This is a genomic window from Streptomyces sp. NBC_00569, assembly GCF_036345255.1.
Taxonomy (GTDB): domain Bacteria; phylum Actinomycetota; class Actinomycetes; order Streptomycetales; family Streptomycetaceae; genus Streptomyces.
In genome coordinates this window covers 9,312,856-9,774,228 of record NZ_CP107783.1, presented here as the reverse complement: position 1 = coordinate 9,774,228, position 461,373 = coordinate 9,312,856, and the positions used below count along the sequence as shown (strand labels likewise).

Genomic DNA, 461,373 nt, shown 5'->3' with positions numbered 1-461,373 from the left:
CGACCTCGCCGTCGCCACCGGCCGCGCCTCCCAGGTGGTGGGCCTGCACTTCTTCAACCCCGTACCGGTGCAGAAGCTCGTCGAGCTGATCCCCGCCCTCACCACCGGCGCCGACACCCTGGCCCGCGCCCGCGACTTCGCCGCCGAGGGGCTGGGCAAGGAGGTCGTGCAGGCACCCGACCGGTCGGGCTTCGTGGTCAACGCGCTGCTCGTGCCGTATCTGCTCGCCGCGATCCGCATGGTCGAGTCCGGCGCGGCCCGTCCCGAGGACATCGACCGCGGGATGGAGCTGGGCTGCGCCCACCCGATGGGGCCGCTGCGGCTGCTCGACCTGATCGGCCTGGACACCGCGCAGGCCGTGGCCGACTCGCTGTACGAGGAGTTCAAGGAGCCCCTGTACGCCGCTCCTCCGCTGCTGCAGCGGATGGTGACCGCGGGGCATCTGGGCCGTAAGAGCGGGCGCGGGTTCTACGCGTACGACGCCTGACGACAACACCTCACCACATACGTGAAAGCCGGCCGCTGGACAGCGGCCGGCTTTCACGTACCGTGCGGGTCAGCCGCCCATGCGCAGGTCGTCGGCGATGCGCTCGGCCAGCATCATGGTCGTCGTGTTGGTCGGCAGCGCCGGGATGTCCGGCATGATCGAGGCGTCCACGACGTACAGACCGTCCGTGCCGTGCACCTTGCCGTACTGGTCGACGACCGCGGTGGAAGTCCCCTCACCGCCCATCGCACACGTCCCGACGGCGTGGCAGCAGGTGTTCTTGCCCTGGAGGACGGCGTGGACCAGGTCGGCGTCGGTGGTGACCGCGGGGCCGGGCCAAGTCTCGGCCTTGATGTATTTCCGCAGCGGGGACGACTCCATGATCTGCCGCATGTGGCGGATGCCGGACACCATGCGCCGCAGGTCGTCGGGGTGCTCGAAGAGGCCGAGACCGATCCGCGGTGCGGCGTCCGGGTCGCGGGAGACGATCTCCATGCTGCCCAGGGAGTACGGGCGGTACAGGACGAGCGGCACCAGCAGCTCCCCGGGCTCCATCGTCAGAACGACGGCGTGCAGGTCGACAGCGTCGCCGCTGTCGGCGCCGCTCGCGGCGAAAGTGAGCACGCTCTGCAGGGGCGGGGTGAGTTCGCCGACGGCTTCCTCGTCCACCTGGTAGGTGAGGTAGACCATCGGGTGGTCGCGGAGATTCCGGCCGACGCCTTCAAGGGTGCGGACCACCGGTATGGACAGCTCGTCGAGGATCCGCCGCGGGCCTACGCCGGAGCGCATCAGGATCGACGGGCTGCCGATCGAGCCCGCGGCGAGGACGATCAGGTCGGCTTCCAGGCGGGTTCCGTCGGTGAGAAGTACGGCACGTGCCGTGGCGTCCTTGGTGAACTCGACGCGGTCCACGGTCCGTTCGCCGAGGACGGTGAGGTTCGTACGGCCGCGCGCCGGGCCGAGGTAGGCGATGGCGGAGCTCTGGCGGATGCCGTTCGCGCGGTTGAGGGGAAGCGGGCCCGCGCCGAGCTGGTCGGCGCCGTTCATGTCCTCGTGCACGGAGTGGCCGGCCTGGGCGCAGGCGTCCAGGAACGCGGCCTGGACCGGGCGCAGCCCGCTGCTTTCGGTGAAGCGCTCGATGTGCACGGGGCCGCCGGTGCCGTGCAGTTCACCGCCGGCCGGGTCGTCCTCCAGCTTCTTCAGGTAGGGCAGGACCTGGTCCCAGGACCAGCGGTCGTTGCCGAGGCCGGTCCAGCGGGCGAGGTCGTCCGGGGTGGGACGCAGGGCGTTGGCGCCGTTGACGGATGAGGAGCCGCCGATGACCTTGCCCCGCAGGACGGGGACGGACTCCTTCTTCACCTTGCCGAACATCGGGATGTTGTCGGCCTCGGCGACCTCGTCGGTCGACGTGTAGCCCCAGTCGTGCGTGGTGAACCCGATCTTGTCGGCGTCGAGGACCTCGGGGGCGGTCTCCTCCGGCGTGCGGTAGTCGGGGCCCGCCTCGATCAGCGTGACCGAGTTGCCGGGGTCCTCGCTGAGCCGAGCGGCCAGAACTCCTCCTGCGGAGCCGCCTCCACACACCACGATGCGACGTGTCATTGCTACCTCGCTCTTCTTGGGATGGTCGGGAATCAACACGCGGGCGGGCCACCGCTGAGCGGTGCCCCGCGAGGTCCTTCGGCTCAGGACATGGCCGACGGCGGTCCCGCGGCGACCGCCTCCGCGGCCGCGCGACCTTCGGCGACGGCATGGGCGATGCGGCGCGGCACGACGCAGTCGCCGACGGCTCGGACGCTCTGCCCGTCGGCCGGGGTGAAGTCCGGGCGGCGCGGGTGGCGTTCGCCGACGGTCACCAGGACGTCGGCAGTGAGGTCGGTCTCCGCGCCGTCCAGGACATGGCACAGCCGCACGCCGTCCGCGGTCGTCGACATCACGCCGTTCATGGCGACGACACGGAGCGGCGCGCCGGTGAGGCGGTTCATCAGCTGGGTGCGGTTCTCCGGCGACAGGCCCGTGGCGAATCCGTTGCCGGGGGTGATGAGCGTGACTTCGCGGGCGCCGGCCGCCAGCGCGCTCTCGACGGCGCTGACGCCCTGCCACCAGCCGAAGCCGTCGTCGAGGACGGCGACCCTGGGGGCCCGCGGCACCACGTCGGCGTACTGCTGGAGGAAGTCCGTGCTGGTGAGCGTTGGCAGCTCGCCCGGCACAGGGACCGCGGTCTCCTCGGCGCCGGTGGCGAGCACGATGTGGGCGTACTCCACGAGTTCGGCGGACATCGGGGATGTGCCCAAACGTACGCGCACGCCGAGGTCGGAGAGCTGGTCGCGCTGGAAATCGACGAGCTTCTGCCACCCCGGGCGGTGCGCTGCGAGCGCGGCGAGGCGGGCCTGGCCGCCGACTTCTCGCGCGCTGTCGAAGACGACCACCGTGGCGCCGGTGCGGGCGAGCGCCATCGCGCATTCCATGCCGGCGGGCCCCGCGCCCAGGACGGCCACGGGCCCGCTCCGGGAGCCGGGGCGCCGGCGCAGGAGCAGGGGAACGGCCGGGCGGGCGGTGGCTCCTGGCGGGCCGAGTTCGGGATTCACCGAGCAGGACCCGGTGGGCTCGAAGGTCCGGCAGCCCTCGTTGCAGCCGGTGCAGGGGCGTATGGCGCGCTCGTCGCCGGAGCTCACTTTGCGGGCGAAGTCCGGGTCGGCGATGAACGGCCGCGCCATGCCGACGAGATCGGCGCCCGCGTCCAGCGCCCGCTCGATATCGGCCACCCCACGGAACCCCTGGCTGACCAGCAGTGGCACGGCGACCGCTGCACGCAGCCGGGCCACGGATTCGAGGAGCGGCGGGCGGGTCGTCGCCATGCCGGGGACGTACGTGTTGCGGACGCCGGTCGTCACGTTGGCGTACGTGAAGGGCGAGGCGGCGTCGAGCCGTGGAAGCAGCTCGATCAGGTCGTCCAGGCCGAGCCCGGAGGCTTTGCCGGCCTCCACCGACACCCTTACGCCGATGGGGAGTTGACCGATCTCGGCGCGGATCGCGTCGATCACCTGGGCGAGCAGGGCGATGCGGTCGCCGTAGCCGTCGTCACGGGTGTTGGTGACACGGGAGAGGAACTGGGCGAGCAGATAGCCGTGCCCCGCGTGCAGCTCGACGCCGTGGAAGCCGGCCTGCACGCTGTTCGCCGCCGAGATGCGGAACGCGTCGACGACACCGCGTACTTCCTCGGTGCTCAGCGCGTGCGGCGCGGATGCCTCGCGGGGCGAGCGGACGGCGGCGGCGGAGACCGGGGCGTAGTAGGTACCCGCGCCCAGGGTCTCACGGCCGAGGTGGACGAGCTGCGCGATGGCGACGGCGCCGCCCTCGGTGATGGCCTCGGCCCGGCGGCGCACGGCGTCCTTGATCTCCGGGCGCCACGCCTCGGTCAGATAGCGCTGCGGCAGGGTCGACTCGGGGGCGACGGCGGTGCCACCGGTGATCACCATCGCGGCGCCGCCCTGGGCGAGGCGTCGCCAGTAGGCCGCGTCGGCCTCCGTAGGGGCCCCGTCCGCGACGGCCGCGGTGGCATGGGCAGTGGCGACAAGGCGGTTACGCAGGGTGAGAGCGCCGAGCGTGAACGGCGCGGCGAGGGCGAGATCGGTGGGGTGCTTCATGGGATTCGGCATCTCCCTGCCCGCTCAGGCGGCGGATCGGGGGGCGAGCCCGACGAGTTCGGCGAGCCTGGCGCGGTTCTGGTCCACTGTGCCGAAAAGCACTTCGGCGCTGCGGGCTCGGCGCACGTAGAGGTGAGCCGGGTGTTCCCAGGTGAATCCGATCCCGCCGTGCAGCTGGACGTACTCGGCCGTCGCCAGACGGAACGTCTCCGAGCAGACCGCGGCAGCGGCGCTCGCGGCCACCGGCATCTGCGGCGAGGCCGTGGCCACGCAGACGGTCGCGTACGAGGATGCCGATCGGGCCGCCTCAAGGGCGACCAGCACGTCGGCCAGCCGGTGCTTGACCGCCTGGAACGAGCCGATGGGGCGCCCGAACTGCTGGCGCTGCGCGACGAATTCGACGGTGGCGTCCAGCGCGTGGCCGCTGCCGCCGATCTGTTCGGCGGCGAGCGCTGCCCGCCCGGCGTCGAGGGTCGCCGTCACATCACCCGACTCGCCCACAAGCGTGGCGGGTGCGCCGCTGAACTCCACCCGTGCCTGTCGGCGCGTCTCGTCCAGGACGCGGTGCGGTGTCCGCAGGCAGGTGCCCACGAGCGGCTCACAGGCGAACAGCCTTGCACCGTCGGGGGTTTGGGCCCGCACCACGATCAGATCCGCCCCCGCCCCGTCGAGCACGAAGTCGGCCGCACCGCGCAACACCCAGCCCGACGCCCCGTGTTGAGCGCTGATGCCGGGTTTGGCGGCGTCGTCGAAACCGGCCACTGTTGCGGTGAGGGTGCCGTCCGCGATCCGTGGCAGGTAGCGCGTGCACGCCTGCCGGTCCTCGCTGTTGAGCAGGGCCTGCGCGGCGAGGACCACCGTGGGCAGCACCGGTGCGCAATAAAGGACGCGCCCCGACTCCTCCAGCGCCACGGCGAGCTCGGCGAAGGTGAAGCCCGATCCGCCGTACTCCTCGGGGATCGCCAGCCCGTGCACGCCGATCTCGCCGGCGAGCCGCGCCCACAGCGCCTCGTCGAATCCGCGTGGGGTGGCCAGGTGCTTGCGGACGGCCTCGGGGCCGCTCGCGTCGGTGAAGAAGTCCCGCAGGATGGAACGGAGTTCGCGCTGTTCGTCGGTCTCGGACAGCGACTGGGGGTCGATCTCGGGGTGACGGCTGTGCATCGGAACTCCATCGTGCTCGGGTGGCGAGAGGGGATTTGGCAGGCGGTCAGCGAGCCCCGGGGCCGGTTCCGCGGGGGACGTTCCTGGTGACCGACTCCGGAAGCTGTCGGCTCGGGTCGATCGAGATCGTCTTCGTCGCCAGGTACTCCTGTACGGCGTCCGGGCCGTGCTCGCGTCCCAGGCCCGACTTCTTGAACCCGCCGAACGCGGAGCCCAGATCTGCCGCGAAGGTGTTGACCGAGAACGTGCCGGTGCGCACGCGCCGGGCGACCTCGAAGCCATGCGCCGTGTCCGCGGTGAACACGGAACCGGCCAGGCCCAGTTCACTGTCGTTGGCGATCCGCACGGCGTCGTCCTCGCCGCGGTGCGGAATGAGCGAGGCGACGGGTCCGAAGATCTCCTCCCGCGACACCCTCATCCCGTTGTGCGCGTCGGATACGAGGGTCGGCTCGTAGTACCACCCACGGCTCAGGTGCGTGGGCCGGCGGCCGCCGTGGGCGATCGTCGCGCCCTCCTTGCGCGCCACATCCACGTAGTACTCGACGCGTTCACGCTGACGCGAGGTGACCAGCGGACCGACCGCCGTGTCGGCGTCCATGGGGTCGCCGACCTTGAGCGAGGCGAATCCGTCGGCCAGGGCCTCGGCATAGGCGCGGTACTGCGACTCGGGTACGAGGAGCCGGGTCTGGGCGACGCAGCTCTGGCCGGCGTTGGTGCCGACGCTGGCCCCCACCAGGACCGGAACGACGTCCTCCAGCTTCGCGTCCTCCAGGACGATGGCCGCGGACTTGCCACCGAGTTCAAGGACGCACGGCCGGATGAGTTCTCCACAGGCCGCCGCGATCCTCGCACCCACCTCGACCGAGCCGGTGAAGCTGACCATGTCCACACCGGGGTGGCGCACCAGGTAGTCCGACTCCGGTGCCCGCGCGGCGACGATGTTGAGGACGCCGGGCGGAAGACCGATCTCCTCGCAGATCTCACCGACGACGAAGAGGGCCAGGGGGTTGGGTTCGGTGACCTTGACGACGACGGTGCAGCCCGCGATCAGCGCCGGTCCGGCCTTCTGACCGATCGCAGGAAGCGCGAAGTTGTACGCCGGGAAGCTGGCGACCACCCCGACGGGTTCCTTGACGACCAGGCTGGACCCGGCCATGGGGATGATGCCGCCGCCCGCCGACTCGCCCCCGAGCCGCGACAGATCGCTGACGCGCACCTCGGCCGTCTGCAGGCACCGGCCGATCTCGGCGGCGTAGTTGAAGCTCATGACAGGCGACACCGTCTGGTAGATCTGCGAGAGGAACAGCGTGCAGCCGAGCTCCTCGGTGATCAGCTCGGCGAGTTCGTTCCGTCGCCGCTCGATCCCGTCCGCGAGGCGAGAGAGATAGTCCGCACGCTCCGCCGGGGTGAGCCGGGGCCACTCCCCTGCGTCGAACGCGTGCCGGGCCGCGGCCACCGCGGCGTCGATGTCCGCCTTCGAGGCGGCCGGGACACTGCCGATGCGCTGCTCCGACCTCGGGGAGATCACGTCGAAACGGTCCGTGCCGTCGGCCGCTCGCCAGGCTCCGTTGATGAAGAAGGCCTTGTGATCGATGGCTTTCATGCTGCCTCCTGCGCTTGCACGTCTGTGTCCGGTCACGAGTGGTAGGTCGCCGCGCGGGCGGTGTCCGCGGCGGTCAGTCCGAAGACAAGGGCCGAGGCGATGCCGCCCGCGTAGGCGCGGTGCCAGAGGCCGCCGGTGTCCGATCCGGCTGCCAGGAGCCCACCGATGGGGCGGCCGTCCTCGCCCAGGACACGGGCCCGGTCGTCGATGCGCAGGCCGTGGAACGGGAACGTGATGGCCGGGACCGTCTCGATGACGTAGTACGGCGGTTCGTCCAGCGGCAGGTGGTCCAGCTCCCGGCCGGGGACCGGGTCCTTGCCCGCCGCGGCGTGCTCGTTGAACTGCCGGACGGCGGTGCGGACGGTATCGGCGTCGTAGCCCCATTCCTCCGGCAGGAAAGCCAGTTCGTCGAGGTCCTCGGCGAGCCCGACGCGACCGCCCCGCTTGCTCGCCAGCGCGTACTTATCGACGGCGACGGCGCCTTCGACATAGGAGCCGACGATCCAGTCGCGGAAGACCCGGGCGTCCGCGATGAGCAGACCGCGGCCTTCAGGCTGCTCCAGGAGCGCCATCGCGGTGAGGTGATCGCCCAGCGTCTCGTCGACGAACCGGTCGCCCCGCAGATTGAGGAGCAGTGCGTGCTCGCTGTAGTAGAGCGACATGTCGACGAAGTCGGCCGGGTCGGCGAAGGGGATCCCGCTGGGGATCAGGTGCCCGTAGAAGCCGGCGTTGTCGTGGCCGGCGGCGGCTCCGGCGCGCGTGGCGAGACGGTAACCGCCGCCGCGGCTATGGGGGTTGGAGCGGAGCTGCATGCGATCGGCCGCGGGGTGCACATGGGCGGCGCGGAGGGCGAGGTCACCCTGGAAACCGCCGGTCACGAGGAGCGTGGCGCGCGCCCTGACCCGCCTGCGCGTGCCGTCCGCCGTCCGCAGATCCGCTCCGGCGACGACACCGTCCTCGACCACCAGCCCCTCTGCGTCGGTCTCCAGCAGAAGTTCGCCATCACCTTCGACGATCAGGCGCCGGCAGGTGTCGACGTAGTGGTTGGTGTCGAACTGGTGCCCGCGGCCGAAGCTGAGGACGCGTTGTGCGTCCTTGGCCTCCACGCCGAGGGAGCGGATCCATGAGATGCCGTCGTCGAAGCGGTCCACCAGGGCGCGCTTGAGCGCGCTGTCCCCGCTCGGGTTGTGCTGCTCCATGACGTCGTGGCTCGGAGCGGTCCACGCATAGCCGGCGAAGCGCGCCGAACCGCCGACGTCCTCGCCGATCTCGACGATCACCACGGACAGGCCGTCGCGGACGGCACGGGCACCCGCGGTCAGCCCCGCCATCCCCGCCCCGATGATCAGCAGGTCGACGTCTTCTTTGTGCATGCCAGCTCCTCCGGCCAACGAATCGACTGTCCGGCGCAGTGCGCCGGCACCCACCACCCGGGACCGGGCCGGTCAGCGGGCCTCGGACGCCTGCTGGGCCGCGGCCGTCTGCCGGGCGTACTTCTGGGAGGCCGCGTTGATCGCCGCCATGGTCTCGGTCTTCCATTCGTTGTCACGCACCCAGGCGTTGTGCTCACGCACGGACTGCAACTGCCCCCTGAATTCAGGGATGACGTACTCGGCGAAGAGTTCGACCGCGCGCTTCTGCCTGTCGAAAGTGGTGAAGTCGGTCAGCGTCATCACGAAGCTGCCGAAGCCGCCGGTCTGGTCGGCCAGCTTCCTGATGAGTTCGATCGCGGTGTCCGGGGTCCCGATCAGCACCGACCCGGACTCGATCGCGTCGCCGATCATTCCGTCGACGTCGGGCTTGTCCGAAGCAGGGAGCGGCGATATGTGGGAGAGGTAGTTCCAGATCTCTTCGAAGCCGTGGCGGCAGTCCGCGCGGGCCTGCTCCTCGGTCTCGGCGATGTGGGTGATGGCGGACAGACGCCAATTCCTGCGATCGACGGTCCGGCCATGGCTCGCGGCTTCCCGTTCCGCGATGCCCCAGTGCGTGCGGAGTGCCTTGAAGGCCGCCGGTGAGCTCGCGGAGAGGTTGATCATGCCGATGCCGAGCCTGCCGGCTGTCACCGGGCCCGACGGTGAGGTGACCGCCGCGACGACCACGTCCAGTTCGGGGACGGTGTAGGGACGCAATTGCAGCTTCGCCTCGTGCAGGTCGAACCAGTCGCTCTTCTGCGTGACGGTCTCACCGCGCAGGAGCCGCATGACCACCTCGGCGGCCTCGAGCATCCGGTCCCGCTGGGTGGACGGGTCGATGCCGAGCATGTACGCGTCGGATACCAACTGCCCGGGGCCGAAGCCCATGATCGCGCGTCCGTGGGTGAGGTGATCGAGCATCACCAGGCGCTCGGCCAGCAGAAACGGGTTGTGGTACGGCAGCGAGTTCACTGCCGTACCGAGCTTGATGGTGCGCGTGGTGCGCGCGACCGCGGCGAGCATCAGTTCGGGGGCCCCGATCGGCTCATGCCCCCCGGAGTGGTGCTCCCCCAGCCATGCCTCCTGGAAGCCGAGGCGATCGGCCAGCTCGATGACGGCCAGATCCCGCTCGAAGAGAACGGTGGGGCTGACGCCGATCTTGTGGAAGGGAGCCATGAAGACGCCGAAGTCGGCCGGGTAGTGGGATACGGACATGGTCGTTGCCCCTCTCAGGGGTGAGCGTTCGTGGGCAGGGTGCAAACGCCGGAGCGTGCGCGTCAGAGCGAGGGCGGCGTCACGCTGCCGCCGAATGCGACGACCAGCGGGATCGGGTCGTAGTGCTCCACGAAGTGGACGATCCTTGCGTCCCGGATGGTGAAGCAGGTGACGTACTCGTTCTTGTACTCGACGGGTCGCACCATGGTCATGTCGCTCTTGTAGAAGGTGACGACCTGGCCCGGATCGGAGTGCAGGGTCTCGATACGGATGTCGTGGAGACCCTCGGTGGCGATGGACTCGGGCAGCGGGGCGAGGAATTCCATCACTGCCTCCACACCGTCTATGCGCCGCGGAAACCCTTCCGGGGCCCACCGCATCTCGAAGACCACGTCGGGCGCGAGCAGTTCGCGCTTCACGTCGAAGTCCCAGTCATTGATCGCCTGAAGATAGCGCTCGGCGATCGCCATGTTCGCCTGCCGCAGTCCCTCTTGTTCCACAAGATACCTAACTGAGTTTAGTTCGGCTAGATCGAACGTGAATCTAGGCCGCCGGTGACCGAGGGTCAATGGGCGTACCCCAGTGAATTCCGGGCCGGCACCACTCTTCCCCACCCAGGGCCGCGATGGGTACGCTCACATAAAATGAATTAGGTTCGGGAGGGGTTGACTGTGGGCGAGGCAGCTATCGGAAGCACGGGCACCGCGGAGACATTCGTCGACAACGGGGACCTGACCGCGGATGTACTGCGAGGCGCCTATGGGCGCTTCCCGTCCGGCGTCACGGCGGTCTGCGGCCTCGTGGACGGCCTGCCCACCGGCATCGCGGCCAGCTCGTTCACGTCCGTTTCGCTGGAACCACCGCTGGTCTCGTTGTGTGTCGCCCGCACCTCCACCACCTGGCCGGTCCTGCGAAGGGCCGCGTGCCTGGGTGTCAGCGTGCTCGCGGAAGACCAGGGGCCCGTGGCGCGCGCCCTTGCGTCGAAGACCTCCGACCGGTTCGCGTCCGTGGGCTGGGTGGCCGAGCCGCCGGGCTCGGTGTTCGTGGTGGGCGCGGCGCTGTGGCTGGAGTGCCGGATCGTCCAGGAGGTCCCCGCAGGGGATCATGTCATCGCGCTCCTCGAGGTCGACCGGCTCGCACCGCACGCCGCGGTTGCCCCGGTGGTCTTTCACGCCAGCACCTTCCGGTCCCTGGCAAGGAGTTGACATGTATGTCGATGCGCGTCACAACGATGTCCGGCTCGCCGAACCCCACGACCTGACCAGGTTCAGCGTGGTGACCGACGACCCGCAGACGCTCACCGAACGAGCCGGGCAGTTCGGCCGTCTCGCTGACGGCTCGGCCTTCGTGCGCTGCGACTGGATTCGCGCATCAGGCCCCGGGACCAGCGAATGGACAGCAGCATTCGAGAAGATGCTCGCGTTCGCGGCATCGTCGGGGTGGCTGCACGAGGGCCACATCCAGGCCCACATCGTCCGGTCCGGGCCGGATATCGGCTGACCTCCTCCCCTGCTCCAGCGCGCGCGGCGAAGTGCCTGCGCGCCGGCGCGGTCGGCAACGACGCGCGTTCCCGACCGCGCCCGGCTCAGCTCTGCGCCACCGCAGCGGGAAGGTCGTCCGGCCCGTCGAAGTAGGCCCGTTCGGCGCGGGTGACGAACTCCGGGTCGCCGGGTTCGCCGCAGACGGCGACGGCGCCCTCATGGAGCACGACCACCTCGTGGCAGGCGGACGCGGCGCGGCCCAGCGACTGTTCGAGGAGGACGACCGTCATGCCCTCGTGGGCGAGGCGGCCGATGCGGGCGTACACCTCGTCGACCATGGCTGGGGACAAGCCGAGCGCCGGCTCGTCGACGATCAGCAGGTCGGGGCTCGCCATCAAGGCTCGCGCGATGGCCAGGACCTGCTGCTCACCGCCGGACAGTCCGCCGGCGGGTATGCCCATCCGCTCGCGCAGCCGCGGCGGCAGCCACTCGGCGGTCTCCGCGAGCCGGGCCCGCAGGTCGGCTCCCTTGATGCCCGCTGCGTACCCGGCAACCTCCAGGTTCTCGCGCAGGGAGAGCGTCTTGAACAGGGCGCGGCCCTCGGGCACCAGCGCGGTCCGCAAGCCCGGTTCGGTGGTGCGCCGGCCGTGGGTGGGCGGGAGGGAGCCGTGCAGGATTCGGCCCAGCGTGCTCTTGCCCGCGCCGTTGGCACCGACGACCCCGACCACGCTGCCCCGGCCGATGGTGAGGTCGACTCCGTGCAGAGCGGTCACGCCGCTGTAGGCGTGGTCCACGGCGTCGAGCCGCACGGCGGCGCGCTCGGTGCCGTCTCTGGGCGGCAGTTCGTCGTGGGCGCCGCCCTCGCCCAGGTAGGACGAGCGCACCCGGGGATCGTCGAGGATCTTGCCGGGCTCGCCCTCCCCGATCGGCCGGCCGAAGTCGAAGGCGACCACCCGGTGGGCTACGGAGAACAAGTCGTCGAGGACATGGTCAATGATCACGACGGCAGTGCCGCGCTCCTGCTGCCGCACGATCTGCCGGGCCAGCACGGTGCGTTCGGTGGCGTCGAGGCCACCGAACGGCTCGTCCAGGATGAGCAGCTCGGGGTCCTCGGCCAGTGCCCTGGCGAGGTCGAGGCGCTTGTGCAGACCGAACGGCAACTCGGCCGGGTAGCGGTCGGCGACATGTGCGAGGCCGACACGGTCCAGCAGCTCCGCGGCTCTGGCCCGGTGCCGCGCGGTGACCCGGCGATGGGTACAGAGCACGTTCTCCAGGACCGTGAGTTCGGGGAACGTCTCGGCGTGCTGGAAGGTGCGCCCGATGCCGAGCCGACGGCGGGCGGTGGCCCGGGACTTGAGCAGGGGCCTGCCGCCGTACCGGGCACTGCCCACCACCCGTCCGCCGCCGACGAGCCCCGACAGGACGTTCAGCAGTGTCGTCTTGCCCGCGCCGTTGGGACCGATGATCGCGAGCGTCTCGCCCGCCCGTACCGACACCGAGGCGCCTTCGAGTGCCTTGAGTCCGCCGAAGAAAACGGTCACCTCGTCGAGCCGCAGCAGTTCGGGAGCGGTGGCTGCGGGGGCGGGCACCGGCTGCGGGGGCCCTTCCGGCAGCTCTACGGTGGTCGGGCCGTGCGGGGCCGGCTTGCGCACGAGGCGGCGTGCCGTTCGCCCGAGGAAGAGCACCACTCCGCCCGGAAGGAACAGCAGTGCGGCGATGAGCACGACTCCCTGGAGGATCGGCTGCGGTACCCCGGTGCTCTCCGCGGCCGTCGGCGCCCAGGTCAGGTAGGCGCCGCCGACGACCGCGCCCAGCAGGGTGCCCGGGCCGCCCAGCACACACGCGGCGATCAGTGAGATCGCGAGGGCCAGCGAGAAGGGGTCCGGGCTGACGAATCCGACGACCAGGGCCAGCAGGACGCCCGCCACCGCGGCGAACACGGCGCTGACGGCGAAGGCCAGCGCCGACTGGGCCTCCGGCGCGATGCCGATGGAACGGGCCGCCATCGGGTGGGACTTGGCGGCGACGAGCCGCATCCGAAGGGCGCTGGGCCGGGCCAGTGCGGCCACCGCGAGCGCGACCCCTGCCACCCCCACTGCGATGTACTGCGCCTGCGAACCGGCGCTGGCCAGCGTGCCGAGACCCAGGGCGCTGTCCAGCTTCTCCATCGGAATGCCCTGGTCGCCGCCGGTCACGTCGGCCCACTGTCCCATCACCTCCAGCGACACCATGGTGAACGCGAGCGTGAGCAGGGCCACGTACAGCATCGAGAACCGAGCGCCCGCGCCGCCCAGGAACGCCCCGAACACCGCGGCGCACCCGGCGGCTCCGAGCACCACGGACTCCAGGGACCAGCCGTGCGTGCTGCCGTACGCGGCGAAGTAGGCGCCCAGGGCGAAGAACGCGGGATGGGCGATCGACCAGATCCCGGCCCACCCAGCGAGCAGCCCGACCGAGAGGACAAGGACCGTGTACACGGCGGCGAGCCCCACGGAGTACGCCTGGTAGGGCGGGATGAGCCCCGCGTTCAGTACGAGGATGAGTACGACCGCGGCCAGCGGCCCGAGCGCCGCCTTGGCGAGGTTGGTGCGACTGAAGACAGACATGGACCGCTCCCTCAGACCCGCTGGAACGTGCGCACACCGAAGAGCCCCTGAGGGCGGATCAGCAGCACGAGGATGGTGAACGAGAACACAAACGTGTCGCGGTAGCCGGCCGAGACGTAACCCGCGGCGAGGTTGTCGAGCACGCCGACCGTCAGCCCGCCGACCACAGCGCCGTACATGCTGGTCAGCCCGCCGAGGAAGATCCCGGCGAAGGCGCGGAAGAGCGGCGCGCTGAGCACCGTCGGCACCAGTCCCGCCCGGGGCGCGTAGAGGAACGCGGCGAGCGCGGCGAGGCCGAGCCCGAGCGCCCAGGCGATCCGCGCGATGCGCTGCGAGCCGAGGCCGAGGATCTGCGCGGTGTCGGCGGACTCGGCGACGGCCCGCATGGCGGAGCCGATGGTCGTCCGCCCGAAGAGATACGCCACCAGCGCCATCGCCACCGCCGCCACGCCGATGGTCAGCAGGCTCTGCGTCGGAATCGCCGAGCCGCCGATCGAGACGGAGCCGTCCACCAGGCTCGGGAAGAGCCGTGGCTGGTCGTCCCAGATGGTGCTGATGACGCTCTCCGCGATGAGCGAGACGCCCATGGTCATGACCAGGGCCGAGAGCAACTCCCCCTGCGCCAGTGGCCGGATCACCGTTTCCCGGGCCACCAGGCCGACCGCGGCGGTGACGACGATCGCGACCGCGGCGGTCACGAGGAGCGGCAGACCCTTCTCGTACAGCGTCAGTGCCGCGTACAGTCCGACGGTCGCGAGGCTGGCGAGAGCGAAGTTCACCACGTCCGTCGCCCGATAAATGATCACCAGCCCGAGGCCCATCAGGCCGTACACCGCACCGCTGGCGAGACCGCTCACCAGGATGAGCAGGAACTGATCCACGTCGACCGTCTCCTCGTGCCCGAGCGCCCGCGCTCCGGGACCTTCGGCGTCACCCGGAGCGATTGACGAACTGAACTCAATTCATGAACTTGCCTCCTGAACGGTAAGCATCCAGTCCCGGGCGGGCAAGACCTGTGCGGGGACGGATTCGGCTCAGACCGTGAAACGGCCGCCGTTGGCCAGCAGCACCGCGCCGACCAGATTCGCCGCCGCCTCCCCCGCGAGGAACAGGGCGATGTCGGCGATCTCCTCGGGGGTCGCGTACGGGCGCACCCGCGGGTCGGCGAAACCGCTGCGCAGCGCCGCCGGAGTGCGCGCCGCCATAACGGTCTCCGTCGGACCGGGCGCGACCACGTTCACCCTGATCCCGGACGCGACGACCTCCTTGGCCACGGCCTGCGTCAACGCGTGGACGCCCGCCTTGGAGGCGGCGTAGTGGGGGTAGCCGACGGGGGTGTCGAAGGCCGACGAGGAGCCGATGACGACGATCGCGCCCGTCCTCCGCGGCCGCATGACACGCACCGCAGCGCGCAGCACATGGAAGGTGCCGTCGAGGTTGATCCGCATGACGCGCCGCCAGGCCGCGTCGGTGAGGCGGTCGGTCACCTCGGCCGGACGCCCGTCGACCAGCGCGTCCGCGATCAGCTGCTTGGCCTCGGGGTCGTCGACGCCCGCCGCGTGCACCACGACGTCGAGCCGCCCGTGTTCCCGCACGATGTCCGCGACGGCCGCGTCGACCGCCGGGGCGTCCGCCACGTCGAGGGCGACCGCCCGGCCGACGGACAGCTCCTTGGCGACGGTGCCGACATTCTCGCTGTTCACGTCGGCGAGGAGCACGGCCCGGGCCCCCTCGGCGGCGAGCTGCCGGGCGACGGCCGCGCCCATGCCGGAGCCGGCCCCCGTGACCATCGCAACCTTGCCCGCGAACCGGCCCTGTTGCGCGCCGGGGCCCTGCTGCGCGTCCCGGCTCTCCCGTGTGTCCTGGCCCGGCTGCACGCCCCGGCCCTGCCGCGTGTCGCTGCTCATCCTGATACTCCCTCAGCCCCTGCGGGCATATCGATACTGAACTGACTTCGTCTCTGTTACCGTCACCGCTGTCGATCTGACAAGAGGCGGGACGGTGACCATGAAGGCAGTGCGGCTGACGGGTTGGGGTCGAGGACCGGCGTTCGTGGACGTCGAGCGCCCGGTCCCCCGCGCGACCGAGGTGCTGGTGCGGGTGGAGGCCGCGGGACTCTGCCAGTCCGATGTGCATGTCGTCGACGCGGCATCGGACGCGCTTCCCTACGAGCCGCCGTTCACTCTCGGCCACGAGGTCGCCGGACGCGTCGAGACTCTCGGCCCCGATGCCGACGGCGCGACGCCGGGCGAACGCGTCGTGGTCTACGGCCCGTGGGGTTGCGGTCTATGCGCACGCTGCTCCGCGGGCCGGGACAACTACTGCGACCGGCGCGGCGACCTCGGCTGGCACGGTGTCGGACTCGGCCGGGACGGCGGGATGGCCGAGTACGTACTCGTCCCATCCGCCCGCCACTTGGTACCGATCGGCGATCTGGCCGCCGACCAGGCCGCGCCGCTCTCCGACGCCGGCCTGACCTCGTACCACGCCACAGCCGGAGTCCGGCACGCGCTCGGCGACGGCTCGACCGCCGTGGTCATCGGCGTCGGCGGGCTCGGCCACCTGGCCATCCAGATCCTCCGCGCCACCACGCCGAGTCGTGTTCTCGCGGTCGACATCCGCGAGGCGGCGCTCGCGCTCGCTCACCGGTCCGGTGCCCATGCCTCGACGCTCATCCGGGCGGACACCAGCCGGGCACTTCGGACCGGCACCGGCGGCGTGGGAGCGGACGCCGTGCTCGACTTCGTCGGCAACGAGGCGACCCTTGCCCTCGCCACCGAGATCCTGCGCCCGGGCGGTGAGCTCGTGATCGTCGGCAGCGGCGGCGGTCAACTGACCGTACGCAAGCCTGGATTCCTCCCGCCTGGCTTCCGGCTCTCTCTTCCGTTCTGGGGTACTCGGCCCGAACTCGCCGAGGTCGTCGCACTGGCACGCGCCGGAACACTCCATGTCGAGACGGAGCAGTTCCCGTTGTCCGCCGCACAGACGGCATTCCATCGGCTGAGGCAAGGCGCGATGGGAGGGCGAGCCGTGTTGGTGCCCGACCCGTAGCGGACCGAAGAGGGGCGCGACGCCAACCCCCGCTCCTACAGTGGTCTGCCCCCGCTGACAGGCCGCGGCCTCGAACCCTTGATCCCGCGGCACCGATCGGCAGGCGTCTCCGACTGGAGCGCTGCCTCACAACAGCTTTGACTGAGCGCTGTACTTGGCCCGCATGTCCAAGCACAGCGCTCAGTTCGCGTGCCACCGAACGCGTCAGGCACCGACCAGATCGGCCTCGTGGGCAAGGATCGCGGCCTGAGTCCGGTTTTCGAGGCCGAGCCGGGCGAGCATTCGGGAGACATACGTCTTCACGCTGGCCAGGGACAGTTGAAGAGTCTCAGCGATGCTCTGGTTGGCGTGCCCAGCACCGATGAGGGCCAGGACAGCGCGCTCGGAGTCTGTGAGGGTGCGGATCTTCTCCCTCAGGAAGCCGGAACCACGCTCCGGTGCCCGGCTGACCAGCCTCTTCATGTTCTCGGGCGACAGAACGAGTCCGCCGGCCGCCAAGGTCCGCACCGCGGCGGCCAGCTCGCCGGCAATGAGGTCCTTCTCGAGGAAGCCCCCGGCTCCGGCGTTGAGCGCCTGGAGAACGACGTCGTCGGTGCTGAGGCGGGTCAGCGCCAGAACCCGAGGAGACTCCTCCATCCGCACCAGCTGGACAGTGGCTTCCACCCCTCCGCCGTTGGGCAGGTGCAGGTCCATGATGACGACGTCGGGACGGTACTCCCTGGTGGCACTGACGGCCTGAGCACCGTCAGCGGCTTCACCAACGACCTCCATCCCGTCCGCGGCCTCCAGCGCCGAGCGCAGGCCGGAACGGATGATGCTCTGGTCATCAACGATCAGAACGCGGATCACGCGCTTCCCTTTCCATCGGGGCGAGGGGGAACCGCCCGCACCTGACTGCAAGACGGCACCAAGATCACTACCCTGCAGGCCACCTGGAGTGCTTATCCAGACCAAATACAACGCTCACGGGCCAACTGCAGCGCTCCTTCGCGAGGGGCGTGCACCCTCTGCGCCCGCCGGTTCGACGGCCAACCGCTCCGCCCTGGATCCGCCGGCTCTCTTGCGCCGCGTGGCGCGATCGGTCCTCAGAGCTCGAAACACGATCTTGCTGAAGTGCGCCGGTGGGGCGTAACAGGTGTGCCGCTTCGGCAGTTCGGGAGGGCGTGACCACTCACGTGTGGATTGTGGACGGCGAGATATGGGCGCAGCGGTACGTCACCGAATACCCGAGGCGCTGGGCCCAGTTCGTTGTCGCATTGCTCTTTCCGCCGGCATCTGTCACGTCCCTGTATGAGTCCCCGCCCCGTGAGCGGTCACCGTTCCCGCAGATCCGGCCCGGGCCGCCTCACCGGTCCACCTCCGGCGCCATGCCGCTCGGCGCCCGTTCCGTTTCCCGTGGGCCGGCACCCGGTCGGCGAACTGCGCAACGGTCAGCGGCTGACCCCGAGGAGGGGCGGTGTGACGCCGGTCCCGTCGGCGTTGACGAGGATCCAGCCGCCGTCTCGGCCGGGCACAAGTTGGGCGGCCTCGGCGACATCGTCCGCGCCCTCGCGGATCAGCGGCCCCTTGGTGAGGTGTCCGGTGCGCGGGTCGAGGGAGCCGATCCGCCCGCCCGCGAGGACGGCGAGCCGGTTCCCGTTCAGTCGGGTGAGAGCCGTGACCGGCCCGCCCGCCCCGGCGTGCCACAGACGCCGTCCGCTGCCGAGCCCGTAGCCGGACACGGCGCCGGGGACGGCCTCGCCCGGCTTCGTCACCGCGGTCACCAGAACGTCGCCGACGACCACGGCGCGGAGCGCGGGCCTGGCGTCGAAGCCCCGTCCGGCGTCCACGGTCATGCGCAGGTCTTCCTCCCGCTCCGAGACCTTCACCGTCCCGCGCAGGCGGTCATGGTCGTCGAAGGCGAGCACGGCGTCGGTCCCGCGGTCGTCCTTCTCCTTGAGCCAGAGCGCGAACGGCCGGGCGGAGAGGACCATGACCGCCTCCCAGCGGCTCTCCGCCGGCAGCGCGGTACGGCGAGCGTGGGTGCCGGTCGCGGTGTCCAGCGAGACCAGTTCCAGCGAGCGGAACGCGGAGCCTCGCGTGCACTGGACAACCACCCGGGTACGGCCCGCCGCGGCCGAGGCGACGACCGGCGAACAGCCCTCGCCCAGGTCCAGTTTCCACCGCGGGACGCCCGCGCGCAGGGCGAAGCCCCGTACTGCGGTGTCCTCCAGGACGACGGCGACGCCGCTGTCGGCGGCCACCCTGCCGTCCGTGGGCGGCCCGAACCCGGCGCCGCCCGTGATCTTCCGCTCCCAGAGCTTGCGGCCGCTCGTGGTGTCCACGCCCCACACCGTGTCGCACGGCTCGTCCTCGCGGCCGAAGGCGATCACACCGATACCGGCGACCACGGTGTCGCTCATCGCGCACGCCGACCCGCGCACGGGCGCGTCCACGCTCCAGCGCTCACGCCCGTCGGCGAGGTCGTAGCTGGCCAGACCGTCGGTGCGGGCGCGGACGACTGCGCCGTCCAGGACCCAGTTGCCCACGCCCTTCACGGTGCCCGGCCGGTCGACCGGCGCGTCCCAGGCACGGTCGAGGACGGGGCCGCGCATCCACGCGTACGCCTGCCATCCCGGCCAGAAGGCGAGGACCATGCCCGTCACGACGAGCACGGCGGGCAGGACCTTGCCGGGCCGGACCCTGGTCAGTTCACCAACCCGCCAGGTGACCAGGGTCATCCCCACGAAGGAGCACAGGAACGCCAGCAGGATGGTGGGAGTGGTGCCGTCGGGGCAGGGGCTAAAACTGCCGCCGCACGCGTTGCCAGGAATCGAGGTCCAGCCGAACCAGTGGAAGGCCACCGCGAGCCCGGCGACCAGCCCGGCCCCCACGACGAGCAGCGCCCTCCCCCATACAGCTCCCGCCGTTCTGCGCGCAGGTCTGCTGTCCTCCACCACATCGCCCCCAGGCATCAACTGCCGTATCCCTCCCCAGAGATGCGGCGTTTGATCGTAGCGCGCGAACGGTGGAGCGGCCCGAGGCGAGGGGCAGCGGGCCCCGGCATTCAGGACTCGGCGTCCATGAGTGCCACGAGTCGGTGGACGGGCCTGGAGCCCGCCTCGCAGTGTTCGCGTGCGAACGCGTCAGCCGCGTGACGATGAGGCCGGCGGCGTCGCGGAGTCCGGCCTCGCGTAGCAGGTCGCCTGTCTGCGCCTGGCCACGCGACGGATCGTCGACCTGTTCCGGGTGATGCTGAGACCGACAGGCGCACGACGCCGTGGTGGTTGGTCGCGTACGCCGCTCGCATCATGGCGCCGGCCCAAAGCCGCACTCGCCCGGTGAGGACCGGGCGAGCGGCGCCTTGCTGCATGGAGCCTGAAGCGTCCCCTGCCCTGACGCCGCTGCCTCACTCGCACGATGCCTGCGGGCTGTACGCCGATAACCGTCAGTCACCCCTGTAGACATAGAGGACAAAGCATAAGATTGGAGGGCGATCTGCAACGAGGGAGGTTGCTCTCCATGTCAACAGGAACTCTTCTGGCGATCGTCATCCCGGTGGCCGTGGTGCTGATTCTGATCGGCGTGGCCGTGGCGCTCTTCATGCGCCGTCGCCGCCTCCGTGAGCAATTCGGGCCGGAGTACGACCGGACGGTGCAAGACGCTGACAGCCGCGCGGCCGGCGAGCGGGAGCTCAAGGCCCGAGAGAAGCGCCATGACGCGCTCGACATCAAGCCCCTGGAAGAGGGACGCCGGGATCGGTACCGGCACGACTGGGACGATGTGCAACAAGAGTTCGTCGACCGGCCCGAGGCGGCCGTGCACGACGCGGACCGTCTGGTGACCTCTCTCATGCACGAAAGGGGCTACCCCACGGAGAACTTCGAGCAACGCCTCAAAGACCTCTCCGTCGAGCACGGGAGCACCCTGAAGCACTACCGGGAAGCCCACGAGATCGACACCCTCAGCATGCAACACAGGGCCAGCACGGAACAGTTGCGGGGGGCCATGACGAACTACCGTGCCCTGTTCGACGAACTGCTCTCCAACGGCGGCCAGTCGCGCCACGCGCGGGCCTAACTCGGACCAGGTGGAGGAACCATGGAACGCAATTCCACATCGGACCCTGTCCTCACGGGGCTGTCCACCGAAGACCTCGCCCAGCCGAAAGACAGCCCGCCGGACGCACCGCCGCCGAATGAGACACCGCCGCCGGAAGAAGGGCGGCCGGAGGCGGCTGCGACGACCGAACCGGCGCAGCAGGAGCAAGCCAAGCAGCCGAACGAAGAAACGCCCCCGCTCCTGACGACCGGGGACGCCCAGAACTTCCGCGACCGCTGGAGCAAGGTCCAGGGCGCCTTCGTGGACGAGCCGCGGGAGGCTGTTCAGTCGGCGGACGCCCTGGTCGCCGATGTCATGCAGACCCTGGCCGCCACCTTCGCCGATCAGAAGAGTGGACTGGAGGGCCAGTGGAAGAGCGGCGCGGAAGCCAACACCGAAGACCTGCGCAAGGCTCTCCAGCACTACCGGTCCTTCTTCAACCGCCTCCTCACCACGTAGTCGGTGCGACCTGACACCACGCTCATTCTCGGGATCATCCTGGTCGTCAGGAGGGAGTGAGCCCACCGAGTCGACCCAAAAGAGCAGCTGTATGTACGTCGAGCCGAAGACCTGACGGGACGGCCACAGCACACTGCGCACACCGCTCGATCCGGCACCGGCGAGCTTGACGCGACGTCAAGCGACGGCATGAGAGCCTGACCGCCGGGCACCCGGTTCTCGGGAGGTGGGCTGATGGCTCGTACGGTCATGGGCTCTGCGGCGGTCCGCGTCACCGCCGAAGTGGTCGGCTGGTGGGCGGTGTTGACGGGTCTCTGGCTCGTCCTGATCTCCCACGTCGGCCTGCTCGAGTGGGTGGTCGGATCGTGCGCCTCCCTGCTCGCCGCCTTCGGCGCCCGCGCCGCGCGCCTGGCCGCGACGGGACGGAGCGGATCCGCGTGAGGCCGCGCGTCGTCCTTCCCTCGCCCCTCGGTCACGATCCGGGACCGCCCCAATGAACGGCTGGCTCCTCGCGGCCGCAGCAGTGCTGGCACTCGGCGTTGCCCCGGCTCTCTGGGGCGCGGCCACCGGCCCTCTCCGGCGCCGGGTCGTCGCACAGAACCTCGCGACCCTACTCGTGTGCCTGGTCATGCTGCTGCTCGCCCAGGGCTACGCCCGCCCCTCGTACATCGACCTCGGCCTGGTCCTGGCGGTCCTGGGACCGGCCGGGACGCTCGTCTACGCCCGTCTGCTCGCCGACGAGCTGGCGGCCGATCCGCCCACCGCCCGCGTGACACGCGCCATGACGGTCCTGTCGGCGGCGGCCCCGCCGCTCGTCGTCCTGCCGCTCTGCGTGGCAACGGGCCCGGGACGGTCCCTCGTGAAACTGCTGGTCATCGGGGCGCTGCTGACTGCTGGAAACATCGTCTCCGGCCGGGCGGTGTCGGGCAAGACGTCCCTCCCACGAGAGGCACATGGTGGCTGATCTGCTGATCGTCCTGACCCTCGCGCTCGTCGTCGCCGCCGCGACCGCCGCCGTCCTCACCCGGGATCCGGTCCGTCAGGCACTCGTGCTGGCACTGCTCGGGCTCGCGCTGGCCGTCCTGTTCACCGTTCTGCAGTCTCCGGATGTGGCCCTCTCGCAGCTCGCGGTCGGCTCCGCGCTGACGCCGCTGATGCTCCTGCTGGCCGTCCGCAAGGTGCGTGGCCGTCGCGACGGACGGAAGAGGGGGCCCGCGTGAGCAGGAAGGCACGGCTGTGGCTGTTGGCGGTGGGAGGCATCGGCGTGGCCGTCCTCCTCGCCTGCGCCGCTTTCGACCTGCCCGGCTTCGGGGGCACTTGGCACCCGTACGGCGAGCGCGCGGTCCGCAGTGCCCTTTCCCGGCATACCGCCAACGTCATCTCCTCCGTCAACTTCGACCAGCGTGCCTTCGACACCCTCGGCGAGGAGTCCATCCTGTTCGGCGCCGTCCTCGGCACCGTCGTCCTGCTCCGAGAAACCCGCGACGAGCACAGCGAACCGCCCGAGACGGCCCAGGTCGATCCACCCGTACGCCGCTACGCGCTGATCGCCCTGCCCGTCACTCTGCTCATCGGCCTCTACGTCATCGCGCACGGCCAGCTCAGTCCCGGCGGCGGCTTCCAGGGCGGCGTCATCGTGGCGACCGCGCTGCACCTCCTCTACGTCGCCATCGACTACAAGGCGCTCGAGCGCATCAGACCGGCCGCGGCGTACGCGTTCGCGGACGCCGCGGGCGAGGCCGCGTACGTTCTCCTCGGCACGGCAGGACTCCTCGCGGGGTCGGCGTTCCTCGCCAATTTCCTGCCGTACGGGACGTTCAACACCCTCTCCTCCGGCGGCACCGTCCCGCTCCTCAACGCCGCGATCGGCGTGGAGGTGGCCGGCGCCGTCGTCGTGCTGCTCGCCCGGTTCCTCGACCAGGCACTGGAGATCGAGGACGGCGGGGCGGGCGGGACGGGGCGACAGGACGAGGAGGCGAACCGGTCATGAGCGTGCTTCCGTATCTGGCAGCCGGATGGATCTTCCTCGTCGGCTGCTACGGGCTGGCCACGAGCCGCAATCTGATCCACGCGGTGGGCTGCCTGTCCGTGTGCCAGAGCTCGACGTACGTGCTGCTGCTCGCCGTGGGCTACCGCCGGGGCGGAACCGCCCCCGTCTTCGCCGACATCACCCCCGGCTCCCGCCCCGTCGTCGACCCGGTCGTCCAGGCTCTCGCCCTCACCGACGTCGTCGTGGGCGCCACGGTCACCGCACTGCTGCTCGCCCTCGTCATCCAGACCGCCAAACGGCACGGCACCGTCGACCCGGACGAACTGTCGGAGCTGCGAGGGTGACAGCCGCGCAGCTCCTGCCCCTGATCGTGGCCACTCCGCTCCTCGGCGCGGCACTTCTGGTCGCGGCGGGCCGACGCCTGCCCAGGTTCGCCGCCGAGGTCATGGGCTTCGTCTTCTCCGCAGGCGCTGCCGCGTGGGCCGTCACCCTCCTCGTACTCTCGCCGTCGGCCGACTCGCGCGCCGTCGAGTGGATGGGCGGATGGCGGCCCCGCGACGGCGCGAGCGTGGGGATCGTGCTCGTCGGCGACCGGGTCGGCGTCGGACTCGCCGCTCTCACCTCCGTCCTGGTAGTTGCCGCTCTCGCCTACTCCTGGCGGTACTTCGACGAACCGCCGCACCGGCACGCGGGCTCGTTCCCCGCCCTCATCCTGCTCTTCCAGGCCGGCATGTGCGGCTTCGTCCTCACCGGTGACCTCTTCAACGCGTTCGTCTTCTTCGAACTCATGGGCGTCGTCGCCTACGCCCTCACCGGCTACCGGGTGGAGGAAGCCCGGGCGGTTCAGGGGGCGTTGACGTTCGGCATCATCAATTCGCTGGGCGGTTACACCACACTGTTCGGCATCGGTCTGCTGTACGCACACACCGGCGAGCTCGGCCTCGCGCAGATCGGCGCACGGCTCGACGCGCACCCGCACGCCGGACGCCCTGACGCGCTGGTCCTGGCCGCCTTCGTCCTGGTCCTCACCGGGCTCCTCGTCAAGGCGGCGGCCGTCCCCTTCCACTTCTGGCTTCCCGACGCGCATGCCGTCGCCCCGACGCCCGTCTGCATCCTGCTGTCGGGAGTCATCGTCGAGCTCGGCGTCTACGGCACGGCACGTGTCTACTGGACCGTGTTCGCCGGCCCCGGCGGCATCCCGGAGCCCAGCGTGCACCGCGCCCTGCTGACCCTCGGCGTGCTCACCGCCCTCCTGGGCGCCGTGATGTGCTGGCAGCAACGCCACCTGAAGCGGCTGCTCGCGTTCTCCAGCGTCTCCCACACGGGCCTGTTCCTCATCGGCGTGTCGGTCCTCACCCCTGAGGGCCTCGGCGGCACCATCCTCTACGTCCTCGCCCATGCGGGAGTGAAGGCCGCGCTCTTCGCCTGTGCGGGCATCCTTTTGGACCGGTTCAGCAGCGTCGACGAACACGAACTGCATGGCCGGGCACATCAACTCCCCCTGGTCGGTGGCCTTTTCGCGGCGGGCGGGCTGGCGCTCGCAGGGCTGCCGCCCTTCGGTACGGGCCTGGGCAAGGCCGTGTCCGAAGAGGCCGCGGGGTGGTGGCCGACCTGCGTCTTCGTGGCCGCGTCGGCGCTCACGGGAGGAGCCGTGCTGCGTGCCTCCGCGCGGATCTTCCTGGGCTGGGGTCCCCGTCCCTCCGGCAACCCGGAGACCACGACAGGCAAGGACGAGGAGCCGGAGACACGCGGCCCGCTGAGGCGCATCCCGGACACGATGCTCGCCGTACCCGTAGCGCTCATGGCAGGTGCGCTGGCCGTGGGGCTGGTGCCGGGTCTGTGGCCGGCCGTGGGCCAGGCGGCCGACGCATTCACCGATCACGCCGGATACACGGCCGCTGTACTTGGCACGGGAGAACCGGCACCGCCCCCGGTCACACCCGCACCCCACTGGACGGGAGTCGGAGTCGCTCTGGGCCTTCTCTCCTCGGTCCTGGCGCTCGCCCTCGCCTGGACCGCGGTGCGCCGGCCCGCGACGGACGAACCGGCGCGCTGGGCCGCGCCCCTCCACCGTCTCCAGTCGGGCCACCTCGGCGACTACGTCGCGTTCACACTGGCGGGCATCGCGCTGCTGACCGCGCTCGTCTGGTAGCGATATGGGCTCGGCCCTGCGAACCGCGCAACCGGCGGACGGGGTCGAGATCTACGTCCCGCCCGGTGACCTGACGTCACGAGGGCCCCAGCCCTCTGTCGCAGGGGTACCGCACCCTGGGCGACGTCGTCCGGCTCGCCACCCCCAACTCCTTCTCGTCGGGGTTCCGTTCACGCTCGCCGGTCCGACTCTCACCGGTCTGTCGCCCTTCGGTGCCGCACCGGGGAAGTCAGTCTTCGAGGAAGGCGCGGGCACCTGGATGCGAGCCGTGTTCGTCCTGATCTTCGCCGTGCCCGGCGCAGCCGTCCTGCGGGCGCCCGCACGGGGCTTGGCCAGGTTCGGCGAGCGGTCAGTGGGGAAGACGTCTCAGCCAGGGCGCCGCCGGGCCCTGGCAGGACCAGCCAGAGGAGGATGAGACCACCGGAACACGAAGACACCGAGCCTCAGGCCGCCGCATCCGCATTGCCGACACGATGTCTGCCTGACCTGGCCGGCCTGCTCGCTGCCTCCCTCGCATGCGTCCTGATCGCTGCGGGCTCGCACTCCCGCCGGTCGCGCCGCCTGCTCCTTCACCCACCAGATTGGCTACGTTGCTGAGGTGCCCCTTGCCATCACCACGGTCCCGTCCACCACGTCACCCGCCCTGGCGCACCACAGGAGTGCTGCTCGGGCTGCTGTCCACGGGCCTCGCGGCCGGGCTCGCCCGGCCAACCGTGCACCACAGCACGTGGCACCGCGCTCGCCGGGTACTGCCCGTGCCGCGACTGCACGCAGGGCACCTCAGTGACTGCTCCACCTTCGCGGTGCCGGGCGTCGCCACGATCGCCGTGCTCCTCCTGTGAGCACTGTGAGTCGTAACTCAAGGACGGGTGCTGCCCGTGATCGGGCGGGGAGCCCGCCCCGCTCCGGCCACCAGGCATTCGCCCCGACTGCTCGGGCGCGCCCCGTGCGACCCACTCCCGAATTACCTCGCCCCTGCTCACGACCAAGGTGGAACGATGTCTGACGCCCAGCGGAAGCGAAGTGATCCGGACGAGGACAGCAAGACGGCTGTCACCGTCTATGTCGCCCTCGGTGCCAATCTCGTCATCGCGCTGGCCAAGCTGCTCGGCGGGCTGTTCGCGAACTCGCCCGCCCTGCTGTCCGAGGCGGCGCACTCGGTGGCCGACAGCATCAACGAGGTCTTCCTGCTGGCCTCGCTCACGCGCAGCACCCGCGCTCCGGACGCCAAGCATCCCTTCGGATATGGCAAGGAACGCTACTTCTGGTCCCTGCTCGCTGCCGTCGGCATCTTCGTGATGGGCGGCTGCTTCTCCTTCTTCCAGGGGATCGAGGCATTGCGTTCGGGCGGCTCCGAGACACGCGACGGCTACGTCGTGGTGCTCGCCGTGCTCGCCGTCGCGCTCCTCGCGGAGGGATCCTCGCTGGTGAGGGCTCTGGTTCAGATCCGCGGCAATGCCCGGCACGCCTCGCGTGGCATGGTGCGCGAGATCCGCGCGGGCGACGACCCGGCCCTGCGGACCGTGCTCGCCGAGGACTCCACCGCCTGCCTGGGTGTCGTGTTCGCCATCGTCGGCGTGGGCCTGCACATGCTCACCCGCAACATCGCCTACGAAGCCTGGGCCTCGCTCCTCATCGGTGCCTTGCTCGTCTTCGTCGCGTTCCAGCTGGCCGGCCAGTCGCGCGCGCAGCTGATCGGCGAGGCTGCCGACCCTGTACTGCGCCGCGAGATCCACGAGTTTCTCGACGAACAGCGGGAGATCGACACCGTCACCACTCTGCTGACCATGCGCCTGGGTACCCGCTCCACGCTCGTCGCCGTCCGCGTCGACCTGGTCGGCGGTATGGACAGCGAGGATGTCGAAGAGGTACTCGTCCGCATCAAGTCGGACATGACCGACCGCTGGCCTCTCGCCGACCAGGTGTTCCTGGACGTCACCGAGGCCACGGCGAAGGACCGCGCCCGTGCCGCCGGTGAACGGCGCGAGCTGGACGCGACAGTCGAGGCACAGGAGGCACGCGACTGAGGCGGGGCGTGCGTCGCGCGACAGCCCGCCTGAGGCCGATGCCAAGGTTGCATCGCCGGCATCGGGTCACGTCGGTACAGCGGGGCCGAAGGCGGGGCCCGACCGAGGAATCGCTCACGGGCCGAGCGCAGACCCGAGACCGTGCCGGACGCAGTCCGGTACGCCCGGGCGTGGCCGGGGACGGCGATGCAAGGCCGGACCGAGCGCGCGCAGCAAGGCGCACGGCTTCCGCAAGAACCGCTCCCACCTGCCTACAGACGCGGCATCACATCGCACGAGACATGACCGTCAACGTAAAAGATCAACTTTCGCAACAGGCTCGGGTGCGCAGCGCCGGCCCACACACCTCCCTCAATGTGCGGCGCGGCGGGCGGCCAGAAGATCGGCGCTGGGGGCGTGCACGACCTGCAGGCCCTGTGCCTCGAGTTCCGCGCCGATCTCCGAAGCGCTGGCGGGCCACAGCTTGAATGCCTCCCGCTCCCGGCGCAACACCCGTCCGTCCCGTTCGACGTGATAGGTGAAGACCATCCGCACGACCCCCGCATGGGGTTCCCGGGTGATGTCAGCACCGTAGATGTCCGGGCCTACCCGGACCGGCCCGAGCCGTCCTACTCTCTCGCGCCCGGTCGGCAGTTCGGTGGGCGGAGGGTCGAAGAGGAGTAGCCCGCCGGGCAGGAGCGCGCGGCTGACGGCCTGCCAGGCGGAGCGTCGGGTGGCGGGATCGAGGCAGGCGATGATGTTGGAGGCGACGGCCAGGTCTGCGACCTCCTCGAGTCCCGCTCGCTCGATGGACTCGGGGTGAAGGGTGACGCGGGCACGCTGGTCAGCGCCCAGACCAGCCAGGCGGGACAGCAGCGCCGCGCGCATCGGGGCCGCCGGCTCGACAGCGTGGATCGGCGCGGCGGAGGCGTTCAACAGGGTCTCGGTGACGATCCCGGTACCCGCACCGACATCAAGGATCCCGTGCCGGGCGCGGCCGGCCGCCTCGGCGAAGCGCCGTTTCGCCAAGCGGCGGTCGGTTTCGGCCTGGAGCAGATCGTAGAACTCGACAGAGACCGTGTAGTCGGCGCCGAACATCTCACTCACTGCAGTGCGGCCAAACGAATTCGGGCGCTCAGCGGGCAGGGTCCGCGATACGCACGACCGTTGAAACAGGTCCGCAGTCCGGCAACACCTGCGTGGCCTTCCAGGCGCCGACCGCGTGCAAAGCCCGCTGGCCGAGTCCGCGGAACGGCACCAAAAGAAGCGGCACCTCGGCCCGGGCCGCAGCCTGCACGCCCTGCGAGGCTGTAGCCGACGACCAGCGCTTGGGCCGGCGCCACGCCCGCCTTCTTCAGAGCAACAGGCCTGCGGTCGGGGCCGGGCTTACGAGTGTCCACACCCTCCGCTCTGGTAGCGGCGTCGATCACGTCACCCGCGTCCAAGACACTCCACGTCGCCGCAACGTCCCTCGTCGAGGCCGAGAAAACGAAGACGATCATCCAGCCGCGCCTCTTCCGCGTCCGCCGCAGCCCGGACGCACCGACAAGGCCCCGCCTGTGAGGCCAGAGCCGGCCGCACAACTCCTGATTCGCCGTTCTGACCGACCCGGCCTCGGCACAGTCCTCGCTCTTGGCAGGCGCGTGGTCCAGCAGCTCGTCACCACACGTGCCGCTCACTCCGTCGATGCGCGCCATCGCTCGACTGTGGCGGCACTGGGCGAGCGCCTCGGTCCAGCCGATCGGGTGCCAGTGGCTCATGACGAGCGGAGGCGCGTCGGCATGGAACCGCGTCACGACCGGCATCAGCTGCCTCCCTCGCCCGAGCCTCTTCTGCCTGTTCTCGACCCTACGATCAGCCCACCCCCACGGCACGGTCCCCACGGCCGTTTGCCGACGTTGATCAGGGAAACCCGCACCGTATGACACATCACGCGGGCGCTTGACGCACGGTGGTGGTCACCGGCGCCGACGGTGACATCGGGCGCGCGTGTGTTGCTGCGTTCGGCGCCCGGAGCGGCCGGCTCGCGCTGATGATCGCTCGCCGCCGGGCAGGCCCTGGACGCAGCGGTGCGCGAGGCCGAGGGAGCCGCCGCCGCGAGAGTGATCGTCATGGCAACGCAACACAGCCTCGGCCGGTAGGAGCCGTGATCATGGGAACTGTGCCTGTACCAACCGACCCCGACGTCGCCCCCGTGCCGTCTCCCGAACCCCCGCCACGCCCAGAGCCCCCGGGCCCTGGCAAACCGCCCGATGGGCCGAAGCCGGTCGAGCCGCCGAACCCACCGGACCCCCCGACACGGCCCGTCCCGCCACCTGAGCCGCCCGCGCCGCCCCCAAGGCCGGAGGAACCCGACCCTGCGGAGCCGAAGCCGGACCGGCCGGCCCCGACGGAGCCGCCGGACTGATGGACCCGGCGAGTGAAGGCATTGGACACCGGCAGGGGCACGTCGCCCCGGCGCCGGCTCTCCCACAAAGATCTGCTCCGCTCCGGCACGATCGAGATCGACCTTTCCGACCAGACCACCCGGAGCAAGTGGTGGTCGGCACCGGCCGAGCTCGGGGCGCGCGCTGCGGGGGCACATCTACCCAGGCAGTTCCGTGCGCTCCCACCACTCGTACACGGGCAGCGGACCCTGCGAGGTCTCCTTCTCACGTGTCGTGGCCCTGAAGTGCTCGTACCCGCCGCGCAACGGAACCTTGACGTCGAGCCCGGGCGTGGAGACGGAGACGATCCGCTCAGGAAGATCGTCAGGACCGCCCTCAAGAACTGCTTTCGCATCGACCATGACCAGATCTTCCCCAAAGGCCCGACCGGCTCCCCCATGACGCGCCGACACGTCTGCCACACCCCTTTTCCCGTACCGGCAACCCCCAGCACCACGAGGGGCTCGTCGGAGCCGACCCAGGCCTGGGCCGGCCCGTGGAACCTGTGTTCCAGGATGTCGTCGGTGAAGTCGAGCGGCGGTGCGCGGCCCGCTCCGCCTCGTGTGTTCGTCATGCCCTTCTTATGCTGGTATGGCAGGCGGGTCGGCAGGCGGCCGCACAGCCTCTCTCGGTCGATCCGCGTCATCCCGGGCTGGGCGAACAGGTAAGCCCCCGGCCAGTGAGCGCGGGAGGTACAGCCGTGGAGTTGCGCCGGATCAAGGCGATGGCTGCTTCACCGAGTGCGCTGCCGCTGGCGGTCATGTTGGGCATCGCCGTCGTGGACACGGCCACGGGTCCGAGTTTCAACCTGCTGCCGCTGTACGCCACGGGCCCGGCGATCGCGGCCGCGCGGGGATCCCTACGGAACGTCCTGCTGATGGGCGGCGTCGCCGTTGCCCTGTGCGTCGCGTTCGCGGCGAAGGCCGACCGACTGGGCGCCTTACGGATGTACGTCGCACTGGCCGCCATCGCCTACGTCACGCTGGCAGCTGTCTACGCGGCGCAGGCGAGGCTGAGGACCGAACGACGCCTCGTGGACGTACAGGAAGTGGCCAACACCCTGGAGGACGTGCTCTTCGCCCCGCTGCCACCGACGATCGGCCCCGTCCGCCTGGCTGCCTCCTACATTTCGGCCAGTCGCGCCACCCGCATCGGCGGGGACCTGTACGAGGCGGTTCCTTCCCTCCACGGCGTCCGCCTCGTCGTCGCCGACGTCCAGGGCAAGGGGCTCGAGACCGTGCGCTGCGCCGCTGTGGTGCTGACCGCGTTCCGGGAGGCCGCTCCCGACGTCGTGGACCTGGCGGACGTCAGTCACCGCATCGAGAGCGCCATGGACCGCAGGACCGACGGCGAGCGTTTCGTGACCGGGCTCCTCGCCCAAGTCGACCCCGACGGACACCTCATCGTGTTCAACCACGGCCATCCCGCTCCGTTGCTGCTCACCTCGGACGGACGGATCGAGCTCGTCGAACCGGCTGTGCCGGTGCCACCGTTCGGACTCACCGCCCTGGCGGGATCCAGCCACCGACAGGACAACTTCACGCGGGTGACCCTGCACGCCGGGGACCGGCTCCTCCTCTACACCGACGGTCTGAGCGAGGCACGGAACAGTGCGGGACGGTTCTACCCAGTGAGTGAGCGGGCGGGTCCGCTGCTGAGGGAAGCCAGCCCCGAGACGGCCCTGGGCCGGCTGCGCGCCGACGTGGCTGCCTTCACGGGGGCGCCACCGGACGACGACTCCGCCCTGCTCCTGGTGGAGTTTGCCCCGGGTACTCCTTCGGGAGCGAAGCCGCAGCACGGAGTGGCAGAGCGCGGCGTGTGAGCGGCACCGCGGACTCGACGAGAGCGCCTGTCGACGCCGCGAAACGAGCGCGTGCCGGAACAGGTCCGCGTACCGCGAGGTTTGTGCCGGGCGTTGCCGCGGGCGTCGGCGGTGTGCGGGCCTTGCTCCGTGCCCGGCGGCTGCGGCGGCGCCGGTGCGCGCCGCCGCGGCTCGTGGCTACTTCGCCCCGTGGCCCGTCACCTTGGCGATCCAGGTGATGAAGTCGGCGGCGTCGGTGTTCGCGCCGTGCCCTTCGTCCCAGTAGTAGAGGTGGTTGACGTTGTCACCCAGGTTGTCCAGCACCGCCGCGAGGTTGGCGGAGATGTTGAGCGAGGTGTCGCTGTCCTTGGTGCCGAGTCGGATCCACCAGTGCCTGGCGCGGCCCGGGTTCTTCTTGGCGAGGTGGTACATCGGGTTCATCAGGTCGAGCTTCTCGGGGATGTCGCTCTCAAGCCGCTTGCTGGTGACGCCTGTTGTGTCGTTCTTGAGGCTGTAAGCCGTGAAGTGGCGGGACTGGGTGGTGCCCGCGCCGAACTCGTTGTTCTCCCCCGCCGACAGGTCGAAGGCGTCGAAGGCCGGGGCGGACTTCTTGCGTGCGCCGACGTGGGTGAGGAAGTCGTCCCAGGTGAAGGTGGCCTTGCCGGCGGTCCAGGTGATGAACGGGTTGGCGGCCAGGTACGTCGTGCGGTCGGCGTCGGAGAGGCCTGCCAGGTAGGTGGTGGCGGACGGCTGGAGGTACTGCTGGAGCAGGTATGCGTCGTAGTTGCGCGCCGTGAGCCTGCCGAAGCCGTTCAGGCCGCGCAGCTTGAGTGAGGCCTGGTACTCCGCGTACTGGGCCTGGAGGGCCTTGGACACTGTCGGGTCGACCTGTGAGCCCGCGTTCGTGGCGTTGGTGCCCCAGTTCCACTCGTACGCGCCGTCGGCGTGCTCCAGGTCGGTGATCGGGCACCAGGCGCCGGCGGCGAAGACGGCGTCGCTCGCGTCGGCGGCACCGATGTCCCTGAGGTACGAGGAGTAGATCCGGCTGTCGCCGGACGCGCCGAGCAGCGAGGAGAGGGCGCCGCCGGCGCTGGTGCCGGTGGAGACGATCCGGTCGGTGTCGCCCGGGATGGCGCCCTTGTTGGCGCGCACGTACCGGACGGCGGCTTTCAGGTCGACGATGGCGGCGGGTGCCGTGCCGTAGTAGGTGCCCTCGGAGTCGGTGAGGGTGCGGCCTCGGGCGCCCGGTTCCACGACGACGTAACCCGCGGCGAGGCCCAGCTCGCCGAGGTTGACCATGCCGCCTCGGGCGTTCACCATCGCGTTGCCGCCGGACGCCACGTCGGTCGATCCTGCGCCGCTCGATGCGGAGGGGCTCGGAGCGCCTCCGCCCGGGCCGCCGGTCATGCCGCCACCGCCCACTCCCTCGGCGTCCGCCACCGACGAAGGCATGTAGCCGCCCACCGAGTTGGCGAGGACGATCGGGGCGCGGGTCGCGTCGACGGTCCTGCCGTCGATCTCGACCGGGACGCTCACGTTGAGGCATTGGTACTTCTCGTCCACCGGCTTGGTGACGTACGTGACCGCTTTGTAGAAGTGGTATTTGACGAGCTTGTCACCGGCGTCGGTGGTGATGGTGGTCGTCAGTTCCGTGTAGTCGTCCTTGTCGAAGGCCAGGGATCCAGCGGAGCCGGCCGGAGCCGATGGGGCCCTGGTCGCCCCGGTCTCTTCCGCCTGCGCGCCGAGAGCGATCCCGCCGGTCGCCGCGGCACCTGCGGCCGCACCGATCCCTATGACGACGGACCTGCGGTTCACTGCCTTGTGCTTCACCGGTGTCTCCTTCACGGTTTCCACGGGGCGCCCTGCGCGATCTCGGGCCTGTTGCGAACGTAATTCCGGCAGTTTCAGATTGTCAACAATTACGTTGACTATTGCCTGGATGCTAAGCAAACCCACAGGCGGCGAAGCGCTGTCGGCGACAGCGACGGGCCGGACCTCGGCGAGGTCCGGCCCGTTTCTCATGCGGTTCTCAGGTCAGCTCGCCACGGACACCTGCGGGCCCGCGCCGCTCGTTTCGGCGACGGCCGGCTGCAGGCCGCGCAGCCCGGTCAGACTGATGAAGACCAGCGCGAAGACGCCTGCGAGTGCGAACGCGGTGAAGCCCGCCGTGTGTGAGCCGTTGTCGACCAGCCGGCCGCCGAGCCACGGCCCGAAGACGGCGCCGAAGCGGCCCATGCCGGAGACCCAGCCGACGGCGGTGCCACGGTTCTCGTCGGTCGAACGGTGCGCCACCGTGGCGTAGACCATCGCCTGGCCGCTGAAGAGGAACAGACCCGTCAGGAAGACCACGATGTACGTGAGCGCGAGCGGCATATGAACGCTGAGCACCCCGATGCCGACAGCGGTGCAGGCGAACCAGATGGCGGAGATGCGCGAGCCGCCGAACCTGTCGGTGAGCCGCCCGCCGACCAGCATGCCGACGATGCCACCGGCGTTGATCGCGATGACGAAACCGATCGCGGACCCGAGGTCGTAACCGGCGGCACGCATCATCGACGGCAGCCACTGGGAGAAGCCGTACACCAGGAGGAGTCCGCCGAAGGAGGCCAGCCAGAAGAACAGGGTCTGGATCCAGAGCTTGCCGCGGAACAGGGCGGCGACTGCTCCCCAGCCCTCGCCCGCCGGACGCTTGGCGCCCGGGGCGGCGAGCTCGACGCCATAGCGGTCGGCGAGCGCCGCGGCCTCTGTCGTACGGCCCTTGGCCTGTAGGAAGGCCAGCGATTCGGGCAGGTACCTGGCGGCCAGCGGGACGCCGACGAAGAGCGGGATCACACAGATCCAGAAGCAGAGCCGCCAGTCGCTGTCGGTCCACAGCGCCACGAAGCCGGCCAGGATGCCACCGGCCTGGTGGGCGGTCATCAGAGAGCCGACGATCAAGGCGCGGCGGCCGCGCGGGGCGTACTCCGCGACCATGGTGATCGCGCTGGGCAGCAGCCCGCCGAGGCCGAGGCCGGCCACGAAGCGGCCGGTGCCGAATACACCGAGGCTGCCCGCCGTGGCGCAGAGGGCGGAGGCCAGGGAGAAGACCACGGTGGAGGCGATGATGGTCTGCTTGCGGCCGAGCCGGTCGCTGAGGGTGCCCGAGCACAGGGCGCCTATCAGCATGCCGAACGTGGCGTACGAGCCGACGTCGCCGGCCTTGCCGGGGCTGATGCCCAGCGCCTTGGTCTCAAGCATGTGCGGCAGTACGGAGCCGTAGACGAACATGTCCAGGCCGTCGAAGAAGACGAGCAGCCAGCACAGGCCGACGACCAGCAGGGCCAGCCGGTTGCCGCGCACGGCGCTGCCGGCGGCGGTTGAGGTGGAGGGCGACATCGGGGGTTCCTCTCGTTCGGGACAGCGGTGTCCCTGGAGGCGGCTTCGGGGAGGGGGCGAGCCGAGCGGCTCGATGGCGACGGACCCGGCGTGCGGATGACGTTAGAGACCCGGCCAATTGACGTCAACGGTTTTGTTAACAATATTTCGAGCAATCAAGGAACGCGCAGGGGTGGGCCGCACACAGCCGTGCGCGGCCCACCCCTGAAGCGCGTCCTGCCGGTCGGTCAGTCCTCCGGCGGGGTGCCGTGAGTGTGGAAGGACTCGATGGTCTTCAGGCCCCAGGCCTGCCCCTTCTTCCGCTCCTCCTCGGTCCAGGTGATGAGCGGCCAGTCGGGGGCCAGGACGAGGCGGGTGAGCGGGTTGCACAGCTCGATGCGGTTGCCGCCGGGCTCGTAGACGTAGAGGAAGAACGTCTGTTGGATGGCGTGCTTGTGCGGGCCGGTCTCGATGAACACGCCGGTGTCGATGGCGAGATCGGCTGCTCGCAGGATGTCCTCGCGGGTGTCGGTGGCGAAGGCGATGTGGTGGAGGCGACCGGTCGAGCCGGTCCAGTCGGAGGTGTAGACGACGTCGTACGACTTGTCGGTGAAGGTCAGCCACTTGGCGCCGATGGTGCCGCTGTCGAGCTGGATCTGCTCGGTGGGACGGGCGCCCAGGACGTGCTGGTGGAAGTCGGCGTTGGCGGCGACGTCGGCTGCCAGGTAGTTGACGTGGTCGAGGCGGCGCACCCCGACTCCCCCGTTGGGCTTGGCCTGCGGCTGGTTCTTCAGTGCGGGCTTCAGCTCGTCGGGTGCCTCGTAGTACTCGCTCTCCCAGTACAGGGCGATCTCGTGGCCGTCGGGGTCCTGGGTGACGTAGATCTTGCCGATGCCCGGCTCGTCCTCGGCCCACCGGCCCGAGTGGCCCGCCGCCTCCAGCGCCTCGACCCGCCGCCGCAGGGCCTCCTCTCCGGAGGTGCGCAGGGCGGTGCGACGGATGCCTGGCTTGTCGTTCGCGGTGAGGACGAGGCTGTGATGCTCGTAGTCGTCGAAGGTCCGCAGATGGACGGAGTCGCCCGAGCGGCCGTTCACGGTCAGGCCCAGGTAGTCGGTGAAGAACCCGACGCTGGCGTCCAGGTCCGGAGTGAGCAGTTCGACGTGGCCGAGATGGGCGATGTCACCGAGGGGCGGATTCGTCATCCGTTGCCTCCTTGGGAGTCGGGACGGGGGAAGGGATCCGCGGATCGCGGGAAGACCGTGCCGTCGAAGATCTTTCGTGCGGTACGCACCACAGCGGTGCGGCGCGCCACGGCTGAGCCGGCGCCGAGCTCGACGCCTGCCTCGATGTCGAGGAACCCGGTGGGGTGCTCGATGCGCACCCGGTCGCCGTGCGAGGGGAGCCGGGCGATGGGTTCGGCGACGGAGCCGGGAACACGCAGCCCGGCGGCGACGCTCGCCGCGCCCAGAACCCCGATCGAGGTGTGGGCGCGTTCGGGGATGAAGGTGCGCGTCATCACCGCGCCGCCGTCCACGGGCGGCGCGAGGAGGGTGAGCTTGGGGACGGTTGTGTCCGCGGCATCGCCGAGCCCCATCAAAGGGCCTGCTTCCAGGCGGATTTCACGCAGCAGCGCGCCGAGCGATCGGTCGGCCTCCAGCTCTTCGGGGCTCTCGTAACCGGTGAACCCCAGGGCGCGGGCCGCGATCAGCACGGTCGGCATCCCGTTGTCCACACAGGTCACCGGCGTATCGGCGACGATGTCCAGGGCCCGGCCGGTGGGCAGCAACGAATGTGCACCCTGAGGGAATTCGATGACGACGGGCGCCGCGCTCCCCGGCACTCCGGAAATGGCCGCGCCACCGGCGTAGTCGACGCGGCCGCCCGGGGTGGGGAAGGTGGCGGTGGCAAGGTCACCGCTGTTGAGCATCCGGATCCGGACGGAGGTCTCGCTGTCCGAGGCCGCCACGAGCCCGCGCTCGACGGCGAACGGCCCGACGCCGGCGAGAACGTTCCCGCAGTTCTGACGGTCACTCACCTCGGCCTTGTCGACGGCGACCTGAAGGAAGAGATAGTCGACATCGGCGTCCGGGCACGTCGAGACGGACACCACACCCACTTTGCTGGTGAGCGGGTGCGCGCCACCGAGCCCGTCGATCTGGCGCGGGTCGGGACTGCCCATGATCCGCAGGAGCAGTGCGTCACGCTCCCCCGGCTCTGCGGGCAGGTCACGGGCCAGGAAGTAGGCGCCCTTCGAGGTGCCACCGCGCATCAGCATGCAGCGCACCCCCTCGGGCGGGCTCACGATGCACCCCCGGCACGGTACTCCTCGTACGACTGGTACGTGACTCCGAGCCGCTCGAGCGTCTCCCGCAGCCCGTACCGGTCGAGCCCCAACTGCCCTTCCTGGAAGGCCGCCCGGGACCTGGCCTCCTTGGCCTCGCGGGCCATGGACGCCTCGGCCGTCTGCCGCGCCTTCGCACGCGGTACGACCACGACACCGTCGTCGTCGGCGACGATCACGTCACCGGCGCGGATCACCTGGCCGCCGATCACGACCGGTACGTTCACGGATCCGCCGGTGGCCTTGACGGTGCCCTGCGGGCTGAGCGCGGCCGCCCAGGCCGCGAACCCCATCTCGCGCAGCTCGACGGTGTCGCGAATGCCCGCGTCGGTGACCACGCCGCGCACCCCGCGCCGCTGCAGCGCGGTCGCGAACAGCTCGCCGAACATGCCGTCGGTGGACGGCGACGTGGTCGTCACGACCAGGATGTCGCCTTCACCGCACTGCTCCACCGCCGCGTGGATCATGAGGTTGTCGCCGGGCCAGGACAGGACGGTCACCGCGGTGCCCGCGATCCGGGTGTCCTGCTGGACCGGCCTCAGGTGCGAGCCGAGGAACCCGGTGCGCCCCATCGCCTCGGAGATCGTGGCCGTGCCGTACCCGGCAAGCGCCTCGACGTCCTTCGGGTCCGCCTTCGGGGGATCGGTGATGATCACGCCGCCCATCAGCCGAGCTCCTTCGCGATCTGCGGGTAGGGGCGCATGTATGCCTCGGCCAGGGTCTGGTGAGCCAGACCCAGGTTCGGCCCTGCGTTCCGCCTGAGCTGGACTCCTCGGCGTACGGCGAGGTCCGTGTAGTAGTCCCACAGGTGCTGCTGGGCGCCCAGGCACTCCATCGCCTGCCGCTTGGTGTCCCACACCTCTGTGATGTCGAGAAGGACCTCCGGCCTGAAGCCGCTCATCTCGGGCTGATGCGGCTCGAAGAAGAAGACCGGCGGAGCGCCGATGATCTCGCCGGGGCCGGGGTAGCCGATGGCCTGAGCGAGGACGCGGGCGTCGAGGGCCATGCGGTGGGCGGCGGGGTGATCGCCGTTGTACGGGTCCTCGGCCGGGTGGGTGAGGACGACGTCCGGCTGGGTCGCACGGTAGACCTCGACCAGGCGGTCGGTCAGCTCCGGGGTGACCAGGAGCGGGTAGTCACCCGCGTCGAAGAAACACACCTCGGCGCCGAGCACAGCGGCGGCCCGCTCCGCCTCGTCCCGGCGTATCGCCTTGATCTCCGCAAGCTTCCTGCCCTCGCGCCAGGCCTTGGCGGACTCGCCGCGCTCACCGAAGGTCAGGCACGCGATAGTGACCTTCTCGTTCCGCGAGGCGGCCAGCGCGATGGCTCCGCCGGCCCGCCAGACGAAGTCTCCGGCGTGTGCGGTGACAACCAGGGTGGATCGTGGGGTGGTGGGCGCCTTGCCGTGTGTCATGGGCTGAATCTCCTTGTCGGACAGGAAGGTCGGCCCACCCCCGTGGCGTCGGTCGTGCGGCGCCCGCTATTCGCGCAACGCGTCGATCACGCCCGTCAGATGGGCACGGACGGCCGCCTCCGCGGCCTTCGGATCCCTGGCCGTGATCGCCTCGATCATGGCCAGGTGTTCACCCAGGGACTGCTGCGGGCGTCCCGGTCTCAGCGCGAGCTGGAACCGGTGGCGCACCAGCTGCCCGTTGAGCCGGTCCAGGAGTTCCAGAGCCACCGGCTGACCGGAGAACTCCCGGATGAGGAAATGGAGTTGCTGGTTGAGTTCGGAGTACGTCACCGGCTCGCCGTCGGCGACCGCCTTCGTCATCGCGGCACCCACGTCGGCCAGCTGGGCCAGCTGCTCGTCGCTGGCCGCGACGGCCGCCTTGGCCGCGCACAGCCCTTCCAGGGCCATACGGCACTCAGTGATGGCCACCGCTTCCTCGACCGTCACCACCCGCACCCGCGAGCCGCGGTTACGGATCCGCTCGACCAGCCCTTCCGCCGCCAGATCGATCAGAGCCGCTCTGACGCTGGCCCGCGTCACACCGAACTCCTCGGCGAGCTCGTTCTCCACCAGCCGTTGGGCCGGTGCCATGTCGCCTTGCAGAATCGCCTGCCTGAGCTGCGTCAACGCCTGCTGCTTGGCCTGCTCTCCGGTGCCTGAACGGGGTTGGTCCGGCATCGCTTGCCCTCCCTGGGTGAGTGCTTGTCAAAGCTAAATCTAGGGCAACAGAATTGTCAACAATTTCGTTGAAGGTGCACCCGGGGTATAGCGATGGCCGAGCGTCAGGTCGCCCTGGCGCTTCTTCTAGCGCTTCGGCGACGACGCATCACCCTGGCGGCTACTCGTCCCTCTCCGCCTTGCTCCACAAGGGTCCGACGAGGCTCACCGCGGAGAAGACGAGCGCGGCAGTCACCTTGCGGGCCGGTGCACGCGCTCGATGGGGTCGCAGGCCCGGATCTCTCCCGTCTCGACCACGCCGAGACAGGCGCCCGTCAAGGCGCAGTTGCTGCGGCCAGGGTGAACCGCGCGATCCCTCCCGCTCGCTGAAGCCATCCCTGGAACACGTCGAGGGAGAACTCCTGAACGGACAGTGAGTGCAGCAAGAGGTTCACGGAGCGACATCACCTCGCGGCCTGGGCACGCTCTCAGAGGCGCACAATGATCAGGGCGATGTCGTCCTGGGCGCCGCCACGCACCCCGAGGTGGCCCAGCAGGGCATCGGCGAGGCGGTCTGGGCCCAGGCGGGCATAACGGGCGAGACCGTCGGTGAGCCGGCTGAGGCCTGCGTCGATGTCCTCGCCCCGGCGTTCGATGAGCCCGTCCGTGTAGAGGACGAGGATGTCACCGGGGGTGTATCGCAGGGTGGCCTGGGGGCGGGGGACGTGTTCGGGGCGGGCGCCCAGCGGGGGGTCGGTGGCTTGGTCCAGCAGGTCACTGGTGCCGTCGGGGTGCGCCAGGACGGGCGGAGGGTGACCGGCACTGCTGTAGGCGATCCGGCGATGGCGGGGGGCGATCACGGCCTGGGCGGCGGTGGTGACCAGCGCGCCCTCGACCGATCGGGCGTACAGGCCCAGGACCTCCAGCGACTTGGCCGGCTCATGGAGAGCCCGGACGGCGGCGCTCAGCGCGCTGCGGAGCATGCCCATGACGGCGGCGGCCTCCAGGCCGTGGCCGACGACGTCGCCGACCGCGACGCCGAATGTGTCATCGGGCAGATCCACGATGTCGTACCAGTCGCCGCACACGTTCAGCGACCCGACCGCGGGCAGGTAGCGCACCGCGATATTCCGGTGCCGGTCCAGGTCGGGCGAGTGCAGCATGGCCTCCTGCAGGGCGACGGCGACCTTGCGTTCCCGGGCGTGCGCCTGGCGCAATTCCTCGTTCAGCCGCTGCAGCTCCCGCGCCCGCGCGTACAGCTCGGCCTCCATCGCTACCCGCTTGCCCCGCGGTCCGCCCGTCGGAGCGGTGCGGGAGCGGACGAATTCGGTCACGTCCTCCACACGGTGGATGATCCACGCCACCTGCCCGTCCGGCCTCAGCACGGGAGTGTTGATCGGCGACCACCATCGCTCCTCGAACGCCCCGGGCCGGGACGGGACGGGGATGTCGTACTTCTGTACCGCCATCGTGTCCGGCTCCTTGGACTGCAGCGCCCGCCGCAGCGAGGCGCCCAGATTCCGCACACCGTCCGCGGTAGCGTCCGCCGGATTGTCCGGGAAGGCATCGAACAGGTACTGGCCGACCAGATCCTCCCTGGTCCGGTCAGTAGCCCGCAGGTACGCGTCATTGACGTCGACAATCACCAGGTCAGGGCGCAGCACCAAATAAGGGCTCGGCGTGGCCGCGAACAACGCCTGGTAGTCAATGCTCGGCTTCACGGGCTTCACACCAGGCCTTTCCGCTGTCCAGGCGGACTCCGCCCCTTCGTTCCCGGGATGAGGCAGGGCCTCCTGACGGTCGCCCAGGCCTCAGCGGGCCAATTCGTCGTCCGTCGAGCGGGACGTCATGGATCCGCACTCCGGACGAGGCCACACGCACGTCGAACATGTGCACCCGGGGATTCAGCTGGCTCTTCGCAGTCCCTCTTCGTATTGTCGCAGTGCTGAGCGAGCCGCACCTTGTATAGGGCTTCAGGCTGAGGTCGAGGTGGTCCGGCCGGGTCGCGGATGCGTGCCACAAGGCCTGGACACGCGAGCGCACTCCAGCACTGGGATCAACTGCGGGGCATCACCCCACTGCCCTGGCGTGATGACGAACGCGAGCGGACGTCGTCCGCGCTCACTGGCCACATGGATCTTGCAAATGAACCCGCCGCCTGAGCGACCCAGCCCTCATCGCGTCGATGGTGAGCCGGTCGACCACGCCGTCGCGGCATCCTCAGCGCGCACCGAGTACCCCATCGGTCTGACCTGGAGATGTACCTCGCTGGTCAAGAGGTCAGACTCCCAGGGCACATGACCCCGGCTCTGGCTCTGGCTCTGGCTCTGGCTCTGGCTGAGCGCTTACGCCGGCGGGCCTGCCCATCCTGGTCGCCGAAATCAGTACCGGCCGATCCAGCGCCGTGACATCCTCCGGCGGTGGCTGTCATCGCTGCCTGGGGGGAATTGTGGAACGACCGGACGACCGCATCGCGTCAGCCCTGCGCTTCTCCATGGAGCTCATCGCCTGGGTGGCCACCCCATGGGCGCTGTGGGGACAGTCCTGGCTGCTCGCTGTCCTGGCGGTGATGATTCTGATCGGCCTTCCCACCGTCTTCTCAACCCCCGGCGACAAGGCGCAGGTACTCGTCCCGGTGCCGGGCTCGGTCACGATCCTGCTGGTACTGCTTCAGTTCGGCGCAGCCGTGATATCGGCATGGCTGGCGTGGCCCGTCTGGTCAGCGGTCCTCGTTTCGCTGCTGGCCGCCGCGAGCCTCGTCACGGAACGCCGGCGCTGGCGGTGGCTGGTTTCGACGGGTCACCAGAGCTGAGCCGAGCGTCGACGAGCTCATCAGCGACGCCTCTCCGGCAACCTGCCGTCCGCTGCACCGTTCTCCTCGGGGACCGGAAGCGGCTGCCGCCAAGGCGTGGATGTGTCGATCTCCGGTGCCTTTGCGCAGATCGCCTGCGTCGTGCTCGCGGCTTCCGCGCGAGTGTGAACAGAGACGCCGAAGAGGCTGAAGGAGGAAGGGGAGGAGCTCCGCAGCTCGACACACACGACAGGCCTGCCTGACCGTATGGCCACGAAATCCATCCCCCCTTGGTGGCTGCGCGTGCCGATGCACCAGGTCGCTGGAATCCAAACGCCTCTCTGTGGGACACCGCGCAGAGCCCGCCACCAGTCGGGTTCGACCGTCACCCGGCTCACCGCGGTCAGCGGCGCGCGCACATTGCCGTGGCGGGCGGCCGCCTTTTCCCGCCACGACAGATGCACAACCACGTCATCGCCCTCGACGAAGATCCGCGCCATCGTTCGAATCCGCCTTCCCAGCCAGGGCTCTGGAGGCCGCTGGGTACCGCGTGAGCACCGCCTCTCGTGGCCCGAGAGGCTGAGGCCGGACGCACCCAGCCAGGCCGGACCAGCCGAGGAGATCACCCGCAGCCATCACGGCAGACCGCCAACGACAGGGACCGGTGCAAACGATTGATGTCGGGGACGGCCCTCACCGGACTCGCGGATCACCGCGTACGCCGCCGGGCGAATCTCTGCCTCGCCACCTTTCACGTGCACCTCGAGTACCCGGCCTTCATACCGCCAACCACCAGACAGACCGCATCTCGTCGGCGGGCGCCCAAGTCGTGGCCCTGGTCCGACGCTCGCGGACAAGCACCCAAGGAAGCGTCCCCATCGGGCTCTCCTCCAGTTCCGAACGCCGGCCCTGCCACGACTCGACCAGGGCCGGCATGGGCACCGGGGCTGCTGCGGGCCGGGTGATCCGTGAGAGTCTGCGGGCGGAACACCGGGGGCGGGGACTCACATCAGGACGGGACGGCATGGAACCAGTGGCGGGGCCGGACACGCGGAGCGCGGTGCCCGAGGGGCTCGGTGCGGCGATACGGGATACGGCCGAGGAGATAGCCGCGCTGTTGCGCGCCGGCGCCGACACGGGGCTTCGGGTGCCTGGGTCGACGTGGAGCGTCGGGGAGGCGGCCGCGCATCTGGCGCTGGCCAACGAGCTGATGGCTGACATCGCGGCGGGACATGCGCGCAGTTACGGAGACGGCACACCCCAGAGTCTCGCCAAGGCCAACGAGGAGTCGCTCGCCGCGTTCGGTGAGCGGGAGGCCGAGCCGCTGGCCGGGATGATCGTGGAGCAGGCCGCCGCGTGTCTGAGGGCGCTGGAGGAGCGGAGCACGGAAGGGACCGTGGTCAGTCCGCTGGGTCCGATGGAACCGGATGTGCTGGGCTCGTATCTGCTCACGCACATGCTGGGACACGGATACGATCTCGCCCGCGCGCTGGGACGTGCGCACATGATCGACCGGGAGCGGGTGCGGCTGACACTGCCCTTCTTGCTGACGGCGATGCCACGGGTGACCGACCCGTCCGGAACCGCCAGGCTGAGCGTCCGCTACGCGATCCGCCTGTGGGGTGGCGGCCGGTTCGACGTGCGGGTGGCCGCGGGCGCGGTGTCGGTCGGCGAGCGGCTCCCGGGGCGCGCGGACTGCACCATCCTCATCGAGCCGGTCACCTTTCTCCTGATGGCGCTCGGGCGCTGTGGCCAGTGGGGCCCCCTCGCGCGGGGCCGCATCCTGGTCAGGGGGCGCAAGCCCTGGCTCGCTCCGCGCTTCCCAGCTCTCTTCAAAGCACCCTGACCGCGACGGACCGCAGGGCCGAAGCCTGGCTGCGGCGCGAGCGCAAGGCGCCGTTGATGCCCGCCGCGCAGCGGCTGCGGCAGGGACAGGGGCAGCGGCAGGCATTCGACTCGGCGCGGTGCTGAAAGCGAGGTCTCGGGTGCTCAGGTGGTGGTGCAGTTCCGTGAGAGCCGTCGGCTGAGTTCTGCGGTGGTCGCTGGGCAGAGGTCAGAAGCTGAGCGTGCCCGCCTGGCGATCAGTCGTCGAAGTAGGCCTTGGCGACGGCGTAGCTGTCCTCGTATAGGTGGTAGCGGGTGATCCGTCCGTCCTGGACTGTGGTGTGCAGGGCGAACGCGGTGTCGATGTCCCGGCCCGTCTTCTTGACCTCGGAGACCATGCGTCCGATGAGCACTACATCGTCGCCCTCGGCGATGACCTATCGGAGGTCGAACTCCTTGGCCTGCACATGCGTCTGCAGCAGCTCGAAGAACCCTCGCATACCCTCCGCCGAGTCGACCTCCGGTACCCAGGGAATGCCCGGAGGATGCGAGATGGAGAACGACACCGAGTCGGCGAACAGCGCCGCCGCCTCCGCACTCTTCCCCTCGGCGAGCAGCGGGAACAAGCGTTGCACAGTCTGCGCCGGTGACTCTGCTGTCATGTGTGTCGACGTTACAGGTCGCGTCGGTGGCAGGCGCTTGGTCGAGGGGGCGGCCTCCGGGAGGCCGCCCCTGGCAAGCCATCAGCCCGAGGTCGATCCAGCAGCCGTGACATCGCCCCGAGGGCCGACGTCGAAGTCCTGCCCTTGGCGTGCTAGCCCGCGCTGCCGCGGGTCACGTGCACGCCTGTACCGACCGTGGTCACTTGGGTGTTGCCGTAGCCGGCGCACTCTCCGTATTCCTTGACCCACTTGGTCGTGCCGGCCAGGGAGCCGGAGGACGGCGCGCCGAACGTGACGTCGTACCGCTGCTGTTGGTCGCAGCTGGGCACGTTGTAGTACTCGATGAAGCCCGACTGCGAGGCCTTCAGGTTGCCGGAGCCTGCGGGCAACTTGTAGGTGCCGACGGGGATTCGCTGTCCGTTGTTGGTGTCGACGACGGTGCCCGACCAGGTGTCCGTGCCGGCCTGGGTGATCTCGACGCGGAAGGTGTGGCCGTACACGGCGTCGAAGTCCACTCCGCAGCTGACGCCTGCGCCGCCGTCAGCCCCGTCGGAACAGTTGGCGTGGGTGCTTGTCGTGCCGCTGATGAAGGAGGAGAACACCCCACGCAGGCGCTGGTGCCCGTTCGCATCCGGCCGCGGCTGCAGTCCTGCGTACCCGATGTCACTCTGCCCGGTGAACCCGTACTGCATCGCGAAGTAGGTCCCGGCCACATGGGCGGTGCCGGTGTTCACGGTGATCGGGAAGTTGAGGGAGGTCAGGCCCCCACTGGGAGCCCCGCTCACCGTCCACGACAGCAGTTCGTTCCCGCCGAAGGTCTGCGCCTGTGCGCCAGGTGCCGCGATGAACGGGACGAGTGCGGCGAGGGATGCCACCGCGATACGTGTCAACGCTCGTTTCATCTGATGCTCCTCAAGGGGGTGTTGAAGGTGAGCAGGGTCGTGAACGTCTGAGGGCCGCCTTCTCGCGTGACCGCCGGGGGCGGTAACGACCACGCCGTGGTGTCCGCGATACGACCGAGGTGGCCCTGTCGCCCGACTCCCGGGCCGACGTCCACCTCGTGTCCCGCTTCTGCGCGCATTCCGGGCACCGGTGCCCCCGTGCCGAGTTCTCTCCGATCGACGTGGGAGGGAAGGCCATCACCGGTGGGGGTTCGGCATGGACCTGACAAAGTGGCAGCGCAGCAACGTGCTGTGACGTGCCCCGAAGGAACACTGCAGCGACCGTTGCCGCACGAGTAGTCACATTCTTCGTTCGTCAAAACTCCGCGGCCCAATTGCCTGCGGAAGACTATGGCGCCCCACCCGAGGAGTGTCAATACATGCTCGTAAAGGTGCTACTCCAAGCAGAATCAATCATCGAGAGCGGGCCGACAAGCAGGCCACCGCCGCGCAGTTGAGCCCCGCCAGGTCGATCAGTCGGGGGGAAGTGTCGTGAGTCGGGGTGTCCACTCGCGCCGCCGGCGGTCACGGCCCAGGCGCGCCATCGCGGCCCGAATTCCACCACCGCGACGCGGCTGTTGTCGTAGCGGCCTTCGTTCCCGGGCGGGCCTTCGCTCCGTACGAAAAGCTCAGCGTGCCCCAGCGGGGTTGGCGTCGTCGCCCAGGTAGGTTCCGTATCCCTCGGCGACGAGCGGACCCTCGAAGATCAGCACCTCGTTGACCAGTCCGCCCTTCTGGTTGCGGTAGTTGATGACCAGGCAGTCCACGCCGACGTACGATCCGACCACCTCGAACCGCAGGTCCGGGATGCGCCGCAGGCCCTCCGTCCAGTAGGCGCGCAGCGCGTCCTTACCGCGAATGACCCCGTCATTGCCGAGCAGTTGAGCCGCTACCGGCGACCGGAACGTCACGTCGTCGGCGAAGTGCGACAGCAGAGCGTCCAAGTCGTGCGCGTTCCACGCCGTCACCCAGGAATCGACGAACGCCCGCGCTGGTCCATGATCCATGGGCGCATTATGCCCCAGCCATCAGGGCCGGCCCCGGCGAAGGCCGCCCGACGATCACCTGACCCCAGTGCCCCGCAGCACGAGCAACGCCACGTCCACCGCCGCCACGACCACCGCTGCACCGAACGCCGTCCGCTCCCGGCGGCGCCCCATTACCGTCCCCGTCGCCGCGACCAGGACAGCCACCGCGAGGGCCATCCCTCCCCATCTGTCGGGCGGGCCGGCGGGGCCCAGTGCCAGAACGGCCGTCGCGGCCACCAGCGGGACCGGGAGCAGCAGGCGCGCACCATCAGGGCCGAATCTGTGCGGCCATCCCCGTACACCCAGCGCCAGATCCGAGCGGATGTCCGGCAGCACATCGCCCAGATGGGCTCCGACTCCCAGGAGCGCACCGGCGGTGACGACCCACCAGGGCGGCCACGGTTGCCCCGGCAGTCCCAGCGCCACGAACGACGGGAGCGTGGCGAAGCCCACCGCGTACGGCAGCCAGGACCATGCCGTCGCCTTGAGTCGCAGGTCGTACGCCCACGCCGCCGCCACGCCCACGAGGTGCACCGCGCCCGCCCGCACACCACAGGCCAGCGACAGCGGCACGCACAGCGCCAGCGCGACGTAGGCGGCCACCCACACATGCCTCACCTCGATCGAGCCGTCGACGACGGGTTTGCCTTGCCGGCCGGCGGCGATGTCCCGGCGTGCGTCGAAGGCGTCGTTGCACCATCCGATGGACAGCTGACCTGCCAGAACGGCGACCGTGGTGAGGACGAGACGCGCGGGGCCCTGGCCGGAGGTCACAACCATCACGGCCGTCAAAGCGGTGACGACCACCACGGGTGCGGGGTGGCAGGAACCGGCCAGGCCGACCGCCCGGCCCGTCCGACTCACGGTCGTGCCGTCGGCCGCCGCATGCTCGGGAGTGCCCACCTGGCCGATCGTAGACTCCCCGGCCCCGCCCGCCCTGACCACGCGCCCGGAGCCGAACGGCCGGACGGGCGATCCCTGGTGGCGAGCGTGCGGCGTGGGGAACACGTGGAGAGCAAGCCAGCCCAGTCGGTCATCGGACGGGAACCTATGACGCGGATCGCTGCCGTTCACGGCGCCCTCGCACCGCACCGTCGTGCCCAGTCCGAGATCACCGACATGGTGGCCCGCACGTGCCTGCCCGAGGGCACCGACCGCAGGGTCCTGGACCGGCTGCACCGCAGCGCCAGGGTCGACTCGCGCCACATGACGCTGCCCCTCGACCAGTACGGGGAACTGGACGGGTTCGGCGCGGCCAACGACGTCTTCATCGCCGCCGCCACCGACCTGGGCGGCCGGGCCGTGCGGGACGCACTGCGCCTGGCCGGGCTGTCGGCGGCGGACGTGGACCTGCTGATCTTCACCTCTGTCAGTGGCATCTCCACCCCGTCGATCGATGCCCGGCTCGCTGTGCGCCTCGGACTGCGGCGGGACGTCAGAAGACTGCCCATGTTCGGACTGGGCTGTGCCGGTGGCGCCGCCGGCCTGGCACGCATGCACGACTACCTCGTCGGCCGGCCCGACCACGTGGCGGTGCTCCTGTCGGTCGAACTGTGCTCGCTCACCTTCCAGCGCAATGACGCCACCATGGCCAACCTGGTCGCCACCGGGCTGTTCGGCGACGGGGCCGCCGCGGTCGTCGGGTTCGGGGCGCACCGCCCGGCCGAGACCGCCGGCCCGACGATCGTGGACACCCGCAGCCACCTCTATCCCGACACCGGGCGTTTCCTGGGCTGGGACGTGAGGGACACCGGCTTCCGGGTCGTCCTGGATCCTCGGGTCCCCGACGTCATGCGCCGTCACCTCGCCGATGACGTCGAGGGGTTCCTCGCAGACCACGGGCTGAAGAGGAAGGACGTCACTGCGTGGGTGTGCCACCCTGGCGGCCCCAAGGTGCTGGAGGCTGTCGCCGAGGCCCTCGACCTTCCCTGTGACGCACTCGATGTGACCTGGCGTCACTTGGCCGAGGTCGGCAACCTGTCCTCGTCGTCGGTACTGCATGTGCTGCGCGACACCCTGGCGGACCACCGTCCGCCGCCGGGCACGCCGGGTGTGCTGCTCGCCATGGGGCCCGGCTTCGCTTGCGAACTCGTATTGCTGCGCTGGTAGTTCGGATCTCGGAGGACTGAGGACACATGATCTGGTACGGACTGCTGGTGGCCGCCGTCGCCGGCGAGCGCGTCGCTGAACTCGTCGTCGCCCGTCGCAACGAACGGTGGAGCGCAGCCCGCGGGGCAACTGTCTCCGGCCAGGGCCACTACCCGGCGATGGTCGCCCTCCACACCGGGCTCCTGGGCGGCTGCCTCTACGAGGTATGGCTGGCGGACCGTCCTTTCCTGCCGGCACTGGCCTGGCCGATGCTCGTCCTGTTCGCGGCTGCCCAGGCCCTGCGGTGGTGGTGCGTCGGCACGCTCGGGCCCCGCTGGAACACCCGGGTGATCGTCGTACCCGGACTGCCTCTGGTGACAGGAGGCCCGTACCGCCGGCTGCGGCATCCCAACTACGTGGCCGTCGTCGCCGAGGGCATCGCCCTTCCGCTGATCCACACCGCCTGGGTCACAGCGACCTTGTTCACCCTGCTCAACGCCGCTCTGCTCACCGTCCGCATCCGCTGCGAGAACCGGGCCCTGGCCGCCTCGACCACGTCCGCTGCGGCGTGATCGACGTACTGGTGGCGGGCGGCGGGCCGGCCGGTCTGGCCGCCGCCATCCACGCCGCGCTCGCCGGCCTGGAGACGGTCGTCGTCGAACCCCGCACCGCGCCCGTGGACAAGGCCTGCGGCGAGGGCGTCATGCCGAGCGGTGTCGCCGCGCTGCGAGGACTGGGCATCGAGGTCACCGGCCAGGAACTGCGCGGCATCCGTTACGTGGACGGCACGGCGCGCGCCGAAGCGTGCTTCCGCGACCGCAGCGGGCTGGGCATCCGCCGTACGGCGCTGCACGCCGCGCTTCACCGGCGCGTTCTCGATCTCGGCGTGCGGATGGTGACGGGCAAGGTCGGCGAAGTCCGCCAGAGCGCTGACTCCGTCACCGCGGCGGGCACGACAGCCCGCTGGCTGATCGCCGCGGACGGACTGCACTCCCCTGTGCGGCGGACGGTGGGACTGGAGATGCCTGGCGTCAAAGACGGCCGCTACGGACTTCGCCGGCACTTCCGCGTCGAGCCATGGACCGACTTCGTGGAGGTCCACTGGTCCGGTGAGGGCGAGGCCTACGTGACACCGGTGGGCGAGGACCTGGTGGGCGTCGCGGTCCTCAGTCGCTGCCGCCGCAGCTACGACCAGCACCTCGCCGGCTTCCCCGCCCTCGCGGCCTCGCTCCGCGGTGCGGCGGCGACCGACGTACGTGGCGCGGGACCCCTGCGGCAGCGCGCGCGACGCAGAGTCGCCGGCCGTGTCCTGCTCGTCGGCGACGCCGCGGGCTACCTCGACGCCCTCACCGGCGAAGGCATCGCTCTCGGCCTTGCGACGGCACGGGCAGCCGTGCGCTGCCTGGCCGCCGGACGACCGCAGGAGTACGAGCGCGACTGGACGCGGCTGACCCGTCGCCACCGGCTGCTGACCGGCGCCCTCCTGGCCGCGGGCCGCCGTCCTGGCACCGCCCGTCTCGTCGTCCCGGCGGCGTCCCGGATGTCGCCGGTGTTCGCCGCGGCGGTTCACGCCTTGGAGTAGGGGAGCTCTGATCGCCCCACAGCTCCTGTTCGGGATCAGCGGACCGCTTGTGCAGACCACCAGGGCCATTCGGAGGTTCTGCTGTGGCGGCTGCCGCCGGCCGGGCTTCGCATTGGGCAAAGTGGATAAGTCGCCGCGCACCACGATGTAGCGACAGGGCTCCGGGAGGACCGTATGACCGCTTCGTCACCCGCCACCGACGTACCTCCGGCCCGGTACGACGATCTGCGAGCGCTGGTGTTCAACTGCACCCTCAAACGCTCGCCGGAGACGAGCAACACCCAGGGCCTGATCGAGCGCAGCACCGCGATCATGGAAGCCGAGGGAGTCCACGTCGACGTCGTCCGGGCCGTCGACCACGACATCGCCACGGGCGTGTGGCCCGACATGACGGAGCACGGCTGGGAGACCGACGCCTGGCCGGACCTCTACCGTCAGGTCATGGCCGCCGACATCCTCGTGCTGGCCGGACCGATCTGGCTGGGCGACAACAGCTCCGTGACGAAGCGGGTGATCGAGCGCCTCTACGCCTGTTCCAGTCTTCTCAACGACGCAGGACAGTACGCCTATTACGGCCGCGTGGGCGGCTGCCTGATCACCGGCAATGAGGACGGCGTCAAACACTGCGCGATGAATGTCCTCTACAGCCTGCAACACCTGGGGTACACCATCCCTCCCCAGGCGGACGCCGGATGGATCGGTGAGGCCGGCCCCGGGCCCTCCTATCTCGACCCGGGTTCCGGCGGCCCCGACAACGACTTCACCAACCGCAACACCGCGTTCATGACCTGGAACCTGCTGCACCTGGCCCGGGCGTTGAAGGATCTCGGTGGCATCCCCGCCTACGGCAACCAGCGCACCGCCTGGGACGCCGGCTGCCGCCACGACTACGAGAACCCGGAGCACCGGTAGCGGCGCCCGCAGAGAAACGGAGCATCCCGCCCCGGCGTCGGTCGGATGCCGCGCACGCCGCGAGGGCACGCGTACCCCCGGCAGCAGCCGCGTCCCGTCAGCCCGCCGCACAACCGGACCTGAGGAAGGGCCGTCACGCGGCTCAGCACACCCCGGCGCCTCCTGCCCGAAGACAGGAACGCGCCACGACCACAAGTCCGTTCGCACTTGCGCACAGCACACCTTCACTCGGATGAAGTGTTCACATATCCCGAGCGACTGGCGAATCAAAGGCAAGCAAAAGCGTGCACCGGACCATTCTCGGCTGCACGATCTCGGCCTTGCCGAAAAGAGCACCCGCATCTTCGGCAGACGGCCGAACCCTCACGAACTCGCGGATCATTTCGGAACAGCCTTTAGTGGCGCTCCCAGCCGAGTTTCTCCTCCGTCCGAACGGTGCCGCAACTCCGACGTTGCCGGTACGTTCCACGCACCGGGGTAACTGCCTCTGTTCCTGGGCTTCTTGGCGGCGGGTCTTCGGTTCGAGTCCGACCCGGTGCAGGCGCGTGCCGAGTTCCCGTCCCCGGCCAAATCGACCACTGAGGCCCGGGATTGACCAGGTCCCACGCGAAGGGGCGCCTCCCCGGAAGTCCGTAGTCGGCAGAGGACTTCAGCAGCTTCCTCCCGGTCCGAGCCGAGACCTTCACCGGCATATCGGTGACGATCGGCAACTGACCCAACTGACTTCCCATCACCTGCAGACCCTTTCCTCAGCTCACGCACATCCTGAGCCGGCAAAGATCTCCAGGTGCCGCATAAGAGCCTTCACTGCTGAGCCCGGGGTATTCCGCGAGATCAGCAGGTCTACGCGACGTGTACTCGCATGACGGAGCCCGTCGCCCTCGCTTCAGTCGATCTTTCTGCCGAACCGCACACGGCGACGTTCAGGCACCACCCCGACCGACACCTGCCCATGAGCCCTGCAGGGGGCATTCCTCGGCCCGCACCCCCCGACCGATATTCACCGTAATTCACCACATAAGGTACCAAAAGCGACACGACAGTATGTCCGTCTTGCCTTAGAATTTGCCATTTCACGCCATTAGCCGCGTACAAAACGCTCTGTCCATATCGGAGGCATTCACGCGAAATATCGCACTCTGATATGCAATCTAATGGCATCCCGACCCGTATCCCCTTCAGTGAGTCCTGTCACAGGGACGGGCGCCGGCTCCGAGCTCCGCTGAGCCCACTTCCCTTCCGCACAAAGAAGGTTGGGCTTTTCGATCAAACAGAGCGGCGGGCTCCCGTGGCCAGAGAAAGGGCTCTCACATTCCCCTGTGGGAATTCTGGTCTTGTTCCGCCCGCTCCTTCTCGCCTAATGTCACCGTCAATCCGGATGGAACGCCGAATCCTGCCGCTGTCCGGAACCCCACCCACTCGGTTACGCACGGCAGGAGCGGGGGACCCAGTTAAGCCGCCGATCCGGTTTCCGGAACGGCTCGGGGTGAAGTCGCATTCGCAGTGCGTCCGGACATCTCCCGTCCGAACCCGACAGCTCACCTCGTAGGCGACGGAGAGGAAACAGAACATGCCCGCAAAGGGAAAGCACCGCCGCATCAAGTCCATCTCGCTCACCCGGGGAATCGCCGTCGCAGGCACGGGCGCGGCTGTGCTCGTTCTCCCGGTGCTCGGCGCGACCAGCGCCGGTGCGGCCCAGGGCGTCCCGGCTGCAAAGAGCGCCGCGGCCCCCACGACGTACGTCGTCGCCCAGGGCGACTCCCTCGCCAAGATCGCCCGTGAGCACTCTCTGAGCGGCGGCTGGAAGAAGCTGTACCAGGACAACCGAGCCACCGTCGGTGACAACCCGGGGCTGATCCACCCCGGCATCAAGCTCACGCTCGGCACGAAGAGCCCGGCCGAGCCCGCGGCCACCAGGGCGTCCGCCGAGCGGGCCGACCGCTCCGAGCAGCGGACCGCGCTCACCGCCACCCCTGCGAAGAAGACCTACACCAACAACCTCGACGGCTGGATCAAGGAGTCGCTCGACATCATGGCCAAGCACGGGATTCCCGGCTCGTACGAGGGCATCCACCGCAACATCATGCGCGAGTCCTCCGGCAACCCGCTGGCCATCAACAACTGGGACTCCAACGCTGTCGCAGGTACCCCGTCCAAGGGGCTCCTGCAGGTCATCGACCCCACGTTCAAGGCCTACCACGTGGCCGGTACCTCGATGAACAGCTACGACCCCGTCGCCAACATCACCGCCGCCTGCAACTACGCGGCCGCCAAGTACGGCTCGATCGACAACGTGAACGGCGCGTACTGACAGCCGGTTTCACCATCAGGCTCGCAGTCGTCGCGGGCGGACCGGGCTCGTCCTGTGCCTGCCGTACGAGCAGGAACTCCCCAACGACTGCCTGTTGAAGCGCATCGATGATGCCGTGGCCCTGAAGTCCCGTAAGCACGAAGGGACTTCAGGGCCTTCTTCTGTCCTGTTCAACCCCTTGCACGCCATCACCGCCGTGCATATCCTCCCCGCGAATCGAAGCGCTTCGACATCACGGAGAGACACAGCATGGCAGACTCACACCCGGTCATCCCCGGGTTCCACCCGGACCCCAGCGTCTGCCGCGTCGGCGACGACTACTACCTCGCGTGCTCGAGCTTCGAGTACGTCCCCGGGGTGCCGCTCTTCCACAGTCGCGACCTGGTGCACTGGCGGCAGATCGGCAACGTCCTCGACCGGCCCGCACAGCTGCGGCTGCCCTGGGACACACCCTCCTCCGCCGGGATCTACGCGCCGACGCTGCGCCATCACGACGGTCGCTTCTGGCTGATCGTGACCAATGTGAGCTCGGGCGGCGGCAATCTGCTCGTCTCCGCGACCGACCCGGCGGGCCCCTGGTCGGACCCGGTCCCGCTGCCCGGTGTCCCCGGCATCGACCCGGATCTCGCCTGGGACGAGGACGGCGCGTGCTGGGTCACGGTCGCCGGGATCTCCCAGGTCCGCATCGATCCGTACACCGGTGAGACGATCGGCGAGCCGCGCCCGCTGTGGTCCGGCACACCGGGCGCCAAAGCCCCGGAGGCGCCGCACCTGCACCACGTGGGCGACCACTGGTACCTGCTGATCGCCGAGGGCGGCACCGAGCGTGGTCATGCCGTCTCCGTGGCCCGGGGCCCCGCGCCCACCGGCCCCTTCGAACCTTGTCCGGCCAATCCGGTCCTGACCCACCGCAGCACCGACGACCCCGTACAGAACACCGGCCACGCCGACCTGGTGCAGGCGCCCGACGGCACGTGGTGGATGGTGTTCCTCGGGGTGCGGCCGCGCGGCGGCACCCCCGGCTGGCACGTACTCGGCCGCGAGACCTTCCTCGCGCCCGTCACCTGGGAGGACGGCTGGCCGGTCGTCGGCCCGCCCGTGACGGCCGGGCCCGCGCCCGCCTCCGCCGAAGCCTTCACGGACGACTTCGACGACGCCGATCTGCAACCCTCCTGGATCTCGCTCCGCCACCGCTCACCACAGCACTGCACCACGAAGGAACGACCCGGCCGGCTGACGCTCCACGCCCTCGGGGCCGGGCCCGACGCCGCCGACGTCACCTTCGTCGGCCACCGGCAGCAGCACCTCTCCTGCCGCGTCCGCGCCCACCTCGACCCGGCGGACGGCACCGGCGGCCTAGCGGTCCGGCTCGACGAGCGGCACCACTACGAGATCGAGGCCGACGCCGCCGAAGTACGGGTGATCGCCCGCGTCGGACCGTTGCGCACCGTGGTGGCCTCCGCACCCCGCGCGACAGTCGGCGGGCCGCTCGTGCTGGGCGTCGACGTGACGCCCACTGACACCCCGCACGACGCGCGCACCGGCCCGGACACGGTCGCGTTCGGCGTCGAGGATCCGCACGGCACGTTCACCACGCTCGCGGCCCTCGACGGCCGCTATCTGTCGACCGAGGTGGCAGGCGGATTCACCGGCCGCGTCATCGGCCTGTACGCCGCGGACGGCACCGCCCACTTCGACTGGTTCCGCTACGAGCCGCTCACCGTCTGAACCCGGCTGCTGACCGGGACCACCGAACCCAGCCGCTGAAAGGGACCCCGTATGAGACAAGCACGGAGCCGCAGACGCCGCGTCGGACGGTTGGCGGGCCTCTTCCTGGCCCTGCTCACCACCGTCAGCACCTCCCGGACAGGGGCTGTGGCCGCTGCCCGCCCGGCTCCGGCCGCGGCCGCCTCCGCCATGGACACCGTCGCCGCCATGCAGCCCAGCTGGAACCTGGGCAACACCCTCGACGCCGTCCCCGATGAGACGTCCTGGGGCAACCCGCCGGTCACCAAGGCGCTCTTCGACACCGTCAGGAGCCAGGGTTTCCGCAGCGTGCGCATCCCCGTCACCTGGGGCAACCACCAGTCGGACCAGGCGCCTTACACGATCGACGCCGCGTTCCTGAGCCGGGTTCGGCAGGTGGTCGACTGGGCCCAGGCGGACGGTCTGCGCGTCGTGCTGAACATGCACCACGACTCCTGGCAGTGGATCAACAAGATGTCCACCGACCACGACCAGGTGCTCGCCCGCTACGACGCGACCTGGCAGCAGATCGCCACTGCGTTCAAGGACGAACCGCGCACTCTGCTCTTCGAGAGCATCAACGAACCGGCCTTCGACAACGCCGACGACGCCCGGAAGACGGCGCTGGTCGACGAGCTCAACACCTCGTTCCACAGCATCGTGCGCGCGTCGGGCGGCGCGAACGCGCAGCGCCTCCTCGTCCTGCCCACCGTCGGCGCCACTCCGGACCAGACCCTCATGGACGACCTGGCAGCCACCATCGACGGGCTCGACGACCCCAACCTGGTCGCGACCGTGCACTACTACAGCTTCTGGCCGTTCAGCGTGAACATCGCCGGCTACACCCGCTTCGACGCCACCGTCCAGCAGGACATGACCGACGCCTTCGCGCGGATGCACGACACGTTCGTCGCCAAGGGCATTCCGGTGTACCTGGGCGAGTACGGGCTCCTGAGCTACCCGGACTACACGCATCAGGACTATGTCGAGCGCGGCGAGGCCCTGAAGTACTTCGAGGCGCTCGGTCACACAGCCCGCGTCAACGGCGTCACCACCGCGCTGTGGGACCCGTTCTCGCTGCTGAACCGTGAGACGCTGCGCTGGCGCGACCCCGCCCTCTTCGCTCTCGTCAAGTCGAGCTGGACGACGCGCTCGGGTACCGCTTCGTCCGGCAAGGTGTACGTCCGCAAGGCCGACCCGGTCACGGACCAGTCGCTCACCCTCAACCTCAACGGCACATCGTTCAGGGGGCTTTGGCTGGGCGGCAAGAAGCTCGCCCAAGGCGTCGACTACACCGTGTCCCGTGACCGGCTCACGCTGACGGCGGCCGCTCTGAAGCGGCTGACGGGGGACCGCGCGTACGGGGTGAACGCCACGCTTCAGGCCCGGTTCTCGTCCGGGGTGCCGTGGCGGATCGACGTGACGACGTATGACCCGCCGCTGCTCGCGGACACGACGGGGACGACCTCCTCCTTCGCGGCCCCCGCCCGGTTCCGGGGCGACTCCCTCGCGACCATGGAGGCCAGATACGCCGACGGCGCCAACGCGGGTCCGGCCGACTGGACGTCGTACCAGCAGTTCGGCACCGCGTTCGCCCCGGACTACGACGGCGGCACGCTCAGGCTCACCGCCGACTTCCTGAACTCTCTCAAGGACGGTGTGCCGGTGACTCTCACCTTCCATTTCTGGAGCGGCGCCACCGTCACGTACCAGGTGACGCGGTCGGGAGACACGGTGACGGGCACCGCCGTCTCCTGACCGAGCACACCGAACGGACTACAACTCCCTTACCTCGTAAGGGAGTTTCGTTCCTGCGACCTCCACCGTGACTGCCCCGTCGACGGCGTCCCGGCGCACCCGGTACGCGGCGGCGGTGCTCCCGCCGTGGTCCGGCACCGTCACCGTCACGTCTCGCGCGCCCGGCGCGACGAGCAGAGTGACGCCGTCCGTCCAGTCGCCGTCGGGGCGCCGGTCGTCCGCGCCGAGCGGGACGACCGCGCCGGGACGGACGAACAGCGGCAGGCTGTCGAAACCGTGGGTCTCGCGCAGCCAGCGCCCGCCCTCGACCCGCTCCCCCGTCAGCAGCCGCGTCCACGTGCCCTCGGGCAGATAGAACTCGACGTCGCCGTCCGCCGAGAACACCGGCGCGACGAGCAGGTCGGGGCCGAGCATGTACTGGCGGTCCAGGACCCGGCATGTGGGGTCGTCCGGGAAGTCGAGGAGCATCGGGCGCATCACGGGGACGCCGGTGCGGTGCGCCTCAACCGCCGCCTCGTACAGGTACGGCATGAGGCGGTGCTTGAGACGCGTGAACTTCCGTGCCACGTCGACCGCTTCCTCGCCGAATGCCCACGGCACCCGGTACGAGACGTTGCCGTGCAGGCGGCTGTGCGAGGAGAGCAGACCGAAGGCGAGCCAGCGCTTGAAGACGGCCGGGTCGGGGGTGCCCTCGAAGCCGCCGATGTCGTGCGACCAGAAGCCGAAGCCCGACAGCGACAGGGAGAGGCCACCGCGCAGCGACTCCGCCATCGCCGTGAACGAGGCGAAGCAGTCACCGCCCCAGTGCACCGGGAACTGCTGGCCGCCGGCCGTCGCCGAGCGGGCGAAGACGACCGCCTCTCCGCTGCCGCGCTCCTTCTCCAGCAGCTCGAAGACGGTGCGGTTGTAGAGGTGCGCGTAGTAGTTGTGCATGCGCGCGGGGTCGGAGCCGTCGTGCCAGACGACATCGGTCGGAACGCGCTCGCCGAAGTCCGTCTTGAAGCTGTCGACTCCCATGTCGAGCAGGCCGCGCAGCTTGCCCGCGTACCAGTCGCGCGCGGCCGGGTCGGTGAAGTCGACGAGCGCCATGCCGGGCTGCCACAGGTCCCACTGCCAGACGTCGCCGTTCGGCTTGCGGACCAGATGACCCAACGCCAGTCCCTCGTCGAAGAGTGGGGACTTCTGGGCGATGTACGGGTTGATCCACATGCTGATGCGCAGACCGCGTGCCTTGAGCCGGCGCAGCATGCCGACCGGGTCGGGGAAGACGTCCGGGTCCCAGGTGAAGTCGGACCACTGGTACTCGCGCATCCAGAAACAGTCGAAGTGGAAGACGGTGAGCGGAATGTCGCGCTCGGCCATGCCGTCGACGAACGACGTGACCGTCTCCTCGTCGTACTCGGTGCAGAAGGAGGTCGTGAGCCACAGGCCGAACGACCAGGCCGGCGGGAGGGCGGGGCGGCCGGTGAGCCCGGTGTAGCGGCGCAGCACGTCTTTCGGGGTCGGGCCCGCGACGACGTAGAACTCGATCGACTGGTCCTCGACGCTGAACTGGAGCTGGCCGACGGACTCCGTGCCGATCTCGTAGCCGACCTTCCCGGGGTGGTTGACGAGGACGCCGTAGCCGCGGGAGGAGAGGTGGAACGGGACGTTCTTGTAGGCCTGTTCGCTGCTGGTGCCGCCGTCGGCCTGCCAGATGTCCACCGTCTGGCCGTTCTTGACGAACGGGGTGAAGCGTTCGCCGAGGCCGTAGATGTGCTCTCCGACGCCGAGCGCGAGCTGGGCGACCATGTGGTGGGCGCCGTCGGGGGTGGTGGCGAAGGCGGTGCCCTTGTGTTCGACGGCCGTCAGCCGGCGTCCTGTTGAGGAGTCGAGGAATTCCAGGCCCCACTCCCCTGCCGTGTCCAGGCGGAGGGTGAGCGGGCCCGTCGTCAGCTCGGTGACCGTGTCCTCGCGGGTCACCTGTGCGCCGGCGCCGCCTTCGGAGGGCAGCAGCTCGAAGTCGGGGCCCCGGTGCCGCTTGCCCGCGTGGTGGGTGAAGCGGACGCCGATGACGCCCTCGGCGGGGGCGAAGCAGTCGATGGTGATCAGAGGCTGGTTGAGGGTGTCGCCGCGGTCGCGGACGTGCCGGACGGCGGCGTACGCGGTGAACCGGTCGTCGGCGGCCAGGATCTGGCGGACCTCGGTGGCGTACGCGGCGTGGACCCCGTCGCGCATCAGCCAGAAACCGTCGGTGAACTTCATACGGTGGTCCCCCGTGGGATGAAAGTGAGCCGGGCCAGACGGGTCTCGCCGCCGAGCCGCACGCGCAGGTCACGTACTCCGCGGGCGGTGAAGTCGGCGTCCAGTGTGATGTAGTCGTACGGGCCACCGGTCGCCGGGACGGTGACGGTGCCGCCGTCCCCGATGGTGACGGTGCCCGCGCCCGCGCCCGCGACCGTCACGCGCACTGCGCACACTCCGTCGGCGCCCAGGTCGCAGGCTCTGTAGAGGAGTTCGGCGTCGGGCCCGGTGGCGGTGACGGCGTCGCCGGACGTCTTCGTGCGGTCGACGATCGCCGTGCCGCGCTGTTCGTCGTACGCCGCCGCGTCCAGGCCGTCGATGAGCACGGGACGGGGCGCGGGCTCGTCGCCGTCGAGGGTCAGGCGCGTGGTGAGGCGGATGTCCTCGCTGGAGGCGCCGACGAGCAGTTCATACGTCCCCGAGGTGACGCTCCAGCGGCCGCGGGTGACGTCCCAGTGGCCGAGGTCGGCGAGGGGCACGGAGAAGGTGACGCGCTCCGACGCCCCCGGCGCGAGGGCGAGACGGCGGTGCGCGAGGAGCTGGCGGCGCGGGCGCGGCACGGGCATGCCGAGCGGGCGGACGTACAGCTGCGGGACCTCGTCGGCGGGGGTGGTGCCGGTGTTGGTGACGGTGAAGGTGCACTCGAGTGTGTCGGCGCCGCGGTGCACGACGAGTCCGTCGTGGTCGAACGAGGCGTAGGACAGGCCGTGTCCGAAGGGGTACAGCGGTGTGCCCTCGAAGTAGAGGTAGGTCTGGCGGGAGCCGATGATGTCGTAGTCGAGCAGGTCCGGCAGGTCGCTGTCGACGGCGTACCAGGTCTGGGGGAGGCGTCCGGCGGGGCTGACGTCGCCCGCGAGGACCCGGGTGAGGGCGCGGCCCGCGGCCTGTCCGCCATGGGCGGTCCACAGCAGGGCGGGGAGTTCGGTGGCCGCGTCGGGCACGGCGTAGGGGTAGGCGCCGATCAGGGCCAGGGCGGTGTTCGGGTTGGCGGCGCGGGCCGCTCGCCACAGCCGGTCCTGGTGGGCGGGGAGGGCGAGTGTCGTGCGGTCCTCGGTCTCGCGGCCGTTGATGTGCGGGTCGTTGCCCGCGACGACGATCACCACGTCGGCGTCGGCGGCCGCCCGCGCCACGGCGTCCGCGCCGCGCTCCACGTACTCCATCTCGAAGGCCGTGCCCTGCTCGGCGACCTTCACGCCGTCGGTGGTGACAGCGACGTACCGGCCCGTGCCCGTGTGCCTCAGGAGGTGAGCGTCTCCGTGCCGTTCCAGGGTGTACGTCTCCTGGACGACCCAGCCGCCGGGCTGCTCGGCGGACGCCCGCACGAAGCCGTCCTCGGCGACGGACAGGTAGCGGCCGTCGGGTGCGCGCAGGGTGAGGACGCCGTTACCCCAGTCGACGAGGGCGAGCTCGGTGCCCGGCTCGGTGACGGTGGTGAGCGGCGGGAGGTCGGTGCGGCCCGCGAGGAGGGCGGGGTCGAGGGCGCCCTCGGCACCGCGCGCGCTCGCGTCGGCGTCGCTCTCGGGCACGTACAGCCATCCGGCGTCGCACCGCAGCCGCACCCGGTCCACGCCCTCCGTGAAGGTGACGTGCTCGGTGCCGAACCGCTCGCGCAGGCCGTCGAGCGGGGTGGAGCGGTGGATGAGGGTGCCGCTGTACCAGTCCGTCTTGCACTCGTCGGCGAGCAGACCGACGAGGGCGATGTGGGCCGTGTCGGGCAGCGGGAGCAGGCCGTCGTTCTTGAGCAGCACGACCGCCTGCTCGGCGGCTTCTTGCGCGAGGGCGCGGTGTTCCTCCGTGTCGAAGGCCCCGGCGCCTTCGAAGGGGTCACGGTCCTCGAACTCGCCCAGGCGTAGCCGCACATCGAGCTGTCGGCGTACGGCGGTGTCGATGTCCGATGCGCAGATCAGGCCCTGGTCGAGGGCGCGGCGGATCCGCCCGGTGATCGTCGAGGAGTCGGTGCCGTGGTCGGTGAAGCTGTCGACGCCCGCGACGAGGGCGGCGGCGGTGGCCTCCTCGTGGGTGTCGAAGTAGTGCTCGGAGTCGACGAGGTTGCTGGGCGCGCCGGCGTCCGAGCACACGAGGAGTTCCTGGCCGGTCCAGGTGCGCAACTGCTCGCGCAGATGGGGCGATACGTGGTTGGGGCGGCCGTTGACCAGGTTGTAGGCGGGCATGACGCCGGCGACGGCGCCCGCCTCGACGGGGGCGCGGAAGGCCTTGAGGTCGTACTCGTGCAGGACGCGGGGGCGGACGCAGGAGTTCGACGTGTCCCTGAGCGTCTCGTTGTTGTGGGCGAGCCAGTGCTTGAGGACGGGGGCGGTGCGCCAGAACGTGGGGTGGGTGCCGCGCAGGCCGCGCGTGTAGGCGGTGGCGATGGCGGCGGTGAGGTGCGGGTCCTCGGAGTAGCCCTCCTCGTTCCGGCCCCACAGCGGGTGGCGGAGGAGGTTGACCGTGGGCGCCCAGACGTTGAGGCCGATCCGGTCGTCGCGCTCGCGCATCGCGCGCACTTCGGCGGAGACGGCGTCGCCGATCCGCCGCACCAGGTCGTCGTTCCAGGTCGCGCCGAGTCCGACGGACTGCGGGAACACGGTGGCCGGGCCCATCCACGCCACACCGTGCAGTGCCTCCTGCCCGGTGCGGAACGCGGCGAGGCCGACCCGCTCCACACCCGGCGTGAACTGGTGCAGCAGCGCGATGCGTTCGTCGAGCGTGAGCCGGGACAGCAGGTCGTCGACGCGCTTGTCCGTCGGCGGTGCCGCGTCCGGGTGGAGCGGGAGTCTTTCGGTCACGTGCGGGTCCCTTGGCGAAAGAGGTCGGTGAATCTTCGAAGCGCTTCGATGCTCCGTAGTCAGGTTGTCAGGTGTCAAGTGGGCGAAAGGGAAAGGACGTCCAGGAATTCTGTGCACCGCTCTTGTGACCGTGGAAGCGCTCCCTTAGCCTCGCTGCAACATCGAAGCGCTTCGACAAATGCGCGACGCGTTCCCCGAAGGGTTACCGCAATGACGCCGAACTCGCCCTCCGCCTCCGCTCCCAGCCGGAGAAGCTTCCTCGCCTCCACCGCCGTGGCCGCCGCAGCGGTGGCCGGCGGGATGCCGCTGCTCGCCGCGTGCGGCGGGTCCACCGAGTCCGGCGAGGGGGCGACGTCGGGCAAGTCCGCGAAGAAGCTGCTGCCGACCTTCGCCGCGCGCAGCATCGTCGCCCCCGACATCGCGTCGAAGAACGGCTCCTGTGTGGGCTTCACGGGCAAGGTCGACCTGGACAAACTCGCCACGTCGGTGCCGAAGAAGCTCGGCACGGGTGCCCAGGTGAAGATCATGGCCCCGTTCTGGGGGCCACCGCCGAAGTCCGACTGCGAGTACTACACCGCGCTCAACAAGGCCTCCGGCGTCCAGGTCAACTGGCAGAACCAGGACGGCAACACCTACGGCGAGAAGATCGGCGCCGTGCTCGCCTCCAGCTCGCTGCCCGACGTGATGATCGTGCCCGGCTGGGAGCTGTCCGGGAAGATCCCCTCCGCGCTGGTCGCGAAGATGGCGGACCTCGGCCCCTACTTGGCCGGGGACAAGGTGAAGAAGTACCCGAACCTGGCGGCGGTACCGCAGGACGCCTGGCGGCGCGGCATCTTCGGCGGGAAGCTGCGCGGCATTCCGTACCCGTACTCGTACCTCCCCAACATCGCGCCCTTCTACCGCAAGGACCTCTTCGGCAAGAAGGGCTGGGAGCCGCCCAAGTCCGCACAGGAGTTCCTGGACCTCGCCAAGGAGATGACCAGCAAGAAGGCGGGGGTCTACGGCTGCGACGACATGAAGTGGTCCTCATTCAACATCTTCGGCTCGCTCGGCGGCAGCGAGAAGGCGCTCGGCTGGAAGCTGGACGGCGACAAGCTGGTCAAGCGACTGGAGACCGACGAGTACCTCGAGGCCCTGGAGTGGACCCGCAAACTGTACGCGGCCGGTGTCGTGCACCCCGAGGCCAAGGCGCAGACCGGCGACGGTGCGCTCCGCTTCACCAGCGGCAAGGTCATGATGTACAACGCCGACATCACCGCCTGGTACGGCAAGAGCGCGGAGATGCAGGGCAGCAAGGCGTTCCCTGACTTCGAGATGGCCGCCATGGACATCTTCGGCGCCGACGGCGGCGACCCGACGCTGTACGCCGGCACTCCGGCCAACGTCTGGGCGTTCCTCCGCAAGAACGCGTCCAAGGAGATCGTGGAGAACGCGCTGGCGGCCGCCAACTACGCCGCCGCGCCCGTCGGCACGAAGGAGCACATGCTCGCCTACTACGGCGAGGAAGGCACCCACTTCACGATCACCGACGGCGTCCCGAAGAAGACCGAGAAGGGCAACGCCCAGGCGCTCAACACCTGGCAGATGCTGTCGGGCCCGGCGCCGTTCTTCGCCTACCCCGACCTGCCCGACGTCACCAGGGCGATGGTCGAGTGGCAGCAGCGCATGGGCGCGTTCGTCACCAAGACGCCGTTCTACGGCATGACCATCGTCGAACCGTCGCGCTACGCCAACCTGGAGGACAAGTTCGAGCAGCTGGAGGACGACTACGTCCGCGGCAACAAGAAGCTGAGCGACGTCCAGCAGGCCATCAGCAGCTGGAAGTCGGGCGGTGGCGACAAGCTGCGCGACTGGTACAAGAAGCTCCTCAACGAGAACGGCAGCGCGTCCTGATGGCTCTGCAAGCCCAGCGACCGCCCCGGACGGCCGAGAAGGGCGTCCGGGGGCGGGAGCGCCGCAGGAGCGGGAAGGCCCGACCCGATGCCCGTAAGGGCGGCATCACCTGGCGGATCCGGCTGCGCCGCGACCGCACGCTGATCCTGATGACGCTGCCCGCGATCGGGCTGCTCCTGCTCTTCAACTACCTTCCGCTGCTCGGCAATGTGGTCGCGTTCCAGGACTACAACCCGTACATCTCTACCAACGGCATAACGGCGATCCTGCACTCCCCGATGGTGGGGCTCGAGCAGTTCCAGCGGATGGTCGAGGACGCCGACTTCTGGAACGCCCTGCAGAACACGCTGGTCCTCTTCCTCATCCAGCTCCTGCTGTTCTTTCCCGTGCCGATCGCGCTCGCGCTGCTCATCAACAGTGTGGTCAGACCCCGGGTGCGGGCCCTGTCGCAGGCGATCCTGTATTTGCCGCACTTCTTCTCGTGGGTGCTCGTCGTCACGGTCTTCCAGCAGATGTTCGGCGGGGCCGGACTGATCGCACAGATCCTCCAGGACCACGGGGTCGACGGCTTCGACCTGATGACGGACGCCGGGATCTTCAAGTATCTGCTGACGGCGCAAATGATCTGGAAGGACGCCGGCTGGGGCGTCATCGTCTTCCTCGCGGCCCTCGCCTCCGTCAGCCCCGAGCTGTACGAGGCAGCGGCGATGGACGGCGCGAGCCGGTGGCGCCGCATGTGGCATGTCACGCTGCCCGCGCTGCGCCCGGTGATCGCGCTGCTGCTCGTACTGCGGGTCGGTGACGCGCTGACCGTGGGCTTCGAGCAGATCCTGCTGCAGCGCAAGGCGGTGGGCGCGGGAGCCTCCGAAGTGCTCGACACGTATGTATGGAGCACCGGCATCCAGAACGGTGACTTCAGCTACGCGGCCGCGGTCGGCCTGGTCAAGGGTGTGGTCGGGATCTGTCTGGTCCTCGCGGCAAACAAGTTCGCCCATCTCCTCGGCGAGCAAGGGGTGTACAAGAAGTGAGTGTCACGGTCGAACGTCCGCGCTCGCTCTGGCGGACCTCCGAGCGCCCGGTGTGGGAGGAGCCGCCGACCAAGGCAGGGCTCGGCGCCAAGGGGCTGATCATCGCCCTGTGCTGTCTGGTGGTGCTCGGCCCGTTGTGGGTCGTGATCGTCACGAGTCTGTCGCCCCGACACGTCATCGACTCCACGGGCGGCCTGGTGCTGTGGCCCGAAGGCATCACCTTCGTCAACTACAAGGAGCTGCTCAGCGGCGGCCAGGTCAGCCGGGCCATGCTCGTCTCGCTGGGGGTGACCGGATTCGGCACGGTGTTCTCGATGGTGGTGTCGGTGCTCGCCGCCTACGGGCTGTCCCGGCCCGGGTCGTTCGCGCACCGGGCGCTGCTGATGGCATTGATGACCACGATGTTCTTCAGCGCCGGACTGATCCCGACGTATCTCCTCGTGCAGACGCTGGGGCTCACCGACAGCTACCTCTCGCTGATCCTTCCGAGCGCGGTGAGTGTCTTCAACGTCCTCGTGCTGCGTGGGTTCTTCATGAACATCTCGCAGGAGCTGACGGACAGCGCCCGGATCGACGGGGCCGGGGACTTCAGAATCCTGTGGACGATCATCATGCCGCTGTCCCGCGCGGTCATCGCCGTCATCTCGCTGTTCTACGCGGTGGCGTACTGGAGCGCCTGGTTCAACGCGATGATCTACATCGACGACCCGGCGAAACTGCCGCTTCAGAACGTGCTGATGCAGCTCGTGCAGAAGAACACGGCGCTGCCGACGGGGCTGAGCCAGCGGGTCAATGCGGGTGAACTGTCCGCCCTGGGACTGCAGATGGCGATGATGGTGCTCGCCCTCATCCCGGTCGCCGTCGCCTCCCCCTTCGTCCAGCGCCACTTCAAGAAGGGCATGCTCACGGGGGCGGTGAAGGGATGACCATCTCGCACGGCGGCCGCCTGCTGTACGGCGGCGACTACAACCCCGAGCAGTGGCCCGAGGAGGTCTGGGCAGACGACGTCCGGCTGATGAAGGAGGCCGGCGTCACCTCGGTGACCCTCGGCGTCTTCTCCTGGGCGAAGCTCGAACCGACGCCGGGGGCAAGGGAGTTCGGCTGGCTGGACCGGCTGATGGACCTGATGCACGCGCACGACATCGGTGTCGTCCTGGCGACGCCGACCGCGTCACCGCCGCCGTGGCTGGGCCGCCTGCACCCGGAGACGCTGCCGCGCGACGAGAACGGGCAGACCGTCTGGTGGGGCTCACGCCAGCAGTTCGCTCACTCCTCCAGCACGTACCGCCGCCATGCCGCCGCGATCACCGAGGACCTCGCCGTCCGCTACGGTCACCACCCCGCCCTGCGGATGTGGCACATCAACAACGAGTACTGCACGTTCGACTACGGCGACGAGGCGGCGCGCGCCTTCCGCGACTGGCTGCGCAAGAGGTACGGCACGCTGAATGCGCTCAACGAGGCCTGGGGCACGGCCTTTTGGAGCCAGCACGTGGAGACCTGGGCTGATGTGATCCCGCCGCGCCGCGCCCAGTACCTGCACAATCCGGCGCAGGTCCTCGACTTCCGCCGCTTCACCTCGGACGCGCTGCTGGAGTGCTACACGGCCGAGCGGGACATCGTCCGACGGCACTCCCCCGCCCGGGTCCCGGTCACCACCAACTTCATGCCGTTCTGGATCGGCCAGGACGCGTGGGCGTGGGCGGAGCGGGAGGACGTGGTGTCGGTCGACGTGTACCCGGATCCGCGGGACCCGCTGGGCGGTCAGTACAACGCGATGATCGCCGACATGACGCGCAGCCAGGCACGTGGTCCCTGGATGGTCATGGAGCAGGCGGCGGGGCCGGTCAACTGGCGCGGCGTCAACCATCCCAAGCCGCGCGGACTCAACCGGCTCTGGTCGCTGCAGACGGTGGCGCGCGGCGCCGACGCCGTCTGCTACTTCCAGTGGCGGCAGTCCCGGCAAGGCGCCGAGAAGTTCCACTCGGGGATGGTCGGCCACGCCGGCGAGGAGGGACGTGCCTTCGCCGAGGTGAAGCAGATCGGTGCGGAACTGGCGGAGCTGGGATCGCAGGTGTCGGGCACACGCATGACCGCCGACGTCGCCGTGCTGCACGACTGGCACTCCTGGTGGGCCGGTGGCCAGGACGGCAGGCCGTCGGCACACGTCGTGTACGAGGACGTGGTGCGGGCCTGGCACCGTGCCCTGTGGGAGGCGCACCTCACCACCGACTTCGCGCACCCCGAACACGACCTGTCCGCCTACAAGATGGTGGTCGTGCCGCACCTGTACCTGCTCACGGACCCGGCGATCGAGAACCTCCTGGCCTATGTGCGCGGCGGCGGCACGCTCGTGTCAGGGTTCTTCACCGGGGTCGCCGACACGGACGACCGGGTGCGGCCCGGCGGCATGGACGCGCGGCTGCGCGCGCTGTTCGGGATCCGTACGGTGCACGAGTGGTGGCCGCTGGATCCCGACGAGACCGTGGACTGCGGGGACTTCACCGGCACCCTGTGGTCGGAGGAGCTGACGGCTGAGCCCGGCACCGAGGTCGGTGCCGTGTACCGCGGCGGCGAGCTCGACGGGCTGCCGGCCGTACTGCGGCGCGACAGGGCCCGGTACCTGTCGACGCTTCCCGAACCCCCGGCCCTGCGCTCACTGCTCGCGGACGCGGCGGCCGAGGCGGGCGTACGGCCTCCGCTGCCCGGCCTCCCCGCAGGCGTGGAGGCCGTACGCCGCGGTGAGCTGGTGTTCCTCCTGCACCACGGACGGGACGAGGTGACCGTCGCATTGCCGGACGACACGACGTACCGGGATCTGCTGACGGGGGCCGGGCACTCCGGTTCCGTGACTCTCGGGCGGTTCGGTGTCGCGGTTCTCGCTGCCGGGACGACGACGCGGGGGCACGGTGCCGGCTGACCATCCGCACGGCACCTGGGAGCCGGCGCCGGCCACGCGCTGGGAGGACGCCTTCCTCAGCGGCAACGGCACCCACGGCGCTCTTGTGTTCGGTGACCCGCACGACGACCGGGTGATCCTCACTCACCACGCGCTGGTCCGTCCGGACGGCGGACCGCGCCCACGGCCGCCCGCGCTCGCCGCCCGCCTCCCGCATGTCCAGGACCAGTTGCTCGCCGGGGACGCCACGGCGGCCGAGCAGTTCACGGACGGTCGGGCGCTGCGCTGGGTGCAGGCGTTCCATCCGGCGTTCCAGGTGCGGTTCGTGCGGGACAGCGTGGTGTGGCGCGGCTACCGGCGCGCGGTCGCCTTCGCGACGGGGGTGGCCGAGGCGCAGTGCAGCGGGTGGCGCGGGCGGGTGTTCGTGTCGCGGGCCGACGATGTCGTCGTGCAGTACGTCACCGGGCCCGGGCTCGACGGCGAGTTGTCCCTCGACCACCGCCTCGCCGGTGTGCCGGACGGGCTCAGGGTCGGCCGCAGCGTCGTCCTGACGCCCCATGGCGCCCAGTTGACACTTCGCTGCCGCTACCCGGACAGCGATCTGGCGTACACCGGGGTGACGGTCGCGCTGGTGCACGGCGGGCGGCGTTCGGTGGGCACCGCGGGGCTGAGAATCGAGCGCGCGGAGGGGCTGCTTCTGCTCACGCGGGTGCAGCGGCATCTCGGGGAGCTGGACGCGGGCGCCGAGGCGGCGGCGCTCGCCTCACTGGCGGGCCCGGAGCTGGAGGAGACCTACGAGACCCTGCTCGCCCGGCACGAGGCCACGCACCGCCCCGCTTATGAACGGGTCACGTTCACCCTCGACGCGCCACGCTCCGAACGCGTCCTGCCCGGCTCGGAGCTGCTCGAACGCGTCGACAGCCCGGCCCTGCTGGAGCGGTTGTTCGCGGCGGGCCGCTACCACCTGCTGAGCGCGTCCGGCGCGCTGCCGCCGCGGCTCACCGGGCTGTGGACCGGCGAATGGGGCACGGCCTGGTCGGGGGCGTTCACCACGGACGCCAACCTCAATCTCCAGACGGCGTCCGCGGCCGCCTGCGATCTGCCCGAGGTGACCCAGGCACAAGGTGCCCTCATTCAGGGGCAGTTGGATGACTGGCGGGACAACGCGCGGGAGATCTTCGGGACACGGGGCATCGTCGCGCCCGCACACACCGACGGCGAGTCGGGGCACACGTACCACTTCCAGCGCGAGTGGCCGATGCACCTGTGGACGGCAGGCGCCGACTGGCTGCTCACCCCGCTCGTCGAGCAGGCCGAGACGACCGGGGCGCGGCCCGCGTGGCTCGCCACCGCTCTCGCCGAACTCGCCCTGTTCTACGAGGACTTCCTCACCCGCACAGGACCGGACGGCCGCCTCGTGGTCGTGCCGTCGTACTCACCGGAGAACCGGCCCGCGAACGCGAGCTGGGGCACGCTCAACGCCACGATGGACATCGCGGCGGCCCGGCACGCCCTGCGCACCGCCGCCGCCTGGCACCCGGGACCGGACGGCGACCGCTGGATCGCGCTCGCGGACCGGCTGCCCGACTACCGGGTCAACTCCGACGGCGCGCTCGCCGAATGGTCCTGGCCCGGCCTGGAAGACACCTACGACCACCGGCACCTCAGCCACCTCTACCCGGTGTGGCCGCACCACGACATCACCCCCTACGACACCCCGGAGCTGGCGAGGGCGGCGCACCGCGCGCTCGAACTGCGCGGCGCCGAGAACCACTCGGCACACGGCCATCTGCACCATGCCCTCATCGCGGCCCGCCTGCGCGACCCTCACCGGGTGGCCGCGTCGCTGCGGCAGGTCCTGACCGGCGACTACTTCCACCACTCCCTGATGAGCTCGCACTACCCGGACCGCGACGTCTACAACGCCGACGCCGCACACACCTTGCCGGCCCTGCTCACCGACGCGCTCGTGCAGTCCACGCCCGACCGCCTCGTGCTGCTGCCCGCGCTGCCGCCGGCCTGGCGGCACGGCGTCGTGCGCGGCCTGCGCACCCGGTTCGGCGCCCGCGTCGACCTGACGTGGGCGGGCGGCGCCTGCACGGCCGTCGTACGCCCGGAGCGGGACGCGCACGTCGATCTCAAGACCCCGGCCGGCTGTGACGGGCTGCTTCACCTGACCGCCGGCGAGGACCGCGAACTCACCATGAGGACGCGCTAGTTCCCCCCACCGGAGCCCCACCGGGCTCCTCCGACCATGGAAGGGACACCATGGCACCCACCGTAAGACACTCCCTGCGCCGCCGCACGCTCCTGGGCTCCGTCCTCGCGGGCGGCGCACTGCTCGCCCTCGCCACCTCGCCCGCACAGGCGGCGATCTGGTCCTCCTCCGACCAGTGGGGCAACTACACCACCTCGGACGGCTACACCCTCTACAACAACATCTGGGGTTCGGGCGCGGGCTCGCAGACGATCTGGGCCAACTCCTCGTCGAACTGGGGCGTTTGGGCCGACCACCCGAACACGGGCGGCATCAAGTCCTACCCGAACGCGAAGAAGGTCGTGAACAAGCCGATCGACTCGCTGTCCTCGCTCACCAGCGGCTACAACGTGACGGTGCCGTCCTCGGGCGCGTACAACACGTCGTACGACATCTGGGACAGCGACTACGACTACGAGGTCATGCTCTGGGTCAACTACAACGGAGCCGTCGGCCCGCTCGGCACGTCGCAGGGCGACGTCACGCTGGGCGGGCACACCTGGACCGTCTACAAGGGCAACAACGGTTCCAACGAGGTGTACTCGTTCCTGCGCACCTCGGACTCGACGTCCGGGACGGTGAACATCCTGCCGATCCTGAAGTGGATCAAGGACACCAAGGGCTGGTGGGGCAACGAGACGATCGGTGACGTCCAGTTCGGCTACGAGATCACCTCGTCGGCCGGCGGTCTGGACTTCACCACGAACAGCTTCAACGTCTCCAGCAGCTGATCCGACCCACCGGGAACGCGCGGCTCAGGCTCCGGCGGGCGCCTGGGCCGCGCTCTCACGCACCGTCAACTCCGGTGCGATCAGGACGACTTCCTCATCCGAGCCGCGCCCCTCGATCTTCGCGATGACCTGCTCCACGGCACGCCGCCCCATCTCCTGCGCGGGCACCGCGACCGAGGTGAGCGGCACCGACGCGTGCGCGGCGACCTGCTCGGGGCAGACGGCGACGACGGAGACGTCCTCGGGGACGGCGCGGCCCGACTGGCGAAGCAGGGCGAGCAGCGGGTCGGTGGCCGCCTCGTTCTGCACGACGAACGCGGTCGTTCCGGGGCGCTCGTCGAAGACCCGCGCCAACGTTGCCGAGACCGAGGCGTAGCTGCCTTCGCAGGGCCGGTGGAGCAACCGCAGGCCCAGCTCGGCGCTGCGCTCCCGCAGGCCCGTCAGGGTCCGCTCGGCGAATCCGGTGTGCCGCTCGTACACGGCGGCGGCCTCACCGATGACGGCGATCTCCCGGTGCCCGAGACCGGCGAGGTGCTCGGCGCACACCGCCCCGGCGGCGGCGAAGTCGAGGTCCACACAATTCAGTCCGGCGGTGTCGGACGGCAGGCCGATGAGCACGGCGGGCCGGTTCGCGGCACGCAGCAGCGGCAGCCGCTCGTCGTCCAGCTCGACGTCCATCACGATCATGGCGTCGGCGAGCGCGCTGCCTTCTATGCGGCGCACCGCCTCGGCGCCCTCCTCGCCGGTGAGCAGAAGGATGTCGTAGCCGTGGGTGCGGGCGGCGGTGGCGACGGCCATCGCTATCTCCATCATCACCGGCACGTACATGTCGGTGCGCAGCGGCACCATCAGGGCGATGATGTTCGACTTGCTGCTGGCGAGCGCCCGGGCTCCCGCGTTCGGGTGGTACCCCAGCTTGCGGACGCTGCTCTCGACTCGCTCGCGGGTGGCCGCGGAGATGGACCGCTTGCCGCTGAGGACGTAGCTCACGGTGCTGGCGGAGACTCCGGCGTGCCGGGCGACCTCTGCGAGCGTGACCATGTCGTTCTCCTGAGCCGTGACGAGGGACGCCGATGCGAAGCGCTTCGACGGGCGGGGGTTGCCCGTGAGCGTTCGACCTGTCGACCCTATGGGGATCAACGGCCACCTGTCCATAAGTCTGTCGAAGCGCTTCGACAGAGGGACCTGCCGAAATCCCTCCGCACAGGATAGTGACCGGGGCCGTAGTCGTGCAGGCGTAGGTCGGACCGGTTCGTCCAGCACCCCTCCCAGGTGCGCAACCGGGCCTCGTAGCGGCCGAGTTCAGAGCCGGAGACGACGACGTCCGTGGGCACGCCACTCGGCCGGCGGCCGGCGCCCCGGCCGGTCCGGCGCAAGGCGATCTTCTTACTGCTCGACCGTGGCGTGCGGCCGTTCGCTGCGGCCTGCATGGGGCGGCTGCGGGTGAGGGGCTGAGATGCGTGCTCACCGTGCCCTCGCCAGCTTCGACCCTCACGACCGTCCGGCGGCAATCTCGCCGACCAGTGCCGCGCCTCCACGAGAGATGCCTCGGCCGCGGCGAGGCCGCCGAGCCGTACCCGGCCGATGCCGATGCCGCTACCGCTGCCGGTCAGCAACAGGGCGGCCGCTCCGCCTCCCGCGCCACCTCCTAGGGCTGCCCGCCCGCCGCGGCGAGACTCGCGCCGTCGCCGACCCGGCATGCCTCGAGCCTTGCCCGCGGCCCGCCATCCGCTCCATGCGCAACCTGCCTCCGCGGCACAGGACCGTGGGGATGGGCGGATGGCCCATGGGGATGAGCCGGTTCTCCGTGGCGGTCGATTCGGGGAAAGCGCGTCACTCCTTGCCGCGGACGACGGCGACCGGGCAGTGAGCCTGTTGCAGCAGTGCCTGGCTGACCGATCCAAGGAGCAACCCGGTGAAGCCACCCCGCCCCCTGGCCCCGACGACCACGAGCTGAGCGGTCCTGCTCGCCTCGATCAGCGCCTCGCTGGTCACGCCGAGCACCAGTTCGTGCTTGACCGAGACCTGCGGATACTTCTCCTGATGGCCCGCGAGTGCCTGGGCCAAGAGACGTTCCTCGTTCTCGGCGACCGAGCCCGCCTGGGGCACGTCCGCCAACTGCGGCGGAGCCAGCGGCAGGGGCACACTGTCCGGCGTCCACGCGTGCAGGGCGACAATTTCCGCACCCCTCAGCGCGGCCTCGGCGAAGGCGAATCCGACCGCGTCCTCGCCGGCCCGCGCCCCGTCGACGCCGAGCACGATCGGCCCGGCGGGGTCCGGTTCTCCGCGCACCACCATCACCGGACAGTGGCCGTGGGCAGTCAGGTACACCGCCGTCGAGCCCAGCAGCATCCCGACGAAGCCTCCCCTGCCCCGGGATCCGACGACCACCAGATCCGCATCACGCGACTGGGCCTCCAGCACCGTCAGCGCCTCGCCGGCCACCACGTCATGGGTGATATCCACCTGAGGTGCCACGCTGCCGGCGCGATGCAGTGCCTCGGTCAGCGCGCTCTCGACCTCGTCCGGCAACACGCCCTCGGGTGGGCCGAAGGGCACTGCGGCCATCGGCACGGGCCCGGGCGAGACCACTGGCCAGAGGGCGTACACGACTCGAAGCCCGGCACGCCGCCATCGCGCTTCCCGAGCCGCCACCTCCACCGCTGCGAGGCTGGACGGCGAACCGTCCACCCCCACGACGACCAGGTTGCCCACGGCGCCTCCCATGATTGACTCGGCCCCCTGCTCCCAGCCTGACCCCGCGGACGCGTCCCTGCCACAGGACTGGGCGGCAGCGCATGGCACCCGACGCCCAATTGCCGAATGCGCGACGGTGTCTCCGTCGCCCGGTGCGGCAGCCACGAGACCACGTCTGGCCTCATCACACGTGCGACAGGGCGCTGGCCGTGTGGATGACAAGCGCATGGGGCGGGCGGGCCCTCAGCCACTCGTCACCTCGGCACGTGGGCGAGGGATCGCCCTGGCCGGCGTGGATCCGGATACGAGGTCGAGCACCGCCGGTAGGAGCCCGAGGTCCGCACGGGGCGGATTGCAGTCGCGACGCCGCAGGACTGAGGTGAAGATGGCACCGGAGCGCGGCCGGCCTCGCACGGGCGGTGCCCCTCAGTCGCCGCGCCGGACAGGAAGGCCACGGCATGGCAGCAACGCCCACCAAGGGTCCGAGAGGACCGGAGAGCCCCGCCGGCAACGAAGTGATCACCGGAGCGACCCTGTTCGCCGTGGTGACCCTGTTGGTGAGCGGGCCGCTGAGCATTCTGCTGGGCGCATCCGGCATCGCAGGCGACACCGTGTTCGTGTCGAATCGGTATGCCTACCGGTTCGATCTGACCGCGTGGGGCTGGCTTCATCTTCTGATCGGCGTGGCGCTCGTCGTCGCCGGCCTGGGAGTTGCGGCCGGCAAGACCTGGGGGCGCGGGGCCGGCATCTGCGTGGCGGCGATCAGCCTGATCACACAGTTCATGTTCATTCCGTACTACCCCGCTTGGTCCATCACCGTCATGGCCATCGATCTCTTGATCGTGTGGTCGCTGGCCAGGTCCTCTGCCGCGACCGGCGCCGGTCGGTGACCCCGGGCGGCGGCATGCCGGGCGGGCCCGGGGCGAGTGGCGGTGTGTCGGCGTTGTCCGGGCCGTCGAGGGCTTAGCAGAACCGGCCACCGACACCACTCCACGTCCCCAGCAACCCGTCCAGCGTCTCCGTCTGCCGTGCCTCCGACATGCCCGGGTACGCCGGCACGGCAGCCGTCTGGAATCCGACGAGCGTGGTCATCAGCGTGTCGACGACGAGCGCGTCCGGTCTACCGCTGGTGATCTCGCCGGCCACCCGGGCCTGGCGGAGGTACATGCGCATGTGCTCCCCCCACTGACCGCCGTCTGTTCCGCCACCACCCCTCACCACAGCGGAAGCACCCGGCGATGAGGGGCAGTTGAAGCCTCTGGCGTCACCCACGCCAAGCCGGCCTGGGAAGACACTGCTCGCTCAGCGAGGCAAAGAACACAGGGGCGAAGCAGTAATGTCCACGCGGTCCGGGGCCGGCCTGCCGTCTCTGCGACCGCTGATACGGGATGGCCTGGGATCGGGCCTGGTCGCGACGCCGCCAGTGGGACCGGGCGATCCGGTGGGCCGTGCCGTGAACGGACTGCCGCGGACAGGCCGGTTTCACCGGGCCGGGGGAGGGTCGGTCAGCGGTCGAGGTCGATCGTGAAGCGCCTCTTGCCCGGACCGATCGTGTCGGCGTGGACCTGACCACGAGCCCGGTCGAATTTCCCGGTGCCGCCGGTGATCGCGTTGTCGAACGAAGGGGGAGGGAGCGTCGGCTGTCCGTTGGTGAGGATGCCGAAGACCAGCCCCTGCACGGTGAGTTGGCCGCCCGGGAGGACGTAGGTCACGATGCACTCCTCCACTCCGCCGTTCTCTTCGGCCAGGGTGGTGGTGCAGGTGCCGTGGGTCCAGCCGACGTGCTTTTTGTCGTACTTGTCGAAGAGCTCCGAGCGGACGACGGTCCGATCGCCCTGGGCGGCGGGGCCGTTGGGGTTGACGGGGTAGCGGGTCTGCTGAGCGAGGTGGCCGATGACTGTGATGACCCGGTCTCCGCCCTTGGCGTGGGCGGAATCGTTGTCCGTCGCGGCGGCCGTGACGGGGGCGCCGGCGAGAAGGGCGATCAGCGTAGTGGCCGTGCCGAGACAGGCTGCTCTGATGGGGCGCATCGTGTGGCTCCTGAGGTTTTGAGGCTCATGGACGGTCAGGTGACGCATTCATAACCTCGGCTCCGCCGCCGCCCGGAACGACCCGGCGCGACCCACCGCAGATCCGACCGATCAGACCAACCCGCGAGGTGAGACGGTCCGCCCGAGCGGACGAGTCGCGCGGGTGGGTTGACGCCGGTACGGCACATCGGCTCCCGCCTCGGACGAGTGCCGCGTTCCGTTTCGGCTCGACTCTCCTCGTAAAAACCTGCATTTACGGTATACCAAACTCTTGACGCGCACCTGAAGCGCCCACAGTATTTGGCATGCCATAACGCAGAACACCGACGTCAAGGAGGCTGACTGGCTGGCGGTGAAGCACAGTCACCCCGGCCGGTCCACGGAAAGTTCTCCCCCTCGCCCGCTCGCGTGCCCACAACCGTCCTCAGGTCTCTTTTGCCAGCACGGAGGCGTCATGACCACAGCACATCGCCCCGAAGCACCAGCAAGGCCCGAAGGAAACACCCGCCCCTCGTCCCACTCCGAGGAGTACGAGCACACACCCGTCCCCGCGTCGGCCCGCCGCAGTCTGCCGTCCGTCGCCGCCACCTGGTTCGGCTTCCCGATGAACCTCGGCAGCGCGGTCTTCGGCGGAGTCATCGTCTACAACCTCGGCCTGCCCCAGGGGCTGCTCGCCATCCTGGTCGGCAATCTGGTGCTGTTCGCCTACGTCGGCGCGCTCAGCCACCACGCGGGCAGCACCGGGAAGAACTTCGCCCTGCTGACCGCCGACACTTTCGGCAGCCGGGGCCGCAACCTGCCCGCCGGACTGCTCGCGACCGTCGTCATCGGCTGGTTCTCCTTCCAGGTCGGACTTACGGGCACCACCCTCAGTGGAGCCCTCGGCTGGCCCGCCCTGGCGGGCGCGGCCGTCGGCGGCGTCCTGTACACGCTCCTGACGATGGCCGGGATCCGTGCGCTCTCCCTCATCGGGATGATCGCCATGCCCCTGTTCCTCGTGCTCACGGTGGTGGCCCTGGCCTACGGTCTGGACGCCCACACCACACTGGCGGACACCTTCGGATACGAAGGTGCGGGCACCGCCCTCGGCTTCGGTGGCGCCGTCGCCATCGTCATCGCCGGATTCGCCGACTCGGGCACCATGACGGCGGACTTCACCCGCTGGTCCAAGGACGGCCGGTCAGCCGTCCTCGCCACGCTCACCGCCTTCCCGTTCGCCAACTTCCTCGCCAACGCGGCCGGCGGCCTCGTCGTGGCGGTGGGCGGCACCGCCGACCCCGCCACCGACGGCGGTGGATTCCTCAACCTGCTCACCGGTCACAGCACACTGCTCACGGCCTTCGCCGTGCTCTTCGTCTTCGTCAACCTCGGCTCCGTCGCCTCCCACTGCCTCTACAACGGTGCCGTCGGCTGGTCGGCACTCACCCCGCTCCGGATGCGATCCCTCACTCTCGACCTCGGAGCCGTCGGTGTGACGCTCGCCCTCAGTGGGGTGTGGGGCTACTTCCTCAACTGGCTCAACCTGCTCGGCGTCTTCGTGCCACCGATCGGAGCGGTACTGATCACCGATCGGCTGCTGCGAGCCCGGACGGGCAAACGGCCCGTGGGCACGTACCGGGCCACCGCCCTCGCCTCCTGGGCAGCAGGAGCGGCCACAGCGGCGATCACTCACTACACGCTTCCCGAACTCGTGGATCCGGTGGTCGGCATGATCACTGCGGCCGCCGTGTACGCGGTCGCCGAAACCGTCCTGCGCCGCAGGCCCACCGTCCCACGCCCGGACCCCGCATCGGCGTAGCGAGCCCACACCGGACTCGGTGCACCGCGCGGGCGGGCGGGTCGGCCCCTGCCCGCATCACACCTGAACCACCCACCCCCACACGTAGAAGGAGACCCTTGTGAACGCCGCGGAACGCGACGAAATCTGCAACCTGACCGCCACGGAGACAGCCGCCGCAGTGCGTTCCGGCGAGCTGTCCCCCGTCGAGGTCACCGACGCGGTCCTGGACCGCATCGAGGCGGTCGACCCGCAGCTGCACGCGTTCTGCACGCTCGTCCCTGATCGCGCGCGGGCCCAGGCCCGGCGCGTGGCCGACGACTTGGCTGCCGGGAGGGATCCCGGCCCGCTCGCCGGCGTCCCGCTCGGTGTCAAGGATCTGATCTCCACCAAGGGCATTCGCACGACCTCCGGGTCCCCCGCGTACCGCGATCACGTACCCGACGAGGACGACATCGTCGTCGAACGCGCCGTCGCCGCGGGTGCGGTCGTGCTCGGCAAGACCAACGCCTCCGAGTTCGGCTTCGGACCGGTGGGCCAGAACCCTCTGTTTCCCACCACGCGCAACCCCTGGAACACGGACCTCACGCCCGGTGGTTCAAGTGCCGGTTCCGCAGCGGCCGTTGCCGCGGGGCTCGGCCCGGTCGCCCTCGGCAGCGACGGAGGCGGATCCATCCGTATCCCCGCCGCACTGTGCGGCCTGTTCGGCTTCAAGGCGTCCATGGGGCGTGTGCCCGTCTACCCGGGCTGCCGAGACGACCGCTACCCGGGCGTCTCCGGCTGGGAGTCGATCGAACACATCGGCCCGCTGACCCGCTCCGTAGCGGACGCGGCGCTGGTCCTGTCCGTACTGGCCGGGCCCGACCTCCGAGACCGGCACTCCATCCCCTGCGGCGACGTCGACTGGACCGGCCGCCGCCCGGTTCCCGTACTGCGCGTCGCCTACAGCCCCGACCTGGGCCGGATCGCGGTCGACCCCGAGGTGCGTCGCATCACGGACGCAGCGGTCTCGGTTCTGGAGCGCGACCTGGGCGCCAAGGTCGAGCAGCCGGACTTCCGGCTCCCCCACTACGAAGAGACCTTCGGCGCCGTCATCGCCGCCGATACCGACCTCACCGGCCTGCGCGCCCTCGCCGAGCGGTACGGCGACACGATGTCGCCGCGCCTGCTCGACTTCCTCCGCACCCCGTGGACCGCCGAGCAGCTGACCGACGCGAACATCGTGCGCAAGCGGGTCGCGAACCGGCTCGCCCGCCTGATGGCCGACTACGACCTGATCGTCACCCCGACCGTGTCCACCGCGGCCTTCCCGGTGGGATTCCACGGGCCCGAGGTCATCGACGGCCGGATGGTCGACGCCGACCACTGGACCTCCTTCACGCCCCTCGCCAACCTCGCAGGTCTCCCCGCGGCGAGCATCCCGGCCGGCCGGACCGCGGACGGCCGGCCTGTCGGCCTCCATCTCGTCGGCCGGCATCTCGCCGACGCCGACCTCCTCGACGCCTGCGCGGCCTACGAGGAGGCGGCCCCCTGGTCCCACATCCGACCGCCGCTCGGGGCGGCAGGGTGATCACAGGGTCCACGGTGTCCGCGGGGCCGTTCGCGAGTGGCCGGCCCCGCGGCAACATGGTGTGATGTCTCGCCTTCACGTCAGGACAGGCCCGATGCGGGTGACGGCCGCCCAGGTGCGCGGACAGGCTCGCTCGGCCGTGGCCGTCACCCGGCGAAGCGGGCGGCGACGGCGAGGTGGGACACGCCCCTCGGAGCAGGTCGGCCGACGGACCGTTGACGTCGCCCGTCGCACCCTGATCTGCTGCCTTGATCAACGCAGAGGTCAACGCAGGCGAACGCAGATGCCGAGCAGGGGAGCTGAGGCGATGAGGCCCTCACACACACCGGGCCCGCAGACGGCTTGGGTTGTGCAGAACACCAGGAGTGGCGGTCCCGGCCGGGTGGAGGGCTGGTTGCGCGAGGCGGGAATCAGCCTCGAAGTACTGCGCCCCTACGAGGGCGACGCGCTGCCCGAGACGCTCGACGGGAGGCCGCTCCTGGTGCTCGGCGGCGGCTTCCTGCCGGACGACGACGAGCGCGCGCCTTGGCTCCCGGCCACGCGCCGGCTCGTCGCGCAGGCGCTGGACGACGGCTCGCCCGTGCTCGGCATCTGCCTCGGTGGCCAGTTGCTCGCACAGGTCGCGGGCGGCAGCGTACGGCCGAATCACGGGCAGCCCGAGTTCGGCAGCACACAGATCCGGCTGCGGCCCGAAGCCGCCGACGATCCGCTGCTGTACGGGCTCGGCGAGACGGCGCCCGCGATCGAACGCCACGTCGACGCGATCACCGAACTCCCGCCGGGCGCGGCCTGGTTGGCGTCCAGCGCGGCCTGTCCCCACCAGGCGTTCCGGGTCGGGGGGCGGGCCTGGGGCGTGCAGTTTCATCCTGAGGCCGAGGCCGACCGGATAGCCGGGTGGGACCGGGAGCGGCTGGCCCGGCAGGGCTTCGACAGGGACCGGCTGCACGCCGAGGCCGTGGCCGACGAAGGAGCGGCGGTCTCGGCGTGGTCGGTGTTCACGCGGAGGTTCGCTCAGGTGTGCGCGAGGCTGCCGTGACCGGCTTCGGGGCGGGCACGGACGCGGCGGCCCCCCGCCGCCGTCCCACCGAGACGATGACGCTGGTGAGCACGCCCGCGAGCAGCCCCCAGAACGCGGACCCGATGCCGAGCAGCGTCACACCGGAGGCCGTGGCGAGGAAGGTGACGACGGCCGCCTCCCTGGATCCGGGGTCCGACAGGGCGCTGGCCAGCGACGCCTCGATCGTGGCGAGCATGCCGACCCCGGCTACGGCCAGGACGAGTGCGTGCGGCATCGCGGTGAGCAGCGAGGCGACGGTCGCGCCGAGCAGGCCGACGCAGAGGTAGAAGACACCCGCCCACACGGCCGCGAGGTAACGCCGCCTCCGGTCGGGGTGAGCCCCGTCGCCGGTGCAGATCGCGGCGGTCATCGCGGCCAGGTTGATGCCGAACGCCCCGAACGGCGCGAGCACCGCCTGCACGGCGCCCGTCCACGTCAGGACGGGCGAGACGGGCACCTCGTAGTCGGACCCGCGCAGCACGGCGACCCCCGGCAGATTCTGCGAGGCCATGGTGACGACGAACAGCGGCACGCCGACGCTGACCAGCACCTTCCAGTCGAACTCGGGAGCCGTGAACACCGGCTGCGCGAGGGACAGTTGGATCCGCTCCAGATGCCAGCCCCCGGTGAGGACGGAGGCGACGACGCCGCCGCCGAGCGCGATGAGGACCGCATAGCGCGGCAGCAGCCGACGCCCGAGGAGATACAGCACGAACACCGGGAACGCGATGGCGAAACTGCCGCCCATCTGCGAGAAGAGCCCCGTCCCGAAGTGGAGCAGCACACCGCCGAGCAGCGCCGATGCCAGCGGCACCGGGATCCGGTCCATGATCCGCGCGAACCACCCCGTCAGGCCGCTCACCATGATCAGCACGGCGCTGAACACGAACGCTCCCACGGCCTTTCCCATGGACACGCCGCTCAGGCTCGTGGCAAGAAGCGCGGCTCCCGGCGTCGACCAGGAGGTGACGATCGGGACCTTGTGCCGCAGCGAGAGGCCGACGCAGGTCACGGCGATCCCCACACCGAGCGCCAGCATCCACGAGGACACCTCACGCGCGTCCGCCCCGGCGGCCCGGGCCGCGGTGAACACGATGGCGGCGGCGCTGGTCACGCCGACGGTGACCGCGATGAGCCCCGCCGCCACGGCCGAGGGCGGTGCGGTGGCGCGTATACGGGCGAGCGGGGACATGCGGCATCACTTCCGGAAAGGGGCGGGGAGAGCGGGTCGTTCCGAGCGTTCCATAAACGGAACGTTCCGTTTATGGAACACTAAGGACGCAGGTGGCGGCACGTCAAAGCGCCGAGAGGCGCAGAAACGGACGGAACCGGGCAGATGGGTCTGAACGACGAGGTGGGTCGCAGGCTGAAGCGGCTGCGGCAGGACGCCGGCCTGTCCCTGTCGGAACTCGCGCGCCGCTCAGGCGTCGGCAAGGGCACGCTCTCCGAACTCGAGACGGGTCGGCGCAACCCCACCCTGGAGACGCTCTACGCCCTGACCACCGCGCTCGGCCGCCCGGTCAGCGCCGTCCTCGACGACCCACCGCCCGGCGTCGCGGCGGGCGCGGGCGGAGTCTCCGGCAGCGCCGTGACCGCGGTCCTCCTGGAGCGGTACGAGGACGAGGGCGCCGCCACCGACGTCTTCCGCGTCACCATCGCCGACGGCGCCACCCAAGAGTCGGCCGCACATGTCCCGCACACCACGGAGAGCCTGATGGTGCTCTCCGGAACGGCGGTCGTCGGGTTGCCGGACGCGCCACAAACGGCTGGACCTGGCGGCCACGCCCACTGGCCGGCCGACGCCCCGCACTTCTACAGCGCACCGGACGGCGAGGCCCAGGGCATCCTCTTCGTCCGGTACCCGAAGACCGTGCCTTCGAAGGATCTTTCCTCGGGAGCGGATCAGGGGTCCTGACAAAGGCGTTGGACGTGGGGTGGGTGATGAGGGCCCAAGCGCAAGCGCCGCGCAGGAACCCGTCCGCGGAGCGCGACGAGCCAGCCCCGTCCCGTGCCGGACTGAGGGGCGCGCCTCCACGTGCGGGTGATCCGCCCGGCGACAGACAGTCTCCGAATTCATCCCGAGCGGCCACGCGGCCTTCGCAGCGATGCGTCGCGCCACCCCGACATTCAGGGGCAATCACGGGACAGCCGCCCGCCAGCGGCGGTCAGGACCGGTTCGCGCGGCGGCGCGTGATGATCAGGCCCAAGATGACACCCACCACGAGGGTGACGGCGAGGACCGTCCACAGCGGAACCGTGACCGTCGGGATCCACATGCGGACCGTGATCGAACCCGTGTTGGCCGCGATGAACCAGACCACCACGCCCGCGAGCACCACGAATCCGATGGTGCGCAACCGCATGTCCCGCCCCTTGACCGTCACCGTCGACGGCCCATGCGACTTCTTTCCGAACTTATGGGACATAGCATCAATTATCGGAGGATTACGCCGACAGAGCTAGTCGCGGTATCGACGGGAGTCTCCTTATCGCCCCGCCGAGGCCAAGCACACCTCGGAAGAGTGGCGTCGTCGGCAACCGAATGGCAGCCCTCGCGACCACCAACCCGGCGAACACCTGCAGTCACGGCACTAGGTGGAGTCTTCAAGTCTTGCGCATTCGCAGGCGTGCTGAGCTTCTCGAACATATTCCGTTGACCAAAGGCCCTCGGCGCACGAGAGTGTCTGACCGGCGTCAACGGCATACGTGGGGGATGGTGAGCAGTGGCCGGCTCGGACATGGCCCGTGACCTGCACGTCAAGGAGAGCCCGTCAGATCCGCCGCTGTGGACGGCGGACTTCCGGCTGTTCTTCGCCGCCCGCACCACCTCTCTGCTGGGCGACGCGATGCTTCCCGTCGCCACCACGGCCGCCGTGATCCGGGCAGGTTACGGGGCGAGTGGCGTGGGCTATGCGCTCGCCGCGCTCATAGCGCCGTTCGCAGCACTGATCATCTTCGGCGGGGTGCTGTCCGACCGTTACGGCGCCCGACGGCTGATGGTCGTCTCGGACACCGCCCGGCTGTGCTTCCAGGCGGTGCTGGCGCTGCTGTTCCTGCTGGGTACGCCGCAGCTGTGGCAGATCCTGGTGCTGCTGGCCCTGGTCGGGGCGGGCAGCGCGATTTTCCAGCCCGGAGTCGCCAGCATCACCCCGCGCATAGCCCAGGACGTGCAGAAGGCGAACGCCACCCTCCGCATATCGGAGTCCATCACTGCCGTGATCGGCCCGTCGCTGGCCGGCCTGCTGCTGGCGGTCGCCTCTCCTGCGGCGGTGATCGCCCTCGATGCCTTGTCCTTCGCGGTCAGCGGTGTCTGCCTGTTCCTCCTCCGCTCGATTCCGATGGGCCCGTTCGGGCGGGACGGCGCGTCGTCGTTCCGGGCCGATCTCGTCGAGGGGTGGCGGGAGTTCCGGGCCAGGACCTGGCTGTGGAGCGTCATCGTCGTCTACATGTTCTGGCAGCTGGCCGGGGCCGGTCCCGCTATGACTCTCGGCTACAGCACGCTCGTCACGGACTACGGAGCGTCGACGTTCGGGCTGGTCATGTCGGCCCTCGGGGCGGGCAGCGTGCTGGGCGGAATCATCGCGATCAGGCTCCGCCCGCGGTATCCGCTCCGGGCCGGCGCCCTCTCCATGATCGTCTGGACGCTCATGCCGTTGGGGGTCGCTCTCGGTCTTCCCGCGCCGCTCATCGCCGGATGCTATGCGGTGAGCGGCGTGGGTATGGCGTTCTGGATCGTCATGTTCCACACCAGCGTGCAGACACATGTTCCGCAGGATGTGCTCGGCCGGGTGCACGCCTACGACGCGGCCGGCTCACTGGTGATGAAGCCGATCGGGCAGGCGGTGGCGGGGCCGCTCGCGGTCGTCGTGGGCACGGTGCCGCTGTTGGGGGTGTCCGCGGGGATGGCGCTCGTCACCTGCGTTTTGTTGTTGGCGATTCCTGCCGTGCGGGGCCTGCAGCGCGTGGAGCGCTGAGCCGCCCGATCCTCTCTCAGGGCGCGTATCGGGTCATGATCAATGAGCACCGCCGCTTCCGAGATGAATATCCCGTCGGGGGTTCTGGGCTTGCCGATCTGTGGCTGCGCCGCGTGGGCGCGGGTGACCGGAAGCGAGGCCCCAGGCAGGCGGCACGGCGCGGGGACCCCGGCTGCGCGCTCGCCGAGTCAGTGCGTCAGAGCCTGGCGAGCCGGTCGACCAGCGGCCCGGTCCCCCGCTTGGCGCCCTCCGGCAGCAGCCGCCCCGCCCGGGCCAGGGTCGCAAGCCCGTGCAGGGCCGCCCAGAACACCTCGGTGAACAAACCCCGGGCGGGCCCCGCTGCCGGCAACCTCGCCGAGGTTCTCCAACAGCGCGGCGAAGGCTGCGTTCAGCATCTCCGGGGTGTCCTCCTGTGCGTACGCCAGACCGCCGTCGAGTTGGAAGATGGCGTCGTAGACCGCCGGGTTGGATGCGGCGAAGTCGAGGTAGGCGCGGGCGAGGGCAGCGACCCGCTCGCGCGGGCCGATCGCGGCGGCGGTCGCGGCCCGCACCGCCGCGGCCAGCTCGGTGGCGCCCTGGAGGGCGACGGCGCCGATGATCTCCCGCTTGCCGCGGAAGTGGCTGTAGAGGACGGGCTGGCTGTATTCGATGCGCTCGGCGAGCCGGCGGGTGGTGACCGCGTCCCAGCCCTGCAGCTCGGCGAGTTCGCGGGCCGTCGCCACGATGAGGCGCTCGCGCTCCGCCCGCTCGCGCTCCTTGCGTTCCTGTACCGACGCGCTTCGAATCCTAGCACCGCTAGACAATGGAGCGGTAGCAGATCTAGCATTGCCTCATCACCTAGCAACGCTAGGATCCAGTGCCTAGGAGGGGTCATCATGCTCAACGCACTCGAGGTCTTCACCACCGTGGCCGTCGGCCTGATGGTCGGGGTGGAGTTCTCCGTCGCCTTCGTCATCAACCGGATCCTCGACGCACTCCCCGATGACAGCGGCCAACTCGGCCGCGCCCACGGGGGCCGGATGCTCGGCGCCGTGATGCCGGTCTGGTACATCGGCTCGCTCGTCCTCGTCGCCATCTGGGCCATCGCCGGATGGCACCACGACAGCGCCGGCCTCGTCGTCACCGCCGGCGCACTGCTGATCCTCAGCGTGATCATGTCGATCCTGCTGCTCGTCCCGATCAACAACCAGGGCAAGACATGGACCCCCGAAAACCGGCCCGCCGACTGGAAGGAGCAGATGAACCGCTGGGACCGCTACCACTACGTCCGCGTCGCCGTCATCATCGCCGCCTTCACCCTGCTGGTCACCGCCCTCACCTGAGCCCCGCGGCAGGCCGACACCGCGCGGGTCACACCCAATTTCCACTCCCTCCGGCAGCCCTTCCACTTCCGGTTCGCGGTCTGGTCCCGTTTCTCTCCGGGATGACGGCCCTGATGCCGCGCGTGCGCACGTGGGCGTGGTCGCGGCACGAGTACGCCCACGGGCCATACGCGCCGGCCGGCAGGTACTGTTCAATGAACTCCCGCTCCACCAAAGCCAGTTGCGCACGCATCATGCAAGACGAGTTACCGGATCGAAGATCAACACTCGGGGAGAATCCGCTCCCTTATCGCGACCCGGTACGCACCTTGGCGGGTGGCTGCGCGTCAAGAATCAGCAGAGTTCACAAGCAGCTGACACACGTGGGGCCCAGCGGTCACACTACTGATCAATTCAGCGGCCCCACCTGAGGAGACCGGATGCCCGCGAAGGACGACGCACCGAGCCGTCGATTCCCGACACCCAAGATGCGGCTCGCGATCGGCTCGGCAACTGCTGCCCTCGTAGTCTTCGCGGCGGGCTACGGCGTCGGCAACGCCACGGCCACCAGCGGGCACGGCAACGGCAGCCACAGCGAGAGCCGGGCCGATGTCTACCGGGACGGATATCTGGCGGGGCAGAAGATCCCGGGCGCCGACGAGACGATCACGGCGGACGCCGCCCGGGAGAAGTGCGGTGAACTCTTCTACCAAGCCCCGTACCTGGACGAATGGCAGAGTGGTTGCCTCGCAGGAGCACAGCATCTGGCACCGTATCCACCCGCGAAATGAACCACGCCCGCGTCTCGCCCGACTCCCAGCAACCAGCTCGGACCAGCCACCCGCACGAGAGCCCTGCAGCCTGCAGAACGGCCACCACGCGAACCCTCGCTGCAACAGCCACCACATCACGCTCCTCAACTGAGAGCGCAGGGCGCCGACGCAGGAAGCCTGCACCACAACAGACCGCCGCCTACAGGTTCCTGGCAAGGACGTGCGGCGTGCCGGTCAGTGATGAGTGATGAGGCACGTGGGAGGCCGAAGGGGAGTGCAGCCGCGGAAAGGCGGATGAGTTCATGACCTGTGGGTCGTAGAGTCCCGCGCATGCGTGCAGAGAGTTCCCTCGAGCCCCGAGCCCTCCTGATCAACGGCACCGTCGGTGTCGGCAAGACGTCAGTGGCCGAGGGTGTGGGTGGGCTCCTCACCGATGCCGGCGTGCCCAACGCTGTCATCGACCTCGACTGGCTGCGCCAGTCTTGGCCGGCGCCGGTGGGAGACCGCTTCAACACCGGCATGATGGTGCGAAATCTGCGCAGCGTCGCCGGCAATTTCCTCTCTGCTGGAGCGATTCGGCTGGTCCTGGCCGGCGTGATCGAGGACCTTGAGGGCCGGAAGCTGTGCAGCGATGCGATCGGGATTGAGCTCTCGGTGTGCCGGCTGCAGGTAGATCTGCCCATCAACCACCAGCGACTGAAGCGACGCCACGAGAGCGAGCCCGAAGCGTTGCGATGGCACCTGGCCAGAGCTGGTGAACTGGCCGAGATCCTCGAGCAAGCAGCAGTCGACGACTTCACCGTTGATGCCACCACGGGCTCAGTTGTCGAGCTCGCCGCCGAAGTGATCGGCAAGGCGGGTTGGTTGTGACGCGGCCTTCATGCCGGCATCGGATCGGTGGCGAGGTGCTCGGGATGGGCGGCACGGACGTAGTGGATCGCGGCGTGAGAGGTGATTTCGACAAGCTCACGGCCTGCTTCGAGGCAACCGTCGTCATCGCCGCTATCAACGACTGGCTGTGACCTGCCGGAGTTGTCGGTCCTGCATGTCATCCTGGCCCGCGATCAGGTCACCGGGACGAGGGGAAAGCAGGAGCCATGGGGGCTACTTACTACCGCGCCGAGAGCGAGAGCGGCGATCACGTCGAGGACCCCTCCGAAGACGCCCTGTTCATGCTGATCGACGACCTCAACGACTCGGACAACACCTTCGTTGTCATTCAGCCCGACGAGGACCCCGCTTGGTTCACCTCCGTCGCGGTCCTGGACGAAGGTGGCTACGAAGTCGTCCGCCGGGACAGCATCCGGGGCGACCACGAAGTCGGCACTGAGGCCGACATCGACCGGATCGCCCGCGACCTCACGATCTGGATGGCCGCCCGCTACATCCCCGGGCGGCCCACCCCACGCAACAGCAACTTCCAGAACACCACCCAGGCGCCAGTCTGACAGTCAGTGACGAACCGGGCTGCCGGGTGGCTGCGCCAGCCGATCGGTACCCACGCGTGGTGTGGGTGGTAGACACGGTGGCGTTCCTCAAGGTCGGTGCACCGGCAGGCAAGAGCGACTGGCGTCGCCGCAGAGGACGCCGGGGCGACCGCGCCGAGGCACCGGCGCAGTGGCAGCACTGCATCCTCCGGCACGCGGTGGAACACGGCGGCAGCCGCTCCCGGGGAGCGCTCTGTGTGGCGCTGTGGAGGTCAGCCCTTCCTCGTCGGCGGCTTGATCAGGTAGAGCCGGCGTGCCAGGTCCAACGCGGTCAGCAGCACACGGGCCCCATTCCAGAGGTATTCACGGCGCTGCTGCCACACCTCGCCATAACCGCTCGGGTCGGCGGCACGTGCCTGAATGACGACCTGGGACCGCTGGTCCCAGCTCGTGATCTCGTCCGCGTGGTTGCCCACGACCCAAGCCGTCCTGCCGCGGATCGCCTGGGCGATCTGCGCGGGGATCGCCTGGAACCGCGCCCCTTCGGCCAGGGCCACGACCAGCGCCTGGACGCCGCTCTCGAGCGTGTGGGTGCTCGTGTTCGGGTCATGGTGGTAGATGTCGAGCACCGCATCCCGCAGGCGGCTCCGGCTGATCGTGGTTCCGGGGAGGCCCCGGTAGGTGACGCCCCAGCCGAAGTGCTCCCTGCGGACGCCCGGGTACACGTTGCCCGGGATCATGTCCCTCGTGCGGCCGTCCACCTGCTCGGTGAACGTGTAGAAGACCCGGTGGCTCGCGTCCCTGTTCTCCACGTAGAACCCCAGCAGATAGCTGTCGGACCGGCGGAAGACTCCCCGGACCATACGGCCCGCGATGAACTCGTCCTCGGTGAACCGTCCGATGTTGATCGACTGGAAGGCGTTGGGGTCGGGGTTCTGGATCAGGTGACCGGCGCCGGGCCGTCGGACGCTCTCGTCCCCCAGCAATGCGCTGCGGACGTTCGCGACCGTGCGGGTGTACATGTCGGCGAAGTCCTCGTCCTCCGTCACTGCCCTCGGCTGCGCCCGCTCCTGGGGCTGCGGCTGGGCCCGGGCGCTCTGGTCCTGCCCGGTCCGTTCCGGGGCGCCGTAGGTGACCGCCTCCCCCACACCCAGTGTGCCCGCCAGTACCGAGACCACCACAGCCAAGCTCACCAACCGCCGCCGCACCGGCCCGCGTTCAGGCCGTTCCGCCCGTTCCACCGTTCGCGTCATCTCGTCCGTGTCTCCCATGTCAGGCCCAGAACTCGAACTCGGCCTGCAGCGTGCCCTTGGTGACCCGGCCTCCGTCGCTGTAGTAGAGGGCCTTGTATTCCGCGCCCTTCGTCAGGTTCGCGTCGATCAGGGTCGAGCCGTACGCACCGCAGTTGGCGTTGCCGCAGGCCCAGTCCCATGTGACGCGCTTGCCGTTGCTGTCCTGGATCTCGATCCAGTCCCAGCCCTTGTACGGATCCCGCCCCGAGGGCGCCACCCACGTGACGCTGACACCCGTGATGTGGGACTGGTACCAGTAGCCCCGGAACTGAGCCGGTGATACTTCACTGATCAGGTAGTCGGTGTTGATCTTGCCTGGATGCGGGTCCTCGACCTCGCTCCGGACCGTCGGCGGCTGCCAGCGCTCACGCGCCGAGTCGGCGCCCGGAGCCGCCTGCGCAGCGGCCTTCGTCGGCTCCGCCGAACCCTGCGACGCCGCGGCAGCGGTCCCCAGCGCCACCACGGACACACTCACGAGCAGCCCGGCCATGACCGCGGTCCTCCGCCGGGGCTTGTCCGCGCCGGTGGATAAGGATGAGAGCTTTCCTTCGCCTCGCGTGCGGAACAGCATGCGTACTTCACCTCGCCGGTTGTCGAAGATCAATGCGCCAGAAACGCTAGGGAGCCGCGATCAACGTTTCGTTGACGATCCATCAACGCGAGTATTCGCGAATGCAAGGCGTGAGGCCGAAAAGCGTTTGGCGCGACTGCGCGGCTGCGCGGCCGTCCAGCAGGTCACGACCGAAGCCAGAGGCGGATCGCAGCGACGGATCACGGTGCCGTGGATGATGTACTCCCGTTTGCCGAATCGGATGGCTGTACCGCGGAAGCTCTGACGCGTCAGTCATCTTCGGCGTGCCCGACCGCATGAGGACGGTCGCTCGTCGCGCACGTGTCCGTGCATTCGCGAACCGCTTCGGCGTCGCGTCCGTCGCGAAATCGCCTCAGGCGTGATGGTCCAGGCCGGGCAGTCCAGGCTCCGCTCGCGTCGATATCTGGCGCGGGTGTCTGGCGCGGGTTGTCCGCCATGACACCTATAGCGTTCATTTACATTTCATTGCAACGACCGGGGGTGAGTTCTGTTGCATTCGAGTCCAGACCATTGCAATGAAATCTCTGCAACTACCTGTGGTTATAGGGTTCTTGAGCAACAAGACCGTTGCCCGATCCTTGAATGCAACGTAGCGTTTCGCCCATCAGAAACAACGGAGCCAAGGAGCACACCATGCAGAAGTTCGACACCCCCACCCTCATCACCACCACCCTGAACATCCCCGCAGGCCGCATCCAGTTCATCGCCGCCGACCGCCCCGACACATGCGTCGAGATCCTGCCCGCCGACAAGTCCAAGAGCCGCGACGTGAAGGCCGCCGAACAGGTCACAGCCGAATACAGCGACGGCCACCTGCGCATCGAAGCGGCCACCGCGAAGAACCGCATCCTCGGCAACTCCGGATCCATCGAAGTAACCGTCCAACTGCCCACCGGCTCCCACATCCAGGCGAAAGCCGCCACCGCCGAACTCCGCGGCGTCGGACGCCTCGGCAACCTCACCTTCGAAGCCGCACAGGCCACCGTCAAGCTCGACGAGACCACAAACACCCACCTCACCCTCCAGGCCGGCGACATCCTCATCGGCCGCCTCAACGGCCCCGCACACATCAGCACCCAAAAGGGCGACCTCACCATCACCGAAGCCACCAACGGCACCGTCGAACTACGCACCGAACACGGCCACATCACCATCCACGCCGCCCGCAACACCTCCGCCACCCTCAACGCCGGCACCACCTACGGCCGCATCCACAACACCCTCCAGAACACCACAGGCACCAACGCCGCACTCACCATCCACGCCACCACCGCCCACGGCGACATCACCGCCCACAGCCTCTAACCCACCCACAACCCCCAAAGGAACACCCCTCATGAGCACTTCGCCCCCTGCACCACCGCGCAGATCACCCGTCGCTTCCACGCCCAGAACATGACCGTCGAGAAGGTGGGGCGGGAGGCGCATGCGCTCGCCGCCCCGGACGTCGACACCCCCAACCAGCTGAGCGCCGCCCACCTCGGCCAGCTGGAACTGGAAAAGTCTCGCCCCCCGAGCCCATCGCGTCGCTGCGCCCTGCCGCCCGGGTGGCCTCGGCCGCCGAACGGACTGCCGTCGGACGGCGCCGCGCCGAGGCCACCCCGGCAGCCGCAATCGCCAAGACAGCGGACGTACAGGCGGCACTGTCCTGGCATCAGCGCACTCTCGGCGAGATCAACACGACGCTAGATCCCAGGAGTTGAAGCTGGGCGGGCAGGCCGGCGGCATCTTCAGCGACGACGTGTTCACCCGAGAACGGGGATGCGCGACGATATTCGCGCCCTGCGCAGGTCGGTGAGGCAGGTGGGCCGGGTCACGCCGCTGGTGGGCACTGCGCATCGCGCTGGCTACGATCACCCACCCCGGCACGCACACCGACATCGACCGCGTCATGGAACGCACGCCGCGTACGTCACCGAACACGCCCCGCCATCGGCGGCCCGATCCGCGAGTACTACCGCGTCGGCCGCCGGGACACAGGTGACACCGACCGATGGCCTACTGAGATCGACTGGCCGATCTTCCACACCGGGCCGGCCCCGACGAGCGCGCACCGACACCCGGAACCGACCGCGACGACGGACGCCGCCGTGCAGCGGCAGACGTGCCCTCACAACATCGCCCGGAGTGTGGCCCGTTCACGGCGCGCCCGGCGGCTACGGCGGTACGGGCCGGGCGTCGGCGAGACTCTTCGCGAAGCAGGGCGCGACGAGGCATCGATCTCGGAGGCCTGGTCGAGGGGGCCGGTGATGCCTTCGATGCGCCCAGCGTCCGAGCGACAGGAGATGCCGGACGGCTTCCCTGGCTACGCCGCGGTTGTCGGCCTCGCCGTACGTGTAGATGTGACTGCGGCGGCCGGAGCCGATCGCGGGACGTCCGTCGAAGATGGCGGGCAGGCCCACGCGCTCGACCATGGCAGGCAACGGGTCGTCGGTGCGCAGCGAGAAGAGCAGGGGCGCCATCGACAGGGCCGCCGACCGGGAAGGTTCCGAGTCGCCCGGCCCCTCGATGAACAACAGCACTGGCTGCGCGCCCCGTTGGGCGTTCAGGTGCGCCCGTATTGTGATCCAACGACGCGGTACGCGCCCGTGAGCAGGCGTGCTCGGTCAAGGAGCCTTTTACGTCCACGAAGTCGAACGGACAATCAACCGGCTCAAGAACCAACGGACCGTCGCCACTCGCTACGACGAACGCGCCTCCGTCTTCCACGGCACCGTCACCACCGCCGCGATCCTGCTTTGGCTCCGGGGGTGAGCCGACCTGCTGTCTCAGTCCCCGAGGAACCACAGGTAGAGGTGCTGTCCGTCGAGAACTGTCTGGCACAAGTCCAGAAGCTCACGCGAGAACACATCGGTGACCACTCCTGGAGGCAAGCGCGATACTTCCGCCAGCAGGGTGACCACCTGGCGGCAGTTGAAAACAGTGTCCGCGCACGGCAGCAGATGCCCCAGCATCGGAAACTCCGACTGGTCGAGAGCGGCCAGCTCCGGTCCCCAGGCCACACCATGCTGAGCGCGGGCCTCCACCGTGCCGCTCTCGCCACGGACCTGCACGTTAATCATGGTCAGAGATCCTATGGACCTCATGATCCGCCGGACAGTGCCTAGCGGCGTACCGCCGAGATCAGCCCGCCCGGGCCCTCGTCGAGCTGCGGCGGGGTGGTGATCGGGCGGCCGTAGGCGGCGGCGCGGTCGCGCAGGGTGAAGGCCTCCGCGTCCCAGCCGAGGCCGGAGAGCCAGCCCACCGGGTCCTCGGGCATCTCCGAGACCCACATGGAGGCAGGCGAGCCCGGTGCGGCGTCGTCGGCGAAGCGTGCGAGCACACCGCGCGAACCCAGGGTCAGGCCCATCCGGCTGCCCGTCGCGGACAGCCCGCCGACCCGGTCGAGCAGCAGGTCCACCGCGTCCTCGGGCAGGTAGATCAGCAGTCCCTCGGCGATCCACACCGTCGGCAGCGCCGGGTCGTGCCCTGCGGCGGCCAGCGCGCCCGGCCAGTCCTCGCGGAGGTCCACCGCGACGGTGATCCGCTCGCAGCCGGGTACAGCGCCCTCCTGGCGCAGCACCGATGCCTTGAAGCCCAGCGGCTCGGCGGTGTCGACCTCGAACAGCGTGGTGGCCGCGGGCCAGCTCATCCGGAAGGCCCTGCTGTCCATTCCGGCGCCGAGCAGAACGACCTGCCGGATGCCGGCCTCGGTGGCCCGGTCCAGCAGGTCGTCCAGGAACTTCGTCCTGATGATGATCGAGGAGGCCACTCCGAGCCGGCGCCGCCGCTCCTCCTCGTTGCCGCGCTCGGGCGGCGGCGAATCCGGGCCGACTCCCCCGGCGGTGGCGAACGCGAGCGCCAGCGGATCCCGGAACAGCGCGTCCTCGCGTGCCGTCTCCCGGGCCCTTACCCGCGCCACGCCCACAGCCGTCGCCCATACACCGGACGGCTTCACCCGTCCCCGTGCCTCAGTCATACAGGCAGCCTAACTTGCACGGTGCAGCCGACTTCGCCTGGTGGCAGCTGCGGCCGACGGTGCCCGAGACGACACGACGGTTACTGTCGGGCACGTCCTGGGCGCGGCGACGACGTTCCTGCTGACGCTCCTGAGCTTCGGCCCGCCAGCCTTCGACAAGTAGCTCTGCCAGTGGCGCAACGTGGTTGAACGCTGCTTCGACCGCAGGAAGCAATGGCGCGGCATCGCCACCCAATACGGCTGGACCACCGAGTCCCATCAGGCAGCCGTCGCCCTCGCGCCGCTCCTGATGTGGGCGTGATATTCGAAGGCAACTCCTGGCCTGGGCTTCGATTCGCCCTGGTTCCCGCCCTGTTCTGCCCAGCCGGCCCGGGTATTCCAGGCGGCTCTCCGTTCTCCGCACAGCCTCGTCCAACGTCCGGTGCACGCTCTTCAAGGAGGAAAGCAGTCGCTCCGCGCCAGCATCGCCACCGTCCACGTCGGCCTGGTGCCATGGTCGGGCCGGGTCGCCACTGAAGGCGGTGGAGGCGATGACGCTGGAACACCGCATCGACGCACCCGTAGGCGCGACCGTCTCAGAGCTGCCGATCCACGTCGGCGGACGGGGGCGCCCGACAGCCACTGCCGGTCCTGGCCTGACCGCCCCGTGGGGCGCCATGCGGCCTATCGGCGATCATCACTGCGCAGTGGAGATGTGGTCATGCATCAGACCGCGAGCGTCCTGTGACGGCCTTCCTCCGGTGCGGACCAGATCTCCTCGTGATCGCGGCGTGCAGGGCCGATCCACGCAGTTGCCGCGGCGCCGACGCTCGGGGCGATGGGCTGGATCTGACCGCAGCTGGCGGAGAGGTCGGCCACACGGAGAGGAGTCAGTGCGGCCGCGGGCGGAAGCGGCGCAACCAGTCCTGGGTGTGGGTGATGTGCGCCCCCGCGGCGAGCGCGGCGGCCATGGGATCGCGTGCCGTGATCGCCGCCGCGATGGCCCGGTGGCCCTTGTCGCTGTCCCGGCGGACCTCCTCGATCGAGTAGATGTCGTAGTGGCTGCCGCGCGAGCGGAACACCTCGACCAGTGCGGCCAGCGACTCGTTCCCGCCCGCGTCGCAGATCCGCTGGTGGAAGCGGGCGTCCAGATCGCTCAGTGCGGTGTGGTCGGTCTCGCGCTCCATGGCCGCGAGCAACTCGGACAGCTCGGTGTCGAGTTCGTCAGTGGCCCGCGCTGCGGCTTGCCCGGCCGCGTGGGACTCCAGGACGCGGCGGATCTCGACGAGTTCGAGGAGGCCGTCCAGCGGGACCAGGTCCACGGTGGCGGCGAAGCCTCGCATCATCTCGGCCGGGCGCAATTGGGAGACGTAAGTGCCCGAGCCGTGCCGGGCCTGGAGCACGCCGAGCGCCTCGAGCTCGCGAACGGCCTCGCGCAGTGAGCCGCGGGAGGCTCCGAGCTGATCGCAGAGCGCGGGTTCCGCGGGCAGCTTCTGGCCGGGCATCAGCTCGCCGGAGGCGATCAGCCCCCGGAGCTGGGCCACTACGTCCTGTTTGGCAGCCATCCGCTTCCCCGTTTCTGTGCGTGGCGAGCCTATCGCCCTCAAGTCATCGTATGACTCTGCGCCATATCCGTTCCGTCGCACGTATCCATGCTGCTACTTTCCCACTGCCCAGAGAACTCATCGGACAACTTTGAGGGAGCCTCGCCATGCCTCAGGCCGACCTCCGTCCCCTCGCGCCGGATCCGGTGCTCCGGCCGGACGGCCTCCCAGCGCTGGAGGACTGGTCACTCGACCCATCCGTACGCCACCTCAACCACGGATCCTTCGGCGCGGTGCCGTCGGCGACCGGGGCCTGGCAGCAGGCGCTGCGCGAGGAGGCCGAGCGCGATCCGGTCGCGTGGTTCCGCCACCTGCCGGCACGTGTGGCGCAGGCCCGGTGCGCCATCGCCGACTGGCTGCACGCACCGCAGGAGGCGACGGCGCTGGTCCCCAACGCGAGTGCGGGCGTCACGACCGTCCTGTCCTCGCTGCCGCTGCGCACGGGTGAACGCATCCTGGTCACCGACCACGCCTACGGCGCCGTCGACATGGCGGTGCGGCGGCATGCGGCGCGGGCCGGCGCTCAAGTCGACACCGTGCACATCCCGCTGGCCGCGGACGCCGAGCAGAGCGCGGCACTGATGCGCGCGGCAATGGACGCACACGACCGTACGGCCCTGGTCGTGGTGGACCACATCACCTCCGCCACGGCCCGGCTGATGCCGGTTCAGCAGATCGCCGCGGACTGCCGCGAGCGCGGCATCCCTCTGCTGGTCGACGGCGCGCACGCACCCGGCATGCTCGCCGAGCCGCTGCGCGGCCTCCAGGGCACGTACTGGGTCGGGAACCTGCACAAATGGCCCTGCGCCCCGCGCGGTACCGCAGCTCTGGTCGCTCAGCCGTCCGATCCTGCCGACCGACAGCGGCTGCACCCGCCGGTCGACTCCTGGGGCGCCCCGGACGACTACCCGCAGCGCTTCGACCAGCAAGGCACACTGGACCTCACCGCCTGGCTGGCCACCCCGCAAGCGCTGGACCTCATCGAGGACCGCTACGGCTGGGACGCGGCCCGGACCCATGTCTCCACTCTGGCCGACTACGCCCAGCAGTACATCGCCGAGCGCTGGGGCCTCCGCCTCGACGGACTTCCCCCCGAACCAGCTCCCGCCATGCGGCTGGTCCCGCTCCCCGACGGCATCGCCGCCGACCAGGCCGCCGCACACGCGCTGCAGCACACCATCGCCGACCGTCACGCCTGCGCCACGTCCGTCACCACCTGGCGCGGCCGCGGGTTCCTCCGCCTGTCGGCCCACCTGTACAACACCCCCGCCGACTACCAGGACTTCGCCGACCGCTGCGACGTGCTGCACCCCTGACGCCCCCCGACCGTGCACCACTTCACCCCCACAGGGACGCCATGACGCGCAGAAAGACGATCGAAGCCACCATCGCCGAAGCCGGCGCCGGGACCACCCGGCTCACCCGCGCACTCGGCCCGCTCCAGATGACCCTGATGGGTATCGGCGTCACCGTCGGAGCCGGAATCTTCGTCCTCACCGGCACCGCCGCCGCCCGCTACGCAGGGCCGGGCATCGTGCTGTCCTACCTGCTCGGCGCCGTGGCCACCTTTCTGGTCGCGCTGTGCTACACCGAGTTCGCCAGTACGGTCCCGGTCGCGGGCAGCGCGTACACCTACGCCTACGTCTCACTCGGCGAACTCGTCGCCTGGATCATCGGCTGGGATCTGATCCTGGACATGACCATGGGTGCCGGAGCGGTGGCCACCGGCTGGTCCCAGTACTTCACCGACTTCCTGGGCACCTTCGGGGTGCACCTGCCCTCGGCCATCGCCGGGCCTGACGCGACCGTGAACGTTCCCGCGGTGCTCGTCATACTCGTCCTCACCGCGATCCTGGCCTCGGGCATCCGCACCACCGCGCGGATCAACATGGCCATGACGCTGGTGAAACTGGCCGCCGTGGCCCTGTTCCTGGTCATCGGGGTGCAGCACCTGAATGCCGCGAACTGGTCGCCGTTCATCCCTGCCGCCAAGTCCGCCGCCGAGAGCGGAGGGTTCTGGCAGGAGCCGGTCCTGAGCAGACTGGGCCTCGGGCTGAACGCCAGCTTCGGCGCGGCGGGTGTGCTCACGGGCGGGGCCATCATCTTCGGCGCCTACTCCGGCTTCGACATCATGGCGTCCGGCGCGGAAGAGGCCCGCGAACCGCGCCGCACGATGCCCCGCGCCCTGAGCGCCACAGTCGCGGTGTGCGCGCTGCTCTACGTGGCCGTCGCGCTGGTCGTCACGGGGATGCAGAACTACACCAAGCTCGACAACGCCGCACCCATCACCGGTGCGCTGCAGGCGGTGGGCGCCCACTGGGCGACCCGGATCATCGGGCTGGGCGCGATCTGCGGACTCACCACCGTCGTCATGATCATGATGCTGGGACAGTCCCGGGTCTTCCTGGCCATGAGCCGCGACCGACTGCTGCCGGAATGGTTCGCGCACGTGCACCCGATCACCCGCAGCCCTCGCCGGATCGTCTGGCCCCTGGGTATCGCGGTGGCGCTCATGACCGCGCTGCTGCCCATCAACGACCTTGCCGAACTGGGCAATATCGGGATGCTCTTCTCCTTCATCATCGTCTGCCTCGGCGTCCTACGGCTCCGGCGCACCCAGCCCTCCTTGCCCCGGGGCTTCCGCACCCCCTGGGTGCCGTTCGTCCCCGTTCTGGGCACCGTGCTCTGCGTCGTGCTGATCCTCAGCCTTCCGACCATCACCTGGGCCCGGTTCCTGGCCTGGATGGCCGCCGGTCTGGCCATCTATTTCCTTTGGGGCCGCCACAACAGCCGCTTCGCCACCGCCGAGAAAGCGTCGACGTCAGACACGGACGCGGAACTCAGTCCCGACCAGTCGGGCCGCGTGTGAGCCCTGGAGCGCGGCGCCGGCCAAAAGACCCCGGGTCTGTGCCGGTCCGCGGAACGGTGGCGCCGGCCCTGCCGTGACAGAGAGGCGAGGGGCAGTGCGCAGCAGTTCGGGCGCCGAGAAGCGGCCGAAAGCTGACGGCACTGCCCCTCGCCGCTGCTCGACCGCATCGACGAGAACCCGGCTGCGCCACAGCACTCGCCGCGCAGAACGGTCGTCCCCCCACGCATCGTGCACCACACGGGCACCCGACCGCGCCGAGGACTGCCCTGCACAGGGGAACGCATGTCGCGTCAGTAGTGAGTGGTGGCTGACACCCGCCGAGTCCGGACCGCGCGCCGCGAGCGCGGCCTACCCAGGCAGTTCCGTGCGCTCCCACCACTCGTACACGGGCAACAGACCCTGCGAGGTCTCCTCCTGACGAGTCGTGGCTTTGAAATGCTCGTACCCCCCACGCAAGGGAACCTTGATGTCGAGCCCGGGCGCGGAGACGGAGACGATCCGCTCAGGAAGATCGTCAGGACCGCCCTCAAGAACTGCTTTCGCATCGACCATGACCAGATCTTCCCCAAAGGCCCGACCGGCACCTCCATGACGCGCCGACATGTCCGTCACTCCCCTCTTTCTATGCCGGCAACCCCCACCACCTCGTATCGAGGGGTTCGTCAGGGCGGACCGGCGCAGGTCGCCCCTGTCAGTCTCAACTTCCGCCGGAGCGGCGCCAGATGGACCGTAGAGCCTGCCGCTGGAGGACCCCGTTCACGGTGGGGTGGAGACGGTCGGCCGTGAAGCGATCAGCGTGTCGGGTGTCGCGTGTCGCGACGACTCCGGGGCATACCGAGAGGTCACCGGCGTGGCCCGATTCCGGTCCTTGATGAGGGGCGTCAAGCAAGCGATTTGATCTTCCCAGAGGCATAGGGTGAGGGCTTCCCTCGACCTGCTTCGGAGGTGTCTGCCCGGTGGCCGATAGCTTTGTTCACCTGCACAATCACACCGAATACTCGATGCTCGACGGCGCTCAGAAGCTGAAGCCGATGTTCGCCGAAGTCGAGCGGCAGGGCATGCCCGCGGTCGCCATGAGCGACCACGGCAACATGTTCGGTGCGTACGAGTTCCACAAGGTGTCCACGGGCTTCGACGGCGTCAAGCCGATCATCGGGATCGAGGCGTACGTCGCCCCTTCCTCGCGGCGTAACCGGAAGCAGGAGTTCTGGGGGCCCGGCGGGCAGCGGGCCATGTCGGACGACGGCGAAGGCTCCAAAGACGTCAGCGGCGGCGGGCGCTTCACGCACATGACGATGTGGGCGCGGAACGTGGCCGGTCTGCGCAACCTGTTCTACCTCTCCACTCAGGCGTCGTACACGGGCCAGTTCCCGGCGGGCAAGCCGCGTATGGACAGGGAGTTGATCAGCGAGCACGCCGAGGGGATCATCGCGACGACCGGATGTCCTTCCGGGGCGATCCAGACCCGGCTGCGCCTGAAGCAGTACGACGAGGCCCGCGAGGTCGCTGCCGCGTACCAGGACATTTTCGGCCGGGAGAACTACTTCCTCGAGCTGATGGATCATGGCCTGTCCATCGAGCGGGATGTCCGCGACGGGCTGCTGCGCCTGGCCGAGGACCTGAAGATCCCGCTCCTCGCCACCAACGACGCCCACTACATCCACGCGGAACAGGCCGACGCGCACGACAACCTGCTGTGCATCGGCGTCGGCAAGAACAAGGCCGACGAGAAGCGCTTCCGGTTCTCGGGCAACGACTACTACCTGAAGACCGCGGAGCAGATGCGCGATCTGTTCTCCGAGAGGCCGGAGGCCTGCGACAACACGCTCCTGATCGCGGAGCGCGTCGAGTCGTACGACGAGGTCTTCGGCAACATCGACGAGATGCCGCAGTTCCCTGACGTCCCTGAAGGGGAGACGCAGGAGTCGTGGCTGCGCAAGGAGGTCATGAAGGGCCTCGTCATGCGCTACGGCGACCCCGTGCCGGCCGAGGTCCTCGAGCGTTTCGAGACCGAGATGACGGTCATCGGCCCGATGGGGTTCTCCTCGTACTTCCTCGTCGTCGCCGACATCTGCAAGTACGCGCGCAACAACAAGGTGCCCGTGGGGCCGGGCCGCGGCTCGGCCACCGGATCGATCGTGGCGTATGCGACGCGCATCACCGAGCTGTGTCCTCTGGAGCACGGCCTGCTGTTCGAGCGGTTCCTCAACCCCGAGCGCATCAACCCGCCGGATGTCGACCTCGACTTCGACGACCGTCAGCGCGACTTCATGGTCCGTTACGTCGTCGAGAAGTACGGCGACGAGTACACCGCCATGGTCAACACCTTCGGCAAGATCAAAGCGAAGAACGCGATCAAGGACAGCTCGCGCATCCTGGGCTACCCCTTCCAGCACGGCGAGCGCATCACCAAGGCCCTGCCCGACGACATCATGGGCAAGTCCATCCCGCTCGACGGGATCTTCGACTCCTCGCACCCCCGCTACGGCGAGTGCGGAGAGATCCGGCAGATGTACGAGAACGAGCCGGACGTCAGGAAGGTCGTCGACACGGCCAAGGGCGTCGAGGGCCTGACCCGCGGCACCGGCGTGCACGCGGCCGCGGTCATCCTGTCCAAGACCAAGCTGACCGACCGGATCCCGCTGCACATGCGGGCCAAGGACGGCGTCAAGATCACCGGGTTCGACTACCCGAGCTGTGAAGACATGGGCTTGGTGAAGATGGACTTCCTGGGGCTGCGGAACCTGGGAGTCATCGACCACGCCATCCAGAACATCCGCGAGAACCGCAGTGTTCACCTGGCGACCGTCGATCCGGGCAACGGCGACACGAGCCAGGTCGTCATCCCGCTCGACGACAAGACCACCTACGAACTCCTCGCCTCCGGCGACACCTTCGGCGTCTTCCAGCTCGACGGCGGCGGCATGCGGACCCTGCTCAAGGCGATGGAGCCGACCCGGTTCGAAGACATCGCGGCCGCCCTCGCCCTCTACCGTCCTGGCCCGATGGCCGCGAACGCGCACATGAACTACGCGCACCGTAAAACGGGCCGCCAGGAGATCCAGCCGATTCACCCGGAGCTCGAGGAGGCTCTGGAGCCGATCCTCGGCAACACGTTCCACCTGCTCATCTACCAGGAGCAGATCATGGCGATCGCCCGGCAGCTCGCCGGGTACACGCTCGGCGGCGCCGACCTGCTGCGCCGCGCGATGGGCAAGAAGAAGCCTGAGGTGCTGGCCGCCGAGTGGGAGAAGTTCCACGCCGGCATGCGGGGCAACGACTACTCCGAGGAGTCCATCAAGGCTCTGTGGGACGTCATGCTCCCGTTCTCCGGATACGCGTTCAACAAGTCCCACACCGCCGGATACGGGCTCGTCTCCTACTGGACCGCATACCTCAAGGCCAACTATCCGGCCGAGTACATGGCCGCGCTGCTCACCTCCGTCGGGGACGACAAGGACAAGGCCGGCATCTATCTGGCGGACGCCCGCAAGATGGGCGTCACCGTCCTGCAGCCGGACGTCAACGAATCGGTCGCCGAGTTCGCGGCCATCGGCGACGACGTCCGCTTCGGCCTGCGGTCGGTCCGAAACGTGGGTGACAACGTCATCGAGTCGGTCATCGCAGGACGCAAGGCCGGCGGGAAGTTCAGCAACTTCGCCGACTTCCTGGACAAGGTCGACCTGCCCGCGCTCAACAAGCGCGCCATCGAGTCTCTGATCAAGGCTGGTGCCTTCGACTCGCTCGGCCACAGCCGGAAGGGCCTCTCCGCGGCCCACGAGTACGCGATCGACGCGGTCGTACCGGTGAAGAAGGCCGCGGCGTACGGGCAGGACGATCTGTTCGCCGGGCTGGGCGACGACAGCGGCGACAGCCAGGCCTTCGGAGTCGACATCAAGCTCGACGAGAGCGAGTGGCCTCGTAAGCAGCTCCTGTCGACGGAGCGGGAGATGCTCGGCATGTACGTCTCCGCGCACCCGCTGGACGGCACCGAGAACATCCTGGCCGCCAACCGGGACACCACGATCCCCGAACTGATCGCGTCCGGCCGCACCGAAGGCGTCGTACGGCTCGCCGGACTCATCACCAGCGTGCAGCCCAAGATGACCAAGCAGGGCAACCCCTGGGCGATCGTCAACCTGGCCGACCGCGACGGCCAGCTGGAAGTGCTGTTCTTCCCCGCGACGTACACGCTCGTCATGGGCGCGCTCGTCGAGGACAGCGTGATCTCCGTCCAGGGCCGCATCAACGACCGGGACGGCACCATCAACCTGGCCGGGCAGGAGCTCCAGGTCCTCGATGTGACCTCCGCCGAACGCAGCGGTGTCGCCCCGATCCAACTCCAGCTGCCGTACCACCGGGTCAACGACCCGTCAGTGCGGGAGCTGAAGCGCATCCTGCACGCGCACCCCGGGCCCAATCCCGTCCGCCTGAGCGTTCAAGGACCACGCAAGACAACGGTCTACGTACTCCAGGACACCGTCGACGCGGGATCGATCGCGTCCGACATCAAGGGCACGTTCGGTCAGGACACATGGCAGGGCGTCACGTGACCAACCCGGACCGGGAAGACATCCTCCTCAACCTCGACGACGTGCCCCCGTGCACGCGCTGCGTCAGCGACGCCCTGCTCAGGGCGCGCTTCAGCCACTCGTGGCAGAACGCGACCGGAAAGATTGTTTCCGGCATCCGCACGGCGGAACTCTGCCCGTCCTGCGATCGGGGCCGGCCTGCGGCGGACGAGTTGCTGACACTGCTCACGGTCGACGAGCAGCTCGATACGGACCGGATCGTCGAATTCGGAGGCCTCGTGGCCGCGTGGGTCGAGTCGGTACGGCACCACACCGTCGACATGCAGCTCCTCGACGACGAGCGCCTGCGCCACGGCGACCTGTGAACCACAGGTGGCGTGCACCGATCTACGGCGACGCCGCGCCGCAGGCACTGCCCCTGGTGAGTCCGTCACCGGCAGAACCTGCGAGCCACACCCGGTCCCGGCCCCGGGGACGAGTCCCCGGGGCCGGCTCTGAGGACCGCTCTGTCACTGGCCGCTGAGGTACCTGCCGTACGCGAGCGCGCTCGACGGCGAGGGCAGGCCCAGCTTGGCGGGCGTGAACGCGGAGGAGCCGTTGGCGCTCGCCCGGGGCAGCAGCCACACGCCGCCCGAGGAGGCGTTCTCGCCCGGCGAGCCCACCGCCAGGTCCGCCCTGCCGTCGTGGTTGTAGTCGCCGGTGGCGACGGCGGCACCGAACGCGTCGCCGGCCTCGGCGACGCCCGGCATACGCGGGGTGTCCTGCTGCAACCCGACGGAGCGGCCTTCGCCCTGCGCGTCGACGAGGCCGGTCGGGCCGCCGAACAAGAGGGTCGCGGCGCCCGCGCCCGAGCGGCTGCCGATCGCCTCGCCGGGGGCGCCGGCGATCAGATCGTCGCGGCCGTCGTGGTCGATGTCGGCGACGGCAAGGGCGGCACCGAAGTGGTCACCGTCCTCCGCGACACCCGCCACACCGACCGTGTCCTGGTTGAGGGTCTGCCGGCGGAACCCGAAGCTGCCGGGCGTTGCGTTCCCGTAGTGGACATGGATGCCACCGCCCTTGGCCAGCTCCTCGGGGCCGCACGGGTCGTCGATGTTCTCGTCGGCGATCTCACGGCACTCACCGAGGGCCAGATCGTCGTGGCCGTCACCGTCGAAGTCGCCCACGGCGAGGGCGGAGACGCCGGCGTTGTCGGTGTTCCAGGTGTTCGCCATGGCCTGCTCAGTCGCGTCCCAGGCCCACAGGCGTACGTGGGACTGGGTGAACGGGGTCTTCGTCCAGTACCCGACCGCGAGGTCCGCCGTGCCGTCCCCGGTGAAGTCACCGGTGGCGAGGATGGGGGCGTGGCCGCCCATGGGGGCGGTGACGACGGTGGTGACCATGCTGTCTTCGCCCTGGGCGACACGAGCAACGACCTTGTCCGTGCCGCCGATCACGATCTCCTTGTTGCCGTCGCCGGTCAGATCGGCTGCCGCGACCGATCTGCCGTACGCCGCCGACACCGAGGGCCCGTCGAGGACGACGGATCCCGGGCCGGGACCGCCCTTGCCGCCACCCACCGCGAGGACCATGCCCACGTCGTTGCCGCGGCCGGTGATGTCCTCGCCCGGGACACCGACGAGGAGTTCCGCGCTGCCGTCACCGTTCAGGTCCACCAGGGCCACGGAGGCCCCGAAGTGGTCGCCCGTTTCCGGTGTCCCGGGGACCTCGGGGGTGGCCTGGCTGATGCGGATGCTGCCGTGAGCGCCGATTCCCTTCGGGCCGCCCCAGACGATGTTGACGTAGCCGGCTTTCGCCTTACCGCTGGCTGTGCCGTCGGGCACGCCGACGGCGAGGTCCGCGTACCCGTCGCCGTTGAAGTCTCCTTCGGTCTGCGCGGGAACGGAGGCCGAGGCCGGGAGGGTCAGCCCGGCAGTGGCCGCAGCGACGATGGTGGCTGCTGTGGCGTACGTCCGCATCCGTGTGCGCATGTGGGCTCCAAGAGGTCCGAGAGGTACGGAGTTCACCTGTGGGACGTCTGGAGGGTGCCCAGGGTTGTGCTGGCACGGGCTCGGATTCGGGCTCGGCGTGCGACCGGGGGCGTCGTCTTCGGCGCAGCCGACCCAGCCAGTGGTCCTGACGTGTGATGTTCACGCGGATCGAGTCCCGGTGACCCCACGTACCGGGGCTCCCGCCCGCAGGACGGTGAGCGGCTTGATCAGTTCGGGACGCATGGAGCGCAGCACAACTTCGACCTCCTTGCCGTCGAGGTCGCCATGGTCGGCGGGGAACACGGAGGGGCGCCTGCCGCGGTCGTGACGGCCTCGCCGCACCGCGGCCTGCACGGCGATCGGGTGCTTCGGCGGTTTCATCACGCTGCCACCGGGTCCAGGCGCCTGCCGAGTTCACCGTGAGCATCGGTGCGTGGGCTCGTGCCTGCTCGACTCCCCCTTGGTGCGCACTGAACCATGAGGGCGGGGCACGCCCCGGACCGCCATCGCTCAGCCCAGCGAGTCCATCAGGGCGGTGACATAGGCATCCAGCCGCCCCTCCACGGCTCGCGTCGTCAGCTCCGTCCTCCCGGCCTCCCGCCACGGCTGCGACACCTGCTGCACCTCTTCCGAGATCGCCAGCCCGTCCCGCACCAGCCAGTAGAGCCGCTCGCTCGCGTCCGCGGCCAGCACCCCGCCGGCCTCCTCATACGCCTCAGCGAACCGCAGACCCCACGCCGGACCGTGCAGCAGCGCGAGATTGGTGGAGCAGTGCGCCACATCGAGATCCACCGGGCCCCAGGAGGTAGCCGCCCAGTCGACGACGCCGGTGATCCGGGCACCTGTCGGTCGTGAGGGCGGCACGTCGAACAGCACGTTGCCGGGGTGGAAATCCCGGTGCAGGAATCGCCCTTCATACGTCGGCACGGGCCGGCGGATCACGTCGATCGCCGCAGCCCATGCCCCCGCGTCGGCGCCCTTCGGAGTCACGACGGTGTCGGCGGTCGTCAGCGCCACATACTGCGGGGGCCGCTCCGCAGGTCGCAACGCATGGATCGCCAGGAGTTGACGGGCCAACAGAGGGACCCGGGTCTCCAACCCCTCATCGTCGAGGACCGGCCGGCCCGCCAGATGTGTCATCAGGAGCGATGGATACTCGCAATGCGCGGCGCCCGGATCAGCCGCGACCAGTCCAGGAGCCGGTACCCCGGTCTCCTGAAGCAGAGTCAGGGCGCCGGCCTCCCTGTTCAACCAGTCACCGGCGTGCTCCGCGTCGACGAAGGTCCGCAGCACCAGATCACGGGTGCCTCCGTCCCGCGTGCCGATGGTCAACCGCCGCATTTCGGCAGTGATACCGCCGCGCAGCGCCTCAGTCCCGACGATTCGCTCGCCGACCTCCAGGTGCCGGTTCACCCAAGCCGGCGTCAACGGTCGCACAGCAGCCGATTCATCATGGTTGGTCACCGTGCCACCCCATCATCCGGACACCGACAGGCGCGAAGGCTTTTTGCAGGCGATGACCGTGCTGCTCACAGCAGAAAGCCAACCGGCACGAGTCAGACCATAGCGAGCATCAACGCCCGCCCGGCGAACTTCCTGAGCCGTTCTGACGCTCAGAGGCTTCAAAACGTCCGCTCAAGCGCCAACCGGGATGCTCGCTCACAGCTGCGACCGAGCCCGGTGCATGGCCCAACCGGCCAAGTGCGCGCTCAGTTCCGCGGAGGCATTGCCAAGGCCTGAGCAAGCGCGTCGCCGAGGCGCTCCGCGTGATCCGGAAGATGCTCGGCGCCCCAACCGGCGGCCAGGCCAAGGAAGTCGACAAGATCCTTTTCTACGCCTGCCAACAGGCGGCGGAGCTCGGTGGAGGAAACATCGATCCGCTGACTGTTGTCAGCGGCGGAGTCGGCGGTAAGACGGACGATAGAGCCATGGAGTTCGGCGGCAGGCGAGGGATCGTGGCCGAACCACGCTGTGGAAACACCCCCGTCGAGAACTTCCCACCAGTCGCCTCGGTCCTCCAGGCCGCTACAACACCCCGGCACCACGCGCGTGCCGGTATCGGAGTCGACCACCTGCAGCCCGCCCGCCGCAAACAGTGGGTCCATGGTCAGGAGCCCATGGAGGAAGCCGCCGAGTGGGTCGTCAGGCGGCGGCGGAAGGCCATCTGTGGGATGAACGTCATTGCAAGCGGCCAGAGCCATCACCGCCGTACCGACCTCGTCCGGCGCCAGATGACCGTCGAGCGCCAGGAACGTGTAGGGCTCGGCACCTGAGACCGGCCACAGGTCAAAGCCCAAACGGCTGGGGATTTCGAGGACGGGCCGGACAGTGATCACCTCGCGATGATGTCTCAGGCCCTTCGTAGGCGCACGGTATTTCTGCCCTGCTTGGAGTCGCGGATCGCTCCTGCGACCCCGCTCACGGGCTTCAGGTGACATGTCCGTCGCTGCGCCTTGCGCCCAGGTGTGGGAAATGGAGGCACTCCGGTATCGGCAGGGCAGGCAGAATTGCGGCATGTCTACTGAGGTCAGCGGATTGATCGAGTGTCGGCCCGGTGCCCGTCTCTGGGGCCCTGACGACGAAGACTCTGTATGGCACACCGCCATTGACCTGTGGCTGCTCGACATCGGCAACGCCTACGACGCGCTGGCCTGCCTCTTCGGGGTCCGAAACTCCTACGGCTTCCGGCCCCTCACCGAGAACCGTGGGCTCCCCACCGACGCCTCCGATGGCCTGACCTCCGCATGCATGGCTTACGGGCCACCCGACGACATGCACGGCACCACATGGATCACCTGGTCCGAGCTGCTCTCTGCCGACTGGCGCGAGACCGACCGCTCCGGCACTCGCAGCCGGGCGCAGGTAGCGGGTGACGCCTCGCACTGGGCCCCGGCCTGGAGCATTATGCGGACACTGAGCGACCTTCATGGTGCTTCCAACGTGCGTCTCGTCGTCTGGTTCAGCTGACAACGCCTTGCCCCTGACTGCGTTCGGCTCGACCCACCGGGCCCAGTACGGCGCTCAGTCACCCATCGATGTCGATCCGGCCACGCTCCGCGTCCCGGACCAACTTGGTGCTCAGGTCCTTCTCCAGATTCCTGACGGCCTGCGGGAGGGACGACTCGGCGACGTGCAGTGCGGCTGCGGCCCGGTTCACCCCACCGTTGTCGGCAACGGTGACGAAGTACGCCACCTGAAGGGCGACGGACGATGGACCTGGGGCGGGCGGGCGTGCGTCAGGCCTGGTGCGCAGCCCCGGAGATCAGGAGTGCGTCGACGCCCTCGATTCCCCAGTCCATGAGCGCTTCGCGCGTCTCGGTTCCGGCCGCCGCCGGGGGCCGGGTGAGCTGGGCGGGCGTGCGGGAGAAGCGGGGCGCCGGGGCCGGCTGGAGTACCCCGCCGAGTTCGGCGAACGTGGCTCGGTCAGCGAGATGAGGGTGGGAAGGTGCCTCGTCGGGCGTGAGCACGGGGGCGACACACGCGCCAGTACCGTGGAACACGGCGCTCCACTCGTCACGGGTGCGGCTTCGGAAGCGTTCCGTGAACCGCGCCCGCAGTGTGGGCCATTGGGCCGGGTCGGAGCGGTCGGGGAGCGTCGAGGAGCTTCCAGGCGCCGCCACCTCCACCACACACACGCCGACTGTCCACACCTTCCACCTCGCTGAGCTGTCGCCCGCGCCACAGACGCACGCCCCTCGTCGGCGGCATGGCGCGACCTGCCCCTCTCCCTGGCCTAGAGCCCTAGATCCAAGGCCAGGCACGAGTAGAAGTTCCACGAGCGTTCGGGGTCGTACGCGGCGTTCACCCCGACGTTCACCTCGGCCTCCACCTCCTCGGTCATGTCCTCGAAGCGGATCCGCGCAGGGAGCTTGCCGTACCGCGCGTGCCGTGCGGCCGTAGCGGTGTCGGTGTCCATCGCGACTGGCTTGCTCATGGTCTGTCTCCATCTCATCAGTCGTCGATCACGTCCCGGTGTGCTGCCTGGACGACAACCAGCTTGCACCCTTCTCCGTAACCTGTCAAGACGGTTACTTTGCCTTCCGATCACTCTTGACAGACGTACATGACATGACCAAGCTACTCACCGTTCCAACCGGTTACTCATATGTATCGAACTTTCACACCCCGCAAGGAGACAGCCACCATGTCGGTCAGCTACACCGGAACCGTCACTGTCAGCGGCGAGGGCCGCAACGGGGGACGCGTCCGCTCCAGCGACGGAGAGCTCGATGTCTCGCTCGCGATTCCCAAGGAATTGGGAGGCGCCGGCGGCGCCACCAACCCCGAGCAGCTCTTCGCCGCGGGCTGGGGCGCCTGCTTCCTCGGCGCTGTCCGCCGCGCCGCCGCCCAGCGCAAGATCGCCCTCAAGAGCACGGCTGTCACGGTCAACGCCACGCTCACCCACGGCGAGGACGGCGAGTTCAACCTCAGCGCCGTCCTCAACGTCGAACTCGGGGGCGTCGACCAGTCCACCGCCGGCGAACTCGCCCACGCCGCCCACCAGCTCTGCCCCTACTCCAAGGCGACACGCAACAACATCCCCGTCATCATCAACACCACCGCCGTCTGACACCCTCGGAGGAAGAAAGAACATGCGCCTGGGTCTGGCACTCCCCACCTTCGGTACCGACGCGCACGCGGACGGTGTCATCACCGTCAGCCGCACCGCGGAGGCCCTCGGGTACGACTCTCTGTGGACGGGGGACCGTGTGCTCGCGCCCCGCTCGCCGAGCACGCCCTATCCGAGCCAGGACGGGGTGATGCCGCGGGTCTACGACAACCACATGGACCCGCTGACGAGTCTGGCCTTCGCCGCCGCCCACACCAGCCGCGTCCGGCTGGGCACCAGCACGCTCAACGGCCTGTGGCACCCTCCCCTGATGCTGGCCCGGTCCCTGACCACCCTCGACGTACTCAGCCGCGGCCGGCTTGACGTCGGGTTCGGCCTCGGCTGGATGCCCGACGAGTACGCGGCCGTGGGCGTTCCCTGGGAAGGCAGGGGCGCCCGCCTCGACGAGACGCTCGACATCCTGGAGACGTACTGGGTCGAGGACGAATTCGCCCACCAGGGAAGGCTGTTCACCATTCCGGAGACCGTCGTCGGGCTGAAGCCCGAGCAGCGGCCCGGTCCGCCCGTCCTGCTCGCCGCGTTCAACCCCGCCGGGCTGCGCCGGGTCGCCCGGCGGGCCAGTGGCTGGCTGCCCGTGGCGATGCCGCTCCCCCACCTCATGAGCATGTGGAAGACGATCGTCGAAGAGGCGGAGTCGGCGGACCGTGACCCCGACGGGTTGCGCATGGCGCTACGGGTCAACCCGACCTTGACTGAAGCCGAGGCCGAGGCAGAGCGGTTTCCCCGGTCCGGGACGCTCGACCAGTACATCGACTACGCGCGTGCCGCTGCCGAGGCGGGCGTGCACGAGCTCTTCATCGATCTCGGGCAATCGCCCGCGTCCCTCGACGAACGTATCGACATCGCGGGCCGCTTCATCGCGGCCGTACGGAGAGGCTGACAGGGGCTGGTCCGTGCCACTCCGCCACGGACACCCCAAGGAGATCGCCTCGTTCGGCGATCGTCTGCCACAGGTCCCTTGCGTCCACCGTGGCGAAGCCCCGTTCCGCCGCCGACGGGAAGCTCCCCTGGTGCCTGGTAGTGGTGGGCGGCGGGCCTGGTCGGCGGCGGGCCTGGTGGGCGGCGGGCGCCAAGCGACCCGGCCGTCGCCGTCCGGCCCCGCCTCCCGCCGACACTCGGCCAGCAGCTCGCCCGCGAAGGCCCCCAGCCGGTGCGACCCCGATTCCAGACCCCTGGGCCATGAGCCATGAGCCATGAGCCATGAGCCATGAGCCATGATCTCGCTTCGAAAACTGGCGGCAACTGGCGGCCAGTGATCACTACCGGGCGGCGTGGGCCGCTTCCTCGATGACGCGGGTGACGATCCCGGGGTGGGAGACGGCGACGGAGTGGGACGCCGCGACCTCGGTTGTGCGGGCGTGGGCGCGCTTGGCCATGAAGCGCTGCGCGGCCGCCGGGATGTTCAGATCCTGCGTGGTGACGATGTCCCAGCTGGGGATCGTCTTCCAGGCGGCGACGGTGGCCTTCTCCTCCAGCGCGGACTGGGCGATGGGGCGCTGACCTGCGGCGGCGAGCGCGGCCTTCGTTTTGGAGACGTCCGCGGCGAACTGGTGGCCGAACTTGTCCTGTTGGATGTAGAGCTCGGTGCCCTTGCTTCCGTCGGGGTTGGTGACGGAGACCGGGTCAAGGGCCCCGGGCAGGGTGGAGCCGGGGTACTTGTTCGTCAGCCCCAGAGCCGACTCTCCCGGTGCGAGCAGGAACGCCGCCACGTAGACGAGCCCTTTGACCTCGGGGTCGTTCGCGGCGGCCTCGCTGATCACCGAGCCGCCATAGGAGTGACCGACGAGGATCTTGGGGCCCTTGATGTGGTCGAGGACGCTGCGCAGAGCGGTGGCGTCGGCGTGCGGGCCGCGCAGGGGGTTCGCTGCCGCGACGACGGGATAGCCGTCGGCGTGCAGACGGGCGATCACACCGTTCCAGCTGGAGGCGTCGGCGAAGGCTCCGTGCTCCAGAAGAATGGTGGGCTTGGCCTGCCCGGTGCCGGCCGACCGGGCGGCATCAGTGTCGGCGTTGGCGTTGCCGACGAGTGCGAACGCACCGACCGCGATACCGGCCGTCACGGCCGCCCCGACGCCGGTGAGAATCCGCCGCTTGCTCGCACGCTTGACGTTGGACATGGGAAACCCTCTCCAGAAGTGCGCTGATACACCAAGGAATGGCGTCACTTGTCTGACTGGTGACACGCAACCTGTCAGAAGCTTCAGCACCGGTCAAGCAGGTGACGTCAGCCGTCGGGGCGGCCGGCCCGCGCGAGAGACGCCGCGATACCCCCTCACCCCCGACATCGCCGCCGCCGCACCTTTCGCCGCCACGAAACTCCCCCTCTACAACGACTGCGACCGCCAAGTGACTTGAGCGCGCGCGGTCACAGACAAGAGTGGGCGACGCCAATCCCCACCCTCGCAGTCGTCACCTGCTTGACCGGTGACGAATGACCTGTCAGAGTCAACTCACACGTTGGTCGTCGCGAACGGCACGGACGTATATCTCACCGGAACGCACGGAGGATTCACATGATCAACAGGCGTACCTTCAACAAGGCGATGGGCCTCGGCACCGGAGCGGCCGCGGTCTCCCTGACCGGCCTGCAGGGCGTTTCTCAGGCCTCCACCAACACTCGGAACAACGGCGGCCAGGTTCCCGTCGTGCCATCCGTATCTCCGGGCACGCACACCTCTTTCCCCGCGCTGAAGCAGATCAAGGCGGGTCTGCTGAACGTGGGTTACGCCGAGCTCGGCCCGGCTCACGGGCCGGCCGTCATCTGTCTGCACGGCTGGCCCTACGACATCCACAGCTACGTCGACGTCGCCCCGCTGCTGGCCGACCAGGGCTACCGCGTGATCGTCCCCTACCTCCGGGGCCACGGCACGACGCGGTTCCGTTCCTCCCGGACGTTCCGCAACGCGCAGCAATCGGTGATCGCCCTGGACATCATCGCGCTGATGGACGCCCTCAAGATCGACAAGGCCGTGGTCGCCGGCTTCGACTGGGGCTCGCGCACCGGCGACATCCTCGCGGCCCTGTGGCCCGAGCGGGTCAAGGCCCTGGTGTCGGTGAGCGGCTACCTCATCACCAACCGTAAGGCGCAGCTGGAACCGATCGCGCCGGCCGCCGAGCACACCTGGTGGTACCAGTACTACTTCGCCACCGAACGCGGCAAGAAGGCCATGGAGCGGCAAGACCTCCGCCATGACCTGACCAAGCTGGTGTGGCAGACCGTCTCGCCGACCTGGGACTTCGACGACGCCACCTTCGAACGCACCGAAGCCGCCTTCGAGAACCCCGATTACGCCGCGATCGTCATCCACAACTACCGCTGGCGCCTCGACCTGGCCGAGGGCGAGCAGCGCTACGACAGCTACGAGGACAGGCTGGCCCAGGCTCCCACCATCGCGGTGCCCACCATCACCATCGACGCCCAGTACGACCCGTTCACCCCGCCCGGCGACGGAACGGGGTACCGCACCATGTTCACCGGGAAGTACGAGCACCGCACACTGGCCGTCGGACACAACCTGCCGCAGGAGGCACCGACAGCGTTCGCCCAGGCCGTCGTCGACGTGGACCACTTCTGACAGAGAGCCCGCGGCCGGCTGGTGCGTGGACGCCCCCGTTAGAGGTCACACCCTCGGAAGTGGCAGGTCGCACCGAAAGGACGACAGACCGCCGAGAAGGGGGAGCAGATACGGTCCGAAGTCGCACAGGCGCTCGCCGAAGTCATCGACCGGAAACCCTGAAACCCCTGGGACCCTGACCGATCCGGCGTCCTGCGCACTGCAGTCCGCATGGAGCAGTCCGCATGGAGCAGTCCGCACATCTTCCCCGGCGCGAAGGACGTACCTGGAGATACGTCTCGCGCCCGCGCAGTTCCAGCCCGTGGCCAACGGCTTCGGCAGGCAGCCGACTTCGCCGGTGCCGTTGAGAAGGCCGGGGCCGCCGGCCTCTGGGTGGGCGACCGCAACTTAGGGCGACCGCAACTTAGCGGGGGTGGACCCGGTCGTCGGCTACGGCGGCCAGGGCGACTCCATCCCGGATGAGCTCAATGCCGCCGCGGACCCGCTCGTCCTGCTGAGCATCACCGCGAGCGCCACCCACCGCGTGCTCATGGGCACTCATGCCCTCATCCCCCGCCCTACCCCCCGTCCAGTCGGCCCGGTCGCTGACGACCATCGATCTCGTCAGCGGCGGACGCACCCTGCCCGGCTGCGGCATCGGCTGGTCTCCCGAGGAATACCAGGCGGCCGGGCTGGACTTCGGTCGCCGCGGGGCGCGCATGGACGAACTGCTCGACGCCCTCGATGCCTTGTCGACCGAGGACCCGGCGCAACACAAGGGCGTCCACCTGCCTGCTGCCCTCCACCACTCGCCGCTGAAGCCGGCCAGGAAGCCACGCCCTCCGTTCTGCCTGGGCGCCCTGTCCGAGCGAGGGCTCGCCACAGTGGCCCGGCACGGTGACGGGTGGCTGCCTCTGTGCGTCGTCCCCAGCTTTGTCGGCATCGATGGCCTCATCGCCCAGCGCTTGCCGCTCGACCGACTTGGCCGTGACGTCGGCCGGGCCCCGGAGGAGATCGACACCGTGCTCCGCGTGAGCATCGACGCCGGCACCGGCGTGACTCAGGTCGCCGACACCATCAGACTTGTGCACGAACGCACAGGCATCGACCCCTGCATGGTCGACCCGATGTACGCCGTGAAGACCGTCGACATGACGATCGACCACGCCCGCGACGGCCTTGGCCTCATCGCCGAGGGATGACTTCGCCGCACGGCTTCCATGCCGGAGCGTCGACCTTCGCCGTCACGAAGGTGCGACATTTATGGCACCTATGTACGCGTGAGCGAGACTGATACTGCCCTAATGTGCACAGCATTGTAGGCTCTCCCTCATGAGGGCCGACGCCGCACGCAACCTGGAAGCCGTACTGACGACCGGAGCCCTCATGCTCGCGGCGGATCCCACGGCGAGCATCGCGAGCATCGCCACCGAGGCCGGTGTCGACCGGCGGACCGTCTACCGGCGGTTCGCCTCCCGCGAGGAGCTTCTCGCGACGATCTACGAATCCCGGCTGGAAGCCGTCGAGCAGGCCATCTCCGACGCGCGCCTGAAAGAGGCTCCGGTCGGCGTGGCCCTGCACCGGTACGTGGAGAACATCATCGCGGTGAACCGCAAGTGGCCCGTGGACCTGACCCGCATGCTGACCGACGATGCGGTCCGCGAGCGGCGGAACGCCTCGGTCCGGGAATTCGACGCTTTCGTTCAACGTGCCGTCGACGAGGGGGTGCTCCGTGCGGAGCTGCCCGAGGGATGGGCCAGCGCCCTCCTGCCGCAGCTGATGCACCTGGTGGTTCGACAGATGCCCGATCTGAGTGACGGGCAGGCGGCCGACCTCGTCGTCGACACCTTGATGAAGGGCCTCGGGCCGGCCTGACCAGACAGGCCTGGCGGCGGTGTTGAAACGGGCGACGAGGTAGGCCGGGTCGTACCGCTTCTTCACTGCGGCGAGCCCGGAATACCGCTCCGGTCCGTAGGAGGACCGGACGCCTTCAGGGTCGGTCACCTCGCCGGGTGACTGGAAGTGCACCATCCTCCGTTCCACGGGCCACGGGCCACGGCGCGACCCTGCCCAGCTCCGTACACGGGCTTACCCGCCCGCGGGGACCGCCCAGCGCGGAACCCGGAACAGACGAAACGGCACACCCCGCGACGGCACGGCACTTGCCATGCGCCGGCTCCTGGTCGAACACGCTGCCCAACTGTCGAATCTCGACGTGCGCGAACCCGGACCCCGGATCCGGCCCCGTCAGCGCCCCCAGTGCCTGCGCGGCGTTCTCACCGCACTCCCCCAGCTACCGCTTCGACCACACATTACGAATAACCACCTTGACAGGTTACGCGGAACACGGAAGGGTAATCACCAGTCAAGCCGGTTACTTCATGCGTACCCGGTGATGACTGCACCCACAGCAGCTCTGACACAGGGGATACCCATGGCCATCGTCCGCTTCCACCTCATGTCGTCCCTTCGCCCCGAGGAGGCACTGGCGGTGCTGACCGACTTCAGCCCCTCGCGCGTCGAGGCGTGGCCCAGCATCGACGCCGACCACTTCACCGTTCACGAACTCGGTCCGTTCTGGGCCGAAGTGACCGAGGGGACCAGCGCCGCGTGGGAACGGGCGCACTACGAGTGGGACGACTCCAAGGTCACCATCACCACCTTGGACTCGAAGCTCTTCGGGGCGGGCGGCGGTTGGATCTTCGAGCTGACACCCGAGGGCAACGGCACACGCATCGACGTCGAACTCACGCGCACGCCCCGCGCGCTGAAGGGGAAGATGCTCGCCTCCCTGCTCCCCCTCGTCGGCCCGTCGTCCCTTCGCAAGTCCTTCTCCGGCCCACTGAAGGCCGCCGCGTAGCCGCCACGGTGCAGCCCGTATCGAACGTCACGAGACCCACCACCTCTCCAGTTGACGCACCGCAAGACGGTGCGCCAGTGGGTCCGTGCGTCAGTGCGTCAGTGCGTCAGTGCGTCAGTGCGTCAGTGAACTAACCAATCACCTCAGAGCCCCGAACAGGCAGGTGCACCATGTCTCCCACCACAGGCATTGACGAGTCAGCGGAGAAGACCCAGACCCGCACCGCCGAGGCCGAACTCCGGCCGCAGACCGGCTTCGGCGCGTGGCCCTCCTCGGCGCAGGTCTGGTCCTGGTCCGAGTCCGCGGTCCTGTTCGGCTACGGCCTGGGCAGCGGCGCCTTCATGTGAGACCTCGTGGGCGACAGGGCGGTGAGCGGCGTCGAGGTGCAGTCGTCCGCCGGCCCGGCCGTCTGCCACGCCCGACGTCGTCGACGTTTCGGGAACCGCGCCCGTCGACGTATCGGGAACCGCGCCCACCGAAGTCGGACCATCCCGATCCGGGCGGAGCACAGGAACAGCGCCGCGCGCCCTCCAGCGCCTCTACCTCGCACAACAGGCCAGCTCCGCCAGGGCCGTTGACCACATCATCTCTTCCCGCCCTCCCCCGCTCACGCATCCGGCCTGGTCGACGCGTACCGGCGCCTCCGGTGCGGCGTCCCGCCCCAAGCAAAAGGTGAGGAAGCCGGGCGTGAGGCCGGTGGCGAGCGCGAGCGCCGCCGTCGACACGTATCGAGACATATTGGTCACGGTCCGCAGCGCGTCGTGCGTGTCGGAGCGATGGGCCACCACCATCCTAGAGTCGCATACATGCGCCACTAAAATATCTAAGTGCTACAGTGAAGTGACAGATAATCCAGATGCTTCAGAACCCCTCCTTAAGGAGCGCACCCATGAACGTCTACGACCGCCTCTACGTCGCCGGCTCCTGGACCACGCCGAGCAATCCCGAACTGCTCGACATCCGCTCCCCGCACGACCGGTCCGTCATCGGCCGCGCCGCCCAGGCCCAGCCCGCCGACGTCGACCGTGCCGTGGCCGCGGCCCGTGCCGCGTTCGAGAGGGGGACCTGGCGCATGACAGCGCCGCTGGAGCGTGTGGCGGTACTGCGCCGGTTCAACGCACTGCGCGAAGCGAACGCGGAGAAGATCGCCTCCCTGATCTCCGCCGAGAACGGCTCGGCCGGCTGGTTCACTCTCGCCGGCCAGCCCGGACTGACGCGCCAGGCGAACGCCTACCTCAAGGCGGCGGAGGAGTTCGGCTGGGAGGAGACACTGCTGCCCTCCGACCCTGCGTCACCGGTGCGCAGCGTGGTGCGCCGCGAGGCCGTAGGAGTGGTGGCTGCGGTGATCCCCTGGAACTCCCCCTTCTCGTCCGCCACTTCAAAGATCATTCCTGCTCTGCTGGCGGGCAACTCGGTGGTACTGAAGGTCTCGCCCGAGAACTCGCTGAGCATGGGCTTCCTGGCCGAACTCGTGGAGCAACTGGGTCTGCCCGAAGGCGTGCTCAGCATCCTGCCCGCCGACCGCGAGACCAGCGAGTACCTGGTGTCGCACCCGGATGTCGACAAGATCGCCTTCACCGGCTCGACCCGGGCCGGTCGCCGGATCGCCGCCATCGCGGGCGAGCAATTGAAGCGGGTCAGCCTGGAACTGGGCGGCAAGTCGGCGGCGGTCATCCTGCCGGACGCGGACGTGAACAAGGCAGTGCAGGGACTGAAGTTCGGCTCGCTGCTCAACAACGGTGAGTCGTGCATCGCACAGACGCGCATCCTCGCTCCGCGCGAGAAGTACGAAGAGGTCGTCGCCGGCCTCAAGGACCTGGTCGAGTCGCTGAAGGTCGGCGCCCCCGACGACCCGGACACCTTCATCGGCCCCATGATCCGCCCCGACCAGCAGCAGCGCGTACGCGACTACATCGAAATCGGCATCAAGGAAGGCGCCCGCCTCGTCACGGGCGGCCCGCAGATCCCCGAGGGCCTGGAGGGCGGCAACTACGTCACCCCGACCGTCTTCGCCGACGTCACCAACTCCATGCGCATCGCACAGGAAGAGATCTTCGGCCCGGTCCTCGTCGTCATCGCGTACGACGACGAGGACGAGGCCGCGCGGATCGCCAACGACTCCGAGTACGGCCTCTCCGGTGGCGTGTGGTCCGCCGACGAGGGCCACGCCCTCGCGTTCGCCCGGCGTATCCGCACCGGCACCGTCACCGTGAACGGCGCCCCCATCGGCTTCGACGGCCCCTTCGGCGGCTTCAAGAACAGCGGCATCGGCCGCGAGTACGGGGCCGTCGGCCTCGGCACCTACACCGAATACCAGACCGTCACCCTGTGACGGTCACACCGCTGGGGGCAAGCTCAGCGACATGCACGGGCGGGGCGCCCCTACCTCGCATCCACCGGCATCTTCCACTTACTCACCGCCTCCGTCGCGCACGGCATCGCGGCTGATCTGCCTCAGCCCCTGACCGCCCGCACGCTGCGGGGCGTGGCGGGGGCGGCGTGATCGTGCTGACGTTCACCCTGGTCAGCGCCATCGTCGCCCTGAGCGAGCGAGGCCGCCATCACAAGATGTTCGGCTCCGTCGTCGGCATCGCAGGCATCGCAGGCATCGCAGGCCCCTTACCCAGCGGCGTGTTCACCGACCAGCTTTCCTGACGGTCGGCGTCCCTCATCAGCCTCCGGCCGGTGCGGTCGCCCTGGCCATCACAGCTCTCGCTGTCGCAGCCCTCACTCTCCCGCCGGGTCTCGGCATGGTGCCAATGGTGGCCCTGACCGCGGTGCAGAACAGCATGCTGAGCACCGCCTCGCAAGCGGCGTAACGAGAGCCCCAGACGCGCTTCATCCACGACGTGGTCTGCACGTACGTCGGGCGCATGGAGAACACACCCCCCTCTGAATCGACCGACACGTGACCGATGCGTCCGCCTCGCCGTCACATGTTGGTATGCACACCGGTCGTACGCACATATGTGTCGCTGTCGCCCGCAGACACGCGATTGACAAGGAATGCAATGAGACGACTTCTGACCGTGCTCGCGGCCGCGGTGCCGCTGATGACAGCAGCGGTGTATCTGCCGTCTGCCGCGGCGGAACCCGAGAATTCCGCCTCCACCACCTTCCGATGCACGTCCACCTCCATCCCCCTCAAGGCTCCGGCCGGCACCAAGATCGAGTCCTTGACCGCGGTGAGCCGGCCAACGGGGACCGTCGAGGTTCCCCCCGTCTCACCGCTGCCCGGGGAGACGATCCCGGACGTGCCTGCCCACTGCGAGGTGACCGCCCTGGTCGGCCACCCGGGGCTCGGCGATCACGCCAAGGTCAAGGTGTGGCTGCCCGAGAGCGGCTGGAACGGCCGGTTCCAGGCGGTCGGTGGCAGTGCCTTCGCGGCCGGCGACTACGGTTCGGCGCTGGCCGACGCCGTCAAGAACGGCTACGCGGTCGCGACCACCGATGCCGGTGTCAGCAGCTACCTCGACGTCGGCTGGGCCCTGAACAGCAAGGGCGAGATCAACGAGACCTCACTGAAGAACTTCGCTTCGCGATCCGAGCACGAGGCCGCGGTCGTCGCCAAGCAGATCGTCAACGGTGTCTACGGCCGGCCCGCTTCGTACGCGTACTTCAACGGCTGCTCCACGGGCGGCCGTCAGGGCTACGCCGAGGCGCAGGACCACCCCGGCGACTACGACGGCATCCTCGCCGACGCGCCCGGTATCAACTGGGACGAGTTCGAGGTCGCCACGGTCTGGCCGCAGGTGGTGATGAACGAGGAGCACACCTACCCCACCAAGTGTGAACTCACCCTGGCGACCCGGTCCGCCGTCAAGGCGTGCGACAGCCTGGACGGCGCCGCGGACGACACCATCGGCGACCCCGCCACGTGCGACTACGACCCGCGCCGCCTGATCGGCACGACGCTCGAGTGCGAGGGCGAGCAGGTCACCTTCACGGCCGCGGACGCCGCCGTGATCCGCAAGATCTGGGACGGTCCGCGCACCACCTCAGGCAAGAAGCTCTGGTACGGCCCCACGGTCGGCGCCGACCTCACGGCGCTGGCCGCCTCCAAGACCGATGACGACGGCACCTCGGTGGGTGCGCCGTTCCTGGTGCCCGCCGAGTGGGTCTCGACGTTCGTCAAGAAGCAGCCCTCCTACGACGTCTCCACCGCCGGCTACAGCGAGTTCCAGAAGCTGTTCCGTCAGTCCCAGACCGAGTTCGACGACGTCATCGGTTCGGACGACCCGGACCTGTCCGGATTCCGAAAGTCCGGTGGCAAGCTCCTGACGTGGCACGGCCAGGCCGACCAGCTGATCCCCACCCAGGGCACGGTGGACTACCGGGAGCGGGTCGAGAGGAAGCTGGGCGGCGCGCAGCGGGTCGACGGCTTCTACCGGCTGTTCCTGGCTCCGGGTGTCAACCACTGTGCCGGTCCCGGCAACACGGGTCCCGCGCCGGCCGACGCGCTCGGCGCGCTGACCAAGTGGGTCGAGCAGGGCAAGGCCCCGCAGACGCTGAGCGCTTCTGTGAAGGACGCCTCGGGCAGGACGGTCACCCGTGACCTGTGCCTCTACCCGCGGGTTCCGCAGTACAAGGGTGACGGCGACGTCGCGGACGCGAGCAGCTTCCGCTGTGTCCGCCCGCACCACTGACCCGTAGCAACGCCCCTGCATAGGGGGCGGGTCGGGACCGAACAGGCAACGGTCCCGACCCGCCCCTTCTTGACATGCCGCCTTCTCGTGCCTCCCGGCAATACCGACCCCACGAGCACCTCGGGTTCACCGCGTACTCGTGCATCGGCGCCGGCCAAGGCGGCTGATCCCCTCGCCGCTCTTGTCCACTTACGGGAGCGCATACGGCGGGCCGCCGCGCTGGTGCATCGCGTCGCGACGACCGCGTTGGGGCACGCGGTCCTGTGCCCCCGACGAACGAGGACGGGAACCGCCCTCTCGAGTCTCTCCTCGTGGACAGCTTCGCGGCGCTTCAGCACGTTCGGTCTACGGTGGATCTCCTGCTGACCGACGGCGCCAGCTCTCCCACCGAAGGTGACATCCCGTGACGAGAGTCGCATACCAGGGCGAACACGCATCCAACTCGGCGACCGCTGCCCAGAACCTGTTCCCCGGATGCACCGAGCTTCCCTGCACGAGTTTCGAGCAGGCGCTGGACGCGGTGACGCTCGGCGCCGCCGACGTGGCGGTGATCCCCGTCGACAACTCGGCCGCCGGACGCGTCGCCGATGTGCACCATCTGCTGCCGGAATCGGGCCTCTTCGTCATCGCCGAGTACTTCCTCGCCATCCACTTCGACCTCGTGGGCGTCCCCGGAGCCTCGCTCGACCAGGTCGAGTACGTCCGCAGTCATGTGCACGCGCTCGGCCAGTGCCGGAAGGTGCTACGCACGGGTGGCTGGCGCACGCTCGTCACCGACGACACGGCGGGGGCGGCCCGTGAGGTGGCGGAGCTGGGCGATGTCAGGCACGCGGCGCTCGCCCCGCCGGCCGCGGCACGACACTACGGTCTGGAGGTACTGCAGGCGGGAGTCGAGGACGACCCGGACAACACCACGCGCTTCGTCATCCTCTCCCGCGACGCGGTCTTCGCCCCGGTCACCGGCGAGCCGACGATGACGAGCCTGTTCTTCGCCGTACGGAACATCCCCAGCGCCCTCTACAAGGCCCTTGGCGGCTTCGCCAGCAACGCGGTGAACCTGACCAAGATCGAGAGCTACCAGATGGGCGCGGGCCTCAACCCCAGCTGCTTCTACGTCGAGGTCGAGGGACACCCCGACGACCCCGGTGTCGCGCTCGCCCTGCAGGAGCTGCGCTTCTTCTCCTCCGAGGTCCGCGTCCTCGGCGTCTACCCGGCGCACCCGCACCGGCTGCGCGAGCGAACCGCCTGAGGCAGCACGACAAGGCGGCCGACTCCACATGAGTCCGGGCGGGCCGGCCGCCCGTCAGACCGTGGCGCCGCTCTGGCGCGCCCGGTAGGCGGCTGCCTTGACCCGGTTGCCGCAGGTCCTCATGGCGCACCACTCGCGCCGGTGGCCTCGCGAACGGTCGAGGTAGACCTGGGTGCACTCGGGGCGGGCGCACTCCCGCAGGAGCGCGCCTTCGTCGCCGCCGAGAATCTCGACCGTCTCGCGCGCGAGGGCCGCGAGGCCCTGGGAGACGGACCCCGTGTGCATCACTCCGTCCGGCCCGAGCTGCGCCTTCACCGGCAGGCCGGCGGCGTGCCGATTCAGCTCGGCGACGTCGGCGGCGGGCAGGGGCTCGGCCGCGAGGCGCGCCCCCACCAGCGAGTAGATCACCTCACGCAGGTCGATCGCGGTCTCCAGATCGACCTCGTCCGCCTCCGGAGCCGCGTCGAGCATCTTGGACTCGACAAACCAGTCGTCGAGCAGGCCGGGCGTGGCAAGCTTCTCTGCCGGTGCGGCATTGCGACGCGCACGCAGAGTGCCGACGAAGTCGAGTGGGAGCGTCCCGCAAGGGAATGCATGATTCACGTCACCATATTGACCGGTGACTGACGAATATGCAATGCCCCGGCCCGCTCCCCACAATTCTCGGGCGGTCCACCCGCGTCGAGCCCGAGGCAGCGCGCAGTCCACGGAGCCCGTCGTACCGGCGAGACCTGACCGTACCCGTCAGACCACTCGGAGGATGCCGGCAGTCTCGTGTCTGGTCCGGTCGCGCAGGTAGACGCGGAGGCCGTACGACGCTGCGGCGACAGTTCGGGCGGCAGCGAACCGGTGACGGGGGGGATCGTCGACCCTGTCGGTGCCATGGGTGCCGGAACGGCGGATCCTCATGCGGGGCTGCCACTACTTCCGTACCCACGTGCGGATTCCGGACTCAGTCGATGACCGGGCGGCGTGCGAGCGCGACGAGCCGGCCGCGACCCGAGCTCTCCATCCCCACGAGCCCCCACGAGCCGGTCGACATTCCGCCAGGCCCGGACCGCGGTCTCCCGGCGGGGGTTGGCCGTGATCCGTGATCTTCTGAGCCGTCCCGGATTGTTTCGATGCCGTTGACGGCCGCCGGACCCGGCCGGTCGGCGTCACATGCGCGGCGAAACACATGTGCCACCACATGTGGGGCAGGCAAGGGAGCCGGTGGTGAGGTCACATGTATGTTTCTCCATCGTGCGGGCCGCTTCCGGTCGAGTCCGGCGGAGTCGACGGGAGCGCGGACCCCGCACCTTCCCGGCACGGCGCCCACTGGCCCGCCGGGGCGCGCCCGTCCCCGTACCGCGCTCCCGGGGCAGCACCGAAAACCTCAAGAAGGCAGCTGCTCCACCCGCTGCGCCTGACTCGCCCGAGAGGTACGTTCAGGTCAGTGCACGGATCAGCGCACGCAACCAGAGAAGACACATAGCCGCCGAGCTGGCGCCGGCATCTCTCGATCGCCGCGCACGTAGATGTTCGGAAGAGGGGACAAACCTCAGGCCGGCGAGGAAGGCAGCCTCTCGCAGGCCTCGGTGGCCGTCACCACCCTGGGTACCATGTGTGTCACCCATTTCAGCCCGAGGGAGAGTGAACCGGTTGTGTCCAGCCAATCAGCCGAGACGCTCCGGTTGCGGTACGTCCAGCAGGCCGCATCGGACTTGAAGGAGAACCGTCGCCGGCAACAGGAGCTGTCCGAGAAGCTCAAAATGCTGAAGCAGGAGGAAGCCCTCCTGACCGACATCCTGAGCCTCACGGAGCGGCTGAACAACCTCTCGGAGGCACCACCGCTGCCGGAACAGGCCCAGGACGAAGCCACGTTCACGCGCGGGCGCTCCTCCGGCCAACCCGCGAGCGCTCCGGCCGGCAAGACCCGTCGCCCTGCCGCGACGCGGTCGGCCAAGAGTTTCGGCGAGGCGGGCACCCAGGGGAAGCAGCGCCGGCCCCTGCTCGGGGAACTCCTGACGGAGCTGCTCGCAGCGTCCGACGAGCCCCGTCCGGCGAAGGAGCTCCGAGACGAACTCCTGGAGAAGCACCCGGACCGGACGCCGACCCCGCAGGTGGTCCGCAACACCCTGGAGGCTCTCGTCGCCAAGGGCCGTATCCGGCGCCACAGGCAGCAGCGTTCAGTGATGTACACGCTCGTGAAGTCGGACTCGCCGTAGCGTCGACGGCCCGGACAGGTCCGTCGCACCGTCCCTCGAACATGGCCGGTGCCGCGAAACCGCCGACCATGTTGCGCGTCCGACCACCCGCTGAGGCGGGGCCGCGGCCGAGGGCGACGTGGCGGCCGACATTTCTCGACGAGACACATGACCGTCTCCGGGGTGTGACTGCCGCTTCAGCCCAGTCACACCCGCCTTGACACGGCAACGCCAGAGGCTGCGGGCGGTGACGTCGGCTTCGGACAAGGTCGCGCGGATGTCGAGACCGGCGGTGCCGTGGTTGCCCTCGGCCACCAAGCGTCGGCCACACTCTGCACGTACGGGCGGAGCCGGCGTCCACGCTGCGAAGAGCACGAAATCGTTCGTGGAACGGTCACGGTGACCGTTCCACGAAGCTGCAATGCAGGTCGTCGGCGGAGAGAGCGCCCGCACGCCACAGCTGCTCACGTCCTGCCGCGGTGTGCCGCCCGGGGTGTGCGCAGGGGCGGTCAGGCCCCTTGCCGCATCGGACCGATCAGGGTGCCGGTGGCGACCTTCAGCCCGCCCTCAGCGAAGGACGTGCCGGGGATCTGCCCGTCCGGGGCCCGGAGCGTGAAGGACGCCTCGTCCGCGGAGACCTGGCGGGCGTCGTTGGGGACCTGGATGTCGAAGTGCACCGGGTGGCCGGGGCCGAAGGTCACCGATGCGCGCTGGTCACCGTAACGGCCGGCGGTGATCCGGGTCTGCGAGCCGCGGTCGGAGAACCTCACGTCGTTCGGCGAACCGGCCAGTTCGCAGGGGTCGTACCCGCGTGGCGCCCTCAGGGTGACGCGGTAGTGGTGGTGCCCCGCGCTGGCGGGCGCCTCGGTGATCTTCGCGGTGTGGTTGGCCGGACGGCACGCCGAGGGGGCGGTGCCACTCTCGGTCGAGGGGGAAGCCTGCGCGACTGCGGGGGCCGCGGCGGCAAGCAGCACGGCGGCGAGGGTGACGGCGGTCTTGCGGTGGGTACGCATGAGCAATCCTTGCCTAGCTCGATGGCCCCGCGGGTGCTCTCCGACGGAACCATGGTCGCTCTGACCAATGCCCCCTCGCACCCTCCGGGAATGTCCCAAGATCGTCACGGGCATGACGGCAAGCGCCACACGACGGTGTCGGGCCCCACGGCGCCAGGAACGCCCGGCCACTAGGTCGAAACGCACGGAGCTCCCGAGATAGACGCCGTGTGCGGACGGTGAGGGATGGGCGAAGGCTGCCCTCCGGACGAGCCGTGGATGTGCGCCAGGCCGAAAGGACCCCTGGTCGGACCCGTGTGGCCCGTGGTGCCGAGTGCCCGACACACCCACGCTGGGAAACAGGTGCGACGAAGGGAGCGGGAGCGATGACCACCGTCACCACCGTGAACGCGGCCGTCCCCGCTGGGCACCGCGAACGGCCGGTGCAGTTCGCTCGGCAGGTCCCCTTCGAGGCCGGAGCCCGCCTGTTCGGGGAGGGGAGGCGCGCCGACCCCTTCTGGATCGTGCGAACCGGCGCCGTAGCCCTGGACCTGCACGAACCCGGCCGTCGACCCGCTGCCGTCGGGATGCTCCGGCACGGCGAACTGGTCGGCTTGTCCTGGCACTTCCCGCCGCGCATGGGTCAACTGGGCGCCGAGGCGGTGAGCCCGGTGCGAACCTGGGAGTCCGACGCGGAGGCCGTGCGTGCGGTGTACGCCGAGGACCCCGAGTTCGGCTTCACCATCACGGTCTGGCTCGGGCTCGCGGGCACCGATCGGCTGGACCGATCGCGCACCCGGCTGCTCGACCTCTACGCCCCACAGGGCAATGGTGGTCTGGCATGACCGCCGTGAGCCCACGTCGGCGTTCCAAGGAGGAGAACATGGACACCAGCCCCCACCTTGTGAGTGACGTGATGACGCGCGCCGTGGTCGCCGTGGGCCGCAAGGCTCTCTTCAAGGACCTTGTCGAACGCATGGAACGGTGGAAGGTCAGTGCCGTTCCCGTGCTGGAGGGCGACGGCCGGGTGATCGGAGTCGTGTCCGAGGCCGATCTGTTGCCCAAGGAGGGGTTCCGGGACATCGATCCGGACCGGGTCACCCAGCTGCACCGTCTGACCGACATGGCCAAGGCCGGGGCAGTGTGCGCCGAGGAGCTGATGAGCGCTCCGGCCGTCACCGTCCACGCCGACGCCACGCTCGCAGAGGCGGCACGCATCATGGCGCTCCGGCACGTCAAGCGGCTGCCCGTCGTGAACGCCGAAGGCGTGCTCGAAGGCGTCGTCAGCCGAGGCGACCTGCTCAAGGTGTTCCTGCGCCCGGACAACGACCTCGCCGACGAGATACGGCGGGACATCCTCGATGTCCTGTTCCCGGCTCCCGTGGAGCCCGTGCACATCACGGTGGTCGACGGCGTCGCGACCCTGACCGGGCGGGTGCAGGACGCGACCCGTATTCCGCTCGCCTCGCGCCTGGTGCGGGGCGTCGAGGGCATCGTCGGCCTGGACTGCCGGCTCACCGCAGGCGAGGGGGCGTGAGCCTGCGCGGCAAGCGGCCGCCGCCGTTGATGCGCTGCGGCCGATGCACTGAATGATCAGGAGCTGGTGAACTCTCGTCGAGTCAGGCCCACGCTTGTGCCGTGCGTTCCCCCGCGCCTGTGCGGTGCGTTCCGGTGACTGACGTGGGGCGGGCCGTGACGTCGCGGCCACAGCCAAAGGCGATAGCCACCCCCTGCCGTGTACCGACCAGCCTCAGGAGACGGGCCTTTGCCGGTGTCCGGAAGGTCGGGGTCGAGGTCCGGGCGTACCGACGAGCGCGTGGTGCACGTCCACCACGCCGACGACCTCGCCCGCATCGTCCAGTACCGGAAGCGCGCTGCCCGCGACTCGTGCATCGCCGTCACGATGTCCTTGAAGGCGGCAGCCGTCCGCACTGCGACGACCCGGTGTGTCCTCACGTCTTTCACGTGGGTCGGAATGCCGCGTCCGCCTGTAGCCGTACGGCCCGCCCGAAGGGCCAGGTGGCCCCTGGCCACCCCGCGCTCACCGGCGCAGGCTGGAAGTGGCAGGACCGACGGACAGTTACGGAGTCATCATGTATGGCACCCCGCACCTCGTCAGCGATGTCATGACGCACACGGTCGCCGTCGTCGGCAGACGAGCCCCCTTCAAAGAGATCGTCCAGCTGATGCAGGACTGGCAGATCAGCGCTCTCCCTGTGATCGAGGGCCAGGGGCGAGTGGTCGGCGTGGTCTCCGAAGCCGACCTCTTGATCAAGGAGGAACTCCGCGACGGCCCTGACGCCGCCTACCTCCAGCTGCGTCAGCCGGTCGACGTGGCGAAGGCCGACGCCCTGAGCGCCGGGGACCTCATGTCCTCCCCCGCCGTCACGATCCGCGCCGACGCCACGCTCGCCGAGGCGTCGCGCACCATGGCGCAAGAAGGGGTCAAAAGGCTGCCCGTGGTGGACGAAGTGGGTCTGCTGGCGGGTGTCGTCAGCCGTGCCGACCTGCTCAAGGTCTTCCTGCGTGGGGACGACAAGATCGCCGAGGAAGTCCGGCACGAGATTGTGTCCCACCTCTTCCCGCCGCCGGCCTCAGTCATTGACGTGGAGGTCCACGACGGAGTGGCCACCCTGACAGGCCGCATCCACGACACCAGTCTGGTCCCCATAGCCGCGCGCCTGGTGCGGTCCGTCGAGGGCGTGGTCGACGTGCAGTTCGACCTTGCGCGCGAGACCGCGCAGTAGGTGGTGCTCCCCGGGGAGGTGGTGCTTCCCGGGGCCGGGCCCGCGACGTGCTGCTGGAGCCGTGCGGCGGGACCGCCGGGAATCCCCTGGCGCAAGCAAGTCCCGCCGAACATGGACCCGTTCCACCATTCGAAGGCGAGGGCGTGCTCCATCACGTACGTTGCGGCACGACCGCCACCGGGCAGTCCGCGTGGTGGAGCAGGGTGTGGCCGATGCGGCTGAGCTGGAGGCCGAAGTGTCCGTGCCGGCGCCGGGCTCCGATGATCACCAGGTCCGCGGCGGCGGAGCGTTGCAGGAGCACCTTCCGAGCCGGCCCCTCGACGGTCGCCCGACGCACCATGACGTCCGGGTGATCCGCCATGGCCTCGTGAAGCATGGCGTCGAGCCGGGCCGATGCCTGCTCCTCATGGTAACGCTCCGGTTCGTCGGCAAGCCCGGGGTGGTCCGTGGTCTCGTGCGCGGGGCAGCGCCAGGCCCGTACGGCATCGAGGGTGCACCTCCGTGACTCGGCCTCGCGGAAGGCGAAGCGCACCGCCTCCGCACCTGTGGTGGGATCGCCCACGCCGAGCAGGATCCGCTCGTGCAGGCCGTCGAGACCGGCCTTGTCGCCGCGAACCACTATCGCCGGACAGTCTGCGCGAGCTGCCACGCTCAGGCCGACCGAGCCGAGGAGAAGTCCCACCAGCTCACCGCGGCCGCGTGAACCCGTCACCAGCGCCGTCGCGTGTCTGCTTTCGCGCACCAGCGCGAACACCGCCTCTTCCGGGAGCGACTCGGCCGAGACCCTCACCTCCGGGTTGCGTCGCCGGGCGCGCTCCGCGGCGGATCCGACGATGTTCTGTGCCATCACCTGTTCGGAGGGCGGATCCGGGCTATCGGGCGGAACGGTGCCTTCGTATCGCTCCCACATGGAAGCGTGCACGAGCCGCAGAGGCACACCGAGCCGGGCCGCTTCGTCGACCGCCCAGTCGATGGCCAGAAGGCTCGACTCCGATCCGTCAACACCCACGATCAGGGGCAATTGCATGGTCCCCACTGCCTTTCACATCACGTCTCCCCGCGTGCGACGCGCGTCGTGGACCATGCGCCGTTCGCCGGGTTCGGTGCCACTGACCAGCTCGGGCTCGACAGGGAAGAAGATGTGGTGGGACGTCCTCCAGGAACGTGGGCCGCGCTCGCGCACCCTCTCGCACTCAGCGAGGTCGCTCACCACGGTGGCGCGTGCGGCGTCCACCACACTCCATCCGGAGCGAACGGCCCGATCGGCTGTGTCCGCCTGGAGGGCGATCACCGCACGGCCGATCGCGCCCGCAAGCTGTGACACTGCGGAAGTCCGCACCACCGCCAGGGAGTCGGCATACAGAGAGAAGGGGACCGGCAGCACTGCGGCAAGGGCGCGGGGCGTGTGGACGATTCGGCCGACGGGTGCCGTGGCCATGAGTCGCGGGCATTCCTGCCGGTCGATTTCTCGGACTCCGTGCATGGGATACACCACCGGGCAACTCTCCCTCGGCACAACTGCGGCGTGCTTCGTTCTGCAGGGGCGGAAGCGACGGTTTCCCGCCCATCGGTCCGGGTCCGCAGACGAGCGGACCCCTGCCGACGCCGACGGCTTCATCGCTCTCGACGCACGACGATCCGGCGCCCGCTGAGGCTGTCCGGATCGATGCGTACCCACATGTCACGCTCGCCGCCGGCCCAAGGGCCGCTGTAGGCCAGGGCGTTCAGCCGTCGCACGGTGCCGGGATCCGACACGGCCCGGGCCTGCCCCTGCAGCAGCACGCTCCAGCCCTGGCTGAGAGCTTCGTCGATCTGGTCGACCTCGAAGGCCACATGGGTGCCGACGGCCGTAGCGGGCGTCGCGTCAGGTGCCGTTCTGAAGGCAATCGCGCCATCGACGACGCTGTAGTTCAGGGGCACGATGAACGGGCCGGCCGGGGCGTCGATGGCGGCCCGGCCGACACCGTGCGTCGACAGTCGCGCCCAGCACTCCTCCTCGCTCAGTTCGATCAACTCGGGGTGGCGGGCTGCCCTCCCGATGCCGGGTGGGAGGTCCGCGTCGCAGCCGCGCAGAGCCGACAGGCGCATGTCCAGGGCGTCGGCGAGTCGGATCAGGACGCCGATGCCCGGCGCGGCGGTGGAGTTCTCCTCCAAGTAGCGGATGTACCCCGGGGCGCTGCCCACCCTGGCAGCCAGCTCCTCACGCGTGAGACCGAGTTCCTCGCGTCGTTGAGCTATGCAGCGCCCCACGTCGCCCTGTGGGCCGCCCACCGGTACGGCGCTCGCCTGCCGCGGTGCCTTGTCGGACATGGCTCTTCACTTCTCCCTGTCAGGACGTCCTGACCGTCCCTGCACCGTGCCGCGGCCCGCGAACGACAAGCCTGAGCGCGCCGGTGTCGGCAGCAAGCGAGAAGACATCTGGCGCCTCCTGGATCTCGTCCGGCGAGAAGGGGCCTGTGCGCGGGCTGGACGAGGGTGCCGTCCGCGTACGGGCGGGTGACCACGGTGACGCGGGCAGCGGCCGGGGCTCGTCCCTTCTCACCTAGAGCGGTCTCGTGATTCCAGCGTGCCTCAGCCCGACGCGCCCCACATGGGCCAGGTGGTCCCCATCGGCGGGCCACGCGGGGCCGTCAGGGGCAACCAGGCACTCAGAGCAGGAGAACCGGCTTCGCCCGTGTTCCGGCGCCCCGACCGCCGCCGTTCGGGCCGCGACGCGGCGGCCCTGCCTCGGGACGCGATGGAGCACCGCATGGCCCGGCACGTGCATGCGAAACGCACGAAGGCTGAGGGGCGGGCGTGATCCGATGCCGTAGACGCGACGACGTCGGTGGAACCCTCCTTGTCCCAGGTCATCAGGACGAAGACGACATCGCCCGTACATACCCTCGTCGGCTCCGCGAGTCGGAACCTCCGTCATGTCCGCCTCGACAGCGACACCGTCGGCACCAACGGTGCCGAGGCCTGGGAGAGCTCGCCGGTTCCGAGCGTCCAGATGCGTCCAGATGTGGTCCAGGAACGACGAGGCCGGCCCGGGGCGGAGCACCCGTTGTGGGTGCCGGCCTGCATCGCCTCGGCCGCCCGGTCACGAAGTCGGAGGTCAGGCGCTCACCGTCGGCAGCGCGGTCGCTGACCCCGGCCGGCTCCTGCCCCGTGAACCTCTGGCCTCAGCAGCCTCACGCACCGGTGTGTCCCGCGCTCGCGCCCTCTCGGCCCAGGAGCTCTCCGATCCGCGTTCACCCCGACGGCGCCGGCTCAGGAGGCACTGCCTCAAGGCGGAAGCCGTTGACGATGTCGGGCCGGATGCGCACGGTGCTGTTCGTCGATTGCCCCGCCCAAGAGGGCAGCCGTTCTGCGTAGCCATGCCCCTCCTCGGCATCAGCCACCGGGTACGCAAACCCGGTGACGACCACGCTCCATCCGAGGTGCGTTTCGGGATCGATGACGTCGGCCTCGTAGGCGACGACGGCGGGCGTGCCGGAATCCATCATCAGGGCGGTGAGGGTTGATCCGTCGTCGAGCCGCACCATGATGTCCTCGCCCTCCACCAGGTGAGTCACCGGGCGAACGGCAGGCAGGGCACGCTGGGTGAAGACGAGGCGTCCCATCGATACGGTGGCGAGCAGCCGAAGAGCCTCATCGCGGTCCAAGTCCCGCACGCGCCGGTCCTGCTGGGTGACGCGGTCATGGCCCACGGATCGTCCTGTGGCCTTGAGTGCCATCATCCGGCCCTTCTGCTCGGCCCCTCGCGCCTGGTGCCGTCGCGGCTTGATTCGTGGTCAGGGCTCTCAGGCGGCGCCGGGACTCGTCTTCGCTGCCGGCCGGGGTGTCCGACGACGGAGTCCCGGTGACTGACACTGTCGCCCCCAGCCACCCCGGCAGTCATGGGCCGATCGGGCTACGAGCGGGGCCGGTCGGCCTATACGCGACGGGCCACGCAACGCCACGGACTGACCCGATGCGCCCCGGAGCCGATCACGCCCGCATCCCACACACCGTAGTTGGCGCGGGCGCTCCGAGCGGTCGAGGTGGTGGGTTGCGTCCGCCTGGCTCTGGACGAGGTGACTGTCGGGTCGGCGGCCTGACACTCGACCGCTGCCGGGTGCTCTTGTCCCCCTCTTGAGACAATTCATACGGGGCAAGGCAGAGCGGACCGAGCACAGGGGCGCACATGTCCGACGCAGCGAGGCCAGCGGGCACCTCCACCGAGACGCCCATCCGGGTCTTCCTCCTGGACGACCACGAGGTCGTACGCCGGGGTCTGCACGACCTCCTGGACGCCGAGCCCGACATCGAGGTGGTCGGCGAGGCGTCGACCGCCGAGCAGGCGCTGACCCGCGGTACCGCGCTCCGCCCCCATGTGGCCGTGCTCGATGTACGGCTGCCCGACAGCGACGGCATCAGCGTCTGCCGGGAGCTTCGCTCGCGCATGCCGGAGCTGGCCTGCCTGATGCTGACGTCGTTCGACGACGAGGAGGCCCTGCTCGACGCGATCATGGCCGGCGCCGCCGGATACGTGCTCAAGCAGATCAAGGGCTCCGACCTGGTGTCGGCGGTGCGGACGGTCGCCTCGGGCCAGTCGATGCTCGACCCCGCGACAACGGCCAGGCTGATCCACTCATTGCGGGATCCGCAGACCGTGAAGCCGCCGCAGGACGCACGGCTGGAAGGGCTCACCGAGCGGGAGCGCTCGGTCCTGGACCTCATCGGCGACGGGCTCACCAACCGGCAGATCGCGAAAGAGCTCTATCTGTCCGAGAAGACGGTCAAGAACCACATCTCGCGGCTGCTGAGCAAGCTCGGCGTCGAGCGGCGTGTACAAGCGGCCGTCATCGCGGCAGAGGTACGCGAACACGACAAGGGCGAGCACTGAGGGCCTCGAGCGACCGTCCGGCCCGCTCCACGGCCGGGGTGATCGCGCGGCTCACTCCACAGCCGGAGTGATCGCCCGGCTCAGTCTGCAGGCCCGGTGAGCGGAACCCTCCACTCCAGCCTGGTGCCCCTGGTTCCCAGATCTCGCGTCGAGATCGACAGCTCGCCGCCGAGCCGCTCGGCGCGTTCGGAGAGGTTGCGCAGCCCGCTGCGCCTGCCGCCCTCAGGGATGCCGATCCCGTCATCGCTCACCGACACGGTCAGTACGCCGTCCGCGGCTGCGACGGCCACCTCGACGGAGGTGGCACGGGCGTGACGGGCCACATTGGCCAGAGCCTCCCCGATCACGGCGAGGACATCGTCGGCCACGGCGGGCGGCACCTCCGTGTCGATGAGGCCTTCCATACGCAGGGCCGGGGCGAATCCGAGCGCCGCCGCCGCCGCGTCGATGGCCTGTACGGCTCGCAGCCTCAGCTTCGGCACCCCCGGTACATCGCGCTCACGCAGGCCGAAGATCGTCGAGCGAATGATCTTGATGGTGGCGTCCAGGTCGTCGATCGCCCGCGCCAGTCGCTCGGCCGCCTGCGGGTGCTCGACGAAGCGCTGGGCGCTCTGCAGAGTCATACCGGTGGCGAAAAGCCGCTGGATCGCCAGATCGTGCAGGTCACGGGCGATGCGGTCATGGTCCTCGAGCAGACTCATCTGCTCCGCGTCGCGCCGCCGGTCGGCCAGTTCCAGCGCGAGGGCCGCCTGGCCGGCGAAGCCCGGCAGGGCGGCGACCTCAGCGGCAGCGAACGGCGGACGGCCACGGCGCCGGGCCAGCATCAGGACGCCGCTCAGCTTCTCCTTGGTACCGACGGTGACCGCGACAGCCGGTCCGAAGCCGACCCAGCGCTCCGCCTGTACCGTGACCCGCTCATCGGACTCGACGTCCTGCACCGAGACCAGTCCGTCCTCGGCGAGCGCCGCCGCGGCGAGGGTGCCCGCGCTGCTGGGCAGGACGATGCCCCGGTGTGCGTCGGCTCCCTCTCCCAGCGCCAGGGAGCCCCGCAGTTCGCCGTTCTGGCCGACCAGATAGAAAACGCCCACTTCGGCTCCGGTGATGTCACGGGACCGCTCCAGCATTCCTTCGAGCACCTCGGACTCGGCGGAGCCCGAGAGCAGCGCACTGGTGAAGTCCGAACTGGCGGCCAGCCAGCGTTCCCTGAGCCTGACCTCTTCGAAGAGGCGAGCGTTCTCGATGGCGATGCCGGCCGCGACGGCCAGCGTCGACAGGACGGCCTCGTCCTCGGCGTCGAAGTCCGACCCGCTCCTCTTCTCGGTCATGTAGAGGTTGCCGAACACATCGTCCCGAACCCGGATGGGTACGCCGAGGAAGGAGCGCATAGGAGGGTGATGGCGCGGGAACCCGTAAGAAGCAGGGTGCTCGGACAGTTCCGACAGCCTCAGCGGCTCGGGATGGCGGATCAGCTCGCCCAGGATGCCGTGCCCCGAGGGAAGTTCCCCGATCCGCGCGCGCAGCTCGTCGCTGATGCCCACCGTGAGGAACTGCGCGAGCTTCTTGTCGTCACCGATCACACCCAGGGCGCCGTACTCCGCGTCCACGAGAATCACGGCCGCCTCGACGATGCCGCGCAGCACCTGCGGCAGGTCGAGTTCCCGGCCCACCGACATGACCGCTTCCAACAGCCCTTTCAGCCGGTCCCGCGTGCCGCGGATCTCGTCCATGCGGGCCTGGAGTTCGTCGAGCAGCTCGTCCAGCCGCAGTCTCGGAACATGAGCGCCCGCGACGTCCGGACCGTCCCCGCCCATCAGTACCTCCGGCTACCCTGCGGGTCTCGGAGCCGGCCCGCACCTGCCACGGTAGCCGCCGGCTCCAGCCTGTTCCGGTCGGACACGGCCACCCGGCAGGCAGCGGACGCGGGAATCCCGGCGCCGGTGGTTCTGGACCTTGATTTTCCTGCCTCCTTGTGGAACCCGGACGCGAGAGACACCGGCGCCGTATCCGGCGAGAGCGCAGGGTGTGACAAGACCGATCTCCTCCCTGCCCAGGGGCAGGGAGTCCTGCACAGAGCGCTGCGAGCGCGAGCAGGGCCGAGGCGGAGGCGTACGCCTGATCGGCGGCGGTGGCGGCTTCACCTGACAGGGACGGTGATGACCGGGCAGTGCGCACGGTGCAGCAGCCCGTGCACCACCGACCCCAGCCGCATCCCCGTGTAGCCGCCGTCGCCCCTGCGGCCCACGATCACGGCCAACGCGTGGTCGGCAGCCCGGGCCAGTTCCTCGACCGGGTGTCCGACCGGCACTTCGTGCGTGAGCGCGACGTCCGGGTACTTCTCCGCCCAGCCGGCCACGGTCTCGGACAGCAGAGTCCGCTGGGTCCGCACGAGCGACGGCTCGTCCTTCGGGGAGAGGGCGGGCGGCTGCCACACCCACAGGGCGCGCAGGGCGGCGCCGCGCAGACTGGCCTCCCCGAAGGCCAGGGCCAGGGCCGCCTTCGAGGGCTCACTGCCGTCGACGCCCACGACGAGGTACAGGGGTTCCTGCGTCACATGCTCGGCGTCGCCCACCACCACGACCGGGCAGCGGGCCTGCGCCGATACCGGCACCACGAGGGAACCGGCGCTGAGGAACTCCTCCGTGCGGCTCAGATGCCGTGATCCGAGCACGATCATCCGTGCCCGGTCCGACAGCCGGATCAGGATCTGGGCGGGGCGGCCGTCGAGCACGTCCGTCGCCACTTCGACGTCAGCATGGCGCTCGCGTACCCAGGAGGCGGCCACCTCCAGGGCCCGCGCTCCGTCTTGCCGCTGCGCCATCATGTGTGGGGACGCATCGATGTGCTCGATGTGGTGCTGTGCGGGTACTGCCACCAGGCGGGTGCTGCCACCAGGAGCCGGAGTGGCAGTCTGCGGCGGTGGGCCTCGTCGGCTGCCCAGGCCAGCAGCATGTGGCAGTCCCTTGCCGGGTCGATGCCGACGAGGATCTCTCGCCCTTCGGCGCTGTTCGTCATGACTCGCCCCTGTGCTCGGTGTCGTTCCGCGGGATGAGCAGGACCGGGCACTCCGCGTGGTGCACGAGGCTGTGGGTGGCCCGCCCCAGCGTGCGGCCAATAAAGCCGGGCGAGCGTCGCCCACCCATGACCAGCAGGTCGGCGTGGCGCGAAGCCTCCACCAGCACCGCGGACACGGACATGCTCTTCGCCGCGTCCGCCTCCACGTTCAGGTCCGGGAACTCGTGGCGCACCTGCTCGGCGACAGCGGTCAGGCTGCGCTCGTGCTCGCCTGCGATGTCTTCGATGTCGTCGAGCATCGTCACGACGCTCCCCACGGACTGGAGCACGTTCCACACATGGAGCAGTCGCAGCGACGCCGTACGAAGCTCCGCCTCACGACCGCCGTAACGGGCACAGTCCAGGTCGTGCTCGTCGCGGACGGCGACGAGCACGACATCCGTATCGCTCCTGCCCTCCGCACCCCGGACGACGATCACAGGCGTCGTCGCCTCGGCCGCGACCTTGAGGCCGACGGAGCCGAGCATGAGGGAGTTGAACCCGCCCAGGCCGCGATTGCCGACGACGATAGTGCCGTAGCGGGCAGCGGCCCTGCGGAGACTGGGCACCGGGCCGCTGCGACTGAACTCCTTGGTCACGCGCAGGTCCGGGTGCTGCTCGGTCACGGCCTGGGCCGTGTCGTCGAGGAGTTCACGCCCCGTCCGGCGCACGCGCTCGATGGTCTCCACGGAGACGTACAGTGCCCGGCTGTCCGTGTCGGCCCCGTGGACGAGGTGCAGGGCGGTCCCCCGGCGCACCGCTTCCTGCGCGGCCCACAGGGCTGCCCTGTGTGCGGGCTTGGATCCGTCGATTCCGACGATGACGGAGCCCCGTTCCGGACCGGTCACGTCGACTTCCATGACGCCTCCTCACCGAGACACATCGGGGTGCGGTTCTCACGTTGGCACCAGGGCCGTCGGCGGGGAGGGGCCGCAGGGGTCCGTCCGGGGGGCCAATGGTCCCGCGTACGGTCCGGCACCGGTCGGCAGTGAGTCAGGCGGGTCCGGTCTGCCGGTCGATCTCTCACCGCTTCCGTAAGGACCGTGGCGCCCCCGGCCGCCGAAGAAGCCCCACCGGCCTCCTTCAGGGCCGGTCGGCCCCGCAAGAGGCCCTCCTGGCCCATCCCCGGACCACAGCGATGGGCGGACCCTGAGATCACCGCACCTCCGCCGAGGAGATGACCGTCATGGCGACGACCCACATCACCGCCGGCCTGGACGGCTCCCGTGAGAGCGCCACCGCCGCCCGCTGGACCGCCCGGGAGGCGGAGCTCAGGGGCATCGCCCTGAACCTCGTTCACGTCGACGAGGGGCCGGATCAACGCCCGCCGCCGCCAGACCCACGCCCCGAGATCACCCGCCGCTCGGACGGGACACTCCTACGCGACGCCACCCAGGACCTGCACCGCCTGCACCCGGATCTCGAGATCACCACCCAGAGCCTGCGAGCCGTCCCCTGCGAGACGCTGTGCGACGCCGCCGACACCTCCGCCATGCCCGTGCCGGGCTCCCGGGGCCTTGGCACCATCGCCGACCACGACGGGCCCGTCGGCTCGGTCGCAGCCGCCACCATCGCCGGCACCCAGCAGCCCGTCGTGCCCGGACGGGCCGCCGACACCGACCCCGCCGACGGGCCCGTCGTGGTCGGCGTGGACATCCACCAGCGCTGCGACAAGCTCCTCGCCTTTGTCTTCGACGAGACGTCGCGCCGGTCCTGCACCCTCCGCGTGGTGTACGGAGGGTCCATGACGCCGGTCTGCAGCCGAGCGCGGACACTCACCCCCGGTATCCACGAGCAGATCAGGCACGGTATCGCCACCCTCATGGGCGAGACGCTGAACCCGTGGCGCGACAAGTACCCCTCGGTGGAGGTGAATCCGACCCACCCCTTGCGCCGGGCCGCCATCCAGGTGTGCGACGCCTCGTCCGACGCCGCCCTGGCCGTCGTCGGCAGGCGCATCCGCGCGGCCGCCGCGTCAGGCACCCCTGTCGGTGCGATCACCCACGCCCTTCTCCACCACTCCGCCGCCCCGGTCGCCGTCATCGCCCACGACTGAGGCACATACAGACAGGACCCGGCCATGTCCGCACAGCCCCTCGAACCGGCAGCCGCGGTGTCGCTGATCGAGGACGCCGTCACCGCTCCGTCCATGCATAACGCCCAGCCCTGGAGGTTCGTCTTCCGGCCGAGCAGTGGCACCGTCGAGCTGTACGGCGACTCCACACGCGCCATGCCGCACAGCGATCCGAACCACCGGGCGCTCCATCTGGGCTGCGCCGCCGCCCTGTTCAATCTGCGGGTAGCGGCCGTCCACGCGGGACGGGAGCCGGTCGTCCGCCTCCTGCCCGATCCGCACGACCCGTGGTTCCTGGCCGAGGTACACCTCCGGGGAACAACCGCGGACCCCGAGGCTCGCCTCGCGCTCTTCCACCCTGCCCTGCGCCGCCGGCACACCAGCCGCTTCCCCTTCACGGACGAGGAGATCCCGGCCCCCATCCTGGACGGCCTGCGTGCCGTCGCCCTCCTCGAAGAGTGCAAGCTGATGCTGCCGGACGCCTGGCACACCGAGGCCGTTCTGGATCTCGTTCACGACTCCGAGAACCGAGAAGGATCAAGTCCCGCGGTGCGCGAGGAGACCGCCTCCTGGACCCGCACCGGCGCCCCGGGTGAGGGCCCGGCCACGGAGGGCATCCCCGAATACGCCTTCGGTCCCCGCCAGTCCGGAATGAGTGCCCCCGTAAGAGACTTCGGCTCATGGCGCCCCGCCGTGGCTCGCGACTCCGCTGTCTTCGAGAAGCATCCGCACATCGCCCTGCTCGGCACGTCGGGCGACACCCCGACGGACTGGATGAAGGCCGGCCAGGCCCTGCAGCGCATCCTGCTCCAGGCCACCCTGGACGGCCTCGTCACCTCGATGACCTCCCAGCCCCTGGAGTGGCCCGAACTGCGCTGGGCGGTCCGCGACCCGAGCGACGCGATGGGCCACGTCCACATGGTCATCCGCCTCGGCTACGGCCCCCAGGGTCCGGCGACGCCCCGGCGGCCCGCGCAGGACGTGCTCACGGTTGTGTGAATCCGGTATCCGGAGTTCAACGCGACGCGGCGGGGAGGGTGAGACCGATCAACGGGCCGGAACCGGCGGCGCGGGCAGCCGGTGCAAGGGGAGCGAAGATCTTGGCGCCGATCATCGGCCCCGGACCGATCAGCACGGCGTCGGACCGATCAGCACCGCGTCCGACAACCCGAGGCCACGCTCGAGTGCGTCCGGCACTCCGGAAGCGTGTGGGGGTGTGCCGCTCAACGTCGTCGCTCCTCGCCGGCCGCGGGTTCGTGTCTGGCAGTCCGCGCAGACGACAGCGCATCGAACTGAACGGTCCGTGCGGCATCCCGGACGCTGTTCCTCTCTGGGGCCGGGCCTCAGATCCAGGAGCTCGTGCTCGCGCGGGGACCCTGTTTCGCCGCGGGGACCCTGTTTCGCATGGACTGCTGGCAAGCGTCCGCAGGTGGTGTCTGCCTTCACGAGGCTGACATGTCCAACCACCCGGATCGAGCTGTGCCGGGGGCGCGGCCGGTCAGCGGCGCGACGGCTTCCATGTCGCCGTAGGCCATCTGTTGCATCTGCCCGGCGAGGTCGCTCAACGCCCGGCTCGCGGCGAGTTCGTCGCCGATCTCCGGGACGTCCGTGTCGGAAGCTGCGCAACGGGCGAGACCGTGACCGGTGTACGTGGCGACACCTGTGTCGAGTTTCAGACGGGCCTTCGTCTCGCCGTCCTCCTCGAACAGGTACAGCCGCAGCTTCCATTCCAACGTGCGTGACATGGGGTGCCTCCCAGGCTATGGCGTGCTCCGTGGGGCGCGGATTCACTCAGGGCCGGTAGGGCATCGGCCGGCCGGACGGCGCGGGCAGGTCCAGCGGAGCGGGCCTGTGGGGCTGCTCCGGTCGGGTCTGGATCCGCATGCGCTGCATCGTCGTCACCTCGTCGGGCCGGCGGATCCATGAGCGGCGTCCGGCTTCCACTCTCACACAACGGAGGGGTTGCGCCGCAGTGCCGAGGGGGCCAGTGGCAGGGGCCGAGTGGGCCCGTACCTGTCAGGGTCCGCCCGGCCTGCTTGGTCTTCGGGGCGCTCCGAGCAGCTGGAGACTGTGACCGCACATGTACGGAGGCGACTCCGTCGCAGGGGCGAGGTGGTCCGGGCGGCCGCCCTCTGTGCACTGCGGGTCGCTACGCCTGGGCCGGAGGCAGCCGGAACCAACGCTGCTTTCCCGAGGCCACTCTCGCTGTTCGGTCGCCCGGCAGTACGAGGTCGACGGGGGGTCCGTGCGGCGAATCGGGCACACTGATCCCGAACCGGCCCGGCAGGAAGCGGACACGGATACCCCGATGCCCCCGGTAACAGAAAGTGAAGGTCGAACGGGGTACTTCGCCGAACGGAACGGGGTCGATACGGAGTCCGTCCTCGCATGCCTCCAGACCCACGACGACACGCTCGACCAGGTCGAGGGTGCCGCCCATGGCGCCCAGATGAATGCCTTCGCCGGTCGTACCGCCCTGGATGTCGGTGACATCGCTCAGCTGGGCCTCCTGGCAGAGCGGCCAGGCGTCCGTGCCCCTCTGCCGGGCGAGGACCCAGCCGTGCACGAGACTGCTGAGAGTCGAGCCGTGGCTGGTCCGTGCGAGGTAGTAGGAGACGGTCGCACGCCACGTGTCGTCGTCGAGGGGATAACCGAGCTGGGCGAAGATCTCGTACAGCTCGGCAGGCCGGAAGAGGTAGCCGAGCATGAGGGTGTCGGCCTGTTTGGAGGCCTGGTAGGCATTGACCGTGTCGGCCTCGGCTTCGAGGATGCGGTCCAGGCGGCGGATGTCGTGATAGCGGGCCCGGTAGGCGTCCCAGTCGAGTTCGGCCAGGTCCCCGTAACCTTCGAACTGGCTGATGATTCCGTTGTGGAAGGGCACGTACATCCGGCGTGAGATCTCCCGCCACCGGTCGAGATCCTCACGGCCGACGCCCAGCTCCGTGATCAGCTCACGGCGCCGGACGGGCGGCAGCTCCTCGTACAGGTCGAGGGCGCGGGCAAGCACCCAGGCGGCGGTGACGTTGGTGTAGGCGTTGTCGTCGATCCCGGACGTGGTGGCGTCCGGGTAGGCGTCGTGGTACTCGTCAGGGCCCAGGACTCCCCGGATCCGGTAGCGCCGCAGGCCGGGGTCGTACGCGGCGGCGCCGGCCCAATAGTGGGCGATGTGCAGCAGGAGTTCGGCGCCGGGCCCGTGCGTGAACCCGGTGTCGCCCGTGGTTCGGCCGTAGCGCCAGACGTTCCAGGCGATGGCCGATCCGACGTGGCGCTGCAGATGCGAGTGGTCGGGCAGCCATCTGCCGGACCGGGGGTTGAGGTGCAGCGTCTGCGTCTCCTCGCGGCCCGAACTCCCGCTCTGCCAGGGAAACATGGCGCCGGCGAAACCAGCCCGGAGCGCAGTGTCGCGGGCCGCCGGCAACCGGCGGTGGCGATACATGAGCAGGGAGCGCGCGACCTCCGGGAAGTGCAGGGTGACGTAGGGCAGGACGAAGAGCTCGTCCCAGAAGACGTGTCCCCGGTAGGCCTCCCCGTGCAGTCCCCGGGCGGGCACGCCCACGTCGAGCTCGGTGGTGAGCGGGGAGAGCGTCTGCAGGACGTGGAAGGCGTGCAGGCGCAGGATGTGCCCCGTCTCCCCGGGAACCTCCAACTCCCCCTCGGTCCAGAGTCGTTCCCACGCAGCATGCTGCGTGGTGAGCAGTGCGGGGAAATACGGTGCTCGCGAGGCGCGGTCGACGGCCGTGCGCAGGGGCTCCGCCACGGGCCGGTCCAGCGATGTCCGTAGAGCGGCGGTCTTCACGACCACGACGGGCCTTTCCCGGGAGATCGGCAGGCTGAGTGTCTGGACGGCGGCCGTGCGGGTGCAGGACACCGCCACGGGGCCGACGGGCCGCGAGGAGACGCGTACCGCGACTCCGATCCGGACCCGGGACGAGGTCGTCGCGCAACCCAGCCACGCGACTCCTTCCGGCTCGACACCGGCCTGCTGGCCGGTCAGATGACGGCCGTCGAGATCGCGGTAGCGTTCGACACCGTCATTCTCGATGTCTCCGTCGAGGACGGATTCGACGACGAGAGTGCCGCGCCATCCATAGGCGCGGAACACCGTCCGCTGGGCGGCCAAGTGCGGGTCGTTCATGTGGACGAGGCGCGTGTGCGTGACACCCAGCCGCCGGCCGTGCGCGTCCTGGAAGAGCATGTGGCGCGTAAGGGTGCCGTGACGCAGGTCCAGAGAAACCCCGTATCGGCGCAGGGTGGCATCGTCAGGTGTCAGCCACTCGCCCGGTGATCCGCCCTCCGGCAGACAGCGATATCGCAACGCCGTCCAGTCGGGCAGCCTGACCATGTCCTCGTTGGTGATCCGGGCGCCTGCCACGGTCGAGACGAGTTGGTTGTAACAGCCCGCGAGGTAGGTACCCGGGGCGTGGACCGCGTCGGGAACGGCCTCGGGTGCCGATCCCCGCGTGGCGAACCGGCCGTTGCCGAGCGTGCACAGGCTCTCGACGACCCGTTCCGTTTCGGGGTCGTACCTGCTGAACTCCCATGTCCACGAGGTGGTCATGGCCCGTGTCCGCGGAGTACAGAGGGCAGTGCGCGCAGGTCGGAGAGCACAAGGTCCGCCCCTGCCGAGCGCAGGGAGTCGGCCATGTGCGCGGCGGGCGACCGGTCGATGCCGACGACCAGGCCGAAGCCGCCCCGCCTGCCTGCCCCGGCTCCGGCGATCGCGTCCTCCACCACCGCCGTGTCCGCGGGGAGGGCACCCAGTCGCCCAGCCGCTTCGAGGAAGAGCGCGGGATCGGGCTTGCCGGCCAGGCCGAGACGCGCCGCGTCCTCACCGTCGACCAGCGCGTCGAAGAGGCCCACCAGGGCGGCGGACTCCAGAAGTGCGCGGGCGTGCCGGGACGCGGACACCGCCGCACGACGCACGCCCCTCGCCTTCAACTCGCCCAGGGCGGGGCGGACATCGGGGAACGCCTCGACGGCCCGGGACGTGAGGGTCTCGGAGAAGATCTGCTCCTTGCGCGCGGCGACCGCCCAGACCGTGCCGCATCCCGGCGTGTTCCCGCGCTCGCCCGGGGGCAGACCGATCCCCCGGGCACTCAGGAAGGCCAGGGCGCCGTCGTAGCGGGGCTTCCCGTCGACCAGCTCCCGGTACTCACGATCCGCGTCGAAGGGGCACAGCTCGGTGCCACCGACGGCCCAGGCATCAAGGCAGCCGTCGAAGGCGGTCTTCCACGCGCTCGCGTGCAGCACCGCGGAATCGAGCAGCACTCCGTCGGTGTCGAAGACGACGGCGCCGACCGGATTCACCGGTGCACCACGCGGCGGCCGCTGATGCGGACGGGCGTGACCGACATCCAGTGCGTGCGGTCCTCACCCGCCCAAGGCAGGGAGCGCGCGGCGGTCTCCAGTCGCCCGATGGCCTCGCCGTCGGTGACGCCGATGAGTTCACCCACCGTCAGGACGCTCCAGCCCTGCTTCATCGCGTCGTCGATGTGATCGACCTCGAAGGCCACCTCCGTACCAGCCGCCCGGATGAGCAGCGCTTCACCGGAGGTCCGGAAGGCGATGTCCTCACCGGCCACGACGTAGTTGACCGGGAGGACCGCGGGGCCCTCAGGAGTGAAGACCGCGACGCGTCCGACGCCGTGCGTCGACAGCAGCCGACGGCACTCCTGAGGGCTCAGCGTGACCAGTTCGGAGTCCCGCTGTGCGCTGCCCCTGCCGGGCGGTTGGTCGACCGTGGCGCCGACCAGCTCGGCAACGGTGGTATCGAGCGCGTCGGCGAGCCGGACGAGCGAGCCGATTCCGGGGTGGGAGGTCCGCTCTTCCAAGTAGGCGATGTACGAGGCGTCCGCCCCACAGCGGTTGCCCACCTGCTCCCGGGTCAGTCCGAGTGCTGCCCGCCTGGCGGCGATGCGGCGGCCCAGGTCCGTGATTCCCGTTTGCTGGGCGGGCTTGGGCGCTGTGCTGGGCATGATGATCACTTCCCCGGGGTCTGCACGGTCACGGTGTTGTGCTGGGGGCCGCCCAGCACCACCTTGAGGGCTCCGGTCCCGGCGGCACGCGAGAAGACGTCGTAGGCCTCCTCCATCTGCCCGAGTTCGAAGCGGTGGGTCACCAGCGAAGCGGCAGGGAGCCGACCGGCGGCCATCATTTTCAGCAGCATGGGCGTCGAGTAGGTGTCGACGAGCCCGGTCGTGAGGGTGACGTCCTTGATCCAGAGGTCCTCGAGGTGGAGGGTCGCGGGCTTGCCGTGGACTCCGACGTTGGCGACATGGCCACCGGGGCGGACCATGCGCGTGCATGTCTCGAAGGCTTCGGGCACACCGACGGCCTCGATGACCACGTCGCCGCCGAGCCCGTCGGTCAGGTCCTCGACCAGTTGCTCGGGCTCCTCGTCCGCGCTCGCCGTGGCGTCGGCGCCGAGCGCGCGGGCGGCAGCCAGCCGGGATTCGTCGAGGTCGACGGCGATGATCCGGCCGGGGCTGTAGAGCTGCGCGGTGGCGATGGCGGCCAGGCCGATGGGGCCGGCACCGACCACGACGACCGTGTCGCCGGGTTGGACCTCGCCGTTCAGCACGCCCACCTCGTAGGAGGTGGGGAAAATGTCGGCGAGCAGTACGGCGTCGTAGCTGTCGACGGCACTGGGGAGCGGGTGCACGGACAGGTCGGCGAAGGGCACGGTGACGTATTCGGCCTGGGTGCCGTCGATGGTGTGGCCGAGGACCCAGCCGCCGCCTCCCCGGCACTGGCCGTAGCGGCCCTCCCGGCAGAACCGGCAACGGCCGCAAGAGGTGATGCAGGAGATCAGGACCCGGTCGCCGGGTCGGACGGTGCGGACGTCGCCGCCGGTCTCGACGACGGTGCCGACCGCCTCATGGCCCAGGACGCGGCCCGGGCTCACCTCGGGCACGTCACCCTTGACGATGTGCAGGTCGGTGCCGCAGATGGTGACGGCGTCGACGCGGATCACCGCGTCGGCGGGGTCCTTGATACTCGGATCCGGAACGTCCTGCCAGGTGGTCTGTCCCGGGCCGTGGAAGACAAGCGCCTTCATGACGTCGCCCCTCTGTTCCTGTCTCGTCCAGTACGGGTCACCCTCAGGCTGGCCCGGCGAGTCCGTGGTGCGCATGGGCCGGACGGTCCCCAGCCAAGGCCTGACGGACCCTCCCGGCATCGCGGTCCGGGGTGGATGGTGGAGGCAGCGACCGGACCCCTCCGGGACCGCATCGACCGCGAACCGGACTGCACCGCCGTCGTACCCCGCACGGAGGGGGAGGCCGCCTTGGTCCGGCGAAGCGGGCCGGTCGGCCCCTGTGGACAGCCGCGCTCTCGGCGCGAGCGTCCCCGGCGCTGAGGAAGGCGCCGGGGTTGTCGGCGCAGACCAGCGCCGGGAGCCGAACTTGCTCACGCAGACGACGAACCGGGGTCCTCACACAGTCACTGGGGCCTGGCGCGGGCCACGAGCAGCGGCTGGAAGAAGCCGGTCTCCTCCGGCATCCGCCACCCGACGTCGCCGAACCCGGCCTCGACTGCGAGGCCGGCCAGCCGGTCCCGGCCCAGGGCCCAGTACGAGGTCCGGCGGACCTTGACGCGCCATTCCCCGTCTGCCGGAAGGAGTTGGAAGTGCTCCAGGTCGTAGTGCTCGCCGTCGTCGTGCCAGTGCCAGAGCTGGAAGGTGACGGTTCGTGCTCCGTCTTCAGCACGGTCGCCGATCTCGTGAACTTGTGGAGGCGTCGAAGCCGGGCGGTCACGCACCAGGTCGTCATAGGGGCGCGTGCTGACCAGCAGCCGGCCACCGGGGCGCAGCACGCGGCGCATCTCGGCCAGGGCGGCGCGCACATCCCGCTCTGTCAGCAGGTGAGGCAGAGAGTTGTCGGCGCACACGACGGCGTCGAACTGGTCATCGGGAAACGGGAGGCTTCGCATATCGGCGGCGGCCGTGCACAGGCTCAGGCTCCGGCGAGCGGCCTCCCGAGCGGCGCGAACGGCGGCCCGGGGGCTGAGGTCGGTCCCGGTGACGCGGTGCCCGCGCAGCGCCAGGCCGATGGCTTGCGTTCCGATCCCGCAGGAACAGTCGAGCACCGCCGCACGATCCTGGCCGATCTGGGCGTCCAGAGCGTCTCCCTGCCGTCGGATGCTCGCGTCCCAGTCCGGATAGATCAGGTGGTAGTCGTCAGCGAGCTCGTCATAGAAGTGCCCCACCGATGTCTCAGACATGGCCCGAGATTAACGCGCCGTCCCCCACCGGGGCCCGGGCGCCCAGTGAGCAGGCGGTCCAGCTCCCAGACGGGCAGGCGGGTCCCCTCGTTGAAGTCCGCGATACCAGGGCCCCGTGTCTCGGTTCACGTTCGGCAGCAGCGTCTGGGTCTCGGCGTAGCAGTGGCGCGACGGTTCGGCTTCAGCGGCCGCTGCTCCTGCCTATTCACACCGCTCCCACCAGCACGCATATCGGACGCCGTCCGATACGTGCTCACGTGAGGTCGACTTCGGCAAGATCAAGACAGTTCGGGCGACCGCCACGCCATGGGAGGGTGCGGCAGCATCCCGACGTGACCCAAAGCCCCCCATCCACCACCCCGCCCTTGCTCAGCCTATCGAAATTCGATAGATTCCCATCGTAGGTCGATGGAGGGATGGGTCATGGGAAAGCTGGCAGTGCGTGCGTTGCGCGTCGTGCTCGCGGTGGTGCTCACCGGCACCGTGTTCGTACAGGTATCGATGGTGTGGGTGTTGGTGAGCGGTAACGACCCGGAGGACGGGTCGATTCCGCTCACGCCGCTGCGCCTGATCACGATCCTGGGCATGGTGTCGGCCCAGGTCGCCCTGGTCTGCGTCTGGCGGCTGGTGACGATGGTGCGACGCGGCACCGTGTTCTCCCACGCCGCCTTCCGGTACGTGGATGCCGTGATCGGCGCGATCGTGGCGGCTGCCCTCATGTGGTTCGCGGTCACGGTCATCAATGCGCCGGGCCAGCGGGACGACCCGGGCGTCACCGTCATCATGGGCGGGATCGGCCTGGCCATCCTGGGGGTCGCACTCATCGTGCTCGTGCTGCGGATGCTGCTCGCTCAGGCCGTCGCTCGCGACGTCGAAGCATCCCACATGCAGGCCGAACTGGACGAGGTCATCTGATGCCGATCGCCGTCGACATCGACGTGATGCTGGCCAAGCGGAAGATGTCCGTGGGCGAGCTCGCGGAGCGCGTAGGGATCACGCCCGCCAACCTGGCGGTACTCAAGAACGGCCGCGCCAAGGCGGTGCGCTTCGCGACGCTCGCCGCGCTCTGCGAGGTCCTCAAGTGCCAGCCGGGCGACCTGCTGCGCTGGGAGACGGAGGACGCCGCGAGCGGATGACGTGCGCGGGGGCGGGCACGGAAACGCCTGGCGCCACCGGCCCGTTGCACGGCACTTGGGCCGCATGGACGTGGCTCGCCGACCACACGCAGCTCCGCCCCTGCCTCGTTCGCGGACAGCGGTCGGCCTGCACCGGACCGTCCTGGTCGGCGATCGCGACCTGCGAACGCCTCCACGACGAAACCCCCGTCCTTCCAGCGCGGAAGGGCGGGGGTTTCGTCATGGGGGGACGGTCAGGGTTACGCCGTAGTCACCCGCGTGACGATCGGACAGCTCGACTCGGTCGGGAACGTGACAGGCACGGGCTTCCAAGATCATGGAGTTCCAGGTGGCCCGTCATCCGGATGGAAGACCGTGCCGGCCTGCGCATCAGCGCGCCGATGCCGCCTGCCTTCGGCCAGCTCCGCGAGCACCCTGGGATGCGTGCCCGAGAAGGTCCCACACCTGCTGGAGAGACCGGCCGAGGTGCCCGGCCCCTCGCGATCCGCGCAGCAAACATCACGCTCTGGCCGTCGTGCGCGCGCTGACCGCGTGCGCGGTTCCGGCCGGAACGACCTGCCTGCTGACGGTGGGCAAGTGGATCAGCGATGCCCCGCCGTCCGTCCTGGAGCGCCTTGGCGTACTACCTGATCCGCCGCCCCCCGCAACGGTGCCTGTCGCCGCCGACCGGAGTCCGGTGCACACGAAGGGGGCGTAGCCGTCCCCGACTGCCCCCGTCTTCACCGACAGCGCATCGTTGCGACCGGGAGCCACCGCCACCGAAGAGCGACCACCCCACAACGCGCCCAGGTGAGCGAGCGTCAGCGCCACGAAGTCCACGGCCTCCGCAGCGCTGACGTCCAAGGTGAAATCAGCTGCCGGCCAGGGCACCGATCTACGGTGATGCGCCGACCGTCCCCACCTGTCCGCATCAGTTCCGGCCACACATCGTCGGTGCCGCGACGTATCCGCAACTGTTCCATCGCCGCCCTCCGACATCCGTGGCCAGAGCTCGGGATCTCGTACGCACGAGAACCGTGCCGGTCGCACGGCGCGTCCTCGCCTGCAACAGGTACATCAACAACCTTTATTCTCACGTGAGTTACACCCATTGCCAGGCACGAGAGCTGGGAGCCGGATCGCGATGAGCAGCACCAACAGGGACGAGCAGGTCGACTCGGCCGATGGGGGCATCAAACCCCTCGCGGCCTTCGACCCGGTGCGTATCGGGCCGTTCCTCCTGCTCGGTCGGCTCGGTGCGGGCGGCATGGGGCGGGTCTTCCTCGCCCGTTCCGAGAGCGGGCGCACGGTCGCCGTGAAAGTGGTGCACGAAGAGCATGTGTCCGACGAGCGGTTTCGCGCACGGTTCCGGCGGGAGATCGACGCGGCGCAGCGCGTCGGGGAGCGCTACCGGCTTCATTCGCAGTGCTCCGGCGCTACGGCGGGGGTGAAGCGAATTATGGGGTGGCGGAGCGGCGCAGTGTTGTGGGCCGCGGAGCGGACCAACGCGTCGTAGGTGAGGGCTGCCGCGAAGCGGTGTGGTTGCCTTCCGGCGGGGCTGGACAGGGCCTGGAGCACAGGTGAACGCGTGAGATCGGGGAAGGGCATTGCCCTGCTCGGCGTCGGCGCACGCGTGATCATAAGAAGGCGTCGGTGATCAGTATGGATCTTCTCTCCGCTGGGCATCACCGCGCCGGTATGGTTTCCGTTCATGCAGCTGAGGTACAGCTTTCGCTTGTACCCGACCCGCGGCCAACAGGCCGCTCTGGGACGGGCGTTCGGCTGTGCCCGCGTCGTCTACAACGACGCGGTACGCGCCCGGCGCACCGCCCGCGAGAACAAGCTGCCCTTCCCCAGGGCCGGCGAACTGTCCCGCCGGTTGATCACCGAGGCGAAGAAGACCCCAGAGCGGGCCTGGCTCGGCGAGGTCTCCGCGGTGGTGCTGCAGCAGTCCCTGCGCGACGCGGAGAGTGCGTACAGCAACTTCTTCGCCTCCCTCAAGGGTGAACGCAAGGGCCCCAGGCTCGGGGAGCCGTCCTTCAAGTCCCGCAAGGACACCCGCCAGGCGATCCGGTTCACCGCGAACGCCCGCTGGAAACTCACCGGTGCGGGACACCTTCTGCTCCCCAAGGTCGGTGAGGTGAAGGTGCGGTGGTCGCGCACCCTGCCCACGGTGCCCTCGTCGGTCACGGTCATCAAGGACAGTGCCGAGCGGTACTTCGCCAGCTTTGTCATCGACACCGACCCCGAAACCGACCAAGCCCGCTTCGAAACCTCTGGCCCGGATGCGGCGATCGGTATCGACCTGGGCTTGAAGCACTTCGCGATCCTCTCCGACGGCACAAAGATCGAAAACCCGCGGTTTCTGCGCCGGGCGGAGAAGAAGCTGAAGAAGGCGCAGCGGGAGCTGTCACGTAAGCAGAAGGGGTCGAGGAACCGGGCCAAGGTCCGTCTCAAGCTGGCCCGCGCCCATGCGGCCGTGGCCGATGCGCGCCGCGAGTTCCACCACCAGCTCTCCACGCAGCTGATCCGCGAGAATCAAGCGATCGGTGTGGAGGATCTGGCGGTCAGGACACTGGCGCGCACCCGGATGGCCAAGAGCGTGCACGATGCGGGCTGGTCCCAGTTCGTGACCATGCTCCATTACAAGGCGCAGCGGTACGGACGCACGCTGATCAAGATCGGACGGTTTGTGCCGACCTCTCAGACCTGTCACGTCTGCGACCGCATCGACGGCCCCAAGCCCCTGCACATCCGCGAGTGGACCTGCCCCGGCTGCCACACGGTGCACGACCGGGACATCAACGCCGCGATCAACGTGAAAAAGGCCGCCGGACTTGGTGGTCACAGCCTGCGGAGCGCAGATAAGACCACGGCCCCGGTCGTGGCACAGCGCAGCGAAACAGGAAGCCACGGACTCCCCGATGTCGCCCGCGTCGCCTAGCGGCGCAGCAACATCAGGGAAGGCCAGAATCCTCGGGCTTCAGCCCGAGGAGCAAGTCAAACGATCACTGGGCCGTACTCCGGTGACGAGATCTGCCTTTCGGTACGCGCGGCCAACAAGTACGGAGCCTCTGCCTGGGCGGAGACCTGGTGCACCACAGTGCCCTACTAGAGACACAGTCTTGAGTCCTGCGATCTGCCGCCGGACGGGGCGGGCGAAACGGAGGCTCACTGCTGCTTCGGAGCCTGGTAGCGGTTGGCGAGGGCGTGGAACGCCTTCTTGGGTTCCCAGGGCGTGTCCGGGTAGGTCCGCGCGTCCGCGGGGTAGTCGCTGTGCTCGTCGAGGATCTTCACGATGCCGTAGGAAGCGAGGTCGGGGTCGGGTCCGGACAGACGGTGGGGGGTGCCGTAGCCGGCGAAGCTGAACCAGAAGACGGAGTCGACGCCTTCCTCTTCGAATACGGGCATGAGGTCGTCGAGATAGCGGACCTGCTCGCCCTCGTCGCGCACCAGGTCCGGCTTGGGGGTGACACCGTCCGGCTCCATGGCCACGTACCAGCCCGCGCCGCCGTAGTCGCCCGCCCCGCGGAAGGTGCAGCAGCCGACCTCCATGATGGCGACCGGCTTGCCGTGGGCGAACTCCTTGCGCAGGTCGTCACGGTAGGTCGCGGCGTTGCGCAGGCCCCGGAAGGCATCCAGACCGACGATGTCGAAGGGGCTCCAGTCCACGCCGTCCAAGGGGCACGAGGCGTAGCTGATCGGGCCGGCGAAGAGGGGCCGGACGGTACGGACGACGTCACCGAGCAAGGCGTTGACCTTGTTAGGGAGAGGCCGGAGCGCGGCTTCGCGGTCGGGGCCGGCCAGGACCGGGATGCGGTCGTTGAAGGTGTCGCCGGGCAGGTACCCGCGGGCGAACAGGCTCAGTTCGCAGCCGGTGACCAGAACGACGGCAGCGCCGTCGTGTCGCAGTCGTTCGGCTCGCTCTGCGCAGTCGGCGAAGTACGGAAGCATCTGTTCGTCGGTCATCTCGCAGGGGAACGGCGAGAACCAGACCTCCAGACCGACAGCCGCGGCATGTCGTGCGGTGGTCTCGATCCGGTCCGGGTCGCCGCCCGTGATGCGGATCGCGGTGCAGTGCAGGTCCTCCGCGATGACCTGCATGTCCCGCGCGACGGCGTCGGCGTCGAAGAGCGGGCGGGAGGTATCGCCGTTGGGAAAGGTGCCGGTGTCGTAGTGGATGCCTTTGCCTCGCATGCCTTGCACCTCCGATAAGAGTCCACCTGTCGCTCACGGTGCGATGGTCAAGTCTCCAGCGGCGTCAGAGTCAAGCCCGGATGGTGATCGGCCGTGTGCATCCGATCGCCGCCTGTGCGCCGACAGCTCCGCCCACACGTCCCCGTGGGGATTGCGAAAGGAGGGGCGCGGGCTGTCGCGGAGCCGGTACGTCTAGGAGCTGTGCTGCCAGATCCGCAGCGGGCCCACGGGCTCGAAGCCATGGCGGACGGCGGCCGCCAGGTCGTCGCCCTGCTCGTAGCCGACTACGGGGAGGGTGGGGAACAGCCGGTGCACGGCGCCCAGCACGACCGGCCAGGCTCTGTCAGGGCCGCCGTCCCGCGCGAAGACGTTGGAGATTCCGACGACGTGGCCGCTGCGGCTGGCCACCGCCCCGGCGACCACTCGGCCGCCGGCGGACTGCCCGGCGAGCACGAAGACCGCCGGGTCGTCGAGCAGTTCGGGCCGGAAGAGGTCCGCATCGCCGTCTCCGTCGTCCCAGGCGAGGGCCCACGTACGCAGCGTGTCCGGGGCGCCCACCACGTGCCAGTCAAGGTCCGGAGTGAGCACGGGGGCACTCGCTGGGCGGTGTATCCACTGCGCCTCGAACAGCACCTCAAAGCCGGCCTCGGTCAAGTCGAGGTCGGCGAAACTGTCCTTGACGGAGGCGCCGGGTGCCACGGTGTCGATCCGGGCCACCAGCGCGCCCGGGTCGGCACTCGGCACCAGTGTCACCGCGTCGGGGTAGTAGAGCGGCGTGCGAGCCGGAGCGGCCCATGCTTGGGGTGCGAACTCGCCGGCCATGCCGTGCGATCGGCCCATCGCTGCACACCACTCGGCGTTGTTGCGGGCGGCGGCCGCGATCAGGAGCTGCTTCGGCGTGGTCACGAGTGCTGATCATGACGCGTCCGGCCCGGACCGGCGAACGGTTTTCGCCTGCACTAAAGGGAGATGAGCAGCACAGTCCCCCTGCTATGGTGCGCCGATGTCATCGATCAGGCAGTTCCAAGTCACCTTCGACTGCGCAGAACCTGAGCGCGTCGCTCGGTTCTGGTGCGAGGTGTTGGGGTACGTCGTGTCGCCGCCGAAGGGGTTCGACACCTGGGACGATTTCGATCGCTCGCGGCCGCCTGAGGATCAGGGTTCATGGTGCGCCTGCAGCGACCCGTCAGGTGTGGGCCCGCGACTGTTCTTTCAGCGGGTTCCCGAGGGCAAGGTCGTCAAGAATCGGGTGCATCTCGACGTGCGGGTCGGCACCGGACTCGTGGGGGAAGAGCGCCTCGCCGCACTCGAGGCCGAGTGCGCACGCCTGGTCCCGCTCGGCGCGGTACGCGTGCAGCTGTTGCTTGACGAGAACGACTCGTGCATCGTCATGCAGGACATCGAGGGCAACGAGTTCTGTCTCGACTGAGAATCCTCCGAGACGGCAGGGTGGGGAGCCGTCTCCCTCTGGCCTTCGTCGCAGATGGGCCCGTATGGGGCGGGAGTTGGCCGCAAGGGCGAGGTTGTGAAGGCGGGCGGTGCCGGGCTGGAGTTCCTCGCAGGCGAACTCAAGGGTTCGCACGACCCGTCCGGGATCGTGTTCACGGCGCTGGCCGCGATGTCGGGCATGGAGCGCGAGTACATCCGCGACCGCACCCTGGAGGGCCACGAGTTCGTCCGCAAGCGAGACGACCGGTGGCGCGGGCGTCACCGACGAGTCGATGCTGTCCATGGCCCTCCACCTGCGCGAACAGGAGATGAGCCTGCGCGACATCGCCACACGCCTCGTCATCACCACCGGCACGAAGAAAGGCCGGCACCCCTCACCCGCCTCCGTCATGCGCATGTCGCGTGAACACGACGAGCACACAACCGCGATGGAAATCACCGGCTGACCCGCGGCCCAGCCCTTGACCTGACTCCGCGAGATGAGTGATCACCTCGTGCCCGTCTTGGCCTGTGCGCCCACCAACTACCAGTAAACCCCATGGGGATGGGCGCCACACAAGAGGCCAGTGATCGTCACGGCGGAGGTTGAGAACACCCCGGCAGGCTTCGGGCGGAGACGGCGCGGCATGGTCTCACCAGGGAATCGGCCCGTCCTCGGCCAGAAAGGCGCCCGTCGGGCCGTCCTCGCCCGCAGTCGCCAGGTCAACCGCCACGGCCGCGCCCGCCTCCGCCGTGCGTATCCCGGTGTGGCGGTTGAGGTCGGTCGCGCAGTAGCCGGGACTCACCGCGCTGACCCGGATCCCTTCGGCGCGCAGTTCATTGGCGTAGAGCACGGTGATCGCGTTCAGCGCGCTCTTCGATGTGCAGTAAGGGAGGAGAATCGAGGAGTAGGCGGACCACGGGCTTCCCGGGTCGGCCAGGTGGGTGAGGGATCCGAGTTCGCTGGACATGTTGACGATGCGTGCGGCGGCGGAGCGGCGGAGCAGGGGGAGCATGGCGTGGGTCACCGCGATGACGCCGAACACGTTGGTCTCGTAGACCTGCCGGACGGTGGCGGCTGGGGTTTCACTCGGTTTTTGCGGTCCGGCGGCGATCGCGGCGTTGTTGACGAGGATGTCGAGGCGGCCGAACGTGGCGTCGATGTGCTGGGCGGCGGCCTGGACCGAGATCTCGTCGGTGACGTCCAGCGGTACGAACCGTACGTCGGCGCCGTCGGCGCGAAGCTCCTCGGCCGCCGCCTCGCCGCGCTCGGCGTTGCGGGCGCCGATCAGCACGGTGATGCCGAGGGCTGCGAGCCTGCGCGCCGTTTCCTTGCCGATGCCCTTGTTCGCGCCGGTGATCAGAGCAGTCTTCTGCGAAGTCGTCATGGCACCCAGCCTCCCCTCGCCCACGGGCGGGAGGGAAAGACCAGAAGTCTCTGGATCTATAGTCCACAGATATGAGTGAGCTAGAGGTGCGGGAGCTGAGGTACTTCATCGCGGTCGCCGAGGAACTGAACTTCAGCCGGGCCGCGCAGCGCCTGGGGATGGCGCAGCCCCCGCTGTCGAAGGCGATCGCTCAGATGGAGTCCCGGCTCGGTGTACGCCTGCTGGAGCGCACCACCCGGCAGGCGAGGCTGACCACCGCCGGTCAGGTGCTGCTCGACCAGGCCCGGATCGCGGTCGACGCGGTGCACGCGGCGGCCCGGCGTGCACGCCGGGCCGGTCAGCCGACACCCCAGCTCGTCGTGGCGGTCAAGCCGGGAGGCGATGCCGGGCTGCTGCGGGAGATCCTCGCCGCCTACCGGGGAACGGGTTCGCATCTGCCGCCGCCTGAAGTCGTCGTCGGCGGCAGCGGAGAGCCGATCGCCATGCTGCGGGACGGCCGTGCCGATGTAGCGCTGCTGCGCAGCCCGTTCGACGGTCAAGGGCTGGATTCCCAGACGCTCGTGGTCGAGCCGCGACTGGCCGTTCTCCCCGCCGCGCACCGCCTGGCCGGACGCCGGCGACTGCGGCTGGCCGACCTCAAGGGCGAACCGATCCCACGCTGGAAAGGGGCCGCCCCCTCCACCACCGCCTACTACGCAGGATGCGACGGAGCGGAAGCAGGCGATGGCCACACAGGCTTGGCGCCGGCCGACACTCCTGAGGGGCCGCTCGTGGCCAGCGTCGAGCAACTCCTGGAAGTGGTCGCGCTGGGCCAGGCGGTGGCGTTCCTGTCACGCTCCACCACCAAGCAGCACCAGCGCCCGGACATCGCATACCGGCCGGTCACCGGCCTCAGCCCCAGCGCGGTCTTGGTCGCCTGGCCGGAGACCTCGCGATCCGCAGCCGTCGCCGCCTTCGTCCAAGCAGCCCACGACGTCGCCGCCCACCACCCCGACCACATGACCGCACTGGCCTACTGACCAGGGGCACTCGCCCCTTCCCATGACGATCACCACAGGACCAATTTCAGACAACCCCCAGCGTGAAGAAAGGCCGGCACCCCCTCACCCGCCACCGCCATCGCATGCCGCCTCGTCCCCGCGCTCGACCGCTACGGCCGGTCCCTCAAGGACCTGGTCGACATGGGCGGCGAACTCCGCCGCCGCGAGATCGGCTTCTGCTCTCCGCACGAACGCCTGGACACCACCACCCCCGGCGGCCGTCTCGTCGTCCACGTCTTCGTCGCCCTCGCCGAGTTCAACCGCGAGCTCATCGTCTCCGGTACCCGCGAAGGCCTGGACGCCGAACGCGCCCGCGGCCGTGTCGGCGGCCGACCCACCGTCGCCACCCCCGAGACCATCCGCACCGCCCGCGACCTGCTCCCCAACCCCGAGAACTCGATCACCTCGATCGCCATGCTCCTCGGCGTCAGCCCCGGCACCCTCTACAACCACATCCCCGACCTACAGGAACTACGCGCCTCCGGCCGCGTTCCGAACCAGCTCAGCGCAGGCCGACTGCCTAGTTGAGGTTCCACGTGCCCGTGCGCTCCTTGTCGACCCCGGTCGCGTCCATCTGATACGTCACGGCGGTGATCTTGGCGTCCTTGGGCACGTCGACGATCACCCAGCCCGTGGTCTGCTTGCCCGGCCGCAGGAGAATATTGACGCCCATGGACTCGCCGACGGTGGGGTCGCCGGGTTTGGCGGCGTGCTCCTGACCGGTCGAGTCGATGACCTTCGTCCCCTGGTTCGCGAGGTCGCTGTAGGTGCCGGTGCCGGTGTTGACGATCGTGAACTCCACTGCGACGAGGCGATTGCCGTCGGACGGCGCGAAGATGTCGAGCGACGGCTGGGCGTGGTCCTCGTACCTCTTCAACGTGATGTCGGCCTGAACCGTGCCCGCGTGTCCAGGTTGTCGGCCAGTCCCTCCAGCCTGAGGGTGTCGCCGAGCTTGCCGACCGGCGACTGCGAGCTGCTGGGCGTCGCGTCGGCTGACTGCTCGCCGCCGGGCTCCGCCGTGGCGCCGGAGCCGGTGTTCTGTGTGGGCCCGGCAGCGTCGCCGCCCCCGTCCGAGCCGCCGCATGCCACAAGGGTGGCGATGAGTGTGGCGGCCGCCGCGGCGGCCGCGATGGAACGGCGCATGAAGTTCCCCCGCACATGCAGATTCCGTTGAACCGCCAGGGGGGCGATGCCCAGAATCCTTGTACGAAGTAGCCTCCACGGACCGCCTATTGCGTAACCGAACGGCATCAAATTGGCCGGGATTCCTGCGGAGAGTCCGGCCCGCGGAGACAAGGGCGCACGGCTACCTCGGTACCTGGAAGCCCCCGATCTGCTCCTCGAGCAGTTCGGCCAGCCGCAGCGGAGTGCGGTCCTCGAACATCGGGCCGATGAGCTGCACTCCCACCGGCAGACCCTCGGGAGACCGGCCCGCCGGTGCGGCGGTGGCGGGCAGACCGGGCATGGTGGCCAGACCGGCCCAGACGAGCTGGTCGAAGTACGGGTACTCGACGCCGTCGATGTCGATCCGGCGTTCCCTCGGATCGGGGTTGTGGTCGTGCGGGAACGCGGGCGTGGGCGTGATGGGGCACACCACGACGTCGAACTCGGCGAAGAGCCGTCGCCAGCCGTGGCGGTGGAGTTCGCGCCGGCTGTTCACCTCGATCCAGTCACGGTGGCTGAGCACCATGCCGCGCAACCGCGCCCCATCGAGGCTCTGGTCGTCCGCGCTCAGCCCGGCGGCACGGGTCCGCAGCTGCTCGTACTCCTCGACGGGAAAACGTGCGACGGAGCTCGAGAACAGCAACTGCGTGTAGATGGTGGCGGCTTCGGTCAGATCGGGCAGCAGCGCACTGTGCCGTTCGACGCGGGCGCCGCTGTCGACGAGTGCGTCGGCCACCCGGTTCACTCCCGCCCGCACAGCGGACCCGGTCGGAATGAACGGATGCTCATCGAGGACCAGGACCCGGAAGTCGCAGAGCCTCTCGCGGCGCGCGGGCGGCAGCGTCAGGTCGTGCGCCATGCCGAGCGTCAGCGGGTCCGGTCCGGCCATGACGTCGAGCAGGAGCGCGAGGTCGCGGGCCGTGCGCGCCATAGGGCCGACGACGGCCAGGTCATGGTCGGTCGGCAGCGCCGGCGCGTGCGGCGGGACCATGCCGCGGGTCGCCGCCAGCCCGAGCGTCGGCTTGTGCGCGTAGACGCCACAGAAATGAGCGGGGGTGCGCAAGGAACCGGCGAGGTCGGAGCCGATGGACAGCACGCCGAAACCGGACGCCAGGGCCGCCGCAGAACCACCGGAGGAACCACCCGACGTGCGACCGTGATCCCACGGGTTATTGGTGGTTCCGTACATCGCATTGAAGCTCTGCACATCTTGCAGTCCAAAAGGCACATTGGTCTTTCCGAGCACCACCGCCCCTGCGTCCTTGATCCGCGACACCTGCACCGCATCGTCGGCCGGCACGAAGTCCCCGTGCTCCGGCATGCCCCAAGACGTGGGCACCCCAGCGATGTTGAAGGACTCCTTGACCGTCACCGGAAGACCAAGCAACGGTCGGTCCTCACCCCGAGCGCGCGCCTGGTCGGCATCGCGTGCGGCCGCCCGCGCGCCGTCGAAATCCGGCACACAGACCGCGTTGATCTCCTTGTCATCCCGCTCGATACGTGCGATCGCCTCGTCGGTCAGCTCCACCGAAGTCACTTCACCAGCACGCAAAGCGGCCAGGAGATCCTCGGCCGTCCGAAAGTTCCAGTCCATGAAATCGACCGTATCGACCGGTTGATGGGGCCACAAAATGCCGCTGCACGCAACGAGTTGAATACCCTCGGCCTTCACTGTGTTCCTCCGGCCACAAACAACAGATCATCCGCCGGCGACAGTTGGCGACGGCCGCGTCGCGCAGCGAGTCCACCGACGACTCCTAGACAACGCAGAACTCGTTGCCTTCCGGGTCCTGCAGAACGACGGCGTAGTGCCCCATGTCCGGCTCGTCCGCGGTCCGAAGCACGCTGGCACCGGCTTCGACCAGTCTCTGCACTGTGGAGGTGACTCGCTGCGTGCGGATCGCCAGCGGGACGTCGCGCCCGCCGCCGACCTTCAGATCGAGGTGCAGTCGGTTCTTGCAGGCCTTGAGTTCCGGAACCTGCTGGAACCACACCCGCGGCCCTCGTCCGGCGGGATCGACGATCGACTCCGGGGTATCACCCGCGCCGACAGGCAACTCCTCCTCGGGCACCCCCGCGGCTGCCCAATACTCCCGCCAGGTGGCATGGCCGCCAGGCGGAGGTTCGGCCACGTATCCCAGAGCCTCGCTCCAGAACACCACCAGCCTCTGTACGTCGGTGCAGTCGATCGTCAGTTGCAGCGTCATCTCCATACCCGGAGCCTGACAGACACGTCTGACACTCATGCGGGACCGGCCACCGACTGGAAGGACGCATGCTCGCAGCCGCTCACCTTGTGCGCCGCACCCCCCACGGGTCAGGCGCACGGTTCCGTCATCTGCATCAGTCGACGGCCTTCAAGTCGCCCAGCGCGTCCGCGAGGTCGACTTCGGTACGGCCACGGGTCTGGAGGCCCTGCTTGAAAAGTTCTGCCGTGCGTTGCTGTGCTGCCTCGCTCCGAACGAGTTGCTGGAACAGGGCGGCATCTGCGCGTACGTCGGCGGGAGTTGCCAGGCTGATGGCGTTGACGGCTGATTTGGCGGCCATCAGTGCGTCCCGCGGGAATTTGCCCATGCGCGCGGCAAGGCCGGCAACGAACTCGTCCAGCTCGGCGTCGGGCACCGCGCGGTTGATCCATCCGTAGCGTTCGGCGAGTTCGGCATCGAAGTCGGCCGATGTCAGTACGGCTTCGAGCGCTCGGCCCCGGCCCAGCAGACGGGTCAGGTGCTGGATCGCTCCCGCGCCGGGCGGGGTGCCGATGCCGACTTCGGGCTGGCACAGGACCGCGTTCTCCCGGGAGGCGAAGCGCATGTCGCAGGCGAGGAGGAACTCGCTGCCCGCTCCCCGTGCCCGGCCACGCACCTTGGCGATGGTGACGGCCGGAAGCCCACTGAGCCTGCGGAACAGCATCCCCAGGGAGGCGTCGCCGGGACCGCCGGCCTTCGCTGCTTCAGCGGTGTACTCGGGCACTTTGGTCAGGTCTACGTGCGGGAAGAAGAAGTCGGGATCCGCACTGTCGAAGACCACCACTCGTGCGGCCGCCGGTCGGGAGAGCTCCTCGATCAGTTCCACCAGATCGCGTACGAGCTCGGGACCGATGAGGTTGATCGGTGGGGCGTTGAAGGTGGCGGACAGGACGTTGCCGTCCAGCCGTGTGCTGATGGTTTCGTACGAGGCGGTCATGTCCTCTTCCTGTCGGCGCTCATCGCGGCCCGGCGGCAAACCCGGATGTCAGGGCTGGTGATCCTCACGTCGCAGCACCACCGATACGGCCACTCCCTTACAGCCGCTCCACACGGTCAGGCAGTGGCCTCGACGCCACCCGGCGCAGGCGTCCCCTGCCACTCCCCCGATCATCCACTCGTGCGGTTCTGGAGGACGGCCAGGCGCGCCAGGCACGACGCACGCGCAGTAACGACTCCGACTGGTCAGGCACGTGACCTCAACGGCTGTCACCGGATGCCGTTTGCCGGATCGGACTTCGCACTGGTCCCGCCTCATGGTCACCACCGCACACCGTGTGGTGTCGGCCTCGACCTTCGATACCGAGCCGTGCGTCCGTGCGTCACCGTGGCGTCGCTGTCTCCCCGCGTCATCGGTGGAACGACGTCGAATGAGCGGTGGCTGGAACCTGGCTCAGCGTCCCGGCAGCGTCTCCTGCAGCCAGTCGAAGACCACGTCGCAGTGCTGCTGCGGGGCCATCGGGGAACAGTGCAGCTGCGCGCCGGTGGCCGCCGTGAGCTTCACGTAGTCCTTGGGGGACGTCAGCTTGTCGAACATCGTCCGCGGCTGTCCGGGATAGAACTGCTCGTCCTCGTAGTCAAGGACCAGGGTGGGCATCGTGATGCGGCCCAGCACGCTCGTGATGGCCAGTGACTCGATGCCTTTGGCGGGGGTGTAGAAGTCCGTGAAGACCTTTCCCTCGCGGGCGCCGAGCATCGCCGGGACGGAGAAGGGCTCGAAGCGCTTCTTCATCGTCGCGGCAGCGGCCGCGGGCAGCTCGGGGACGACCTCTTTGTTCCAGATGTCGTTGGTCTGCGTCTTGTTCGGGGTGAGGATCTTCCGGATCTCCGGCGGGAATCCCAGCCAGGGTTCCAGGCATCCGGGCATCGCCACCAGGGCTGCGATGCGTTTCTCGAAGGCCGCGGCCCGGGGGGCGAGGTTGCCCGCCATGCTGAGCCCGGTCAGGGCGATCCTGTCGGCGTCCACGTCGGAACGGGCGACCAGCCAGTCGACGAGCGGCGTGACCACCGTCTCCCACCGCGGTGTGAAAACCACCCGGTCCACAAAGAGCAATTGCCCCTGGCCCGGCCCGTCGTACACGAGGGCGTTCCAGTCACGCTCCAGGGCGGCCGAAACGCCGTACGTCCACATGTCGACGTTCTGTCCGTCGCTGCCGTTGGTGAGGATCACGGTGCGGCGCTGCTTGCCCGAGTCGTCGGGGCGGAAGAACCACACCGGCAGCGGGGTCTTCCCGTAGGGGATGTCCGCCGTCACCGGCGCCGGGTCGCACAGTTCGCAGAATTTGTCCCAGGCGCCGCGCCCGGCCTTGTACAGCTGTTCCTCGCTGTCCGGGGTGTCGGAGCCGAGGACGAAGAACAGAGCCTGGGCGTAGTACTGCGCCGCCCGCAGAGCGCGCAGGCGCGTGGTCTGCCGGTCGGGCTTGCTGCCCTGAGGCGCTCCCATCAACTGGTCGCCGAGCTTCTTGAAGGTCGCGACGTACGTCTGGGCGGAGAGGCCGGCCTTGTTGATCGTGTTCACGGCGGTGAGCACCTCGCCCACCTCGCTGCTGCCGAACCCGGCGCCGCCGAGGGCCAGGAGGCCATTGAAGTTGAACGCCGGGTCCCGGAACAGAGTCATCACCCCGGGCGTGGCACCCGAAGCCGAGCCGGTGGCCGACGCCGTGGGCCTGGGCGCGACCCCTTGTGCGGAGGTTCCGTTCGAGGAGGTGCAACCGGCGGCCAGCGCGACCCCGGCCCCACCGACGAGCCCGGTGAGCGCGGTGCGCCGGCTCAGGTGGGATGCGTCCTGCGATGCGTGCGTCATGCCAGCCGACCGTATGGCCCCCGCCGCCTGCACCACCCGGCACGACACAGCTCGTTCCCCCGACTGGAACATCCGGTCAGCGACCCCGTGCCGCGATCCGGTCGGCCGCCATGGAGAGGGGCACGGCGGCGGCCCAGCTGTAGATCGCGACGACGGGCGAGACTCGTGCGATCCCCACCGAGATCAGAAACACGACGGCTTGAGCAGGGAGTGGGACACGGCGCCAGGACAGGCCGGCAATGCGGCTGGTGCGCAGTTCCATCGCATAGAGCACCAGCGCGGCCGTGCCGATGACGGCCCCGTACAGACCGGGACCGAGGAACTGGTCGCCGTAGTCCTCAAGAACCCTGGTGGGAAAAGGAATCGACGACAACAGCAACAGGAATGCCACGTTGAGCCAGAACAGGTAGGAGTCGAGCGGCCCCGCGTCCCGCAGCGCCGCGTGGTGGGCCCGCCAGAACAACGCGATCACCACCGCACTCAGCAGGAAGGCGCCCGCCTGGGACTGGACTTCCTCCAGTGCCTGGTGCAGCTCCGCCCCGCGAAGCCCCTCGGGCAGCTTGATGTCCAGCACGAGCAACGTCATGGCGATGGCCACCACGCCGTCGGTGAGAGCGAGCATCCTGTCCTTCGATACAAGATCCACCTCGCGTTGGCCGCATGGCCGCCCTTCACGTTCGTTCATGACACCTGTCGTAGCACCCCCCTCCCCAGGCGGAGCCCAACGAGGCACGTGTCGTCCGCCAGCCCATATTCGTGCACTGCGTCAACGACCGGGGACTGAAAGTCCCGGGCTTGCGCAACGGGCGCCACTGGCTGTGGTGCTGCGTTTGCGTCCTGTCCCACGCTCGGTGTTCGGGGGTGGGTCTGGGGCGGTTGACTGCGCCCCGCGTCGCCACAACTGTTCCGCGCGGTGGCGGATGTTGCGGGAGCCGTTCCAGTCCGCGTGTGCAACGACACCGCAGGACCGGCATGCGAAGCGGGCCTGACTGGCCCGGTTCGCCTTGTCAATGTGCCCGCATTCGGCGCAGGTGCGGAAGGTGTACGCCGGATCCACGTGCACCACCGGTACCCCCGCTCTGCGGGCCTTGTACGCGATGAACTGGCCGAGCTGGGCGAAGCTCCAGCTGGCGTGGGTGGCCCGTTGGGGCTTGCGAAGCCGTACCCGCGCGCGGATGCCCGTCAGATCCTCGAGGGCGATTCCGCGTCCGGTGCGTTCTGCCTCGGCCACCACATGTTTCGCGATCTTGTGATTGATGTCCTTCACCCGCCGCGACTCCTTACGCCTGCGCTTCTTCAGGCGCCGTCTGGCGGACGGAGTGTTCTTACGCTGGAGTTTCTGACGCAGGGTACGTTCGCGCAGGCGTCCGCGGTTGAGCCGGCGTCCGGCCATGATCCGACCGTCCGAGGTGGTCGCGATATTCACGATCCCCAGATCGATCCCCAGGAACTGGGTGACGCTGGTGTTGAGTTCGGCCTCGGGGACCTCGCAGGTGGCGATCAGGAACCACATGCCGTCGCGGTACAGCAGATCGGACTCGCCCTTGCGATACAGGGCCAAACGCGCCACATGTTCGGGCGAGGCGGTGAACGCCACCTCTTTCATCCGGCCCGACAGCGTCCAGATCGACACCGTGCGCTCGGTGTGCTGCCAGGACAGCATCCGATCGTCATACGGCTGCGCGCCCTCCGGCCGGAACGCGATCGGTTTCTCGACCGCCCGCCGGTAACGCTGCGAGCCAGGTTTGCCGAGGTTTCCTGCCTTCAGGTTCGCCTTGAGCGTGATGTAGGCGTCGCTGGTCTTCTTGATGACGTGCTGGGAGGCCTGAGCTCCGAGCCCCCATCGGTCCTTGACCGCCGTGTAGGTGTGCTCGCGCAGGGCGAAATTGCGTTTACGTCTCTTTCGAATGCCACTGAGGACACCCAGGTCGAGGCCTCGTTGCAGGCGTGCAGGGTTGCCTCAAGTGCCGCGGCCTGCACGGGCGTCGGCAGAAGTTTCACCTGCACCGTCAACTTCACGACCGCGACGTTACCTGCCTCCCGATATACCGGCATTCGAACAACGCACATTCCTCACCGGGCACTCCGGCCCGGTTTCTTGCGGGCGCTCCGCGCCCGTTGCCGCGGCGATGCGGAGCATCGCCGTCACCGGAAGCGATTCCTCCCGGGGGTGAACCCCCCGGGGTTCCTCGCAAGAGCACGCTGAAAATCTCTGTCGGCCGCTCGCCGGATCCCTGCGCCCGCTGCTTCATTGAGCCCTGAAGCAACAGCGGAACATGAGCAGCGCGGCGATTCCTTTCGGAGACCGGCAACAGGGGCGCGCTCCGCTCGCGTCACCGGGGTCGGCCGCTCCGGGATCTCGCCGCGCCCCTCAGCGAGCGCCCCGTCGTCGTGAGCCGGCCCGGCCTCGTCGCCGCCGGTGCGGGTGACCGCACGGCTCACGGACGTGGCGGAGACATGAGCGGAGTCGCTCGACCGGCCGCGGGTCAGGGCTCCTCCGGGCCCTCCTCGTCGATTTCGAACCAGACCGTCTTCCCCTCCGGTTCGGGGCGGATGTTCCACCGGTGCGCCAACACGTCGAGCAGGACGAGGCCGCGACCGGAGGAGGAGAGTTCTCCGGGGGCGCGCCGGTGCGGGACCTCGTCGCTGCGGTCGGTGACCTCCACGCGCAGTCGTCGCCGGCCTTGGGCGGCGCCGCTGATTTCGGCCCGGAGGACGGCGGCATGTTCGGTGTGGATCAGTACGTTCCCGAGGAGTTCGGAGACGAGCAGGAGGACCGTGTCGACCTGCTCCGGCCGCCCCCAGTCGTGGAGCAGGCCCTGGAATTCGATCCGTGCGTCGGCGAGGCCCTGGGCCTGATCCTGTTCGAGGGTGAAGCGCAGGTGCCTCCCGGTCCGGTTCGCATGCACATCCGACGGGTCTCGGCGCAGGAGCAGCATCGCGATGTCGTCCTCCGTGAAGGAGGCACCGGGCTGGTCTCCCGCCTGTGCGGGGGCCGGAGCCACGACCGCGCTCAGAAGCCGGTCGGCCAGGCTGTCGAGATCTTCAGGACCGCCTGGGGTGAGCGCGTTGCGCACACGGAGCCAACCGGAGTACATGTCGTGGCCGCCGGACTCGATGAGACCGTCCGTGCAGAGCATGAGGATCTCGTTCTCGCGCAGGGAGACGACGCTGACCGGGTAGTCGTCCTCCCCGAGGTCGAGCCCGAGGGGCAGGCCGCCCCGCACGTGCTTCAGCAGACAGGTGCCGTCGGGCAGGCGCAGCACGGGATGCGGGTGCCCGGCCCGGGCGATGCGCAGGATGCCGGTGGCGGGATCGGCCTCCAGGTAGATACAGGTGGCGAAGCGGCCTTCGCCCAGTGACGTCAGGAAGCGGGACGCGCGTACCAGAACGGCGTCCGGGCCGTGGCCCTCGGCGGCGTAGGCGTGGATGGCGGTGCGCAGTTGCGACATCAGCCCGGCGGCCTGCACATCGTGACCCTGGACATCGCCGATCACCACTCCGAGGCGCCCGTTGGGCAGGAGAATGCTGTCGAACCAGTCACCGCCGACCATGAGTCCCCCGCCGGTGGGCACGTACCGGGCGGCCACGGTGAGGCCGTCGACACCGGGGGCGATCCGGCTCATGCTGCTGCGCAGCCCCTGGGAGAGCGCGCGGTCCGCCTGGCCGTCGTACGACTGCTCGATGCTCTGGCTGAGCAAACGGGCCATGGTCACCAGCAAGGGGCCGAAACCGTCGGCCATCTGTACCGGGGCGTCGAAGGCCGCCATCCATACGCCGGTGAGCTGGCTGTACGTCGTCAGGGGCAGGAAGGCCCAGGCCTCACACCCCGTCTGTCCGTCGAGCTGCCAGGCGGACGGGAAGCGATCGCGATACTCCTGCGGGGAGGCCAGGAAGACGGGGCGCCCGGTCCGGGCCACCTGCGCGGCCGGGTGGATCGTGCCCAGGGGCAGTCGCAGCGCGTCGCCCTCGCCGTCGCGGAAGCCGACCTGGCCCACGCACTTCAGGAACTCGCGGTCCGCCCGGAACACCGCCTGACCGCACAGCGGCAGGGTGGCGTCGGCCAGCTGGGAGATCAGGGTCAGCGCCTCCCCGAGGGATGTGGCCCGGGCCAGGGAGTTCCCCGTCACGAGCAGGTCGGCTCCGCGGTGGCGCATCCGCTCGGACACGTTGCCTGACCCGTCGAGGGTCGGGCCCGCCAAACGGTTGAGAGTCGCGACCTGACGCATCTCGACTTCGTACTCCTCGGAATTGCCGTGCTCGCGCCCGCCACCCACCTGCGGCACTCCCGTCTGCTCGGCGCACTCTGCCTTCCCGCTCCCCCCATGTTCCGTTGATCAGCCCTGCCTCGCCTGCCCACTCTCACGTCCCGGCGCCCTGCGACCTCCCGATCCGCGTCGAACGCATGGACGGCTGCGAAGCGGCGGGACGAATGCCGACGGGCACAGCCTCGACCCTGTTGTCGCGGTGTTCGGTCATGGCTGCGGTGAGTCGGCCCTCTCCTGGATCTGAGCCGCGGGAAGGGCCAGACCTTGAGGACATCGCCGGGTGCTTCTGCCCACCCGGGACGGCAGGCCGACAGCGCGCTCTGCTCCATCTGGAGTACGGCGGGACCTGCACACGTCCGGTGCACCGACGCAGTCCGCGAGCATCGCCCGAGCCCGCACACCGATCTCCCGGGGCTGCGCGGGCCCATGCGCCGGCTTCCCCACACCGGGCCGTACGACGACAGGCCGTTCGACCCTGCAGACGTCGTCAGGGCGGCGGCGGAGCGGCTCAGGGCTGACGACGCGCGAGGATGACGCCTCCCAGCCTGCTCTCGGCGGAGGTGAGGGTCTTGTGCGTCTCGACGGCGAAGCCGGCTTCGCCGAGCCACTCGATCATCCGGTCATGCTGCCGCCGATGGACATAGACCCTCATCGGATGCCCGCCATAACCCTCGGTCTTCCATGTCGACTCGTCGCCGACATGGAAGCTGAGCAGGAGCGGCGCGCCCGGCCGAAGCACCCGACGGAAGTGTGTGAGAACCGAGCCGATCTCGCCGTCCGGAATGTGGATCAGTGAGTACCAGGCGACCAGACCGGCTACCGAGGCATCAGCCAAGTCGAGATCCGTCATCGAGCCGAGATCGAACCGCACACCAGGGTGATCACGACGGGCCGCATCGATCATTCCCGGTGACAGATCGATGCCGAACGCGTCCAGTTCCAGCTTCCGCAGGTGACCCGTGATCCTGCCCGTCCCGCACCCCACGTCCACGACCGGCCCGCCGCCTCGGACACGCACCAGGTCGGCGAACCGAGCCAGGACCGCGCGTTCTTCGGGTGTCTCGTCCAAGAGGTGACGTGTCAGCTCTGCGTAACTCGAAGCCACGGTGTCATAAGACGTCCGCGTATCTGCCAGCCAGTCATCTGTGTTCGGTCCCAGTTCCACCGACCGAACGCTACCCAAGGCATCCAGCGGCGTGACAGACCGCTTCCAACGCCGCCGCTGAGGCTTTACAGATGCCGACATGGTGGTGGCGACCCGCACCGGGAATCGCCGCGCACCCTCTCGACTCCGAGCGACATGAACTGGGGTCCGGCCCGGCCTCACCGGCGCATGCGATGCCGGCGAAGGAATCACCTTCACCGAGCTGGCGTCCGCACGCCGTGAAGCCGCGATCGTCCGCATGTGCCTCGACAAGCGCGCGTCGGCGAAGGACTATCCGTCGGACTGCCTCTAGCGCAGCCGCTACCGGCGCTGAGCCCGCCTCGCGCGAAGGCCCCGTTCAAAGCCGAGTTGCAGGTTCTGCCGACAGCGGAGGCTATGCCTTCCGCGAGTCGGCGATCTTGTCCAGCTCACGCATCGCCTCGGCGTGGGCGCTCATGCGTCTGCTCAGGCTGCCGCTCGTGAACAGTGCCACGCCGGCGGCCGACACCGGCATGGACAACCCGAGTACGGCCAGCGCCTCGGGCCAGTCACGTTCGTTCTGACACCAATCACCGTTCTGCAGGCCTTCGTTGGCGGTACCGCGCTCCGTCAGCAACCGTGATTCGCACTCGCGGGGGTATCGGTCGCCCGGCTCCTCATCGACCTGGTACGGGAAGAGGAGCAGCACGGCACACCATGTCCACAGAAGCGCCGCCAAGGCCAACAGGCCGACACCCCAGGCGCGTATCCGACTGGCCCGGTCGCGGAAGTCAAGGTCGTACTCACGTGATCGCATGGCGGACGAATCTAGCAGCAGCCGCTCGCTGCTCCTGACGCTTGTTGCGGTGGTGACCTGCGCTGCTTTCCCTGCCGGCGGCCACTTGACGGACAGTCATCTGGACGTCGGCGGGGACACTGCGTTGATGCTTTGGGGGTATCTGCTCGATGCTCGCCTCGGCCGCCCGGTGCTATGGACGGAGCACGACCTTTCCGTGGGTGTGCCCACGTTCCAGCTCGCGGAACGCGTCTCGCACGCGCTCCAGCGGGTAGGTGCGGGCGATCGGCACCTCCAACTCCCCGCATGCTGCGAGCCGGGCCAGCTCGCCGAGCACGACCGCGCATGCCGCCGAGCCTTCTCCGTAGGTCCGCGCGCCGACCCTGGCCGCAGCCTGCCAGTCGCGGATCGTGTTGATGCGCTCGGGCCGCACGCCCAGCTCCACAGCCAGGTCCACATAGCCGTCGCCGAACGTGTCGATGAACGCGTCGACGTTCCCGCCGGCGGCCTGCCGGATCCGCTCGGCGGCGCCTTCCCCGTACTCGACCGGGACGACACCACGGTCCTTCAGCCAGGCATGGTTCCGCTCGCTCGCCAGCCCGATCACCGTGGCACCGCGCCGCCGGGCGAGCTGCACGGCAAGCGACCCGACGCCACCTGTCGCACCGGACACCACGACCGTGTCGGCCGGTCCCGGGTCCACCGCGAACACGGTGGCGTACGCGGTCGTGCCAGCCACGTACAGGGCCCCGGCCACGTCCCAGGGCAGCTCCTTCGGACGGGAGACCACGTTCACATCGTCGACCACGACGAACTCCGCTTGGCTCGCTCTGCCATGGGTGAAGCCCAGGACCTCATCGCCCACCGCTAAGCCGCGCACCTGTACGCCGATCTCCACCACGACGCCGGCCAGGTCACTGCCCTGCCCGGAGGGGAACGCGGCCGGCCGGCGTTCGTGCCGCGCGCCCTTGCGGATCATCACCTCGCCGGGCTGGATCCCGGTCGCGCGGACCTCTACCAGCACCTGCCCGGGGCCGGGCGCCGGGCGCTCCACCTCCTCCACCCGCAGCACATCGATCTCGCCGTACTCATGGAACCGCACTGCCTTCATGACGGGATCGCCCCCCTTTCCCCGGCTGCGGCTTGCTCCGTGTTCCGCCGGACGGAGTCTGGCGGTGAGGTGTTCGAAAACCAGTGGAACAGCGTCGCTGTCCACCATTACTGTGCTGCCGGACCAAGTCGCCCAGGCAAGGACGTCCCGTTGTACACCGTGTGAGACCCCCCGAGTGCTGATTCGTCGCGCGTCGCGCTTGTTGCGCCGCGCTGCTTCTTGCTGCGGACTTCTCACTGAAACCGGTGTACTTCTGTGCTCAATAGCTGGGTGGTCATGCCCACCTGCCTGCCGCTCGTCCTTCGCCGTTGCCACACCTGCGCGTCCGAGCGCTTCAGGGCGAACGGCAAATTCCGCGTCAACGCACACCACAAGCTCCTCGACGCCTGGCTCCTCGTGCTCTGTACTGCTTGCGGGGACACGGCAAAACTCTCGGTTCTGGAGCGCGCGCATGTGCGCTCCGTACGACCTGAGATGCTGGACCGGATGCATGACAACGACCGTGGTCTGGCGGCCGAGTTGCTCCAGGATCCGGTCGTGCAGCGCCGTAATCGCATCGCCCTCGACTGGGACAATGCCTGGCGCCTCGACACCGGCGGATCGGATCACCTGGACCTCGAGGTGATCGACGTCTCGGTCCGCTTCGCGGCGCGGATCCCTGTCCGGCCGGTGCGACTGATCGCTGAAGGTTGCGGTCTTTCGCGGGGCGAGGTCGAGAGACTGATCGCGGAGGGGAAGCTCGTGTCGGCAGTCCGGCTGAGCGGCAGGCTCTCCGGCGACTTCACCTTCACGCTCAAACGCTGAGCTCTCCTCAAGACCAGGGCCTGTCCGGCACGTTGCGCCGGACAGGCCCTGGATCACCTGAGCCTCGTCACCCCGGCTGACGGTGAGTGGGCGGCGTCAGTCGTCGATCGCCTGGTAGAGCGTCGTCCAGAAGTCGAGCATGAGATGCACCGGATCCGGGACGGACGCTCCGACCTGGGTGAGCAGGATCCCGGTGAGCCCGTTGACCGGGTCGGCGTACGTCGAGGCGCCGCTTCCGCCGTCCCAGCCGAACTGGCCGATGGGCGCGTAGTCACCGCGATAGGTACGCACCGCCATGCCGAAGCCCCAGCCGCCGTGCTGCCCTTGGCCGAAGGACACATGGACGTTGTTGACGGCCAACTCGTGCCGGGCGGCCTGCTGTTCGGGCGAGAGCCGGTTGGTGGTCATCAGCTCGACGGCGGCCCGGGACAGGATCCGCTCGCCCTCGTGCATCCCGTGGTTCAGCAGCATGCGGAAGTAGGCGTGGTAGTCGTCGGCGGTGGAGTTCAGGCCACCGCCGCCGCCCTGGAACGCCGGAGGCGTGCTGTGGCGCCCCGTCGCGGCCTCGTCCCACACCTGGAACTCTCCGGTCCCCGGGTCGGGGGCGTACAGGGGCGGCAGCCGGTCGAGCTGGTCCCCGGGCACATGGAAGCCGGTGTCCTTCATGCCCAGCGGCTCGAAGATCCGCTCGCGCAGGAACGACTCGAACGACTGGCCCGTGACCCTGGAGACGAGCACGCCGACCAGGTCGCTGCTGATCTGGTACTGCCAGCGCTCGCCGGGCTGGTGCATCAACGGGAGGGAGCCGAGACGGCGCATCCACTCGTCCTGCTCGGGCATCGGCGTCGGCATGTTGGGGGTGATCCCCTGCTCGAAGACCGCGTTCATGATCGGAGTGCCGATCACGGTCATATCCATGCCGAGCCCGAACGTGGAGGTCAGCACGTCCCGTACGGTGATCGGCCGCCGGGCCGGCACTGTCTCGTCCAGCGGGCCGTCGAGCCGTTTCAGCACCTGACGGTCGGCGAGTTCCGGCAGCCAGCGCTCCACCGGGTCGTCGAGGCGCAGCCTGCACTCGTCGAGCAGGACCATCGCCGCCGCGATCGAGACCGGCTTGGACGTCGAGGCCATCCGGAAGATCGTGTCGCGGCGCATCGGTGCGCCGCCGTCGTGACGCATCGTCCCGATCGTCTCGACATGCGTCTCGTCACCCTTGCTGAAGAGGGCGACCACCCCGGGAATCTTCCCTGAGTCGACATGCCGGGCCAGCACGTCGTGCACCCTGTGCAGCCCTGCCTTGGAGAAGCCGCGGTTGGACATGGTGGAGTGCTCCTTTGACTGAGAATGAGAGAGCGGGTGGTCAGCAGCCGAGCCGGTGGGCGATCACATCAAGCACTTGCCGCGGATCACGTGCCATGCGGACCCGAAGCCCGATCTCGGCGATCCCGGCGGCGAACCCCGGATGGCCGGGCAGGACCACGCAACCGCAGCAGCCGCCCCGCCAATTCCCCACTCACACTTGCCGACCTTCCCCCAGGAATCACGCGCTGATACTAGAGGGAGTGGGCTGAGGCGGTGCCCTGATTGCCGTGGCAAGTTGTCCTGGGATTTGGACAGTTGCCGACGAAGCACTCCAACATCGTCGGCCCGCACCTGTACGGCTTCTGCGTCTGCGTCCGCGTCTCCGAGGGAACGGGCACCGCCACCGCGCCGGAGGCGGTCGGCGGCATCGCGGCCGACGTCGCCGAGCGCGTCGGCGACGCCGACGGCCCCCACCATGACGAAACCGGACGTTCCGCGACTGTCCGCGGACGTCGAACGGCCCGCCTCTCCGGCACGGATACCGGAAGGGCGGGCCGCTGTCGGTCGCGGTCGCGTACGTCCGTGATCACACCGGCTTCACCGATGGTCTCTGGTGCCGCGCTCGGCGCCCCTCGGACCCACCACCCCCTGAGACAAACCAGGAATGGTGCCCCACATGGCGTGGCCGGGCTCGATCGCCCGCCTCCGAGCGGCATCCCGCCACGGAGAGGAGTCACTAACGGAGCGGACACGGCTGCGACACCCCGCAGAAACGGGTGGTCCCTAATTTCTGTCGGACGACAGGAATTCCGCAGGATCACGCCTCCGCGACAGGGGACCGCCATGACCGTGACCACAGATTCCACAACACCGCCTCCCCCTCCGCCGCCCGGCCTCACGGACGACGGCACGCTGGCCACCTTCGGCTACCGCCAGGAGCTACGGCGGCAGATGGGACGGTACGCGTCCTTCGCCGCCGGGTTCTCCTTCATCTCCGTCCTGACCACGGTCTTCCAGTTCTTCTCCCTGGGCTACTCCTTCGGCGGGCCGCTGTTCTTCTGGACCTGGCCGGCCGTACTCATCGGCCAACTGCTGGTCGCCGCGTGCTTCGCCGAACTCGCCGCCCGTTACCCCATCTCCGGGGCGATCTTCCAGTGGTCGACCCGGCTGAGCCGCCCGGCCTTCGGCTGGTTCACGGGCTGGATCATGGTGATCGGTCAAGTGGTCGTGGTCGCCGCCGCGGCACTCGCGCTGCAGGTCGTCCTGCCCCCGATCTGGTCCGGGTTCCAGCTCGTCGACGGCGACCCGGCGCCCACCACGGCGACCGGGGCGGCCAACGCGGCCCTCCTGGCTCTCGTCCTGCTGGCGCTGACCACGGCCGTGAACGTGCTCGACAACCGCGTCATGTCGGCCGTCAACCGGATCGGCGTCACCGCCGAGATCATCGGCGCGATCCTCATCGTCGTGCTGCTGTTCACCCACGTCGAGCGTGGTGCCGGCGTGACGTTGAGGACGGGTGGCCAGGACGGCACCGTGGCGGCACTGCTGGTGGGCTCGTTCACCGCGGCATACGTCCTCATCGGCTTCGACAGTGCGGGCGAGATGAGCGAGGAGACCCACAACCCCCGTCGCACCGCTCCCCGCACCATCCTCAGTGCTCTCGCCACAGCGGGTGCCCTGGGCGGCCTGTTGCTGCTCGGCGGTCTTCTCGCAGCCCCCAGCCTCACCGACGGCCGCCTCTCCACCGAGGGGTTGAGCTACGTCCTCACCAGCAGCCTGGGCGACGGCGTGGGCAAGGTGCTCCTCGCGGACGTGGCGGTGGCCATCTCCGTGGCCACGCTCGCCATCCAGACCGCCGGCAGCCGGATGCTGTTCTCGATGGCGCGCGACGGGATGCTGCCCTTCTCCGCACGGCTGGCGAAGGTCTCGCCGCGCACGGGCATGCCCTTCGTCCCGGCACTGGTGGTGGGCGGACCGGCCGCGGCGCTCGCCCTGCTCAACCTTGCTTCCCCGGAGGCGTTCGTGGCCATCGGCACCACATGCATCGCGATGCTGTATCTCGCGTACGCGGGGGTGACTGTGCCGATGCTGTTCCGCCGGCTCAAGGGCCAGTGGCCGGCGACGGATTCCGGAGACCGTGACGAGATGGGCAGGCCACTGTTCTCCCTCGGGCGCTGGGGTCTGCCCGTCAATGTGCTCGCGGTCGTCTACGGGCTGTTCATGACGGTCAATCTGTCCTGGCCGCGCGCCCAGGTGTACGACCCGGCAGGAGGCCACTGGTACTTCCAGTGGTTCACCGTCCTGTTCGTCGGCGCGACGGTGGCCGTCGGTGCGGTGTGCCGGGGCCGCGCGGGGGCTGCCCCGGCGGTCAGGGGTCAGGACCGTGAGGAGCCGGCCGAGGCCGCGCGTATCTGACCGGGCACGGGCCCGGCCGAGTCGTCTCTACTGCGCCGCGAGGAGCTGTTGCCCCTCGCGGCGCAGCCGTGCCAGGGAGCGCTGCGGCACGCCCGCGATCCGCAGTGCCGCGTCGGCCGTCGCCACGGCGAGGGCCGCCGGATCGCGGGCGGGGTCGGCACGCCGGACGAGAATCACGCTCTCGGTGAGGCCGAAGAGGAGGTCCGTACGGAGCGTCAGTTCCTCGGCGCCGAGCGCCGCACCCGGCTCCGTGCCGGCCAGCAACTCCCCATAGGAAGCCTTCAGTTCGGTCCGCACCCGGTGGAAGACGCCAAATCGTGCCGTCTGCACCTCGGGCAGAAGGTACAGGGCCCCGAGGTTGTGCGGGCCACGGCACAGCAGCGTGACGTCGGAATGGCACAGGGCCCACAGTCTCGACTCGGCGGCCGCTCCAGTACGGGCCACGAGTTCGCGGGCGATCTCCAGCGAAGGACGGACGGTCCCTTCGAGCAACGCCGCGAGGATCGCCTCCTTGCCGTCGAAGTAGTGGTAGAGCGATGCCTGTCGCAGACCGGCCCGCTCGGCGACCGCCCGGGTCGAGGTCGCGGTGTAACCGTGCGTGGTGAACAGCTCGGACGCGGCGGCCAGCACCTCTTCGCGCGGCTCCAGCCCGCTGGCGGGACGCTCCTGGGCGCGCGGTCGGCCGACTTTTCTGCTGGTGGGCGGGCTCACTCCGTGATCCTCGCACAGGGCCGCGAGTTCCTCGCGGGCCGAGCCGCCGAAGTGAGGTGCCGGTTACCACGCCGAAATGCCCGGGCAATGGCACCGACTTGCCCCGCACCTAATTTCTGTCGCACGACAGAAATAGCGTCGAGCCGGAGGTTCAGCCGTGGCGACAGCCTCAGCAACAGCGTCGGCCTACGGGGCCCGCGATCACGCCCGCGCCCAGGACGGCACACAGTGCGACACCATGCCCATACTCCCCGCGAGCAGTTGGCCGACGCCCCCCGAGGGCATCGCGGCCGAGGATCTCGTGTGGGCCGAGACCGTGGCAGGCGGCAACTACACCCACAAGGTCCTGGCCCGTGGCACCGAGTTGCGCCTGACCGACGTCACCGGCGACGCGTGCGCACACGTCCTGCTGTACAGCGCCGACTGCCCCTGGGAGCGGCTGAACACGGCCGACACGGTCAAGGTGTTCTGGAACGCCTACCTGGGCGAGAGACATCTGCTCCTGTCCGACCAGGGCCGGGTCCTCGCCTCCGTCACCGAGGACACCTCCGGCCGGCACGACGCCCTCAGCGGCACCTCCACCCGAGTCCTCAACACCCAGCGGTACGGGGACGGAACTCCCCAGTCCGCCACCCCGGCCGGACGCGAGCTGTTCAAGCTCGCCGCCCTCAAGAACGGCCTCGGCCCGCGGGACATCCCGCCGTCCGTCTCCTTCTTCCAGGGCGTACGCATCAGCGAGGACGGCACCGCCGGCTTCACCGGCTCCGCGGGCGCCGGCACGTCCGTCACACTGCGCGCCGAGCAGCCGCTGACCGTACTCATCGCCAACGTCCCCCACCCGTTGGACCCTCGGCCCGCGTACATCTGTGGACACCTCGAAGTCCTCGCGTACCGGGCCAGGCCGACAGCCCCCGGCGACGCCCTGTGGGACGCAACGCCCGAGGGCCGCCGCGCCTTCCTCAACACCGCCGAACAGCTCCACGCCAGGGGGATCGCATGACCGTCACCACCACCCCTGCGGGGCGCGTCGTCCTCGACCGGACCGTCCCCGCCCGCTCCGCCTGGTCCGCCGTCGTGCGCACGGGCCAACTGCTGACCATCACCGACCTGTACGGGAACCAGGCCGCGGACTTCCTCGTCTACGACGCCCACGACACCTCCGTGCGCTACAGCGCGCCCGACACCATCCAGGCCCAGGGCAACATCTTCCTGACCACCGGGTCGGTGCTGCTGTCCAACGAGCACACCCCGCTGATGACCGTCGTCGAGGACACCTGCGGCCGGCACGACACCGTGGGCGGGGCCTGTTCCAAGGAGTCCAACACCCTCCGCTACGGACACCACACCTGGTCTCAGCACGCCTGTGTGGAGAACTTCCTCGCCGAGGGCAGCAAGCACGGTCTGGACAAGCGCGACCTGGTGTCCAACATCAACTGGTACATGAACGTGCCCGTCGAGGCGGACGGCACCCTCGGCATCGTCGACGGCATCTCGGCGCCGGGCCTGAAGGTCGTACTGCGCGCCGAGACCGACGTCATCGCACTGCTGTCCAACTGTCCGCAGATCAACAACCCTTGCAACGGCTTCCACCCGAGTGCCCTGCAGACGACGATCACCGAGCCGGACGAGAGCTGAAGCCCATGACGTTCGACACCCTGCTGGTCGCCAACCGCGGCGAGATCGCGTCGCGCATCATCCGCACCGCTCGCCGGCTCGGCCTGCGCACCGTCGCGGTCTACTCCGACCCGGACCGCGGGGCCGACCACGTGCGGCTGGCCGACGAGGCCGTACGGCTCGGCCCGGCCCCCGCCAAGGACTCCTACCTCGACGCCGCCCTAATCCTCAAGGCCGCCCAGGACACCGGAGCCGGCGCCGTCCACCCCGGTTACGGCTTCCTGTCCGAGGACGCCGGCTTCGCCCGCCGCTGCGCCGAAGCGGGTCTGGTCTTCGTCGGCCCCACCCCCGAACAGCTGGAGCTGTTCGGCGCCAAACACACCGCGCGCGCCGCGGCGCACGCGGCCGGTGTGACGCTCGCCCCCGGCACCGGGCTGCTGCCCGACGTGGGCGCCGCCCTCGCCGCGGCCGAGGGGATCGGCTACCCGGTCATGCTCAAGGCGACCGGCGGGGGCGGCGGTATCGGGATGCAGGCGTGCCACGACGCCGACGCCCTCGACGACGCCTGGGAGCGGGTGCAGCGCGTGGCCGCCGCGTCCTTCTCCTCCGCCGGCGTCTTCCTGGAGCGGCTCGTCGAGCGCGCCCGCCACGTCGAGGTGCAGGTCTTCGGCGACGGCGAGGGCCGCGTCGTCACCCTCGGCGACCGCGACTGCTCGCTGCAGCGCCGCAACCAGAAGGTACTGGAGGAGGCCCCCGCCCCGGGACTCCCGGACACGGTGCGCAAGCAACTCACCGCCTCAGCCAGGGACTTGTGCGCGTCTGTGAACTACCGCTCCGCCGGAACGGTCGAGTTCGTGTACGACGCCGCCCGCGAGGAGGCGTACTTCCTGGAGGTCAACACCAGACTCCAGGTCGAACACCCGGTCACCGAGGAGATCTACGGCGTCGACCTCGTGGAGTGGATGCTGCGCCTCGCGCAGGGCGACACCACCTTCGTCACCATGCCGTTGACACCGAGGGGCCACGCCGTCGAGGCACGCGTCTACGCCGAGGACCCCTCGCGCGGCCACCGGCCGAGCGCGGGCCTGCTGACCCGCGTCGCCTTCCCCGAGGGCGTCCGCGTCGACACCTGGGTGGAGACCGGCACCGAGGTCACCACCTCCTACGACCCGATGCTCGCCAAGGTCGTCGCGCACGGCAGCGACCGCGCAGAGGCACTCGACAGGCTGGACGCCGCGCTCGCCGCGACCCGCCTCGACGGCATCGAGACCAACCTCGGTCTGGTGCGCGCCGCGCTCCAGAACGCCGACGTGCGCCGAGCGGCGCACTCCACCGCTTCGCTCGCCACGATCAGCGATCCGACGCCGCGCATCGAGGTCCTCGCGGCGGGCACCTCGACCACCGTGCAGGACTGGCCGGGACGCACGGGGAACTGGCAGGTCGGCGTCCCCCCGTGCGGACCGATGGACGACCTCTCCTTCCGGCTCGGCAACACCGCGCTCGGCAACCCCGAGGGCGCGCCCGGCCTCGAGTGCACCCTCCAGGGGCCTTCCCTCCGCTTCACCCACCCGACGACGGTGTGCGTCACCGGCGCCCCGGCACCGGTGACCGTCGACGGCACCGCCGTACCGCAATGGGAACCGGTCACCGTCGAAGCCGGACAGACCCTGGGCGTCGGGTCACCCGACGAGCACGGCCTGCGCACCTACCTGCTGTTCGCCGGCGGCCTGGACACACCGGAGTTCCTGGGCAGCGCGGCCACCTTCACCCTCGGCCGGTTCGGCGGACACGGCGGCCGCGCCCTGCGCGCGGGTGACGTCCTGCACGGCGGCGAACAGCGCCCGGAAACGTCCGTCGTGCCCCCGGACCGGCGCCCGGACTTCGGCGGCGTGTGGTACATCGGCGCGGTCGAAGGCCCGCACGCCGCCCCCGAGTTCTTCACCGACGACGACATCCGCGACTTCTACTCCGCGCACTGGAAGGTGCACTTCAACTCGGCCCGCACCGGTGTGCGCCTCGTCGGCCCCAGGCCGCGGTGGGCGCGCACGGACGGCGGCGAGGCGGGCCTGCACCCGTCCAACATCCACGACACGCCGTACTCCGTCGGCGCCGTCGACTACACCGGCGACATGCCCGTCCTGCTCGGCCCCGACGGGCCCTCCCTGGGCGGCTTCGTCTGCCCGGCGACGATCGCGACCGGACAGCGCTGGAAGCTCGGCCAGCTCCGTCCCGGCGACACGGTCCGCTTCGTCCCGGTGACCACCGAGGCCGCCTCAGGTCTGCGGCGGAACCCGGCCGCGGCCCCGCGCGCCGATCGGGATGCAGTCGTCGACGGCGGCATCCTCGCCCGCCTGCCACAGACCGAAACCCGCCCGTCGGTCACCTACCGGCGCAGCGGCGACGACAACCTCCTCATCGAGTACGGGCCGATGCAGCTCGACCTGGCCCTGCGCATGCGGATCCACGCACTCGCGCAGGCGCTGGCCGAGCAAGCACTCGACGGCGTCGAGGACCTGACCCCGGGAATCCGGTCCCTCCAGGTCCGGACAGACCCCGACGTCCTGCCTCAGGAGAAGCTCCTCGAGATCGCCCGGCGCGTGGAGGAGGAACTCCCCGCCTCCGACGAACTCGTGGTACCCAGCCGTGTCGTCCACCTGCCGCTGTCCTGGGACGACCCGGCGACCCGCGAGGCCATCGCCCGCTACATGGCGGGCGTGCGCGACGACGCCCCCTGGTGTCCCTGGAACATCGAGTTCATCCGCCGCGTCAACGGCCTGGAGACCGTGGAGGACGTGTACCGCACCGTCTTCGATGCCGAGTACCTGGTGATGGGGCTGGGGGACGTGTACCTGGGCGCGCCGGTCGCCACCCCGCTGGACCCGCGGCACCGGCTGGTCACGACCAAGTACAACCCGGCCCGCACCTGGACCGCGGAGAACTCGGTCGGCATCGGGGGCGCATACCTGTGCGTCTACGGCATGGAGGGCCCCGGCGGCTACCAGTTCGTCGGCCGCACCACACAGGTGTGGTCGGGCTGGCAGCAGCGCGGCGCCTTCGAGTCGGGCAGGCCCTGGCTGCTGCGCTTCTTCGACCGGATCAGGTGGTACCCGGTCGAGGCGGAGGAACTCCTGGAACTGCGCGCGGGCATCACGTCCGGCCGGTTCGTACCGAGGATCGAAGAGGGTTCCTTCTCACTCGCGGAGTACCGGCGGTTCCTCGCCGAGAACGCGGAGTCGATCGACGCGTTCCGGGCCGGGCAGAGCGCGGCGTTCCGCGCCGAGCGCGACGCCTGGGAAGCGGCCGGCGAGTTCACGCGCGAGCAGGCGGCCCCCGAGGCCGCCGCGCCGGTCACCGACGTCGAGGTCCCCGAGGGCGGCCACGTGGTCGAAGCCGAGTTCACCGCCTCGGTCTGGCAGGTCAACGTCGAGGTCGGCGACCGTGTGTCGGCCGGGCAGCAGCTCCTCGCACTGGAAGCAATGAAGATGGAGTCCCGGGTTCCCTCACCCGCCGACGGTATCGTCACAATGATCCTTACCAGGCCGGGCAGCCAGGTCGAGGCGGGCACCGCCCTCGTCGTCCTCGCTCCCGTCGAATCCGTGGAGGCAGCCGCGTGACCACCGCAGTGGACCGGGTGCGGGCCGCCTACGCACGCATCGCGCAGGTGGACCGGCCCGAGGTGTGGATCGCTCTGCGCCCGCAGGCCGATACGGAGTCGGACGCCGCAGCGGTCGACGCGAAGGTCGCCGCCGGCGACCGGCTGCCGCTGGCCGGAACGGTGCTGGCGGTCAAGGGCAACATCGGCGTGGCCGGACTGCCGACCACCGCCGGCTGCCCCGCCTACGCCTACGAGCCGGACACCGACGCGCCGGCCGTGGCGCGTCTGAAGGCCGCGGGCGCCGTCGTCCTCGGCACCACGAACCTCGACCAGTTCGCGACCGGTCTGGTCGGCACCCGCAGCCCGTACGGCGCGGTCCGCAACGCCCTGTCCCCGGAGCACGTATCCGGCGGTTCCTCGTCCGGCTCGGCGGTCGCTGTCGCGCTCGGGATCGCCGATATCGCGCTCGGCACGGACACCGCGGGCTCGGGCCGTGTCCCGGCCGCCTTCAACGGCATCGTCGGTCTCAAGCCGACCTTCGGGCTGATCCCGACCGAGGGCGTCGTCCCGGCCTGCGCCTCGCTCGACTGCGTCACGGTCTTCGCCCACACGCTCGCGGAAGCCGAGCAGGCGATGTCCCTCATGGCAGCGCCGCCCGGGCGGGCACTGTCGGCTCCGGCCCCGCGTGACCCCGGCCCGTGGCGGATCGCCGTCCCGGAACTCGGGCAACTGGGCCGGCTGGACCCCGGCTGGGCCGAGGCGTTCGAAGCGGCGGCGCAGCGGCTCTCCGACGCGGGCGCCGAGCTCCTGCCCGTCGACCTCGCACCGTTCACGGAGGCGGCGGCGATGCTGTACGAGGGCGCGTTCGTCGCCGAGCGCTACACGGCCGTCGGTGCCTTCATCGACGCGCACCCGGGCTCCCCGGACCTCGACCCGACCGTGGCCGGAATCATCTCGCGGGCCAAGGACATCCCGGCCCACCAGCTCTACGCCGACCAACAGAGGCTTGCATCCCTCCGCGTCCGGGCCCTGGCCACTCTGGGCGACGCGGACGCACTGCTCCTGCCTACCGCGCCGGGCCACCCGACCCTCACCGAGGTCGCGGCCGACCCGCTGGGCGTCAATGCCCGGCTCGGCCGTTTCACCAACTCCACCAACCTCTTCGACCTGGCGGCGGTCGCCGTGCCCGCCGGCGACGTGAACGGGCTGCCTTTCGGGGTCATGCTGATCGGCCCGGCCTTCACGGACGAGCGGCTGGTCCGTATCGCCGGGCTGCTCGACAACCCGCCCCTGCGGCTCGCGGTGATCGGAGCGCACCTGTCCGGACAGCCCCTGAACGGCCAACTCCTCTCCGTGGGCGGGCGACTGGTGCGCACCACCACGACCGCGCGGGCCTATCGGCTGTACGCGCTGGACACCCTGCCTCCGAAGCCGGGACTGGTCAGGGTCGGAGAAGACGGAGGCACGATCGAGGCCGAGGTGTGGCAACTGCCCGCCGAGGGACTGGGTGTGTTCCTCGCCGCGTTGCCCCGCCCGATGGCGCTCGGAAGCGTGGAACTCGCGGACGGAAGCTTCGTCACCGGCTTTCTCTGCGAGCCCCAGGCCGTCGAGGGTGCCCGCGAGATCACCTCGTACGGCAGCTGGCGCGCGTACCTGGCTGCCCTCCCCCGCCCCTGAGACGCGCACTGACCAAGTGCTCCCTACCTGATGAGGTGGAGCGGCTGCCGGCCGCAGACGCCGCCATCGGGCGCCGGCGCGAGTGCGGCCGCGCCGGGCACCGACACGTCGCGGCGCAGCAGCGCCCGCGCCGGCGGGTCACCGGCGGCTGTCGTGTTGTCGCCACGTCGTGATCTCGCCACCGGGTTCTCTTTCTCGTCGCTTCGCCGTTCGCCCATGCTCGTGCGGTGTTCACAGCTCGCCCGGAAGCCGCGGCGGCTGCCCTCACGGTCCGGAGTGGAGCAAGGAAGATGACACAAGTTCCCCGTCCCAGACGCGTTTTCGCGGCGTCCGTGGTCACCGCGCTCGCCACCCTGGCCGTCCCGGCACCCTCCGCGTCCGCCGTTCCCTCTCCGGCCGGAGGCACAGACGCCCGAAGCGTGCTCTCCTCCCTCGACCACCAGGAACTCCAGGCACTGCACCGGATGGCCACCCTGGATGTGGGTGGTCTGCGCGTCACCGACAAGGCGGCATTGCGTTCCGCCAAGCCCGTCGACGTGATCGTGCAGTTGAGCACACCCCCGGCGCGCACCGCGCGGCTGCTCGCGGCGGCCCGGGGCGGCAGCCTCAGCGACGCGGACGCCAAGGCCGCGGTGACCAAGTCTCATGAGAAGTTCCGCAGTGCGCTGGAGGACATGTTCCCCGGCGTCAAGGACAAGCACAAGCACACAGCCAGGACTACCAACGCCGTCCGTCTGCACCGCAGTTACACGCACAGCTTCGACGGCGTCAGCCTCAGCGTGCCAGGCAACCGCGTCGCCGACCTGCTCAAGCAGGACGGGGTCACGGCGGTCTGGCCGGACACCGAGATGAAAGCGTTCGCCGACCACGAGGCCGTGAGTGCCGTGGCCGGCCGAGAACCGAGAACCGGCAGCACAAGGCCACTTGACGACGGGCACGGAGCGGCGACATCGTCTGCCTTGCTCAGCTTCCGTACCGCGACCGCTCTCCGTCACGCCACTGCGGCGGACCGAGCACCTTCATTCAGTACCGCGCCCCATGCCTCAGCACGGTCGAGCAACTCTGGATCACAGCGGGTTTCGTCCTCCACGCGCGCAGGTGCTGGCTCACCTGCCGTGACACTGTCACCACTGATAACCAGGGGTGTTCCAAGGACATGCCCGAGCCGCTGCCCCCGATGAAGTTCATGCCGGTTCCTTGGAACTGAGCTGTGCGGCGGATACTCCTGTGGTGCTGTTGACGTGGATCGCCGAGGTGGCGGACGAACCCCTGATGCTGGAACCGGATGACCGGCAGGTGGAATGGGAGACCAACACCTGGCAGCTCGGCGCGGAGGGCGAGGACAGGATGTCGTTGACCGTCCCCGAGGTGGTCGCCGCCTTCGAACGGACTGCTGCCGCCCTCCGGTCCCGCATTCGCGAGCTGGGCTTTCACGGGGTGGCGACGTTCTACGTGTGGCACGACGAACAGGCCGGGCAGCTCCGCTGCTCAACTGGTTCGGTGCCCCCGGATGAGTTGCCGTTCGGCGGCCCCTACGTGCCCTCCGGTGATCTCGGTCCGGTCATCGAGGGATTCCTCGCCGACCGTCAGCCGGGCCTCATCACCTGGTCGCCGGATGACGGGCAGAACGCGGAACACAACGCGGCCGGGCACGAGGTCATCCCCTTCCCCGTCTGGGTCACCAGCGTCGGAACCGCCTCACACTGACCGCTGCCACCCGTCCGCCACCGGCCGACCGCCGGAAGTCACGAAGCGAGAGAGCTCTCACCGTCCGTCAGTGGCCTCGGAAGGCCTCTTCCAGCCACCAGGACCCGTGCTCGGCAGTGACCTTGGCATCGATGAGCAGGGGCGCGGAGCGGGGCCCGGCAACCCAGTCCCGGACGGGTTCGAGGTCGGCGAGGGTGCGGACGGTGACCGCTTCGAAGCCGTAGCCGCGCGCGATGGCGGCGATGTCGGTGGGCGGGAACACGACCGTGTCCAGGGGGAATTCGCCCGAGCTGAAGTGGTGGACCTCGGCTCCGTAGGCATCGTCGTTGTAGACGACGACCACCATCGGCAGGCCCAAGCGGCGGACGGTGTCCAGCTCGACGGCACTCATCAGCGCGCCGCCGTCACCGAGGGCGGCGACGGGCAGCCGGTCGGGCCGGGCCAGCGCCGCTCCGATCGCCGTCGAAAGGCCCAGGCCGATGGATTGGAAGGCCTGGGTGAAGCACAGGCTGTCGTGATCGGGCACGGACAGGAACATGGAGGGGTAGCCCATGAAGTTCCCTGAATCCACACCGATCACCCGCTCGGCGGGCAACAGGTCGTCCAGCGCGATGCTCAGGGTGCGTGGGTCGATGCGCTCACGGCTGCTCTCGTCCTCGTAGGACACATCCCGCCAGCGCACGCGTGCGGCGATCGACTCTCTGATGGTGAGGGTGCGGTAGCCGGGTCGCTGCTCTCCGCTCGCCTCAAGGGCCCGCCGTGCGGTGCGTTCCACATCTCCGGTGACGCCGAGGTGGACGGCGCGGTGCCGGCCGAGAGCGGTGGAGTCGTCGTCGACCTGGACGACGGTGGCCTCCGGGCCGATCAGCCGGCCGTGCCGCATCGTCCACATGTTCAGCGCGCAGCCCCAGCCCACGATCGCATCCGCACCCCGTACCAGTTCCGCGGTCAGGGGCGAGGCGAAACCGCCGGACACGTCGATCGACCACGGGTTGTCGTGGAACAGGCCACGGGCGACGGCGGAGGTGGCCAGCAGCGCGCCGTGCCGCTCCGCCAGCGCTGACAGGGCGTCGCGGCTACCGGGCGTGCGCGCTCCCCGACCGGCGACGAAGACGGGGCGCTGCGCGCGTTCGAGCGTCCGCACCAGCTCGGCGACGGCGTCCGACTCGGGCTCGACCGGAGGCCGTTCAGATGGCGGGGAGACGAGTGTGCCTTCGGGGGCGTCCAGTGCCTGGATCCCCAGCGGGAGATTGAGCAGCACCGTACGGCGCTCGTGCAAGGCCCGGCGGACGGCGCCGCATGCCTGCTCGACCGCGTCCTCGGCCGAGGTCACCCGCGCGCTGACCGCGCCCACCGAGTGCGCCAGCGCGTCCTGGTCGACGTAGAAGTTCGAGGTGGTCTCAGTGGTCTCCGCCGCGAGGACGAGCAGTGGAGTGCCGCTCTTGGCCGCCTCGGCGATACCGGTCAGCGCATTGGTCAGCCCGCACCCCTGGTGCACCGACAGCGCCGCCACCTTGCCGCTCATGCGGGCATAGGCATCGGCCATCGTCGCCGCCCCGCCTTCATGCCGGGCGGGAACGAACCGGGCGCCGGCCGCGACCAAGGCGTTGGTCAGATGGAAGTTCCCCGAACCGACCACACCGAAGACGTGATCGACGCCGGCCTCGGCTACGGCCCGGCCGACCGCTTCTGCAACCTTCATGCACCCTCCACCAGCGCGAGCACGCGGGCGGGAGCGCCGGATCCGGTGACGATGGGCAGAGGTCCGGCCACGACGACGGCGCCGGTCGGCGGCAGCGCGGCGAGGTTCTGCAACTGGGTCAGGCCGTACTTCCCGCTGCCCATCAGGAACGAATGGCACGGGAAGGCCGGATCGAACCCCGGTGCCTGACCGGCGTCGGTGCCCACCGTCTCGACCCCGAGGCCGATCACGGGCGACTCCTCGGCGACCCAGCGGGCACACTCCGCCGAGAGCCCTGGAGTGTGCGGGCCGTTCTCATCGGCGTTGAGGAACTCCCGCTGAGCGTGCGAGCGCTCGTCCCATCCCGTACGCAGCAGCAGCCAGCCGCCCTCGGGCAGTGGCCCGTACTGCGCCTCCCATGCCTTTACGTGGTCGATCTCGACCAGGAAGTCGGGGTTCACGGCAGCCTCGGCGGAGAAGTCCAACACGGCCGCCGGGGCGATCAGTTGTTGTGCGGGCACGGATGCCACGTCGGCGAGTCCCTGCCCGGTGATCCAGTGATTGGGTGCGTCGAAGTGCGTGCCGGTGTGCTCGCCGGTGCGGAAGTTGTTCCAGTACCAGGCAGGTCCCCGGTCGTCGTAGCGGCTGATCTCCTCCAGTTCGAAGACCGCGGTCTGGCCGAACTGGGCGGGCAGTTGGAGCACCGGCGTGGACGACGACAAAGGCGCTGTGAGGTCGACGACCTCGATCGAGCCACTGCGCAACGCGGACGTCAGCGCGGCGAGGACGGAGGGGTGGGACATCATGGCCTCCTGCAGATGGGGGCTGATCCGCGACGATCATAGTGCTGGCGCAGGCGTTACAGAGGGCGGCACCAGAGGTACGGCAAGCCTTAAATACAGCTGTCTGCCATCCGTGCGAGGCAGACAGGTGCGCGAGCTGCTATCCGTCCGAGGCAGACAGGTGCGCGAGGCCGGTCTCGTTCATGATGCGCTCGACCGTGGCATCGAGCAGGCTGTCGGCACCGATCACCGACTCCAAGCCGCCGGGGAGCAAGTCCCGCTCCCGGTACCAGTCGCGCAGGTGCTGCTCGGTGACCCGGGCCAGGTACTCGTGATCGCCTTTCGACTGGTGCCGCACCAGCGTCTCCTCGATCGAGACGTCGAGGTAGTAACAGCGGGAGACACCACGATGGGCACCGACCAGGCCGGCGACCATGTCGCCGTAGCGGTCGGCATACAGGATTCCCTCGACCACCACGTGGTAGCCGGCGTCGAGCGCGTAGCGGGCGACCGTGTCGATCAGGCCGATGTTGGCACCGCCGGGCACGTCCCGTTCGCGCAGCACGATCCGCCGCAGGTTGTCCTGCCCGACCAAGGCCAGGCCCCGCCCGAAGCGGTCCCGAATCCCGGCCGCCACCGACGACTTGCCGGACGCCGAGTTCCCGCGCACCACTACCAGCCGGGTCTCTTCAGTTCCCACCCTCACGCGCAGCACCGTAGCCGCCACCGCCAGACGCGGCCACGCGGAATGGGTCATTACTCTGGCGGCACGAGAGGTGGATCTCGCTCTCCTGGTGGACGTGGAGGGGGAAGGGATCACCGGCGTCGCCCAGTGGCGGGCGGGCGGCGAGAGGTTCTGGCTGGGCGAGGAGGGGTGCGGTATGCGCGGAGCGCCAGGCATCGGGCACGGGGGCAGGGGCAAAGGCAGGGGCAGGGTGACCGTTATCGTGCTGGTCACGCTGCTCACCGGCGCGGGATGCGCCGCGGGCTCGGGCGGCAGGGCGGACTCCAGTGGCAAAGACGCCTCGCCGAAGAGTTCTGCCGGTTCCCTCACCTGGGAGTTCGAGCACATCGCGGACTTCAGCGGAAAGTTCACCGACGTCGCCGCCCTGGCCGAGGACGACGTCTGGGCGGTCGCGACCGAGAACAACGGTGAGTCGAACGCCCATCTGCTGCACTACAACGGTACGCAGTGGAAGCGCGAGCCCCTGCCCGAAGCCCTCGGCAGCAGCCTCTACCCGCCCTCCCTCGAAGAGGTCGGCGAGAAGGCCTTGTGGCTGCGGCCGCGGACCGCTGAAGATGCCTCCGCCGTGAACCGCTGGGCTCAGTGGGACGGCACCCGCTGGTCGCCGGTGGCGAACCCTCCGTCAGGCAAGGCCGGCGACTTCGAGGCGACGGGCCCGGACGACATCTGGACCCTCGACGCCGCCGAACAGACCGCCCAGCACTGGAACGGCACCCGCTGGACCACGACCCGCCTGCCCTACGGAGCCTCCGACCTGGCGATCGTCGGACCGGACGATGTCTGGGCGGTCGGGAGCCGCTCAACGGGTCCAGGCACCGACCTGGGCACCGGCGAGGGCTACAGCCAGCCCGCCTCGATGCACTGGGACGGTACGTCCTGGAAACCGGTGGACACGCCACAGGCCCACTTCAAGGACCCCGTCCCGCCGGAACCCGGCGCCGGCCTCAACCAGGTCTTCGCCCTCGACAGCGGTGAGATCCGCGCGTACGGCATCAACACCTTCAACCACGGCGAGGTCGACAACGAACCCGCGGACCAGTTCCTCCGGCTGCGCCGGGACGGCTCCAAGTGGGTCGAGCAGGAGCCCGCGCCGGGCGGTTGCGCTCTGCGCAGGCCGGTCGCTCAGGACGACAAGGGCCTGTTCCTCGACGGCAATTGGTACCTCACCGACGACGGTACATGCGGGAAGATCGGGCGTCACCGCCTCCCTCTGTCCACCGGCGCCCGCAAAGGATCGAACCAGTCCCTGTGGCTCGAGGAGATCCACCGGGTGCCCGGCACCGGCGCATGGCTCGGTGCCGGGCACGTCCAGGTCAATCAGTCCGGTGCCCCCTTCGGTGCCCCCGTCGTCGTTCGCCTCCAGCGGGTCGGCTGACCTCCTCGACCCCCTGAAGCCGGCCGAGGCTCCGACGCGGCTCGGCTTCGGGCTGTCATCAGGGGCGCTGTCCGGTCGGATCGCCCGTCAAGGCAGGATCTCGACGTACCCGTCGGTTCCGTGCACGCGGATCCTCTGCCCGTCCCGGATCAGCCGGGTGGCCTGCTCCACGCCCACGACGGCCGGCAAGCCGTACTCGCGGGCGATCACCGCGCCATGGGTCATCAGTCCGCCCACCTCCGTCACCAGGCCCGCGATCCCGACGAACAGCGGCGACCAGCTGGGGTCCGTGAAGGCCGTGACCAGGATGTCGCCCGCTTCGAGATCGGCATCGGCCATGTCGAGGATGACGCGGGCCCGCCCCTCGATGGTCCCTGCGGAGACCGGTACGCCGACCAGGGCGCCGGGCGGCACGTCGTCGCGCCGGTACGCCCCGGTGAGGGCCTCACCGTCCGAGGTGAGCACCCGTGGCGGTGTGAGCGCGTGGTACGACCGGAACGCCTCCTTGCGCTGCCGGATGAGCTCGTCGTTCACCTGGTGCGAGCGCGCGACGTCGTGGAATTCCTGGAAGGTGAGGTAGAAGACGTCCTCCTTCTCATGAAGCACGTCGGCCTGCACCAGACGCCCGGCCTCCGCCAGCAGGGCCTGCTTGTAGACGAAGTAGCGGCTGATGATGCCGTACTTGGGGTACTCCCGGTACCCGATGAAGGTTCTGACCCGGTCGATCATCCCCTTGACCTCGTCGGCCTTCCGGTCCCCGTCCGGCAGGGCCCGCAAGCGCGACAGCACGTCCTGTTCCTTCTTCTGCGCCTTCAGCCGCCCTTGCTCGAAGCGCCGCTCGGCGGCGCCCGGCTCGAAGTTCCTGACGTTGTCGAGGATCACGGGCACCAGCGTGCTGGGGCGCTCGCGCCAACGTGGCCTCGTGATGTCGATCTCGCCGACGCAGCGCATGCCGTACCGGTCGAGGTACGCCTCGATCGCGTCGCGCGCCTCGGTCCCGCCCGCGAGCTTCGCCAGCTCGTCCAGGAAGTCGTCGCCGTCGACGCCCTGCAGGAACGCCACCACGTCCGGCTGCGGGCGGATCACGTCGGCGACGTCGAGCAGCGCCAGTCCCATCTCCGACGTGATGTTGTCGGGGGCGGACAGGGTGAGCGTGTCAGCCGCGTTCTTCTCGCCGAGCCACTCCTGCAGCTTGTCGTTGAGCCACCACGTGGCCTCCATCCCCGCCATGATCGCCTGGATGCTCAGGGGATCGCTGAGGACCCTCTTGTGCTCCTCGAAGGCCTCCAGCAGGAAGTCGAAGAGTTCCGGTCCGGTCTTCGTCCGGATGCCGCGCTCCAGGTCGGCGACGGACGCCTGGCTGCGCTCGATCAGCCCGGTGACGAGGGCCGGATCGGTGTCGATCGGGGCGGGGGCGCCGCCGGCCGGCCGGCCGCCAGGAGTCGCGTCCGGGAGCGACGGGACGAAACCGTCGCGGTCGATGACGGTCTCCAGGGCGTGCCTGATCAGCGGATCGCCCTTCCCCATGGCCTCCAGGAGACCGGCGCGGCTCGCGGGCGAGGCCAGGCGCCGTGTGACGTCGACGAACAGTCTCCCGCCGGCCTCGTGCATCGGCACCATCGCCGTCAGCTGCCACATGGAGAAGCCCAGGGGCTTCATGGGGTCGGTCATCATCTGCCCGTGACCGACGGAGACGTAGACGTGGTTCTCCCGGTCGTCGGCCTCGGGGATGGGGAACAGCGTCGTGATCGGCCGGCTCTGCACGATCTGGAAGCCGTCATCGACCAGGCACCATTCGATGTCCTGCGGGCGGCCGAAGTGCGCTTCGATCCGCCGCCCGAGCTGCACGAGCCGCACGGCCTGCGCATCCGTCAGCGCCGGCTGCCCCTGGCGCTGCGATTCGATGGCCACTTCCTGCGTCCCGCCGGCCGGCAGGGCGTGAACGGCACGCTGCTTGGCGGCGATCGCCCTTTCCACGACTTCGCCGTCCCGCACCTTGAAGACGTCCGGGTTCACCAGGCCGGAGACCAGGGCCTCGCCGAGGCCGAAGCCGGCGTCCACGGTGGCGACCTTCCGGTTGCCCGTGACAGGGTCGGCCGTGAACAGGATGCCGGACGCGTGCGGGAAGACCATCCGCTGCACGACCACGGCCATGTGGACCGAACGGTGGTCGATGCCGTTCCGCTGGCGGTAGGTCACGGCCCGCTCGGTGAACAGCGAGGCCCAGCACCGGCTGACGTGCTGGAGGATCTCCGTCGGCCCGATGACGTTCAGGTATGTGTCCTGCTGGCCGGCGAAGGAGGCCGTCGGCAGGTCCTCGGCCGTCGCGCTGGATCGGACGGCGTAGGCAGCCTGATCGCCGAGCAGGGCGAGCGCGCGGGTGATCGCCGCCCCGAGATCGCCCGGGATCGCGATCTCTTCGATGGTCCGGCGGATCTCCGCACTGAGCGTGCGGACCGCCTCACGGTCGTCCGGGTTCAGGCGCGACAACCGGTCGAGCCGGTCGTCGATCGAGGGTGCTTCCGCGATGATCCGCCGGAAGGCGTCGGTCGTCACGCAGAAGCCACCCGGCACGCGGATGCCTTCGATCCGCGACAGCCCGCCCAGGTGCGCGCCCTTGCCGCCGACGACCGCGATCTGTGTCCCGTCGATGTCTTCAAGATCCAGCACGTACTGCTCAGTCACTGGGTTACCTCCGAGGCAGCCGTGCTGCGTCGCACTGCGGTGGCCGGTCGCATCACCGGCACCTCCCACTCTGTCGAACCTCTGGTCAGGGACGTCCTCGTCCCTGGCCGCCCTCCCACTGACGAGTCGGCCGACCTCTCCACCCGGCCGAGCTGCGCACACCCTCGCCCCTCGGCCCCGAGCACCGGCGACGGCACTGCCACGCCCACCACTGATTCGACGTCACCGCGTCCCCCATACGTCGACAACACACGCACGTAGTGCTCCTCTTTCCCCAGGTTGTGGCCTCGGCCAAGGATTTTGCGCCACCACCCGGGCCTTGCCGCAAGCCCCCCAGTGCGCTATATGTTGAGAGTGGCAGGGAGAGTGATCTCTCTGCCTTTGTCTTTTCCCCTTGCCGTGTGCCGGGGCTGACCAGCTTCTCGCGAGGTGGCGGCGCGTCGCGTACGGCGGTGCGTGTCGTCGGCCCGGGCGGATGTCCCAGAGGCCTTCGGGACAGGCGTCAGCCTGTACGGCCTCGGGGTGATCGGCGTCGCCGTTCTTGCGTCGACGCCTGCCCGGCTCGGAAACCGAGCCCGACCACAGCTGCCGGCCCCTCCCCTGTCCTCGGAAACTGCGGATGCCCCGGCCGGGTGATCCGCAGGACCCGTCTCGTCGATCTCGTGAACACGATTTCCCAGGGCAGCTCTTGACTGTGCATCAGGCCGACGAGGCCAGGAGGCGCCATGCGAGAACCGTGATCAGGAGGCTTGACGCCAGGGCGGTGGTGAGCTGCCCGCGAGCGCCGGTCAAGGCCCGGCCGAGCAGTGCACCGCCACCGGCGAGGAGCAGTTGCCAGCTGGCGGACGCGGCGAAGGCGGCGAGGACGAACACGGCCTGCTCGAGATGGCTCGGAGCCGATGCGGCTCGGCCGCCAAGCACCAGGGCTACGAAGTAGACCACCGTCAATGGGTTCATCAGCGTGATCCCGCACAGCACCAGGTAGGCGCGGGCGGCGCTGACCGGTACGCCCTCGTCCCCCGGGGCGGGCGCATGACGTCTGCGGTACTTTCTCACTGCCGTCACACCGCTTCGGACCGCCAGGGCGACGAGTACCAGGGCCGACGCCCAGCGCAGAGGCAGCAGCACCGGCTGGATGGTCCGGGCGAGTGCTGAACCCCCGGCCTCGGCGATCAGGGCGTACACGCCGTCGGCGGTGGCAACCCCGAGTGCGGCACAGGCGCCGATCTTCAGTGCCGTTCGCGCTGTGAGGGCCACCAGGTATGTCGCGACAGCTCCCACCGGCATGGCGATGCCATAACCGGCAAGGAGTCCCGCGACCAGTGCGGCGGTCATGACCGCACGAGAATCGGCCTCCGCGATCGGCGGGGCTGCTGCTGGACTCGCCCGCGTCGAGCGGAGGGAGCCGGCGGCAGGGAAGCGTTGTTTGCGGTCATGCGCAGATGCTGCGTGCCGCGCCGCCGCCCGTGCAACCCGATTTGCCGTCCGCCAGCGCCACCCGACGCACACGTTCCACGATGCGCCACGTTCCGAGACCCGTTGGGGCCTTGTACCGATCGGCTTCAGAGCGCTGCGTCTACGACTCGTTCTCCTGCGGATGCGCCGCGCGCCACGCCGCCATCGACGCATTCCACTCGTCGCCGGACAGCGCGGTCAGCGATGCCGGGAAGAGGCCGTCCTCCTCCTTGGAGATGTGGCGGTGCAGCTCGTCGGCCGCCGCTTTGAACCGGCCCGCGTCGGTGGCGTCCGTGAGGTCGAGAGCGGGCAGCAGCGCGGCCAGCTCACGGTGCTCGGCGACCAGCGCGTCGATGTAGTCCGTGTATTCCGGATCCTCCCGCATCGCCGCGAACAGGCCGTTCTCCTCACCCTGCCAGTGCGTGGCCAGCTCCCGTGACATCACCTCGGTCAGCTCTCGCGCGGCCGCCGTGTCACCGCGTTCCAGGGCGCGCACCGCATCCCCCGCGGCGTCGGTCACCCTCTCGTGCTCGGCGATGAACTCCTTGATCAGCGGAATCTCACGGCAACCGCAGTAATGGCACATGCGCCCATCACAGACGCTCCCGCCCGGCTACCGGCGCCGTCAGGGCGCACGCCGCTCCCGTGCTCACCCATGTGCCCCATCCGACGGCGACAGCTCTCGCCCGGGGCGACCTCCGAGCAGACTGATCGGCATCGGCTCGTACGCTCCCGTAGCGAGGGCCGGCACCTTCAGCAGTCGGCGGGCTCGGCTCTCGCGTCCCGCCGGTACGGGGCGAGTTCCCGATTCGTTGCAGTCCGGGTCCGCGGCCTGCGGGCTTCACGCCCTGCTCTCCCGTCCGCCGTGCCTCCTCAGCGTGGGAGGGCCTGCGTGATGATCTGCACCAGGTGGCGGCTGTCGAGGCCGGCAAGGTCGCGTACCTCGTCAAGGCCCTGCAGGCCCACGGCACCCCGGTGTTGAGAGCATCCTCCGGCACCTGCCTGACGACTCCCGGGTCGTCGCCGACGGGCCATCTACCTGACCCGGGCTCACCCGCCCCCATCCGCCCACTGTCCCCCGCATGCTCCCGCGAGCACTCTCTCCGCGCCCAACCAGCCGTGCCCGGCAACGGATTGACGGATCGGCGTCGCAGGGGCAAAGATCGGCAGGAACCATAATCTGACAACGTTGTCTTTCGAGAGGGTCGCGATGAAAACATGGAGACGCGCGTTCACCGCCATCTTGATAGCCACCACCGTGACTGCCGCATCCGCCACCTCCGGCGTCGCGAACGCCCGGGAATCGGGGCATCGGTTCGCCGACGACCCCACCACGCTGGTCGACACGTCGATCGGCAACAACGGTGACGGGACCACCTTTCCGGGCGCGGCCGCTCCGTTCGGCATGGTGCAGCTGAGCCCCGACACACAGCTGAACAAGTACGCGTCCTACGACTACGCGCAGGACACCATTCTCGGCTTCAGCCACACACACCTGTCAGGTGTCGGCTGTCAGACGATGGGCAACATCCGGTTCATGCCGACCACCGGTGCGGTGACGTCGTCCGACCCGGCGCAGTACGGTGCGAAGTTCAGTCACGACAACGAGACGCGCGCGCCGGGCTACTACGGCGTGAAGTTCGACAACGGCATCAAGGCCGAGCTGTCGGCCACACAGCGAACCGGCCAGCACCGCTATACGTACCCCGGCGGATCGGGCGAGGAGAACGTCCTCATCGAGGCCGGTGAGAGCAACGGCAGCACCTACGCCGGCGACATCAAGGTGGTCGGCGACGACACCGTGGAGGGCTGGGTCCAGGGCGGAAACTTCTGCGGGGAGACCGGCAAGGAGCGCTACCGGGTCTACTTCAGCGCCAAGTTCGACCGGGCGTTCTCCAAGTTCGGCACCTGGACCGACGGCACTCTCACCCCGAACCAGCGCGACGCGTCGCGCGGCAGCAAGCGCGCGGGCGCCTGGCTGTCGTTCGACCCGGCCAAGGGCGACAAGGTCGGTTCCTCGGTGGGGCTGTCCTACACCTCCGTCGACGGCGCGCGCCTCAACCGTGAGGCCGAGCAGCCCAAGTCGTTCGACAAGGCTCGTACCGGCGCGCACGACGCCTGGCAGGACGAGCTCAACCGCATGCGCGTGGCCGGTGGCAGCACCGCCGACCAACGCACCTACTACAGCGCGCTGTACCACTCGCTGCTGCACCCGTCGGTGGGTTCCGATGTCGACAACCGCTACCGCGGCTTCGACGACAAGGTGCACCGCGGGGATTCCACCTACTACCAGATGTTCTCGCTCTGGGACACCTACCGTTCGCAGAACCAGCTGGTGGCGCTGTTGAACCCGGACAAGGCCGCGGACATGGCCAAGTCCGTCCTGCACATCTACCAGGACGGTGGCTGGCTGCCGCGCTGGGGGCTCGGCGGCGGCGAGACCAACGTGATGAGCGGCGATCCCATCACCCCGTGGGTCGTCGACATCTACAACCGCGGTCTGCTCGACCAGCGCACCTCGCGACAGCTCTTCGACGCACTCTGGAAGAACGCCAATGAGGTCCCCTCGGACCAGTCGATCTTCCGCGGCCGGGACGGCAACCCCACGTACGTCAAGAACGGCTGGGTCGGCTATCAGAACCTGCCCGGGTACAAGTACGGCGACAGCCGCCAGGCCGGTTCGGCCACGCTCGAGTACGCGCTGGGCGACTGCGCGCTGTCCACGATGGCCGATGGCCTCGGCTACCGGGACAAGGCCGCGACGCTCGCCTCGCGCTGCGACAACTTCACCCACCTCTGGGACTCCGGTGTCACGTCACAGGGCTTCACCGGCTTCCCGGTGACGAAGAACGCGGACGGCTCCGTCGCCGGCGACCCCGATCCGACGCAGTCCGGCGCCTTCCACGAGGGCACCGCATGGCAGTACCAGTGGCTCGCCCAGCAGGACCCGCAGACCCTTTACGGCCTCATGGGTGGTCAGGCGGCCGCCGAGCAGCGGCTCGACAAGTTCTTCGACATGCCGACCGTGCTCGCGGACCCGGCGAAGGCCGCATCCGATTCCTGGGTGACGGGCGCGTACGACTACCACAACAACTTCGCCTTCAACCCCAACAACGAGCCTGACTTCCACGCGCCGTGGATGTACACGTGGACCGGCGCGCCGTGGAAGACCTCCGCTGTGCTGCGTGCGATGCGGACGCTGTTCACCGACGACGCGTACGGCATGCCCGGCAACGACGACCTCGGCGCCACCTCGTCGTTGCTCGTCTTCGCGATGGCGGGCATCTTCGAGGCCCAGCCCGGCTCGGCCACCTACGTCGTCACGGCGCCGATGTTCGAGAAGGTCGAGATCCGGCCCGAACACGGGCGCAGGATCAGCATCGAGGCTCAGAGCGCCGACGCCTCGAAGCTGCAGTACGTGTCCTCCGTGCACACGGACAAGGGCGAGCTGCGCCAGAGCTGGCTGTCCCACAAGGACCTGCTCCGCTCCGGCACGATCAAGGTCAAGCTCTCGGACAGGCCCACGAGTTGGGGCGTCGACGCCGCTCCGCCGGCCGTGGCCCAGGACTGACACCGCGGGGTGGCGGACCCTCTCGCAAACCCGCCACCCCTACAGCGGCTACGCCGCCCGGGCCCGCCGAAGCGAACGCGGCCCGGGCGGCTCGCGCCAGGCGCCGTCAGGAGGCGTCGGACGCTGATCCGATGCGCTGGGCTCACCCATGGCGGTCCCGCATCGAGGGGATCCCGGCCGCCCGTCACAGGTTGCGCACCTGTCGAAGCCGGACAAGTAGCGTCGCCTGGCCTTCAGTTGGGGATCGACTCCAATGTCAGGACGTGCTCGACCAGGGAGATCAGGACGTCCTTGCCGGACTCCCGGTCGCGTACGTCGCACAGCGTCACCGGGGTGTCGGCGGTCAGGTCGAGGGCGCGCGCCACTGCTTCCCGGCTGTGCGTCCGGATGCCGTCGAAGCAGTTCACGGCGACGATGAAGGGGATGCCGCGGCTCTCGAAGTAGTCGATCGCGGGGAAGCAGTCCGCGAGGCGCCGCGTGTCGGCGAGGACCACCGCGCCCAGGCAGCCTGTGGCCAACTCGTCCCAGACGAACCAGAAACGGTCCTGGCCGGGGGTGCCGAAGAGGTAGAGGGCCAGGGTGTCGCGCAGGGTGATCCGGCCGAAGTCCATGGCAACGGTCGTCGTGGTCTTCGCGGCCACGCCCTCCAGGCTGTCCACCGGCCGTGAGGCCTCGGTGAGGGGTTCCTCGGTGCGCAGCGGGCGGATCTCGCTGACCGACTCCACCAGCGTGGTCTTCCCCACGCCGAAGCCGCCGGCGATCAGGAGCTTGAGAGCGGTGAAGTCGGCGGACGCCGAGTGCGCGGCGCGGTCAGAGTGCACGGAGGCCATCGATCACTTCTCGCAGGAGGTGGGCGGAGAGAGGTTCTTTCCCGGTGGCGGTGGACTCGGGCGGGGTGATGCGGATCAGTCCCTGAGCCGTGAGGTCGCCGAGCAGGACGCGTACGACGCCGAGCGGCAGACCCGAGTCCGACGCCAAGTCCGCTACCGGGCGCGGCCCTTGGGCGCACTGGGCCAGCAGGCTGCGCTGCTCGGGCGGGACCGGGCCGCGCGGGGTGGCGGACGTGGAGCGGACGATCGCCATCAGGTCGACGCGTTCCGCGCCGTTGTCCGTGCGCGCGCGGCCCGCGGTCATGGCGTAGAGGCGGACGAGAGGGCCGGCCTCCTCGTCGTAGCGGTCGGTCCACGGGTCGGGGGCCCGGTCGGCGCCGTCGGGTGTCGGTCGGCGGCCGTGCGGCACCTCGGTCACGACGTCCCGCCGTCCGGCGCCGGGGCGCCGTCCGTCCTCGCGGGTACGGCGAGGTGCTCACGCACGCGCTCGACCAGCAGGGCCATCTCGTACGCCACGAGACCGATATCGGCGTGCCCGTCGGTGAACACGGCGATGCAGGACCCGTCACCCGCGGCGACCACGAAGAGGAACCCGCCGTGCAGCTCGACCATCGTCTGGACGACGCCGCCCGCGTCGAAGTGGCGGCCCGCGCCCTTGGCGAGGGAGTGGAACCCGGAGGCGATGGCGGCGAAGCGCTCGGACTCGTCGCGTCCCAGGCCGCGGGAGGCGCCGACGCACAGGCCGTCGGTGGACAGCATGACCACGTACCGGACCTCCGCGACACGGTCGACCAGGTCGTCGAGGAGCCAGTCGACACCGCCCGTGCCGTGGTCGTCGGGGTTGTCACCCAGGTTCGTGACGGTGAAGGTCGGGGTCATCGGTTTCGGAATCCTTCTTCGGTCGCGGTATGAGGGTGGGGCGCGGCATGCTGGGCGCCGGACGGACTTCCGGGGCCGGACGGGGTGTCCGGCTCACCGTGAGCCGCGGACGCGCGGCGCCGGCCGGAGCGCAGGGACGCCATCGTGGCGCGCGCGGCCTCCGGGGATCGGACGGCCGGGTCCTGGGCCGGCCGTGCAGCAGTGCTCGCGTTCTCGTCATCGCGCAGTTCGGGGGCGAGGCTGGCCTGGCGCACCCGGCGCGGCAGACCGTCCTCGGACTCGGGATCGTGGATCGAGGTGGCTTCCGCGGTGGGGGCGGGCGAGGACGGCGCCGGCGGGCGGGCCGCGTGGCGGGCACGAGTGGGGACTTCGCGTGGGGCGGTGTGGGCGAGCGGGGGCTCGGGTGCGCGCTCCGGTCGGGAGATCGGCTCCTGTTCGGGGTGCCGCTGTGCCGGTGGCGGAGCGGCGACCGGATCAGTGGCCGGTACGTGACCGGAATCCAGCGCGCGGGGCTCCGGCAGGGGCAGTGGCCGCAAGCCCGGGTGCGGTGCCTCGAGGAGCTGCTGCGGAAGGAAGACCACGGCGGTGACGCCGCCGTAGACCGAGCGGCGCAGGGTGACGTCCACCTGCTGGCGCTCGGCGAGGCGGTTGACCACGAACAGGCCGAGCCGGCGCGAGTCGAGGAGGTCGATGTCCGTGGCCCGGATCTTCTCATTGGCCGCGGCGAGCGCCTCGTCGCCCATGCCGAGACCCCGGTCCTCGATCTCCAGGACGGCACCGGCCCCGACCTCCTCTCCGCGCACCACCACGGGGGTGTGCGGCGGCGAGAAGGCCGCGGCGTTCTCGGCGAGTTCGGCGACCAGGTGGATCAGGTCGGCGACGGCCGTGCCGGCCAGACGCAGATCGGGGATGTCGTGCAGCTGGACGCGGTCGATGTCGGCGGTCTCCGCGATGCCCGCGCGCACGGCGTCGATGAGCGGGACCGGGTTGCGCCAGGCACGGCCGGGCGCGGAGCCGGACAGGATGAGCAGGGACTCGGCGTGGCGGCGCATCCTGGTCGTCAGGTGGTCCAGGCGGAAGAGGTCTTCCAGGTCCGTGGGGTTCTCGGTGCGGCGTTCCATCGCGTCGAGGAGCTCCAGCTGGCGGTGGAGCAGCACCTGGCTGCGGCGGGCGAGGCTGACGTAGACGCCGGAGACTCCGGTGAGGACGGCGGCGCGGCCCGCGACGGCGCGCAGGGCGGCCCTCTGCACGGTGGTCAGAGCGGAGCCGACCTGACCGATCTCGTCCCGGATGGGGGTTCGGGCGAGCGGGGCCTCGGCGTCGAGGTCGAGCTCGTCGCCACTGTGGATGCGGCGGATCGCGGCCGGCAGCCGGGTGGCGGCGAGCTCCAGCGCGGAGTTCCGCAGTCCGGTGAGATCGTCGACCAGACCGCGCCCGATGCGTACGGAGAGCAGCAGCGAGAGGACCACACCGAGCAGGCCGAGGACCACGGCGAGGCCCGAGCTTCCCAGGGTCGCAAGGGAGTACGGCTGCGCGTCGGCGCCCGTGTCGACGGCGCCCCGCTCCGCCGCGGCGAGCCCGGCCAACGTGTGTTGCGCGACGGAGTGCCAGTCCCCGGCCGGCACGGCGGACACGGCCCCCTTCTCACCGGCTGCGAGGACGGCGTCCTGGGCGGTGGCGAGTTCGGTGGCGCTGCGCGACGCGAGAACGGCGCGGTAGCGGGCGGCGCCCTCGGCCGGCAGGTCGGGCACCGCGGCCTTGGTGAGCCCACGCTGCTGGGCCACGTCGCCGATGAACGCGCGGTACTGGGCGGCGGACATCGCGCCGTCGGCCTGCGCGGCACCGAACACCGCGTCCTGGCGGCTCAACGCCTCGCGGGCACGGGCCAGTTCGAGGACGGTGCGGGTGTGGGAGGCGCGGTCGGGGCGGTCGGCGCCCGCGAGCCCGGCGCGCACCGCGAAGGCCCGGTCGACGGCCGTGCCGTAGCCGGAGAAGACCGCGGCGGAGTCGTGGGGTGTCGCGCGCCGCTGCTCGGGGAGGGACCCCGCGCTCTTGAGCAGAGCGCTGATCCGGTCGGGCAGCTGAGCGTCGAGGGCCGCGAGATCAGTGCTGCTGGAGCGGATGCCCGCACGCAGGGCCGTGACGGCCTTGCCCGTGCGGGACCGGGCGGCATCGAGGTCGCGGCGGGCGGACGGGCCCGGAGCAGCCCGGTATCTCAGGTCGGCGGCACGCTCGTCCTGGACCGCGGTGGTGAAGTCCGCGACCGGCTTCACCAGGGCCGAGTTGATCTGCCGCAACTGCTCGGTGGACGAGACCTGCGACGCGGTGGTGACGGCAGCGTGCCCCCACAGGGCCATCAGCGAGAGGACAGGCACCGTCAGCAGGGTGACGACCTTCGCTCGGATCGACTTGGGACGCCACCGTTCGGGCAGCGGAAAGCGTGCGGGCATGACCAGGGATCTCCTTGGCGGTGCAGGAGTGTTGAGGGCGCGCGAAGTGGCGTTCGGCCCGGGGAACGGCGGGCGGCGTGCGCGCGTGGCGGGACATGCCCGCGGTGGTGACGAAGGCTGCTCGGGGAGTCCGGATCAGGCGACCGGAAGTTCGACCTCGTGCAGCGGTCGGGCGGCGGCCTCGCCCTCGGCGCGCTCCCGCGCCGTCGGGGACAGGGCCACGAAGGCGCAGGTGAGGAAGAGGAACGAACCGAGGACCACGGCGAGCGGCAGGATGAACGCGGTGGCGCTCGCGCCCGGCAGAGGCGCATTGCTCGCCTGCACGTTCACGGTGACCGCGGCCATTCCGGTGTAGTGCATGCTGCTCACCGCGAGCCCCATCACGAGGGCTGCGACGGCGGCGACGGCCGGGCCCCGCACGGAGAGCGCGGCCCACAGCGCCGCGGAGGCCGCGGCGATCGCGATGACGACGGAGGCGGTGACGACAGCGGGGTCGTACGAGATCGTGCCGTTGAGCTCCACGGCGGCCATGCCGATGTAGTGCATCGCGGCCACCCCGAGTCCGGTGCCGATGCCGCCGAACAGGATGGAGCGCACGCGGGACTTGCCGTATCCGGCGGTGAAGACTCCCGCGCCGACGACGGCGATGGCGACGAGGAGGCTGAACAGGGTGAGCGGGATGTCGAAGCGGATCGCGGTGCCGTCGACGGTGTAGCCGAGCATCGCGATGAAGTGCATGGTCCAGATTCCGGCTCCGATCGCGATCGAAGCGCTGACCAGCCAGTTCCGTCTGGACCGTCCCCCTGCGGTCAGGGCGCGCACTGTGCAGCGCAGTCCCAGCGCGGATCCGACGACGGCCATGACATACGACAGGAACGGCGTCGCCCAGCCTCCGGCCATGTGATGCATGTGACCCACGGGATTCCTCTCACTGTCATGTGTCGGCCCCCCGGCGACCGGGACGCTAGCACGCAGTGGATCTCTGTCCAGGAGGCGGCGACATGCGCCCGCAGGCGGGTTACTGGACGGTAAGGCCCTGGTTCAACGGCCTTTCGGGCATCGGTGCTTCATCTCCCTCCGACGCCGGTGCGACTCTTGTCACGCCGCACATCGAAGCGCTTCAGACACCCTGGACGAGACGCCCAGGTCGGGACGTCCGGGACATACCCGTTCAACTGAAGGCGGGGACGGTGGCGCTGGGGTTGAGAACGGCCGACTCGATGGCGGCCGACGAACCCTCCCGGCCGGCCGGCGCAGATGCCGCACGGCAGCGTTGTACGCGGCGTGCTGTCGCGACGGGGAATGCGCAGGCTCCGCCGGGGCGCACACACGCGGCGTCAGCGCGGCCCGTTCCGCCCGCCGCACCGGCGTCCGGCGAGAAGCGGCAAACAGCGGCAAGCAGCGGCAAGCAGCGGCAAGCGCCTTGTACCTGCTGTGCACGCCGGAGTTCGACCACGCCGCGGGGCAGGTCATGGCGCGCGGCGGCGGCTTCACCGGATGAAGGTGAAGCCGCCGCCGCGCCGTGGGTCCGTCAGGACGGGCAGCCGGAGTCCGCGATCACGAAGGTGCCGGGCGAGGTCTCTTCCAGGGTGTGGGTGACGAAGAGGTTGTACAGGCCCATGTTCTGGTTGGAGCCGTTGGCATAGACGTAGCCGAGGCTCTGGTGGGCGCGTCCGGCGGCGACCTGGTTGTAGTTGTTGTCGGTGTAGCACTGGTGGGTGGCGCCGGTCGTGGTCGCCTGCGCCCCGGTGGAGGAGGCGCCCACGGCCCCGGAACCGTCCACGGCGGCCACGGTGTAGCTGTACGTCGTGCCGGGGGCGAGCCCGGTGTCGGTGAACGAGGTCGAGGAAGGCGAGCCGACCTGGGTGCCGCCGCGGTAGACGCGGTAGGACGCCGCACCGTCGACGGCGGTCCAGGACAGTGACGCCGAGGTGTCGGTGGTGGCGGTGGCGGTGAGCCCGGTCGGAGCCGGCAGGGAGCCGCCGCCGTCGGTGGCGTCGAGTCCCCAGGAGTGTCCGATCCAGTACGAGGCGCAGATGTTCATGTCCGGCAGGTACTGGCCGGCCGTACCGCATTGGGTGGCCCCGGTGCCGGGGTCGACCGGCTGGCCGTGGGACATGCCCGTGATGCTGTACGACTCGACGACGGCGCGGCCCGCAGCGTCCTGGTAGACCTTGTGCGGGTAGCCCTGCACGGTGTCGCTGACGTCGGCCGTGGCGTCGGTGCCGTGGACATTGGTCCACTGCTCCACGAGCTCGGTCATGTTCATCGGCGCGACGGTGGTGTCCTGGGAGCCCTGCCACACGGCCACCGTCGGATAGGGGCCGCCGTAGCCGGGGTCGGCCGCGCGTACCTTGTCGCCCCACTGCTGCGCGGTGAGGTTGCTGCCGGGGTTCATGCAGCTCAGACCGTCGGTGACGGAGCGGGCGCAGTCGAAGGGCAGACCGGCGGCCACCGCCGCTCCGGAGAAGACGTCCGGGTAGGAGGCCGCCATGACCGCGGTCATCGCCCCGCCCGCGGACAGGCCGGTGACGTAGACACGTGAGGGGTCGGTCCCGTAGTCGGCCGCCATCTTGTCGACCATCTGCTTGACAGACAGGGCCTCGCCCTGGCCGCGCGAGAAGTCGGACGACTGGAACCAGTTGAAGCACGAGTTGGCGTTGTTGGCGCTCTTCTGCTGGGGCAGCACCAGCGCGAAGCCCCAGGTGTCGGCCCACTTGGTCCAGCCGGTCTCGCTGTCGAACGCCGCGGCCGACTGGGTGCAGCCGTGCATGGCGACCACCAGAGGGCGCCCGGACGGCAGCCCGTCGGGGACATAGCGGAACATCTGCAGACTGCCGGGGTTGGAGCCGAAGCTCGTCACCTCCTGCAGGGACGCGGCTTGCGCCGGCGCCGGGGACAGCAGCCCGAGGATCAGGGCGACCACGGACAGCACCAGCGCGACCGCGGACCCGGAGCGCGGCCGCCGTCCGCGGTCGACAGGCCGCAGCACGCGTCGGGAGCGGCGCCGCGAGGAGTGGGGGGAAGCAGGATGCATCGTGCCACCAGGTGATCGCGAGGGATGGGGAGACGGACAACCCCCGGCCCTGGCCGCCCGGTACCGGACAGCGGTACGTGTCCCAGGAGTTACCGGGAAGCTACGTCCGGCCGGCGACGACAGTAATGGTGACGGGCCCCACCTCGAAGGGGTATGGGCTGTGGGCCGTCACCGTTGCGCCACTCGGGAGGGCCACGACCGCGGATGATGTGCTTGTTGCCGTCGCACGGTGGTCCCCGGGCACGTGAGCCGCCCGAGCCTCAGCAGGAACGTGCAGAACTCCGCCCCGGCCGGGCTCGGTTCATCAGGCGTGCATGGATGCTTGGACAGGGGCGCCCGGTCGTCCGGTGTGCCGGGTTACAGACAGCGCACCCAGTCCCGCACGTCGGCGCGCTCGCCCGCGGCCTCCACAGAGCGAATGCGGAGGGCGTCGACGTGTGTGCCGTGCTTGGTCATGACGGCCTTGCGCGCCCGTGAGAGGAATGCCGTCCACGAGCGGCCGACCATGTGCCTGGCAACCCGGCCGGAGGCGGCTGCCGCAGCACGACACGTAGACCTCCGGCGATCACTCACACGCGTCACGGCTCCCCCGGCGTGCCGTAGCGGACGAGAGTGGTGGGCACGACGACGCGACGGGCGGTGCCCCGGGCACGCGCCTCACCGAGCCGGTCCACGAGCAACCGGCCTGCCTCCCTTCCGAGTTCGTCACTGTCGTACGCCGCGATGATCAGCGGCAGTCCGAGCGCGTCGGCCAGTTCGAAGTCGTCGAAGCCCGCGAGTGCGGTGGCGGTGCCGGCGGCGCGTATCGCGCGGAAGGCACCGATGGTGTTGCGGTTGTTGGAGCAGAACAGGGCCGTCGGCGGCTCCGGCAGAGCCAGCAGTTCGGACGTGGCACGCGAAGCCTCGGCGGTCTGCTGCTGCCCGAGCCGTACGTAGCCCGGTTCGCGTTCGAGGCCCGCTTCGACGAGCGCGTCGGTGAAGCCCCGCAATCGCTCGGCGCCCGTATAGACAGCCGGCGGGGAACCGAGGAAGCCGATCCGGCGGTGTCCCGCGTCGAGCAGCTGTCGGGTTGCCGTGCGGGAGCCGCCGTAGTCGTCGACCAGGACGCAGTCGGCGCTGAAACCGTTCGGCGGTCGGCTGGCCACCACGATGGGTACGCCCTTGTCGGCCGCGGCGGCCAGGTGGCGCTGGTCGTCGTCGGCGGGGACGACGACGATGCCGTCGACACGCCGGGCGATCAGGTCCGCCACGAGGCCGCGCTCGCTGTCGAGGTCGTGTCCTGTGTTGCCGATGACGGTCTTCAGGCCGTGCCCGGCGACGACGGCGTCGACGCCGAGAGCGAGGCGGGAGTAGAAGGGGTTGGCGAGGTTGGTGACCACGAGCCCGACGAGCCCCGTGCTGCTGCCCAGGCGCAGGCTGCGGGCCATCTCGTTGCGGTGGTAGCCGAGTTCGGCGACGGCGGCGCGCACCCGAGCGGCGGTCTCGGGCAGCACTTTGGGGTCGTCGCGCAGGACACGCGAGACCGTCATGGCGCTCACGTGCGCACGCTGCGCGACGTCGCGCAGTGTCGGTTGCGGGTCCTTCTCCCCGCGGGTGCCGGGCATGATCGCGGTCTCTCCCCCCGTCGTCAGTCGCGTGCGGCAACGGCGTGGGCCGCGCCGATCAGCGCGGCGTCCCCGGCGAGGCCTGCGGGTTGCATCGCACGAGTATGCCGCCTGGGACGTTCCGGACGGTCATCCGGGCCTGTGGCGTCCGGCGCCCAGCCTCCCTCGGCGAGTCCCGCGTGCAGCGCGGGAGCGACCAGGTCCCAGGAACCGGCCATCGAACCACCGACGACCAGAGTCGTCGCCCCGAACGCGGTCAGTCTCGGTGCGAGGACGGATCCGAGCGTCGTGAAGGCGTCGTCCAGGACGCGCCGGGCGCGCCGCTGCCCCGCCCTGGCCAGGTCGGCGATGTCCCGCACGTCGGCGGACGGGTCGCCGAACCGGGCGAGGATGGCCCGGCGGGACACGGACTCCTCCAATGGTGCGCCGCCGGCCTCGGTCAGGTCCATGCGCCCCTCGGGCGGCACCCCCGGCCCCCGCGCGACGATCGCGCCGTCGACGAGGAAGGCCGAGCCGACACCGGTGCCGAGCGTGATGCCGACGGCACGGGAGTGTCCGCGCCCGGCACCCGCGGCCCACTCGCCCATCATGAAGGCGTGGGCGTCGTTGAGGAAGACGACGTCACCCGGCCGTTGCCGCAGGTCGCGCAGCAGCGCCGTGCGCACGTCCACCCCGTACAGGGCCTCGAACTTGCCGACCCCGGCGAAGAGCGCGAAGCCTTGCGCGTAATCGAAGGGCCCCGGCACCGCCATGCCCCATCGCGTGCCCACGGGGACGTCGAGGTGGTCGGCGCAACGCCGTACGGCGCCGAGGATCTCCTCGGCGCCGGCGTGCGGGTCGAGCGGCCGGCGGGAGCGCCGCCCGACACGGCCGTCGGGCAGGTCGACGACGGCCGCCGTGACGTGGGTGCCGCCGATTTCGAGGACCGGGATCAACGGACGAGGGCCTTCACGACCCGGACCGGTCCCCCGTCCGCTCGCACCGAGTACCGGCCCACGGCGGCCGGAACGGTGAGCGTCTCCGCGTACGCCAGCTCGTGCCGGTCACCCGCCGCGGTGTGCACGCTCACGCCGTCACCCTCGACGACGTTCAGGATGTGGAACCGTCCCGCGGTGTCGTCGTCGGCTTCGGCCCCGGCGTCGAGTACATACCTTCTGACCTCGTAGAACATCTCCTCAAGTGCACCGATGACCTCTTCTCGCCAGCCCGTGCCGGTGCGCAGGGTGCGCGGCTGCTGCACCAGGTCGCGGGCGACCGCGTCGCCGCGCCGGGCGGTCTCCAGGTTGGCGAAACCGTGCTCGTAGGGCAGCGGGCGCGGGTTGCCGTCGGCGTCGGGGCGCAGCCAGTCGTAGAACCGCAGGCTGTACAGGTAGGGCGTGGCGCTGATCTCCAGGACGAGGTTGCCGGCCCCGCTGGCGTGCGGGGTGCCTGCGGGAATCATGAACAGTCGGCCTTGTTCGGCGGGGAACGTCAGGACGTGGTCCTCCACGTCCAGGGGCATGCCGCCCGTCGCGGCTTTCCGTACCTGCCCGCGGAACGCCTCGACGTCGGCGTCCTCGCGCAGGCCGAGGAACACCCGGGTGTCGGGACTGCCGAGCGTCATGTAGTACGTCTCGTGCTGGGTGTAGGGCCAGCCGAATCGTTCGCGCATGTACAGCTCTTTGGGGTGGCAGTGCACCGAGAGGTTGCCGCCGCCGACGGTGTCGAGGTAGTCGAACCGGAGAGGGAACGACGCCCCGAAGCGGGCGTGGACCTCCTGACCGAGGACACGGTCCGGCTCCAGGACGCACATGAGCTGGAACGGCACCTCGGCCTGGGCCTGCGGCCCGGTGCCGACGAGGATGCCCGCCTCGGGCGCGATCAGCTCGTAGCCGAGGGCGGTGTTGCGCGCGTCGGGGTTGAAGCCGAGCGTGCGCTGGGCCCAGTGCCCGCCCCATGGCGTGGAGTTGAAGTAGGGGCGGGTGCGCACGGGCTTGCTCGCGAGAGCGGCGTACGTGGCCCGGAGTCCGGGCCCGTCGAGCGACACCGGGTGGTCGGGGTTCTGCATGTCGAGCCAGCCGTCGAGCCGGTGGGCCAGCGCGTCCCGGTGCCGGTCGAGCATCGGCCAGTCGCTGTAGAACAGCCGCCGCAGGTCGGGCTTCTCGCCCGGAAGGCCGAGGTTCACGCCGCCGGTGCCCGCGACCGCGGCCGCCTCCGCGTACCGCTTGGGCACGTCGGCGTACCAGAGCAGGTGGTGGTCGACGAGTGCGGCGCCGGGCCCGTGGACGATGAGCAGGCCCTCGTCGGGCGGTGTCGGTGTGGGGAGCGTGTCGAAGAGGTCGTCGAGAGGGTTGTCGGCGAGCTTGCGGAAGTAGGGGTCTTCCTCGTCCTCCGGCCGCTCGGTGCGCTTGCGGAGCTCGGCGGGTGGCGCGTAGTGGGCACGTACGTCGAGCAGGGCGACCTGGACGCCGCGGGCGGCGAGTTCACGGCGCAGCTGCTCGCCGAGCGCGTCCCAGTCGACGGACGGTGATCCCTCCACGGCCACCACCGCCGGGCCCGTGGGGAGTTGAGCGGCCACCGCCTGCCAGCCGGTGCTCAGAACGGCCTGTGGAACGGGGGCGTATCGCGGGTCGAGCCGGTACACGAAACCTCCTCGGGCATGGGTGTCAGCGGCGGAAGAGCACCGCGGTCGTACCGAGTGCGGGCAGGTCGACGGTGACCTCGCCGTCCCTGACGGTCAGTTCGTCCGCGGCCCGGCCGTGGTAGTCGGCGCTGCGGGCCTCGGAGAACGGGAAGAGTGCGCGCACCGGGCACGCGACGGGTTCCTCGGCGAAGGACTGCAGGCGCAGCAGCACGGCTCCGTCCGCGTCGGGGGTGGTGGCTCCGACGAGACGTACACGCGGGTCTCCCACCGTCACGAAGCCCAGCCCGTCCGCGGCCTGGTCGGACACCGGTCCGCGGGCCCGAACCGCGTGCAGTGGGCGTGAGATGCCGGCCGCGGTGCGCGGGCCGATGTCGGCCGCATCGGCGCTGCGCGTGCTGGAGAGGCTGTAGCGGAAGGTGAACTCGAAGGCCTGCTCGCTGGGGAAGTTCGTGTCCCAGAGGTTGTTGTGGATCCAGGAGTAGACGGTCGCAGGCTCGTCGTGGCCCATGGTCTTGGGGAACGGGGCGTAGGGCAGGGCGATGTTGCCGAACTGGACCAGGGGTGCGTCCTGTGTGGCCCAGGCGACGGCGAGATCGTCCTCCTGCAGAGTGATCCAGCGGCGCACGGCCCGCATGTGCAGCGCGGAGCCGGGGATGACCGGCAGTCCGGTGCCGGTCGCGCCGCCGGAGGCCTCCATGCGCACCGTGGGCGTCTCGAAGGCGAAGGGAAACGCGAAGTAGGCGCTCTCCTTGCCGAGGGTGGCTTCCTTGTCGACCTGGTTCTCGATGTCGAGGCGGCCGACGCCGTGCGGCAGAGTGAGGGTGGTGCGCACCCGGTTGGCGCCCGGCGGGCGCGTCTCGTACGTGAGTGTCTCCGCGGTGGCCGTGGAGTGGCGGGCGATGAGCGCGGCCGGCGGGGCGACGGAACGGTTGCCCAGGTGTTCGAGGCGGTCGGAAGCGGTGGTGCGGCTGGAGTTGTGGTTGAAGCCGCCCGCCGTGGTGTAGCTGTCGTGGATGTAGGCGTTGAAGCCGGTGATGGAGTCCGCCCGGACCAGTTCGCGCCCGCTCGCCTTGTCCACGACGGAGGCGATACACGCACCGGCCAAGTCGACCCGAACAGCGAGGTGTTCGTTCTCCAGGAGCAGCGGATCGGGATGCGCGTGGGCCGCGGCGGCACTGTGAGCCGGGTTCTCGCGCTCGGAGCCGCCGGTGGGGTTCCATCCGGTGGCGGCCCTGACCGAACCGTCCTCCCCCGCGCGCGCACCCTCGTCGTCGACCGTGAACACGTCGAGGCGGACGGAGCCGGCGGGTGGCACGTCGTCGACGCGGACCAGCAGGAAGCGGCCGGCGTCGCGGTGGGTGTCGTTGATCTGCGGGCGCTCCTCGTGTCGCAGGCGCTCGCCGGTACGGGCGTCGCGCACGGCCACGGACCGTTCCAGCGGGACGCTGGATTCCGGCAGGAAGATCTGGGCGACGTCTGTGCGCGGCCAGGAGCAGGTGTTGACCACGTGGTACGAGGCCGGGACGTCGGCGGGACGGGCAAGGCGCTGGCCCAGGCGGGCGCCGGCCCGGTTCAGGAGCGACTGCCCGTCGTCGTGGGCGCGCAGGGCCTGCCCGTACTTCCAGTGCCACTGCTGCTCTCCGGAGTGGCCGTGGTCGTGTCCGTGCGTCCAGGGGTCTCCGGCGCCCCAGGTGTGCTCGTCGAACAGTGACACGGCCTCGTACACGCCGGCCGCGTCGCGGGTGTCGTCGGCTGCTCCTGAGGCGTCGAGGACTCCCGCGAAGGTGCCGAGGGTCTGCGCGTCGGCGACGACGGCCTGCGCGGTCCGGGCGAGGGACAACGGGTGGGCTCCGGAGCCCACGCCGTCCACCCACCAGTCGGTCCAGTCGCCCTCGAAGGTGCGGATCCGGTCGCCGAGCCGGGCCTCGGCGTCGGTGAAGAAGTCCTCGTTGCGCGAGAGCCGCAGCTGCGGGTAGGCCCAGGTCTCGTTCCAGCGGCGCACCGTGTCGGCGATGATCCGCCGCGGCGGCGCGTTGTCGCCGAACTTGCCCTGCACGCGCAGGTGCAGCACGTCCCACGGGTAGGGCTCGCGCTTGATCTCCTCCTGGTCCATGGTCCAGCCGAACACCCCGCCGCGGTAGGGGTAGGGGTTGGTGGCGAGTGAGGTCAGGTAGGCCGGGAGCAGGTCGTCGACGCTGGAGTAGTCGGTGTCGAAGCCGAGGAGGGGGCCCTCCATGTAGGCCAGGCCGTGCGGGGTGTCCGTGACCCAGACGAGCAGGCTGTTGCCACTGGGCGCACGCCAGCGGAAGAGGCGGGGCAGTTTCTCCCCGCCCACCAGGTGCGGCACCGACCGTCCGGCCCAATTGTGCGCCACGGACAGGTACTTGATGCCTGCCGAGCTCAGCGCGTCGACGAGACCCACGACGGATCCGGGCACATCGGTCTGCATGGCGGAGGTGAAGGGGACGCCGTACCGCTCGCGTACGTCGTGGGCCAGGCGCATCAGTTCGTGCAGCTCGTCGGTGGAACAGGTCTCCGTGTGGAGGTTGAAGGGCATCGCGGTGAGTTCGATCCGGCCCTCGCGCACCCGCTGGACGAACTCCTCCACCTGTTCCGCCGGACGGGCGTCGGCCCACTGCTTGAAGGACCACAAGGACTCGACGCACCAGCGGAACCGGGACTCGGGTGCCCAGTCGTCGGTGGCCTGGGTGAGCTCCAGGCACGAGTCGAGGAACGAGAGGTGTTCGGCGAGCACCCGGCCCTGCGGGTCGGTGTAGCCGATGTCCAGGTGCGAATGGTGCACGAGGTGGATGGTCCACTGGCGCTGCGGGGTGAGCGTCACGTCGATGCCTTCGCCTCCCGCTCCTTCCGGCAGGGCCAGCGTGACCCGCTGCGCCGTGTCGACGGCCGGCAGCAGCAGCCGGACGGAGTCGCCCGGCCCCGGAATGCGCTCGGCGGACAGCAGCGCCCCGGAGGCGGTGCGCACGGCGAGGTCGGCCGGTATCGAGGGGCCGTTCACCGCATCCACCCGGAGGGACTGCAGCAGGCCACCCCCTTCCGCCCGGCGCATCAGAGGCTCGGTGGTCAGCCGCAGCGCGCTCCCTCCCAGACTGCCTTCCGCGCTGACGACGGAGCCGCGCAGGCTCTCGCGAATCCGGTCGTTGTCCCAGTCGGTGCTACGGACGAGGGCCCGTGTGGTCATGCGGACATCTCCAAGTTCAGGTGAGAAAAGTCGGGTCGGGGAGCTGGGGCTCAGCGTGCGCTCGCGGTGACGCCACGCAGGAACAGGCCTCGGAGCGTCAGGAAGACGACGAGCGTGGGCAGCGAGACGATCAGCGCGCCGGCCAGGATGACGGGCGGGCCCGAGGAGGCGTAGGCGTTGTTGAGCGAGGTGAGGGCAGCCATCACCGGTTGGATGTCGGGGCTGCGGCTCAGCGTGATGCCGAACAGCAGGTCGTTCCAGACGGCGGTGAACTGGAAGATGAACGCCGCCCCGAGGCTGGAGCCCATCAACGGCACGTGGATGCGCCAGAAGATGCGACGGAACGAGGCACCGTCGATCATGGCCGCCTCGGTGAGCTCGGGCGGCATCGTGGTCATCTGATTGCGGATGAGGAAGAAGGCGAACGGGACGGCCCACGCCGCGTACACGAGCATCAGGCCGAGCCGGGTGTCGTAGAGATCGCCGTCGGCGTACATGCCGAACAGCGGCGCCAGGAACATCTGCAGCGGGAAGAGGGTCCCTGAGTAGATGAGCCAGAACCAGAACGCGGGCTTGGGGATGGGCAGCACGACCACGGCGAAGGCGGCCATGGCGGCGACGATCACCGCGGCGGCGCCGCACACCACGGCGTACGTCAGTGAGTTGAGGAAGCTGTCGCCGATGCCCGCCTGGCTCCAGGCGGTCGAGAGGTTGTCCCACAGCGCGAAGCCGTGGGGGGCCCAGTCGGGTCGGCCGGCGTACTCGGTGACCGGCGTCAGCGCGTTGACGGCCAGGAGGTACACCGGGATCAGCCAGAGCACCACACAGCCGGCGACGAAGAGGTTGCGGAAGGTCCTTCCCACGGGATGTCACTCCTTGTCGAGCGGCTCGGATCAGCGCGGGGACGTCTCGGGCATCTGCCGGCGCAGGTACATCCATGAGGACGCGACGACGATGACGGACAGGACGAGGGCGACGGCGGAGCCGTACCCGACGTGGAAGAGCCGGAAGGACTCGCGGTACATGGTCAGGGCCAGGGTCTCGGAGGAGCGGGCTGGGCCGCCCTGGGTGAGCACCCAGATCATGTCGAAGGCCTTGAGGCTGTTGACGATGGCCATGCCGATCACCACCACGCTCACGGACCGCAGTTGAGGCAGCGTGATGTGGCGGAACATCCGCCATCCGGTGGCGCCGTCCAGCTCGGCCGCCTCGACGGTCTCCCGCGGGATGGCGCTCAGGCCGATGGCGAACAGGACGACGTTCAGTCCGGTGGCCTGCCAGGTGCTGGCCACGATCATCGAGACGGTGTTCTGCGGCCATTCGAGAAGCCAGGGCCGTACCAGCGAGTCCAGGCCGAGGCCCTGCAGCACCTGGTTGAGCGAGCCCTCGGAGGTGAGGATGAACTTCCACAGCACGGCGGTCGCGGCACCTGAGATCGCACACGGCAGCACGACAACCAGCTGCGCGATCCGTCCGAAGCGCATCCGGTGCGTCGCCACGGCGATGGCGAGACCGGCCACGACGGGCAGCAGGAGCGTGCCTGCCACCCACATGACGGTGTTCAGCAGCGACCGGCCGAAGATCGGATCCTCGGCGAGCCGCACGTAGTTGTCGAGGCCCGTGTAGTGGCTCGTGAAGCCGTTGTCCTCGAAGAGGCTGCCGTAGACGCTGCGGAAGAACGGATACACGAGCAGCACACCGACCAGGAGCAGTGCGGGCAGCGCCCAGGGAAGACCGCTGAGGGGGCCTCCCAGCCGGCCGCTGCCACGGGCCCTCCCTTTCGCCTGATGCGGTGTACGGGCAGGGATCCGGCGTCGCGCCGCGGGTGCCGTCGTCAGTCCGGCCGCCGGGGGCACGCCGACAGTGTCCGTCATGAGCCTTCCGCCTCCTTCCACACCGTCCAGGCCTCGTCGGCCCGGCCCTGCATGGTCCGCAGCACCTGTCGGTACGAGGACGGGTCGATCAGGAATCCCGCCAGGTCGTCGACCGTGGACTCGACCAGCTCGGGCGGCCCGAGTTCCCAGAAGCGATTGAGCAGGCGGGCCTTCTTCTCCCGCACCGTCGTGGCCACCCCGTCGATGATCGTGTTGGCGGGCGGCACCGTCGGGTTGGGGCAGCCGTCCTGCAGCGTGTGCGAGAACGCCTTCATCACCTGCGGGTGCGGCCAGGCACCGGCGGCCCGGTAGGCCTCGTCGCGGTCGGGCCCCTTGACCGTGCAGACCAGGGCACTGGTCTCGAAGACGGTGGCGGGGCGGACCCGGGTGTTCTGCATCGGCAGGACGAACGCGTCGACGTTCTTGCCCGGCTTGCCGCCGACGCCCGCGAAGGTGCCGCCCAGCCAGCTCCCGCAGGGCACCATGCCGACCTTGCCGTGCACGACGCCCGCGGCGGCCGCGGCGTGGTCCATGTCCATCGACGTGAACCAGTCCTTGTCGAAGAAGGACGCGATGGTGCGCAGGGCCCGTTCGGCGCGCGGATCGGTGTAGCGGGCCCGCCCGTTGAGGAGGTCCTCGTAGAACTGCGGGTCCTGGCGGCTGAGGATCTCCTGGAACCAGATGAACGCCGGCCACCGCCCCGCAGTGGTGCCGTGCAGCGGTGTGACGCCGGCACTCTTGAGCCGGCCGGCGATGTGCAGGAAGTCGTCCCACGTCTCCGGCTTCGTCAGGCCGTTGGCACGGAAGACCTCGGGGTTGTAGAAGAACACGTAGTAGGCCAGGTTCATCGGAAGGCCGTAGACGCGGCCGCGGTAACTGACCGCGGAGCGCAGCGCCGGGTCCACCCAACCCTTGCGGGCCGCGCTCGCCCAGTGGACCGACAGGTCGACGATGCCGCCGGTGCGGGCCAGATCCTGCAGGCGGTAGCCGGACCAGTACTTGAGCATGTCCGGTGTCTTGTTGGTACGCAGCGAGGACTTGACGACCTGTTCGAAGGACTCCAGGGACGGGATGACCTCAGGAACGAGTTCGAGGCCGTCGATCGAGCGCATCGCCTCACCCGCCGCTTCGAGGGGCGCGACCCATGACGGGTTGTCCCCGTGCAGGGCCACCTTGCCGGGCGGCTGTCCGGCGGCGGTGCCGCACGCGCTGACCAGTGGCGCCGCGACGGCGGCGGAGGTGCCGGCCACGGCCGCACGAAGGAGCGTGCGGCGGCTGGGGAAGGTACGTCCGGTGGACGTTCGAGCGGGTCCGATGGGCGGGTGACGGCCTGTCATGGGGCGGCTCCCTCAGGCTGCTGACCAAGATCGTGGTATCGTTAACATCCGTCTCGGGGAGCTTGGCCCCGGGTCCCGGTCGATGTCAATGGCCGCGTCGCATCCAATCCTTGAGAAGCTCCCCGGCATGCGGTGGGTACCAACGACCACGGCCGGCGCCCTCACCGCCTGGCTCCACCCTGTCCGCCCACTCTCGGCCAAGGCGCCGGCACCAGCACCTTCACCAGTGCCAACTGCGGGCGATAATCGACCGATGAGCGCCATCGAACGCCCCATGCCGCCCCTGAACGCCGACGAGCGCATCACGCTCGAGAGCTGGCTCGACTTTCACCGCAGCACGCTGGCGATGAAGTGTGAGGGCCTGGACGATGAGCAGGCCGCTGTCGCGCCGGTGCCACCGTCCGGCTTCACCCTGACGGGCCTCGTCCAGCACATGGCGGAGGTGGAGCGGAACTGGTTCCGCCGAGTGTTCGCCGGGGAACAGGTCCCGCCCATCTACGATCCGCAGGCCGACCCGTCCGCCCCCGACGGTGGCTTCGCGCTGGCTGAGGGCGCAACCCTGGGGGACGCCCTCGCTACCTGGCACACGGAGACGGCCCGAGCGCGCGAGCTCTGCACCGAACGCGCCCTGACCGACACCGGCTGCTTCATGGACCAGGCCGTCAGCCTCCGCTGGATCTACGTCCACATGATCGAGGAGTACGCCCGCCACAACGGCCACGCCGACCTGCTTCGGGAGCGGATCGACGGCGCCACCGGGGTGTAGCTCCGGAGCGGGCGCACCGCCTCCCCCTCTCCGCAGGCGCCCGCGAAGGGGGTCGAACCGGCTCCCGCGACTCGACGAGGCCCAAAGGGTGTCCGGCACCGACCAATGGCCCGGTGCCGGACACGACCAGATCAATCACTCCGGCGGCACCTTGGGCCCCTGTCGCCGGTACGCGTCTCCAGCGCGGCAGCTGACGTCGCCCACGGTCTACACCGTGGCCCCGGCGACCCCCTGGTCCGCACCCCGGCAAAAAGCACCCCGCCACTGTCCAGCACGCCGGGCCGACCCCGCACGCTCCCGGTCGACACGGCCGCATGGTGCGGCACACACGAGGCGCAGGGAACACGGCGGCCCCCTACGGCAGAGTGTCACGCGAGAGCGTTCAAGTGGCAGCGTCTCGGCCAACTCCCGTTCCGTTTCTCTTTTTTGTGGACAAAGCATGGACGCTCCGCGACCCCATCCCTACGCTGAGCGTCGCTCGACCACAGAAGTCTGCGTTACCCACAGCGGAAGCACGCAGGAGGAAGAGTGACGCCACGCCCCGTGCACTTGTCCCGCTCCAGACGTCGCGGCGCCCGAAGAGCCACCGGGCTGCTGCTCACCGCTCTCCTCGGCGCCGGCCTGGTCGCCCCGGCGCCGTCCGCGGCCGATGACGATCCGCGGCCGTTCGCGGATCTGCCCCCGCAGGAACCGGGGGTGACCCTGCGCGTCTTCGACATCCAGTCACCGCTGAGCAAGCTGTGCGATCTCAAGCCCGCGCAGACTCCGAATGTCGACAAGCTGATCCCCACCGCCGACTGGACCTCCACGGAAGGCTTCGGGTTCAACGACAACTTCGTCTCGCAGATCATCGGCAATCTGAACGTGCCCGAGGCCGGCTCGTACAAATTCCGGCTGATCAGTGACGACGGTTCGCGGCTCTTCCTCGGCGAACAGCAGGTCATCGATCACGACGGGCTGCACGGAGCCGAGCCCAAGGACGGCGAGATCACCCTGAACGCCGGCTATCGGTCGCTGCGCATCGACCACTTCGACGCGGGCGGCGGTCAACAGGTCACCCTGCAGTGGAAGCCGCCGGGAGCAGATGAGTTCACCACCGTGCCGAACTCCGTGCTGAGCACGGACGCCGGTGTCGTACGCGTGACGGCGCCCGGCCGCAAGGAGTGCGAGGGGACGTACGACACCCCCGGCGACGGGCTGCCGCTGACCGAGGTCAACCCCGGTTACAAGCTGACCGATCTGCGGCCCGAAGGCTTCGAGCCGCAGGTCTCCGCGATGGACTGGCTTCCCGACGACCGCCTCGCGATCACCACCTGGGGCGGCAGCACCGAGACGAAGGGCGAGGTGTACCTCCTCGACCACGTCACCGGGGACACCGGGCCCGACAAGGTCACGTACAAGAAGATCGCCGACGGGCTCAAGGAGCCGATGGGCATCAAGTACGTGGACGGGAAGCTGTACGTCTCCGAGAAGCATCAGCTGACCGAGCTCGACGACACCGACGGCGACGACGTCGTCGACCGGAAACGGAAGATCGCCGAGTGGCCGTACGGCGGGAACTTCCACGAGTTCGCCTTCGGTCTGCTCTACGACAAGGGCGACTTCTATCTGAATCTCTCGGTCGCGATCAACTACGGCGGAGCGAGCACGGATCCGCAGCCCGCGCCGAACCGCGGCACGACCATCAAGGTCAACAAAAGGACGGGCAAGGTCAGTTACCTCGCCGGCGGTCTGCGTACCCCGAACGGGATCGGGCGTGGCCCGGGTGACGATCTGTTCGTCGCGGACAACCAGGGCGGTTGGCTGCCCGCGTCCAAGCTGGTGCACATCAAGCAGGACCGGTTCTTCAACCACTACATGAACCCGGACGGTCCCTTCGACGACCAGCCCGTCACCAAGCCGGCGCTCTGGCTGCCGCAGAACGAGATCGCCAACTCACCCAGTACGCCGATGCAGTTGAAGAAGGGGCCGTTCGCCGGACAGATGGTCTTCGGCGACGTGACCTACGGCGGTCTCCAGCGGGCCGACCTGGAGAAGGTCGCCGGCGAGTACCAAGGTGCGGTGTTCCGGCACACACAGGGCCTCGAGTCCGGCATCACCCGGATCAGCACCGGGCCCGACGGCGCGATCTACACCGGCGGGCTCGGCGCCGACGGCAACTGGGGCCAGGAGGGCAAGCTCCGCTTCGGACTGCAGAAGCTGACGCCGACCGGGCGGACCGCCTTCGACATCAAGACGATGCGCGCCACCCGCGACGGCTTCGAACTCACCTACACCAAGCCCCTGTCCGAGGAGACGGCGACCAAGCTGACCAAGGGCGCGTACTCCGTCGAGCAGTGGCGCTATGTGCCGGCACCCGCGTACGGCGGACCGAAGGTCGACGAGGAGTCGCTGCCGGTCACGTCGGCGACGCTCTCCGACGACCGCCGCAAGGTCCGGCTCACCATCCCCGGCCTGAAGCCGGACCGCGTGGTGCATGTGCGCTCACCCCGCCCGTTCTCGTCGTCCGAGGGCGAGCAGCTGTGGTCGACCGAGGCTTGGTACACGCTGAACGCCAAGCCTGGCCCCGAGGAGCCGGTCACCACTTACGACGCCGAGTCCGCGAAGCTCTCCGGCAGTGCCGGCATCGACACTGAGCACGCCGGCTACACCGGCGGAGGCTTCGTCGACGGCTTCGGCGAGCAGGGGGCGAAGGCGACCTTCGGCGTCACGGTCGACCAGAAGGGCACGTACGACGTCGGCCTGCGCTACGCGAACGGCCCGCACCCCGCACCCGGCACCAAGACCGTCAGCGTCATCGTCAACGGCGGTGAACCGAAGCAGACGAGCCTGCCGTCCACGGGCGAGTGGAACCGCTGGTCCACCAAGACCGAGCGGCTCGAACTGCGCAAGGGCCGCAACACGATCACGTACGCCGTCGGGTCCGGTGACACCGGTCATGTGAATCTCGACGCGCTCGACGTGCGCCGGCCCGGCGCCCGGATCGACCTGTTCTCCGGCGGGAGCATCTCCACCGCCTGGCAGCACTCCGACGGTCGCAGCGCGGAATGGCCGCACACCGCCGAGAAGTCCATGGAGGTCTGCTGCGGCGACCTGCGCACGAAGCAGCACTTCCAGGACTTCAGGCTGCACGTCGAATTCCGGGTGCCGAAGCTGCCGGACGACGTGACCGGGCAGAACCGGGGCAACAGCGGGGTCTATCTCCAGGAGCGTTACGAGGTACAGATCCTCGACTCGTTCGGTGTGGAGAAGCTCGCGAACAACGAGGCGGGGGCGATCTACCAGAAGAAGGCCGCCGACCTCAACGCGTCCACAGCGCCGGAGACTTGGCAGACGTATGACATCACGTTCCGCGCGGCCCGCTTCGGCGCGGACGGCAAGAAGACGTCCGACGCCAGGGTCACGGTGTTGTGGAACGGCAAAAAGGTCCACGACAACGTGGCGGTCGACGGCCCGACGGGCGCGGGCGACCCGGAGTCCGCGGCAGCGGGGGCGATCCGGCTCCAGGACCACGGGAACAAGGTGCGATTCCGGGATGTGTGGGTGGAGCCGCTGTCCTGACGCGATTGCTTCCCCGTGGCACTCTGCCGACGGTCCGGTGCACCGGGCCGTCGGCAGTTGGCCGGCCGCCGCCCCGGACGGGCGCGGCCGATCACGACGTTCACACCGTGGCCGCCCGCGCCCTCTCCGCATCCGCCGGATCCCAGCCCGCGCGCGGCACCGAGGCGAGCAGCAGCCGCGTGTACGGGTCCCGTGGAGCGGCCAGGACGTCGGCCGTCCTACCCTGTTCGACCACGGTGCCTCGGCGCATGACCACGACCTCGTCCGTGATGTGCTGGACGACCGCCAGGTCATGGCTGACGAAGACCAGGGCGACCCCGGTGTCGCGGCGGATCTCTTCGAGCAGGAGCAGGATCTGTGCCTGGATCGACACGTCGAGCGCGGCCACCGCCTCGTCGAGGACCAGCACCTCGGGGTCGACAGCCAGCGCCCGCGCGATGGCGAGCCGCTGGCGCTGGCCGCCGGACAGGCCGTGCGGCCGGGCTCCCGACTCACGTGCGCCGAGGCCTACTTGTTCCAGGAGTCCGTCGGCGAGGGACTCGTCCCGGCCGTGCAGGCGCAGGGCCGTGGTCAGGCACTGGCGGGACGTGAGCCGGGGGTCCAGGGACACGTACGGGTCCTGGAAGACCATCTGGATCTCGCGGGCCCGCGCGAGGCGTGCCCGGCTGCCGCGCGGGGTGCGTGGTGTGCGGGTCCGGCCGGAGACGGAGACGGTGCCGGCGTCGGGCCGTACGAGGCCCACGAGCATGCGCGCGACGGTCGTCTTGCCGGATCCGGACTCGCCGACGATGCCGAGCGAGCCGCCCGCCGGGACGGTGAAGGTGACGCTGTCGGCTGCGGTGAGACGCCCTCCGCCCGGCAGGCCGTACGTCTTGCGCAGTCCTTCCACCGCCAACAGCGGTGCGTCCTGCGGTACTTCGGCGGTCATCGGACGCTCCTCTTCAGTGGAGTCGGGGCAGGGCCGGGGGTTCGGGCAGTCGGCGGCAGGTCGCGCTGCCCCCGTCGGACAGGGGTGACGGCTCGGGCGACCAGGTCGAGCACGCCGGTTCCGCGTCGGCACAGCGGTCCGCGAACTCGCAGCCGCCGAACGTGTCCGCGAGGGACGGCGGGCGCCCGGGGATCGGGCGCAGGTCCCGTCGCCCCTCCCCAAGCGTCGGCGAGCAGGCGAGCAGTCCCTTCGTATAGGGGTGGCGTGGCCGGTCGAAGAGCTGGGTGGCGGGCTGTTGCTCGACGACTCTGCCCGCGTACATGACGTACACGCGGTCGCAGTACGCGGCGGCGAGGTGGAGGTCGTGCGTGATGAACAGGAGGCCGAGGCTCCGGTCGGCGCGCAGGGTGCGCAGGAGCGAGAGGATTTCCGCCTGGGTGGTGACGTCCAGGGCGCTGGTCGCCTCGTCCGCGAGCAGCAGCCTGGGTTCGGCTGCGAGGGCGCCGGCGATGACGACCCGCTGGAGCATGCCTCCGGACAGTTCGTGCGGGCGCTGGCGGGCCCGGCGTTCGGGGTCGGAGAGGCCGACGGTGCCGAGGAGTTCGACGGCCCGGGTGCGGGCCGTCTTCCTGTCGAGGCCGGTTCCCGTCAGCCGTTCGACGAGGAAGTCGCCGACGCGGCGGACCGGGTTGAGGGCGGAGCGCGGGTCCTGGTGGACCATGGCGACCGTACGGGAGCGGTGGTGGCGCAGGTCGTCGCCGGTCAGGGCGAGGACGTCCGTACCGTCGACGCGTACGGATCCGGATATGGCTGTTCCGTCGGGCAGTGTGCGCAGAGCCGCCTTGGCGGTGGTGGACTTGCCCGAGCCGGACTCGCCCACCAGGCCGACCACTTCGCCGCTCGCCACCTGGAGGGAGACGCCGTTGAGGACGGGCCGGGCGGTGCCGGGCAGTTGCAGGGTGAGGTTGTCGATGTCGAGGAGCATGGCTACTTCCTGCTGCCGAGTCGGTCGGCGGCCCAGACCCCGACGACGTTGAAGGACACCACGACGAGGGCGATGGCGAAGCCCGGTACCAGCGCGGGCAGGAGTGCGCCCTGGACGACGGCGGCCTGCCCCTCCTGGACCATCAGTCCCCAGTCGGAGCTGGGCGGCTGGGCGCCGAATCCCAGGTAGGAGAGCGTGGCCAGGGACATCAGGGCCTCGCCGAAGAGGACCACCAGATAGCCGACGACGGACCGGCCGAGGTTCGGGACGAGGAAGCGGGCGCAGATCCGTGCGCCGCCCATGCCCAGGACCCGGTAGGCGTCGATGTACGGCTTGCGGCGCTCGGCGAGCGCCACAGAGCGGGTGTACTTGGCGACGGTCGGGGTGTACGCGAGTCCGAGGGCCAGCACGGACGTCGTCATGCCGGAACCGAAGACAGCGATGATCAGGACGGTGAACAGGAGCCCGGGGAAGGCGTACATGACGTCGGTGAGGCGGGAGACGAGGGTGTCCACCCAGCCGCCGCGCCAGGCGGCGAGCGTGCCGAGGGTGACGCCGAGGACTGCCGCGATGGCCAGCAGCAGGATCGGGGCGATGAGGCTGGTGCGGGCTCCGTACAGGACTCGGGAGAGCAGGTCCTGCCCGGAGGAGTCGGTCCCGAGGAGATGGTCGCCGCTCGTGCCGACGAGGGACGCCGAGAGGTCGATGGTGTCGGGTGCGTACGGGGCGAGCAGAGGGGCGAGGACCGCGGCGAGTACGACGAGGGTCATCACGCCGCCCGCGACGACGACGCCGAAGGGGCGCCGTTCCTTTGCGGGTTCCAGGCCGATGGGTGCGAGGGTCTGGGCGCTCATGCTGCGGCCTCCTTCACCCGCGGGTCGAGCAGCGGGTGGACCAGGTCGACGAGGGTGGTGACCACGATGTAGCCGGTGACCATGAGGAGGAGGACGGCCTGTGCGACCGGGAAGTCATGGGTGTTGATCGCGCCGACGAGCAGTGATCCGACGCCGCTGATCCCGAACGCCGTCTCGACGACGACGGTGCCGGCGAGCATGCCCGCCATGACGAGACCGCACATGGTGACGATCGGGCCGAGCGCGTTGCGCAGGACGTGCCGGAGCACGATCTCGCGTTCGGGGATGCCGGAGGCACGAGCGGCCTCCACGTGGTCGGCGGCACCCGCGTCGACCATCGACTGTCGCGTGACCCGGCTGATCAGGGCGAGCGCGCCCAGGGCGAGCGAGAGGGCGGGCAGGGTCAGATGGTGGAGGCCGCCGGCGAAGCCATCGCCGCTGCCGGACACCGGGAACCAGCCCAGCTGCACGCCGAACAGGGCGACCAGGGCGATGGCCGAGACGAACGAAGGCACCGACGCGGCGAGTGTCGTGCCGCCGACGACCGCCGAGTCGATCCAGGTGCCGCGGCGCACGGCGGCGAGGATTCCCGCGCCGACGCCGAGGACGACGAAGAGCACGGTCGCGTAGGCGACGAGGGCGAGTGTCGTCGGGAAGCGGGCTGCGACCAGGTCGGCGACCTGGTCGCCGTACTTGAAGGAGCGACCGAGGTCGAAGTGGAGACAGTCGCCGAGCCAGCGCCCGTACTGCACGACGAGCGGCTCGTCGAGGTGGTACTGCGCGCGCACCAGGTCGAGCTTTTCGGGGGTGAGCTTGTCGCGGCCGCCGGCCAGGAAGACGGCAGGATCGCCGGGTGCCGCGTACACGGCGGCGAAGATGACGAAGGAGGCGGCGACGAGGGTGGCGAGCAGTCCGGCGAGGCGCCGGGAGATCCGGGCAAGCATCGGTGGTCAGCCCTTCTTCGCGCCGAGTTCGGCGGCCCACGGGTAGTAGAGGTACGCCATGGAGGCGGGCGGTCCGGTGAGCTTCGTGTTGAGGACGAGGACGGAGGGGACCTGGGCGACGGAGATCCACACGGCGGCGTCGGTGAACTTCTTCTGGACGTCGACCGCGAGCCTGGCCCGCTCGGCGTCGTCGAGGGTGGCGAGTGCCTTCTTCACCTCGCTGTCGTACGCCGCGTCCTTGAAGCCGACCCAGTTGTTCGAGGAGTCGGACAGGGCGTTGTCGTAGAAGCCCATCGGGTCGGCCTTGGAGATGTACCAGTCACCGGCCAGGACGTCGATGTCGGCGCGAGCCTGCGGGTCGCTGTAGAACTGCTCGAACTGCGAGGTCGGGACCGTCTTGATCTGCCCCTTGAGGCCGATCCGCTGGAGGGCGGCGCGCACGGCGTTGGCGATGACGGTGCGGCCCTGGCTCGCGTCCGTACCGATCACGATCGGGGTGGCGGCATCGGCCCCGGACTCCTTCACCAGGTGCTTGGCCTTGGCGAGATCGTCGGCGGAGGGGCTGGCGGGGGCGTAGTCGACGGCCTTCTGGGCGGCTTCGAAAGCGGGCTTCTCGTAGCCCCAGGCGCCGGAGCCGACCGGGGTGCCCCAGGGCTGGACCATGCCGCCGTAGCCGGACGCGGCGATGCCCTTGCGGTCGAGCGCGAGGGACAGCGCCCGGCGGACCTTGACGTCCTTCAGTCCGCCGCGCTCGGTGGGGATGAGGACGAGCGACGCGGTCGAGGGGCCGTAGTGCTGCTCGATGCCCTTCTTGCCCTGGAGGGCGGCGGCGGTGTTGGGCGATTCGGCGTACGCGCCGTCGGCCGCGCCGGTCGTCAGGGCGTTGACGAGGGCGCTGTCGGCGGCCCAGCGGAAGGTGACCTGCTTCGTCAGCGGCTTCCTGCCCCAGTAGGAGTCGTAGCGGCGGATGGTGAGGGAGTCGCCGGACTTCCAACTGCTCAGCTCGTACGGCCCGGTGCAGGCGTCGGGCTGTCCGGGGGTGCCGAAGTCCTTGCCGGCCTTCTCGACCTGCTCCTTGTTCCACACGATGCCCGCGTCGCCCGCGAGTGCCTTGAAGAACATGGCGTCCGGCGCCTTGAAGGTGATCGTGACCTGGCGGGCGCCGGTCTTCTTCATCGCGGCGATGTTGCCGAACTCGTCGCCCTGTTCCATGTCGGGATCGGCGTGCCGCTTCAGGCTCCACAGCACGTCGTCGGCGGTCATCGGGGTGCCGTCGTGGAAGGTGACGCCGGAACGCAGGGTGAGGACGAGGGTCTTGTCGTCCGGCGTCTTCGCCTTCTCCGCCAGGAGGGGCTTGGTCGACATGTCGGGCTGCAGTTGGTAGAGGCGTTCGCAGACGTTGGTGAGGACGACGCGGCCCGCGCTGGTGCCCTGGGTGTCCAGGTCGAGCGAGTCCGGCTCGTCCTCCAGGAGCCAGTTGGCGTTGGCCAGTTCACCCTTGGCGGCGGTGGTCGTGGGGGTGAGGGTGAGCTTGGCGGCATCGGCGGTCGCGGAGCCGCCCGCGGTGTTCCGGGTGGCGCCGCTGCAGCCCGCGGCCGTGGCGATCGTCGCGACGACGAGGCCTGCGGCCACGGCCGCCCTTCTTCTGGAACTGGTGTGGGTCATCGCTGATTTCCTGTCAGTTCTGGCCGAACGGGCCGTCGTAGAGGTTCCAGGGGAGGTGCTGGTACTCGCGGTCGCAGGGGGTTCCGGCAGTCACGTGGTAGTCGCCGGTCGTCAGGTCGGCCAGGGAGGAGACGAGCGTGGTCCAGTGCTTGACGGCCGGCTGCCGGGGGTCCGGGTGGGTGCACAGGGACTCAGGGAGACCGAGGTGATCCGACATGGCGTGGCGGATGATCTTGCGGGATTCGTCGGGCCCCGTGGAGCCGCGCAACGCCCTGAGACCCTGCTCGGCGCGCGGCACGCGGACCAGGGAGTCGGACGACATGGGCCGGTAGCCGGCGGCGGCCAACTGGGCGGGGACGCCTGCCTGGTAGTGGTTGCCGTGCACCAGCAGGCCCTCGGTCGGATACATCCAGCCGTGTCCCGCGGGCGTGGTCTCCAGGTCGATGGCGAAGCCCTCACGGCAGGTCAGCAGGGCGTTGCTGGCGATGTGGGCACGGGTGCGGCAGAGCACGTCAAGGGCGTCGGTGATGTTGCTCTGGTCGAGGACACTGCGGCGCACGACGGTCTGGAGCAGTCCGATCGCGTCGTCGAAGCGGCCGCCGAGGCCGTTGGCGTTGAAGGCGATCCCGGCGGAGTTGGCGCCCTGGCGGCCGATCTGGCCGGCCTCAACCTGCATGATCAGAGTGGGTTTGGGGGGCTGGACGATCCGGATCATGACGACGGTGTCCGCGACCCCGGCGCGCCAGTCCCAGTTCTGCCCGGCGTAGACGTGCCCGTCGCCGCTGGCCTCACCGTAGGCGGCGAAGGAGGTGCAGCCCTCGGCGGGCTCCTCCTCGGCCGCCCTACCGTCGGCCTCCATCTGCGCGAAGGACTTGTCGTAGATGACCTCGCCCCGTGCGTTCAGGGCGAGGACGTCGAGCAGGCCGACTCCCGCGCCGTCCGCGATGCCCTGCATCTCGTCGACCAGATGGGGTGCGTAGTCGCGCACCGGTTCCAGCCAGCGGGCGGCGCGGGCGGTGACGCGGTCCCAGGTCAGTCCGGCGGACTGGCCGAAGGCCTCCTCGTAGTAGCTGAGGGCGGCGTGCAGTTGGGGCCGCACGGCCTCACCGTACTGCCGGCCCCGGTCGAGCGGGCTGCCGGAGATCTCGATGACCGGAAGGGCCCGGGTGGGGGCGGTTTCCGTGGGACGGGGTGTCATTGTTCTCCTCGCGACGGAGCGCTCCCGAACGACGGCGGAGGAACGAAGGATCCTGTAACGTCGATTTCAGAAGGAGCTCCACTTGGAACGTTCTGCCCAGGACAGTAACGCCAACCACACGGAAGTCAATGGTCGTAATGGAAATTACAGAGGACGGGACCGGCGCGACGCGACTCCGGGCGGCGATTCGCGACCAATGGGAGGAACTGTCCACCTCTGAGCGTGCCGTGGCCCAGTACCTGGCCGGCGCTCCCGTCGAACAGCTGCTCTTCGCCAGCGCGCAGGAGCTGGGTACGGCGAGCTCCACCAGTAACGCCACCGTCGTCCGGGCACTCCAGCGCCTCGGCTACGCGGGTCTGCCCGCCCTCAAGCGCGAGCTGGCCAACGACTTCACCCACGCCGTCGCCCCAGAGGTCCGCCTCAAGCAGCGCATCGCTCACGTGGGCCGGGACCTCGCCTCCATCTGGACCGACGTGTTCGACGAGGCCCGCGAGCGCATCGACCAGGCCCAGCGCCTCACCGAGCCGGACTCCCTCAAGCGCGCGGTGACCGCACTCGCCGAGGCGCGCGAGGTGTTCTGCTACGGAATCGCCGCCTCGGAACCGGGCGCCCGCCACCTGGCCCTCGCACTCGGCCGCATCGGCCGCCGGGCCCGATTCGTCTCCGAGACCGGCTTCGCCCTCGCCGACCAGCTCCTCGCCCTCGGGCAGGGCGACGCGGTGGTCATCTTCCAGCCCGGCCGCCAACTCGTCGAACTCACCGTGATGATGGAACGGGCCCGCGCGGTCGGCGCCAAGGTCGTCCTGGTGACGGACGAACTGGGCGAGACTTACGAGGACCAGGTCGAGGCGGTCCTGACGGCGCCGCACACCCCGACCGGCATCACGGCGGAGTCACTGACCGGCCTCCTCGTCGCCGACGCACTCCTGCTCGCGCTCGCCACCCTCGACGAGTCCCGCGCGGTGGACTCCTCCCACCAGCTCACGGCACTACGGGAACAACTGCTGCGACCGAAACGGCGGGGTTGACCGGTACGCACTCTCCGGCCGACGCCCGGCCGACCGGAGCCGGTGTCGCCAGGCCCCGCGCCGTACGGCGTCCGCAAGCCGATCAGGCGCGGTCCCGGATTCCGAGCAGCGTGCAGCCGGCCGGAGCGCGACAGGGACCGTGGCGGCGCGCGCCGGGCCGCCACCTCACATCGTGGCCCCGGGCCCGAACGTCTGCCCCAGCGTGAGGTCGACCCGGTCGCCGTCCAGCAGGTGCCCCTCCTCGACGAAGTCGTGAGTGATCACTCCAACTGCGCCGGTGTCTGGACCAGGCGGTTATCGCACGAGCCGGGTCAGCACGGCAGGACCGTCCGGGTCCCGCGCACCTTCTCCTCGGTGCCCAGCTGTGCGGTTTCCCGCCACGGCACAGCGCCTCCCGCAAGGAACTCGAGTTCCTGTTTCACGACATGTCTTCCTGATCGGCGACTGCGCAGCGCATCGTCGCGCAGCCGTCACAACTCCTCTTACCGTTCCGGCCCACGGCAATCCGCACACCATGAACGACGTCCTGAAGACCGAGTGGGGCTTCGACGGCGCCGACGCTGCGTCGTCAACGACTACACCGGCGTCGCTGAACTCATCGCCCACGGCTACGCGGAGGACGGCGCGGACGCGGTACGCCTCGCCCTCAATGCGGGTCTGGACATGGAGATGGTCTCCACCCATGTCGTCAACCACGGCACGGAACTACTCGCGCAGGGCCGCATCGCGATGGACCGAGTGTACGACGCGGTGGCGCGCATCCTTCAAGTCAACTACCCGGTCGTGAACGAGTCGTGAACGACCGGGCTTGCTGCTCGAGTCATCACTGGCTGTGATGGGTTCGGCTGCGTCCAGGACTCACGCGATGAGGGTGAGTTCAGGGGCCGTTGACTGGGCCCCGCAGACCCACGCCATCCAGCCGCGTTGGCGGATGTTGTGGGACGCGTTGTGGTCTGCGTGATCAACGAATCCGCAGACCCGGCACGAGAAAATGGCCTGGGAGGGCCGGTTGCCGCGTGCGGTGTGGTGGCACTGCGAGCATTCCTGGCTGGTGTAGGCCGGATCGACGTACACGACCGGCACTCCGGTCTTCTTCGCCTTGTAGGCGATGAAGGAGCCGAGTTGGGCGAAGGGCCAGGAGTGGAGCGTGGTGCGTTGGGGCTTTCTCAGCCGTGCCCGCTCGCGGATGCCCGTGAGTTGTTCCAGGGCGATCCCGCGACCGGTGCGTTCAGCCTCCGCCACGATCCGCTTCGAGATTTTGTGGTTGATGTCCTTGGCGCGCCGGGCTTCCTTGCCGGCGTGCTTCTTCGCCCGCCGTTTGGCGGACTTGGTGTTCTTCTTCTGCAGCTTGGACCGCAGTGTGCGGTCCTGTTCCCGCTTGCGGTTGACGCGGCGACCGCAGTGCCGTGCCCCGTCGGAGGTGACCGCGATGTTCACGATGCCCAGGTCGACGCCGAGGAAGCCAGCCGGGTGAGTGTTCGGGGTCGCTTCGTCGATGTCGCAGGTCGCGATCAGGAACCACTTCCCGCCCTGGCACACCAGGTCGGACTCGCCCTTTCGGTGCGCGGCCAGGACCTCGAGTTGCCCGGCCTGCCCGGTGAACGCGACGTTCTTCAGGCGTCCGGCGGTGGTCCAGATCGATACCGTGCGCGCCTGGTGCTGCCAGGAAAGCATCCGGTCGTCGTAAGGCTGCGCGGCATCCGGCCGGAAGACCACCGGCTTGCCCCCGGCGCGAGTGTGCCGCCTGGAACCGGGCCGCCCGTAACGTCCCGCCCGCAGGTTCGCCTTCAGGGTCGTGTAGGCGTCACAGGTCTTCTTGATGGCGTGCTGGGCGGCCTGTGCGCCCAGTCCCCACCGGAGGCGGATCTCGGCATAGGTGTGCTTGCGGAGCTCCAGCGGACGTCGCGCCTCCTTCTCGAACGCGAGGGACGCAGCCCATGTGGCGGCCTCGTTGCACGCATGCAGGGTCGCCTCAAGTGCCGCCGCCTGTACGGGCGTCGGCAGCAGCTTCACCCGCACCACCAGCTTCACGATCAACGAACCTATACACCCGCACGAAAACCCACCACACGTTCGCCCCATCCCACCCGAACGAGCGACACCCGCCCCGCCCGCCCCGCCCCAAACCCTGCTCCGCCGGAACACCTCCCAGCCGCCCCCGCGTCATACCCCGTGGATACGATTCCTTCCGGGCGGGAACGCCCTGGGTTCCCCGCAAGAATCCGCTGAAGTTCGCACTGGGCCTGTTCGAGAACCCCTACGCCGACGAGTCCGCGGAGATCACCGGGCCGACGCGCGAGGCGCGGGCGGCGTCGCGGGCCGTGGCGGCGCGCTCGATGGTGCTCCTGAGGAACGAATGGGAGCTGCTCCCGCTCCGCCCTGTGGGCACGGGCTCGCTCGCGGTGGTCGGCCCGCTCGCCGACTCGGCCGATCTGCACGGCACGTGGGGCGGTCCGGGCGCGCACCGGTTTCCGACGGTGAGCGTGCTCGACGGCATACGGGCGGCGGCCCCCGACGTCACGGTCACGCACGCGGACGGGGACGTCGACGAGGCGGTGGCCGCGGCCTCGGCCTCGGCCGCGGACCTCACGGTGATCGTGGTCGGTGAGGAGTCCCGGCTGAGTGGCGAGGCCTGCTCGCGCAGCGACATCGGCCTCCCGGCCGGCCAGGAGGAACTCATCGAGGCCGTCGCCGCGACCGGGAAGCCGTACGCGGTGGTCCTGTTCAACGGACGGCCTCTCGCCCTCGGCGCCTGGCTGGACACGGCGCCGGCTGTCCTCGAGGCGTGGCACCCCGGTATCGAGGCCGGCCACGCGGTGGCCGACGTGCTCTTCGGCCGGGTGAACCCCGGCGGCAAGCTCCCGGTCACCTTCCCGCGCTCGGTGGGTCAGGTCCCCATCTACTACAACCACGAGAGCACCGGCCGCCCCTACGACCCGCAGACACCGGACGAACACTTCCGTTCGCGCTACCTGGACCTTCCTCAGGGCCCGCGGCTTCCCTTCGGGCACGGCCTGAGCTACACCTCCTTCAGCGTCTCGGGACCCCGCCTGAGCCGGGAGACCATCAGCACGACCCCACTCCTGGACGAGGGCGCGACGGTCGAGGTCACGGTCACCCTCACCAACACCGGTGACTGCATCGGCGACGAGGTCGTCCAGCTGTACGTCCACGACGCCGCGGCGAGCATCGCCCAGCCGGTCCGCAGACTGCGCGGCTTCGAACGCGTCACCCTCGCCCCCGGCGCCTCCACCACGGTCACCTTCCACCTCGGCACCGACGACCTGGGCTTCTGGACGAACGACCGGGCCGGAACCTTCACCGTCGAACCCGGCCGCTTCGACCTCTACACGGGCACGAGCTCGGAGACGGAGGACCGGGCCACATTGCGGGTGGTGCGGGACTGACGCCTCGGCGCGGTGGTGGCCTTCCGGGGCCGCCGCCGCGTCCCGCGTCCGGTGTCCGCGCGGACGCATCGCGTCCGGATCGCCCGCCTTGGCGCCGGGCCCCTATCAGGCCTCGGCGCCGCGGCAGCGTGCGGGAGTGCCGAGCAGCCCTCACTCAAAGCGGAGCGTGCCGTCGCGGTCAGCGGAGCGTGCCGTCGCGGTCAGCGGACGAACGCCCCCGGCTGCTTCCTGTTCGGCGTCCCTTGGACCGGTTGGCTCAGGCGGCCCGGCGCGCCTCGACCGCGTCGGCGGCCGTCGGTGGAGGATCGGTGGGGCGGCGACCTCGGGACGGTCGCCCGGCACCGCGCCACCGATGAAGAGGTCCGGCCATGAAACCGTTCGACGCCCCGCCGTTCCAGTCGCTCGCCGACCAGGCACGGGAACACATCGAGGACGACACCCTCGGCGTCTCACCCACGACCGCGGCATGAGCGCCGCTCCGCGCGGGGACATGCCGGACGGCAGTCGCTACGGCGAGGCCGTCTTCCGTCCCGAACAGGCCGGCGAGGCCGAGCGCATCGACTTCGGCGCCCTCACCTACGACGACATCACCATGGCGCGACTGCGGGGACTCGGGGCCGGCCCGGGGTGGCGCTGCCTCGACATCGGTGCAGGCACGGGCACGGTGTCCCGCCGGCTGCTGGACGAGGCCGGGGTGGAAAGTGTCCTTGCCGTGGACCGTGACGTGCGCTTTCTCGGCGCACGGCCCGTGCCCGGGCTCGACGTGCTGGAAGCGGACGTCACTGCCCCGGACTTCGCCCCCGGCCGCTTCCGGCTCGTCCACGCGCGCTTCGTGCTGATGCACCTGCCCGAGCACGACCGCTTGATCACGGCCCTGGCCGAACTCGTCGCGCCCGGCGGTGTGCTGGTGCTCAGCGACGCGGTCGACCTGACGAGTGACCGGACACCCGACACGCCGTACAACGTGGCGATGCGGGCCATGTGGCAAGGGCTGCGGGCCACCATCGGCACCGATGTCTCCTGGGTACCGTCGTACCCGCAGCTGCTGCGCGGGGCGGGGCTCGCGGACGTCGCCGCCGAGATCCATGTGCCGCCGCTGCTGCCGGGCAGCCCCATCAGCCGCTTCTGGGCGGACACGTGGGAACGCAGCAGAGCCGCGATGCTCGCCACCGGTCTGGTCGATGACGCCGCCGTCGACGCCGCGGTGCGCTACCTGGGCTCCGACGATTGCGCCGCGCTGTCGGCCGGCATGCTCACGGCCTGGGGATGGAGACCTCAGGAGGGTCCGCGATGACTCTCCGCCACTGACGACCCGGAGCAGTGCCTGCCCACGGACCCCGGCACGACTCCTCGACGACGCGGACACGTCCGGAATCGACGAGGCCGGCACGCGGATGGCCGTGATGCTCGCCTTCCGGACTGACACCGCACGAGGAGTGCGTGCGCAGGGGCCCGTACGACGTCCCCACCGTGATCGACGACGTGATTCGGAGTTGGCCGAGGTCGGGAGCTGCCGCGCGAGAGGGCGCCCCGCCCGGCAGCGAACCGGACGGGGCACTCGAACGGGCCTCAGGGAGAGAGGAGTTGACCCGCCGCCAGGGCTGACGCCACCGTGCCGCCGACCACCACTGCCGAGGCCGCGAACACCGGAACCCTCAGAGTCCAGGTGCGCAGGGCCCGTGAGCGCAGGAGGCGGTCGAGCAGGGCGTCACGACTGCGCAGCACGAGCACTCCGACGCTGGTGAGCGTCAGGGCCATACCGGCGCCGAACGCAGCCACCATCGCGAGGGCGACAGCCACCTTGCCGGTAAGAAGCCCGGCCAGCAGGACGAGAAACGCAGAGGGAGAGGGCAGTAGACCGCCGGCCGTGCCGAGCAGGACGAGCCCCCGCCACGTGAGCAGGGACGGTGCGTCGGGGATATGGTGGCTGTGCCCGTGATCACGACCACCGCCGTGCCTGTGACCACGCCCCCCGTGCCCGCGTTCGTGATGCGCCTGCGCATGCTCATCGGCCTGCCTACGGTGGCGTCGATGCGTGTGCAACAGACGCACACCCACTCCCAACACCACCAGTGCCGCGATCAGTTGCAGCCATCCCGTGAGCGCCGCGACGTCCGGTGTGCGTTTCGCCATCAACCACCAGCCGACCGCCAGGACCGTCACCGAGAGCGTGTGCATCACAGCGACGACCCCGCCGAGCCACATTGCATCGCGGGGCCGGCCCCGGCCACCCACGAGGTACCCGGTAGCCAGCGACTTGCCGTGCCCGGGCGCACAGGCATGGAGCGCGCCCACGGCCGCAGCCACGAGAAGGGCCGTCGGAAACGCCGCGCCATGGTCCAGCAGAGACGCCAGGTCGGTCGTCCACACCCCGCCCGGAGCCGACGAGCCGGTGCCCGAACCCGATTCGCTCGATACGAGGAAGATTTCCCGCGTTGGCTCCTTCACCGTGTGCAGTCCGCCGCCGCCCTCGTATGTCACGGAAAGCGTGCGGTAGGCGGGGTTGACGTCCGTAAGCGCGGTGACCGTCAGGCTGATGCGGTCCACCGGACGGGGGCAGACGAAGCGGAGCGTCATCCCGTCCGCCTTGGCCGAGCCGCAAGGGGCTCCGTCCTGACGTACGACGATGTGTGAGCGCAGATAGCGTGATACGTCACCGCCAGAATGCTTCTTCACGACGGCGATGTCGTCCTTCTGCGCGGACCAGGCCGCGTCCACGACGTGTCCGCTCGCCTCGATCCTGACCACGGGCGGGGTGCCGAAGGGGTGCGCCTGCGCCGTCCCCGCGCTGCCGAAGAGCAGCACGGGGACGGCGGCCAGCAGGAGCAGCACCCCGGTGCGGAGTGATGGCACGATGGAGCTTCCTCTCAGTCCCGGGGCGCGGCCAGCGCGTGGACCGTACCGTCGTCCGTGAGGGCGAAGACCCAGTCACCGCTGACGGAGAGCGCCGAAGCCACTCCCCCGCCGAGGTTGTACGCGGCCTGCTGCTTGCCGGTGGAACGGTCGAGAACAAGCAGTCGACCGTCCCATGTCCCCACGTACACCGAGGACTTCGTCACCAGAGGGTGCATCGTGGGTGATCCTGCGCCGGTCGAGCAGCCCATCGCGACCCGCCAGGGGTCGTCCAGCGGGCTCTTGCCCGGCAGATAGCCGGCCTTGGTCTCCCACAGCGGCTTCGACGGATCGGATGCACTTGTGTCGTAGGCGCGCACCACACCGTCACGGCCAGCGACATAGGCGATGTCGCCCCATGCGGCGGGGCTGGTGAGCGGGGCCCGGCCGGACTCGCAGACGCTGCCGCCGCCCACCTTGGACTCCCAGGTCACCGCGCCCGTCTCCGGGTCGTGCCCGCGGACGCCGTACGCCGTGAACGTCACCAGCTTCGCCGGGCCCGACGCGGGCTGCGTCAGCACCGGCGAGGAGTGGCTGTCGATGTCTCCCGCGGTGTCCTTCGCCCACAGCTGGGTGCATTTCACGAGGTCCATCGCGATGACGGTGTTGCTCGACATGGAGTGCAGATAGGCCGTGTCGGAGCCGGGCCGACGGATGGCGGTGCTGTGCGCCTGGCCCCAGGAGAACGCGGCCTCGAAGCCGCCCCGCGCCAGAACACCGGTCTTGGCGTCCCGGCAGCGGATCATGTTCGCGTCCTGGTAGACGGCGACAGTACGGTCCTGGCCGGTGAGACCGAAGACGCTCACCGGTCCGCCCGCGCGGCCGTAGCGGCGCACGGTGTCGCCGTGGGTCTCCTCACGGTCGATCGACTCCCAGGCGACATGCCCGTCCTTCGCGTCCAGGGCATAGATCCGTCCGACGCCGGTCGTCAGGTAGACCCGTCCCCCGTGCAGGGTCGGCGCCGATTCGGCGTCCCCGTCCAGGTAGGTACGCCACAGTTCCCGGCCGGACGCGATGTCGTACGCGAGCATCATGCTGTACGGCGAGTCGAAGGCGCGGGAGGAGACGATCAGTCTGCCGTCCGCGATCACCGAGCCGTTCAGATTGAACTGCTCGCCGGTGTGCCGGGTCCACTTGAGGTCGAGCCGGCCGCCCGGATTGTCGCCGCTCGCGGAACGTCCTGCCTCATCACCACCCTGCCTCAGCCAGTCCTGCCCGGTCTTCGGCTTGGGCAGCTCGGAGTCGGGGACGACGTCGAAGGTGCTCTTCTGCACCGGGAACGCCTTGCCCTTGGTGTCGTACGCCGTCGCCTCGGCGGTGTAGGTGCCGGGCCGCAGCCCGCGCAGCGGCGTGCCGCTCGCTCGGGTCCACGCCCCACGTTCGGCGGGGCAGGGCTCGGCCTCGCCACCGGGCGGTATGTAGCAGTTCCGGATGCCGGGCTCGGCGGCACCCGTGCCGAATCGCTCGTTCGCCCGCCTCACGACATGGCCCCGGCCGTCCCGCACGGTCAGCGCGGCCTTCGCGGGGGTGCGGCCGTCGTCCTCCGCGTACACCTCGACGGGCACCCCGGCCGTCGTGCCGTGGACGCTGCCCTGCCCGGGGCTCACCAGAGCGGAGTCGTCATCGATGTCGAACTGCCGGTGGATGCCGCTCACATGACCGGTGTCCTCGTTCCGGCTCGTGCGCGGATCGTCGGTGATCCCGCTGAAGTCGAGCACCTTGTAGTCGGGGTGGGCTCCGTCGATGCCGTACGTGCCCTGATTGTTGATCTCGACCGCCCGCTTGAAGGCGCCGCGCCGGAACTCCGCCTGCTGGTTGTGCCCGGCCGCGACCATCCGCACGTCGTATTTGGCCAACTCGTCGACGGTCGGCTGCATGCCCGCGCCGGGGCCCCACTGGGTGAACAGCGAGCGGTGCGCGAAGACCAACACCTGCTTGCCGACCGCGTGCTGGGCCAGGTCCCTGCGCAGCCATTCCAGCTGAGGTGCGAGCCCGCTCGCGTCGTAGTTGTCCTCCAGCACCACGACGTGGCGACCGTTCCGGTCGAAGCTGTACCACTCGGGTGCGAGGTTGCGACGGTAGTACTCCAGACTGCCCGCATAGCCCTTGGACGTGGCCGTGCCGCCGACGTCGTGGTTGCCCATCACGGGGTAGAAGGGGTGCCCGAGCCGCCCCTCCTCAAGTCCCTTGCTGAACAGGTCGTACGCACCCTGACGACGCGGCTCCTCCGCGTAGTCCGTGACGGTCAGGTCTCCGGTCGCGATCTGCATCGTCGCGCCGTCGACCTCCGACATCGCCCGCACCTGTCCGGTCCACTGGGGCAGTGCCGTACGGGCCTCGGCATCGGTCCGGTTGCCCACCTCGGGGTCGGAGTTCATCACCCACTTCTCGGTGGGCCGAGACGCGTTGCGGTCCGGTACGAGCGCGAAGTCGACGCCACTGCCACCGGTCTCGGGGACCTTGTGGAAGAACTGCGGGATGTAGTCCTTGCGCAGGGCCGGGGTGTATCCGTCGGGCGAGACGATGCTGACCAGATCCGTCTCGCGTCGCGACGGATCGATTTCCAGGGTGTACGAGCCGTCGGCGCGGGTCGTCGTCCACGCGGCACCGTCGGTGACATCGACGCCGGGCATGACCCGCTCGCCCTTGTCCCGCTTGCCGTTGGCGTTGCCGTCCCTGAAAACGGTGCCCTTCACGGTGACGGTGGGCAGTGCCGCGTCGTCGGCGAACGCGGCCTGGGGCGCGAGACAGGACAGGGACACGGCTGCGGCGGTCACGATGCGGAGACGGCGGCCTGTACGCAGGCCACGGAACAGTGACGGCAGTGAGCGGGCGGCGAGTACGAGCGCTACACCGCCCGTCGCCATGAGTGCGACCGCGAGCCAGGGGAACTCCGGAGGGGCGTGTGCGCCCTTGGCGTCCACGAGGGGTGTGGCCGCGGAGCCGTCGACCGCGGTGCCGTCGAATTCGACGACGACCTGGCTCAGTCCGCCCTTCTTCAGCAGAGTGCTCAGGTCGAGCGCGTCGAGACGGCAGCTCCACGCCATTTCGATCACGACACCGCCGGGAACCCCACCGTCGTCCCCGGGCACACCCGAGCCGGTGGCCGGACACTTGGCGGGCAGCACCTTGGATGCCCAGGCCCCGGCAGCGGCGGCGGACACCACATCCCGGTGCACGATGAGACGGCCGCTGGTCACGTTGACACCGGTGGAGACGACGAGTTCGGCATGCTCTCGCGAGACATGCGCCACGGCAGGCTGGGCGCCGGCGCCCAGCACGAGGAACAGCAGTGCGAGGCAGAGCCCGCCCGCTGCGCGTATATGTTTCATAGCAGCGGAGACTAATCAGAATTCGTCAGATCAGAGCCAAGATCGAGCGCCCTTAACCGAGTGGTCCGCAAGAGTTTCGCGGCGGTGACGCGGTCGTTCGCGTTCCGCGCCGGGCACGTGTCGCTCGGACTGTTCATGACCGCGCCGTCGGCCGGTGCACACAGCTCGGTTGCCGTCCGCCGCGGCGCGGTGAACCCGGCCTCATCGTCCTCGCGCCGACGCTCACAGCTGCCGAGAGTCGTACGCCACGGCCCCTCTCACTCGAAGAGCCCGCTGAGCGTCCGCCCCCGGGAAGCGCGTACGTGATGGCGGGCCGCGGTGGCGGCTGCGTCGGGGTCTCCGTTGGTGATCGCCTCGGCCAGGGCCTCGTGTTCCGCGTGGATGAGGGTGAAGTCCTCGATCTTGCGGCGCAGCCAGTCGACCCGGCCCACGATGGGTTCCAATGTCTCGGCGAGCAGCAGGTTGCCTGAGAGCGCGGTGATCTCGTCGTGCAGGCTGGAGTTGGCCGCGTGCGCGGCCGCCGCGTCGCCGGCACCGGCGGCCTCGCCGGCTCGTTTCATCGTGGCGCCGAGGTGGCTCTCCGCGCCGTCGGCGACTCGGGCCGCGGCCTGCCGGGCGGCAAGGACTTCGAGCGCCTCTCGTAGGTCGTACAGCTCGGACACCTGTCGGCGGTCCAGCGTGCGCACGACCACCCCGCGGGTGGGCAGGTGCTCGACGAGGCCCTCGTTGTGCAGGATGCGGAGGGCTTCGCGGACCGGCAGCCGGGACACCGAGTACTGCTGGGCGAGTTCCTGCTCGACGAGGCGGGTACCGGGCGGGAGCGTGCCGTCGTAGATGCTGTTGCGAAGGTGCTCGCCGACGATGTCTCGCAGGGGCTTCTTGTTGCGGTACAGCCTGGAGGACGATGTCGTCACGGGTCTCTGCTCACGCTCGTTCGTCGGACCGGGTGGAAGTGCCAGTCTGGGCCTGACGGGCACCTCTTCGCCAGGCCGCGACCGGAGGTCAGCCGGGCGGGTCTTGCGGTGCGGCCTCATGGAGAGCATCGATGACGAGTGTGGCCGCGCTGGGGACGGGTTCGACGATCTCGACCAGATCGAGCGCGGCGAGCCGTCGGGCGGTCCGGCTGAGCGGGCCGCCCGCGATGATGACGGCTTCGGCCCCGTCCCTGTCGACGCAGGCCCGTACCGCCGCGGCCAGTTCCCGGTACTGCCGTTCGGCCGAGGCTGCGAGGACGAGCGGGTCCGAGGGGGTGAGCCGTACCCCGGTGAACGTGGCGGAAGCTCCGTGCTGCTCGACGAGTTCCGTCAGCGAGTCGACGAGGTGGGGGGTGCTGGTGGCCATCCCGAAGCGGCGACCTTTGGCGGCGGCCGTGACGATCGCCGCCTGGCCGATGCCGATGACGGGGATGTCCAGTTCGGCGGCGAGCTGTTCGCGCGCCGGATCTCCTATGGCGGCGATGACCACCGCGGCGACGGGCGTTGCGCACCGGTCGGCGAGTCGCCGTCGCACGACGTCGACTACGTGCTGCGCGGATTCTTTGAGTGTGACGGGGTCGACGATCATCGAGGGGCCTTGCCTGACGGTGTGGCTCTCGACTGTCAGTCCCGCAGGCGTCAGGTGCTTCCGCGCCAGCTCGACCATCATCGCTGTCGTGCCCCGGTTCGTGTTGGGGTTGACGAGGACGACGGTCCGGGTTCCCGTGTTCGGCAAAGGCTGGGGCACCAGCTGGGCCCTTTCGTTGCGTGCCTGAGCGTGCTCAGGCGTCTGTGGTCGTGCGCGTTCCATGATGGCAGCCGCGGGGCAGGGAGGCCGGGCCTGGCACGGGCGAGGAGCCCGGTCCGGCCTCCGGGGCGCGGCGCGGGTTACGACTCGAGGTCGAGCAGGCGTCCCGGGTTTCCCTTGATCATGGTGGTGATCTCCTCGGGCTTGAACTCCAGATCGAGGAGTGAGCTGATGAGGGTGCGCATCCCCTCGACCGGCGTCGGGCCGGACCGGATGCCGTAGTCAGTGCCCAGGATGAAGTGCTCGATGCCGATCTCCCGGATCTGCCTGGCCCACGGCATGATGCCACTGAACTCGGGCGAGTTGGCGATGCCTGCGATCTCGTCCGCCCACTCGCGCTCGACGTAGTAATTGGTCCTCGGCAGACCGCGGTGGAACATCCAGTCGGAGACCGCACCCTCGAGGAGCACGCCCTTGCCCGCGAGCTGCTTCTGCTGCTCGGTCGTCATGCGTCCCCGGCAGGGGTGCGCGACGACGATCTTCCTGATGCCGGCGTCGATGGCGAGGTCCACGAGCCTGAAGGCCTCCTCGACCGAGAGGTGTCCGGTGTTGAGGTGGACGTCGGGCCGCTCGGCGATGAGTCCCAGGATCTCCGCGAGGGCGTCGGGAACCTGGCCGTCCAGCGGGATCCGGATGGAACGCGACAGCTCCTGCTCGGCGAACTTCGGGTACTGGTCCTTGAACGGAACCGGCTTGCCGTCGACGTAACTGCCCTCGTGGCTGGCCATGAAGTGGGTGCAGTGCGCGCCGAAGTGCACGAACTTGGCCCCGGCCCCGTAGTGCAGCGCGGTCTTGACGGCGCGTGGGTTAAGGCCGCCGAGGACGGAGGTCATGATGATGCCGCCGAAGATCTGAATGCCGGGGACCTGCCGGCTCACGAGCATCGATGTGCCGTTGCTGATGCCCATGGTGTGGTCGTAGTAGACGAGGGACTTCATGCCCGCCGCCTTGGCCTGCTCGGCGATCTGGAACGGGTCCAGGCGGCCGGGGCACGACTTGAGCCAGGGTCCGCTGTGGACGTGCACGTCACTCGTCCCACGGAGCAGCTCGTCGGGCAGTTGCATCGACCTGTCGTCGGACGTCTCGTACAGAGTGGTCACTTGGATGACTCCTTGTCGTGTGGAGAGGGGCGAGGGAAGGACTGTGTGAGGAACAGTCAGTTGTCGTGCCGCTGCGGCGAGCTGGCCGGCTCCGCCGCGCAGATCTCACGGATGTGGGCGGCGCTGTCCTTGATGTAGCGGACCGCTTCGGCGTACCCGAAGGGCGCTCGCGCGTAGGTGTCCAGGTCCGGCAGCTCACCGGAGGCGATGCGCTGCTCGTAGTCACGGACCGTTTTGAGATAGGCGGCGAACTCGGCGGTGCTCAGGTCGGGGTGGGCCCGGAGGAACTCCTCGTCGTAGATCTCCAGGAGCCACTTCTCGGGGTTGCGGGGGCGGTCCTCGTACGACTCGTAGGTCTCCAGGGTCAGGTTCACCCCTGGGTTCGTCCCGGTGATGATCGGGATGACCTCGGTGAAGTCGACGACGCCGGTGCCGCACGGCCTCAGCTGGTAGTACAGCCCACCCTCGCCGTGTGCGACATGAGCGTCCTTGATGTGGGTCTGGCGGACGTAGGGGGCCACGCGACGGGCTGTCCACACGGGGTGTTCGACGCGGTGCAGGGCGTTGGCCGTGTCGTAGACGATCCCGATGACGTCGGGGCCGACGGCTTCGACCAGGCGCACCAGCTCGAAGGAGGTGATCTCCTCGTGGGTTTCGAGGTTGATGTGGATGCCGAGGTCGCGGGCGTACGGTGCCAGCCTGGCGAGGAACCGCTCGATGGCGACGAGCTGTTCCTCCCAGGTGACGTCGGTCCGGAAGCGGTCCCAGGCGAGCCGGCCCGCGAACATCGGCTTGACCATCGCCGTCGAGGCCCACAGTTCGCGGCAGTCGATCGCCGCGCACGCCTCCATCATCCGCCGGAACCCGAGGAGGGTGTCGCCGTCCCCCACGGCCCGCAGCTCGGGAGCCTCCGGGATGGCGAAGGGGTTGACTTTGCCCAGGCCGGTCTCCAGGTACATGCCCATGTCGTCGGCCTGAGCCCGCACGGTGCGGAGCTCGACCGGGTCGAGGGTGGGGCTCAGGCCGAGGACGGAGCGGAAGAAGACACCTTCCAGGCCCAGTTCCCTGGCGTGGGCGAGGGTGCCGCCGGGGCCCCGCTTCGCGGACTCCGGAATCTTCAGTCCGTCAATTCCTATGCGCACAGTCCCGTCCAATCCGGTTGTCGTCGATGGATGCGCCGGGCCGCGTTGCCGGGAACGTGGCCGCGTGTCGGTCAGTTCTCGTCGTGCAGCTCCTCCAGTGAGCGGCCGAAGGTCTCGGGTCCGAAGGGGACCGCCACGAGGACGACCGCGCACATGACGGCCACGAGGCTCAGCAGGGCGGTGGACCCCATGGAGCCGAGGAGGGCGCCCGCCACCGGCGGCAGGAGCGCGCCGCCGATCATGCCGAGGTTCGAGATGACGCCGATACCGAAGGCGCGTACGCGCGTCGGGTACAGCTCGGGGCACCAGGTGGAGATCGAGCAGTTGGCCCACCAGGAGAAGAACTCGAAGAGGAAGCCGAGGACGAGGATGGCCGTCGCCCCGTTGGCCAGGAAGGGGAAGGCCAGGGCGGAGGCGCAGGACAGCGCGGCGGCCACGGCGATCGTCGGCCGGCGGCGGCACCTGGTGTTCAGGAACGTCGCGAAGAGGGTTCCGGTGACGGCGCCGGTGAAGATGATCATGGTGAAGGCGAGGCTGGTGGCGACCGGGTAGCCCCGGTCCACGAGGATCGTCGGCCAGAAGGTCAGCAGCACGAACTGGGCGCCGAAGAGCGCGGCGGTGCAGGAGCCGAGCACGGCCGAGTTGCGCCCGAGCCGGCCTTTGAGGATCTCGGTCCAGCGGGCCTTCTCCTCGGTCAGCCGCAGGCCGTCGGGCAGGTAGTCGGTCACCACCAGGCCGCGCGGGTTCATCCGGCCGGACGCGAGGACGCTGAGCGACCGGTTGGCGTCCGCCGTACGCGCCTTGGACACGAGGTATCGCGGGGTCTCCGGCATATGGCGGCGCGTGTAGAGGACGAGCAGGGCCGGCAGGCACAGCAGGACGAAGACCCATCGCCAGCCGGTGTCCGGACCGCCCAGGAACTGCGGCAGATGCGGGCCGACCATCCCCACGGTCACCCAGCCGAACAGGTAGGCGGCAGGATTACCGAGGCCGCCGGCCCCCACCTGGAGGAGAGAGATCGCGGTGCCACGGAACTGCGTCGAGGTCATCTCCGCGAGCAGGGTCAGACCGACGACGAACTCACCGCCCAGCCCGAGTCCGACGATGACGCGTCCCGTGACGAGCACCTCGAAGTTCGGGGCGAGGGCACAGACCAGGGCACCCAGGCTGTACAGCGCGAGGTTGAAGTTGAACATGGTCTTGCGGCCCTTGAGGTCGCTGAGCCATCCCGCGAGTGCGGCGCCCACGTACATCGACCCGAAGGTGGCCGACGCGAGGAAGCCGATGCCGGTCGAGGAGACCCCCCACTGCTCCTTGAGGAAGGGGCCGACGATCCCCACGGTGTTCTGCTCGATGACGTCGAAGAACGCACCGAAGACGACGATCGCGAGAATCACCTTGTGACACCGGTTGGTGCCGATGCGGTCCATGACCGAGGCCAGGAGAAGCTGCGCCCTGCGCTGGTCGTTCACCGGTGCGTGGCCGGTGGGAGGCGCGGGAGCCTCCCGGGTCGTCGCCGAGCCGGTGTGCTCGACGGGGGTGATACCCACGGGTGGTTCTGGTTCCGAGCGGAAGTGCGTCATGGCGGACTCCTTTGAGCGCCGGGCACGAGTCGTGTGTCGCGAACCTTGGGCTCCGGGCGGCCTGTTCGGCGATGCCGAGGGCCCGGAGCCGTCGAGGGTGGTCCTGGTGTGGAGCGGCCAGGGGTTGCCCGGCTCGCTGAACACAACCGTTCCGCGGTCTGGAAGCAGCATTCCAATCCCGCTTGGGATCCCATCTTGCTCCGGCGGGAACGCGAGGGTCAATACTTGGGATCCCATTTTCGGTATACCGCCGCCGGGTGCTTCGGTTGCTTCAACAACCGCCCTGTGTAAGGCACTTCAGGACAGCTCCGCATCGGCCTTCGCGGAGTCCGGCGCAGTTGCGGTGACCGCCGGCGGCTCCTTCCGGATGAACACGAAGATGAGGACCACGCCGATGAGTTCCACCCCGGCGATGACGAACAGACCCAGGGCATAGGAGCCCGTGTTCGCCTTCATGCCGCCGAGGAACTGCGGTGCGAAATAACCGGCAAGGTTCGCACAGGAGTTGATGAGTGCGACGCCCGCGGCGAGCGCCGTTCCCGACATGAAGCGCGGCGGGAGGCTCCAGAACACGGGGATCGATCCCATGGTTCCGGCGGCCGAGAGGGCCAGGGCCGCGAGGAGACCGAGGGAGCTGCCCGTCTGCTGCGCGACGGCGGCCAGAATCAGGCCCAGCGCCCCGACCGCCGCGGCCCACGCCGTGTGCCGACGTGCTTCGCGCCGGCGATCGGACCACCAGCCGTTGACGAGCATGCCGGTCCAGCCGAGCGCGAAGATGCCCGACATGACCCAGCCGAGATCGGCGAGGTCGGTGAAGCCCGCGTCGGCGACGAGGCTGGGCCCGTAGAAGGAGAGCGTCGCGTTCCCGGTGATGATGCAGTACAAGCTCAGGATGAGGACCCATGTCGTCCGTAGCCGCAGGATGGCCCGAAGGGAGTGTTCACGGCCGCTGAGCCGGGCGGTTTCCCGGCTCAACTCTGCTTCCACGTAGGCCCGTTCCTCCGCGCTCAGCCACGTCGCGTCCCGCGGCCGGTCGGTCAGGAGGAAGAACGCGAGAAGGCCCAGGACGACGGACGGGATCCCCTCGATGATGAACAGCCACTGCCAGTCGGCCTTTCCGAGCAGACCGTCGGTGTGCTTCATGAGAAATCCGGCCAGAGGGCTGCCGACCAGCATGGCCAGCGGCGACGCGGACATGCAGATGGCCACGGCCTTGCCCCGGCGGTGCGCCGGGAGCCAGTACGTCAGGTACAGGATGATGCCGGGGTGCAGTCCGGCCTCGAACGCGCCCTGCAGGAAGCGCAGGGCGTAGAAGTGCCACGGCTGGGAGACCCAGGCCATGAGCACGGAGACCACACCCCAGCCCACGGCGATCCTCAAGATGGTCCTGCGCGCGCCGATCCTCTCCAGAAGGAGGTTGCTCGGCACCTCGAACAGGAAGTAGCCGAGGAAGAAGATTCCGGCGCCTGCGCCGTAGACCGTCTCGCTCCACGAGAGGTCGTCCAGCATGGTCAGCTTCGCGAATCCGACGTTGACTCGGTCCATCCACGCGATGACGTACACGACGGTGATGAACGGGACGGTTCGCAGGACGACACGCCGGAAGACGCGGTCACGGTGCTGCGGGTCCAGGTGTGCGGTGAAGGGGGCGGGTTGTTGACCGGCCATGCCCTGCTACCACCTTTTCTCCAGGGGGAATGAGCGGAACGGGGAATGAGGAGTACGCGCGTCGCCAGGCATGGAGGCGGTGCTCCACGGTCAGGAACGGGTGACCGGCCCACGGAGGGCGCGCAGAACGGCGTCAGCCGTCGCAGGTCCGCGGGCTGCGCGGATCGGTGGTGAGGTCCCATGCGCGCAGGCCGGACGGAACCGGCGCTCACGGATGGGGTCGGTGCCGGCAGGTCGAAGGCCCCGGCGGCGTGCTGTGTACCGGTGGGGGACGCTTCGACGCGGGCGTCACACGGCCCGGCCCGGGACGCCGGGGATCCTGGCGTCGCTGCGTCCGGGCGGAGCCACTGCCCGACTTTGGGGCCTGCGGCCCGGTGCGTCAAGGGCCCTGTGGGAACAAGCCCGCGTGATGGAACTTGGGCTCCGAAACGTCATGGCGCGACTCGGCCTGCGGTCCGTCCGCGCGCCGCGTCAGGTGCCGTAGTGGTCCGATGCGGGGCCGCGGTTCAGCGTGTGCGCCTGACACGGCGCCGGGCTCCCGAGGGCGGCGTGTTCCTGAACTAACGTGTTGCCATGGTGCGTGACGGTGGTCCCGAGGCCTGTGGTTCGGACAGGTCTGCGGCTTCGGGCCGGTCCCTGGCCCCGCTGCTCGCGGTCTGTGCGGGCTACTTCATGGTCATCCTGGACGTGACCATCATCAACGTCGCCGTTCCGGTGATGGGGCGGGAGCTGTCGGCCTCACTGACCGGGATCCAGTGGATCACCAACAGCTACACCCTGATCTTCGCCGGCCTGCTGCTCACCGGCGGCGCGCTGGGCGACCGGCTGGGCAACCGCCGGATCTTCTGCACCGGTGTGGTGGTGTTCACCGCCGCATCGGCCGGCTGCGGACTGGCCCGGAGCACCGGGACCCTGATCACTGCCCGGCTGGTGGAAGGACTCGGCGCGGCGCTGATCGTGCCCGCCTCCCTCGCTCTCCTCCAACAGGCGTACCCCTCCCCCGCCGAGCGCTCCCGGGCCTTCGGACTGTGGGGTTCCATGGCAGGTATCGCCGCCTCTGCCGGCCCCCTCCTGGGCGGCCTCCTGGTCACGACCGTGGGCTGGCGCTGGGTGTTCTTCATCAACCTGCCCGTCGGATGCGTCTGCCTGCTGCTCACGCTGCGCCGCGTGCCCGCTTCGGCCCGGCGCACGGACCGCCCCGTGGACTGGCCGGCCCAGTGCGCGATCATCGCGACGGTGGCCCTGCTGACCGCCGTGCTGAACGAGGCCGGACGGCGTGGGTGGACGGACCCGCTGATTCTGGCCGGGGCCGGCCTGTGCCTGCTGACAGCCGCCGCGTTCGTCCTGCGCGAGCACCTGGCCCGCACCCCCGTGCTCCCCCTGCGACTGCTGCGCTCCCGCCCGATGAGCGGCGGAGCGGCCATCGGCCTGCTGTTCAACTTCGCCTTCTACGGCATGATCTTCACCGCCAGCCTGTACTTCCAGCATCAGCGCGGACTGACCGCACTGCGCACCGGGTTCGCCCTCTTCCCGGCGGTGGCCATGACGATGTTCGCCTCCGTCCTGTCCGGGCGACTCGCTCGCCGCACCGGGCACCGCCCTCTCGTGGTCACCGGCTTGCTCATTGGTGCGGCGGGGCTGGCCGGCTGGGCCGCGGCCGGCCCGAACCCGGACTACGCGTTGCTCGTGGCGCCGATGATGGCGGCGGGCTTCGGCACGTCCTTCGCCCTCACCGGGGCGACCACCACCGTGATGGCAGCTGCCCCGGACGAGTACTCCGGCACCGCCTCCGCCCTGTTCAACACCACCCGTCAGATCGGCAGTGCCGTCGGCGTCGCGCTGGGAGGCTCCCTGCTGGCCGCCGCAGGCAACTTCACCACCGGGCTGCGGAGCAGCATGGCCGTGGGCGCTGCCGCGTACCTGACGGCCGCTGCCCTTGCGCTCTTCTGCATCCCGCGGCGGGCGCACCGCCCCGTCACCGGCTGAACGGCGGCGCTCAACGCCGTAGAGCGACGCTTCTGCAGGAGCGCCCTTGTAGCACTTTCGTGACTGGAATTATGGCCTCCGTCACACGCGCATGGCCCACGTCCTGCTGAGGTGATCAGATGCGAAGACCCGCTTCCCTTCTGCCTGTTGCGGCCGCCACCGCCCTGCTCCTCACGGCCTGCGGGACGGAGCACCCCGGCCCCGGTGACACCGGCGCCGGCGCGACCGATCCGCCGTCCCGCACGCAGGTCGACGACCCGGGCATGAACGGCGTACGCATCACATCGCTGACGCTCCCGTCGGCCTCCCCCTCGCCCACGCGCAGCACGTCCGTCTCCGCCGACAGCCTCCCCGCGGACTCGGGGGTACTTGCGACCTACGAGGTCACCAACAACGGCACCAAGAACCTGACTTACTCAGTCGTGTTCACGTTCATGAGCAGTGACGGCGGAGCCGTGACCAACCAGACCATGACGGTGCGCGACGTCCGCCCGGGGAAGACCGCGCGGGGCACGGTCCGGGCCGGAGAACTGCCGCCCGCCGCCCCGCGGGTGACGCAGGCCAAGGTCCTCGAAGTGAGCACCGTCCCCGCAGGCGAGGCCCCGGCCGATCCGGGCACGTGCCCCGCCTCCGGCATCCGGGTCAGCGCCGACAAGGGCGACGCGGCCATGGGACTACGCGTCGTGGGCCTGCATCTCGACAACTGCGGCACACGCGACTACACCGTCGACGGCTACCCGCTGCTGGAACTTCTTGACGACGACCTCGACCCGGTGGACGGCATCGAGATCCTCGACGGCAGCGGTGACATCACCACCGGCGCCGGTCCTGACGAGCCGCCACGGCCCGTCACGCTCAAGCCCGGCGAATCGGCGACCGCCGGCCTGGTATGGCGCAACACGACCGAGGCCGGTACGGCAGTGAATGTTCCCCATGTGCGGGTCAGGGCGAAGGCCGGTGCCGACCCCGTGACCGTGACCCCGCACCTCGACCTCGGAACAACCGGAAAGCTCGGGGTCAGACCGTGGGAGAAGGGGGAACGCTAGCCTCGCGCGGGGATGCCGCAGCCTCGCTGTGTGGGCGAATTGGGGAGTAACGCAGTGTGCGGCCCCGGCGCTGGCCGGGCCCGCACACCGCGTTCTCAGGCAGGCAGACAGTCACCGTCCGCCGTAGCCACCGTAGCCACCGCCGTAGCCACCGCCGTAGCCACCGCCGTAGCCACCGTAGCCACCGCCGTAGCCGCCGTAGCCGCCGTAGCCGCCGTAGCCGCCGTAGCCGCCGTAGCCGCCGTAGCCGCGACCGTAGTCGTTGTAGTAGCCGCGACCGTAGTCGTTGTAGTAGCCGCGGTTGTAGCCACCGTGTCGGTGGTGGCCGTTGTAGCGGCAGCCGTCGTTGTGCCAGCCCCAGCCCCAGCCGCGCTTGTAGCAGTCGCTGTAGCCGGAGCCGTGGTTCGAGTGGCTGCCCGTGTTCGCTGACGCCGTCCCGGCCGCGCCGATCGCGGCACCACCGGCCATCAGAACGCTGGTGGCAGTCACGGCGAAGATACGCTTCACGCGAAGTGCCCGCATGAGACCTTCTCCCTTCCATGTCTCGCGCACCCGAGCGCGAGGTGGATGGCCGCGCACGCCAGACGCACAGGGCGCGCGGTCGATATGACACCGCTTTGGAAATTGAGAAACGCGCCTCGGCCATTCACCGGCCGTGCCGGCCGTGTCCGGCTCCACACGCGAGCCCCGCAGCAGCAGTCGCGCTGCCCACCGCGAGAAGACTTCGCCAATGTGGCGCGCCCCGGGTTGCGGCTCTCTGGTTAACGCTACTCCAGATCCGCCACACGTCATCTCGAGAAGCCACCGGGCTCGGTTCCGGACCCTGGCTCGGCGCCTCACGGACCCGCAAATGCACTGGTGGCGCGGCCTTCTGCACATCCACCGGATGCTCCGGCCGCCATGACTGGCACACCCTCACGTCAGCGGACCGACGGGGACTTCCGCGTCCGTTTCGGGGGGGTCCGGCTGGCCGCCGCAGTCGCTCACGATCGCCGGCGAAGGTGCAGCGAATCTCCTGCCGCGGCGCGAGGTCAGGGGCAGGGGCCACCAGGTCCGCAGTCGCCGCCTACGCCTTTGCCGCCGCTGCCACTGCCCCTGTCGCTGCTGCCGTCGCTGTCGCTGTCGCGCTGGTGACCGCGGCGGGCGTCACGGTCGAAGATGCCCAGGATCTCGCAGGGGCCGCCTTCCGCGCCGATGGCGTGCGGGAGCATGGTGGGGAACTCCGCGGCCTGGTTGGTCTCGATCCGGAAGCGGCGATGGCCCAGCATGAGGGTCGCGGTGCCGGACAGCACGACGAGCCATTCCCGGCCTGGGTGTGCGCGCATGCGTGAGGGGTTGTCCGGGGGCGGTTCGGTCATCCGCTGACGCATGACGCTTATTCCCGGGTCGCCTTTGACGGGCCAGCGCATCAGGCCGTGGGCCGCGTCGATCCTCGGGCTGATGATGACGTCGTCGGACGCGGTCTCGACGAGCTGGTCCAAGGACGTGTCGAGCACGCGGGCGAGAGTGACCAGCTGGTCCAGGGCGAGGCGGCGCTGGCCGTTCTCGATGCGGGAGAGCGTGGACTGGCTGACGTTGGCCCGGGTGGCCAGCTCCTCCAGGGACCAGCCCTGTGCCACGCGCAGGGCGCGGATCCGTTTGCGTACGAGGCTGTCCAGCTCGCCATCATTTTGCGTCATAGGCAACATCGTATGCCTGTGATGCAAGCAAGGGTTACGTTCACGCATGTGGTGACCCGGAAAAGGTGAGGTCACGCCTGAGCGAAAGGGTGCGAAGACATGACAGCGACGGCTTCCGCATACGCGACCGACGCACTGCCCCGGACGACTGTGGACACCGTGGTGATCGGCGGCGGTGCCGCGGGGCTGAACGGTGCGCTGACGCTCGCCCGCTCCCGCCGCTCGGTCGTCGTGATCGACAGCGGCACACCCCGCAACGCGCCCGCAGAGGCCATGCACGGCTTCATCGTGCTCGACGGCACCCCGCCGGGCGAGCTGCTCGCGCAGGGCCGGGAGCAGGTGCGCCACTACGGCGGGCGGGTCGTCTTCGGCGAGGTGGCCTCCGCCGAACCTGCCGCCCCCGATGGCGGGGGCGATCCGCGTTTCACGCTCACCCTGGCCGACGGCCGCACCCTGACGGCGCGTCGCGTCCTGGTGTCCACCGGGTTGCGGGACGTACTGCCCGACGTGCCCGGCCTGGCCGAGCACTGGGGGCACAGCGTGGTGCACTGCCCGTACTGCCACGGCTGGGAGGTGCGCGACGAGCCCATCGGCGTCCTTGCCACCGGCCCCGTCTCGGTGCACCAAGCGCTGCTGTTCCGTCAACTGACCGACGACCTGGTCTACTTCACCCGCGGCAGCGAGCTGGACGAGGCCACCCGCGCGCGCTTCGCCGCCCGAGCCGTCCGCATCGTCGACACCCCGGTGCAGGAGGTCGTGAAGAGCGAGGACGGCGGCATCGCCGGGGTGCGTCTGACCGACGGCACGTTCGCGGCCCGCCGCATCCTCGCTGTCGCCACCAGGATGCAGGCCCGCACCGAGGGCCTGGACGGCCTGAGACTGCCGATGGAGGACCTGCCCGACAACATGGGCCGCCGCTTCTCCTCCGGCACGGCCGGCACCACCGAAGTGCCCGGCGTGTGGGTGGCCGGCAACGCCACCGACCCGACCGCCAAGGTCGGCGCCGCCGCCGCGGCAGGCGCCCTGGCCGGCGCCCACATCAACGCCCACCTGGCCACCGCCGACACCGACGCGGCCCTCGCCGCAGCACAGGGCGGCACCACCATCCCCGCCTGACACCCGGGGCCCGCACGGGCCCACCGCACATCGAGGGGGGCGCCGGCAGCCGCGCGCCCGCCCTGAACACCCGGCGACCGACCATGCCCGGCGCCGGCTCCACCTCCCATTCCCCGACCCGCTATGCCCTTTTGAGAGGAATTCATGAGTGCGAACCAGCCTCCCCGGATGGCAGTCGCCGAGGGGAGCGGCGCCGCCCGCGACCACGGCGCGCCCGACGCACGTCAGCTGCGCGCGATCCTGATCGCAGTCTCGATCGCCCTGATGGCCGTCATCGCCTCGGTGTCCGGGCTGAACGTCGCCCAGACCCACCTGGCCGTCGAGTTCGGCGCCTCGCAGAACACGGTCCTGTGGATCATCAACATCTACACCCTCGCCCTGGCCGCCCTGCTGCTGCCGCTCGGCACCATCGGTGACCGCCTGGGACGCAAGCCCATGTTGATCGCCGGCCTGGGCGTCTTCGGCGTCGCGAGCGCCGCGGCGGGCCTGGCCCCGTCGGCCGAGGTGATGCTCGCCGCGCGCGTGGCCGGCGGTATAGGCGCCGCGATGATCATGCCCATCACCCTTGCCGTGATTACCTCCACGTTCCCGGAGCAGGAGCGCGGAAAGGCGATCGGCGTGTGGACCGGTGTCGCCGGCGGTGGCGGCGTCCTGGGCATGTTCCTGTCCGCGCTCCTGGTCGATGTCGCCAGCTGGCGCTGGCTGTTCGTCCTGCCCGTGGTGCTGGTCGTCCTGGCCCTCGCCGTGACGGTGAAGGCGGTTCCCGACTCGCGCGAGAAATCCCCTCACCCTTTCGACACCGTCGGCGCGCTGGTATCGACCGTCGCCGTGGTCGGGCTCATCTTCGTACTGCAGGAAGGCCCGGAACGCGGTTGGACGGCGCCTGTGACCCTGATCAGCCTCGCCGTCGGTGTCATCGCCACGGCCGGCTTCGCGGCCTGGGAACTGCACCGACGCGACGCCGCACTGCTGGACGTGCGCCTCTTCCGTGAGCGCGGCCTCGCCGGCGGCTCGGTCACCCTGCTGGTGGTCTTCGGTGTCCAGGCGGGGATCGCCCTGGTCCTCTACCCGTTCCTCCAGGCCGTGCTCGGCTGGTCGGGACTGCTGTCCACGCTGGCGCTGATGCCCATGGCCGTGACGATGATGGCGATGTCGGGTCTGGCTCCCAAGCTGGCCGCCCGCATCGGCGCCCGCTCGACCATGACCGCGGGAATCGCGCTCGGGGGCACCGGTCTGGCCCTCATGGCCGTCTTCGTCTCCGCTGACGGCGGCTACCTGTCCGTCCTGCCCGGCATGCTGGCCATGGGCACCGGCATGGGCCTGGCCATGACCCCCTCCACCGAAGCCATCACCAGCTCCCTGCCGTCCGGGAAGCAGGGCGTCGCCTCCGCCCTCAACGACGTCACCCGCGAACTGGGCACAGCGCTGGGTGTCGCCATGCTCGGCGCACTCGTGTCCGACGGTTACCAGAGCTCCATCGACGACAGGCTGCACGGCGTCCCCCTGAAGACGGCGGACAGCGCGCGGGAAGGCCTGGCCAACGCCGTCGAAGCAGCGGGCAGCGCCGGCACGCACGCGCACCAAGTGGTCCGTGCCGCACGGCAGTCCTTCGTCGACGGCTGGCAGCAGGCCATGTGGGCGGGCGTCGCCGTCATGGGCGCCCTGTTCGTCTACGTCCTCACCCGCGGCCCGAGGACCTCAGCTCGTGCCACCTCGCCCGTGGACGAGTCGGAGGCCACCGCCGGGGCCGTCTCCGCCTGATGCTGGCACTCAACAGCGCGCATGCTCACTGCTGATGATGGGCTGTCAGGCACTGCCAACTCCACGCCGTGGTGCCTGACGTCCGCCCCGGCCCGTTCCGTACTCGACCCGCGCACAACTCCACCAGGTCATCGCCCGCAACGGCCCTTTCCTGACCGACTTCCGGCCCCGTCGTTGCGGTGCCGGCGATCGCGCCGCACCTGTCACTCGGTGGCCCGTCGCGCAGCCGCGGACCCGCCGAGTGCAAGTCCGGTGCGGGCCTCGCCCCGGGGTCTGTGTGAGCATGGCGTGCGCATATCGGTGTCGAGCGCCGGAAGGGCTTTGATGGACACACGTGAGCTGGACCATTTGCGCCGGTGCGTCGAGCTGGCTGCCGAGGCGCTGGAAGCCGGGGACGAGCCTTTCGGCTCGGTGCTCGTGGACGGCGCCGGAAGCGTTCGCGCCGAGGACCGCAACCGGGTGGCGGACGGCGACGCCACCCGCCACCCCGAGTTCGAACTCGCCCGCTGGGCAGCCGGGAACCTCTCGCCCCAGGAGCGCGCCGCCGCCACCGTCTACACCTCGGGTGAGCACTGTCCGATGTGCTCGGCCGCGCACGCCTGGGTCGGGCTGGGCCGCATCGTGTACGTGGCGTCCTCGGCCCAGTTGTCCGGGTGGCTCGCCGAATGGGGCCGTCCTCAGGCACCGGTGCGCAGCCTGACCGTCCAGGAGGTCGCTCCCTCGGTCGAGGTGGAGGGCCCCGTCGACGAACTCGTGCCCGCCATCAAGGAGTTGCACCGACGCCTGGCACAACAGTCGTCCCACTCCTGACTCGCTGCCACATCCGCTCTCTCGCCCGCCTGGTCGACACCCTGGCCGCGTCGGGTGGCTCGCACCCGTACGCGGCTGTCCGGTTCCCTGGCCGGCCTCCTCGGAGCGGTTCCCCCGCCGGTCCGGGCCGCGTTGGACCGTCAGGTCGGTCACGTGGTGGGCGGCAGCGACAGCCACTCCTGCCAGGTGATGTCCCGCCCCAGGCAGCGGGGCTTGCGGAAGGGCCAGTCGGCGGCGATCCACTCGGGAACGAGCGCGTCGAGCGCGCGCTCCGCCTCGCTGCCGACGAGGTCGTCCACCACCCACCAGGAGATCTCGCCGTCGGAGCCGGTGCGCTCGGGCGGATCGATGTAGACGCAGCCGAGGACCGCCGTCTCTTCCTCGTCCAGCAGCGCGTAGTTGAACGACTGATGCGCGGCTATCTCTTTCTCGTGGCGCAGCAGATCGATGCGGTCTTCTTCATAGGTCATCGACTCGTTCGGCCATGCCCAGGCCGGACCGAAGATCTCCCACAGCCGCTTCTGGGAGCCCATCACAGCCGGGTAGTCGAGCGCGGTGTCCGCCTCGCGGATCGGCCGCAGGTGCAGCGCGGTGCGGGGCACGGGCACATGGACGGGGTGGACGAAGTCATCCGGGAGCCAGCTCATGGGAGCGAGGCTACAACCGGCCGACGCGCGGGTGGTCCCCCACGGGTCCACACGGCGCGGTTACTCGCACGCACCAGGCTGTTCGACATCCGGCACGCAACCCGCCGGCCCGCCAGAGCCCTCAACCCGATGGCGATGCGCTGATTCGCTTCTCGAACCAGTGGTGGGCGTACGGCTCGTCGTTGAAGGCGGCGACCTCCTGGAAGCCGCACGAGTGGTACAGGCCGATCGCGGCGGTGAGCGCCTTGTTGGTGTCCAGGCGCAGTACATCGCAGCCGTGCTGGGCGGCCCTCCTCTCCAACTCGGCCAGGAACCGCCGGCCGAGGCCGAGGCCCCGGGTGCGGGGATCGACCCACATGCGTTTGATCTCGGCCGGTGCGCCGGCCGGCAGCTTCAGACCTGCGCAGCCGACGGGTTCGCCGTGCAGCCTGGCGACCAGGAACACGCCGTGCGGCGGCCGGAGTTCGCCCGCGTCGGGCAGCAGGCTCCGCGCGGGGTCGAATCCGGCCTCGAAGCGTTCCCGCATCTCTGCGAAGTAGGACCGCAGACAGTGCTCGGCGTCCGGGCGGTCCGGGGCGACCACGTCCAGCGTGACCGTCGCGGCCGTCAGCAACCGGTCGACCTCGGCCATGGCCGCGACCAGCCGGGCGCGCTGGTCGGTGTTGAGCGGCTCCAGGAGAGAGCCGGCCAGTTCGTCGCTGCGCCGGTCGAGCACGGCGAACTCCGCGCGGCCCGCATCGGTGAGACGTACGGTGCGCACCCGCCTGTCCTGCGGCTGCGGCTCCACCGTCACCAGGCCGTCCGTCTCCAAGGAGCGCAGCAGCCGGCTGACGTATCCGGAGTCGAGCCCGAGGCGCTCGCGCAGCCACCGTACGTCCCGGCCTTGCGCGCCGATCTCCCAGAGCAGCCGCGCCTCGGCTACGGGCCGGTCGAGGCCCAGGTAATGGTCGTGCAGCACGCCCACACGTTCACTGACTGTGCGGTTGAACCGCCGCACCGCGTCGATCTGCATTCCATCCACATCTCTGACTTTAGTCAGGGACTTGTGGTCGGGCCAGCCTCTGCGCGCAGGCGGGACACACCGCAGGGTGCTCGTCGCGGAACGGATCCCCTGCGCGCCGGACGATGAGTTCTCGCTGTCCCCGAAGTCCTAGCCGGCAGACGCTGAGCCGATGAAGGAGAAGCTGTGACGGACGATGTCTGGGCCATCGTGCACGCCGAGCGTGCGGCGCTCATCGACGACCTCACGCACCTGGAGGACGATCAGTGGCTGAAACCGTCGCTCTGCGACGGGTGGACCGTGCACGACGTGCTCGCCCATCTGGTCGACACGGCCCGCACGACACGCCTCGGTTTCGTCAAGGACCTGGCCCTCGCACGGTTCGACTTCGATCGCCAGAACACCCGTGGTGTGGAACGCGAACGCCGGAGCACACCGCAGGAGACCCTGGAGCGGTTCCGTCAGGCGGCATCGCGCACATCGACACCCCCGGCACCCCTCGACAGCCGGCTCGTCGAAGAAATCGTCCACGGCGAGGACATCCGCCGGCCCCTCGGCCTCACCCGCACCTACCCCGCGCAGGCAGTCGTCAGATCACTCCGCCTGCAGACCCGCACACCGGCGTCCTTCGGCGGTGCCAAGGAGCTGCTGACCCGCATTCGACTCGCGTCAACAGATGCCGACTTGACGATCGGAACCGGGCCGGAGGTCAACGGGCCTGCGCTGTCTCTGCTCCTGGCTGTGACGGGGCGCCGAGTAGCACTCGACGACCTCCGCGGGCCCGGCGTCGCCACGCTGAGGGAAGGCGTCTGACCTCTCTCCGGTCTGCCCGGTCTAGCCGGTCTTCCCCGTCTACCCGGTCCGCGATGCGGGGCGGTCTCCGCCGGCCTCAGGCCCATCCCCGGACCGCATCCCCCATCCCCCGTCCCAGCCCCAAGAACCAGCCCCAGGACGGGACATCACCCGGACTCCGCTTCCATGCGTGTTGGCTGCAGGACGAGGCTCGGGACCGTGGGATTCATGACGGTCGGCCCGAGGCTCACCTGGGCAGATGCGCTGCCCGGTACTCGCTGGGACGCATGCGTTGAAGCTCCAGGAACCGGCGGTTGAAGTTGGAGAGGTTCTGGTATCCGCTGCGGGCAGCCACCTCCGTGACAGGCAGCTCGGTCGTCGCCAGCAGCCGGCAAGCGGTCTCCGTGCGCAGCTGGTTGACATAGTCGGTGAGAGTGCGGCCCATGGTGCGGCGGAAGAAGCGGCTGAACGAGGTCGGTGCCATGTGCGCGATCGCGGCGATCTCGACGAGCTCGACCGGTCGGGTGTGTGCCCGCTGGAGGTGGCGGCAGACGTCGTCGACGCGGCGGCGCGCCTGGGTGTCGGGGGCGGGTGCGTATCCCTGCCTGGTCAACGGAGCGGTGTCGTCCGCCTGGTGGGCGAGACGGCCCAGGACGTCGAGCAGGGCGACCGTGGCCGCCGCGCTGTCACGCTGTTCCGGCAGGCCGGTGAGCCGGGCGCGCAGGGCGTCGGAGGTCCGGCCGAACAGGAGGCCACAGGCGGATCGCTCCAGCAGCGCGCGTACGGCACGGAACTGTGGCAGCGCGAAGAAGTCGCGGCCCAGGAAGTCGTAGCGGAACTGGGCGACGGCGGCCTCGGCGACGCCGTCGGGGTGCGGCCGGGACACGAAGGTGTGCGGCACGTCGGGGCCGATCAGCATCAGGTCCCCGGGCGCATACGGCTCGACGGTGGTACCCACGTACCGCGTGCCCGCCCCCTCGGTCATCAGCACGAGTTCGTACTCGGCGTGGTAATGCCAGCCGAATTCGAAGGCGCTCTCCCGCCGGATGAAGCTCTTGAAGGTGGTGTCCTCGGGGAGACTCCAATGCTCGTGGCGCGGTTTCACGGCGTGCAGGCTAGCGCAGGCGGGCCGGCCGCTTACGGGGCAAATGAGTACCGGAACGGGTCATTGGCGGCGTAGCACCCGCGTGCGTCCGCTGCGACGGTGGAGACCTGCCTCCCGCAGGACCAGCACCACGCCGATACAGCGAGGAGAAGTCCGCCATGACCGTTACGGCGACGTCGCCCATGCCGGAGCTCGACCGCCCCTACGACGGCCTGCCGTCGAACGCCGTGGCGGACTTCGACCGGGACGGGTTCGCGCACCTGCGGAACGTGCTCACGCCCGAGACCATCGCCGCGTACGAGCCGACGATCACCTCGGAGGTGATCCGGCTCAACACCCAGGACCTGCCGCTGGCGGAGCGAGACACCTACGGCAAGGCGTTCCTTCAGGTGACGAACCTGTGGGAACACAACGAGAAGGTGAAGGAGCTGGTGTTCTCCCGGCGTCTCGCGCGGATCGCCGCCGAGCTGCTCGGCGTGCGCGCGGTGCGGCTCTACCACGACCAGGCGCTGTACAAGGAGCCGTCCGGCGGCATCACGCCCTGGCACGCGGACCAGTACTACTGGCCCCTGTCCTCCGACCGCTGCCTGACCGTCTGGCTGCCGCTGCAGGAAACCCCCGTGGAGATGGGCCCGCTCGCCTTCGCCCGCGGCAGCCACCTCTTCGCGTACGGCCGCGACCTGCCCATATCCGACCAGTCCGAGGCCCGCCTCAAGGAGACCGTCCGGGAGCAGAACTTCGAGGACGTCGTGGAACCGTTCGCGCTCGGCGACGCGAGCTTCCACCGGGGGTGGACCTTCCATCACGCGGGGCCCAACCGCGCCGCCGTCGCGCGCCGCGTCATGACGGTGATCTACATGGACGCCGACATCCGCGTCGCCGAGCCCACGAACGACCACCAGGCCGCGGACCGCGGCTGGATGCCCGGCACGGCGATCGGCCAGGTCCCGGACACTCCGCTCAACCCCGTGCTGTACGACGCGCGCCACTGACGGCACCGCTCCCGCAGGACCCCGGGCCGACGGCCGTCGCCTGCGGCCGGTGGCCATCTGCCACCGCCACCGCCATCAGCACCAGCACCAGCACCAGCACCAGCACCTGGTATGTTGCCCCGGCACCCGACCCGACCGTAGGCTGAATGCGCTTTCAGCAACGACGGCGGGCAGCCGGGCACGCCACAGGGTGCCGGGCGAAGGGGCGAGGCGAGACAGCAGGATGACCACTCCCACGGTGTACGACGTGGCCGAACAGGCGGGCGTCTCCATCGCGACCGTGTCGCGCGTCTACCGCAACCCCGACGCGGTCCGGGCGGCGACCCGCGACAAGGTCCTGGCCGCGGCACGCGAGCTCGGCTATGTGCCGAGCGGCAGCGCCCGCGGGCTCGCCAGCCGCGCGACCGGAGTGCTGGGGCTCTGCTTCCCTGACTTCCACGACACCGAGGCGGAGCACGCGCCGGGCGCCGAGGACGCCGAGCTGGTGCTCTACTCGGACCAGGTCATCCGCGGCATGGAGCGTGCGGCGCGGCGCCAGGGCTACGCGTTGCTGATCTCGGCCGCGCACGCCGACCAGGCCGGCCGGCAACTCGCCGAGGTGGCGGGGCGCGTGGACGGTCTGGCCGTGCTCGCGCAGTCGCTGACCGAAGAGGACCTCGACGTCGTGGGGCGACGGCAGCCCGTCGTCCTGCTGGCCGGGGAACGGCACGCCGGCTACGACCATGCCGAAGTGGCCAACTTCGACGGCCAGTTGGAGCTGACGCGGCACCTGATCGTCGACCACGGGCTGCGCCGTCTCGCCTTCGCCGGCGGCCCGGCCGACTCGCCTGACGGCGAGGCGCGCTTCCGTGGCTTCCAGGCCGCCCATCTGGAGGCCGGACTGCCGTTGCCGAAAGCGCCCGAAACCAGAGGCGATCTCACCCAGGCCGCGGGCCGCAAGGCCGCGCTGGAGCTCCTCGACCGGGACGAGGCCATGCCCGACGGCCTGGTGTTCGCCAATGACCAGATGGCGGTGGGCGCGCTGCACGTCCTGGAGGCGCGCGGTGTCGCCGTCCCGGACGACATCGCCGTGACCGGCTTCGACGGGATCCCGCTGAGCCGTCTGGTGCGGCCGACGCTGACGACCGTACGGCAGCCGACCGGGCTCCTGGGCGAGGTGGCCGTGGAGCTGCTGATCGCCCGGCTCCACGAGCGCGAACGGGCGGCCGAGGTACGCGTGCTGCCAGTGACCGTGACGCGCCGGGCGAGCTGCGGATGCGCAGACGAACGCGCGGTTTGAGCGGGGCGTAACCGCCCTTCGCCGGCTACGCGTTCGCGGATTTCCGCACGTTTACGGAAGCGTTACCTCCAGACCCCTTGAGTCGGCCCTCCTCGTACTACAAGGTCATGTATGCGCTTACGTACAGCGCATACATGAATGTGTTGGAGGGCCCCATGACACGCACCAAGTCCGTCAGCGTCGCCGCGACCGTGGTGGTGACGGCGCTCGCCCTGACCTCCTGCGGAAGCGGCGGGGGCGAGCAGGTGGCAGCGGACAAGAAGCAGACGCTCACGGTGTGGGCCATGGGCGAGGAGGGCACCCGCCTCAAGGCAGTCACCGACGAGTTCACCGAGCAGCACCCGAACATCACCGTCAAGGTGACCCCGGTGGGCTGGGACGTCGTGCACCAGAAGCTGGTGTCGGCGATCGCCGCCAAGAAGACGCCGGACATGGCCCAGATGGGCTCCACGATGATGGGCGAGTTCATCGCCCTGGACGCCCTGGAGCCGGTGGACACCAAGACGTTCAAGAAGTCCGACTTCTTCCCCGCCACCTGGGACAGCAACGTCAAGGACGGAACGGCGTACGGCGTTCCCTGGTACGCCGACACCCGCGCGCTCTACTACCGCACCGACCTCGCCAAGAAGGCCGGCATCGACAAGGCCCCCACCACATGGAAGGAGCAGCAGGCCCTGGCCGCCGCCTACCAGAAGGCGGGCGCCGAGTGGGGCACGGACCTGCAGCCCAGCAGCACCGGCGCCTGGCAGAGCTGGGTGCAGTACCTGTACTCGGCCGGCGGCGAACTGATCGGCGAGGACGGCAAGCCGGCCCTCGACTCCCCCGCGGCGATACGGGCGTTCACCGAGTGGGCCGGCTACTTCAAGAAGGGTCTGGCCAAGAAGACCTTCACGCCCGGGTACGACGTCACCAAGGACTTCGGCTCCGGCAAGCGCCCGATGTTCCAGTCCGGCCCGTGGATGGTGCGCAACATCGACGACCAGCAGCCGCAGATCAAGAACAAGTACAAGGTCGTGCCCGTCCCGGCGGACAAGACCTCGACCTCCTGGGTCGGCGGCGCGTCCCTCGTCACGTTCAAGAACAGCGCGCACAAGGCGGCGGCCGAGGAGCTGACCCAGTACCTCACCACGCCGAAGGTGCAGGCCGAGTGGTACGAGGCGGACAAGGCGCTGCCCGCCAACAAGGCCGCCTGGGACGAGCCCGCCCTGAAGGGCGGCGGCGATTCGCTCACCACCTTCAAGACCTCGCTCGACACGGCGAAGGCGATCCCGCCGCTGGAGAAGTGGAACGAGTACGCCGCGGCCGTCGAGGGCGCCCTGGCGAAGATCTCGCAGGGCGCGGACCCGGCGGCGACCGCGAAGGCGCTGCAGAAGACGGCCGAGGGGCTGGTGGGCTGACCCCATGAGCACCACCACCGCACAGGCCGGTACGCCTGGTGCCGGGCAGGACGCAGTGGTGCCGAAGGCCCAGGGTGACGGCGCCGGTCCCGACGGGCGCCGTCGGGACCGGCTGTCCCGCCACAATCTGTCCGGCTGGCTGTTCTCCACGCCGTTCCTGGTCCTGTTCCTCACCTTCATGGCGTTCCCGATCGTGGCCACGCTCTTGATGAGCTTCACCGACTTCGGTCTGCGCAACGTCACCGATCCGCTGTCGGCGCAGTTCGTGGGCCTGGACAACTACACGAAGCTGTTCCAGGACGACAAGTTCGTCAAGGCACTGTTCAACACCGGGTACTTCGTGATCCTCGGCGTGCCGCTCACCATCGGCAGCGGTCTGGCGGCCGCCGTGCTGCTCAACTCGGGCATCGACCGGCTGCGCACCTTCTTCCGGGTCGGCTTCTACGCGCCGGTCGTCACCGCCATCGTGGCCGTCGCCGTCATCTGGCGCTTCGTCCTCGACCCCAGCGAGGGCCTGATCGCGGGCCTCGGCCACCAACTCGGCATCCAGACACCGGATTTCCTCGGCTCCGAGACACTCGCGATGCCCTCCCTGATCATGATGGCCGTCTGGCGCAACATGGGCTCGGCGATGGTGCTCTTCCTCGCCGGTCTGCAGGCCATTCCGACGGAGGTTCGGGAGGCGGCACGGATCGACGGCGCGGGGATCTTCCAGGAGTTCCGCAGGATCACGGTGCCGCTGCTGCGGCCCACCATGCTCTACGTCGCCGTCATGACCACGATCGGCTTCCTCAACGTCTTCGAGGAGCCGTTCGTGATGACCGACGGCGGCCCGTCGGACAGCACCCTGACGATCTCGCTGCACATGTACCGCGAGGGCTTCGACTTCTTCCACATGGGCTACGCCAGCGCCATGGCGTACGTCCTGTTCGTGATCGTCCTCGCGATCACCACGCTCCAGCTCCGCCTCCTGAAGGACAAGACGTCATGAGCACGACTGAGACCCGGGCCCCGCTCGCGGCCCCGGCGAGCAAGGCGCGGCGGGATCCCGCGGCCCGGGCCCGTCGGACACTCGTCTACGTCCTGCTCACCGTCGGGCTGATCGTGACGGTCGCGCCGTTCCTGTGGATGGCGCTGTCGTCGTTCAAGACGCAGCGGGAGCTGGGCGCGAGCCCGCCGGTGTGGTGGCCGTCCGAGTGGACGCTGGACAACTTCCGGGAACTGCTCGACCGCATGGACGTGGGGCAGGCGCTCTTCAACTCCCTGCTCGTGGCCGTGTTCGTGACCGTCTGCAACCTGCTGTTCTGCTCGATGCTCGGCTATGCCCTGGCGAAGCTGAACTTCGCCGGGAAGCGGCCGATCTTCGGCATCGTGCTGGGCGCACTGATGGTGCCCGGCAACCTCATGCTGCTGCCCATGTTCGTGATGATGAGCGCGATGGGCCTGATCGACAGCTACGCCGCACTGATCCTGCCGTTCGCGGCCGGGGCCTTCGGTGTCTTCCTCATGCGGCAGTTCATCCAGGCCATCCCGGACGAACTGCTCGAGGCGGCACGGATGGACGGCGCCCGCGAGTGGTACATCTTCTGGCGGATCGTGCTGCCGCTGGTCAAGCCGGCCCTGGCAACACTGTCGATCTTCGTGTTCCTCGGTTCCTGGAACAACTTCCTGTGGCCGCTGGTCGCCACCAACGACCCGGCCAAGTACACGCTCCCGGTCGCCCTCGCCACGTTCGCCACGGACCCGACCCAGGCGGACGGTTCCAACGGCGTCCTGATGGCAGGAGCGTTCCTCGTGGTGCTGCCGGTGCTGCTCGTCTTCGTCCTGCTCCAACGCTTCTTCACCCAGGGCATCGCCACCGCCGGGCTGAAGTAGCCCTTCTCATCGGCCGGTTCCCGTCCCGTGCCACAGGGGGCGGGAGTCGGTGAATCCGTACGCCGAGAATGTATGCGCATCCATTCGAAAGGCGGACCACCATGTCACCGAGGATCGCAACACAGCGCGCCCCCCGCCGGACCTCGCACTCTCCGCAGGTCGTCGCCCTGCCACCACCCGCCGGGCTGCGCGCCGAGGACCGCACCGGCCATGTGCTCCTGACCTGGGAGCCGGTGCCGGGCGCCCGTGATTACACGGTGCACCGCTCGCCGTTCGCGGAGGGCCCCTACGAGCCCCTGACCGGGCCACCACTCCCTCACCCTGCGTACGCCGACACCTGGGCCGAACCCGGACGGGGCTACTGGTACAAGGTCGCGGCCCTGAGCGACGACGGCCCCGGCGCGCCGACCCCGACGCCCGTTCCCGGGTGCGTCAAGGCACGGGGTATCGCCCTCGCGACCGTGACGGTCACGGTCGACGCCACCGGCACCGCACTCCCGCACGTCACCGGCGACGGCGCCCAGGCCCTGGTCCGCGCCGTGGCGAGTCACACGGACGACGGCTCGCACGTGCACGTCGTGGTGTGGAACACGGCCGCCGACCGCACCGGTATGTCATCGGGATCGCCGGCACTCGACCGCACGGCCGTCGTGCGGGTGACCGGCCTCGCCCCGGATGCCTCATACGCGGCCTCACTGCACTGCTCGGACACCCTTCCCACCGATGCCCCGACGGCTTGCGGCGCACTGGGCGACACCCGGCTCACGGCCCGCGGCGTATTCGGCACCCCCCTGCCCCACGAGCCACTCCCGCCGCTGACCTCGACACCGGACGGCACCGCGTCCCTGTCGCTCGACGTCCCGCTGCCGGGCCTGCGCTCGCTCCACCTGTCCCGTGTCTGACCACGCCCCCCTCACAGGAGAGAACGGATGAAACGCCGCACCTTCCTCGCCACCGCAGCAGGCGCGTCCACCGCCCTCGCTCTCGGCGCCACCGGCACGGCCGCCGGCGCCGACACCGACGCCCTGCTGCGCCGCTGGTTCCGCGACACGTACCGCTCCATCGAAGCCCTGACCACCGACTTCGGCCTGACCGCCGACACGATGGACGTCACCGCGAGCAGGCTCACGCCGTCCGTCAACACCTCACCGACCAACATCGGTTGCGGGCTGTGGGCAACGGTCGCGGCCGGCGGGCTCGGGGTCATCGACGCCACGACGATGCACCGCCGCCTCGCCCGCACGGTCGGCGCCGTCGAACGGCTTGAGCGCGCCCACGGATTCTGGCTCAACTGGTACGACGCCTACACCGGCGAGACCCTCACTTCGTGGCCGGGCAGCGGCGACCCGGTCGACCCGTTCCTGTCATCCGTCGACAACGCGTGGCTGGTCACGGGCCTGAGGCTTGCCGCCGACGCCGACGCGGAGCTGCGCCCACGCGTGGCACGGCTGCTCGCGGACGCCGACTGGTCGTTCTACTACACGCCGTACGACGCCGCGGATCCGGCGGCCAACCCCGGCCAGCTGCACGGCGGGTACTCCACGGCCACCGAGACCTTCACCCCACACTGGTACGGCGCGCTCAACACCGAGCCACGCATGGCCAGTTACCTCGGTATCGCCGACGGCTCGCTGCCCGGCGAGCACTACTGGCACACCTTCCGCACCCTGGAGCCGGGCGCCGAGCAGGACCAGCAGCCCGAGGGTGAGTGGGTCACGGTCGACGGTGTGCGGCTGTGGCGCGGGCACTACACGTATCGGGGCCGCAAGATCGTCCCCTCCTGGGGCGGATCGATGTTCGAGGCCCTGATGGTGCCGCTGTTCGTACCGGAGGCCGCGTGGTCACCGGGCGCGTGGGGGCTCAACCACCAGCGCTACGTCCGCAGTCAGATCGAGCACGGCATGGTCGAGGAGGCCTACGGCTACTGGGGCTTCTCCCCTGCCGACGTCCCCGCGGGCGGCTATGCCACCTACGGCGTGGACGCCCTCGGCATGGCGGTCGACGGCTACACCTCCGGCGGCGTCGTCACTCCGCACGCTTCCTTCCTCGCGATGCCGTTCGCGCGCGACGAGGCGGTCACCAACCTGCAGCGCATCGCCCGGGACTTCGGGGCGTACGAGGACGGGCTGGGCTTCCGCGACTCGGTCGACGTGAACACGGGCCGGGTCAGCGACCACGTGCTCGCGCTGGACCAGGGCATGATCGCGGCGGCGCTCGCCCAGGTGCTCAAGCCGGGGCTGCTGCAAGGCCCGTTCCGCAGCGGAGGGTTCGCGCGACGCGTGCGGCCGCTGCTGGCGAAGGAGAACTTCGGAACATGACGGACCCGATGCACGTGCAGGGCCGCCGCCCCGTCCGGCGCCCCAACATCATCCTGATGATGACCGACGACCATGCGGTGCCGGCCATCGGCGCGTACGGCAGTGTCATCAACCGGACCCCGGCGGTGGACCGGCTCGCGGCCGAAGGCATGCGGTTCGACAACGCTTTTTGTACGAACTCGATCTGCTCGCCCGCCCGGGCGACGCTCCTCACCGGCGCGTACAGCCATGTGCACGGCATGACGACGCTGGAGCAGCCGGGGCAGAAGTTCGACGCGCGTCAGCCGTCGTTCCCCGAGATGTTGCAGGCGGCGGGCTATCAGACGGCGATCGTCGGCAAGTGGCATCTGGGGCACGGTGGCGTCAGTGACCCGTGCGGCTTCGACCACTGGGAGATCCTCCCGGAGCACGGGCAGTACCACGACCCCACGTTCCTGACCGCCGACGGTGAGAACGAGTACCGCGGCTACGTCACCGACATCATCACCGACCTGGCCCTGAACTGGCTGGACCGGCGGGATCCGGAGCGGCCGTTCGCGCTGCTGATCCAGCACAAGGCGCCGCACCGCGCCTTCGAGCCGGCCGAGCGCCATCGTCACCTGTACGAGCACGAGGAGATTCCCGCCCCGGCCACGCTCCACGACGACTACGCGAACCGGGCCGGGGCAGCGGCCGAGGGGCGTATGCGGATGTCAGACCTGCTGCCGCAGGACCTCAAGATGCCGGTGCCCGAGGGGCTTTCGGAGCGGGAGGAGCGGGAGTGGCGCTATCAGCGCTACATCAAGGAGTATCTGCGGGTGATCGCCGGGCTCGACGAGAACGTGGGCCGTGTCCTGCACCATCTCGATGTCGGCGGGCTGGCGGACGACACCGTGGTCGCGTACACCTCCGACCACGGTTTCTATCTGGGTGAACACGGCTGGTTCGACAAGCGGTTCATGTACGAGCCGTCACTGCGCATCCCGTTGGTCGTGCGCTGGCCGGGCGTGGTGGAGCCGGGGTCGTCGTGCGACGAGCTGGTGGCGAACGTCGACTACGCGCAGACCATCCTCGACCTGGCCCATGTGCCCGCGCACGAGCGGATGCAGGGCAGGAGTCTGCTGCCGCTCCTGCGAGGCGAGCGGCCGGACGACTGGCGTGACGCCGTCTACTACCGCTACTTCGAGCATCTGGACGTGTGTCATGGCGTGCAGGCCAATTACGGGATCCGCACCCGGACGCACAAGTTGATCCATTACCCGGGCCACGGTTCGGGGCAGGTCGGGGCGTCGCCGCGGACCCGTGCGCCGCAGTGGGAGCTGTTCGATCTGGAGCGGGATCCGGACGAGTTGCACAACCGGTACGACGACCCCGGGTACGCGCAGGTCGTCGAGGACCTCACGGCGCGGCTCACCGCGCTGCAACTGGCGTACCTGGACACACCGGAGCACGTGAGCGCCGAGGAGCCGCGATGACGCGGCAAGTCCGTGCCGGTCACCGCCGCATCCGCTCCGCGCCCCAGAACCGTCCTCGGCGGCTTGGGCGCGGGGGCGGCCCCGGCGCCGGCCTCCGGGGCGCTGAACACCGCGGCGGCGGCCGGTAAGGCCTCGTCGTCGGGCGACGGCTGCCGTGCCTCGGTCACGTATCACGACAAGCGGATCCTCATCAGCGCCGACGCCGGCTGACGCCGTCGGCGTTCGAGGGGCCGCACCGCCGGACGGCGGTGCGGCCCCTCTGATGTGGGTCGCGGCCTTCTCAGGTCGGGTTACAGCTCGAAGATGCCGTAGCCGAAGCCGTCGGCGCTGATCCTGCCCCCGCTCACCGTGACCCCGGAGGCCACCACGGGGGTGGCGGTGTCCTTGGGGGCGGCTGTGTCCGCGTGTTGGCCGCTCGGGTTGACGACGACGAGGTAGCGGCCGCCGCGGACGTAGGCCAGTGGGTAGCCGTCGTGCAGGACCTCGGTGCTGCCCGCGGGGCCGAGATCCGGGGTGGCGCGGCGCAGCGCGATGAGGCGGCGGACCAGGTTCAGCAGGGAGTCGGGATCGGCCTGCTGGGCTGCCACGGTGGGCCGGTTCGCGTCGGGATCGACGGGCAGGTAGAGCCGGTCGGCGGGGGCGGTGGAGAAGCCCGCGTTGGGGGTGTCGTCCCATTGCATGGGAGTGCGTGAGCCGGCCCGGTTGTAGCGGGGGCCGAGGCGGCTGCCCTCGTGGTCGGGCAGGCCGGGGACGTAGCGCATGCCGATCTCGTCGCCGTAGTAGATCGCGGGCAGCGTGGGCCAGGTGAGCTGGAACGCGAAGGCGGCGGGCAGCTGCTCGGCGGCGCGCGGCCCGCAGGCCAGGCGGGAGAAGTCGTGGTTGGCGGTGGGCAGGGCGATGAAGCCGGCGTCGCCGACGGCGTCGCGGGCCTCGCGCCAGCCGTCGATGAAGGTCCGCGCGGAGCCTTCGCCCGACGCGTCGAAGTACGGGGTCTGCGGCGTCCAGGGGTCGCTGACCGTGCCGGCGAAGTTGTTCCACAGGGAGCGCAGGTACAGGCCGTCGTTCGCGGAGCCGAACTGGAGGAAGAAGTCGGCGTGGAAGCCTGCCGGGACGGAGATCGCCGGGTCGCCCCATTCGGACAGGAGTGCCGCGTGCGGGTGGCTGTCGTCGAGCCAGCCGCGCAGTTCCCGCCACAGTTTGGCGGTCTCGACGTGGCCCGGGTCGTCCTTGACCAGCGATGCGGCCATGTCGACGCGGAAGCCGGACAGGCCGAGGGAGAGCCAGTGGTCCATGATGTCGCGCAGGGCTCGGCGGTTGGCGCGGGGTCCTTCGGCGTCGACGGGCAGGCGCCAGGGTTCGTCCGTGTTCGTGCGGGCGTGACCGAAGTTGAGCGCGGGCTGCGACTCGAAGAAGTTGGGCTGGTAGAAGCCGGGGCGGGTGCCGGGCGAGGCGACGAAGCCGGGGGGCGCCGTTTCGGTGTCGGCCCAGATGTAGCGCTGGTCGGAGGGGTCGTCCGCCGACGCCTTGAACCAGGCGTGTTCGTCGGAGGTGTGGCCCGCGACCAGGTCGAGCAGGACGCGGATGCCGCGGCTGCGGGCGGCGTCGACGAGCCTGACCAGGTCGTCGTTGGTGCCGTAGCGCGGGGCGACGGTGAGGTAGTCGCTGACGTCGTAGCCGGCGTCCCGGAACGGCGAGGCGAAGCACGGGTTGAACCAGACGGTGTTCACGCCGAGCCAGGCCAGGTGGTCCAGCCTGGCCTCGGCACCGGCGAAGTCGCCGATGCCGTCGCCGTCGGAGTCGGCGAAGGACTGCGGGTAGATCTGGTAGAGGACGGCGTCGGTGAGCCACTCGGTGGCGGGGCGGCGAGGGGTCATGGGGTGTGGTCCTCCGGGGACGGTCGGGGTGCGGTGTGCAGAACAGCCTCGATCGGCAGGTGGTCGCTCGGGAAGCGGCCGCCGGGCGCGAAGGTGTTGGCGTGTGCCGAGCGGACCCGGACGCCGCGCGAGACGAGGATCCAGTCGATGCGCTCGCCGCCAGGGACCGGGGGCCGGTAGTCGTGGAAGGTGCCCAGGTCCGGGCCGCGTTCCTCGGCCGTGTCCCAGGCGTCCGTCAGACCCGTGTCGGCGAGCAGGCGGGTGTAGGGCGGGCTGTTCGGTCCCGCCGGGGTGTTGAAGTCGCCGGTGACGATGGTCGGGAGGTCCGGCGCGAGAGCGCTGAGCCGCTCGGCGAGCAGGGCCGCGGAGCGTTCTCGGGCGTGGGCGCTCGCGTGGTCGAAGTGGGTGTTGGCGGCGAACAGCTCTCCGCCCGTGGCCAGGTCGCGGAAGTGGACCCAGGTGACCATGCGGGGGCAGCCGCCGCCCCAGGTGTTGGAGGCCGGGATGTCCGGTGTGCCGGAGAGCCAGAAGTGACCGTGTGTCAGGGGGGTCAGGCGCCGGCGGTCGTAGAAGATGGCCATGAACTCGCCGTCGTCACCTCCCTCCCGGCCCTCGCCGATCCAGCCGTGGCCGCCACCGTACTCGCCCAAGGCGGCCTCGACGTCGAGGACTTGGTGCCGCAGGCCCTCCTGGGTGCCGATGAGGTGGGGACGTGCGCGGCGCAGCAGGTCGGCGACCGTCTGTCTGCGTTCGGGCCAGGTGTGGGGCGGGTTGTCCCAGTGGACCTGCAGGTTGAGGCTCATGACGTGCAGTCCGTCCCCGGCCGTCGGAATCCCGAGGTCGGCCATCAGAAACCTCCACCTACTTGTATGCGCTTCCTGAATGCGCTTACATGACTGGCGCACACGTTAACTTCGCATGGGCGATGCGGCAATAGAGCGGTGAGGGGGCTCGCATGCTTCGACGGTATGAGGACCAGGTCAAGGTACTTCTCGACCAGATGACGACCGCCGAGAAGCTGGGTCAGCTGCAGCAGCTGACCTGGACCGGTGAGACGGGGCCCGGTGGCGGCCAGACCGCGCACATCGAGGCGGCGGCGCGCGCCGGTCTGCTCGGCTCGGTGCTCAACATCCATGGCGCGGCGCACACCAACGCGCTGCAGCGGATGGCCGTCGAGGAGTCCCGGCTCGGCATCCCGCTGCTGTTCGGCCTCGACGTCATCCACGGCTTCTGGACCACGTTCCCGATCCCGCTGGCCCAGGCGGCGTCCTTCGACCCGGAGGTGGCCCGCAGGGACGCCGAGGTGTCCGCGGCGGAGACCCGCTCGAACGGAGTGCGCTGGACGTTCTCGCCGATGATGGACGTCACCCATGAGCCGCGCTGGGGCCGCATCGCCGAGGGCTGCGGCGAGGATCCTTACGTCAACGCCGCCTTCGCGGTGGCCAAGGTCCGCGGCTACCAAGGCGCCGACGACGGCGGCGAGTTGACGGAGGGAGAGCGCATCGCGGCGTGTGCCAAGCACTTCGTCGCCTACGGCGGTGCGGAGGGCGGCCGCGACTACAACACGGTCGATGTCTCCGAGCAGCGGCTGCGCAACCACTACCTGCCCCCCTTCAAGGCCGCCGTGGACGCGGGCGTGGCCACGGTGATGGCAGCGTTCAACACGGTGGCGGGCGTACCGGCACACGGCAACCCGCACACCATGAACACGATCCTCAAGGAGGAGTGGGGCTTCGACGGGTTCGTCGTCAGCGACTACACGGGTGTCGAGGAACTCGTCGCGCACGGCTTCGCCGAGGACGGTGCCGACGCGGCTCGCCTCGCCTTCGGCGCCGGGCTCGACATGGAGATGGTCTCCACCAACGTGACCGAGCACGGCGAGCGGCTCGTGGCCGACGGCCTGATCGGCGAGTCCCGCCTCGACGACGCGGTCACGCGCATCCTGCGCCTCAAGTTCGCCCTCGGCCTGTTCGACCAGCCGTACACCGACGAGGCCGCCGAGATCGCCGGTCCGACGCCGGCCGCGCGTGAGGCGGCGCGCGCCGCGGGTGCCCGGTCGACGGTGCTGCTCAAGAACGACGACGGTGTCCTCCCCCTGGAGCGCACCACACCCTCGATCGCGGTCGTCGGGCCGCTCGCGAACTCCACGGACCTGCACGGCACCTGGGCCGGTCCCGGCGGCTTCCGGCTCCCGTCCGTGAGCATCCTGGACGCGGTGCGCACGGCGGCGCCCGGCGCCCGCGTCACCCACGCCGGTGACGACATCGCGGCCGCGGTCGCCGCGGCGCAGGGGGCGGAGGTCACCGTCGTCGTGGTCGGTGAACCCCCCGCGCTCAGCGGCGAGGCGGCCGTGCGCAGCGACATCGCGCTGCCCCGCGGGCAGGAGGAGCTGATCGCCGCCGTCGCCGCGACCGGCAAGCCGTACGCCGTGGTGCTTCTGAACGGCAGGCCTCTGACGATCGGCGGCTGGCTGGACACCGCGCCCGCGGTCCTCGAGGCGTGGCACCCGGGCATCGAGGCGGGGCACGCCGTGGCGGACGTGCTGTTCGGCACGGTCAACCCCGGCGGCAAGCTGCCCGTGACCTTCCCGCGTTCGGTGGGCCAGATCCCGGTCTACTACAACCACGAGAACACCGGCCGCCCCGCCCATGTCCCGGGCGCCGACCCGAAGTTCGTCTCGAAGTACCTGGACCTTGACGAGAGCCCGCAGCTCCCGTTCGGGTACGGCCTGAGCTACACGACGTTCACCACCGGTGCCCCGGAGCTGCTGCGCGACGAGATCACCCGCGACGAGCTGGCGGCGGGCGAGACGCTCGAGGTCACGGTGACGGTCACCAACACCGGCGACCGTGTCGGCGACGAGGTGGTCCAGCTCTACATCCACGACGTCGCGGCGAGCGTGGCCCAGCCGGTGCGCCGGCTGCGCGGCTTCGAGCGGGTGACGCTGGAGCCGGGCGAGAGCACCACGGTCCGCTTCCGGCTCGGCGCCGAGGACCTCGGCTTCTGGACGAACGACCCGGCAGGGACGTACGTCGTGGAGAGCGGCCGCATCGACGTCTACGCGGGGACGAGCTCGACGGCGCGGGCCCGCTGCACACTGCGCATTCTCTGACGGACAGTACGGTCTTCAGGCCGGCGCCGTGGCCGACTTCTCGCAGTTGGTCACGGACCTGGACATGTGGTGCTCTTCTCCGCTGCTCAGGGCGCTTCGAGGGCGGACACCGCGGCGGCCATGCGGTCCACCGCTTCGCGGAGCATCGCCGAAGAGGTGGCGTAGTTGATCCGTACGAACCCGGCGCCGCCGCTGCCGAACACGTGCCCCGAGCTCAGCGCGACCCGCGCCCGGTCGAGGAACAGCCGGGCGGGGCCGGCGATGTCACTGACCACGGGAGCTGCAGCCGTCGGGGACGTCGTGTGGAGGCCGAGGGCGCGGCAGTCGAGCCAGGCGAGATACGTCGCCTCCGGCCACATCAGGGCGAGCCCGGGAAGGCGCTCGGCCACGAGGTCGGCGAGTAGCGCACGGTTGGTGTCGAGACCACGCAGCAGCGCGTCCAGCCAGGGCCGCCCCTTCTCGAAGGCGGCGGTGTGGGCGAGGATGCCGACATGGCTGGGCCCGTGGCTGACCTCCTCCGGAAGTCGGTGCAGGTCGTCGACGGCGTGCGGTCCGGCCACCAGCAGCGCCGCCTTCAGGCCGGCGAGATTCCAGGCCTTCGACGCGGAGTGCAGGGCGAACGCGTCCTCGGCGCCGGGGACGGTCAGGTAGGGGACGAACTCCGCGCCGGGCAGGACCACGGGTGCGTGGATCTCGTCCGAGACGACTCGCACTCCGAAGGACCTGGCCAGAGCGGCGACCGCGACGAGTTCGGCCCTCGTGTGGACCGTTCCGGTGGGGTTGTGCGGATTGGCCAGCAGCAGGACGGTTCGCGCCGAGACGCGCTGGGCCGAGGCGAACGCCGCCCTGAGCGTCTCCATGTCGAGTCGGCCGTCGGGTCCGAGCGGCGCCTCGATCACTCTTCTGTCGGCGTGGGTGACGAAGGCGTAGAACGGTGGGTAGACGGGCGGGCACACCACCACGGCGTCGCCCGAAGACGTGATCAGCCGTAGCGCCTCGACGATGCCCATCATCACGTCGGGGACGATGGCGGTCTGCTCGGCCTCGAAGCCCCGCCATCCCCAGCGGTCCGCGGCGAACGACTGGAGGGCACGGGCGTAGGCACGGCCGCTGGGATAGCCGGTGTCGCCGGCTTCGACGGCCTCGTGCAGCCGGGCCGCGACCGGCTCGGCGAGCGGCACGTCCATCTCGGCCACCCAGAGGGGCAGGACGTCGGCGGGAAAGGTGGTCCACTTCATGCTGGTCCGGGCCCGCAACTGGTCGATCGTCAGCTGTTCGAGCGGGTTGATGATCGACGGATCCCTGTCGGATGGCATGGTCGTGATGCTAGCCACGACCCGAGGTCGGGTCGATGACGGCGCGGTGTCCATGGATGGCACGGCACCGCTGGACCGTCAGTTCCCTGAGGGTCCGTCGGCAGCGGGGCTCTTGGTGGAAGCTCTTCACTGACGGGTCCGGGCAGTCGGCCGATGAGGCGCGACCCGGTCGCCGCACCGTCGGCCGATCAGGTGTGGGGCAGTGTCCGTCCGGCGAGGGCCTCCGCGGCGGCCTGTCCGCAGACCCTGGCGGCTCCGTGTGTGTCGATGCGGACGGCTCCGCCCACGCCGGGGCGTGGGAAGCCGAGTTCCACGATGATCGCGTCGGGACGGCGGGTGAGCAGCGCGCGAAGCCAGTCGCCCACGGCGGGACGGCGGTGTGCGTCGCGAACGGCGATGACCAGCGGTCGGCCTGCGGCCTGGGCCACGATCGAATGGGTCCGGGCGTCGTCGTAGGGGGCGACTGCGGGCAGGGCGACACGCACCGTCCCGGGCAGGAGCGAGGAGAGGGCGGAGCCCAGGCCCCACGGAACGCCGTCTCCTTGGACGACGGTGCCGGGGATGCCGAACTCGACCAGGACGGGGGCCTTCTTCAGAGGCAGTGCGGGTGCGCCGGGTGGGGTGAGGCGAAGGGCACGGCGGGCGGCCGTTAGTCCCAGCTCCCGGTCCGGCGGCGCGACGGCAGCGGTCTTGGCCAGGTCGCGTTGCCAGGCGGTGAAGCCGGCCGTGCGGTGGGCGGCTTCGGCCAGCCGCTCCTCCGGGAGCTCGCCGCGCTCCACCGCCTGCGCGATGGCGGTGCGCAGGGCGGTGAACTCGGCCTCGCCCGATGTGTTGCCGAGGCAGACGAGGTCCACGCCCGCGGCCAGCGCGCGGACGGCGGCCCCGGTCAGTCCGTAGCGGGCGCGGACGGCCCGCATTTCGACGGCGTCGCTGACGACGAGTCCGTCGAATCCCAGCTCTTCCCGGAGCAGTCCCGTGACCAGGCGCGGGCTCACGGTGGCCGGGTGTTCGGCGTCGTGGGCGGGGATGAGGAGGTGAGCGGTCATCACCGCTCGGGCGCCGGCGGCCAGGGCGGCGCGGAAGGGCGGCAGGGCCAGTTCGGCGATCCGGTCGGCGTCCATGGCGACAACGGGCAGGTCGGTGTGGGAGTCCTTGTCGGTGTCTCCGTGGCCGGGAAAGTGTTTCGCGCACGCGGCGGTTCCCGCGCTCTGCAGTCCGCGGATCCAGGCAGCGGTGTGCCGGGCGGCCAGTGCCGGGTCCGCGCCGAAGGAGCGGGTGCCGATGACCGGGTTGTCGGGGTTGGAGTTGACGTCGGCGTCGGGTGCGTAGTCGAGGTCGATGCCGACGGCACGCAGCTCGGCGCCGATCGAGCGGGCGACGGCAGTGGTCACCGCGGTGTCGTCGATGGTGCCGAGGGCGAGGTTGCCGGGATAGGAGGAGCCGGTCGTCGCCTCGAGGCGGGTGATGTCGCCGCCTTCCTCGTCGACGGCGATCAGTACGTCAGGGTTCTCGGCGCGCAGGGCATCGGTGAGCGCGGCGGTCTGCGCGCGATCTCGGATGTTGGGGCCGAAGAGGAGGAGCGAGCGCAGCCCGTCGCCGAGCCGGCGGCGGATCCAGTCGGGGGCGACGGTGCCGTGGAAGCCGGGCTGCAGCACCTGGTCGGCGAGGGTCAGCAGCACGCTGGAGGGCTGGCCGGTGCGGACGGACGGCATGACGGATCCTCTCAAGTCTGGTCGTGGGGCTCAGATGTCTTTGGAGTACGTCCAGAAGACCCGGCCGAGCCGCGCTTCCACACCACGGGCGTAGAAGTGGACGGGCCCGGTCCAGCCGATCTCGGCCTCGTCGAGCCCGGCCGCGAGCTGGTCGGCGAGGCAGCGCCGCAGCAGTACGGTTCCGACACCCATGCCACGCAGGGCGGAGTCGGTGCCCATCGGGCCGAACCAGGAGCGGCGGTTGACGCCGTGACAGGCGAATCCCACGTATTCGACTGCGTCTGCACCCTCGCGGACGGCGACATGGCCGCGCGGCGGATCATAGGCGAGGGCGCGTGCGGCCTCGCCGTCCCAGGTGCCGCCCCACCGGGCCATCCACGCGAGGAACGGCTTCTCGTCCTGCGCGGTCAGGCGGCGGACCTGCACTCCGGCGGCGGCCAGACGCGCTTCGTCGGCTGCCGTGTCCAGTGGCGCGGTGGGCAGGTCGACGCTCATGTTGAGGCCCTCGCGTCCGCGGGTGTAGCCGCTGGACTCGGCGAGGCAGACGGCTCGGGTGTAGCGGATGTCGATGCCGGGCCAGGCGTAGTACGGCGGTCTGCCCCGCATCATCAACCGGGTGGCACCGGCGGCGGTGATGAGTTCCTCGGCGCGGGTGAGCAGGGTCCGTCCGATGCCCCGGCTCTGCGCCTGGGGGTGTACGGCGATCAGGTCGATGTGGCCGGTGGCGGGGGCGTCCTCGGTTGCCGGTCCCAGCGCGCCGACGACGAGACCCACGGGGTGTCCGTCGGTCTCGGCCAGGAGCCGGAGCCGGGGGCGGGACGCGGCCTGCGTCCACAGAAGGTCGAGGACATCAGCGGCGTCCCGATCGTGCACGAGCGCTGCCTGGACGAGGGTGCGCAGGGCCGGAAGGTCGCTCTCGTTCGCGGTCCTGATGGAGTGAGGGGTCGTCATCGCTGCTCACCTCGGGGGTCGGTGGAGACACCGCACGTAAATCAATAACGTTTGAGTTCGTTGTTGCGGCGAAAAATTACCAGCGGGATGATCGGCCTGTCAGCCCCCCGTACCCAACCGGAAGGCAGGACCATGATGCCCGCAGCCGAAGGCGTCGCAGATATCACCGATCCGTCGGACCTCGTGCGGCGTGCGGTGGAGGACGGTACGGTGCCCGGCGCCGTCCTGATCACGGGACGGGGGACCGCGGGTGAGGTGCACACCTCCTCCTACGGCGTCACCGCCTCGGGGCCCTCGGGCCGTCCGGTCACCGCCGGTACCGTCTTCGACCTGGCCTCGCTGACCAAGGTCGTGGCCACCCTGCCGGCCGTGTTGCGGCTCGCCGATCGCGGAGACCTGGGCCTCGACGACCCGGTCAGCCGTCACCTTCCACGCTTCCGCGGGAAGGGCAGGGAGCAGGTGACGATTCGTCATCTGCTGTCGCACACTTCGGGGTTGCCCCCGCACCGGGACTTCTGGCAGCTTCCCGGCGACCCGGCCGACCGGTTGACCGCCGTGCTGCGCGAGCCCCTCGAACACGCGCCGGGCCGGGTCGTGCAGTATTCCGACGTGGGGTTCATCCTGCTCGGTGAGATCGTCGCCCGAGTCGCCGATGCGCCGCTCGACGACGCCGTTCGGGACCTGGTGCTCGACCCGCTCGGCCTGGGAACCGTCCGCTACCTGCCGCCCGCCGAGTGGCGTGCGCACACCGCCGCGACCGAGGCCGCGTCCGACGGCGAGCCCAAGCGGGGCGTCGTCCACGACGAGAACGCCGAGAGTCTGGGAGGTGTCGCCGGGCACGCGGGCCTGTTCGGCACCGCTCCCGACCTGGCGCACTACCTGAGAGCCTGCTGGCTCTCCGAGGAATCGGTGCTCTCCCGCCAGATGCGCACCGAGGCGCTGAACCTGCAGACCCACGGCCTGAACGGCGCCCGGGGACTGGGCTGGACGCTGCCCGGTGACCAGTGGGACCACATGTCCCCGCACTGGCCCTCGTCCGGTGCCGGGCACACCGGCTTCACCGGGACCAGCCTGGCACTCGACCCGGTCAGCGGCATCTGGGTGGTGCTGCTGACCAACGCCGTGCACTACGGGCGCGGTGCGCGGGCGAAGACATTGCGCCGCGTGGTGCACGCGGCGGTCGCCCGGACCGAGTCGGCCCTTTCCCACGGCAGTTGACCACCATGCCGCCTCCGTCACGCCGACCGCGCACGCCACGGACGAATCCGACTGCGACAGACGAATCCCTCGGCCCGCTCCCCGTCCCCCACCGAAACCGTAGGATTCCCACATGACTGCTTCACGTCACCGGAACAACGTACGAGGCGACACCCCTCGTCGTGTCCCCAGCGCGGAACGCACCGCACCGGCACCGTCCGTGCTGGTGCAGATCCGTGCGCTCCTGCCCTCGCTGCCGCCGTCGGAGCAGCGCGTCGCCGAGGCGGCGATCGCCGATCCGGTGGGAGTGGCCGGGCGGACCATCAGCGAACTCGCCGCGGAATGCCGGACATCCGAGACGACGGTCATCCGGTTCTGCCGGGCCGTGGGTCTCAAGGGGTACCCCGATCTGCGGATCGCGCTGGCCACAGCCGCGGGGAGCAAGGAGGGCGCTCGGGTCTGGTCGAGTGCCGGCAGCGAGATCGAGCCCGGCGACTCCTTGGCCAACGTGGTGAGCAAGCTGGGCTTCGCCGACGCCCGGGCGGTGGAGGAGACCATCGCCCAGATCGACCTGGACGTCCTGGAGCGGGCGATCGACGCCGTCGTCAGCGCCAGCGCCCTGGACCTGTACGGGGTCGGCGCGAGCGCGCTGATCGCGCTGGACCTCCAGCAGAAGCTGCACCGCATCGGGCACCGCGCGACCGCGTGGCCGGACCGGGACGGCGCCGTCACGTCGGCCGCCCTGCTCGGCCGGGGCGACCTGGCGATCGGCATCTCGCACACCGGCGAGTCCGCCGACACCGTCACGGCCATGCGGGAGGCCTCGGACAACGGCGCCACCACCATCGCGATCACCAACTTCCCGCGCTCCGAGATCGCCCAGGTAGCCGATCACGTCCTCGTCACCGCCGCGCGCGAGACCACCTTCAGGACCGGCGCGATGTCCAGCAGGATCGCCGCGCTGACGCTGGTGGACTGCCTGTTCGTCGGCGTGGCCCAGCACAACAGCAGCCGCACGACGCGCGCGCTGGAACGCACGTACAGCGCGGTGCACCGGCGGCGCTCGAAGGGGTGACCGGAACATTCCCGCCGGTCCGGACCGGCGGGAATGTCCGCAGTGACGCGCGGCCCTCAGTCCAGGAGACGCAGCGCCGCACGGACGCGTCCGCCGCTGTCCGCCAGCGCCGCTCGCGCCTGCTGCGGTGAACACGCGGCGAGCAGGCCGACCAGAGCGGTCTTCAGTTCCCCGCCCGAGGCGGCCAGCGCGGCGGCGCACGTCTCCTCGTCGAGTCCGGTGGCCTCCACGAGGATGGTGATGAGGCGACCGCGCAACTTGCCGTTGGTGGCCGTCACATCGACCATCAGGTTCGAGTACGTCCGGCCCAGCGCGACCATCACCATCGTGGACAGGCTGTTGAGGACCAGCTTGTGCGCGGTGGCCGCCTTGAGGCGGGTGGAGCCCGCGATGGCCTCGGGTCCGGTGTCCACGCCCAGGTGAACGTCCACCTCATCGGCGAGTTCGGCCGCGGGGTTGGCACTCACCAGAGCCGTGAAGGCACCGGCCGCCCGGGCGGCGCGCAGGGCCCCGCCGACGTAGGGGGTGCGGCCGCTGGCGGCCACACCGATCGCGACGTCCCGGGATCCCACCCCCGCCGCATCGCTCGCGCCGGCGTCCGCGCTGTCCTCCACGCCCTCGACGGGCTCGATCAACGCGCGGGGCCCGCCCGCATGATGGGCCACGACGATGCCGGGCGGCATGCCGAACGTGGGGATCAGCTCGGCCGCGTCCATCACGGCGAGCCGGCCCGACGTCCCCGCGCCGAAATAGTGCAACCGGCCGCCTGCCCTGATCCGCTGTGCCGTCTCGTCGACCAGCCGCGCCAGGTCGGGCAGCACGGCGGCGACGGCGTCGGCCGGGATCCGGTCCTCGGCGTTGAGCAGGCGCAACGCCTCCAGAGTGGGGATGTCGTCGATCTCGCGGGTGCGGGGATTGCGGGTCTCTGTAGGAGCGTTGACACGTTCGGCACGCGGCGGGCGCATCGTGGAGTCCTCTCGGTCAGCGAGCGGGGATCAGCGCGGCGCAACTTTGCCACAGGGGTTGCCGGTTGTACGTAACTTTTTCACGTAGACCGCATCGCCCATCAGCCTCGGTCGTCGCTCCCGATGGCCTGTCGGCACGGGCCCGAGGGCGGGAAGTTACGAACAGGATTCGGCCAACGCAAATTATTGACATGCCCACAGGGTCGCTCCTACGGTCTGCTCACCTTCAGGGCCTCTTCCTTCCGCCTTGTTCCGTCACCCGATCGGAGACCACGCGTATGGTCCGGTTCAAGCACTTCGTCGCAGCCTCCGCCGCACTGGCGACGCTCGGAACGCTCGCCGCTTGCGCACCGGACTCCGGTGCCGAGAACGGCGCCAGGGGCGGTGTCTTCACCACGGTCGACGCCAACAACCCGATCACGCCCGGCGCGCCGATGAACCCGTACAACGCCAACGGCAACAGCTTCGTCAGCTTCAACACCATGCGCCTCGGCTGGGACAAGAAGAACCCGCTCAACCCCAATGACAACTTCCCCGGCCTGGCGAAGAGTTGGGAGATGCAGGGCGACTCCCTGATCGTCCACCTCCAGGACGGCGCGAAGTGGTCCGACGGCACCCCGGTGAGCCTCGACGACCTCAGGCTGTCGATGGCCCTCGGCTACACCCAGAGCGCCGCCGCGGTCGGCGCCCGTGGTCTCACCGAGGGTCTCAACGTGTCGTCGGTGGAGTCGGCCGGCGCAGGCGCCTTCGAGTTCAAGCAGGCTCCCGGCACCAAGAACCTGACCTTCACCAAGCAGGTCCTCGGCCAGGTCATCGTCAACGCCAAGGTCTACGGCCACTTGGTCCCCGCCGACATGTGGGACGTCATCCACGCGAGCCAGCAGGCCGATCCGGCCAAGGCGAAGGGGGCAAAGGCCGCGACCGCCAAACTGACCGGGATAGGCAAGCAGGTCGCGGCCTTCGCCCCCCAGAAAGACATCTCGGCGGGTCCGTTCGTGGTGCGCAAGCTCAACCCCGGCTCGGTCATCCTCGACAAGAACAAGAACTTCTACGCCGCCGACAAGGTGGGCCCCAGCCAGGTCGTCGTCCGCCACTACTCGGGCAACGAGCAGATCTGGGGCTTCATGAAGAACGGCGAGCTGGACGCCGCGCCCTTCACCGCCATTCCCGAGAACGTGCTCAAGCAGATCGAGAGCAAGGGCTACCAGCGCACCGAGAGCGTCAGCTACGTCCAGGCGTCGCTGGCCTTCAACCAGAGCCGCGCCCCGTACGACAAGAAGGAGGTGCGCCAGGGGCTGGCGTACCTGCTCGACCGCGAGGCGGCCACCAAGGTGGGCCAGCCGGTGGGCGGCGAGACCGCCGCCGCGCCGACCGGCATGGTCGACAAGATGACCCAGGCCTGGCTGACCAAGGACCAGTCCTCGGCTCTGGAGCCCTACGCCCACGACGCGGCCAAGGCCGAGGCGCTGTTCAGGAAGGCCGGCCTGACCAAGAAGGGCGGCAAGTGGTACCTGGCCAACGGCAAGCAGTGGAAGATGACGCTGCAGACCGTCAACGGCTTCAGTGACTGGATCTCCGCCTCCACCGTCATCGCCAACCAGCTCACCTCGGCCGGCATCGACACCAAGCCGCAGCTGTCCGCCGACTTCGGCAAGTACCAGGAGGACATGGCCGCGGAGAAGTTCGACGTGGGCTGGTGGCTCACCGCCGTCGGTTCCACCGCGCGCGGCGACTTCCAGCGCCTGTACGGCGAGTCCGACGGGTTCACCGCCAACGGTGACAAGGCCTCCCACACGGACAAGAAGGGCTCGGGCAACTGGATGCACGGCCCGGTCGACGTCACCGTGGGCGGCAAGCGCGTCAACCCCGGGAACCTGACCGCGCAGCTCGCCGGCCTGGACAACGAGTCGGCCAAGCCGATCATCGACCAGCTCGCCCAGGTCACCGCGCAGGAGGTGCCGGTCATCCCGATCTGGGACTACACCAACGTGAAGTTCTACAACGAGAAGAACTTCACCAAGTTCCCCAAGAACGGGCAGGACGACCTGCTGGGCAACTTCCCCGGCATGTGGATGGCGCAGGGCTACATCCAGCCCAAGAAGTAAGCGATCCCACTAGGACAGGGCGGCAGCCGCACAGCCGCCGCCCTGTCCGCCTGTGTCATCCCACCCACCGCACCACACACCCGGAAAGGAGGTGATGAACGTGAAGGGACTCGTCCGCGCCGTCCTGACCAAGCTGGCCGGCGGCGCGGTGATGGTCTGGGTCGTGGCCTCGTTCACGTTCTTCCTCGTCCACGCGCTGCCGGGCAGCCCGGGCAAGGTGGCCTACGAGAGCTACCTCAGCCAGGGCATGTCCCCCGACGAGGCCATGGCCAAGGTCGCCGTGATCTACGGCTACACCTCGCAGGACCCGCTGGCCACCCAGTACGTGAACTACGTGTCCGACCTGCTGCACGGCAACCTCGGACTCTCGATCTCCTACAGCGGCGTGCCGGTCTCCCAAGTGATCGGCAACGCCCTGCCGTGGACGCTGATCCCCATCCTCAGCGGCCTGCTGATCAGCTTCGCCATCGGCACCACCGCCGGTGTGGTGGCGGCGGTCAAACGCTCCTCCCGCTGGGGCGGCGCGCTCAGCCTGTCCGCCTCGCTGATCGCCGGCATCCCGTCCTTCGTCCTCGCGATCCTGCTCACCACCGTCTTCCACACCCAGCTGGGCTGGTTGCCGTACGGCGAGACCAACGACCCCTGGGTGGAGTCCGGCTGGAGCGCCGCGTACATCGGCTCCGTCGCCTACTACGCGATCCTTCCCGTCGCCACCTACGTACTCATCTCCTACGGCGGCTGGATGCTCTCCATGCGCTCCTCGGTCGCCTCCGTCCTCGGCGACGACTTCATCCTCGCCTCCGAACTGCGCGGCATCACCCCCGGCACACGGCTGCGTTACATCGGCCGCAACGCCGTCCTGCCGCTGTTCACCACCCTGGCGATCGCCTGCGGCTATCTCTTCGGCGGCGCGATCCTGATCGAGAACGCCTTCAACTACCCCGGTCTGGGACGGCTGTTGCTGCAGAGCATCGGCTCCCGCGACTACCCGCTGATGACCGGCGCGTTCCTCATCATCACCATCGCCGTCGTGCTCGCCAATATCATCGCGGACCTGCTCTACTCCGTGATCGACCCCCGAGTGAGGCGCTGAGACGATGACCATCGCACCCCTCACCGCCGAGCCGCGCCCCGCCGTCGTCACGCCGCGCCGCCGCTACTGGGCCGGCATCCGGCGGGTGCTCACGCGCAAGCCGGGCCGGGTCGCCGGTCTGGCCATCCTGGTGTTCTTCACGCTGATGGGCACCTTCGGCCCGATGCTCTACTCCGACAACCTCGCCGTCGACCCGAACGCGGTCTACGCGCCGCCCAGCGCCGAGCACTGGCTGGGTACCGACTTCGCCGGCTCCGACGTCTTCCAGGCCCTGGTCGTCGGCTCCCGCTACGTCCTGATGACCTGTGCAATCGCCGGACTGTTCGCCGTCGGCATCGGCACCGCCGTCGGCCTGCTGGCCGGCTTCCACCGCGGCCTGGCCGACTCGCTGCTGATGCGCGCCACCGACTTCATCCTCACCATTCCCGGCCTCCCGGTGCTGGTCGTGCTCTCCACCGTGTGGGCCTTCGGCAGCCCGCTGGAGATGGGCCTGGTACTCGGCATCGTCGGCTGGGGCGGCATCGCCCGCGCCGTGCGCTCCCAGACGCTCAGCCTGCGCGAGCGAGGCTTCCTCGAAGCGGCCCGGAGCCTTGGCCTGTCCAACCGTCACATCCTCGTCAAGGAACTCCTGCCCAACCTCGCCCCCTACGTGGCGATGAACCTGCTGCTGGCCGTCGTCAGCTTCGTCGAGGCCCAGGTCGGCCTGTTCTTCCTGGGCATCGTGCCGTTCACGTCCACCAACTGGGGAGTGATGATCAACCAGGCGGTGTTCTCCGGCGGCGCGCTGCAGAGCCCGGAGGCGCTGATGTACCTCCTGGCCCCGCTGGTCTGCATCCTGCTGCTGATCACCGGCGTCGTGCTGTTCCTCGATGCGATCGACGAACTGTTCAACCCGCGTTTGAGGGAGCGCTGATGACGCTGAACACCCCCACGGCGACCGCCGAGGCGGAGGTCCGGGTACGCGACCTGACCGTCCACTACCGCATCGAGGGGACCGAGTATCCGGCCATCGCGGGCGTCACGCTCGACCTGCCCCGCGGCCGGATCACCGGCCTCGTCGGTGAGTCCGGCTCCGGCAAGTCCACACTCGCCCTCGCCCTGATGAACGCCATCCCCGAACCGGGCCGCGTGAGCGGCGGCACCGTCCACGTCGACGGCGTGGGCGAGGTCACCGCCCTCTCGGCCAAGCAGCTTCGCGCCGTACGCGGCTCGGCACTGGGCTACGTGTTCCAGGCGTCCCAGAACTCCATGAACCCGCTGCGCACCATCGGCCGTCAGATTCTGGACCTCGGCCGCTCACACGACGTCAAGGACCTCCCCGGCCTCCTCCACCGCGCCCGCGAACTGGCCGAGCGCATGGGCCTGGACGGCAAGCGTGTCCTCGACTCCTACCAGCACGAACTCTCCGGCGGCATGCGCCAGCGCCTGGGCATCGTGTTCGCGCTCGTCCTCAACGCGAAGGTGCTCATCCTCGACGAGCCGACCACGGCCCTCGACGTGCTCTCCCAGGCCGCGGTCCTGAAGATCATCCGCGAGGTGCACGAGGAGAATCACCTCAGCACCCTGATCGTCACCCATGACATGGGCGTCGTGTCGGAGATCGCGGACAACCTCGCCGTGATGTACGGCGGCCGCGTCGTCGAGCACGGCCCGGCACTGGAACTCCTGCGCGCCCCCTCCCACCCGTACACGAAAGCCCTCATCCGTGCCACGGCCCGGATCACCGGCGACATCGCGAGCGCCCGGGCGCTGCCCGGCCGGCCGCCGGACTTGACGACCATCCCGAAGACAGGCTGTGTGTTCCGTGAGCGCTGCGCGTTCGCCACGGAGGTCTGCACCAGCTCGGAACCGCAGCTGGACGAGTTCCGGCCCGGCCATCGTCGGGCCTGCCATGCCGACGCGGCCCTCGTCCGCTCATCCCCCGCCACCCCGAAGGGAGACGCGTCGTGATCGAGGCACGCGGCCTCACCCGCACCTACCGCACCCGCGGCGCCTTCACCGGCGAGCGCACCGTGCACGCCCTGCGTTCCGTGGACTTCGCCCTGCCCAAGGGCGGAGCCGTCTCCTTCATCGGCGAGTCGGGATGCGGAAAGACCACGCTCGGCAAGATCCTCACCGGGATCGAGACATTCGACGGCGGTGAACTCCTCATCGACGGAACGGAGATGTCGAAACTCCCGCCCCGCAAACGCGCCCCGTACTTCCGCCGCATCCAGATGATCCACCAGGATCCGTACTCCGCCCTCAACCCCACGCGCACCATCGACCAGATCCTCGGCGACCCCCTGCGGATGCGCACGAGAGTGACCGGTGCCGCGTCCTCGGGGGTCCCCGGGCGGGCCGCGGAGCTGCTGGAACTGGTGGGCCTCGAACCCGACGGCGTCCTGCCCAAGTATCCCCACCAGCTGTCCGGCGGCCAGCGCCAGCGCGTCGTCATCGCCCGTGCGCTGACCGTGGACCCGGAAGTGCTCATCGCCGACGAAGCCGTTTCGATGATCGATGTGTCGTTGCGGCTCGGCATCCTCGCCCTGCTGCACGATCTGCGCACCCGGCTGGGGATCTCCCTGGTCTTCATCACCCACGACGTGGCCACCGCGCGCTACATCGGCGCAGGGGGCGAACTGCACGTCATCTACCGGGGGCAGGTGATCGAACGGGGACCGACGGACGACATCATCCAGGCGCCCGTGCACCCCTACACCCAGTGTCTGCTGTCCGCCGTCCCCATCATGCGCGGACGGGAGGAGCCCGGACCCGACCGGCTGGAGCCGCTCGCCCCGCTGGACGAGAAGGCACAGGCGGACGGCTGCCTCTTCGCTCCTCGCTGCCCCTTCGCCGATGAGCGGTGCACCGCCGCCCGGCCGGTCCTCGAACAACTCGGTGACGCGGGGCAGCACCACGCCTGCTTCCACCCCACACCGCGACGCGTGGTCGGTGTGGAGATCGAGCCGGCGGGCGTCTGACGACCTCTCGGTGATGCAGGTACCACATGCGGATGCCGGAGCCCCTGTCGCGGCTCCGGCATCCGTTCGTTTCACGCGCTGACGATCAGCCCGCCTCGTGCGGCGCCGGACCGGCCAGCGAGTCGGCAAGGGCCGCCGAGGTGACACCGGTGACGTGGTAGTAGCCGAGCAGGTCGCTGTGCGAGGCGACGGTGTCCTGCCGTACGTAGGTTCCGGTGTGCGAAGCGTTGATCATCAACCCGTTGCCGATGTAGACCCCGACATGATGCACCGTCGACGCCGAGCCACCGAAGTACACCAGGTCGCCCGGGATCGCACCGGCCGCGCTGACCTGCGCCAGTTTCGGGTTGACCACCTGGTCGCGTGTGGTCTGGCCGATGTCGCCGGCCCCCGCGCGCCAGTACAGCCACCGCGTGAAGCCCGAGCAGTCCAGACCCACTTCCTTGTCTGCCGGGCACGGCTGGATCGAGCCGCCGTAGTCGTCGCAGATGCCGATCGACGGGCCGAACGAGAACGCCCCGTCCTCATGACCGCCGCCCCAGACGTACTGGATGTTCTGGCCGGTGGCCTGCTGCGCGTAGCTGACGACCGCGGCGTAGCGTCCCGAGCCGAGGTCGGCCGGCTGCTGCGGCGCCGCATCGCCGTACAGCTCGGCCTTGGTCGGCGGATCCACCAGCCCGGTGGCCGTCAGGCCGTGCGAGGTCTGGTAGTTGCGCACCGCGGTGACGGTGGCCGCGCCCAGATCATGGTCCACGGTCAGGCCGGCCCCGTTGGAGTTGAGCTTGTTCTGCAGCTCGGTGACGCAGCCGTCGTTCTCGTCCGTCTCCAGCTGCACGGGACAGCGCAGTGACCGCAGGTCGATCGGCACGGAGGGGTCCTCGTAGTACAGCGCGGACTTGGTGGCGGGCCCGACCAGGCCGTCCGCGGTGAGCCCCTGGGAGGTCTGGTACGCCTTGACGGCCGTGGTGGTGGCCGACCCGAAGTCGCCGTCGACCGTCAGCGAGGCGCCGTTGGCGTTCAGCAGAGTCTGCAGTTCCGTGACACATCCGCTCGCCTGCCCCTGCTGGATGGTGTTGGGGCAGTCGGACGAGACCAGAATGATGCGCGCGGGCGCGGTCGCGGCGGCAGCGGGCACGAGCGTGCCCATCGCGAGCAGTCCCGCCGCCAGGGCGACTCCCAGGCCGCGGGCGGCGCGGCGACGTCTGTAGTGCACAGGCATGGTTCTCCCTTGGTTCGTCGTGGACCGGGGGTCACTTGCCGGCTTGCAGGGCCGACCAGGTCGCGTTCCCGACGATTCCGTCGGAGGTGAGGCCCTGGGCGGTCTGGTAGGCCTTGACGGCCGAGGTGGTCGCGGGACCGAAGTCGCCGTCGATGGTGAGGCTCTGTCCTCGGGCCGCGATCAGCGCCCGCTGCAGCCGCTTGACGTCGGTACCGGCGGAGCCGGACTGGAGAGTCGGCTTGGTGCCGGCCGACAGCAGCGCGGTCCAGGTGTGGGAGTCCACCGTGCCGGTGACCGGGAGGGACACGGATCCCTGGAACGACTGCACGGCGGTCGTGGTACCCGAACCGAACGCGCCGTCCACGGCGCCGTTGTAGCGTCCCTGACGCAGCAGCAGGCACTGCGCCGCGCTGACCAGGCCGCCGGAGGAGCCGGCCGAGACCGACGTGTACTGCGAGAAGTCGAGGTTCGCCGAGCAGGATCCGGCGAACGGCCCCGTGTCCACGTCCAGGTAGTCCCGGTCGATGTTGATGGTCACGCCGCCCCAGGTCTCGTCGGTGTCCCCGGAGAGCTGGTGGATGCGCTGGTGGTCGGCCCAGTACGCGTCGGGCACGTAGGGTGTGGCGTCGGTGTCGGCGGCGCCGTTCCAGCGGGCGAACCAGATGTGGTCGGGGCTGGTGTACGTACCGGCCGTGTACTCCCCGGCCAGGTCGACCATCCCGGACGCGGCGGACGAGTACACGCCGGACAGATAACCGCCCGCGTGCAGTTCCTCGGTCCACGCGCTGAGGAACGTCATCACCGCGTCACTGCATGCGGTGTTGTTCTGGTCGTAGGCCTCCATGTCGTTGTAGAGCACACTGCCCTCGGGCAGCCCCAGCGCCGCGGCGGCTCCCATGGACTCCTGGGCCTCGCTGCGTCCCTGAGCAGCGGCGGTGGACAGGGTGGACGACACCTTGTGGCTGAAGTTGTTGCACGGCGCCTGGAGACCCACGTGGATGGGGATGATGTGCCAGCCCGCCGACGTCTGTGTCTGGACCCACGACGCCGTCAGGTTCGGCTGGTCGCACGCCGCGCTGATGCCGCTGATGTACACCCCGACGGCCCGGAAGGGCGAGGCGGACCATGCGGACATCTGCGAGGAGGAGGGCGCGGCGCAGGGGTCGAAGCCCAGCCCCGTGTATGTACCGGGCTGTGCCGCCACAGCTGCCGCCGCCGGGGTTGCCTCCTGGCCCGATTCGGCGGTGCCCGGCGTCGTGGCCGTCGCCTTCGCGTCTTCGTCCAGGCGGGCACTGTCCAGAATGCCCTGCACGGTGGCCTCGTGAGCGCCGACGGAGGCGGTCACGAGTACTCCTGCGGCGGGGACCGCCTCACGTATGCGCCCGGGGGACTCTCTCTTCGCCCCGTCGGCAGCAGCCGTCGCGGAGCCCTTGGGCGCCCTGCGTGTCGAACTGTCCATCTTCTGACGGCTCTTGGCGTCGAGGGGTTCGATGACCAACGCCTCGGTACGGCCGACGATGCCGGGCGGGCAGGTGGCCTGACCGGCATCGGAGGGATGACCGACATAGACCGCGTGCCGGTCGAAGCGCACGCAGGTGTCGGGGTTCGCGGCCAGGTCGACGACCGGCCAACTGCCGGGCACGCGTACGTGATAACCGCGAAACGAGACGTCCTTGGCGGCGGCGGGCGACGCGGCGGCGGCCACGGCCGAGGTGCCCAGCGTCGCCAGCACTGCCAGAACGGTGGTTGCGCCGCGCAGTCGCGCACGCGAGGAACGGAGCGGTGTCATGGCACTCCAGATTCAGTCTCTGGGTTGGACAGGACTGTGCGCCTTCGGCCCGGTCAGCGGATGGGGCCCAACACCGTTGGTGTGCCTGCCGTGACGGGGCAGGCGAAAGGTAGCGCGTTAATGAGTTCCGTTGCACTACCTACTACCGGATATTTTCTACGTTCACCGCGCGAGATTGAGTGCGAGCGAGCGATCAACTATGTGCATATGAGAGGAAGTTGGGCACCCCGATCTCACTCCCACGACGGGACCTCGACGCCGGGACATGGTCCGGCCGCGCCCCGGCTTCCGTTCGGGTCCTGGCGGACGCGCCCTTCGGGCGTGCCAGGAAGGTCACTTGAGCAGGGGCGGCACCGCGGGCACCTCGATGGCGTTCTCGATGTCCTGCGCCGTCAGCTTGAAGCTGTCCGGGTAGGCGTCACGCCGGGTGCGGCGGGCGGGTTCGATGGTGCGCCAGGTGTAGAGGCAGCGGCCGCACTGGACCACGTCCCACACGCCCGGGACGGGGGACGTGGCAAGCAGGGAGATCTCTTCAAAGGCGCAGCGGGGGCATTCAACGGGCAGGTGGTTCACGGGAGTTGTCCCTTTCGACGAGTATCGGTGGGCGTCAGCCGCGGGCCGCGATGAGGCGCTGCAGGCGGGCGGCCCACTCGGCGGTCTCGGGCAGGTCCTTGGCCGGAGTGGAGAAGTTGCCGCGGACGTCCGGGGCGACCGGCGTCGTCGCATCGATGATCATCTTGCTGCTGATGCCGGCGGGCTGCGCGGCGGGCGCGAGTTCCAGGACCGACAGGTTGGGGATGACGACGACGTCGTCCTTCGGGTTGACCTTGGCGGACATCGCCCACATGACCTGCGGCAGGTTGAACGGGTCGACGTCCTCGTCGACGAGGATCACCTGGGCCACGTAGCCGAGCCCGTGCGGCGTCGTCATGGCGCGCATGCCGACGGCCTTGGCGAAGCCGCCGTACCGCTTGGCCGTGGAGATGATCACCATCAGGCCGTGCGTGTACATGGCGTTGACGGCCTGCACCTCGGGGAACTCGGCGCGCAGCTGCTTGAGCAGCGGCACGCACGTGTTGGGTCCGACGAGGTAGTCGCACTCGGTCCACGGCATGCCGAGGTAGAGCGACTCGAAGACCGGGTTCGTGCGGTACGAGACGCGGTCCACGCGGATGACGGGCATGCGGCGGCCGCCCGAGTAGTGACCGGTGAACTCGCCGAAGGGGCCCTCGATCTGGCGCTTTCGGGACTCGATGACGCCCTCGATGACGACCTCGCTCCCCCAGGGCACGTCGAAGCCGGTGAGCGGTGCGGTGGCGATCGGCGCGGGCGCGCCGCGCAGGGCGCCCGCCATCTCGTACTCGCTCTGGTCGTACGCCATCGGCATACCGGCCACGATCGCCATCACGGGGTCGTTGCCGAGGGTGATGGCGATGGGCAGGTCCTCACCCTTCTCCTCGGCCTTGCGCAGATGCTGGGCCACGTCGTGCATGGGCACGGGCTGGAAGGCGAGCCGGTCGGTGCCGATGACCTGGATGCGGTACGTGCCGACGTTCTGCTTGCCGAAGTCGTCCGGGTCCTCCGGGTCGCGGGAGACGACGGCGGCCTTGTCGAGATAGAAGCCACCGTCTCCGTCGTTCAGGCGGAAGAGGGGAAGCACCGAGAACAGATCGACGTCCTCGCCCTCCTGGGTGTTCTCGCGCCAGGGGGCGTCCTCGCGGCGCTCCGGCGCCACGGGGAAGGCGTCCCAGCGCCGCGCGAACTCCTCTACCTGCTCCTTGACCGGCGTGTTCTTCGGCAACCCGAGCGCGAGTGCGTGGTTGGCCCAGGAGCCGTGGACGTTCATCGCGATCCGGGCGTCGGTGAAGCCCTTGACGTTGTCGAAGTGGAGGGCGGGGGCGTTCTCGCCGATGCGGCCCGTCGCGTTGGCGGCGGCCGCGATATCCGGCTCGGGCAGCACCTCGTCGGTGATGCGCAACAGCTGCCCCTCCTTCTCCAAGGTGTCGAGGAAACTGCGCAAGTCGTCATAGGCCATGGTGCATTCCTTTACGGGGCAGGGGACTTCAGGCGGCGTCGCCGAAGGAGCGGGAAGCGGCACGGGCGGCGCGCATCCCGGCCCAGCGCCGGGCGGCGGGCGCGGGCAGGTCGAACTGGTCGAGGATGCGGGCCACCACGTGGTCGACGATGTCGTCGACGGTCTGCGGGTTGTTGTAGAAGGCGGGCATGGGTGGCACCAGTTGCACGCCCATGCGGGCGAGTTCGAGCATGTTCTGGAGGTGGATCTCGTTCAGCGGTGTCTCGCGCGGGACGAGGACGAGCCTGCGTCGCTCCTTGAGAACCACGTCCGCGGCCCGGGCGACGAGCCCTTCGGCGTATCCGGTCCTGATCCCGGCGAGGGTCTTCATGGAGCACGGCACAATCACCATGCCGTCGGTGCGGAACGAACCGGAGGAGATGGTGGCGCCCTGGTCCTCGGGATGGTGCGTGACGTCCGCGAGGGCGGACACCTCGGCCACTGACAGGCCCGTCTCCAGCTCGATGGTGGTGCGCGCCCAGCGGGACAGGACCAGGTGCGTCTCCACGCCCGGCAGCTCGCGCAGATTCTCCAGCAGACGGACACCGAACGGGGCACCCGTCGCCCCGGTCATTCCCACGACCAACCGCATTGGACCACCTCAAACACGTCGCTGACCTGTGCTTTCACGCTACGGAGCGATCTGGACCCGGCAGCGGTACCCTCGGGACCATCGATGGGGAAAAACGGACACCCTGCAGGGCGCCCCGATGTCAGGGACCTGGAGTACACCCCGGCCGTGGGCGCACCGGCCGGAGTCGAGGTGATGGAACTCGCCGACCTGCTCGAACGCTCGCGGCGCCACGGCAATGACCCGTACGCGCCCTTGCGCCCCGCGTTCCACCAGCTGATCGGCGCCCGCGAACGGCCGCTGCACATGTGGGTCGACTTCGTCGAGCACGAGCTGAGGCCCGGGTCGTGGCTGTGGATCCGGCCGGGGCAGGTGCAGCGGTTCGGCCCCGACCTGGTGGCGGCGGACGGGGTGATCGTGCTGTTCCAGCCCGGTTTCCTGCCGCCGGCGACGGTTTCGCTGGCACACATGGATCCGCCGTACGAACAGCGCCCGTCGGTCCTGGAGGGCTCGGACGCGGAAGGCGTTCGCCTGGCACTCGACCATCTCGTCCACGAGTACGGGGCGATGGCCTCGCTCCCCCTCCGGGCACACACCGAGGTGCTGCGCGCGCTGCTGTCCGTGCTCGTGGTGCGGCTCGCGCAGGCGCGTGGCCCGGCGCCGCGGCCGGCCGCCGCGTCGGAGACGTTCCGCCGCTTCCACGCGGCCGTCGAGCGGGACCACGCGGTGACCCGTCGCGTCGAGGACTACGCGGCGGCGCTCGGCTACAGCCCGCGCACGCTGACCCGGGCCACGCTCGCCGCGACGGGACGTACGGCCAAGCAGTACGTCGACGACCGGGTCCTTCTGGAGGCCAAGCGCCTGTTGCAGCACAGTGGCCTGACAGCGAAGGAGGTCACCGTCCGGCTCGGGTTCACGGACGCGAGCGACTTCACGAAGTTCTTCCGGCTGCGGACGGGCATGACGCCGGGGGCGTTCCGCGGAACGTAGCCCGGCGAGGGACGCGTGCGCGAGGCCGCCCGGCGGGACGGCTCCCGCTCCAGAGGCGGCGCGAGAGCCCGGAGCGACGACACAGATCACACCCGCCGACCCCTTGACCTCTGACGTTCAAACCGGTTTAGTCGGCGTCGTTCGGCCACTCAAACCGGTTTAAGGACTGGTTGCGGACCTTCGTTCCGTGCCGGCTGGACGGTTCGTCGCGCGCTCCGGCTCGTCCAAGGCCGTACCCAGGGAGTCCAGCATCATGGCACGCAAGCCCACCATCGCGGATGTCGCACAGCGTGCGGGCGTCTCGCGCGCCACCGTCTCCTTCGCGCTCAACGACCGGCCCGGCATCGCGGAGGAGACCAAGACCCGGGTTCTCGCGGCCGCCGCCGACCTCGGCTGGACGCCGAGCCATCAGGCGCGCGGCCTCTCGCTGGGCAAGGCCGGAGCCTTCGGCCTGGTCCTGGCCCGCGAGGCGGAGCAGATCGGGGCGGACCCGTTCTTCCCGGCGTTCATCGCGGGCGTCGAGGCTGTCATCGGGCAGCGCGGCGACGGACTCATGGTGCATCTGACCACCCCCGGGCAGGAGCAGGGCGTGTACGAACGCCTTGCCGCACAGCGGCAAGTGGACGGCGTCCTCCTGACCGACCTGCGCCGCGACGACCCGCGCCCCCCGCTCATGCGCGAACTCGGTCTGCCCGCCGTCGTGGTGGGCCAGCCCGAGTGGGGCGGCGGCCTGACGGCGGTGAGCCTGGACGACGAACCCGCCTACGCCGACGCGATCCGCCGGCTCGCGGACCTCGGACACCGGCGCATCGCCCACGTCGAGGGCCCCCAGGAACTGCGGCACGCCCACCGGCGCCGGACGGCCTGGGAACAGACCCTGCACACGCTCGGTCTGCCCGAGGGCCCGGTGCTGCCCGGCGGGTTCAGCCCCGAAGGCGGCGCCCGGGCAACACGGGAGCTGCTCACGCTTCCCGAGCCCCCGACCGCCATCGTCTACGGCAACGATCTCGCCGCGATGGCCGGGCTCTCGGTCGCCCAGGAGCTGGGCGTCCGCGTACCCGACCAGCTGTCGGTGGTCGGGTACGACGACGCCCCTCTGACGCGATACAGCTACCCGCCGCTCGCCTCCGCCCGCGCGGACGCCCGCGGCTGGGGAGAGGCGGCGGCCCGCGCCCTGGACGCGGTGATCGCCCTCGGCACCGCGGCGCACGTGGAGCTGCCGCCCGCCCAGTTCGTGCCCCGCGCGTCGATCGGGCCCGCGCCCCGCGGGTGACGCGGGGACCGCACCCCCGCACGCAGGGACCAAGCACCGGTCGCGCTGGCGCCGACCGGAAATTCCGCTCGGCGACGAGGCCGCGCGTGAACAGTTCGGAGATCAATCATGCTGAGGAGAACGGCGTACGCGCTGCTCGTGCTCGCAGTCGCGGGCACGGCGACAGCCTGCGGCCGGTCGGCCCCCGATCCGGCCACCGCCGCTGACGCGCGCGGACCGATCACGGTCTGGCTTTCCAACAACGCGCAAGAGGTCCAGTGGGGCAAGGCCATGGTCGCCTCGTGGAACGAGCGCCATCCCGACCAGCACGTGACGGCGCAGCAGATCCCGGCCGGCAAGACGTCCGAGGAGGCCATCAGCGCCTCGATCATCGCCGGGACGACGGCCTGTCTCGCCTTCAACACCTCGCCCGCGGCGGTGCCGACGTTCCAGAAGCAGAACGGGCTCGTGCCCCTCAGTGACTTCCCGGACGGCGAGAAGTACATCACCGAGCGCGGTGGCGCCCTCACGGACCAGTACCGCTCGACGGACGGCAAGTTCTACCAGCTGCCCTGGAAGAGCAACCCCGTCATGATCCTCTACAACAAGAAGCTCTTCGAAAAGGCCGGTCTGGATCCGGAGCACCCGAAGCTCGCGACGTACAAGGAGTTCCTCGACACGTCGCGCAAGCTCGTGCACAGCGGCGCCGCGAAGGCGGCGATCTGGCCGTCTCCCAGCAGCGACTTCTTCCAGCCCTGGTACGACTTCTACCCGGCCTTCGCCGCGCAGAGCGGCGGCAAGCAGCTGATCGAGGACGGCAAGCCGCAGTTCGACTCGCCCGCGGGCCTCCAGGTCGCGGCGTTCTGGCGCAGGCTCTACGCCGAGAAGCTGGCTCCGCAGGAGGCCTACCCGGGAGATTCGCTCAACGACGGCAAGGCCGCGATGGCCACGGTCGGTCCCTGGGCGCTGGCCGCGTACAAGAACAGCGTGGACATCGGTGTCGCGCCGGTGCCGACCGCGGACGGCGGCGCGGACAAGCACTCGTTCAGCGACGAGAAGTCCGCTGCGATGTTCAGCTCCTGCAAGAACCGGGCCACGGCCTGGGACGTGCTCAAGTTCGCGAGCTCCGCCGGCCAGGACGGGAAGTTCCTCGGGACGACCGGCCAGATGCCGATGCGCGAGCACCTGACCGAGAAGTACGCCGCCTACTTCAAGGCGCATCCGACGTACAAGGCCTTCGCCGACCAGGCGGAGCGCGTCGTCGAGGTGCCGAACGTGCCGGGCTCCATCGACATCTGGCAGACCTTCCGCGACGAGTGGACGAAGGCGGTCGTCTTCGGCCGGGAGTCCACGCCGACGGGTCTGCGCAACGCCTCGTCCGAGATCACCGACCTGCTGAACGAGTACGGGGACCCGTCATGAGCGTGAATCTCCAGTCAGCGCCCGCCGCCGTCAGGGACAGCGCTCCCGCCCGGCGGGAGGGCCCGCGCAGGGCCCGCGGCCTGTCCCGTGTCGGCGCGCTGTTCGTGTCGCCGTACGTGCTGTTCCTCGTGGTGGTCTTCGCCGTCCCGCTGGTCTACACGGTGTGGATCTCCTTCCACCGCTTCTACTTCACGGCTCCGGGCACCGACGTCGACTCACCGTGGGTGGGCCTGTCGAACTACAAGGACGTCTTCACCGATCCCGTGGTCGGCCGGGCGTTCCTCAACATCGTGATCTTCCTGGTCATCAACGTGCCGCTCACCGTGGGCCTCTCGCTGGTCCTGGCCACGGCGCTGAACGCGAAGATCCGGGGCCGCGCGTTCTTCCGCGCCGCGTTCTACCTCCCTTACGTGACCGCGAGCGTCGCGCTGGTCGCGGTGTGGCAGTTCCTGTTCGGCTCGGACGGGTTCGTCAACCACCTGCTGGGATCGCACGCTCCCGACCCGTCGTGGCTGGTGAACTCGCATCTCGCGATGCCGATGATCGCCGTCTTCGTGACCTGGAAGCAGCTCGGCTTCTTCGTGATGCTGTACCTGGCGTCGCTGCAGAACGTCGGCAAGGAGCTGTACGAGGCGTCCGCCATGGACGGCGCGGGCCGCGTGCGGCAGTTCTTCTCGGTGACCGTGCCCGGGGTGCGCCCCGCGACGACGCTCGTCGTGATCTACGCGATCATCACCGGCGCCAATCTGTTCAGCGAGCCCTACCTGCTGACCGGGGGCGGCGGTCCCGACCACTCCTCCACCTCGCCGGTGCTGCTGATGTACCAGAAGGGCATCGAGCAGGGACACCCCGACTTCGCGGCCGCGCTCGGTGTCGTCCTCGTCGCGTTCGTCATGGTCGTCTCGCTCGCCGCCCGCAAGCTCACCGAGAGGGGAAACTGACATGAGTGACACCCTGGAGACCCGCCACCGCGGCGGGAGCGCGGTCCGCCACATCCTGCTGTCACTCGGTGCGGTCGCCTTCCTGTTCCCCTTCTACTACATGGTCGTCGGCTCATTGCGCGGGACGACGGTCGGTGATCTGTCCGCCGCGGTCCCGTCCGGGCTGACCGGCGCCAACTACACGGCCGTCAACGGCGCGATCTCGCTGGGCCGTTCCCTGCTCAACTCGGGGATCATGACCATCGGCGTCCTGGTCTGCACGCTCGTCTTCGGCGTACTCGCCGGATACGCGCTCGCCCAGCTGCGCTTCCGCGGCAAGGGCGCCGTCTTCGCCGCACTGCTCCTCGTACAGATGATCCCGTTCCAGCTGCTCACACTGCCGCTGTACGTGCTCGTCGTCCGCGACTACGGGCTCGGCGACAACTACCTCGGCATGATCCTGCCGTTCGCGATCAACTCGACGGCGGTGTTCCTCTTCCGCCAGTTCTTCTCCCAGCTGCCGCAGTCCCTCTTCGAGGCGGCGCGGATCGACGGGGCGAGCGAGCTGCGGATCCTGTGGCAGATCGCGCTGCCGATGGCACGTCCGGCGGTGCTGACCGCGCTGCTGCTGACGTTCATCGGGCCGTGGAACGAGTTCCTGTGGCCGTTCCTCGTCACCAAGAACGCCGACATGCAGCCGCTGGCCGTCTCGCTGGCCAGCTTCCTCTCCAACCTCCAGGGCACGGTCGCCAACCCGGCCGGTGCCCTGCTGGCCGGCGCATGTGTGCTGGCCGTCCCCGCTGTGGCCCTGTTCCTCCTGTTCCAGCGCCACTTCACCTCTACCGACATCGACTCCGGAGTAAAGGGCTAATCGCCATGAGCAACACCACCGTCGCCACCGACATCCCCTACCGCATGGTGCGCAAGGGCGTGGTCATGTCCCCGCTGGCCGGTGAGGCGAACGAGGTCGAGGGAGTCCTGAACCCCGCCTCCGGCCGCACCCCGGACGGCACGCTGCACCTGCTGCCGCGCCTGGTCGCCGAGGGCAACGTCTCCCGTGTCGGCCTCGCCGAGGTCACCTTCGACGAGACGGGCGCGCCCAGCGCCGTCGAGCGCCGCGGCGTCGTCCTCTCCCCCGACGAGGGCTGGGAGCGCGGCAAGAACAACGCCGGCGTCGAGGACCCCCGCATCACCTGGGTCCCCTCGCTCGGCAAGCACGTCATGAGTTACGTCGCCTACGGCCCGCTCGGCCCGAAGCCGGCTCTCGCCGTGTCCGAGAACCTCACCGACTGGGAGCGCCTCGGCCCGATCCAGTTCCAGTACCAGGCCGACCTGGACACCGACCTCAACCTCTTCCCCAACAAGGACGTCGTCCACTTCCCCGAGCCCGTCCCGGGCCCGGACGGCGAGATGGCGTACGCGATGCTGCACCGCCCGATGTGGGACCTCGGCTGGTTCCGTCCGGGCGAGGGGGTACACCTGCCCGCCGGTGTCACCGACGAGCGTCCCGGCATCTGGATCTCGTACGTTCCGGTCGCCGAGGTCGAGGCCGACATCCGCGCCCTGACCCGCCCGCGCGACCACCGTCTGCTGGCTCTGTCCGAGTTCCCGTGGGAGTCCCTGAAGATCGGCGGCGGCCCGGCCCCCATCCGCGTGGCCGAGGGCTGGCTGCTCATCCACCACGGTGTCTCCGGATCCATCGAGGACCCGTGGGCGCAGAACCAGAAGGTGTCGTACGCCGCCGGCGCGATGATCCTCGACCCGGCCGACCCGTCGAAGGTGCTCGCGCGCTCCGCCGAGCCGCTCATGGCCCCGGAGACCGAGGAGGAGATCTCGGGCACCGTCCCGAACGTCGTCTTCCCGACGGCCATCGAGGAAATCGACGGCCGGCTCTACGTCTTCTACGGCATGGCCGACGCGCACATCGGCGTCGCCCTCCTGGAGCGCACGGCGTGACCGGCGGCGCCCTCGCACCTCTCGGAGTCGGCCTGGTCGGCTGCGGCGGGTTCGCCGAGTTCGTCCTGGACGCCGTCGCGGGTCTGCCCGGCCTGCGCCTCGTGGCCGTCGCCGACCCCTCGCGCGACCGCGCCGAGAGGCTCGGCGCGCGGCACGGCGTCCCGGCGCTCGCCTCCCTCGACGAGCTCCTCGAACGGGACGACGTGGCGGCCGTGCTGATCGCCACGCCGCCCGCAACCCATGCCGAGATGGCCGTCACCGCGCTGCGTGCGGGGCGCCACGTCTTCTGCGAGAAGCCTCTCGCCACCACGACCGAGGACGCCTCGGCGGTCGCCCACGAGGCGCGGCTCGCCAGGCGCGTCCTGGTCGTGGACCACGTGCTTCGGTACAACCCGCTGCTGCGGGCCGTGCGGCACCTCACCGAGCGGGGGCTGCTCGCGCCCCCGCGCCGGTTCCTGTTCGAGAACGACGCCTCCGACGAGGACCTGGGCCCCGACCACTGGTTCTGGGACCCGGCACACAGCGGCGGCATCTTCGTCGAGCACGGCGTCCACTTCTTCGACGCCGCCCGCGCCCTCCTGGGGTCGGACCCGGTCAGCGTGCGAGCGACCGCCGTGGCGCGGCCCGGAGGCCCGGTCGACATGGTGAGCGCCGACGTCGTCCACCCCGGCGGCGTCCTCGCCTCCCACCTGCACTCCTTCACGCACGCCCACCGTGCCGAGCGTCAACTCATGCGTCTGGACCACGGGTTCGCGGAGACGCGGATCAGCGGCTGGATCCCCGTGCAGGCCGAGATCTCGGCGTGGACCGACGAGGCGGGCGCCCGCCGTTGGGAGCAACTACCGGACGAGGTAGACACGTTGTTGTCCGTCGACGGCTTCCGGACGCACGGCGACGAGCGGATCACCGTCCGCGTCGAACGGGACGCCGGCTCCACAGCCCCGGCCCGCGGGCGCGGTGAGCAGCGCACGGTCCCGCACCACGTCACCGCTGTCATCGACCTGGGCGGCGAGGCCCGCAAGCCGTACGTGTACGCGCAGAGCGTGCGCGCCGCTGCGGCCGATCTGGTCCGGGCCGTCCGCGAGGGCACGCCTCCGGTCGCGGACGCCGTCAGCGGTCTCGCCGCGGTCGCCGTCGCCGAGGCGGCCACCCTCGCCGCCTCCACCGGCACCGAGCAGCGCGTCCCCTCGCCCGGCCCGGCCGTCTCCGAGGGAGCCTCCACATGAGCTGGTGGCAGGACATGGTCTGCTACGAGGTGTACCCGCGCGCCTTCGCCGACTCGGACGGCGACGGGATCGGCGATCTGCCGGGCCTGGCCGCACGCCTCGAGCACATCAAGGATCTGGGCGCGGACGCCGTGTGGTGCACCCCGTTCTACCCGTCGCCGCTGGCCGACGGCGGCTACGACATCGCCGACCACACCGGCGTGGCCGCGGACCTGGGAACGGACGACGACGCCATCCAACTCATCGTGCGCGCACATGAGTTGGGCCTCAAATTCATCATCGACCTGGTGCCGAACCACACCTCCGACCAGCACCCCTGGTTCCAGGAGGCTCTGGCCGCGGGGCCCGGGTCGACGGAGCGGGAGATGTACCTGTTCCGGCCCGGCCGGGGCGCGGACGGCGAACTGCCCCCCAACGACTGGCAGTCGGCGTTCGGCGGCTCCGCCTGGACCCGGGTCACGGACGGCGAGTGGTACTGCCACCTCCACGCCGCCGAGCAGCCCGACCTCAACTGGCACAACCCCAAGGTGCGGAGCGCCTTCACCGAGGTACTGCGGTACTGGCTCGACCGCGGTGTGGACGGCTTCCGCGTGGACGTCGCCCACGCCCTGTTCAAGGCGGAAGGGCTGCCCGACGCGGGCCCCGGCCAGCACAGGGACCCGCTGCGCAACCACCTGATGCCGTACTACGACCAGGAAGAGCTGCACCCGCTCTACCGCGAATGGCGGGCCCTGCTCGACACCCATCCCGCACCCGCCGGCGCGGTGGCGCCCCAGGACCGGGTGATGGTCGCCGAGTCCGCCGTCTTCGACCCGTCCCGCCTCAGCCGCTACATCCGGCCCGACGAGATGCACCAGGCCTTCAACTTCGCCTTCCTGGAAGCACCTTGGGAGGCGGCGGAGCTGCGCCGGGTCATCGACGGCTCGTTCGCCGTGCCGGGCAGCCCGGTCACCTGGCTGCTCTCCAGCCACGACGCCGTCCGCCCGGTCACCCGGTACGGCTCGCCGGCGCGCGCCCGTGCGGCCGCGCTGCTGATGCTGGCCCTGCCCGGCTCCGCGTACCTCTTTCAGGGCGAGGAGCTGGGACTGCCGCAGGTCGAGGTGCCCGTCGACCGCATCCTCGACCCGCTGTGGGAACGCTCGGGCCACACGGAGCGCGGCCGTGACGGCGCGCGTGTGCCACTGCCGTGGACCGGTGAGCACGCCCCGTACGGATTCAGCACCGTGGCGCCCGACCACACCTGGCTGCCACAGCCGGACGACTGGTCGCACCTGACGGTCGCCGCGCAGCAGCAGGACCCCGACTCGACGCTCGCGCTGTACCGGGCGGCGCTGCGGATCCGCCGCACCCGTCCGGCACCGGACCCGACGGCCCCACCGACCTGGCTGTCCGCACCCGACGCCCCGTACCTCGCCTTCCGCCGCGGCGCGCTGGTCTGCCTCGTCAACCTGGGCGCCGAGCCCCTGCGTCTCCCCCCGCTCGGTCTGCCCGGCCGACCGGCGCTCGGCAGCGGACCGTTCGACGGCGACACGTTGCCGCCCGACACCGCGCTGTGGCTCCTCGACCCGACCACCCCCGCCCATCTCGCCGAAAGCGACACCGATGACACGCGCGACTGACGTGACCCACCGCACCGACCTGTCCGGACTCGTCAAGGCGTACGACGTGCGCGGCGTGGTCCCCGACCAGTGGGACGAGACGACGGCCGAGCTCTTCGGCGCCGCGTTCGTCCAGGTCACCGGCGCGGACGCGATCGTGACGGGCCATGACATGCGTCCCTCCTCCCCCGGCCTGGCCCGCGCCTTCGCCCGCGGCGCGACCGCACAGGGCGCCGACGTCACCGAGATCGGCCTCTGCTCGACGGACCAGCTGTACTACGCCTCCGGCTCCTTCGGCCTCCCCGGCGCGATGTTCACCGCCTCGCACAACCCGGCCCGGTACAACGGCATCAAGCTGTGCCGCGCCGGCGCCGAACCGGTCGGCCAGGACACGGGCCTCGCCGAGATCCGCGCCTTGGTCGAAGGGTGGACGGACAACGGCGCCCCGGCGACCGCCGGCCGAACGGGCACCGTCACCACCACGGACACACTCACCGGCTACGCCACGTACCTGCACTCCCTCGTGGACCTGTCGGCGATCCGCCCGCTGAAGGTGGTCGTCGACGCGGGCAACGGCATGGGCGGGCACACCGTGCCGACGGTCCTCGCCGGTCTGCCCCTGGACATCGTCCCGATGTACTTCGAGCTGGACGGTACGTTCCCCCACCACGAGGCCAATCCGCTGGACCCCGCCAACATCGTCGACCTGCAGGCACGCGTCCGCGAGGAGGGCGCCGACCTCGGCCTCGCCTTCGACGGCGACGCGGACCGCTGCTTCGTCGTCGACGAGCACGGCGACCCGGTCTCGCCCTCCGCGGTCACCGCGCTCGTCGCCTCACGCGAACTTGCGCGGCATCCCGGGGCCACCGTCATCCACAACCTCATCACCTCCCGCACGGTTCCGGAGGTGATCCGCGAGGCGGGCGGCACTCCGGTCCGCACCCGCGTCGGCCACTCCTTCATCAAGCGGGAAATGGCCCGCGCCGGCGCCGTCTTCGGCGGCGAGCACTCCGCTCACTACTACTTCCGCGACTTCTGGAACGCCGACACCGGCATGCTCGCGGCCCTCCACGTCCTCGCCGCCCTGGGCACACAGAGCGCCCCGCTGTCCGACCTGACCAGCAGCTTCGAACGCTACGCCGCCTCCGGTGAGATCAACTCCGCCGTCAGTGACCCGAGCTCACGCACAGCGGCAGTGCGGGCGGCGTGGGCCGACCGCCCGGACGTCACGCTCGACGACCTCGACGGCCTGACCGTCAGCGGAACCGACTGGTGGTTCAACGTCCGCCCCTCGAACACGGAGCCGCTGCTGCGCCTCAACGTGGAAGCCCCCACCCAGTCGGCGATGCGCGCTCTCCGAGACGAGGTACTGGCGACGATCCGCACCTGAGCCCACGAAGTCACGGAGAAGGCTCTGACACGGGTACGGAACCACGCCTGCGGCCTCCTCGGCCGTCCCCACAGCTCATGGATCATGGCTCTTGACCTTGCCCGAAGGTCAAGGCCGACAGTGTCCACGCCGACCGAGTTGGCAAGCTGAGCTGGTTCGGCGAAGCTGAACCCGTGTGAGAGCAGCCTGCATTGGATGACGGCGTTCTCCTGGCGGAGCAGATGGCCTACTACAGGGCTGGCGCGGCCGAATATGATCGACCCTATGAAGCGTGCGAAAGCCTGCACGAGTTGCTGGCTGTCGTCGATGACCTCCCGATTGCCGGGGATGTGCTGGAGTCAGTACTCCAGCCGTAGATCGTGATGGGGCTGGATGTGGCTCATGCCTTCCTCGGCTTGCGCGGCCTGATCCAGGTGCCGCGCGGCCGGTTTCGTGCCTGGGCCAGCAACATCGCGTCAAACTCAATCTTGCTCATGACTTCTCGCGCTTCGGGTTCGAGCAGGGCCGCAGTCACTGGCCACGGGACAGCCGACGCCCAGCCGACGAGGGGCATGGTCTCGTTGCAGTGAGGGGCGAACTGCGCGGTGACGAGAGGTGGCATCCGGTAACTCAGGCCTCGCACGTGCTCCATGAAAGCGTTGGGGAGCAGAACGTGGTGCGTTTCAACGTAGTGAGGGAAGTCCAGTCGCCAGAGCCAGGTCCCGTCTGTAACCAGCGATGAGCAACCCGGGGAGTGGCGGTGGGCACTGCCCGTGACAGCGTCGCGGCCGCCCTCCATGACGTCGATCAGGACGTGCCCGGCATCCAGGTAGGCCACCAGGTCCGCCTCGTCCACCTCACCGGAGTGCTGGACGGCATCGCGTATGGACCCATTTGGCTGGCCCGGACGGTTGCCGAGTTCGTCATAGAAGCCCAGCAGCCCCAGCACCGCATCTCCTTCGAAGGTGGCCCTCCCACCCTGCTGACAGACGGGCGCGACCACCGTTGATCATCCGTGCGTGAAGACAGAAGACCGTACGGTGGCCGCAGGTCACAGCGTAGACCCTGCCCGCTGGCAGGAGGCGTTCGAGGGCCTGATGCGCCGGATCGCAGGACGGTTCGCGCGGGTCGAGCCCCGGCGTCGGGTACGTCAGTCCAGCGCCGCACAGGGCGCCGCGGACTGATCACGCCTCGACAAACTCAGTGGTCCACCGGCCCGTCACCGCCTGCGCGAAGACGTGATCAGGCCGACTGCCACAACTCGACCCGATTGCCCTCGGGATCGGTGACCCAGCCGAATCGACCGACACCCTCCATGTCCTGCGTTTCCTCGGCCACGTCCGCGCCCTTGGCGCGCAACTGCGCGAGCATCGCGTCCAGGTCGCGGACCCGGAAGTTGAGCATGGTCTGCTGGGCACGGGACCCGAAATAGTCGGTCCCGGACTCGAACGCCGCGAACACCGTGGGCCCTGGTTCCTGACGCCACAGGCCGTTCTCATCGGCGTCCAGACCCAGGCAGTCGCGATACCACGCGCTCAGGGCCGCCGGGTCGTCGGCCCGCATGAAATACCCACCGATACCAAGGACACGTTCCATGCCGCCATCTTGCCAGGGCGGCGTCCGGGCGGGCCGCCACCACACCAACGCCCGCTTCACCTCTGGATGGGCCGACGGGCGTCGCGTCCACACGCACCGCTGAGGCACCACAGCCGCCCGCCTCCAGCGCCGGTGCAGTGCCGTGGCCGCCACGGCCGGCCGCCCCCGGAACACGCATCGAACTCATGGCACACATTGCTCTTCGCGCTCCGGTCGCCGGGGCCGTGTCTGAGCGGTGACGCCAACGGTCGGCGACTCGCTGCCCGTCGCGGAGCGCGCTGCATTCCTTCCGAAATCGACCGTTGCTTCAGTCGCAGCGCCTGGGGAGGATCGACACCGGAATCTGGCTCATCAGGGTCGCCTCATGAATATGCGGCGCGGCACCGTTCTATCTCCTCTTCCCCCCGAAAAGATGGTGTCGCGTCGCATTTCGCTGTCCGCTTCGAAGCGCGGCCAGCCCAGTCCCCAGCGGTCGGCCCATGACGATCGTCACTCGGGCCGGTGACGTCCGGGACATGGGAATGCGGAGAAAAGGCATGCGGATCCGGCCATAGTTCTGGGTCATCCTGGATTGAGTAAGCAGGGGGATTGAATTCACCGGGAAACAGACAACGGAGATCCCATGCACGCATCCAGCGACATCGCCATTCTGTCCCGACATCCTCGCGCGGCCGCCGAGGCCCGAACCGCTCTGCAGGAGATAGCCCCGACCGGTTCCTCCGGGGCGGACACGGCAGCCCTCCTGCTGACCGAGGTGGTCTCGAACGCCGTCCGCCATGGCAAAGGAGCGGCGATCGGGGTAGCTGTCGGCTTCGACCCCTCCGCCGACGTGATCACTGGCGCTGTCTTCGACAGGGAGCCCGGGATGAGCGCGGGCGACCGGGCCGGCCTCGCCGACGAAGACCAGGACATGGAGTGCGGACGCGGGCTAGACCTGCTGGACGCCGCCTCACAGGCGTGGGGCGTCGCGACGGCGGGAGACCGCGGTAAGTGGGTGTGGTTCCAGGTCCGCGCGGCGTGACGCCCCGGGACTGCCCGCGGCAACCTCCTGGCGAGGCGGGGCGACGGTCACAATGGGGGGACGGTCACGCAAGAGCCGTCACAGGGTGTCGGGCGGGGTGAGGGGCACGTGGAGTTCCACCCGGAATCCCCCGCCCTCCGGGCCCGCGGCCAGTTCGCCTCCGAGCAAGGACGCGCGTTCGTTCAGTCCGAACAGGCCGTTGCCGCCGCTGGGGAGTTCATCGGCGGGCGGCCCGGAAGCCGGTCCGTTGATCACCGTGAGGTCCACCGTGTCAGGACCGCACCTCAGCTCGATCCCGACCTCCGCCCCCGGGGCGTACTTGGCGGCATTGGTGAGCGACTCCTGGAGCGTCCGGTAGACGGCCTGCTGCACCAGCGTGGGCAGCGATCCCGGCTCCCCCTCGATGCTGAGGTCGGCGTGCAGTCCGGCCCGTCCGGCGCTGTGCACCAAGTCGTGCAGATCGCCGGCGTCCACATGTGGAGCGCGCGGTGCGGGCCGACCTGCACGGTCGGGGGTGAGCACTCCGAGAATCGCGCGCAGTTCCTCAAGGGCACGACGCCCCTCGTGCCGGATCTGTTCCGCGTCGTCCGCGACCTTGCGGTCCACCGACCCGGCGCCCACGCGCAGCGCGGCGGCCAGCAGCACGATGTGCCCGACCCGGTGGGCCACCACGTCGTGCATGTCCCGGGCGATACGGCTCCGCTCGTTGACCCGCGCCTGCTCGACCAACAGCACGTGCTCGCGCTCCCTCGTGGCAAGCTCGGCCTGGGCGGCCGTGGCCAGGTCGCGGCGGAGGGCGACCGCGTAGCCGACGACCAGCGGTCCGACGACCAGCGCCAGGGAGTACGCGGCTCCCCGGAAGTCCCACGCTCCACCGAGCCACAGGGCTCCCGCGTCCGACAGGCAGCCCAGGCCGGCGAACCAGGCGAGCAGCCTCCATCTGTTCGGGTACGTGGATCCCACCGTGTACAACGCGACGGCAAGGGCCGTGGGGGTGAAGAGGAGGAGGTGGCAGAGCACGACGAGCCACCCGATCACGACGGTCCGCTCGCGTCTCCACCACAGCAGGAGCCCGACGGCGCCGGAGAGCACCGCGACCGTCACGGTGGGAGCCCCCGTGAGAAGGCCGTTCGAGGGCTTGACCCAGCTGTTTCCGAACCCTGCGAGTGCGGCGGCTGCCGCCACCGCCGCGTCCGTCCGCCGCAAGGACGACGGCGTCGCATCCTGCCACGCGGTCCTGGGCACGGGGCCTTTCTCCCTCCACGTCGCCCGTCCGGACGTGCTCTTCAGCATGATCCAGCGAGGAACCCCGCGCGTTTACGCCCGGGGGGAATCGCTTCTCTGCTCTGACCTGCACGTGTGTATGGATCTGCGCTGCTGTCAGTGCCCTCCGTTAGGTTGGCCTGGTGAAGATCGCGGTGCAGGTGAAGCTGATCCCGGAGGCCGAGCAGGCCGCCGCGCTGTCGGCGACCCTGACAGCGTGCAACGACGCCGCGAACTGGGTATCGGTGGTGGCGTTCGAGCGCGATGTGCCGCGTGAGTACGAGCTGCGCAAGCACACCTACGCCGAACTCAAAGCCCGTGGCCTCGGCGCGCAGGCAGCGCAGCACGTGATCAAAAAGGTGCGCGACTCCTACACCACGCTCAAGGCGAACGTGCGGGCGGGGAACCTCGGCAAGGAAGGCTCCAAGCGTCGCCGCAAAGCCGAGTCCAATCCCATCGCGTTCCGGCCAGACGCAGCGCAGCCCTTCGATGACCGGTGTCTGTCCTGGCAGTTGGACGCACAGACGGTGTCCATCTGGACCACCAGCGGACGCCTTCGGGGTATCCAGTTCGCCTGCTCCACCGACGCGCTCAAGACGCTCCAGCACCACCGGCGGGGCGAGTCGGACCTGATCGAACGAGACGGCGTCTTCTATCTGATCGCCACCTGCGACGTGCCCGAAGCCGAACCCTTCGAGCCGGACGGGTTTGTCGGCGTCGACCTGGGCATCGTCAACATCGCCACTACCTCCACCGGCTACCAGGCCGCCGGACGCGGCCTCAACCGCTACCGCAAGCGGCAACTTGTCTTGCGGGCCAAGCTCCAGAGGAAGCGCACCAAGTCCGCCAAACGAAGGCTCAAGGAACGCTCCCGCCGCGAGCAGCGGCATGTGAAGAACACCAACCACGTCATCGCTAAGACGATCGTGACCGAGGCTGAACGCACCTCGGCCGGGATCTCCCTGGAAGAACTCAAGGGAATCCGGCAGAGGGTACGGCTCCGCAAGCCCCAACGGGTCGCATTCCACTCCTGGGCCTTTGCCCAGCTCGGGGAATTCATCGTCTACAAAGCCCGCCGGGCGGGCGTCCCGCTGGTGTACGTCGATGCGGCGTACACGTCGCAGATGTGCTGCGAGTGCAGGCACGTCGACCAGCGTAACCGAATAGACCAGGGCCTGTTCATCTGTCGGGGCTGCGGCGTCGTTGCGCACGCGGACCGGAATGCTTCCCACAACATCGCCTCCCGTGGTGTAGCCGTGTGGATTGCGGGGCGTGAGTCACGCGCCCCTGCCGCCTCATAAGGGGTGTCTGGACGGAGGAGCCCACCCGGCAGCCAGTTGGGAGCTACCTCCAAGCCCGGTCCTTTAGGGCCGGGTCAAGTTGACCGCTCCATTCCCGCCCGGTACGCCAGGCGGGCCGCCTGGACCCGGTTGTCCGCCCCGATCTTCGCCAGGACGCGGCTCACCTGGTTCTTCACGGTTCCTTCGCTGGCGTGGAGTTCCTTGCCGATGTTCGCGTTGGACATGCCTCGTCCGATGAGGCCGAGGACCTCCCGCTCCCGCTCGGTCAACGAGTCGAGGGCCTGCTGTTCCTGAGTCGTCAGCCGGACTGCGTGCTGGGCGAGCTGCTCCATGACGCGCCCTGTGACCGAGGGGTCGAGGGTCGACTTGCCGGCGGCCACGAGACGCACCGACCGCAGCAACTCCTCGGGGGGCGTGTCCTTGAGCAGAAACCCGCTGGCTCCCGCGCTCACCGCCTCGTCCACGTACTCGTCCTCCGCGAACATGGTGAGGATGAGAACCCGGGGCGGGTCGGGGAGCGCCTGCAGCTCGCGGGTGGCGGCGATGCCGTCCATGCCCGGCATCCGAATGTCGAGTAGCGCCACATCAGGGCGAAGGCGCCGCGCCGCGTCGACGGCACTGCGTCCGTCCCATGCCTGGTCCACCACGTGGATGTCGTCCGCGGAGGAAAGAATGTCGCTCAGTCCCCGGCGGACGATCTCGCTGTCGTCGGCGACCAGGACATGGATCACCATGGGTGACCACCTCTCGTGCTCAGCGCTCTGCCAGCCACCGGCCAAGTCAACAATGCGGACAGGCTAGCTCATTACGGTGTTTATTTATCGAAGGGTCCCCTCTCAATTCGGGGATCGGAAACTCACGGTCGCTCAGGGGTGCGCGTATGTCCTGACCAAGGTCACCCACCGGCCGTCGCCGGATCCGCGCCCTCCCACGCCGCGCGCAGCAACCCCCGTACGGCGTCGGCCGTGACCGGACGCGGATTGTCCGCCGGGGCCGCTTCCAGGATCGCCGGCACCGCGTCGTCGATGTCCGGCTCGGCGAGGCCGTAGTCCCGCAAGGCCGTCGGCGCGTCCACGGACCGGCGCAGCCGCTGCAGCCCGTCGAGCGCCGAGCCCGTGCCGAGGGCCTCCGCGATCCTGCGCTCGGCGTGCGGTGCGGCGGGGGCGTTGAAGGCGAGGACGTACGGCAGGACGACGGCGTGCGTCTGGGCGTGCGGCAGGTCGTAGCGGCCGCCGAGTACATGGCAGATCTTGTGGTGCATGCCCGACCCCGCGGACGAGAACGCGACTGCCGACAGGTACGCCCCGTACAGCATCTGCTCGCGGCCCTCGACGGCGGAAGGGTCGGCGACTACTGCGGGCAGTCCGGCGGCGAGCGCGCGGATGCCCTCCCCGGCCAGCGCCTGGTCGACCGGGTCGGTGCGCGGGGCCCACATCGAATCGACGCAGTGGGCAAGGGCGTTGAGGCCGGATGCGACGCTCATCGGCACGGGAAGCGTGAGGGTGAGCGTCGCGTCGTAGACGATCGCGCGCGGCAGCACGCGGACGTCGACGCCTGTCTTCTTGCTGCCGCCCTCGGTGAGTCCCCAGACGCTGGTCGCCTCCGACCCCGCGTACGTGGTCGGCACGGCCACGATCGGCAGCCCCGTCGTGAGCGCGACGGCCTTGGCCAGGCCGGTCGTCGAACCGCCGCCGACGCAGACCACCACGTCCGCATCGTGCCGGGCCGCTGCCGCCCGGGCCCGTTCGGCAGTGGCGAGTGGGACGTGCATCGCCACGTCGTCGTGGTGCACGACGACGGGGGCGTCCGACGTGACCGACTCGGCCCGTTCGGCTTCGCGGGGCGTCGCGATGACCATCACGCGGGCGCCGCCGAGCCGTTCGACCTCGGTGCGCACGGCCGCGCGTGCTTCGCCGGAGGCGAAGTGGACGCGCTGCGGCAGCGTCTCGTGCTCGAATCGCATGGGTCGCTCTCCTTCTTGCTCCGGTTCCTGCTCCGACGGTCGCGTCACGCGCGACGGAGCACGATGTCGAAGCGGACGCGGGTCCAGCTCAGGTCGGTGAGGGTACGGCCGTCGGGCGCCGGTGTGCCGGGTGCCTGCCGTTCGAACCTCTTGACGAGGGAGTCCTTGACGCCGAACACGGCGTCCTGCGTGAGCAGTCGGTCGCCTTGGACGAAGATGTGAGTGGTCACGGCGCGGTGGCCAGGGGCGGTCGCCCTGAAGTGCAGGTGGGAGGCGCGCAGTGGGGAGCGTCCGGTCTTGTCCAGGAGTTGGCCGACCGGTCCGTCGTGCGGGATCGGGTACGGGGTGGGGGTGAGTCCCCAGAACGCGTAACGTCCACGGTCATCGGTGAAGAGATGGCCGCGGCCCGCTGTGCGGTCCGGCCCGTACTGCACGTCGTAGAGGCCGCCCTCGTCGGCTTCCCATATGTCGAGTCGGGCTCGCGCGACCGGTTTGCCGTCGGTGTCGGTGACGGTGCCCTCGACCCAGCAGGGCTCTCCTGGGGCTCCGCGCGCGAGGTCGCCGCCGATGGGGATCTCGGGAGCGCCATCCACGAAGAACGGGCCGACCACCGTCGCCTCGGTCGCGCCCCCGGCGGCCTCATGGTTGACGTTGATGGTCTGCATGGAGGCCCCGAGCACGTCGGACAGGAGCACGAACTCCTGACGCCGGTCGGTGGTGATGTGCCCGGCCGCGGTGAGGAATTCGACGGCCTGCTGCCATTCTTCCTCCGTCAGTCGCACGTCACGGATGAACCCGTGCAGGTGCCGGACCAGTGACTGCATCAGTTCCTTGAGGCGCGGGTCCGGGGTGTCATCGAACGACGCCAGGACCGTATCGATCAACTCGTCCTCGACCTGGCGCTGTTGCTCCGGCAGGACGGCGCCGCCTCCGGAGCGGCCTTCGGGATGGCTTTCGGGCCGGGCTGCGGAACGGCCGTCGAAATGAACTCCGGGACGGCCTGTGGGATGTCCTGCGGGATCTGCTGCGTTCTGCGGCGCGGACATGGGGCGGCTCCTCCTGCTCGTTCGGCGATGTCGCCGTTCACACCGTGGCAGACCGCTCGGCTTCGTGGCCGTGGATCCACCCATGGCCCGCCCGCGGATCCCCCTCGGCCGCCGCAGCGTCGCGGGCCCGCGGACGCCGGCCCTCGGTCAGCTCAGCGGCTTCGGCGGGTCCAGGAGCGACACCAGCAGTCCGGTGAACTCCATCGCCGCCCACGGCAGCCGCCGGCCCAACATGGTCTGCACTTGCGCCTCGCGCTGGCGGAAGACCGGGTGGTCGACGCGCACATGGGTGACCCCCTCCGTCACCGAGTCCTGGTGCAGGTCTCCGAGGTCGCCGACGAGTGCGACGCCGCCTCCGGAGCGGACGAACTCGTACTGTGGAGCAAGTCCGTCGCACACCAGTGCCGGACGGGCCGTCAAGCCCTCCAACTGCACTCCGATATCGAAGAGTTCACGCTGACTGGTTCCGACCGAACCGATACCCAGGGGGTACTCGCACAGTTCCGCCAGGCTGATCCGATCCCGGCCGGCCAGTTCGTGATCCAGAGGCACGACGGCGGCCACGGGTATCACGACGGCGCATTCCACGCGTACGTCGTGTTGCGGGCCCATCGTGTAGGTGGCCGCCACGTCGGCTATGCCCTCGACCACGCGCCGGGTTGCCTCCTGGCGGGGGACGACGTCGAGCCGGAAGGTCACGTCCGGGTGGTCCCGCCGGAAGGCCGCCATCGCGCGCGGCAGGAGACGACGCCCGAATCCCTCCGCGCAGACCACCTTGATGTGGTGGACATCGGCCCCACGTCCGGTCCTCAACTCGTCGACGAGCGCGGTGGATTCGGCCTCGCTGCGGCGGGCGTGGGCCAGGAGCCGGGATCCCGCGTCGGTCATCGTCATCCCGCGGGGGTGCCGGACGAAGAGAGCCACTCCCGTCCCGGACTCGAGCTTGGCGATCTGCCTGCTCACCGCGGAGGGAGCGACCTGCAGCTTCTGGGCGGCCTCGGTCACCGATCCCGTCCGGGCCACCTCGAGAAAGTACGCGAGGCTCACCGGCATGAGCTGCATCGTGCCTCCGGAAAGACTGGATGGCGCCCTCTGACATGGACGCCGGTTTGCCAAGAATAGAACGCAGGGTGCCACAAACGGCAATAGTCGCCGCCCGGAAACCGCCCTACGCTCCTGAGCCAGCACATCACACACACCTGCCGCCACCATCAGGAGAAGCTTCAGTGATCCCCGACAGCCTGGTCGAGAGGGCCGAGGAGTACGTCGACTCCGGCGCCTACTTCACCGACTTGAGCGCGATGGTCGCCTACCCCACCGAGAGCAGCCGGCCGGAAGGTCGCGTTGCCATTAAGGCATACCTGGATGAGGTTCTCGTACCGGCCCTGACCGAACTCGGATGCTCCGTCACCGAGTACGTCAATCCGGACCCCTCCGGCGGCCCGTTCCTCGTCGGCACACGCGCCGAGTCCCCCGAACTCCCGACGTTGCTGTGCTATGGCCACGCGGACGTGGTGGACGGCCAGGCCGGCCGATGGAGCGACGGCCGGGATCCCTGGACCCTGACCGCAGAGGGCGACCGGTGGTACGGCCGGGGGTCAGCCGACAACAAGGGGCAGCACCTTGCCAACATCGCGGCACTGCGGCTGCTGCTCGCAGAGCAGGGTTCGCTCGGCTTCAACCTGACCTTCCTGTTCGAGACCGGCGAGGAGGTCGGCTCGCCCGGACTCGCCGAATTCGCCACCGCACACCGCGCGGAACTGCGGGCCGATGTGCTGATCGCCTCGGACGGTCCACGTCTGGACGCCACGACGCCGACGCTGTTCCTCGGGTCGCGCGGAGGCGTCGGCATCATGCTCGACGTCGACCTGCGCCCCGACGCGTACCACTCGGGCAACTGGGGTGGTGTGATCCGCAACCCCGCCACGACCCTGGCCGGCGCGATCGCGAGCCTGGTCGACGGGCACGGCCGCATCCAGGTACCCGCACTGCTGCCGCCCGAAATGCCGGCCGCCGTCCGCGAGGCACTCACCGACGTCGTGGTCGCGGGCAGCCCCGGTGATCCCGCGCCGGACGAGGGCTGGGGCGACACGACGCTGACCGCTGCCGAGCGGCTCTACGGCTGGAACACTCTTGAGGTCCTGTCACTGGGATCGGCCGACATCGACCGTCCCGTCAACGCGATCCCCGGTCGTGCGCGCGCCGTCCTGCAGCTGCGCTACGTCGCGGGCACCGATGTGAGCCGAGCCCGGGAGATCGTCACCGAGCATCTCACCGATCACGGGTATCCGATGGTCGACGTGACCGTCCTCGGCAGCTTCGCCGCCAGCCGAACCCCGCTGGACGACCCGTGGCTGCGCTGGGCCGAGGAAGCACTCGAGCAGGTCACCGACAAGCCCGTCGCCGTTCTGCCCAATATCGGCGGCTCCCTGCCCAACCATGTCTTCACGGACATCCTCGGCCTGCCGACCCTGTGGCTGCCGCACTCGTACCCGGGCTGCCTCCAGCACGCGCCCGACGAGCACATGCTCTCCGCGATCGCCCGCGAAGGCGTCGTCCTGGCGGCCACCTTGTTCCATGCCCTCGGCCGTCCCTCGGCCGACCGTCCGCTCCCCGCACGCGCCGAACTCGACCGCCTCGCCCCCGCCGACCACTCCGCCTGACGCCCGTCAGCCCAGCGCCCACCGAAAGGACCTCCGATGACGGCAGTCTCGCGTCAGCACACCCCGCCAGGGAACTCGACCGACGCACCCCCGAGACGGGTATCCACCAGGCGAGCCGTCGCGGCGGCGACCATAGGCAACGCGCTCGAATGGTTCGACCTCGCGGTCTACGCGCTGATGGCGGTCTACATCGGTCGGACGTTCTTCCCCGCCGACAATCCCGGCGTCCAACTGGTCGAGGCGTACGCGGTGTTCGGCGTGACGTATCTGATCCGGCCTATCAGCGGCCTGCTGATCGGGTCGTACGCCGACCGGCACGGGCGCAAGAAGGCCCTGATGCTGACGATCTGGCTGATGGTCCTCGGCACCTTCATGATCGCTTTCATGCCGGGCTACTCGACGCTCGGGTTCGTCGCGCCCGTGGGGGTCGTGATCGCGCGACTGATCCAGGGCTTCGGGGCCGGCGGCGAGTTCGGCGCCGCCACCTCGTTCCTGGTCGAGCAGAACGACATGCGCAAGAGCTTCCTCGGCAGCTTCCAGTTCGCCAGTCAGGGGCTCGCGACGCTGATGGCCTCCGGGTTCGCCACGGGGCTGACCGCGACGCTGTCCGAGGAGCAGATGACCTCCTGGGGCTGGCGGGTACCGTTCGTGTTCGGTCTGCTCGTCGGCCCGGCCGGCTACCTCATCCGCCGCTACGCCGAAGACGCGCCGGCCACGACTCGGGCGGCTGCGCCGGGAAACCGCGAAGAGAGGTCCTCACCGGTCCGGTCGGTGTTCCGGGACCACTGGGGCGGGCTGCTGATCGCGAGCGGAGCCATGGTGGTCTCGACCGCACTCAACTTCCTCCTGCAGTACCTGCCCACCTTCGCCATCAAGGACCTCGGGGTGGACGACTCACTGTCGTTCGCCGCGCTGCTCATCACGGGTGTGATCCTGACCCTCGGCACCCCGGTGGTGGGCCTGCTCGCGGACCGGTTCGGCCGGTTGAAAATCATGATCCCGGCCGCGGCGTCGATCGGGGTGTGCGCCGTCCCGCTGTTCCTCTGGCTGACCACATCACCGTCCTTCCTGACTCTCGCACTGTGCATGACGGTCCTGGGCGTGCTCAAGGCCACGTACTTCGGCGCGCTGCCGTCGGTGATGTCCGACGCGTTCCCGGCAGACGCCCGCGCGACCGGGCTGGCGTTCAGTTACAACACCACGGTCGCCCTCTTCGGCGGGTTCGCCCCCACGATCGCCGCGGCACTGGTCACAGCCACCGGCTCGCAGATCTCGCCGAGCTATTACCTCCTGGCTGTCGCTGCCCTGAGCATCGCCGCGCTGGTGGGCGGCTACCGGATCCGCGGCATCCGCTGAGCGCCCGCTTTCGAGGGTCACTCCCCAGGTTATGTGCCCTCCGTCCCTGTCGATCAGTCCGCCCGGCGTGCACGTGCGGCTGTCTCCAGGGCATGGCCGAGCTCGAAGAGATGGTCCAACCGGTCGGGAGGGCCCACGAGTTGGAGGCCGAACGGCATGCCCTGGTCGTTCGTCCGGCCCGGGACGGTGAAGGTCGGGAGCCCCAGAAGCTGCCACGGGCGGCTGAGGACGGGTGAGCCCGTCGTCGTCAGACCTTCCGGGGACGCGCCCAGTGCGGCCGGGAGGCCGCTTCGACGCTCGATTTCGCCGCCCCTCTCGATCACGCCCGCGAACTCGCGGGCAGGATCGCCGATGCCACCCTGGAGGCATGCGCCGTCGGGCATCTCGCGGTCGAGCAGCCCGAGGCTGTCGGCGCGGCACCGAGCGCTCATCTCCGCGCCCCGAAGGGCCTCAGTATCGAATGTGCACAATAGGCGCAATTCGCGCACAGAAAAGCGGCGAACCGCGCATTCGGATTGGTGGTAGTAATTCGATTCCGATACCGATACCTTCCGAATTACTGCCGAGATCGGCTCAATGAGTGCCTTTCCCGAACCGGACCGGCGCGCTGCGTCCACGGCCCTGACCAGCCCGGTATCTCTTCAACGTCACGCGAGGCGACGAAGGGCTGAAGACGATGGTTGGGCGACGGAGATTCCTCATGGCCGGTGCCATGGGCGGTGCGGCCATGCTTCCACGGGGTGCTGGAGAGCAGGCGTACGCAGCGGACGGTCACGGTCATGGGTCAGCGTCTGCGAACACGCCGATTCCGCACACCCCCAAGCTGAAGAAGTTCGTCGACCCGCTGCCCATCCCGAGGACAGCCATCTCGGATCCCTCCGTCTATCCGGGCGCCGACTACTACGAGATCACGATGCGGCCGGGCCCATGGCGTTTCCACAGCGACCTCGGGCCGGCCAAGGTGTGGGGCTACTGGGCCACGAACCCGCACGACCCTCGCAAGCCGATCGGCATGGGCTACCTGGGGCCGACCCTCAACGTGACCAGGGACCACCCGACGGTCGTCAAGTACCGCAACCACCTGCCGACCACCCACCTGTTCCAGTTCGTGATCAACAAGATCCGCAATGGGGACCCCCAGCTCACCCCGACCCCTCCGCCCCCCTACAAGCCGATGCAGCCGTTTCCCGCGAACGTCAACGTGTGGAACGTCGTACACCAGCACGGCGGCTTCACCGCGCCACAGTCCGACGGCATGCCGCTGCAGTCGTTCAGCCCGGACGGCATCCACGCCGAGTCCTACAGCAGCCTGGACCCGAGCCGGGTCGAACCCAACGAGCAGATCTGCGCCTACACCAACCACGACCGTTCGTGCATGCTCTGGTATCACGACCACGGCATGGGGATGACCAGCGTCAACGTCTACGCGGGCCTGGCCGGTCTCTACCGCGTCGGTGACCCCGCCGACGACCGGCTCGGACTGCCGCGAGGCGAATTCGAGGTCCCCCTCATCTTGCAGGACCGGACCTTCCACCCGGACGGCTCGCTCGCCTACACCATGACCTTGCAGCAAGGCGAGGACACCCCGGTCGTCAACGGGAAGGCATACCCCTTCCTGGAGGTCGAGCGGCGACGCTACCGGTTGCGCGTTCTCAACGCTTCGAACGAGCGCTTCTGGCGGCTGAGGTTCGACGTTCCCGAGAACGTAATGCCTCAGCCCGTCCTGCCGTTCTGGCTGATCGGAACCGACGGCGGTCTCCGCACCCCGTTGCAGATGCTGAACTTCCTGATCTCGCCGGCCGAGCGGTACGACCTGATCGTCGACTTCAGCAAGGTGCCGATGGGCACGAAGGTCACGCTGACGAACTACAACGCGCCCGTGCACTTCCCCGGCGGTGACGGACCGGAAATCTCGGAAGTCATGGAATTCCATGTCACCAAACGGTCGTCCGGAGGCGGCGACAGGACAACTCCGCCCATGAAGCTCGAACTGCCGAAGGCCGAACCCATCAAAGTGACGGCGCACACCCGCCGGCGGGAATGGGTCCTCTACCAGCACCAGCTCTTCGGCACCATGACGTTCAACGCGGTGCCGTTCATGGAGCCGTCCGAGGACTTCGTCAAGGCGGGCTCGACCGAGATCTGGGAGTACATCAATCCCAACCACGACGGCCACCCGATGCATGTCCACCTCGTCAACTTCCAGGTGTTGAACAGGCAGCCGATCGACGCGGCCGGCTACCAGGAACAATACGAGAAGTGGATTGCCGGCGGCCGCAAACCGGAGGACAAGCCGGTGTTGGCGAACTATCTCACCGGTCCGCCGATTCCGCCGGACCCGGATGAGGCACTGTCCCGCAAGGACACGGTCAAGTCCTATCCGGAGACGGTGACCAGAATCGTCATCAATGAATTCGAGCCGCCGACGGAAAGGATCGCGGGGCTGCCGGGAAGCGGCACCGAACTACCGGCGACGTACGTCCAGCACTGCCACATCCTCGAACACGAAGACGACGACCTGATGCGCCCGTGGACGATCGTCGGCGACGACCACGACCACAGCACTGGTGACCACGCCGGCGCCTACGGCCACCACCACTGACAGCCGCGACCGCCAACGACGGCTCGCCGCCCCGACTCCGGGGGCAGCGAGCCGTCGTTGGCGGTCGCGGCTGTCAGTTCAGCCCTGGCTCAAACAAGTACAGGACCAGCGCTTCGCCGCGGGCCCGGCTCGGCGTCCCGGGCCGGGATGCCATAGGAATCCCCTATAGCGCCTGCTGATATTTCGTCTTTGCCTCGCGCTCTTTTCCGGACCTACCGTGAAACAGCTCGACGAGGTGCTCACCGCGATTTCTCGGAGAATTCGCGCTCTGCGCATGTCGATCCTTCTTCCGTCGAGCGGACGAATACGCGATCGAGAGGACCGGTGGCATGACCACGATCGAGAACGGGTCGGGAACGCGAGAACTCGCGGGAAGGCGAGCCCTGGTCACGGGCGGTTCCAGCGGCATCGGAGCGGCCGTCGTGCGCCAACTCCTGGACGCGGGCGCTGAGGTGGTCACGACCGCCAGGACGGCGACGAGCACCGTGCCGGAGGGGGCCACCTTCGTGAAGGCCGACGTACGGACACGGGCTGGGACACGGGCGCTCGCCGAAGCCGCGCAGGAGGTGCTCGGAGGGGTGGACGTCCTGGTCCACAACGCGGGTGGGGCGCGCCCGCACGAGGGCAGCGCGGCCATCCCCGACGAGGAGTGGCAGGACGCGCTGGACCTGAACTACCTGGCGTCGGTGCGGCTGGACTCGCTGCTGGTCCCGGGGATGCGGGAACAGCGTTCGGGATCGATCGTTCACGTCTCCTCGGCCGCGGTCCTCACTCCGGTGGCGCCGTTCCTGCACTACACGGCGGCGAAGGCGGCGCTGGAGAACTACAGCCGGGGGCTGGCCTTGGAACAGGCCCCGTTCGGGATCCGGGTCAACACCGTGACTCCCGGCAGAGTCGCCACCCCCGGTGGCGAACGAACGCGGGAGCAGTGGGCGCGCCTTGAGCCGGCGCCGGGCCAGAGCGACGCCCCCACCGTGCCTCTGGGGCGCGACGGCCGACCCGAGGACATCGCCCACGCCGTGCTGTTCCTCGTGTCCGGCCGGGCGAGCTGGCTGACCGGGAGCAATATCGTCGTCGACGGCGGCGAATTCCCCAGGGGCTGACGCCGACGGAATTCCGGAACTCCGGCTCTGACTCCGGCTCCGGCTCCGGCAGAAGGAGTTCAGCGGCGCCCGCTTCCTTCTCGCCCGTCAGGACACCGGCGAGAAGGAAGCGGACTCGGACCAGGTCTCCTTACGCAGGAGTTCGAGCAGAGCCGTCTCCGCCGGCCCGGCGCCGGGCCGGACCACGGCGATGACGGGCTGGGACACGGCCGGGCACACCGGGCGAACAAGGTGCTCGTGGCCTTGGGGCACCGCGGAAGCCGGGACGAGCGTCACCCCCAGCCCCTGGGCGGCCCAGCGCACCGCCGTCGCCGTCTGGGACACGCGGGCGGCCGTGGTCGGGGTCAGATCCTTGTTCCGCAGCACGTTCAGGAGTACGCCGTCGAGGGCGCTGTCACGGTCGAACCTCACCCACGGCTCCCCCTCCAGTTCGCTCAGGTCGACCCGGTCCGCGGCGAGCTGCCGGTGCCCGGCGGCAAGCACCACGGCGAACTCCTCTTCGCCGAGGCGGTGAGCGTCGGCGGGACTCCGCTCGCACGCCGCCATCAGGGCGAGGTCAAGGACACCCCGTCGGCACAGCCGCTCCAGCTCGGCGGAGCTCGGCTCCTCGAAGACAGTGACCTCCAGCCGCGGGAAGCGACGCCGCAGCGCGCCAAGGGCGCCCGGCAGCTGCCGCGTGCCGAAGCCCATCTGCACCGCGACGACGAGCTCGCCCACCAGCTCATCGGCACCGGCTCGCGCCGTGGCCCTCGCCCGCCGCGACGCGCTCACCGCGACCTCCGCCTCCCGCAGGAACGCGCGGCCGACCACGGTGGGCACCAGTCCGGTCGGCGTGCGGGCGAACAGTTCCACGCCGAGTTCCCGCTCCAGGCCGCGGATCTGCTGGGACACCGACGGCTGAGCGACGTGCAGCAGCTCCGCCGCCGCCGTCACCGAGCCCGCCTCGGCAACGGCCAGGGCGTACTCGTACTGACGAAGGCTCATCGGCTCCCGTCTCCTCCCGCGGTGGACCACGGTCCACCCGTTGTCATCGTTGTGACAGTTGGCAACTCGGTCCCGCCGGCGGAGATTCCCCCTGGGAGAGCCGGGCGACGAACTCACCCCGGATCTCGTACCCCTCGGCACAGAGCTGGGCGACGGCGGCGTCGATGCATTCGTCGGCGCACAAACCCCCGCCGAACAGAACGGTGGCATGAGCCGTGGCTCGGCCCGTACGTAAACGGGGCGCCGAAGGTGTCCGTTCTCCGCTCGGCTACTCTCGGCGCCACTGGTGATCACACTGCGACCGACGATCCGGACAAAGTGGCACCGCCTCGTACTCAGGAGACGCCAGCACATGAATACGCCACCATCGCCATCTGCCGTGGAGCGGACCGACGGATCATCCGTCCGAATCGGCGCCCTCGTTCCGCTGACACGGCCCGGCTGGGTCGAGGCAGGCCGGCACTTGCTCGCTGGACTCGAGTGGGGTGTCCGCGAAGTCAATGACTCCGGCGGGATCGGCGGACGACCACTCGAGCTGGTGGTCCGTGACACCGCGGCTGATCCGCAGAGGGCCGCGGCGGCCGTCGACGAACTGGCTCGCATGGGCGTGGCCGCGTTGGCGGGCGAGTATCACAGCGTCGTCGCACGGGCGGCTGCCGCCAGGGCCGACGCCCTCGGCCTGCCGTTCCTCTGCTCGTCGGCGGTTCTCGACGCGCTCACCGACCGGCCGACGGAATGGGTCGCGCGCCTCGCCCCGGCGCAGTCCCACGGCTGGCAGATCTACGCGGACTTCCTCCTCGGCGCGGGCCACAGCCGGATCGCCGTAGCGGCGCAGCCGAGTGTCTACTGGGCATCCGGGACCCGCATCCTGCGGGACTGCCTCGCTGCGCGCGGTGGCACCGTCGTCGAGCTCGACATGGGCGAGCTCGACCCCGCGGCCGTGTGCGACCAGCTCGTCGAGAATCGCGCGACAGCCCTTCTCCTTCTGGCCGGCCACCCGGAGCCGGCGGTGTCGATCGTCAAGTCCGTCCGACACGACCAGCGCCTCGCCGAGATTTTGATCGGTGCTCCGGCCGGGCAACCGGAGTTCACCGAATGGGCGAAGTCGCTGGGCGACGACGGCACCGCGATCCCATTCCTTCGCTACCTGCCCGAGCGCCTCAGCCCACTCGGCGCACGCGTCAGGACGGCCCTGCGTGAGCGGCTGGGCGAAGCACCCTCCTTCGTCGCCTTCGAGGGCTACGACACGGTCGCCGTCCTCGCCGATGTGCTGGGTTCTCATGGCGTGGACCGGGCGCGCGTCGCCGGATCCTGGCCGCGGGTCGCCGTCGAAGGCACCCGCGGGCGGATCCAGTTCTCCCGCACGCCAGGCATCAGCGTCTGGCAATGGGCTTGGGCACCGGTGCAGGTCGTCGACCGGGATCCGGCGGAACCCGGTCGCTTCCGGGTCCTTCACACCGGCTGAGAGAAGAGGGGGAGGTTCCGCCGCGTGACGCGGTCACCCGCCACGTCACGCGGCGACGGGTCAGGCGCGGCAGCGCAGCATCTCCAGCGGCGGGTTCGCGAGGACGTCCGCCCAGAAGTCCTCGCCGTACTCACGGATGCCGGCTCGGACACCTGCAGCGGAACCCACTCGTACCTGTCCCTCCATCTCCGGGATGTCCTCGGCATAGTTGAGGCACTGCACTCCCACCGCGACGTCAAACCGGCAGTCGAGAGGCGGCAGTTCGGCGACGTCACCGATCTCGTAGCGCACACGGGTGACCCTCCCATCACCCGACGACGTCTTGGTGATTCAACCCACTCACCATCGGGCGCGGCCCCTCCCGGGGTCCCATGCCAGACATGTAGGGTCCCGGTCACGAGGCGAGGAGGGGAATCGGGATGCGGCGGCGTGTGGCAACTTCGGTGCTGGTGACGGCACTTGCGTTGGCCGGTTGCGGAGGCGGGAGCGGGGGCGGCGAGCCCGCCGCGGCGCCCGGCGGGCCTCCCGTCGCCTGGACCTAAAGTCATCTGACCAAGGATCTCTCTTCCTCCGTGGTCAATGTCGCCGCCGTGTCCGCCCACGACGCCTGGGCAGTCGCCCTGACGCCGGTCGTGGGCAACGTCGATAGACAGCAAGTGACCCTGTTGCGCTATGACGGCTCCTCCTGGCGTTCGCAGACGCTGCCGCCCGGGCTGGAGGCGGCTCCCATCGCCGAGTACCGCCTCGAGGCATCCTCACCACGCGACGTGTGGCTGTTTCGCAACGGCCCCAGTACCGGCGCGTACGCCGCACACTTCGACGGAACGCGGTGGCAGCAGGAACCTGCTCCGGGCAATATCAGCGATGTCGCCGTCCTCGGCCCGGCAGACGTATGGGTTGCGGGCCAAAGCACCACCGCCCGGCACTGGGACGGCTCCCGCTGGACTTCGGTGCCACTGCCTGCCCGCATGACGCAACTCGCGGGAGTGGCCGGGGACGACGTGTGGGCGTCCGGGCTGACGGCGGGCGAGGAGGAGTGCCTCCCCTATGGCGTCCCAGTAGTGCTCCACTGGGACGGAAAGACCTGGAAGCGGGAACATCTCCCCGCCGTCGAGCCCCCTCCCGCCTACCGATCGAATTCGATGGGTGCGAGTCCCGTGGCGCTCTTCGCGTCGGCCGCGGACGATGTCTGGGCCATCAGCCGCCTCGTCGGGGACGACGACAACGGGGATGCGGTCTACGCCGCGCCCTTCGCGTTCCACTGGAACGGCACCAGTTGGGGCAAGACGTCGCCCGATGCCTGCCGCCGCTGCGGAATCCCCGCCGGTGACGGCGTCATCACGGCCGGCGGAATGGAAGGGGACAACGCCGGGGGCGACACGCTCCTCAGCTCGATTCGCCACCGCACAACGCACGGCAAGCCCCGTAGGATCGGCCTCCCGCCGGCCGCCGCGGGCCGAAGCGGCAAAGTCACCACCGTCGACCGCAAGCAGAAGCTCCGGCTGGTGGAGATCACAGCCATCCCCGGCACCGACCGGGTCTGGGGCGTCGGCTCCGTGACGGTGGAGGCGCACAGCGACGCGAACTCCAGCCGCGGGGCCATCGTCCGGTACGACCCGCACCCCGGGGGCTCAACGGGCTGAACGGGTTCCGCGTCCTTTGGTTCCTTCCTGACTGCCCCGTCTCCGGCGGGAGTTGTCAGAGGTTCTGCGTGCCGAGCCCTTCAAGCATCCGTCGCTGGTGGCGGTGGCCGATCGTCTCGTAGCCGACCACGGTGACGAAAGGGGCCAGCATCACGATGAGGAGGCACGCCGCGGTGGCGACGCCGGCCGCGGACAGGAGCACCGCCGCGAGCAGTACCGCCAGCGTGAGCGAGATCAGCAGCACGTGGAAAGGGTCGGCCGTGGACAGCAGCAGTGTGTGCAGGAGATACACCATCAGCAGGTACAGGCCGACCGGGACGGCGAGGGACAGCACGACGGCGACTTCACTGATCTCCGAGTGGTGCTCCAGGTGCACTCCGGCCACGTGCAGGCCCGCTCCGGCGCCGGCCACTCCGATGAAGAGCGGGATGTGCCCGTAGCCGAAGAGGTAACCGCGGCTGCGGCGGTGCACGAGGATGTCGCCGAAGGGGGTGGAGAAGTACACCCACCACATGCCGAAGGTCAGTCCCACGCCGGCGACGACCACGGCGATCGCGTTGCCGCTCCATTCGGTCCCGTTCGCACCGCCGAGAAGGTCGCCCGAGGACGCGACGGTCCCGACGACACCCTCCCCGAGCACGATGATGGCGAAGAGGCCGTACCGCTCGGCGACATGGTGAGGGTGCCAGGGAGTGCCGCCCGCGCTGCCCTGGGTGAGGACAGGCAGTACGAGTTCGAGCACGCCGAGCACGATGAAGCCGACGAACGCCGCGGTGAGTGGCAGATGCGCGAAACCGACCGCGACCCAGCCGGCCTGGACGATCACCGTCCAGCGGATGTTCGCCCTTCCGACGTCCCGGAATTCGGGGGACTCCCGCGCGGCGCGCCACCACTGCAGCACCATCGCGATCCGCATCACCACATACCCGAGCACCATCACCCTCAGCTCGAGGTGGCCGCCCTCGTCGACCGAGTGGAACATCGCGGGCAGGCCGAGCGAGAACACGACGACGCCGGTCATCTGCACCATCGTCAGAGCCCGGTAGAGCCAGTCATCCGTGGCGAACGCCGACGCGAACCAGCTGAAGCTGATCCACGCGACACTGATCGCGAACATCGCCAGCACGAACGCGGTGACGGCCTGCCCGGGATGCCCCTCCGCCACCATGTCGGCGAACTGGGAGGCGGCGGTTCCCACCGCGACCACAAACGTCAGGTCGAACAGCAGCTCCAGCGGTGAAGAGACCCGACCGGGTTCTTCCGGATCGCGGCCGGTCATCGGCACCCGACTGTGCGCCAGGTTGCCGCCGGCGCCGTGGGTGTGGTGGGAGTCGCTCATGCTGAGCATGATGCCGCATGGGTGCGCGTCGAGCTGAGCGATGCGGGACCGGCGCGTGAGGTGCGTCGATCACGATCACGGTTCCTGTGCTGTCGCTGTCGCCGTTGTTGTTGTCACCGTTGTTGTTGTCACCGTTGTTGTTGTCGCTGTCGCCGTCGTCGTTGCCGCTGTCGCGGGTCTCGCTCTCCCTCTCCCCTCCTCTTCCCTCGCCACAGGCCGCGACGCAGGCGTGGGCGCAGGCGCCGGCGCCACCCCTGTCCCCGAACACGTCACCTCAGCCGGACAGAGCCTTGCCGAAGGCTCCCGAACTCTGCCGCACACCACTGCAGTTGCTGAGCGCGTCGTCGGCCGACTTGTCAGCGGAGGAGCACTGCTGGTCGCGGAACGTGGACCACATGGAGACCCACGCAAGGCCGTTCTTCTCCGCGAAGGCACACAGTTGGGCGGCGTCGGAAAGGGTGAACGTCTCGTTGTCGACGTCATTCGTGCCGAGCATCGGCGTCACGGCGAGTCCGCGCCAGGCGTTCCTGCCCGACAGTCCGAAAACGTCGGCGAGTTGGGCATGGGCCGCCTTGGCCGACGTGATGGCGTAATCGCCCATGTCGCCGGTGTAGGACGTGCCGTAGTTCATCGTCATGATGTTGACGCTGGACACCTTCACGCCTTGGTCGTTGGCCGACTCCAGGAGCGCCATGCCGTCCGCGTCCAGGCCCGAGGGCATCACGGGAAGAGTGAAGGACACCGTGAGGTCGGCGCGCTGCTTCTGCAACAGGGCGATCGCCTTCGAGCGCAGGGTCACCGAGTCGGAGTCCTTGAGCGCATCTCCCTCGATGTCGAAGTCGGCCTGGGTGGCACCGGCGGCGTCGAGCGTGGCCGCGTAGGCGTCGGCCAGAGCGGACGCACTGCCGCACGTCTCGGCCAGTTCCTTGCCCGACGCCCCGCCGAAGGAGACGCGCACGGTCGCCCCGGACGCCTTGAGCGCCGCGATCCGCTTCTTCACCGTCGCGTCGCCGATGGCGCGTGTGCCGTTCCAGGTGGGCGTGCAGGAGCTGCCGTCCGCGATGGTGAAGGCAAGGTTGTACGTGGCGGGGGACCCGGCCGCGTCCAGGTCCGAAGCGTCCGTGGCGCTGACGTAGGGGGCGAACGGACTCGATGACGAGGGTGCCGTCGCGGCCGGGGACGGTGCTCCGTGTGGTGACGCGTCCGCCGGATCGGAGCCCGATCCCGGGCTCCCCGATGAGCACCCCGCGCAGGTCGCTGCCGCCACCAGCGACACGATCGCGGCGGCCGGCCTCCCCAGAACATTCCTCATCGCGTATGCACCCATTTCTTGTCGGTCCTGTCCCGGAACTGAAACACGGAAGCCTGTGATCCAGGTGTCATCAGGCACATCACAGCGAACTGAGGGCCTTCTCAGGGTGCGCACAGGAATGACTGCGAGTTGCCACAAGAAGATCCCCTAACGTCCCGAGAATGCATTTCGATTCCTCCGTCGAAAACCGTGCCCGAGGGCGCGGAAGCCACCGCAAGCGTGGAAAAGGGGCCGATGAAGGCCCCGTCTTCGTCGACAGCTCCGGGCGCCGGGCCAAGCTGCTGCGCAGGTTCGGCCTTGCCGTGGTCGTCGCCTGTCTGGGCTACGCGGTCGTCCTCGGCCTGTCGTTCATGGGGTGGGGTGTGTCCGTGAGCACGACCGACCTGCTGCCCTTCGGCGGCGGAGGTGGCGGTGCCGGCACCGGCCGTGGTCCGGCCGACGCCGGGTACGGCGCCCCCGGCGGCGCCCGTCAGCAACAGGGAACGCCTCCGGCCACCCGCCCCTCCCCCTCGCCCAGTCCTTCGCTGCCCGCCCCCTCTGCGTCAGCCACCGCCGACGCCACTGACGCGCAGTAAGGGAAGACGTGACTCGCAACACCTCCGCGCGGCGCCGCCGCGCCGCTCCCTCCCGATTCGAACGCGCCGGGCGCCGAGCCGCCGCTCTGCAGCGGCCACGCGTCGTCCTCGCGCTCGTTCTCGTCCTGGGACTCGTCAGCGTGATGCTGCTCGACGGATATCTGCGGGCCGAGGTTCTCGGCGACCACCGCGTGCGCACTGACGCGGCCTACGACAAGGTGCCGCAGCGCATCCTCAACGGGGGCCCGATTCTGACGTCGGCCAACGGTTCCATGCGGACGCAGTCGGTTCCGAAGAAGACCATCGTGCTCACCTTCGACGACGGCCCCGACGCCACGTACACCGAGAAGGTCCTCAAGATCCTCGCGGACAACGATGTGCACGGCACGTTCTTCCTCGTGGGTTCCATGATCGCCCGGCACCCCGGCATCGTGAAGGACATGGTCGGCCAGGGGAACGAGGTCGGCCTGCACACCTTCACCCACGTCGATCTCTCCTACCAGAGCGACGCTCGGGTCAAGCGTGAACTCACGCAGACCCAGCTGGCCCTGGCGGGCGCGGCCGGCATCACCACGAAGCTGGTGCGCGCGCCCTACTCGTCCGAGGCCTCCGCGATCGACAACTACAGCTGGCCGGTCTACAAGAAGCTCGGCGCCATGGGCTACACCAGCGTCTTCGTCGACACCGACAGCGACGACTGGAAGAAGCCGGGCGTCTCGAAGATCGTCCAGTGGGCGACGCCGAAGAAGACCAAGGGCGCGTCGGTGCTCTTCCACGACGCCGGCGGCAACCGTGACCAGACGCTGAAGGCCCTGCCGAAGTACATCAAGAAGATGAAGGCGAAGGGCTACACCTTCACGACGGTCAGCGGCGCCATGGCCAAGTCCGCGGCGCGGGGAGGCTCCTCGCAGAACGGATCCGCAGAGAGCGGAGCTGCGCAGAACGGATCCGCGCAGGACAGCGGCGCACAGGGCAGCGGGACGCAGGACGCGGGCGGTCAGGCCGGTGGGGCGCAGAGGTCCGGTCAGGTGCCGGATGGCGCGGCGGCCCCGCAGGGGACCCCTCCCTCCTCCGGCACGAACACTCCGGGCGGCGGCGCTCAGAACGTCGACCAGGCAGCCCACTCCAAAGCCACCGGCACCACCCTCTACGAAGGCAAGGCGCTCATCGCGGCGGTCGCGATCGCCGAGTGGACCGTGCCGACGCTGGCCGTCTTCCTCGCGGTCGTCGGAGTCGCGGTCATGGCGCGATTCGCGATGATGCTGGTCCTCGCACGGCGCCACTACCGACAGCGGAACAAGCGCCGCTTCAGCTGGGGCCCGCCCGTGACCAGGCCGGTGAGCGTGATCGTTCCCGCGTACAACGAGAAGGAGTGCATCGCCAACACCCTCAACTCCCTGGCGCAGAGCACGCATCCCATCGAGATCATCGTCGTGGACGACGGCTCCACGGACGGCACGAAGGAGATCGCCGAGTCCCTCGGTCTGCCCAACGTGCGCGTGATCCGTCAGGAGAACGCGGGCAAGCCGGCGGCGCTCAACAACGGTGTACGCAACGCCAGTTACGACATCGTCGTGATGATGGACGGCGACACGGTCTTCGAGCCGGACACGGTCCGGCAGCTGGTGCAGCCCTTCGCCGCCTCGGAGATCGGCGCGGTCGCGGGCAACGCCAAGGTCGGCAACCGCAACACGGTCATCGGCGCCTGGCAGCACATCGAGTACGTGATGGGCTTCAACCTGGATCGCCGCATGTACGACCTGCTCCGCTGCATGCCCACCATCCCCGGAGCGATCGGGGCGTTCCGGCGCCAGGCCGTCCTCGAGGTCGGCGGCATGAGCGAGGACACCCTCGCCGAGGACACCGACATCACCGTCGCGATGCACCGCGCCGGATGGCGCGTGGTGTACCAGGAGCATGCGCGGGCCTGGACGGAGGCGCCCGCCTCGCTCAAGCAGCTGTGGAGCCAGCGCTACCGCTGGTCGTACGGCACCATGCAGGCGCTGTGGAAGCACCGCAAGTCACTGGTGGACAAGGGGCCTTCGGGCCGCTTCGGGCGCGTGGGCATGCCCCTCGTGGTGCTCTTCCAGATCGTCACGCCGGTCTTCGCGCCGCTGATCGACCTCTTCACCGTCTATTCGATGATTTTCGTGGACTTCAAGGCGTCCCTGCTCGCATGGCTGGCCGTGCTCGGCATCCAACTCGTCTGTGCCGCCTACGCGTTCCGCCTCGACGGAGAGAGGTACCGCTACCTGTGGATGCTCCCGCTCCAGCAGATCGCGTACCGCCAGATGATGTACCTGGTCCTCATCCACTCCTCCATCACCGCCCTCACGGGCGGCCGGCTGCGCTGGCAGAAGCTCAAGCGCACCGGCGAGGTCGGGACGCCGACGGGGGTGGGACGGTGACCTCGGAGGCACAGGGGAATCGTCACCGAGCCGCTCGGCGAACGCGCGGAACGCCCGGAACACCAGGCACGTCAGGTACGCAAGCCCTGGATCAGGACACCACACCTCTCCGGGTGATCGAGCCTGGCCCAGAGCCCGTGCCCGAGGCGCCGGCAGCCCGGACAGGCGGCCGCGACCGGTACTTCGACACGCTTCGTGCCCTCGCACTTGTTCGCGTCGTGGCCTACCACACGTTCGGCTGGATGTGGGCGGGCCTCGTCTTCCCCTCCATGGGCGTCATGTTCGCGCTCGCCGGGTCACTGATGGCCAAGTCCCTCGAACGTCCCGCCGTTTCGGTGATCAGAAGCCGGATACGACGGCTGCTGCCGCCCTTCTGGCTCTGGGGACTGTTCGTCGTCCTCGCGATGCTGCTGCACGGCTGGATGCCGGGGTGGCAGGTCGTCTACTGGGTGGTCCCTCTCGGCGACCCGCCGGGCAACAGCTGGGGCATGCAGGCCTGGGAGATCCTCTGGTACCTGCGCGCCTACCTGTGGTTCGTGCTCCTGTCACCGCTGCTCCTGAAGGTGTTCCGGCTGGCGCCACTGTCGGTGCTGCTCGCTTCGCTCGCGCCGATCGTGGTGCTCCAGTTCGTGTGGCAGGCGCCGGACAACCGGTTCGGCAGCGGTCTCCTCGACTTCGCCACGTTCCTGTTCTGCTGGCTCGTCGGCATCGCGCACCGTGAGGGCGTCCTGGCCCGGCTGCGCCCGGGACCCGTCGTCGTACTGTCCCTCGCCGCCCTGGCCTACGGCGCCTGGTTCGCCCTCACCCACCAGGATGAGTACGGGAGTTACGACCTGGACGACATCCCGCTGGCGCAGGCTTTCTGGTCGGCCGGGTTCGTGACGCTGCTGATGTACTCGAAGGCGTACTTCAAGGTCGACTTCGCGTGGCTGGCGCGCTTCCGACGGCTCGACCGGGTCGTGTCGGTCTTCAATGCGCGGGCGATGACGATCTATCTCTGGCACGAGATCGCGCTCATCCTCGCGGTGCCGCTGATCGACCAGTTCTGGAACGTGCCGGCGTTCGCGCAGTACCTGCCGCTGGAGAGCCAGTGGTTCATGTTCGGTGTGGGCTGGGTGCTGATCGCCATGGCGATCCCGCTGGTGGGATGGGTGGAGGACGTCGCGGCGAAGCGACGGCCTCGTCTGCTGCCGTGAGGGTCAGGACTGATTCCCTCACGACCTGAATCCCTGTTCGTTCTTCCGGTCCCCGGGCGCTGTGGACGCCATGCCGCCCGGGGACTCCTGCGGTACGGATGGCCGGCCGGATGTACCGCGGGCCGGTGCTGTGCCGTTGGTGCCGGTCAGTCGCCGATGCGCAGCAGCAGCTTGCCCGTTGACGTACGGGAGTCGACGAGTCGGTGTGCGGCGGCGGCGTCCGCGAGCGGGAACTCCGCGGTGACGGGGAGCGTCACCGTGCCGTCGGCGACCGTGCGCAGGGCGCGCTCGGTCAGTGTGCGCATGACCTGGGGGGCGGCCTGCGCGAGCGCCAGAATGGAGAACCCGGCGACGGTGCGGCCCAGGGCGTAGAGATCGGGCTGCCCGACCTGCCACGGCTGCTGCCCGCCGGCGTTGCCGAAGGACACCAGGCGCCCGAAGACCGCCAGAGCGTCGAGACCGCGTCGCAGCGTGTCGCCGCCCACCGGGTCGAGGATCAGGTCCACGCCCCGGCCGCCAGTGGCACCTCGGACGTCCTCGTCGAAGGTCTCCGCCGGAAAGACCTGGTCGTAGCCGTGCTGGAGGGCGTACTCGGCCTTGGCGCCGGTGGACGCCACGCCGTACACCGCGCCGGCGCCGGCCGCCCGGGCCAGTTGCCCGACCACCGTGCCGATGCCTCCCGCGGCGCTGTGCACCAGGACGCTCTCTCCCGGCTGAAGACGCCCCACCTCGTGGATCAGGGCGTACGCGGTCGGCAGCACCGTGGGCAGGGTGGCCGCGGTACGCAGGTCCAGCCCGCCGGGCAGCGGGAAGACGGCCGCGGCCTCGGCGAGCACGACCTCCGCGTAGCCGCCCCCTTCGACGAGTGCGGCGACCTCCTGCCCGATGGTCAGCCCGTCGACGCCCTCGCCGACCGCCCGGACCCGGCCGGACACTTCCAGGCCAGGGCGGTAGGGCAGCGAGGCGACCCGGTAGCCGACCGCGCGCGCCTTGATGTCCGCGAAGTTCACTCCCGCCCACGCGGCATCGATGCTCACCTGGCCCGGCCCCGGCTCGGGCGCACCGGCCTGTACGAGCCGCAGCACTTCGGGGCCGCCGTACTTCTGGAACTCGACCGCACGCATCAGTGAACCTGCCCTCCGTGAGTGTTCAACGAGAAGCGAACACTCGGACTGTATGATGAGCATCGAACACTTGGCAAGCGGATACGCGGGGCGCCTGGGAGGAATCGAGATGGCGGCAAAGTCAGAGCGCGCGAGTGCGGGGCACCGTCCGACACCCGTGCACACGCATCCCGACGACGTTCCACTCCTGACCGCCCTGTCCGCGTTGGCTGATCCCGTACGCATCCAGCTGATCCGCGATCTTGCCGGTCACCCTGACTGGACGCTCAGCTGCAGCAACTTCGACGTGCCGATCGGCCGCGCCGCCAAGAGCCATCACTTCTCCGTCCTGCGAGACGCCGGCCTGGTCGAACAGCGCGATCAGGGCCCCAAACGCCTCAACCGGCTGCGCCGGGAGGAGTTCGACGACCGCTTCCCCGGCCTCCTCGACCTCGCTCTCCGCGCCGACTCCGTCACCTGAGCCGGGAGAGCGGCCGACGCGATCGCCCGCCGCCCTCGCACGTGGAGTTCCGGCCGCCGAAGCCCAGGCCAGCGAAGAGGCCGCCCCAGTCGCCGTCGACCGGGGCCCGTACATGGCCATGGACGGCGAAGAGCGTCCTGGTGCACAGTGCGTCGTCCCGCTGGGCGTCCGGCGCGATCGTCAGCCGCAACAACTCGGGCTCGTCCAGCAGCCCGACGGCGAGAATCCGCCCGTCCCGGCTCCACGTCCGGACCGCCGCGGCCGTCGCCTCCGCACCAGACCGCCCGAACCAGCCCAGGTCCCCGGGGTGCAGCTGCATCGGCGCCGCGTCGTACTGCCACTGTCGCCGGCGCGCCGTGCACGACACGACCGGCCAACTGCGGTTCCGGGCCGATCCCGACGCGGTCCGGCTATCCGAGGCGAAGTGATCGCCCCCGCAGGCAAGGTGACGCCTCCGATGCCGGTATCCGGCCCCGCAGACACCGAACCGGTCGTGGACGGAGCTTCCGAATCCGGTGGCGCCCGACGCAGCCGCCGCTGTCGGCCGACCCGGATCGGCCGACAGCGACAGCGGCGTTCCACCTGTTGGGCATCGCCGCTCAAGCGCAGCGCCGCTCGGCCCGATTGCCGTAGGGTCGATCTGGATCAACGCTGATGAGGCGCCCGTCGACTCGTCCCAGCGCCACGCATCGCCGCCGAGTGGGCCGCATGGCACTGCCTACCACTTCGGCCCTTCCCTCTTGTAACCGTGCCGTCCGATTCCTCCCTACCAAGTCCGCTCCCCCGCCAGAGGAAGATGATGACCACCGTTTCGCCCTCAGCCGTTCCCTCTCACCTGGACGACGTCCTCGACGCGGTCCGACGTCGCAGCGCAGGCGAAGTCGTGTTCCAACAGGCCGTCGAGGAGGTCCTGCACACGCTCGGCCCGGTTCTCGACCGGCATCCCGAATACGCCGACGCACACATTCTCGAGCGCCTCTGCGAACCGGAACGGCAGATCATGTTCCGGGTTCCCTGGGTCGACGACCGGGGCCGGATTCAGGTCAACCGCGGCTACCGCGTGGAATTCTCCAGCGCCCTCGGCCCCTACAAGGGCGGCCTGCGCTTCCACCCGACCGTCGATCTGTCGGTCATCAAGTTCCTGGGCTTCGAGCAGATCTTCAAGAACGCGCTCACCGGCCAGGGCATCGGGGCCGGCAAGGGCGGCGCGGACTTCGACCCCGCCGGCCGCAGCGACGCCGAAGTCATGCGCTTCTGCCAGTCGTTCATCACCGAGCTCTACCGGCACCTCGGAGAACACACGGATGTGCCGGCCGGTGACATCGGCGTGGGTGGCCGTGAGATCGGCTACATGTTCGGCCAGTACAAGCGGATCGTGAACCGCCACGAGGCGGGGGTGCTGACCGGGAAGGGCGTCGGGTGGGGCGGCTCGCAGGGCCGCACCGAAGCGACCGGTTACGGCACCGTGTTCTTCGCCCGGGACATGCTCGCCACCCGCGGCCAGGACCTGGCGGGCCGCACCGTCGTGGTGTCCGGTTCGGGCAATGTGGCGATCTACGCGATCGAGCAGGCCCACCTCCTCGGCGCGAAGGTCGTCGCCTGCTCGGACTCCGCCGGTCATGTCGTGGACCCGGACGGCATCGACGTCGATCTCCTGCGTGAGATCAAGGAGGTGCGGCGGGAGCGGCTGAGCGCCTATGCCGCCGAGCGGCCGTCCGCCGAACACCACGCGTTCGGATCGGTCTACGACGTGCCCTGCGACGTGGTGCTTCCCTGTGCCACCCAGAACGAGTTGGGCGAGGACCACGCCGCCGCGCTGATCCGCAACGGGGTGCTGGCGGTCGCGGAGGGCGCCAACATGCCCTGCACCCCCGGTGCGGTGGCCCGCTTCCGCGAGGCCGGAGTGCTGTTCGGCCCCGGCAAGGCCGCGAACGCGGGCGGTGTCGCGACGTCGGCCCTGGAGATGAGCCAGAACGCCGCGCGGGCGGCGTGGAGCCGGGACGAGGTGACGGACCGGCTGGAGAGCATCATGAGCGACATCCACGCCCAGAGTCGCGCGACCGCCGAGGCGTACACCGGCGACCCGGACGACTACGTCGCGGGAGCGGCCATCGCGGGATTCATCCGCGTCGCCGACGCGATGCTCGCCCAGGGCATCGTCTGATCCGTACGGCCACCGGGCACGTCGCCGTCTCCGTGCGAGACGGCGACGTGCAGGGAACGGCGACCGGCTGCCGCACGAGGCGTGCTGCCGTCGCACTTCGCCGACCGCTGAGCAAGTGCTCTGCGGATGCGGCAAGTTGACGGTGAATCACTTGGCGCCGAGGGCGTCGGTGAGGAACGTGACGGCCTGCGTGATAGCGGCCTCGGCGGCATGGGTGCCGCGCAGCGCGTTGAGCATCACGAAGTCGTGGATGATGCCCTGGTAGCGAACGGCCGTGACCGGCACTCCGGCCTCGCGGAGCTTGTTCGCGTACGCCTCGCCCTCGTCGCGCAGCACGTCCGCTTCGCCGGTGATGACGAGGGCCGGCGGCAGGCCGCGGAGCTGGTCGACAGTGGCGCGCAGCGGCGACACGGTGATCTCGGCCCGCTGGGCGGCGTCGGCGGTGTACTGGTCCCAGAACCACTGCATGGCGTCGCGCCGCAGGAAGTAGCCCTCCGCGAACTGGTGGTAGGAGGCGGTGTCGAAGTTCGCGTCGGTGACCGGGTAGAACAGCACCTGCCCGAGCAGTTGGACGCCCCCGCGCTCCTTGGCCATCAGCGTCAGCGCGGCGGACATGTTGCCACCCACGCTGTCACCGGCCACCGCGATGCGGGTGGCGTCCAGGCCCTTGCCCGCGCCGTCGGTGGTCACCCAGTGGGCGACCGCGTAGTTCTGCTCGATCGCGACCGGATAGCGGGCCTCGGGCGAGAGGTCGTACTCGGGGAAGACCACGGCGGCGTTCGCGCCGACGGCGAGTTCGCGGACGAGGCGGTCGTGCGTGTGGGCGTTGCCGAAGACCCAGCCCGCGCCATGGATGTAGAGGATGACGGGCAGGGTGCCGGTGGCACCGGCGGGCTTGACGATCCGGACGCGTACGGAGCCGGTGGGGCCGCCGGGGAAGGTGATCCACTCCTCGTCGACCGCGGGCTTGGCGATCTCGCCGGACTGGACCTCGTCGACCGTCTTGCGGCCCTCCTCGGGGCCGAGGTCGAAGAGGAACGGCGGCTTCGCGGTCGCGGCCGCGAATTCCGCGGCAGCCTGCTCCAGCACTGGCGCGGTAGGGATGTACTCGGAGATGGCGAACTCCTCCGCTGAAGGGAACCCGGCGGGCCCCGCCTGAAAAGAAGGCTGTGCCGCGATGGCCGGGGACCACGGCAGCAGCCCGCTGGCACGCCGGGAGTTCTCCCTCGCCACGCGCGGTCAGGAGGGCCCGGCGTGATAGTCCAGCAAGCGGTTGAGCAACTCCACGAACTGGTCGCGTTCGGCCGGATTCAGCGGCGCGAGCAGTTCGTCGTGGAGTGCATCCAGGACCTTGTCGAGCCGGCGTAGCTGACGGCGCCCTTTGGCGGAGATCGTGATGATGTTGCGGCGCTGATCGCCGGGATCCGGCGCCCGCTCGACGAGGTCGCGCTCGGCCAGTTCGTTGAGCACACCGACCATGTCGCTGCGGTAGATGCCGGTACGCCCGCTCAGCGCCGCCTGGCTGCCCGGCCCGAAATCCTGCAGTGACGCGAGCACGGCGTAATGCCACTTGCGGGCGTCGGCTTGGGCCAGACCATCGTTGATCAGCCGGTCCGACCGCACGGTCAGCTGCGACAACAACCGGCTCGCCCGCCGACGCAGCCGGTCGGGCGTCCTGGGCGCGCCGGCTTCGGGCAGGTCCGCGGCATCGGCTCTGATCATGGCGCCAATTCTACCCGTTGCGTTAGTTCGACTAACGATGTACGTTCACTCGCGCCGACATCGTTAGTGGCACTAACGTTAGTTGCGAACTCCAGGAAGGAAGATCCACTATTCCCACCAAGACACTGCAGATTCCCACCCCTGACGGCCAGGCCGACGCTTTCGCCGCCTTCCCCGACGACGGCGAGCGGCACCCGGGGGTGCTGCTGTACCCGGACGCCTTCGGCCTGCGGCCCGAGATGGAGGACAAGGCCCGCGAACTGGCCGGGCACGGCTACTACGCGCTCGTCCCCAACCTCTTCTACCGGCACGGCGCGGCACCGGTGGTAGAACTTCCCGAGTACATCGGAGAAGAGGTCCGGCCCGAGGTCATCGGCCGGCTGATGCCCCTGCTCGAGGCGCACACCACCGAACATGCCCAGCGCGACGCCGACGCCCACCTCAGGTTCCTCACCACCCGGCCCGAGGTCAGCGCCGGACAGGTTGCCGTGGTCGGCTACTGCATCGGCACCCTCTTCGCGCTGCGTACCGCAGCGGCCCACCCCGACCAAGTGGCCGCCGTCGCCGGATTCCACCCCGGCTTCGTGGTCACCGACACGCCGGACAGCCCGCACCGCCTCGTCCCCGCGTTGAGCGCCGAGGTCCATCTCGGCCTTGCCGACGACTTGCCGCCCGAGGCCATCAGCGAGCTCAACGAGGCTCTGGCTGCCGCAGGTTTGGGCCACACCGCCGAGATCTACCCCGGCACTGTCCACGGCTTCACCATGTCCGACACCGACGCTTTCAGCGCCTCCGGACTGAAGCGCCACTGGGACTGCCTGCTCTCCCTCCTCGACCGCAGGCTGGGTAACAGCTGAGGGCCATCCCGTAAGGCCTCTCGGGGCGACTTCTTGCGGTGGGGCCGCCCCGAGTGCGGTTCCATTTTCATTCCCCAGCCCCCTCCTCCGGCCTCGGCCACCGAAGCCTCGCAGGACCATTGCCAGACACGATCCGGGCGGACCACCTCGGTCACCCAACCCGCCGCCCGGGTCTCCTCGAATGCCGGCTCCGGGTTCTCGTGAATGGCATGGCTGAGCGAGACGAGCCGGTCCCGCGCGGCGGTCACACGCTGTGAGACGCGATCTTTGAGGGCGGGAACAGGACGTGCCGGACCGCCGCGCAGAGTGGTCATGGGATTCCTCGGTGGAGAGCGGACGCGGGTCAGTCCGAGTACGACGCGTCGGACAGTTGCGAAGGGCTGGCATCGACCTCAGCCGCGGGACCGACCGGTGCCGGCGATCGAGGCTCGACGGAAATCGGTCTGCCACACGTCGATCACCTCGCCCGCCTTGTCGGTGACGAAGTAGTCGGGCCAGCGGTCGAAGGCGGAGCAGGGGTGTGAGATTCCGACATCGACCAGGTCGGCGACCTCGAGGCCGGTCACTCCGGTGAGGACGGCGTGGTGGTCGTACAGACTGCGGACGTGCCCGGAGAGGTCGCGCCTGGGAGATCCGCCGGGACTGTGGGCCGAGAGAAGTACCGGCAGGTCGGCGTCGTAGGGCAGGTCGCGCTTTCCGGCTCCGACGACGGCCGTCCCGGTCTCGGGAACGGACAGGACGACGGCTCGGACCGACACGGCCGGAACGAGCTGCGGAAGGGGACTCACCCGCTGGTAGGTGCCGTGATCGTGGGTCACGTAGCAACCGGACCGAAGAAGCCGCACGGTGCCGGGGACGTCGTTCGCGGTGGGCAGGAACTCGACGACTCGATCAGGGAAAGCCGAACCTCCCATCGAGTACACAGGGGCCTCGGTCTCGAAGAGGTCGGCGACGTCGAGATAGACATCGCGCACCCGGCGGCAGTGTTCGTCGACCGCTGCGATCGTGTCGTCGTTCCGGGTGTTGGAGGCGACGCCTTCGTATCCGGCCACTCCGGCCAGACTGAGGCCTGGCGCCCTGCTGACCAGCCTTGCCAGCTGTCGTGCGTCCTCGGGATTGCGGATCCCTGTCCGCCCGCCAGGCGTTCCGACGTCGAGAAGAACCTCGAGGGCCGGCCCGTGCCCGGTGAAGATCTGCTCCGCCGCGATGACGCCTTGCGGCGAGTCGACGAAGCATCGGATCTCTCTGGCCGGATCCTCGTCCAGCAAGGACTTAAGACGCCGCAACCCGAAACGGTCCACGACCTGGTTGGCGATGAGTACCGAGCCGTGACCCCAGCTCAAGATCGTCTGCGCTTGGTCCACCGTGGCGACCGTGACACCTGCGGCGCCCGCGGCGAGCTGTCGCTCGATGACGGGTGCGGACATCGTCGTTTTGACGTGGGGGGCGAGTTCCACATCTCGGGACCTGCACCAGGCGGCCATGACGCGAATGTTGTGGTCGACGGCGTCGGCGTCGAGGCGCAGCTGGGGGTATGCGGCTGAGAACACGAGGATTCCTTGAGATCAATGCACTGTCCCGCGTGCGTCCGGGCCTCGGCGAATACCGCCGGGGTTCGGTCACATCGAAACTCCGACGGCAATTCTCATGAACGCCATCGGGAAATGCATCGTCATTCCGTACCAGTTTCACCCGCTGACTTTGTTCAGAAGTGCGAACCGATGCGGGATAGGCTGAGGGAGGGGTTCGTCGAATGCCCGCTCTTCCCGCTCACCGACCTAGCTGAACGGTTGCGATGATGAATGGCCATGGAGCCCGGCTCGACAGCATCCTGAGTCACCTGGGCGGCACGTTGCTGGAGGAAGTGGCGGGACGCATCGATCCGGCGGTCGTCGTCACCGACGTCGTCATCGATGAGCGCCACGGGGACGAACCGCTCCGGCCCGGGGCCGTGCTGCTGTGCGCCGGCGCCGATGCGGGAGACATTCCGGCGCTGCTCGAGCGAGCTGTCGCGGGCGGGGCCGCGGCAGTGGTCCTGCGGGGACCGCTGGCCCTCGATGGAGGAGCCCGCACCGCTGTCGAGAACAGCGGGGTCGTCCTGCTCGCCCTGACGCGCGGGGCGAGCTGGGCACAACTCGTGGTGCTCCTGAGGTCGTTGCTGTCCAGCAGCGTGATCGGCGGGGCCGGCGAGGAACTGCTCGCGGGGTTTCCCGCGGGGGATTCGTTCGCCCTGGCCAACGCCATCGGTGCGCTTCTCGACGCACCGATCACCATCGAGGACCGGGACTCGCAGGTGCTGGCGTTCTCGGGCCGCCAGGACGAAGCCGATCAGACCCGCATCCAGACGGTCCTGGGTCGCGTCGTGCCCCAGCATGCTCGGCATGCCCAGGAGCGTGCCGGGGTGTTCACACGCCTTTACGCCAGCGAGAAGCCGATATTTGTCGATACGCCGCTCATCGAAGGAGTGGCGGGGCTGCCACGCGTGGCGATGGCCGTGCGTGCCGGAGATCAGGTGCTGGGTTCGATCTGGGTGGCGGTGCCGAGCCCTCTCAATTCCGAGAAAGAGCAAATGCTCGTTGACGCGGCGAAAGTCGTGGCGCTTCATCTGCTTCGTCATCGGGTGGGTGTCGATGTGGACCGGCAGGTTCGCGCGGATCTCATCGCGACCGCTCTCGGCGAAGGTCCCGCAGCGCCGGAGGCGATCGAGCGCCTCCGGTTGGCGGGCCGACCGGTCACCGTGATGGCCATGGCCGTTTCCGAGATGACCACCGCCTCCGCTGCGGGCGCACCGACGAGCCGCCAACTGTTGGAGCGGACTGCCGACGCGCTCTCGTTCCATCTCTCGGTCGTGACCCCGGGATCCGTGGCGGCTCTGGTCGGAGACGTGTGCTACGCGATCGTCCCGAGTCCCGCACAGGGCGCCGACGCCGACGATCTGCCCGAGAAGGCGCAGTCGGCTGCGCGGGACTTCCTGCAGCGGGCCTCTGACGGGCTGACCGGTGTGGTTCTCGGCATCGGTCGCGCCGTCGATTCGTCCGGCCCCGCTGACCTGGCCCGATCCCGGCACGACGCTGACCGGACGCTGCGAGTGCTCCGCCAACGTCCCGGGCGACGTATCGCCCGGTACGCCGAAGTCCAGGTCGACGCACTGCTGTTGGACATCGGCGATCTGCTGCGCAGCGAGGGCGGCCTTCTCGACGGACCGACCGAGCGTCTGCGCACCTACGACCGAGAGAATGGCACCGCCCTGGTCGAGACTCTGACCGCCTGGCTGGACAGTCTCGGAAATGTTCTGGGCGCCTCCGCCTCGCTCGACGTGCATCCGAACACCTTCCGATACCGGCTGCGGCGGGCCGCGGAGATCGCCGGGACGGACCTGAACGACCCCGGGAAACGCTTCGCCGCGATGCTCGAACTCCGCGTCATGCGAGCGGACTCTCCATGAGTTCACCTCCTCCCAGGGCGTCCGCGCGGGCCCGCTCGACCAGCCGACAGGACGGCTGGTCGAGCGGGCCCTTCCACATCGCAGCCGCAGACACCGGCCGTGAACGGTCAGGCCACCTTCGGGGCCGCCCGCACCCCGTAGTGCACGTACGGCTCGCCCGTGGGCAGCGTGTAGAACGTGACCGGGGTCCAGGTCCGTGATTCCGGGGCGAGGAACGCGAACAGGTCGTCGGAGACCGGTACCAGGTCGTACTCCTGCGTCGGATCCGGCGCGAGTTCGGCCAGGGGACCGGTGAGGGTCTGGCGCAGGCGCAGCCCGTCCCCGGTCGGCAGAACCTCGGCGCGCACCCCGGCCCGCTCGTACACACCGGCGTGCCGCCGCGCGTCCACGGCGGGAGGTTCGGCGGCCGGTTCGAGCGGACGCGACATGGCCACCCCGGCCAGCTCCGCGAAGATCTCCCGGTACAGCCCCTCGTACAGGTCGCGTGGACTGCCGCCGTTGGTGAGCAGCACCACCGCGAGTCCTTGCTCGGGGAGCAGCCTCAGGAACGCCGCCTGGCCGATCGTGCCGCCGTCGTGGCCGATGACCTGGTGCCCGTCCCAGTCGAAACGTATCCAGCCCAGGCCCCAGGAGTCGCCGATGCTGTGCGGATCGGGCAGGTTCGTCTGCCTGTCGGCCATCGCGTGCACCGACGCCCGCGCGAGCAGGCGCTCGCCGTTGGGTGCCAGCCCGCCGGTCAGGTGCAGCCGGGCGAACGCCAGGACGTCCGCGGTCGCCGCGCCGACCAGACCGGCGGGACCGACCGAGCGCGGCAGCCCCCAGACCGGTGCGGACGTCGGCTCGCCGCCGCCGGGCGAGAGATGGCCGACCGCCGCGCGGAACAGCAGCGCTTCCTCCGGCAGCGTGATCGTGTGGCTCAGGCCGAGGGGGGTGAACAGCCGCTCGCGCATCGCGAGGTCCCAGGTCTTGCCGGTCAGTTTCTCGATGACCCGGCCGGCGAGGACGAATCCCGAGTTGCAGTAGGAGAAGGTCGCCGCGAGCGGGTGGTTCTGTGCGACGCCCGCGAGCTGGTCGACGTAGCGCTCCAGGCAGTCGTCGCCACGGCCGGTGTCGGTGAACACGTCGCCGTCGATGCCGCTGGTGTGGGTCAGCAGATGGCGCATGGTCACCTGCCTCGCCACCTGCGGATCGGCCAGTCGCAGCTCGGGCAGGACGTCCACTATCGGCGCGTCGAGGTCGAGCAGCCCCTCGTCGACCAGTTGCATCACGACGGTCGTCGTCCACACCTTGGTGATCGAGCCGATCTGGAACAGCGAGTCGTCGGTGACGTCGACGCCGGTGTTCGTGCTCAGGACACCGTGGCTCGCCTGCACCAGCTCGTCGGCGCCGTCGGGTCCGACGCGCAGGACGCCGAGCGCTGCTCCGGGTACGCGATGTGCGCGCGCCAGTTCGCTCAGCCGGCGCTGCCAGTGGGCGGCGTCGATCGGCACCCGCACCGCGCTCCCCTTGGGCCTTGCGTGCCGCTCCACCCAGTCGACGACGCGTCGGTTGAAGTCCGCCCGGTGCGAGGGCCTGCCGTCGAGGATGAACAGGTGCGAGCTGCCGGGGTACAGCACCAGCCGGGCCGGGACGCCCCGCTCACGCAGCGCGGTGAACCACTGTTCCGCCTGACCCACGGGACAGCGCACGTCGTCGGCGCCCTGCACGATGAGCGTCGGTACCTGGACCTGGTCGACGTGGGTGAGTGGCGACTGCTGCGTGTACGCCCGTTCCTCCGCCCAGGGGGTGCCGCCCAGTTCGCGCACGCCCATGTGGTGGCCGGCGTCCGAGGTGCCGGCCATGCTGGTCAGATCGCTGACGACCCCACCCGCGACCGCAGCCGCGAACCGGTTGTCGCGGCTCGTCAGGTAGCAGGTCATGAAGCCGCCGTAGCTGTAACCGGACACGGCCAGCCGGTCGGCGTCGGCGACGCCCTCGGCGACGAGGTGGTCCAGTGGTTCGAGGAAGTCCGGCGCGTCCGCCTGCCCCCATGCGCCGAGCGCCGCGGTGAGGAACTTTTCGCCGTAGCCGTCGCTGCCGCGTGGGTTGAGCAGCAGCACCGCCCAGCCGCGCGCGGCCAGCACCTGGTGGTAGAGGTGGGTGGCGTCGGCTGTGCCGCTCCAGGCGTTGTGCGGGCCGCCGTGGATGTCCAGCAGCAGAGGCGAGGGGCCGGTGCGGGCCGGGTCGCGCATCAGCCAGCCATGGACCACGGTGCCGTCGGAGATCGTGAACTCCCGCTCCTCACGGGCGAACAGCTCGACGTCGGCGACGCTCTCGCCGTGGTGTGTGCGCGCCTCGACCGTCCCGTCGGCGAGGCCGACCGTCGCGATCTCGCCGAACGAGGACGGCGTGGCGAGGAGGATCGCCACGGTGTCGCCCGCGACGGCCAGGTCGCCGACGGTGTTCCCCGCGCCCCCGACGACTGGTCGCGGCGCGCCGCCGTCGAGGCCGACCGAGTAGAGGTGGGTGCAGCCGCGCTCCCGCACGCAGAACAGCACGCGGCCGTCCGCTGTCGGGCGTGGCGCCGCGCCGGGATAGCCGGGGCCGCCCGGCATCACGTTCCGGTCGAGGGCAGCCGTCAGGTCGATGGTGTCGCCGCCGTCCAGCGGCACCAGCAGCAGTCTGGTGTGCCCGATCTCGGTGTCTCCCCGCCCGACGACCAGCAGCGCCCGACCGTCGGGGGTCCAGGTGACCGTGGCTGCCGTGCCGTCGCCGGAGCCCGTCGACTGCGGCTCGGCGGCGCACTCGCTCAGGTCGAGGACGTAGGCGGCGGACCGCAGCGTGAGGTCGGCGTCGGGCTCCCGGGCGCCGGGGAACGCCAGCCGGGTGCCATCGGGCGACCAGGCGGGATCGCCCGCGTTCCAGTCCCCCGATGTGACCTGCCGGATCTCCCGTGTGCCTACGTCGAGGACGTGCACGTGCCTGCGCAGGGTCCGTACGAGACCCATGCCGTCGGCCTTGAAGTCCAGCCGGTCCGCCACGACCGGGGCATTCGCCCGGCGTGCGCGTGCGGTGGCGTCCTCGCCGTCCGCCGCGGCGACGTCGACCGGCGCCGCGAAGGCGATCTTGCTGCCGTCCGGGCTCCAGACCGGCGCGCCGGCGCCCAGCGGGAGTTGTGTCGCTTGCTCGGCCTCCCCTCCGGCGGCGGGCAGGAACCACAGTTGCGGGGCCGAGTCCCCGGCGCGCAGGAACGCGATGCGTGTGCCGTCCGGCGACCACGCCGGTGCCGCGTCGGCAGTGCCCCGGGTGAGCTGCCGCGCCTCGCCGCCCGCGGCGGCGACCTGCCAGAGCGCTCGCACGTCCCGGTCGCCGTCACGGTCGGCGGCGCGCAGCACGTACACGATCCGGCTGCCGTCCGGCGAAACACTCGGCTGCTCGGGGACTGTCACCTCGTACAGGTCTTCAATGCCAAGGCGTCGGGTCATCGCAGGAGGCCTCCTCGTGGGATTGCGGGCTGTTCGCTGACGCTCGGGGAGAAGTGGCAGGCCGCTCGGTGCCGGCGGGTCGCCGCGGCGTCGGCCGGGTCGGAGCTGAGGCAGACGGTGCGCTCGGTGTGCGTGAGCGGGCCGATCGGGCAGCGGGGGTGGTAGCGGCAGCCGGTGGGCGGGTGGTGTGGGTCCGGCGGGTCCGTGTCGCCGATGCCGTCGCCGTCACCGGGGCCGTCGAACAGGCCGGTGCGGGCGGACGGGGCCGCGGCGAGCAGGTCGCGCGTGTAGGGGTGTTGCGGGTCGTCGAGGACTTGCGCGGCGGGGCCCGTCTCCACGATGCGGCCGAGGTACATGACGGCGATCACGTCGCTGAGGTAGCGCACCACGGCCAGGTTGTGCGAGATGAACAGCATCGACAGGTCCAGTCGTCGCTGCAGTGTGCGGACCAGATTAAGTACGGCGCCCTGCACCGACACGTCGAGCGCGGACGTGATCTCGTCGGCGATCAGTACCTGCGGCTGCCCGGCCAACGCGCGGGCGAGCGCGACACGTTGCCGCTGCCCGCCCGACAGGTGCTTCGGCAGCATCCCCGCCCGGTCCGGGTCGAGGTTGACCAGTTCGAGCAGTCTCGCCACCTCGGCCCGCCGGCCCGCGCCGCCCTCGCGGGCACCGCGCGGCAGGGCCTCGGTGATCGACTCACCGATGCTCATCCGCGGATCCAGCGAGGAGTACGGGTCCTGGAACACCATCTGCAGCGGCCGTCTTCGTGGCAGGCTCTTCACGTCCACGCCGCCGAGCAGGACGCGGCCCGCGCTCACCGGTGCAAGGCCCACCGCGGCCCGTGCCAGGGTCGACTTGCCCGATCCCGACTCCCCGACCAGCCCGACCACCTGTCCCTTGGGCACGGTCAGGCTGACCTGGTCCACGGCGGTCAGGCCGCCGCGCCGGGCGCCGTAGCGCACGCTCACGTCGTCGAACACCAGCGCGCTCATTCGGCACCTCCGTAGACGGCTTCCCGGCCGGACTCCGGCGTGACGGCGCCGTTCGGATGCCAGCAGGCGACCCGGTGCGCCCAGTCGACCCGCTCCAGTACCGGGTCCTGGCTCCGGCACCGGTCCGTCGCCGCCGGGCAGCGGGCGGCGAACGCGCACCCCTCGGGCACGTGGTCCGGCTCGGGCGGCCGGCCGGGGATCACGGCCAGCGGCTCGTCGCGGTCGGTGTCCAGTTCCAGCGTCGCGGCCAGCAACGCCCGGGTGTAGGGATGTCTCGGTACGGATGTGAGGTCGGCGGTGGGAAGGTCCTCGACGACGCGCCCCGCGTACATGACGAGCATCCGGTCGCAGGTCTGCGCGACGACCGTGATGTCGTGGCTGATCAGGAGGATCGCAGCGTTCTCGCTCTCTCTGGTCCGCGAGAGAAGGCGCAGTACCTGGCGCTGCACGGTGACATCCAGCGCCGTCGTCGGCTCATCGGCGATGATCAGCTTCGGCTCGCCCATCAGACCCATGCCGATCATCGCGCGCTGCCGCATCCCGCCGGAGAACTCGTGCGGGTACTGCCGGGCACGTCGTTCCGCGGCGGGAATGCGCACCGCGCGCAACCGGTCCACTGCTCTGGCGAAGGCTTCGCGCCGGTTGAGGCCGTGGTGCTGCTCCGACGCCTCCGCCAGCTGGCGGCCGATCCGCCGGGCCGGGTTGAACGAGCTCATCGGATCCTGGAAGACCATCGCCAGCGACGTGCCGAGCAACCGGCGCAACTCCCGCTCCGGAGTCGTCAGGAGCGGAGTCCCCGCGAATTCCAGCCGGTCCGCGGTCACCACACCCGGCGTCTCTATCAGCCGGGAAACCGCCAGCGCGGTCAGGCTCTTGCCCGACCCGGACTCCCCCACCACGCCGATCGCCTCGCCGCCCCGCACGGTGAAACTCACCCCGCGTACCGGGACCGTCCACCCGTCCGGACGCGGGAACGCCACCTGGAGGTTCTCCACCAACAGCACCGGTTCCACGCCGGGTTCCGCTGCCGCGGCGGGACGGGCGGGCGGCGCCGGCCGGGCGGGGATCCGCGCGGTCGGGGTGCGTACGCCGATCACCGCGGCGACGGTCTCGCCCACCAGGTTGAACGCAAGACCGGCCAGCACCACCGCCGCGCCGGGAGCGAGCGCGGCCGCCGGGTTCACGTAGATCCCGTCCAGTCCCTCGCCGAGGAGCCGCCCCCAGTCGTATCGGGGTGCCTGGACGCCGATGCCGAGGAAGGAGAGCGAGGCGAACGCGAGCAGTGCCCCGCCCGCGCTGATGGTGGCGTTCACCAGCAGCGGCTCGCCGATGTTGGGCAGGACGTGCCGGACGAGCAGCCGGAGCCGGCCGACGCCCGCGATCCGCGCAGCCGATACGTAGTCCCGCCCCGACACCGACGCGGCGAGTGTCTGCGCCAGCCTCGCGAAGCCCGGCGCCGTCGCGAACGCGATGGCGAGGACCGCGCCTCGGGTGCCCACGCCGAAGACGACCGCGAAGAACAACGCAAGGAGCAGCCCGGGGAACGCCACCGCGATGTCCACGGCGGAGGTGATCAGCCTGCCGGCCCGGCGCGGCAGCACCGACGGCAAGGTACCCAGCACGAGGCCGACCGTGACGCCGACCGCCGTGGCGATCACCGCGAGTTCGACCGAGAACCGGGTGGCCACGAGCGTGCGGTAGAAGATGTCCCGGCCGAGCGAGTCGGTACCCAACAGGTGTGCCCCGGACGGACCTTGGCCGATCGCGTTCGTGTCGACCGCGGCCGCCTGCCCGCCCCACAGCACCGGTCCCAGGACGGCGAGTGCGGCCAACGCCACCAACAGCGCCACGGAGCACGCCCCCACCGGGGTGCGCAGCGCCGCCGACCAGGCCGAGCCGCGCCTTCTCCACTGCCATGTCGACGTCATCAGCTCTCCCGGATCGTCGAGCGCGGGTCGAGCACCGCCAGCAGCACGTCGACCGCCAGGTTCACCAGCAGCACCCCCATGCCGTACACGAGCACGATGCCCTGCACCGTCGGATAGTCCTTCGCCAGAATCGACTGCACGATCGTCGAACCGAGCCCGGGCCAGGCGAAGACGTTCTCCACGAGCACCGTCCCCGCGACCATCGCCGTGAGCATCAGCCCGCCCAGCGTCAGCGTGGCGGTCAGCGCGCTCGGCAGCGCGTGCCGGACGTACACGAGCCGGGCGGGCAGCCGTTTCGCCCGGGCGGTGCGGACGAAGTCGTCGCCGAGCACGGACAGCATCTCCACCCGTACGATCCGCGCCAGCACCGCCGTCGCACCGGTCGCCAGTGCCGTCACCGGCAGCACGAACGCGCTCGCGCCGCCGTTCCCGGCTACCGGGAACCAGCCAAGGCGCACGGCGTAGAACGCGACGAGGCCCACCGCGACCAGGAACTCCGGGACGGCGGCCAGGAACACGCTCACCGAGGTGAATCCCAGCTCGACGCCCCGGCGTCTGCCGCCTCTGGTCAGTACCGCGAACAGCACGCCGAGGGGAATCGCCAGGGCGACCACCACCACGAACGCGGGCACGGCCAGCGCGAGCGTCGCGGGCAGACGGTCACCGATGACTTGCGACACCGGCAGGTTGCTGGTCATCGAGGTACCGAAGTCGCCGGTGAACAGGCTGCCCAGATAGTGGCCGTACTGCACCCACAGCGGGTCGTTCAGGCCGAGCGCCTGGCGCCGGGCCTCGACCAGCTCGGTGGGTGCGGTCATTCCCAGCGCCGCCCGGACCGGGTCACCCGGGACGAGGTGGATCATCAGGAATGCCGTGGTCACCAGCACCCACAGCGCGACGAGGAATCGCCGCAGCCTGCGCCGGGCGAACTGCAGCCATGGGCCGCCCCGGATTCCGGCACGCGAGGCGGCCGCCACCGCAGCGGTGGCCATCAGCCGTACATCCGTATCGACGACGGCGTGATGGAGCCCGCGCTGACCTCGAACCGCGCTCCGGTGCCGAAGAACGGGATGACCGAGTGGACGTAGGGGACGACGTCGACGCGCTTGATCAGCGACGCCTCGGCCGCGAGCCACGCGCGGCAGCTGTCGTCGCCGACCAGCGCCGACGCCCGGCGCACCTGAGCGTCGTACCCGGCGTTCTGGATGTGCGCGAAGTTGGTGCCCTGCGGCGGCGTCCTGCCCGACATGAACTGCACTGCCTGGCTGGGCAGTTCGAAACCGAAGGGAGCCATCGAGACATCCCACGCGCCGGTGCTGAACAGCGCCTGGTCGAGCCCGGAGCTGTCGACGCCCTTCAGCTTGACCTCGACGCCGATGCGCTTCCAGGTCTGCTGCGCCAGCTCCGCGGTCGGCGCTATGGTCGGCCCGAGTTGCGTCGCGTAGGTCATGGTGAGGGCGAGCCGCTTGCCGTCCTTGACGCGCACGCCACCCGGGCCCGTGCGCCAGCCCGCCGCGTCCAGCGCGGTCCTGGCCGCGGCGAGGTCGTGCGCGGGCAAATTGCCCTTCACGGTGTCGCCCGTACAGGCACGGGGTTCGGCCGTGACCATGCCCGTGGCCGGTGTGCCGGTGCCGCTGGTGAGCACCTTGCCGAGCTGCGTCAGGTCGAGTGCCTGGACCAGGGCGCGGCGGACGCGTTCGTCCCGGCCGGCGCGGCCGGGAGCCTCGTTGAAGAACAACTCCCCCATCGGAGCGAGGTAGTCGGCGTGGAACAGCTTCTGCGCGGAGAGCCGCTTCTTGTCCGGCCCGACCGTGGCCGCGGCGTTGAGGCCGCCGGAGAGCAGCAGGTTCGCCGAGGTGGTGGCGTTCGGGACCACCCGCACGACCACCTTGTCGGGCAGCCCCGGCTGGTCGGTCTTCCACGCGCCCGGCCCCCACGTGTAGTCCTTGCGCCGGGTGAGCGTGTAGTGGTCGTTGGGTACGGCCTCGGTGACGGTGAACATGCCGGTGCCCGCGCCGCCCTTGGCCAGCAGCGAACGGTCCCGCAGGCCCGCGGCGCACACCATCGGCAGCCGGCCCGCGTTGCGCAGCAGGAACGCGTCCGGCGCTCCGCTGGTGAGCGTGACGGTGCGGCTCGCGTTGTCGCCGGTCGCCTTCGTTCCGGGCGCGATGGTCACCCCCGCGAACGGGGACTTGTTCGCCGGGTCGCCCACGAAGTTGATGTTCGCCGCGACGTCCGCGGCGGTCAGCGGCGAGCCGTCGGCGCAGGTGATGCCGCTCCGCAGACTGAAGGTGGCTTTCGTCGTCGTGGCGCGCCACTTGTCCGCCAGTCCCGTAACGGGCTTTCCGGCGGCGTCGACGTTGAGCAGCGAGTCGTAGAGGTAGCGATCGGTCTGGATGGCGACCGAGAGGACCGTCATCTGCGGGTCGAGGCTTCCGGGGTCGGACGCGATCGCCTGCGTGAAGGTCCTGCCTTCCGCCAGCTTTTGGTGTGCGGTCCGCCCCTGTGTGGACTGCGAGACTCCCCCGCACGCGCTGACCGTCAGCGCCAGCGCGCCGAGCAGCACGACCCGGCGCCTCACGACGTCACTCCGTGGCGGAGATGGTCCACGGCGAGCCGGGCGGCCCTGCCGATCGAGGTATCGACAGCGGGCCGGCGGTCCTCCAGGGAGTCCGCGCGGGTGAACACCGCGACGGCGTACTGCCTGCCGTCCGGGTAGGTCAGCACACCTGCTTCGTTGCGGACCGCGGGAAGCGTGCCCGTCTTGGCCGCCACCTGGACCCCGGTGTCGAGGCCGGACGAGATCCGGTGCGGCCAGATCTGCCGTCCCATGATCGCGCGGACCTTCTCGCAGGCCCCGGGATCGGCCGCGCGGTCGGTCCAGATCGCGTCGAGCAGCCGGGTGATCTCCCGCGGGGTGGACGACGTCGTCCTGGCCGGGTCCAGCACCGCCAGCTTCCACAGCTGTTCCGGGGTGGCCGCGGCGAGCACGGCCTCCACGTCGTCGCCTTCGCCGGCACCGAGGTCGGACAGCAACGACGCGAACAGGTCCTCGCAGCAGCCGCGGATGCGCGTTCGGGACAGCCCGAGGTCGGTGAACACGCGGTCCACGGCGTCCTGTCCGACCCGGTGGAACACGACGTCGGTGGCCGCGTTGTCGCTCATGGTCAGCATGAACAGCGCCAGGTCGCGCCAGCTCATCTCCACGTCGTCGGCGCAGCCGGCCGTGCCGATCCCGCCGACGCGGTAGCGCGCGGTGACCCGTGTCCGTTCGGTCTCGTCCAGGCGTCCGGCGGCCACCTCGCGGACGTAGGCGACCGCGACCGGGATCTTGAACACCGACGCCAGGACCACCGGGGCGTCCGCGCCGACGGCGACCTCGGGGCCGTCGGTCACCCCGACCTCACGGGCGTGCAGGAACCCTTGCGCTCCCGCCTCGGCGAAGACCGCGGCGATCTCGTCGGCGATGGCGTTCACCGGCTCACCCGCCGATCGGCCCGGCCGGTGTGCAGGAACCGCGCCCGCCCGGTCCCGTCGTCCCCGACGAACGCGTGCACCATGTGCATGCCGCGCTGCGGCTTCACGGGGATCAGCTTGTCGCCGTCGTACGCGACCAGTTCGATCCTTTCCGGCGGACCGCCGTCGAGTTCGGCGAACACTCCCTTCGGGGTCCGCTCGGCCCACAGCCTGCCGTCGGTGTCCTCGCTGACGACGGTGTCGCCGACGGACGACGCGTACGTGCCCACGAACCTCGCTGTCTCGACACGGGGGGCGTCGGCGGCCGGCACCGGGAGCGCCGGCATCTCTGTTCCGGCCAGCTCGCGCAGCACGCGTCCGACGAGTTCGACGTACAGCGGGAGCGGGTTGCCGCCGTTGGTCAGCAACGCCACCGCGATGTCGTGTTCGGGAGCCACTCGTAGGAAGGCCGACTGGCCGAGCGTGCCTCCGTCGTGGCCGACCACCGCGCCGCCGGGCCAGTCGAAGAGCGACCAGCCCAGTCCCCAGGCGTCGCCCATCAGCCCGAGATCCGGCAGTTCCACCTCGCGGCGCCGCATGGCGAGCGCGCTCTCCGCAGTGAGTACCGCCGTCCCGTCGGGCCCCCTGCCCCCGTCGAGATGCATCCGGGCGAACGTCAGCAGATCCCGCGGCCGCATCGCCAGCATCGATCCGGCGGGCGCGTTCGACCGGGGCAGCGCCCAGACCTGCGCGGGCTGCGGCTCGGCGTCGGGGTCGGGCGTGAGGTGCCCCGACGCGGCACGGAACCTGACGGCCTCGTACGGGCTGGGGGCGACGTGGGTCAGCCCCAGCGGCGTGCACAGGTGGTCGCGCAGGCAGTCGTCGTACGACTTGTCGCGCAGCACCTCGACGATGCGACCGAGTACGCAGAAGGCGGCGTTGTTGTACGAGAACATCTCGCCCGGCGCGAACAGCTGGGGCACGTCGGCGAGGAGGGTGACGAGCCTGTGCACCGCGTCGTCCCCGCGTCCGGTGTCGAGGAAGACGTCGCCCTCGAACCCCGAGGTGTGGCACATCAGTTGGCGTACGGTGATCTTCGCGGAGGCCGTCTCGTCACCGACGGCGAATTCGGGCAGGTACGCCCGGACCGGGGCGTCGATGTCGAGCGCGCCCTCGTCGACGAGCTGCATTGCCAGCGTGGTCGTCCAGACCTTGGTGATCGACCCGATCTGGAAGACGGAGTCCGCGGTGGCCTCGACGCCGGTGTGCTTGTTCAGCACCCCGGCCGCACGGTCGATCATCTCTCCGTGCGCGTATACGGCGATCGACGCGGCCGGCACCTTGTGTTCGGCCAGCAACTCAGGAAGGCGACCTTCCAACCAGCCACAGAGTTCATTGAGTTCGGACATGTGCACCTCTTGTCTCGGCGAGGGAGAACGGGTGATTCCGGGAGGGTATGACCTGTGCGCTCATGGCCGATTCGTGAGAAACGACGAGAATTGCCGAAACCTTCATCGCGGCCGACGAAACGCCCGGCCGCCGCCATGGGTTACCGCCTGAGCCAGTCCACCGCCCGGGCGGCGGCGAAACCGATGAAGGCGTCACGCTCGGGAACTCTCGAACGGGCGTCGACGGCCCTGGTGAAGACGCCGACCGCGTACCGGCCACCGTCCGGGTACTCCACCACGCCGATCTCGTTGCGCAGCGAGGGCAGCGTGCCGGTCTTGCCGCTGATCCTGACGTCGTCGTCCGCGAAGCCGGAGCGCAGCCGGTGCGGCCACACCTGCAGTTCCAGCCAGCGCCGGACGTCGGCGCACGCCGTCGCGGGTGCCGCTTCGTCACGCCAGATCAGGCCCAGCAGGCGGGTGCTCTCCGCGGCGGTGGTCCGGCAGGTCTCTTCGGGTGTCAACGCGCGCAGCTTGGCCAGTTGTTCGGCCGGCATCGCGGCCAGGATCCGTTCGTCGTCCTGGTAGTCGATCCCGAGGTCCTCGCCGATCGTGCGCAACAGGTCCCCGCAGTCGTGGGGGACGGCTGTGTGCGGGAGGTCGAGCCGGCGCAGCGTCCCGGCGACCGCGGCCTTTCCCACCTTCCCGAGGATCAGGTCCGTGGCGACGTTGTCGCTGATGCCGATCATCAGGACGGCGAGGTCGTACCAGGACATCGTGACGTCGTGGCGGAACGTCGCGAGGCCGTACGGACTGGCGGTCGGATGTCCCGGTGGCACCGTGATCCGCTCGGCGAGGTCGAGTTCACCTTCGGCCGCCTGCCGGGCAAGTTCCACTGCTACGGGAACCTTGAACACGGACGCGGTGACCACCGGCTCGTCGGCGTCGATGCCCACGTGTCGCGGGCTGTCCAGATCGGCCGCGTGCAGCCATACCTGGACGCCGGCTTCCGCCGCCCGCCCGGTGATTGCCTCGACCAGTTCCGATTCGGTGACCATGGGGTCCCTTCTCTCTGTCGGGGTGGATTCCTGTCCGGACGGGATCTGTTTCCCGGGGACGCCGGCCGGCTACTTGGTGCCGGTCGACTCCTTGGCGCCGGCAGACTCCGTGGTGCCGGCCGACGGGAAGTTGAACTGTTCGGCTCGCTGCGGGACCCAGAACGCGATCACCGCGGTGAGCAGCGTGGTGCAGATCAGGAAGCCGAACGCGGCGGTGTAGGAGAACGCGTCCGCCAGCCAGCCCATCGCCAGCGGCGCGATCACGCCGGCGACCTGGCCGCCGAAGTTCGTCATTCCGGAGCCGAGGCCGGCCACCGCCGTGGGAAGCACCCGCAGCGGAAGGCCGAAGACGCACATCGTCGCCATCCCGAACACTCCGACGGCCAAGGTCTCGTAGAGAGTGAACGTCGCCGCGCTGCCCGCCGACACCATCAGAACGAGCAGGACCGCGGTCACCGTCGCGATGGACACCAGGTACCACCTGGCCTTGTCATGGAAGTACCGGTCGAACAGCCAGCCGCCGAAGATGGTCGTCGCGAAGCCCACCAGACTCGGGATCGCCGACAGCAACCCGGTCTCGTTCAGCGACAGGTGTCTGGCCTCGAGCAGATAGCTGGGCACCCAGGTGACCAGGCCGTAGCTGAGCATGTTCATCGCGCAGAACAGCACCGCGAACTTCCACACCGCCGGGGACCTGAGTACTTGTGCGCGCGAGACTGCGGGCGTCGTCGCCGTCGTCTGCGGAAGCCGGCTCAGCCGGTCCGGCAGTGCCTTGGGCAGAAGCGCCCACAACCCGATGCCGATGGCCGCGCCGCAACCCGCCATCCAGAGGAAGGTGTGCCGCCAGCCGATGCCCGTCAGCAGCGGGGCGACGAGCAGGGGCGCGAGGCCGGCGATCCCGCTGGCGGACAGCATCACGCTCGTGGCGGTCCCCCGTCTCGCCGGTGTCGTCCGTTCCGCTATGGCTTTGAACGACGCCGCCGGGAATGCACCCTGACAGGCACCGAACAGACCGCGGAACAGCAGGAGCAGACCGAATGTGCCGGCCATCCCGGTCAGCGCGGTGAACAGCGACCACAGCACGAGCGTGATCAGCATCGGTCCGCGGGAGCCGTACCGATCGGCCAGGAAACCCGCGGGTATCTGGCAGATCATGTAGACCAGCGCGAAGACGGTGACGAGCGAGCCCTGTGCCGTCTTGCCGAGTTGGAACTCCTCTCCGATCGACGGCAGAGCCATGCTGATCGAGAAGCGGTCGATGTAGTCGATCGACCAGGCGCACAGCATGACCACCATCGTGATCGTTGCCGTCCGGTTGACCCGCTTCGGTGTCCAGGTGTCCTCGGTGATCACCGCCGTCATGGCTACCTCCGTGCCGTTGCGTCGGGGTTGATGGCCCATCCTGGACATCAGGTGACGCAGCGGGTTCGTGGAGTTCCACAAACCTTCAGGTGGTGTTCGGGCGGTGCGGACGAACGTTGTCCTGGTGCGGCCTCCGGCTTCTACTCGCGGTGGCGAGCAGGGTGGAGCCGGAGTTGCAGCATCGCCGCGAACCGCTCGCCGGGGTCGTCCAGATTGATCTCACCGACCTCCGCGACCCGTCGCAGCCGGTACCGGAAGGTGTTGGGGTGCACGTACGCCGCGGCGGAAGCGGCGGCGACGTCGCCGAAGGCGTCCAGCCAGCACGAGAGCGTGTGGACGAGCTGCGACTGGTGCCGGGCGTCGTAGTCGAGCAGGCGGGCGACGGGGCCGGTCGCCACGTCCCCGCGCGCGGCGGCCAGGTCGGCGAGGTCGAGCATGAGTGCGTCGACGTGGACCTCCTCCGCCGTGGCCACGCGCCGGGCGCCCCCGTTGGCGAGCAGCACCCGCAGCGCGCGGTCCGCGCCGTCACGCGAGCGGCTGAGCACGGAGCCGTCGGGAGCGGGCGGGCCGATGCCGATCGCCGCGTCCACGCGCTGCCCGGTGCGCTCGAGGAAGGTCGACGCGACGCGGACCGAACGCTCCCGGCAGTCCGTCTGGCTCCCCGGCATCGGCACGATGCCGTAGGCCACGTCGCCCACCAGCGCCACGGCCGAGCGCGCCTGGACCGCGCTCAGATGCATGGCCAGCGCGTCGGCGACGCGCTGGCGGTCCGCGACCCGGCGCAGACCGTCCTCCGTCGACGGATCGGCTTCCGATCCGCCGAAAAGCCCCAGGGCGAGCACGATCGCGGGCTGTCCCACGAGCCCGAGCCGCGCAATCGCCTCCGGTGCCCCGGTGCCGCCTTCCAGCGCGGTGCTCACCAGGTCGGCGCGCAGCCTGCGTTCGACATCGGCGCCCGCGCGCAGGCGCAACATGTGGAGCGCGACGAGCTTGCCGGCGTCGATCAGCGCCTGCGTCCGCTCCTGGGACAGGGGCCCGGGCACCGCGGCCCAGATCGAGCCGAGGATCTCGTCGCCGGCCCGCACCGCGAGCGCCACCCGGGGAACGGTCATCGACTCGTCGTGGAGCGGATCGACGTACACGGGCGCATGGCCGCGATGAAGTCGCTCGAAGACGCCGTTGCGCGCCAGGTCGAGGGTGAACCGTTCCGGTACCTGGCGCCCCAGGATCGTCTCCACGCGGGACTGGTCCGCCTCGTCCTGGCGGCCGGAGAAGGCGAGCACGCGTGAGCTGCGGTCCTCGATGGTGACCGGCGCGTCCAGGAGCGCGGCCACGGCGTTGGCCAGCGCGAACAGGTCGCCCGACGGCATGCCGCCCAGCGTCTGCGGTGAGATGTCGCCGATGTCTCCCTCGACGAGCAGGGTGCGGAGCATGGCGGCGACCTGCGCCCAGGAGGCTCCGCGGGTGAGTCCGAGCAGGGCGACGCCGGACTCGTCGGCGGCCCGCCGGATCTCCACGGTCGCGGTGAACGGTGACCGGACGACGAGCGCTGCCGCGCCCTTGCTGCCGAGGTCGTACAGGAGGCGGACCACGTCGTCCGGTTCGTGGACGCCCACACCCAGGACGACGGCCCGCGCCGGGAACTGCGCCTCGTCGAGCGGGTCGTGGATGACTACGCCGCTCAGTTGCCGGCGCGTGCTCCCGCCGCCCGCGATCGACTCCAGCAGCACGTCCCCGAGGTCGTCGAGGACGCGCGCCAGGCTTGTGTGTGGCTTGCCGGACGTCGGTGTCAGCACCGCCCAAAGGTAACTCCGGCCGCACCGGAACCGGTTGGTCCGATCCGACCGGATTTCACGGCGAATTCGTCGCGTGCTACGAACCGAGCCACACCTTCGAGGTCGTGACCTCCGCCAGCAGGTCGGGAATCGGCGTGACACCGAGGCCCGGCCCCTGGGGTACCGGCAGGTGTCCGTCCTTCAGGACGAACGGTTCGGTGATGTCGGTCCGGTAGAACCGGTCCGACGCCGAGGTGTCTCCGGGCAGGGTGAACCCGGGCAGCGAGGCGAGCGCGACGTTGGCCGCCCGGCCGAGCCCGGTCTCGATCATGCCGCCGCACCACACGGGGATCCCATGGGCGGCGCAGACGTCGTGCACCCGCCGCGCCTCGAGGTACCCGCCGACCCGGCCGGGCTTGATGTTCACGATGCGGCAGGCGCCGAGCGTGATCGCGTCGGCAGCGGAGCGGGCGGACACGATCGACTCGTCGAGGCAGACCGGCGTGCGGATGCGACGGGACAGCTCGGCGTGGCCCAGGAGGTCCTCCTCGTCCAGAGGCTGCTCGATGAGGAGGAGCTCGAAGGGGTCCAGACGGGCCAGCTGGGACACGTCGGACAGGGTGTACGCCGTGTTGGCGTCGACCTGCAGCAGCACGTCGTCGCCGAAACGCTCCCTCACCGCTCGCACCGGCTCGACGTCCCAACCGGGTTCGATCTTCAGCTTGATCCGCACATAGCCGGCGTCGAGATAGCCGCCCACCACATCAAGGAGTTGGGGGACGGAGTCCATGATGCCGACCGAGACCCCGCACGGAACGGAGTCCCGTGCGGACCCGAGCGCGGCGGCGAAGGACCGGTCGTGTGCTCGCAGTTCGGCGTCGAGCACGGCCATTTCGAGCGCGGCCTTCGCCATCCGGTGACCCTTGAACCTGGCCAGAAGGGGCGCGACCCGGCTCGCGGTGATCTCGCCCGCCTCCAACAGGGCCGGGACCAGGAAGTTCCGCAGCACGTGTTCGGCACCGTCGACGTATTCCGAGGAGTAGAGCGGCCCTCCCATGGTGACGCACTCGCCCCAGCCCTCGCCGTTCGGCGTCACGACGCGTACGAGCAGCAGTTCCCGTACGTCCTGCGTACCGAACGACGTCCGGAACGGTGCCACCAACGGTATCTGCACACGCAGAAGTTCCACACCACTGGGCTTCATGACGGCTTCTCCCTCGAGACCACGTACCATCCGGCACGATCGAATCCGACGACCCTGGCTTCCTCCGCCATCAGGCCTCCCAACACCTCCCGAAGCGCGACGCGCCACGCCTGGCCCCGGCCCGGGTCCGTGCGCCGGAGTGTCTCGATGTCCGGCGGCACACCGACCAGGACGACCGGCACGTCGGCCACTGCGGTCCGCGGGCCCCCGTCAGGTGCGACGGACAGGGCGGCTCCCGCACCGTGCTCCCGCAGCGCGGCGACGTCGACGCGGGCGGGCTCACCGCGCGAGGCGGCGGAGGCCGCCGGGCCTGACAGGTCCCAACGGACCATCAGCCGGTCGGTGTCACCGGCGCCGTTGATGCCGTCGCGCATCGGCCCGTAGAAGTCGGGGAGGTAGCGCGCCGGACCGGCGCCGAGCTTGGCCAGGTTGAAATGCGCGTTCCGCCGGACCAGGGGATCGAACGTCCAGGTGATCAGCGAGACGTGCTGGCGCAACGCCCAGGCGCGCTGGTGCAGTTTGAGGGCGAACCCGATGCCCCTGCCGAGGCCTCGCGGCGCGACCCCGGCGATGTGACTGTGCAGGCTCGCCTTGGCCGGGCTGCCGAAGAAGCCGAGGCAGGCTCCCAGAAGCTCGTCCCCTTCATACGCCCCCGCGACATAGTTCCCCGCCGCGGCCATCGCCCGCAGCAGCTCGGTCGTCACCGGTTGGGCACCGGCGCCCGGCTGCCAGATCGAGGCGAAGAGCCGGCAGACCTCGGTCAGGTCGGACACCTCGGTCAGGTCCCGGATTTCCACACGTGAGGCGGCAGCCGCAGCGGTCGCGGCGGCCAGCGCGGCTGCGCTCACAGCCGGGGAAACCAGAGCTGACTCATGTGTCGCAAGATCGGTCACGGGACTGTCCTTTCCGGGCTTGCCTGGCGGGCCACAGTGGTGCCGCGCCAGGGTTGTCCGCCGCGTTCGTCGTGGCGCACCGAGCTCATTTCGCCGACACGGCGTCGATCAGGGCGGTCAACAGGGCGGTGCGCCGCGGCAGTTCGGCGACGACGACGTGTTCGTCGTCGGCGTGCGCACCGCCGCCCACGGCACCGAGGCCGTCGAGGGTGGGGACCCCGAGTCCGGCGGTGAAGTTCCCGTCCGAGGCACCGCCGACAGCGGCGGCGGTGAGATGTCCGAGACCGAGTTCGGCAGCGAGCGTCGCGGCGAGGTCGAACAGCCCCGAGGACGCGTCCGCCTGCAGCGGCGGGCGGTTGATGCCACCCGAGATCCGGATCCGCGAGCCGTCGAGTACGGGCCTCAGGTCCCGCACGGCCTGATCGACCCGCCGCTGTTCCGCTTCGTCCCACACACGTACGTCGACCGCCACACCGGCACGCGCGGGAACGGTGTTGGTCGTGGTACCGGCGGACAGGGCCGTCGGCACGACGGTCGTACCCCGTTCGGCGTCGGCGAGTGCGGCGACGGCGAGGACCTGGTGCGCCACCTCCACTCCGGCGTTCACACCCTTCTCCGGTTCGAGCCCGGCGTGCGCGGCCCGGCCGTCCACGTCGATCCGGTACAGGGAGACGCCCTTGCGGCGGCACTTGAGCGCTCCGCCGTCGGCCGACGCCTCCAGCACGAAGACCGCTTCGCAGCCGCGAGCCTCCTCCTCGATCAGGCGCCGCGACGACGGGGAGCCGATCTCCTCGTCGCCGGTGACGAGGACCGAAAGACCCGAGCGGTTCCCGGCGGCCGCGGCGGCGTGCAGCGCCATCACGACGCCCGCCTTCATGTCGAAGCAGCCCGGCCCGCGCAGCACTCCGTCCAGGACGGAGTACGGGTGCGTCTCCAGCGATCCGGCGGGCCACACGGTGTCGTGGTGCCCGAGCAGCAGCACACGCGGCGCCTCGCCGAAGCGCCACCTCAGATGCGTACACCCGTCGATCACCACGCGGTCCGGTTCCGCGTCCAGCAGCCTGCGCCCCAGCGTCGCCACGACGTCTGCGCTGCGGGCGACGGCTTCGTGATCGGAGGACGGCGACTCGCACCGCACCAGGGTCTCGATGTCGGCGAGGAGCGCCTCCACTGTCACCTCGGAACGCGTCGCCGTCATCGCGGCTCACCTCGCAGCGGCTGTCCGGCGAGCGCGTCGACTTGAAGCTCCCCCGCGCTGACCACCGGAACACCACCGACGAACAGGTGCCGCACGCCCACGGACGGCCGCGTGGAGTCGAAGTACGTCGCGCAATCGGTGATCGTCACCGGGTCGAGGACGACGATGTCGGCGTCCGCGCCGACGCCGAGGTGTCCCTTCCCCCGCGCGCCCGGCGCCACGTCGTCGAGGACGCGCGCCGGCAGGTGGGCACAGCGTCGGAACGCCTCCGGCCAGTCCCAGGCGCCGCTCTCCCGCACCATCACGCGCAGCGTCTTGGTGAACGTTCCCGCGGTGCGTGGGTGCGTCGTTCCCCCGGGCGGCAGCGGCCACTCGGTGCTGTCGTTGCTGCCGTCGGGCCAATAGACCGGCATCGCGTCACTGGCGACGATCGCGTCCGGGAAGGCCAGCGCCTGGTGCAGCATCGCGAGATCGCGCGAGTTGCCCTCGTCGAGGAACTCCAGAATGCAGGGCGCCCCGGGGTCACTGTTGCGCAACTGCCGCAGGCGCCCCTCGTCGGCGATGCGTTCGCCCGATTCGAGCATCACGACGCTCGACGGGGACAGGCCCTTCATCCGCAGGCGTTCGGCGTCGAGGAAGGCCGCGCCGATCGCGGTGCTGCCCGCTCCGTAGGGGTAGGCCTCGACCGTCACCCGGGATCCCGACCGCCGTGAGCCGTCCAACGCGCCGAGTACCCGGTCGATGTGGTGGCCCGACGTGCTGTTGACGTGGCAGTGGTGCATCGCGGCGCCGGTCTCGGCCGCGGCGATGACGATCTCCTCGGAGCCGTCCGCCGGAGTGCCGGGATCCACCTCGACCAGCTCACGGACGTGGGTGTACGTCGGCACACCGGCCTTCGCGGCGAGCCGGGCGACGGCGAGGAACTCGGCCGGATCACTGTGCGGCGCGTACCCGAGGAGGACTCCGATACCGAGCGCTCCTGCGGCCAGTTCACCCTCGATCAGGGCCAGCCATTCGGCGAGTTCACGATCGGTGGAGGAGCGCTGCCATGCGGGGTTTCCCAGCACCGCGAGGCCGCTCCCGATCTGTGCGTCGGGCTGGATGCCGGCGAGCACCTGGGCCCGGGCACCGCCCCACGAGGCGGAAAAGCCGTAGTGCAGCGGGCGTCCGTCCGCGGCGGCCTCGGCGTACGCACGCCCGATGGGCATGAGGCCCGACTCCAGGTCGAGGGCCGTCGTCACACCGTCCATGGCCTGCAGCCGCTGCCCCGCGACGGAGTGCACGTGGCTGTGCAGGTCGACGAACCCCGGACCGACGACCAACCCCGTGACGTCGACGACCTCGCATCCCGGTGGCGCGTCGAGCCCCGCGGCCACAGCTCTGACCACGCCGTCGGACACGAGGACGTCGGCGATGCCGTCGAACCCTGTTCCCGGATCAATGACACGGCCGCCACGCAAAAGTGTCTGCACGCTTTCGTCTCCTCGTCGAGGACGCACTGGAGCACCTGCTGGTCTCCAGTGCGACCCTAGGAGGGCGATCAGGCACCGCTGTTGGTCCATGCCGACGAATCCGTGGCCGCCTGTTCATACGCACCGACGAACCCGGCCCGGAGCACCGCGAATGCCCCGGGCCGCACGTGAACGGCCAATGCCGTCCGGCTGCCGCTTCCGTCGGGTGGCCGCGGAGCAGCGCACGCGTGGGCAGACCGGTGGCAGCCAGGCCGAGGAGAACGGTGTCGGCCACCAAGGCGACCGCCGCGCCGGCGGAGATATGAGGTGCGGCACCGGTGAGGCCGCGGGCGAGGGGAATGAGCGTGGTCCAGGCGATGCCGGCGCCGAGCCGGAGACCGGTGGCGGCCACCAGGAGTGCTTCCCAGCGCATCGTGCTCGGCTCCTGCAGTCCGGTACGGGGTGGGAAAACCCCGGTCCGAGCTCAGACGGAGGCGGTCGCGACCGCGAGGCCCAAGCCGATCAGCACGACGCCTGTGGTCCGCCCCAGAGCGCGGCGGATCCGCGGCTTCTCGAGGGTCCGCTCGCCCTTGGACAGCAGGAACACGTAGCTGCCCAGCCAGGCGAGCGTGAGTGCGGCGTGGAGGAGGACGAGGAGCGTCATGGCCAAGGTTGCCGGAAGTCGGGGCGGCGCCAGCGTGGGGAGCAGCCCGGTGTAGAAGACGGCGATCTTCGGATTGAGGACGTTGCTGACCAGTCCCGTCCGCCATGGGCTCCCCGTGGGCCGGGCCCCGGTACTGCCCCGGGCCCCGGTACTGCCGGGACGGGTTGCGATGGCGGGCGCGGCGGGGCGGTTCTGCCACAGTGCCTGCGCGCCCAGGAACACCAGGTAGCCGGCGCCCAGGAGCTTGACGGTCAGGTATGCCGAGGGCGAGGCGGCCAGCACGGCGGCGAGTCCGGCCATCGTGAGCGCGCCCCAGACCAGCAGCCCGGTCGCGATCCCGCCCACGGTCCGCAATGCGTCCGCGGGCCCCGCCGAGAGAGCGCGCCGGGTCACCACGGCCATGTCCGGGCCGGGCACGACGGTCAGCAGGCCGAGCACACCGACCGCTGCTGCGACATGGGTCAGCATGCCGCGGTCCTCGTTCCGCCCCGGCCGGGCTGACGTGGGGTGAGGCAGGTGTGGTGGTTCAACTCGGGTCGTCCTTCCGTCTTCACGCGTTCAGTGACCTGCGGTGGTGTGCGGGTTGGCGGCCGCGCCCTCGGTACTCAGCAGCACGACCACCGAGGACGGGCCGAGCCCCAGCACCGAGCGGCGTTCGCCGGCGCCCACGCCGGAGAGGGCCGCGTGGACGCCGGCGAGCGACGCGGCCCCGCAAGGGCCCGAGGAAACGCCCAGAGCGGCAAGGCGGGCAGCCGCGCGGGCACTGTCGGCGTCCGGGACCGCGACCGCGGCATCCAGTCCGTCCCGCAGACAGGGCCAGGCGATGCCGGACGGGGTGCCGCAGTTCAGGCCCGCCATACTCGTTTCGCCCGTGGTGACGCTGACGGGTTCACCGCGGGTGAGGCTCTCGAGGACGCACGCCGCAGCTTCCGGCTCCACCGACAGCAGCGCCGGTGCCCGCCCGGACGGCCGGCTGCGGTAATGGGTCACCACGGCCTGGGCGAGGGACCCCACTCCCACCGGTACGGCGACCAGGTCAGGGCCGTCAAGGACACCTGCCGCCGCCAACTGCTCGTCGATCTCGGCACAGAGGGTGGAGTAGCCCTCGACGATCCACCCCGGGATCTCCTCGTAGCCCGGCCAGGCGGTGTCCTGGACCAGAACCGCGTCCGCCGGGGCGGCCGCCTCGGCCGCGAGGCGCACCGCCTCGTCGTACGCCCCCGCGACCTCGGTGACCTTCGCCCCCTCGGCGACGATGGCCGCCACGGCCTGCGGATGCACACCCTGCGGTACGAAGACGCGGGCATGCTGCCCCAGCAGGCGTGCCGTGCGGGCCACCGCCCGTCCGTGGTTGCCGTCGGTGGCGGTCACCAGGGTCACCGGGCCCGACGCGCTCCCGCTTGCGGCGCGCTCGGCAAGGGTGCGGTGGACCGCCCAGGAAGCACCCAGCGCCTTGAACGCGGGGAGCCCGAGACGGCACGACTCATCCTTGACGAAGACCCGCCCGACACGCAACTCGCTTGCCAGGAGCGGGAGTTCTGTGAGTGGTGTGGGTGCGTAGTCGGCCAGCGCGGCATGGAATTCCCGCACTTCGGCGGGAGCGGCTGCGCATCTCCACGCGCGGGAGCCGGGCCGCGCGAACCACGGCGGCGTACGGGGAGACGAGGCGTTCTCAGGCATACGCACAGGGTGAGTCACGCGTCGGTGATCGGTCCAGCGAATGTTTTCGACGGATACCATTCGAAGAACCCGACCATTGAGGCCGGTGGTCGCCAAGGCGCTGCGCGAGGGCCAGGAGAGGGATCCGCCATGTTCGACCTGCACAGGCTGCGGCTGCTGCGCGAGCTCAAACACCGCGGCACCCTGGCAGCCGTCGCCGCGGCCCTGTCCTACGCGCCGTCCTCCGTCTCCCAGCAGCTCTCGCAACTCGAGGCCGAAGCCGGCGTTCCGCTGCTCGAACCGGTCGGGCGACGGGTGCGGCTGACCGAGCAGGCCGAGATCCTCGTCGCCCACACCGAAGCGGTCCTCGAACGCCTGGAGCGCGCGGAGGCGGAGATCGCCACCTCCCTCACCGATCTGACCGGCACCCTGCGCATCGCCTCGTTCCAGACGGCCGCCCTGACCCTGGTCCCCGCGGCGCTCGACCTGCTGCGCGACCGGCATCCACAACTACGCGTTCACCTCACGCAGTTGGAACCCGAAGCGGCGCTTCCCGCGCTGCAGGCCCGAGACTTCGACCTGGTCCTCGCCGAGGAGTACCCCGGCAACCCCAACGCGCGCCCCGCCGAACTCGAACAGGAGGACCTGCTCAGCGACCCCCTGCATCTCGCGCTGCCCGAACCGGTCGAGAGCCCGGACACCGACGGCCCGACAGCTGCGTTGCGCTCGCTCGCAAACCACGCCTGGGTGATGGAACCCGAGGGCACGACCGCGCGGCACTGGGCCATGACTCTGTGCCGCAACGCGGGCTTCGAACCCGACGTACGGTTCGAGACCACCGACCTGCTGCTCCACCTCCGCCTCGTCGAGCAACGGCATGCCGCCGCCTTCCTCCCCGACCTCGTCTGGAGCGGGCAGCCACCGACCGTCACTCTGCGCCGACTCCCCCGCGGACAGCGCGCACGCCGCGTCTTCACCGTCGTACGCCGCGGACGCGCCGAGCACCCCGCCATCCTGGCCTGCCGGAACGCCCTCCACCGGGCGGTCGCCACGACCACCAGGACACCCTCACCGTGAGCGCACCGGTAGCCGGACGACCGTCGTCGGTCGACCTGATCACAGAACTCATCGGCCCACGGTCAATGCGCGCAGACGGCGGTCACGAGGATCACGTGGACCGCGGTGCCGGCGAGGACGCTCAGCGGGGCGTTGCGTCGCCACAGGTGCAGGCCGATGGTGACCGCCAGGGCTGCGAGTGGGGCGATGGCGCGTGACTGGGGCAGGGGAAGGTCGCGTAGGCAGTAGGCGAGCAGGATGGCCACGACGCCGGCCGGCATGCGGGTGCTGAGGTACTGGACGTGGCGCTGGCGCGCATGGGGGCCAGGGCCGCGAAGGGCAGGGCGCGCAGGGCTCGGGTGAGGGCGGTGGAGACGGCGACCGAGGCGAGCAGGTAGGGCGGCACGCATCCCACCTCACCATCAAGAGCGTGAAGACCGACCCCTGACGCCCTCCTGCAGACTGCGCTGCCAGGTCTGGCCGACCAGGTCCTGGCCGAAGCTGTGATGCGACTCTTCGGTGACGAGTTCGAAGCCGTGCTTCTGGTAGATGCGCCGGGCCGACCCGAGCACGTCGTTGGTCCACAGGGTGATCGCCTCATATCCGGCTTCCCGCGCGAACGTCAGGCACTCCTCGACCAGACGGGCTCCCAGCCCCAGGCCGCGTGCGCTCGGGTCGACGAGCAGCAGGCGCAGCTTCGCCGTCCGGTCGTCGTGGCGGACGCAGAAGACGCAGCCGGCCCGCACACCGTCGACCTCGGCGATCCAGGCCGCCTGCGGACCAGGTTCCTTACCCTCGGCGTAGTCGGCGACGATCCTGCTGACCAGCGCCTCGAAGCCGGTGTCCCAGCCGAACTCCCGGTCGTAGAACTCACCGTGCGCCATCACCACCCAGCCCAGGTCGCCGGATCGGCCCAACGGCCGGACAGCCACTTCACGCTCTGCCATGTCGACCCCGACTTCCGTATCCTCATTCACTGAAACGACTGTTTCAGTAGACTAGCGCGGTGAGCCGATCCGAACCAACCCCCTCCCCTCGCCGACAGGAACTCCTGGAAGCGGCGTACGCCTACGCCCTGCGCAGCGGCCTGGGCGAGCTGTCCCTGCGTCCGCTGGCCGAGGAGATCCACTCCAGTCCGCGCGTACTGCTCTACCTGTTCGGCAGCAAGGACGGCCTGATCCGCGCCCTGCTCGCCCGGGCCAGAGCCGACGAGCTGGCACACATGCAGCAGGTCGCCGAGTCGCGGAACGGAGCCGAGGGGCTCCAGCCGATCGCCCGGGAGCTGTGGCGATGGCTTTCCGACGAGGGCCACCGAGGGCTCCTGACGCTGGGGGTCGAGAGCTACGCCCGTTCCCTCATCGAACCCGAAGGGCCCTGGGCCGGGTTCGCCCGCGACACGGTCGGCGACTGGCTGGCGCTGCTCGCCTCCGGCCAGCCCGCCGCGCTCCGTGACACCGAGGCCGCTCTCACCCAGCGCACCCTCGTGCTCGCAGTCCTGCGGGGCGCGATGCTGGACCTGCTCGCCACGGGCGAGACCGCGCGCACCACCGCGGCGGTCCATCATCAGCTGGCCGCATTGGGGTGACGCGGGCCCGTCGCGCTCACTCGGTGGCTACATGCTGTGGTCATCGTCACCGGCCGTGCCGCCAGGCCGAGTTCGAGTCGGCCTTGCATGGCGAGTTCGGACCGGCCGAACCGGCTGTCGGCGCCGTAGCCTCGATCGGGTCGTTGCTGACGCCGACTTCGTCGTTGCCGGCGCTAGCTCTGCGGGACGTCCTTGACGTACACGATCCCGTCGTATCCGGCCAGGTGGGTCGGGTCGAGTGGGGCGTAGCCGTAGTAGGGGGACACGCGGGGGGCCGGCTGTGTATCCCCGAGGGCGGCGGCCAGGCGTTGGGCGTCGACGGCGTAGTGGTCGTCCGGAAGCCCGTACAGGAGACCTTCGACGGTGTCCGGGGGCGGGGTGCCCACCCCCTGGTGCCGGATCGTGCCGAGGGCCGTGGCCACGAAGGCGTACCCCTCGCCCAGATGAGAGCTCACGAGGGCACCGGCGCTCCACCACTCGACCGGCCTGCCGCCCATCCCCATCGAGCTCTTGTCCCGCTGGAGATGGCCGTTGTGGGCGTGAATCAGTGCCGGGTCCCGTTCGGCGAGGGCGAGAAGGTTGGCGGCCATCATCGAATCCCGCAGGCCGACGAGCCGCGTCATGCGGCTCGGTGAGGTGTCGGCCATCCAGAAGTGGTAGCGCAGCAGGCCGGTTGCGGTGCGCCCGTACAGGCACGCCCGGTCCCGGTCCTCCCGTGACGTCGCCGCGATGATGTGCGGGGTCTGCTCTTCGAGCAGCGCCACCAGATCGTCGGCGAGCAGCCGCAGCTCCCTCGCCTCGGCAGACCGCCCCACGGACGCGGCCGGGTCCCTCATCGCCGCGGGATCGGTCCACCGGTCGTCGGCGCCGAGCAGGCGGTCGAGCGTGTCCGCCGTGCAGGGAAGCAGGTCGGCGTCCACCCCGGCCGAAAGGCAGCCGTGCAGTGCCGTGAGGGCCTGCCGGGGGCTCGCGGCGCCGGTGATCTCCAGCGGGCCGTCGAAACCGGCGAAGCGGATCCGCTCGGGCGCGGGCCGCCCGTCGTTGTGGGCGCGCATCCAGCGCACGAGCTCGCGGTTGGCCGCCGACGCGCCCCAGGGTCCGTGGCCGGGTCCGTGGCCGGGTCCGTGGCCGGGTCCGTGGCCGGGTCCGGGTCCGCTGTTGGGTCCGTGGCCGGGTCCGGCGGCACGTACATCGGGCCGCTGGCCGGGAAGCTGGGGATCCGGCCCGCGACGCTGCGCAAATGGGAGGGCGCCGGGCTGGTGCGCCCGCGCCGCGACCCGCGGACCGGATACCGCGTCTACGACGACGCCGACGTACGGGACGCCCGGCTCGCCCATCAACTCAGGCGAGGCGGCTACCCGCTGGAGCAGATCGCCCCGCTGATCGCCCAGGTGCGGGCGGCGGGCGGCCTCGAGCCGCTGGAGGCGGCACTGAGCGACTGGCGCGGCCGGCTGTCCGCCCGCGGGCGGGCGATGCTGACCGGAGCCGCAGAGCTGGAGGCGTACCTCCGCGAGCGCGGCTGAGACTTCGGCGCACCCTGTCCGCGGCGCCCGGCAAGGCGATGCGGATGGGCGAACTCGCCGCCGCCTGCAGCAGTTCCCCAGGCGGGATGACACGCGTCGTCAGCCGACGGCTGAAGGAGCAGGGCTCGGCCGAGCGCACCAAGTCCGCCCCGGAACGGCTTCACGCCCTCGGTCATCCGCCGGATTTCCGGCGGCCGCGCCGGCGCCAGTGCCACACTGCGCCGACCGCGACGGAGGCAACGAACAGGACGATGCCCACGACCGGCCAGTCGCTGTCGGCGATCCGCGCGCCCGTCAAGAGGGTGGCCACGACCAGGACGACCGGCAGCAGCAGGGAAACGAGGGTGCGGGCGGCGCCGACGATCATGGAAGGGTCGAGGTGCGGTCGCCTTCGGGACACCGGCGCGGAATCGGTGAAGTAGAAGGCTGTGGCCCGGTCCGTCAATCGGGTGGTGGCCTGGTGGTACGACATCGCCATGTAGGGCACCCAGATCAAGGGGGCGACGATGCCCACCACGAACACGAGCCCCAACAGAACCCATCGGCATGCCTGCACCAGCCTGTGTGACCAGCCGGTGCGTTCGGACGCGGTGAGCAGTCCCAGCACGCGAGCCATGCGCAGGGTCAGGTACCACAGGACTGCGGGACGCCGAAGCGCGGATCGCTTGCCGGTGGCCGCCGGTTTCCGATGGCAGTCCGCGAGGGCGTCCCGGGCCTGGTCGACGTTCTCGTGCACGCCCTGGAGGACGAGGAGTTCGGCGGCACGGTCGTCGGCCGTGGGATCGCCGCCTTTCAGCGCGGCCAGCTCCAGGACCGTACGGGCCTGGCGGAGCAGCGCAGCACAGAACGCGACCGGTACGAAGATCAGGAACGGGCCGCCGACGAAGGCGCCCTCGGACACCGTGGCACGCCACCCCTTGGCAATCACCAGTGCGCGGAGCCCCGCCGCATCCATGTCCGGGTGGTCCTTCTCGATGCGGGCGACCGAGCGGGCGGCGGTCGGCCCGAACCGCCGCACCGCGAACGCGGCCAGGGTCTCGGGGAGGCACTGCGGATCGTGGAGTGTCGACCTGAGGAGCCACCGTGCGGGCGACAGCCCAGGAGCGGTGTCAGGGGGTACTGATCGTGAGTCTGGCACGGCGTGGCTTCGGTTTCATCGCGTCGTGCGACCGGGTGACGACCGTCGCGTCTCGAAACTTGATCAGTTCTTGCTTCTGCCACGGAAGCTGCGCGGCCCCGACCACTTCGGCACGGCGGGACGCGTCGAACATCGGAACGGTCGGCGTGGCCACGCTCGTCCTCCAGCGATCAGCCGGTCCTGGGCCGGTGCCCATCAGTAACCGCCGAAGGCCCACAAGGTGCATCTCGGACATACCGCGATTGTTGCAGCCGTCGGGCACTCAGTACCGCAACGGAATGCCCACAGGCGTACCAGTCGGCGGAGAAGCAGGCCCGCACGGCGGCGCCCTGTAACGCCCCCACCTGGGAAGTCTTCGACTCCAGCAGCATCGCCCCCACCCCCACCTGCGCCGCGCGCGGAACTCCGACGAGGGCGGCCGCAGCCTGCTCCTGGTCGCCCAGCTCGCGGAGCGCCGGGTCACACGCCGCAGCCGCGAGGCAAAGGCCATCCGGGCGGATCAGGCCCCACCCGACGAATCCGCGCGGCGGTCACAGCCTGCTCTCGGCTCTGCCTCCGCAGGGGGCAGCACCCGCGGAGGCTTCAGCGCACCCGGCCCTGGAGACGGCGCGCCGTCCCCTCCACGCCCAATTGGCCTGCCGTACAGGGGCGTTGAAGACGGACGAGGGAGCGAAGGGGGGCCACTCGCGCCGGACGGCGCCGACGTCGTCGGGCGGTTCATCGCCGGCGAACCGGTCGGCGAGCAGCATGAGGGGCAGGACGCGCCTCCACCGCTTCGATGATCTCGGGGGTGGTGCTCAGGCGGTGTGCGCCTCCACCGCATCGATGATCTCGGGCCAGAGCTCGCGCGGGCGGTCGTGGCCCATGTCGGGGATCAGCATGAGCTTCGCCGCGGGTACGAGTTCCGCGGTGCGCTCGCCTCCGCTCGGGGTGATCAGCGTGTCGTCCACACCGTGGATCACCAGCGTCGGCACCCCCAGGGTCCGGAGCGCCTCCGCGCGCGAGCCGTCGAGGATCATCGCTCCGAGCTGGCGCCCGGCTCCCGCCGGGTAGTAGGCCCGGTCGTAACTGCGGGCAGCCAGCTCGCGAAGGAGTGCGGAGTCGCCGTATCGCCTGGACGCCCACACCAGTTCGCGATCCGCCGCCGCGATGTATCCCTCGCGGTCCGACGGCTTCGGGCTCAGGAGTACCGCTTGGGCCTCGGGGTCGGCCCGGCCGTATTCGGGTTCGCCCGTCGAGGACATCATCGACGTGAGGGTCAGGACCCGGGTGGGCCGGATGATCGCCATCTTCTGGGCGATCATTCCGCCCATCGAGGTCCCGACCACATGAGCGCCTTCGATGCCGAGCGCGGTGAGCAGGTCGAGGCCGTCGGCTGCCATGTCCGTCAGCGTGTAAGGGATCATGGCGAGCGCGGAGGCGATGTCCCCCGAACTCACAGCCGCGACGAACCGGGCCATGTCGACGGGATGCTCGTCGAACTTGGTGGACAGCCCGCAGTCGCGGTTGTCGTAGCGGATCACATAGCGGCCACGGTCGGCCAGCGCGCGGCAGAAGTCCTCGTGCCAGGCGATCATCTGGGCGCCGAACCCCATCACCAGCAGGACAGGCGGGTCAGCAGGATCACCGAACGTCTCGTACGCGAGGGACATTCCGGGCGAGACTTCGACAAGTGGCATGCCCGGATCTTCGCAGGACCGGAGGTCGCCGCGCATGTGGGATATCTGCCGCCGGATGTCGGTGGTGTCGATGCCCTCCACACCTCACACGGATCCGCGATGCCCAGCACCCCTGGCCCGTGGCCGGGGGTGCGCGATGCTCCCCCGGCCACGGGCCAGGGCCGTGCGGTCGGTGATGTGTGCTGTCAGGCCGTCGCGGTCCTTACGTGGTGTGCCGTCAGGCGTTCGTGGTCCTCGCGTGGTGTGTCGTCAGGCCTTCGCCGTCCTTAGGTGGTGTGCCGTCAGGCCTTCGTGGTCCTCGCGTGGTGTGTCGTCAGGATGCGATGGATCAGGCGGGCGCCCGCTCGGGCGGTGCGGTGGTCGGTGTCGAGGTCGGGGTTGAGTTCCGCGACGTCGACCACGAGCGGCTTTCCGCCGGCCGCCACCCTGGCGCAGACGTGCTCGACGATCTCCATCTGCACTCCGTGGGCGGCCGGGGCGCTGACGCCGGGGGCCACTGCGGCCGGGAGCACGTCGAGGTCGATGCTGAGGTGCAGCACGTCATGGCTGTCGATGAACTCGTCCGTGAAGGCGTCGACCGCGGGCAGGTTCAGCACACCGCACTCGGTGTCCGGCAGGTAGCGGACACCGAGGCGGTCCGCGGTGCGGAACAGATGCGCGGTGTTGCTCGGCTGGCTGACCCCGAGCACCCGGTAGTCGAGCCGGTGCCCGCGCCGCTCCTCGCTCCGCGCCATCTGCAGGAACGGCGTACCCGAGCTCGCGCGCACATCGTCACGGAGGTCGAAGTGCGCGTCGAGGTTGAGCACTCCGAGCCGCCCGCCGGCCTGGACGGCCCGCGTGGAGACGAGCCCCAGGTACGTGCCGTACGCCACCTCGTGGCCGCCGCCGAGGACCACGACGGGAACACCGCGGTCGACGAGCGGGCCGACGACCCGCCCGAGGCGGTGGTGACCCGATTCCAGCTCCCCGTCGGTGACTTCGATGTCTCCGGCGTCGAGCGCGGTCAGCGGCGCGGGCAGGGCCATCGGGGCGAGGGCGGCGCGCAGTTCGCGCGGACCGTTCGCCGCGCCCTGGCGGCCCTTGTTGCGGCGTACGCCCTCGTCGCTGCGGAAACCGACGAACGCGGCGTCCCACGGTCCCGGGGCGCCGGTGTCGGTGCTGATCGCGTGGTGCCAGCGCAGGTGCTCGGTCCCCGGGCCGTCGTCCCGGCCGTGCCAGCGTTCGGGGGCCGCGTCCACGGTGAGTTCGATCGCGGCGACAGCACTCACCGGGAGTCGTTCCCTTCGGTCATCGGGATGCGCACGCCGCGGTCCTGTGCCACGGAGGCGGCGTGCTCGTAGCCGGCGTCGACGTGGCGGATGACGCCCATGCCGGGGTCGTTGGTGAGCACGCGCGACAGCTTCTGCGCGGCGAGTTCGGTGCCGTCCGCGATGCAGACCTGACCCGCGTGGATGGAGCGGCCCATGCCGACGCCGCCGCCGTGGTGGATGGACACCCAGGAGGCGCCGGAGGAGGTGTTCACCAGGGCGTTGAGCAGGGGCCAGTCGGCGATGGCGTCGGAGCCGTCGAGCATCGACTCGGTCTCGCGGTACGGCGAGGCGACGGAGCCGGAGTCGAGGTGGTCGCGGCCGATGGCGAGCGGGGCGGACAGCTCGCCGCTCGCGACCATCTCGTTGAACTTGACGCCGGCGCGGTGGCGTTCACCGTAGCCGAGCCAGCAGATACGGGCGGGCAGGCCCTCGAACTCGACGCGCTCGGCGGCCATCTTGAGCCAGCGGTGCAGGTGCTCGTTCTCAGGGAAGAGCTCCATGATCGCGCGGTCCGTGGCCTCGATGTCCTTGGGGTCGCCGGACAGGGCCGCCCACCGGAAGGGGCCGAGGCCCTCTTCGAACAGCGGCCGGATGTGGGCCGGGACGAAGCCGGGGAAGTCGAAGGCGCGCCGGTAGCCGGCCTTGCGGGCCTCGTCGCGGATCGAGTTGCCGTAGTCGAAGACCTCGGCACCGGCGTCGAGGAAGCCGACCATGGCCTCGACGTGGCGGGCCATCGACTCGCGGGAGCGGCGGGTGAAGTCGGCGGGGTCCTTGCGGGCCTGCTGGTGCCACTCCTCGAGGCTCACGCCGACGGGAAGGTAGGCCAGCGGGTCGTGCGCGGAGGTCTGGTCGGTCACGATGTCGATCGGCGCGCCCATGTCGAGGAGCCGCGGGAACACCTCGGCGGCATTGCCGGCGAGGCCGATGGACAGCGGGCGGCGGGCCTCCTTGGCCTCGATGGCGAGGCTCAGCGCGTGGTCGAGGTCATCGGCGGCGACGTCGAGGTAGCGGTGGGCGATGCGGCGCTCGATGCGGGTGGGGTCGACGTCGACGCAGATCGCGACGCCGTCGTTCATGGTCACCGCGAGCGGCTGGGCGCCACCCATGCCGCCGAGGCCCGCGGTCAGGGTGAGGGTGCCCGCGAGGCTGCCGTTGAACTTCTTGCGGGCGACGGCGCCGAAGGTCTCGTAGGTGCCCTGCAGGATGCCCTGGCTGCCGATGTAGATCCACGAGCCGGCGGTCATCTGCCCGTACATGGTCAGGCCCTCGGCCTCCAGCTTGCGGAACTCCTCCCAGTTGGCCCAGTCTCCGACCAGGTTGGAGTTGGCGAGCAGGACGCGGGGGGCCCACTCGCTGGTGCGCATCACGCCGACCGGCTTGCCGGACTGCACCAGCATCGTCTCGTCGTCCTTGAGCGTCTTCAGGGTGCGCACGATCGCGTCGAAGGACGCCCAGTCGCGTGCGGCCTTGCCGGTCCCGCCGTAGACGACCAGGTCTTCGGGGTGCTCGGCGACCTCGGGGTCGAGGTTGTTCATGAGCATGCGCAGGGCGCCCTCCTGCTGCCAGCCGAGGCAGTTGAGTTCACTGCCACGAGGGGCGCGGATGTGGCGGGACTCCGGGGAAACGCCGGTCATGTTCTCTCCTGGTCGATGGCGGTGGGGTTGCGTGCTCCATGACAGGCGAGGCGCCGGACGCGTTCCAGCGGCGGCCCCCGAGATTCTCGGATCCGAGAACGTCGCCGGGCCGGCGGTGATGTGGGGGCGCGCAGGGGCACGGGTTCCGTGCGGGCCGCCTCGCCTAGGATTGCCGTGGTGTTCGCGAATGTGGCGCGACGGATCCATGGGGTACGAGGACGGTGGACGGCTTGGTCGTGGACGCTGCGGAGATCGCCCGGCTCTATGCGCGGCAGACGCCCGGTTCCGCCCCCGCCTATCAGCGGATCAAGGATCTCGTGGCCGGGGAGATCCTGGGTGGGCGCTGGCGCGAGGGCGAGGCGCTTCCCTCGGAGAGCCAGTTCGTCGAGTCTCTGGGCCTGTCCCGTATGACGATCAACCGCGCTCTGCGCGAGCTGAGCGCCGACGGGCTGCTCCGGCGCGTCATGGGCGTGGGCACGTTCGTGGCGCGGCGCAAAGGCAGTTCCGCGCTGGCCGGGGTGCACAACATCGCCGACGAGGTCCGGGACCGCGGGCATGGCTACTCGGCCCGGGTGCTGTCCCTCCGTGAGGAGCTCCCCGACCCCGAGATCAGTGCTCAGCTCGGCCTCGACGGGCGCCGCAGCGCGTTCCGCTCACGTGTCGTGCACCTGGAGGACGGTGCGGCGGTCCAGTTGGAGGACCGCTACGTCCACCCGGATTTCGCCCCCGGCTATCTCGACCAGGACTTCACCGCGGGCACGCCGTTCACGTTCCTGTCCGAGGTCGCCCCGCTGGGCAAGGGCGAGCACATCGTGGAGGCGGTCCTGCCGTCCGCCGAGGAGTGCGAGATCCTCGGCATCGGCCCGTCCGAGCCGTGCCTGCTCATCCAGCGCCGCACCTGGTCCGGGGATGCGGTCGTGAGCGTCGCGCGGCTGATCCATCCCGGGTCCAGGTACCGCTTGGTGGGGACGTTCGACGCCCACTGAGCCGGGCTGCCGTCAGCGCGCCCGGGTGGGGGCCGGTTTCGCGGTCGGGCGTCGGCCGGACATCGCGGCCGTCAGTCGTGCCGCCCCCTTTTCCAGGACCTCGCGGACGTGGTCGGCGTCGTGCCGGCTGTAGTGCAGTTGCCAGGTGCTGCTGAGTGCGGCGACGGGCCGTTCGTGGTGGTCGAAGGCCGCGACGCCCAGTGACCGGACGCCCTCGGAGACCAGTTCGACCTCCTCCGACCAGCCGCGTGCGCGGTCGCGGGCCAGCAGGTCGAGGAGTTCCGGCAGCGAGCGGGGTCCTTTGCCGGTGCGCGTGATGAGGTCCGCCTGCCGGGGGAAGAGCGCCCGCACCTGCGCCGGGCCCACATGGGCGAGAAGCGCGCGCCCGTTGGCCGTGAGGTGGGCGGGCAGCCGGACGCCGACGTCGGTGACGAGGGAGATGTCCGCGTCGCCGGACCTGTTCGACGGGGGCCGTTCCTTGAGCAGGTAGACGGTCTCCGCGCCGTGGACGATGCCCAGGTGCACGGTCTGGCCCAGACGTGCCGAGGCGCTGCGCAGGATGGGACGCGCGAGGCGCTCCAGCGGTTCGTGGCGCAGATAGGCCGAGCCGATCTCGAAGGACGCGACTCCAAGACCGTACGCCTGCTCCTTGGGGAGGTAGGTGACGAAGCCGCGGTCCACCAGGACCGAGAGGACGTGGTACGCGGACGATCTGGGGATGTCGAGTTCGCGGGCCAGGGCCGCGGCCTGGACGGGGCCCGAGCGTCCGGCGAGGTGCAGCAGGATGTCCAGCGCGCGGCCGACGGCAGGCGAGGCACTGGACGCCGTTGTCCGTTCACCCATTGGTCCACCTCTTGACTCGTCTGTATATACAGGAATATACAAGGGCCTTCGTCATGCGGGAGTGCTGACGAACGCCGTCGACCGGCACGTGATGCAGCCCCGCCACCTCACCCGGAACCCGGCGTTCCCAAGGAGGACCTGCTTTGTCCACCGACACCACGTCCCTGCAACGCGGACTCAAGTCCCGGCACATACGCTTCATCGCCCTGGGTTCCGCGATCGGGACCGGCCTCTTCTACGGCTCCTCGGAGTCCATCAAGGCGGCGGGGCCCGCCGTCCTGCTGGCCTATCTGATCGGTGGCGCCGCGGTCTTCCTCGTCCTGCGCTCGCTGGGCGAGATGGCGGTGAGCAGCCCGTGCGCCGGATCCTTCGGCGAATACGCCACAAAGTACCTCGGACCGCTGCCGGGTTTCCTCACCGGCTGGACGTACGCCCTCGAAATGGTCTTCGTCTGTCTGGCGGACATCACGGCGCTCGGCGTCTACATGAGCTTCTGGTTCCCGGACGTGCCACGGTGGATCTGGCTCCTCGCGGCCGTCGGCATCATCGGCGCGATGAACCTGTTCAGCGTCAAGGTCTTCGGTGAGCTGGAGTTCTGGCTCTCCTTCGCCAAGGTCGTCGCCATCATCGCGATGATCCTCGCCGGCCTCGCGATCATCGTCTTCGGCTTCGGCAGCAACGGCGACGCGGGCATCTCGAACCTGTGGAGCAACGGCGGGTTCATGCCCAACGGCATCCAGGGCCTGGTCCTGTCCTTCGCGGTGGTGATGTTCGCCTTCGGCGGCACGGAGATCATCGGCGTCACCGCCGGCGAGGCGCAGAACCCGGAGAAGACCATTCCGAGCGCCGTGAACTCCATCCCGATCCGCATCGTGCTCTTCTACGTGCTGACGCTCGCGGTCCTCATGTCGCTCAACCCGTGGGAGCACATCGGCGCCAAGGGCAGCCCGTTCGTCGAGATCTTCGCCGGCATCGGCGTCGCCTCCGCGGCCACCGTGCTGAACGTCGTGGTCATCATCGCGGCCCTGTCGGCGATCAACAGCAACATCTTCGCCGCCGGACGCATCATGTACGGCATGGCCGAGCGCAACCAGGCGCCGTCCGTCATGCGCCGCCTCTCCCGCAACGGCGTGCCGTGGATGACCGTCGTCATCATGATCGGCGCACTCCTCTTCGGTGTGCTCCTGAACTACCTCATGCCCGAGCGGGTGTTCCTCGTCATCGCCTCGATCGCGACCTTCGCCACGGTGTGGGTCTGGCTGATGATCCTCCTGTCCCAGGTCAGCGCGCGCCGCAGGATGTCCGCGCGGGAGGTCGCCGCGCTGAAGTACCCGGCGCCGTTCTGGCCCTACGGCCAGATCATCACCATCGTCTTCATGGTCTGCGTGGTGGTGCTCCTCGCGTTCTCGGACAGCACCCGGATCGCACTGGTCGTCGGCGGGGTGTGGCTGGCCCTGATGACGTGCGTGTACTACCTCTGGCTGCGCCCCCGGGCCCGGCGGGCGGCAGCGGCCGGCACCGCGCCCCAGGTCTCGTACGGGAACGAGTCGGCCGAAGGCCAGGAGCCCTCGCACGCGGACGACGCCAGGGCCGGGACGGAGCCCGTGCACCAGCGATAACGGCGACAAAAGGGCCGGCGGAACCGCGAGAGCGACGGTTCCGCCGGCCCTTTTCGCGTGGGGCCCGGACCGCGGACGGGCCCGTGATCAGCCCGGGATCGCGGTGCATGGGGCAACTGTCTGGGATCCCAGACAGTAACCCTCCGCAGCCACTGACGAAGACGTTCCGTTTTCGGGCTTCATGGAGTCATGAACGAAACCTTCGTAGGGGTCGGCCCCCTCTCCGTCGCCGATGTCGTGTCCGTCGCCCGGCACGGGGCCCGCGTGACCCTCACCCACGAAGCCCTGGGCGAGATAGCCCAGAGCCGCAAAGTGGTCGAGAACCTCGCCAACGACGTCGTGCCCCACTACGGCGTCTCCACGGGCTTCGGTGCCCTGGCCACCCGTCACATCCCGCTGGAGCTGCGCGCGCAGCTCCAGCGCAGCCTTGTGCGCTCGCACGCCGCCGGCTCCGGCGCCGAGGTCGAGCGCGAGGTCGTCCGCGCCCTCATGCTGCTGCGTCTTTCGACGCTCGCCACCGGCCGCACCGGTGTGCGCCCCGACACCGCCCAGGCCTACGCCGACCTGCTCAACGCCGGCATCACGCCGGTCGTCCACGAGTACGGCTCGCTCGGCTGCTCCGGCGACCTCGCCCCGCTCGCCCACTGCGCCCTCGCCGTCATGGGCGAAGGACAGGTGCGTGACGCGAAGGGCGACCTGATGTCCGCCGCGGACGCGCTCGCCGCCGCCGGCCTCTCCCCCGTCACGCTGCACGAGAAGGAGGGCCTGGCCCTCATCAACGGCACGGACGGCATGCTCGGCCAACTCGTCATGGCCGCGCACGACTTGCAGATGCTGCTGCGCACCGCCGACATCGCCGCCGCCATGAGCGTCGAGGGCCAGCTCGGCACGGACGCCGTGTTCGCCGCCGACCTCCAGGCCCTGCGCCCGCACCCGGGCCAGGGTTCGAGTGCCGCCAACCTCACCGCCCTCCTGAAGGGGTCGGAGATCGTCGCGAGCCACCGCGGTCCGGAGTGCACCCGGGTCCAGGACGCATACTCGCTGCGCTGCACCCCGCAGGTCCACGGCGCCGCCCGCGACACGCTGGCGCACGCCGAGACGGTCGCCTCGCGCGAGCTGGCCAGCGCCATCGACAACCCCGTCGTCACGCCGGACGGGCGCGTCGAGTCCAACGGAAACTTCCACGGCGCGCCCGTGGCCTGTGTCCTGGACTTCCTGGCCATCTCCGTCGCCGACGTGGCCTCCGTCAGTGAGCGGCGTACCGACCGCTTCCTCGACGTCGCGCGCAACCACGGCCTGAACGCCTTCCTCGCCGACGACCCGGGCGTGGACTCCGGCCACATGATCGCCCAGTACACCCAGGCGGGCATCGTCTCCGAGCTCAAGCGCCTCGCCGCGCCCGCCTCGGTCGACTCCATCCCCTCCAGCGCCATGCAGGAGGACCACGTCTCCATGGGGTGGGCCGCGGCCCGCAAGCTGCGCCGCGCCATCGACGGCCTGACCCGCGTGGTCGCCGTCGAGATCCTCACCGCGGCCCGCGCGCTCGACCTCCGCGGCCCCCTGGCCCCCGCGCCCGCCACGGCGGCCGTGCTGGCCGGACTGCGCCGCGATGTCGAGGGCCCCGGCACCGACCGGTACCTCGCTCCCGAGATCGAGGCCGCCGTGCAGTTCGTGGCCACCGGCGGCGCCCTCGCGGCCGCCGAGTCGGTGACCGGCCCGCTGGGCTGAACCGATCGGACGTGGTTCCTGTGACCGGACGGGCCCGGTCCCTGTGACCGCTCGCGCCTGATCCCAGAAAGCCGAACTCCCGCCGCCGGCCTGTCCGGCGGCGGGAGTTCGGCTTCTGCGTGAGGCGCACCGCTTCTAGGTGAGGTGTCCCGCAGTCTGCGTACGGGCCTGTGCGTCGGCCACCCCGCCGATGCGCCGGCTCAGTTGGTTCGCCGTACGGGTCACCTGCGCGGCGATCCGCCGCTGTTGCTCCTCCCCGACCTCGTCGCCGCGGAACGTGACCGCGACTCCGGCGACGGGGTGCGCGCCGTGGTCGAGGACCGCGGCCGCCACGGACGAGAAGCCCGGCGTCACCTCGCCGTCCTCCGTGGCGTACCCCCGCCGCCGCGCCTCCACGAGGAGTTGGCGGAGCGCGGTCAGCGAGCCGGGACCGGACTCGTTGCGCAGGACGAAGGCCGACGCGTCGGGGAACAGGGCCCGCACCTGCGCCTGCGGCAGGCGGGCCAGGACCGCCCGGCCGCTTGCGGTGAGGTGGGCCGGCAGCCGGACACCGACCTCGGTCACCAGGGGCGCGCGTCCCGGCGCCCGTTCCTCGATCACGTAGATGACCTCGCGGCCGTGCAGTACGGCGAGGTGCGCGTTGTGGCCCGTGCTGTCGACGAGCCTGGCCAGCGGCACCCGCGCCAGGCGCTGGAAGGGCGCCTGCCTGCTGTATCCGGAGGCCAGTTCGAAGGCGCTGACGCCCAGTCCGTAGCGTCGCTCCTCCAGCAGATGCACGACGAAGCCCTCGCGCGCCAGGGTGTCGAGCAGGTGGTACGTCGTCGAGCGGGGAAGCCCGACGTCGCGGCTGATCGCCGCGGCGGGTACGGGCCCTGCCTGGCCCGCGAGATAGCGGAGGATGGCCAGCACCTGGGCGGCGGCGGGAACGGGAGACATACCGGGAGGTTACGTCCGCCCGCCGGCCCCGCCCCCGACCACCCGTACGAAGTCTGAGATACGAGACGCAATGCGGGCGGCGGCCCTGGCACTGCGCCCGGGCCCTGGTGCTTGATGGAAGCCCCCGGTGCGGACGCGCGACGGAACGCCGTCCGCACCGGGGCACTCACTCATCCGCTGCCCGGCCGTGTGCCCACGGATCACGCCGCGCCGCCAGGACCTGGCCGCAGCATCCACGGAGAGATTCACATGCCAGTCCCCCAGCCCCTCGCCGAAGCCGGGCGCCCCGGTGCTGATCTGCCCGGCGCCTCCACTCTCATCACGAACATCGGCGCCCTCGTCACCAACGACGCCACGCTCGGGACGGGTGCGCTCGGCCTGATCACCGACGCCGCGCTGGTCATCGACGGCACCGACGTCGCCTGGGTGGGCCCCCGGGCCGAGGCGCCCGCGGCCGACCACAGCTTCGACGCCCAGGGCCGGGCAACCATCCCCGGATTCGTCGACTCGCACTCCCACCTCGTCTTCGCCGGCGACCGCACCGCGGAGTTCAACGCGCGGATGTCGGGCCGCGCCTACAGCGCCGGCGGCATCCGTACGACCGTCGAGGCCACCCGGGCCGCACCGGACAGCGCGCTCCACGCCACCGCCGGGCGCCATGTGTCCGAAGCGCTGCGGCAGGGCACGACCACCGTCGAGATCAAGTCGGGCTACGGCCTCACGGTGGAACACGAGGCCCGGTCGCTGGCCGTCGCCGCCGCCCACACCGACGAGGTGACGTTCCTCGGCGCGCATGTCGTACCCGCCGAGTTCGCCGACGACCCGGCCGGCTACGTCGGCCTGGTGACGGGCCCGATGCTCGACGCGTGTGCGCCGCACGCCCGTTGGGCGGATGTCTTCTGCGAGCGGGGAGCCTTCGACGCGGACCAGGCGCGCGCGATCCTCAAGGCAGCGTCCGCCCGCGGACTCCTGCCGAGGATGCACGCCAACCAGCTCGGCCACGGGCCTGGCGTCCAGCTCGCCGTCGAACTCGGCGCCGCCTCCGCCGACCACTGCACCCACCTCACCGACTCCGACGTCGACGCGCTCGCGCACGGCGACACGGTGGCGACGCTGCTGCCGGGCGCGGAGTTCTCGACGCGGGCGACCTACCCCGACGCACGTCGTCTGCTCGACGCCGGCGCGACCGTGGCGCTGTCCCCCGACTGCAACCCCGGCTCGTCCTTCACGAGTTCGATGGCGTTCTGCGTCGCGCTGGCCGTACGGGAGATGGGCATGACGCCGGACGAGGCACTCTGGTCGGCGACGGCGGGCGGCGCACGGGCGCTGCGCCGCGACGACGTCGGCACGCTGTCGCCCGGGGCGCGCGCCGACCTCGTACTCCTGGACGCGCCCTCGCACGTGCACCTCGCCTATCGCCCCGGCGTTCCCCTCGTCCGCGCCGTCTGGCGCGCCGGCCGGTGCGTCGTCCGGCCCACCTGAGGAATCCCGCGCGCCACTCCCGTACGCGTGCCCCTGTACGCGCGACCCCGTTCGATCACCGCCCTCCCGAGACACGACGTCACAAACGAGGAAGCCACACGATGGGTGACACACCCGCCAATCCGCCTGCCGGCGTGTACAGCAGCGTCCGTCAGCTGCGTGCCGACGCCTGGAGCTCCCTGACCGAACTCGCACGCCAGTGGGCGTCCGACACCTCGAGCGCGGCCCGTAGGCAGGCGACGCAGGAGCGGCTGGACGAACTCTTCCGGCAGTTGCTGCCGATCGAGAACTGCTGGGCCTTCCCCGGCAGGTCCGCCTTCGCCGAACTGCGCCGCCTACGCGCGGCCGAGGACCGGTACGGCCTGGCCCGGCGCACGGACGAACTGCATCGCGCCCTGGGCACGGAGTCGTACCGCAGCGCGACGCCCCGGAAGGCCGAACCGACCACTGTGGCCGGGGAGGAACCGCTTCCGGGCGGGACCACACCCAAGCCGTACTTCGAGGTCCTCGTCGTCGGCGAACTGACCGCGGCGGAGGAGGAGGCGCTGCGCATCTCGCTGCGCGGCCGGCGCCGCGCCGAGGACGAGTTCGTGTACGAGATCGTCGTCGCGCCCAGCTTCGAGGACGCGGTGACGGCGGTCCTCGTCAACCCCGGCCTGCAAGCCGTGGTCATCCACCGGAGGTTCGCCGACCGTTCCCCGTACGACCTGAGTGTCGTCGCGGGCCTGGTCGAACAGCCGCAGGCCGACCCGCTCGCGCAGGACGGGCCCTACGAGCAGCGGGCGCAGGCGCTCGGTGCGCGGCTGCTCGAACTGCGGCCCGAGATGGACCTCTATCTCATGACCGACGGATCGGTGGAGCGGATCGCCGGTGTGCTCAGCAGCGGATTCGCCCGGGTCTTCCACGCGCGCGAAGGGCTGCTCGAACTCCACCTGTCGATTCTGCACGGCGTCCGCGAACGCTTCCGCGCACCCTTCTTCACCGCGCTCAGAGCACACAGCAGACGTCCGACCGGTGTGTTCCACGCCCTCCCCATCTCCCGCGGAACGTCTCTGCTGACGTCGCACTGGATCCCCGAGATGGTCGAGTTCTACGGGCTGAACATCTTTCTCGCCGAGACGTCCGCCACTTCGGGCGGCCTCGACTCCTTGCTGGAGCCGACGGGCCCGCTGCGGGAGGCGCAGGACCTCGCGGCCAAGACGTTCGGAGCGCGCCAGTCGTACTTCGTCACCAACGGCACGTCCACCGCCAACAAGGTGGTCGTGCAGGCCCTGGTACGGCCGGGCGACATCATCCTGGTCGACCGCAACTGCCACAAGTCCCACCACTACGGGCTGATGCTGGCGGGCGCCCAGGTGGTCTATCTCGACGCCTACCCCCTGGACCGGTACGGGATGTACGGGGCCGTGCCGGTGCGGGAGATCAAGCGCAAGCTGCTGGAGCTGCGGCGGGCCGGTCTCCTCGACCGCGTCAAGATGCTGATGCTGACCAACTGCACCTTCGACGGCATCGTCTACAACCCGACGCGGGTGATGGAGGAGTGCCTGGCGCTCAAGCCCGATCTGGCGTTCCTGTGGGACGAGGCGTGGTTCGCCTTCGCCCGCTTCCACCCGGTCTACCGCCGGCGCACCGCCATGGCCGCCGCTCGCACCCTCACGGAGAACCTGCGCGGACCGGGACTCGCCGACCGGTACGCCCGACAGCAGGAGGAGTTGGGCGACGACCCCGACGACGACACACTCCTCGACCACCGGCTCGTCCCCGACCCCGCCAAGGCCCGGATCCGGGTGTACGCCACGCAGTCGACGCACAAGACGCTCACCTCGCTGCGCCAGGGTTCCATGATCCACGTCTTCGACCAGGACTTCAGTCACCGCACGGCGGAGACGTTCCGCGAGGCGTACATGACGCACACCTCCACCTCCCCCAACTACCAGATCCTCGCCTCCCTCGACCTGGGCCGAAGACAGGCCGCGCTGGAGGGGTTCGAGCTGGTGCAGAAGCAGCTCGAACAGGCAGGGGTACTGCGTGACGCGATCGACCAGCACCCTGTACTCAGCCGGTACTTGCGCTTCCTGACGACACCCGACCTGATCCCGGGCGAGTTCCGGGCCTCCGGCGTGGAACAGCCGTTGCGGACGGGCCTGGCACGGATGTCGACCGCGTGGGAGGACGACGAGTTCGTGCTCGACCCGACCCGGGCGACCCTGCACATCGGTCTCACGGGCATCGACGGGGACACGTTCAAGCATGAGCACCTGATGGACCGCTACGGGGTGCAGGTCAACAAGAGCACCCGCAACACGCTGCTGTTCATGACGAACATCGGCACCACCCGCAGCGCCGTCGCCTACCTCATCGAGGTGCTCCTCAAGATCGTCGAGGAACTGGAGGACCGCAAGGACGAGTTGGGCCCGCCTGCCCTGCGTCGACAGGGCGACGACGCCGCCCGGGACACCGTCGTCGCCCTGCCCGACTTCAGCTCCTTCCATCCCGCCTTCCGGCCGGGAGGCCGTACACCCGAAGGGGACATCCGCCGGGCCTTCTACCTGGCGTACGACGAGACGCAGTGCGAGTACCTGTCGGCGGACGAGGTCACCGAGGCCATGACCGGCGGCCGGGACGTCGTCTCGGCCACCTTTGTGACGCCGTACCCGCCCGGCTTCCCCGTGCTGGTCCCCGGGCAGGTCGTCAACGCCGCCGTACTGGACTACATGCGGGCGCTCGACACCAGGGAGATCCATGGATACCGGCCGGAGACCGGGTACCGGGTGTTCACCGAGCAAGCATTGAAGGAGCAGCAGACGCTCCTGGAGTCCGGCAACGGCGCCTGGGCGGCCACCTGATCGATTCGGTCCGGTGTCGGGGGTCCTCGTTGCCGGGTTTCGACGAGGACGATGAGGGAGGGACCGAGGTCCCTCCCTCGACACGGGATTACCGACCGCTTAGTATCCGCAGGCGACCCAGGCAACCCTCGCGTATCCCACGACAGACAGTCGCCGGCCGTCAGCCCTGTCGATCAGCGCGGACGGCCACGACGGAGAGGCCGCCCATGAACGGCGCGCAGTCGCTGATCCGTACTCTCGTCCGTACCGGCGTCGAAGTGTGCTTCGCCAACCCCGGCACATCGGAGATGCACTTCGTCGCCGCGCTCGACTCCGTACCCGAAATGCGCGGCGTGCTCGGCCTGTTCGAGGGTGCCGTCACCGGGGCCGCCGACGGATACGCGCGTATCGCCGGCAAACCGGCCGCCACGCTGCTGCACCTGGGCCCCGGCCTCGGCAACGGGCTGGCCAACCTCCACAACGCGCGGCGGGCCCACACCCCCGTCGTGAACGTGGTGGGCGACCACGCCACCCACCACAAGAAATACGACGCTCCCCTGGAGTCCGACATCGATCCGGTGGCCGGTTCGGTGAGCGGCTGGGTGCGCCGCAGTGACCGGGTCGCCGAGGTCGGGGCCGACACCGCGGCCGCGGTGGCGGCCTCGATGGAGGCACCGGGACAGGTCGCGACGCTGATCCTGCCCGCCGACGCGTCCTGGGACGAGGGCGGCCAGGTCGCCGCACCACTGCCCTCGCGTACTCCTGCGGCTCCCGATCCGCAGACGGTGTCATCGATCGCCGACATCCTGCGCAGCGGCGAACCCGCCGCGCTGCTGATCGGCGGCCCGGCCTGCCGCGAGCCCGGGCTCCTCGCGACCAGCCGGATCGCGAACGCCACCGGCTTGCGCGCGCTGGCGGAGACCTTCCCCGCGCGACTGGAGCGCGGCGCGGGCCTGCCCGCCATCGAGCGTCTGCGCTACCTCGCCGAGCAGGCCGTCCGCCAACTGGACGGCGTCAAGCACCTGATCGTGGCGGGCACCCGCTCCCCGGTGTCGTTCTTCGCCTACCCCGGCAAGCCGAGCGACCTGGTACCGGAGGGCGCCCAGGTGCACACCCTCGCCGATCCGTCCCAGGACGTGGTCGCCGCTCTGGAAGCGCTGGCCGGGCAGGTGGCCGCGGACACGCTCCCGACCCTGGCCGAGCCCGCCCTCCCGGCACTCCCGAGCGGCCCGCTCACCGCGAACAACTGGGCCGAAGTCGTCGGCGCCCTGCTCCCCGCCGGCGCGATCGTCTCGGACGAGGCGAACACCTCCGGCGCGGCCCTGCCGGCGGCGACGGCCGGCGCGCCCCGCCACGACGTCCTCACCCTGACCGGCGGCGCCATCGGGCAGGGCATCCCGGTGGCCACCGGGGCGGCGCTCGCGGCACCGGACCGGCCGGTCGTCAACCTGGAGGCCGACGGCAGCGCGATGTACACGATCTCGGCCCTGTGGACCCAGGCACGCGAGAACCTCGACGTCACCACCGTCATCCTGAACAACAGCGCCTACGCCGTACTGCGCCTCGAAATGCTGCGGGTCGGCGCCGATCTCTCGGGTCCTGCCGCGAAGACGCTGCTCGACCTCTCCTCGCCCGACCTGAACTTCGCAAAGATCGCGGAAGGGATGGGCGTCCCGTCAACACGGGCGACCACCTGCGAGGAACTCGCCGATCAGCTCCGCCACGCGTTCGCGGAACCGGGCCCCCATCTGATCGACGCCGTGGTCCCGCCTCACCTGTAGGGCGCGGCTCCCCCGGACACACCTCCAGGACGCCGCTCCGCAGACGCACGGCGGAGCGGCCGGTGACCGCCCTGCAGGGCACCAGCACATCACCGAGGGGCTACTCGGGCAGTGGCCGGTCCTGCACCACGTTCTTCATGACGAGGGTGGACGTCAGGCGCTGCACACCGGGCAGTTGGGCCAGTTGCTGATCGTAGAGCTGCTGGTAGGCGGCGAGGTCCGCGGTGGCGACGCGCAGCAGGTAGTCAGGGTCGCCGAAGAGACGCTGGGCCTGGATGACGTGAGGGATGGCGGTCACGGCCTCCTCGAAGGCGGTGACGGTGTCGCGGTGCTCCCAGCACAGGGTGGCGAAGACCAGGGCTTCGAAATCCAGGCCGACGGCCGCAGGGTCGACGACGGCGCGATAGCCGCGGATGGCGCCTTCGCGTTCGAGGTCCCGCAGCCGGCGATGGCAGGGCGAGACGCTCAGCTGCACACGGGCGGCCAGCTCGGTGATGGTCAGGCGGCCGTCCAGCTGCAGCTCGGTAAGAATTTTCCGGTCCATGGCGTCCATGGGGAAGATTCTCCCTCAGATGACCCGGTCATGGAGTAAAGACAGGAACACTATCGGACACATCGCGCCTAACCTTCCCTCTCAAGCACGGAAACTGAGAGGGACCGATCGATGGACACGACAACAGTGGCGGCATTTCTGGCGGTGGATCTTCTGCTGGTGTTCACACCGGGCGCCGACTGGGCCTACGCGATCTCCGCCGGGCTGCGGGGCCGGTCGGTCGTCCCGGCGGTCACCGGGCTGATAGCCGGATACGTGGGCTACACCCTGCTCGCCGTCGTGGGCCTGGTGGCGATCGTGGCGAGTTCGGCGACCGTCCTCACGGCGCTGACCCTCGCCGGCGCCGCCTACCTGATGTGGCTGGGCTGGGGCGTTCTTCGCCGCCCGGCGGCCCTGGGCGCGTCCACCGAACCGATGGCCACGTCGCGCGGACAGATCATGCTCAAGGGAGCCGGGATCAGTGGGCTCAACCCCAAGGCGCTGCTCCTGTACTTCTCGCTGTTCCCGCAGTTCATCCACCCGGCGGACGGCTGGCCTGTCGCCGCGCAGACGGGGTTGCTCAGCGTGCTCCACATGACGGCGTGCGCCGTCGTCTACCTCTCGGTCGGTGTCCTCGCCCGCACCGTCCTGAAGACCCGGCCCTCGGCGGCCCGGGCCGTCACCCGCGCTTCCGGCGCCATGATGATCGTCATCGGCGGCATCCTTCTGGCCGAACGCCTGGCCCTCTGACGAAGGCGCCTCACAGCGCTCGCCCACCGAAACCCGAAGTCCGAAGTCCGAAACCCGAAGTCCGAAGTCCGAAGTCCGAAGTCCGAAGTCCGAAGTCCGAAGTCCGAAGTCCGACGAAGGAGAACACGTGGAACGCCACGAGCACCAGGAGCAGGCGACCACCGAAGTGCAGGAGCGCGTCCGGGCCAGCTTCGACCGACAGGGACTGATGGCCCACCTCGGTGCGCGGCTCACGCGCATCGCACCGGGTGTCGTGCACATCGTGCTCCCGGCCCGGCCCGAAGTCACCCAGCAGCACGGCTACTTCCACGCCGGCGCCACCAGTTCCATCGCCGACAGCGCCGGTGGCTACGCGGCCTTCACTCTGTTCCCCGAGAACACCGATGTGCTCACGGTCGAATACAAGATCAACCTGCTCGCGCCCGCCCTCGGGAACCACCTCGAGGCCGTCGGAACCGTCCTCAAGGCAGGGCGGACCCTGACCGTGTGTCAGCTGGAGGTTTTCGCCGCCCAGGACGACGGCGCACGCAAGCTGGTGGCGAACGGGCAGCAGACGCTGATCCGGGTGAACAGGATCGAGTGAGCGGGGGCGGCTCGGCCACACCCCCGGACGAGCGTCCCCTCGACCTCAACTTTAGGGTGACACTTCGGCGTCCCTCCTCTCCTGGCCACGGAGGTCTGCGCGCATGGTTGTGCATGACGTGCTTGGTGCGCGAGCAGTCGTCCAGCGCGTACACCGACAGGTCCCGGCCGTAACCGGATCCCTTGAAGCCGCCCCAGGGAACTTCGGCTGCCAGCACGAGATGTGAGTTGACCGAGCACTGCGTCCGCTTCATGGTCGCGCAGCTGCCCGGCGACGACGTCGCCCCGCATCTGTGGACCGCCCTTGCCGGCAGGCCCCCGCTGCACCCCGAGGCGCCGCGGGGCGCCGCGCGCTGACCCGCGGGCCGCAGAGCCTCCGGCGCGTCACGGGTTCGTCGACTCGCCGCCCCGACAGGCGAGTCGGGCCCGCGGCCAGGCCAGGGGCCGTGGTCAGATGGCGTCGCGCACGGCCCGTTCGAAGCCCTCGACATGTGCGCGGGCGATCTGGGCCGCCGCATCAGGCTCACCGGCGACGATCGCGTCGATCAGCGGTCCGTGCTCCTCGACATGGCCGGCCATGTCGGCGAGCCGGTCGATGAACAGGCACCAGATCCGCGTCGCCAGGTTGTCGTGACGGATGAGAGTGTCTTCCAGGTACGGGTTGTGCGTGGCGGCGTACACGGCACGGTGGACCTTGAGATCCAGGTGCATCAGCTCGGCCGCGTCGCCGTGCCGGGGATCCACGCCTGCCAGCTCACGCCGTACGGCCGTCAGCGCCGCACGGTCCTCGGCCGTGGCCCGCCGCGCCGCACGGGCGGCGGCCAAGGGCTCGAGCTCCAGGCGGACTTCGGAGATATGGGCCAGGTCGGTGATGTTCACTTCGGTGGCGAAGGTGCCGCGCCTCGGATAGGTGGTGACGAGGCGCTCGTACTGGAGCCGCTTGAGGGCCTCGCGCACCGGGGTGCGGCCGACTCCCAGGGACTGGGCGAGCTGGTCCTCGTTGATGGGCGCGCCCGGGCGGATGTCGAGCATGACGAGCTGGTCGCGGATGGCGCGGTAGGCGCGCTCGGCGAGGGACAGCTCCTCGCCACCGACCGTCGGCTCGGTCGCCACGTGCTGCATGAGGCCCCCTTGACCTGTCCATCGAGGTCCCATACCTTACCGCACAGACTGATATATCAGTTGCTCATTAGCCGGCTCTCAGAATGGTGTGCAGATGGCAACGGACGCCCAGTCGATCACCACGCCTACGACCACCCCCGCTTCGCTCCACGCCCTTGCGCTCAGAGAGCTCGACCCGGACATCGCCGCCGCCGTCGACGCCGAGCTGCACCGCCAGCAGTCGACGCTGGAGATGATCGCGTCGGAGAACTTCGCCCCGGCCGCCGTCATGGAGGCCCAGGGATCGGTCCTCACGAACAAGTACGCCGAGGGCTACCCCGGCCGCCGCTACTACGGCGGCTGTGAACACGTGGACGTCGTCGAGCAGTTGGCCATCGACCGGGTCAAGGACCTGTTCGGCGCCGAGGCCGCGAACGTGCAGCCGCACTCGGGCGCCCAGGCCAACGCCGCGGCGATGTTCGCGCTCCTCAGCCCGGGCGACACCATCCTCGGCCTCGACCTGGCGCACGGCGGTCACCTGACCCACGGCATGCGCATCAACTTCTCCGGCAAGCTCTACAACGTCGTGCCGTACCACGTGAGCGAGTCCGACCTGCGTATCGACATGGACGAGGTCGAGCGGCTCGCGCGCGAGCACCGGCCCAAGCTGATCGTCGCCGGCTGGTCGGCCTACCCCCGCCGCCTCGACTTCGCCGCGTTCCGGCGGATCGCCGACGAGGTGGGCGCCTATCTGATGGTGGACATGGCGCACTTCGCCGGGCTCGTCGCGGCCGGACTGCACCCGAGCCCCGTTCCGTACGCGGACGTTGTCACGACCACCACCCACAAGACCCTCGGCGGTCCGCGCGGCGGAGTCGTCCTCAGCCGGGCCGGTCTCGCCAAGAAGATCAACTCCGCGGTGTTCCCCGGGCAGCAGGGCGGGCCCCTCGAGCACGTCATCGCGGCGAAGGCGGTGGCCTTCAAGGTGGCGGCGAGCGAGGAGTTCAAGGAGCGCCAGCAGCGCACGTTGGACGGCGCCCGCATCCTGGCCGGGCGACTGCTCAGCGACGATGTGGCCGAGGCCGGGATCACCGTGCTCACCGGCGGCACCGAGGTCCACCTGGTCCTCGTCGACCTGCGGAACTCCGCGCTCGACGGGCAGCAGGCCGAGGACCGTCTGCACCGCGTCGGCATCACCGTCAACCGCAACGCGGTGCCGTTCGACCCGCGCCCGCCGATGGTCTCCTCCGGCCTGCGGATCGGTACACCGGCGCTGGCCACACGCGGCTTCGGCGCCGAGGAGTTCCGTGAGGTCGCCGACGTCATCGCCGGGGCGCTCAAGCCCGAGCACCTCGGCGAGGAGCAGGCGAGCCTGCTGCGGGACCGGGTCGAGAAGCTCGCCGCCGCGTTCCCTCTGTACCCCCATCTGCCCCGCCTGCCCCGCCCGAACGGAGACGCGGCATGACCGCCCAGCCACAGCCGGCGCCGCCGGAACACCCGGACTTCCTCTGGCGCAACCCCGAGCCGCGCTCCTCGTACGACGTCGTCATCGTCGGCGCGGGCGGGCACGGCCTGGCGACCGCCTACTACCTCGCGAAGGAACACGGCATCACCGATGTCGCGGTCCTGGAGAAGGGCTGGCTGGCCGGCGGCAACATGGCCCGCAACACCACGATCATCCGCTCCAACTACCTGTGGGACGAGAGCGCGGCGATCTACGAGCACGCGCTCAAGCTGTGGGAAGGACTCCCGGAGGAACTGGACTACGACTTCCTGTTCAGCCAGCGCGGCGTCCTCAACCTCGCACACACCCTCCAGGACGTCCGCGAGGGCATGCGCCGCGCCAACGCCAACCGGCTCAACGGAGTCGACGCCGAATGGCTCGACCCGGACCAGGTCGCCGAGGTCTGCCCCATCCTCAACGTCTCCCCCCACACCCGGTACCCGGTGCTCGGCGGCACCTTCCAGCCGCGCGCGGGCATCGCCAAGCACGATCACGTCGCCTGGGCTCTCGCCCGCCGCGCCGACGAGATGGGCGTCGACCTGATCCAGGGCTGCGAGGTCACCGGCTTCGTCAAGGACGGCGAGAAGGTCGTGGGTGTCGAGACCAACCTCGGCCGCATCAACGCCGGCCGGGTCGGCCTCGCGGCCGCCGGGCACAGCAGCGTGCTCGCCGAGCGGGCCGGAGTCCGCCTCCCCGTCCAGTCCCACCCGCTCCAGGCACTGGTCTCCGAGCTCCACGAGCCGGTCCACCCCACCGTCGTCATGTCGAACCACGTCCATGTCTACGTCTCCCAGGCGCACAAGGGCGAACTGGTGATGGGCGCGGGCGTCGACTCGTACAACGGATACGGGCAGCGCGGCTCCTTCCACGTGATCGAAGAACAGATGGCCGCCGCGGTCGAACTCTTCCCGATCTTCGCGCGGGCTCATGTGCTGCGGACCTGGGGCGGCATCGTCGACGTCACCCCGGACGCCTCGCCGATCATCAGCGCCACTCCCGTGGAGAACCTCTTCGTCAACTGCGGCTGGGGCACCGGCGGCTTCAAGGCCACGCCGGCCGCCGGCCTGACCTTCGCGCACACCATCGCGACGGGTGAGGCGCACGCGCTGAACGCCCCCTTCGCCCTCGATCGCTTCACGACGGGCGCACTGATCGACGAACACGGCGCCGCGGCCGTGGCCCACTGAGAGGACGCTGCTGCGATGCTGCTGATCAACTGCCCATGGTGCGGTCCCCACAACGAGAGCGAATACCACTACGGGGGCCAGGCTCACGTCCCGTACCCCGACAACCCCGCCGAACTCGACGACCGGCAGTGGGCCGAGTACGTCTTCTACCGGGACAACCCGAAGGGCCCCTTCGCCGAGCGGTGGATGCACAGTCACGGCTGCCGTCGATGGTTCAACGCCCTGCGCGACACCGTCAGTTACGAGGTGCTGGCCACCTACCGGCTCGACGAGCCGCGCCCCGAACCCCGCGTCACCGACCCGGCCGGAGAGCAGCGATGACCGACCAGCAGTTCCGGCTCGGCCACGAAGGCCACGTCGACCGCACCACTCTCCTCCACTTCACCCTCGACGGAAGGGAGTTGACGGGGCATCCCGGCGACACCCTTGCCTCCGCCATGCTGGCCAACGGCATCGTCGAGGCCGCCCCGTCGCTCTACCACGGCCGCCCGCGCGGCATCGTCTCGGCGGGCGTCGAGGAGGCCAACGCCCTCGTACAGCTCAGTGGTTCGTGTTCGGAGGGCATGCTCCCGGCGACCACGGTCGAACTGTACGACGGCCTGTCCGCGACCACGCTGTCCGGCATGGGACGGCTCGACCCGACCCCCGACCCCGCCGTCTACGACAAGAAGTACGTCCATACCGACGTCCTGGTCGTCGGCGCGGGCCCGGCCGGACTCGCGGCCGCCGCCGCGGCAGCCGAGTCCGGCGCGCGCGTGATCCTGGTGGACGACCAGCCTGAACTCGGCGGCGCGCTGCTGTCCGGACGCACTCGGTCGGGGTGGGTGGCCGAGGTCGGCGCGGCGCTCGACGCGGCCCCCGAAGTCACTGTTCTGACGCGCACCACGGCGTTCGGGTCGTACGACGACAACTATGTCCTCGCCCTGGAGCGGCGGACCGACCACCTCGGAGCCGACGCACCCGACCCCTCCTCGGGCGTCTCGCGTCAACGGCTGTGGCACATCCGCGCCCGCCAGGTGGTCCTGGCGACCGGTGCGCACGAGCGCCCGCTGACCTTCGCCGGCAACGACCGTCCCGGCGTGATGCTGGCCGCGTCCGTACGCACGTACCTCAACCGGTACGGCGTGGCCCCGGGCAGGCGAACCGTGGTCGCCACCACCAACGACAGCGCCTACGACACGGTCGCCGCTCTGCACGCAGCCGGCATCGGCATCGCCGCCGTCGTGGACGCGCGGCCCGAACTGTCACAGCGGGCCGCGGAGATCGCGACGGCGACCGGGGTACAGGTACTGACGGCCAGCGCAGTGGTCGGCACCACCGGCGAGTCCCGGCTCACCGGCGTGACCGTCCAGACCCTCGACGCGGAAGGTCAACTCGTCGGCGAGGAACAGGAGTTCGACTGTGACCTGCTCGCCGTCTCAGGCGGCTGGAGTCCGGTCGTCCACCTGCACAGCCAGCGCCAGGGCAAGCTGCGCTGGGACGACGAGCTGGTCGCCTTCGTGCCTGACGGCACTGTGCGGGACCAGCAGATCGTCGGCGCGGCGCGTGGGACGTACGGTCCGGACGGGGCTCTGGCCGAAGGGACGCGAGCCGGTGCGCTGGCGGCGACCGAGGCGGGGTTCCCCGTTCCGGTGCCGGCGGCGCCGTCCGAGGACGCACGGCCCGACGTCCGTGCCCTGTGGCTGGTGCCCTCCCCCGCCGGCGAACCCGGCACCTGGGACACCCACTTCGTGGACCTCCAGCGCGACGTCACCGTCGCCGACGTCTGGCGGTCCACCGGCGCCGGCATGCGCGGCGTCGAGCACGTCAAGCGCTACACCTCCCTCGGCACGGCGAACGACCAGGGCAAGACGTCCGGCGTCAACGCGATCGGCGTGATCGCCGAGGCCCTCGGCGCGGGCGCGTCACCCGGCGAGATCGGCACCACCGCCTACCGGGCGCCCTACACACCGGTGGCCTTCGCCGCCCTCGCCGGACGTGAGCGCGGGGACCTCTTCGACCCGGAGCGCACCACGTCCATCCACGGCTGGCACGCCGCCCACGGCGCCGAGTTCGAGGACGTCGGACAGTGGAAGCGGCCCTGGTACTACCCCCGGCCGGGCGAGGACATGGATGCGGCCGTCGCCCGCGAGTGCCGCGCGGCCCGCGAAGGCGTGGCGTTCATGGACGCCACCACCCTCGGAAAGATCGAGATCTGGGGCGCGGACGCGGGCGAGTTCCTCAACCGCGTCTACACCAACGCCTTCAAGAAGCTCAAGCCCGGCATGGCCCGCTACGGCGTGATGTGCAAGCCCGACGGCATGATCTTCGACGACGGCGTGACGCTGCGCCTCGACGAGAACCGCTACTTCATGACCACCACGACGGGTGGCGCCGCCGGGGTCCTGGACTGGCTGGAGGAGTGGCTGCAGACCGAGTGGCCCGAGCTCGACGTCCACTGCACCTCGGTGACCGAACAGTGGGCGACGGTCGCCGTCGTCGGCCCGAAGTCACGTGCCGTCATCGCGAAGCTCGCCCCCGAACTCGACGTCTCCGCCGAGGCGTTCCCCTTCATGGCCTTCCGCGAGACGACGCTCGCCTCGGGCATCCCGGCCCGCGTCTGCCGGATCTCCTTCTCCGGTGAGCTCGCCTTCGAGATCAACGTCTCGTCCTGGTACGGCCGAGCCGTCTGGGAGCAGGTGTACGAGGCCGGAAAGCCGTACGACATCACTCCGTACGGCACCGAGACGATGCACGTCCTGCGCGCCGAGAAGGGATTCATCATCGTCGGCCAGGACACCGACGGCACCGTCACCCCCCAGGACGCGAACATGGACTGGGTGGTCTCCAAGCGCAAGGACTTCATCGGGAACCGGTCCTACTCCCGCGCCGACACGACACGCGCCGACCGCAAGCAACTGGTCGGCCTGCTGCCCACCGACCGTACGACGCGACTGCCTGAGGGATCCCAACTCATCGCGCAGGACACACCGTTGACCCCCGAGGCCGGGCCGGTGCCCATGCTCGGCCACGTCACCTCCAGCTATCACAGCGCCGCACTCGGCCGCCCCTTCGCCCTCGCCCTCGTCGCCGGCGGGCGGGCCAGGATCGGCTCGACCCTGCTCGCCCCTGTGGGCGACGACCTGGTGCCCGTCGAGGTCACCGACTCCGTCCTCTACGACCCGGAAGGGACCAAGCGCGATGGCTGAGTCCACGAACGAAGCGCGCACCGGCCTGCCGGCCTGGCGCGTGAGCCCTCTGGCGCATCTCGCGGAGCGGATGCGGGACGCGGCCGTCACCGGGGCCCGCGGTGTCACGCTGGCCGAGTGGCCCTTCGTCGGCATGGTGAACGTGCGCGTCGATCCGGCCTCCGCGGCGGCGACCCGCATCGAGAAGACCTTGGGGGCACCACTCCCCCGCGAGCACGGCGGGACCACCACCTCCGGCGGCCACACGGCGTTCTGGCTCGGCCCCGACGAGTGGCTGGTCCTGTCTCAGGCCGAAGTGGGGCCTGTGGTCGACGAGTTGAGGGAGGCGCTCGCCACGGATCCGGGTTCGGTCGTCGATGTCTCGGCGAACCGCACCACCCTCGAACTGAGCGGCCCGGCCGCCCGGCAGGTGCTGGAGAAGGGCTGCCCGCTGGACCTGCATCCTCGGGTCTTCGGTCCGGGCCGGGCCGTGTCGACGACGGTGGGACCGATCGCGGTCCTGCTCTGGCAGGTCGACGACGGGCCGACGTACCGCCTGCTGCCGCGGTCGTCGTTCGCCGACTACCTGGCGCGCTGGCTCATCGACGCGATGAGCGAATACCGCGGCCCCGAGCTGCCTTGACCGCGCCGGGCACATCGGCCCGCGCTCGGCCCGCGTCGGCCCCCTCCCGCACGGTGGGGCCGATACGGGCGGCCCGGCGCTTCGTCTGTCGCCGGGCGGGTCACCCCACGTACATGGACAGTCTCGCCAAGGTCATCACGACCGAGCGCGACACCGGCCGGGACATGAAGGCCACATGCCAGGAGGCCGCCCGCGGCGGCCTCGACGCCAACGTCACCGAATGCCGACACCATGACTGATTCCCCGGCTTCCGCCGCGTCCCCCGTCCCCGCCTCCCCCGCCCCCTCGCCGGCCGTCCCCGCCACGACGCCGGTCGAGCACGTCCTCACCCTGGACTGCCCCGAGGCGCCCGGCATCGTCCACGCCGTCTCGCGGTTCCTCGTCGAGCACGGCAGCGACATCATCGACAACCAGCAGTTCGGTGACCGCAGGGACGGCCACTTCTTCATGCGGGTGCACTTCGCCGCAGCCGGCGGCGAGAACACCACGCAGTCCCTGCGCGACGGTTTCGCCGCCGTGGCCGCCCCCTTCGCCATGCGGTGGCACCTTGAACCGGTCGGCACCCGCCGACGCGTGCTGATCATGGTGTCCCGCTACGACCACTGCCTCAACGACCTGCTCTTCCGCACCCGCAGCGGCGACCTGCCCATCGACGTGGTCGCGGTCGTCTCCAACCACCGCGACCACGAGGCACTCGTCACCTGGCACGGCATCCCCTTCTTCCACGTGCCGGTCACCGCCGCGACCAAGCCCCGGGCCGAGGCACAACTCCTCGAACTCATCGACTCGTTCGCCGTCGACCTGGTCGTCCTCGCCCGCTACATGCAGGTGCTCTCCGACGATCTGTGCACCCGGCTGCCCGGCCGGCTGATCAACATCCACCACTCGTTCCTGCCGAGCTTCAAGGGCGCCAAGCCCTACCACCAGGCCCACGACCGCGGCGTCAAACTCGTCGGCGCGACGGCCCACTACGTCACCGCCGACCTCGACGAAGGCCCGATCATCGCCCAGGAGGTGATCAGCGCCGACCACAGCCACACCCCCGAGGATCTGGCCGCGATCGGCCGCGACGCGGAGTCGGCAGCCCTGGCCCGGGCCGTCCGCTGGCACTGCGAAGGCCGGGTGTTCGTCCAGGGGAGGCGCACGGTGGTGCTCCGCTGAGGGACGGAGGGGCACAGGCCTCAGGGGCGGGGGACGGAGGGGCAGACACCTGCCGTGGGTCTCACGACCTCCTGGCTGTCCGCTGACTCCATGTCGGTTCCCACACCTCGACGTCCGGGGTTCGCGCTCGTGTCGCCTCCAGGTGGGCGCGGAACGCGTCGAGCACCGGATGCCGGTTGTCACCGCGCCAGATCAGTGACATCGGGTAGACCGGCGTCGGGTTCCGCACGGGAATGCGGCGCAGATCGTAGCTGTCGGGCCAGAGATAGCGCGACCCTTCGCCCACGAGGGTCGCCAGGTCGGCGGAGTCGGCGATCTCGTCCAGCAGCGCCTCGTTCCCGAAGACAGGCCCGACGACGTCGATCGTGAGACCGAACGCCGCGGCGAACTCGTCGTAGTAATCGGCCCACTCGGTGCCGGGTGCCATGCCGGGCATCCAGATGCGGTGGCCGGCGAGCTGTGCGGGCGTGACGCTGTCGGCGTCGGCCAGCGCGTGGGAGGGGCCGACGAGCAGCTCGTGCGGGTCGTCGATCACTCTGGCGGTCTTGATCGAGGCCGGCAGATGATGCTCGGGGACGGTGATCGCGTGGAACGTCGCGTCGATCGTCCCGGCCTCGACGGCGGCGATCGCCGTGTCGACATCGGCGTTCAGGGTGACGACGTCGAGCTCGATCTCGGGACGCGTGCGGTAGAAGTCCTGGAGGAGCACCGCCGGAGCGATCCGCCGGTTGAGGACGTCGACGCGCAGGGGGCGCCGGCCGGGGCGCACGGAGGCGTCGGCCCGGTCTTCGGCCCGGAGGAGTTCGCGGGCGTGGGGCAGGAGCGCCTGGCCGTCGATGGTGAGTTCGGCGCCGCGCGGAGTGCGGGTGAACAGGCGCACTCCCAGATCCTTTTCCAGCACGGCGATGCGCTTGGAAACGGCTTGCTGGGTGATCGACAGGGCTGCGGCGGCTTCCTGGAACTGGCCGGCGTCCGCAGCCGCGACAAAGGTGCGCACGGCGTTGAGATCCACCCGCCCACTCTATTCACACACCTTCCGGGTGGTCGTGACGGACCGGAGGGCGGTGCGCTGCCGTGCCGACGGCCACGGCATTGGCGGCGACGATCACGGCGATGGCCGTCCATGATGCCGGGCCGAGGTTCTGGCCGAGTATCAGGAGGCCCACCAGTGCGGCACACACCGGGTTGACGCTCATGAAGATCCCGAAGAAGTGGGCGGGGACGACCCGCAGCGCGAGCAGGTCGGCGAGGAAGGGCACCGCGGAGGACAGCACACCCGCGGCCAGCGCGCACAGGAGGGCGGTCGTGGTGGGCCGGTGCAGACACAGCACGGTGATGCCGACCGGCACGTAGAGCGCGCCGGAGACGAGTGCGGCGGCCGCGGATCCCTCGACCCCGGGCAGGCGCTGTCCCATGGTGCGGTTGAGCAGGATGTAGCAGCCCCAGCACACGGCGGCCAGCAGGGCCAGGGCGATGCCGAGGTAGTCGGTGCTGGGCCGGGGCCGGGTGAGGACGAGTACCGCCGCGCCGGCGACGAGCGCGCAGACCAGATCGATGCGACGGCGGGAGCCCGCCAGTGCGACGGTGAGCGGCCCGAGGAACTCCAGGGTGACCGCCAGCCCGAGCCCGATCCGGTCGATCGCCGTGTACAGCGTCAGGTTCATGGTCGCGAACACCACGGCCAGCCCCACCACCGGCCTCCACTGTGCGGCGGTGAATGTACGCAGCTTCGGCCGCCCGGCGCTCAACAGCACCCCGGCGGCCACCCATTGGCGTACGGCGACCACACCCACCGGCCCCAGGACCGGGAAGGCGAGTGCGGCGACGGACGCTCCGAGCTGGTTGGACAGGCCGCTGCCCAGCATCAGGGCCATCCCGGACCAGCGAGGTGAGGCGCCCTGTGGTGCGGTGGACACGGTCGGCTCCGCGCGAGCATCGGTTTCCATGACGCGACCATCCGCCTCATGGACCCATACGCAAAATGCATCCGACGCCGAACCTATACGCTGGACGTATGGATGGTTCGCCGGATCTGGAGCTGCGGCATCTGCGTTGCCTGGTCGCCATCGTCGACACCGGAAGTTTCACCGACGCCGCGATCGAACTGGGTGTCTCCCAGGCGTCCGTCTCGCGCACCCTGCTGGCCTTGGAGCGGATCCTCGGCGTACGGCTCCTGCACCGCACCAGCCGTACGGTCACCCCCACCACGGCCGGCGTCGAGGTCCTGGCCCGCGCCCGGCACATGCTCGCCGAGGCCGACGAGCTGGTCCGCCGGGCCACCACCGGTCACACCCGCCTGCGCATCGGCCACGCCTGGTCCGCGATGGGCCGGCTCACGGCCGAGTTCCAGCGCCGCTGGCGCGACCGCTACCCAGATGTCGAACTCCACCTGATTCGCCACAACACCCCCACCGGCGGGCTCGCCGAGGGCCTGTGCGACATGGCCGTCATCCGGACCGCCGTCGACACGCGTCGTTACGCTCACGCCCTGGTCGGTCACGAGCGCCGCTACGTCGCGCTGGCCTCCGACGACCCGTGGGCCAGGCGGCGCGGCATCCGTCTGTCGGAGATCCGCGAGCGCACCCTCGTGGTGGACCGGCGCACCGGCACCACGACCCTGGACCTGTGGCCCGAAGGGGCCGGCCCTGACGTGGAGTACATCCAGGACGTCGACGACTGGCTCGCCGCCATCGCCACCGGCCGCTGCGTCGGCGTCACTCCGCAGTCGACCGCCACCCAGTACCGTCGCGACGGCATCGCTTATCGCCTTCTGCGCGACACCGACCCCGTCCCCGTCCACCTCATCTGGCCCCAGCAGAGCCCGCATCCCGCCACCCACGCCGCCGTCGTCCTGCTGAGCGATCTCTACCGCGAGGACGCGCAAGGCCCGAGAGCGTGAGGCCGGGACACGGATGGTGAACGTGAACTCGTGGTCCGACGGCGACCGGTCGAGGATGCCCGGCGGGACGTCGTAGGACTGGGACTGGTGCCGGGCGGCTGCGGCATGCGGCGTCCGGCGTGCGGCGTGCGGCGTGCGGCGTGCGGCGTGCGGCAACTCCACCACGCCGGTCGCGCGTCAGCCGGTCATTGCTCTCCGCGGGCCTTGAGCCAGTGGGCGGCCCTGGTTGGCGAGGCCTGGGTCAGCCATGCGTCCTGGACGACTTCGGTCAGTTCCGTCAGGGTGAGCTCGCCGATCCGGCCGGCCCGGAGGAGTACCGACAGGTGGCCGTCGAAATGCGGTGTGGTGAAGAAGGGGGACGCCTGATCCTGGACCAGAGCCTGCTTGTCGGACTCGGACGGCACCCAGAACACGATCACGTCCGCGTAGCGTTCACCGGTCTCGGGATCGAAGGCGTCAGGGCGAGGAGTGCGGAAGAAGACGAACGACTTGTGTCCGACCTGGTAGACCGGGTTGCCGGCGGAGCCGTGGACAACCGTGACATGCGGCATCCCCGATGCCAGTGCGTGCACGTCCTCGACCCGCGCCCGGCGCGATCCAGCAGACATGGCGGCAGGATACAAGGGGTGCTGGGTGCGCTTCGGCACAAGCGGGCCGGAGTTTCGTCGGTGAGCCCGCAGGCTCCTCCGCTACGGGGCGACGGTGGCCGCCGAGTTGCGCCTCGGCGCAGCCGCCCCGTGAAGGCCGTGCCCCGCCCGCGCCTCGGCGACACGGGCGCGGGCGGGGCTCGGCATCACGCGAAGGTCAGGCAGGCAGTCGCTCCAGCAGCGCCGCGAAATCGGTGCCCGGCGGCAGCGTCCCGAAGGCGAGCCCGCGGTCCCCGGCGAGCCGCGAAGCGCAGAACGCGTCCGCGACGGCGGTCGGCGCGTGCCGGACCAGGAGCGCACCCTGCAGCACGAGGGCCGCGCGCTCGATGACCCGGCGGGCCCGCAGCGGCGCGTCCTCGGTGAGGACGAGTTCGCCCTGCAACTCCTGCCAGGCCGCGTCGAGCCGCTGGTCACGGCCCGCCGCCGCCTCGATCTCCGTCCGGAACGCCTCCAGGGACTCCGGCTCACGGGCCAGCGCACGCAGCATGTCCAGGGCGTTGACGTTCCCGGAGCCCTCCCAGATGCCGTTGAGCGGCGCGTCGCGGTACAGACGCGGCATACCTGATGCCTCGTCATATCCGTTGCCGCCGAGGCATTCCAGGGCCTCCGCCACCGCTACGGGCTGTCGCTTGCACACCCAGTACTTGCCGACCGCCGTGGCGAGGCGCAGGAAGGCTCGTTCGCCTTCGTCGCCGCGCTGGGCGCGGTCGGCCGCGCCGGCCAGGCGCAGCGCGAGCGTGGTGGCGGCCTCGGACTCCACGGCGAGGTCGGCCAGTACGTTGCGCATGAGCGGCTGGTCGATGAGCTTGGCGCCGAACACCGAGCGGTGCCGGGCGTGGTGGGCGGCCTGGGCGAGGGCGGCGCGGGTGCCGGCGGCGGAGCCGAGGACGCAGTCGAGCCGTGTCATGGTGACCATGTCGATGATGGTGCGGACGCCCTTGCCCTCGGCGCCGACGAGCCAGGCCACGGTGTCGTCGAACTCGGGCTCGCTCGACGCGTTGGAGCGGTTGCCGAGCTTGTCCTTGAGGCGCTGGATACGGAAGGGGTTGCGGCTGCCGTCGGGCAGGACACGCGGGACCAGGAAGCAGGACAGGCCGCCGGGCGCCTGGGCGAGCACGAGGAAAAGGTCGTTCATCGGGGCGCTGGTGAACCACTTGTGTCCGCGCAGACGCCAGGTGCCGTCGGCCTGTTCGGTGGCGGAGGTGGTGTTGGCGCGCACGTCGGTGCCGCCCTGCTTCTCCGTCATCCCCATGCCGGCGAGCAGGCCGCGCTTGCCACCCGGGGTGTGCAGACCGGGTTCGTAGACACGGCTGGTGAGCAGGGGTTCGTAGATCTTCGCCAGGTCGGGGGCATGGCGCAGGGCGGGGACGACGGCGTAGGTCATGGAGACGGGACAGCCATGCCCGGCCTCGGTGCTGCTCCACACCATGAAGGCGGCGGCCCGCGCCACATGCGCGCCGGGCCGTTCGTCCGCCCACGCGCTGCCGGCCAGGCCTTCACCGACCGCCACCTCCATCAGGGCGTGGTACGAGGGGTGGAAGTCGACCTCGTCGATGCGGTTGCCGTAGCGGTCGTGGGTGCGCAGCACCGGCTCGAAGCGGTTGGCCTCGTCGGCCCAGCGCTGCACCTCCTCGCTGCCCGCCCGGCGGCCGATCCGGTGGAGGTCGTCGAGAGACCATGCGGCGCCCTCGCGGCGCACACCCTCCAGGAGGACCGGGTCGTCGGCGATGTCGTGACCGGCCAACGGCGGTACCTGGTTGGTCACTTCGTGCGTCACGGCGGTGGGGTTGCTGGGCATGGGTCCTCCTCCAGGGGAGAGCGTGGGAATCAGGCGGTCCGGGCTCCGGCGCAGCGCAGCGCCGCGGCGGTGAGGTCGGCGAGGAGTTCCTCGGTGGCGTTCTCGTCGGGGGTGCCGAGCGGGTCGACGAGCACTTCGCCGATGGCTCCGGTCAGGGCGGCCGCCGTGATCTCGGCGTTCTGCGGGGGCAGCCTGCCCGTCGTCGTACCCTCGCGCACCACTTCGGCCCACAGTGCGCGGTAGCGGCGGCGGAAGTCGATCCGCTCGGCGCCGACCGCGGGTTCGGCGGGGGCGGCGAGCAGAGCGTAAGCGAGGCCACGGTTCTCCAGGGCGCGCCGGGCGAAGACCTCGACGCCGCGGCGCAGCCGTTCGACGGGATCTCCCGGGCCGTGCAGCACCTCGCCCAGGACCTCGACCTCGCGTCCCGCGGCGCGCCGGAACACCTCCACGGCGAGCGCCGCCTTGGACGGGAAGTGCTGGTACACGGAGCCTGCCGCGATGCCCGCCGAGTCGGCGACGGCGGTCACGGACGCCTGCGACCAGCCCACTTCCGCCACGACGGAGGTCGCGCAGGAGATGAGGCGCTCTCTCGCGGCTTCGAGCCGACTGATTTCGGCTGGGGTCTTGCGGTAGGCCATGTAAGAAGTGAACCATGATTCAGAGTTTCCCGCCACGGTCGGTTGCGCCGGCCCGGCTCGTCAGGAGAACGTGATGCACCTCAGTGCCCTGCTGGACGAAGTGGTTCGCTCGGCCGGCGACAAGGAAGCGGTCGTCTATCGCGAACAGCGGTGGAGCTACCGGGAGTTCGACGAAGCCGCCCGGCGCGCCGCGACGGTGCTGGACGAGGCCGGGCTGCGGCCGGGCGACCGTCTCGCGGTGATGACGTACAACACCCCCGCCTTCCTGTTCGCGGCGTTCGGCGCCTGGTACGCGGGCGCCACCCTGGTGCCGGTGAACCACAAACTGCAGACGGCCGAGGTGGCGCGACAGCTGCGGCACTGCGGGGCCCGGCTGGCACTCGTCGACGCGGAGATCGGCGAGCGCGCGACCGCGGCCGACGTGGAGGTGCCGTGGCTGGTCAGCCACCCCGACGCGGACGCGGACACGCGCCCGGCGGGCTGTTTCGAGTCCCTCGTTGCGCGCGCCGAGCCCTGGCGTGCCGAGCCGGGCCCGGACAGCGACATCGCGCAGATCCTCTACACGTCGGGGACCTCCGGGACCCCCAAGGGCTGTATGCACACGCACCGCGGCATCGCCCTGACGGCCGGGCACACCGCGGACACGATCCCCCTCGTCCGCGACGACCGGTTCCTGATCTGCATGCCGATCTGGCACGCGTCGCCCCTCAACAACTGGACCCTGGGCACGTTGCTGCGCGGGGCCACGGTCGTGCTGCAGCGCGAGTACGACCCGCGCGGCATGCTGGAGACCATCCAGCGCGAGCGGGTCACCGCGATGTTCGGGGCACCGATCGCGCTCATCGCCCCGGTGCAGGCCGTCGCCGACTTCGCCGGCTTCGACCTGACGTCCGTACGCGCCTGGATCTACGGCGCCGGGCCTCTGGACGCGGACACCGCGCGCCGGCTGATGACGGCATACGGCTCGCAGGACTTCCACCAGGTGTACGGGATGAGCGAGATGGGCCCCGCGGGGACCTCGCTCTCACCCGCCGAGCAGGTGACCAAGGCGGGATCGATCGGGTGCTGCGGCATGCCCGGTGTCGATCTGCGGGTCGTACGCCCCGACGGCGCGGATGCCGGTTCGGGCGGGACCGGGGAGATCTGGCTGCGCTCGGAGAGCCGGATGGTCGGCTATCTCGACGACGAGGCCGCCACCGCGGAGGTGTTCGCGGGCGACTGGTACCGCAGCGGTGACCTCGGCCGGGTCGACGAGGACGGCTTCGTCACGATCGTGGACCGGATGAAGGACGTGATCATCACCGGCGGGGAGAACGTCGCCTCACAGGAGGTGGAAGGCGCGTTGCGTGGCCATCCGGACGTGCTGGACGTCGCCGTCGTGGGCCGCCCGCATCCCCAGTGGGGCGAGACCGTGGTGGCCGTCGTGGTGCGGCGCGAGGGGGCGGACCTGGACGTGGCGGGCATGCGCGCCTGGCTCGAGCCGCGGATCGCCCGCTACAAGATCCCGCGCGAGCTGGTACTGCGCCGGGAGCTGCCGCGCACTCCGTCGGGGAAGATCACCAAGCATGTGCTGCGGGCCCAGCTGGCCGAATCCGCCGAGCCGGCGCGGGTGGTGAGCGGCTGAGCGTCCACGTGCCGTGGGTCCGTGCGCATCACGGGTCACGGCCCGTTAAGGTCTCCGCATGGCGGAGGAACAGGTGGAGCGGGCACGTCGGGGTCCGGGGCGGCCTCGCCAGGAACACGTCACCCGAGCCGTACTGGACGCCGTCGTCGACCTGGTGGCGGAGAGCGGTATGGCCGCACTCACGATGGACGCCGTCGCGGCCCGCGCCGGCGTGAGCAAGCCGGCCATGTACCGGCGCTGGTCCACCAAGCAGGACCTGGTCATCGCTGCCGCGGAGTCGCGGATCGGACCGCTGACCGTGCCCGACATGGGGGACTTCCGGGCCGAGCTGCGGGCCGTCCTGACGGCGCGCATGAAGGCCTACCGGCAGCCGGGGATCGACCGCCTGCTGGCCGGGGTGATCGGTTCCGCCGCCGAGGCGGGAGCGGAGCCCGGGGCCTACCGCGCCTACACGGCCCGCGTGATGAGCGAGACCCGGCACCTGCTGGAGCGTGGTGTCGCGCGCGGCGACGTCAGGGAGGACGTCGACGTGTCGGCCGCCTCGACGCTCGTGGCGGCGTCGCTGGTCTTCCGGATGGTCGGCGAGCAGCAGATGCCCGACGAGTCGCTCGTCGAGTCGGTGGTGGACCTGATCGGCCGGGCGGTCGACGCCCGGCCCTGACCTTGAACTGACGTCCCGCCACCTCCCTGCGCGCAGGGCACTTCATCGTGCCGTGCGCGCACTTCGGCATGCCCGGATGTCGGTTCGAGACCCCCGGACTGCGCCGAACTGCGCCGGATGGCACCGGAAAGCAACCCCTCCGAACCCCTTGCACCGGCGCGATCCAATATCGATACTGTCGGTTACGTAATTGGTGGTCACCGTCAGGAGGAACCTCATGCAGGACGTCGCGTCGACCCATGTGGCCAACCCCGAGCCCGTACTGGACAAGCCCCTCATGCACTACGGCCGCCGCGTCCTGGACCGCCTCGCCCCCGGCGCCGAGCAGTCCGCGTACCGGCTGATCGACATCGACCCGCTCACCCCGCACTTCGGCGCCGTGCTCGGCGGCGTCGACCTGACCCGGCCCGTCTCCGACGAGCTCGCCACGGAGCTGCGGCAGGCGCTGCTGGAATGGAAGGTGATCTTCTTCCGCGGCCAGACGGGCTTCACCGCCGAGCACCAGCTCGCACTGTCGGGCGTCTGGGGCCCGCCCGAGGCGAACCCGTTCTTCGCGAAGACCGGGACCCCGGGCATCTCCCGGCTCGCCAAGGACGCGAAGGCCGCGGGCAACAAGAACATCTGGCACAGCGACCACTCGTTCATGGTCAACCCGTCGCTCGGCGCCGTCCTGCGAGCCGTGGAGGTGCCCGCCGCGGGCGGCGATACGATGTGGGCGGACATGGGCGCCGCCTACGACAACCTGCCCGAGGACCTCAAGGAGCGCATCGAGAGCCTCACCGCCGTCCACGACTGGGAGGCCAGCTGGGGCGCCCTCATGAACGACGAGCAGAAGGCGGCCTTCCGGGAGAGCTGGCCGCAGGTCGAGCACCCCGTCGTGGTGCGCCACCCCCGCAGCGGCCGCAGGACCCTGTACGTGAACGAGCCGTTCACCCGGTACATCAAGGGCCTGTCCGAAGCGGAGAACCGTGAGCTGCTCGACATCCTGGTTCTCCAGGCGCGCATCCCCGAGTTCCAGATCCGCTTCCGCTGGGAGCCCGACTCGATCGCCGTCTGGGACAACATCGCCGTCCAGCACTACGCGGTCAACGACTACTTCCCGCAGCGCCGGGTGATGGAGCGCATCGCCATCGCCGGCGTCCCGCTGTCCTGAACGGCTCTCCCTCTGCCCCTCAGGAGTACGCATGACGGCGGTACCGACCGTGCCCCAGCACCCGACACGGACCACCGGCGGCAGCCGGCGCGCCTGGACCGTGATCGTATTGCTGGTGTTGCCTTCATGATGGTCAACTTCGCGGACAAGTCCGTCCTCGGCCCGGCCGCCGACGAGATCCGCGCGGACCTCCATCTGAGCGCCACTCAGTTCGGCCCGGCCAACAGCGCGTTCTTCCTGCTCTTCTCCGTGGCCGGCGCATGCGAGAGCGGACCGTGCGGGTGAGGACTCCGGCCAGGGATCCGGGCGGCGGTGGTACGAGCCCACGGCGGCCGGTGCGGACCAGCCCGTTCCGCACCGGCCGCCGTGAGCCGGGGTGCACCCGATTGCCTTCGGGACCGAACCCCGCACACGTTGCAGCCCAACTCGCCCCGGACCGCTACGTGTCCCCCTCCAGCCGGTTCAGACGCGACGCGTTCAGCCTCGCCGCCTGGCGTGTGAGGTGGTCGCGCTCGGCGAGGTTGGGTGCCTTCTTGGCCGCCTCCGCGTACAGCCGTGCCGCCGTCGCAAGGTCGCCGGCGCGCTCGTGGAGATACGCCGCCACCGCGGTGTGGCGCGGCAGTGAGTCGTTCAGGTCCGCGAGCGCCGCCAGGCCGGCGCGTGGTCCGTCGGCCTCGCCGACGGCCACCGCGCGGTTGAGCCGGACGACCGGGCTGTCCGTCAGGCGCGCGAGCTCGTCGTACCACTCGACGATCTGGACCCAGTCGGTCTCCTCGGCTGCCGGCGCATCGGCGTGGAGCGCCGCGATGGCGGCCTGGGCCTGGAACTCTCCGAGACGGTCGCGGGCGAGGGCCGCCTGGAGGATCACGACGCCCTCGGCGATCGAATCGGTGTCCCAGCGGGCACGGTCCTGCTCGGCGAGCGGCACCAGGCTGCCGTCGGGCGCCGTGCGTGCGGCGCGCCGGGCGTGATGGAGCAGCATGAGGGCGAGCAGCCCCCTCACCTCGGGGTGGTCGACGGCGGCCGCGAGCTGCCGGGTGAGGCGGATGGCCTCGGCGGCGAGGTCCACGTCGCCGGAGTAGCCCTCGTTGAAGACCAGGTAGAGGACGCGCAGCACGGTGGCGACATCACCGTGCCGGTCGAACCGCACGCCGGAAACGGTGCGCTTGGCGCGGCTGATGCGCTGCGCCATCGTCGCCTCGGGCACCAGGTAGGCCTGGGCGATCTGGCGGGTGGTGAGCCCTCCGACGGCGCGCAGGGTGAGCGCGACGGCGGAGGACGGCGTCAGCGACGGGTGGGCGCACAGGAAGTAGAGCTGGAGCGTGTCGTCCGCCGCGGGCGCCGGGCCGGGCGCCGGTTCCTCGTCGACGAGGTCCTCACGCCGGCGGCGGGCGACGTCCGACCGGGTCGCGTCGAGGAACTTGCGCCAGGCCACGGTGACCAGCCAGCCCTTCGGATCCCGCGGCTGCTCGGCTGGCCAGACGCGGACCGCCTCGACCAGTGCGTCCTGTACGGCGTCCTCGGCCGCCGCGAAGTCGGCTCCGCGGCGGACGAGGATCGCGAGCACGCTCGGCGTGAGGCTCCGGAGCAGGGCCTCGTTCACCTGTGAGGTCACGTGGGAGGTCACTCCGTGACGGTGGGCGGCTCGGTCAGGAACGGGCGCAGCTCCAGCCACTCGTGGATCGGCCGTCCACCCGCCCCGGGGGCGGCCGACAGTTCCCCGGCCAGCTCGACGGCCCGCTCGTAGGTGTCGACGTCGATCACCATCCAGCCGGCGATGACGTCCTTGGTCTCGGCGAACGGTCCGTCGGTGACCGGCGGGCGCCCCTCACCGTCGTACCGCACCCACGCCCCCTCGGGTGCGAGCGCCTGACCGTCGACGAACTCGCCGGACTTCTCGAGCCGGTCCGCGAAGTCCCGCATGTACTGCACGTGCGCCGAGATCTCTTCGGGCGTCCACTGCTCCATGGGGACGTCGTTGACCGCGGCCGGAGCTCCCCGGTAGTGCTTCAGCAGCAGGTACTTGGCCATCGTGTTCTCCTCGGTGGTGGTGCGCCCCATTGTGGTCGCGTTCACCCCGGGGACGGAGCGGGCCACGGATTCTCGACATCGCGGTCGAGATTCTTTTTTGGTGCTCGTGGGTGGGCCCGGTGAACGGCGTCTCCCGGGCCCGGGCCGGTCAACGCCGCCTGTCCGGGGTCAGTGGTTTCGCAGGGCGGCGAGGGTGGTGTTCAGGTCGGTGCGGTCCGTGCGGTTGTAGGGAAGCTTCCCGAGCAGGGTGGCCATGGCGCAGCTGTTGGAGAGCGCGGAAAAGACGAGGCCGGCGGCGATGCCTGCGGAGAGCAGCTGGAAGGCGGGGTGGATCACCAGGCCGAGGAGCAGGCCGAGGAGGACGACGGAACCCGCGGTCAGGCGGACTTGGCGGTCCATGGCCCACTTGGGTGCCGCGGTGGCGGCGGGACGGTGCAGGTCACCACCCGCCGAGACCCAGGCGGCGGTCCCGCCTTCGAGGCCGGCGGCTCGGATGCCGTTACGGGAGAGGGTGACGCTCGCGTTCTGCGAGCGGGCGCCGGAGGCGCAGACCACGAGCAGGTCGCTGCGGTCGGCGGCCTCGCGGAGGGTGGGCAGTGCGTGTTCCAGGTCGTCGAGGGGGATGTTGTGGGCGCCGGGCAGGTGTCCGCCGGCGTATTCGCCGGGGGTGCGTACGTCGATGACGACCAGGGTGTGCAGACGTTCCCGGACGGCGCCGACGGTGAGGGTGGTCGTATTCATGGGTTTCTGTCCTTCGGTTCTGGCAGGGCTGGGTCAGATGAGGCTGTCGAGGAGCATGCAGGCGGCAACGGCCAGCAGGACGTAGGCGAAGACGCGCTGCAGGCGGTTGCCGGAGATCTTCGTCGCGAGGCGCTTGCCGTCCCAGGCTCCGAGGATCGCGGCTGCGGTGAAGGGGGCGATGACGGCCCAGTCGAGGCCGTCGGCGGTGCCGGTGCGGGTGGCCAGTGCGGCGAGCGAATTGATGACGATGACGAGGAGGCTCGTGCCGACGGCGGTCTTCATTCGCAGGCCGAGGACGCCGACCAGGGCGGGTACGGCGAGGAACCCCCCGCCGACGCCGAGCACGCCCGTGACGGCGCCGAGCCCGGCTCCGGATCCTGCCGCTCTGGGCGGCCGCACGGGCCGGTCCTGTGCGGGACTGTCGTGGACGGGGCCGTCTTCCGCGGGACTGCCTGGTACGGGGCCCTCTTGTGCCGGGCGGCTCGGACGGAGCATCCGCCAGGCGGCGAGTGCGGCGATCACCGAGAAGGCGATGGTCAGTGCGGTGGCGGGTATGTGGCCTGCCGCGAGGCCGCCGAGCATGGCGGGGCCGATGCCCGCGGCGGCGAACAGCAGTCCGGACCGCCAGCGGACGTTGCCGTCCCGGGCGTGAGCGGTCAGTGAGCTGATGGATGTCAGGGTGACGATGATCAGGCTCGCGGTGGTGGCGGCGACGGGGGTGAAGCCGAGCAGGTAGATCAGTGCGGGCACCGCCAGGACGCTGCCGCCTCCGCCGAGTCCGCCCAAGGCCAGGCCGACCACGGCGCCTGCCACCAGGGCAAGGATGAGCACACTCATGTCTGATCGGGATCGAGGCCGAGGCCGGTACAGAGAAAGGACATGCCGGGACCAGGACTCCTACTGGTGTCGATCAAACGACTCAGGCGGCGGCGCGGACGGTCAGGCCGGCCTCTGCCGCCCGGTCGAAGCCGTCGTCGACGGCGACCACGTCGCGCCCGGCCGCATCCAGCAGCGAGGCCGCGATCCCGGCCCGCATACCGCCGGCGCAGTGCACCCACACCTGCCCGGCGGGCAACTCGTCGATCCGCTGGTGCAGTGCGTGTACGGGAATGTGGACCGAGCCCTCGACGTACCCGCCGGCGCGCTCGGAGTCGCGGCGCACATCCAGGACCACCGGCGGCACCTCTGCCCGGGACAGCTCGGCGGCCAGGTCGGCGAAGGCCGCCCGGCGGAACGATGCCGGAACCTGGCCGGGGCTCAGCCAGTCGGACGGGCTGCCGGTGGCGGCGGCCGCGGGGTGGTCGATCCCGACCCGGACCAGTTCGCGCTGGGCGTCGGCGAGCTGCTGGGGTGTTTCGGCGAGCAGGGTGACGGGTTTGCCCCACGGGATCATCCACGCCAGGTAGGTGGCGATCTTGCCGTCGGCCTCGAAGTTGAACGAGCCCGCGACATGGCCCTCGGCGAACGCGACGCGGTTGCGCAGGTCCACGACCCATTCGCCGGCCGCGAGCCGCAGGCCGATCTCCGCGGCATCCGCGCGCCGGGGGGCGGTCAGGTCGACGGGGTCCGGGCCGGCGGAGTTGGCCGGGCCCATGTGCGCGTAGTAGGCGGGGACGTCCTCCAGGCCGGCGAGCAGACCGGCGACGAAGGAGTCGACGTCCTGGACCAGGGCCGCGTTCACGGCCTTCTCCCGGCCGATGGTGCTCGCCTCACCCTCGGTCTGCCCGGAGGAGCAGAAGCTGCCGAAGCCGTGGGTGGGGAGGATCGAGGTGTCATCGGGCAGCTCGGCGGCGAGGCGGTGCGCGGAGGCGTGCTGGGCGCGGGCCAGGTTCTCCGTGAGGCGCGGTTCGACCAGGTCGGGGCGGCCCACGGTGCCCATGAGCAGGGATCCGCCGGTGAACGCGGCGACCGGCGTACCGGCCTCCTCCAGGACGTACGCGGTGTGGTGCGGGGTGTGGCCGGGGGTCGCCAGGGCCCGCACGGACAGTTCCTCGTCGATCTCGATGACGTCGCCGTCGTGGACCGGGATACGGGCGAAGGCGACCTGCGCGGCGGCCGGCACCAGGTAGGCGGCGCCGGTGACCCGGGCCAGCTCCAGACCGCCCGTCACGTAGTCGTTGTGGATGTGTGTCTCCACGACGTGCGTGATGCGCACGCCACGGCGCGCGGCCGCCGCGATCACCTGGTCGATGTCACGCGGCGGATCGACCGCCACCGCGGCCAGGGGGCCCCCGACCAGGTAGTGCCGGTTGCCCAGACCCTCGATCTCGATGGTGTCGACGAAGAACATGTGCCGTTCACTTCCTCTGGTGAATACCCCCCCGGGTATTGATCTCACCGTAACAGATTACCCCGGGGGGTATACTCGGAGGAGATTTCGCCCCGTTCATCCGGACTCGGGGCCCCGACACCATGCGCCGGCCCCGAACGGGGCAGCGGGCAGACTGGACCTCGCGCTCGTCCAACTCACCAAGGAGCCCAACGGATGACCCCGACCGTGCCGAACCCGGCCCCCAAGGCCACCAACGCCCACGACGAAGCCTCCGCGCGCGCAGTGCTCAACCGCCTGCGCCGTGCCCAGGGGCAGCTGGCAGGAGTCATCACGATGGTCGAGGAAGGCCGCGACTGCCGGGACGTCGTCACCCAGCTCGCCGCCGTCAGCCGCGCGCTGGACCGCGCCGGCTTCAAAATCCTCGCCAGCCGGATGCGCGAATGCCTGACCTCCACCGAGGACGGCGGCACCCCCGCCATGAACGAGGAGGAGCTGGAAAAGCTCTTCCTCACGCTGGCCTGATCACAGCCCAGGGGGTGGGACACAGCGCCCCACCCCCGGAAACCGCCGCACACGACGCCACCGCCCCGTGAGCGCACCAAGCCGCCGTACCCGCGGCGCGTCGGCGCATGCCGTACCGGGGCGGGACAGCCCGCGGAATTACTGTCGACGGCATGGACGGTGATCGCGGAGCATGGCGTAAGTGTTCTCTTGCCGGCGCGGTGTTCGCCGTGTGCATGGCCGGGACCACCCTGCCGACCCCGCTCTACGGGCTCTACCAGGACAAGTTCGGGTTCTCCGAGCTGACGGTGACCGTCGTCTATGCGGTGTACGCCTTCGGGGTCATCGGTGTGCTGTTGCTGACCGGCAACGCGTCGGACGCCGTCGGGCGGCGGCCGGTGTTGTTGTGGGGTCTGGGATTCGCAGCCGCCAGCGCCGTCTGCTTCCTCGGCGCCACCGGGCTGGGGTGGCTGTACGCGGGGCGACTGCTCTCCGGGTTCGCCGCCGGGCTGTTCACCGGCGCCGCCACCGTGTATGTGATCGAGCTGGCGCCGCACGGCGGTGGCCCCCGGGCCACGTTCGTGGCGACCGCCGCCAACATGGGCGGGCTTGGCTGCGGTCCGCTGCTCGCCGGGCTGCTCGCCCAGTACGCCGCCTGGCCCCTGTACCTGCCCTTCACCGTGCACCTCGCGCTGGTGGCCGCCTCGGCCGCCGTACTGCTGTGGCTGCCGGAGACCGTGGCCGAGCGGCGGGCACTGAGCACCGTACGGCCGCAGCGGCCCAGCCTTCCCCCGCAGGTGCGGCCGGTCTTCGGGCCCGCCGCGATCGCCTCGTTCGTGGGGTTCGCGTTGTTCGGGGTGTTCACCTCGGTCAGTCCGGCGTTCCTCGCCGAGTCCCTGGACGTGGACAACCACGCCGTCAGCGGTCTGGTCGTCGCGCTCGCCTTCTTCGCCTCGACCGCGGGGCAACTGGCGGTCACCCGGGTCGGAATGGAGCGATCCCTGCCGCTGGGCTGCGCCGCGCTCCTCGCCGGGCTGGCGCTGCTCGCGGGCGCGCTGCGATGGGACCTGCTGTTCCTGGTGGTGCTGAGCGCGCTCGTCGGCGGTACGGGACAGGGGCTGGCATTTCGTGGCGCGCTCGGCGCGGTGGCCGAGGCGTCTCCCCCGGACCATCGCGCGTCCGTGATCTCCACCCTGTTCGTGGTGGCATACGCGGGCATCTCCGTACCGGTCATCGGTGTCGGAGTACTGACCGGCCCGATCGGCCTGGAGGGCGCCGGGCTCGTGTTCATCGCGGTCATGGCGGTCCTGGTGTCGACCGCGGGTGTCTACCTGGTCCGGCGGCTGCGGCGCACGACACCTGAGCACGCACGCTCTGCCCCGTAGCGCCCGCGACCGCGTGACCGGGCGGCGGCCGGCGCAACGAAGCCCCGCCCACGTCGTTGATCAACCCATGAAGATCACCATCGCGCGGCGTCAGCTGCGCCTCACGGCGGCAACCGTCGCCGCCCTGACACTGGGACTCACGGGCGCCCAAAGCTCGCCGGCCGCGAGCTCCGCCGCGGCTGATTGCCCTACGGCGGAGCTCTTCGCCACCAACAACACCGCGGTCATCACCAACCCGGACGACCCCAGGCTCCTCACCCGTCTCACACGCTTCGACCACGAAGTGCGCGCGATCATCCGCGCCAACGGGGCCTCACCCGTCGCCTCGAAGCTCATGGAGGGAGTCTTCTGGTCCGGCGATCTCAAGCAGGCCACCTATGAGCGCTCACGCGAGTTCGACATCGGCAGGGTCGGCCGTGACGGGCTCAACCACATCGCCGGTGTCGTCGCCAAGACGTACCGTCAGGAGTCCGTGCTCACCTTCCGCTGTCTGTCGCGCACCTCGGCGGAGACGGACGCACTCGAGATCGAGGCGCCCGGCGTCAGCGCGAACCGGCTGCACGACGAGCTGGTCGCGGACCCGGTGGCCCGCGACAGACTCGGCGGCGGCTCGGTCACCGTCGACGGCCGGCTCGTCCTCATCGCCCCGCTCGCCGACCTGCCACTGGCCCGGCAGTTCACCGCCAAGCTCGGTGTGGACTGGCAGACGGTCCAAGTGCACTACGGCGACAGGGAATTCGTGAGCTGAGTCAGGAGCACGCCGACGCCCTAGGGTCTGTCCGGCGGATCAGGTCGCACTCGGAGGCCCGCGCTGATCTGTGCTGGTGAGCGGGGTCTGGTGCGTCGAGATGCAAGGCGGAGGAGGGCGACAACGCGGAGCGTTGGCAACCGACGACAACGCCGCAGGTCGGCGTGCCAGACCCCGCGTCCGCGACAAGATCCGCCGGACGGGCCCTAGGCGCCACCGACGTGCCCTTGCGGCCCCGCGGGGTGTTCGGCCGGACCGGGCATCGGCCGAACCCCACCGTGACCGCTGAGCGCATAGGCCGCCTGGTGCAGCGCCTCAGCAGCTACCAGGCGAGCCTCGGCCACGACGTCACCGCGCTCACGTACCAGGCTCTCGTAGACCGGCAGATGGTCGTTTCCGGTTGAGCTGGGATTCACAGGGCTGGGTCCTTATCGGTATCTGGGGCGGCCGTCGGGTAATGCGGGCTCAATCGCCGTCACACGCGGTTGAGTCGCGCGGCGATCCCATGCCCGACCAGCAGGTAAATCACTGCCGGCAGACCGTAATTGAGGAGAACCCGAAGGCCCTCTGTGTCCATGGTGAAAACATCCTGTGACCACCAGGCCAGCCAGTCGGCCATTCCGTGCACGAATCCGACGAAGACGTTGTCCTGGTTGGCTTCGAGCAGGTAGAGCAGAATCCACAGACCCAGGAACGCCGCGGCTATGTCGGCGATGGTATGGATGACCAGTCCAGCCCGGCGGGCCCCGCCCTCGCGCCGCTCAGGGCGCTGCGGTGGCTGTGGGGGCTGCTGGTACTGGTCGTAGGGGTGGGGCGGTCCGGCCATCGGGTCGGTATTGCTCACGGGAAATCCAATCTGACGTCATCTTGCAGGCTGAGGCAGGGGCGGACATCGCTTCCGGCTCTCTCAGGCAATCGCCTGCCGCACCACACGCACAAGGCGTCTCGCGGGCACGTACAACTCTGCGTCACGCCACCGCCGCCGCGTTACACGGCCATCGGAATATCCCAAATATGGCCAGGTAATCGGCAACTTGCCCAAATGTGTGAGCACGCGATCCATTTCGCCGTCGAACACCTCACACCGGTGTGCTCATTTCGTGCGCTCCTCGTGATGCCTTCATGCGAATACCGCACTTACCGTTCACGTTGCCACAGGCGATGAGATTCAGCGATCTCCTCCGGAGGTCAACTCATGAGCACTACCAACCCTCTCGGCGTCCATGGAGGCACGCGATTCCGCCGAGCCGGGGTTCCCCTGTCGCCACATGCGGCCGCCCCGTCCGGAGCGCGCCTCAGGGCCGTTGGGCACCGTCACCCGACGCTGCGGCGTGTGACGTAGTGCACCTGGATGTCTGGAGTGCAGAGGTGGCATGATCCGGGAGCGTGACGCCCCGCAACCCGACAGTTCGCCCATTCCGGGCGACGGAAGGACATGCGCATGTTCCGTAAGGTGCTCGTCGCCAACCGCGGAGAGATCGCGATCCGGGCGTTCCGCGCCGGCTTTGAGCTAGGGGCTCGAACCGTCGCGGTGTTCCCCCACGAGGACCGCAACTCCCTGCACCGGATGAAGGCGGACGAAGCCTACGAGATCGGCGAGGCCGGGCACCCCGTGCGGGCCTATCTCTCCGTCGAGGAGATCATCCGCGCGGCGCGCAAGGCCGGCGCCGACGCCATCTATCCCGGGTACGGCTTCCTGTCCGAGAACCCCGAACTGGCCCTCGCGTGTGAGCGTTCCGGCATCACGTTCGTCGGGCCGAGCGCGGAGACGCTCGAACTGACGGGGAACAAGGCGCGTGCCGTGGCCGCGGCCCGCGCGGCCGGCGTACCGGTCCTCGGCTCCTCGCAGCCCTCCACCGACGTCGACGAACTGGTCCGGGCGGCCGACGATCTCGGTTTCCCGCTCTTCGTGAAGGCCGTGGCCGGTGGCGGCGGGCGCGGCATGCGGCGCGTCGAGGACGCGGCGACGCTGCGCGAGTCGATCGAGGCGGCGGCCCGTGAGGCCGAGTCGGCGTTCGGCGACCCGACCGTCTTCCTGGAGAAGGCCGTCGTCGAGCCCCGGCACATCGAGGTGCAGATCCTCGCCGACGGCGAGGGCCGGGTCATCCATCTCTTCGAGCGCGACTGCTCCTTGCAGCGACGCCACCAGAAGGTGATCGAGCTGGCCCCCGCGCCGAACCTCGATCCCGAGGTACGCGAGCGGATCTGCGCCGACGCCGTGAAGTTCGCCCGGCAGATCGGCTACCGCAACGCGGGCACCGTGGAATTCCTCCTCGACCCCGCCGGACAGCATGTGTTCATCGAGATGAACCCGCGGATCCAGGTCGAGCACACGGTGACCGAGGAAGTCACCGATGTGGACCTCGTCCAGTCCCAGCTGCGGATCGCCGCCGGCGAGACGCTGGACGACCTCGGCCTGTCCCAGGACACCGTCCGCCTCCGCGGCGCCGCGCTGCAGTGCAGGATCACCACCGAGGACCCGGCCAACGGTTTCCGCCCCGACACCGGCCAGATCAGCGCCTACCGTTCCCCGGGCGGCTCCGGCATCCGGCTGGACGGCGGCACCACTCATGCCGGTACGGAGATCAGCGCGCACTTCGACTCGATGCTGGTCAAACTCACGTGCCGGGGACGGGACTTCGAGACGGCGGTGGGCCGGGCCCGGCGTGCCGTCGCCGAGTTCCGCATCCGTGGTGTGTCGACGAACATCCCCTTCCTCCAGGCCGTTCTCGACGATCCCGACTTCGCCGCCGGACGCGTCACCACCTCGTTCATCGAGACACGACCCCATCTGCTGACCGCCCGTCACTCGGCGGACCGCGGCTCGAAGTTGCTCACCTACCTCGCCGATGTCACGGTCAACAAGCCGCACGGCGAGCGGCCCCCGCTGATCGACGCGGCGACCAAGCTGCCACGGCTGCCCGAAGGCGCGCCGCCGGCCGGCTCCAAGCAGAAGCTGACGGAGCTCGGCCCCGAGGGCTTCGCCCGGTGGCTGCGCGCCTCGCCCACCATCGGTGTCACCGACACCACGTTCCGGGACGCGCATCAGTCGCTGCTCGCCACCCGGGTCCGTACCAAGGACCTGCTCGCCGTGGCACCGGCCGTGGCGCAGACGGTGCCGCAGCTGCTTTCGCTGGAGTGCTGGGGCGGCGCGACCTACGACGTCGCGCTGCGCTTCCTCGCCGAGGACCCGTGGGACCGGCTCGCCGAACTGCGCGCGGCCGTGCCCAACATCTGCCTGCAGATGCTGCTGCGCGGCCGTAACACCGTCGGCTACACGCCGTACCCCACCGAGGTGACCAACGCCTTCGTGCAAGAGGCGGCCGCGACCGGCATCGACATCTTCCGCATCTTCGACGCCCTGAACGACGTGGGTCAGATGCGGCCCGCCATCGAGGCGGTGCGTGAGACCGGCTCGGCGGTCGCGGAGGTGGCCCTGTGCTACACCTCAGACCTGTCCGACCCGTCGGAGAAGCTCTACACGCTCGACTACTACCTGCGTCTCGCGGAGCAGATCGTGGACGCGGGCGCCCATGTGCTCGCGGTCAAGGACATGGCGGGGCTGCTGCGCGCTCCCGCGGCGGCGAAGCTCGTCTCCGCGCTGCGCAGGGAGTTCGATCTGCCCGTACACATCCACACCCACGACACCGCGGGTGGCCAGCTGGCCACCTATCTCGCGGCGATCCAGGCGGGCGCGGACGCGGTGGACGGAGCGGTGGCGTCGATGGCGGGCACCACCTCGCAGCCGTCGCTGTCGGCGATCGTCGCCGCCACCAACCATTCGGAGCGGCCGACCGGCCTTGATCTTCAGGCGGTCTGCGATCTGGAGCCGTACTGGGAGAGCGTGCGCAAGATCTACGCGCCGTTCGAGGCGGGCCTGTCCTCACCGACCGGCCGCGTCTACCACCACGAGATCCCGGGCGGCCAGCTGTCCAATCTCCGGACGCAGGCCATCGCGCTCGGGCTCGGCGACCGCTTCGAGGACATCGAAGCCATGTACGCCGCCGCCGACCGGATCCTCGGCCACCTCGTGAAGGTCACCCCTTCGTCCAAGGTGGTCGGCGACCTCGCGCTGCACCTCGTGGGCGCCGGGGTGTCGCCCGAGGACTTCGAGGCCGAGCCGAACTCGTTCGACCTCCCGTCCTCGGTCATCGGGTTCCTGCACGGCGAGCTGGGCCTGCCGCCCGGCGGGTGGCCGGAGCCGTTCCGCACCAAGGCGCTGCAGGGACGCACGGGCCCCGAGCCGATGCGCGAGCTGTCCGCCGAGGAGCGCGCCGGGCTTGCGAAGGACCCGCGGGCGACGCTGAACCAGCTGCTGTTCCCCGGCCCGACCAAGGAATTCGAGAACCACCGGCAGGCCTACGGCGACACCAGCGTGCTGGCGAGCAAGGACTTCTTCTACGGCATCAGCCCCGGGCGCGAGTACTCCGTGGACCTGGAACCCGGCGTCCGGCTGCTCATCGAGCTGGAGGCCATCGGTGAGGCGGACGAGCGCGGTGTGCGCACCGTGATGGCCACGCTGAACGGTCAACTGCGGCCGATCCAGGTACGGGACCACTCCGTGGCGTCGGACATCCCGGCGACCGAGAAGGCCGACAAGGCCAACTCGAACCATGTCGCGGCGCCGTTCGCGGGCGTCGTCACGCTGGCGGTGGCCGAGGGCGACACCGTGGAGGCCGGTGCGACGGTGGCCACGATCGAGGCGATGAAGATGGAGGCCTCCATCACGGCCCCGAAGGGTGGCACGGTGTCCCGGCTCGCCATCAACGCCATCCAGCAGGTGGAGGGCGGCGACCTGCTGGTCGAACTCGCCTGAAGCCTGACGCCCGAGGCCTGACGCGTGAGCCCCGGGACAGTCGCACTGCGGCTGTCCCGGGGCTCACGCGTCACTGGGTCGGGCGGTTTCGGCAGGCCCTTTGCCCGTCACCGGCGCATGTAGGACAGCATCTGGCCTCTATGCCTCATAACGTGGCTCTTGTCCAACAGAACAGAAACATGTGGAGGCGGAAACCATGGCTGTCAACGAGCTGGACACCCATGACCTGGCAGGGGCACCGGCCGTCAGCGGCGAGCGTGCCGAGTGGCTGGAGGTGCTGGACAAGCACCGGAACTTCCTGCGCTTCACCACTCGTGACCTCACCGACGAGCAGGCCCGGAAGCAGACCACGGCGAGCGCCCTGTGCCTGGGCGGTCTCATCAAGCACGTCACCGAGGTCGAGCGGTGCTGGGTCGACTTCATTCTCAACGGCCCGTCCCCCACGGCCGACTTCATGGCCATGACGGAGGCCGACTGGGCCCGTCGCGAGGACGGGTTCCGGCTGCTGCCCGATGAGACGCTGGCCGGTGTGCTGGCCGCCTACGCCGAGATGGCCCGCCGGACCGACGAGGTGGTCGCCGCTCTGCCCGACCTGGATGCCGCGTGGCCGCTGCCGAAGGCCCCGTGGTTCGAGGAGAACGCCCAGTGGTCGGCCCGCCGGGTGCTGATGCACGTCGTCGCCGAGACCGCCCAGCACGCCGGCCACGCAGACATCATCCGCGAGTCCATCGACGGGGCCAAGACGATGGGCTGACCGGCCGGGCCCCCGGGCTTCTAGCCCTTCGCGTCGGCCTCGAAGTAGCGGCGGGGTACGTCGACGAGCATCGTGTCGATCTGTTCCTCGGTGACCCCGCGCCGTTCGAGGTAGGGCAGCACCTCGTCCGCGATGTGCAGGTAGTGCCACTGCGGCAGCAGCGGCATGACGGCCGGGTCGATCCAGTCGATGTAGCAGGAGGCGTCCTGTGAGAGCACCATCCGGTCGGCGTACCCCCGTCGGCACATCTCCACCACCGTCTCGGCCCGGGCCTCGAAGGTGGTCTCGAGATTGATCCCGAACCGGTCCATCCCGAGCACGAACCCGGCTTCGGCCAGTTCGCCGAGGTGGTCCACGTCAGTGGTGTCACCGCTGTGTCCGAGCACGACCCGGCCCGGGTCCACGCCCTCCTCGTCGCACAGCACACGCTTGACCTGCGACCCCGTGTGCGCCCCTGGGTGGGTGTGCACGGTGATCGGGGTGCCGGTGCGCAGATGCGCCTTGGCCACCGCACGCATCACCCGCTCCACACCCGGCGTGAGGCCCTGCTGGTCGATGGCGCACTTGAGCAGGCCGGCCTTGACGCCGGTGCCGGCGATGCCGTCCTCGATGTCGCCGACGAACAGGTCCACCATCGGGTCCGGCACCTCCGTTCCCGCGGCCTCGTTCAGCGCCGGACCCCGGTGGTGGAAGAAGAACGGCACCTCCCCGTACGCATAACAGCCCGTCGCCACAATGATGTTGAGGTCGGGAAGCTGCTCGGCGACGCGCTGGATCCGTGGAATGTACCGGCCGAGGCCGATCACCGTCGGGTCGACGATGGTACGGACGCCCTGGGCGCTGAGCGCACCGAGCTTGTCCACCGCGTCGGCGATCCGGGCGTCCTCGTCACCCCACTCCCCCGGGTAGTTCTGCTGCACGTCCGGGGTCAGCACGAAGATGTGCTCGTGCATGTAGGTGCGCTCCAGCGTGGCCGAGTCCACCGGCCCCCGGACGGTCTCCACCATGGCCATCAGCGCAGCTCCTTCTTGAGGATCTTCCCGGTCGGTGCCTTGTGGGCCTAGGCATACCGTCCAGTCGGTAGGTGGTCAAGGGATTGCGCACGGGCGCCGGAGGGCGACCCCTGCCGCGTCCTCCGGCCCGGCTCGGTTCGCGGCGTCCGGCCTCCGGCCCCACGCCCCGACACCCTCCGGCTGCCGGGATGACACAGTCCGCGGAACCGCTGAACCTCTTCCGAAGTGGCGACGCACAGCTCAGAACACGTACTGACCGACAGCCGGATCCCGACTGCCGGTCAGTAGCGCTCGGCCGTGCCGAGATACTGCTCGGCGAAGGCGGCCGCCGCGACCGGCGAGGTGAACAGGCGTCGCAGCCGGGCGAGGGTGGTACCTCTTCGGAACGGCTCCCCCGCGGCAGACCCGTGATACACGTCGGACAGCCACTGCGAGAACTCCTGGTAGTCCCACACACGACGCAGGCAGGCCTCCGAATAGCCGTCCAGGCCGCTGCTGTTGCCGTCGGCTTCCTGCGTGAGGCGGGCGACCAGTGCGTCCCCGAGCAGGAAGGCGTCGTGGAGAGCGAGGTTCATGCCCTTCGCCGCGATCGGTGCCACGAGGTGGGCGGCGTCGCCCGCCAGGAAGAGCCGCCCGGAAGCCATCGGCTCGACGACATAGTCATGCATGTCGAGCATCCGCTTCTCGATCAACCGCCCCTCGACCAACTCGGGGGCACCCTCCACAGCGAGCCGACGGCGCAGTTCGGCCCACACGCGCTCGTGCGGCCACTTCTCCGGGTCGTCGCCGGGCGGGCACTGCAGGTAGTAACGGGTCACCTCGGGGCTGCGAGGCATCTGTCCGGCGAATCCGTCCTGGTGGATGCCGAAAAGCACACAGTCGGAGGAAGGCGGCGCCTCGGCCAGCAGGGACAGCCAGCCTATGCCGTAGTCGTGGCGCGCGACCGGGAACCGATCGGCGGGCAGCGCGCGCCGCGTCACTCCACGCGCCCCGTCACACCCTGCGACGAAGTCGCAATGAATCACTTGGCGTTGACCGGATCGGGGGCAGGTGTACGAGACCGATGGCTGGTCGGTGTCGACGTCGTGCACCTGAACGTCCCGGACGCCGAACCTGATGTCACCGTCCCGCACATCGGCGTACTCACGCACAAGATCAGTGACGAGCATCGGCTGGGGGTAGATGTAGTGGTTCTTCCCCGTCAATTCACCGTAGGAGAACCGGTGTCGGCGGCCGTCGAACCGGAATTCACACGCGGTGTGACGCTGCGCCGTCCGCAGCAGGTTCTCGGCGAGACCCCGTTCCTCCAGGGCGCGAACCGCCCACTCCTCGACGACCCCGGCGCGCGGCCGCTGCTCGATGAACTCCCGCGTCTCGGTCTCGAGGACCACGCAGTCGACCCCGGCAGGTCTCAGGATGTTCGCGACGGTCAGCCCGGCGGGACCGGCACCGACCACGACTACCGAAACACGTTGTGGAGCAGGGGTTTTGGGAAACTGAAGAGGGTTCACGCCAGCATTATTCTGCACATGTCAAAGCTCGGTCACACCGGCGAGCCCTCCGGCACGCCGGCCAAGCACATGAAGGTTGCCGAATCGAACCGGGCTACGTCGAGGGGGGTCCGGTGACAGCACGTGTGGCTGTGCTCGCCAGTTCCCGCTTTGGTCGGGACAGGGGCTGCTCAGCGCCAGTCGGCCCCGCCCACGCCTACGCCCTGCGCCCTGCGCCCTGCGCCCTGCGCCCGTCTTGCCTCGATCTCCTCGCGCACCTTCTGCATCACGCTCACGATCCGCCGTTCGCGCTCTTCGGTGAGCCGTGCCACCGGAACCGAGCAGCTGATCGCGTCCCCTGCTGGTGCTTCGCCGTTCACACGCAGCGCGAAGCCGAATCCGACGATGCCGGTGACGCCCTCCTCGCGGTCGATCGAGTAGCCGCGGTCCCGTACCTGTGCGAGGTCGGCGACGAGCGCGGCCCGTGTGGTGTGGGTCCGTGGGGTCAGTGCCTCGTACGGTACGTCCGGCAGTTCCGCGTCCGGGTGCTCGGCGAGCAGCGCCTTGCCGAGCGCGCCCGCGTGGGCGGGCAGCCAGCGCCCCACTCGGCTGATGGTGCGCAGATACTTCCCCCATCTTCTGGACGATCCCGCAGAACTACCTGGCCGCGCGCGCCGCCGCCCTGGGCATCGCACTCATCAACTCCATCGGCAATCTGGGCGGCTTCGTCGCCCCGACCGCCTTCGGCATCCTGGAGACCACGACGGGCTCCACCAAGGGAGGCCTGGTCGGCCTGACAGTGGTCGGCATTCTGGCCGCACTCAGCGTCCTTCTCGTACGAGGAGGCGGCCGGAACGACAGCGTGGGCGGCGCGAGCAAAGCCCAGCCAACGGCCGACACCAAAGCGGCCACCGCCTGACGGCGGCGATTGACCGTGGATCACGGTTCATGGATCACGATTCACAGACCAAGGCATCGCCCGGGAGCCCGACTCGCCGCCTGACTGACGCATTGTCTGTCCTTGGCAGGAACCGTCGGCCTTTCGGACGATGCCGCTCGGGGCGTGGCCGTTCGGGCTTCTCGGCCAGGCGGAGTCCTGCAGCCATAGCGGTGCGCCGTTGGCCACCACGGCGACACCTCCGCTGTCTGCACCCAGTGCCCATGTCACGTTGCGCACGCCCTGTGCCATGCCCGCTCTGGCGGCAAGGCGGAACATGTCCGGCTCCGGGACCATGGCGATGACGGCCCGGCGCGGCGGCCGGCTCCGAAGCCCTCGACCAGGCCCGCCGGGCAGGCAGGGCCGCCGCCGTCCACGAAGCGTCCAGAACGCGGCCCCAACCGGTCCGTGCGCTCCTGTCTCCGCCCCGCTCCAGTCCGGCCGGCGCGGGTGCGAGCTGAAACCCATCGACGGCGGCATTCACTCCCATGGCCCACATCTGTGACCCGGTTGGAGTGCGTAACCGCGTCTACCGGAGCAGGTGGGTGAACACTCAGGTGCCGTAGGTCTCGCGGAAAGGGAGAACGACATGACGGTATTTCCGGTCCCCGGCTCACGGCGCCGAATACGTCGCACACACGTCATCGCGGCCGGCTGTGCCGTGGCCCTGTGCACGTCCGTGGCGGCCACTGCCGCCGCGGACGGCGGCACGACCGCGACCAAACCCAGCATCGTACTGGTGCACGGGGCATTCGCGGACGCCTCCAGTTGGAACGGGGTCGTCGAACGGCTCGAACACCGTGGCTACACCGTCATCGCCCCCGCCAACCCGCTACGCGGGCTGTACAACGACTCCACCTACATCGCCTCCGTCCTGGACAGCATCAAGGGCCCGATCGTGCTGGTGGGCCACTCGTACGGCGGCGCCGTGATCAGCTCGGCCGCCGCGGACAACCCCCGGGTGAAGTCCCTGGTGTACGTATCGGCACTGATGCCCGACGTGGGCGAGAGCGGCATGTCCCTGGCCGCCAGGTTCCCCAGCGAACTCGGCACCGCCACGACGTCCGTTCCCTACCGGGCCGACGGCGTCAGCGGGACCGACCTCTACCTCAAGCCCGACAGACTCCATCAGGTCTTCGCCGCCGACCTGCCGGAAAGCAGGACGAAGGTCATGGCGGTCACCCAACGGCCCGCGGCTACGAACGCGTTCTCGGAGAAGGCCAAGGTGGCCGCCTGGAAACACCTCCCGTCGTGGTTCCTCGTCGCGAAACAGGACAAAACCATCAACCCTGACCAGGAACGCTTCGAGGCCAAGCGCGCGGGTTCACACACGGTGGAGATCAACTCGTCCCATGTGGCCATGCTCAGCCACCCAGATGCGGTCACCGACCTCGTCCTCCAAGCCGCCACGGCGGCCGATTCCGCCCGGCCTGCGCTGGCCGCCACGGGGCCTACCCATGGCGCCCGGGCCATGACCGCACTCGCCGGCATCGCCGCCGCCTCGTTGACCGCGGGCGCAGGATCCATCCTCCTGGGCCGCCGGTTGAGGTACCCCGCGCCCTGACTGCGCTCGGAGACGGCGTTCCTTCCTGTGCCACCGGCGATCGTAAAGGCGTACGGCCGGCTTCGGCTGTCGACGGCCGCCACGAGCATCCTCTACGCAACTCGCTTCACGTGGAAGCTTGCGACGTCAGGCCCACCGTTATGGCATCGGCCGCATTCAGGGGCTGTTCCCAGAGAGCCCAACTTGAACCTCAGTCCGGGAGCAGTTCCTCGGCCCTCGGGGCCCCCGACGTACTCGTCGTCGAATCCGGAACCGTTCGTCAGATCTGGTCTCCGTAGAAACGCACATAACCGATGACGCCCACGGTCGTTGTCCGCTCAGCGATCCACTAAGGAGATGCCGCAAGCGTGCGAAGCCGTCGGGGTGCACCTTCTGACGTGCCAGCAAGGAGCGGCCCCGGTGATGGACGAGGACCGGCGGAGCGCCCACGAAGACCCGCCGACCCTGCCCTCGTTCACTCGGAACTCTGCGATGGTCTTCGCGTTCCAGTCGAGTGCTTCGCTCATCTCGAACTCCAGTCGTTCACGATCGGTGTTACGCGCCGGGAGGACGAGCTGTAGGTACAGAGCGGGTTCTGCCTTGCGCTGGCCAGTGACACGAACGCCGCTGCTCAGCGACATCGCTGACGGCAGGAAGGGCCGATTGCCGCAGGGGTGCTTCGAGGCACTCTCACTGTTCGGTGCTCACCGAGGATCTCCCTTCGGTCGGCGGCCCCCTGCCTGGAGGCCGGCCACTGTGATCCCTTCCGTCGGGCAGGTGACGAGGCATCGCCGGATCAGGGTGATGTGCACGGCCGGGCCACCCACGGGGCCGATCCTCTGCGGACAGGCGTGTCTTCTCGATGCCATGGGACATTTCGGCTCAGCAAGACATGGCCTGGGCGTCTGGCACGCCGTAATGGGCGAACAGAGCCCGGCGAGCGGCTCAGGCGGCGGCCGAGGCCATGCGCAGCGGTGCGAGCGCGGTGCTCCAGGCAATGACTTGGTCGAGCATCGTGTCCATCGAGGTCAGGTTGTGCTCGCCGGGCTTGAAGACGCTGAAGTTCTCGAAGTCGGTGATCATCGACAGTGCGACCTGCTGGCGCACGTCGGCCATCTGGAGCTCGGCGGCGACGAGACGCAGGTGCTCGACGGCCCGCACCCCGCCGACCCCGCCGTTCCCTCCCGGGGGTGAACGCCCAGGGTTCCTGGCAAGCATCCGCTGAAACTGAGCGCCTTTGGCCCGTGAGCGGCCGACGTGGGCCTACGGGCCCGACGGGTCCTGGCGAGCGTGGCGGGTTGAGGTTCCTCTTGAGCGCGGGTTTGGTCTCAGGCCGGCTAGAGGCGGGCGAAGGGTGAGACCGGTGGTGGACCGCAACGCGGAAGACAGCCCGGCCGGGGTGTCGTCTGCCCGGTCCGCGAAGTGGGCGTATCGAAGTCCCGCCCCACGTAACCTCTACCTGTGCCTGCACCTCGCCTGCATCGCGTCGCCGTCCTGGTACTCGAAGGTGCGAAGCCGCTCGATGTCGGAATTCCTGCGCAGGTTTTCACGACCCGCGCGAGCATGCCGTACGAGGTGCGGGTGTGCGGGGCGGCACCCGGTCTCGTGACCGGCGGCGATGGCCTCGCGTACCACGTCGCCCACGGCCTCGACGCCCTTGCGTGGGCCGACATCGTCTTCATCCCCGGCTACCGGTTCCCGGACCGCGACGACCCGCCGCACGCCGTCGTCGATGCACTGATCGCCGCCCACCACCGGGGCGCGCGGCTCGCCGCCATCTCGACGGGCGCTTTCGCGCTCGCCGCCACGGGCCTGCTCGACGGCAAGCGCGCCACGACGCACTGGCACTACACGCGGGCGCTCGTGGCCAGGCATCCGCTCGTCCAGGTCGACGAGAACGTGCTGTTCGTCGACGAGGGCAGCGTGCTCACCTCGGCCGGTGCCGCCTCCGGCATCGACCTGTGCCTGCACATCCTGCGCGGCGACCTCGGAGTGGCCGCGTCCAACCACGCGGCTCGGCGTCTGGTTGCGGCGCCCTACCGCAGCGGCGGCCAGGCCCAGTACGTGCCGCGCAGCATCCCCGAGCCGCTCGGCGAGCGGTTCGCCGCCACCCGTGAGTGGGCGCTGCACCGGCTCGGCAGGCCCCTCACGCTCGACATAATGGCGCGGCAGGCGGGGGTCTCGCCGCGCACGTTCTCCCGGCGCTTCGTCGAGGAGACCGGCTACACGCCGATGCAGTGGGTGATGCGCGCCCGCATCGACCTGGCCCGCGAACTGCTCGAGCGCTCGCAGCGCAGCGTCGAACAGATCGCCGCCGACATCGGGCTCGGCACCGGCGCGAACCTGCGCCTGCACTTCCACCGCATTCTCGGCACCACCCCGAGCGAGTACCGGCGCACCTTCACCCAGGGCGAGTAACCCGCCCGGCACCGCGTGGCGGGATCCTTTTGAACCGTGGCGATCCCGCCACTGTCAGTGGCGCCGGCCGCGGGCGAGTCTGGTGGCGAGGAGAAGGGACACCACTCATGACTCGCATCGCCATCAACGGATTCGGCCGCATCGGACGCAATGTGCTGCGCGCGCTGCTGGAGCGCGACAGCGCCCTCGAGATCGTCGCCGTCAACGACCTGACGGAGCCCTCCGCTCTCGCCCGGCTGCTCGCCTACGACAGCACGGCCGGACGGCTCGGGCGCCCGGTGACCGTCGACGGGGACACCCTCATCGTTGACGGCCGTCGGATCACGGTGCTGGCCGAGCGCGAACCGGCGCAGCTGCCGTGGGCCGAACTCGGCGTCGACATCGTTCTGGAAGCCACCGGCCGCTTCACCTCGGCCAAGGCCGCCCGTGCCCACCTCGACGCGGGCACGAAGAAGGTAGTCGTCAGCGCGCCGTCAGAAGGCGCCGACGTCACGCTCGCGTTCGGGGTCAACAACGACGCCTACGATCCGGCTGTGCACACGATCGTCTCGAACGCCTCATGCACCACGAACGCGCTCGCGCCGTTGGCCGCGGTTCTCGACGAACTCGCCGGTATCGAGCACGGGTTCATGACGACGGTGCATGCCTATACGCAGGAGCAGAACCTGCAGGACGGTCCGCACCGCGACGCCCGTCGCGCCCGAGCCGCCGGCGTCAACATCGTGCCGACCACGACCGGCGCCGCCAAGGCGATCGGCCTGGTGCTGCCGAACCTCGACGGCAAGCTGTCGGGCGACTCGATCCGCGTGCCCGTGCCGGTGGGCTCGATCGTCGAACTCAACACGACCGTCACCCGCGACGTGACGCGCGACGACGTGCTGGCGGCCTACCGCGCCGCAGCGGAGGGGCCGCTCGCCGGCATCCTCGAGTACTCGGACGACCCGCTCGTGTCGTCCGACATCACGGGCAATCCCGCCTCGTCGATCTTGGACTCGGCCCTCACTCGCGTCGACGGCCGCCACGTCAAGGTGGCCGCGTGGTACGACAACGAGTGGGGTTTCTCGAACCGCGTCATCGACACGCTCGAGTTCCTCGCCACCCGCTGACCGGACACCGGGGTGATACCCCTCCTCGAGAGGGACGTGGTCACTGACCCATGGCATCGAGTACCGCGATCGCGTCGGCGGGCAGAACAAGTTCGGCGGCTGCGATGTTCTCTCGCAGGTGGTCCACCGAGGAGGTGCCGGGGATGAGCACCATGGACTGCCAGCGCTGCAGTAGCCACGCCAGGACCACCTGTTGGCGGGAAGCGCCCGGCCGGGCAGCGACACCGGTAAGGGTCTGCGACTGCAGCGGGTTGAATCCGCCGAGAGGGAAGGAGGCGGCGTCAGTTGGAACTCCTCGTCCCCGGGACCAGCGCGCCGCCCGAGCGAGGATAGAGGTTGCTGCATAGTGCCACTCCGCCGGGCGCAACAGCCCCCGGTAGAATGGCACTTCACCCACCAGTGCCGTGCGTGCCTCCGAGGACGGCCGGTCCGGTGTCAGTGCCGCAGCAGGCGAAGGTCGACCGCATCGGCCATGGCCTTCATGCCCGCGTCGTCGGGGTGTATGTGATCGCCCGAGTCGTAGGCGGGGTTGAGGGCCGAAGGGTCGGCGGGGTCGCGCATGACCCGGTCGAAGTCGATGACGCCGTCGAAGGCGCCGCCGGTGCGTATCCAGTCGTTGACGCTGCGGCGGATCGCCTCGGCGGCGGGCGTGTAGTAGCCGTTGCCCTTGACCGGCATCAGGGTCGCGCCGACGACACGGACGCCGGCGGCGTGCGCCTCGTCGACGAGGGCGCGCCAGCCGTCGATCAGGTCCTGCGCGGTCAGCGGTCCGCCGTCGGAACCGGCGTTGTTGCCGATGTCATTGATGCCTTCGAAGAGAATCACGTCTTTGACGCCGGGCAGACCGAGGGCGTCGTGGCGGAACCGCTTCAGGGCGCTCACGCCCTGCCAAGGGTTGGGGACATCGGTGAGCACACGGTTGCCGCCGATACCGGCGTCCACGACACTCAGCCGCTGCGGGCCCGGCTCGGCTTCGAGGCGGCGGCCGAGCACGTCGGGCCACCGGGTGTAGGTGCCGGTCGAGGAGTGGTAGCCGTCGGTGATGGAGTCGCCGAACGCGACGACGGTGCCCTTCGCCGTCGGAGACAGGACATCGAAGCCCGCCAGGAAGTACCAGGAGGTCGTGGTGGTGACGAACCCGGCCGCGCTGTCGTCCCCTGTGTGGTCGCCCGAGGCCGTGTAGGTCGTGTCGAAGGCGTCCGAGTGCCAGGTCGACATGCCGGTCGTGCCGGGCACGTAGAGGCTGACGAGCAGGTTCTGCCCCGCCTCCACCGAGATCGGAACGACGTCACTGACGGCCTCGTCGCCGGCCGGGACCGTGACGCGGTCCGAGCCGCCGAAGGTGATGCGCCGGGCGGTGCCTGGCTTTGCCTCGCCGCCGTGCGCCTGGACGGCGACGTTCGCGGCCGCCACCTCGAGCGGCCCGGAGCTGTAGCGGTTCGAGAGGGTGATCCGGGCGCGCGACCCCGCCACACTGCTGTGCACCACCATGCGAAGGGTCTGGTTCTCGAAGGAGGGGCCTCCGGTCGTCATGCTCGGCGACCAGGCGCTCACCCGGGTGCCCGGGGCGTGCGCCGACGGCGTGGCCGCGCGCGCGGTGCCCATCGGCGCGGCCGCCAGGGCGAGCGCGAGCAGCGCTCCGAACAGGGACCGCGAAGGTCTGCGGCGGGCGCGGCTGCCCACCGCTCGGTGCGGCTGATCGAGGGTCATCGGCACTCTCTCCGTTCTTCTCGACGTTCAGGTCGTCGTTCAGGCACGTACGTCCTCGGGAAAGCGCGGTGCACGGCAGGCCGCCCTTGAGGCCCGGCGCCCTGCCGTGCACCGGTCGTACCGACCGGTTCAGCCCTGGAGGTCCGTGAGCCTCATCGACTGACCGGGCCGCAGGGTGACAGTCGTGCTGCGGCCACCCGCGGTGACGGTGGTCCTACGCCCCCCGACGCTGTGCAGCGTCGCCCGGCGTACGCGGCCTCGCTCCCAGGTCATGTCCACGGCGAAGCCGCCGCGGGCTCCCACGCCCGTGAGGGAGCCGGATTCGGCCCAGGCATCGGGGAGCGCCGGCAGGAGTTCGATGTGACCGGGGCGGGAGTAGACGAGCATTTCCAGCATCGCGGTGGGCGTGCCGAGGTTGGCGTCGATCTGGAAGATCGCCCGGCTGTCGGAGACTCGGTACATGTCGAAGAAGTTCATGGCCGTGCCGGTGTCGCCGCCCGCCCACGGCCGCAGGTTCGTCAGGAGCAACTGATACGCCTTGTCGGCGTCCTTGAGCCGCGCCCAGCACGCTGCCCGCCAAGCGCAGGCCCACCCGTAGCTCTGCATACCGCGGGATGTCAGCAACTCCGTTGCTCCATTGAGGAGTTCGGCGTCCCCGGCGTCGGGGCGGATGCGGTCGCCGGGGAACAGGTTGATGAGCGGCGACAGATGACGGTGCGTGGTCTCGCCGAGATCGTCCTCGCTCATCCACTCCTCGAGACGGCCCGACTTCGGGCTGACCCTCGGGAGATAGAGGCGGGCACGCAACTTCCCCACGGCAGCGGCGTGTTCGGTGTCGCGGCCGAGAGTGCGGCACGCCTGCTCGTAGTGGCCGAAGAGGGACCAAAGGAGTTCCTGTGTGTACGTGATGCCCCGGGCGTCCTGCGGGCCCTGTTCGGGCGACCAGTCGTGGTCGTCGATGAGGACCTCGCGGCCGTCGACGGTCGTGGTGATCAGGCGTGCTTCCCAGAACTCACAGGCGCCCTTGAGGAGCGGCATGATCCGCGCCAGGTACTTCACGTCCTGCGTGTACTCGTAGTGCTCATAGAGGGATTCGCACAGCCAGGCGTTTCCCGCCGGGTGCCACCACCAGCCCAGGCCGCCGTAGGGGTTCGTGGAGAAGGCGACCGTCCAGCCCGCGACCTTGCCGGAGGTGTTGCGGTAGCGGTTGCGGGAGTCGTTGAACTGCTTCTGCGTCACCTCGCTCCACGCGGGGAGCTGGTCCAGGCAGTAGTCGGCGAAGGCGGTGAACGTGGTATCGAGGCCGGCCCGGTCGGCCAGCCAGTAGTTCATCTGGATGTTGATGTCGGTGTGGTAATCACCCATCCAATCAGGGGTGTTGCCCTCCAGCCACAGTCCCTGGAGTCCCATGGGCAGCCCGTCGCGCGAGCCGCAGATGGTCAGGTAGCGGCCGAACTGGAGGTAGCTCGCCTCCAGTTCCGGGTCGGGCGCCGATCCGTCGGCGGCTCGCGCCTTCAGGCGCGACCAGGTGTCCATGCGGCGCTGCCCGCCGCTGGAGCGGCCGAGGTCGAGGGTGAGCCGGTCGTAGCGGGCGCGGTAGTCGGCGACGTGTGTGTCGCGCAGCCGTACGGCCGAAGTCCGGGCCGCCGCGAGGGCCTTGTCCTGGGCGAGGGCGAGCGGGTCCGCGTCCGGGTCCCGGTAGCCGGTGGCGTGGTCCGGCGCGTAGTCCGTGCCGCCGCTGATGACGAGGGTGACCTCGGAGCAGTCGGTGAACGTGACGCGGGTTCCGGTGGCCGCGATCGTCCCGTCCCCGGCGGCGGTGACCGCGGCGGCGTAGCGCAGCTTGTTGCCGAAGGCGGCGGAGAAGGAGGCGAGGTTCCGGCCCTTGTCGACGCCGGTCGTCTCGCCGTGGGTTCCGGAGAGGATGACGGCGCCGGCGAGGGAGCCGCCGCCGCTCTGGCTCAGCCGGACGACGATGGTGTCGTCGGGCGCGCTGGCGAACATCTCCCGGGTGTAGCGGACCTTGTCCTTGGTGTACGTCGTGGTGACGAGGCCGTTGCTGAGGTCGAGGGTGCGGCGGTAGTCGGTGACGGCGGAGAGCTCGTGTCCCGGCAGGTACAGCATGACCCGGGCCAGCAGTGTGAGGCTGCCGAAGTCATCGCGCCCGTACGGGAATTGGCCGTCGGTGTCGAGGGTGGTGTTGGCGCCGCCGGTCCACAGGGTGGAGTCGGTGACGTGCAGGAGTTCCCTGGCCGGGTCGGCGCCGACGAGGGCACCGAGGCGGCCGTTGCCCAGCGGCAGGCCCTGTTCGATGAGGAGGTCTTCGTCGGCGGGCTCGGGATACCACAGGGTCGTCGACTCGCCGGCCGGTACCAGCGGGGACGTGGTGGGGCGGCGGGGCGCGGCGTGCGCGGTGAAGGCGGGCAGGGCGCTCAGCGCGAGGGCTCCGCCGAGGCCGAGGACCAGGCGTCTTGAGGGTCCGTTGCTCATGTGCGGCTCCTTGGACGTGACGGGTGGTCAGGAGAGCTTGATCAGGCGGGAGCCGTGGGCCGGGACGGCGGTGGCGGTCCAGGAGCCCTTGGCGGTACCGAGGTCCTTGCGGGCGACGACGTCGCGCAGGTGCTGGGGGCCCTTGATGCCCAGGCCCTTGAGGTCGACCGTGATGTCGGTGGCCGTGGAGCCGAGGTTGTAGACCGCGAGGTAGGTGGCCCGGCCCGTCTTCTTCGTCCACACCTGCGTGTCACCGGAGCGGATCTGCTTCGGCAGGACGGCAGCCTGGTCGACGGCGATGACCTCGGGGTTGGTCAGGATCGCCTTGGCCTTGTCGTCGAGGAAGTAGATGTCGCCGCCGACGTACAGCGGAGACGAGGCCATCGACCAGAAGGTCATGACGGTCTGCCGCTCGGTGTCGTTGATGCCGTCCTGGAGTCCGCTGCCGGAGTTGTTGTTGATCGGCATCGAGTCCAGGTCGCCGAGGTAGCCGGGGGCGGACAGCTTGGGCAGCCACTTGGGCAGGTCGGCGAAGCGGTCGTCGACGGAGCTGGTCCACGTGCTGGTGGTCTCGCAGTAGCACTCGATGTCGGTGTCGACGCGAACCCCGTTGGCGTAGGGCCGCAGGCCGTCGCCGGCCTCGAGGTCGACGGGCCAGGCGCTGGCGGACAGCCACATGCTGCGGCCGCTGTGGTCGATGGCGGTGGACCAGGCCTTGATGTCGGCGACGTTGTCCTTCGTCACGCCGTCGATCTTGATGAAGTCGATGCCCCAGGAGGCGTACCGCGCGACGATCGAGTCGATGTACTCCTGGGCACAGGGGTTGCTGTAGTCGATCTTCCAGCTGCCGCCCCATTTGTTGGTCGGGGTCAGCGGCTTCACGGCAATGTCCTGTGCATGACAGTCGGTGCCGAGGATCGGCGCGTTCTTGTCGTACACCTCCTTCTCCAGTCCGGCGGCGCCGTACAGACCGAGCTTGAGGTCCTTGCCGTGGACGTAGTCGGAGAGCGACTGCATACCGCTGGGGAAGCGGTCCTTGTCGGCGTTCGGGATGCCGTTGGCGTCCGTGTGGAAGTTCCAGTCGTAGTCGAAGTTCCAGCCGGCGTCGATGTTCAGATTCCTGTAGCCGGCCGAGGACAGCTTGCTGCTGAGCGCGTCGGCGGCGTTCTTGATGTTGCCCTCGTTCAGCCAGTGCGTGCCGTACCCGTCACGCGAGGAGGACTCGACGCTCCAGCTGCTCCAGCCCATGAACGGCTTGACGTACGGGGTCTTGGCCTCAGCGGTGCCGGTGGACAGGGCGAGAGTGAGGGGCAGTGCGCAGGCGGCGGTGAGCGCCGCGCGCCGGGTCGTTCTGGTCGTACGGGTCACTGGAAGTACCTCCGGTATTGGGGAGAGGGAGTTTCAGGACTTGAGGCCGGACATCGCGATGCCCTGGACGATGTGGCGCTGAGCGACCAGGAACATGATCACGAGAGGGAGGATCGCCACGACCGTGCCGGCGAACAACTCGGGCAGGTTGACGGTCTGGGAGGTGAGGAAGCTGGAGAGGGCGATCTGCACGGTCCAGCTCTCGGGGTCCTGGCCGATCATCAGGGGCCACAGGAAGGAGTTCCACGCCTCGATGAAGGACAGTGCGCCGAGTGATGCGATCATCGTGACCGAGTTGGGCAGGATGATGCGCCCGTAGACACCGAGGTAGCTGAGGCCGTCGAGGCGGCCCGCCTCCTCTATCTCGGCGGGGAAGGACAGGTAGAAGCTGCGGAAGAGCACGACGGCGAACGCGTTGAACAGGCCGGGTGCGATCAGGCCCCACATCGTGTTCACGCCGCCCATCGAACCGACGACGACGAACGTCGGCAGGAAGGTCACGGCCTGCGGGATCATCAGCGTGCCGACGATGAGCGAGAGGACGACTCCGCGACCGGGCACGTTGATCCGGGCAAGCGCGTACCCGGCCATCGAGGCGAGCAGCGTGGACACCGGGGCCGAGATCACCGCGATCAGCAGCGAGTTGGCCAGGGACCGGCCGAAGGGTCGCTCCGGATTGTCGAACAGGGAGCTGAAGTTGTCCCAGTTCAGCGCGGACGGAAGCCAGTGCCAGTCGGTGGCGGTGACCTCCGGCGTCGTCATGAAGGCGTTGCGCACAAGCACGTAGAACGGGATCAGGAAGACCACGGCCAGCAGGCACAGCACCAGGTACGTGGCGGCGGAGCCGAGCACGCTCCCTCGGTAACGGTTCATCGGTTCAGTCCTTGTCCGATCAGTCCTTGTCGCGGGAGAACCCGAGCATCCGGCCCTGGAGAAGCGTGACCAGCACGATCAGGAGGGTCAGCAGGAAGGCTCCGGCGGAGCCGACGCCGTAGTCCTGGTCCTGGAGAGCGACGCCGTACAGGTGCATGAGGGGGGTGCGCACAGGTTCGCTGCCGAGCGAGGCGCCGGTGGAGAAGATCGCGTAGAACTCGTCGAAGGCCTGGAGTGCGGCGATGAGCATCAGCAGCAGGATCGCGACCGACGTGTTGCGCAGCATGGGGAAGGTGATGCTGCGGAAGGTACGCCAGGCACCGGCGCCGTCGAGGGCCGCGGCTTCGTACAGGTGCTGCGGAATGGACTGGAGCCCCGCGATGAAAAGAATCATGTACAGGCCGACTTGGAGCCACAGGCGCAGTGTCACCAGCACGATCCAGTACAGAGGCGGGCTCTGCGTCTGGATCCACGGCGTGGCGTCGGCGCCGAAGAGCGCACCGAGGGTGTTCGCGAGGCCGGACGGCACCCCGCTGAACAGGGCCATCTTCCAGATCATCGCGGCGGCCACGTAGCTGACCGCCGCGGGCAGCAGGAACGCGGTACGGAAGAAGGCCCGGCCGCTCCGTACCCGGTTGACGAGGACGGCGAGGCCCAGGGACCCGGCGAAGGTGATCGGCACGATCATCGCCGTGAACAGCACGATCATCGTGAGCGAGTCCCGGAACCGTTCGTCGCTCAGGAGCTGTTGGTAGTTGTCGAGGCCGACCCAGTTCCCGAGGGAGATGGTGCGGCGGGCCTCACTGAAGCTGAGCAGGAAGCTCCAGCCGATGGCCACGTAGCGGAAGACACCGAGGCCGATCAGCATCGGGGCGGTGAGGACGACGAAGGCAACCGCCTTGGAGCGCCGCTCCGTGAGCCGCCGGCGGCGCGGAGCTGTGCCGGGCGCCGGGCGGGCGGCACTCCCCCGCAAGGACGTGGTGCCGGTGGCGGTCATGTCCGTCAGCCCATCTGCTTGTCGAGGTCGGACTGCGCCTTGGACTGGGCCTTCCTCAGGGTCTTTTCCGGTGCCGATCCCTTGGCGATGTCGGCGGCCGCGGCGATGAACTCGGCCTGCATCGCCTGCGTCCACTCGGCCGGGAAGGAGATGCCGTACTTGGTGCCGATGGTGACGGTGTCTTTGGCAGGACCCTTGCTCAACTCCGGTGTCTTGGCTGCGACTTCGGTCTGCGGCGGTACGTGGAAGCCGTACTTGACGGCCCAGTCGATCTGGATGTCGGCCTGCTTGATCCAGAGCCACTGGAGGTACTTCTTGGCCTCGGCGATGTGCTTGCTCTTGGCGTTGACCGCCTGCGTCCAGCCGCCGAGCCGGGCGACGGGCTTTCCGGAGGAGTCGTACGCGGGCCAGGGCGCGACCCCGAAGTCGTCACCGAGCGCCTTCTCGACGGTGGGCAGCGCCCACAGGCCGCACCACTGCATGGCCGTGGCGCCCTGGGTGAACGCCCCCGCGTCGTACCAGTCGGTGGTGAAGCCGAGCAGCACCGACTTGTCGGAGTGCAGATCGTGCAGCCCGCCGATGGACTTGGCGGCGTCGGCGTAGACGACCTTGTCGCCGTCGATGAGGTCCTTGCCCTGGGACCAGGCGAGGAGGTAGGGGCTGTCGCCGATGCCGTCGTTGCCTATGAAGAGGCCCTTCACATCGCCGTCGGTCAACTTCTTCGCGGCGTCGGCGAGTTCTGCGAAGGTGGTGGGCACACTGACGCCCGCCTTCTTCAGCATCGACTTGCGGTAGAAGAGCATCATGATGTCGTCGATGGTCTTCACGCCGTAAAGCTTGCCGTCGACGGTGAGGTAGTCGAGGTCTGCCTTGTTGAAGCCACCCTTGGCGGAGCCGTACACGTCGTCGAGAGGTTCGAGTTGCCCCTTGCGGGCCATCTCGGCGCGGAAGTCTCCGAGTTCGAAGATGTCGGGTGCGTCGGCGCCGAGCAGGGCGGCGTTCAGCTTGGTCTCGTACTGAGAGGTGTCGGCGCCCCACACTACGTTGATCGCGATGTCCGGGTTGGCCTTGGTGAACTCCTCGGCGTACCGCTTCACCGCCGCCTGGGTGCCCTCCTCTCCGTACTGGTGATACCACTGCGTGAGGGTGACCTCGGCGCCCTTGGCGGAGGCGGTTTCCTGCGGGTTGCTGGAGCAGCCCACGGCGGCACCCGCGACGAACAGCAGGGACGTGCCGAGGAATCCCCGGCGGGACAGGGCGGAACTGGCAGTCATGGCAGGGTCCTTCCGGGGAACGGAGACGTGCGGGAGTTCAGGCGCTCGTGCGGGTTCACGCGGCGAAGAGTGACTGGATACTGACGGCGGCGGCCCCGCGTGCCCATTCCTCCCAGGGCAGGGGGCGCACGACGAGCGGGCAGCGGGCGGCGGCCCCGAACACCTGGTTGGTGAACGCGGCGCGGATCTGCTCCTCGAAGAGGTCGTACGCGGCCACACCCTCGCCGGAGACGACGACCCTCTCGGGGCCGACGAGGTTGACCATGGCGGCGAGGCCCAGCCCGATGGCCTCGCCGGCCTCGTCGAAGACGGCGCGCACGGCGGCGTCCCCGCCATGGGCGCGGTCGATGGCCCCGGCCATGTCGAGGCCCGGCTCGCCTGCCGCGCGACGCGCCCGGGCAACGATGGCCTCCTCGGAGGCGATGGCTTCGACGCAGCCGCGGGCACCGCAGTGGCAGTCGGGTCCGTCGCCGGCGGCCACCGGTATGTGACCGATCTCGCCGGCCACGCCATAACTTCCGGCCACCAGGCGGCCGTTGATCACAAGCGCACAGCCGATGCCGACGCCGACGGTGGCGAGGGCGAAGGACTCCGCGCCCACACCCTCGCCGAACCACTGCTCCGCGACGGTGAGAGCCTTCACATCGTTCTCGACGGTGACCGCCAACCCCGTTATTGCGCTGACCAGTTCAGCCAGCGGCACGTCGCGCCAACCGAGAAACGGCGAGTAGCGCACGAGGCCGCCCACCCGGTCCACGTCACCCGAGACGGACACTCCGATGTGGTGGGTCCGGCCGGCGTGCGCGGGAGTCAGCTCCGTGACGAGCGCGGCGATGCCACGGACGACCTGCTCGACCGACCGGTCCGGCACCGGGATCCGGTGCGCGGCACGCACCTGGGCCCTCAAGTCGGTCACCACCCCGATGAGTTCGTCGGCCGTGACCTTGACGCCCACGAAGAACTCCCGGTCGGAGCGGACGGCGAGGGGGTGAGCGGGTCGCCCCGCACCTTCGACGGTCCTCGGCCCCTGCGGGAGCTCCTCCAGGTATCCGGCTTCGATCATCGGTTTGACCGCCTTGGTGACGGCGGCGGAGGAGAGACCGGTGATCCGGGCGATCTCCGGGCGGACGACCGGACCACGCGTGAGCACTGTCGTGAACACCGTGTTGGCCGCCGGAGACGCGAGCAGCTTCGCTCGGTTCAGCAACATGGGGGAAACGTAGAGGTAATAATTTCCTTCGTCAATATTTAAATTCAGGGAGTTCGGATCTAGGCTCCCGCTCATGTCTCAGGTGTACTTCGACGAGCCCAGTCGCACGTTCCTCCTCACGACCCCCGACTCCTCGTACGCGCTGCGCATCGGCGCGGACGACAGCCCACGGCATGTGCACTGGGGCGCGCCCCTCACACTCGACCAGGTCGCCGCGCTGCCCACACACGACGGACTGACCAGCAGCTTTGCCTCAACAGGTGGTGAGGAGATTTCCGTTGAGGGCGGAGCCCGGTTCGGGGTGCCGTCACTGTTGGTGCGGTACTCGGACGGCACTCGCGGCATCGAGTGGGTCTACGAGGGCCACGAGATCGACGGTGGCCACCTCCACGTGCGGCTGCGCGACCGCCACTACCCACTCGGCTGCACGCTGCACTACGCGGTGCGCCCTGACAGCGACATCGTCGAACGCTCGCTGACATTGCGGCACTTGGGCACGGCCGGGGCGTCCGGCGAGCCGCTCGAGATCCTGCGCTGCGACGCCGCGAGCTGGTCCGTGCCGGCCGCGTCGGGCGTACGGCTGAGCCACACGGTCGGCGAGTGGTCGGGCGAGACACAGCTGCGACGCACCGAAGCCCCGTATGCCGAGACCCTGTTCACGAGCCGACGCGGCGTCTCCGGGCACTTCGGGAATCCTTGGCTGATGGTCGACGCGGGTGACGCGGACGAGGGCCACGGCGAGGTGTGGAGCATGGTCCTCGCCTGGTCGGGGAGCTGGCGGATCTCCGCGCAGCGCGACCCCGTGGGCGGCCCGTTCACCGTGACCGGCGGCGCCGGGCACGACGGCCTGACCTGGCGGCTCAAAGCCGGCGAGAGCCATCGGACCCCCGTGTTCGCCGGGCAGTTCAGCCGCGGCGGCTTCGGCGCGACGAGCCGCGGCTGGCACCGGTACGCCTGCGCGCACGTACTGCCGCGGCCCGACGAGGAGCGCCCCGTGGTCTACAACAGCTGGGAGGCGACCGGCTGGGACGTCACCCTGGAGGGGCAGCGGAGCCTGGCCGAGCGCGCCGCCGGCCTGGGTGTGGAGCTGTTCGTGGTGGACGACGGCTGGTTCGGACGGCGCACCAGCGACCGGGCCGGGCTCGGCGACTGGCACCCGAACCCGGAGCGGTTCCCGCACGGGCTCGGCCCGCTGGTCAACGAGATCCGGCGGCACGGCATGCGCTTCGGCCTGTGGGTGGAGCCGGAGATGACCAACCCGGACAGCGACCTGTACCGCGAGCACCCCGACTGGGTGCTGCACATGCCGCACCGCCGCCGCACCGAGCTGCGCCACCAGCTCGTCCTCAACTTCGCGCGCACCGATGTCACGGAGTGGGCCTTCAAATGGCTCGACCGGCTGGTCTCCACCCACGCGATCGACTTCCTGAAGTGGGACATGAACCGGGCATTCACGGAGGCGGGTTGGCCGGGCCACCCCGACGCCGAACGACTGTGGACCGACCACACGCGGGGCGTCTACTCGGTGCTCGACCGCCTGCGCGGCGCCCACCCCGGTCTGCGGATCGAGGGCTGCGCGGGCGGCGGCGGCCGCGCGGACCTCGGGATGCTGGCCCGCACCGATCAGACCTGGATCTCCGACAACACGGACGCCGACGACCGCATAGTCATCCAGCAGGGCTACAGCCAGGTCTACCCGGCCCGCACCATGTCCACCTGGGTGACCGACAGCCCGAACCCGCACACCGGGCGCACCACGCCGCTCCCCTACCGCTTCCATGTGGCGATGGCAGGCGCACTGGGCATCGGCGGCGACCTCTCGCGCTGGACCGGGGCCGAACTCGCCGAGGCCCGCGACCTGGTGGCGCTGTACAAGGAGATCCGTCCGGTGGTGCAGTTCGGCGTGCAGTACCGGCTCACGGACGCAGTGCAGTACCGGGCCGGCGATCGGGTCGTGGTCATCGCCTGGGGCCGGGACCGCGATCTGCGGCTGACCGGCCTCTCCCCGTCCGCGGTCTACGTGGACGAGTCCACCGGCGCCGAGCACGCCGCGGCGAACCTGCTCTCGCACGGCCTGCCTCTGCGGTTGCCCCGGACGGACCGGCCGAGCACCGTGATACGGCTGACCCGGCGATGATCTGATGCAGGTCGGTGCCAGGACCATGGTCGGCCCGTCAGGGTCACGCGGCCCGGCTGCGCGGGGGCGTCATTCGGCTGTCGCGAGCGCGGCCGGCCCCCGCCGACGGTGCACCGGAGCGAGGCCGGTGCTCGCGACCGCCTCGCCCCGGCCGGCCGTCGACCAACTCGACAACCCGGATCAGCCGTTGGTATTCGGCCTCAACGCCCAGCGGCACTACCGGCTTCCCGGTATTGAGAGCACATCCTCGGCTCGGGCGAAGGAGGGCGGGCACACCGATGTCCCACACCTCGCCCTGGCGCCCGGTGGTGTCTCAGCAGTCTCCGCTTCGACGCCGACGGCGGGAGCCGGAGGGTTGTGGCCGCTGTCGCGTTGAGTCGGGCGCAGCGGTTGCCGGTGACTTGCGCCAAGGGCGGCGGGGGCCCGGGGCATCGCAGGGGGTGCCGTCGTGCGGCGCGTGCGAGCGTCGCTGCGTCGGCCAACGGCCTTGATCGCGCGGGGCGTTCGAGTGGAGGGGGGGTGGGCGGGCTGTGCGGTGGCGCGTCGGTGCGCGATCAGGGCGGGCAGGCTGGTCGGCTGGGTCGCGGTGCCTGTGTCCTCGCCGCTGTGCCAGTAGGCGATCTGCCACGCCTCGTCGGTGAAGAGAACCAACTGAGGTACGGCGACCCGGGCCACCAAACGGCCCAGGTCGGCGACTTACGCGGCCACGCTCGACGCGACTTCGGCAAACGACAGCCGCAGGTCGTCCTCCAGCGGCCGGGCCGGCGTGGGAGCCCGGGCGGCCATCGTCCCGCCGACACACGCCACGTGCCCGTCGGCAGGGCGTCAGGGCGTCAGGGCGTCAGGGCGTCAGGGCGTCAGGGCGGCATCATTCGGTCTCCCCAGAGGGACGGTAGGCGGCTGCGGGCTGCCCGGGGACGTCCACCCGGACGGTGAACAGGGCGCCGTCCTCGGATCCGGGGTCGGTCAGGCCTACGCGGGCCGAGGTGATGTGCAAGACGTCCCCCTCCAGGCACACTCCGGCGGGCTGGCGTGCGGGCAGCCGCACCGTGCGCTCCAGGGTGCCGTCCGGCAGGTAGCGGCGTACGGTGCCGGTCCCCCACACGGCCATCCAGACGGCACCCTCGACGTCGACCGTCATACCGTCCGGGCTGCCCTCGGCCACGGTGACGAACGCCCTGGCCGTGCCGAGCGCTCCGGTCTCCGGGTCGACCTCGTGGCGGCGCACGATGCCCCGGGCGCTGTCGGCCAGGTAGAAGGCGGTGCCGTCGGGTGTGAACGCGGGCCCGTTCGGCACGGTGATGCCGTCGAGCACACGGGTCACCGTGCCGTCGTGGTCGACCCGGTAGAGGGAGCCGGCACCTTCGTCCGCGCCGTAGGACATGCTGCCGGCCCAGAACCGGCCGACGGGGTCGGCAGTCGCGTCGTTCATCCGCATGGGCGTTCGGGCGTCCGCCTCCGGCTGGGCCAGCCACCTGGTGGAGCCGTCGTGGGTGAGCAGGCAGATCCCGGTGCCGGCGGCGGCGATCCAGCTGCCCGGGCGGCCTGCCACCGGGGCCACCGCGCCCAACGGGACGGGCAGCCGGGCCAGTTCCCGCAGGGGCGCGGTGGGTTCGTCAGGAGCGGCGAGCAGCCGGCCGGCGAGGATGTCGACGAGCACCACGCCGTCGCCAGTCCAGCGGATGCCCTCGCCGAGTTCCAGCCGGTCGGGGCGGAGCGTCTCGGTCATGGCGTGAACTCCTCGGCGTCGGCACGGACGGCGCGGGCGCGCAGGCCGAGGAGACGGTGGGCGGTCAGGGCCGCTCGCAGGTCCATGAAGCAGCCGGTCCAATCCACTCGGGTTCAGGGGAACTGAGGTCGTGGGGAGGTCGAAGCCATCGAGGGGTGCGCGTCGCGGCCGTCCGTGAGCAGGTGGTCGCACACTTCGGTCAGGTGCACGGTCACGAACGTCCGTCGGGTACCTGGTCACGCACGGCGGTCACGTGCCTGTTCCCGCACACCGATCAGGCACGTGCCCGCGGGGGCCGGTCACGTTCGGCCGCGACGCTCCGGCATCCGTCACGAGGCCAGCGGCAGCGACAAGAGGCAACCGCGGTCCAGGCAAGTCACAGTGACCGGTCAAGGGCAGCCACAGCCATCGGTGAGCGTCAGCCGCCAGCGCACCTCCCCCGCAGTCGGCACGGCGGCCGCGTCGCCGGGGCCGGCCTCGGCCAGGTCGAAGACGCGGCCGAGCATCGGCTCCACTCCCGTGCTGCGGTACGGGCGGTCGGCGGGGAAGCCGCCGAGGTTGCGCCACAGGGCGATCGACAGCGGCTGTCCGTCGGCCTCCACGGTCAGGGCGAGCCGGTCCTCGTCGTCGTGCACGCAGCAGGAGGCCGTGTCGACGACCGCGCCGACCGCGGTGCCGTCGTCCGGTCCCAGGCTGTCCAGCCGTCCACCGCGGAGTGCGGGCCAAGCGCCCTCCACACACGGGTCGGGGTCGGGGTAGTAGCGCGTGTGTGCTCCTTCGCGCAGGTGCCATGTCGCCCGCTCGGAGAGGTCGAGCAGGGCGTGCGCGGCCCAGACGAAGCGATGGCCGGGCTCGGCCGTGAGGACGTATTCGGCCTCGGCGCCGCCGGCTGTGGAGCGGATGGTCCGGGTGAGCGCGAACTGCCCGCAGCTCACGCTCTGGGTGCCGTTCCCCTCGTTCGTCCAGGCACGTGACCAGGCTTCGCCGTGGTCCGGTGTGCCGCGGACCGTCGGCACGCACTCCTCCAGTCCGCCGGCGTCGATGAACGCGTCGCCCAGTGCCACGTGTGGCCGCGCGGGAGCCGGGCGCCGCCACAGCCACTCCCGGGAGCCGCTGCGCAGGGAGGTCCAACGACCGCCGTGCGCCGGGTCGGTGAGGATGTGGAGTGGCATGTCACCACTCCGCGAAGGAGCCGTCGGCGTGCCGCCAGACCGGGTTTCGCCACACGTGGCCCCCGCGGTCGGCAGCGCGTACGGCGGCCTCGTCGATGGTGATGCCGAGGCCCGGGGCGTCGCCGCGGTGCGCGTGCCCGGCCACGAAGCGGAAGGGCTCGGGGTCGACCAGGTAGGACAGGAGATCGGCATCCTTGTTGTAGTGGATGCCCCGGCTCTGTTCCTGGATCAGGAAATTGGGGGTGGCGAAAGCGATTTGGAGGCTGGCCGCCAGGGCGATCGGGCCGAGGGGGCAGTGCGGGGCGAGCTGGGCGCCGTACGTCTCGGCGAGGGAGGCGATGCGGTGCACCTCGGAGATGCCACCGGCGTGCGAGAGGTCGGGCTGGGCGACGGCGACGCCCGCGGCGAGGACGGGCAGGAACTCGTTGCGCCCGTAGAGGCGTTCGCCGGTGGCGAGCGGTACGGAGCTGGAGGTGACCAGGCCGGGCAGCAGATGGCTCTGCTCGGGGACGACGGGTTCCTCCACGAACAGCGGGTGGAGCGGGGCGATTTCACTCAGGACGCGGCGCGAGGTGGCAGCGGTGAAGCGACCGTGGAAGTCGACGGCCACATCGCGGTCCGGGCCGAGGGCCTCGCGGGCGGCGGCCACACGGGCGACGACTGCGGCGGTCTCGGCGGGCGTGGCGATCGGTGAGGTGGCCCCTGCCCCGTTCATCTTCACCGCGGTGAACCCGGCCTCCACCTGGGCCGCTATCTGGTCGGTGAGCTCTGCGGGTTCGTCGCCGCCGACCCAGGCGTAGACCCGGACCCGGTCGCGCACGGGGCCGCCCAGCAGGGCGTGGACGGGGGCGCCGTAGGTCTTGCCGGCGATGTCCCACAGGGCTTGGTCGAGTCCGGCGACGGCGCTGGAGAGCACCGGGCCGCCCCGGTAGAAGCCGCCCTTGGTGAGCACCTGCCAGTGGTCCTGGATCCGCAGCGGGTCCTGGCCGACGAGGTACTCGGCGAGGACGTCGACCGCGGCCCGGACGACCTCGGCGCGGCCCTCCACGACCGGTTCGCCCCAGCCGACGACTCCGTCGTCGGTCTCGATCCGGCAGAACAGCCAGCGCGGCGGGACCAGGAAGGTTTCTATACGGGTGATCTTCACTTGGTGCGGGAGCCTTCCGTCTCTTCGGGGCTGTCGATCCGGTCCAGGTCGCGGCCTGCCTGGTCGAGCAGGGCCCGCATGGCGGTCTCGGCGGCGCGCGGGTCGCGGGCGCGTACAGCGTCCAGGACGGCACGGTGGGCCGGCACGGGGTCCTCGCTGTGCGGGGAACTGTGCACGATCCGGTCGCGGTGCGCGAGGCCGGACTCGATGACCATCTCCATACGTTCGAGAAGTTCGTTGTGGGTGGCGGCGAGCAGAGCACGGTGGAAGGCGAGGTCGGCCTCGACGGCGTGTCCCGGGTCCGCGTCCCGCTCCCCCATCGCATCCACCGCGGCGTCCATGGCGGCGAGGTCGTCGTCGGTGCGCCGTTGCGCGGCCAGGCGCACGGCGGCCGGCTCGATGATGGCGCGGACCTCGGCCAGGTTGCTCAGCAACGCCCGGTCGGTCCCGTTGGCGCTGCCGCCCTCGAACTGCCAGCGCAGTACGTCGGCGTCGAGCAGGTTCCAGTCGGTGCGGGAGCGCACGAAGGTACCGCGCTTCTGGCGGGCGTCGACCATCCCCTTGGCGGCGAGTACCTTCAGCGACTCGCGCAGGGCGGTGAGACTCACGTCCAGCTCGCTCTGCAGCGCCACCAGGTCGAGCGTGGCGCCCTCGGGGATGTCGCCGCCCAGGATGCGGCGCGCGAGGGCTTCCACGGTCTGGCCGTGCACGCCGCGGCGTGCGTAGGGCGTCATGTCGTACAGCCTTTCTGATTCGTCGGGCGGGTGAGGGTCGTCCGGTGCGTGGGCGCTGTCATGCGGAGGCCTTGACGACACTCCAGCCGCCGTCCACGACGAGGCTTGTACCGGTGATGTAGGAGGCCTCTTCGGCGGCGAGGAACGCGATGGCCGCGGCCACCTCCTCGGGGGTGCCGAAGCGGCGTGCCGCGGTCTCGGCGACGCTGCGCTCCCGGTCCTCCTCGGGCACCCTGTCCCAGGCCCCGGTCAGGATCGGGCCCGGTACGACCGCGTTGACGCGTACCTCGGGGCCGTACTCGACGGCGAGCTGCCCACACAGGGAGAGCAGGGCGCCCTTGGCGGCGGCGTAGGCGGGGTGACCGGGGATACCCCTATGGGCGTGGACGGACGAGGTGAGCACCACCGATCCGTGGCACTCCCGCAGATCGGGCAGGACCGCCCGGAAGCCGAGGAAGCTGCCGGTGAGGTTGACGTCGAGCTGCCGCCGCCAGGAAAGCAGGCTCATCTCGTGCGCGGGGGTGACGTCGACGGTGAAGGCGTTGCTGACCAGGACGTCCACCGGCCCGTAGGTGCGTGCGGCGTCGACGAGCCGGGCCCAGTCGTCCTCGGCTGCGACGTCGGCGGCCACGAACGTGGCACGGCCTCCGTCCTTGGTGATCCGCTCGGCCACGGCCCGGCCGCGTTCCTCGGCGATGTCGGCGAGCACGACGGCGGCTCCCTCCTCGGCGAGGCGTGCGGCCGTCGCGGCGCCGATGCCGGAGGCCGCTCCGGTGACCAGGGCCGTGCGGCCGGTGAACCGGGCACCGTGCCGTCGTGTTGGCTGCTCCATAGTGGGGGTCGACTCCTTCGTGTGGCGGGCGGGCCGTGCTGAAATCATGTGGTCTCACCGACGCGTCAGCACGACCAGTTCGGCATCGTGTCCGGCGCTCCAGGCGAACGGAAGCCCGTAGTGCAGCAGATGGGCTCCGCCGTACGTCGTCCCGGTCTCCGCGTCGTCATAGTGCGCCGCCGGGTCAAGGCCCCGCAGGCGGAGCCGGTCGGGGCGGCCGGGCACGAGCGGGGCCCCGTCGAGGCGGCCGGTGCTCAGCGCGGCGACGACCGTGCGGTCGCCCAGGTCGTACTGGACACCGCAGATGGCGTCCTCGGGGCTGCCGAGGAGCCAGGCCTCGCCGTGGTGGACGACGTCGCGCACCTCCTTGTAGCGGGCGATCCACGCGGCGGCCTCGGTCCGCTGTTCCTGATTCCAGGCACGCAGGTCGGCGCCGATGCCGAGGACTCCGCATATGGCGTTGACGAAGCGGAAGGCGAGGCTGCGCGGGCGCGGGTCGAACACGCCGGGGGCGTCGGTGACCCACGAGCTCATGATGTGCGGGGCGTGGGCGTGCAGGAATCCGTGCTGGATGGACAGCCGGTCCAGAGGCGCGGTGTTGTCGCTGGGCCAGACGACGTCGGTACGTGCGACGGTCGCGTGCTCGATGCGTCCGCCGCCGCCCGCGCAGCCCTCGACCGTCACACCGGGATGGACCGAGCGCAGGTGGTCCAGGACGCGCAGGTACCCCGCGACGTGTTCCGCGTCGAGGTCGACGGGGCCCGCGCCGGGGCGGCCGCGTTCGGTGGGCGGCCGGTTCATGTCCCACTTCAGGTAACTGATGTCGTACGTGCCCAGCAGCCGGTCCAGGGTGCCGATCACGAAGTCCTGGACGTCGCGGCGCCCGAGGTCGAGCAGGAGCTGGTTGCGGACGAGCCGGGCGGGACGGCCGTCGATCCGGTAGACCCACTCGGGGTGTTCGGCATACAGCCGGCTGGCCGGGCTGACGGCCTCGGGCTCGACCCACAGGCCGAAGTCGAGGCCGAGGGTGCGGACGTCCTCGACGAAACGGTCGAAGCCCTCGGGGAACGCGGCCGGATCCGGGTACCAGTCGCCCAGTCCGCCGGTGTCGTCGTCGCGGCCGGTGAACCAGCCGTCGTCCACGACGAACAGCTCGGCCCCGATGTCGGCGGCGGCCTTGGCCAGTTCCAACTGGCCGGCCGCGTCGACGTCGAAGCCGGTCGCCTCCCAGGAGTTGTAGAGGACCTGGCGCGGTCGGTCCAGCCGCTCGCCGGTGAGCCTGCGTTCGTAGCGATGCCATACGCGGGCGAGTCCGTCGAGGCCGTCCGGGCTGAAGGCGCAGGCGAGGCGGGGGGTGGTGAGGGTGTCGCCGGGTACCAGCCGTACGGCGCCCTCGTGCGGGACGCGTCCGGCGCGGACGCGCACGGCGCCGCCGGGTTCGGCCTCGGCGGTGATGTGCCAGTTGCCCGGCCATTCGAGGGCGATGCCGTAGGCGGCCTGGGCGTCGCCGTCCTGCACGGCGAGCCAGGGCGCGTACGCGTGCCCGGGTACGGCCTGGACGCTGCCCATGGTGAACGTGCCCCGGGACAGGTCGAGTCGGGTCTTCTGAAACTCCTGGGACCACTGGCCGGTGAGGTAGGTCAGGCGGGCGAAGCCGGTGACGGGGATGTTCACGGCGGCCGAGTCGAGCCGTTCCAGGCGCAGTTCGGCGCTCGTGGTGAACTCGGTCCAGCGCAGGATCACATCGGTTCCGGGCACGGTCTCGTAACAGAGCACGGTCCGAAGACCCGTCTCGGTGTCGTGGAAGGCGAGCCGCAGGGTGCCCTCGCCTTCCTCGGCCCCGGCGAACTGCCACCACACGCCGCGCTCGCCGTCGGCCCGCGCGGCCACCAGGTCGGTGCCGTTGAACGGTCGCAGCCCGTACGGAAGATACTCGGCCGGGGCGGCGTCGGCGGGCGTGATGAAGTGGGTGCGCCGCGACCAGTCCAGTGCGGAGGGTCCGGTCTCGGCGCCGAGCGGACCCCAGGCGTCGAGCTCGGCCCACGGGCCGTCCGGGGACAGGCGCACGGCGTAGCTGGTCTGTTCTGTGCGCAGGGTCCAGCGGGGGTACGAGGTCACTTCACCGCTCCCAGGTTGAGGCCGGCCACGAAGTGCCGCTGGAAGCGCAGGAACACGGCGACGGTGGGCGCGGCGGCGATCACGGATCCGGCTGCGATCACGTTCCACATCGACACGTACTGTCCCTGGAGTCCGATGAGCGCGGCGGTGATCGGCATCTTGGCGTCGCTGCGCAGCACGGTGATAGCCCACAGCAGGTCGTTGAAGATCCAGGTGAAGGACAGGGCGCTGAGGGCAGCCAGGGCCGGCCGGGCCAGCGGAAGGATGATCCGCCAGAAGATTTGCCAGGGGCCGGCACCGTCCACGACCGCCGCCTGCTGGATCTCCGTCGGAATCGCGCGCATGAAGCCGTGCAGCACGAAGACGTAGAAGCCGACTCCGAAGCCGATCTGCACGCCGATGAGGGCGGGCAGGGTGTCGTAGACGCCCATCAGTTCGCTGAGCTTGGACACCGGTATGAGCAGGATCTGCGGAGGGAGCAGGTTGCCGCCGAGCATGAGCAGCAGCAGCGAGCGCCGGAAGCGGAGTTCGTACCGACTGAGGGCGAACGCGGCCATGGCGGCGAGGGCGAGCGTGATCGCGACGGACGGCACGGTGACGAGCAGGCTGTTGATCAGCGCGCGCTGCTGGCCGCCGTCGACCCAGGCCTGGCCGAAATTGCCCAGGGTGAAGGATTGCGGCCAACTGCCCAGGCCGTGGGCGGCGATGTCGTCGAAGGAGCGAAGGCTGGTCACGAGGACCAGCGCGATGGGCAGCAGCCACAGGACGGCGAGGGCGCCGGCGCCCAGATGGAATCCGGCGGTCACGGCCCGCTTGCGCCGCGGTGCCGTCGGCGTGGCAGAGGTGACGGCCATCAGTCGGCCTCCCGGAAAGCGCGGACCAGGTAGGAGGCGATGACGCCGAAGGCCAGCACGAAGATGACGACGGCCAGGGCGGAGCCGTAGCCGAGACGCAGAGACTGAAAGGCGGTGGAGTACATGTACGTGCTCAGCAGCTCGGAGGAGTGGTAGGGGCCGCCGCGGGTCAGCGACCACACGACGTCGAAGGAGCGCAGCGAGTCGATGACGATGACGGACAGGACGACCGCGTTCACGCTGCGCAGCTGGGGCACGGTGATGTGGCGGAAACGTTGCCAGATGTTCGCGCCGTCCATCTTGGCGGCCTCGTACAGCGCCGGGTCGACGCCCTTGAGGCCGGCCAGGTACAGCACCATGACATAGCCGATCTGGCGCCACAGCGCGGGCACGATCACCGCGTACAGGGCGGTGTCCTGGTCGGCGAGCCAGGCGTGCCGGAGGCTGCCGAGGCCGACGGACTGCAGGAGTTGGTTGAGAACGCCCTCGGGCTGGTAGATGGCCTGCCAGACGAGGGCGGTGGCGACCAGGGAGAACACGACGGGCAGGAACAGGGCGGCCCGGTAGAAGCCGACGCCGCGCCGCTCCTGCTGGAGCAGCAGCGCTGCACCGAGGCCCAGCAGGGCGGACAGTCCGCCGAAGAGCACGAGCCACAGCACCGTGTGACCGGTCGCGCTCAGGAAGACGTCGTCGTGGGCCATCTCCCGGAAGTTGCCCAGACCCACGAAGCTCGGTGGTGAGACGCCGTCCCAGCTGGTGAGGGCCAGGTAGAAGCCCTGGAGGGCGGGCCAGAACACCCACACCGCCTCGGCGAGCAGCGGAACCAGGACGAAGGCCAGCACGAGCGGGGGTGTGCGGCGCGGGCCCCCCGCCCGCCTGCCGCGAGGCAGGGAGCGGGCCGGGGACTTGCGTGCGGGGGCGGTCAGGACGGCCACGTCAGGCCTGCCAGATCTTCTGGGCCTCACGCTGCCAGTCGGTGAGGATGCCCCCGACCGACTTGGGCTTGGCCATGAACTTGGTCAGGGCGGTGTCCGCGGTGGGCTGAAGAGCGTCGCTCGAGTCGCGGTTGAAGAACTGGGTGATCTCGGCGGCCTCCGCGACGTGCTTGCGCCCCTTCTTCACCAGCGCAGTGCCGGCGTCCTTGGCGTCCGGGTGGCACGGCAGGGTGGTTCCGGAGGACCCCTTGATGTAGATCTCCTGAGCCTCGGCGGTGGCGAGATAGCTCAGCAGGTCCGCGACCTGCTCGCGGCGGCCGGTGCGGGCGCTGGCGAAGTATCCGTCGGTGGGCGCCTCTTCGGCGAGCGGGACCTTCGGGTCGATGACGGGGAAGCGGAAGAAGTCGATGTCGTCGAGCGCGCCCTTGGGGGCCGCGTCGGCGAAGAAGGTGCCGATCAGCATCATGCCGGTGCGGCCGTTGAGCAGGGCGGTGGTCGCGTCCTGGAAGGGGATGGCGGTGCCGTTCGGGTCGAAGTACGGCAGCAGCTCCTGCCAGCGGTCGAAGACCTTGCGCACCTCGGGGTCGTCGAACCGGTGCCTGCCGGCGAGGAGTTCACGATGATACTGGCCGCCGTTGATGCGGATGTCGAGGTAGTCGAACCAGGCGGAGGCGACCCAGGCGGTGTTGCCGCCTGCGCCCAGCCCGATCGGGGCGACGCCCTTGCTCTTGAGCTTGTCGCACAGGTCGAGGAAGTCGTCCCAGGTCTTGGGCTCGCTCACCCCCCACTTGGCGAAGTTGGACTTGCGGTAGAACATGCCCCACCAGTAGTAGGTGGTGGGGACGAAGACCTTCTTGCCCGAGGTGGCCGTGCAGAGGCTGTTCAGGGCCTTGGAGTAGCGCTTGAGGTCGGGTGAGGAGGCCCAGACGCCATCGAGGTCGAGCAGCAGGTTCTTCTTGGCGTAGGCGTCCGCGACCGAACCGGGGTACCAGGTGTACACGTCCGGCGGGTTGGCCGAGGTGAGGTAGGTCGGCAGCTGAGTTCGGAAGGTCTCCGCGGCGACCGTGTTGAGGGTCGCCTTTCCGGAGCCCTTCTTGGCGTAGGCGGCAGCGATGTCCTCCATCGCGGCCTTGGCCTGCGGGGCGGAGAGGTTGGACTGGAGCGTCACCGCGCCCTTCGAGGAGCTGGTGCTTGTGGAGGTGGAGGTGACGCAGCCGCTGAGCAGTGCCGTCGTGCCGACGGCACCGAGTCCGGCGAGGAACCGGCGTCGGTTCGGTTGAAGGTTCGTCATGGAGACTCCCTGTGGTGCTCCCACCACATCGAGATTGCTTACTGGTTTGTGTGAACTTGCCGGGGCCTAGTCGAGCCGGACCTGGTGGACGGCCCCGTCGACTCCGCGGAAGACCGCGTCGACGGACCCGTCCCTGCCGCCGACCGCGCCCAGCGCCCCGTCGAAGGCGGCGCTCGGGAACTCCTGCTGCTTCGTCCAGCCCTGCCAGGCATCGCCTTCGTAGCGCTGCCGCCAGAGCGTGTAGTCCGCGGCACGCGCGTACAGCACCACGGCGTCGCCGGCGGCCACCAACGTGGGGCTGCCGCTGACGGTCCCGCCGAGGGAGGACCACGCCGACCACTGTCCATCGGTGTCCCGGGTCCGTGTCCAGACGTCGTCCGCGGCGGTGCGCACCGCGATATGGACCCGCCCCTGCGGGTCGGTCACCGCGGACGGCCGCCCGTGCACGGGCCGGTCTCCGGGCGCGCCGAGCGATGACCAGCCGGTGGCCGGACCGCGCTGCACGATCTTCCCGTCGGCATCGCGCGCGAACAGCGTCCAGTGCTCGGGGTCGGTGAACGCCGCGGAGGGCGCCTCGGTCAGCCGGCCGACCAGGCTCTGCCACGGGCCCCAGTGGCCGTCGGCGTAGACCCGCCGGTAGGCCCGGGAGTCGGCGCCGCGCACGAACACGTCGATCCGCCCGCCGGCGGAGCCGTACACCGCGGGCTGGCCGAGGATCCCGCCGTGCGCGGGGCCGCCGAGGTCACGACGCCTGCCGTCGCCCAGTTGGACGAGGGAGCCGTGCGGGCCGCGGAAGAAGGTGCTCGTCGTGTCGCCGGCGCGGGCCACGGCCGGGCTCGCGGTGGCCCGCTCGCCGAGGCTGGCGCCGGGCAGCGCGTCGACGCCGGTGAGCCTGAGGAACGCGGTGCCGTGCGCGGGGACCTCAACGGTGTATGACCCCGTGTGGGTGCCGCGGTCGGCGCGTGCCCGCAGGTCGCGGACCTGAACGGGTCCGCCGAGCCCGGTGTCGGAGAATTTCACGGTGCGCTCGGCCGACCGGTCGGAGCGGTTGAGCAGGACAACGGCGCGCTGCCCGTGCCCCTGCAGGACCTTGCTGTACACGTCGCCGGTCGAGTCCGTGGCCACCCGCACGCCCTGGATCGCCAGCGGGTCCTGGTCGACGCCGATGATCTCCGGGTTGCGGAGCGCGTCGATCATCGAGCCGGACAGGGTGCGCGGGTCGGAGCCGATGACGAGCGGCGAGGCCATCTCGGCCCACATCACGAGCTGGGTGGTGGACTCCTCCTGCGTCAGCTCGTACGACCCGTCGCTGATGCGGCGCATCGGGATCAGGTAGTCCGGGTCGTTGTAGTGGCCGGGGCTCTGCGCCTCGGGGTGCCAGGCGTTGGCGTCCATGTTGCGCAGCACGTTGGGCCACTGGCCGGGGCTCGGTGTGCCCCAGGCGATGTCCGTGCCGGTGCGCCAGGAGTCCGCGATCGCCGGGGCGTAGACATAGGTGTTGTGGGCGTCCTGCTCGGGCGTGTGGGGCAGGCCCCAGTCCTCGGTGAGCGGGTTGCACAGGTTCAGCAGCATCTTGCGGCCGGACTTGGCGACCGCGTCGCTGAACTCCTTGAACGCCGGGCCCGGATCAAGCTTGGCACCGATTCCGCACAGGAAGTCGACCTTGATCGCGTCGATCTTCCAGTCTGCGAACTGCCGTGCGTCCTGGTCGTAGTGGCCGCGGCTGCCCAGGCCGCAGCTCTTGCCGCCGTCGTAGGCGCCGGCGTCGGTGTAGATGCCCGCGCGCAGACCGCGCCGGTGCAGGTAGGAGACGAGCGCCGGGATGCCGGAGGGGAAGCGGTCCGGGTTGGCCACCAACCGGGCTTGTGCGTCCCGGGGGTTGTCGGCCTGCCAGCCGCCGTCGAGCCACACGATGTCGTAGCCGCTGTCGCGCAACCCGCTGGCGACCAGCTTGTCCGCCACGGCTCGCACTGCCTCCTCGGTGGGCGCGCCGAGGCCGTAGTACGTGTTCCACCCCATGTAGGGCGTGGGGGCGAGGCCGCTGTCGTAGGAGACGGGTGCGGCGGGCGCGCCCACGTCCTGGACGGTGGCCCCGGCCACGGCTGTGGGGGCGGCACAGACGGCAAGGACGGTGGCGACGGCGGACGTCATGGCCCGTCGGCCGAGTCTGTGGCCTGCGGTGTTCCGGATGTGCGGGTGTGAGGTCACGTGCCTCTCCGGGTGGGTGGGCGGCAGGAGGGGTGTGAGGCGGGCCGCTCTACGGAGGGGCCGACGGCGTCACAGCGAAGACTGTGGCGCGCAGCCGAAGGGCTGTCAATATTAATTCCTAATTTATTTAAACTGCGTGCGTGGTCCGGCCAGGAGCCTTGACGGCCCCCTACGACGGGTGCGATCTTCAGCGACGTCGTCGATGCCGCTCTGCAGCGGAGTCCCCCGACTGTTCAGTCCCCTCTCGCATCATGGAGACCCTCCCGATGCAGCCTGCCTCTCGGTGAGGGCGGCCCCGTGGTTGTGTTCGTAGTCGATCGGGCTGGTGAAACCGCAGACGCGGTGTAGTCGTCGCGTGTTGCAGAAGTCGGGATCCGGGTCGCGATCTTGATGCGTGCCTCGGTGCGGGTGGAGAAGGCGTGCCGATGGACGTACGCCCGCTGCCGATGAGCGATCGGGACAAGGCCATCGAGATCCTCGCCCTGCGTCACCAGAACACGGCGCTGAAGCGCCAACTCGGCAAAGAATGAAGTGCCGTTCAGCCCACATGATCCGACCTTGCTGGCGGCGCTGCTGCACCGCCTTCCGCAAGATGTGCTGCGCAGGCTCCGGCTGCCGGTCCGGCGGGACACGGTGCTGCGCCGGCACTGCGAGCTGATCGCACGCCGCTACGCTCCCGCGTCGCGACCGAAACCCCAGGCCGGCCCACGCACCGTGCACTCCACCCGCGCTCTGGTCCTGCGCCCGGCCCGGGAGAATCCCAACTGGGGCTACCGACGCCTCCACGGCGAACTCCTGGTCCTCGGCGTGAAAGTGGCCGCCTTGACCGTCCGGGAGATCCTGCGGGAGGCCGCGAGAGTCGTAAGCCTTCTACCCCGCGAGGTCCTCGACCTGATGCCGATCTACAACGAAGCCCACGCCCAAGCTGCGCTCACCGACTACATCCGGCACCACAACGGGCACCGCCCCCACCAATCTCGAGCGCAGCTACCCCCGGCCGGCGACGAACCGCCCAACGCGGCCACCCCACCGACCCCCAGGCACATCTGATCCGGCAACGACCCGTCCTCGGCGGCCTGCTCAACGAGTACCTCCGCGCCAACTGACCCGACCCCATCACCACAGCTCACAGCACCAATTCGTGTTCTCGAGCGGCACACCACCAAGCGGTTCGCCCTGGCCCACCACCTCAGCGAACTGGGCCAGGTCCCCGTACGGGCCCGTTACCGAACGAGCGACATTTCGTGACAGAAGGGTGTTTATCCAGCAGGATCAGGCTGGTACACCCGTTCTGGCCTTCCCTGCGACGCCAGGAAGGCATGCGAACCCTCACCGAGCAGCGCTCACCCCTCCGGCAGACACGTCGAACCCGAAGCCCCGCTCCAGCGAGAAAGTCGGTAGTGACCATGACTGAGCAATCCACTGTCCGCAGCGTGACCTACGATCTGCTGCGGAAGCTCAAACTCACCACGGTCTTCGGTAACCCCGGCTCCACCGAACAGCCCTTCCTTCAGGACTTCCCCGAGGACTTCAACTACGTCCTGGCACTCCAAGAGGCGTCCGTCATCGCAATGGCCGACGCCTTCGCCCAGGTGACCGGCCGCCCCGCACTGGTCAACCTGCACTCCTCGGCCGGCATGGGTAACTCGGTGGGCAACCTGGTTGCGGCCTACCACGGGAACACACCCCTGATCATCACCTCCGGCCAGCAGCACCGGGAACTGGTGATCGGGGAGCCGTATCTCGGCAACCGCGAGGCCACCACACTCCCGAAGCCGTGGGTGAAGTGGTCCTACGAGCCGGCCCGCGCCGAAGACGTCCCCGAGGCATTCATGCGGGCCTATGCGGAGGCGTTGCAGCCACCGACGGGACCCGTATACCTGTCCATTCCCATGGACGACTGGAAGCGACCCCTGTCCGGTTTCACCCGGGTTCGCACGGTGAGCGACCGCGTCGCTCCCGACACGGACCGGCTGCGCCTCTTCGCCGACCGCATCTCCGCCAGCCGTCGCCCCGCACTCGTCTTCGGTCCGGAGGTCGACCGGGCCGGCGGCTGGGACGCGGCCGTCGCCCTGGCGGAGAAGCTGCGCGCGGCCGTCTACGGCGCCCCACTGCTGGACCGCGCCTCCTTCCCCGAGGACCATCCCCTCTTCGGCGGCCCGCTGGGCATGTCGGTAAAAACCATCAGCGACCGGCTGACCGGGCACGACCTGGTGATCGTGATCGGCGCAGAGGTGTTCCGCTACTACCCCTACGTGCCCGGCGACTACCTCCCGGCAGGCACCGACCTGCTGCAGATCACCGCCGATCCCGGGGTCGCCGCGGCGGCGCGGGTCGGCGACAGCCTCCTGGGCGATCCCAAGACGGCGATCGAACTGCTCCTGGACATGGTTGCGGAGGGGTCGACACGCACCGCTCCGGAACCCATGCCCCGCCGGTGTGAGCTGCCGCAGGCGCCGAACAACCCCCTCACTCCGCCGGAAGTGTATGCCGCTCTGAGCAGAGTCCGGCCGTCGGATGCGGTCATCGTGAACGAATCGACCTCCACGATGGCGCAGCAGATCGAGTGGCTCCCCACCACTCGGACCGGATCGTTCTTCGCCACGGCCAGCGGCGGCATCGGCTGGGGCACCCCGGCCGCCGTGGGCGTCGCGCTCGGCGACCGGGCGCTGGGTGTCGAACGGCCCGTGATCGGCCTGATCGGCGACGGCTCCTTCCAGTACTCCGTGCAGGCCATCTACACGGCGGCCCGGCACAACCTCCCCATCGTCTACGTGGTCATGCGCAACCACGAGTACTCCATCCTGAAGTCCTTCGCGGTACTGGAGGAGACCCCGGGCGTGCCGGGGCTTGACCTGCCGGGGCTCGACATCGCCTCGGTGGCCCGCGGCTTCGGATGCCGTGCGGTCGACGTGGAGACCACCGCGGACCTGGAGCGGGAGTTCAAGGTGGCCCTGTCCACCGGCACCACCACCGTCATCGTCGTCCCCACGCAACCCCAGAAGGCGATGTTGTAGGCCACGCGGCTCCCACCCATCGCAGAAGGACGAGCGGAGAGAAAAGCATTCATGGACTTTGGACTCAAGGACCGGGTGTACATCGTCACCGGTGGCACCCGCGGGCTGGGCAAGGCCGCCGCGCGCGAGCTGGTGGCGGACGGCGCGAGGGTGGTCGTCAGCGGTCGCAGCGAGAAGTCGGTGGCCGCCGCCCAGGCCGAGCTCGGCGGCCCGGGACAGGCGGTCGGCGTCGTGGCCGACAATGCCGCCCCCGGGACCCCGGACCGGCTGATCGCCGCAGCTCGGGATGCCTTCAAGAGGCTGGACGGGGTGCTCATCAGCGTCGGCGGGCCACCCGCAGGTACGTCGGACACCATCGTCGACGACCAGTGGCGCGCCGCGTTCGAGTCGGTCTTCCTCGGTGCGGTGCGGCTCTCGCGCGCCGTCGCGGCGGAGCTGGGCGAGGGAGGTGCCATCGGCTTCGTCCTCTCGAGCTCCGTGTACGAGCCGATCCCTGGCCTCGCGATCTCCAACGCGCTTCGGCCGGGCCTGGCCGGTTACGCGAAGAACCTCGCGAACGAGCTGGGACCGAAGGGTATCCGCGTCGTCGGTCTCGTACCCGCCCACATCGAAACCGACCGGGTACGCGAACTCGACGCGCGGCACGGTGACGCCGACGCGGCCCGCGAGCGTGCGACCGCCGGCGTCCCGCTGCGCCGCTACGGAACCCCGGACGAGTTCGGCCGCAGCGCCGCCTTCCTGCTGTCGCCGGCCGCTTCGTATCTCACGGGCGTGATGCTGTCGATCGACGGCGGCGTACGCAAAGGCTTCTAGCGGGCTTGGCGGTCAAGGGCGCGTAGCGAGCGCGTTCATGCCTGGGCGGTCCCGGGGGCGCCGAGCCCGTTTGGCAGCCGGTGCTCGCCTGTACCAGTCCGGCACGCGTCTGCGCAAGCCACCCATGGGTCGGACGGCCCCACGAGGGAAGCAACGGCGTCGCGGACTGCGGCGCCGTAGTCCTGAACGGAGTCGGCGGTACGGATCACGTCAAAGACGGGGAAGGGGGCGCGCGTACCCCGCACGAACTCGATCACGGAACGCTGGCTGCGCACCCTCCGCACCGCGATCGAGCGACACGACACGGGCCACGGAGCTGGCCCTCGGCATCATCGCCCGCATGGAATCCCTACAGAGCCCACGGAGTGAGATCCCGGCGGTGAAGAGGAAATGTGCGATCGACCGCAATCGGTCGATGCGCATCGACCGCCGCGTCGCGGGCGGACAAGATGCCATGCCGGGCGTCGGGCCCCGCCCTGGCTCAGGCGGAGCGGGAGGGATCGCGCGACTCGGACGGCCCTCACCCCGGAGTCAGCCGGGCCGCGGCTACCGTCGTCCTATGGAGCGAGAGCGAACCGGCGCGATCCGCGCAGTCCTCATCGACATCGACGGCGTGCTCACGGTGTCCTGGGAGCCTCTCCCCGGTGCCGTCGAGGCCATGGAGCGGCTGCGCGCCGCGGGGCTCCCGCTCGCGCTGGTCACCAACACGACCTCGCGTACACGCGCCTCCATCTGCTCACGCCTTGCGGATGCGGGTTTCCCCGTCGCGGTCGACGACATTCTCACCGCCCCGGCCGTCACCGCCGCCCACCTTCGGGAGCACCACCCGGGCGCCCGTTGCCTGCTGCTCAACGCCGGTGACATCCAGGAAGATCTGGCGGGCGTGACCCTTGTCGAGCCCGAGGCACACGCGGACGTGGACGTCGTCGTGGTCGGTGGCGCAGGGGACGAGTTCGGCTACGCGGCCCTCAACCGCGTCTTCCACCACCTGCAGCGCGGAGCGCACCTCGTGGCCATGCACCGGAACCTCTACTGGCGCACGGCCGACGGGCTCGACCTCGACACGGGCGCCTTCCTTCTCGGGCTCGAGCGGGCCGCCCGGGTCGAGGCGAGCATCACCGGCAAACCGTCCGAGGCCTTCTTCGCCGCCGCGCTCGCCCACCTGGGCGCCGATGCGTCCGCGACTCTCATGGTGGGCGACGACATCGAGTCCGACGTGCTCGCCGCCCAGCGCAGCGGCATCACCGGCGTCCTCGTCAGGACCGGCAAGTACCTTCCGGAGACACACCGTTCAGCCGAGGGCACACCGGACCACGTGCTCGACTCCTTCGCCGCGCTCCCCGACTTCCTCGAACGGCCGGCCTCGGACTCCCGCTGAGCGCCTTGGCCTACTTGTTGCGCTTCCAGAGGGTCAGCGTGGTGACGTAGTCAGGCATGTCGCTGGACAAACCCTGCTTGGTGTCGGGCAGGACGTCGGTGATACGCAGCATCGCCAGGTTGTCGTCGCTGGTGACGGTGCACAACACCATGCCCTTGGTCAGGGTCTTCCCCGCGTCCAGGTCGTCGGCGGAAATCGCGGCCGGGAGCGTGTCGGTGTCCACGCCGCTGCTGCAGGCCTCCGGCGTGGTGCCGGCGCTCCTGCCCATGGGGGTGAGGAAGCGCAGATCGGAGTCGCCCCAGTCCTGGTAGGTGAGTTCCATGCCGTCGTCCTGGCCGAACTCCCCGTTCCCGCGTCCTACGCATCATCATGACGACGCGCTGTCCGGTCCGACTGATCCTCCCCATACGTCGCGTCACCTCGGTCGCATTCTGTTCCAACGGGGACGTGTGCTTCTGACACTGTCTGTCTACGGCGCCTGTCCGGCCTCCCCTTCTGAGGCACGGACAGCCAGATGTGGCGGGTGTCGCCTCGTGTGGCATCTGATGCCTCACTGGGCACAGGTGTCCCGTCCTAAGTCGTACGTGTGTGGGGGCGCCATGGACCGCAGGCTCGCAGTATGAGGGGTTCTGGCAGGGGGGGTCGCGAGGATCGGCGGCGGGCAGTTCCGGTGTCCGCACTGCGGGCTGCCACAGGATCGGGTGGCCACGCTCGAGCAGGACTGGGTGCTCCTGGAGCCCGGGATGCGGGTGCCGGCACACCTGGTGCCGCCGGAGCGTCGGTGGATCGAGCTGTCCGACGGCCGGGTGGCGATGTACGGCGTGTGTCCCGTGGACGGCACGCAGCGGTGCCGGATCGAGCATCGGCTGGCCTGCGCCGGGCAGAGACTGCCCGATCTGTGGCCGTGGCTGACGACACTGCGGGATGAGAACAAGCGGATGGCTCGGCGCCAGGAACCGGCGCCGGCTCCCGGAGACGACCAACTGCCCGACGTGGGGTGACTTTCCTGGCAGTCGGGACCGACCCGCCCAGGTCTGAGCGAAGAGGCGGTCCACGGGGTGGTGGCCCCGCGGATCGCCCCCGTCGGCGAAGTCGCGTCAGTGGTGCGGGCCGCGACGCCCGAGCGTCTCCACGGGGGTCGCGTCGGGACGGGTCCACTGCGGCGCGGGGCGGCTGGTCGGGCCCCAGGTGGCGTTCCCGTCCGCGTCCGAGCGCCAGTACCAGCAGATCGGCGCGCCGTGCCCACCCACCGGCGCGCCGGCCTCAGCGGCCTCGGGCCAGCCCTCGGGATTGTCCTCCCACCCCTCGCGGCGGCCGTAGGGCGTCATGTCGAGCAGGCCGAGGGACCCGTTGATCCGCTCGTTGCCACGGCCCGTCGTGGAGTAGGTGAGGAACACGCGGTCGCCCTCGCGCAGGAAGCAGGCGACGTAACCCATGTCTCCGCCGGCAGGCCCCTCCACGTGACGCACCGAGTACCAGGGCTGGGTGTAGCCCATGAACTCGACGAAGGAGGCCACCTCGTCCCACGGGCCCGTCGTCACGATGGCGAACGAGACGCCGCGGGCGTTGAGGTAGACGGCGTCCTTCATGGACCAGGCCGTGGTGGTGCAGCCCTCGCACTGCCCCTGGGGCGGTGCGCCGTCGTACCACATGTGCTTGTAGACCACGAGCTCGTCGCGGCCCTGGAACAGGTCCAGGAACGGGACCGGACCGTCGGGTCCGACGACCTCGACCTTGCCGTCGAACTCCACCATCGGCAGCCGGCGGCGGGCCGCGGCGATGGCGTCGCCCTCGCGGGTGTGGGCCTTCTCGCGGACCAGCAGCTCGTCACGGGCGGCCTGCCAGGTGGCCAGGTCGACGATGGGCGGGCGGCCGGGCAGCTCGGCGGCCGGGTGGCTCGGCGTGGTCGTCATGGTGTCCTCCGTGGTCTCACTTGCCGGGCGGCGACGTACGGCGTTCTACGACGGTCACCACAACAGACTCTCGACCCGGCCGGAACTCATCGCGGCAGGGGCGCCCCGGTCGAGCCTGCCCGGACCACGCAGGGCCGGCAAGCTCACCCACGCGCCCCAGAACGCGTCGCGTCCGGTCCGCCAAAGTGTCGCTGCCACCACGTCCCGCGAGGCATCGACGTGCGGAACGCCTTTCATCTGCTGCCCGAAGCGCACTCCGCGCTCGACTCCCTAACTGGTCCCGGCGCGGAGATGGTGAACCACGGCGCGCGGCGCGAAGTCCGGCAAGCGGCCGACGATCGCCGACATCGCGACGGCTGCCGGCGTGAGCCGCCCTCTTCCGCTCGGTCACCTGCCGCGGCAGCGTCCTCGGAAGTCCGGATCCGGCTGAGACTCCGATCACTTTAGTGGCGCCCACTGGACGACATACCGACTAGTCAGGATGATGAGTCCGTCCAGTTCAGACGTCCCGTAGGAGCAAAGATGAGTGCCGGCCACCCTCCAGGTCTCGATCTCGACCAGTTGCGCGGCCACCTCGACCGGGAGCGCCCGGGGCTCGTGGCCGGTCCGCTGTCCGGGCGGGTCGTCGAGGGCGGCCGGTCGAACCTGACGTACATCGTCGGCGACGGCTCGTCGACGTGGGTGGTCCGGCGTCCGCCGCTGGGCCATGTGCTCGCCACCGCGCACGACATGAAGCGCGAGTACCGGGTGATCAGCGCCCTGAACCCGACGTCCGTGCCGGTGCCCGAGGCGCTGCTCATGTGCGAGGACGACAGCGTGCTCGGGGCGCCGTTCTACGTGATGGAGTACGTGGCGGGCACGCCGTACCGCACGGCCGACCAGCTCGCGCAGCTGGGCCCGGAGCGCACCCGCGCCGCCGTACTGGGCCTCGTGGACACCCTTGTCGACCTGCACGCCGTGGACCCCGCCGAGGTGGGCCTCGCGGACTTCGGACGGCCCGAGGGGTTCCTCGACCGGCAGCTGCGGCGCTGGGGCAAGCAGCTCGACGCGTCCAGGAACCGCGAGCTGGCGGGCGTCGACGAGCTGCACGCGGCGCTCGGCCGCTCGCTGCCGACCTCGCCGGCCCCCACGGTCGTGCACGGCGACTACCGCCTCGACAACGTCCTGATCAACGAGGACGCCGACGGCGTCGACCGGATCAAGGCCGTCCTCGACTGGGAGATGTCCACGCTCGGTGACCCGCTCACCGACCTGGGCCTGCTGGTGATGTACAGCGCGAAGCTGGAGGTGCCGGACTCCCCCGTCTCCACGACGGCCGCGGCCGCTGGGCACCCCGACCCCGCCGAGATCATCGAGCGGTACGCCGCGCGCTCGGGGCGCGACGTGTCCGCCGTCTCCTGGTACACGGCCTTCGCGTGGTTCAAGCTCGCCGTGATCCTCGAAGGCATCCACTACCGCTACACCCTCGGCCAGACCGTCGGCGCCGGCTTCGACCGTATCGGTGAGCTTGTGCCCGTCTTCATCGATCACGGCCTGACGACCCTTCAGAAAGGCTGACCCGCAATGGACTTCGCATTCGACGCGCGCACCGAGGAACTGCGGGCGAAGATCCTCGCCTTCATGGACGAGCACGTGTACCCGGCCGAGGCCGTCGCGGACGAGCAGCGCGCGCAGCTCGCCTCCCCGTGGGACACCCCGCCCGTCGTCGAGGAGCTGAAGGCCGAGGCCAGGCGGCAGGGCCTGTGGAACCTGTTCCTGCCCGACGCGCAGTACGGCGCCGGGCTGACCAACCTCCAGTACGCGCCGCTGGCCGAGATCACCGGCCGCAGCCCGCAGTTGGCGCCCACGGCCCTCAACTGCGCGGCCCCCGACACCGGCAACATGGAGGTCCTGACCCAGTTCGGCGACGAGCGGCAGAAGAAGCAGTGGCTGGAGCCCCTGCTCGCCGGTGAGATCCGCTCCGCGTTCGCCATGACCGAGCCGGAGGTGGCCTCCTCCGACGCCACGAACATCACCACGCTCATCGAGCGCGACGGCGACGAGTACGTCATCACCGGCCGCAAGTGGTACATCTCCGGGGCGATGAACCCGGACTGCAAGATCTTCATCGTGATGGGCAAGACGGACCCCGACGGCTCCGACATCCGCCGCCAGCAGTCCATGGTGCTCGTCCCCCGCGACACCCCCGGCCTCGAGATCCGGCGCGCCATGCAGGTGTACGGGTACGAGGACCACTACCACGGCGGTCACGCCGAGGTCGTCTTCGACCGTGTCCGCGTCCCGGCGAGCAACTTGATCGGCGAGGAGGGCGGCGGCTTCGCCATCGCCCAGGCGCGGCTCGGCCCGGGCCGCATCCACCACTGCATGCGGCTGATCGGCATGGCCGAGCGGGCCATCGAGCTGATGTGCAAGCGGGCCGTGGCGCGTACCGCGTTCGGCAAGCCGCTGGCCCAGCAGGGTGTCGTGCAGGAATGGATCGCGGACGCGCGGGTCGCGGTGGAGCAGCTGCGCCTGCTCGTCCTCAAGACGGCCTGGCTGATGGACACCGTCGGCAACAAGGGCGCCCACACGGAGATCCAGTCCATCAAGATCGCCACCCCGCGCACGGTCGTCGACATCATCGACCGGGCCGTGCAGCTGCACGGAGCGGGCGGCGTCAGTCAGGACTTCCCGCTGGCCGAGCTCTGGGCGGCCGCGCGCACCCTGCGCCTCGCGGACGGCCCCGACGAGGTCCACCAGCGCTCGCTGGCACGGCGCGAGCTGAAGAAGTACCTCTAACACGTGGATCCGGCCCACCGGAGCCGGAATGGCGATGTGGCCCCTGCCCGGTCGGGCGGGGGCCGCGTCTGTCGAAGTGCCCTTACCGTCGCCAATTTCGGACCTGGTGTATCGAGCGACGAGTGATATCGGCAGACTTCATGCATTGCACTCCACCATCACGAGGAATTCACATGATCACGCTCACCAAGGAAGACGGACCGGCCGACCTCGACGGTGTGACCCACCTGTCGATCGGAGTGTCCTGGGACCCCACCGCCGGCAGCAGCGGCGGGCTGATGGGCAAGCTCCGCCGGAACGTCGGCACGGACCTCGACCTCATCGCCATCGCGCTGCAGGGCGCCGACCCGGTACGGCTGGCAGGCCTCGACTCCCTGGACCCGCTGGGCAACGGCTCCTTGGTGCACAGCGGCGACAACCAGACGGGGCGCGGTGACGGGGACGACGAGACCGTGACCGTCGAGTTCGGCCGCATCCCCACGAACATCACGTCGATCGTGTTCGTGGCCGCCGCGTACAAGAAGTCCAGCTCCTTCCAGAAGGCGCGGAACATCAGCTTCAAGGTGTACGACGCGACCGGTGGCACCTCTCAGCAGGTCGCCGACATCTGGCCGAGCCTGCTCACCAACGACAACGGCTGCCGTGTCGCCAAGGCGATCCGGGTCGACGGCAGTTGGAAGCTCGAGGTCCTGAACGAGACCGGGAAGATCAAGCAAGGTGACGAGCGGGCGCTGATGCGTTTCGCCGTGAGCAACCGGTAGGGATCGACAGGTGGGAAGGCCGGGCTCGTCGTGTACGGGCCCGGCTCCGCTTCTCAGGTCCCGGTGGGGGACCGCCTGCGCCGGGGAGAGACCGCTTGTCAGGTCCCGGTGAGGAACCGCTCAGCGATGTGGCGCCCCGCGCGCCGACGCCGGAGGGGCGCTGCCTGCCGTCAGGTGCGTGGTGAACCACTGCCTCGCGAGGTCGGCGACCCGGTCGAGCGTTCCGGGTTCCTCGAAGAGATGCGTGGCTCCTGGCACGATCTCCAGCCTGTTCTCGCAACGGAGTTGGGCCTGGGCGGCACGGTTGAGGCCGAGCACCGTCGCGTCGGCCCCGCCGACGATGAGCAGGGTCGGCGCTCGTACGTCGTCGAGGCGCGGCCCGGCGAGGTCGGGCCGTCCGCCGCGGGACACCACGGCGCCGATGTCCGGGTCGTCGGCGGCCGCCCGGAGCGCCGCCGCGGCCCCGGTACTGGCACCGAAGTATCCGATCGGCGCCGACTCGCGCTCGCGCAGCCAGCGGGTGGCTCCCGCCAGCCTGCCGGCGAGCGTGCCGATGTCGAAGACGTTGCCCCTGTCGGCTTCCTCGGCGGGCGTGAGCAGGTCGAACAGCAGCGTGCCGAGGCCCGCTTCCTGCAACACCTCCGCCACCGCCCGATTACGCGGACTGTGCCGGCTGCTGCCGGAGCCGTGGGCGAACATCACCAGGCCCGCGGCCCCTTCCGGCCGCGCGAGGTCTCCGGCGAGCCGGACTCCGGCGGCGTCCACCTCGACGTCGGTCGTGACCGGTGCGGGCCGGACGCGTGCGGGATCCGCCACGGCCCGCGCCAGACAAGCGGCCACTTCCTCGTCGGTGGTCTGCGAGAAGTCGCGGTACCACTCGCCGACAGAACCGAACAGGGGCGGTACGGAGAGGCACACCACGTCGTCGGCCACCGCGCTCAGTCGGCGCACCGCGTCGGGCGGTGCCACCGGCACGGCGAGGACCACGCGGGCGGCGCCCTGCGCCCGGACGACCTGGCATGCGGCCGCCGCCGTGGCGCCGGTCGCGATCCCGTCGTCCACCACGATCACCGTACGGGCCTCACCGATCACCGTGGGAGCCTCACCCCTCACCACCGATCCGTCCTCGCCGGCCGGCGCCGGCCGACCGCCGCGGTAGCGTCGTGCCCGCCGCTCCAGCTCCTGTCGCTCCGCGCGCTCGACGGCCGCTATGCGGTCGGGGTCGATCCCGCAGTGGCGCACGACATCGTCGTTGAGGACCCGTACGCCGCCCTCGCCGATCGCACCGAAGGCCAGTTCCGGCTGGTACGGGACGCCGAGTTTGCGGACCACGATCACATCGAGCGGGGCGCCCAGCGCACGCGCCACCTCGAAGGCGACCGGAACCCCGCCACGGGGCAGCCCGAGGACCACCGGCCCCTCATCACGCAGATGTTGCACCGCTGCGGCAAGTAGCCGCCCGGCATCAGTACGATCCGTGAACCGCACAGCGCTCGCCCCTCTCGGAGCCCCTCGCAGGTGACGGCAGGCCTGCGTCTGCCCTTACCTCCGGGCTAACCCCGTTCGCGGCACCGCGCAACTCGGGACGCGAGCCGCTCTCCGGCGCGACAATGGTGGTGCGGATGATGCGCTCCTTCGCGGAGAGGCGGCACCGGCTATGCCGTACATATCGGTCACGGCGCTGAGCCACCCCGGGCTCAGGCGCGAGCACAACGAGGACAGCCTGGTCGTCGGCCCGTGGACGCTGTGCGGAACGGTGACCGAGAATCCGCAGACGATGGCGTTCCCGCTCGGCCGTCCACTCGTGGTCGCTGTCGCGGACGGCATCGGCGGGCAGCCGGCCGGCGAGGTGGCCAGCAGCCTCGTCGTCCGCCGGCTCGCCCTGTTCGGGCCCGCGCTGGACGGCGAGGAAGCGGTGCGTGACGCGTTGGGGATGTGCAATCACGCCGTGTACGCGGCGGCCGACCGCGCCCCGGAGCTGTCGACGATGGGGACGACCGTCGCGGGTGTCGTGATCCTCGAACAGGAACTGCTCGTGTTCAACGTCGGTGACAGCAGGGTGATCGAAGTGGGCCCGGCCGGTGACGGCACCGACGACCCCGCCGGCGCCCGGGCCGCCACGGACGACACGCTCCACCAGCTCAGCGTGGACGACAGCCCGGCCCTCGCGCAGGGCCAACGCACCACGTCGATCGTCACGCAGGCGCTCGGTGGCGCACCGACGTTCAGCGCGATCAAGCCGCACGTCAGCACGTCACCGCTCACCCCGGGTACACGCATGCTGGTGTGCAGCGACGGCCTGACCGACCCCGTGCTCGACGACGAGATCGACGGCATCCTTCGGGCGCACGACGGGGGCCGGGCCGTCTTCGAGCTGTGGAAGGCGGCCATGGCCGCAGGGGGTCCCGACAACGTCACGATCGCGCTGGTCACCGTCACCGGCTGACCCGACAACGACCGACCGGCCGCCCCGCCTCCGCGCCAGTGGGCCTTCCCCCGCCCTCAGGCCGGGACATAGCGCAGCAGCACGATACCGCTCTCGAACGACTTCGCGTCCACGAGGCGCAACCGCGGGACTTCGTGACCATCGGGGAAGAGTCGCCTGCCACGGCCCTGGGCGACCGGGTACACGAAGAGGCGGTACTCGTCGACGAGGCCCGCCTCGATCAGCGTGTGGGCCAAGGTGATGCTGCCCGTGAGCACGATGTCTTTGCCGCCCTCCAGAGCCTTCAGCGCGGCCACCTCCTTGACCGCGTCGCCGGACAGCACGGTCGAGTTCTCCCACTGCGGGTCCTCGATGGTGCTGGACACCACGTACTTCCGCACCTGGTCGAGGTAGTCGGAGATGCCTGTGGTGTCGTCGGTCAGCCCGGGCCAGTAGCCGCGGAAGTCCTCGAAGGTGCGTCGGCCCAGGAGCAGTGCGTCCGACCGGCTGTCCTGGCGACGGCCCTCCTCCAGTACATCGGCCATGTCCGCGTTGCCCTGGGCCTGCGGTTCGAACCAATCGGTGAGCATCTCGACGCAGCCGTCGACGGTGATGTTCTGGGTGATCGCCAGAGTGCGCATGCCGCGCCTCCTTCCGAACGGGGGCTGGTCCACCCTTCATGACCGGTCCCACCCCGGAAAGTCATCGGCATCTGACGGGACTGCCCAGGACTTCCGGGCCGAGCGTCGGGGGACAGCGGCCGACGCAGCACGTGACCGGCCCAACACCGGGGCCGGTCTCAGGAGTTGAGGGTCTTGCGCAGTGCCGCGAGGCCGTCCGCGTAGATGCCGTGGAAGAGCTGCTCGACATGGGCCTCGCTGACGCCGACGGGTGTGAACGAGCCCGTCCATTCCACCCTCGACGTTCCGGGCGCGCCGGGTATGTCGCGCACCGTCAGCGTGGAGAGGTAGCCGGTGACGGGGAACGGCGCCTGCTCGATGGCGTAGGAGTAGGTGCGCTCGTCGTGGTCGAAGGCCTTGAGGCGTTCGACGATGACGCCGCCGTCCTGATTGGTCAGGCGGCGTACGCGGCCGCCCTCGCTCAGCTCGCTCTCGGGGATGTACGGGAGCCAGTCGGGCAGGGAGTCGAAACCGCCGATGAGCTGCCAGACGTCGTCGGCGGAGCGGGGGAGGTCGATGGTGGCGGTGGCGGTGGTGGCCATGTGCTGTTCCTTTCGCGTGCTGTGAAGCCGGTGGTCAGGCTGTGGGAGTGGGGGCGTCGGCGGCGATGAGCCGTTCGTCGCGGAGCGCGGTCCAGAAGGCGGCCGGGACGGTCTCCTTGAGAGCGGCGACGTCCTCGGCGATGCGGCTGGGCCGGGTGGCGCCGGGCACGACGGCGGCCGTGGCCGGGTGCGCCAGGGCGAACTGCAGGGCGGCGGCCTTGATGCTGACACCGTGCCCGGCCGCGAGCGCCTTGATCCTCTCGACCTTGGCGATGATGTCCGCCGGGGCCTTCTGGTACTCGAAGTGCCGGCCGCCGGCGAGGATGCCGGAGCTGTAGGGGCCGCCGACGACCATGTCGATGTCCTGCGCGGTGGCGGCGGGCAGCAGGCGCTGCAGGGACCGGTTGTGGTCGAGCAGGGTGTAGCGGCCGGCCAGGAGGAACGCGTCGGGCTTGGGCTCGTCCAGGTCGAGAGTCAGCTCGATCGGCTCCACCCGGTTGACGCCGAGACCCCAGGCCTTGATGACGCCCTCGTCGCGGAGGTTCTGCAGGACGCGGAAGGCGCCGGTGCGCGCCGTCTCGTAGACCGCGAGCCAGTCGTCGCCGTGGAAGTCCTGGGCGACGTCGTGCACCCAGACGATGTCGAGCCGGTCCGTCCGCAGGCGCTCGAGGCTGTCCTCGATGGAGCGCAGGGTGGCGTCCGCGGTGTAGAGGTCGACCATCTTGTTCGCGCGGCCGTGCTCGAAGAGACCGCCCTTCTCACCGAGGTCGCGGTCAGCGGGGTCCTCCAGTTCGTCCAGGATGACGCGGCCGACCTTGGTGCTGAGCACGTACTCGTCACGCGGCCGGTCGGCCAGCACTTCGCCGAGGCGCAGCTCGGACAGGCCCGCACCGTAGAAGGGCGCGGTGTCGAAGTAGCGGATGCCCTGGTTCCAGGCGGCCTCGACGGTGGCGGTGGCCTCCTCGTCGGGGATGCTGCGGAACATGTTGCCGAGGGGGGCGGTACCGAAGCCGAGGGGTCCCGGCAGGAGGGACTTGATACCCATGAGTGGAATCTCTCTGTCTGTCACGTGATGCGAAGCTCAGGATGATTTCTCCTGCTCCGCGGCTCTTGCTCTGTCGAGGTTAGGATCGAGGGGTCAGACTGTCCAAGACTCGCTTGGACACACTTGAGTCCCTTGAGGTCTTACATGCTTGACCTGCGACAACTTCGCTATTTCGTGGCCGTGGCCGAGGAGGAGCACGTCGGCCGGGCCGCCGATCGCCTGCACATCTCCCAGTCGCCGCTGAGCCGGCAGATCGCCCAGCTGGAGAAGAACCTGGGCCTGACCCTGTTCGAGCGCAGCCAGCAGCGCCTGCGCCTCACCTCCGACGGCCGCGTCTTCCTCACCGAGGCCACGGCCCTGCTGCGGCATGCGGACCGGCTCGAGAACCTCGGCCGCCGTCTCGGCCGCGGTGAGGAGGGCGGCCTGTGCGTGGGATACGTCGGCGACGCCATGCACACCGGGATCCTGCCGCAGGCCCTGCGCGCGCTGCACGACGAGCGGCCCGGCATCCACGTCGCCCTCTACGACCTGACCGCGGCCCAGCAGTTCGAGGGCCTGCGCCAGCGCAGCCTGGACATCGCCCTCGTGCCGGAGGCGCCCCCCGAGGCGGACCCCGACCTGCGCAGCGCCCTCCTCCTGGAAGACCCTCTGCTCCTGGCCATGCCGAGCAGCCACCCGCTTGCCGGGAAGCCTGGGATCCTGCCCGAAGACCTCGACGATCAGCCGTGGATCGCCATCGAGAACAGCCAACAGCCGTCCTGGCGTGACGACTTCGTGGCCGCCTGCACGGCGGCCGGGTTCACGCCCGACATCCGGCTCGAAGCCCCCGAACCCCTGACCGCGCTCGGTCTGGCCGCATCCGGCCTCGGCATGGCGCTGGTCCAGGAGAGCATGCTGCGGGGCGACACCCCGGGGGTCACGGTCCGTGAACTGCCGTGGTTCCAAAGGTCCGTACGCCTCTGGGCCGCCTGGCACCAGATCGATCTGCGCCCGGTCGTCACATCCTTCCGTGCGACCGTGCTGAACACCGAGGACGTCGCGGACGAGCCGGTCAGGTGATGCC

395 protein-coding genes, 12 pseudogenes and 1 riboswitch (2 of these 408 cut by a window edge) are annotated in these 461,373 nt (G+C 70.0%); of the genes and pseudogenes, 182 read left to right on the top strand and 225 right to left on the bottom strand.

Features of this window, described 5'->3' with window-relative positions:
• On the top strand, positions 1-487 hold the 3' portion of the coding sequence (locus OHO83_RS44130; RefSeq protein ID WP_266681106.1) for a 3-hydroxybutyryl-CoA dehydrogenase. The gene continues 377 nt to the left of window position 1, outside the view; 487 of the gene's 864 nt are visible here — the last part of the coding sequence; the start codon falls outside the window, past its left edge; its stop codon occupies positions 485-487.
• Positions 488-556: 69 nt separating this feature from the next.
• On the opposite strand, the gene OHO83_RS44125 is transcribed toward OHO83_RS44130, so the two are convergent.
• The 7 genes from OHO83_RS44125 to OHO83_RS44095 all read right to left on the bottom strand — a co-directional run bounded on the left by OHO83_RS44125 (position 557) and on the right by OHO83_RS44095 (position 10,022).
• Positions 557-2,086, bottom strand: coding sequence for a GMC family oxidoreductase (locus tag OHO83_RS44125; protein WP_266681104.1), 1,530 nt, complete (start codon positions 2,084-2,086; stop codon positions 557-559).
• Positions 2,087-2,169: 83 nt separating this feature from the next.
• Positions 2,170-4,131 (bottom strand): oxidoreductase, encoded by a 1,962-nt coding sequence (locus tag OHO83_RS44120; protein ID WP_266681102.1) that lies wholly within the window; start codon positions 4,129-4,131, stop codon positions 2,170-2,172.
• 24 nt (positions 4,132-4,155) lie between these two features.
• On the bottom strand, positions 4,156-5,292 hold the full coding sequence (locus tag OHO83_RS44115) for an acyl-CoA dehydrogenase family protein (RefSeq protein WP_266681100.1): 1,137 nt from the start codon (positions 5,290-5,292) through the stop codon (positions 4,156-4,158).
• Positions 5,293-5,338: 46 nt separating this feature from the next.
• On the bottom strand, positions 5,339-6,895 hold the full coding sequence (locus OHO83_RS44110) for an aldehyde dehydrogenase (RefSeq protein WP_266681098.1): 1,557 nt from the start codon (positions 6,893-6,895) through the stop codon (positions 5,339-5,341).
• A gap of 32 nt (positions 6,896-6,927) precedes the next feature.
• A complete protein-coding gene (locus OHO83_RS44105; protein ID WP_266681096.1) occupies positions 6,928-8,268 on the bottom strand; it encodes an FAD-dependent oxidoreductase in 1,341 nt (446 codons plus the stop codon).
• Between the two features lie 72 nt (positions 8,269-8,340).
• Complete coding sequence (locus tag OHO83_RS44100; RefSeq protein ID WP_266681094.1) at positions 8,341-9,522, bottom strand: LLM class flavin-dependent oxidoreductase; 1,182 nt, start codon at positions 9,520-9,522, stop codon at positions 8,341-8,343.
• Positions 9,523-9,584: 62 nt separating this feature from the next.
• On the bottom strand, positions 9,585-10,022 hold the full coding sequence (locus tag OHO83_RS44095; protein ID WP_266681092.1) for a nuclear transport factor 2 family protein: 438 nt from the start codon (positions 10,020-10,022) through the stop codon (positions 9,585-9,587).
• Between the two features lie 171 nt (positions 10,023-10,193).
• Between OHO83_RS44095 and OHO83_RS44090 the strand changes: the two genes are divergently transcribed.
• Complete coding sequence (locus tag OHO83_RS44090; protein ID WP_266681090.1) at positions 10,194-10,727, top strand: flavin reductase family protein; 534 nt, start codon at positions 10,194-10,196, stop codon at positions 10,725-10,727.
• Position 10,728: 1 nt separating this feature from the next.
• Positions 10,729-11,022: a hypothetical protein gene (locus tag OHO83_RS44085; RefSeq protein WP_266681088.1), complete on the top strand. Its 294-nt coding sequence runs from the start codon at positions 10,729-10,731 to the stop codon at positions 11,020-11,022.
• 85 nt (positions 11,023-11,107) lie between these two features.
• Here the strand turns inward: OHO83_RS44085 and OHO83_RS44080 are convergent, their stop codons facing one another.
• From OHO83_RS44080 to OHO83_RS44070, 3 genes are all read right to left on the bottom strand, one after another.
• A complete protein-coding gene (locus tag OHO83_RS44080; protein ID WP_266681087.1) occupies positions 11,108-13,609 on the bottom strand; it encodes an ATP-binding cassette domain-containing protein in 2,502 nt (833 codons plus the stop codon).
• A gap of 11 nt (positions 13,610-13,620) precedes the next feature.
• Positions 13,621-14,490: a branched-chain amino acid ABC transporter permease gene (locus OHO83_RS44075; RefSeq protein WP_266681086.1), complete on the bottom strand. Its 870-nt coding sequence runs from the start codon at positions 14,488-14,490 to the stop codon at positions 13,621-13,623.
• 153 nt (positions 14,491-14,643) lie between these two features.
• Positions 14,644-15,516, bottom strand: a complete 873-nt coding sequence (locus OHO83_RS44070) for an SDR family NAD(P)-dependent oxidoreductase (protein WP_266681085.1) — start codon at positions 15,514-15,516, stop codon at positions 14,644-14,646.
• A 100-nt stretch (positions 15,517-15,616) separates the two neighbouring features.
• Between OHO83_RS44070 and OHO83_RS44065 the strand changes: the two genes are divergently transcribed.
• The gene (locus OHO83_RS44065; protein ID WP_443066112.1) at positions 15,617-16,660 is read left to right on the top strand and encodes an NAD(P)-dependent alcohol dehydrogenase; all 1,044 of its coding nucleotides are present in this window, start codon (positions 15,617-15,619) and stop codon (positions 16,658-16,660) included.
• Between the two features lie 204 nt (positions 16,661-16,864).
• On the opposite strand, the gene OHO83_RS44060 is transcribed toward OHO83_RS44065, so the two are convergent.
• Complete coding sequence (locus OHO83_RS44060) at positions 16,865-17,509, bottom strand: response regulator transcription factor (RefSeq protein ID WP_266681082.1); 645 nt, start codon at positions 17,507-17,509, stop codon at positions 16,865-16,867.
• Between the two features lie 581 nt (positions 17,510-18,090).
• On the bottom strand, positions 18,091-19,614 hold the full coding sequence (locus OHO83_RS44055) for an outer membrane protein assembly factor BamB family protein (protein WP_266681080.1): 1,524 nt from the start codon (positions 19,612-19,614) through the stop codon (positions 18,091-18,093).
• Positions 19,615-20,161: 547 nt separating this feature from the next.
• On the opposite strand from OHO83_RS44055, the gene OHO83_RS44050 reads away from it, so the two are divergent.
• The 10 genes from OHO83_RS44050 (at position 20,162) to OHO83_RS44005 (ending at position 27,368) form a co-directional block, all read left to right on the top strand.
• Entirely contained in the window at positions 20,162-20,719 is a 558-nt protein-coding gene (locus OHO83_RS44050; RefSeq protein WP_266681795.1) for a hypothetical protein, read from the top strand.
• Between the two features lie 21 nt (positions 20,720-20,740).
• Positions 20,741-21,199, top strand: coding sequence for a hypothetical protein (locus OHO83_RS44045; protein WP_266681078.1), 459 nt, complete (start codon positions 20,741-20,743; stop codon positions 21,197-21,199).
• Positions 21,200-21,433: 234 nt separating this feature from the next.
• Positions 21,434-21,640, top strand: coding sequence for a hypothetical protein (locus tag OHO83_RS44040; RefSeq protein WP_266681076.1), 207 nt, complete (start codon positions 21,434-21,436; stop codon positions 21,638-21,640).
• Between the two features lie 52 nt (positions 21,641-21,692).
• Positions 21,693-22,163 carry an MrpF/PhaF family protein gene (locus OHO83_RS44035; RefSeq protein ID WP_266681074.1) on the top strand — a complete coding sequence of 157 codons (471 nt, stop codon included), beginning with the start codon at positions 21,693-21,695 and terminating at the stop codon, positions 22,161-22,163.
• Entirely contained in the window at positions 22,156-22,419 is a 264-nt protein-coding gene (locus OHO83_RS44030) for a DUF4040 domain-containing protein (RefSeq protein WP_266681793.1), read from the top strand. Before OHO83_RS44035 ends, OHO83_RS44030 begins: the two co-directional genes overlap by 8 nt.
• Positions 22,416-23,189, top strand: coding sequence for an MnhB domain-containing protein (locus OHO83_RS44025; protein WP_266681072.1), 774 nt, complete (start codon positions 22,416-22,418; stop codon positions 23,187-23,189). The genes OHO83_RS44030 and OHO83_RS44025 overlap by 4 nt, the downstream gene beginning before the upstream one ends.
• Positions 23,186-23,533: a sodium:proton antiporter gene (locus OHO83_RS44020; RefSeq protein WP_266681070.1), complete on the top strand. Its 348-nt coding sequence runs from the start codon at positions 23,186-23,188 to the stop codon at positions 23,531-23,533. The genes OHO83_RS44025 and OHO83_RS44020 overlap by 4 nt, the downstream gene beginning before the upstream one ends.
• A complete protein-coding gene (locus tag OHO83_RS44015) occupies positions 23,530-25,341 on the top strand; it encodes a complex I subunit 5 family protein (protein WP_266681068.1) in 1,812 nt (603 codons plus the stop codon). The genes OHO83_RS44020 and OHO83_RS44015 overlap by 4 nt, the downstream gene beginning before the upstream one ends.
• Positions 25,342-25,946: 605 nt before the next feature.
• Positions 25,947-26,183: a hypothetical protein gene (locus tag OHO83_RS44010; RefSeq protein ID WP_330280672.1), complete on the top strand. Its 237-nt coding sequence runs from the start codon at positions 25,947-25,949 to the stop codon at positions 26,181-26,183.
• Between the two features lie 156 nt (positions 26,184-26,339).
• Positions 26,340-27,368 (top strand): cation diffusion facilitator family transporter, encoded by a 1,029-nt coding sequence (locus OHO83_RS44005; RefSeq protein WP_266681064.1) that lies wholly within the window; start codon positions 26,340-26,342, stop codon positions 27,366-27,368.
• A 351-nt stretch (positions 27,369-27,719) separates the two neighbouring features.
• Here OHO83_RS44005 and OHO83_RS44000 read toward each other — a convergent pair whose 3' ends face one another.
• Both OHO83_RS44000 and OHO83_RS43995 read right to left on the bottom strand, forming a co-directional pair.
• Complete coding sequence (locus OHO83_RS44000; RefSeq protein ID WP_266681062.1) at positions 27,720-28,445, bottom strand: class I SAM-dependent methyltransferase; 726 nt, start codon at positions 28,443-28,445, stop codon at positions 27,720-27,722.
• Positions 28,446-29,931: 1,486 nt separating this feature from the next.
• Positions 29,932-30,135 (bottom strand): DUF5988 family protein, encoded by a 204-nt coding sequence (locus tag OHO83_RS43995; protein ID WP_266681060.1) that lies wholly within the window; start codon positions 30,133-30,135, stop codon positions 29,932-29,934.
• 338 nt (positions 30,136-30,473) lie between these two features.
• On the opposite strand from OHO83_RS43995, the gene OHO83_RS43990 reads away from it, so the two are divergent.
• Positions 30,474-31,595, top strand: coding sequence for a PP2C family protein-serine/threonine phosphatase (locus OHO83_RS43990; protein WP_330280671.1), 1,122 nt, complete (start codon positions 30,474-30,476; stop codon positions 31,593-31,595).
• A gap of 177 nt (positions 31,596-31,772) precedes the next feature.
• Here the strand turns inward: OHO83_RS43990 and OHO83_RS43985 are convergent, their stop codons facing one another.
• From OHO83_RS43985 to OHO83_RS47165, 9 genes and pseudogenes are all read right to left on the bottom strand, one after another.
• The gene (locus tag OHO83_RS43985) at positions 31,773-33,404 is read right to left on the bottom strand and encodes a subtype B tannase (RefSeq protein ID WP_266681056.1); all 1,632 of its coding nucleotides are present in this window, start codon (positions 33,402-33,404) and stop codon (positions 31,773-31,775) included.
• Positions 33,405-33,608: 204 nt separating this feature from the next.
• Positions 33,609-34,949: an MFS transporter gene (locus OHO83_RS43980; RefSeq protein WP_266681054.1), complete on the bottom strand. Its 1,341-nt coding sequence runs from the start codon at positions 34,947-34,949 to the stop codon at positions 33,609-33,611.
• A 227-nt stretch (positions 34,950-35,176) separates the two neighbouring features.
• The gene (locus tag OHO83_RS43975; protein WP_266681052.1) at positions 35,177-36,130 is read right to left on the bottom strand and encodes a catechol 2,3-dioxygenase; all 954 of its coding nucleotides are present in this window, start codon (positions 36,128-36,130) and stop codon (positions 35,177-35,179) included.
• A complete protein-coding gene (locus OHO83_RS43970; RefSeq protein ID WP_266681050.1) occupies positions 36,127-37,230 on the bottom strand; it encodes a 4-oxalomesaconate tautomerase in 1,104 nt (367 codons plus the stop codon). The genes OHO83_RS43975 and OHO83_RS43970 overlap by 4 nt, the downstream gene beginning before the upstream one ends.
• Entirely contained in the window at positions 37,227-37,934 is a 708-nt protein-coding gene (locus tag OHO83_RS43965; protein ID WP_266681048.1) for a 4-carboxy-4-hydroxy-2-oxoadipate aldolase/oxaloacetate decarboxylase, read from the bottom strand. Before OHO83_RS43965 ends, OHO83_RS43970 begins: the two co-directional genes overlap by 4 nt.
• Positions 37,934-38,683, bottom strand: a complete 750-nt coding sequence (locus tag OHO83_RS43960) for a PIG-L deacetylase family protein (RefSeq protein WP_266681046.1) — start codon at positions 38,681-38,683, stop codon at positions 37,934-37,936. Before OHO83_RS43960 ends, OHO83_RS43965 begins: the two co-directional genes overlap by 1 nt.
• A gap of 66 nt (positions 38,684-38,749) precedes the next feature.
• Complete coding sequence (locus tag OHO83_RS43955; RefSeq protein WP_116501536.1) at positions 38,750-39,400, bottom strand: GntR family transcriptional regulator; 651 nt, start codon at positions 39,398-39,400, stop codon at positions 38,750-38,752.
• A 467-nt stretch (positions 39,401-39,867) separates the two neighbouring features.
• Complete coding sequence (locus OHO83_RS43950; RefSeq protein WP_266681043.1) at positions 39,868-41,100, bottom strand: PP2C family protein-serine/threonine phosphatase; 1,233 nt, start codon at positions 41,098-41,100, stop codon at positions 39,868-39,870.
• 265 nt (positions 41,101-41,365) lie between these two features.
• Positions 41,366-41,600 (bottom strand): annotated as a pseudogene (locus OHO83_RS47165) (IS5/IS1182 family transposase); the annotation flags it as partial.
• Positions 41,601-41,828: 228 nt separating this feature from the next.
• On the opposite strand from OHO83_RS47165, the gene OHO83_RS43940 reads away from it, so the two are divergent.
• Positions 41,829-42,191: a hypothetical protein gene (locus OHO83_RS43940; RefSeq protein ID WP_266681041.1), complete on the top strand. Its 363-nt coding sequence runs from the start codon at positions 41,829-41,831 to the stop codon at positions 42,189-42,191.
• Between the two features lie 20 nt (positions 42,192-42,211).
• Here OHO83_RS43940 and OHO83_RS43935 read toward each other — a convergent pair whose 3' ends face one another.
• The gene (locus OHO83_RS43935) at positions 42,212-42,670 is read right to left on the bottom strand and encodes a hypothetical protein (RefSeq protein ID WP_266681039.1); all 459 of its coding nucleotides are present in this window, start codon (positions 42,668-42,670) and stop codon (positions 42,212-42,214) included.
• A 524-nt stretch (positions 42,671-43,194) separates the two neighbouring features.
• Here OHO83_RS43935 and OHO83_RS43930 point away from each other — a divergent pair.
• On the top strand, positions 43,195-44,016 hold the full coding sequence (locus OHO83_RS43930; protein WP_266681037.1) for a maleylpyruvate isomerase family mycothiol-dependent enzyme: 822 nt from the start codon (positions 43,195-43,197) through the stop codon (positions 44,014-44,016).
• Positions 44,017-44,251: 235 nt separating this feature from the next.
• On the opposite strand, the gene OHO83_RS43925 is transcribed toward OHO83_RS43930, so the two are convergent.
• From OHO83_RS43925 to OHO83_RS43905, 5 genes are all read right to left on the bottom strand, one after another.
• Positions 44,252-44,407 (bottom strand): hypothetical protein, encoded by a 156-nt coding sequence (locus OHO83_RS43925; RefSeq protein WP_330280670.1) that lies wholly within the window; start codon positions 44,405-44,407, stop codon positions 44,252-44,254.
• A 24-nt stretch (positions 44,408-44,431) separates the two neighbouring features.
• The gene (locus tag OHO83_RS43920; protein WP_266681033.1) at positions 44,432-44,656 is read right to left on the bottom strand and encodes a hypothetical protein; all 225 of its coding nucleotides are present in this window, start codon (positions 44,654-44,656) and stop codon (positions 44,432-44,434) included.
• 152 nt (positions 44,657-44,808) lie between these two features.
• Positions 44,809-45,558: a hypothetical protein gene (locus OHO83_RS43915; protein WP_266681031.1), complete on the bottom strand. Its 750-nt coding sequence runs from the start codon at positions 45,556-45,558 to the stop codon at positions 44,809-44,811.
• A gap of 668 nt (positions 45,559-46,226) precedes the next feature.
• Complete coding sequence (locus OHO83_RS43910) at positions 46,227-46,604, bottom strand: nuclear transport factor 2 family protein (RefSeq protein ID WP_266681029.1); 378 nt, start codon at positions 46,602-46,604, stop codon at positions 46,227-46,229.
• A gap of 54 nt (positions 46,605-46,658) precedes the next feature.
• Positions 46,659-47,528 (bottom strand): UbiA family prenyltransferase, encoded by an 870-nt coding sequence (locus OHO83_RS43905; protein WP_266681027.1) that lies wholly within the window; start codon positions 47,526-47,528, stop codon positions 46,659-46,661.
• Positions 47,529-47,675: 147 nt separating this feature from the next.
• Here OHO83_RS43905 and OHO83_RS43900 point away from each other — a divergent pair, with 147 nt between their 5' ends.
• The 7 genes from OHO83_RS43900 (at position 47,676) to OHO83_RS43870 (ending at position 57,022) form a co-directional block, all read left to right on the top strand.
• A complete protein-coding gene (locus tag OHO83_RS43900; RefSeq protein ID WP_266681025.1) occupies positions 47,676-48,734 on the top strand; it encodes a type III polyketide synthase in 1,059 nt (352 codons plus the stop codon).
• A 26-nt stretch (positions 48,735-48,760) separates the two neighbouring features.
• Complete coding sequence (locus OHO83_RS43895; RefSeq protein ID WP_266681023.1) at positions 48,761-49,285, top strand: isoprenylcysteine carboxyl methyltransferase family protein; 525 nt, start codon at positions 48,761-48,763, stop codon at positions 49,283-49,285.
• On the top strand, positions 49,282-50,295 hold the full coding sequence (locus tag OHO83_RS43890; RefSeq protein ID WP_266681021.1) for an NAD(P)/FAD-dependent oxidoreductase: 1,014 nt from the start codon (positions 49,282-49,284) through the stop codon (positions 50,293-50,295). The genes OHO83_RS43895 and OHO83_RS43890 overlap by 4 nt, the downstream gene beginning before the upstream one ends.
• Before the next feature lie 174 nt (positions 50,296-50,469).
• Positions 50,470-51,207 (top strand): flavodoxin family protein, encoded by a 738-nt coding sequence (locus OHO83_RS43885; protein WP_266681019.1) that lies wholly within the window; start codon positions 50,470-50,472, stop codon positions 51,205-51,207.
• Between the two features lie 1,374 nt (positions 51,208-52,581).
• Positions 52,582-52,774: riboswitch (cyclic di-AMP (ydaO/yuaA leader) on the top strand.
• A gap of 3 nt (positions 52,775-52,777) precedes the next feature.
• Positions 52,778-53,518, top strand: a complete 741-nt coding sequence (locus OHO83_RS43880) for a transglycosylase SLT domain-containing protein (RefSeq protein ID WP_266681017.1) — start codon at positions 52,778-52,780, stop codon at positions 53,516-53,518.
• 249 nt (positions 53,519-53,767) lie between these two features.
• Positions 53,768-55,246 (top strand): glycoside hydrolase family 43 protein, encoded by a 1,479-nt coding sequence (locus OHO83_RS43875; RefSeq protein ID WP_266681015.1) that lies wholly within the window; start codon positions 53,768-53,770, stop codon positions 55,244-55,246.
• A 51-nt stretch (positions 55,247-55,297) separates the two neighbouring features.
• On the top strand, positions 55,298-57,022 hold the full coding sequence (locus OHO83_RS43870; RefSeq protein WP_266681010.1) for a cellulase family glycosylhydrolase: 1,725 nt from the start codon (positions 55,298-55,300) through the stop codon (positions 57,020-57,022).
• An 18-nt stretch (positions 57,023-57,040) separates the two neighbouring features.
• Here the strand turns inward: OHO83_RS43870 and yicI are convergent, their stop codons facing one another.
• Together yicI and OHO83_RS43860 are read right to left on the bottom strand one after the other, a co-directional pair.
• Entirely contained in the window at positions 57,041-59,266 is a 2,226-nt protein-coding gene (yicI, locus tag OHO83_RS43865) for an alpha-xylosidase (RefSeq protein ID WP_266681008.1), read from the bottom strand.
• Positions 59,263-62,091: a glycoside hydrolase family 3 C-terminal domain-containing protein gene (locus OHO83_RS43860; protein ID WP_266681006.1), complete on the bottom strand. Its 2,829-nt coding sequence runs from the start codon at positions 62,089-62,091 to the stop codon at positions 59,263-59,265. Before OHO83_RS43860 ends, yicI begins: the two co-directional genes overlap by 4 nt.
• Positions 62,092-62,301: 210 nt before the next feature.
• Here OHO83_RS43860 and OHO83_RS43855 point away from each other — a divergent pair, with 210 nt between their 5' ends.
• The 6 genes from OHO83_RS43855 to OHO83_RS43830 are packed head-to-tail and all read left to right on the top strand — an operon-like array spanning position 62,302 to position 70,899.
• Positions 62,302-63,984: an extracellular solute-binding protein gene (locus OHO83_RS43855; protein WP_266681004.1), complete on the top strand. Its 1,683-nt coding sequence runs from the start codon at positions 62,302-62,304 to the stop codon at positions 63,982-63,984.
• Positions 63,984-65,012: an ABC transporter permease gene (locus OHO83_RS43850; RefSeq protein ID WP_266681002.1), complete on the top strand. Its 1,029-nt coding sequence runs from the start codon at positions 63,984-63,986 to the stop codon at positions 65,010-65,012. Before OHO83_RS43855 ends, OHO83_RS43850 begins: the two co-directional genes overlap by 1 nt.
• The gene (locus tag OHO83_RS43845; RefSeq protein ID WP_266681000.1) at positions 65,009-65,938 is read left to right on the top strand and encodes a carbohydrate ABC transporter permease; all 930 of its coding nucleotides are present in this window, start codon (positions 65,009-65,011) and stop codon (positions 65,936-65,938) included. The genes OHO83_RS43850 and OHO83_RS43845 overlap by 4 nt, the downstream gene beginning before the upstream one ends.
• Entirely contained in the window at positions 65,935-67,932 is a 1,998-nt protein-coding gene (locus OHO83_RS43840; RefSeq protein WP_266680998.1) for a beta-galactosidase, read from the top strand. Before OHO83_RS43845 ends, OHO83_RS43840 begins: the two co-directional genes overlap by 4 nt.
• Positions 67,922-70,129: a glycosyl hydrolase family 95 catalytic domain-containing protein gene (locus tag OHO83_RS43835; RefSeq protein ID WP_266680997.1), complete on the top strand. Its 2,208-nt coding sequence runs from the start codon at positions 67,922-67,924 to the stop codon at positions 70,127-70,129. Before OHO83_RS43840 ends, OHO83_RS43835 begins: the two co-directional genes overlap by 11 nt.
• A 50-nt stretch (positions 70,130-70,179) precedes the next feature.
• Positions 70,180-70,899: a glycoside hydrolase family 12 protein gene (locus OHO83_RS43830; RefSeq protein ID WP_266680996.1), complete on the top strand. Its 720-nt coding sequence runs from the start codon at positions 70,180-70,182 to the stop codon at positions 70,897-70,899.
• Between the two features lie 24 nt (positions 70,900-70,923).
• Here the strand turns inward: OHO83_RS43830 and OHO83_RS43825 are convergent, their stop codons facing one another.
• Positions 70,924-71,940, bottom strand: a complete 1,017-nt coding sequence (locus OHO83_RS43825; RefSeq protein WP_266680995.1) for a LacI family DNA-binding transcriptional regulator — start codon at positions 71,938-71,940, stop codon at positions 70,924-70,926.
• Between the two features lie 792 nt (positions 71,941-72,732).
• Positions 72,733-73,614, bottom strand: a complete 882-nt coding sequence (locus OHO83_RS43820) for a universal stress protein (protein WP_266680993.1) — start codon at positions 73,612-73,614, stop codon at positions 72,733-72,735.
• A 440-nt stretch (positions 73,615-74,054) separates the two neighbouring features.
• Between OHO83_RS43820 and OHO83_RS43815 the strand changes: the two genes are divergently transcribed.
• On the top strand, positions 74,055-74,486 hold the full coding sequence (locus tag OHO83_RS43815; protein ID WP_266680991.1) for a DUF7144 family membrane protein: 432 nt from the start codon (positions 74,055-74,057) through the stop codon (positions 74,484-74,486).
• A gap of 73 nt (positions 74,487-74,559) precedes the next feature.
• Here OHO83_RS43815 and OHO83_RS43810 read toward each other — a convergent pair whose 3' ends face one another.
• Entirely contained in the window at positions 74,560-74,769 is a 210-nt protein-coding gene (locus tag OHO83_RS43810) for a hypothetical protein (protein ID WP_266680989.1), read from the bottom strand.
• Between the two features lie 332 nt (positions 74,770-75,101).
• Positions 75,102-75,626: a hypothetical protein gene (locus OHO83_RS43805; protein ID WP_266680987.1), complete on the bottom strand. Its 525-nt coding sequence runs from the start codon at positions 75,624-75,626 to the stop codon at positions 75,102-75,104.
• 454 nt (positions 75,627-76,080) lie between these two features.
• On the opposite strand from OHO83_RS43805, the gene OHO83_RS43800 reads away from it, so the two are divergent.
• The 3 genes from OHO83_RS43800 to OHO83_RS43790 all read left to right on the top strand — a co-directional run bounded on the left by OHO83_RS43800 (position 76,081) and on the right by OHO83_RS43790 (position 80,009).
• Positions 76,081-77,424, top strand: coding sequence for a purine-cytosine permease family protein (locus OHO83_RS43800; RefSeq protein WP_266680985.1), 1,344 nt, complete (start codon positions 76,081-76,083; stop codon positions 77,422-77,424).
• A 100-nt stretch (positions 77,425-77,524) separates the two neighbouring features.
• Positions 77,525-78,973 (top strand): amidase, encoded by a 1,449-nt coding sequence (locus tag OHO83_RS43795; protein WP_266680983.1) that lies wholly within the window; start codon positions 77,525-77,527, stop codon positions 78,971-78,973.
• 307 nt (positions 78,974-79,280) lie between these two features.
• Positions 79,281-80,009, top strand: coding sequence for a type 1 glutamine amidotransferase (locus tag OHO83_RS43790; protein WP_266680981.1), 729 nt, complete (start codon positions 79,281-79,283; stop codon positions 80,007-80,009).
• Here the strand turns inward: OHO83_RS43790 and OHO83_RS43785 are convergent.
• The gene (locus OHO83_RS43785) at positions 79,969-81,222 is read right to left on the bottom strand and encodes a benzoate/H(+) symporter BenE family transporter (protein ID WP_266680979.1); all 1,254 of its coding nucleotides are present in this window, start codon (positions 81,220-81,222) and stop codon (positions 79,969-79,971) included. The two genes, OHO83_RS43790 and OHO83_RS43785, sit on opposite strands and share 41 nt — an antisense overlap.
• 144 nt (positions 81,223-81,366) lie before the next feature.
• Between OHO83_RS43785 and OHO83_RS43780 the strand changes: the two genes are divergently transcribed.
• The gene (locus tag OHO83_RS43780) at positions 81,367-81,945 is read left to right on the top strand and encodes an XRE family transcriptional regulator (protein ID WP_266680977.1); all 579 of its coding nucleotides are present in this window, start codon (positions 81,367-81,369) and stop codon (positions 81,943-81,945) included.
• A 250-nt stretch (positions 81,946-82,195) separates the two neighbouring features.
• Here OHO83_RS43780 and OHO83_RS43775 read toward each other — a convergent pair whose 3' ends face one another.
• Complete coding sequence (locus OHO83_RS43775; protein ID WP_266680975.1) at positions 82,196-82,456, bottom strand: LapA family protein; 261 nt, start codon at positions 82,454-82,456, stop codon at positions 82,196-82,198.
• 312 nt (positions 82,457-82,768) lie between these two features.
• Here OHO83_RS43775 and OHO83_RS43770 point away from each other — a divergent pair, with 312 nt between their 5' ends.
• Complete coding sequence (locus OHO83_RS43770; protein WP_323187173.1) at positions 82,769-84,004, top strand: MFS transporter; 1,236 nt, start codon at positions 82,769-82,771, stop codon at positions 84,002-84,004.
• 196 nt (positions 84,005-84,200) lie between these two features.
• On the opposite strand, the pseudogene OHO83_RS43765 reads toward OHO83_RS43770, so the two are convergent.
• Positions 84,201-84,789: pseudogene (locus OHO83_RS43765) on the bottom strand (TetR/AcrR family transcriptional regulator).
• Positions 84,790-84,879: 90 nt separating this feature from the next.
• Between OHO83_RS43765 and OHO83_RS43760 the strand changes: the two are divergent.
• The 4 genes from OHO83_RS43760 to OHO83_RS43745 all read left to right on the top strand — a co-directional run bounded on the left by OHO83_RS43760 (position 84,880) and on the right by OHO83_RS43745 (position 87,526).
• A complete protein-coding gene (locus OHO83_RS43760; RefSeq protein WP_266680971.1) occupies positions 84,880-85,326 on the top strand; it encodes a DUF1772 domain-containing protein in 447 nt (148 codons plus the stop codon).
• 419 nt (positions 85,327-85,745) lie between these two features.
• Positions 85,746-86,096 carry a hypothetical protein gene (locus OHO83_RS43755; protein WP_266680969.1) on the top strand — a complete coding sequence of 117 codons (351 nt, stop codon included), beginning with the start codon at positions 85,746-85,748 and terminating at the stop codon, positions 86,094-86,096.
• 312 nt (positions 86,097-86,408) lie between these two features.
• On the top strand, positions 86,409-86,948 hold the full coding sequence (locus tag OHO83_RS43750) for a hypothetical protein (protein WP_266680967.1): 540 nt from the start codon (positions 86,409-86,411) through the stop codon (positions 86,946-86,948).
• Positions 86,949-87,175: 227 nt separating this feature from the next.
• Positions 87,176-87,526, top strand: coding sequence for a hypothetical protein (locus OHO83_RS43745; protein ID WP_266680965.1), 351 nt, complete (start codon positions 87,176-87,178; stop codon positions 87,524-87,526).
• 251 nt (positions 87,527-87,777) lie between these two features.
• On the opposite strand, the gene OHO83_RS43740 is transcribed toward OHO83_RS43745, so the two are convergent.
• Together OHO83_RS43740 and OHO83_RS43735 are read right to left on the bottom strand one after the other, a co-directional pair.
• Entirely contained in the window at positions 87,778-88,683 is a 906-nt protein-coding gene (locus tag OHO83_RS43740) for a ribosome-inactivating family protein (RefSeq protein WP_266680963.1), read from the bottom strand.
• A 94-nt stretch (positions 88,684-88,777) separates the two neighbouring features.
• Complete coding sequence (locus OHO83_RS43735; protein WP_266680961.1) at positions 88,778-89,287, bottom strand: hypothetical protein; 510 nt, start codon at positions 89,285-89,287, stop codon at positions 88,778-88,780.
• A 735-nt stretch (positions 89,288-90,022) separates the two neighbouring features.
• Here OHO83_RS43735 and OHO83_RS43730 point away from each other — a divergent pair.
• Positions 90,023-90,694 carry a DUF4097 family beta strand repeat-containing protein gene (locus tag OHO83_RS43730; RefSeq protein WP_266680959.1) on the top strand — a complete coding sequence of 224 codons (672 nt, stop codon included), beginning with the start codon at positions 90,023-90,025 and terminating at the stop codon, positions 90,692-90,694.
• A gap of 851 nt (positions 90,695-91,545) precedes the next feature.
• On the opposite strand, the gene OHO83_RS43725 is transcribed toward OHO83_RS43730, so the two are convergent.
• On the bottom strand, positions 91,546-91,911 hold the full coding sequence (locus tag OHO83_RS43725; RefSeq protein ID WP_266680957.1) for a hypothetical protein: 366 nt from the start codon (positions 91,909-91,911) through the stop codon (positions 91,546-91,548).
• A gap of 103 nt (positions 91,912-92,014) precedes the next feature.
• Here OHO83_RS43725 and OHO83_RS43720 point away from each other — a divergent pair.
• A pseudogene (locus tag OHO83_RS43720) lies at positions 92,015-92,143 on the top strand (IS5/IS1182 family transposase); the annotation flags it as partial.
• Positions 92,144-92,157: 14 nt separating this feature from the next.
• Here OHO83_RS43720 and OHO83_RS43715 read toward each other — a convergent pair.
• A complete protein-coding gene (locus tag OHO83_RS43715) occupies positions 92,158-92,451 on the bottom strand; it encodes a hypothetical protein (protein WP_266680955.1) in 294 nt (97 codons plus the stop codon).
• A gap of 41 nt (positions 92,452-92,492) precedes the next feature.
• Complete coding sequence (locus tag OHO83_RS43710) at positions 92,493-93,347, bottom strand: class I SAM-dependent methyltransferase (protein WP_266680953.1); 855 nt, start codon at positions 93,345-93,347, stop codon at positions 92,493-92,495.
• Positions 93,348-93,387: 40 nt separating this feature from the next.
• Here OHO83_RS43710 and OHO83_RS43705 point away from each other — a divergent pair, with 40 nt between their 5' ends.
• Positions 93,388-93,510 carry a hypothetical protein gene (locus OHO83_RS43705; RefSeq protein WP_329438151.1) on the top strand — a complete coding sequence of 41 codons (123 nt, stop codon included), beginning with the start codon at positions 93,388-93,390 and terminating at the stop codon, positions 93,508-93,510.
• 706 nt (positions 93,511-94,216) lie between these two features.
• On the opposite strand, the gene OHO83_RS43695 is transcribed toward OHO83_RS43705, so the two are convergent.
• Positions 94,217-94,891, bottom strand: a complete 675-nt coding sequence (locus OHO83_RS43695) for a FadR/GntR family transcriptional regulator (RefSeq protein WP_266680951.1) — start codon at positions 94,889-94,891, stop codon at positions 94,217-94,219.
• A gap of 146 nt (positions 94,892-95,037) precedes the next feature.
• On the opposite strand from OHO83_RS43695, the gene OHO83_RS43690 reads away from it, so the two are divergent.
• Together OHO83_RS43690 and OHO83_RS43685 are read left to right on the top strand one after the other, a co-directional pair.
• Positions 95,038-96,246 carry an aminotransferase class V-fold PLP-dependent enzyme gene (locus OHO83_RS43690; protein WP_266680949.1) on the top strand — a complete coding sequence of 403 codons (1,209 nt, stop codon included), beginning with the start codon at positions 95,038-95,040 and terminating at the stop codon, positions 96,244-96,246.
• Positions 96,247-96,287: 41 nt separating this feature from the next.
• Positions 96,288-97,799 carry an amino acid permease gene (locus OHO83_RS43685; RefSeq protein ID WP_266680948.1) on the top strand — a complete coding sequence of 504 codons (1,512 nt, stop codon included), beginning with the start codon at positions 96,288-96,290 and terminating at the stop codon, positions 97,797-97,799.
• 348 nt (positions 97,800-98,147) lie between these two features.
• Here OHO83_RS43685 and OHO83_RS43680 read toward each other — a convergent pair whose 3' ends face one another.
• Positions 98,148-98,351 (bottom strand): DUF5988 family protein, encoded by a 204-nt coding sequence (locus OHO83_RS43680; protein WP_266681791.1) that lies wholly within the window; start codon positions 98,349-98,351, stop codon positions 98,148-98,150.
• A 404-nt stretch (positions 98,352-98,755) separates the two neighbouring features.
• Here OHO83_RS43680 and dnaE point away from each other — a divergent pair, with 404 nt between their 5' ends.
• Positions 98,756-102,352: a DNA polymerase III subunit alpha gene (dnaE, locus tag OHO83_RS43675; protein WP_266680947.1), complete on the top strand. Its 3,597-nt coding sequence runs from the start codon at positions 98,756-98,758 to the stop codon at positions 102,350-102,352.
• Positions 102,334-102,696, top strand: coding sequence for a DUF6300 family protein (locus OHO83_RS43670; RefSeq protein WP_266680946.1), 363 nt, complete (start codon positions 102,334-102,336; stop codon positions 102,694-102,696). The genes dnaE and OHO83_RS43670 overlap by 19 nt, the downstream gene beginning before the upstream one ends.
• A 144-nt stretch (positions 102,697-102,840) precedes the next feature.
• On the opposite strand, the gene OHO83_RS43665 is transcribed toward OHO83_RS43670, so the two are convergent.
• The 4 genes from OHO83_RS43665 to OHO83_RS43650 all read right to left on the bottom strand — a co-directional run bounded on the left by OHO83_RS43665 (position 102,841) and on the right by OHO83_RS43650 (position 106,637).
• Positions 102,841-104,301, bottom strand: a complete 1,461-nt coding sequence (locus OHO83_RS43665; protein WP_266680945.1) for an FG-GAP and VCBS repeat-containing protein — start codon at positions 104,299-104,301, stop codon at positions 102,841-102,843.
• 159 nt (positions 104,302-104,460) lie between these two features.
• The gene (locus OHO83_RS43660; RefSeq protein ID WP_266680944.1) at positions 104,461-104,682 is read right to left on the bottom strand and encodes a hypothetical protein; all 222 of its coding nucleotides are present in this window, start codon (positions 104,680-104,682) and stop codon (positions 104,461-104,463) included.
• Between the two features lie 129 nt (positions 104,683-104,811).
• Positions 104,812-105,765, bottom strand: coding sequence for a phosphotransferase family protein (locus OHO83_RS43655; protein WP_266680942.1), 954 nt, complete (start codon positions 105,763-105,765; stop codon positions 104,812-104,814).
• Positions 105,766-106,010: 245 nt separating this feature from the next.
• Positions 106,011-106,637, bottom strand: coding sequence for a hypothetical protein (locus OHO83_RS43650; protein ID WP_266680940.1), 627 nt, complete (start codon positions 106,635-106,637; stop codon positions 106,011-106,013).
• 178 nt (positions 106,638-106,815) lie between these two features.
• Between OHO83_RS43650 and OHO83_RS43645 the strand changes: the two genes are divergently transcribed.
• Positions 106,816-107,268 carry a hypothetical protein gene (locus tag OHO83_RS43645; protein ID WP_266680938.1) on the top strand — a complete coding sequence of 151 codons (453 nt, stop codon included), beginning with the start codon at positions 106,816-106,818 and terminating at the stop codon, positions 107,266-107,268.
• 58 nt (positions 107,269-107,326) lie between these two features.
• Here the strand turns inward: OHO83_RS43645 and OHO83_RS43640 are convergent, their stop codons facing one another.
• From OHO83_RS43640 to OHO83_RS43630, 3 genes are all read right to left on the bottom strand, one after another.
• Positions 107,327-107,494, bottom strand: coding sequence for a helix-turn-helix domain-containing protein (locus OHO83_RS43640; RefSeq protein ID WP_266680936.1), 168 nt, complete (start codon positions 107,492-107,494; stop codon positions 107,327-107,329).
• A 43-nt stretch (positions 107,495-107,537) separates the two neighbouring features.
• Complete coding sequence (locus OHO83_RS43635; RefSeq protein ID WP_330280837.1) at positions 107,538-107,921, bottom strand: CoA transferase; 384 nt, start codon at positions 107,919-107,921, stop codon at positions 107,538-107,540.
• Positions 107,922-108,034: 113 nt separating this feature from the next.
• On the bottom strand, positions 108,035-108,235 hold the full coding sequence (locus tag OHO83_RS43630; protein WP_266680932.1) for a hypothetical protein: 201 nt from the start codon (positions 108,233-108,235) through the stop codon (positions 108,035-108,037).
• A 210-nt stretch (positions 108,236-108,445) separates the two neighbouring features.
• Between OHO83_RS43630 and OHO83_RS43625 the strand changes: the two genes are divergently transcribed.
• Both OHO83_RS43625 and OHO83_RS43620 read left to right on the top strand, forming a co-directional pair.
• Positions 108,446-108,871: an organic hydroperoxide resistance protein gene (locus OHO83_RS43625; RefSeq protein ID WP_266680931.1), complete on the top strand. Its 426-nt coding sequence runs from the start codon at positions 108,446-108,448 to the stop codon at positions 108,869-108,871.
• Positions 108,872-108,893: 22 nt separating this feature from the next.
• On the top strand, positions 108,894-109,811 hold the full coding sequence (locus tag OHO83_RS43620) for a TIGR03619 family F420-dependent LLM class oxidoreductase (protein WP_266680929.1): 918 nt from the start codon (positions 108,894-108,896) through the stop codon (positions 109,809-109,811).
• A gap of 379 nt (positions 109,812-110,190) precedes the next feature.
• Here OHO83_RS43620 and OHO83_RS43615 read toward each other — a convergent pair whose 3' ends face one another.
• Complete coding sequence (locus tag OHO83_RS43615) at positions 110,191-111,048, bottom strand: alpha/beta fold hydrolase (RefSeq protein ID WP_266680927.1); 858 nt, start codon at positions 111,046-111,048, stop codon at positions 110,191-110,193.
• Positions 111,049-111,444: 396 nt separating this feature from the next.
• Here OHO83_RS43615 and OHO83_RS43610 point away from each other — a divergent pair, with 396 nt between their 5' ends.
• The 5 genes from OHO83_RS43610 (at position 111,445) to OHO83_RS43590 (ending at position 115,692) form a co-directional block, all read left to right on the top strand.
• The gene (locus OHO83_RS43610; RefSeq protein ID WP_266680925.1) at positions 111,445-112,506 is read left to right on the top strand and encodes an alpha/beta fold hydrolase; all 1,062 of its coding nucleotides are present in this window, start codon (positions 111,445-111,447) and stop codon (positions 112,504-112,506) included.
• 539 nt (positions 112,507-113,045) lie between these two features.
• Positions 113,046-113,687: an LLM class flavin-dependent oxidoreductase gene (locus tag OHO83_RS43605; protein ID WP_266680921.1), complete on the top strand. Its 642-nt coding sequence runs from the start codon at positions 113,046-113,048 to the stop codon at positions 113,685-113,687.
• 184 nt (positions 113,688-113,871) lie between these two features.
• Positions 113,872-114,360 (top strand): TetR/AcrR family transcriptional regulator, encoded by a 489-nt coding sequence (locus OHO83_RS43600; RefSeq protein ID WP_266681789.1) that lies wholly within the window; start codon positions 113,872-113,874, stop codon positions 114,358-114,360.
• A 559-nt stretch (positions 114,361-114,919) separates the two neighbouring features.
• Positions 114,920-115,345, top strand: a complete 426-nt coding sequence (locus tag OHO83_RS43595) for a hypothetical protein (protein ID WP_266680919.1) — start codon at positions 114,920-114,922, stop codon at positions 115,343-115,345.
• Positions 115,346-115,515: 170 nt separating this feature from the next.
• Positions 115,516-115,692: a hypothetical protein gene (locus OHO83_RS43590; protein ID WP_266680917.1), complete on the top strand. Its 177-nt coding sequence runs from the start codon at positions 115,516-115,518 to the stop codon at positions 115,690-115,692.
• Positions 115,693-115,884: 192 nt separating this feature from the next.
• Here the strand turns inward: OHO83_RS43590 and OHO83_RS43585 are convergent, their stop codons facing one another.
• Positions 115,885-116,082 carry a hypothetical protein gene (locus OHO83_RS43585; RefSeq protein WP_266680915.1) on the bottom strand — a complete coding sequence of 66 codons (198 nt, stop codon included), beginning with the start codon at positions 116,080-116,082 and terminating at the stop codon, positions 115,885-115,887.
• 152 nt (positions 116,083-116,234) lie between these two features.
• Between OHO83_RS43585 and OHO83_RS43580 the strand changes: the two genes are divergently transcribed.
• From OHO83_RS43580 to OHO83_RS43565, 4 genes are all read left to right on the top strand, one after another.
• Positions 116,235-117,677, top strand: a complete 1,443-nt coding sequence (locus OHO83_RS43580) for an aldehyde dehydrogenase (RefSeq protein WP_266680913.1) — start codon at positions 116,235-116,237, stop codon at positions 117,675-117,677.
• Positions 117,678-117,844: 167 nt separating this feature from the next.
• A complete protein-coding gene (locus tag OHO83_RS43575) occupies positions 117,845-118,000 on the top strand; it encodes a hypothetical protein (RefSeq protein WP_266680911.1) in 156 nt (51 codons plus the stop codon).
• A 356-nt stretch (positions 118,001-118,356) separates the two neighbouring features.
• Entirely contained in the window at positions 118,357-119,991 is a 1,635-nt protein-coding gene (locus OHO83_RS43570) for a DUF6351 family protein (protein ID WP_266680909.1), read from the top strand.
• A 403-nt stretch (positions 119,992-120,394) separates the two neighbouring features.
• Positions 120,395-121,240, top strand: a complete 846-nt coding sequence (locus OHO83_RS43565; RefSeq protein ID WP_266680907.1) for a prephenate dehydratase — start codon at positions 120,395-120,397, stop codon at positions 121,238-121,240.
• Between the two features lie 54 nt (positions 121,241-121,294).
• Here OHO83_RS43565 and OHO83_RS43560 read toward each other — a convergent pair whose 3' ends face one another.
• Entirely contained in the window at positions 121,295-121,843 is a 549-nt protein-coding gene (locus tag OHO83_RS43560) for a CGNR zinc finger domain-containing protein (protein ID WP_266680905.1), read from the bottom strand.
• A 1,040-nt stretch (positions 121,844-122,883) separates the two neighbouring features.
• Here OHO83_RS43560 and OHO83_RS43555 point away from each other — a divergent pair.
• Positions 122,884-123,447, top strand: a complete 564-nt coding sequence (locus OHO83_RS43555; RefSeq protein WP_266680903.1) for a hypothetical protein — start codon at positions 122,884-122,886, stop codon at positions 123,445-123,447.
• Between the two features lie 488 nt (positions 123,448-123,935).
• On the opposite strand, the gene OHO83_RS43550 is transcribed toward OHO83_RS43555, so the two are convergent.
• Entirely contained in the window at positions 123,936-124,439 is a 504-nt protein-coding gene (locus OHO83_RS43550) for a DUF4232 domain-containing protein (RefSeq protein WP_266680901.1), read from the bottom strand.
• 365 nt (positions 124,440-124,804) lie between these two features.
• Here OHO83_RS43550 and OHO83_RS43545 point away from each other — a divergent pair, with 365 nt between their 5' ends.
• The 3 genes from OHO83_RS43545 to OHO83_RS43535 all read left to right on the top strand — a co-directional run bounded on the left by OHO83_RS43545 (position 124,805) and on the right by OHO83_RS43535 (position 127,165).
• Positions 124,805-125,263, top strand: a complete 459-nt coding sequence (locus OHO83_RS43545) for a cyclic nucleotide-binding domain-containing protein (protein WP_266680899.1) — start codon at positions 124,805-124,807, stop codon at positions 125,261-125,263.
• A 38-nt stretch (positions 125,264-125,301) separates the two neighbouring features.
• Positions 125,302-125,955, top strand: coding sequence for a CBS domain-containing protein (locus tag OHO83_RS43540; RefSeq protein WP_266680897.1), 654 nt, complete (start codon positions 125,302-125,304; stop codon positions 125,953-125,955).
• 556 nt (positions 125,956-126,511) lie between these two features.
• The gene (locus tag OHO83_RS43535; RefSeq protein ID WP_266680895.1) at positions 126,512-127,165 is read left to right on the top strand and encodes a CBS domain-containing protein; all 654 of its coding nucleotides are present in this window, start codon (positions 126,512-126,514) and stop codon (positions 127,163-127,165) included.
• A gap of 151 nt (positions 127,166-127,316) precedes the next feature.
• On the opposite strand, the gene OHO83_RS43530 is transcribed toward OHO83_RS43535, so the two are convergent.
• The 4 genes from OHO83_RS43530 to OHO83_RS43515 all read right to left on the bottom strand — a co-directional run bounded on the left by OHO83_RS43530 (position 127,317) and on the right by OHO83_RS43515 (position 130,884).
• Entirely contained in the window at positions 127,317-128,192 is an 876-nt protein-coding gene (locus tag OHO83_RS43530; RefSeq protein WP_266680893.1) for a universal stress protein, read from the bottom strand.
• Positions 128,193-128,207: 15 nt separating this feature from the next.
• Positions 128,208-128,648, bottom strand: coding sequence for a pyridoxamine 5'-phosphate oxidase family protein (locus OHO83_RS43525; RefSeq protein WP_323187155.1), 441 nt, complete (start codon positions 128,646-128,648; stop codon positions 128,208-128,210).
• Positions 128,649-128,779: 131 nt separating this feature from the next.
• Positions 128,780-129,475 carry a helix-turn-helix domain-containing protein gene (locus OHO83_RS43520; protein WP_266680891.1) on the bottom strand — a complete coding sequence of 232 codons (696 nt, stop codon included), beginning with the start codon at positions 129,473-129,475 and terminating at the stop codon, positions 128,780-128,782.
• A 923-nt stretch (positions 129,476-130,398) separates the two neighbouring features.
• Positions 130,399-130,884: a pyridoxamine 5'-phosphate oxidase family protein gene (locus OHO83_RS43515; RefSeq protein ID WP_406517549.1), complete on the bottom strand. Its 486-nt coding sequence runs from the start codon at positions 130,882-130,884 to the stop codon at positions 130,399-130,401.
• A 449-nt stretch (positions 130,885-131,333) separates the two neighbouring features.
• On the opposite strand from OHO83_RS43515, the gene OHO83_RS43510 reads away from it, so the two are divergent.
• Complete coding sequence (locus OHO83_RS43510; protein WP_266680887.1) at positions 131,334-132,035, top strand: response regulator; 702 nt, start codon at positions 131,334-131,336, stop codon at positions 132,033-132,035.
• Between the two features lie 80 nt (positions 132,036-132,115).
• Here the strand turns inward: OHO83_RS43510 and OHO83_RS43505 are convergent, their stop codons facing one another.
• From OHO83_RS43505 to OHO83_RS43490, 4 genes are all read right to left on the bottom strand, one after another.
• The gene (locus OHO83_RS43505) at positions 132,116-133,846 is read right to left on the bottom strand and encodes a sensor histidine kinase (protein ID WP_330280669.1); all 1,731 of its coding nucleotides are present in this window, start codon (positions 133,844-133,846) and stop codon (positions 132,116-132,118) included.
• A gap of 323 nt (positions 133,847-134,169) precedes the next feature.
• A complete protein-coding gene (locus OHO83_RS43500) occupies positions 134,170-134,907 on the bottom strand; it encodes a universal stress protein (RefSeq protein WP_443066083.1) in 738 nt (245 codons plus the stop codon).
• On the bottom strand, positions 134,853-135,047 hold the full coding sequence (locus OHO83_RS43495; protein WP_266680883.1) for a universal stress protein: 195 nt from the start codon (positions 135,045-135,047) through the stop codon (positions 134,853-134,855). Before OHO83_RS43495 ends, OHO83_RS43500 begins: the two co-directional genes overlap by 55 nt.
• Entirely contained in the window at positions 135,044-135,946 is a 903-nt protein-coding gene (locus OHO83_RS43490) for a universal stress protein (RefSeq protein ID WP_266680881.1), read from the bottom strand. The genes OHO83_RS43495 and OHO83_RS43490 overlap by 4 nt, the downstream gene beginning before the upstream one ends.
• A 326-nt stretch (positions 135,947-136,272) precedes the next feature.
• Between OHO83_RS43490 and OHO83_RS43485 the strand changes: the two genes are divergently transcribed.
• Positions 136,273-137,142: a universal stress protein gene (locus OHO83_RS43485; protein WP_266680879.1), complete on the top strand. Its 870-nt coding sequence runs from the start codon at positions 136,273-136,275 to the stop codon at positions 137,140-137,142.
• Positions 137,143-137,166: 24 nt separating this feature from the next.
• On the top strand, positions 137,167-138,159 hold the full coding sequence (locus OHO83_RS43480; RefSeq protein WP_266680877.1) for an Acg family FMN-binding oxidoreductase: 993 nt from the start codon (positions 137,167-137,169) through the stop codon (positions 138,157-138,159).
• Positions 138,160-138,602: 443 nt separating this feature from the next.
• Here OHO83_RS43480 and OHO83_RS43475 read toward each other — a convergent pair whose 3' ends face one another.
• The 6 genes from OHO83_RS43475 to OHO83_RS43450 all read right to left on the bottom strand — a co-directional run bounded on the left by OHO83_RS43475 (position 138,603) and on the right by OHO83_RS43450 (position 145,380).
• Positions 138,603-138,905, bottom strand: coding sequence for a DUF1876 domain-containing protein (locus OHO83_RS43475; RefSeq protein WP_266680875.1), 303 nt, complete (start codon positions 138,903-138,905; stop codon positions 138,603-138,605).
• A 404-nt stretch (positions 138,906-139,309) separates the two neighbouring features.
• Positions 139,310-141,718, bottom strand: coding sequence for a glycoside hydrolase family 65 protein (locus OHO83_RS43470; protein ID WP_266680873.1), 2,409 nt, complete (start codon positions 141,716-141,718; stop codon positions 139,310-139,312).
• A complete protein-coding gene (locus tag OHO83_RS43465) occupies positions 141,715-142,467 on the bottom strand; it encodes an HAD family hydrolase (protein ID WP_266680871.1) in 753 nt (250 codons plus the stop codon). Before OHO83_RS43465 ends, OHO83_RS43470 begins: the two co-directional genes overlap by 4 nt.
• Positions 142,464-143,135: a helix-turn-helix domain-containing protein gene (locus OHO83_RS43460; RefSeq protein WP_266680869.1), complete on the bottom strand. Its 672-nt coding sequence runs from the start codon at positions 143,133-143,135 to the stop codon at positions 142,464-142,466. Before OHO83_RS43460 ends, OHO83_RS43465 begins: the two co-directional genes overlap by 4 nt.
• Positions 143,136-143,140: 5 nt before the next feature.
• A complete protein-coding gene (locus OHO83_RS43455) occupies positions 143,141-144,217 on the bottom strand; it encodes a zinc-dependent alcohol dehydrogenase family protein (protein ID WP_266681783.1) in 1,077 nt (358 codons plus the stop codon).
• Between the two features lie 383 nt (positions 144,218-144,600).
• Positions 144,601-145,380 carry a class I SAM-dependent methyltransferase gene (locus OHO83_RS43450; protein WP_266680867.1) on the bottom strand — a complete coding sequence of 260 codons (780 nt, stop codon included), beginning with the start codon at positions 145,378-145,380 and terminating at the stop codon, positions 144,601-144,603.
• A 423-nt stretch (positions 145,381-145,803) separates the two neighbouring features.
• Between OHO83_RS43450 and OHO83_RS43445 the strand changes: the two genes are divergently transcribed.
• The 4 genes and pseudogenes from OHO83_RS43445 (at position 145,804) to OHO83_RS43430 (ending at position 149,439) form a co-directional block, all read left to right on the top strand.
• Positions 145,804-146,295, top strand: a complete 492-nt coding sequence (locus OHO83_RS43445; RefSeq protein ID WP_266680865.1) for a DUF2975 domain-containing protein — start codon at positions 145,804-145,806, stop codon at positions 146,293-146,295.
• The gene (locus OHO83_RS43440) at positions 146,295-146,516 is read left to right on the top strand and encodes a helix-turn-helix domain-containing protein (RefSeq protein WP_266680863.1); all 222 of its coding nucleotides are present in this window, start codon (positions 146,295-146,297) and stop codon (positions 146,514-146,516) included. Before OHO83_RS43445 ends, OHO83_RS43440 begins: the two co-directional genes overlap by 1 nt.
• A 1,123-nt stretch (positions 146,517-147,639) precedes the next feature.
• Positions 147,640-147,906: pseudogene (locus tag OHO83_RS43435) on the top strand (serine/threonine protein kinase); the annotation flags it as partial.
• A gap of 324 nt (positions 147,907-148,230) precedes the next feature.
• Complete coding sequence (locus OHO83_RS43430; RefSeq protein ID WP_443066082.1) at positions 148,231-149,439, top strand: RNA-guided endonuclease InsQ/TnpB family protein; 1,209 nt, start codon at positions 148,231-148,233, stop codon at positions 149,437-149,439.
• A 227-nt stretch (positions 149,440-149,666) separates the two neighbouring features.
• Here the strand turns inward: OHO83_RS43430 and OHO83_RS43425 are convergent, their stop codons facing one another.
• Together OHO83_RS43425 and OHO83_RS43420 are read right to left on the bottom strand one after the other, a co-directional pair.
• A complete protein-coding gene (locus OHO83_RS43425; protein WP_266680859.1) occupies positions 149,667-150,692 on the bottom strand; it encodes a hypothetical protein in 1,026 nt (341 codons plus the stop codon).
• 192 nt (positions 150,693-150,884) lie between these two features.
• Positions 150,885-151,598, bottom strand: a complete 714-nt coding sequence (locus OHO83_RS43420; RefSeq protein WP_266680857.1) for a hypothetical protein — start codon at positions 151,596-151,598, stop codon at positions 150,885-150,887.
• 97 nt (positions 151,599-151,695) lie between these two features.
• Here OHO83_RS43420 and OHO83_RS43415 point away from each other — a divergent pair, with 97 nt between their 5' ends.
• The gene (locus OHO83_RS43415) at positions 151,696-152,121 is read left to right on the top strand and encodes a VOC family protein (RefSeq protein WP_266680855.1); all 426 of its coding nucleotides are present in this window, start codon (positions 151,696-151,698) and stop codon (positions 152,119-152,121) included.
• 292 nt (positions 152,122-152,413) lie between these two features.
• Entirely contained in the window at positions 152,414-152,587 is a 174-nt protein-coding gene (locus tag OHO83_RS43410; RefSeq protein ID WP_266680853.1) for a hypothetical protein, read from the top strand.
• 186 nt (positions 152,588-152,773) lie between these two features.
• Here OHO83_RS43410 and OHO83_RS43405 read toward each other — a convergent pair whose 3' ends face one another.
• A complete protein-coding gene (locus tag OHO83_RS43405) occupies positions 152,774-153,508 on the bottom strand; it encodes an SDR family oxidoreductase (RefSeq protein ID WP_266680851.1) in 735 nt (244 codons plus the stop codon).
• Between the two features lie 71 nt (positions 153,509-153,579).
• Here OHO83_RS43405 and OHO83_RS43400 point away from each other — a divergent pair, with 71 nt between their 5' ends.
• Both OHO83_RS43400 and OHO83_RS43395 read left to right on the top strand, forming a co-directional pair.
• Positions 153,580-154,527 (top strand): LysR family transcriptional regulator, encoded by a 948-nt coding sequence (locus tag OHO83_RS43400; protein WP_266680849.1) that lies wholly within the window; start codon positions 153,580-153,582, stop codon positions 154,525-154,527.
• Positions 154,528-154,626: 99 nt separating this feature from the next.
• A complete protein-coding gene (locus tag OHO83_RS43395; RefSeq protein WP_266681781.1) occupies positions 154,627-155,076 on the top strand; it encodes a recombinase family protein in 450 nt (149 codons plus the stop codon).
• Here the strand turns inward: OHO83_RS43395 and OHO83_RS43390 are convergent.
• The 12 genes and pseudogenes from OHO83_RS43390 to OHO83_RS43335 form a co-directional block, all read right to left on the bottom strand.
• Positions 155,069-155,425, bottom strand: a complete 357-nt coding sequence (locus OHO83_RS43390) for a DUF4352 domain-containing protein (RefSeq protein WP_266680847.1) — start codon at positions 155,423-155,425, stop codon at positions 155,069-155,071. The genes OHO83_RS43395 and OHO83_RS43390 overlap by 8 nt on opposite strands.
• On the bottom strand, positions 155,422-155,691 hold the full coding sequence (locus tag OHO83_RS43385; protein ID WP_266680845.1) for a hypothetical protein: 270 nt from the start codon (positions 155,689-155,691) through the stop codon (positions 155,422-155,424). Before OHO83_RS43385 ends, OHO83_RS43390 begins: the two co-directional genes overlap by 4 nt.
• A 163-nt stretch (positions 155,692-155,854) precedes the next feature.
• Positions 155,855-157,306 (bottom strand): amidase, encoded by a 1,452-nt coding sequence (locus OHO83_RS43380; RefSeq protein ID WP_266681779.1) that lies wholly within the window; start codon positions 157,304-157,306, stop codon positions 155,855-155,857.
• 163 nt (positions 157,307-157,469) lie between these two features.
• Complete coding sequence (locus OHO83_RS43375) at positions 157,470-157,925, bottom strand: VOC family protein (RefSeq protein ID WP_266680843.1); 456 nt, start codon at positions 157,923-157,925, stop codon at positions 157,470-157,472.
• 130 nt (positions 157,926-158,055) lie between these two features.
• Positions 158,056-158,895: an enoyl-CoA hydratase/isomerase family protein gene (locus tag OHO83_RS43370; protein ID WP_266680841.1), complete on the bottom strand. Its 840-nt coding sequence runs from the start codon at positions 158,893-158,895 to the stop codon at positions 158,056-158,058.
• Positions 158,896-159,348: 453 nt separating this feature from the next.
• Positions 159,349-160,758 carry an alpha/beta hydrolase family protein gene (locus tag OHO83_RS43365; RefSeq protein ID WP_266680839.1) on the bottom strand — a complete coding sequence of 470 codons (1,410 nt, stop codon included), beginning with the start codon at positions 160,756-160,758 and terminating at the stop codon, positions 159,349-159,351.
• A 76-nt stretch (positions 160,759-160,834) separates the two neighbouring features.
• Positions 160,835-161,443 carry a TMEM175 family protein gene (locus OHO83_RS43360; protein WP_266680837.1) on the bottom strand — a complete coding sequence of 203 codons (609 nt, stop codon included), beginning with the start codon at positions 161,441-161,443 and terminating at the stop codon, positions 160,835-160,837.
• 81 nt (positions 161,444-161,524) lie between these two features.
• A pseudogene (locus OHO83_RS43355) lies at positions 161,525-162,777 on the bottom strand (RNA-guided endonuclease InsQ/TnpB family protein).
• Positions 162,778-163,244: 467 nt separating this feature from the next.
• Positions 163,245-165,044: an ATP-binding SpoIIE family protein phosphatase gene (locus OHO83_RS43350; protein WP_323187154.1), complete on the bottom strand. Its 1,800-nt coding sequence runs from the start codon at positions 165,042-165,044 to the stop codon at positions 163,245-163,247.
• A 490-nt stretch (positions 165,045-165,534) separates the two neighbouring features.
• The gene (locus OHO83_RS43345; protein ID WP_266680835.1) at positions 165,535-166,191 is read right to left on the bottom strand and encodes a class I SAM-dependent DNA methyltransferase; all 657 of its coding nucleotides are present in this window, start codon (positions 166,189-166,191) and stop codon (positions 165,535-165,537) included.
• A 373-nt stretch (positions 166,192-166,564) separates the two neighbouring features.
• The gene (locus OHO83_RS43340) at positions 166,565-166,966 is read right to left on the bottom strand and encodes a hypothetical protein (protein WP_266680833.1); all 402 of its coding nucleotides are present in this window, start codon (positions 166,964-166,966) and stop codon (positions 166,565-166,567) included.
• A gap of 172 nt (positions 166,967-167,138) precedes the next feature.
• On the bottom strand, positions 167,139-168,056 hold the full coding sequence (locus OHO83_RS43335) for an NADP-dependent oxidoreductase (RefSeq protein ID WP_266680832.1): 918 nt from the start codon (positions 168,054-168,056) through the stop codon (positions 167,139-167,141).
• 255 nt (positions 168,057-168,311) lie between these two features.
• Here OHO83_RS43335 and OHO83_RS43330 point away from each other — a divergent pair, with 255 nt between their 5' ends.
• Positions 168,312-168,860, top strand: coding sequence for a DUF1062 domain-containing protein (locus OHO83_RS43330; protein ID WP_266680830.1), 549 nt, complete (start codon positions 168,312-168,314; stop codon positions 168,858-168,860).
• 96 nt (positions 168,861-168,956) lie between these two features.
• Here OHO83_RS43330 and OHO83_RS43325 read toward each other — a convergent pair whose 3' ends face one another.
• Positions 168,957-170,180 carry a serine hydrolase domain-containing protein gene (locus OHO83_RS43325; protein WP_266680828.1) on the bottom strand — a complete coding sequence of 408 codons (1,224 nt, stop codon included), beginning with the start codon at positions 170,178-170,180 and terminating at the stop codon, positions 168,957-168,959.
• Positions 170,181-171,005: 825 nt separating this feature from the next.
• Between OHO83_RS43325 and OHO83_RS43320 the strand changes: the two genes are divergently transcribed.
• Positions 171,006-172,577 carry an amino acid permease gene (locus OHO83_RS43320; protein WP_266680826.1) on the top strand — a complete coding sequence of 524 codons (1,572 nt, stop codon included), beginning with the start codon at positions 171,006-171,008 and terminating at the stop codon, positions 172,575-172,577.
• A 27-nt stretch (positions 172,578-172,604) separates the two neighbouring features.
• Here the strand turns inward: OHO83_RS43320 and OHO83_RS43315 are convergent, their stop codons facing one another.
• Positions 172,605-173,288 carry a TetR/AcrR family transcriptional regulator gene (locus OHO83_RS43315; RefSeq protein ID WP_266680824.1) on the bottom strand — a complete coding sequence of 228 codons (684 nt, stop codon included), beginning with the start codon at positions 173,286-173,288 and terminating at the stop codon, positions 172,605-172,607.
• Positions 173,289-173,526: 238 nt separating this feature from the next.
• Between OHO83_RS43315 and OHO83_RS43310 the strand changes: the two genes are divergently transcribed.
• From OHO83_RS43310 to atzF, 4 genes are read left to right on the top strand one after another with little or no spacing between them, the layout of a single operon-like run.
• Positions 173,527-174,288, top strand: coding sequence for an urea amidolyase associated protein UAAP1 (locus OHO83_RS43310; protein WP_330280668.1), 762 nt, complete (start codon positions 173,527-173,529; stop codon positions 174,286-174,288).
• A complete protein-coding gene (locus tag OHO83_RS43305) occupies positions 174,285-174,923 on the top strand; it encodes an urea amidolyase associated protein UAAP2 (RefSeq protein ID WP_266680820.1) in 639 nt (212 codons plus the stop codon). Before OHO83_RS43310 ends, OHO83_RS43305 begins: the two co-directional genes overlap by 4 nt.
• A gap of 5 nt (positions 174,924-174,928) precedes the next feature.
• Positions 174,929-178,516 carry an urea carboxylase gene (uca, locus tag OHO83_RS43300; RefSeq protein ID WP_330280667.1) on the top strand — a complete coding sequence of 1,196 codons (3,588 nt, stop codon included), beginning with the start codon at positions 174,929-174,931 and terminating at the stop codon, positions 178,514-178,516.
• Positions 178,513-180,174 carry an allophanate hydrolase gene (gene atzF, locus OHO83_RS43295; protein WP_330280666.1) on the top strand — a complete coding sequence of 554 codons (1,662 nt, stop codon included), beginning with the start codon at positions 178,513-178,515 and terminating at the stop codon, positions 180,172-180,174. Before uca ends, atzF begins: the two co-directional genes overlap by 4 nt.
• 23 nt (positions 180,175-180,197) lie before the next feature.
• Here atzF and OHO83_RS43290 read toward each other — a convergent pair whose 3' ends face one another.
• The gene (locus OHO83_RS43290) at positions 180,198-180,392 is read right to left on the bottom strand and encodes a hypothetical protein (RefSeq protein WP_330280665.1); all 195 of its coding nucleotides are present in this window, start codon (positions 180,390-180,392) and stop codon (positions 180,198-180,200) included.
• A 201-nt stretch (positions 180,393-180,593) separates the two neighbouring features.
• Between OHO83_RS43290 and OHO83_RS43285 the strand changes: the two genes are divergently transcribed.
• Together OHO83_RS43285 and OHO83_RS43280 are read left to right on the top strand one after the other, a co-directional pair.
• On the top strand, positions 180,594-181,355 hold the full coding sequence (locus tag OHO83_RS43285) for a protease inhibitor I9 family protein (RefSeq protein ID WP_330280664.1): 762 nt from the start codon (positions 180,594-180,596) through the stop codon (positions 181,353-181,355).
• A 49-nt stretch (positions 181,356-181,404) separates the two neighbouring features.
• Positions 181,405-181,881, top strand: coding sequence for a hypothetical protein (locus OHO83_RS43280; protein WP_266680810.1), 477 nt, complete (start codon positions 181,405-181,407; stop codon positions 181,879-181,881).
• A 67-nt stretch (positions 181,882-181,948) separates the two neighbouring features.
• Here the strand turns inward: OHO83_RS43280 and OHO83_RS43275 are convergent, their stop codons facing one another.
• The 3 genes from OHO83_RS43275 to OHO83_RS43265 form a co-directional block, all read right to left on the bottom strand.
• A complete protein-coding gene (locus OHO83_RS43275; RefSeq protein ID WP_330280663.1) occupies positions 181,949-183,583 on the bottom strand; it encodes a thiamine pyrophosphate-binding protein in 1,635 nt (544 codons plus the stop codon).
• Positions 183,580-184,365 (bottom strand): cyclase family protein, encoded by a 786-nt coding sequence (locus tag OHO83_RS43270; protein WP_266681775.1) that lies wholly within the window; start codon positions 184,363-184,365, stop codon positions 183,580-183,582. Before OHO83_RS43270 ends, OHO83_RS43275 begins: the two co-directional genes overlap by 4 nt.
• Positions 184,366-184,504: 139 nt before the next feature.
• Positions 184,505-185,101, bottom strand: a complete 597-nt coding sequence (locus OHO83_RS43265; protein WP_266680806.1) for a kinase — start codon at positions 185,099-185,101, stop codon at positions 184,505-184,507.
• 19 nt (positions 185,102-185,120) lie between these two features.
• On the opposite strand from OHO83_RS43265, the gene OHO83_RS47160 reads away from it, so the two are divergent.
• Positions 185,121-186,464: a hypothetical protein gene (locus tag OHO83_RS47160; protein WP_443066081.1), complete on the top strand. Its 1,344-nt coding sequence runs from the start codon at positions 185,121-185,123 to the stop codon at positions 186,462-186,464.
• Between the two features lie 87 nt (positions 186,465-186,551).
• Here OHO83_RS47160 and rph read toward each other — a convergent pair whose 3' ends face one another.
• The 3 genes from rph to OHO83_RS43245 all read right to left on the bottom strand — a co-directional run bounded on the left by rph (position 186,552) and on the right by OHO83_RS43245 (position 191,190).
• Entirely contained in the window at positions 186,552-189,149 is a 2,598-nt protein-coding gene (gene rph, locus OHO83_RS43255; RefSeq protein WP_266680804.1) for a rifamycin-inactivating phosphotransferase, read from the bottom strand.
• 699 nt (positions 189,150-189,848) lie between these two features.
• Positions 189,849-190,484 (bottom strand): LysE family transporter, encoded by a 636-nt coding sequence (locus tag OHO83_RS43250; protein WP_330280662.1) that lies wholly within the window; start codon positions 190,482-190,484, stop codon positions 189,849-189,851.
• Positions 190,485-190,725: 241 nt separating this feature from the next.
• Positions 190,726-191,190, bottom strand: a complete 465-nt coding sequence (locus tag OHO83_RS43245) for a hemerythrin domain-containing protein (protein WP_266680800.1) — start codon at positions 191,188-191,190, stop codon at positions 190,726-190,728.
• 672 nt (positions 191,191-191,862) lie between these two features.
• On the opposite strand from OHO83_RS43245, the gene OHO83_RS43240 reads away from it, so the two are divergent.
• Complete coding sequence (locus OHO83_RS43240) at positions 191,863-194,175, top strand: GH92 family glycosyl hydrolase (RefSeq protein WP_266680798.1); 2,313 nt, start codon at positions 191,863-191,865, stop codon at positions 194,173-194,175.
• A 233-nt stretch (positions 194,176-194,408) separates the two neighbouring features.
• On the opposite strand, the gene OHO83_RS43235 is transcribed toward OHO83_RS43240, so the two are convergent.
• The 14 genes from OHO83_RS43235 to OHO83_RS43170 all read right to left on the bottom strand — a co-directional run bounded on the left by OHO83_RS43235 (position 194,409) and on the right by OHO83_RS43170 (position 211,924).
• Positions 194,409-195,005, bottom strand: coding sequence for a GTP-binding protein (locus OHO83_RS43235; protein ID WP_266680796.1), 597 nt, complete (start codon positions 195,003-195,005; stop codon positions 194,409-194,411).
• Complete coding sequence (locus OHO83_RS43230) at positions 194,986-195,423, bottom strand: DUF742 domain-containing protein (RefSeq protein WP_266680794.1); 438 nt, start codon at positions 195,421-195,423, stop codon at positions 194,986-194,988. The genes OHO83_RS43235 and OHO83_RS43230 overlap by 20 nt, the downstream gene beginning before the upstream one ends.
• A complete protein-coding gene (locus tag OHO83_RS43225; RefSeq protein ID WP_266680792.1) occupies positions 195,420-195,884 on the bottom strand; it encodes a roadblock/LC7 domain-containing protein in 465 nt (154 codons plus the stop codon). Before OHO83_RS43225 ends, OHO83_RS43230 begins: the two co-directional genes overlap by 4 nt.
• Positions 195,881-198,334: a nitrate- and nitrite sensing domain-containing protein gene (locus tag OHO83_RS43220; protein ID WP_266680790.1), complete on the bottom strand. Its 2,454-nt coding sequence runs from the start codon at positions 198,332-198,334 to the stop codon at positions 195,881-195,883. Before OHO83_RS43220 ends, OHO83_RS43225 begins: the two co-directional genes overlap by 4 nt.
• Positions 198,335-198,469: 135 nt before the next feature.
• Positions 198,470-199,252 (bottom strand): MHYT domain-containing protein, encoded by a 783-nt coding sequence (locus OHO83_RS43215; RefSeq protein ID WP_330280661.1) that lies wholly within the window; start codon positions 199,250-199,252, stop codon positions 198,470-198,472.
• A 613-nt stretch (positions 199,253-199,865) separates the two neighbouring features.
• The gene (locus OHO83_RS43210; RefSeq protein ID WP_389568197.1) at positions 199,866-201,371 is read right to left on the bottom strand and encodes an extracellular catalytic domain type 1 short-chain-length polyhydroxyalkanoate depolymerase; all 1,506 of its coding nucleotides are present in this window, start codon (positions 201,369-201,371) and stop codon (positions 199,866-199,868) included.
• Between the two features lie 357 nt (positions 201,372-201,728).
• Positions 201,729-201,878 (bottom strand): hypothetical protein, encoded by a 150-nt coding sequence (locus OHO83_RS43205; protein WP_266680786.1) that lies wholly within the window; start codon positions 201,876-201,878, stop codon positions 201,729-201,731.
• A gap of 71 nt (positions 201,879-201,949) precedes the next feature.
• On the bottom strand, positions 201,950-202,975 hold the full coding sequence (locus OHO83_RS43200; RefSeq protein ID WP_266680784.1) for a LacI family DNA-binding transcriptional regulator: 1,026 nt from the start codon (positions 202,973-202,975) through the stop codon (positions 201,950-201,952).
• Between the two features lie 23 nt (positions 202,976-202,998).
• Positions 202,999-203,910, bottom strand: a complete 912-nt coding sequence (locus OHO83_RS43195) for an ROK family protein (protein WP_330280660.1) — start codon at positions 203,908-203,910, stop codon at positions 202,999-203,001.
• Entirely contained in the window at positions 203,907-205,598 is a 1,692-nt protein-coding gene (locus tag OHO83_RS43190; protein ID WP_330280659.1) for a class I mannose-6-phosphate isomerase, read from the bottom strand. The genes OHO83_RS43195 and OHO83_RS43190 overlap by 4 nt, the downstream gene beginning before the upstream one ends.
• A gap of 22 nt (positions 205,599-205,620) precedes the next feature.
• Positions 205,621-208,800 carry an alpha-mannosidase gene (locus OHO83_RS43185; protein WP_330280658.1) on the bottom strand — a complete coding sequence of 1,060 codons (3,180 nt, stop codon included), beginning with the start codon at positions 208,798-208,800 and terminating at the stop codon, positions 205,621-205,623.
• A 50-nt stretch (positions 208,801-208,850) separates the two neighbouring features.
• Positions 208,851-209,663 carry a carbohydrate ABC transporter permease gene (locus OHO83_RS43180; protein ID WP_266680776.1) on the bottom strand — a complete coding sequence of 271 codons (813 nt, stop codon included), beginning with the start codon at positions 209,661-209,663 and terminating at the stop codon, positions 208,851-208,853.
• A 30-nt stretch (positions 209,664-209,693) separates the two neighbouring features.
• Entirely contained in the window at positions 209,694-210,674 is a 981-nt protein-coding gene (locus OHO83_RS43175; protein WP_266680774.1) for a carbohydrate ABC transporter permease, read from the bottom strand.
• Positions 210,671-211,924, bottom strand: a complete 1,254-nt coding sequence (locus tag OHO83_RS43170) for an ABC transporter substrate-binding protein (RefSeq protein ID WP_330280657.1) — start codon at positions 211,922-211,924, stop codon at positions 210,671-210,673. The genes OHO83_RS43175 and OHO83_RS43170 overlap by 4 nt, the downstream gene beginning before the upstream one ends.
• Positions 211,925-212,264: 340 nt before the next feature.
• On the opposite strand from OHO83_RS43170, the gene OHO83_RS43165 reads away from it, so the two are divergent.
• A complete protein-coding gene (locus OHO83_RS43165; RefSeq protein ID WP_266680770.1) occupies positions 212,265-212,777 on the top strand; it encodes a DinB family protein in 513 nt (170 codons plus the stop codon).
• 528 nt (positions 212,778-213,305) lie between these two features.
• On the top strand, positions 213,306-216,338 hold the full coding sequence (locus OHO83_RS43160) for a family 16 glycoside hydrolase (protein ID WP_330280656.1): 3,033 nt from the start codon (positions 213,306-213,308) through the stop codon (positions 216,336-216,338).
• Between the two features lie 100 nt (positions 216,339-216,438).
• Here OHO83_RS43160 and OHO83_RS43155 read toward each other — a convergent pair whose 3' ends face one another.
• Genes OHO83_RS43155 through OHO83_RS43130 form a run of 6 tightly spaced genes read right to left on the bottom strand, consistent with a single transcriptional unit; the run spans position 216,439 to position 222,912 of the window.
• Positions 216,439-217,266 carry an ABC transporter ATP-binding protein gene (locus tag OHO83_RS43155; RefSeq protein ID WP_330280655.1) on the bottom strand — a complete coding sequence of 276 codons (828 nt, stop codon included), beginning with the start codon at positions 217,264-217,266 and terminating at the stop codon, positions 216,439-216,441.
• A gap of 13 nt (positions 217,267-217,279) precedes the next feature.
• Positions 217,280-218,251 (bottom strand): ABC transporter ATP-binding protein, encoded by a 972-nt coding sequence (locus OHO83_RS43150; protein WP_330280654.1) that lies wholly within the window; start codon positions 218,249-218,251, stop codon positions 217,280-217,282.
• Positions 218,252-218,253: 2 nt separating this feature from the next.
• Positions 218,254-219,105: an ABC transporter permease gene (locus OHO83_RS43145; protein WP_266680762.1), complete on the bottom strand. Its 852-nt coding sequence runs from the start codon at positions 219,103-219,105 to the stop codon at positions 218,254-218,256.
• On the bottom strand, positions 219,102-220,049 hold the full coding sequence (locus OHO83_RS43140; RefSeq protein WP_330280653.1) for an ABC transporter permease: 948 nt from the start codon (positions 220,047-220,049) through the stop codon (positions 219,102-219,104). The genes OHO83_RS43145 and OHO83_RS43140 overlap by 4 nt, the downstream gene beginning before the upstream one ends.
• A gap of 6 nt (positions 220,050-220,055) precedes the next feature.
• Positions 220,056-221,714, bottom strand: a complete 1,659-nt coding sequence (locus tag OHO83_RS43135) for an ABC transporter substrate-binding protein (RefSeq protein ID WP_330280652.1) — start codon at positions 221,712-221,714, stop codon at positions 220,056-220,058.
• 13 nt (positions 221,715-221,727) lie between these two features.
• A complete protein-coding gene (locus tag OHO83_RS43130; protein WP_266680756.1) occupies positions 221,728-222,912 on the bottom strand; it encodes a C45 family autoproteolytic acyltransferase/hydolase in 1,185 nt (394 codons plus the stop codon).
• 137 nt (positions 222,913-223,049) lie between these two features.
• Between OHO83_RS43130 and OHO83_RS43125 the strand changes: the two genes are divergently transcribed.
• Together OHO83_RS43125 and OHO83_RS43120 are read left to right on the top strand one after the other, a co-directional pair.
• Positions 223,050-223,940, top strand: coding sequence for a MurR/RpiR family transcriptional regulator (locus OHO83_RS43125; RefSeq protein WP_266680754.1), 891 nt, complete (start codon positions 223,050-223,052; stop codon positions 223,938-223,940).
• A gap of 537 nt (positions 223,941-224,477) precedes the next feature.
• On the top strand, positions 224,478-224,738 hold the full coding sequence (locus tag OHO83_RS43120) for a glycoside hydrolase family 3 N-terminal domain-containing protein (RefSeq protein ID WP_323187151.1): 261 nt from the start codon (positions 224,478-224,480) through the stop codon (positions 224,736-224,738).
• A gap of 60 nt (positions 224,739-224,798) precedes the next feature.
• On the opposite strand, the gene OHO83_RS43115 is transcribed toward OHO83_RS43120, so the two are convergent.
• Positions 224,799-225,971, bottom strand: a complete 1,173-nt coding sequence (locus OHO83_RS43115) for an RNA-guided endonuclease InsQ/TnpB family protein (protein WP_330280651.1) — start codon at positions 225,969-225,971, stop codon at positions 224,799-224,801.
• 194 nt (positions 225,972-226,165) lie between these two features.
• Here OHO83_RS43115 and OHO83_RS43110 point away from each other — a divergent pair.
• Both OHO83_RS43110 and OHO83_RS43105 read left to right on the top strand, forming a co-directional pair.
• A pseudogene (locus OHO83_RS43110) lies at positions 226,166-227,347 on the top strand (glycoside hydrolase family 3 C-terminal domain-containing protein); the annotation flags it as partial.
• A gap of 466 nt (positions 227,348-227,813) precedes the next feature.
• Positions 227,814-228,641 (top strand): class I SAM-dependent methyltransferase, encoded by an 828-nt coding sequence (locus OHO83_RS43105; RefSeq protein ID WP_266680750.1) that lies wholly within the window; start codon positions 227,814-227,816, stop codon positions 228,639-228,641.
• Positions 228,642-228,916: 275 nt separating this feature from the next.
• On the opposite strand, the gene OHO83_RS43100 is transcribed toward OHO83_RS43105, so the two are convergent.
• The 8 genes from OHO83_RS43100 to OHO83_RS43065 form a co-directional block, all read right to left on the bottom strand.
• Positions 228,917-230,200, bottom strand: a complete 1,284-nt coding sequence (locus tag OHO83_RS43100; RefSeq protein WP_266680748.1) for a hypothetical protein — start codon at positions 230,198-230,200, stop codon at positions 228,917-228,919.
• 14 nt (positions 230,201-230,214) lie between these two features.
• On the bottom strand, positions 230,215-233,571 hold the full coding sequence (locus OHO83_RS43095; protein ID WP_330280650.1) for an outer membrane protein assembly factor BamB family protein: 3,357 nt from the start codon (positions 233,569-233,571) through the stop codon (positions 230,215-230,217).
• A 257-nt stretch (positions 233,572-233,828) separates the two neighbouring features.
• Positions 233,829-234,485 (bottom strand): GntR family transcriptional regulator, encoded by a 657-nt coding sequence (locus OHO83_RS43090; protein ID WP_266680744.1) that lies wholly within the window; start codon positions 234,483-234,485, stop codon positions 233,829-233,831.
• 88 nt (positions 234,486-234,573) lie between these two features.
• Positions 234,574-235,293 (bottom strand): aspartate/glutamate racemase family protein, encoded by a 720-nt coding sequence (locus OHO83_RS43085; protein ID WP_266680743.1) that lies wholly within the window; start codon positions 235,291-235,293, stop codon positions 234,574-234,576.
• Positions 235,294-235,433: 140 nt separating this feature from the next.
• Positions 235,434-236,453, bottom strand: coding sequence for a DUF6282 family protein (locus tag OHO83_RS43080; protein ID WP_266680742.1), 1,020 nt, complete (start codon positions 236,451-236,453; stop codon positions 235,434-235,436).
• A gap of 56 nt (positions 236,454-236,509) precedes the next feature.
• Entirely contained in the window at positions 236,510-237,595 is a 1,086-nt protein-coding gene (locus tag OHO83_RS43075; RefSeq protein WP_266680741.1) for a sugar phosphate isomerase/epimerase family protein, read from the bottom strand.
• A gap of 71 nt (positions 237,596-237,666) precedes the next feature.
• Entirely contained in the window at positions 237,667-239,178 is a 1,512-nt protein-coding gene (locus OHO83_RS43070) for an MFS transporter (protein WP_330280649.1), read from the bottom strand.
• Between the two features lie 297 nt (positions 239,179-239,475).
• On the bottom strand, positions 239,476-240,846 hold the full coding sequence (locus OHO83_RS43065) for an MFS transporter (protein WP_266680739.1): 1,371 nt from the start codon (positions 240,844-240,846) through the stop codon (positions 239,476-239,478).
• Positions 240,847-241,419: 573 nt separating this feature from the next.
• On the opposite strand from OHO83_RS43065, the gene OHO83_RS43060 reads away from it, so the two are divergent.
• Positions 241,420-242,832: an MFS transporter gene (locus OHO83_RS43060; RefSeq protein ID WP_266680737.1), complete on the top strand. Its 1,413-nt coding sequence runs from the start codon at positions 241,420-241,422 to the stop codon at positions 242,830-242,832.
• Positions 242,833-242,951: 119 nt separating this feature from the next.
• A complete protein-coding gene (locus OHO83_RS43055) occupies positions 242,952-243,878 on the top strand; it encodes a DUF4232 domain-containing protein (protein ID WP_266680735.1) in 927 nt (308 codons plus the stop codon).
• A gap of 111 nt (positions 243,879-243,989) precedes the next feature.
• Here the strand turns inward: OHO83_RS43055 and OHO83_RS43050 are convergent, their stop codons facing one another.
• Together OHO83_RS43050 and OHO83_RS43045 are read right to left on the bottom strand one after the other, a co-directional pair.
• A complete protein-coding gene (locus OHO83_RS43050; RefSeq protein ID WP_330280648.1) occupies positions 243,990-244,400 on the bottom strand; it encodes a hypothetical protein in 411 nt (136 codons plus the stop codon).
• Between the two features lie 509 nt (positions 244,401-244,909).
• On the bottom strand, positions 244,910-245,557 hold the full coding sequence (locus OHO83_RS43045; RefSeq protein ID WP_266680731.1) for a helix-turn-helix domain-containing protein: 648 nt from the start codon (positions 245,555-245,557) through the stop codon (positions 244,910-244,912).
• A gap of 99 nt (positions 245,558-245,656) precedes the next feature.
• On the opposite strand from OHO83_RS43045, the gene OHO83_RS43040 reads away from it, so the two are divergent.
• The 3 genes from OHO83_RS43040 to OHO83_RS43030 all read left to right on the top strand — a co-directional run bounded on the left by OHO83_RS43040 (position 245,657) and on the right by OHO83_RS43030 (position 249,244).
• Positions 245,657-246,673 (top strand): NAD(P)/FAD-dependent oxidoreductase, encoded by a 1,017-nt coding sequence (locus tag OHO83_RS43040; RefSeq protein WP_266680729.1) that lies wholly within the window; start codon positions 245,657-245,659, stop codon positions 246,671-246,673.
• Between the two features lie 144 nt (positions 246,674-246,817).
• A complete protein-coding gene (locus tag OHO83_RS43035) occupies positions 246,818-248,434 on the top strand; it encodes an MFS transporter (protein ID WP_443066080.1) in 1,617 nt (538 codons plus the stop codon).
• A gap of 324 nt (positions 248,435-248,758) precedes the next feature.
• Entirely contained in the window at positions 248,759-249,244 is a 486-nt protein-coding gene (locus OHO83_RS43030) for a nucleoside deaminase (protein WP_266680725.1), read from the top strand.
• Between the two features lie 149 nt (positions 249,245-249,393).
• Here the strand turns inward: OHO83_RS43030 and OHO83_RS43025 are convergent, their stop codons facing one another.
• Both OHO83_RS43025 and OHO83_RS43020 read right to left on the bottom strand, forming a co-directional pair.
• Complete coding sequence (locus OHO83_RS43025; RefSeq protein WP_266680723.1) at positions 249,394-249,891, bottom strand: GNAT family N-acetyltransferase; 498 nt, start codon at positions 249,889-249,891, stop codon at positions 249,394-249,396.
• Between the two features lie 121 nt (positions 249,892-250,012).
• Positions 250,013-250,912: a bifunctional helix-turn-helix transcriptional regulator/GNAT family N-acetyltransferase gene (locus OHO83_RS43020; protein ID WP_266680721.1), complete on the bottom strand. Its 900-nt coding sequence runs from the start codon at positions 250,910-250,912 to the stop codon at positions 250,013-250,015.
• Positions 250,913-251,077: 165 nt separating this feature from the next.
• Between OHO83_RS43020 and OHO83_RS43015 the strand changes: the two genes are divergently transcribed.
• On the top strand, positions 251,078-251,704 hold the full coding sequence (locus OHO83_RS43015) for a maleylpyruvate isomerase family mycothiol-dependent enzyme (protein ID WP_266680719.1): 627 nt from the start codon (positions 251,078-251,080) through the stop codon (positions 251,702-251,704).
• A 226-nt stretch (positions 251,705-251,930) separates the two neighbouring features.
• Here OHO83_RS43015 and OHO83_RS43010 read toward each other — a convergent pair whose 3' ends face one another.
• The gene (locus OHO83_RS43010; protein WP_330280646.1) at positions 251,931-252,788 is read right to left on the bottom strand and encodes an AraC family transcriptional regulator; all 858 of its coding nucleotides are present in this window, start codon (positions 252,786-252,788) and stop codon (positions 251,931-251,933) included.
• 158 nt (positions 252,789-252,946) lie between these two features.
• On the opposite strand from OHO83_RS43010, the gene OHO83_RS43005 reads away from it, so the two are divergent.
• The 9 genes from OHO83_RS43005 to OHO83_RS42965 all read left to right on the top strand — a co-directional run bounded on the left by OHO83_RS43005 (position 252,947) and on the right by OHO83_RS42965 (position 262,313).
• A complete protein-coding gene (locus OHO83_RS43005; protein WP_266680715.1) occupies positions 252,947-253,780 on the top strand; it encodes a phytanoyl-CoA dioxygenase family protein in 834 nt (277 codons plus the stop codon).
• Positions 253,781-254,003: 223 nt separating this feature from the next.
• Complete coding sequence (locus OHO83_RS43000; protein WP_330280645.1) at positions 254,004-255,059, top strand: LacI family DNA-binding transcriptional regulator; 1,056 nt, start codon at positions 254,004-254,006, stop codon at positions 255,057-255,059.
• A 155-nt stretch (positions 255,060-255,214) separates the two neighbouring features.
• Complete coding sequence (locus OHO83_RS42995; RefSeq protein WP_330280644.1) at positions 255,215-256,456, top strand: extracellular solute-binding protein; 1,242 nt, start codon at positions 255,215-255,217, stop codon at positions 256,454-256,456.
• A 4-nt stretch (positions 256,457-256,460) separates the two neighbouring features.
• Positions 256,461-257,447, top strand: a complete 987-nt coding sequence (locus tag OHO83_RS42990; protein ID WP_266680709.1) for a carbohydrate ABC transporter permease — start codon at positions 256,461-256,463, stop codon at positions 257,445-257,447.
• A complete protein-coding gene (locus tag OHO83_RS42985; RefSeq protein WP_329437110.1) occupies positions 257,444-258,331 on the top strand; it encodes a carbohydrate ABC transporter permease in 888 nt (295 codons plus the stop codon). The genes OHO83_RS42990 and OHO83_RS42985 overlap by 4 nt, the downstream gene beginning before the upstream one ends.
• Before the next feature lie 101 nt (positions 258,332-258,432).
• Positions 258,433-259,233, top strand: coding sequence for a fibronectin type III domain-containing protein (locus tag OHO83_RS42980; protein WP_329437109.1), 801 nt, complete (start codon positions 258,433-258,435; stop codon positions 259,231-259,233).
• 27 nt (positions 259,234-259,260) lie between these two features.
• Positions 259,261-260,649, top strand: a complete 1,389-nt coding sequence (locus OHO83_RS42975; RefSeq protein WP_330280643.1) for a glucoamylase family protein — start codon at positions 259,261-259,263, stop codon at positions 260,647-260,649.
• A complete protein-coding gene (locus tag OHO83_RS42970; RefSeq protein ID WP_330280642.1) occupies positions 260,646-262,103 on the top strand; it encodes a sulfatase family protein in 1,458 nt (485 codons plus the stop codon). The genes OHO83_RS42975 and OHO83_RS42970 overlap by 4 nt, the downstream gene beginning before the upstream one ends.
• A 12-nt stretch (positions 262,104-262,115) precedes the next feature.
• Positions 262,116-262,313 (top strand): hypothetical protein, encoded by a 198-nt coding sequence (locus OHO83_RS42965; RefSeq protein WP_266680702.1) that lies wholly within the window; start codon positions 262,116-262,118, stop codon positions 262,311-262,313.
• An 80-nt stretch (positions 262,314-262,393) separates the two neighbouring features.
• Here the strand turns inward: OHO83_RS42965 and OHO83_RS42960 are convergent, their stop codons facing one another.
• Entirely contained in the window at positions 262,394-263,977 is a 1,584-nt protein-coding gene (locus tag OHO83_RS42960; protein ID WP_266680701.1) for an alpha-amylase family glycosyl hydrolase, read from the bottom strand.
• Positions 263,974-264,825, bottom strand: a complete 852-nt coding sequence (locus OHO83_RS42955; protein ID WP_266680699.1) for an endonuclease/exonuclease/phosphatase family protein — start codon at positions 264,823-264,825, stop codon at positions 263,974-263,976. The genes OHO83_RS42960 and OHO83_RS42955 overlap by 4 nt, the downstream gene beginning before the upstream one ends.
• A gap of 107 nt (positions 264,826-264,932) precedes the next feature.
• On the opposite strand from OHO83_RS42955, the gene OHO83_RS42950 reads away from it, so the two are divergent.
• Positions 264,933-267,089: a glycoside hydrolase family 3 N-terminal domain-containing protein gene (locus OHO83_RS42950; RefSeq protein WP_266680697.1), complete on the top strand. Its 2,157-nt coding sequence runs from the start codon at positions 264,933-264,935 to the stop codon at positions 267,087-267,089.
• 86 nt (positions 267,090-267,175) lie between these two features.
• Here OHO83_RS42950 and OHO83_RS42945 read toward each other — a convergent pair whose 3' ends face one another.
• The 3 genes from OHO83_RS42945 to OHO83_RS42935 all read right to left on the bottom strand — a co-directional run bounded on the left by OHO83_RS42945 (position 267,176) and on the right by OHO83_RS42935 (position 271,068).
• Positions 267,176-268,405 carry a MalY/PatB family protein gene (locus OHO83_RS42945; protein WP_266680695.1) on the bottom strand — a complete coding sequence of 410 codons (1,230 nt, stop codon included), beginning with the start codon at positions 268,403-268,405 and terminating at the stop codon, positions 267,176-267,178.
• Between the two features lie 188 nt (positions 268,406-268,593).
• Positions 268,594-270,117 (bottom strand): glycoside hydrolase family 3 protein, encoded by a 1,524-nt coding sequence (locus tag OHO83_RS42940; protein ID WP_330280641.1) that lies wholly within the window; start codon positions 270,115-270,117, stop codon positions 268,594-268,596.
• A 30-nt stretch (positions 270,118-270,147) separates the two neighbouring features.
• Positions 270,148-271,068, bottom strand: coding sequence for a GNAT family N-acetyltransferase (locus tag OHO83_RS42935; RefSeq protein WP_330280640.1), 921 nt, complete (start codon positions 271,066-271,068; stop codon positions 270,148-270,150).
• A 132-nt stretch (positions 271,069-271,200) separates the two neighbouring features.
• Here OHO83_RS42935 and OHO83_RS42930 point away from each other — a divergent pair, with 132 nt between their 5' ends.
• Both OHO83_RS42930 and OHO83_RS42925 read left to right on the top strand, forming a co-directional pair.
• Entirely contained in the window at positions 271,201-272,286 is a 1,086-nt protein-coding gene (locus tag OHO83_RS42930) for a serine hydrolase domain-containing protein (RefSeq protein WP_266680689.1), read from the top strand.
• Between the two features lie 112 nt (positions 272,287-272,398).
• Positions 272,399-273,340 carry a MurR/RpiR family transcriptional regulator gene (locus OHO83_RS42925; protein WP_266680687.1) on the top strand — a complete coding sequence of 314 codons (942 nt, stop codon included), beginning with the start codon at positions 272,399-272,401 and terminating at the stop codon, positions 273,338-273,340.
• Between the two features lie 56 nt (positions 273,341-273,396).
• Here OHO83_RS42925 and murQ read toward each other — a convergent pair whose 3' ends face one another.
• The gene (gene murQ, locus OHO83_RS42920) at positions 273,397-274,305 is read right to left on the bottom strand and encodes an N-acetylmuramic acid 6-phosphate etherase (protein WP_266680685.1); all 909 of its coding nucleotides are present in this window, start codon (positions 274,303-274,305) and stop codon (positions 273,397-273,399) included.
• Between the two features lie 278 nt (positions 274,306-274,583).
• Here murQ and OHO83_RS42915 point away from each other — a divergent pair, with 278 nt between their 5' ends.
• The 5 genes from OHO83_RS42915 (at position 274,584) to OHO83_RS42895 (ending at position 280,466) form a co-directional block, all read left to right on the top strand.
• A complete protein-coding gene (locus OHO83_RS42915) occupies positions 274,584-276,410 on the top strand; it encodes an ABC transporter substrate-binding protein (protein ID WP_266680683.1) in 1,827 nt (608 codons plus the stop codon).
• A 94-nt stretch (positions 276,411-276,504) separates the two neighbouring features.
• Positions 276,505-277,503: an ABC transporter permease gene (locus OHO83_RS42910; RefSeq protein ID WP_266680681.1), complete on the top strand. Its 999-nt coding sequence runs from the start codon at positions 276,505-276,507 to the stop codon at positions 277,501-277,503.
• 4 nt (positions 277,504-277,507) lie between these two features.
• A complete protein-coding gene (locus tag OHO83_RS42905; protein ID WP_266680679.1) occupies positions 277,508-278,416 on the top strand; it encodes an ABC transporter permease in 909 nt (302 codons plus the stop codon).
• A complete protein-coding gene (locus OHO83_RS42900) occupies positions 278,416-279,453 on the top strand; it encodes an ABC transporter ATP-binding protein (protein ID WP_266680677.1) in 1,038 nt (345 codons plus the stop codon). Before OHO83_RS42905 ends, OHO83_RS42900 begins: the two co-directional genes overlap by 1 nt.
• Entirely contained in the window at positions 279,450-280,466 is a 1,017-nt protein-coding gene (locus tag OHO83_RS42895) for an ABC transporter ATP-binding protein (RefSeq protein ID WP_266680675.1), read from the top strand. Before OHO83_RS42900 ends, OHO83_RS42895 begins: the two co-directional genes overlap by 4 nt.
• 85 nt (positions 280,467-280,551) lie before the next feature.
• Here OHO83_RS42895 and OHO83_RS42890 read toward each other — a convergent pair whose 3' ends face one another.
• The 5 genes from OHO83_RS42890 to vdcB form a co-directional block, all read right to left on the bottom strand.
• Entirely contained in the window at positions 280,552-281,679 is a 1,128-nt protein-coding gene (locus OHO83_RS42890; RefSeq protein WP_266680673.1) for a C40 family peptidase, read from the bottom strand.
• A 37-nt stretch (positions 281,680-281,716) separates the two neighbouring features.
• Positions 281,717-283,417, bottom strand: a complete 1,701-nt coding sequence (locus OHO83_RS42885; protein WP_330280639.1) for a glycoside hydrolase domain-containing protein — start codon at positions 283,415-283,417, stop codon at positions 281,717-281,719.
• A gap of 390 nt (positions 283,418-283,807) precedes the next feature.
• Entirely contained in the window at positions 283,808-284,047 is a 240-nt protein-coding gene (gene vdcD / locus OHO83_RS42880) for a non-oxidative vanillic acid decarboxylases subunit D (RefSeq protein WP_264484662.1), read from the bottom strand.
• 34 nt (positions 284,048-284,081) lie between these two features.
• Complete coding sequence (gene vdcC / locus OHO83_RS42875) at positions 284,082-285,509, bottom strand: non-oxidative vanillic acid decarboxylases subunit C (RefSeq protein WP_266680668.1); 1,428 nt, start codon at positions 285,507-285,509, stop codon at positions 284,082-284,084.
• A gap of 28 nt (positions 285,510-285,537) precedes the next feature.
• Positions 285,538-286,140 (bottom strand): non-oxidative vanillic acid decarboxylases subunit B, encoded by a 603-nt coding sequence (vdcB, locus tag OHO83_RS42870; protein ID WP_100596746.1) that lies wholly within the window; start codon positions 286,138-286,140, stop codon positions 285,538-285,540.
• Positions 286,141-286,287: 147 nt separating this feature from the next.
• Here vdcB and OHO83_RS42865 point away from each other — a divergent pair, with 147 nt between their 5' ends.
• The 9 genes from OHO83_RS42865 (at position 286,288) to OHO83_RS42825 (ending at position 296,873) form a co-directional block, all read left to right on the top strand.
• Positions 286,288-287,109 (top strand): helix-turn-helix transcriptional regulator, encoded by an 822-nt coding sequence (locus tag OHO83_RS42865; protein ID WP_323187149.1) that lies wholly within the window; start codon positions 286,288-286,290, stop codon positions 287,107-287,109.
• 253 nt (positions 287,110-287,362) lie between these two features.
• Positions 287,363-288,382 (top strand): LacI family DNA-binding transcriptional regulator, encoded by a 1,020-nt coding sequence (locus tag OHO83_RS42860; RefSeq protein WP_266680662.1) that lies wholly within the window; start codon positions 287,363-287,365, stop codon positions 288,380-288,382.
• A gap of 108 nt (positions 288,383-288,490) precedes the next feature.
• Positions 288,491-289,783 (top strand): ABC transporter substrate-binding protein, encoded by a 1,293-nt coding sequence (locus OHO83_RS42855; protein WP_266680660.1) that lies wholly within the window; start codon positions 288,491-288,493, stop codon positions 289,781-289,783.
• Complete coding sequence (locus tag OHO83_RS42850; protein WP_266680658.1) at positions 289,780-290,724, top strand: carbohydrate ABC transporter permease; 945 nt, start codon at positions 289,780-289,782, stop codon at positions 290,722-290,724. Before OHO83_RS42855 ends, OHO83_RS42850 begins: the two co-directional genes overlap by 4 nt.
• 1 nt (position 290,725) lies before the next feature.
• A complete protein-coding gene (locus tag OHO83_RS42845; RefSeq protein WP_266680656.1) occupies positions 290,726-291,574 on the top strand; it encodes a carbohydrate ABC transporter permease in 849 nt (282 codons plus the stop codon).
• 5 nt (positions 291,575-291,579) lie between these two features.
• Positions 291,580-292,659 carry a glycoside hydrolase family 130 protein gene (locus tag OHO83_RS42840; protein ID WP_266680654.1) on the top strand — a complete coding sequence of 360 codons (1,080 nt, stop codon included), beginning with the start codon at positions 291,580-291,582 and terminating at the stop codon, positions 292,657-292,659.
• Complete coding sequence (locus OHO83_RS42835) at positions 292,656-293,885, top strand: Gfo/Idh/MocA family protein (RefSeq protein ID WP_266680652.1); 1,230 nt, start codon at positions 292,656-292,658, stop codon at positions 293,883-293,885. The genes OHO83_RS42840 and OHO83_RS42835 overlap by 4 nt, the downstream gene beginning before the upstream one ends.
• Complete coding sequence (locus tag OHO83_RS42830; protein ID WP_266680650.1) at positions 293,882-295,504, top strand: glycoside hydrolase family 13 protein; 1,623 nt, start codon at positions 293,882-293,884, stop codon at positions 295,502-295,504. Before OHO83_RS42835 ends, OHO83_RS42830 begins: the two co-directional genes overlap by 4 nt.
• Positions 295,488-296,873, top strand: coding sequence for a phosphomannomutase/phosphoglucomutase (locus OHO83_RS42825; RefSeq protein WP_266680648.1), 1,386 nt, complete (start codon positions 295,488-295,490; stop codon positions 296,871-296,873). Before OHO83_RS42830 ends, OHO83_RS42825 begins: the two co-directional genes overlap by 17 nt.
• A 379-nt stretch (positions 296,874-297,252) precedes the next feature.
• On the opposite strand, the gene OHO83_RS42820 is transcribed toward OHO83_RS42825, so the two are convergent.
• On the bottom strand, positions 297,253-297,801 hold the full coding sequence (locus OHO83_RS42820) for a hypothetical protein (RefSeq protein WP_266680646.1): 549 nt from the start codon (positions 297,799-297,801) through the stop codon (positions 297,253-297,255).
• A 70-nt stretch (positions 297,802-297,871) separates the two neighbouring features.
• Here OHO83_RS42820 and OHO83_RS42815 point away from each other — a divergent pair, with 70 nt between their 5' ends.
• Positions 297,872-298,036 (top strand): hypothetical protein, encoded by a 165-nt coding sequence (locus OHO83_RS42815; protein ID WP_266680644.1) that lies wholly within the window; start codon positions 297,872-297,874, stop codon positions 298,034-298,036.
• Between the two features lie 58 nt (positions 298,037-298,094).
• On the opposite strand, the gene OHO83_RS42810 is transcribed toward OHO83_RS42815, so the two are convergent.
• The gene (locus OHO83_RS42810) at positions 298,095-298,448 is read right to left on the bottom strand and encodes a VOC family protein (protein WP_266680642.1); all 354 of its coding nucleotides are present in this window, start codon (positions 298,446-298,448) and stop codon (positions 298,095-298,097) included.
• 622 nt (positions 298,449-299,070) lie between these two features.
• Here OHO83_RS42810 and OHO83_RS42805 point away from each other — a divergent pair.
• Positions 299,071-299,469: an ATP-binding protein gene (locus OHO83_RS42805; RefSeq protein ID WP_266680640.1), complete on the top strand. Its 399-nt coding sequence runs from the start codon at positions 299,071-299,073 to the stop codon at positions 299,467-299,469.
• A gap of 78 nt (positions 299,470-299,547) precedes the next feature.
• Here OHO83_RS42805 and OHO83_RS42800 read toward each other — a convergent pair whose 3' ends face one another.
• Positions 299,548-300,714, bottom strand: coding sequence for a sensor histidine kinase (locus OHO83_RS42800; RefSeq protein ID WP_266680638.1), 1,167 nt, complete (start codon positions 300,712-300,714; stop codon positions 299,548-299,550).
• A 161-nt stretch (positions 300,715-300,875) separates the two neighbouring features.
• Here OHO83_RS42800 and OHO83_RS42795 point away from each other — a divergent pair, with 161 nt between their 5' ends.
• The gene (locus OHO83_RS42795; RefSeq protein WP_266680636.1) at positions 300,876-302,033 is read left to right on the top strand and encodes an RNA-guided endonuclease InsQ/TnpB family protein; all 1,158 of its coding nucleotides are present in this window, start codon (positions 300,876-300,878) and stop codon (positions 302,031-302,033) included.
• 74 nt (positions 302,034-302,107) lie between these two features.
• On the opposite strand, the gene OHO83_RS42790 is transcribed toward OHO83_RS42795, so the two are convergent.
• From OHO83_RS42790 to OHO83_RS42775, 4 genes are all read right to left on the bottom strand, one after another.
• A complete protein-coding gene (locus tag OHO83_RS42790; RefSeq protein WP_405637678.1) occupies positions 302,108-302,767 on the bottom strand; it encodes a response regulator in 660 nt (219 codons plus the stop codon).
• Positions 302,768-302,928: 161 nt separating this feature from the next.
• Complete coding sequence (locus OHO83_RS42785; RefSeq protein ID WP_266680634.1) at positions 302,929-303,996, bottom strand: maleylacetate reductase; 1,068 nt, start codon at positions 303,994-303,996, stop codon at positions 302,929-302,931.
• Between the two features lie 44 nt (positions 303,997-304,040).
• Entirely contained in the window at positions 304,041-305,042 is a 1,002-nt protein-coding gene (locus OHO83_RS42780) for a dioxygenase family protein (protein WP_266680632.1), read from the bottom strand.
• Positions 305,043-305,189: 147 nt separating this feature from the next.
• Positions 305,190-306,095 (bottom strand): LysR family transcriptional regulator, encoded by a 906-nt coding sequence (locus OHO83_RS42775; protein WP_266680631.1) that lies wholly within the window; start codon positions 306,093-306,095, stop codon positions 305,190-305,192.
• A 173-nt stretch (positions 306,096-306,268) separates the two neighbouring features.
• Here OHO83_RS42775 and OHO83_RS42770 point away from each other — a divergent pair, with 173 nt between their 5' ends.
• The gene (locus OHO83_RS42770; RefSeq protein WP_266680630.1) at positions 306,269-307,705 is read left to right on the top strand and encodes a M20 family metallopeptidase; all 1,437 of its coding nucleotides are present in this window, start codon (positions 306,269-306,271) and stop codon (positions 307,703-307,705) included.
• Between the two features lie 36 nt (positions 307,706-307,741).
• Positions 307,742-309,061 carry an MFS transporter gene (locus OHO83_RS42765; protein ID WP_266680628.1) on the top strand — a complete coding sequence of 440 codons (1,320 nt, stop codon included), beginning with the start codon at positions 307,742-307,744 and terminating at the stop codon, positions 309,059-309,061.
• 53 nt (positions 309,062-309,114) lie between these two features.
• Here the strand turns inward: OHO83_RS42765 and OHO83_RS42760 are convergent, their stop codons facing one another.
• Positions 309,115-309,492: a hypothetical protein gene (locus OHO83_RS42760; protein ID WP_266680627.1), complete on the bottom strand. Its 378-nt coding sequence runs from the start codon at positions 309,490-309,492 to the stop codon at positions 309,115-309,117.
• A 269-nt stretch (positions 309,493-309,761) separates the two neighbouring features.
• On the opposite strand from OHO83_RS42760, the gene OHO83_RS42755 reads away from it, so the two are divergent.
• Positions 309,762-311,663 carry a multicopper oxidase family protein gene (locus OHO83_RS42755; RefSeq protein WP_266680626.1) on the top strand — a complete coding sequence of 634 codons (1,902 nt, stop codon included), beginning with the start codon at positions 309,762-309,764 and terminating at the stop codon, positions 311,661-311,663.
• A gap of 329 nt (positions 311,664-311,992) precedes the next feature.
• Positions 311,993-312,766 carry an SDR family oxidoreductase gene (locus OHO83_RS42750; protein WP_266680624.1) on the top strand — a complete coding sequence of 258 codons (774 nt, stop codon included), beginning with the start codon at positions 311,993-311,995 and terminating at the stop codon, positions 312,764-312,766.
• Between the two features lie 87 nt (positions 312,767-312,853).
• Here the strand turns inward: OHO83_RS42750 and OHO83_RS42745 are convergent, their stop codons facing one another.
• Positions 312,854-313,750: a LysR family transcriptional regulator gene (locus OHO83_RS42745; protein ID WP_266680622.1), complete on the bottom strand. Its 897-nt coding sequence runs from the start codon at positions 313,748-313,750 to the stop codon at positions 312,854-312,856.
• 352 nt (positions 313,751-314,102) lie between these two features.
• Between OHO83_RS42745 and OHO83_RS42740 the strand changes: the two genes are divergently transcribed.
• Complete coding sequence (locus tag OHO83_RS42740; protein WP_266680620.1) at positions 314,103-315,215, top strand: ABC transporter substrate-binding protein; 1,113 nt, start codon at positions 314,103-314,105, stop codon at positions 315,213-315,215.
• Positions 315,216-315,275: 60 nt separating this feature from the next.
• Here the strand turns inward: OHO83_RS42740 and OHO83_RS42735 are convergent, their stop codons facing one another.
• Positions 315,276-315,506: a hypothetical protein gene (locus OHO83_RS42735; protein WP_266680618.1), complete on the bottom strand. Its 231-nt coding sequence runs from the start codon at positions 315,504-315,506 to the stop codon at positions 315,276-315,278.
• Positions 315,507-315,787: 281 nt separating this feature from the next.
• Here OHO83_RS42735 and OHO83_RS42730 point away from each other — a divergent pair, with 281 nt between their 5' ends.
• Positions 315,788-316,858: a hypothetical protein gene (locus tag OHO83_RS42730; protein ID WP_266680616.1), complete on the top strand. Its 1,071-nt coding sequence runs from the start codon at positions 315,788-315,790 to the stop codon at positions 316,856-316,858.
• Positions 316,859-316,913: 55 nt separating this feature from the next.
• Here OHO83_RS42730 and OHO83_RS42725 read toward each other — a convergent pair whose 3' ends face one another.
• Both OHO83_RS42725 and OHO83_RS42720 read right to left on the bottom strand, forming a co-directional pair.
• Positions 316,914-318,197, bottom strand: a complete 1,284-nt coding sequence (locus OHO83_RS42725; RefSeq protein ID WP_266680614.1) for a low temperature requirement protein A — start codon at positions 318,195-318,197, stop codon at positions 316,914-316,916.
• Positions 318,198-318,471: 274 nt separating this feature from the next.
• Positions 318,472-319,509 carry a chitinase gene (locus tag OHO83_RS42720; protein WP_266680612.1) on the bottom strand — a complete coding sequence of 346 codons (1,038 nt, stop codon included), beginning with the start codon at positions 319,507-319,509 and terminating at the stop codon, positions 318,472-318,474.
• 161 nt (positions 319,510-319,670) lie between these two features.
• On the opposite strand from OHO83_RS42720, the gene OHO83_RS42715 reads away from it, so the two are divergent.
• From OHO83_RS42715 to OHO83_RS42705, 3 genes are all read left to right on the top strand, one after another.
• A complete protein-coding gene (locus OHO83_RS42715; protein WP_266680610.1) occupies positions 319,671-320,084 on the top strand; it encodes a hypothetical protein in 414 nt (137 codons plus the stop codon).
• Between the two features lie 8 nt (positions 320,085-320,092).
• Positions 320,093-322,492: a bifunctional polysaccharide deacetylase/glycosyltransferase family 2 protein gene (locus OHO83_RS42710; protein WP_266680608.1), complete on the top strand. Its 2,400-nt coding sequence runs from the start codon at positions 320,093-320,095 to the stop codon at positions 322,490-322,492.
• A 113-nt stretch (positions 322,493-322,605) separates the two neighbouring features.
• The gene (locus tag OHO83_RS42705; protein WP_266680606.1) at positions 322,606-323,688 is read left to right on the top strand and encodes an acyltransferase family protein; all 1,083 of its coding nucleotides are present in this window, start codon (positions 322,606-322,608) and stop codon (positions 323,686-323,688) included.
• Positions 323,689-323,834: 146 nt separating this feature from the next.
• Here OHO83_RS42705 and OHO83_RS42700 read toward each other — a convergent pair whose 3' ends face one another.
• The gene (locus OHO83_RS42700; RefSeq protein ID WP_266680604.1) at positions 323,835-324,812 is read right to left on the bottom strand and encodes a quinone oxidoreductase family protein; all 978 of its coding nucleotides are present in this window, start codon (positions 324,810-324,812) and stop codon (positions 323,835-323,837) included.
• Between the two features lie 109 nt (positions 324,813-324,921).
• Here OHO83_RS42700 and OHO83_RS42695 point away from each other — a divergent pair, with 109 nt between their 5' ends.
• Positions 324,922-325,272, top strand: a complete 351-nt coding sequence (locus tag OHO83_RS42695) for an ArsR/SmtB family transcription factor (RefSeq protein WP_266680602.1) — start codon at positions 324,922-324,924, stop codon at positions 325,270-325,272.
• A 136-nt stretch (positions 325,273-325,408) separates the two neighbouring features.
• Here the strand turns inward: OHO83_RS42695 and OHO83_RS42690 are convergent.
• Positions 325,409-325,639 (bottom strand): annotated as a pseudogene (locus OHO83_RS42690) (GNAT family N-acetyltransferase); the annotation flags it as partial.
• Between the two features lie 429 nt (positions 325,640-326,068).
• On the opposite strand from OHO83_RS42690, the gene gdhA reads away from it, so the two are divergent.
• A complete protein-coding gene (gene gdhA, locus OHO83_RS42685; RefSeq protein ID WP_443066079.1) occupies positions 326,069-327,436 on the top strand; it encodes an NADP-specific glutamate dehydrogenase in 1,368 nt (455 codons plus the stop codon).
• A gap of 147 nt (positions 327,437-327,583) precedes the next feature.
• On the opposite strand, the gene OHO83_RS42680 is transcribed toward gdhA, so the two are convergent.
• Together OHO83_RS42680 and OHO83_RS42675 are read right to left on the bottom strand one after the other, a co-directional pair.
• On the bottom strand, positions 327,584-328,552 hold the full coding sequence (locus OHO83_RS42680; RefSeq protein WP_266681767.1) for an alpha/beta hydrolase: 969 nt from the start codon (positions 328,550-328,552) through the stop codon (positions 327,584-327,586).
• 123 nt (positions 328,553-328,675) lie between these two features.
• Positions 328,676-329,158, bottom strand: a complete 483-nt coding sequence (locus OHO83_RS42675) for a MarR family winged helix-turn-helix transcriptional regulator (RefSeq protein ID WP_266680600.1) — start codon at positions 329,156-329,158, stop codon at positions 328,676-328,678.
• A gap of 110 nt (positions 329,159-329,268) precedes the next feature.
• On the opposite strand from OHO83_RS42675, the gene OHO83_RS42670 reads away from it, so the two are divergent.
• Positions 329,269-330,015 (top strand): dienelactone hydrolase family protein, encoded by a 747-nt coding sequence (locus OHO83_RS42670; protein WP_266681765.1) that lies wholly within the window; start codon positions 329,269-329,271, stop codon positions 330,013-330,015.
• A gap of 392 nt (positions 330,016-330,407) precedes the next feature.
• On the opposite strand, the gene OHO83_RS42665 is transcribed toward OHO83_RS42670, so the two are convergent.
• The gene (locus OHO83_RS42665; RefSeq protein WP_266680598.1) at positions 330,408-331,565 is read right to left on the bottom strand and encodes an alanine racemase; all 1,158 of its coding nucleotides are present in this window, start codon (positions 331,563-331,565) and stop codon (positions 330,408-330,410) included.
• 245 nt (positions 331,566-331,810) lie between these two features.
• Between OHO83_RS42665 and OHO83_RS42660 the strand changes: the two genes are divergently transcribed.
• Positions 331,811-333,460 carry a PucR family transcriptional regulator gene (locus OHO83_RS42660; protein WP_330280638.1) on the top strand — a complete coding sequence of 550 codons (1,650 nt, stop codon included), beginning with the start codon at positions 331,811-331,813 and terminating at the stop codon, positions 333,458-333,460.
• Between the two features lie 107 nt (positions 333,461-333,567).
• On the opposite strand, the gene OHO83_RS42655 is transcribed toward OHO83_RS42660, so the two are convergent.
• From OHO83_RS42655 to OHO83_RS42580, 16 genes are all read right to left on the bottom strand, one after another.
• The gene (locus tag OHO83_RS42655; protein ID WP_266680594.1) at positions 333,568-336,924 is read right to left on the bottom strand and encodes a serine hydrolase; all 3,357 of its coding nucleotides are present in this window, start codon (positions 336,922-336,924) and stop codon (positions 333,568-333,570) included.
• A complete protein-coding gene (locus tag OHO83_RS42650) occupies positions 336,921-337,919 on the bottom strand; it encodes an ABC transporter ATP-binding protein (protein WP_266680592.1) in 999 nt (332 codons plus the stop codon). Before OHO83_RS42650 ends, OHO83_RS42655 begins: the two co-directional genes overlap by 4 nt.
• Positions 337,916-339,847, bottom strand: a complete 1,932-nt coding sequence (locus tag OHO83_RS42645; RefSeq protein ID WP_266680590.1) for a dipeptide/oligopeptide/nickel ABC transporter permease/ATP-binding protein — start codon at positions 339,845-339,847, stop codon at positions 337,916-337,918. Before OHO83_RS42645 ends, OHO83_RS42650 begins: the two co-directional genes overlap by 4 nt.
• Positions 339,847-340,839 (bottom strand): ABC transporter permease, encoded by a 993-nt coding sequence (locus tag OHO83_RS42640; RefSeq protein WP_330280637.1) that lies wholly within the window; start codon positions 340,837-340,839, stop codon positions 339,847-339,849. The genes OHO83_RS42645 and OHO83_RS42640 overlap by 1 nt, the downstream gene beginning before the upstream one ends.
• Positions 340,839-342,428 carry an ABC transporter substrate-binding protein gene (locus tag OHO83_RS42635; protein WP_266680586.1) on the bottom strand — a complete coding sequence of 530 codons (1,590 nt, stop codon included), beginning with the start codon at positions 342,426-342,428 and terminating at the stop codon, positions 340,839-340,841. Before OHO83_RS42635 ends, OHO83_RS42640 begins: the two co-directional genes overlap by 1 nt.
• A complete protein-coding gene (locus OHO83_RS42630) occupies positions 342,425-343,324 on the bottom strand; it encodes a serine hydrolase (protein ID WP_266680584.1) in 900 nt (299 codons plus the stop codon). The genes OHO83_RS42635 and OHO83_RS42630 overlap by 4 nt, the downstream gene beginning before the upstream one ends.
• On the bottom strand, positions 343,321-344,712 hold the full coding sequence (locus OHO83_RS42625; RefSeq protein WP_266680582.1) for a serine hydrolase domain-containing protein: 1,392 nt from the start codon (positions 344,710-344,712) through the stop codon (positions 343,321-343,323). The genes OHO83_RS42630 and OHO83_RS42625 overlap by 4 nt, the downstream gene beginning before the upstream one ends.
• Before the next feature lie 140 nt (positions 344,713-344,852).
• Positions 344,853-345,746, bottom strand: a complete 894-nt coding sequence (locus OHO83_RS42620; protein ID WP_266680580.1) for a serine hydrolase — start codon at positions 345,744-345,746, stop codon at positions 344,853-344,855.
• A 69-nt stretch (positions 345,747-345,815) separates the two neighbouring features.
• Positions 345,816-347,108 (bottom strand): MFS transporter, encoded by a 1,293-nt coding sequence (locus OHO83_RS42615; protein ID WP_266680578.1) that lies wholly within the window; start codon positions 347,106-347,108, stop codon positions 345,816-345,818.
• A gap of 140 nt (positions 347,109-347,248) precedes the next feature.
• Positions 347,249-348,904, bottom strand: a complete 1,656-nt coding sequence (locus OHO83_RS42610) for a PucR family transcriptional regulator (RefSeq protein ID WP_266680576.1) — start codon at positions 348,902-348,904, stop codon at positions 347,249-347,251.
• A 76-nt stretch (positions 348,905-348,980) separates the two neighbouring features.
• The gene (menC, locus tag OHO83_RS42605; protein WP_266680574.1) at positions 348,981-350,087 is read right to left on the bottom strand and encodes an o-succinylbenzoate synthase; all 1,107 of its coding nucleotides are present in this window, start codon (positions 350,085-350,087) and stop codon (positions 348,981-348,983) included.
• Positions 350,084-350,935 (bottom strand): GNAT family N-acetyltransferase, encoded by an 852-nt coding sequence (locus OHO83_RS42600; RefSeq protein WP_266680572.1) that lies wholly within the window; start codon positions 350,933-350,935, stop codon positions 350,084-350,086. The genes menC and OHO83_RS42600 overlap by 4 nt, the downstream gene beginning before the upstream one ends.
• 130 nt (positions 350,936-351,065) lie before the next feature.
• A complete protein-coding gene (locus OHO83_RS42595) occupies positions 351,066-352,178 on the bottom strand; it encodes a M20 family metallopeptidase (protein ID WP_266680570.1) in 1,113 nt (370 codons plus the stop codon).
• Complete coding sequence (locus OHO83_RS42590) at positions 352,175-353,650, bottom strand: amidohydrolase family protein (protein ID WP_266680568.1); 1,476 nt, start codon at positions 353,648-353,650, stop codon at positions 352,175-352,177. Before OHO83_RS42590 ends, OHO83_RS42595 begins: the two co-directional genes overlap by 4 nt.
• A gap of 463 nt (positions 353,651-354,113) precedes the next feature.
• The gene (locus OHO83_RS42585; RefSeq protein ID WP_330280636.1) at positions 354,114-354,761 is read right to left on the bottom strand and encodes a LysE family translocator; all 648 of its coding nucleotides are present in this window, start codon (positions 354,759-354,761) and stop codon (positions 354,114-354,116) included.
• Positions 354,762-354,851: 90 nt separating this feature from the next.
• The gene (locus OHO83_RS42580; protein ID WP_330280635.1) at positions 354,852-355,973 is read right to left on the bottom strand and encodes a diaminopropionate ammonia-lyase; all 1,122 of its coding nucleotides are present in this window, start codon (positions 355,971-355,973) and stop codon (positions 354,852-354,854) included.
• Positions 355,974-356,102: 129 nt separating this feature from the next.
• Between OHO83_RS42580 and OHO83_RS42575 the strand changes: the two genes are divergently transcribed.
• Complete coding sequence (locus OHO83_RS42575) at positions 356,103-357,029, top strand: LysR family transcriptional regulator (RefSeq protein ID WP_266680564.1); 927 nt, start codon at positions 356,103-356,105, stop codon at positions 357,027-357,029.
• Between the two features lie 62 nt (positions 357,030-357,091).
• On the opposite strand, the pseudogene OHO83_RS42570 reads toward OHO83_RS42575, so the two are convergent.
• Both OHO83_RS42570 and OHO83_RS42565 read right to left on the bottom strand, forming a co-directional pair.
• Positions 357,092-357,414: pseudogene (locus OHO83_RS42570) on the bottom strand (branched-chain amino acid transporter permease).
• Between the two features lie 16 nt (positions 357,415-357,430).
• Complete coding sequence (locus tag OHO83_RS42565) at positions 357,431-357,955, bottom strand: GNAT family N-acetyltransferase (protein WP_266680562.1); 525 nt, start codon at positions 357,953-357,955, stop codon at positions 357,431-357,433.
• Positions 357,956-358,014: 59 nt separating this feature from the next.
• Here OHO83_RS42565 and OHO83_RS42560 point away from each other — a divergent pair, with 59 nt between their 5' ends.
• Entirely contained in the window at positions 358,015-358,593 is a 579-nt protein-coding gene (locus OHO83_RS42560; RefSeq protein WP_266680560.1) for a TetR/AcrR family transcriptional regulator, read from the top strand.
• Between the two features lie 173 nt (positions 358,594-358,766).
• On the opposite strand, the pseudogene OHO83_RS42555 reads toward OHO83_RS42560, so the two are convergent.
• Positions 358,767-359,705, bottom strand: a pseudogene (locus OHO83_RS42555) (erythromycin esterase family protein); the annotation flags it as partial.
• 60 nt (positions 359,706-359,765) lie between these two features.
• Here OHO83_RS42555 and OHO83_RS42550 point away from each other — a divergent pair.
• Positions 359,766-360,116: pseudogene (locus tag OHO83_RS42550) on the top strand (TioE family transcriptional regulator); the annotation flags it as partial.
• 172 nt (positions 360,117-360,288) lie between these two features.
• On the opposite strand, the gene OHO83_RS42545 reads toward OHO83_RS42550, so the two are convergent.
• The 5 genes from OHO83_RS42545 to hutU form a co-directional block, all read right to left on the bottom strand.
• Positions 360,289-361,134 carry a hypothetical protein gene (locus OHO83_RS42545; protein ID WP_266680558.1) on the bottom strand — a complete coding sequence of 282 codons (846 nt, stop codon included), beginning with the start codon at positions 361,132-361,134 and terminating at the stop codon, positions 360,289-360,291.
• Between the two features lie 91 nt (positions 361,135-361,225).
• A complete protein-coding gene (locus tag OHO83_RS42540) occupies positions 361,226-361,408 on the bottom strand; it encodes a hypothetical protein (RefSeq protein ID WP_266680556.1) in 183 nt (60 codons plus the stop codon).
• Between the two features lie 643 nt (positions 361,409-362,051).
• Positions 362,052-362,933, bottom strand: coding sequence for an alpha/beta fold hydrolase (locus OHO83_RS42535; protein WP_266680553.1), 882 nt, complete (start codon positions 362,931-362,933; stop codon positions 362,052-362,054).
• Positions 362,934-363,214: 281 nt separating this feature from the next.
• Positions 363,215-364,201, bottom strand: a complete 987-nt coding sequence (gene hutG / locus OHO83_RS42530) for a formimidoylglutamase (RefSeq protein ID WP_266680547.1) — start codon at positions 364,199-364,201, stop codon at positions 363,215-363,217.
• Positions 364,198-365,877 carry a urocanate hydratase gene (gene hutU, locus OHO83_RS42525; protein WP_266680545.1) on the bottom strand — a complete coding sequence of 560 codons (1,680 nt, stop codon included), beginning with the start codon at positions 365,875-365,877 and terminating at the stop codon, positions 364,198-364,200. The genes hutG and hutU overlap by 4 nt, the downstream gene beginning before the upstream one ends.
• A 236-nt stretch (positions 365,878-366,113) precedes the next feature.
• On the opposite strand from hutU, the gene hutC reads away from it, so the two are divergent.
• Positions 366,114-366,863, top strand: a complete 750-nt coding sequence (gene hutC / locus OHO83_RS42520; RefSeq protein WP_266681764.1) for a histidine utilization repressor — start codon at positions 366,114-366,116, stop codon at positions 366,861-366,863.
• A 12-nt stretch (positions 366,864-366,875) separates the two neighbouring features.
• Here the strand turns inward: hutC and OHO83_RS42515 are convergent, their stop codons facing one another.
• Positions 366,876-367,706, bottom strand: a complete 831-nt coding sequence (locus OHO83_RS42515) for an IclR family transcriptional regulator (RefSeq protein ID WP_266680543.1) — start codon at positions 367,704-367,706, stop codon at positions 366,876-366,878.
• A 143-nt stretch (positions 367,707-367,849) separates the two neighbouring features.
• Between OHO83_RS42515 and OHO83_RS42510 the strand changes: the two genes are divergently transcribed.
• Together OHO83_RS42510 and hutH are read left to right on the top strand one after the other, a co-directional pair.
• On the top strand, positions 367,850-369,325 hold the full coding sequence (locus tag OHO83_RS42510) for an amino acid permease (RefSeq protein WP_266680541.1): 1,476 nt from the start codon (positions 367,850-367,852) through the stop codon (positions 369,323-369,325).
• Between the two features lie 189 nt (positions 369,326-369,514).
• On the top strand, positions 369,515-371,053 hold the full coding sequence (gene hutH, locus OHO83_RS42505) for a histidine ammonia-lyase (RefSeq protein ID WP_266680539.1): 1,539 nt from the start codon (positions 369,515-369,517) through the stop codon (positions 371,051-371,053).
• A gap of 135 nt (positions 371,054-371,188) precedes the next feature.
• Here hutH and OHO83_RS42500 read toward each other — a convergent pair whose 3' ends face one another.
• A complete protein-coding gene (locus OHO83_RS42500) occupies positions 371,189-371,989 on the bottom strand; it encodes an IclR family transcriptional regulator (RefSeq protein ID WP_266680537.1) in 801 nt (266 codons plus the stop codon).
• 249 nt (positions 371,990-372,238) lie between these two features.
• Here OHO83_RS42500 and hutI point away from each other — a divergent pair, with 249 nt between their 5' ends.
• The 3 genes from hutI to OHO83_RS42485 all read left to right on the top strand — a co-directional run bounded on the left by hutI (position 372,239) and on the right by OHO83_RS42485 (position 378,077).
• Positions 372,239-373,471, top strand: coding sequence for an imidazolonepropionase (gene hutI, locus OHO83_RS42495; protein ID WP_266680535.1), 1,233 nt, complete (start codon positions 372,239-372,241; stop codon positions 373,469-373,471).
• A gap of 101 nt (positions 373,472-373,572) precedes the next feature.
• The gene (locus tag OHO83_RS42490; protein WP_266680533.1) at positions 373,573-376,317 is read left to right on the top strand and encodes an aminotransferase class I/II-fold pyridoxal phosphate-dependent enzyme; all 2,745 of its coding nucleotides are present in this window, start codon (positions 373,573-373,575) and stop codon (positions 376,315-376,317) included.
• A gap of 206 nt (positions 376,318-376,523) precedes the next feature.
• The gene (locus OHO83_RS42485) at positions 376,524-378,077 is read left to right on the top strand and encodes an acetolactate synthase large subunit (RefSeq protein ID WP_266680531.1); all 1,554 of its coding nucleotides are present in this window, start codon (positions 376,524-376,526) and stop codon (positions 378,075-378,077) included.
• Between the two features lie 100 nt (positions 378,078-378,177).
• On the opposite strand, the gene OHO83_RS42480 is transcribed toward OHO83_RS42485, so the two are convergent.
• Positions 378,178-378,630 (bottom strand): Lrp/AsnC family transcriptional regulator, encoded by a 453-nt coding sequence (locus OHO83_RS42480; protein ID WP_266680529.1) that lies wholly within the window; start codon positions 378,628-378,630, stop codon positions 378,178-378,180.
• Between the two features lie 111 nt (positions 378,631-378,741).
• Here OHO83_RS42480 and OHO83_RS42475 point away from each other — a divergent pair, with 111 nt between their 5' ends.
• Entirely contained in the window at positions 378,742-379,359 is a 618-nt protein-coding gene (locus OHO83_RS42475) for a LysE family translocator (protein WP_266680527.1), read from the top strand.
• A gap of 208 nt (positions 379,360-379,567) precedes the next feature.
• Positions 379,568-379,942: a PaaI family thioesterase gene (locus OHO83_RS42470; protein ID WP_266681763.1), complete on the top strand. Its 375-nt coding sequence runs from the start codon at positions 379,568-379,570 to the stop codon at positions 379,940-379,942.
• A 175-nt stretch (positions 379,943-380,117) separates the two neighbouring features.
• Here the strand turns inward: OHO83_RS42470 and OHO83_RS47155 are convergent.
• Positions 380,118-380,195 (bottom strand): annotated as a pseudogene (locus OHO83_RS47155) (hypothetical protein); the annotation flags it as partial.
• Here OHO83_RS47155 and OHO83_RS42460 point away from each other — a divergent pair.
• Complete coding sequence (locus tag OHO83_RS42460; RefSeq protein WP_266681835.1) at positions 380,170-380,298, top strand: hypothetical protein; 129 nt, start codon at positions 380,170-380,172, stop codon at positions 380,296-380,298. The pseudogene OHO83_RS47155 and the gene OHO83_RS42460 overlap by 26 nt on opposite strands.
• Before the next feature lie 93 nt (positions 380,299-380,391).
• Here OHO83_RS42460 and OHO83_RS42455 read toward each other — a convergent pair whose 3' ends face one another.
• Positions 380,392-381,063, bottom strand: a complete 672-nt coding sequence (locus OHO83_RS42455; RefSeq protein ID WP_266680525.1) for a GntR family transcriptional regulator — start codon at positions 381,061-381,063, stop codon at positions 380,392-380,394.
• Between the two features lie 94 nt (positions 381,064-381,157).
• On the opposite strand from OHO83_RS42455, the gene glyA reads away from it, so the two are divergent.
• From glyA to purU, 7 genes are all read left to right on the top strand, one after another.
• A complete protein-coding gene (glyA, locus tag OHO83_RS42450) occupies positions 381,158-382,507 on the top strand; it encodes a serine hydroxymethyltransferase (RefSeq protein ID WP_266680523.1) in 1,350 nt (449 codons plus the stop codon).
• Positions 382,504-383,733, top strand: a complete 1,230-nt coding sequence (locus OHO83_RS42445; protein ID WP_266680521.1) for a sarcosine oxidase subunit beta family protein — start codon at positions 382,504-382,506, stop codon at positions 383,731-383,733. The genes glyA and OHO83_RS42445 overlap by 4 nt, the downstream gene beginning before the upstream one ends.
• 15 nt (positions 383,734-383,748) lie before the next feature.
• The gene (locus OHO83_RS42440) at positions 383,749-384,054 is read left to right on the top strand and encodes a sarcosine oxidase subunit delta (protein ID WP_266680519.1); all 306 of its coding nucleotides are present in this window, start codon (positions 383,749-383,751) and stop codon (positions 384,052-384,054) included.
• Positions 384,051-386,921, top strand: a complete 2,871-nt coding sequence (locus tag OHO83_RS42435; RefSeq protein WP_266680517.1) for a sarcosine oxidase subunit alpha family protein — start codon at positions 384,051-384,053, stop codon at positions 386,919-386,921. Before OHO83_RS42440 ends, OHO83_RS42435 begins: the two co-directional genes overlap by 4 nt.
• Positions 386,914-387,543, top strand: coding sequence for a sarcosine oxidase subunit gamma (locus tag OHO83_RS42430; protein WP_266680515.1), 630 nt, complete (start codon positions 386,914-386,916; stop codon positions 387,541-387,543). The genes OHO83_RS42435 and OHO83_RS42430 overlap by 8 nt, the downstream gene beginning before the upstream one ends.
• A 113-nt stretch (positions 387,544-387,656) precedes the next feature.
• Positions 387,657-387,782: a hypothetical protein gene (locus OHO83_RS42425; protein WP_266680513.1), complete on the top strand. Its 126-nt coding sequence runs from the start codon at positions 387,657-387,659 to the stop codon at positions 387,780-387,782.
• Positions 387,775-388,704 (top strand): formyltetrahydrofolate deformylase, encoded by a 930-nt coding sequence (gene purU / locus OHO83_RS42420; protein WP_266680511.1) that lies wholly within the window; start codon positions 387,775-387,777, stop codon positions 388,702-388,704. The genes OHO83_RS42425 and purU overlap by 8 nt, the downstream gene beginning before the upstream one ends.
• Before the next feature lie 61 nt (positions 388,705-388,765).
• Here purU and OHO83_RS42415 read toward each other — a convergent pair whose 3' ends face one another.
• Both OHO83_RS42415 and OHO83_RS42410 read right to left on the bottom strand, forming a co-directional pair.
• Entirely contained in the window at positions 388,766-389,716 is a 951-nt protein-coding gene (locus OHO83_RS42415) for a LysR family transcriptional regulator (RefSeq protein ID WP_266680509.1), read from the bottom strand.
• A gap of 13 nt (positions 389,717-389,729) precedes the next feature.
• Entirely contained in the window at positions 389,730-390,650 is a 921-nt protein-coding gene (locus OHO83_RS42410) for an EamA family transporter (protein WP_266680507.1), read from the bottom strand.
• Positions 390,651-390,718: 68 nt separating this feature from the next.
• Between OHO83_RS42410 and OHO83_RS42405 the strand changes: the two genes are divergently transcribed.
• A complete protein-coding gene (locus OHO83_RS42405; RefSeq protein WP_266680505.1) occupies positions 390,719-391,603 on the top strand; it encodes a LysR family transcriptional regulator in 885 nt (294 codons plus the stop codon).
• A gap of 185 nt (positions 391,604-391,788) precedes the next feature.
• On the opposite strand, the gene OHO83_RS42400 is transcribed toward OHO83_RS42405, so the two are convergent.
• The 3 genes from OHO83_RS42400 to OHO83_RS42390 all read right to left on the bottom strand — a co-directional run bounded on the left by OHO83_RS42400 (position 391,789) and on the right by OHO83_RS42390 (position 394,686).
• Positions 391,789-392,211, bottom strand: a complete 423-nt coding sequence (locus OHO83_RS42400; protein ID WP_266680503.1) for an MmcQ/YjbR family DNA-binding protein — start codon at positions 392,209-392,211, stop codon at positions 391,789-391,791.
• A gap of 196 nt (positions 392,212-392,407) precedes the next feature.
• The gene (locus OHO83_RS42395; RefSeq protein WP_266680501.1) at positions 392,408-394,048 is read right to left on the bottom strand and encodes an acyl-CoA dehydrogenase family protein; all 1,641 of its coding nucleotides are present in this window, start codon (positions 394,046-394,048) and stop codon (positions 392,408-392,410) included.
• Positions 394,049-394,077: 29 nt separating this feature from the next.
• Positions 394,078-394,686 (bottom strand): TetR/AcrR family transcriptional regulator, encoded by a 609-nt coding sequence (locus OHO83_RS42390; RefSeq protein ID WP_266680499.1) that lies wholly within the window; start codon positions 394,684-394,686, stop codon positions 394,078-394,080.
• Positions 394,687-394,759: 73 nt separating this feature from the next.
• Here OHO83_RS42390 and OHO83_RS42385 point away from each other — a divergent pair, with 73 nt between their 5' ends.
• The 4 genes from OHO83_RS42385 (at position 394,760) to OHO83_RS42370 (ending at position 398,409) form a co-directional block, all read left to right on the top strand.
• Positions 394,760-396,310 carry a class I adenylate-forming enzyme family protein gene (locus OHO83_RS42385; RefSeq protein WP_266680497.1) on the top strand — a complete coding sequence of 517 codons (1,551 nt, stop codon included), beginning with the start codon at positions 394,760-394,762 and terminating at the stop codon, positions 396,308-396,310.
• 58 nt (positions 396,311-396,368) lie between these two features.
• The gene (locus OHO83_RS42380) at positions 396,369-396,971 is read left to right on the top strand and encodes a TetR/AcrR family transcriptional regulator (protein ID WP_266680496.1); all 603 of its coding nucleotides are present in this window, start codon (positions 396,369-396,371) and stop codon (positions 396,969-396,971) included.
• A gap of 217 nt (positions 396,972-397,188) precedes the next feature.
• Complete coding sequence (locus OHO83_RS42375) at positions 397,189-398,124, top strand: TauD/TfdA dioxygenase family protein (RefSeq protein ID WP_266680495.1); 936 nt, start codon at positions 397,189-397,191, stop codon at positions 398,122-398,124.
• Positions 398,125-398,250: 126 nt separating this feature from the next.
• Entirely contained in the window at positions 398,251-398,409 is a 159-nt protein-coding gene (locus OHO83_RS42370) for a hypothetical protein (RefSeq protein ID WP_266680494.1), read from the top strand.
• A 154-nt stretch (positions 398,410-398,563) separates the two neighbouring features.
• On the opposite strand, the gene OHO83_RS42365 is transcribed toward OHO83_RS42370, so the two are convergent.
• The 5 genes from OHO83_RS42365 to OHO83_RS42345 all read right to left on the bottom strand — a co-directional run bounded on the left by OHO83_RS42365 (position 398,564) and on the right by OHO83_RS42345 (position 403,186).
• Positions 398,564-399,727 carry an RNA polymerase sigma factor gene (locus tag OHO83_RS42365; protein WP_266681762.1) on the bottom strand — a complete coding sequence of 388 codons (1,164 nt, stop codon included), beginning with the start codon at positions 399,725-399,727 and terminating at the stop codon, positions 398,564-398,566.
• 20 nt (positions 399,728-399,747) lie between these two features.
• Positions 399,748-400,155, bottom strand: a complete 408-nt coding sequence (locus OHO83_RS42360) for a YciI family protein (RefSeq protein WP_266681761.1) — start codon at positions 400,153-400,155, stop codon at positions 399,748-399,750.
• Positions 400,156-400,323: 168 nt separating this feature from the next.
• On the bottom strand, positions 400,324-400,896 hold the full coding sequence (locus OHO83_RS42355; protein ID WP_266680493.1) for a rhodanese-like domain-containing protein: 573 nt from the start codon (positions 400,894-400,896) through the stop codon (positions 400,324-400,326).
• A gap of 33 nt (positions 400,897-400,929) precedes the next feature.
• On the bottom strand, positions 400,930-401,733 hold the full coding sequence (locus OHO83_RS42350) for a sulfite exporter TauE/SafE family protein (RefSeq protein WP_266680492.1): 804 nt from the start codon (positions 401,731-401,733) through the stop codon (positions 400,930-400,932).
• Positions 401,734-401,815: 82 nt separating this feature from the next.
• The gene (locus OHO83_RS42345) at positions 401,816-403,186 is read right to left on the bottom strand and encodes an MBL fold metallo-hydrolase (protein ID WP_266680490.1); all 1,371 of its coding nucleotides are present in this window, start codon (positions 403,184-403,186) and stop codon (positions 401,816-401,818) included.
• A 195-nt stretch (positions 403,187-403,381) separates the two neighbouring features.
• Here OHO83_RS42345 and OHO83_RS42340 point away from each other — a divergent pair, with 195 nt between their 5' ends.
• The 4 genes from OHO83_RS42340 to OHO83_RS42325 all read left to right on the top strand — a co-directional run bounded on the left by OHO83_RS42340 (position 403,382) and on the right by OHO83_RS42325 (position 406,206).
• Positions 403,382-403,690: a metal-sensitive transcriptional regulator gene (locus tag OHO83_RS42340; RefSeq protein ID WP_266680488.1), complete on the top strand. Its 309-nt coding sequence runs from the start codon at positions 403,382-403,384 to the stop codon at positions 403,688-403,690.
• 152 nt (positions 403,691-403,842) lie between these two features.
• Entirely contained in the window at positions 403,843-405,054 is a 1,212-nt protein-coding gene (locus OHO83_RS42335; RefSeq protein ID WP_266680486.1) for an MFS transporter, read from the top strand.
• A gap of 67 nt (positions 405,055-405,121) precedes the next feature.
• Positions 405,122-405,802 (top strand): hypothetical protein, encoded by a 681-nt coding sequence (locus tag OHO83_RS42330; protein ID WP_266680484.1) that lies wholly within the window; start codon positions 405,122-405,124, stop codon positions 405,800-405,802.
• Between the two features lie 278 nt (positions 405,803-406,080).
• Positions 406,081-406,206 carry a hypothetical protein gene (locus OHO83_RS42325; protein WP_323187144.1) on the top strand — a complete coding sequence of 42 codons (126 nt, stop codon included), beginning with the start codon at positions 406,081-406,083 and terminating at the stop codon, positions 406,204-406,206.
• 71 nt (positions 406,207-406,277) lie between these two features.
• Here the strand turns inward: OHO83_RS42325 and OHO83_RS42320 are convergent, their stop codons facing one another.
• The gene (locus tag OHO83_RS42320; protein ID WP_266680480.1) at positions 406,278-406,646 is read right to left on the bottom strand and encodes a hypothetical protein; all 369 of its coding nucleotides are present in this window, start codon (positions 406,644-406,646) and stop codon (positions 406,278-406,280) included.
• A 597-nt stretch (positions 406,647-407,243) separates the two neighbouring features.
• On the opposite strand from OHO83_RS42320, the gene OHO83_RS42315 reads away from it, so the two are divergent.
• Both OHO83_RS42315 and OHO83_RS42310 read left to right on the top strand, forming a co-directional pair.
• On the top strand, positions 407,244-410,618 hold the full coding sequence (locus OHO83_RS42315; RefSeq protein WP_266680478.1) for a pyruvate carboxylase: 3,375 nt from the start codon (positions 407,244-407,246) through the stop codon (positions 410,616-410,618).
• Positions 410,619-410,814: 196 nt separating this feature from the next.
• Entirely contained in the window at positions 410,815-411,372 is a 558-nt protein-coding gene (locus OHO83_RS42310) for a DinB family protein (RefSeq protein WP_266680476.1), read from the top strand.
• Positions 411,373-411,392: 20 nt separating this feature from the next.
• On the opposite strand, the gene OHO83_RS42305 is transcribed toward OHO83_RS42310, so the two are convergent.
• From OHO83_RS42305 to OHO83_RS42295, 3 genes and pseudogenes are all read right to left on the bottom strand, one after another.
• The gene (locus OHO83_RS42305; RefSeq protein WP_266680474.1) at positions 411,393-412,385 is read right to left on the bottom strand and encodes a phosphotriesterase family protein; all 993 of its coding nucleotides are present in this window, start codon (positions 412,383-412,385) and stop codon (positions 411,393-411,395) included.
• Between the two features lie 281 nt (positions 412,386-412,666).
• The gene (locus OHO83_RS42300) at positions 412,667-413,896 is read right to left on the bottom strand and encodes a 4-hydroxybenzoate 3-monooxygenase (RefSeq protein ID WP_266680472.1); all 1,230 of its coding nucleotides are present in this window, start codon (positions 413,894-413,896) and stop codon (positions 412,667-412,669) included.
• Positions 413,897-414,066: 170 nt separating this feature from the next.
• Positions 414,067-414,522 (bottom strand): annotated as a pseudogene (locus tag OHO83_RS42295) (IclR family transcriptional regulator); the annotation flags it as partial.
• Positions 414,523-415,401: 879 nt separating this feature from the next.
• On the opposite strand from OHO83_RS42295, the gene OHO83_RS42290 reads away from it, so the two are divergent.
• Positions 415,402-416,376, top strand: coding sequence for an alpha/beta fold hydrolase (locus OHO83_RS42290; protein WP_266680470.1), 975 nt, complete (start codon positions 415,402-415,404; stop codon positions 416,374-416,376).
• A 924-nt stretch (positions 416,377-417,300) separates the two neighbouring features.
• Here OHO83_RS42290 and OHO83_RS42285 read toward each other — a convergent pair.
• Entirely contained in the window at positions 417,301-417,573 is a 273-nt protein-coding gene (locus OHO83_RS42285; RefSeq protein WP_266680468.1) for a hypothetical protein, read from the bottom strand.
• Between the two features lie 243 nt (positions 417,574-417,816).
• Between OHO83_RS42285 and OHO83_RS42280 the strand changes: the two genes are divergently transcribed.
• Positions 417,817-418,773: a GlxA family transcriptional regulator gene (locus tag OHO83_RS42280; protein ID WP_266680466.1), complete on the top strand. Its 957-nt coding sequence runs from the start codon at positions 417,817-417,819 to the stop codon at positions 418,771-418,773.
• A gap of 107 nt (positions 418,774-418,880) precedes the next feature.
• On the top strand, positions 418,881-419,879 hold the full coding sequence (gene gap, locus OHO83_RS42275) for a type I glyceraldehyde-3-phosphate dehydrogenase (protein WP_266680464.1): 999 nt from the start codon (positions 418,881-418,883) through the stop codon (positions 419,877-419,879).
• 40 nt (positions 419,880-419,919) lie between these two features.
• Here the strand turns inward: gap and OHO83_RS42270 are convergent, their stop codons facing one another.
• The 8 genes from OHO83_RS42270 to OHO83_RS42235 all read right to left on the bottom strand — a co-directional run bounded on the left by OHO83_RS42270 (position 419,920) and on the right by OHO83_RS42235 (position 429,801).
• Positions 419,920-420,267: an aldo/keto reductase gene (locus tag OHO83_RS42270; protein WP_432748545.1), complete on the bottom strand. Its 348-nt coding sequence runs from the start codon at positions 420,265-420,267 to the stop codon at positions 419,920-419,922.
• 47 nt (positions 420,268-420,314) lie between these two features.
• Positions 420,315-421,589, bottom strand: a complete 1,275-nt coding sequence (locus tag OHO83_RS42265; protein WP_266680462.1) for an SGNH/GDSL hydrolase family protein — start codon at positions 421,587-421,589, stop codon at positions 420,315-420,317.
• A 129-nt stretch (positions 421,590-421,718) separates the two neighbouring features.
• Positions 421,719-424,079, bottom strand: coding sequence for a glycoside hydrolase family 95 protein (locus OHO83_RS42260; protein ID WP_266680460.1), 2,361 nt, complete (start codon positions 424,077-424,079; stop codon positions 421,719-421,721).
• A gap of 27 nt (positions 424,080-424,106) precedes the next feature.
• On the bottom strand, positions 424,107-425,447 hold the full coding sequence (locus OHO83_RS42255) for a glycoside hydrolase family 27 protein (protein ID WP_266680458.1): 1,341 nt from the start codon (positions 425,445-425,447) through the stop codon (positions 424,107-424,109).
• Positions 425,448-425,480: 33 nt separating this feature from the next.
• Complete coding sequence (locus tag OHO83_RS42250; RefSeq protein WP_266680456.1) at positions 425,481-426,320, bottom strand: carbohydrate ABC transporter permease; 840 nt, start codon at positions 426,318-426,320, stop codon at positions 425,481-425,483.
• 19 nt (positions 426,321-426,339) lie between these two features.
• Complete coding sequence (locus OHO83_RS42245) at positions 426,340-427,317, bottom strand: carbohydrate ABC transporter permease (RefSeq protein ID WP_266680454.1); 978 nt, start codon at positions 427,315-427,317, stop codon at positions 426,340-426,342.
• A gap of 5 nt (positions 427,318-427,322) precedes the next feature.
• Entirely contained in the window at positions 427,323-428,591 is a 1,269-nt protein-coding gene (locus OHO83_RS42240; protein ID WP_266680452.1) for an ABC transporter substrate-binding protein, read from the bottom strand.
• A 55-nt stretch (positions 428,592-428,646) separates the two neighbouring features.
• Positions 428,647-429,801: an ROK family transcriptional regulator gene (locus OHO83_RS42235; RefSeq protein ID WP_266680450.1), complete on the bottom strand. Its 1,155-nt coding sequence runs from the start codon at positions 429,799-429,801 to the stop codon at positions 428,647-428,649.
• 73 nt (positions 429,802-429,874) lie between these two features.
• Between OHO83_RS42235 and OHO83_RS42230 the strand changes: the two genes are divergently transcribed.
• Positions 429,875-431,938 (top strand): alpha-galactosidase, encoded by a 2,064-nt coding sequence (locus tag OHO83_RS42230; RefSeq protein WP_266680448.1) that lies wholly within the window; start codon positions 429,875-429,877, stop codon positions 431,936-431,938.
• 868 nt (positions 431,939-432,806) lie between these two features.
• On the opposite strand, the gene OHO83_RS42225 is transcribed toward OHO83_RS42230, so the two are convergent.
• The 10 genes from OHO83_RS42225 to OHO83_RS42180 form a co-directional block, all read right to left on the bottom strand.
• Complete coding sequence (locus tag OHO83_RS42225; RefSeq protein WP_266680446.1) at positions 432,807-433,667, bottom strand: SMP-30/gluconolactonase/LRE family protein; 861 nt, start codon at positions 433,665-433,667, stop codon at positions 432,807-432,809.
• Positions 433,668-434,056: 389 nt separating this feature from the next.
• Positions 434,057-434,839: a hypothetical protein gene (locus tag OHO83_RS42220; RefSeq protein WP_266680444.1), complete on the bottom strand. Its 783-nt coding sequence runs from the start codon at positions 434,837-434,839 to the stop codon at positions 434,057-434,059.
• Position 434,840: 1 nt separating this feature from the next.
• Complete coding sequence (dgoD, locus tag OHO83_RS42215; protein WP_266680442.1) at positions 434,841-435,986, bottom strand: galactonate dehydratase; 1,146 nt, start codon at positions 435,984-435,986, stop codon at positions 434,841-434,843.
• Positions 435,983-436,720 (bottom strand): FadR/GntR family transcriptional regulator, encoded by a 738-nt coding sequence (locus tag OHO83_RS42210; protein WP_266680440.1) that lies wholly within the window; start codon positions 436,718-436,720, stop codon positions 435,983-435,985. Before OHO83_RS42210 ends, dgoD begins: the two co-directional genes overlap by 4 nt.
• Before the next feature lie 58 nt (positions 436,721-436,778).
• Entirely contained in the window at positions 436,779-437,552 is a 774-nt protein-coding gene (locus tag OHO83_RS42205; RefSeq protein ID WP_266680438.1) for an SDR family NAD(P)-dependent oxidoreductase, read from the bottom strand.
• A 54-nt stretch (positions 437,553-437,606) separates the two neighbouring features.
• Positions 437,607-439,670, bottom strand: coding sequence for an alpha-galactosidase (locus tag OHO83_RS42200; protein ID WP_266680436.1), 2,064 nt, complete (start codon positions 439,668-439,670; stop codon positions 437,607-437,609).
• Positions 439,667-440,524 (bottom strand): carbohydrate ABC transporter permease, encoded by an 858-nt coding sequence (locus OHO83_RS42195; protein WP_266680434.1) that lies wholly within the window; start codon positions 440,522-440,524, stop codon positions 439,667-439,669. The genes OHO83_RS42200 and OHO83_RS42195 overlap by 4 nt, the downstream gene beginning before the upstream one ends.
• A complete protein-coding gene (locus OHO83_RS42190) occupies positions 440,524-441,459 on the bottom strand; it encodes a carbohydrate ABC transporter permease (protein ID WP_266680432.1) in 936 nt (311 codons plus the stop codon). Before OHO83_RS42190 ends, OHO83_RS42195 begins: the two co-directional genes overlap by 1 nt.
• Position 441,460: 1 nt before the next feature.
• Positions 441,461-442,750, bottom strand: coding sequence for an ABC transporter substrate-binding protein (locus tag OHO83_RS42185; RefSeq protein ID WP_266680430.1), 1,290 nt, complete (start codon positions 442,748-442,750; stop codon positions 441,461-441,463).
• Positions 442,751-442,816: 66 nt separating this feature from the next.
• Positions 442,817-444,901, bottom strand: a complete 2,085-nt coding sequence (locus OHO83_RS42180; protein ID WP_266680428.1) for a glycoside hydrolase family 27 protein — start codon at positions 444,899-444,901, stop codon at positions 442,817-442,819.
• A gap of 615 nt (positions 444,902-445,516) precedes the next feature.
• On the opposite strand from OHO83_RS42180, the gene OHO83_RS42175 reads away from it, so the two are divergent.
• The 4 genes from OHO83_RS42175 (at position 445,517) to OHO83_RS42160 (ending at position 450,166) form a co-directional block, all read left to right on the top strand.
• Positions 445,517-446,008, top strand: a complete 492-nt coding sequence (locus OHO83_RS42175; RefSeq protein ID WP_266680426.1) for a hypothetical protein — start codon at positions 445,517-445,519, stop codon at positions 446,006-446,008.
• Positions 446,009-446,391: 383 nt separating this feature from the next.
• Complete coding sequence (mdlC, locus tag OHO83_RS42170; RefSeq protein WP_266680424.1) at positions 446,392-447,975, top strand: benzoylformate decarboxylase; 1,584 nt, start codon at positions 446,392-446,394, stop codon at positions 447,973-447,975.
• A gap of 51 nt (positions 447,976-448,026) precedes the next feature.
• Positions 448,027-448,788 carry an SDR family oxidoreductase gene (locus tag OHO83_RS42165; protein WP_266680422.1) on the top strand — a complete coding sequence of 254 codons (762 nt, stop codon included), beginning with the start codon at positions 448,027-448,029 and terminating at the stop codon, positions 448,786-448,788.
• Positions 448,789-448,825: 37 nt separating this feature from the next.
• Entirely contained in the window at positions 448,826-450,166 is a 1,341-nt protein-coding gene (locus OHO83_RS42160) for an HAD-IIA family hydrolase (protein ID WP_323187141.1), read from the top strand.
• Between the two features lie 10 nt (positions 450,167-450,176).
• On the opposite strand, the gene OHO83_RS42155 is transcribed toward OHO83_RS42160, so the two are convergent.
• Positions 450,177-450,488: a hypothetical protein gene (locus tag OHO83_RS42155; RefSeq protein WP_266680418.1), complete on the bottom strand. Its 312-nt coding sequence runs from the start codon at positions 450,486-450,488 to the stop codon at positions 450,177-450,179.
• Positions 450,489-450,795: 307 nt separating this feature from the next.
• On the opposite strand from OHO83_RS42155, the gene OHO83_RS42150 reads away from it, so the two are divergent.
• Positions 450,796-451,167 carry a DUF6083 domain-containing protein gene (locus OHO83_RS42150; RefSeq protein ID WP_266681760.1) on the top strand — a complete coding sequence of 124 codons (372 nt, stop codon included), beginning with the start codon at positions 450,796-450,798 and terminating at the stop codon, positions 451,165-451,167.
• 96 nt (positions 451,168-451,263) lie between these two features.
• Here OHO83_RS42150 and OHO83_RS42145 read toward each other — a convergent pair whose 3' ends face one another.
• The gene (locus tag OHO83_RS42145; protein WP_266680416.1) at positions 451,264-452,079 is read right to left on the bottom strand and encodes a DUF899 domain-containing protein; all 816 of its coding nucleotides are present in this window, start codon (positions 452,077-452,079) and stop codon (positions 451,264-451,266) included.
• A 522-nt stretch (positions 452,080-452,601) separates the two neighbouring features.
• Here OHO83_RS42145 and OHO83_RS42140 point away from each other — a divergent pair.
• From OHO83_RS42140 to OHO83_RS42130, 3 genes are all read left to right on the top strand, one after another.
• On the top strand, positions 452,602-453,636 hold the full coding sequence (locus tag OHO83_RS42140; RefSeq protein ID WP_266680414.1) for a phosphotransferase family protein: 1,035 nt from the start codon (positions 452,602-452,604) through the stop codon (positions 453,634-453,636).
• 6 nt (positions 453,637-453,642) lie between these two features.
• The gene (locus OHO83_RS42135; protein ID WP_266680412.1) at positions 453,643-454,857 is read left to right on the top strand and encodes an acyl-CoA dehydrogenase family protein; all 1,215 of its coding nucleotides are present in this window, start codon (positions 453,643-453,645) and stop codon (positions 454,855-454,857) included.
• A gap of 173 nt (positions 454,858-455,030) precedes the next feature.
• Positions 455,031-455,618: a TerD family protein gene (locus OHO83_RS42130; protein ID WP_116501250.1), complete on the top strand. Its 588-nt coding sequence runs from the start codon at positions 455,031-455,033 to the stop codon at positions 455,616-455,618.
• A 120-nt stretch (positions 455,619-455,738) separates the two neighbouring features.
• Here the strand turns inward: OHO83_RS42130 and OHO83_RS42125 are convergent, their stop codons facing one another.
• Positions 455,739-457,106 carry a phosphoribosyltransferase family protein gene (locus OHO83_RS42125; protein ID WP_266680410.1) on the bottom strand — a complete coding sequence of 456 codons (1,368 nt, stop codon included), beginning with the start codon at positions 457,104-457,106 and terminating at the stop codon, positions 455,739-455,741.
• 169 nt (positions 457,107-457,275) lie between these two features.
• Between OHO83_RS42125 and OHO83_RS42120 the strand changes: the two genes are divergently transcribed.
• Complete coding sequence (locus OHO83_RS42120; RefSeq protein WP_266680408.1) at positions 457,276-458,064, top strand: PP2C family protein-serine/threonine phosphatase; 789 nt, start codon at positions 457,276-457,278, stop codon at positions 458,062-458,064.
• A 56-nt stretch (positions 458,065-458,120) separates the two neighbouring features.
• Here the strand turns inward: OHO83_RS42120 and OHO83_RS42115 are convergent, their stop codons facing one another.
• From OHO83_RS42115 to OHO83_RS42105, 3 genes are all read right to left on the bottom strand, one after another.
• The gene (locus tag OHO83_RS42115; protein WP_266680406.1) at positions 458,121-458,684 is read right to left on the bottom strand and encodes a dihydrofolate reductase family protein; all 564 of its coding nucleotides are present in this window, start codon (positions 458,682-458,684) and stop codon (positions 458,121-458,123) included.
• A gap of 158 nt (positions 458,685-458,842) precedes the next feature.
• Entirely contained in the window at positions 458,843-459,265 is a 423-nt protein-coding gene (locus OHO83_RS42110) for an SRPBCC family protein (RefSeq protein ID WP_266680404.1), read from the bottom strand.
• Positions 459,266-459,299: 34 nt separating this feature from the next.
• Positions 459,300-460,310: an aldo/keto reductase gene (locus OHO83_RS42105; RefSeq protein WP_266680402.1), complete on the bottom strand. Its 1,011-nt coding sequence runs from the start codon at positions 460,308-460,310 to the stop codon at positions 459,300-459,302.
• 144 nt (positions 460,311-460,454) lie between these two features.
• Here OHO83_RS42105 and OHO83_RS42100 point away from each other — a divergent pair, with 144 nt between their 5' ends.
• The gene (locus OHO83_RS42100; protein ID WP_266680400.1) at positions 460,455-461,369 is read left to right on the top strand and encodes a LysR substrate-binding domain-containing protein; all 915 of its coding nucleotides are present in this window, start codon (positions 460,455-460,457) and stop codon (positions 461,367-461,369) included.
• On the opposite strand, the gene OHO83_RS42095 is transcribed toward OHO83_RS42100, so the two are convergent.
• Positions 461,362-461,373: the end of an MFS transporter gene (locus OHO83_RS42095; RefSeq protein ID WP_266680398.1), read on the bottom strand. Its footprint extends 1,236 nt past the window's final position; the window shows 12 of its 1,248 coding nt (coding positions 1,237-1,248); its start codon lies beyond the right edge, outside the window; it ends in the stop codon at positions 461,362-461,364. The genes OHO83_RS42100 and OHO83_RS42095 overlap by 8 nt on opposite strands.

Bases quoted from the DNA above. Each gene is read 5' to 3' on its own strand.
- OHO83_RS44125 (WP_266681104.1), bottom strand. From the start codon at position 2,086: ATGACACGTCGCATCGTGGTGTGTGGAGGCGGCTCCGCAGGAGGAGTT.
- OHO83_RS44120 (WP_266681102.1), bottom strand. From the start codon at position 4,131: ATGAAGCACCCCACCGATCTCGCCCTCGCCGCGCCGTTCACGCTCGGC.
- OHO83_RS44115 (WP_266681100.1), bottom strand. From the start codon at position 5,292: ATGCACAGCCGTCACCCCGAGATCGACCCCCAGTCGCTGTCCGAGACC.
- OHO83_RS44110 (WP_266681098.1), bottom strand. From the start codon at position 6,895: ATGAAAGCCATCGATCACAAGGCCTTCTTCATCAACGGAGCCTGGCGA.
- OHO83_RS44105 (WP_266681096.1), bottom strand. From the start codon at position 8,268: ATGCACAAAGAAGACGTCGACCTGCTGATCATCGGGGCGGGGATGGCG.
- OHO83_RS44100 (WP_266681094.1), bottom strand. From the start codon at position 9,522: ATGTCCGTATCCCACTACCCGGCCGACTTCGGCGTCTTCATGGCTCCC.
- OHO83_RS44085 (WP_266681088.1), top strand. From the start codon at position 10,729: ATGTATGTCGATGCGCGTCACAACGATGTCCGGCTCGCCGAACCCCAC.
- OHO83_RS44080 (WP_266681087.1), bottom strand. From the start codon at position 13,609: ATGTCTGTCTTCAGTCGCACCAACCTCGCCAAGGCGGCGCTCGGGCCG.
- OHO83_RS44070 (WP_266681085.1), bottom strand. From the start codon at position 15,516: ATGAGCAGCGACACGCGGCAGGGCCGGGGCGTGCAGCCGGGCCAGGAC.
- OHO83_RS44065 (WP_443066112.1), top strand. From the start codon at position 15,617: ATGAAGGCAGTGCGGCTGACGGGTTGGGGTCGAGGACCGGCGTTCGTG.
- OHO83_RS44055 (WP_266681080.1), bottom strand. From the start codon at position 19,614: ATGCCTGGGGGCGATGTGGTGGAGGACAGCAGACCTGCGCGCAGAACG.
- OHO83_RS44050 (WP_266681795.1), top strand. From the start codon at position 20,162: ATGTCAACAGGAACTCTTCTGGCGATCGTCATCCCGGTGGCCGTGGTG.
- OHO83_RS44045 (WP_266681078.1), top strand. From the start codon at position 20,741: ATGGAACGCAATTCCACATCGGACCCTGTCCTCACGGGGCTGTCCACC.
- OHO83_RS44040 (WP_266681076.1), top strand. From the start codon at position 21,434: ATGGCTCGTACGGTCATGGGCTCTGCGGCGGTCCGCGTCACCGCCGAA.
- OHO83_RS44035 (WP_266681074.1), top strand. From the start codon at position 21,693: ATGAACGGCTGGCTCCTCGCGGCCGCAGCAGTGCTGGCACTCGGCGTT.
- OHO83_RS44020 (WP_266681070.1), top strand. From the start codon at position 23,186: ATGAGCGTGCTTCCGTATCTGGCAGCCGGATGGATCTTCCTCGTCGGC.
- OHO83_RS44005 (WP_266681064.1), top strand. From the start codon at position 26,340: ATGTCTGACGCCCAGCGGAAGCGAAGTGATCCGGACGAGGACAGCAAG.
- OHO83_RS44000 (WP_266681062.1), bottom strand. From the start codon at position 28,445: ATGTTCGGCGCCGACTACACGGTCTCTGTCGAGTTCTACGATCTGCTC.
- OHO83_RS43995 (WP_266681060.1), bottom strand. From the start codon at position 30,135: ATGGTCGATGCGAAAGCAGTTCTTGAGGGCGGTCCTGACGATCTTCCT.
- OHO83_RS43980 (WP_266681054.1), bottom strand. From the start codon at position 34,949: ATGTCGCCCTCCACCTCAACCGCCGCCGGCAGCGCCGTGCGCGGCAAC.
- OHO83_RS43975 (WP_266681052.1), bottom strand. From the start codon at position 36,130: ATGACGAATCCGCCCCTCGGTGACATCGCCCATCTCGGCCACGTCGAA.
- OHO83_RS43965 (WP_266681048.1), bottom strand. From the start codon at position 37,934: ATGGGCGGCGTGATCATCACCGATCCCCCGAAGGCGGACCCGAAGGAC.
- OHO83_RS43960 (WP_266681046.1), bottom strand. From the start codon at position 38,683: ATGACACACGGCAAGGCGCCCACCACCCCACGATCCACCCTGGTTGTC.
- OHO83_RS43955 (WP_116501536.1), bottom strand. From the start codon at position 39,400: ATGCCGGACCAACCCCGTTCAGGCACCGGAGAGCAGGCCAAGCAGCAG.
- OHO83_RS43935 (WP_266681039.1), bottom strand. From the start codon at position 42,670: ATGGCGCGGATCTTCGTCGAGGGCGATGACGTGGTTGTGCATCTGTCG.
- OHO83_RS43930 (WP_266681037.1), top strand. From the start codon at position 43,195: ATGGAACCAGTGGCGGGGCCGGACACGCGGAGCGCGGTGCCCGAGGGG.
- OHO83_RS43920 (WP_266681033.1), bottom strand. From the start codon at position 44,656: ATGACAGCAGAGTCACCGGCGCAGACTGTGCAACGCTTGTTCCCGCTG.
- OHO83_RS43915 (WP_266681031.1), bottom strand. From the start codon at position 45,558: ATGAAACGAGCGTTGACACGTATCGCGGTGGCATCCCTCGCCGCACTC.
- OHO83_RS43910 (WP_266681029.1), bottom strand. From the start codon at position 46,604: ATGGATCATGGACCAGCGCGGGCGTTCGTCGATTCCTGGGTGACGGCG.
- OHO83_RS43900 (WP_266681025.1), top strand. From the start codon at position 47,676: ATGACGCGGATCGCTGCCGTTCACGGCGCCCTCGCACCGCACCGTCGT.
- OHO83_RS43895 (WP_266681023.1), top strand. From the start codon at position 48,761: ATGATCTGGTACGGACTGCTGGTGGCCGCCGTCGCCGGCGAGCGCGTC.
- OHO83_RS43885 (WP_266681019.1), top strand. From the start codon at position 50,470: ATGACCGCTTCGTCACCCGCCACCGACGTACCTCCGGCCCGGTACGAC.
- OHO83_RS43880 (WP_266681017.1), top strand. From the start codon at position 52,778: ATGCCCGCAAAGGGAAAGCACCGCCGCATCAAGTCCATCTCGCTCACC.
- OHO83_RS43875 (WP_266681015.1), top strand. From the start codon at position 53,768: ATGGCAGACTCACACCCGGTCATCCCCGGGTTCCACCCGGACCCCAGC.
- OHO83_RS43870 (WP_266681010.1), top strand. From the start codon at position 55,298: ATGAGACAAGCACGGAGCCGCAGACGCCGCGTCGGACGGTTGGCGGGC.
- yicI (WP_266681008.1), bottom strand. From the start codon at position 59,266: ATGAAGTTCACCGACGGTTTCTGGCTGATGCGCGACGGGGTCCACGCC.
- OHO83_RS43855 (WP_266681004.1), top strand. From the start codon at position 62,302: ATGACGCCGAACTCGCCCTCCGCCTCCGCTCCCAGCCGGAGAAGCTTC.
- OHO83_RS43850 (WP_266681002.1), top strand. From the start codon at position 63,984: ATGGCTCTGCAAGCCCAGCGACCGCCCCGGACGGCCGAGAAGGGCGTC.
- OHO83_RS43840 (WP_266680998.1), top strand. From the start codon at position 65,935: ATGACCATCTCGCACGGCGGCCGCCTGCTGTACGGCGGCGACTACAAC.
- OHO83_RS43830 (WP_266680996.1), top strand. From the start codon at position 70,180: ATGGCACCCACCGTAAGACACTCCCTGCGCCGCCGCACGCTCCTGGGC.
- OHO83_RS43825 (WP_266680995.1), bottom strand. From the start codon at position 71,940: ATGGTCACGCTCGCAGAGGTCGCCCGGCACGCCGGAGTCTCCGCCAGC.
- OHO83_RS43815 (WP_266680991.1), top strand. From the start codon at position 74,055: ATGGCAGCAACGCCCACCAAGGGTCCGAGAGGACCGGAGAGCCCCGCC.
- OHO83_RS43810 (WP_266680989.1), bottom strand. From the start codon at position 74,769: ATGCGCATGTACCTCCGCCAGGCCCGGGTGGCCGGCGAGATCACCAGC.
- OHO83_RS43805 (WP_266680987.1), bottom strand. From the start codon at position 75,626: ATGCGCCCCATCAGAGCAGCCTGTCTCGGCACGGCCACTACGCTGATC.
- OHO83_RS43800 (WP_266680985.1), top strand. From the start codon at position 76,081: ATGACCACAGCACATCGCCCCGAAGCACCAGCAAGGCCCGAAGGAAAC.
- OHO83_RS43790 (WP_266680981.1), top strand. From the start codon at position 79,281: ATGAGGCCCTCACACACACCGGGCCCGCAGACGGCTTGGGTTGTGCAG.
- OHO83_RS43785 (WP_266680979.1), bottom strand. From the start codon at position 81,222: ATGTCCCCGCTCGCCCGTATACGCGCCACCGCACCGCCCTCGGCCGTG.
- OHO83_RS43780 (WP_266680977.1), top strand. From the start codon at position 81,367: ATGGGTCTGAACGACGAGGTGGGTCGCAGGCTGAAGCGGCTGCGGCAG.
- OHO83_RS43775 (WP_266680975.1), bottom strand. From the start codon at position 82,456: ATGTCCCATAAGTTCGGAAAGAAGTCGCATGGGCCGTCGACGGTGACG.
- OHO83_RS43770 (WP_323187173.1), top strand. From the start codon at position 82,769: ATGGCCCGTGACCTGCACGTCAAGGAGAGCCCGTCAGATCCGCCGCTG.
- OHO83_RS43760 (WP_266680971.1), top strand. From the start codon at position 84,880: ATGCTCAACGCACTCGAGGTCTTCACCACCGTGGCCGTCGGCCTGATG.
- OHO83_RS43755 (WP_266680969.1), top strand. From the start codon at position 85,746: ATGCCCGCGAAGGACGACGCACCGAGCCGTCGATTCCCGACACCCAAG.
- OHO83_RS43750 (WP_266680967.1), top strand. From the start codon at position 86,409: ATGCGTGCAGAGAGTTCCCTCGAGCCCCGAGCCCTCCTGATCAACGGC.
- OHO83_RS43745 (WP_266680965.1), top strand. From the start codon at position 87,176: ATGGGGGCTACTTACTACCGCGCCGAGAGCGAGAGCGGCGATCACGTC.
- OHO83_RS43735 (WP_266680961.1), bottom strand. From the start codon at position 89,287: ATGGCCGGGCTGCTCGTGAGTGTGTCCGTGGTGGCGCTGGGGACCGCT.
- OHO83_RS43730 (WP_266680959.1), top strand. From the start codon at position 90,023: ATGCAGAAGTTCGACACCCCCACCCTCATCACCACCACCCTGAACATC.
- OHO83_RS43715 (WP_266680955.1), bottom strand. From the start codon at position 92,451: ATGATTAACGTGCAGGTCCGTGGCGAGAGCGGCACGGTGGAGGCCCGC.
- OHO83_RS43710 (WP_266680953.1), bottom strand. From the start codon at position 93,347: ATGACTGAGGCACGGGGACGGGTGAAGCCGTCCGGTGTATGGGCGACG.
- OHO83_RS43695 (WP_266680951.1), bottom strand. From the start codon at position 94,891: ATGGCTGCCAAACAGGACGTAGTGGCCCAGCTCCGGGGGCTGATCGCC.
- OHO83_RS43690 (WP_266680949.1), top strand. From the start codon at position 95,038: ATGCCTCAGGCCGACCTCCGTCCCCTCGCGCCGGATCCGGTGCTCCGG.
- OHO83_RS43685 (WP_266680948.1), top strand. From the start codon at position 96,288: ATGACGCGCAGAAAGACGATCGAAGCCACCATCGCCGAAGCCGGCGCC.
- OHO83_RS43680 (WP_266681791.1), bottom strand. From the start codon at position 98,351: ATGGTCGATGCGAAAGCAGTTCTTGAGGGCGGTCCTGACGATCTTCCT.
- OHO83_RS43670 (WP_266680946.1), top strand. From the start codon at position 102,334: ATGGCAGGGCGTCACGTGACCAACCCGGACCGGGAAGACATCCTCCTC.
- OHO83_RS43665 (WP_266680945.1), bottom strand. From the start codon at position 104,301: ATGCGCACACGGATGCGGACGTACGCCACAGCAGCCACCATCGTCGCT.
- OHO83_RS43660 (WP_266680944.1), bottom strand. From the start codon at position 104,682: ATGAAACCGCCGAAGCACCCGATCGCCGTGCAGGCCGCGGTGCGGCGA.
- OHO83_RS43645 (WP_266680938.1), top strand. From the start codon at position 106,816: ATGTCTACTGAGGTCAGCGGATTGATCGAGTGTCGGCCCGGTGCCCGT.
- OHO83_RS43630 (WP_266680932.1), bottom strand. From the start codon at position 108,235: ATGAGCAAGCCAGTCGCGATGGACACCGACACCGCTACGGCCGCACGG.
- OHO83_RS43625 (WP_266680931.1), top strand. From the start codon at position 108,446: ATGTCGGTCAGCTACACCGGAACCGTCACTGTCAGCGGCGAGGGCCGC.
- OHO83_RS43620 (WP_266680929.1), top strand. From the start codon at position 108,894: ATGCGCCTGGGTCTGGCACTCCCCACCTTCGGTACCGACGCGCACGCG.
- OHO83_RS43615 (WP_266680927.1), bottom strand. From the start codon at position 111,048: ATGTCCAACGTCAAGCGTGCGAGCAAGCGGCGGATTCTCACCGGCGTC.
- OHO83_RS43610 (WP_266680925.1), top strand. From the start codon at position 111,445: ATGATCAACAGGCGTACCTTCAACAAGGCGATGGGCCTCGGCACCGGA.
- OHO83_RS43605 (WP_266680921.1), top strand. From the start codon at position 113,046: ATGCCCTCATCCCCCGCCCTACCCCCCGTCCAGTCGGCCCGGTCGCTG.
- OHO83_RS43600 (WP_266681789.1), top strand. From the start codon at position 113,872: ATGCTCGCGGCGGATCCCACGGCGAGCATCGCGAGCATCGCCACCGAG.
- OHO83_RS43595 (WP_266680919.1), top strand. From the start codon at position 114,920: ATGGCCATCGTCCGCTTCCACCTCATGTCGTCCCTTCGCCCCGAGGAG.
- OHO83_RS43590 (WP_266680917.1), top strand. From the start codon at position 115,516: ATGTCTCCCACCACAGGCATTGACGAGTCAGCGGAGAAGACCCAGACC.
- OHO83_RS43585 (WP_266680915.1), bottom strand. From the start codon at position 116,082: ATGTCTCGATACGTGTCGACGGCGGCGCTCGCGCTCGCCACCGGCCTC.
- OHO83_RS43580 (WP_266680913.1), top strand. From the start codon at position 116,235: ATGAACGTCTACGACCGCCTCTACGTCGCCGGCTCCTGGACCACGCCG.
- OHO83_RS43570 (WP_266680909.1), top strand. From the start codon at position 118,357: ATGAGACGACTTCTGACCGTGCTCGCGGCCGCGGTGCCGCTGATGACA.
- OHO83_RS43550 (WP_266680901.1), bottom strand. From the start codon at position 124,439: ATGCGTACCCACCGCAAGACCGCCGTCACCCTCGCCGCCGTGCTGCTT.
- OHO83_RS43545 (WP_266680899.1), top strand. From the start codon at position 124,805: ATGACCACCGTCACCACCGTGAACGCGGCCGTCCCCGCTGGGCACCGC.
- OHO83_RS43540 (WP_266680897.1), top strand. From the start codon at position 125,302: ATGGACACCAGCCCCCACCTTGTGAGTGACGTGATGACGCGCGCCGTG.
- OHO83_RS43535 (WP_266680895.1), top strand. From the start codon at position 126,512: ATGTATGGCACCCCGCACCTCGTCAGCGATGTCATGACGCACACGGTC.
- OHO83_RS43530 (WP_266680893.1), bottom strand. From the start codon at position 128,192: ATGCAATTGCCCCTGATCGTGGGTGTTGACGGATCGGAGTCGAGCCTT.
- OHO83_RS43525 (WP_323187155.1), bottom strand. From the start codon at position 128,648: ATGCACGGAGTCCGAGAAATCGACCGGCAGGAATGCCCGCGACTCATG.
- OHO83_RS43520 (WP_266680891.1), bottom strand. From the start codon at position 129,475: ATGTCCGACAAGGCACCGCGGCAGGCGAGCGCCGTACCGGTGGGCGGC.
- OHO83_RS43515 (WP_406517549.1), bottom strand. From the start codon at position 130,884: ATGGCACTCAAGGCCACAGGACGATCCGTGGGCCATGACCGCGTCACC.
- OHO83_RS43510 (WP_266680887.1), top strand. From the start codon at position 131,334: ATGTCCGACGCAGCGAGGCCAGCGGGCACCTCCACCGAGACGCCCATC.
- OHO83_RS43505 (WP_330280669.1), bottom strand. From the start codon at position 133,846: ATGGGCGGGGACGGTCCGGACGTCGCGGGCGCTCATGTTCCGAGACTG.
- OHO83_RS43495 (WP_266680883.1), bottom strand. From the start codon at position 135,047: ATGACGAACAGCGCCGAAGGGCGAGAGATCCTCGTCGGCATCGACCCG.
- OHO83_RS43490 (WP_266680881.1), bottom strand. From the start codon at position 135,946: ATGGAAGTCGACGTGACCGGTCCGGAACGGGGCTCCGTCATCGTCGGA.
- OHO83_RS43485 (WP_266680879.1), top strand. From the start codon at position 136,273: ATGGCGACGACCCACATCACCGCCGGCCTGGACGGCTCCCGTGAGAGC.
- OHO83_RS43480 (WP_266680877.1), top strand. From the start codon at position 137,167: ATGTCCGCACAGCCCCTCGAACCGGCAGCCGCGGTGTCGCTGATCGAG.
- OHO83_RS43475 (WP_266680875.1), bottom strand. From the start codon at position 138,905: ATGTCACGCACGTTGGAATGGAAGCTGCGGCTGTACCTGTTCGAGGAG.
- OHO83_RS43470 (WP_266680873.1), bottom strand. From the start codon at position 141,718: ATGACCACCTCGTGGACATGGGAGTTCAGCAGGTACGACCCCGAAACG.
- OHO83_RS43460 (WP_266680869.1), bottom strand. From the start codon at position 143,135: ATGCCCAGCACAGCGCCCAAGCCCGCCCAGCAAACGGGAATCACGGAC.
- OHO83_RS43455 (WP_266681783.1), bottom strand. From the start codon at position 144,217: ATGAAGGCGCTTGTCTTCCACGGCCCGGGACAGACCACCTGGCAGGAC.
- OHO83_RS43450 (WP_266680867.1), bottom strand. From the start codon at position 145,380: ATGTCTGAGACATCGGTGGGGCACTTCTATGACGAGCTCGCTGACGAC.
- OHO83_RS43445 (WP_266680865.1), top strand. From the start codon at position 145,804: ATGGGAAAGCTGGCAGTGCGTGCGTTGCGCGTCGTGCTCGCGGTGGTG.
- OHO83_RS43440 (WP_266680863.1), top strand. From the start codon at position 146,295: ATGCCGATCGCCGTCGACATCGACGTGATGCTGGCCAAGCGGAAGATG.
- OHO83_RS43425 (WP_266680859.1), bottom strand. From the start codon at position 150,692: ATGCGAGGCAAAGGCATCCACTACGACACCGGCACCTTTCCCAACGGC.
- OHO83_RS43415 (WP_266680855.1), top strand. From the start codon at position 151,696: ATGTCATCGATCAGGCAGTTCCAAGTCACCTTCGACTGCGCAGAACCT.
- OHO83_RS43410 (WP_266680853.1), top strand. From the start codon at position 152,414: ATGCTGTCCATGGCCCTCCACCTGCGCGAACAGGAGATGAGCCTGCGC.
- OHO83_RS43405 (WP_266680851.1), bottom strand. From the start codon at position 153,508: ATGACGACTTCGCAGAAGACTGCTCTGATCACCGGCGCGAACAAGGGC.
- OHO83_RS43400 (WP_266680849.1), top strand. From the start codon at position 153,580: ATGAGTGAGCTAGAGGTGCGGGAGCTGAGGTACTTCATCGCGGTCGCC.
- OHO83_RS43385 (WP_266680845.1), bottom strand. From the start codon at position 155,691: ATGCGCCGTTCCATCGCGGCCGCCGCGGCGGCCGCCACACTCATCGCC.
- OHO83_RS43380 (WP_266681779.1), bottom strand. From the start codon at position 157,306: ATGGACTGGAACTTTCGGACGGCCGAGGATCTCCTGGCCGCTTTGCGT.
- OHO83_RS43375 (WP_266680843.1), bottom strand. From the start codon at position 157,925: ATGGAGATGACGCTGCAACTGACGATCGACTGCACCGACGTACAGAGG.
- OHO83_RS43370 (WP_266680841.1), bottom strand. From the start codon at position 158,895: ATGACCGCCTCGTACGAAACCATCAGCACACGGCTGGACGGCAACGTC.
- OHO83_RS43365 (WP_266680839.1), bottom strand. From the start codon at position 160,758: ATGACGCACGCATCGCAGGACGCATCCCACCTGAGCCGGCGCACCGCG.
- OHO83_RS43360 (WP_266680837.1), bottom strand. From the start codon at position 161,443: ATGAACGAACGTGAAGGGCGGCCATGCGGCCAACGCGAGGTGGATCTT.
- OHO83_RS43340 (WP_266680833.1), bottom strand. From the start codon at position 166,966: ATGCGATCACGTGAGTACGACCTTGACTTCCGCGACCGGGCCAGTCGG.
- OHO83_RS43335 (WP_266680832.1), bottom strand. From the start codon at position 168,056: ATGAAGGCAGTGCGGTTCCATGAGTACGGCGAGATCGATGTGCTGCGG.
- OHO83_RS43325 (WP_266680828.1), bottom strand. From the start codon at position 170,180: ATGTCCAACCGCGGCTTCTCCAAGGCAGGGCTGCACAGGGTGCACGAC.
- OHO83_RS43320 (WP_266680826.1), top strand. From the start codon at position 171,006: ATGACCGTGACCACAGATTCCACAACACCGCCTCCCCCTCCGCCGCCC.
- OHO83_RS43310 (WP_330280668.1), top strand. From the start codon at position 173,527: ATGCCCATACTCCCCGCGAGCAGTTGGCCGACGCCCCCCGAGGGCATC.
- OHO83_RS43305 (WP_266680820.1), top strand. From the start codon at position 174,285: ATGACCGTCACCACCACCCCTGCGGGGCGCGTCGTCCTCGACCGGACC.
- uca (WP_330280667.1), top strand. From the start codon at position 174,929: ATGACGTTCGACACCCTGCTGGTCGCCAACCGCGGCGAGATCGCGTCG.
- OHO83_RS43290 (WP_330280665.1), bottom strand. From the start codon at position 180,392: ATGGGCGAACGGCGAAGCGACGAGAAAGAGAACCCGGTGGCGAGATCA.
- OHO83_RS43275 (WP_330280663.1), bottom strand. From the start codon at position 183,583: ATGAAGGTTGCAGAAGCGGTCGGCCGGGCCGTAGCCGAGGCCGGCGTC.
- OHO83_RS43270 (WP_266681775.1), bottom strand. From the start codon at position 184,365: ATGTCCCACCCCTCCGTCCTCGCCGCGCTGACGTCCGCGTTGCGCAGT.
- OHO83_RS43265 (WP_266680806.1), bottom strand. From the start codon at position 185,101: ATGACCCATTCCGCGTGGCCGCGTCTGGCGGTGGCGGCTACGGTGCTG.
- OHO83_RS43250 (WP_330280662.1), bottom strand. From the start codon at position 190,484: ATGACCGCCGCACTGGTCGCGGGACTCCTTGCCGGTTATGGCATCGCC.
- OHO83_RS43245 (WP_266680800.1), bottom strand. From the start codon at position 191,190: ATGTGCCATTACTGCGGTTGCCGTGAGATTCCGCTGATCAAGGAGTTC.
- OHO83_RS43235 (WP_266680796.1), bottom strand. From the start codon at position 195,005: ATGGCCTCCGTGCACTCTGACCGCGCCGCGCACTCGGCGTCCGCCGAC.
- OHO83_RS43225 (WP_266680792.1), bottom strand. From the start codon at position 195,884: ATGACCCCGACCTTCACCGTCACGAACCTGGGTGACAACCCCGACGAC.
- OHO83_RS43220 (WP_266680790.1), bottom strand. From the start codon at position 198,334: ATGCCCGCACGCTTTCCGCTGCCCGAACGGTGGCGTCCCAAGTCGATC.
- OHO83_RS43210 (WP_389568197.1), bottom strand. From the start codon at position 201,371: ATGCATCCTGCTTCCCCCCACTCCTCGCGGCGCCGCTCCCGACGCGTG.
- OHO83_RS43205 (WP_266680786.1), bottom strand. From the start codon at position 201,878: ATGGTCGGCCGCTCGTGGACGGCATTCCTCTCACGGGCGCGCAAGGCC.
- OHO83_RS43200 (WP_266680784.1), bottom strand. From the start codon at position 202,975: ATGCCCGGCACCCGCGGGGAGAAGGACCCGCAACCGACACTGCGCGAC.
- OHO83_RS43185 (WP_330280658.1), bottom strand. From the start codon at position 208,800: ATGACCACACGGGCCCTCGTCCGTAGCACCGACTGGGACAACGACCGG.
- OHO83_RS43175 (WP_266680774.1), bottom strand. From the start codon at position 210,674: ATGACGGACACTGTCGGCGTGCCCCCGGCGGCCGGACTGACGACGGCA.
- OHO83_RS43165 (WP_266680770.1), top strand. From the start codon at position 212,265: ATGAGCGCCATCGAACGCCCCATGCCGCCCCTGAACGCCGACGAGCGC.
- OHO83_RS43155 (WP_330280655.1), bottom strand. From the start codon at position 217,266: ATGACCGCCGAAGTACCGCAGGACGCACCGCTGTTGGCGGTGGAAGGA.
- OHO83_RS43150 (WP_330280654.1), bottom strand. From the start codon at position 218,251: ATGCTCCTCGACATCGACAACCTCACCCTGCAACTGCCCGGCACCGCC.
- OHO83_RS43145 (WP_266680762.1), bottom strand. From the start codon at position 219,105: ATGAGCGCCCAGACCCTCGCACCCATCGGCCTGGAACCCGCAAAGGAA.
- OHO83_RS43140 (WP_330280653.1), bottom strand. From the start codon at position 220,049: ATGCTTGCCCGGATCTCCCGGCGCCTCGCCGGACTGCTCGCCACCCTC.
- OHO83_RS43135 (WP_330280652.1), bottom strand. From the start codon at position 221,714: ATGACCCACACCAGTTCCAGAAGAAGGGCGGCCGTGGCCGCAGGCCTC.
- OHO83_RS43130 (WP_266680756.1), bottom strand. From the start codon at position 222,912: ATGACACCCCGTCCCACGGAAACCGCCCCCACCCGGGCCCTTCCGGTC.
- OHO83_RS43125 (WP_266680754.1), top strand. From the start codon at position 223,050: ATGGAAATTACAGAGGACGGGACCGGCGCGACGCGACTCCGGGCGGCG.
- OHO83_RS43105 (WP_266680750.1), top strand. From the start codon at position 227,814: ATGAGCGCCGCTCCGCGCGGGGACATGCCGGACGGCAGTCGCTACGGC.
- OHO83_RS43095 (WP_330280650.1), bottom strand. From the start codon at position 233,571: ATGAAACATATACGCGCAGCGGGCGGGCTCTGCCTCGCACTGCTGTTC.
- OHO83_RS43070 (WP_330280649.1), bottom strand. From the start codon at position 239,178: ATGACGCACTTCCGCTCGGAACCAGAACCACCCGTGGGTATCACCCCC.
- OHO83_RS43065 (WP_266680739.1), bottom strand. From the start codon at position 240,846: ATGGCCGGTCAACAACCCGCCCCCTTCACCGCACACCTGGACCCGCAG.
- OHO83_RS43060 (WP_266680737.1), top strand. From the start codon at position 241,420: ATGGTGCGTGACGGTGGTCCCGAGGCCTGTGGTTCGGACAGGTCTGCG.
- OHO83_RS43055 (WP_266680735.1), top strand. From the start codon at position 242,952: ATGCGAAGACCCGCTTCCCTTCTGCCTGTTGCGGCCGCCACCGCCCTG.
- OHO83_RS43050 (WP_330280648.1), bottom strand. From the start codon at position 244,400: ATGCGGGCACTTCGCGTGAAGCGTATCTTCGCCGTGACTGCCACCAGC.
- OHO83_RS43045 (WP_266680731.1), bottom strand. From the start codon at position 245,557: ATGACGCAAAATGATGGCGAGCTGGACAGCCTCGTACGCAAACGGATC.
- OHO83_RS43040 (WP_266680729.1), top strand. From the start codon at position 245,657: ATGACAGCGACGGCTTCCGCATACGCGACCGACGCACTGCCCCGGACG.
- OHO83_RS43035 (WP_443066080.1), top strand. From the start codon at position 246,818: ATGAGTGCGAACCAGCCTCCCCGGATGGCAGTCGCCGAGGGGAGCGGC.
- OHO83_RS43030 (WP_266680725.1), top strand. From the start codon at position 248,759: ATGGACACACGTGAGCTGGACCATTTGCGCCGGTGCGTCGAGCTGGCT.
- OHO83_RS43025 (WP_266680723.1), bottom strand. From the start codon at position 249,891: ATGAGCTGGCTCCCGGATGACTTCGTCCACCCCGTCCATGTGCCCGTG.
- OHO83_RS43005 (WP_266680715.1), top strand. From the start codon at position 252,947: ATGACCGTTACGGCGACGTCGCCCATGCCGGAGCTCGACCGCCCCTAC.
- OHO83_RS43000 (WP_330280645.1), top strand. From the start codon at position 254,004: ATGACCACTCCCACGGTGTACGACGTGGCCGAACAGGCGGGCGTCTCC.
- OHO83_RS42995 (WP_330280644.1), top strand. From the start codon at position 255,215: ATGACACGCACCAAGTCCGTCAGCGTCGCCGCGACCGTGGTGGTGACG.
- OHO83_RS42990 (WP_266680709.1), top strand. From the start codon at position 256,461: ATGAGCACCACCACCGCACAGGCCGGTACGCCTGGTGCCGGGCAGGAC.
- OHO83_RS42985 (WP_329437110.1), top strand. From the start codon at position 257,444: ATGAGCACGACTGAGACCCGGGCCCCGCTCGCGGCCCCGGCGAGCAAG.
- OHO83_RS42980 (WP_329437109.1), top strand. From the start codon at position 258,433: ATGTCACCGAGGATCGCAACACAGCGCGCCCCCCGCCGGACCTCGCAC.
- OHO83_RS42975 (WP_330280643.1), top strand. From the start codon at position 259,261: ATGAAACGCCGCACCTTCCTCGCCACCGCAGCAGGCGCGTCCACCGCC.
- OHO83_RS42970 (WP_330280642.1), top strand. From the start codon at position 260,646: ATGACGGACCCGATGCACGTGCAGGGCCGCCGCCCCGTCCGGCGCCCC.
- OHO83_RS42960 (WP_266680701.1), bottom strand. From the start codon at position 263,977: ATGACCCCTCGCCGCCCCGCCACCGAGTGGCTCACCGACGCCGTCCTC.
- OHO83_RS42955 (WP_266680699.1), bottom strand. From the start codon at position 264,825: ATGGCCGACCTCGGGATTCCGACGGCCGGGGACGGACTGCACGTCATG.
- OHO83_RS42950 (WP_266680697.1), top strand. From the start codon at position 264,933: ATGCTTCGACGGTATGAGGACCAGGTCAAGGTACTTCTCGACCAGATG.
- OHO83_RS42945 (WP_266680695.1), bottom strand. From the start codon at position 268,405: ATGCCATCCGACAGGGATCCGTCGATCATCAACCCGCTCGAACAGCTG.
- OHO83_RS42940 (WP_330280641.1), bottom strand. From the start codon at position 270,117: ATGCCGTCCGTCCGCACCGGCCAGCCCTCCAGCGTGCTGCTGACCCTC.
- OHO83_RS42935 (WP_330280640.1), bottom strand. From the start codon at position 271,068: ATGACGACCCCTCACTCCATCAGGACCGCGAACGAGAGCGACCTTCCG.
- OHO83_RS42930 (WP_266680689.1), top strand. From the start codon at position 271,201: ATGATGCCCGCAGCCGAAGGCGTCGCAGATATCACCGATCCGTCGGAC.
- OHO83_RS42925 (WP_266680687.1), top strand. From the start codon at position 272,399: ATGACTGCTTCACGTCACCGGAACAACGTACGAGGCGACACCCCTCGT.
- murQ (WP_266680685.1), bottom strand. From the start codon at position 274,305: ATGCGCCCGCCGCGTGCCGAACGTGTCAACGCTCCTACAGAGACCCGC.
- OHO83_RS42915 (WP_266680683.1), top strand. From the start codon at position 274,584: ATGGTCCGGTTCAAGCACTTCGTCGCAGCCTCCGCCGCACTGGCGACG.
- OHO83_RS42910 (WP_266680681.1), top strand. From the start codon at position 276,505: ATGAACGTGAAGGGACTCGTCCGCGCCGTCCTGACCAAGCTGGCCGGC.
- OHO83_RS42905 (WP_266680679.1), top strand. From the start codon at position 277,508: ATGACCATCGCACCCCTCACCGCCGAGCCGCGCCCCGCCGTCGTCACG.
- OHO83_RS42900 (WP_266680677.1), top strand. From the start codon at position 278,416: ATGACGCTGAACACCCCCACGGCGACCGCCGAGGCGGAGGTCCGGGTA.
- vdcC (WP_266680668.1), bottom strand. From the start codon at position 285,509: ATGGCCTATGACGACTTGCGCAGTTTCCTCGACACCTTGGAGAAGGAG.
- vdcB (WP_100596746.1), bottom strand. From the start codon at position 286,140: ATGCGGTTGGTCGTGGGAATGACCGGGGCGACGGGTGCCCCGTTCGGT.
- OHO83_RS42860 (WP_266680662.1), top strand. From the start codon at position 287,363: ATGGCACGCAAGCCCACCATCGCGGATGTCGCACAGCGTGCGGGCGTC.
- OHO83_RS42855 (WP_266680660.1), top strand. From the start codon at position 288,491: ATGCTGAGGAGAACGGCGTACGCGCTGCTCGTGCTCGCAGTCGCGGGC.
- OHO83_RS42850 (WP_266680658.1), top strand. From the start codon at position 289,780: ATGAGCGTGAATCTCCAGTCAGCGCCCGCCGCCGTCAGGGACAGCGCT.
- OHO83_RS42845 (WP_266680656.1), top strand. From the start codon at position 290,726: ATGAGTGACACCCTGGAGACCCGCCACCGCGGCGGGAGCGCGGTCCGC.
- OHO83_RS42840 (WP_266680654.1), top strand. From the start codon at position 291,580: ATGAGCAACACCACCGTCGCCACCGACATCCCCTACCGCATGGTGCGC.
- OHO83_RS42830 (WP_266680650.1), top strand. From the start codon at position 293,882: ATGAGCTGGTGGCAGGACATGGTCTGCTACGAGGTGTACCCGCGCGCC.
- OHO83_RS42825 (WP_266680648.1), top strand. From the start codon at position 295,488: ATGACACGCGCGACTGACGTGACCCACCGCACCGACCTGTCCGGACTC.
- OHO83_RS42810 (WP_266680642.1), bottom strand. From the start codon at position 298,448: ATGGAACGTGTCCTTGGTATCGGTGGGTATTTCATGCGGGCCGACGAC.
- OHO83_RS42805 (WP_266680640.1), top strand. From the start codon at position 299,071: ATGCACGCATCCAGCGACATCGCCATTCTGTCCCGACATCCTCGCGCG.
- OHO83_RS42790 (WP_405637678.1), bottom strand. From the start codon at position 302,767: ATGGTGATCCATGTCCTGGTCGCCGACGACAGCGAGATCGTCCGCCGG.
- OHO83_RS42785 (WP_266680634.1), bottom strand. From the start codon at position 303,996: ATGCGATTCGAGCACGAGACGCTGCCGCAGCGCGTCCACTTCGCCTCC.
- OHO83_RS42780 (WP_266680632.1), bottom strand. From the start codon at position 305,042: ATGTCCGCGCCGCAGAACGCAGCAGATCCCGCAGGACATCCCACAGGC.
- OHO83_RS42775 (WP_266680631.1), bottom strand. From the start codon at position 306,095: ATGCCGGTGAGCCTCGCGTACTTTCTCGAGGTGGCCCGGACGGGATCG.
- OHO83_RS42765 (WP_266680628.1), top strand. From the start codon at position 307,742: ATGACGGCAGTCTCGCGTCAGCACACCCCGCCAGGGAACTCGACCGAC.
- OHO83_RS42760 (WP_266680627.1), bottom strand. From the start codon at position 309,492: ATGAGCGCTCGGTGCCGCGCCGACAGCCTCGGGCTGCTCGACCGCGAG.
- OHO83_RS42755 (WP_266680626.1), top strand. From the start codon at position 309,762: ATGGCCGGTGCCATGGGCGGTGCGGCCATGCTTCCACGGGGTGCTGGA.
- OHO83_RS42750 (WP_266680624.1), top strand. From the start codon at position 311,993: ATGACCACGATCGAGAACGGGTCGGGAACGCGAGAACTCGCGGGAAGG.
- OHO83_RS42745 (WP_266680622.1), bottom strand. From the start codon at position 313,750: ATGAGCCTTCGTCAGTACGAGTACGCCCTGGCCGTTGCCGAGGCGGGC.
- OHO83_RS42740 (WP_266680620.1), top strand. From the start codon at position 314,103: ATGAATACGCCACCATCGCCATCTGCCGTGGAGCGGACCGACGGATCA.
- OHO83_RS42725 (WP_266680614.1), bottom strand. From the start codon at position 318,197: ATGAGCGACTCCCACCACACCCACGGCGCCGGCGGCAACCTGGCGCAC.
- OHO83_RS42720 (WP_266680612.1), bottom strand. From the start codon at position 319,509: ATGAGGAATGTTCTGGGGAGGCCGGCCGCCGCGATCGTGTCGCTGGTG.
- OHO83_RS42715 (WP_266680610.1), top strand. From the start codon at position 319,671: ATGCATTTCGATTCCTCCGTCGAAAACCGTGCCCGAGGGCGCGGAAGC.
- OHO83_RS42700 (WP_266680604.1), bottom strand. From the start codon at position 324,812: ATGCGTGCGGTCGAGTTCCAGAAGTACGGCGGCCCCGAAGTGCTGCGG.
- OHO83_RS42695 (WP_266680602.1), top strand. From the start codon at position 324,922: ATGGCGGCAAAGTCAGAGCGCGCGAGTGCGGGGCACCGTCCGACACCC.
- gdhA (WP_443066079.1), top strand. From the start codon at position 326,069: ATGATGACCACCGTTTCGCCCTCAGCCGTTCCCTCTCACCTGGACGAC.
- OHO83_RS42675 (WP_266680600.1), bottom strand. From the start codon at position 329,158: ATGATCAGAGCCGATGCCGCGGACCTGCCCGAAGCCGGCGCGCCCAGG.
- OHO83_RS42660 (WP_330280638.1), top strand. From the start codon at position 331,811: ATGATGAATGGCCATGGAGCCCGGCTCGACAGCATCCTGAGTCACCTG.
- OHO83_RS42655 (WP_266680594.1), bottom strand. From the start codon at position 336,924: ATGACCCGACGCCTTGGCATTGAAGACCTGTACGAGGTGACAGTCCCC.
- OHO83_RS42650 (WP_266680592.1), bottom strand. From the start codon at position 337,919: ATGAGCGCGCTGGTGTTCGACGACGTGAGCGTGCGCTACGGCGCCCGG.
- OHO83_RS42645 (WP_266680590.1), bottom strand. From the start codon at position 339,847: ATGACGTCGACATGGCAGTGGAGAAGGCGCGGCTCGGCCTGGTCGGCG.
- OHO83_RS42640 (WP_330280637.1), bottom strand. From the start codon at position 340,839: ATGGCCACCGCTGCGGTGGCGGCCGCCTCGCGTGCCGGAATCCGGGGC.
- OHO83_RS42625 (WP_266680582.1), bottom strand. From the start codon at position 344,712: ATGTCCGAACTCAATGAACTCTGTGGCTGGTTGGAAGGTCGCCTTCCT.
- OHO83_RS42620 (WP_266680580.1), bottom strand. From the start codon at position 345,746: ATGGTCACCGAATCGGAACTGGTCGAGGCAATCACCGGGCGGGCGGCG.
- OHO83_RS42615 (WP_266680578.1), bottom strand. From the start codon at position 347,108: ATGACGGCGGTGATCACCGAGGACACCTGGACACCGAAGCGGGTCAAC.
- menC (WP_266680574.1), bottom strand. From the start codon at position 350,087: ATGAAGCCCAGTGGTGTGGAACTTCTGCGTGTGCAGATACCGTTGGTG.
- OHO83_RS42595 (WP_266680570.1), bottom strand. From the start codon at position 352,178: ATGACGGCGACGCGTTCCGAGGTGACAGTGGAGGCGCTCCTCGCCGAC.
- OHO83_RS42585 (WP_330280636.1), bottom strand. From the start codon at position 354,761: ATGCTGACCCATGTCGCAGCAGCGGTCGGTGTGCTCGGCCTGCTGACC.
- OHO83_RS42580 (WP_330280635.1), bottom strand. From the start codon at position 355,973: ATGCCTGAGAACGCCTCGTCTCCCCGTACGCCGCCGTGGTTCGCGCGG.
- OHO83_RS42575 (WP_266680564.1), top strand. From the start codon at position 356,103: ATGTTCGACCTGCACAGGCTGCGGCTGCTGCGCGAGCTCAAACACCGC.
- OHO83_RS42565 (WP_266680562.1), bottom strand. From the start codon at position 357,955: ATGGCAGAGCGTGAAGTGGCTGTCCGGCCGTTGGGCCGATCCGGCGAC.
- OHO83_RS42535 (WP_266680553.1), bottom strand. From the start codon at position 362,933: ATGCCACTTGTCGAAGTCTCGCCCGGAATGTCCCTCGCGTACGAGACG.
- hutU (WP_266680545.1), bottom strand. From the start codon at position 365,877: ATGACCGGCGTTTCCCCGGAGTCCCGCCACATCCGCGCCCCTCGTGGC.
- OHO83_RS42515 (WP_266680543.1), bottom strand. From the start codon at position 367,706: ATGGGTGAACGGACAACGGCGTCCAGTGCCTCGCCTGCCGTCGGCCGC.
- hutH (WP_266680539.1), top strand. From the start codon at position 369,515: ATGAACGAAACCTTCGTAGGGGTCGGCCCCCTCTCCGTCGCCGATGTC.
- OHO83_RS42500 (WP_266680537.1), bottom strand. From the start codon at position 371,989: ATGTCTCCCGTTCCCGCCGCCGCCCAGGTGCTGGCCATCCTCCGCTAT.
- hutI (WP_266680535.1), top strand. From the start codon at position 372,239: ATGCCAGTCCCCCAGCCCCTCGCCGAAGCCGGGCGCCCCGGTGCTGAT.
- OHO83_RS42490 (WP_266680533.1), top strand. From the start codon at position 373,573: ATGGGTGACACACCCGCCAATCCGCCTGCCGGCGTGTACAGCAGCGTC.
- OHO83_RS42485 (WP_266680531.1), top strand. From the start codon at position 376,524: ATGAACGGCGCGCAGTCGCTGATCCGTACTCTCGTCCGTACCGGCGTC.
- OHO83_RS42480 (WP_266680529.1), bottom strand. From the start codon at position 378,630: ATGGACGCCATGGACCGGAAAATTCTTACCGAGCTGCAGCTGGACGGC.
- OHO83_RS42475 (WP_266680527.1), top strand. From the start codon at position 378,742: ATGGACACGACAACAGTGGCGGCATTTCTGGCGGTGGATCTTCTGCTG.
- OHO83_RS42470 (WP_266681763.1), top strand. From the start codon at position 379,568: ATGGCCCACCTCGGTGCGCGGCTCACGCGCATCGCACCGGGTGTCGTG.
- OHO83_RS42455 (WP_266680525.1), bottom strand. From the start codon at position 381,063: ATGCAGCACGTGGCGACCGAGCCGACGGTCGGTGGCGAGGAGCTGTCC.
- glyA (WP_266680523.1), top strand. From the start codon at position 381,158: ATGGCAACGGACGCCCAGTCGATCACCACGCCTACGACCACCCCCGCT.
- OHO83_RS42445 (WP_266680521.1), top strand. From the start codon at position 382,504: ATGACCGCCCAGCCACAGCCGGCGCCGCCGGAACACCCGGACTTCCTC.
- OHO83_RS42440 (WP_266680519.1), top strand. From the start codon at position 383,749: ATGCTGCTGATCAACTGCCCATGGTGCGGTCCCCACAACGAGAGCGAA.
- OHO83_RS42435 (WP_266680517.1), top strand. From the start codon at position 384,051: ATGACCGACCAGCAGTTCCGGCTCGGCCACGAAGGCCACGTCGACCGC.
- OHO83_RS42430 (WP_266680515.1), top strand. From the start codon at position 386,914: ATGGCTGAGTCCACGAACGAAGCGCGCACCGGCCTGCCGGCCTGGCGC.
- OHO83_RS42425 (WP_266680513.1), top strand. From the start codon at position 387,657: ATGGACAGTCTCGCCAAGGTCATCACGACCGAGCGCGACACCGGCCGG.
- purU (WP_266680511.1), top strand. From the start codon at position 387,775: ATGACTGATTCCCCGGCTTCCGCCGCGTCCCCCGTCCCCGCCTCCCCC.
- OHO83_RS42410 (WP_266680507.1), bottom strand. From the start codon at position 390,650: ATGGAAACCGATGCTCGCGCGGAGCCGACCGTGTCCACCGCACCACAG.
- OHO83_RS42405 (WP_266680505.1), top strand. From the start codon at position 390,719: ATGGATGGTTCGCCGGATCTGGAGCTGCGGCATCTGCGTTGCCTGGTC.
- OHO83_RS42400 (WP_266680503.1), bottom strand. From the start codon at position 392,211: ATGTCTGCTGGATCGCGCCGGGCGCGGGTCGAGGACGTGCACGCACTG.
- OHO83_RS42395 (WP_266680501.1), bottom strand. From the start codon at position 394,048: ATGCCCAGCAACCCCACCGCCGTGACGCACGAAGTGACCAACCAGGTA.
- OHO83_RS42390 (WP_266680499.1), bottom strand. From the start codon at position 394,686: ATGGCCTACCGCAAGACCCCAGCCGAAATCAGTCGGCTCGAAGCCGCG.
- OHO83_RS42385 (WP_266680497.1), top strand. From the start codon at position 394,760: ATGCACCTCAGTGCCCTGCTGGACGAAGTGGTTCGCTCGGCCGGCGAC.
- OHO83_RS42380 (WP_266680496.1), top strand. From the start codon at position 396,369: ATGGCGGAGGAACAGGTGGAGCGGGCACGTCGGGGTCCGGGGCGGCCT.
- OHO83_RS42375 (WP_266680495.1), top strand. From the start codon at position 397,189: ATGCAGGACGTCGCGTCGACCCATGTGGCCAACCCCGAGCCCGTACTG.
- OHO83_RS42370 (WP_266680494.1), top strand. From the start codon at position 398,251: ATGATGGTCAACTTCGCGGACAAGTCCGTCCTCGGCCCGGCCGCCGAC.
- OHO83_RS42360 (WP_266681761.1), bottom strand. From the start codon at position 400,155: ATGGCCAAGTACCTGCTGCTGAAGCACTACCGGGGAGCTCCGGCCGCG.
- OHO83_RS42355 (WP_266680493.1), bottom strand. From the start codon at position 400,896: ATGAATACGACCACCCTCACCGTCGGCGCCGTCCGGGAACGTCTGCAC.
- OHO83_RS42350 (WP_266680492.1), bottom strand. From the start codon at position 401,733: ATGAGTGTGCTCATCCTTGCCCTGGTGGCAGGCGCCGTGGTCGGCCTG.
- OHO83_RS42345 (WP_266680490.1), bottom strand. From the start codon at position 403,186: ATGTTCTTCGTCGACACCATCGAGATCGAGGGTCTGGGCAACCGGCAC.
- OHO83_RS42340 (WP_266680488.1), top strand. From the start codon at position 403,382: ATGACCCCGACCGTGCCGAACCCGGCCCCCAAGGCCACCAACGCCCAC.
- OHO83_RS42335 (WP_266680486.1), top strand. From the start codon at position 403,843: ATGGACGGTGATCGCGGAGCATGGCGTAAGTGTTCTCTTGCCGGCGCG.
- OHO83_RS42330 (WP_266680484.1), top strand. From the start codon at position 405,122: ATGAAGATCACCATCGCGCGGCGTCAGCTGCGCCTCACGGCGGCAACC.
- OHO83_RS42315 (WP_266680478.1), top strand. From the start codon at position 407,244: ATGTTCCGTAAGGTGCTCGTCGCCAACCGCGGAGAGATCGCGATCCGG.
- OHO83_RS42310 (WP_266680476.1), top strand. From the start codon at position 410,815: ATGGCTGTCAACGAGCTGGACACCCATGACCTGGCAGGGGCACCGGCC.
- OHO83_RS42305 (WP_266680474.1), bottom strand. From the start codon at position 412,385: ATGGCCATGGTGGAGACCGTCCGGGGGCCGGTGGACTCGGCCACGCTG.
- OHO83_RS42290 (WP_266680470.1), top strand. From the start codon at position 415,402: ATGACGGTATTTCCGGTCCCCGGCTCACGGCGCCGAATACGTCGCACA.
- OHO83_RS42285 (WP_266680468.1), bottom strand. From the start codon at position 417,573: ATGCTTGCCAGGAACCCTGGGCGTTCACCCCCGGGAGGGAACGGCGGG.
- gap (WP_266680464.1), top strand. From the start codon at position 418,881: ATGACTCGCATCGCCATCAACGGATTCGGCCGCATCGGACGCAATGTG.
- OHO83_RS42265 (WP_266680462.1), bottom strand. From the start codon at position 421,589: ATGACCCTCGATCAGCCGCACCGAGCGGTGGGCAGCCGCGCCCGCCGC.
- OHO83_RS42260 (WP_266680460.1), bottom strand. From the start codon at position 424,079: ATGAGCAACGGACCCTCAAGACGCCTGGTCCTCGGCCTCGGCGGAGCC.
- OHO83_RS42250 (WP_266680456.1), bottom strand. From the start codon at position 426,320: ATGAACCGTTACCGAGGGAGCGTGCTCGGCTCCGCCGCCACGTACCTG.
- OHO83_RS42245 (WP_266680454.1), bottom strand. From the start codon at position 427,317: ATGACCGCCACCGGCACCACGTCCTTGCGGGGGAGTGCCGCCCGCCCG.
- OHO83_RS42240 (WP_266680452.1), bottom strand. From the start codon at position 428,591: ATGACTGCCAGTTCCGCCCTGTCCCGCCGGGGATTCCTCGGCACGTCC.
- OHO83_RS42235 (WP_266680450.1), bottom strand. From the start codon at position 429,801: ATGTTGCTGAACCGAGCGAAGCTGCTCGCGTCTCCGGCGGCCAACACG.
- OHO83_RS42230 (WP_266680448.1), top strand. From the start codon at position 429,875: ATGTCTCAGGTGTACTTCGACGAGCCCAGTCGCACGTTCCTCCTCACG.
- OHO83_RS42225 (WP_266680446.1), bottom strand. From the start codon at position 433,667: ATGACCGAGACGCTCCGCCCCGACCGGCTGGAACTCGGCGAGGGCATC.
- OHO83_RS42220 (WP_266680444.1), bottom strand. From the start codon at position 434,839: ATGCCACTCCACATCCTCACCGACCCGGCGCACGGCGGTCGTTGGACC.
- OHO83_RS42210 (WP_266680440.1), bottom strand. From the start codon at position 436,720: ATGACGCCCTACGCACGCCGCGGCGTGCACGGCCAGACCGTGGAAGCC.
- OHO83_RS42205 (WP_266680438.1), bottom strand. From the start codon at position 437,552: ATGGAGCAGCCAACACGACGGCACGGTGCCCGGTTCACCGGCCGCACG.
- OHO83_RS42195 (WP_266680434.1), bottom strand. From the start codon at position 440,524: ATGGCCGTCACCTCTGCCACGCCGACGGCACCGCGGCGCAAGCGGGCC.
- OHO83_RS42185 (WP_266680430.1), bottom strand. From the start codon at position 442,750: ATGACGAACCTTCAACCGAACCGACGCCGGTTCCTCGCCGGACTCGGT.
- OHO83_RS42180 (WP_266680428.1), bottom strand. From the start codon at position 444,901: ATGACGTCCGCCGTCGCCACCGTCCTTGCCGTCTGTGCCGCCCCCACA.
- OHO83_RS42165 (WP_266680422.1), top strand. From the start codon at position 448,027: ATGGACTTTGGACTCAAGGACCGGGTGTACATCGTCACCGGTGGCACC.
- OHO83_RS42160 (WP_323187141.1), top strand. From the start codon at position 448,826: ATGCCTGGGCGGTCCCGGGGGCGCCGAGCCCGTTTGGCAGCCGGTGCT.
- OHO83_RS42155 (WP_266680418.1), bottom strand. From the start codon at position 450,488: ATGGAACTCACCTACCAGGACTGGGGCGACTCCGATCTGCGCTTCCTC.
- OHO83_RS42145 (WP_266680416.1), bottom strand. From the start codon at position 452,079: ATGACGACCACGCCGAGCCACCCGGCCGCCGAGCTGCCCGGCCGCCCG.
- OHO83_RS42140 (WP_266680414.1), top strand. From the start codon at position 452,602: ATGAGTGCCGGCCACCCTCCAGGTCTCGATCTCGACCAGTTGCGCGGC.
- OHO83_RS42135 (WP_266680412.1), top strand. From the start codon at position 453,643: ATGGACTTCGCATTCGACGCGCGCACCGAGGAACTGCGGGCGAAGATC.
- OHO83_RS42130 (WP_116501250.1), top strand. From the start codon at position 455,031: ATGATCACGCTCACCAAGGAAGACGGACCGGCCGACCTCGACGGTGTG.
- OHO83_RS42120 (WP_266680408.1), top strand. From the start codon at position 457,276: ATGCCGTACATATCGGTCACGGCGCTGAGCCACCCCGGGCTCAGGCGC.
- OHO83_RS42115 (WP_266680406.1), bottom strand. From the start codon at position 458,684: ATGCGCACTCTGGCGATCACCCAGAACATCACCGTCGACGGCTGCGTC.
- OHO83_RS42110 (WP_266680404.1), bottom strand. From the start codon at position 459,265: ATGGCCACCACCGCCACCGCCACCATCGACCTCCCCCGCTCCGCCGAC.
- OHO83_RS42105 (WP_266680402.1), bottom strand. From the start codon at position 460,310: ATGGGTATCAAGTCCCTCCTGCCGGGACCCCTCGGCTTCGGTACCGCC.
- OHO83_RS42100 (WP_266680400.1), top strand. From the start codon at position 460,455: ATGCTTGACCTGCGACAACTTCGCTATTTCGTGGCCGTGGCCGAGGAG.